This window comes from Pseudomonas sp. DCA-1 (assembly GCF_046523955.1).
GTDB lineage: Bacteria > Pseudomonadota > Gammaproteobacteria > Pseudomonadales > Pseudomonadaceae > Aquipseudomonas > Aquipseudomonas putida_Y.
Genome location: NZ_CP169881.1, coordinates 3,010,666 through 3,463,197, shown reverse-complemented (window position 1 = coordinate 3,463,197; position 452,532 = coordinate 3,010,666). Strand labels below are relative to the sequence as shown.

The window sequence follows — 452,532 nt, the reverse complement described above, 5'->3', positions numbered from 1 at the left end:
CCGTCCACCACAGGCAGGTAAACAGCGTTATCCAGCACCGATGGGTCATGGCTGCGGCCCTCTCGGATAGGACACGACTGCCTGCACACGCTGCCAGTGCTGGCTGAACTGTCGGCGGTAGCGCGCTGCAGGTTTACCGCCGGCAGGGCGGTGATAGCGGCCCGCCGCCACGACCCAGTCACCGCTGTCGGCGTAGTGGGCGCGCAGCAGATCTGCCGTCACGGCCAGGTTGGCGCGTGGATCGAGGGCCTCGCAGGCACTGTGGTAGCGGTCCGGGTGGTAGCCGAGGTTGGTCTGCCCGAGCCCGACATCGATGCGCTTCGGATCGTGACGGACCAGCGCTTGTTTGAGTGCGGCACACGCCTCATCACGGCGGGCGAAGCGCAGCGATGTGCCGGCGACATTCAGGGTCCAAGGCCAGGGCATTAGGTGACCCCGCAGCGGCGTACCGCTCTCTTGCAGGGCGATGGCGAACAGCACGGAGGCGGGGATGCCGGCGCGCGCGGCTGCCAGTTGATACGCAGGCGGCGGCAGCGCTCCCGCTTGAACGGCCGCGGCACCGGTCAAGGCCAGCGCTAGGATCACTCGATACGCTGCCATTTTCCGTCCACCTGCTGGAAGCGCGCCGGCAAGGGGCGGCTGGCACCCAGGGCGAACCAGCGGCCGCGGTCATGGTTGAGGGTGACCTGGCCACTGCTGACCTGGGCGGGGGTAATGCCCGCGCCACGTGCCCACTGGCGCAGACGCCCGTCGTCACCTTGGCTGCCGACCAGGTACACATCGAGGTGCGTACCGCCACGCAGCCATTGCTGGGTGCTGGAGACGCAGGGCGGGCAGCGTTCCTCCACAAACACGGCAAAGCGGCCAGCAGGCGTAGCCGCTGGATCATCGGCCATGCCCTGTACGGGCAGCATCCCAGGTAACAGGCGTGCCCAGGCGGCGGTGTAGGCCTTCTGGTAGGCCAGCTCGCGCTCGGCACGTTTGGCTTCGAGACGGACCTGCAACTCGGCGTAGCGCTGCCTTTCCTGGTCAGAGTCGGCCTCTACGCCGAGGGTGGTGAGCGGATCGAGTTGCGGCGACCAGTAGTGGCGGGGCCCAGCCTGCAGGCGCTCGAACTTGGCCCACTCATCATCGGTTAGCCCCCAGGCCTTGGCCCGAGCCGTATCGGATACCTGCCGATCCAGCAGCGTTTGTTCGCTGAACTGCGGGGCTGAGTCGACCAGTTTTGGCGCGCTCAACGCCAGTTCTGCGAATAGGCAGCCGGGAAGCAGGATGAACGAGAGAATGGAGAGCCGAGTCATACGCACCTCTTCACGGCAGTGGCAGCGTGCGGTCGCCATGCCCAGGAATGTGGAATACCACCTGGTCCGCACGGATCGCACGCAACTGCCAGCTGTTAAAGCTGTCTCCCGGTTGCAGCAGGTGCACGGTTGTCAGCGAATGGGCGCCGACCGGCAGGGCAGCCACGAACCTGACGTCACCTCGGGTCTCGATACCCAGCAAGGTGAAGGGCGGTGTCAGCGCCTTGGCCTTGGCTTTTTCACCGATGGAGGCCTGTGGCTGCGTGCTGGCGGCCGCAGACACAGAAGGGCGGGCCGACAGTCTCTCTAACGTCGCCTCTGCCGCGGCCAGCCGTTGTTCCAGCGCTGTCATATCGGTGCTGCTTGAACCTGGCGGTGCCGCCTGGAGCGTCTTGAGCGAGGCGGCCAGCTCATCCTGCTGCTGGCCGAGGGCGACCTGCGCCGTGGTGTGTCGACTTTGCGCCTCGCCCAGCGCCACGACCTGCGGCTGTAGCGTCGTGAGCTTGTCGGCCAAAGCATCGATATCGCGGCGCAGGGCTGGCGTTGGATCCGCCGGGGCATTGCGGGCCGCAGCTTGAAGCTCGGCCAACTGTTGGTGATGGTTGTACGTTTCGGCGGCGAGCACCGCGGCGCCCAGGCACAGGGCACCGACCACCAGCGCCTGAAAATGGAGGACCTTCATGGCGCAATCTCCAGTGTGGAGAATGGAGGTGCAGGCGACGGCACGCGCAGGGCGTAGCACACGCTCCGCTCGACCGGATCGATCTCGAGTCGCCAGGCCGGGCCGCCGATGATGGTCAGGGCGTCCAGCAGCGAGATCGGTCCGAGCTGATGCTGTACCGCGGGCAGAGGGCGACGGAACAAGCGATCCACCGCTGGGCTGTCGGCACACAGCGCGTAGCCCGAGCGGTGCAGCACGTGACGTAGGGCTTCACCGACGGTGGCATGCAGGGCTGGCGAGATCTGCACGTTGACCAATTGATACAGCGGCTGGCGCTGCTCCACCGTGGGACGCGTGGTGACCAGGGTGTAACGGTCCTGGCGGACCCAGGCCGGAAGCTGGGTTTTCGGCTTGGGCGATGTCGCCGGCAAAGCGGGTGGTGCTGCGGGTGCAGGAGCCGGAGGTGGGGTGCTGCAGCCAGCCAGGGCGATCATCAGACCGAGGGTGGGAAGTAGGGATGTGTGCATGACCGAGTCTCGACAAATGTTGCCGATACCATGGCGAAGGCGCGAGGCGAGTCCCCACTGGAAAACCGAATCTGTCGAGCTAGTTTTTCTGTCAGCCACCACAAAAAAGGCGCCCGGGAGGGCGCCTTGGTCATTCTTCGGTGAATAGCGGTAGCTCCGAGAGCGGTGCCGCGTCAGGGTCAAAGATCAGCAGGCGGATGTCCGCCTGGCCTGCTAGTAGGAGCAGCTTGAGTAACACTGGGGGAACACGGTCAGCGAGCATCCGCCCACTGACCTCGTCGGCGCTGCAGGGGCTGCCCCGGGCTTCAGCTTCTGTTGCCCAAGGCGTCGAATAGAGTTTGCAGCCGACGGCATGGCTGGCGTTGAGTTCGAAGCACTCGAAGAAGCCCGCCGGTGAATTGCACCAAGCGCGCACCTGCAGGTACTCGAAGTCGTCTGCGGGCAGGTGGGCGCTGCTGATTTCCCAACTGCGGCTGTAGTGCCCGGTGGCAAAGGACAGTTGCTCTATCAGGTTACGCGCGGCTTCCACGTTGCCGAGGTCGCCGATATGCATCGAGCGTCCGAGCTGATTGCCCATGATCTGGTAGAGCACTGTGTTCACCAGGCCATCGGCCGGGCAGCGCATGCGCAGAAACTCGGGTACGCACACACCGTCGGTGATCACCGCGACGTCGTCATCGAACAGGCACGGCTGCAGGTTGATGGCTTCATTGGGCAGCTCGTTCTGAGCCGGGTGCAGTGCGCGGTAGCACGGTGGGCAATCGTTGGCATAGCTGATCTGCAGGACACGCTCGTAGCGCAGGTCTTGGAAGCCGCGAAGAAACGGATTGGGCAGGGAAGGGTGCATGGTGGTTCTCCGAAAGCGCCGAGGTCACCCCGAACGGGCGGTGACCTCAAGGGCAAGGTGGGCTGTCAGATCCAGCCGTATTCGGCCAACGAAAGCGGAGTGCCTTCGCCGACGATGATGTGGTCCAGGACGCATACCTCAACCAGGGCCAAAGCCTCAGTCAGGCGGGTGGTGAGCACCCGATCGGCGCCGCTCGGTTCCGAGCAGCCGGAGGGGTGGTTGTGGCTGAAGATCACGGCGGCGGCATTGTGTTCGAGTGCCTTGATCACCACCTGGCGGGGATACACGGAGGCACCGTCTATGCTGCCGGTGAAGAGGATGTCGAAGCTCAGCACACGGTGGCGCGAGTCGAGGCAGAGCAGGGCAAACACTTCGTGGTGGTAAGGGGCGAGTTGCAGTTTCAAGTAGGCTGCGGCATCGGCGGGAGTTATCAGCACCTCGCCGCGCTGGAAGTGACGTTGGTCCAGCAGCTGCAGGGCCTCGGTGATCAGCGCATCCTCACGGGCGCGTTGAGCCAGTACGGGATCGAGCGGCTCGACGAGGTTCAAGGTGGTGTTCATGGGCAATTCCTCGTGGCTGATGGAGCGCCCCCTTGGGGCTTGCCCCAGGCTGGTTTAGGTGTGTGATCAAAGGCGCGTGAAGCGATTCCGAGTGCCGTGCAGGGGGCTTTGGCAGACTTCGCACGGTTGCGTGGAAAAGGCCTCGATACCGGCGCCGGTATGCGGATCGAAATCGGCGCTCAGGGGCAGCAGGGCCTGCAGTTGTAAGCGCAAGTGAGCGATGCGGTGTTCGACTTCAGCCTCGCTGTAGTACAGCGACAGCGCACTGAAGTCGTCGTAGGCGACCGCCTGCAGGCAGTCTTCACAGAGCCAGAAGCTTTCCATGGCGACCTCCGACATGAAGGTACAACAGGCGCTCATAAGAGCGCCTGCTGCGGGCGGCCAACCTGCCTTAGGCAGACTGACGTGCGGCAGTGGATTTACGTGCAACGGGTGGGGTTGGCTGGCCTTGGTCAGCGTCACCCTCGCTGCTCGCTGTTTCCGATTCTGCTGCTTCAGCAGCCTCAGGGGCGGCGGCAGCGTCGGTCCGAGCCGGCGCACGGTAGCTGAACTGACCGTCGACCTTGATCCACTCGATGAAGATCAGTCGGCCTTTGAGGCTGGCGCCGGGTTGCCCCTTGCGTTCGCCTTTCTCGTACATGAACGGATCGACCCAGAGGTCACCGATGCGAAACGCGATAAGGACCTTGCGTTCGGCTTGGACGTCTTCCAGGTGTTCACGGATCAGCCGGTCGGCTTCACCGCTGGCGACCTTGCAGTCGAAGCGTGTGTACTCGACGTCGTCCGAGGCACCGTGCAGGGCAGCGATGTCACAGGCCATGAACGCTTGGCCGCGGCGAACCGGGACTTCGCGGACACGGTTCAGGTAACCGATGCCTTGGGTGTGCAGGTTGAAGTAGGTGGTGGGGGCGTTATTGCTTGCAGTAGTCATGATGAAGCTCCTGTTCAGCAGAAACGCGGACATCCACCGGCCCTGGCGGCTGGTGAGTTCCGCAAGGGGAGGTGCAAACACATGGTCGGTTGAGAAGGCGCTCATCACCGATGGGGCGGTGACCGTGCGAGCTGCCGAGCGCGAGTCGCACTTTTGGGGAGAACCACCCGAAGCGGGCGTAGCCTTGAAGGTCCTGGCTACCTGGGTGCTGTCAACGACAGCGAGGTACAGGTCATCTATAAGACGCTGCAAAAGGCCCGTCAACCGTGGTTTTCAGGCGGTCTGGGCGGGCGGAGTCGGGTGGCTTTCGGTGGATTCTCGGCGACGAAAAAATAGCCCGACGGTCATCAGGCTAGGAGGAGTTGGACCACCCTTGACCCGGCGATGTGGCACCGAAGTCCGTCGCAGAACTCCACTGCCGATCCACCTGGATCAACCGACCCTTGTCGTGGCCTGGGTCGGAATCAACTGGCACGCATCCGCGCACAAAAGGTGCCCAGTGTTTCGCCGGCGGGCACCGGAGCTGAGCATCGTCGCCGAAGCGGATGACCCCTAAGGCTTGGTACAAGCCGCACGGGTCATCCACCTGGGGGACTTGGAACGCTGAGAAGTCATCCGCAGATGTGCTGAAGTGTGGCTCCGAACTCTAGGAGTCTGACCGAGCTGCCCGGAGCGAATCGGTCTAGGTCGCCAAGCGGCGAGGGGCCAGATCACTACACCAGCGCTGTGGTGTGCCGTCAAGTCATGTGTTTTTCGCCCGCTTGGTCTTGGCCAAAGCTTTAGTGCCCTTGCACTCGGGGTAGCGGATGCACGACCAGAAGCTGCCGGTGCGACCTTTGCGCTGGCGCATGGCGCTGCGGCAAACCGGGCAGAACGGCCCCTTGCTGGGGGGCGGGCGCAGGGTGAGCGTGGCGTTACTGCGCACCAGTCGAGTCAGCCATTCTGCCTGCTTGGCGAGAAAGGTCTCGACGCTCAGCTGGCCCGATTCGATGCGGTCCAGCGCCTGCTCCCACAGCGCGGTCATGACCGGGTCGGCTACTTCTGGCGGCACCGCTTCGATCAAGGTATGCGCCGCGGCGGAGGCAGCCAGGCTGCGTTTCTTCTTGGTCAGGTAACCGTGATCGATCAGGCCCTGGATGATGGCCGCGCGGGTGGCCTCGGTACCGAGCCCGCAGCTCTCCTTGAGCTTCTGCTTGAGGCGCGGCTCGGCCACCTGGCTGGCGATAGTTTTCATGGCTTTGATCAGGGTGCCTTCGGTGTAGGCCTTGGGTGGCAGCGTGCGCTGTGCGTTGAGCGTGGCGTCGACCAGCGCCACCGTCGTGGATTCACGCAACGTCGGCAACCGCTGCACCGGTTCGGCCGGCTCGTTGCCGTCGGCCTCGTTGATCATCGCCTTCCAGCCGCGAGCCAGGATCTGCTTGCCGCGCGCCACCAGTTGGTCTGCCTGGCTGTGTAACTGCGCCTGGGTTTTCAGGTACTCGTGCTCGGGCATGAACTGCGCGAGATAGCGGGCGCGAATTAGCGTGTACACCGCCAGCTCGCGCTCGGAGAGCTGCGTTAGGTTGAGGGTGACGGCGGTGGGAATGATGCCATGGTGCGCGGTGACCTTGCTGCTGTTCCAGGCGCGGGAGCGGCGACAAGGGTCGACCTCCTTGAGGACTGCCCCCAGCGAAGGCGCGGCGGCGGCCAAGGCGTGGAGCACGCGCGGCACCTCATCGAGCATGCTCTCCGGCAAGTAGCCGCAGTCGCTACGCGGATAGGTCGTCGCCTTGTGTGTTTCATACAGGGCCTGGGCAGTGGCCAAGGTCTCCTGTGCACCGAGTCCGAGCTTGGCCGAGCAGATTTCCTGCAGTGTGCCCAGGTCAAACGGCAGCGGCGGGCCTTCGCGCACGCGCTCGACTTCGACACTGTCGATCTGCGCGCTGTCGGCTTGAGTGAGGCGCCTGAGCGCCTGCTGCGCAGCGTTTTCGTCGATGCAGCGTCCAACCGCATCGCTGACGGCGGCGGTGGGCTGCCAGCGCGCTTGAAAACGGATGCCGTCCTGCTCCAGGTGTGCATCGACGGTCCAGAACGGTTGCGGCACAAAGCTCGCGATCGCCCGGTCGCGCTCGACCACCAGGCGCAGGGTGGGCGTCTGCACGCGTCCCACCGGCAGCAGACCATCGAAACCGGCGCGGCGGCCGAGCAGGGTGAACAGCCGACTCAGGTTGATGCCGACCAGCCAGTCCGCACGGGAGCGGGCGAGGGCACAGTGGTACAGCGGCAAGGTCTGCTCTCCCGGACGCAATGCGCTCAGGGCTCGGCGGATCGACGACTCATCCAGCGCGGATAGCCATAGGCGCAGAATCGGCCCCTGGTACTGGCAGCGTTCGAGAATCTCCCGGGCGATCATCTCGCCTTCGCGGTCGGCATCGGTCGCGATCACTACTTCGCTGCAGGTGCGCAGCAGCTGGATGATGACTTTGAGCTGGCCAGCAACCTTGGGCTTGGGCACCAGTTGCCAGCGGCTGGGAATAATCGGCAGGTCATCCAGCGACCAGCGCTTGTAGTCGCCGTAGGCTTCAGGCGGCGCGGTTTCCAGCAGATGACCGACGCACCAGGTGACGGTGAGGTTTTGACCCTTCAGGCAACCATCACCGCGGCGGCAGGCCTGCAGCACTCGGGCGATGTCGCGGGCTTGGGATGGTTTCTCGCAGATGAACAGGCGCATACGCGGGCCCTCTCGGTGGGTACCGACAGGGTGAGGGTGTAATCGCGGAGCGCTAGGGTAAATCCGAAGGTGCCGAGCTCATATCGGCGGAGGGGCATTACTTGCGTTGCGCAAGGTGGCTCGCCAGCGCTTTCAGAGACTCCAAGGCGAATTGCTTATCCGCATCATCGAGCTCCTTGATGATCGAGTTGATCTGCACGCCCAGGTCCTGCGGCCGAGGGCTGATCGCGAGCAGCAGCTCATCGGCGGGGCAGCCGTATAAGTCGGCCAACTGCAGCAGCTTGGAAACTGAGAGCTCAACGAAGCCACGCTCCAGGCGCGACACCGCTTCGCCAGAAATCTGCAGATGCTCGCCGACCTGTGTCTGGGTCAAGTGCCGGGCACGACGATACTTCGCCAACTGGCGACCAATGTGATGTGGGCTAGGCTCTTTCACGGGCAATGGGGGCGCTCTCCAATTCGACCCATATGGTCGAACAGCACCCCAAAGATATGAACGGCTCAAAAGGTTGACTAACAACCCTGTGGGGCGTATCACCGAAAAAAGCTGGATGACCCGACCGTCACCACGGAGGCAACAAACTTGCACGGATCCCACCAGAGTGAGGCAGATGCGCTAGCGATCAAGGCCTATGAGCTGTTTATGGCCACCCATCTGGAACCGGACAAGGAGCAGGCTCGCGCCCGGCTGATTGCTTGGCTTCAGGAGAGTCCGCTGCACTGGCGGGCGTTCCTTGCCCTGGACCAGTATTTGGCGGAAGTGAAGCAAATGCTGGAACATGAGCGGCATAGGAGTGCCAGGCGAGAATGAAACATCGGCAGCAGCCGGTGTTGCCCGCTGAGCTGACTGTATGGCTCCAGCGATGTCGCGCTGCGGGCGCCAATTCCACTGAGTGCCACGCACTTATCCGGACTTGCGTGGCGCTTTCTTGCCACCCCCCTTGCGTGAAGTGCTGGCGTTATCGTTGGCTTTCTCGCGCATGGTGACCGAGGCCAGGCGGTGCGGCAGAATACCGATGCGCCGGGCCTCCACCTTGAACGTCACGCGGGCGTTGTCCTCGCTGTCCTCCCATTCCTCCTTGACCGTGCGCCCTTCAACCAAAACGCGCATGCCTTTCTGGTACAGCGTGGCCCAGTGCTCGGCGTCGCGGTTCCAGAGCTCGACGGGCGCCCAGTAGCCGCCGCGATCCTCGTAGCCGCCTTCGCGCGGTACCGGGTTGTCGAAGTAGACATTCAGCCGCAGCAGGCGCCGCGGCTCATCCGGATTGGTGTTGAACTCCTGATACTCCGGCACGCTGCCGATGTTGCCTTCACCAACAAACAAAGTACTCATGCGGGTTACTCCTCGGTGGGGGAACGGGTTAGGGCGAGCTCGGCGGCCTCGAGCTTGCTGGCGCCAGTGATGGCCTGGCGATACAGCGACTGCAGGCTGCTCATCTGCAGGTTCAGCACCACGCGGTTGGTCTCTAGCTGATACAGCGCCTGCCGCAGTTCAGGGTGTAGCCGCGGCTGAACCAGCGTCTCCTGCCACACCTGCACGCCCATGCGCAGAAAATCCGGGCTGCGCCAGCGCAAGAATTCAGTGCCCGTCGCGCTGTGCTGGACGACCAAACGCAGATCCAGAAACGAGAAGGGTGGTTGGGCCATGATCGCCAACATTACCGCCATCAACTCGGCGACTTGGGTGCGCAGGCGCAGGATCGTCTCGGCGAACTGCTGCAGCTCCCCCTTACCCTTAAAAGGCTTTAAAAGGCCTTTTAGGGAGGCACCTTGTGCAAACTCGCGATAGGCATCGGCTGACAAACGCCGGGCAATGGCTTCGGCCAGGGTCATGCCTCACCCCCGTCGTTCGCGGTGTCCGCTGTAGGCTGCTCCTCGGCTTCCGGCGGATTCGGGCCTTCGATTTCGGAATGCGCGTTGTTACGGGCGATCGGTGGGGCGAATTGTGAGCGGCGTGTCCCTTCAAGAATGTCCTGCGGCAGGGTGCCGAACTTGTCGATGGCTTCGCGGGCGCGGGCGTTGTTGGCGGCCATGTCGTCGCGGCTCACCCCGGCCAGGCGGTAGCGCTGCGCCAGGCCGAACAGGCTGCGCAGCAGATGTGCGCCGCCATCGATCCAGGACTCCATGTCGCCCCGGCCGATCAGCGCTGTGTGGTGGGCGAGCAGTACCCGCCGGACCAGGGTGTCGTAGTCGGTGAGCAGGTAGATCGCGAGAAAGCCCAGCTGGCTGCCGATGAACAGCGGCAGGGTGACTGGGTGGATGTTGAGGTTGTCACCGACGTCGACTTGCGTGGGCAGGGCCCGTTCCACGCGGCTCATTTGCTGCGTCAGCGTGGCCATGTCCAACCTGGCCTGCAGCAGCTTTTCCTCCAGCTGCAGCATGAACCAGTCGGCGTATGGATCGCCCTGGCTGCTGGCGTGCTTGAGCAGGTTGGTGACGCTGATGTAACCGGGCATGCCCAGAATCGGGTGTACCCCGTCGCGGCCGCTGCGCCCCTGCCACAGGCGTGCCGCATGGTGGGTGTGCAGGGTGAGGGTGATGCTGCTGCGCAGGGAACCCAGGTTGAGTTGGTAGTGATCGACCATCGCCAGTACCTCGCCGTCGGAATGACGCCGACGATGGACCGATCCTTGGCTGGCGATGCGGATCTACCTGAAGGTGGATTGCTCGCATTTTCCCGAGAGTGGATCCCCCTGGAACCGATGGCATCGACATTAGATCCACCGAGTTCCAGCCCTATGTAGCCGCAGTGATCCCTCGGCAGCGTTGTTTCAGTTCCTCCAGGCAGGAGAGGGCAAGTGGCGACGCGGTGCGCTGACCGCGGCGCTTGGATCGCTCGCGGGGCGGTTGCTCCGACGCAGGCTTGGTTGTGCGTGAGGGAGGGGTCGAGGATTTCTCTTCCTCGGTACGCGCGGCCCACAGGGTGAACTCGCCCTGGCAGGCGCGCTTGATCAAGCCCATCAGGTAGGCGACGGGTTTTCGGATCTCACCGCGGGCGCAGCGCACCGCCGCTTCATTGATCACCGCTTGTTGCTGTTCCGGCTCGAGCTGACGCATCGCCTGGGAGGCCATGCGCCGCTCGTTCGGGTTCAGCGGTAAATCTTCGGGCCATCGCGCACGACCAAACTCCACCTGCCCCAGTACCGTACTTTTTTTGCTTTGGTCTTTCTGTACTGTACGGCCAGCGTCGGTATTCCGAACCACAGGCAAATCCGGTGCATTGCCGCAGGGTTCGGGATCTGTTGCGCCAGCCGGAGAATTCCGAACGAGGTCGAGTGCGCCAGGTTCGGAATCCTTTGCATCTGATTCATCGCTCATCAGCGGCAGTGTTTGCTGGTGGACCGGCGGCAGCGAGCCGAGCCTGTCCTTGTCGAGCTGGGACAGCTGGGGGTCGGCCTGGATCTCGGCGATCACATGCTGCGCCACGTCTCGGACGCCTTTGGTGGCATGGGAGAGGTTCTGTCGTAGCAACGCCGCGTAGCCGCTGTCCAGCTCCAACTGTTCGGCTGCGGTCAACGGATCGCCGTGCAGCACATAGACGCAACCGCGCAGGCAGCCGTTGGCATCGCGTGAGCGTTCCACCAGACTGAGCCAGCGAGTGGTGCGCAAAACGTTGAGTGCGCGGGCGATGGTTTCGCGTGAGGCCTGAGCGCCGCAAGGACTGGTGGCCAGGTAGGGCTGCAGGTCCTGATAGCGTGGCGTCTTGACCTTACGTTCGGTGATCAGCCAGCGCAGGACCTGCCAGGTATTACGTTCCAGTGGCGTCAGCCGGCGGTCCAGCAGCAAGGTCTGCGGCAGCGGGTTGTTGTCGCCGTAGTAGATCGTCCGCACCGCGGGCTCCTCGGTGGGGACAGCCAGTTTGCCGTTCGCCGCGTACCACTCATTTCGGCGCCGAAGGGCGTCGTAGCATTGACGCACCACGTCCTGCCAGTCGACCTCGTAAAAGCTCAGCATGGTGTGCCTCCGTACAGTTCGATCTGTTGCCAGACCAGGGTCAGGCTGATGTGTTGTTCCTCGGCCAGCATCATCATGGTGTCCAGCGGATCGTTGTCCGGATCCTCCGTGCGCAACTGGCTCCAGCGATTCCACACGGCATGCTCCTGCACTTCACTGAGCTGGACTGGCCGACCGCGGTGCGTCTCGATCTTCAGCACACGGCGGCGCAACGCGGTCTCCGAATGGTCCAGTCCGAAGCAGCGGTACATGATGTTTGAGCTCGCGCCCAACTTGAGCGCCCGGTTGATCAACCGCTCGTTCTGTTCGTCGCGTTCGGCCTGGACGATCAGGCGTCGCAACACGGTGATGTCGACCTTCACTTCGACCCAGGCGATTGACGAGTGCGCCAGGTGGGACAAGGTAGTTGGCGGCAGCGACTGCAGCACCTCAATGTCTTCATCGGCCAGACCTAGGGCCTTGCAGCGCTGTAGGCGGCCATGGCGCAGCTCATGCAGCACCTGGTTCAACATGGCATGGTTCAATAGATTGAAAGTCTTGCTCATGAGGTGGCTCCTCACGTTATCGAGTGGACGACAGCGTCAGTTCGATCAACTGTCGGGCGTGGCGGATCAGCGTGAACAGCTGCTCCAGCTGAGCATCAGGAAGTCGTTCAAGGCCCACCGTCAGGGCTGGGCGGTCGGTGAAGGGCAGGTCGTAGACGCCGATCAGCAGCTGACCAAACAGTGCTGCCGGCAACTGCTGACGTTCCTTCCAGGCCACGTCGTCCTGCAGGCGCAGCAGGGCCGAGAGCAGCAGCTGGATACCGGTGTGCCGCGAGCTGAGTCGCTCGCCATGACCCGGTGAAAGGGTGAAGCCCAGGCCGTCCAAGAGGGGGCTGACCATGTCGCCGGCGTCTGCGTAAGCGGCAAGGTCGGCAGCGAGGGCGGCGCATCTCGCGCGCAAGTCGCTGATATCGTCCAGTGGCTCGGGGCGTGAGGGTGCCGTGTCAACCGGGCTCGGAGTATCCTCGAGCTCTTCCAAGGGCTTGTCTTGCAACGGTTCGTCACCCAGCGCCTGGCGTATTTCGGGTAAGCGTGGAGCTTGCCGTGGCAGGAGCGTTCCACCAGCTTGTTTGGGCTCGGGATTGGACACCGCGGTCGACGTATCCGATGGACGTTCTGGTGTCAACGAGGGGACCGGAGGCTCGCCAGCTTGATTTTTTGGAGGGACCTGAGTGCTGTCCGCTGGAGGCAGTGAGGGACGTTGCCCCTGATGTAGTTCTAGTGCCAGCAGACGAGGTGTCTGCTCCAGGCTCACTGCCATCCTGGCAATCAATTCGTCCTGCAGCTCACTCAAATCGAGCTCGGGCTTTTCACCGTCGAATGCTGACAGCGCTTCAAACCACAGCAGCGGGAACTGCTCGGGGCTGCCGAAGTACTGGTTCCAGATCGACTCTGTCCGCCGTCGCAAGCTGATGAGGCGCCCGATGGCAGGTTTGCCCAGGCCCGCATACAGTTTCTGCGGGATGACGGGGAGCAGGTGCTCGAGCGCGTCGAACATGCGACTGATGTGTGACTGCGAGATGGGATAGCCACCCTCACTCAAGCGCGTCGCGAGCTCACGCTGGGTGAGGTGGGTATCGCCGAGCTGAAACATGTCCTGGAGCTTCGCTACCGCGAGAGCCCGCTCGATAAACGTCAACTGGCCGTGCAGGTCACTCTCGGCCAGGTGCCCAAGCAACGTATGCGCTTCCGAATGCCAAGGGCGGAACAGGCAATGGATACGGAAGAAGCGCTCTTGGCGCGTTTCCTGCCAAAGTTCACCGAGAATGCTCAGACGAGTGTTGCCGCCGTTGCGGATGACGAAATGCGACTCATCGGGGCGGCGGGTGATGGCGGGCGGCTGATCCAGGCCGCGCTCGCGAATTGAAGCCTTGATATCGTCATACAGTGGGTTGCGCACCACACGCGGGTTCAGCTCGTAGGGCCGCAGTTGCTCGAGACTGACCACCATCGGTGTATCGCCAACTGGGGCCGCCGCTAGGTCGCGTCCGTGCTTGTGCGGAAAGTGCGCCTGCTGCAGTTGGCGTGTGATGTCTTCGGAGGTCGGCGGCTTCATCACTTATTCTCCGGTCAGCCGCGACGGATCAACTGGTGCTCGGCAGTGGCCGGGCGACCAGATGCAGGCGCGGCAAGAGCACCGAGCTGCTCGGCCCATTGCGGGAACAACTCAATGGCCAAGCCGCGCATGATCTCGGCGGCACAAGGGCTGCGGCTGCCGGGCGGTGGAACTGGCTCTACGCGGTGCACAGGCAGGCCGAGCGAGGCGGCATTGGGATAAGCCACGCGGTCGGGGAGCAGCGAACGGCAGACGCTGACATGGGTATCGTCCTGAAAAGAGGCTTGCAGGCTTTGCATGATCAAGCGCGTATCACGGCGATTGGCGTTGACCTGGTTGAGCAACAGCTTCACCGACGGCAAGGCAACGCCCAAGTAGCGGTAGGGCTCCAGCTCTTCGAATAGGCCCAGCGTTCCGCGACGCAGTTCGCGCGCGGCAAGCATTTCTGGAAGGACCGGGCACAGAGCGCAAGCGGAGGCGAGGATGACCATCTCCACCACTACGCTGCGTGCGCCTTGGGTGTCGATGATCAGCACATCGTAATGATCCTCGAAGGCGGGCAGGAGGTTGCGCAGGCGCAGACGGCCATCGGCCGCGTGCAGCAGCAAGGTGCTGATGTGTCCGGCGCGGTCGTTGGAGACGATCAGGTCTAGGTGCTGAATAACGGTCGTCGAGACTATCTGCTCCGGCGCTGTGAGTTGCTGAGCGATCAGCTCGTAGCTTCCGGCGTCCTTGGCATCGCACAAAGCGTAATAGCTGGACAGCGTCGGTTGGCTGTCCAGATCCAGCAACAGAATGCGAAGGCCAGCATCGGCGAGCACACCGCCCAGGTTGGCGGCGACGGTAGTTTTACCCGCGCCGCCCTTGGTCGAGATCAGCGAGAGGACGTCCATGGTCAGTCTCCCGTGGACAGTCGGTCCTGGACCCATTGTTCGATCTCCATTGAGTCCCAACCGACGGCGCGCATACCGATGCGCCGGCATTGCGGGAACTGGCCGGCCTTCATCAGGTTGTAGATGTGCGAGCGTTTGAAGCCGGTTTTCTGCTCCACTTCATCGCGGCGCATGATGTGGCGGTCGGCTGGCAGAGGGGCAAGGTTGGTCGGTTGCATGATGTCACTCCGTAGCGCCGGGTGGCGCGTGGTGGGAAGTGACAGTCAGTGAAGGTCGGAAGAGGGTAAAAAACATTGTCAGGCAATGCCCGGCATCGCCTGACAATGCGGCGTCAGCCCCGTTTTACCTGGGCTATAAGACGGCGCGCGTCGGCAAATCGCCGATCAATGGTACTTTTGCTAAGGCCATCCACTCCTGGGAATCGCAGCAGAATGGCTTGGACCAACTCTGCCTGGCTGGGGTAGATTGACTGAACCTTGCCGTTTTGGTTTTTCCCGAGCGTGGTCATGAGCATCGCGCCGATCAGCCTGTTCTGCATGGCTTCAGACGTCTCGGACGGGATGCCAAGTGATTCGAGTCGCACTTTTAGCTTGTCGTTGAGCGTGGTGAGCGCCGCCACTTCATCAGCGGTGACAGCATAGGTTTGCTGCAACTGCTGAAGCGTACTCAGGGCAAAGTCGAGCTCGGCTTGTTTCGCCAGATGCGCAGTCAGGCTTACGCATCCTGAGTGATCAACATCTTGGGAAAACAGAAAGGGGGGTTTCTGATCTGGCAGGCTGCGTAGGAACCAGAGCAGGAGATCGGCGCGCCGAACGGAGTAGTACACCCGGTGAATGTGACTATCCGACGTAATCGGCTGCCCCAGGTAGGTTGCGGGCAATTCGCCGCTGAGAATGGCGTCGTAGATGCACTCGAGGTGTTCGAGCAGACCTGGCCACTGTAAAAAATGCTTTCGTAGGCTGCTAGGGTGGGAAAACTCTACCTGCAGGATCTCTTCTTCATACTCTGAAAGGCCACACCACAGAATCGCGGCGTCGATCGGATGGTACGAGCTTCTTATCGAGATCATGGCACACAGCCTCCTGCTGCGTTCGTCCTAGAATCGCTGGCCGGGGCTGCTGTGCTGCGCCTCTGTCGAGCGAGCCAGATTCCGAAGTCGGTTTCGGATCCAATGAAAGTGACATCGCCACTTTCAATTTGTTCTGCACGCATTTTTTCATTGCGACAGGTTTTGACGTTCTGGACGCGAACGTTCCGCCTGCCAAAGCATGAGTGCGCCAGTGTTGAGCGAGGACAGTTGTTAAGTCTTCAAAGGCGCTATCAGGTGTGCACCGTGTCTGCTGAAAAAACGTGTTGCATATTGCATTATCCGCGACATCGGCCACGTACTGCGCGTCAGACAGTACTTGAATTACGGCATGCTCGGAGTCGGCAATCGCCAACGAGATGGCGCCGTTCGGCGATGTCAAGCAAACGGGCCTTGGCCGCGGAGGACCTCGCTACGCCATCGAAGAGTATCTTGAGTTCAAGTACAGGTGCCTCGGTGGCGTTGATCGCTGAGGACTGGCACAGGGGGGCAGGTACTGCCCCCTTTTAGGTCGGTTCGTTTTTTATCGTTTTTGTCCTAGGCGGTGACCACGAGTCGGTGTCTTTGGTGAAGCAGATCACTGATAAGATTCGATTGAACCTGTTTCTCCGTTGATGCTATGGATATAGTTACCGAGTCGCGGTTGGCCATCGCCATCGAGCGTGAAGGCGGTACCATTCACAACAATCTCCCCCTTAGCAGCAGGCGGATAAAGTGGCACTTGTGAAGCGATACGAGGCGGGTGGGGCCTTGCGGTGAAACGCTCATGTATTTCACAAGCAAGGCCCTCGATCGAATCACTGGCCGATGAACTGAGGAGGCCGGCGCTCTGCGAACGCGGTGAGCCCTTCAGTGAAGTCTCTGCCTTCGCAGGCTTGCTTGCGCAGCTCGGCAATGCGCTCCATCACATGAACCGGTACCGGCTGCATGTCCTCAAGCATGCGCAGTTGCTCTTTCACTGATTGCACCGCCAGAGGTGCTTTGGTCGCCACAACTTGGGCAAACTCAACGGCAGTCGACTCCAGGTGTTCTACGTCGACCAACTTGTTCACCACCCCAAATTGGGCCGCCCGAATGGCGTCCAGCTTTGAGGCGGTGAAGAACATTTCTTTGAGCAGGTGGATCGGCAGATTGTTGAAGAAGCGCAGCAAACCGCTGGTGCTGTAGGGGAGGCCGATGTTCGCCGGTGTCATGGAGAAACTGGCGTTCTGATCGGCGATAACCATGTCACAAGTCATCGCGAGATCCACCGCACCTCCCCATGCGGAACCACCGACCATCGCAATGACCACGCCCGGGTAGGTGCGGATGTTCCGGAGCACTCTTTCGAGGGGCTTGTCGTATGCGATCGGGTCGCGGTCGTGGCTGAGCTCCTGGATGTCATGGCCAGCACTCCAAACACTTTGTCCTGGTTCGCTGCCGATGATCACCACGGGGACACGCTCTGCCGCGAGCGCTGCCAGGCTCTCCTCGAAGAGGCTGAGCAGTTTTGCGCTGAGCGCGTTACGTCTGGCGGCGTTGCTAAAGGTGAGTCGAGCAATGCGCTCATCCACCATTTCTACTTTCACGAATTCAGTTGGGGTGTCGGTCGTTGCCATGATCTGACTACTCTCTGGATTTGTTGTAGGGCGGGTCAGCCTTGGAAGGCCGCTTTCGAGGTCAATAGGGAGTCGATGGTTGATGGGTCAATACCGGCCTCACGCAGCACTTCGATCGTGTGCTCACCCAGCAGTGGTGGAGCACGGTGCACCTCGGGTTCTTTGTTGCCAAATACGGGCGTGATCACCTGGCGTACCGGCCCGAGAGAGGGGTGTTCGAGCGTGCGGGTCAGCTTGCAGTGCTGCACCTGTGGGTCTTCGAACACTTCGTCCAGCGTGTTGATTGGGCCTGCCGGCAGACCGGCATTGATAAAGACTTCAGTCCATTCTCGCTTACCCCGGGTTTTCAGGCGCGACTCCAGGATCTGTTTGAGTTCGTCGCGATTGGCGACCCGGTCATCGTTGGACAAGAACCGAGAATCTTTTGGCAGTTCTTGCAAGTCCAGCAGGTCGCACAGGCGCTCCCACATCGCAGTCGTGATAGGAGCCAGGTTCAACGGGCCATCCTGAGTTTGGAAGACGCCATACGGGGCGATGACAGAGTGGGCATTGCCGGTGCGGCGTGGTATGTCACCAACGCTCAGGTACCGCTGGCCGTGGACGCTGAGTAGGCCAACCAGGCTCGACAAGAGTGAGGTGCTGACATGTTGCCCACGACCGGTATGTTCGCGCTCTACCAATGCCGCCAAGACTGCCATGGTGAGCCACATACCGGACGAGAGATCGCCGATCGCTGTCCCAGTCCGAGTCGGGTCACCATCCGGATAGCCGGTGAGGCTCATCAAGCCTGAGTAACCTTGAGCAATCTGATCAAAACCAGGCCAATGGCTCATCGGGCCGTCAGTGCCGAATGCATTGATGCTGCCCATGACAAGGCGTGGATTGCGGGCACTCAGCGTGGCGTAATCGAGGCCCATGGCTTCGGCGGTGCCGGGTTTGAAGTTTTCCAGGAGGACATCGGCGCAGTCGACGAGCTTGTGAATGGCGGCCATGCCTTCTGGGGTGCGGAAGTCCAGGCAGATCCCGCGCTTGTTACGGTTGCAGGAGAGGTAATAGGTGCTGACACCGCGATCGAATGGGCCCCAATCACGGCTCATGTCACCCTTCGGGCCTTGCTCAACTTTGACCACATCAGCCCCGAGATCGGCGAGAGCCATGGCACTGAAGGGCCCAGACAAGGCACGGGTGAGATCTACAACCTTGATCCCTTTTAAAGCTTGCATGTTATTACCCTCATTATTCTTGTGGGATTAGGTGGTTGACCCTGCACAGGCTTCAAATGTGAGCGGAACGAGTAAGGGCTAAGCAGCTTCGAGCGGGTGGCCTGGGTAGCGGCCTAGTAGGGTGGTGACCCTCATGAGGCAACTTGGGGCGCTGCTTGTGGCAGACCTGTGCGGAGGTCGTGATCTCAGTCTATGAGCCGTTTGCCATAGGCTTCAAATATGATATTCCTCTAGAAAGATCATAAAAATGTATGGCAGGGGGTGAGTATGGATCTTCGGCAGCTTCGCTATTTTGTCCGTGTAGTCGAGTGTGGAAACATCACCCGAGCTAGCGAAGGTCTGCATATTGCTCAGCCCGCGATCAGCCAACAGATCAGAAACCTCGAGGAAGAGATGAGCATGAAGCTCCTGGAAAGGAGTGTTCATGGTGTCGAGCCGACTGCAGCAGGACGGACGCTCTACAGGCATGCTATCGAGTTGCTACGGCAGGCTGACGCCACTCGAGAGTTACTCTTGCAGGATGCGGAGTACCCGCAAGGTAGGGTTAGTGTTGGTATGCCCTCCAGCACCGCACGCATGCTCGCTATGCCACTGGCGCGCATGATTCGAAGCAAGTTTCCCGGGATCAAGCTTGAGCTCTTCGACGCTCCCAGTGCTGACATCGAAGGTCTCATCACCACGGGGAGGGTGGCCATGGCAGTCATGGTCGATGCCGTGGAAACCCGGGGCATCGCCACACAACATCTGCTCACTGAGCGTTTGTACTTGATGTCGTGGCCAGAGCTTCAACTTCCTGACACACCCATCTCCATTGAAGCGCTGTCCAGGCTACCTCTGGTGCTCCCGTGCGCGCCCAATGGCATACGGAGCAGAGTCGAATTCGCTCTTCAGGAGGCTGGTCAAGCATGCCAGGTGGAGTTTGAGGTCAACTCAACAGACATGCTGCTGCTGGCGGTGAAAAATGAACTGGGGGTTACTGTTCTGCCATGGGCGGCAGCGCAGGATAACCTGGAACCTGGTCGGATCACGCTAAGGGAAATTGACCATCGGCTCTTCGTGCGTGAGCTGTCCCTTTGCTGGCATGAAGCAGGCGTTCAGAGCAACGCGGTCGACAAAGTGCGGCAAACCATTGTGTCGCTTTTCGCCGGCTTCAAGGAAACGGGTGGGTGGTCGGTGTGATCCAAATGGCCCAATAGCCATACGAAATTCTGATGAATGATCATCGAAAAGCTTTGGGGTTGAGTAATTTTTTTTGCATGCTTAAAGTGCATTTGAGCCTTCTGCGCCCTGGCTTGGGGCGCCATGGCGCTAAGTGAATTAAGGAAGGAAAAGCCCCCTTCAAGGCAGCATTGAGCGTTTAGCTGATTCCATCGTAAAAAGTGATCGCTTCATCATTAAATGCTAGTAGCGCCCCTATAGACCTGGGCTTAGATTGGAGACCGCAAGGTGAAAATAAATCCAATCTAAGCAACCTGGCTGTTCGAGGCTCGACTCAAAATGAAAGCGAATGAAAACTATAAAGTGGCCGCTGCTCATGTCGCTCCTATCTACCACGATACTCAAAAGACCGTAGATAAAGCCTGCTCCATCATTGAGGAGGCTGCGCGAAAAGGCGTGCAGTTGATCGCTTTCCCTGAAACGTTTATCCCTGGTTTTCCTGTGTGGGCTAACGTCGGGGCGCCAATCCACACGCATCGCTACTTTGAAGCACTTACCCAAGGGGCGATCAGGCTGGATGGCCCGGAGATCCAGCAGCTGCGTCGTGCCGCTCGCAAGCACGGCATCATCGTTTCCATGGGCTTCAATGAACTGGCCTCGGCCAGCAGCACCTGCATGTGGAACGCCAATGTCCTGATCAACAATGACGGGGAGATCATCGGACATCGGCGGAAGCTGGTACCTACGTTCTTCGAAAAACTCGTGTGGGCCAATGGCGATGGAGCGGGGCTACGAGTTGCCGATACGGATGTGGGTCGAATCGGCATGCTGATCTGCGGAGAGAACAGTAATCCTCTGGCACGCTACTCCATGATCGCTCAGAACGAGCAACTGCATATCTCTACCTATCCTCCGCTCGCCGTCATGCGGCCTTTGTCTGAGGCCGGTGGTTATGACCTGGAGCAGGCGATTCGCATCCGGGCAGCTGCTCACTCATTCGAAGGCAAAGTTTTCAACATCGTAGCGTCAGGCTACTACGACACGACCATGCGCAAAGAGCTTGAGGGTATGGGGGATGAGGTGCTCGAGCTCTTGGACAAGTCCCCGAAATCCGTATCGATGATCCTGGGGCCGGATGGCAACGTCATCGGCGACACCTTGTGTGATACGGAAGGTCTCTGCATCGCTGAGATCAATTACTCGCCTGTCGCTGAGCTGCGGCGACTGCACGACGTGGCGGGGTACTACAACCGCTTCGATATCTTCCGTTTGGAAGTGAATCGGGTAGCACTTGAGCCGATCCACTTTGTTGAAGGCCAGTCGACTCCGTCAGCAGGGCAAGAGCAGTTTGATTCCCGCCTGAAGTCTATTCAATCGTTCGTCGAGTCGAGTGAGATGGAATCGCTGTAACTCAGCGAAATAGCTTCCTCTCATCTATTCATAATGATATTTTCCTGGCCACGTTGCGTGGCCGAGGAAGAGGAGGAGTCATGTCTGATTCTTTGTACTATCCGTATGGCTTGAATACCCAGGTAGGCCCTAAAAAAAAGGGTGGTATGCATTTGATTATGGCGCTGATCGTAAGTGCCTTTTATTCGGTGTTTGTAATTCTCTGCGTTGCATTTCCAAGAACACTGACGTACGAAGTTTTTCCGGATATTCCATTGAGCCTGGTAATGGGCCCCTCCGTGATCCTCGTTGCGATCTCGGTGGCTGTTTTGAGCCTCAAGACAAAGTCCGATCACACTATGGTCGGCAAGGTGGTACATCATGCAATCTAACCAAGCGGTTTCCATTGCATTCTTCCTGCTCTTTCTCTGTGTGACGGTAGGCATTACCGCCTGGGCCTCCCGACGCAACCGGTCTGCTGGGCAGTACCTTGTGGCATCTGGTGGTATCAAGGCTTGGCAGAATGGCCTGGCCATGTCCGGCGAGTACATGAGTGCGAGTGCTATGCTAGGGATGACCGGGCTTTTGGCGACGATGGGATTCAGCAGCTATGTGTATCCCGTGGCGGCTGTCGTAACCTGGCCGCTCATCCTGCTGTTGCTTGCAGATCCAATACGACGCTTAGGCCAGTTCACGCTCACAGATGTCATCGCGTGGCGTTTGAAGCAAAAACCGATCAGGCTAGCCGCTGTGCTCGTCAGCATACCCATGACCCTGCTCTACCTCGTCGCGCAGCTGGTAGCGGGTGGAATCTTGATCAAGGTTCTGTTCGGAATTCCCTACAGCGCCTCTGTAATCTTTGTTGGTTTGCTGACCATGAGCTACGTCCTGTTCGGGGGCATGCTGGCAACGACCTGGGTGCAAATTATCAAGGCGATACTTCAGCATCTGACGGTGTGCGTGCTGACCATGCTCGTGCTGAGCCATTTCGACTACAGTCCCTTCGAACTCTTTCGGAGGCTTGGGGAAACCGAACAGGCACACATGCTCGTGCCTCGCGATATGGACCCGGTGGGCCGCTGGGAAATGATTTCGCTGGCTATCGCGCTTGTCTGCGGCGCTATCGGGATGCCCCAGATTCTGACGCGCTTCTTCACAGTCCCTGATCCGATGTCGGCCAAGAAGTCTGCTGTCTACGCCACGATGATCGTTGGTTCGTTCCACCTCATGGTGTTGGTCGTAGGGTTCGGCGCTTTGGCTTTGCTTGGGCGCGAGGCCATCTTGGGAGCAGGGGCCAGCGGTAACATGGCAGTGCCAATGCTAGCAAAGTATGTCGGCGGTGACACCTTCTTCGGCATCGTTTGTGGCGTGGCGTTCGCCACTGTTATTGCAGTGGTGGCAGGTTTGACTCTCACGTCTGCGACCACCTTTGCACACGACTTGTGGTCACGCGTAGTGCATGCTGGCAAGCAAGGAGGGGAGGCTTCGTTGTCTGTGGCGCGGATCGGCGCGGTGATTGTTGCCTCTATCGCAACACTGCTTGCATTGATGTTTGAAAGCATCAACGTAGCTTTCCTGATTGGTTTATCCCAAGCGATTATTGCTGCGACAAACTTTCCACTCCTGATGCTCACGTTGTTCTGGAGCCGCCTTACTACGGCTGGAGCTGTTTCTGGGATGGTTGTAGGTTGTGTTTCATCAATGCTGTTGATATTTGTATCACCGGCTGTTCAAGTTGCCCTGATGAAACTTGATCGTTCAGTGCTTGATGGTGTCTGGTGGTTCTATCCTTTGAATAGCCCGGCCATTGTTTGTGTGCCTCTTGCATTCGTGGTAATGATATTGGTTTCACTTCTCAAGCGAGAGCCAAGCTCGGAGAATAAGTTTTCGGAAATGCAGGGTTTGCTAATGGAGCATGAAGGTAAGACCTTTGCGGTCAATCATTAGTGATTGCGTGAAGTGGTGTCTATTGTAATTATTTGGTCGCCCTGTCACTTATCTTGGGTGACCTTTTAGCCCAAGCTCTGCTTGGGTTTTTCTCTTATTTATCTTTCATTGTTGCCTATTTTTTTTGGTGGGCATCTTTGGCCTAGGTCGATGCTCTGCGGGTTACGTCAGTCCTTCTTGAACTGGCAATTTTTTCTAACCGCTTATGCAAAGCCATCACAACCTTCAAAGCAGGAGTTGTCCGTGGCAGCTCGAAAGCCGACAGCTTACTTGAAATGGACAACAAGTTGCTTGGCAAAACTGGTATCAGATCGCCGGGTTACCAGCAGTCGGTCGGCGATACTCCTTTCATCTACCTTAACGCCAGCGACACCTACATTTTCGGTCAGTTGGTGGCAAGCAATTTCGCCCAGCCAGCGAAAAGGTCTGGCACACCCGTTATGACTACGACTTCGCGACATTGGGTATGCCTTGCCTGAGTTTCAGCGTGCACTACAACCTTGGTCATGAGGTTGCCCCACAGATCATCAGCGAGCCCAAGGTGGCGAGTTTGAGGGCCGCTGGCGATGACGGCCATGAATGGGAGCGCGATACTGACCTGATCTACACCGTACAGAGCGGGCCGTTACGTCACCTGTCGCTGCGCTGGCGCAATGCCGTGAGCCGCGCCACATTTACCGATGATGCCGACGAGAATCGGTTGATCGTCAGTTATCAGGTCAAGTTCTGATACGTTTTACTCGGCTATTGCTCTGGTGACATCACGAACGGGTGGAGTTACCGGGCATACCCATTCAAGTCTGCATTTGCATCAGGCATCCCGAGTTCGGCGCACTGGCCAAGGTTTCCAGCTGAAGTGCGTGGCGGGCACTGGTAATGAACAGGGTGGTGCCTTCCTCCCCGCCAAAGCACAGGTCGGTCGGGCTCGGCACCGGCAACCCGATCATACGGTCCAGGTTGCCCTCGGCATCGAAGCGCGCCAGGCTCCAGCCTTCCAGTTGTGTGGTCCACACCCCCCCTTTGCCATCCAGCGCGAGCCCGCCCAGGCTGCCGCCACCACGGGGCAGTGAAGCCAGCCGGCGCACGCTGCTGCTGCCCGGTTGCAGCAACAGGATGTCCCCGGCCTCAGGTGCCAAGGCATAAACCGCGCTGCCCTTGGCATCCCAGCGAAAGGCACTGACCGGCTCCGGCAGTGACCAGCCATGGCGCAGCTCGCCCTCGGCGCTGAGTTCGCCGATCAAGCAACCATTGCCACTTTTGGCGCACGCCCACAAATTGCCGGACGGGTGTGTGGCCAATGCCAGCAGGCGGCTGCCGAGCAGGTCCTGGCGGGGATGCTCGTTGCCTTGCCAGTCGATCAATGACCAGCCCCCGGCCTGGGCCACCAGTAGGCCGTCGGGGTGCAGCTCCATGCCGCGTATCGGCAGGTCGAGGCGAGTCAACAAGCGACTGGACTGGCCGTCCCAGCAATGGATGGCCGGCGCCAGGGTGTCGGCCCAGTACAGCACGCGCTGGCCCGCGTGCCAGCGCGGGAACGCGCCGTGAAACGCCCAAGGGCCGGGCAGCACGCTGAGCTCGCCGGCAGCGCGTGGGGTGGCGTCCGGGCGCAGCTGCTCACCGACCCGGCGCGCCGCGTCAGCCAGTTCCGGGCCGAGCAGGGTCAGCCGCTCCAGTGTCAGGCGGTAGGCGGGTCCGGCCACGCTCAGTGCCCCGCGCACCAGGCCCTGCTTGTCGACGATCGGCGCGGCGACGCAGCGGATGCCCAGGCGAATTTCCTCGTCGTCGAGGGCGTAGCCACGCACTTGGGTAATCTGCAATTCGGCCAGCAGACGGCGGCGGTCGGTGATGGTCAGCGGTGTCAGTGGCGTCAGCACCAGGCCCTTGAGGATTTCGTCGCGGGCCGAAGGGGAGAGGGCGGAGAGGATCGCCTTGCCCTGGCCGGTGCAGTACACCGGCTTGCCTTGGCCAAGGCTGGCGGCCGAGCGCTGTGTGTGGGCGCCTTCGCAACGCTCCAGCGACAGCACTTGATTGCCATCGAGCACTGCCAGGTAGGAGGTTTCGCCGGTGAGGTCGCGCAGGGCACGCAGCTCGGCGCTGGCGGCAGCCACCAGGTCCGGTTCCAGGTAGGCGTTACGGACCATCTCCAGGTAGTTGAAGCCCAGGCGATAGACCTTGCGCGTCGGGTCGCGGCGGATCATGCCGCGCTCCACCAGCGTGGCGATGATGCGGTACAGGGTGGTGCGCGGCAGCGGCACCTGCTCGGCCAGCTCGGCCTGGCTGATGCCGGTGGCGGTTGCGCCAATGGCCTGGAGCACGTCCAGGGCCTTTTCCAGTGCGGCGGTGCCTTCACCTGTTTTCATTGTTTGTTTCCCACCTGTTGGAACTCGACTGCCTGAGTACCGATTCTGCCCCTTTTCCTCCCAGTTTTCCGCCATAGAATCGGCCTCAACAGGGCTTGCAGTGAACGCATGTTTCATATGTTGGGAATTTGCCCTGGCCGCCCATCGGATGAACCCGCGAGGAGAACCTACAACAATGTCCGTCATCCACAACTACGCCGATGCCCATGAGAGCGTTTCCGGTAAACAGGTCGTCGTCAGCGACGAAGTACTGGCCAAGCTCGCCACCTGCAGCAGCGGCTCGCTGACCACCCAGCTGTTCAAGCGCGGCTTCCGTCAGCCAGCCCTGGTCGGCCTGCGCGCCATGTGCCCCGATGCCAAGCCATTCGCCGGGCGTGCCTTCACCATGCGCTTCATTCCCGCCCGTGAAGACATCGACACCTATTCGACCATGACCACCAAGCCCAACGATGACAACCTGCAATGGGTGGGTGTGGAGCAGATCCAGCCGGGCGACGTGCTGGTGATCGACAGCCGCAACGACCCGGCTGCCGCGTCGGCAGGCAACATCCTGGTGACCCGCCTGCTGGCCCGTGGCGCCAAGGCCATCGTCACCGACGGCGCACTGCGCGACGGCAGCGAGATCGCCGCCATGCGCCTGCCGGCCTATGCCCGTGAGATCACCGCGACCACGCGTATTTCCTACCACCATGTGGCTGACCTGCAGGTGCCGATCGGTTGCGCCGGCGTTGCCGTGTACCCGGGCGACATCATCGTCGGCGATGCCGATGGCCTGACCGTGGTCCCGGCGCACCTGGCCGAGGAACTGGCCGAAGTGTGCAGCGTGCAGGACGACATCGAAGGCTACCTGGCCATGCGCATTGCCGCCGGCGAAGCGCTGTGGGGCGTGTACCCGCCAAGCCCGGCGTCGGTGTCCGACTACCACGCCTGGGTCGCCGCCGGCCGCCCGGCCATCCCTTCGATCATCGACCGCGAGGAGGGCTGAGTCATGGCCGAGCACAAGCATGCACAACTGATCCGTCGCTACTTCGACGCCTGCAACGAAGGCGACTACGACAAGCTGGTGTCCTGCTTCACCCCGGACGCGGTGCACTACTTCCCCTCGGGATTGCCGGAAATCCCGTGGCGCACTGCCGACACCATCGCCCGCAAGTGGGTCTGGTGCGTGGAGAACTTGGGGTCGCAGTGGACCATCGAGAAGATCCTGGTCAGCCACGACAGCAACGAAGCGGTGATCGAGTGGACCCACTGGAAGAGCAAGCTGGGCACGGCCTTGCGCGGTGACGAGTGGTACGTGTTCGACGAGCAGAGCGGATTGATCAAGGAGATCCGCGCCTATTACGCCTCGCCGGCCGAGAAGGACGTGGTGATCAACGAGCTGGTCGACTTCGACTATGTCGGCCGGGGGTATCACCTGGAGCCGAAGGCGCGTTAAGGCCACTGGCCTCTTCGCGGGGCAAGCCCGCTCCCACAAGGGCCGCGCTGTACCTGTAGGAGCGGGCTTGCCCCGCGAATGGCCGCACCGCAATTTTTGAAGGAGTGCCCCATGACCACCCCGCAAAACCCGAATTTCGCTGCCATCGACGCAGTCGTCGCCCAAGCGGCCGCCGCCGCCGACTTCTGGGTCGATTCCAGTGCCACCCAGCGCGCCACCCTGCTGCGTGGCCTGGCCGATGCCCTGGAACAGCAGCAAGCCGAACTGGTCGTCATCGCCGACCGCGAAAGCGGCCTCGGCGAAGCCCGCCTGAACGGCGAAGTGGCCCGCACCGCCTTCCAGCTGCGTGGCTTCGCCAGCGAAGTGGAAGCCGGTGTGCCGTACCGTCAGGTCGATGATCACGCCATTGCCGGTGCTCCACCTGCCGGCCGTCCACGCCTGACCCGCGTGCAGCGCCCGCTGGGCCCGGTGGCGATGTTCTCGGCCAGCAACTTCCCATTCGCTTTCTCGGTACTGGGCGGCGATACCGCCTCGGCCTTGGCCGCCGGTTGCCCGGTGGTGATCAAGCCGCACTCCGGTCACCCGGAGCTGTCCCGCGCTGTGTTTGCCTTGGCCGCTGGCGTGGTCCGCGCCCAGGGTCTGCCGACAGGCCTGCTGACCCTGGCCGAAGCGCCCAATCGTGCCGCCGGCACCTACCTGGTCCAGCACCCGTCAATCGCTGCCGTGGCCTTCACTGGCTCCTATCAAGGTGGCAAAGCCTTGTGGCAGGCCGCTAATGACCGCGAACGCCCAGTGCCGTTCTTCGGCGAGCTGGGTTCGATCAACCCGCTGGTGGCTTTGCCGGCTGTGCTGGAAAAAGACAGCGAAGCCTTGGCCAAGACCTTGGCTGGCTCGATCACCCTCGGCTGCGGCCAGTTCTGCACCAGCCCCGGCGTGATCGTGCTGCTCGACTCACCCCACAGTCAGCGTTTCGTCGCCCAGCTGGCCGAGGTCATTGCGCCGATTGCCACGCACCGTATGCTCACCCCGGGCATGCAGCAAGGCTTCGAGGCGGCAGCTGCCACGGTAGCTGCTAACGCCGCAGCAGTGTTCGCCCCGCAGGCCGATGGCGCTGGCCCGGCGCCACGGCTGTTCGCCACCGATGCCGCATCGTTCATTGCCAACGCTCACCTGCGTGAAGAAATGTTCGGCCCGGCGGCGCTGATCGTTACTGCGCATTCCGTGGCCCAGGCGGCCGAGGTGCTGGACGCCATCGGCGGCACCCTGACCACTACCCTGTGGGGCCTGGACGCCGACAGCGCCGACAACCGCCAGTTGCTGCGCGCCGCCCAGCGAGTGTCCGGGCGCGTGCTGTTCAGCGGTGTGCCGACCGGCGTTGCCGTGTGCCACGCCCAGCAGCATGGCGGGCCATGGCCGTCGTCCACCGCGCCACAGTCCACTTCGGTCGGTTTTGCCGCCATCGAGCGCTTCCTGCGCCCGGTGGCATTGCAGGACGCACCGGACTGGGCACTGGGCTGAGGAGGGCAGGGCGATGATGCGACATATCGTGCTGTTCCGCCGCCTGCCGGGCGTCGAAGCGCAGCCTGAACGGGAAGCGGTGCTGGTGGCGCGGATGCGCGACCTGACTGCAGAAATCGACTTCATCCGCGACTGGCGCGTCGCGGCCAACGAACTGGATCGGCCGATCTGCTGGGACTACATCCTCGAGTCCAGCTTCGACGACGCCGACGCGGTACAGCGTTACCTGCCACACCCGGCGCACCAGGCCCTGGTCGCCGACCTCAAGCAGTACTTCGAGTGGGTGGCAGTGGACTACAGCGTCTGATTGACCCCAGAGGCACCTGGCCCTCTGCGGGGCCAGGCGTTATAACAAAAAAGATCCGGCATCACAGGTGCCGGGCGGAGTCGTACATGAACAAGAAAAACAACTACCGCTGGACGATCCTGACCATGTTGTTCCTGGCCATGATCATCAATTATGTCGATCGCGCTGCCCTGTCGATCGCCATGCCGTTCATTACCCAGGAGTACCACCTCACGCCCGCCGAGAAGGGCATGATCTTCAGCAGCTTCTTCTTTGGCTATGCGCTGTTCTGTTTCGTCGGTGGTTACCTGGCCGACCGCTTCGGGCCCAAGCGTGTGCTGACCTGGTCGATGAGCTTCTGGTCGCTGCTGTGCGGCTCCACCGCGCTGGCCTTCAACTTCTGGTCGCTGCTGATCGTGCGCGCGCTGTTCGGCGTCGGCGAAGGCCCGGTGTCGACCACCGCCAACAAGACCGTCAACAGCTGGTTCCCGATCAAGGAGCGCGCCCGCGCCATCGGCATCAACCAGGCTGGCGGCCCGCTGGGCGGCGCCCTGGCCGGCCCGATCGTGGGTTTTCTTGCCCTGTGGCTGGGCTGGCGCGTGGCCTTCGTGGTGATCGCGGTGATCGGCGTGCTGTGGGCCATCGCCTGGTACCGCCTGGCGGCCTCGACGCCCAAGGAGCACCCGCAGGTGTCGGCCGAAGAGCTGGCGCTGATCAACGAGGGCCGTGAAGCCCCGGTCACTGCCGTCGCAGACGCCCCGCGCACCCCGGTGCTGCAGATCATCCTGCAGCGCTCGGTACTGGTCACTGGCGTTTCGCTGTTCTGCTACAACTACATCCTGTACTTCTTCATGACCTGGTTCCCCAGCTACCTGATCGAGGCCAAGGGCATCGACCTCAAGGCCATGAGCATCGTCACCGCACTGCCGTGGCTGGTGGGTACCGTCGGCTTCATCTGTGGCGGGCTGCTGATCGACTGGGTGTACAAGCGCACCGGCAAGCAACTGTTTTCGCGCAAGGTGGTGCTGGTCAGCTGCCTGCTGGTGGCTGCGGTATGCATCGGCCTGACCGGCCAGGTACAGAGCGTGACCAGCACCGTGGTGGTGATGACCGTGGCCATCGGCTTCCTGATGCTGACCGCGCCCGCCTACTGGTCGCTGATCCAGGACGCCGTGCCGGACCATCAGGTAGGTACTGCCGGCGGCTTCATGCATGGCCTGGCCAACCTGTCCGGTATCGTTGCGCCGACCGTGACCGGCTTCATCATCCAGTCCACTGGCACCTACAGCAGCGGCTTTGGCCTGGCTGCCGTGCTGGGCATTGTCGGCGCGCTGATCGTGGCCTTGTTCGTCGGCCAGAAACCGGCCCGGCAAGCCAATGTCATCGCAGCCGCTTGAACTGAATGCAACCCACGTTTTACGGGACTACACCATGCCTACGCTTCTAGTCACCGGCGCCGCCGGAATCGTCGGAACCGCCCTGCGGCCGTACCTGCGCGAGCGCTTCAGCCTGCGCCTGCTGGACCGCCGGCCGGTCAGCGAGCTGGCCGCCAATGAAACCGCCCTGGTCGGCGACCTGACCGACCCGGCCTTCGTCCGCCAGGCCTGCGAGGGTGTCGACGCGGTGCTGCACCTGGCCTGTGCCCACGGCACCGATATCCAGTTCCAGGCCACGGTAGAGCCCAACTACCACGCCACCCTGTACCTGCTCGAAGCCGCCCAGCGCGCCGGGGTGCGGCGTTTCGTGTTCGCCAGCAGCCACCATGTGCTGGGGCAGTACCGCACCCAGGCTGGCGAACAGTTCGACGACCACCCGGTGGCGCCGGACAGCTACTACGCGTTGAGCAAGGTGTTCGGTGAAGCGGCCTGCGCGACCTTCTCCCAGCGCAGCGAGCTGGCCACGTTCATCGTGCGCATCGGCAACGCCGACGCCAAGGTCGCCGATGCCCGTCGTCTGCGCCTGTGGACCAGTGCCCGCGACCTGGCCCAGTTGGTGCTGATCGGCCTGGAGCACCCCGAGGTGCGCCACGAGATCGTCTACGGCGTGTCGGAATGCCCCCAGGCGCTGTTCCACAACAACCGTGCCCGCGCCCTGGGCTACCGGCCACAGGACCATGCGGCCGAGCACCTGGCCGACAACTTCCTCGCCTATGACGCCATGGCTCCGGTCGGTTCCGGCCGTGACCATGTAGGTGGCGCCTATGCCGGGGTGGCCCTGGCCAGTGTTCTGGAGCAAGCATGAAGATCGTCCGCATCGATACCCAGATCGTCGAAATCCCCTTCCACGACGGCGGTCGCGGGGTGGGCGGCACGCCTTCGGCCTGGCGCACACTGGAGAACGTGCTGGTGCGCGTCGAAGACGAACTGGGTAACGTTGGCTGGGGCGAGGCGTTCGGCTACTTCGTCGCCGACGCCACCAAGGCCCTGATCGACCGCCTGGTGGCGCCCCAGGTGCTGGGCCGCGAGGTCACCGACATTGCGGCGTTGAACATGGAGCTGCAGCAACGCCTGCACCTATTCGGCCGCTACGGCGTGACGATGTTCGCCATTTCCGGCCTCGACATCGCCCTGTGGGACCTGGCCGCCCGCCGGCAGCGCTTGCCGTTGCACCGCCTACTCGGCCAGGCCTATCGCGAACAGGTACCGGCTTATGCCAGCCTGGTGCGTTACGGCGATGACCAGGTGGCCCCGGCCACCTGCGAAAGGGCGCTGGAACAGGGGTTCAGCGACATCAAGCTGCACGAGGCCACCCTGCATGACATCGGCGCTTGCCGGCGTGCTGTCGGCGATGATGTGCCGCTGTCCACCGACGTCAATTGTTCCTGGACCGTGCAGGGCACCCGCGACTGGCTGCCGGCGCTGGCAGAGCTGAAGCTGGCCTGGCTGGAAGAGCCGATCTTCCCGCCCGAGGACTTCACTGCCCTGGGCAGCCTGCGCGGGCAGGGCGTGGATATTTCTGCCGGGGAAAACTGGTGCACCGCCGTGCAGTTCGAACAGGCCCTGGTGACCGCTGCGGTGGATTCCATACAGCCCAGTGTGACCAAAGTCGGTGGCATTTCCGAATGCCTGCGCATCGACCGCCTGGCCGAGCAGCATGAGGCGGTGATTCTGCCGCACTGCCCATACTTCGGCCCGGGCCTGATCGCCACCCTGCACCTGGCCGCCGTACAGCGTCGGGTGCCGCAGGTGGAGTACCTGTTCGTCGAGCCGGCTGGCTGGTTGTACCCGGTGGAGCAACTGCGCCAGGGTAACCAGCTGCAGATCCCTCAGGGCCCAGGTTTAGGCCTGGACATCGACCTGCAAGTGGCCGAGCGCTTCCGCCGCTAACCCGCCCCGTTAACGCCTCACCGCCGGGCCTCGGCACGGCGGCAGAGGCTGTGCATGCCTGAAAATGGCATTGGAGGTTCTATGCACACCGTGGTTCTGAGCAATGCCACCTGGTCGCTGGGCGTGCTGCCGGCCTGGGGCGGGCGCATCGCCCACCTCAATGCCGAGGGGCTGGACATCCTGCTGCCGATCAACGCCAACCGGTTCAACCCGCTGGACTGGCCACGGGCTGGCGCCTACCCGCTGATGCCGTACTCCAACCGCATCCGCAACGCGCGGTTGCAGTTCACCGGCACCGAGTACGCGTTGCCCGCACATCCGGCGGCACTGCCCCATACCTTGCATGGCGTGAGCCACACCCAGCCTTGGCAGGTAGTGGACAGCGGCAGCGATCGCTTGAGCATCACCTGCGACTACTTAGGCGAGCACTGGCCCTGGGCGTTTCGCGCCGAACAGCACTTCGCACTCGACGGCGCACGCCTGCGCATCACCTTGGTGCTGATAAACCTGGGGCAAACGCCCATGCCTGGCGGCCTCGGGCTGCACCCGTACTTCCAGCGCCACCCCGGCATGCGCGTGCAGTACCGCACCGGGCGCGAGTGGCAGATCGATGGGGAGTACATGGCGACCGGCGCGTACCAGGAGGGCGCCAGGGACTGGTCGATCAATGCGGATGCCGGCGAACCGCTCGCGCATTACCAATCACGCTGGAATGGCCAGATGCAGATCGATTACGCCAATGGCCATGTGCACCTTCAGGCCTCGCCGGTGCTGAACCACTTCGTCGCATTCGCCCCGGTCGGCAGCGCGTACCTGTGCCTGGAGCCGGTATCGCATCTGGCTGACGCGTTCAACCAGCCCCGCGACAGCTGGGCCGAAACCGGCACCCATGAACTCGCCCCGGGCCAGCGCCTGGAGGCCACCCTCGAATTCACCTGGCAACACCGCTAACGCAACACCTCACATACCTATAAGAAGAGCACAACAACAATGAAACACTCCTCGACTGGAGCGGGCTTTGCTCGCGTTGCAAAACCCTTGTCCCTGCTGCTCGGGCTCGGCCCGCTGTATGCTCAGGGAGCATTCCTCGAAGACAGCAAGGCCAACCTGACCTTTCGCAACTTCTACTACAACCACGACCTGCGCGATTCGACCAAACCTGCCCAGTCGAAGCTGGAGGAGTGGGCCCAGGGCTTCATTCTCAAGGGCGAGTCGGGTTATACCGATACGGCTGTCGGGGTGGGCGTGGATGTATACGCAGGCCTCGGCCTGAAGCTCGACTCGTCGCCCTCGCGCAGCGGCACTGCGCTGCTACCCGGGGCCTACAATCGCGCCGGCGGGCCGCGCAATGCCGACCCGCGCTCGGTGGACGAGTTCTCCGAGGCCACGGCGGCGGTCAAGTTCAAGTACTCGAAGAGCGAGCTCAAGGTGGGCGGGCTGTTCCCGAAGATTCCGCTGGTCAGTTCTGGCGACGCACGCCTGCTGCCGCAGTTCTTCGAAGGGGCGATGCTGGATATTCGCGAACTGGACAACGTCGATATCGGCCTGGGCCAAATGCGCAAGGTCAATCAGCGCGAGTTCGCCGGGGCCCGGGATATCCAGGTGGGCAACTACTACAGCGTGTTCAGCGACCGCTTCGATTACCTCGGTGGCACCTGGCGCGCCACGCCGCAAACCTCGTTGGGGGTATGGACCGGCCGCCTGGCGGATGTCTACCAGCAAACCCTGTACACCGGCACCCACACCCTCAAGGCCGGTGACTGGAACCTCTCCGGCACGCTCAACTACCTCGACACCGGCGAATCCGGCAGCGAAAAGGCCGGCCAGCTCGACAGCCGCATGACTTCGGCAATGCTCAGCGCCAACCTGCGTGCCCAGACGTTCCGCCTTGGCTACCAGTACAACGCTGGCGACAGTGCCTTGCCGTTCATCCACGACACCGACTTGCCCGGGGTGGCCAACGCCGTGCAGGTGCTGCGCTTCGACCGCGCCCAAGAGCGCTCCTGGCAGGCCCGCTACGACCTTGACTTCGCTGCCCTTGGTGTACCGGGGCTGACGGCATTCGCCCGCTACGTGAAGGGCGACAACTTCAAGGTGGCCGGCGAGGACGGCAGCGAATGGGAGCGCAATGTGGACATTACCTACGTGATCCAGAGCGGGCCCCTGAAGAACCTGGCGCTGCGCTGGCGCAACGTCCAACTGCAGGGCGATGCCACCGGCCGGCGTGATGAAAACCGGGTGATCATCGCCTACACCTTGCCTTTGCTCTGACCTGGAGGATTGCCCGTGGTATCCCGTCCGCTCGACCCTGCCATGCAGGCCTACATCGACAACAGCCAACGCTTCGCTCCGCATGACGGCAGCCTGGCGGCCCGGCGCGAAGCCTTTCTCGCTGCCTGCCTTGCCTGCACGCCGCCGCGGCCGGCGGGCTGGCAGGTTGCCGATATCGACCTGGAGGGCTTGCGCCTGCGCTGTTACACCCCCCCGGGCGCAGTGCCGCCCGGGGGGTGGCCGACGCTGCTGTACCTGCACGGCGGCGGCTGGGACCTGGGCAATCTCGACACCCATGACTGGTTTGCCCATGCCCTGGCGCGGCGGGTGCCACTGGCGATCGTCGCCGTGGAGTACCGGCTGGCGCCGGAGCATGCCTATCCGGCGCCGCTGGAGGACTGCCTGAACGCATGGCTCGGTTTACGGGCCGGGGTTGTCGACCCCCGTCTCAGCACGGCGTGCCTGATGGTGGCGGGGGACAGCGCGGGTGGCACGCTGGCTGCGGGCTTGTGCATGGCATTGCGCCGTGACGGGTTGGAGCAGCCGCGGGGGCAGTTGCTGGTGTATCCGGTGCTGACGGCTCGGCAGCACTTGCCATCGATGCGCGAACAGGCCGAGGCGCCGATGATGACGGTGGCGGGGTTGATGAAGTCATTGGCAGGCTTCGTGCCCGCAGCGCCGCAGCGTAATGACCCCTGCGCCATGCCGCTGGAAGCTGAAGACTTTTCCGGGCTGGCACCGGCGTTGGTGCTGGTGGCGCGAGTCGACCCGCTGTGCGATCACGGGCTGGCCTATGTCGATGCGCTGGCGGCGGCGGGCGTGGCGGCCCGTGCTTGTGTGGGCGAGGGCATGGTGCACTCAAGCCTGCGGGCATTCGGGGTGGCCGAAGTCGAACAGGCCTGGGATCACATGGCGGCGCAGCTGCAGCGCTGGGCTGGCGATTGACGCGCGCAGCCCTCAGGTGCTTTCGCGAACCACCAGGTTGAAGCCCACATCTTCCACCTGTTCCCCACGCCCCAGGCTGCCTTCGATCCGCTGCAGCAGCAACTCTGCCGTACGCAAGCCAATGCGCCCGCCGTCAACATTCACCGTGCTCAAGCGCGGATGGGTGTGTGCGGCGAATTCCAGGTTGCCAAAACCCATCACTGCGAGGTCCTGAGGCACCCGCAGGCCGTTGGCCTGGGCCTCGGCCATGACCCCCTGGGCGAGCAGGTCGATACTGCAGATCACTGCATCCATCGGCACCTTGGCCGCCAGCAGCCGGGCCATGGCTTCACGGCCGTGGCCCATATCCACCGGCACGGCTTCGAGCTCGCAGGCGACCACTTTGACGCCTGCCTTGCGCAGGGTATCGGTACACGCCTGGCGCCGTCGGGTGGCGCGGGCGTCGTCGCTCCAGACCAGGCCGACGCGGCAGTGGCCGCGTTCGATGATGTGCTCGGCCATGGCCTGGCCGACGGCCTCGTGGGAAAAACCGACCACAGTGTCGATCGGGTCCTGCGCCAGCTCCCAGGTTTCCACCACCGGAATGCCACGGGCGATCAGCTTTTCCCGCGCTTCAGGGCTTTGCAGCTGGCGGGTCAGCACGATGCCGTCGGGGCGGCGGGCGAGTATCGCATCGATCAGTTCCGCTTCACTGCTGTTTGCCAGGTCTGACTGGCTCAGCAGCAACTGGTAGCGTGCCGTGGCCAGGCGCTGGCCGAGCTGGGTGATGGTGTCGACGAAGGCACGGTTGGCGATGTTCGGCACCACCACAATGACCAGCCGACTGCGCTGCGAAACCAGGGCGCCCGCGAGCATGTTCGGCACATATCCGGTCTTGCGGATGGCATTGCGCACCTTTTTCTGGGTTTTCTCCGACACCAGTTCCGGCCGGTTGATCACTCGGGAAACGGTGATGGGCGAGACCTTGGCCATCTTCGCCACGTCATCGAGGGTGGCAGGGGCAGCCAGCAGTGGTTTCGGATCAGCGACGGTAGCGGGCGTTTCCAGCATGGGGGCCTCTGGACGGGAGCTTTGAGCATATTGCCGATTCTACCGGAACGGCGCGCGTTTTTTTGCATTTCCTGCTAATTCCCAATGCATGGGAATTCACTGCGAACAGCGATTTGCAAAGCCCGCCAGCTCAGGCCTAGGATTAATGACAGCGCTGTCATTTGATAACGCTGTCATTGGTCGGAATCAGCTCTTCAAAAGGGCTGCGAGCTGCCAGAATCCGAAGCAGGTGCCGGTGCAAGGCCCTGCACGACGCCAATAAAAACAATGAGGCTACCGCGATGCACAACCACGACACCTACGCCGCCGGGCCTGCCCCTGGCGCCGTGGCCGCGTCCACCACGGCTACCCGCTATCGTTATTTGATCCTGGCCCTGATCACCATGGTCTTGGCCCTGAGCAGCGGTGATCGCGCCGCCCTGTCGGTGGCCGGTTCCGACATGAGCAAGGAGCTCGGCATCAGCTCGGTGGAAATGGGCTACCTGTTCTCCATCTTCAGCTGGGCCTACGTGATCTTCCTGATCCCTTCCGGCTGGCTGGCTGACCGCTTCGGCTCGAAGAAAACCATGGCCCTGGCCATCTGCGTGTGGTCGGCATTTACCGTGTGCATGGGTCTGGTGCACTTCGTCGGCATGATCGTGCCGCTGCTGCTGGCTCTGCGCTTTCTGCTGGGTGTGGCCGAGGCGCCAGTGGGGCCGGCCTCGACGCGGGTGATCGCGTCCTGGTTCCCGTCGGCAGAGCGGGGCATGGCCGGGGCCATCTTCAACAGTGCGCAGTACATCTCGCTGGCGTTCTTCACCCCGTTCATGGGCTGGCTGTGCTACGCCTTCGGCTGGGAATACGTGTTCATCGTCATGGGCATCGTCGGCTTCGGCATCGCCGCGATCTGGTGGAAAAACTACTACCTGCCGGTCAGCCACCCAAAGATGAATGGCGAGGAACTCGACTACCTGCGCAAGGGTGAAGCGCTGGTCGACCTCGAAGCCCAGGCCTCGCTGCCCAAGGAAAAGCGCCGCAGCTCGCTGGCGGAAGTCGGCCTGCTGTTCAAGAGCCGCATGCTGATCGGCATGTTCATCAGTCAGTACTGCGTCAGTGCGGTCACCTGGTTCTACGTCACCTGGTTCCCGATCTACCTGGTCAAGGAGCGTGGCTTCGACATCCTCCAGGCTGGCCTTGTCGCTTCGATTCCGGCCCTGTGCGGGCTGATCGGCGCGGTGTCGTCGGGCTTCTTCTCTGACTACCTGCTGCGCCGCACGAAGTCTCTGAGCATTGCCCGTAAAACGCCAATCATCACCGGCGTGCTGCTGAGCTCGACCATGATGCTGTGCAACTACGTCGATGCCCAGTGGCTGGTGATTGCGGTGATGAGCCTGGCGTTCTTCGGCAAGGGCTTTGGCAACCTCGGTTTCAGCGTGGTGGCCGACACCGCGCCGCGGGAAATGATCGGCATGACCGGCGGCGTGTTCAACGCCCTGGGCAACACCGCCGGCATCGTCACTCCGGTGGTGATCGGCTACCTGCTGCACTCCAGCGGCTCGTTCAACAGCGCACTCATCTATGTCGGCGCCCACGGCCTACTGGCGGCGTTCTCCTACCTGGTGATCGTCGGCCGCATCCAGCGTTTGCAGCTCTCCGACCTGACCGGCAAACCGGCCAATGCTCAGTGATTCAGAGGACCACGCCATGATCGAAAGCAACGTCTACATCGACCCGAAGATCGCCGCCCTGCAACCTGGGCCAGCGACCACTGACAGCATCGCCTGGATCAAGCTGTCGTACACCGTGCTGCTGCTCGGCGCGCCAATCAGCGATGCCAAGGTACTGACCGGGCGGCAGAAGCCGCTGACCGAAATCGCGTTCATTTTTGCCGAGATCCGCACCCGCGAAGGCCATGAAGGCATCGGCTTCGGTTACTCCAAGCGCGCCGGTGGCCCAGGCATGTACGCCCACGCCCAGGAAATTGCCCCGACCTTGCTGGGCGAGGACCCCAACGACATCGCCAAGCTCTACAACAAGCTGCTCTGGGCCGGTGCCTCGATGGGCCGCAGCGGCCTGACCACCCAGGCCATCGCGCCGTTCGACATCGCCCTGTGGGACTTGAAAGCCAAGCGCGCCGGCTTGCCATTGGCCAAGCTGCTGGGCGCTCACCGCGACTCGGTGCAGTGCTACAACACCTCCGGCGGCTACCTGTCGACGCCGCTGGAAAAGGTTCTGGAAAACGTACAGACCTCCCGTGGCAATGGTATCGGCGGCATCAAGATCAAGGTCGGCCAGCCGGACACCAGCATCGACTTCAATCGCGTGCAGGCGGTGCGCGAGCAACTGGGCGAAGGCTTCCCGCTGATGGTCGACGCCAACCAGCAATGGGACCGCGTCACCGCCCAGCGTTTCTGCCGCAAGCTCGAACAGTTCGACCTGACCTGGATCGAGGAGCCGCTGGACAGTGCTGACGTCGAGGGCCACGCCGCCCTGGCCGCATCGCTGGACACTGCCATCGCCACCGGCGAGATGCTCACCAGCTTCAACGAGCACGCCCAGCTGATCACCGCAAACGCCTGCGATTTCGTCCAGCCCGATGCGCCGCGGGTCGGCGGTATCACGCCGTTCCTGCAGATCATGAGTCTGGCCAGCTTCAAGGGCCTGAAGCTGGCGCCGCACTTCGCCATGGAAATCCACCTGCATCTGGCCGCGGCGTACCCGGAAGAGCCATGGCTGGAGCATTTCGAATGGCTCGAGCCGATGTTCAACGAGCGCCTGGAGCTGCGTGAAGGCCGCATGTGGGTACCCAATCGCCCGGGCCTGGGCTTCTCCCTCAGCGAACAGGCCCTGGCCTGGACCCAGCACAGCATCGAGTTCGGCAAACGCCCTTGAGCAAGCCATGGCGGTGGCGCTTGTGTCGCCACCGCCATGGGTGACAACACCCACAGGAAAACACCATGAGTCACCGTGAAGTCAGTCCAGTCATTCGCCTCGATGCCGCCGACAATGTCGTGGTCGCGCGTATCGAAATCCCTGCCGGCACCGCCATCACCGGTGAAGGTGTCACCACCCAGCAAGCCGTGCCGCTGGGGCACAAGGTCGCTGCCCGGCTGATCGCCAAGGGCGAGCCGGTGCTCAAGTACAACACGGTGATCGGTTATGCCGCCGAGGACCTGCCGCCTGGCACCTGGATGCACAGCCACAACATCGCCTTCGGCGAAACCGACCGCGACTACCGCTACGGCCTGGACTACATCCCCACCGACCTGCTGCCGGCCGAACAGCGCGCGACCTTCCAAGGCATCGTCCGCGAGGACGGCCGCGTGGCCACGCGCAATTACCTGGGCGTGTTCGTTGTTGGCAACTGCGGCGCCACGGTGGCGCGCAAGATCGCCAACCACTTCGACGAGCGCCGCCTGGCCGGCTTCCCCAACATCGATGCCGTGGTGCCCTATGTGCACGAAATCGGCTGCGGCATGGAAATGACCGGCGAGCCGATGGACCTGCTGCGGCGCACCATCGCTGGCTACATCAAACACCCCAACACCGTGGGCGCGGTGGTAATTGCCCTGGGCTGCGAGCGCAACAACATCCATGGCTTCTTCGAGCAGGAAGGGCTCGTGGAAGGCGATATGCTGAAGAAGCTGGTGATCCAGGACGTTGGCGGGGTCAAGAGCGCCACCGACCAGGGCATCGCGCTGATCGAAGGCATGCTGCCCAAGGCCGACCAGGCGCGGCGCGAGCCGGTGTCCGCCGAGCACTTGATGATCGGCATGCAGTGCGGTGGTTCAGATGGTTTCTCCGGCCTTTCGGCCAACCCGGCGCTGGGGGCGGCGGTGGATATCCTGGTGCGCCATGGCGGCACCGCGATCCTTTCGGAGACTTCGGAAATCTTCGGTGTCGAACACACCCTGACTGCCCGCGCCGCCACCCCGGCGGTGGGCCGAAAGCTGATCGAGCGCATCGAGTGGTGGCTGGAGTACAACCGCGGCCGCGATACCCAGATCAATGGCCGGGTCAGCCCCGGCAACAATGCCGGTGGCCTGGCCAACGTGCTGGAAAAGTCCCTGGGCGGCGCGAAGAAGGGCGGCAACGCGCCGCTGATGGACGTGTACGAGTATGCCCACCCGGTGAAGACCCACGGGCTGGTATTCATGGACACTCCCGGCTACGACCCGGTCTCGGCCACCGGCCAGATCGCCGGCGGTGCCAACCTGATCGCCTTCACCACCGGCCGCGGCTCGTGCTTTGGCTCGGTGCCGGCGCCGACCTTCAAGCTGGCAAGCAACTCGCCCATGTACCAGCGCATGAGCGACGACATGGACATCAACTGCGGGCAGATCATCGACGGCGACAAGACCATCGCCCAGATGGGCCAGGAAATCTTCGAGCGCCTGCTCGCCCATGCCTCGGGGGAGGCAACCAAGAGCGAACTCAACGGCCTGGGCGAGGATGAATTCTGCCCGTGGCAGATAGGCGTGCTCGCCTGACCCGGCCTCTTCGCGGCTAAAGCCGCTCCCACAGGATTCACCTTGATCCCAGGGGCTGCACAGTCCCTGTGGGAGCGGCTTTAGCCGCGAAAGGGCCCTCTCGGAAAATCACAACAACAATGGCCGGTGCGAAACCCGGCCAAGGGACCTGTCATGCATAAAAACAACAAGACGCTGCCCGCTGCCATCCTGCTGTCCGCTACGCTCCCGGCCCACGCCCAAGGTTTCCTTGAAGATAGCCAGGCCTCGCTGAAAGCCCAGAACTTCTACCTCAACCGCGACTTCCGCGAAGACGCGGGCATTTCCAAGCGCGAAGAATGGGCCCAAGGCTTCATCCTCGACTTCCGCTCCGGCTACACCCCCGGCACCCTCGGTTTCGGCGTCGATGCCCTCGGCATGCTCGGCCTGAAGCTCGATTCAGGCCCTGGCCGCAGCGGCACTGGCCTGCTGCCGGTCGGCGACGACGGTCGCGCCCCGGACCAGTACAGCAAGTTCGGCATCACCGCCAAGGCGCGGCTGTCGAAGACCGAACTGAAGATCGGCACCCAGCTGCTCAAGTACCCGACCATCGCCTCCAGCACCGGACGCATCCTGCCGCAGACCTTCCAGGGCGGTGTGCTCACCTCCAAAGAGTTGGATAGCCTGACTTTCACCTACGCGCAGATCGACCGCACCACCAAGCGTGACTATTCCCACACAGAGGCCATGAGCCTGGTCAATAAGAACCGGCGTTTCAGCGGCACGCCCGAGGCTGACGACTTTCGCATGGGCGGTGTGGACTTCGTGGTCAACCCCAACTTGAGCCTCAGCTACCAATACGGTGAGCTCGACGAGATCTACGGCCAACATTATTTCGGCCTGCTCGGCAGCACCGCGCTGGGCCCTGGCAAATTGGCCCTGGATGCGCGCTACTTCATAAGCGACGACAAGGGCGAGGCGCTGGCCGGCCCGGTCGACAACCGCACGCTCAATGTGCTGCTCAGTTACAGCCAAGCCGGGCACACCTTCGGCGTCGCCTACCAGGGCCTGTCCGGCTCCACGGCCATGCCTTACCTAGTCGGCACCGACGCCTACTTGACCAACTACATGATGGCCGCCGACTTCATGGAAACCGGCGAGCGCACCTGGCAGCTGCGCTATGCCTACGACTTCGTCGCCCTGGGTATTCCGGGACTTACGTTCTCGACCCGATATAACCATGCCGATCATGCCAACCCGGCCACCTTCGCCGGGGAAGGGCGCGAGTGGGAGCGCGACACCGACCTGGGTTACACCATCCAGTCCGGGCCACTGAAGAACGTCAACGTGCTGTGGCGCAACGCGGCGCTGCGTTCCAACTATCAACGCGATATCGATGAGAACCGGCTGATCGTGAGTTACACCTTGCCGCTGTTCTGATTGCTCAAGTCATGTACGAGGAGTAGCCGCCGGGTATTGGCGGTGTGGCCGGTAAAGTCTTTTACCGGCCTTTTTTTCAATGGCGGACTCAGAAATGATTTTTCATCGTCGGCTGCAGGCCAAGGTGCTCCCGTGTGCGAGCTACCGCCTGAGCCTCGACCTCGGGGGCGGCGTTGCCCCAGCTATTGCGCACATAGGTCAGCACGGCGGCGATGTCGCTGTCACTGAGCTTCCAATCAAATGAAGGCATGCCGGCCCCGGTGACGTTGCCTTCGGTGACCACCGCCTGGCCGCCCTTGAGCACCGTGCTCACCAGGTTCGCACCACTGGGTGTGCGGATTCCGGGGTTGTCGGCAAAGCCCGTGACCATGCCGGGCAGGCCTTCGCCCCTGACATTATGACAGGCCATGCAATTGAGCTCGTACACCTGCGCACCGCGCTGCATGATCGGTTCGCTGGCGGCAATGGCGGGTGGCGGGGTGGTCTTCGAGCCGTCGACTGATTTGAGATATTCGGCGATCGCAGCCAGGTCCTGGTCGTTCAGGTGCTGAGTGGAAAATTCGACCGCTTCACCCATCGGCCCCGAGGCGATCGCCTGGTGGTTGGCCCCGGTCCTGAGGTAGACCGCTATCTGCTCCGCGCTCCAGCTGCCCAACCCGCGATAACGGTCGCCGGTGATCTCCGGCGCGTAGCTGTCGAGCAGCTCGGCACCCTGCAGGTAACGACCGGTGTCGCCACCGAGCAGGTTCTTCGGCGTATGGCAGGCCGCGCAATGGCCGGCGCCGTCAACCAGGTAGCGCCCGCGGTTCCATTGTGCGGACTGTTCGGGCTGTGGCACGAACGGGGTGTTGTCGAAGAACAGCAGATTCCAGCCCAGCAGGGTCTGGCGAATGTTGAACGGGAAAGCCAGGGTGTTGGGCGTGGGCGCCTGCTGCACCGGTTGCACTGTGCGCATGTACGCCCACAGGTCGTGCAGGTCGGCGTCGCTGATCTTGACGTAGGCGTTGTAGGGCATGGCCGGGTACAACCGTTGCCCGTCCTTGCGCTGGCCATGGCGCACCGCACGGAAGAAGTCGCGCTCGGTCCAGCGGCCGATGCCGGTCTGCGGGTCGGGGCTGATATTGGTCGAGTAGATCACGCCAAAGGGCGTCTGCAACCCGTAGCCGCCCGCGAATGGAGCGCCGCCTGGCGTGGTGTGGCAAGCGGCGCAGTCGGCCTGGGCCGAAACGTACGCGCCGCGGGCGACGGCGGCAGGGTCGACCGCAAGGGTGTCGGCGCCAGTCAGTTGGTCATCGGCGACGTTGTCAGCGGCACTGTCGTTGCTGTGCAGCACGGCGGCGGCGAGGCCGGCCAGCGCCAGCGCGATGCAGCTGGCCAGCAAGGTCTTGGTCTTCATGGCAGCTCCTTTCACGCCTGCACCAGCGGGCCGGGGTTCTTGATGTATTGCTCGATGATCGCCTTGGCCGTCCACAAGGCCAGGGCGCCGATGGTCACGGTGGGGTTGTAGCCGGCGTTGTTGGGGAACGACGAGGCGCCGAGCACGAACACGTTGTGCGCTGCCCAGCACTGTTGGAAGCGGTTCAGGGCACTGGTGCGCGGGTCGGTGCCCATCACCACACCGCCATTGGTGTGTGAGGAGTCGTTGGCGCGGAACGGCGTGTAGTGGTCGGCGGCGAAGTTGTAGGACTCGATGTGCTGGCCGCCGACGGCCTGGGCGATCCGATCGCACTGCTTGCGGATGAACTCGCCCGAGCGCTTGTCGTTGAGGTTGTAGTCGAAGGTCATGCGCATCAGTGGCCGACCGTAGTTGTCCTTGTAGGTCGGGTCGAGGTCGAAGTACATGTCCTCGTGGGCATAGCTGGTGCCCTGGCCCTGGATCATCGCCCAGTTCTGGTAGCTGTGCCGGAAGGCCTGCTTCCAGCCTTTGCCCCAGGTCGGCGCGCCTTTGGGCAGCACGCCGGCCATGCCGATCGGCAGGCCGCTGTTGGACAGCGACTGGATGCCCGCGCCGCCAATGAAGCCCAGGCCGCTGTGGTCGAAGTTGTCGGCGTTGAAGTCGTCGATCTGGATGGCCAGGCAGCCGGTGTTGATGAACGGGTTGAGGTGCTCCTGCTCGAACCACAGGTAGGCGTAGGAGAGTGTCTGGAAGCTGTAGTTGCGCCCGATCACGCCACGGCGGGTGCGCGGGTCATAGGGCTCGCCGATGCCCGAAAGCAGCATCAGGCGCACGTTGTCGAGCTGGTAGGCGGCGACGATGACGATGTCGGCGGGCTGTTCACCCTGCATGCCGTGCTTGTCGATGTAGCTGACCCCGGTGGCGGTCTTGCCGTCGGCGGACTTGTTGATGTGCAGTACTTCGGTTTCGGTCAGCAGTTCGAAGCTCGGGTGGCGCATCAGCGCCGGCACCACGCAGGCGTTGGGGCTGCTCTTGGACCAGTTGCCGCAGCCGAACAGCTGGCAGTAGCCGCAATAGGTGCAGGGGCCCATGCGCACGCCCAGCGGGTTGACGTAGGCCTGGGAGATCGTGCCGGCGGGGACCGGGAAGGGGTGGTAGCCCAGCTCGGTGGTCTTGTGGGTGAAGATGTCATTCCAGTGGCTGGGCACCAGTGGCGGTGTCGGGAATTCACGGCTGCGTGAACCTTCGAAAGGGTTGCCGCCGGGCATCACCTGGCCCTCGATTACCCCGGCCTTGCCGCTGGTGCCGGCGATGCGCTCGAAGCGGTCGTAGAAGGGTTCGAGTTCGGCGTAGGTCACACCCCAGTCCTGCACCTGCAGGCCCGGCACCAGTTGCTGCTTGCCGTAGCGCTCCACGGTCTTGCTGTACGGCTCGAAGTCGAACGGGTTGAAACGCCAGGACGCGGCGGCCCAGTGGGTACCGGCGCCGCCAACGTTGTTGCCGAGGGTCAGGTTGCTCCACTCGCGCACCGGCAGGGCTTGCTGGCCGGCGTGGTTGCGCACGGTGTAGGTCTCCAGGCGCGGCGGCTGGAGGATTTCCTTGCGGGTGGCCCAGCGCAGTTCGTCGGTGTCCACCGAGGGCGGAAAGTCCGTGGCGGTGTCGCGCCAGGCACCACGCTCGATGGCCACCACCTTGAGTCCGGCCCGGGCCAGTTCCTCGGCGATGATCGAGCCGGACCAGCCCAGACCGATCACCACCACGTCCGCTTTGGCTCTTGTCGTTTTCATCTGTATTCCTTGGGGCGCGCGCAGGCGGGGGCCGGCAGGGCCACGGGGCTGCCTCGCGCAAAATTGGGGGGAAGGTCCGGGTGGACTCAGCCTGCCCGGTCGAGCAGGCTCACCGGCTCCAGGTCGAGCGGCAGGCCTTTCCTGTGCAGATACGGGCGATAGTCGTAGCGGGCGCCGGGGAAGCCGATCAGCCGCCAGCCCACCATGTCGCGGTTGCCGCCATACATGGGGTCGGCCAGGTAGCCTTCGCGCACGTTCTGCAGCAGCAGTGCGAAGAAGTCGGCATCCAGGGGCGCAGTACCGGCTTCCATCGCTCGCAGCAGTGCATCCTGCTGTTCACCGGTCAGGCCGCTGAACGGCCGGGCATGCTGCTGCTGGCAGTACTGACCGAGCCGCGCCAGGCCATCGCGGTAGCGCTGCGCAGGCGTCAGCCTGAACTGCGGCCCTTGCTCGGGCGTTCCCTGCACGTAGGGGCCGAGGCGGTAGGTGCTGGCGGCCTGGCCGTAGGGCCCGGCCAGTTGCCGGTCGATAAACACCACGCAGCCGGCCTGGCTGGCGCTCATGCCCAGTTCGTCCTCGGGGATCAGGCGGTCGAAGATGGCCGCCACTTCCCGGGCTTCGTCTGAGGTGAGGTAGGCTAGGGCGCCGGATTTCGGCGGTTGGGGCAGGGCGTCGGCGTGGGTGCCGCTGGCCCGCGGGCGGTCGCTGGCGAGCACGCCGGCACTGGCGCTGCCGATGGCGCCAAGGGCGCTGATTTGAACGAGTGAGATCAGGGCTTCACGTCGATTCATGTCCATCATCCTCAGGACGTGCGTCGGCCAAGGGGCACTGGCGACGCGTGCGTTATTGTTATGGGGCCGGCCTTGTGGCTGGCGGGGCGAGTCTAGGGGCGCAGCGACGGCCCGCGCCATGACTGTTTTGACGGGTTTCCTTCAAGATTGTCGCAGGCTACTCTTGCCCGACTTCAGCAACGGTGCATCCACGGGGTAGGGCGGGTATGGCTTCAGACGGCAAAGGGCAGGTGCGTGCGGCAGTCACCTTGAGCGATGTGGCGCGCTTGGCCGGCGTCGCGCCGATGACGGTGTCGCGCTACCTCAACCAGCCGGACACCGTGCGCGAACCGACCCGCCTCAAGGTGCGCCGGGCCATCGAGCAGACCGGTTACGTGCACAACCGCCTGGCCGGCGCGCTGAAGTCCAGCCGCACGCGGCTGGTGGCGGTGGTGGTGCCGATGGTCACCAACCCGATCTTCTCCGACACCTTCCAGGCCATCAACGAGCGCCTGATCAAGGCTGGCTACCAGGTGCTGCTGGGCGTCTCGGGCTACCAGACCGAGCAGGAGCAGGAGCTGCTGGAGGTGATCCTCAGCCGCCGCCCGGACGGCATCATCCTCACCGGCACCCTGCACACCAGCCTCAGCCGCAACCGCCTGCGCGCGGCTGGCGTGCCGGTGGTGGAAACCTGGGACCTGTCTGCCGAGCCGATCGACATGCTGGTCGGGTTTTCCCACGAACAGGCCGGGCGCGAGGTGGCGCGGCAGCTGGTGGGCCAAGGCTACCGACGCTTCGCCCTGCTGGCCGTTGACGACCCGCGTGGCTTGCGCCGTGCCGACAGTTTCGTCCAGGCCCTGGCCGAGCAGGGCATCACCGACGTCCAGCGCCAGACCTGGCAGGGCCTGCCGTCCCTGGCCCAGGGTCGTGAAGGCCTGAGCGTGCTGCTCGAGCAGTCCGCCGTCGATAGCGAAGGCCCTTGCGCCGTGGTGTGCACCTCCGACACCATTGCCCAGGGCGTGCTGACCGAAGCGGCCGCCCGCGGCATCGCGGTGCCCGGGCAACTGGCGGTAATGGGCTTTGGTGACATGGCCTTCGCTGCGCACACCTTCCCGGCCTTGTCGACGGTACGTATCGACGGCACCCTGATGGGCGACACGGCCGCCAGGATGTTGCTGGAGCGCCTGGGCGGCGATGCGCAATCGCCCGCGACCGTTGATATCGGCTTCAGCCTGGTGCAGCGCGAGAGCACTCAGACGCTGGAAAGTTAACGTTAACATTTTCACGCTTCGGCAAACTTTTTTCTAAATCCTCTTGTCCTGTATTTCTGGATGCGCTAGGTTTTTTAGCGGAAATGGTAACGATACCATTTGCTGGAATGGACTCAGGACAAGAACAATGTCGAAGATCACCTGTGTTAGAACCCTGCGCCTGCCCGAACGCCCCAAGCTGCTCTGGCTGGAGATCGAAACCGATGAAGGCCTGATCGGCCTGGGCGAAACCTTTCGTGGTGCTGCCACCGTCGAGGCGGCCATCCACGAACTCATCGCCCCAGGATTGATCGGCCGCGCCTCACGGCAGATCGAAGCAATCTCCCTGGAACTCACCACGCCCTACGTCGGTTACCACAGCGCCAGCGCCGAAATCCGCGCCGCCAGCGCTGTGGACATCGCCCTGTGGGACCTCAAGGGCCAGCGCCACGGTATCCCCATCCATGAAGCGCTCGGCGGTGCCTGCCGCGAGCGCATCCGGGTGTACAACACCTGCGCCGGCTACGAATTCAACACCCAGCAGGGTGCCCGCCGCGAGATCAGCGCAAGCGACTGCGCCCAGGGCCCTTATGACGATCAGTTGGCCTTCAGCCGCGACGCCGGCGCCCTGGCGATCAGCCTGGTGGAGGAGGGCTACACGGCCATGAAGATCTGGCCGTTCGACCAGTTCGCCCGCCAGCCCGGGGCCAACACCATCAGCCTGGACGAGGTGCAGAAGGGCTGCGAAGCGTTCCGCCAGATTCGCGCGGCGGTGGGCAACCGTATCGAGATCATGTGCGAGCTGCACAGCCTGTGGGACACCACGGCAGCCCTGCGCATCTGCCAGGCGCTGGAAGCCTTTGACGTGTACTGGGTGGAAGACCCGCTGTGCAAGATGGACGACGCCCAGGCCCTGGCCGACCTGCGCAAGCGTACCCGGGTGCCGATCTGCGCCAGCGAAACCCTGGGCGGCAGTACGGCCTACCGTGACCTGCTCAAGGCCGACAGCCTCGATTACCTGATGCTCGACCTGGTGTGGTGCGGCGGTTTCACCGAAGCGCGCAAGATCGCCGCGCTGGCGCAGGCCTACAACAAGCCGCTGGCGCCCCACGACTGCACCGGCCCGGTGGCGTTGTTCGCCGGCTTGCACCTTGGACTGCATGCGCCCACGGCCGTGCTTCAGGAAGTGGTGCGGGCATCGCTGTCGAGCTGGTATGGCGAACTGGTTACCCAGCTTCCGCAGATCGATGGCGGCTTCGCCCTGGCACCGCAACGGCCTGGCCTGGGCACGGCACTGCGGCCTGAAGTGCGCCTGCGTACCGATGCGATCGTGCGTGAAACCCACTGCTGACTGATTGCTGCGCGGCAGCCTCCCAGGTTGCTCGCGCTTGCAAACCGGTATCGAGAATACAATGAAAAAAATACATTCTCTGCGCCGCTTCATCGCCGAACACCGGCGCCATGAAGTCATTGCCCTGCTGTTCGTGATGATGATCATCAACCAGGGCGACCGCGCCACGCTGTCCATCGCCGGCGCCAGCCTGGCCGATGAAATGGGCCTGGGGCATGCCCAGATGGGCTGGCTGTTCTCGGCCTTCGCCTGGGCCTACATGCTCCTGCAACTGCCGGGTGGCCTGGCCATCGACCGCTTCGGCAGCATTCGCGTGCTGGGGCTGGCGATCGTCGCCTGGTCGCTGTTCACCGGGTTGATTGGCACTGTCGCGATGATGCCGGTGGGCCTGGCCTTCGTCGCCGTATTCGCCCTGCGATTTCTGGTCGGCGCTGCCGAGGCACCGTGCTTTCCGGCCAACAGCAAGATCGTCTCGATGTGGTTCCCCACGGCCGAACGTGGCACCGCGACGGCGATCTTCAATTCGTCCCAGTACTTCGCTGCGGTGGTGTTCACACCATTGCTGGCGTGGGTCTCGACCCGCTGGGGCTGGCCGTGGGTGTTCTATGTGATGGGCGTGGCGGGCGTCGCCATGGGCGTGGTGTTCATTCGCCGGATCAAGGCGCCAGTCGAGCACCCGACGCTGACGGCGGTGGAACTCGAGGCCATGCGCCTGGGCGGGGCCAGCCTGCGCGAGCACGCTAGCAGCCGGCCGCCAGGGCAGGGCTGGCGCGACACCTGGACGCGCGCCCGTGGCCTGCTGCGCCAGCGCATGTTCCTCGGCATCTACCTGGCGCAGTTCTGCATCAGCACGCTGACGTTCTTCTTCCTCACCTGGTTCCCGGTGTACCTGGTGCAGCAGCGCGGGCTGTCGTTGCTGGATGCCGGCCTGTTGGCGGCGGTGCCAGCCATCTGCGGATTTGTGGGCGGGATTACCGGCGGCATGGCTTCGGACTGGATGTTGCGCAAGGGGATGTCGCTGACGTTGGCGCGCAAACTGCCGATCTTCATCGGCATGGCGCTGTCGATGAGCATGATCCTGTGCAACTACGTGGAAACCAACCTGCTGATCGTGCTGTTCATGGCCCTGGCGTTCTTCGGCAAGGGCGTGGGCGCGCTGGGCTGGGCGATCATCGCCGATGTCTCGCCCAAGGACAGCATCGGCATGAATGGCGCGATCTTCAACACCTTTGGCAGCCTGGCCGGCATCGTCACCCCGGTGGTGATCGGCTACATGGTGCAGTCGATGCACTCGTTCAATGGTGCCCTGGTGTATGTCGCGCTGAATGCCGTGGGTGCGTTCGTCAGCTACCTGCTCATTGTCGGCCCGCTGCAACGCCCCGACGACAACTCGAACCCGCAAGACCGCGACCGGCCCGCGCCATCGCTCAAGCCTGCTACTGCGCGCTGACTTTATTACTGACAAGGACAATAACAATGAATACATCAGGACGTACCTCCCGCGCATTGCGCATTGCCGGTTTTGCCCTCGGCCTTGCCTGCACCCCGCTGGTACAGGCGCAGGACCTGCCGCCCAGCGGCCAGCCGCTGACCGAGGTCGCTCGCCTGGACTGGCTGTGCAACGCCGTGGCACTGACTTCCGGTGGTCGCCTGTTCGTCGGCCTGCCGCGCTGGCCAGGCTTCGAGAAAACCCCGTCGATCGCCGAGGTGCTGCCCGACGGCAGCCTCAAGCCGTTCCCGGGCGGGCAGTGGAATGCCTGGGCACCGGGCAAGCCGAGTGCTGCGGCGCTGGTAAAGATCAACACCATCCATATCTTCGACGACGACACCCTGTGGGCCATCGACCAGGGCGAGGATGCCGGGCCCAAAGGCATCAACCCCGGGCAGAAGATCCTGCAGTTCGACACCCGCGACGGCAAGTTGCTGCGCAGCATCAGCCTGCCCGCCAGCGTGTTGCCGGCCGGCGCCCACCTCAACGACCTGCGCCTGGACAGCGAGCATGCCTATGTGACCGACTCGGGCCTGGGCGCGATCATCGTTGTCAACCTGAAAACCGGTGAAGCCGTGCGCCGCCTGGCCGGGCATCCGTCGACGCAGATGGCGCCCGAACGCCGGCCGATCGGTGAAAACGGCCAGCCGCTATTGCTGGCTGACGGCAGCGATCACCAGGTGCATTCCGACCCTATCGAGATCAGCCCCGACGGCCAATGGCTGTACTACCAGCCGCTGAGCGGGCCGTTGTGGCGGGTGCCGACCGCAGCGTTGCGCGACACGCGGATCAGCGAAGCGGAGCTGGGCAAGCAGGTCGAGTTCGTGCATGACACCAGCCCGCTGACTGGCACGGCGATGGACAGTGCCGGCAACGTCTACCTGGGCGAGTATGACCGGCCGCGCGTGTCGGTGTACGCGCCGGACGGCACGCTGCGCGTGGTCGCCGAAGACCCGCGGCTGTGGAACCCGGATGCGATGATCATTTCCGACCAGCGCGAGCTTTATATCCCGGTGCCGCAGAGTGCGCGCTTGGCCTCCAACCGTGGTCCTGGCGGCCAGGACGCGATCGTGCGGCCATTCATGATCTACAAGGTGCAACTGCCGGCAGCCCTGGGGGGGCGCGAGAAAGTCCCGGCCGTGGTCGGCAAGCCGCTGACCACCGTCGCCCGCTGATCCACTTACCCCATTAACCCACTTGATGCACTTGCGAGCCCCTGCGGCTCGCGAGCAGGGCGCCCCTGCGCCCGCATTCAGCCAGCCCTGCGCAAACACGCACAGGGCACCAACCAGGAGATGTACCGATGAAAACAACAATGACCATCGCCGCCTTGTCCCTTGCCTTTGCCATGGCGACTTCTGCCCAGGCCGCCAGCCCGGCGCCGACGGTGGTGGCCCAGGAAAACCTGTCCACCGCCGCTGCCCTGCAGTTGACGCAGCAAGCCACCGAGCTGGCCGCCAGCCGGGCCATGAAGATCTGCATCGCGGTCACCGATGCCGACGGCCACCTGCTGGCCTTCACCCGTATGCAGGGTGCATATGCCGGCTGCGTCGAGGCCTCGATTGCCAAGGCCACCTCGGCAGCGCGCTTTGCCATCAACACCATCACGTTCTATGACCTGGCGCGCAAAGAGAACCTGGCCATCGGCACCATCCCCGGCATCCTGCCGGCAGTGGGCGGGGTAGTGGTCAAGCACGGTGGCAATGTGGTCGGCAGCGTTGGCGTAAGCGGTGCCACCGACCTGACCGAGCAGAAACTCGCCGAAGACGTGGCGGCGACCTTCCGCTGATGGCCGTGGCCCTCTGTGCGAATGCGCGGAGGGCCAATCTGGATCGATTGAAAAGGAATTGCAGATGAACGTTTATTTCCGGCGCCTGCTCCTGGCTGGCCTCACTCTGTTTGCTGCGCCATGGGCCCAGGCCAGTGAAGGCACTGCCTTGCGTGGCACCACTCAGCTGTCCCTGGGCGGCGCGGCAGCGCTGCTCGACAGCGCCGTGGCCAAGGCTCGCGCCGAAGGCACTCACCCGTGCATCGCGGTGACCGACACCAATGGTTACCTGCTGGCCTTCAAGCGTATGGACGGCGCCGCCCCAGGCTGCATCGAGGCGGCGATCAAGAAGGCTAACTCGGCGGCGATCAACGACGTCGACACCGTGGTGTTCTACGACCTGGCGCGGCAGAAGAACCTGCAGCTGGGCAGCATTCCCGGGATCCTGCCCGCCGTCGCCGGGGTGGTGATCCGCCAGCAGGGCCAGGCAGTCGGTGCCTTGGGCGTGGCCGGCGGTGCCAGCGATGACCAGGAGCAACGCATGGCCACGGAGCTTGCGCGTGCCTTCGAGAAAACCCTGCCTGTCAGCCACCCTTGATCGAGGTTCGTGATGAACAGTCCTGTACGTTCCCTTGATGTGGTCGAGGGCGCTTATGCCAACGACTACGGTCTGCTCAAGCCGTCGCGCATGCCCAACGCACTCAGCGTGGCCGGGCTGGCGGCGACTCTGGTGGCCGCCCTCTATTGTGGTTGGGGCAACCATACGTTGCCAGATTTCGCCGCCTGGTCGAGCACGCTGTGGATGTGCGTCGCCTTGTTCAGTGCGGCGCTGATCACCCCCAGGGCGTTCGCCCCGGGCTTTCTGCTGTCGTTGCTGCCGTTCCTGATTGCCTGGCGCGTGGCGGCGATGAACGATGCACTTGTCATGGTCTGGGTCGCGAGCATCGCCGCCGTGCCGTTGCTGTTGCAGTTCGCCGACTGCGTGCTCGGCGACCTGCGTCGTGATCGCAAGAAGCCAGGGGCCTGGCTGGGGTTGCTGTTGTGGCAGGCGACGATCGTGCGCATGTACTTCGGCCTGAACGAGCTGTGCCACAGTTCCGAGAAGATCTTCGCCGGGCTGGGCTGGTTCCATCGCTTGGAGACGGGCTTCCAGGGCTTTGGCCTGGGTGAGGTCGCGGCGTACTTCGTGGTGCTGGGCGGGCTCATCGAGTTTGCCAGTGCCGTCAGCGTCGGGCTGGGGTTGTTCGCACGGCTGGGGGCATTTGTGAGCCTGGTGTATTTCCTGGTAGCTACGGTCGGTTTCGGCGGTGAGTGGAGCCGGGGCTATGCCTGGGCTTCGCCGGGCGGGGGCGGCTGGGAGTACGTGATGCTGCTGATGGTGGTGTTTGCCGGGGTGATGGTGACCGGGGCCGGCAAGTTCTCGCTGGATGGTTGGTTGTTGCGTCGGGGCTGGATGCCGCGTCGCTTGATGTGGTTGGCATTCAACGTTAAGGGTGCCAGTCCCCGCGAGTAGAGAAGGCAAGCGGAGTAGGCGAAACTTGCACAGCCATGGCAGACTCCGCACCTTTTGTTAGTGGATGTTTCCAGGTGGACAAGATTGACCGTCGCCAAGGCATGGCGGATGTCGCCCAACTGGCTGGCGTCAGCCTGAGTACCGTCGACCGTGTGTTGAACGAGCGCGGCAGCGTTTCCGACAGCAAGCGTCGCAAGGTGCTGCAGGCAGCCCAGGTGTTGGGGCTCAAACGCCTGCTGCCGTCTGCGCTGCATGGCTTGCTGCGCTTTGCTCTGATTAAGTTGATCGTCATTCGGTGAGATGAAAATTTGCTGGCGAGGCACCATGTTAAAACGGCCGTGTCCCAAAGGCGTGTGGCCGGCGACATACATCGAGGTGTGTTTTTCCAGAGGCCTGAAGACTAAAAGGAATCAACAAATCTCATCCAGATGCTAAGGAAATGTACGCTCCCTTGTGGAACACCAAGGGGGCTCTACCGTGATCGGTGAATGCAACGACTTGTCCAAGGATGACATGGTGGTCGCCTGCATCGATTTGGCCAAAAAGCTCACATTCAAGATGAGCAGAACACCCATAGAACACTGGGGCTCCCCCGGCCCCGCAGGTATGTTCGACTGCGGCGAACTTCTCCTCACCACTTCTGGCGAATCTGTTAGATAAGTCGATTTGTTCGGCGGCCAAGATGTTCACCGCGAAATGAGACGCTTGGCTGAATACCTCATAGCTAGAGGAGCGCTTGTCGATGCTCCACAAGATGAGGGCCGGATTTAACGATACGGAGCTGAAGCTGTTCGCCGTAACGCCCACCTTTCTGCCTGCTAGAACTGCGGTCATGATGGTTACCCCAGTTGGAAAATTACCAAGCGCATTTCTAAATGCGCGGGGATCTATTTGGGGGGGATACTTGAGTTTGGTTACTGGCGAGCTTTGCATCGGCGTGTTCCTTCGCGCTGCTGATATTGTTGGCACAATTTATCCATGGCGGGCCTCCAGGTGCATATCGTGGGATGCGCCTGGAGGCTTTTCGTCACGCCCAGCCCAGTTGCTTACCCGCGTGGCTGTCGTTCCACACCTTCGTCACCTCGGCCACTTTGCCGTCCTTCAACCTCATGACGAAAACGTAGTCCGAAATTACTGGTCTGCCGGTGGCTGGTACAGGTTCATTGATACCAGTGTGAGTCCCGCAGAACCGAGCAAACGCGATAACGGTTTGACGCTTTTCATCAGTCGCAACGTTGACCAGTTCGTAATGTGCGTCCGGCAAAATTTCGAGAAGATGCGGCATCGAGTCGCTATATGCTTCAACTGTTTTCATCGCCTCAAGAGACTCAGCTTGAACGTTGAATACAGCGCCGTCGTGGCAGTAATGGCGGCACTCCTTCCATCCTTTGCCAGACTCACAGACTTCAAAGAATGCCATGGCAGTTTCGGCGATAGTGCTCATGAGGTAGTCCTTCCAGTGAGTGATCAGATGAGAGAGTCTGCATATGCAGCCGAGCTCGAGTTCGCTGTACTACTCAAGGCGTTGAAGCCCGAGGAGCGACGCTCGGTACTGCCCTTGAGGTAAGCGAGCGGGTCTTCAAAATCGCGGACATAGCCCATGGCGAAGCATCCACACTGGTAGCCCATCAGCTTCAGCAAATCGTCAGGGAGAGTACGAGCTACTTCTGGTGGGGTGGCCAGATACTGGTTTTCTTCTTGGCGTACCCAGCCTACCGCGTAGGTGATGTTCAAGGCCTGGCGAACCTTGTCGCTCTTGTTCTCACCAGCGCCGTGGTAGATCTTGCCGGTGTAGAGCAAGACGGAGCCCTTCTTCATTTCCGCTGGAATGCCAGCTGTCGGAGAGTACTTCTGGCCAGGCCCGGCGAACTGGCTGTCTGGAACGATACGAGTAGCACCGTTTTCGGCGGTGTAATCCGTCATCGCCCACAGCGTATTGCACTGAACCTCGTAGTCGTTCGGGAACTGGAAAAAGTCCCAGGCCAGCTGATCCTGATGCAGCACCTGGGCGGGCGAACCCGGATGTACAGAGATCACTTGTGTCAGGTGCAACTGGAAGGTTGAAGCCTTACTCAAGTGTCTAGCAGCCACCCCAACCACCAAAGGATTCATGATCAGATCACGCGAGGTTTCCGAGCGGAGGATCATTGCGCCGGTACGCTGGGTAGAGAACCCTACAAATTTATCCTCTCCGAAAGGCGTGGTGTCGATGTACGGGCCCATCTCAGCGGCGACCTTGTCCATGACATCAGCGCTCACGAGTTCATCGATCACGACGTACCCATGCTCTTTCAAGGAATTACTGACTTCTTCGATGGTGGCGGTATTGGGCAAGCGGTTAATGAGCATTTTGATTTCCTCTTTGAATGCAGTGAAGGGACTGGGTTACGCCAACTGGCGCAGTGCCTCGTAGCGAACGGGATGTCGGGTTCGGAAACGCTCCGCTACCCAGAAGCCAAAGGCGAAGGTGGCCAGGAGAAACGAGACGACAAAGATCGAAACCGTTTTTGCACTATCGCCACCTATGAGATCGGGCAAGTTGGAAACGGCGACCCAAAGGCATCCCAGGATGCCCAGCAGACCTGCTGAAGGCGCGATGAGGATCTTCCAGACTTGCCCCCGAACCTGCTCCCGCCGGAAGAACACCACCACCGCCGCGCAGGTCAGAGAGAGGATGGCCATATAGCCAAGTGTTCCGGCCATGGCACCCCATGCATAGATCTGGCTTGCCGGGTCAGCACCTATGGCTATCAGTAGGGCAAAGGCGATGACGCTGAAGAGTGACAGTACGATTGACGAAACGTGTGGGGAGCCATGCTCCGGGTGGACGCTGGAAAAACGGTCATTCAGTACACCGAACCTTCCAAGGGTGTACTTGTAGCGCACTACGATGTTGTGTAGTGACAGAGCACAGGCGAACAGGCTGGTGATCAGCAGCACATGCATCACGTCCATGAAGAGGACGCCGAAGTAGTGCTCGGTGACTGCGAGGTACATATCAGCACCGTGTGCCTCAGAGAACGCTGTGATGTTGTCCTTGCCGATAGAGCTGACCGCACACCACATTGAAATCACATAGAATGCTCCAACCAGAAGCACCGCTGTGTAGGTGGCTCGCGGGATTGTACGGTCGGGGTCTTTAGCTTCCTCTCGGTAGATGACGGTGGACTCAAAACCGATGAAACTGAAAATGGCGAACAGAATTCCCAGTCCTGGGGAGCCCGAGATGATGTTGTCGAGATGGAAGGATGCGCTCTCCAGACCGGTAGGGCCTTTATCGAGGATTACTGCGATATCAACCAGGATGACGACGGCGATCTCCAACACCAAGGCGATACCGAGGAACTTAGAGCTCAGTTCAATATCTCGATAACCTAGGCAAGCGATGACGCCAACCGCCATGAGGGAGTAAACCCACCAAGGTACTGATACTCCCAAGAAGTCGTTCACAACGGCGGCGGACGTGTAGCCGATATAGCCCTGCAGCGCGACAAGGATGAGGGCATAGGAAACCACGGCGAGGGTCGCCGAACCCAAGCCTACTGAGCGTCCCAGACCTTTTTGAATAAAGGCATAAAACGCCCCCGCATTGGAGATGTACTTGGACATCGCAACGAAGCCTACCGTGAAGAGAAACATGATCACGGTTGCGATGAATGCATCCACCGGAGCGGCGATGCCGTTACCCAGCGACACCATCAGCGGTGTGTTGGCGACCATCACGGTCAAGGGGGCTGCGGTGGCCACGACCATCATCACGATGGGGGTGACGCCAAGCGACCCCTTTAATTTTTGCTTCTCAACCTCTCCCATGGGAGCCTCCTCAATCTTTAGCTATCAGGTCATGAGTGCATGGACAGAGGCTGGATGCCTGCCACGACGCTGATGTCAGTATCGAGAAATCCCCTCCAGTAAAACTTGTTTTGATATGACAACTCGTTGTCTTCAGTCCACAAGCCAATGAACCGAAATAGCGCATCGAGCACGGGGATGGTGCGCTTTTGTCCCCTCGATATTCCCGGAGCCTTGTCCGGTTGGGCTTACGTGGGGTGGTATACGAGTTGCATAGTCAGGAATGCTTGGCTCTGTAACGATGGAGGTCTGAATGTACCGATCCACTGCTCAAGATTCCTCAAGACCCGCGACCGTGATGGGGGCTGTGGTTTCTGGATTCGCGTCTTTCCTGCGCCTTCAGGGCGCAGAGGCTGAAGACATATTCGAGCGCTCTGCGATAAATCCGGACGTGCTTGGTGACCCTAATCAACCCATTTCGCTGCCGGCCTTTCTCAAGGCTGTTGATACGGCGGCGACGTTAACGGAGAACGATAATTTCGGTCTCTGGCTGGGTAATCAGTACCGTCCCGAGTACCTGGGGTTATGGGGATATGTTGGGCTTTCGTCTGCAACACTCGGTGATGCCTTATTGAACATGAGCCGATTTTTCCCCGAGTTTCAGAGCCGTAGTTTTTTCAAGGTCAATCATTTCCAGGGCAAAGTTCGCCTGGAGTATGGGTTGTTGGACAGCACTATCATCAGTCGCCGCCACGATGCTGAGATGACGCTTGGGAACGTCTTCAATGTGATGCGTAGGGCTTTAGGTGAGCGCTGGGCACCCTTGGAGGTTCACTTCAGTCATGCTAGGCCGGAGTGCTGGCAGGATCACCAGAAGGCTTTTCGGACAGACGTGCGATTCGAACAGTCGTCGAATGCGATCATCCTCAATGCTTCTGATCTCTCCCGAGCGATGCCTGGGGCTGACCCGCAACTGCTTTTGATCGCACAGCAGAGTTTTGGTGTACTGCGGGTCGCAGGCTCAGTTCGGCTAACGACAGCCGAGCGAGTACGCTCTGAGATCATCGATTCGATTCCAGGAGGAGTGCCGCGTATTGAGCAAGTTGCTGACCGATTGGGGATTCCCGTGTGGACGCTGACTCGTCAACTCAAGGATGAAGGGCAAACTTTTTCGGGCTTGTTCGACTCGGTACGCAAGGAGATGGCCTACTACTACCTCGAAAAGACTGCGATCAACATATCGAAGCTCGCCGAGCTTCTTGGATATACAGAGACGTCTAGTTTCACCCATGCGTTTAATCGTTGGACTGGTGAATCGCCGAAACGCTGGAGGGATCAAGCTCGCTACGCCGAATCCTTAGGGGAATAGCAGGTATCAGCTCACTCTTCTTCAGTCCTACGCCTCGAGTGAATGTGGCCTCTTTCCAACAGGGAAAATCCGAGAGCTGTGAGCTCCTGCCCTTGCGATGACGCCGGCTCATAGGCACTGAGATAAGAAAGCCTTTCCCCTGCTCGTCGATTCAGCCAGGAGCGGGATTTACCCATCGACTGCATCACCCTGAGATCCCTTTCCAATGTTTTCACCACTCGCCGTTGTAGCCAAAGCCCCTTTGGCGGGCCTACTAGCGAGAATCCAACAAAAAGTAGTCCCAGGCCAGCTACGATACCTAAGTCGGTAGTTAGGGACTGATCCACCGCGAACGTCATGTAATTACTCGGCTGTATGGTTACCGCAAAGGTAAGGCAGAAGCCAAGACCATAGGGTGTCAGAGCAGGTGAGGTCATTGCCATAAGGCCTAGGAAAAGTGGCCCGGCCAGAACCACCATCAGCGCTAGGAAATGATTCGGGCCCTGGGCAAGCAGTGGCAGCACTATCAAAACGACAATAGGCACCGCTAATGCCACTCCGACGATAAGTCTCCGCACGATCAACGTCGGCGCTGGAGCTGCAGCGAACATTTGCGAAAAGAGCGTTGGAAGAACCATCATCATGATCAGTGTAGCAGGCCCATCCGACGATACCCAAAGCGTCGCCGCTGCCATGAAAACAAGGCTATTCCGAGTCGCTGATCTTGCAGCCGCGTGCCAATCACGATGACGCTTCAAGCGTTTACCTGGATGAGAGCACGGCTCGCCATTGGGAGAGGATTGAGTAGCTTCGAGTATGCTCAGCAGTGCACCGGTGAATGCTTGAAATGCATCGTTTAGACCGGCGTCAAGCCACTCCTCAGCAACAACCTGCATTTTCTCTAGTAGCGTTCTCAGCCCAATAGTTTGGCTGTTGGAATCAAGCTCAGAAACTCTGGTCAGTTCTTTCGCAAATAACTCGGTGATGTCTGTGAAGGCCTGGCTGGTAGCGCCATCCTGCTCACTGAGCAAACGCTGAACTGTGTGGCCACTGGCCGCTAGCGTGAGCGCGTTTTGGCACATCCGCAGTGCCCTTGGTACGCTGTTCGCCAGTTCATACCTGCCTGCGTTTGAATCATCATTTATCTGCGTAACCAAGCTGATTATTTCAGTGCGCTCCTTATGAAGCGTCGCTTGATCTTCAGGGGTATGAACGAGCGTTTGGGCGTACCCTAAGCATGCCAGATGCAGACGACGGGCGTGGCCGGTAAGCAGTGCTTCAACCTTGAAGGGAAAGAAAAAAACACTGGCTAATGTCGCGCAGCTCGCCCCAACAAGTACCTCTGTCAGGCGTGCCCGAACCACCAGAAAAATCGACTCACTGGTCGTGATGGTGGGGTCGGCCATGGCAAACATCACGATAAGGACGGCGGTTACGGATACTAGAGCCGTGCCAAAGATGAAATTTACGTGGCGCTCCGTTGAGGCAACTGCAGATGTGATCGCAACACAAACGGTCAACGCGCCGATCGCAAGGCTGGGATATGGCAATAGGTTGTTCAGGATGAGCACAGCAACACAAGCTCCGAGGGTTGAGCCGATCACTAGGCACATAGCCTTCTCGATCACTAACCCTGTCTCAGGCCGAGCCTGCAACATCATCGACGCAACCATGGCCCAAAACGGCTTGTCGAGATCCAAGCTCATCGACACAGCGAGTGCCAATGTGACTGCTGACAGCCCTTTGGCTGCAAAGAGGACGCTGCGCAGGCTGGGTTGCAAGTAATGAGTCAGGATCGCTTTCATAAGTTCACGACTCGCGAAAGCGATGGCGAAAGCTTCACCGAAGCGTTCATCCCGGCGCTTAATCGTGTCCCATCGGGAACTGAATCGAGTTTGATATCGACAGGAATACGCTGTGCCAGTCTCACCCAGTTAAAGGCCTGCTGCACTTGGGGTAATAGCATCGGATCAGCTTGCGTATTCGAGTTCGCTACCCCTTTTGCGATGCTTATCACGTGCCCCTTAAGCGGCTTACCTTCGCTCATCAACCTCACATCAGCAGCATCCCCCTCGCTGATGCCGGGCAATTTAGTTTCTTCAAAATAGGCGGTGACGTAAAACGAGCCGTCTTTGATTAGAGAAAATGCTGGGCCGCCCTGAGTAACGTAGTTCCCCTCTTGCAGTTTGACGTTTGTGATAGTTCCGTCAGCAGGGGCTGTCACTCGTGTGCGGGCAAGGTTGATCCGAGCTGTCTCCCATTGTGCTTTGCTAATCTCATAGGCGGATTTCGCTATCAAAACTTGTGATCGTGCATTGTCTAGATCCTCCGCACTGATGGCGTTGATCTTAGCGAGAGGGACACGCCGTCGTTCTTGAACTCGAGCAAGTTCCCAAGCATGCTTGGAGTGTTCCATCTTGGCCTTTGCTTCATCCAGGGTGGCTTGATAACGAGCCTCATCGATTTCAAAAAGCACATCGCCTGTCTTCACCATTTGGTTATCTCTCACATGGAGCTTGGTGACCCAACCCGCGACGTCCGGTGCAACGATCACCACATCAGCTCTCACTCTGCCATCGCGTGTCCAAGGTGACTGGCGATAGTGATTCCATACCCACGCCCCCGAAAAAACGGTTGCCGTTGCAATCAATAGCGTCATGGTGACTCGCAATGCGCCGTTCATTTCAGATCCCCGTCCAGGAATGCCACTGTTGCTGCGACGTAGCAGACGAATAGCGAAAGCCCCAGCCATGAACGCCTGAGCGTCCAGTGTTTGAGCAGTGTGTGAGGAACCAGCAACTGGGTGATCACCGTTAACCCGCCCGCGATGAGGGCGCATAACACCATCGGGCTGACCAGGAGGCCGGCAACTGAAAATTCTCGAAGCATGCATCACTCTCAGGGCGTGTACCACAATACGGTAACTGTATCGTCAATTGCCTCGTACCGCAATGTGGTACAGTGCTCGAAAATTGGAGGTGCCGATGGACGTAGTCAATCAACAAGGCGGAAACGAAGAGAAAGGCGGCGGAATTCAGGTCATCGCTCGAGCTGCCAAGATCATGTATTTACTAGGGAAAAAACCTGATGGTCTGAGCCTTGGGGATATTGCTCAGGAGGTAGGGCTACCTCGCTCGACTGTGCAACGGATCGTCGGTGCGCTTGAAGAGGAGGGAATGATTCGAAGTGAGGGTATTGGCGGGATTCGCCTGGGTGCAGGCCTCTTGAGACTCGTTACCTACGCTCACGCAGATCGAATCACTGTCCTTCGACCATGGTTACATCGGCTAAGCGAAGCAGTTGACGAGACCGTTGTGTTATCGAGGCCCAATGGATTGCAGCTGGTGATTGAGCATCGAGTTGTAGCTGACCGAGAGCTGCTAGTGATGCCCCGGTTAGGCCAACTGGATAAGCCGCTTTATGGTACGTCTGCTGGTCGGGCGATTATGGCCTTGTATAGCGACGAAGAGTTAGGTGTCTTGTTTCAAGGCCAGGGCAGCAGGGAACCTGACTCGGGTTCGGTTGCGAAAATCTTCAAGCAAGTGGGCCTAATTCGAGATACTGGCGTGTCATGTGACCACGGCGAGCTAATGGAAGGGATTACCACGACTGCCGTTGCCCTAGACACAGTGTTGGGTCGGTTCGCTATTTCCATGCCTATCCCGACCTTCCGTTTTGAAAAAAATCGGGAAATTTACATCCGGGAATTGCTTCACTGTAAAGCTGGAGTGAGCAAAGAAATCGCCTGCACGGGGTGACCAGCGCTTGCAGTGGCTGAGTCACCCAGTCACTTTAAGTTTTTTTAGAACTCCCGTAACCAGCGGAGCTTGGGTAAGTGTGCTTCCGTTAGGCGTGGTACAGCTCGTTCTAGCCGAAGGCCATCCGCATGATCGTCGTCTGCCACAACAGCGGCCCCAGCCAGGCCCTTGACGCCGAGTTGGCCTTCTTGATCACCGCCTCGATGTAGCCTGGGGCGGCACCGTCCATGCGCTTGAAGGCCGGCCGGTAACCATTGGCGTCGGTCACCGCGATGCACTGGTATGCCTGGGCGTCGCCGGGCGGGGGCAGTTGGGAATACGTGATGTTGCTGATGGTGGTGTTTGCCGGGGTAATGGTGATTGGGGACGGCAAGTTCTCGCTGGATGGCTGGTTGTTGCGTCGGGGCTGGATGTCGCGTCGGTTGATGTGGCTGGCATTCAACGCTAACGGCGCAAGTCTGCGCGGGTAGGAGTGGAAAGCGGAGTAGGCGAAACTTTAGCAGGCATGGCAGACTCCGCACCTTTGGTTACTGGATGTTTCTAGGTGGACAAGATTGACCGTCGCCAAGGCATGGCTGATGTCGCCCAATTGGCCGGCGTCAGCCTGAGTACCGTCGACCGTGTGTTGAACGAGCGTGGCAGCGTTTCCGACAGCAAACGTCGCAAGGTGCTGCAGGCAGCCCAGGCGCTGGGGCTCAAACGCCTGCTGCCTTCTGCGCTGCATGGCTTGCTGCGCTTCGACTTGCTGCTGGTAGACAGCGCCACCGATCATTACCGGCGCCTGGCGGCTGCCTTTGTCAAACAGGCGCAGATGCACCGCTCGCGGCTGGTGCTGCAGCGCCATGTCTGGCAGGAACGCGATCCTCAGCAACTGCTGGATCTCATCAACCAGCCCAGGGTGCCGCGCCAGGGGTTGATCGTGGTTGCCCAGGACACCCCACAGGTGCGTGAAGCCCTTAGTGCGCAGGTCGCTGCCGGCGTGCCGGTGATACTGGTAACCAGCAGCCTGCCCGGGCTGGAAGGGGTGATCTACGCGGGGATCGACAACCATGTCGCCGGCCGCGCTGCCGGGCGGCTGATGAGCCAATGGGTTGCCCCGACCCATGGCCGTGTGCTGCTGGTCACCAACTCATTGCTCTATCGCGCCCATCAGCAGCGTGTACAGGGCTTTCTCGAGGTCATGGCCGAGCGGGCGCCGCAAGTCGAGGTGCTCGGCCCGGTGGAGTGCTTCGACGACAACCAGCTCAATGCCGCAACGATCAGCGAGTATCTGGCTCAGGATGCTGGGGTGGTCGGGCTGTACACCACCGGCAGCGGCTCGACGGGTGTGCACCAGGCGCTGTCCGGCCATGCCGGGCGGCTGGTCTGGATCAGCCATGAGGCGACTGCGCAGCATGCCGACATGCTCCGCGCAGGGCTGCTGTCGCTGGTGCTCGATCAGGACCCTGAAGGGCAGGCCGAAGCCGCCATCCAGCAACTGCTGTACGCCAACGGTGACTTGGACGCACCGCCACAGGTGTGGCCGCAGCTGCGTATGGTGATCGACGAGACCCTCCCGCCTGCCACGTGTTGAAGCTATTTTGACGTAAACACGTCAACGCTTCGATGGCGCGGCGTTATGTCGCGCCATAGACTGGCCCCGCTGTGATCGGCAGGTTGCCAGGTTCACTCCCCAGTACACCGCGTTTTTCGTTCATCCGCCCAGATCCCCATCGCCCCTGACGAGCCTGTCTGTGCTCGCCGTGTGCCTTTGCGCGCCCGAAATTCCGCGACCTGCCGCACGGATCCCCGTGATTGTCGATAAGGAGAACTCCATGAAACGTAGGGACGCCTTGCGTTCAATGGGTGCGTTGTTCGCCGCCGCTGGCCTGGCCAAGGTCGGCGCAGTGGAACTCAAGTCGGTGCCGCCGGAAACCGGTCTGAACCGCGAAATGCTGCCATCGCCGGTGATGAGCGGCGGCCAGGGCAATGTGTTCAAAGGCCAGGCCCGTGCCACCCTGACTGCCGTGTTCGACCGCCTGATTCCCCATGACGAGCTTGGTGCTTCGGCCAGCGAAGCCGGCTGCGTGGATTACCTCGACGCGCAGATGAGCGGCCCCTATGGCGAGTCGAAGGACCTGTATCTGGAGCGCCCGCTGCAGGCCGACGAGTCTGCGCTGATGGGCCTGACCATCAGCCTGCGCAGCCGCCGCGACTACACCCTGGCCGGCCTTGCGTTCATCGACCAGCACGCCCGCCAGCTGCACGGCCGCGCCTTCGCCGAACTCGACGGCGAGCAGATGGACGCTATTTTGCGCCAGCTGGACGAAGGCCGCCTGGACTGGGAAGGCGCCGGCAGCGGCAGCCGCCTGTTCGAATTCCTGCTGCTGAGCGTGCGCGAAGGTTACTTCGCCGACCCGCTCTACGGCGGCAACCGCGGCATGGTCGGCTGGAAGCTGGTGGGCTTCCCCGGCGCTCGCTACGACTACCGCCAGTACATCGATCGTCGCGGGCAGGACCTGGGCCTGACGCCCATCAGCCTGATCCCGGTGAGCTGAGGCCAGAGGAAACCAACATGGCAATTACACGTAAAAAAGCTGACGTAGTCATCGTCGGCCTGGGTTGGGCTGGCTCGCTGATGGCCGAAGAACTGACCCGCGCCGGGCTGGAAGTGGTGGCGATCGACCGCGGCCCGTGGCTCGACACTTCCACCGACACCCCGCCTGCCGTCGACCCCGACGAGCTGCGCTGGACCATCCGCCGCGAGCTGCTGCTGCAGCCGGGCGATTACACCCTGACGTTCCGCAACCACTCCGGCCAGACCGCGGTGCCGACCCGCGAGCTGAAAGCCTTCCAGATGGGCAAGTCGGTGGGCGGTGCGGGCTTCCACTGGGCCGGCATGGCCTGGCGCTTCTCCGAGTGGGACTTCCGTGTGCGCTCGGCCACCCTAGAGCGTTATGGCGCGAGCAAGCTCAAGGGCCTGGAACAGGTACAGGACTGGGGCATCACCTACGCGGATCTTGAGCCGTTCTACGATCGCTTCGAACGCATCGCCGGCATCTCCGGCATTGCCGGCAACCTGAACGGTGAGATCCGCCCCGGCGGCAACCCGTTCGAAGGGCCGCGCAGCCGCGAATTCCCGACGCCTGCGCTGAAGGATTCGCGGCTGATGCAGATGTACCGTGACAGCACCGCGCAGATGGGCCTGCACCCGTTCTACATCCCGGTAGCTCACGTTGGCGCGGCCTACGTCAACCCGCTGGGCGTGAGCATGGCGCCGTGCACCTACTGCGGCTACTGCATGTTCCATGGCTGCGGCAACTACTCCAAGTCTTCGCCCCAGGCCTGCGTGATCCCGGCACTGATGCGGCGCAAGAACTTCACCCTGATCACCCAGGGTTATGTGACGAAAATCCACAAGGCCGAAGACGGCAAGACCGCCACCGGCGTCAGTTACTTCGACGAGCAGGGCCGCGAGGTCATTCAGCCTGCCGATATCGTCGCACTGTGCTCGTTCACCTACGACAACGCCCGCCTGATGCTGCTCAGCGACATCGGCAAGCAGTACGATCCGGTCAGCCAGACCGGCACCATCGGCCGCGCCTACAACTACCAGACTTGCGCAGGCGCCCACGTGTGGTTCGAGGACGAGACTCTCAACCCGTTCATCGGTGCCGGCGGCCTGGGCATCCAGGTGGACGACTACAACGGCGACAACTTCGACCACAGCCAGCTCGACTTCATCGGCGGTGCCGGCTTGCTCACCGTTTCCCGCGAGGGCATGCCGATCGGCCGGGCAGGGCTGTTGCCTCCGGGCAGCCCGCGTTGGGGCAAGGGCTTCAAGCAGACCTACAAAGACAACTACCAGAACTACGGGATCATCTTCGGCCAGGGCACCTCGATGCCGGCCCGCGATGCCTACCTGTCGCTGGACCCCAACTACAAGGATCGCTGGGGCACGCCGCTGCTGCGCATGACCTTCGACTGGAACCAGAACGACCGCAACATGGCCCGCTTCATCGAGCAGCGCGCCGTCGACATCGGCAAGAAGATGGGTGCCAAGCACGTGCACACCTTCAACTCGGCCGCCAAGGCGTGGAGCCCGTACGACGAGAACTCCAACCACACCCAGGGCGGCATGGTCATGGGCGAAGACCCGCGTACCAGTGCGGTCAACACCTACCTGCAGAGCTGGGACGCGCACAACGTGTTCGTGGTCGGCGCTTCGGCGTTCCCCACTAACGCCGGCTACAACCCCACCAGCACCGTGGGCGCCTTGGCCATCCGTACGGCGCGGGCGATCCATGAGAAGTACCAGCACAACCCCGGTTCCCTGGTGTGAGGCCTGTCATGATCAACAAGAAAACCGCCCTGATCGGCGGCGGCGTGGTGGCCCTGGCCGGCGCCGTGATGCTCGGCCTGGTGATCCAGGCCAACTCCACCGCGCGCTCGCAGGTGGCCGATGACAGTGTGCGCCTGAGCGACTTCAAGTCCACTGACGCGGCACTGATCAAGCAGGGCGAGTATGTGATGCGCGGCGCCGACTGCGCGGCCTGTCACACGGCCAAAAGCGGCGACTTTGCCGGTGGCTACGTGATCGGCACGCCGTTCGGTGACATCCAGTCGTCGAACATCACCCCCGATCGTGAAACCGGCATCGGCAATTACACCCAGCGCGACTTCTTCAATGCCGTGCGTCAAGGGCAGGGCCGCCATGGCCTGTTGTTCCCGGCCATGCCGTACACCGACTACACGCGCATGAGCGACGATGACCTGCGCGCATTGTGGGCGTTCTTCAGCACGCTCGAGCCGAAGGCGCACAAGGTCGACGAACTGGTCGGCATGAACTTCCCGTTCAACCAGCGCCTGTTGATGGCGGGCTGGAACTGGATGTTCTTCGACAACAAGTCGTATGTCCTGGACCCGGCGCAAAGCCCCGAGTGGAACCGTGGCCGCTATCTGGTCGATGGCGCTGGCCACTGCGCCGCCTGCCACAGCCCACGCAACGCCCTGGGCGGGCCAATCGCTGCCCAGGCGCTTCAAGGTGACCTCCTCGGCACCTGGTTCGCGCCGAACATCACCAACGACCCGCACCAGGGCTTGGGCGACAGCAGTGTCGAGCAGATCGTCGACTACCTGAAGACCGGCAGCGACGGCGTTGCCGTGGCCAGCGGGCCGATGGCCGAAGCGATCGAGAACTCCACCCAGCACCTGACCGACCAGGACCTGCGCGCCATTGCGGTGTACCTCAAATCGTTGCCCGGCAACCCGCAGCCAGCACCGGCAGCGCTGGCCGGTAATGATGCCCGTATGCAGCGTGGTGGCCAGGGTTACGAGGTGCATTGTTCGGCCTGCCACGGCACGGCGGGCGAGGGTGTGAGCCACATGATCACCGGATTCGCCGGCAACAAGGCGATCCTCGCGGACAACACCGACACGTTGACCAGCGTGGTGCTGGGCGGAGCGCGGGCGGTGCATACCCATACCTACGTCACCGGTGCGGGGATGCCGGCGTTCGACTGGAAGCTCAGCGACGTCGAAATTGCCGACATTCTCACCTTTGCACGCAACAGCTGGGGCAACAGTGCGCCGGCAGTGACGGCGGAGGAGGTGGCGGAGATGCGCAAGCAGCTCGACTTGCCGCAGCAGATGCGCGCCAGCGTTCAGTAAATACCAGGTCCGGCCCTATCGCCGGCAAGCCGGCTCCTCCAGATCTTGTAGGAGCCGGCTTGCCGGCGATAGGGCCCTGACAGGCACCACACCAATAACAAAGAGAACATGATGTTTACTTTCAAATACCGCGTACTGCTGGTCGCCATGGCTTGCGCTCAAACGGCCCACGCCGCCGATCCCTTCGCCAGCGATTCCCCCTGGGCCCTGGGCGACTGGAACGGCACCCGCACCACCCTGGCCGAAAAAGGCATCGACTTCGAATTCGCCTACGTCGGCGAATTCGGCGCCAACCTCGGCGGCGGCTACAACAAGGACCGCAGCGCCAGCTACAGCGACCAGTACTCGCTCGGCGCCAGCTTCGACCTGCAGAAGCTGCTCGGCTGGCACGACGCCCGCTTTCAGCTGACCGTGGCTGACCGCAACGGCGACAACATCTCCAACGACCGCGTCGGTGACCCGCGTGTCGGCACCCTGAGCTCGTCCCAGGAAGTCTGGGGGCGTGGCTCGCACTGGCGCATGACCCAGCTGTACTACCAGCAGGCGTTCTTCGACCGACGCCTGGACATCAAGGCTGGCCGCTTCGGCGAAGGCGAGGACTTCAACAGCTTTGACTGCAACTTCCAGAACCTGACCTTCTGCGGCTCGCAGGTCGGCAACTGGGGTGGCATCTGGTACAACTGGCCGATCACCCAATGGGCGCTGCGGATCAAGTACCAGCTCACCCCCGAGCTGTTCGCGCAAATCGGTGCGTATGAACAGAACCCGTCCAACACCCAGAACGACAACGGCTTCAAACTCAGTGGTAGCGGCACCGAAGGTGCGGTACTGCCGGTGGAACTGGTGTGGCAGCCGCGTATCGGCGGCCTGCCGGGTGAGTACCGCGCCGGCTATTACTACAGCACCTCCGATGCCAAGGATGTGCTCAAAGATAGCAACGGTCAGCCGGCCGTGATCAGTGGCGCGGCTTATCGCAGTGCCTCGAGCAAGCACGGGTTGTGGCTGGGCGCAATGCAGCAGGTTACTCGTGAGGCAAGCGATGCGTCACGCGGATTGAGCCTGTTCGCCATGGCCACGGTGCATGACAAGAAGACCAGCAAGGTCGACCACTATGTGTCGGTAGGCGCGGTGTACAAGGGGTTGTTCGCGGCACGGCCGCAGGATGACATCGGCCTTGCAGTGTCCGAGGTGCATGTGAACCCGGCGTACCGCAAGAATGCGGCGCTGACCAATTCGGCCAATGGTATCGAGGATTACGATGACCCGGCTTACCTGCCGGTCCAGCAAATCGAGTACAACGCCGAGCTCAACTACGGTATTCACCTGGCCGAGTGGCTGACGGTGAGGCCGAACCTGCAATTCGTCCGGCACCCAGGCGGGGTGAGGCAGGTGGACGATGCCTGGGTCGGTGGGTTGAAGGTACAGGCGACATTCTGATTTCCATCATCACGTGCTGAAGGCGCAGGACAGAGGTAAGCTTTGCCCGTCAGCCTTTCTACAACAACTGCTGGGCGCCGGCCGTGGCCTAGGCGCGTAGGCTTGCCAGATCCAGTCCAATCAACTGGCCTGTGCACTTGACGATGCGGCCGTCCGCGATGACGGTATCGACATCGGCAGGGCTTGCCGACTGGACGATGCATGCCAACGAGTCGTTCACCGGAAACATCCGCAGCCTGCGGCTGTCGACAAGCGGCAGGTCGGCTCGCTTGCCTACAGTGATCGAACCCGTTTGTCTGCCACTGTCCAGCCGCGTCAGCACATCCTTGAGATAGGCATACGGATCATGCCCATTCATACGCGCTGTTTGGATCAGGCTCATGATTGCAGCTGCCCATTTAGCACTGCGCAGCGACCCGGCAAACAGCCGGTTCGAGCGTCCAAGTGCCCATGGCAGCATCTGATTCTCGACCTGATTGTTGTCGATGGGCACAGCCCCATCGCCCAGGTAGCGCGTCAGCGCTACCCAGCGTTTCAGACTGTAATCGAAGGCTTTCGCCGTAGCTGATCCGCTGGGCACCAGGTCGCGCTGGGCCAACATCCAGTCATGCAGTTTGTTGATTATCGGTGCCGCCATTTCCTGCCGTATTCGCCAACGGTCATCATCACTCATGTCTCGCGCTTGGAGTTCGATCTCGTACAAACCGCTGATCGAGTGCAGCGCCTGTTCGGCCAACTGGCTTTTGTTCGCCACGTGCAGATCGAAAAACCTGCGACGGGCGTGGGCCATGCAACCGATTTCAGTGATGCCTTGCTCAAAACCAGCTTTGTAGCCTGCGAAGTCATCGCAGACCAACTTACCGTTCCAGTTGCCTAGGAAGTTACGCGCATGTTCGCCAGCACGGCTTGGGCTGAAGTCGTAAACCACCGCTTTTAGCGCCGAAAATGGCGTAGTGCTGTAGGCCCAGACGTAGGCCCGGTGCGTTTTCTTCTCGCCTGGCGCAAGCATTTGCACCGGTGTTTCATCGGCTTGAATCACGCCCTGGTTCAGCATGGCTTCACTCAGTGCATCGACCAGCGGCTGGAGCCGCACGCCGGTTTGCCCAACCCGCTGCGCCAAGGTCGAACGAGCTATTACCAGCCCGGCACGGCCAAAGATTTTCTCCTGCCGGTACAGCGGCAAGTGATCGGCAAACTTGGCCACCATTACGTGGGCCAGCAAGCCTGCGGTCGGGATACCTTTGTCGATAACCTGCGCCAGCACCGGCGCTTGGAGCAGGGCTTCGCACTGGCGGCAAGCCCACTTACCACGCACGTGTTGCTCGACGGTAATCACGCCCGGCGTGTAATCCAGCTTCTCGCTGACGTCTTCGCCAATGCGCTGAAGTTGGCAGCCACAGGCGCACTGAGTGTTTACGGGTTCGTGACGAATCACGGTGCGCGGAAACTGCGGCGGCAATGGCGCACGTTTCAGGGATTGCCGTGGTTCGGCTTGTGGCGAAGCTGGAAGGAGCCGTTTCAGCTCTGCTTCGATAGCTGCAAGGTCTGTGTCGAGCAGATCATCCAGAAAGCTGCCTTGCGCTGGGCTGATCTACTCGCTGCGCTTGGCAAACTTGTGGCGTTTAAGAAGGGCGATTTCGTAAGTGAGTTGCTCGATGATGGTTTCATCGTTCTGGATCCTCCTGCTCATCGCCTCAACTTGGGACTGCAATTGCAACGCCTGTGCCGCCAAGTCACGAAACTGTTCCGGGGGCATCTGGTCGAGGTTGAGCGGGAAGGCCAACGACAAGCAGACAGGTCAAATGGCCGGCGATTAAAGCATGCTGATCACACCACCTAAGCCGACTCGCTGCCACGGCAACCGCAGTACCAGCGCCTGGGGTTGTTCACTGTCGAGTTCGACCTCGCAACCATGGCGAATGCCGGGCCAGTGAAACTTGCCTTGATTCAGTCGCCGCGCGGCAAGCCAGATACCCACGCCATTGTGTACCAGCACTTTCATCCGGTTGGCCCGGCGATTGGCGAAATAAGCGCAGTGCGGCTTCGCCGCACCGAACACCGCGATCACCCGGGCTAATGCGGTTTCGGTGCCAGCGCGCATATCCATCGGCTCGGTGGCCAGCCAGATCGCATCGATGCGGATCATTGGGCCACAGCCCGGATAAATTGCGCGCAGCCCTCAGGATCTGAGACTGGCCATTTCACCGTGATCAATTGCCCGGCGATGGGCAGTTCGATGACCACTGACACTTCGGCTGGCCGTTTAGGGGCGGTCTTCAGCGGGACGAATGCTGGTAGCGAGGTTGTCGCGGGCTGATCTCGATAGAGCGGCATCCATTTGCGGATGACGTTGGCATTGATGCCGTGGCTGATGGCGACACTGGACTCAGTTGCGCCAGGTTGCAGACATTCCTGAACGACCTGGGCCTTGAATGGTTTGGGATAAGAGCTTCGTTGGCGCATGGAAATCCTGGCGATTACGGGTAATCGCGTCCGCTTAAAAATATGCGGACACCATCGCCCTTAACGCAGGAGTTCGGAAGGTGAGTTCGCCGGATGCTTACCAGCTACGGGCTGCATTCCAGCTCCTTCATGTAAACACCGGTTTACAAAAGCCAGCCTTTCAGTGTGGTTGCTTCGTTGCCCGACCGGCAGCTCCTACGGATGTGTTGACTTTTGATCGCGTGTTTCGTATAAGGAAACACGAGGTATTTTTGGATACGCCGGCGACGCGAGAAGTTACAGGTGCCGCTGGCGGTGAAGCTGGATATTGATGAGTGGTGTACGACCACACAGAAGGTATCGGAATGAAAATCCTTGTGGCTGAAGGGAATGTGCAGTTCGCTCGTGAGTGGTACCGATCGATAACGGGAGAGACGCAAGGCGAGCAGTACGCTTCAGTGATCAAATCACTGAGCTCAAATATTCAGGTAGACATCTTGAATCTACCGGATAGCGATCAAAACTCGCTGCTCGACTTTGATAGGTATGAGGGTATCGTACTAACTGGTTCATCATTGAATGTATATAACCAATCTCCCGAAGTGGAACGCCAAATAAAATTTGCGCGTCGTGCCTTTGATTCGCAGGTTCCGTTTTTCGGATCTTGTTGGGGGCTTCAAGTGGCTAACGTGGCTGCTGGCGGCGAAGTAGAACTGAATCATCGCGGGCCAGAAGTAGGAGTCGCTCGCAGAGTATCTCTCACAGATTTAGGCGCTCAACATCCTATGCATAAAGGGCGTAAAACTTCCTTTGATGCTTTAGCAATTCATTCGGATCATGTCACACGCCAGGCCGAAGGCATGAGTGTTACGGCTACTAACGAGATTAGCGAAGTTCAGGCGGCGGAAATTTTATATAAAAATGGCTGCTTTTGGGGTGCGCAGTTTCACCCAGAGTACAGTTTAAATACTCTGGCAGATGTATTGGGTATGTACGATCAAACGCTGATATCAAATAGAAATTTATTTTTGGGTGGGAAAGAATTCAAGGGCTACATTGAGGCGCTGCGAGTTCTGCACAAAGACTCTAGTCGTCAAGATATTGCGTGGCAGTTAGGTTTAGATGGTGACATTCAAGACGATTTTAGTCGAAGCTGTGAAATCAGAAATTGGCTTGAAACCAAGGTGGGGGCCCCAGTAAGGCAAAAAAGTGATAGATCTGTATTATTCAATTACAGCTATCTAGTAACAGCTACATTGCCGTATTGAGTGCTCGCTCGGTGAGAGTCTACGGCCTCGCTAAGCGCGTTGATGGATGTCTACGATTTTCAATGTACAAACAAAAACAAAATGAGGAAATCCTATGTCTAGTTACAAAATCGTTTCGCCTATCGATGGAATGCCTTTTCTGTCAGGTAACACTGCTAATGACACCGAGGTAGCTGCAGCCTTAAATTCGGCAGAGGAAGCATTCCAGTCTTGGCGATTCTCCTCCAAGCGCGAACGAGCAGACCTGGTAATTGCGCTGGCAGATGAGCTGATTCGGCGGTCGGATGAGCTGGCCAAGGCTGTATGTGTATCGATCGGGCGGCCAGCCGGTCAAGCTAACGAAGCGCCTAGATTTAAGAATGTGACTTTGGCGCAGATCGAGGCTCTTGAAGAACTCTTGGACGAGCGATACCCAAGTGACGAGCAAGTGACCCGATTCGTGAGACGGTATGGACAAGGCGTACATCTTTCGATTGCCCCCTGGAACTATCCTGTAGGATTGTTACCTTGGTTGATCGTAACGCCAATCTTGGGTGGCAATACAGTTATCTTGAAGCATGCTGCTCAAACGACTCAAGTAGGGCGTATAGTCAGAGAGGCCTATAAAGCTATTAATGGACCGGCTGGCGTTCTGCAGGTTCTCGAACTTGAACATCGCCAAGTCGATAGCATCATCAAGTCCGGGCGAGCGAAAGGAGTTAACTTTATTGGCTCTGTTAGCGGTGGGCTTTCAGTTCATGCTGCAGCTGCAGGAACACTGACTCATGTCCATCTGGAATTGGGTGGCAAGGATCCGGCTTATGTTCGTAAGGACGCAGATATTGAGCTTGCTGTGGCTGAGCTAGCGGATGGTTGTTTCTCAAATGCAGGCCAGTCATGCTGTTCGGTTGAGCGGATCTATGTGGATAGCAATATTCAAAACGATTTCATCGAGTGTTTCCGCAACGAAATGCTCAAATATCAGATCGGAAACCCAAATGACGCCAGAGCAACTGTCGGACCTGTTGTAAAAGCTTCGGCGGCTGAGTTTATCAAAAATCAGATTAAACAAGCAGTGCAGATGGGCGCTGCATCTTTTGAGAGCCCCATGCTTGACCTGGATGTAGCAGACCAATCTGCTTACGTGCGGCCGACTCTCCTTACGGGTGTCACTTCTCACATGGAAGTAATGCGAGAGGAAACATTTGGTCCAATCGCTTGCGTTCAAGTCGTTGCCAATGATGACGAAGCTATTCGTCTCATGAACGACAGTCAGTTTGGCTTGACGGCTGGAATCTGGACGCGTGATCAGGAAAGTGGATTGCGCATTGCTGATAAAGTTGACGCAGGAACAGTGTTTGTAAACCGTTGCGATCATGCAGACCTTTATTTGCCTTGGGGCGGGCTGAAAAACTCGGGTATCGGACGAGGAAATGGTAAAGAGGGGCTGTTAGGAGTGATGGATGCTAAGTCTTTCCACGTGAGAAAGCTGTCATGAGTATTGATGCTTTAGAGCCCAACATACTCGCGCGCTATGTTGATGCTGCGGTAGAAATAATTCCAGGAGGCGCAAATGCGGAAATTGTCCTGATCTGCGAACACGGTGGTAGCGCGGTACCGTCTGCTTGGAATAACTTAGGTTTGCCTGAGGCTTTATTTGCCACGCATTATGGACAAGATTTAGGTTCGAAAGAACTGACGCTGAGTGTTGCCAGGCGATTAGGCGCGACTGCAGTTGTTGCAAATTATTCACGCTTGTATTTGGATTACAATAGGAAGTTTGATGATCCCGACTGCATTAGGTTAGATGTGGGCGGCATCCCGATTCCGGCTAACATAAATATAACTGAGCGTGATAGAAAGCTTCGTGAAGATATCGCGCGCAGGCCTTTAGAGCGCGCGATTGCAAGTTGGATGGAGGGCACTTTATCAAAGGCTAAAGTAGCCGTTTCCATTCATTCATTCACGCCGGTCTGGTATAATAAATTTCGCTCGTGCGAAGTTGGCGTGATGTGGCGTGATAGTGAAGCATTCCCTGCTAATCTACTCCAAAAAATCGCAGAGCAGGATGTCTATCGTGTCGATGAAAACCAACCATATAGCTTCAAGGACAGTGATTGGTTTACGCTCGATCGGCATGGTTTATCAATCGGGGTCGCAAACGCGTACATTGAGGTGCGCAACGACCTAATTGATACGAAAGCCAAGTTGGAATCGATGTCTGCAGTACTTGCTAAAGCAATTATACGTTCCGCATCAGAGTTTAAGTAAGCTAACGCAATGTTGTCAGAAGCGGGGTCAATTTATTGATTCCGCTTTTTTTATTGTCAAGCACAAAACTCTCAGACGTCTGGATTAAACCATGCTATTGATCATTAGCACGTCCACGGTCCCTTCCGGGGCTACGTACGCATGGGGCTGCTCTGAGTCAAACAGAACGCTCTCACCCTCGTTCAAAATAATTGGGTCGTAATACTCGCTCAGCAGTTGGAGTTTACCTCTAATTACGAAAATGAACTCTTGACCTGGATGCTGACGCCAACCACCAACTTCTTCAAAAGATTTGGCGGTGATTGTGACCTTCCAGTAAAGATTGTGATTCTCTTTGAAGTCGGCACAGAGGCTTTCAAGTCGCATGCCTTGAGTGGACTGTACTTCGGCGGAGTTGTTTCGAGTAATAGTACGCCTGCCGGTTGCTTTCGGTTTGCTTGATGATAGAAAATTCGATGCAGGGACTTTGAGAATGTCGGCAATCCGAAGTGCGACGCTTACGGTAAGCTTAGTTTTACCTGTCTCAATTTTGGACATTTGCGAAGCTGAAATACCGAGTTCTCGAGCCAATGAACGAAGGCTCATGCCTCGCAGGTTACGCTGTTCACGGATCTGGTTGACAATAGACACCTTAATGTTCCTACTCAATTATGCCTAGCGAAAATCGCTGAAATGTGAGCTTTATAGCACAGGATTTCCTAAATCTACAAATTATTCCATTTAGGAAACTCGATTGTCGCCCCATGCGTCAAGCATCGAATGCAGCGGGCAAATTGCATCGAAACGGTGCAGGCTAGAGGGGAGGTGTGGATTACTGAACAGTGACCGAGCAGTCATACTCAAATGCTAACGTATTGATAAAAAATAAAATTTTTTAAATTAAAATGTTACAAAAAGACGGGGGCTGCTTCAGCCCCCGCCCAGTCAATCCGCGCCTTGACGGCCGAACAAGTACCTTTTAATACTTGAGCATAAGACCGCCATCGACAATCAAGTCTGTGCCAGTGATGTAAGCCGATGCGTCAGATAGCAAGAACATAGCTGCATTCGCCATGTCGGCGGCTTCACCGACCCTACCCATGGGGACATAGTCAGCTGCGTTCTTGAGCTTCTCAGGTGAATCCCAGCGTGCCTGCATAGGGGTATGGGTGATACCTGGATAAATAGTATTGGAGCGAATCCCTTCAGCGGCTAACTGCATTGCAATTGATTTGGAGATCGCTGGGATACCAGCTTTAGAGGCTGCATATGCGTCTTGAGGAGCGGTGTCGCCACGCAAGCATTGGACAGTGGAGAAGTGCACCATTGAGCCGCCGCCTGATTTCCGCATGTAGGGAACAGTCGCTCGGATCGTATGCACCAGGGTTTTCAAATCGATGTCCATGACCTGATCCCAGACATCCAAATCGATATCAAGCAGTGACACATCCTTACCGAACCACAGTACACCTGCGACGTTGGCCAGGTAATCAATGCGGCCGAATCGATGATAAGCATTTTCAACTGCTTCGTTGACGAAGCGTGGGTCGGTCAAGTCGCCTTTTGCAAACAGGACCTTGTCAAAGCTGGCCAGCTCTTCAGGCATGTCTTTGACGTCAATTGCTAGTACCGAGGCGCCTGCCTCGAGCATTTTTTTTGACAGAGCCAAACCCATACCGCCACCTGCTCCAGTCACAACTGCCACTTTGCCAAAGAAATCGTAGTTAACCATGTCCACTCCCGCTTGATTGTTGTTCTGCATTCACAAGCTCAGATGATCCAGGGATGCCGGAGTTGAGCTATTGGTGTTTCCAGTGTGGAAACATGTTTCTTTTTATAGAACCTGGTGTGTTCTGTCAACACGCGCTTTGCGGAGCAATGGGTCAGTAGAAACGGTCGATACCATGCGCAAATGAGAGGTATTCGCATGGGGATTGCTGTGCTAGAGCTGGCAAAAATACGGCGATGTGGGCTAACTGACTGATTATTGGAGGGAAAAAAAATATGCTACAAAGCCGGCAAAAAAGTCTTGTCGTGAAACATGTTTCCAAATAGGATACACAAAACAACGACAAAAAGGGTGGCCGGATTATGAGCAACTCCAAGGAATTCGATCTAGTGATTGTGGGCGCGGGCCCGATTGGGTTGTATGCCGCCTACTACGCGGGTTTCAGGGGCCTTAAAACGGCCTTGTTCGACGGGTTGCCCCAGGTTGGTGGGCAGGTGGCAACCATGTACCCTGAAAAGCTGATCCATGATGTAGCGGGTTTCCCTGCCATCAAAGGCAGTGATTTCATTTCGAATCTGCTTGAGCAGTCGCGGCGGCAAGAATATGAACTGCATCTCGGTGAACTGGTTGTCGATCTGGTAGCGGAAGGTGATGGCTATGTACTCCAGACCGACCTCGGTGAGACTTACCATACAAAGGCAGTTGTACTTGCCGCCGGACTAGGAAAATGCACGCCGCGCTCTCTACCTGCATTGGAGGGTGTTCACTCTTCAAACGTAATGCATTTCATTTCAGAGCTCTCAGCGTTAGACAACAAACACGTAGTCATCGCGGGCGGTGGTGATAGTGCTGTCGACTGGGCAAATGCGGCGGCAGAAAGAGCTAAGTCAGTCACCGTTATACATCGTCGCGCACGCTTCCGAGCTCACGAGGCGAGTGTCAAGGAGATGTACAAAAAAGGTGTGCGAGTCATCGCCCCAGGCGAGGTTGTCGCTTACCACGAGGAGCAAGGACTCGAGTTCTTGGAAATCACGGGTGCTAACAATGAAAGTAAAGAAATTATTTCTTTTGACAAGTTTATTGTTGCGCTTGGGTTTCATTCGGATCTGGGCCCAATTGCTGAGTGGAAAATCAATATCGATGGTTTCAGGATTCCTGTTAAAGAGGATATGGAAACCAATATGCCACGCATATACGCTGTTGGCGATGTAAGTGAGTATCCAGGCAAGGTTCGGTTGATTGCTGTTGGGTTTGGAGAGGCAGCTATCGCTGTGAACCATGCTGCAGCTGCGATTTCTCCTGAAATGTCGGTTTTACCTGGCCATAGTACAAATGAGGTGAGCTAAATGCCTTATGTAATTACAGATGCTTGTATACAAAGTCGTGATCAAGCTTGCGTCGACGTATGTCCAGTAGATTGCATCTATGAAGCGAACAGCCGGCTATGGATTCAGCCGGACGAATGTACTGAATGCGGGGCTTGCGAGTCCGTATGTCCGGTAGAGGCAATTCACTACGTGGATATGTCGAGTGATAGTTCAGATCTGATTGAAGCTCGACAGTTCTTTGAAGAACCTCTACCTGGTAGAGGGGAAGTGATAGGTAGCCCGAAGGGGTCGCAAAAGATTGGAAAAATCCTGAGTGATCACCCAAGGCATCATGGTTGAGGTAGAAAACTAATAGCTGAGTTGTGCTAGTGCTCAGTCGGAATCTGAACAGGACATGCAAAATGAACAAAGACAACAATAAAGATCTCCTGAAAGTCCGTGAGTTTATTGAACGAAATAACATCGATACGATTCGGGTTGGAGCCGTTGATATTGATGGTGTCTGGCGAGGTAAGCAAGTTGGAGCTGAGTATTTTCTGGAACGAGTCGCCGTTACCGGAACTCAGGCTTCAAACGTATTGTTTGGATGGGATGTAACTGACACGTTGGTTGATGGCCTGTCTTATACAGGGTGGGACTCAGGCTATCCTGATATTTGTTTTATTCCAGACCTCAGTACCCTATCTCTTGTGCCTTGGCAGGCTAGAACTGCTTCAGTGATTTGTGATTTTTATACAACTGCCGGCAAGCCGTTATTTCTCTGCCCGCGGGGCATTTTAAAGCGTTCGATTGCTAAAGCAAAAAACATGGGCTACCAGTGCTTTGCGGCTTATGAGTTTGAGTTTTATCTAATTGAAGGCAGCGCTGATGATATTGCAGATAATAATTGGCAAAATATCGCGCCAGCCCGAAAAAGTGGGCACTGCTATAGTATGCTTCATTACTCGAGTTCTTCCGATGTCATGGGTGAAGTTCGCCAGTTTATGCGCGAAGCGGGCATACAGCTGGAGGCAACAAACAGCGAGCATGGACCAGGACAATACGAAGTCAACATCAAATATGGCGATGCACTCCAAGCAGCCGATGATGCGATTTTCGTGAAAAACGGCATCAAAGAGATTGCAGCTAAGCATGGCTTGGTTGCTACCTTCATGGCAAAGCCAAATGCAGAATGGGCAGGGTCTTCAGGCCATGTACATATGAGCCTGGCAGACGGTAACGGCGAGTCGCTGTTTGCAAACCCAGAAGATCCAGGCCAACTTTCGGCTCTTGGGAAGCATTTCTTGGCAGGCATGGTCAGCCATGCAAGAGAAATGTCCGCCATTTTTCTTCCCACCCTCAATTCTTATAAGCGTACTGCGGGTGCATCTTGGGCGGGCGGAAATGCTTCATGGGGGTTCGATAATCGAACCGTCTCACATCGCGCAATCACTTCTGCAGGTAGTGCAGCACGTGTCGAAAACCGCATTCCAGGAGCTGACACAAATCCGCACCTGGTGGTTGCGGCAATTCTTTTATCGGGTCTGGAAGGCATACAGAAACAGCTAAACCCGAATGAACCGATCCTAGGTAATGCTTATCACGTCAGCGCTGAGAAAGCAGATCCACTTGCGACTTCTCTGGAAGAGGCGGCGCGGCTCTTTAGTCAGAGCGAGACGGCACGTGAGATGTTTACCCCGGAATTTGTTGATCACTATGTACAAATGAAGAAATGGGAGCTCAGGCAGAACGCGGCGTTTATTACTGACTGGGAGCTTAAGCGGTATCTGAGCATTATTTAAGTTAGGAAATATCTGCCGTCGTCGATCTGGGCGGCGGCTAAAGAGTAGCGAGGAATGATGGGATGAGCGACGTAAATAAAATTGCTGAAAATTTTGATTTTCATGGCGAAGCACTAGACAATATTTTTGATACGTACGCAGCGTTGCGTAACGGTTGCCCAGTTGGACGCAGCAAGCACTATGGCGGTTTCTGGTTTTTGACCAAAAGTGACGATATCTTTGCCGCAGAGCAAGATCCTCAGGCATTCTCTGTTGCCCCGTCGATGATGGTCCCTTCCGTATCTGAAGGAATTCAGCTGCCTCCAATCGACATTGATCCGCCAGAACATACAGCCTATCGGCGAATCTTGCTGCCTTTGTTTACTCCACAAGAACTCAAAAAACTAGAGCAACCAATTCGAGATACTGCTCGAAGCTTGGCTGAAGAATTTGCTAAGAAAGGTAGCGGTGCTGACGCCTCGTATCAATATTCTCGACCATTGCCGACTATCATCTTTAGTCGTCTAGCTGGCTATCCAGAAAGTGACTGGCCAAAGTTCGATAAATGGGTCGATGACATTATTTATGAGCGGGTAGAAAAACCTGAAGTTGCTCAGCAAGCATGCAGAGATGTCTTTGCATACTTCGGGGACCTTCTCGATAAATGGGAAGATCCAGGTGAAAATCAGACCCTGATGGACTATCTCTGCAAGGCTAAGTTGGATGGGCGTCCACTGACCCGCGACGAACTTCTTCGCTATTGTTATCTGCTTTTCCTGGCAGGACTCGATACTACGGCATGGTCCATTCGAGCCGGTTTGTGGCACCTCGCAAATAACGTTGAGGATCAGCGCAAACTTCGTGAAAATCCCGAGTTGATCCCCATGGCCTGTGAAGAGTTTCTCCGTACATTGTCTCCAGTTCAAGTGATGGGGCGAACCTGCCTGAAGGACACCGTGATCAGAGGTCAAGAGATCAAGGAAGGTGACCGCGTCATGTTGGTCTTTGGCGCGGGCAATCGTGACGAAGAAATCTTCCCGGATCCAGACAAGATTGATATCGGGCGCCAAGAAAATCGTCATTTGGCTTTTGGCGGTGGTATCCATCGTTGCCTGGGTTCAAACCTGGGCCGTCGTGAGCTCGTTGTAGGGATCGAAGAGTTCCTGCGAGCCGTACCTGAGTTTCGCCCTGCAGACCCTAGTGAAAAATGGCATGGGGTCGGTCCGCTGAAACTCGCTTTTTGATGAGGGGTTAACTATGAAAGTTCAAGTTGATGAAGCTCGCTGCCAAGGTCATGCACGTTGTGTTTATTTTGCTCCGGAAGTATTTGAAATCGATGACGAGGGTTATGCAAAAGTAAAGCCTGGTTTTGAAGATGTCCCGTCAGAGCTACAGGATAGCGTAAAGAAAGCCTGCGCTAACTGTCCCGAATTGGCCATCAAAATTTCCTGACAGTGAGGGGCAGGGTTCGTGGTGATTATCCGAGTTTTGATTTGTGACGGTAATACCAGGGAAGATAGGGCGTCGTTCACTGAGTACACCGGGTGTACCCCAAGCGAGCATATAGCTGGGCTGCTCTTGGCTATGGACAATGACATAGTGATCGAAATCGTATTTCCGGCGGACCCTGATCCTGTGCGAACGCTCCCTTTGCATTTGTACGACGGCATACTCTTCACCGGATCAAATTCACACATTTATGATGGGCAGCCGAGTACTGCCAGGCAGTTGGATTTTGCGCGTAAAGCTTTCGCGTCCGGCGTACCGCTTTTCGGTATTTGTTGGGGGTTACAACTCGCCGCTGCAGCTGCTGGAGGCCGGGTGGGTCCTAACCGGGCAGACTATGGGATATGTGAGACGCCATTCGCTGCTGGTATCCAGCTCACGGATGCCGGAACGAAACACCCAATGCATAAGAGCCGTAACCTGCGATTCGATGAGTTTTCCTTTCATTCCGATGAGGTGATTGAGTTGCCTCAAGGTGCAGTTGTTACGGCTCGAAATGGAAAGTTCATACAAGCTGCTGAAATCAAGTTCGATAAGTCGATATTCTGGGGTGTTCAATACCATCCTGAACTTTTGGGAAGGGACCAAGCTGGATACCTTCGTGAAAGCGCAAAGTCGCTAGTTGCAGATGGGACGTTCGATAGTCTTAAAAATGTTGAGGAAATTGCAGCATTAATTGAAGGCTATAATCATGAATTAGATTCTCCTCGCTTGAATCAGCTTTGCTGCGGAGTTGACATGACACTGTTTGAGTACCGGCCGCTTGAATTAATAAACTGGCTGCAGCACCTTGTGATTCCTCGGGCCGCGAGCGACCGCGCTATTGGGTAAGGATGCCTCAACTCACAATTCCGTAAATGTGTTAAGAATGTTACGTATATCGTTAACGGAGAATAAGAAATGACTTCACCAAATGTTGAGCGCTCTGAAGATCCCGGAAATAAACAGCTGAAAGGGAACTTGGGGCCTATCGGAATCGCAATGATGGTGGTTGCCACTGCAGCACCACTAACGGTAATGGCTGGTATAAGTCCTCTCGTTATTAGTTTTGGTAATGGTATTGCGGCTCCGGTTGATGCCTTAACAGTTGGTTTTGTCATGCTGCTGTTTTCGGTTGGATTCGTTGCGATGTCTAAATACATCGACAATGCAGGAGCTTTTTATGCTTACATTCTGAAAGGAATGGGGCGAGTATTTGGCTTGGGTGCAGCTTCTCTGGCTGTATTTTCATATACACTCGTTTTGATAGCGCTTGAAGCCTATCTGGGGATCGTACTTAGCAATACATTTTCATCGTTGACTGATATGCATGTTCCATGGTGGGTCTTCACTGTAATGGTCATCGGTTTTGTTGGGTTTCTTGGCTATAGGAATGTGGAGCTCAGTGCCAAAGTTCTTGGTGTGGCTTTGGTGTTGGAGATTTTAGTTATTATGTTTGTCGATTTGTCCGTAATTATTAATACGGCACACGGTGGTTTTTCGATCGAGCCATTTTCTGTGTCTGAGGTACTGTCCGGATCACCTGGCCTTGGCTTGCTATTTACAATTTTCGGATTCATTGGGTTTGAGTCAACAGTTGTTTATAGAGAGGAGGCGGTTGATCCAGAGCGCTCTATTCCGAAAGCAACCTATATCGCTGTGGGGTTTATCTCATTGCTCTATTGCGTCTCCTTTTACTGTGTTGTAACGGGTATTGGTCTGGATAAAGTAGTTGATGTGGCGACGCATAATCCTGAAGGCATGTATCTTGATTTGGTGTCCACTTACTTAGGTCATGTCGCAAAGGACGCAGCTCAACTCCTCCTGATTACAAGTCTTTTTGCCGTCGTGATATCAATTCATAACATCGTAGCGCGCTACAAGTACGTGTTGGGCTCTTGTGGTGTTCTTATGGCACAGTTAGCTAGGGTCCATGATGTGCATTGCTCTCCATATGTTGCCTCGGCTGTTCAAACTATCGTGTCAATTATTCTGATTGCAGCGGCAGTTTTACTCGGTCTTGACCCAGCAACCGAAGTCTATGCTACTGGCGCCGCAGCTGGCACGCTCGGTTATATGATGATCGTTGTGTTGGCTTGCTTGTCGGTAATTCTGTATTTCGCACGGCACCAGGGCTTGGGAAGCGCTTGGAAAACAAAATTTGCGCCAGGTCTCGCATTTGTGGCGCTTAGCGGCTTTCTTTATATAGCCCTGATGAACTTGTCAGCCCTCACAGGTTCGGAAGGGAGCTTGGTAAACACACTGATTATTGTAGCCCTGGCAGTTGCGTTTCTTATAGGAAGTCTTGGTGGGATAGTTATGAAAATAAAGGCACCGAAACGGTTTGATGCGATTTTGGATGCTATGCGTTGACTTGTGCCTGCGCCACCGTTAGCCACGGCTTCGGTGGCGTATCCAGCTCCTCTCCATTAAGGGAAAACCATGGACGCACTTGCTAGGCATCCGATTTATGCACAGTATTGGCATGATAAGGCGCGACAGCAGCCGTATGAAGGTCGTTGTTTCATAAATGGTAGGTTTGTTGAAGCCCTTGACGGAGGGGTTTTCGATTGTTACTCACCTATTGATGGGCGGTTTTTGGCCCGTATCGCGTCAGGGAAATCTGCGGACGTAGATCTTGCAGTTGCAAGCGCTAGAACTGCATTTGAAGACAGGCGATGGGCCGGAATGCCTCTCATCATGCGTAAACAGATTTTAAACAAACTGGCGAATCTGGTGCTTGCCCGCAAAGACGAGCTAGCCCTTTTAGAAACCATGGATATGGGAAAACCAATTTCTTCTTCATGGAACGTTGATATCCCCGCCGTCGCGCAGTGCTTCCAATGGTACGCAGAAGCCATAGACAAACTCTACGAGGACATCGCACCTACCTCAGATGGACACTTGGGAATGATTACGAGGGAGCCTCTAGGCGTTGTCGGGGCCATTGTGCCCTGGAATTACCCTTTACTTACGGCTGCTTGGAAAGTCGCTCCAGCATTAGCAATGGGAAATTCGGTAATCCTTAAGCCTGCTGAACAGTCACCACTGACAGCCATTCGATTGGCTCAATTAGCGATTGAAGCCGGGGTTCCTAAAGGGGTCTTGAATGTGGTGCCGGGGTTAGGGCGTACTGCGGGAAAAGCTCTAGCCTTGCATAATGATGTTGACGGAATACTCTTTACAGGATCTACGGCAACTGGCCGTTTGTTGATGGAGTATTCCGCCAGAAGTAATCTTAAGAAAGTTAGCTTGGAGTTGGGTGGAAAGAGTCCATCAATTATTCTTTCGTCGTACTCGGATATCGAGAAGGCGGCTTCAATAGTTGCAGAAAGGATGTTCAGCAATCAGGTGCAAACTTGCATCGCACCCTCAAGATTGATCGTGGAGCGTTCTGTACATTCGCGAGTTGTTGATGCAGTGATGAAGGTTGCCGAAATGATGCAGCCAGCGGACCCGCTGTCACCTGCCACTCGTGTAGGAGCAGTGGTTGATGCTCGCCACGCTGATCGAGTGATGGGTTACATAGAACGGGCTGTTACAAGTGGTGCTCAACTTATCACAGGGGGGCAGCGTGCATTTGTGGAAACTGGCGGATCTTATATTGTGCCAACGATTTTTGACAATGTATCGAACGACATGGAGATAGTTAGGGAGGAAGTTTTTGGGCCTGTCTTATCAATAATAACTGTAGACAGTGCCACTGAAGCGGTCGCTGTCGCCAATGATACGTCCTATGGTCTCGGGGCAGGAGTTTGGTGTGATAAGCTTTCTGAAGCTCATCAGATTGCAAAAAAATTGCGGGCTGGAGTTGTATATGTTAACTGCTACAATACATGCGATTTAACGACGCCTTTTGGCGGTATAAAACAGTCAGGGCATGGTCGAGATAAATCTATGCGTGCTTTTGATGAGTGCACTTCAGTTAAGACGACTCTAATGGATATTAAAAATTGAGCAGCTGTCAATGAGTAATTCACCTGCTGCTGTCGACTCCATTGATCGGCTAATCATAAAGGCTCTGTCTGTTGATAGTAATGTTAAGCTCAAAGCGCTTTCCAAAATTGTTGGGTTATCATCACATGCGTGTAAGAATAGAGTAAGTAGGCTTTTGACTAATGGTGTGGTTAGGAGGTTTTCACTGGATGTTTCTATTGCGGCACTGGGGTTCGGTGTTGAAGCCATCTTACGAATCCGTCCAGAAGCAGGTGAGAGGGAAAATGTTTATAATATGCTAGTGCAGATGAAGAATGTTACGCATTTTGATACAGTTGGCGGTGACTATCCGTTCCATTGTCGTGCGTGCGCAGCCAGCTTGGAAGAGTTGGATAATAGACTTGATAGTATTAAAAAATATGCCTACGTAAATGTTGATGTGGTGATTACTTCGCCATTCAGTTCGCGTATCCAAGGGCTTTTATAGTGGTGATTAGTTGCGTAGGCTGGGAATTGTTCTTGGCTCAGTCGCATTCATAGTCGATTTATTTAGACAGCCCTCGTTTGCTACGATGTGGTTCCGATGCTTTTCGATTTTTCTTAATTTGTAAGATCGGTATGGGAATTGATACCGCCAAGAGATATAAATCGAGTCGATTGCGACTGCGGTCGTAATGGCGCTACCAAGAGTTCTCCTCCATCGTAGACAGGTCAGGACTGCTTCATTGAGATCGTGTCGAGTCTTTTCAAACAGGCGATCGAGATCTCGGTCTCCATCTCGTGTTTCAAATAGTTTGCGGAGTTGTTCTGCGTCGTTCAGTTTCCTGGGAGCCCAGCCACCGTACGAACTGTGATTCCGCACATTGAGTTGTCTCAAACTTGGTGCTGCCTTACAGCTATCGACCGATTACTAGGCGATGCCTGACCATGAGCGACAATCTTCCAGAATACATAGTATGCCTATTTTCTGAACTGTCTCCCTTATTTATGCAATCAAAGGTTGGCTGTTTCTGGTGATAATGGCTATTGCTTCACCGGTAAGGGCAATCATGCTTTGTGTAGTTGCAATGGAGGGTATATGGCTTTTAGGGCTGTTGCCCTTCGATATATGGCAAGCCACTGGCCCGCTCTATCCAACGCTTTGGAGAAATCCCAGCCCATCGTTTCAAAGCATTAGTAAAGCTCGAACTCTCTGTATAGCCAAGAATCTCGACGTGTCTTGAGATACTCATTGGGGTTTTCTATGTAGTAACAAGCGAGCTTTTTGCGTACTGAGTCGAATAGGCTGGAGAAGGTATGCCCTTCATCTTTGAGTTGACGGGTCAATGTCCAGATCTTGAGCCCTAAGCGGTTCGTCACCTGCTCGATGCGTGGCACTTCAGTATGGATGAACTCTACGATTTCGAATCGGACTCATACGTCCACGGTAAAGAGCACCGAGTTGGATAGTCGCAACACACTGAAGCTTTGTTCAGCGATGAGAAGGACCTGGGGATCCGAAGCGTTCAAAATCAAGGCGTTGGAGTTCTGTTAAAATCGAACTTCGGTATGAAAAGCTTTCTGATAATCGTGCCCGCACTCTGGTCGGCCATGGTGAAGTGCACATCTAGCGGTGACCAGTGCTCGCCTAAAGCCCTTCGCATGATATTGAACACGTTGCCCAAAGTCATTCGCAGATCGCTGCCACCTTATCGAGAGCGGTACACACATACGCTAACGGCTGGTTTCGGTTGAATGCAACACCTAAGCGACTAAGCCGAGCCTCGGCGATGATCGAGTTGTCCATCGGCGGGGCATCGATCATGGTCAACCTCAGATCCAGCAGCTATGCCCACGTTATCCGGGGTGAGACGCATCGTTGCGTTTTGGCTCGCTACCGCACCGATGGAAGTACGTGCCAGCACCGAGGCAGCATAAGTTCGGCTGATTGCTGCGTTTGTGTGTTCAAATCGCACAGCGTTTCTCCGCTCACTACGTTCTGAGCGAGCCGAATGAAAGTCCTGAGGCGTGAAGGAATGGGTGTTCGGCTTGCGACCCTGCGCGTAAACCAAGGTAAGTTCCATTGACCAGGCATTGGGCATTTGCCGCTACAGAAGCAGAACTGAAGGCGGTTAAACCACCTGTCACGCCAGTTGAGTCTTACCAGCAGCCCGCGTGTGTCTCAATCGCCGCAGCTTCCCCGCACGGTAGCTCGCAACTAACCGAGAATCGCCTAATGCGCTCGCGATAGCCAAGTCCAGCGCATCGGCGAAGACATCTTTGAGAAGCTGAACTAGAAGCTGCATATGGTAACCATCGAGCAACACGAGCGTGGCGATTGGGCCTGCCGTCATTGCGAAACGCTGATCGAGGCACCACTGCGGGCTCGAGTGTTTTAGGTGAGCGCCACGGCAAGTCATGGCCGAACGCTTACGACTCATTAGCCTAAATCATATGCAGCCTTAGAAAAGCAGGTTTGGCCTGGCTTTTTGATGCGGCCCGGCCAAACCTGTAGGGAGGTTAGAAAATCTTGATGGGGATCGTGGTTACTAGGCGGAATTCGTCGTAGCTGCCATCAATCTGTCCCGGGGAGCCACGGTGGTTGTAAACAATCGTCTTGAAATTCCATGCCTGCAATGGCCCTGATTGCACCACGTAAGATAAGAGTAAGCCGTTCTCATCATGGGTGGCGCCGTCAAGGCCTCTGACGTTGTAACCTGTGGCATGTCCATTTCGATCGCCATTGTAATGCGTTCCGTCGATGTCCCAACCCTTAGCATGCCAGAGGGTCAGAGCCAGGCCAGGTACGCCAAACACGGCGAAATCTAAGTCGTATCGAAGCTGCCAAGATTTTTCGTTGGGGCCGTTGTAATCCGAAAACAGGGCGTTAGCGAGGTAGTTGCTGGTCGACTCGAACACGTAATCGAAATATTCGTCGCCCATCACCTGCTGCCAAGCGAGCGTCAGGCTATGGCCAGCATGGCTTCCTGTGACGGCCAAGCTATATGCGTCATTCTTTATGTACCCGAGCCGCATCTCGCCTTGGTCTTGGGTGTGGTAGTAGCTGAAGGCAGTCTTGAGGGAATAACCTTCGTTGGAGACGAGCTTGTGGGTGATGCCGAGATAACCTTGATCCCACATATTCTCAAACCTGGAGCCAAATAAGCTGACGTCAAGGTTCGGGTAAACTCGGGCTGTTGCTCCAAGGTAATTCAGGCGATCACCCTTGATCGCCCTGTTGCCATAATATGAGGCAAGGTCTTCGGATCTGCTGCCCGTACGCAGAATCGCTTTATCGAAGCTGCCTGCCTGTATCTTCAACCAATCCCATTCGTTACTCGAAATAGCAGTGCCTTGAAAGCTGGATGGAAGGGCGCGGTTGTCTTTTGGGCGTAGCATGGGATTGTCGACCATCATCCGGCCCACTTTGATCTCCGTTTTCGAGGCTTTGAATTTTACGTCCGCAACAGCTAGGCGGCTCCACGTCGGAATCGCATCGCCGTCGCTATCCACGAGAACTCGGTCGGCACCGTTAGCAATCGCGCCATGACCCCGCTCGAGGGTTACTGCACTGAACATGCTGGCATCCAAACCAAATCCTATCTTCCCAAGTGTATATCCAGAAGAATAATTCAGCATCGCTGCCTGGACCCAGGTCGTTCGATCACGGGTGGTCTCGGCACCCCACGGTTTCTTTACACTAAGCAGCGTGGTACCCGATGTACGTTGAACTGCGTAAAAATTACGAAGGTTCAACGAGAGTCTTGACCCTTCCAAGAAACCCTCACTGTCAGCACTCGGTGCAGCGAGTGCAACTTGAACAAATGGTGCGCACAGTGAAAATATTGTGAGTAGAGAATATCGAGATGGCATGTTTCAAGCCCTATATCCTGCTTTTTATGATGTTGGGCGAACGTAGGCTAGCTGGTCGTGTAAGATGGTCACCTTACTATTCGCCCAAGGATGGTTTTTGGCAGAGCTGAAGTTGTCGTTACTGGGTATTTAAGAGGGTTGATTAGGCGTTAACGAGATTGTCTAGAACTCTGAACATGAATTGACGAGCGACTATGATTTTCATCAGTTCCTCAGAGTCCTTTTCGGACATTTTATTGTGTTCGCCAGTTGGTAATGCTGTTGACTTATGTTTCCAGAGATATTCCATCGTCTCCGGTAGCATTTCTGGGTGGGCTTGGAATCCCAGAACCTGGTCATTCCACGAGAAAATCTGGTTGCGACATGCCTCTGTTGAACCAAGCAGAATACATGTTTCCGGAAGGATGAAGGTATTCCGGTGAAAAAAATAAAGAGGTGTTTTATTAGCCACGCCTTTCAATAGCCTGCTCTGAGTTCCAGCGTCATTCAGCAAGACGGGCAACCAGCCTGATTCAGAGTGCGTATGAGGAACCAGCTTCCCTCCTAGTGCCTCAGCGAGTAGTTGTGAACCGAGGCAAATACCTAGGACTTTTTTGCCGGCTAGAATGGATTCCTTGATAAATTCGATCTCGTCCTGGAGCCAGGCCTCGCATTCCTCTGGGTTTCCTCCTAATACCACCAATAGGTCAAAGCTAGATAGTTTGGGCCAAATGATTTGTTCGTGCAAGTTTGTGCCAGTTAAAGTGTGGCTTCGCTCACGCGCCCAATACTCGATGTTGCCGATGCCAGCTCTTGGCATATGAGCTAGGAAATGGACTCGCATTTGATGCCTCCCAATCGTTTGTTTTTTTTGAGCGCTAACAGCATGATGGTGCTTGCCACTAGAAAACCACACAAAATGGAAAGCCCAAGTTGGTTGCTGCCGCTTATTTTAGACAAATAACCCATGAGGTATGGGCCGGCGAATCCACCTAGACCACCGCATGAGTTGATAATGGCTATTCCGGCTGCAGAACTTTTTCTCGGTAGTAACTGGCTAGGAATAGACCAGAATGGCCCGTTGAATGCAAAAACTCCAACGATCGCAACGATCAGTGCTCCCAACATGCTTACGGTACTTGTAAGTTGCCCGCTGATCATCGCTGCGTAAGCCAAGATCACTAACAGCAATGGGGCCGCCGCATGTGCGTAGCGCTCACTTTTGCGATCGGAACGTCTCGCCCACGCGTTCATAAATACGCCGCCCACGATGTAGGGTATTGCAGAGATCAAGCCTACCTGAGTTGCCGAAGCTGTACCTGATAGTTGCTTAACTATTTGTGGTAGAAAGTACATCAATCCAAGCGTTCCGCTGATGTAAAAAAAGTACAGGGCCGACAGATACCAGACAGTAGGGTGGGTGAAAGCACTATGATCCTGCTCGTGCATCGTAGCCGATCCACCGGCATTGACTTCCAACAATAATGCCTGCTTTTCGTCTTCAGTCAGCCAGTGCGCCTTCGGCGGGCTATCTGTCAAGTAGAAGTAGGTAATTGGTGCAAGAACGACAGCTGCAGCACCTTCAATGATGAACATCCAGCGCCAGCCTTCCAGGCTAAGGCCCGTAACATTGTCAATCAACCAACCTGAAATTGGGCCGCCGATGATATAAGCCACAGGAATCGCAGACATAAACATAGCCACGTTCTTTGCCATGCTCTTCTTTGGGAACCATGAGGCCATGTAGTAAATCAGACCTGGAAATAATCCTGCTTCAGCGAGTCCCAGCAAAAATCTTAAAATATGAAGCTGAGTTGCATTTTGAACGAAACCAGTCAAAATGACCACAACTCCCCAACTCATTAGAATGCGCGCGATCCATATTTTGGCGCCGAATTTAGCGAGTAAGATGTTGCTGGGTACCTCAAAGATAAAGTATCCGATGAAAAATATGCCCGCTGCGAGTCCGTAAATACTTGCATCAAAACCCAGCGATGCATTCATCTCCAGTGCAGCAAAGCTAATGTTCGCACGATCAATATAGGCAACTACATAAAGTAAAAGTAGATACGGTATCAGTCGTAGCGTAACCTTCTGGAGTGCTGTGTCGACTGTTGACGTCATGGCCTGGATCTCCTTCTAAAACAGGTATTTCGTGAGTGATGAATGGCAGATATTATTATTGAGCCCACAGTTGAATTCTACAAGTTTGTAGTCAGGCTGCAGTGCGCTTGAACGTTTTCTGGAAGTTTTCCTCGTTACGTATGCCGTTTGTCGCTCAGCGACGGTCCGTTAGCCAAGGCCTCATCTGAGCAGATGGCGCTGCCAGTGCCTCTTGACGTCGACGTGGAAGGGAATAGCCTTATTGTTGCTATAATGCCTAATATGATTAGATCCTCTATGAGAGTTCGTACGCTGGTTTCGAGTATCGTGAACTTGAGTTAATCCGAAAAGCAGAATAAACTTCGCTTAGGTATTAAAAAAACTAACACCGGAGGTCCGGGCTTGAATATTGACCGTCTGCCCCCCCTGAACGCAGTCCGTGCATTTGAGGCCGCCGCTCGCTTGGGCAGTTACGTTGCAGCTTCCCAAGCCCTGCACGTTACGCAGCCTGCCATCGGTAGGCATGTGAAAATTTTGGAGGATTGGCTGGGTGTTCGACTTTTTGATCGAACACCAAGAGGCGTGATCTTGACTGCCGCCGGAGCGGACTATTACCAAGCTGCATCGCAGGCGCTTCAGATCTTGGTAGAGGCGGGAGCCCGTCAATCGCAAAGAGCTGAGGAGCGCTGGCTGCGAATCCTTTGCGCTCCGGCGTTCGCCTCACGTTGGTTGACTCCTCGCATTGGTGAACTACGAGAGTTACGACCGGGGCTGAAAGTCGCTATTGAGCCAAATTCCTCCTTTACCTCAGTGGAGCATCGGCAGGCCGATTTGGGAATTGCTTATGGGTTACCGAGCAACCTTTCAGGCATACGAAAAGTTTTGATTCGTCCAGAGGCATTTGCGGTCTGTTCGCCTGGGTATCTCGCTAACCTGCCTAAACGACCCACGCTTGCTGAGCTGCCAAGCTGTCAGCTGATACACGTTGATGACGGAACGTGCTGGAATGCTTGGTTCGCTGCTCAGGGCCTCAAAATCCGCGTCAAAGCTGACGCTTCGCATATCAGCAACGAGCTGGTACTCCACCAGGCTGAGCGTGGTTACGGTGTCGCATTGGCGACAGAGGTGCTTGTCAGTGACGAGTTAAAGGATGGCACCTTGGTGCAGTGTGTAGAGCAGTCTGCTTTCATGGAGGCGTATTATCTTTTAACTCCATCACAACAGCTGAGCATTGATGCGGAGTGGTTTATGGAGTGGTTGACTAGAGCCCTTAGCGAGGCGTTTCCCAGAGCCGTGGTCTAGTGTCTTCGAAAGCTAATTTGCGGTCATGCTGGATTCTTCCTCCCGCCTTCGGCCGGCTTCTCTCTTGAAATTTAAGTCGTGAAGTCACGTCGGCGGCGAGTGTTGAAGGCTGTCCAACATCTTCGCCTTCACGCTGCGCGCATACGTCGAATGTCTAGGGCCTTGTCCAGGCATGGACTCTATATCATGGTCCTGTTTTTCCCAGCGCCAGGCCGTGAACGATTGTGCTGTCATCAGTTGAGGCCGAGCCAGTAATTGAAATCCTTGGAAAGAAGTCCAGAATCAAGGCTATTCCTTTTTAAGGGAACGTAGAAACCCCTTTATTTCAACGGCCCGCATGCCAGATGCGAGTCATATCATATCCTAGAATCCATCTTGGAGATTACCATTCAATGCTCAGGTTGATATGAAGTCTCACAGTGAAGAACCTGCCCGTGTGTCCTTCAATCCCTATGTCTATTCAGCACGCCGCCTAATCGTAACGCTGCTTCAATTTGTACCGGTCTTGGCTAACGCCCTTTCATTTAGCGTTGTCGAGAAAGTCTGCCCACTGCTGCATTAGCCCTATGCGCTTAGTGAACAAATCACCTCGGCGGTAAGCCGCTTCGACGCGATTTTCTACTGCATGAGCAAGCGCCATCTCGGCGACTTCGCGAGGCGCACTAGTGCATTCGGCGCACCAGTCGCGGAAGCTGGAGCGAAAGCCATGCACGGTAAAATGCCCGAAGCCCATCCGGCGCATCTGCATGAGGCCAATCATGTTTGACACCGGCTGCCCACGCTTGTGGTGCTCGAAAACAAAGGATCGTATTGGGTGTTGCATGGATTTAAGCAATGCAACAGCCTGAGGGGGGAGCGGTACTCGGTGAGCAACGCCGGCTTTCATTCGATCCTCAGGTATGGCCCAGACGCCGGCATCCAGATCGAACTCGTCCCAGCGTGCGTTCAATGCTTCGCTAGTACGCACGGCGGTAAGGATGATGAACTCCAGCACGCGCGGGCCGATTCCGGGCAAAGTGCGCACCTGTTGGACAAATGCGGGCACTTCTGCCCAAGGCATCGCCGGGTGATGGTGATGTTTGCTGAGACTCCTTCCGGATGGCAGCAGTTTCTCCAAATGACCGCGCCAGCGGGCTGGATTCTCGCCGCGGCGCAGCTCTTTGGCCTTGGCGTAGTCGAGGACCAGCTCGAGCCGATTGCGCACCCTGCGAGCAGTTTCAGGCACTCTGGTCCAGATAGGCTTCAACACATTCAAAACACCTTCGACGTCAACGCTGTCGACGGGGGTGTCGCCAATGAATGGGAAAGCGTAAGAGGTCAGGGTGTTGGTCCACTGTTGCGCGTGTTTGGCATTTTTCCAGCCAGCCCGATGGGTTGCAATGAAGTCTAGGGCGCAAGTGCGGAAAGTGTTCTCCAGCCCTTTCTCTTGAGCAACCCGGGCAGCTCTTCGACTTCCTGGTGTGTTTCGGCTTTCCGTACCAATGGATCGATGCCATCGCGGATCAATGCCCTGTGGGTGTCGGCGCGCGAGCGGGCCTCCTTTAATCCATAGCGAGGATAGGGGCCCAAGCCGATTTCCTTACGCTTGCCCGCGAGTTGGTAACGCAAAACCCATGCTTTTCCGGATTTACGGATGACCAGGCGAAGGCCGTCACCATCGTCGTACTTGCCGAAGTCGGTAAGGGTTTCAACCTGTTTCGCGGTGAGCTTGGGCATGGCGGAAGCCTCCAAACTTCAAATCTGGTCCCCCATTTGGTCCCCCACTCACAGCCTGGATGTGGAAGGAACACAGCGGAATAGGACAGAACGTACCAAGCTCTAAAATACGCCCAAGTAGCTGCTCTAGAGCGTCCGCACGTCACTCAGTGGATACCGGTGGTCGGGAGTGGAAAACTGCTGATAATGACTACGCTACATTCGAACTGATTTCCATATAATATTGATTTTTAACCAAAAAATCTTGACACATCGAACTATCCTGTTGAGTTCGAATCCCGGACCCTCCGCCAAACTCGGTTAGCGTGTTACGGGAAAGAAAGAAGGCAGAGACGTAACAGTTGGGGCTTCAAGCCAGGGGGCGCCAGATTAATCTGCAAGCGCTCGCTTAGTGTTGTTCCGAAGCTGATCTAAGCAGTTTGCCCACAGTTGCGCGGCTTTCCGGCCACTCAAGAGCTGAGCGCGTGCGTAAGCTGCTCCCAGCGCACCTCGCTTCCGATGCGATAGCGGCAGCTCCAGCACAATAGGATCGATGCCAAAATGCTCATGAGACATCTGCCTTGACGAGCTGGGCTTCAACGTTCAGTTACCCACCCCCGGCTCATTTCTTTCCTAGGCCAGTATTGTTTCTAGTCTGTCTCCAAGGAGGCGCCATGCTTCAGTTTTTTCCTTGGCATAATCATGGTGGAGGTAGTGCCTGCGTACTTTGGAGCCTGCGAGCAGGTGATTTTGGCAACGATCAATAATCTCTAGAGTGACGCCAAGTTCTTGCATCATGGTCGCCCCGGTACGGCGAAGGTCGTGTGGGGTCCATTCACCCTTTGTGCCGTTGTTCAGCACTAGCGAATCGTCATGGTGACGACCTGACAATGGTTTGCTGCGCTTCTTGAACCGGCACTGCCGATCACCAATCAGTTTACTCACGGTCTTGGTATCAACATGGCATTCACCGTGTTTGCTGGGGAAGCAGAAAGGGCTACTTCCAGTTTCTTCCTGCAAGCGTTTGAACTGTGCCAAAGCAAATTGTGATAGAAATACATGGTGATCCTGGCGCTTGCCTTTACGTCCTTTTGTGGCCTGTGCTGGGATGAACCAAGTGCCTTTCTCCAGGTCCACATTTTTCCATTCAGCTTTGAGTAGCTCACCTATCCGGCAGAGGGTGCTTAGGCAGATCCATACTGCGCACTGCACGCGAGAGTTAACAGGACGGATGCCGGAGTATTTCCGGCCGACGGGTAGGGTGTCATAGTCATGCTCCAGGCGAGCAAAGACGCCTTGTAGTTCATGGATTTCGTCGGGAGAGAGCAGGCGGTCACGTTCTTCTTGATAGTCGTGGTCTAGCAGTGTCCGCACATCGATCAAGTCGATTGGGTTGCCGTCAATCATCAACGATCGCCACGGTTTGCGCTTTTCGGCCCAGCGCAGCATCTGTCCAATGTCGTTGTATAGGATAACCACAGTGCGGTTTAGACCACGCGTACGAACTGCGCGTAAAGAAGCTAACAAGTCTTTCTCTGTCAGGGCACGCAATGGTTTTTTGCCAATGACAGGCAGTACGTCTTTCTTGAAACTGCGCTGCAGTGAATCGCCCCTGGTTTCCTAGACACTCTCCAAGCTCAGGAAATAGCGTTTCTCATACTCTATTGGAGACAGCTGCATAGCACTGCTGTGTCGGCGTTTAGGGTTATAGAACATTTCGATGTAATCGAAAATATCACTTCGGGCTTCTTCACGGGTTGTGTAGATCTTTCGTCGGATGCGCTCCCGCTTCAAAAGTTGGAAAAAGCTCTCGGCTACGGCATTGTCGTGGCAGTTTCCCCGCCGACTCATGCTGCTGATTACATTGTTAGCCTTCAAGAAGCTTTGCCAATCTGAGCTACTGAACTGACTACCTTGATCTGAGTGAATCATCACTTGCTGCTGTGGCTTGCGTCGCCACACAGCCATCAACATTGCGTCGATAGCCAGGTCGCTGCACATCCTTGGCTTCATTGACCAACCAATTACTTGGCGTGAGAACAGATCCAGCACTACCGCTAGATAGAGCCATCCTTCATAGGTGCGGATGTAAGTGATATCTGTCACCCAGACCTTGTTCGGCTCACTGACCTTGAACTGCCGCGCGAGGTGGTTGGGCGAGGCCACTGTTGGTTTTCCACCGTAAAACCCTGGACGCCGCCGATAGCCCGTTTGCGAACGCAGCCCCTCCGCCTGCATCAAGCGCCCGACTCGATTTCGTCCGCATTCCTCTCCCAGCTCACGTAGGTCATCGTGAATTTTGCGGTAGCCGTATACACCTCCGCTTTCTAGCCAAGCGTGCTTGATCAAGCCAAGCAGACGTTGATCTTCTTTTGCTCGGGCAGATTGAGGCTCGGCCAGCCAGGCGTAGTAGCCGCTGGGGTGCACCTTGAGGGTTTGGCAAAGGCGCCGCACCGGGTAATCAGTCGAGTGCTTCTTGATGAAGGCGTACTTCAGCCGCACTCCTTGGCAAAGTACGCGGCGGCCTTTTTTAAGATGTCTCGCTCTTCAGTCACGCGCTTGAGTTCAGCGCGTAGCTTGCGCAATTCGGCCTGCTGATCGTCGTCTTGCTGACGCTGCTCTTGGGGCTTGGTGTAGACCTTGATCCAGGCGTAAAGGCTATGTACGGACATGCCCAGGCGCTGGGCGACATCGGCGACGGGTTTGCCTTTCTCGGTCACTTGCTTGACCGCTTCGATCTTGAACTCTTCGGGGTAACGCTGACGACTCATGGCACCTCCTATTTGGGCCTCATTATGAGGCTTGGAGGTGTCTACGAAACCAGGGGCGATTCACAGCTCCGCGTTGTCATCCTGTCGGGAGACACCGTCGCGCAACCATTCGTCGAACAAGTCTGCAAAAGTCTTGTTTTCCGCTGCATGGCGTTCGGCCTCTGCAATGGTGGCGGAGATGCTTGCTTGGGCTTCAATTTTGGCGGCTTTCTTGGCAGATGTCGGGTCAATACCGTCAGATACTTGTTGACTTGCCCTTCTATGCTCAGATCGAATTTCAGATAGTGTTCTACTCTTGCTGCCATTTTTGGCCCAGGTGCCGCAAGCATAGTCTTTGTGTTTTCCATCCCATTTGAAACGGTAATAGAAGCTCACCGAGACGCCTTTCTGACGAGAGATAACTTTGCCTAGTAGGTTGCCATCGTCTCGGATGGTTTTTCCGTGATCCTCAGCAGTGAGCGATTCGAGCTCTCTGACGGTTATCTTGGCCATTGTCTACCCCTTGCAGGCGGAAGGATGCCCCAAAAAACCCCTACTTATACCCCTACCGTGGCAGTGGCTCTCTGTAGAAATCTCTGGACTGGGTTAGACCAAATATTAGTCTGAAAGCCCCATGGTTGCTAGCTTTCGGTAATTCTTTTGAATGCTACTGATTTCCGCTGAATGCTTATAATTAACTGAATGGGGTGCAAGGGGTCGAGTGTTCGAATCACTCCGTCCCGACCATATATTTCAATGACTTAGGCCATTTCCGAAAGGAGTGGCCTTTTTCATTTGCGTGACTTTTGCGTGACTTCTCAGGGTAACACCACCGCGAATTCTCATGCCGTCAACCTCGCCAGGATCGACGTGGGTGTAGAGCGAAATGCTGTAGTCGTTGACCGCCGAGGCAGGCGCTCCACCGAATTTGAGGTTGTGCTGCTTAACCTCGGTCGAGATCGTGGCGTGCGTCTGAGGTGAGCGTGAGTCCATCCATGCCACCGGCTTGGCCCGGTGCTGGGCCGGCAGGTGCTAAACCCGACATCGATCCAAGGCCAACTACAGGCTGGCCCATCGGCGCCGCATCCACCATGGCACTGATACAGAGTGATACGTCCCCTCAGCTGCCAGCGGCCCACTGGCGCCGCTTGTCCATGATGAAGTCGACGAATGCTCGCAGGCGCAACGGCATGTGCCGGCCCTGGGGATATAGCAGGGTGAACGGCCGCGAGCGGCCCGCGAAGGGCCGCAGCACCTCGACCAGCGAGCCCTCGGCCAGCTCGCGCTCGACGATGAAGCGGTAGGTCTGGAACAGTCCCGCGCCGTGCTTGGCCAAGGTCACGCCACCGAGCACGTCGTCCGAGCAGACGCAGCCGCCCTGGGTGAGGACTTCCCGTTCGCAGCCCCCCTTGTCGAACAGCCAGGCGATGCGCCGGCCGCTGCTGGGCAGTTCGAACTGGATGCAGTCATGCCGCGCCAGTTCTTCAAGGCTCTGCGGCTCGCCCGCGTGTGCCAAGTAATCTGGAGTGGCCACCACCACCAGCCGGGCGTCTTCCAGCGGCCGGGCGATCAGGGTCGAATCCGGTTGTGCACGCACGCGGATGGCCAGGTCGTAGCCCTCGCCGACAAAGTCGATATTGCGGTTGCCCAAGTGGATGTCGACCTGCACCTTCGGGTAGCGCCGGCGAAACTCGGGCAGCAACGGCAGGATGCGGTGGTGCCCGTAGGTCGTGGGCAGGCTGATGCGCAGCGTGCCCGAAGGCTCCTGCTGCTGCCCGGTCACTACCCGTTCGGCCTCCACCAGCTGGGTCAGCGCCTGACGACACTGTTCGTAGTAGCCTCGCCCGCCCTCGGTAAGACGGATGCTGCGAGTGGTACGGACGAACAGTCTGGAGCCCAAGCGCTCTTCCAGGCGGCTGATCGAGCGACTGACCGCTGCCGGCGTCACGCCCGCCGCGAGACCGGCTGCGGTGAAGCTGCCTAGCTCCGCCGCCAGACAGAACAGCTCGATGCTGCCGAGTAGGACGTCGTCGAAATGCCGCTGCATTGATTACACCATGTATCAACTGAAGTTCTCGCTGCCATATTTATCCTTATCTGAAGCAAAAATATAGTCCTCCCAACGGCGCTCTTCGGTGCCACCGGATTGGGAGATACGACATGAGCAACAGCAAAACGGTAGTGATCACCGGCGCCTCCAGCGGCATCGGCTTCGGCCTGGCCAAGGCTTTCCTCGCCAGTGGCTTCAATGTGGTCGGCAATGCTCGCTCCGCCGAACGCCTCGCCGAGGCCAAGGCACAACTGGACAGCCCCGCCTTCATCGGCGTGGCCGGCGATATCGCCAAGCCTGAGACCGCCCGCCGCCTGATTCAGGCCAGCATCGATGCCTTCGGCCAGGTCGACGTGTTGGTCAACAATGCTGGCTTCTTCCTGCCCAAACCCTTCATCGAATACAGCCCGGAAGACATCCAAGGCATGCTGGAGACCAACCTCAAGGGCGTGGTCTACGCCTCCCAGGCCGCCGCCGCGCACATGATCGAGCGGCGTCAGGGCCACATCATCAACATCACCGCCGCTGTGGCGCTGCAACCCAACATCGCCGTGCCCGCCGCCCTGCCGGTGCTGATCAAGGGGGGGCTCAACCAGGTCACCCGCGCGCTGGCGCTGGAGCTGTCGTCGCACAACATCCAGGTTAACGCGGTGGCTCCCGGCATCATCGAGACGCCGATGCACGATCCGGCCAGCTTCGACTTCCTCAACGGCCTGCAACCGGCCGGACACATCGGCCGCGTAAGCGACATTGCCGACGCCGTGCTTTACCTGGCCAACGCCGGGTTCACCACGGGCGTGGTGTTGCCGGTCGACGGCGGTATGAGTGTCGGCAAATGGTAATAGGCTGAACGTAACGGGGAGGCATCCCGCCTCCGTGCCCTGATTTCCCCAGCCCATAGGAGTAATACCATGCCCTTCGTCAGCGTCCGCATCACTCGCGACGGCGTCACCCGTGATCAGAAAGCCCAGGTCATCAAGGAAATCACCGAGACCTTGCAGCGAGTGCTCGGAAAGAAACCTGAGCTCACCCATATCGTGATCGAGGAGGTCGACACCGATAACTGGGGCTACGCCGGCATGACCACCACCGAGTACCGCAGCAAAAAAACTCAGGGATGAGCTGCGAACTGCCCCGGCGGCGCGAATCAGCGCCTCCAGGGCGGCCTTGGCTCGACACGCTTGCGAAGGAGAACCCACTTGGAGACCGGGGTGGCCAATACGCTAGCGCATCTCGTATAGGTAGAGTCTCGCCCCATGTTACCGAGTCTTAACTTCCTCAGGATAACGCTGGCACATAGACAACTTGGTCACGCCCCCCATGTTTGGCCGCATAGAGACCGCCGTCAGCGCGCTTTATTGCATCATCAATCTGCTCACCAGGGGTAAGCAGGGTGCATCCAATGCTGATGGTCATTTTCCGAGGGCCGCCGGGTATCAAAAACGGCGCGCTGCCGATTGACTGACGCAAGCGCTCCGCAATCTGCGTTAATTCTTGGCTATCTTTAACCCGTAGCAGGGCCACGAACTCCTCTCCTCCCTGGCGTACCAGCAGGTCATCTGGCCGAAGCGTAGCCCGCAGTCGGCGGGCACACTCGCAGAGCACTTTATCGCCGGCATCGTGGCCATGCTCGTCATTGACGGATTTGAAACGGTCGAGGTCTGCGTATACGGCACCTAGCTGTAAACCTCGCTCTTCAGCCAAACGAAGCTCTCGATTCTGAAATGCTGCCAACGCCCCGCGGTTCCATAGTTGTGTCAAAGGATCAAGCAAAGCCCTGCGCTGCCCGCGATCCATTTCAACACGCAAGGCGCGATTGACCTGAGCTAGGCTCCGCAGTTGCAAATAACCCTCGGTGAGCGTGGCTAAGTCCCGAAAATTAGCCTGTTGCGCTTCGCTGAGCTTCCGCGGCCGAGGATCGAACATGCACAGGGTGCCAATGGCTTTGCCATTTGAGGCACGTAACGGGTGGCCCGCATAGAACCGGATATAGGGTGGGTTCAGCACGAGGGGATTGTCCTCGAAGCGTGAGTCGCACCTGGCGTCGGAAACCATCAAGGTATCTTCGCCGAGAATCGCGTAGCCGCAAAAGGACACATTGCGTTTCGTCTCGCTTACCTCGATGCCGATCCGAGCCTTGAACCACTGCCGATCCTGATCGATTAGGCTGATCAGAACGGTCTCGACCTGGGCTAGTTCTTGGGTGAGTCGTACCAAGGTATCAAGATAATGCTCGGCCGGCGTATCGACCAAGTTCATGTCATCAAGTGTGCGCTGACGAAGTGCTTCATCAGAGGGTAGGGGGCAAGCTGGCATGTCTGTTACTCCACTCCTTGGTTCGTTTTTTCACAAACGCGGATAGAAAAATCTCAAGCATCTTGGCCAATGCCGCACACGCTCGGCGCCTTCAGGCCAGCCGAAGTAGAGAGCATAGCAAACCGGTTGGCTCTATCCCGGATCCTCCAGTGGGTAATACCTGTGGCGTTGATCGGCGCGGCTCGGTCGGTCGCCCAAGACCTCGACAAACTTCTAAGACTTACAGGCGGCTTGAACAAACGGTTGAGGTTGTCGCCCCTGGCTGCCTTATTGGAAAACCGGTATTGACCTCGAGTTAAGTCAAGGTTTTAGAGTGGCGTCCGGACGCTCTCGCTGCTTTCGGAAACGAACTCACAAAGGACCAGGAATGGACACTCCGACTTCACTGCTGATTTTCCAGATCACCTGCTGCGTTGGCTTGAGCCTGTGGCTGAGTATCAGCCTGATCAACAACCTGCAGGCCTTTGCCAGCTCAGCCGGGGCGATCGGGGAGACCATGTCGATGGCGCCGCTGGCCCAACCTCCCGGAATCAGCCTCCCTCTGCTGGTGCGAGCGATGACCTCTCACGCCATCCATCGCTTGGCCTTGTCGACCATAGTGCTGACACAGGCAGCCGCCGTTCTCGCGGCTTGGGTTGGCTGCTATGAATTGCTGCTTGGCGCCGGCCTGGAGGTGGCGCGGCCCTGGTTGAACCTGGCCTTGAGCGCAACGCTCGGGTTCCTGTTCGCGATGCTGTTGGGCGGGATATGGTTCGGCTACTGGATCCGCCAGGAAGGGTTGCAACTGACCCATCTGCTGTTGATGGTCTGGATCCTGCTGCACTTCGTCGTACTGAATGTCCGCTGGACTTGAGCGGCCCAGGGAAGCTTGGAGCATTTCAGTTAAAAGGAGCAACAGATGAAGATGATGATCGTAGGCGCCGGCAGAGGGTTGGGCCGGGCTTTGCTCGAAGGGCTCGGCAAGCCAGGGGACACGCTGATCGGCGTATCACGCAATCAGCCGCCAGACTTGGCCCTTGCCCCGGGCATCGATCTGCAGTGGGTCGATGCCGACCTTGCCAAGCCTACGGCGGCTGTAGCACAGATCGCGGATCGGACTCCTGCCGATCTGGATGTCCTGATCTACAACGTTGGCATCTGGGAAGAACACGCCTTCAGCGAGCACTATGCATTCCTTGACGACAGCGACGAATCGATCACCAGGCTGGTCGAGGTGAATATCACGGCCACGCTGCTTCTGCTCAAGCGCCTGGTGCCCAAGTTGCTTGGCGCGCCCCGGCCGCAGTTGATCCTCACCGGTTCGACCTCAGCTCTTCGCCAGAGTGGGCGCCCGGAGGTAGCGTTCGGCGCCTCAAAGTTCGCCCTCAACGGCATGGCTGATGCGCTGCGCGAAGGTTTTAGGGATGACAACCTGGCGGTGACCGTGCTTCAACTGGGTTATCTGAATACCGACGACTCCCTGAACACTCCATTGGCACAAGCCGCAGCACGTGGCGAGCGGCGCCAGGTACCGGTGCATGATGTGGTCACTATGGTCGACGCGCTGTTGCGCTTGTCCGGGGCTTCGTTCGTACGGGAACTGATCTTGCCGGCTATCGGTGATGAGCGCTTCTGAGGCCAAAGCTGCCATCAGCCCTCAAGTTTAGTGGCTGTGCTGCCGTCGGTGCTCGCCTGGTGTCATGCCTCTTCAGGCTCGAAGCGCGCAAGAAAGAAATGGAATTCATAAACCCAACGAGAAACGCAATTTCCCCTGGGGGCAGGTTTGAGCGAAACGGTCTGTAGCCGTGCCGTTTCGTCTTTTTTTTGAATCGATTACGTCACTGAAACCGCATGGATTGGACGCTTATACCACTATCTTGAAAACCGTTGAGCTACGCAAAACCACCCTTGCAGAGAATTCGCTTGAGCGGTTAGGGCGACTGTGATCACGCAGGAATGTTGTCCTTTTTCCACTGCGCTGTAGGAAAATTCCTCTTTTTTGATAGGCTTCTGCCGTCAGTCGAGAGGAAAATGGAATGCCCGTCGTCATCGTTGAAAACGATACATCACAGTGGGAAGACCAGACAGGCGCTGTCTATCACTTCCCCAAGCGTTACCAAACCTTGCTCGCTCAGGGAACCGAGGTTGTTTACTACAAAGGGCGTATAAAAGATAAAGCCTTTGCCTCGGTCCGTCTGAGTGCCAATCCGCACTATTTTGGCAAGGCACGTATAGGCAAGGTCTACGCAGATAGCAGTAGTAATAAGGGTGATCTTTTTGCTTTGATTGAAAATTTCATTCCATTTGAAAGCGCTGTTCCCGCAAAAATCGACGGCGCGTACATGGAGACTATCCCCGGCAGCCGCGCGAGTAACTACTGGCGTGACGGGGTTCGGCTCATTTCTCAGTCTGATTACGACGCTATCTTAAGCCACGCGAAGCTTTTAGATTCGCGGTTGAATACTGCTCTTCCGCAATCAGAAGACGATCCGATTACATTTGAATCGGCTAATGAAGGCAGCAAGACAAGCTACTTTGGCACCCTATACGAACGCCGGAAAGATCTTAGGATGAAGGCCATCGCTATTCACGGGCTTCACTGCAAAGCATGCGGTTTTGATTTCGAGCAGGCTTACGGCGAACATGCAAAGGGCTTCATTCACGTTCATCACGTAGTACCTATTTCGAAATTTGGTGGAGAACAGGCTGTGAATCCTGAGACAGACCTCGTAACGTTATGTGCCAACTGTCATGCGGTAGTCCACCGCAAGCGCGACATGACCCTCAGTGTCGATGAGCTGAAAGGCATGTTACGCGGACGATGGGTCATCGAACCTCAGTAGGCATACACATCCAAGCGTACCCGGGCTGTAGCCTAAATACAGCGCTCAATCCAATAATACGAATATCTTCTGACGCGCCATTAGCTCTCGCTGAAGCAATGCACAATGGAGGTGGTATGCTCGCTATTCGCCCTGTAGAAGCAACTGATTGGCAATCTTATCGGGATCTACGTCTGCGGGCCCTGCGTGACTCTCAGGAGGCTTTCGCGAGTACTCATGAGCGCGAATCAGGCCGGGACGACGATGATTGGCGTACCCGCGTATCCGCCGTCGCTAGCTCCAGCATTGCTCAAGCTTTCTTCGCTCATTTAAATAATGAGGCGTGTGGCTTGGTGTGGTGCAAGGCATCCGACGTTGAGCCAGGCGTTGTCGAGATTTTCCAGATGTGGGTTGCGCCTGATGCACGTGGGATCGGAGCTGGGAGTGCCTTGCTTGAGAGAGCTATCAAATGGGCTGAGGATCACGGTGCGGCACGTGTTCGTCTGGGTGTGACGATTGCAGATAGCCCGGCGATGAACTTGTACAAAGCGAGCGGATTTCATGAAGTTGGCGCGCCGGAGCCTTTGCGTGAAGATTCGGCTTTGATGTCGCAATCGATGGAACTGAATCTTGGACCGCGTCCAGCAAGAAAAGATGCAAGGGGCTAAGTCGCTGAGTCGCCTTCAAAACCCGGAGTCGTATAGGTCTTGAAGGCACCCAGTCAATGATGAGTCATTCAGCGCATCATGCCCAGTTCCGCATCATCCATCAGTGCCTTGGCCAACGCGCAAAGGTAGTGCGAAGCCCAGATCAACTGAGGTTTGTCTTCCATCAATCCATCCAGGGTCATGTCCCGTGCATAGCCCATCAGCTCGGACGCCTGTTCACGTGCGCTTTGGCAAGGGATACCGGCTTCGATGCGGAAGAGGGGATGGGTCTGGTTTTCACCTTGGTAGAAGGTGGTTTTGCCGACGGTGAATTTGGTTTCTTCTGTGGACATTGTTCAGTTTCCCCAAGATTGCTTCAGCCTGTACGGGCCTATTCGCGGGTGAACCGCTCCTACAGGAGCACGGCAGTCTTCAAGGCTGAGGGAGTGCCTGGGAGGGGGTATCCGCAGAGAGGCCGGCCCAGGCAGTACATCAGCGACACGTCAATGCATAGTCCGAGGCTCACTGGGCATCTGCACTTGGGCTATTGCGGACTCGAGTAAAGCTCTCAAGGTCTCCAGTTCATGCATCGAGGCCATCATCAGAATCGACGCGGGTGACTTGGGCTGCAGCAGCATTGCCTGATGCACGACGGTCGCAGCGCAAAGCGCGTAATCCGTGGCCTGGATCAGGGTGTCTTCAAGGCAGAGGGTTCTGTGGGGTGGATCTGGAACGATCTTGAGCATGGCGTAACTCCAACGTCGGAAAGTGGAGCTACCTCAACCTTGCTGTCAAACAAGATGGTGGCAGCTGTACGCGGGTTGACAGACCGAGACGTTGGCACTCGGCGCACCACAGGGTGCCCACACGTACAGCCGCCATGAAAGCGAGCACATGAGGACAACGTCAGCGGTCTGTCAAAACCGGTCGCTGAATTGGCAGCGACGGATCGAGACTAGGGCTGACTATTTCCATGTGCAACGAAAATCAGGCGCGAGGAGTATCTTTGGGAAATGGCCTACAAGGAAGGGGTAATTTCTGATTTTTCGACCCGCTCCCGTTCCTCAAAACGTCGATAGGAAATATGCGGGCAAAAGAAAGCCCGCCGAGGCGGGCTAAGTACTATCACGTAGGGATAGCTTCATCCTGCCCAAGCCACTGTGAAAATTGGGTGAAAGAAAGGTCCCCATAACGTGATCATCCAGAGGGCCCCGCGCCCTTTAAAGCTCGGCTTTGTGCCGCTGGTGGCGCTGAAAGCGGGTAACCGCGATCTGGACGGCAGCTGCAACGAGGCACAGTAGGCCGACTTTCCAGCTGCCCTCCAGGCCGTAATGCTCGGCGATCTTCCCCGTGATGATGACGCTAACGAAGATGGTGAAAGGCAGAATCAGTTTGTTCATCGGGTGTTCCAGCAGGCTGCAAAGGGCTCGAGTGAATACGCAGTTCATCCAGCGGAAAGGCCGCGATCTTAGCAAATCCGGGTGCGGCGAGTGGAGGGTGCCTGCCATGGGAGGTTTGGTGGCAGTGAGATCGCGCGCCGCCCGCGCGGCGCATCGCGAGCTGCGCTCGCTCCTACGTTTGTTTCGGGCCAGTAATGCCTGTGAGAGGCGCGCGCGACCGCCTTGTTTGTACGACGCGATATCGCGCCATGCGCCAAGGCGTTCGCGCGCAAATCCCCCAGGAATCATTGGCCCGAAACAAACGTAGGAGCGAGCGCAGCTCGCGATGCGCCGCGCGGGCGGCGCTCGATCTCACCGGCAACACAAATCCACCGGCGAACACCCCCAGCCCCCCTATAACCCCCCCCATTGCGAATTTCCTGGTTTCAGCTAACTTATACAAAAACCTGTACAAGCATGAGAGGTTGTACATGTATTGCAAGTGGCCCTTCACCCTGTACTTCGACGGCGCCTGCCCATTGTGCGCTCGGGAGATCGCCTTCCTGCGCAGGCACTCGACCGGTGGAAAGCTCACACTGGTTGACATCAGTGCTAATGATTTCGATGCAGGGGCGTTGGGCTTCACGGTTGAACAACTGAGGTCATGCCTGCATGGAAGGTTCGCGAGCGGGCACTGGGTTACAGGCTTGGACGCCACCTTGTGGAGTTGGCGTGCTGCGGATGTGGGCCTGTGGGTCGCGCCACTGTCCTGGCGTCCGTTACGTCCCGTGCTTTCGGTTCTTTACAGGCTGTTCTGTCGATTGAGGCCACACTTGGCCTGGCTACCACATCCCGATGGCGGGCACCGCTGTAGCGGTGAGGAGTCCAAATGTCACATTCGTTAGCCGAGCACTTTCATGAAATCCTCGTCGGCATTGGTGAGAACCCGCAGCGCGAAGGGCTTCTGGACACACCCCAGCGTGCGGCAAAAGCGATGCAGTACTTGTGCAACGGGTATGCCCAGGATCTTCACGAGGTTGTAAACGGTGCTCTGTTCGAGAGTGAAAACGATGAAATGATTGTGGTGCGTGACATTGAGCTCTACTCATTGTGCGAACACCACATGCTGCCGTTTATTGGCAAGGCTCATGTCGCGTACCTGCCAACAGGACGCGTGTTAGGCCTTTCCAAGGTTGCACGCGTGGTGGACATGTTCGCTCGTCGTTTACAGATACAGGAAAACCTCACGCGGCAAATTGCGTATGCCGTGCAGGAAGTCACGGATGCTGCAGGAGTGGCGGTCGTGATCGAAGCCAAGCATATGTGCATGATGATGCGCGGGGTAGAGAAGCAGAACTCGGTGATGATGACATCCGTGATGTTAGGTGAATTTCGCGACGACCCCTCTACGCGGCACGAATTCCTGAACCTCATTGGACGACACAGTTGACGTCCGGTCCTGAACCGTCGCGAAGGGGCGCCCAGATGAATACCGATGCTACTGCGTTATCTCCAAGCCGCTTCGCTGCCCTGGGGTACGGCGGTCTGCTGCCGTTTATTGGGTTGACGCTGCTCATCCTTTTTTGGGCTGAGTATCGAGCGTTTTTCTCGATGATGCTGGTTGGCTATGGCGCGGTGATATTGAGCTTCGTCGGTGCCCTGCACTGGGGGTTTGCCATGACGTTGCAGGGTTTGTCCGCGAAGCAGCGTCAAGAGCGACTGGTGTGGAGCGTTATACCGGCCCTGATCGGTTGGGTTGGCACGTTGCTGCCTGTGCCGGTGGGGTGTCTGGTGTTGACCTTTGGTTTTATTGGCCATCTTTGGCAGGATCGCAAACTGGCGCAAGCGGTGCCTGGGTGGTATCTGCCGATGCGCGTGCATTTAACGGCTGTCGCGAGCCTCTGTTTGCTGCTCAGTGCATTCGCCGTATTCATTGATTTTTGAAACCCCAATCCACGCTTCGATCCGTTCTACCCTGCCAGGGTGAGCGCTACGGATAACCCAGTCGCGGGGCTGCGCGGCTTGCTTTTCGTTCCATGAATAGACGCTCTCCCACTCAACACTATGCATCCGTCTGTGTCTCTGCTCCCTGATGCGCTTGAGCGGCTGAGCGCTGGGCGGCAAGCACTTGTTGCGCGGTCAGCTCGATATAGTCGAACACCGCCTCGGAAGCTCTGTAACTTGCGCAGTGCGCTCTACGGTCGCGCAGTAAGTCATATCTCCGAGTCCGTTGAATTCCACCCGCCACTTCGAAACCCGCTCACCTGGTCGAGTAATGTACTGTTCTGGGTCGAATAGCTGCACGAAGGCGCCGCTTACAGGTGAAGGCTGACCAATGTCTTCACCGTTGAAGGCTTCCCGGAGATAGCAGGCCTTTATCCCGCTGCCCGCATGTATCTTTCCTTCAGTTTGGGCGTGAGCGCTGTGCTTTTTTTAAGTTGGCTCACAAAATCTTCAGAATTCGCGATTATGCCGTTTTTTTCTTCACTTTCCACAGGCATGTGAGGCTTGTGGATTATCGCTGACCGCCTCGTAAACCTCCCACTACGTGTAGCGTCTGAGCAGGCATCACTCGTCATTCTGGTCCAACAGCATCGACCCATGCCAGCCGCGTGATGGCCGGATCGTTGGGGAAATTCCCACAACATCGGTGCGGCGCGTGGCCGGCCCTCGCAGCTTTTTACAGCTGCCTTCACGGCCGTAACGCGCGGCGATCTTCCTGGCGATGACGACGCTTACGGTGATTTGTTTCTGAATGTGTGATCTCTCCCGCTCGGTCTTCGTCAAGAAGACTGCCCCTCGCCGTCGTCTGGGGATTGATACAGGGCCTTCCATGCAAACGCTGTTGAACGAGATTCTCGAAGAAGTACGTCCCTTGATCGGCAAGGGCAAAGTCGCTGACTACATTCCCGCGCTGGCGGACGTGCCGGCGAACCAGCTGGGCATCGCTGTCTATGGCAACGATGGCAGTTATCACTGCGCAGGCGACGCGCAGGTGCCATTCTCGGTGCAGAGCATTTCCAAGGTGTTCAGCCTGGTTCAGGCCATTGGCCATTCGGGGGAAGCCATTTGGGAGCGGCTGGGGCATGAGCCTTCGGGGCAGCCGTTCAACTCGTTGGTGCAGCTGGAGTTCGAGCGCGGGCGGCCGCGTAACCCGTTCATCAATGCCGGGGCATTGGTGATCTGCGATATCAATCAGTCGCGCTTCGCGGCCCCCACGTTGTCGATGCGCGATTTTGTCCGACGGCTTTCAGGCAACCCTCACATCTCGATCAATACCCGGGTCGCTGATTCGGAATATCAGTTTCGCGCGCGCAACGCTGCCATGGCGTACCTGATGCAGTCATTTGGCAACTTCCACAACGAGGTCGAGACGGTGCTGCGCAGTTACTTCAGTTACTGCGCACTGCAAATGAACTGCCTGGACCTGGCGCGGGCATTCTGCTTCCTGGCCAATGATGGGTTCTGCAAGCACAGCGGTGAGCAGATCCTGACGCGGCGCCAGACCCAACAAGTGAACTCGATCATGGCCACCAGCGGGCTGTATGACGAGGCGGGGAATTTTGCCTTCAGGGTGGGTTTGCCTGGCAAGAGTGGCGTGGGTGGCGGTATCGTGGCGATCGTGCCGGGGCAATTTACCGTATGCGTGTGGTCGCCAGAGCTGAATGCTGCGGGCAACTCCCTGGCCGGGATGGCGGCGCTTGAGCTGCTCAGTTCGCGGATCGGATGGTCGGTGTTCTGATCAGCGAACTCAGGGGGCAATCAGGCGTCGCCTTGGCGGGTCAGAACGCGTACACCAACGTGGCCGTGGCGCTGCGTGGGCTGCCATACCAGCCGCGCGCGCCAATCGCCGTGTAGTAGGTTTTGTCAAACACGTTGTTGAGGTTCAGTGAAACGCTGGTCTGCGGCGTGAAGGCATATTGAGCCATCAGGTCGACCACGCTGTAGGGGTCCTGGGTGAACGTTTCGTTGTTGGGCCCGGCGCTCTTGTAATACTCGGTACCCTGCCAGCGCACACCACCCCCGACCTTCAACTGTGGCAGGGTCGGCAGGCGGTAGCTGGTGAACAGTTTCAAGGTGTCTCGCGGTATTTCAGTGTTCAGGCGGTCGCCATCCGAATCCTTGCTCACCGCATAGGTGTAGCTGGCCGAGACCTGCCAATCAGGCAAAACCTCGCCCGCCATTTCCATCTCGAAACCGCGTGTCTTGGTACCCGACTCGGCACGGTAGGCCTGGTTGCCGTCTGGCGCCAGGTTGCTTCCGTCGGCTACCGCCAGGTTGTCCTGGTGTACCTCGAAAACGCTGAAAGCCGCGGTCAGGCGCTGGTCCCAGAACTCACTCTTCAGACCGAGCTCGTAGTTAACGCCTTCCAACGGGTCCAGGTAGGTCCCGTTGATATCCTTGTTGCTCTGCGGTTTGAAAATGGTGGTGTAACTGGCATACGCCGACCAGTGCTCGTTGAGGTCATACACCAGGCCAAGGTAGGGCGTGACGACTCCGGTTTCGCTACGCGAAGTGCGGCTTGTCGCGCCGGACGACAGGGTGGTAGAGGTTTCGTCGCGTTTCCAGTCGATCAGCCGCGCCCCGGTAATCAGCGACAGGTCATCGGCCAGGCTCCAGCGTACCGAAGCCACCAGGCCGTCCTGGGTTTCATCCAGCGCGTCCTCCGAGGACTTGGCATGGATGGCGTCTGGTATCGCCAGCGAACCGTCCCAGGTGTAAATGTTGTCGATGGTCTGGATCGTCCACAGTGGGTAACCGTCGTTGCGGTAGTAGGCGCGGTAGTGACTGGCCCCGAGGTAGGCCTGGTGCTCGCGTGAAAACAGCTCGAACGGGCCCGACGCCGACAGGTCGAACGAGGTCTGCCGGGGCTCGCCGGCCCAACGCCCCGTCCAGGTGCTGATGCCACTGCCATCGGGCTTGACGGTGCCGCTGGCAGCCGTGGCAAAGGTGTCGTCATAGCTGCGACGGCTGTGTTCGGCATTCACTTTCAACTGCCAGCCGTTGTCCAGTTGATGCTCCAGCGTAGTGAATACCGTCTTGGTGCGACGCTTGTGATAGCTCCAGTCCGAAGCTGAATTGAACGTGCGGGAGGGGCTGAAGTGACTGCCATCTGAATTGAACATCGGGAAGCCGTGGTTGCCTGCCCCGTCGTTGTCCATCTCCTGATATTCCGCACCCGCTGTCAGCATCGTGCTGTCGGTGATGTCCCACTCCAGCACCCCATAGGCCACCTGCCGTTCCAGCGATTGGCGGTCGACGTAGCTCTGGCTGTCGGTATTGGAGGCGACAAAACGCCCGCGGACATTGCCGCTTTGCGTCAACTTGCCAGAAACGTCTAGTTCGGTGCGGTAGTTGTCCCACGAGCCCGCTTTCAAGGTCAGCTTGCGTTGTGTTTCCAGGGTCGGCTTCTTGCGGATCAGGTTGACGGTGGCGCCCGGGTCGCCAGTGCCGGACATCAGGCCCGTGGCACCGCGCACTACCTCTACCCGGTCATACGACACCATGTCGGAGAGGTCGTCCCTGAAGCCAAAGGTATCGGGGCGGTTGATGCCGTCCACCTGGATGCTGCCGACCTCGAAGCCGCGCACGTAGATATGGTTGGCGTCGCTGCCGGCGGGCCCCATGCTGTCAACGACCACGCCCGGTGTCTGTTCAAGCACCTGGGCAACATCGTTCAGGTTCTGGTCTTCAATCTGCTGGCGGGTGACCACGCTGACCGATTGGGGTGTCTCGCGTGCCGACAGCCGCAGCCCGGTTGCGGTATTGACCGAGCCGGTGGTGTAGCTGCCGGTGCCTTCGGTGGTGGCACCCAGGGCCATGCTGGAGACGGTGGTTGCCGCAAGCTCCATGGCGCCATCCTGTTCAGCGCTGGCTAACGAATCTGCCGGGGTGCTGTAATCCACTGGCTCAGCCCTGGCATTTGCAGTGCCCAGCAGCGAGCCCGCGAAGCTGACCGCTAGTGCGGTTTGGCGAATACGGGTGGCGGGGGAGGAAAAGCGAGCGGACATCCATTGACTCCTTGCTGATCGAATACAAGTGCTCCCAGTAACAAACGTGTTGTTGACGGAAATACTTAGTAGCAAGGTGCTGATAGGGCTGAGGAATTACTTTGGCAGTAACATCCTCATTGCAGCACAAGGCTGCTCCTGCCAGTGCTGTACAGGCTTTGAAACCGACATGCAGGCTCTCGGTACTTGCCCAAGGCAGCGTCCGGACGGCACCCGTGAACCCGTGCATTCACCGGAAATGGAACCTACCGAAGATGACCCGCGAAGCGTTTGCCCCTTATCAGTCTCTTGCCACTGACTTGCTGAAGTATCTGCCGTCCGACCAGCGTGATGGCTCCCACGACTTGGCCCATATTCAGCGCGTGTGGGTCAATGCGCACCGGATCCAGCGGGTAGAGGGTGGCGACCTTGAAATCTTGCTTGCGGCGACGGTGCTGCACGACTGTGTGGCAGTGGAAAAGCATTCGCCGTTACGTGGGCAGGCTTCGACGTTGTCGGCGAACAAGGCTGCATCAGCCCTTGCTGAGATGGGCTGGCCGAGTGGGCGCGTTGAGCAAGTAGTGCATGCGATCAGATCGTGTCCCGGGAAGTGGTGTAACTCATCATGGTTCTGGCCGCTGAGTTCGCCGTTTAGTTGATCACGGCCGACAGCTTGGCCTGTGGATTATCGCTGACTGCCTCAAAGGCCTCCAACTGCATGTAACGCCGTTGCAGGCACCACTCGTCGTTCTGCTCCAGCAGCATCGCGCCTACCAGCCGTGTGATTGCAGGATCGTTGGGAAAGATGCCTACGACGTCGGTGCGGCGTTTGATCTCCGCGTTAAGCCGCTCCAGTGGATTGGTGCTGTGTAATTGCTGTCGGTGCGCTTTTGGAAACGCCATGTGAGCCAGCACTTCATCCTCGCAGCCGTCCATGAGTGTCGCGATCTTGGGGTATTTTTCGCGTAGCTGATCAGCGACCAAACGCCATTGCTGATGGCATTCGGCACGGCTGTCCTGGGCGAAGACTGTGCGCAGTAGGGCCGCCACCATGGTGCGCTGACCTTTGCCGACGTGGGCCATGGCATTACGCATGAAATGCACACGGCAGCGCTGCCAGGTCGCGTTGAAGACCTTGGAAACAGCCGCCTTGAGCCCTTCGTGGGCGTCGGAGATGACCAGTTTCACGCCCCGCAAGCCACGTCGCGTGAGGCTGCGCAGGAAGTCTGTCCAGAACGGCTCAGCCTCTGACGGCCCAACCCGCATGCCCAGGACTTCGCGGCCACCGTCGGTGTTCACGGCCACGGCGATTATTACGGCGACCGAGACGATGCGTCCGGCCTCCCGCACTTTGACGTAGGTGGCATCGATCCAGAGATAGGGCCAGTCGCCCTCAAGCGGGCGGTCAAGGAAGGCGTGAACGCGCTCATCGATCTCACCAGCTAGCCGTGAGACCTGGCTTTTGGAGATGCCGGTCATGCCCATGGCTTTGACCAGCTCGTCCACTGAGCGTGTTGAAACGCCTTGGATGTAGGCCTCCTGGATGACTGCCGCCATGGCTTTCTCAGCGGTGCGTCGAGGTTCAAGGAAACCAGGGAAATAGCTGCCTTGGCGCAGCTTGGGAATCTTAAGGTCGACGTCGCCTGCGCGGGTTTGCCAAAGACGATCGCGGTAGCCATTACGGCTATTTGTCCGGTCTGGGCTTTTGACATCGAAGCCCGCGCCGCACAGGCCTTCGACGTCGAACTCCATCATGCGCTGGGCAACGAACTGGATCATTTGCTTGAGCAGATCAGCGTCTGCCCCTTTCTCAACCAACTCGGTCAATGCGATAGTGGGCTTGGTCATCGTGGTTTCTCTGGTGAGTGTTTGGTCTTCGCAAACTCAACGTTAGCCAAGAACCACGATGACCATCCTCTTTCGCCCGCAGGGCGCCTTCGGCTGGTTCAGTTACACCACTTCCCGGGACACGATCTGCGATCAAAACACACAGTTACTCGGCAGGACTCGAACCGCTGACACTTGAGGCCTGCATCCTTCAGGACAGTGACCGGCTTGACGCCATAGGCGCGGTGGGTATTGCCCGGTGTTTTTACGTCTCCGGGCGAATGGGGTCGGCGCTCTATGACTTCGAGAATCCTTTCGCGCAGCAGAGGGCGTACCAGGACGGGGCGTATGCCATCGAGCACTTCCAGACCAAACTGCTCAAGCTCGCCTCGGGCTTTAAAACCCAAGAAGGGGCTCGCCTTGCTGCCGAGCGTCATACCCGGCTTGAAACCTTTCTTACCCAGTTCATGGATGAGATTACCGGGGCCGGTTAGTCATGCCGGGCTCATACCGTCCTTGAATTCAGTCAGCCCAGCGCCACAGCGGCTCATCCAGCAACCCAACCCCCCGCAGCTGGGTTTGCCCTTGTATTTTTTCCAGCTCTAGCACATTGCACCCGTCACAGGCTGCCAGCGCGTTGATTAATGGCGCACTGTGCGATACCACCCAAACCTGGCTACGGCGTGATGCACGAATGATCAGCCGCGCCAAGGCCGGAAGCAGGTCCGCGTGCAGACTGGTTTCCGGTTCGTTCAAGACCATCAGCGATGGCGGCCGTGGTGTAAGCAGGGCGGCCATCAGCAGAAGATAACGCAGGGTGCCGTCCGACAATTCAGCACCCTCGAGCGGGCGCAAAAGACCGTGCTGGTGCAGCCTTACACTGAACAGCCCGCCAGGTGGCGCATTGATCTCCAGACGGCTGCCGGGAAACGCGTCATTCAGCGCTTCCACCAGATCCTCCACATCGCCAATTTCGATAATGGTCTGCAACGCTGAGGCAAGGTTGCGCCCGTCGTGATGCAGTACCGGCGAGCGAGTGCCCAGTTGGGGTTGACGGCAAGGCGCATCACGGTCAATCCGGAAGTGATCGTAAAACCGCCAGCTATTGATGAATGCGCGCAGGTCACCGATTTCCGGTGCCTGGCGGGGCCGGCCGACGATGTTGAAGAAGCTCTCGCCGCTGTCAGCATGCTGATCAAGCACCGCCCAGCTGTTGCCCTCGCGGGCCCGCACCAAGGCGTTCTTGCGCTCGACCAGCAAGGACGAGGGCCGATAGGCGCCAGCGCCCCAGATGGCCTCGCACTTTATTTCGGGGTCGAGCATGAACGCGGTCGGATACGGCAGGGGAATTGGCAGGCCGAGTGTGATGGCAAACCCGAGGTCCTCGGTGGCAAAGCCCAGGCGCAGGCGCCTGGCTTCGCTCGGATGCTGGCCTTGGATGGGCACTTCGCCGCGCCGCATTCGTGCGCTGGTTTCTGGGCCGGCCCACCAGGTCGAATCCAGCCCGCCTTCACGGGCGAGGGCTTCGACCACACCGCCCTGTGCGGTTTCGGCCAGCAGGCGCAGCGCCTTGTACAGGTTGGATTTGCCGCTGCCGTTGGCACCGGTCACCAGGTTGAGTTGGCCCAGCGGCAGGACCAGGTGGTTGATCGAGCGGTAGTTGCCGATGGCGAGGGTAGTGAGCATGCAGTGCTTCCCAGCGTGGACCAGGCGACCGATTGTGGCCGAAGCGTGCCTGCCTTGTCAGCCTCCCTGCTGAGGCTGTTGCAAGTGAAGCAGGCGTGCGCACCGTCTATAGTGTGGGGCAACCTCTCTCGCAAAGGATGCTCACATGGCCAGATCAACAATCATGACAGCCGTTGTCACCTCATTGGCGGTGGCCTTGGCCTCTGGCCCGGTGCTCGCCGACCCGGGTAATGGCAAAGGCCAGGGCCAGGGCCAGGGCCAAGGTCAGGGGCACGGCAAGGGCCAGGCGCCGCACGCCCAGGGCCAGGGCAATTCGGGCGGCCACAAGCAGAGCGCCGGCGGCAATGACTGGCACGGCGGCCCGTCCATCGACCGTGGCGATGTATTGGGTATCCTCGGTGGCCACCGCAACTACTGGAGCCCGGGCCCGGCATTGCCTCCAGGCATTCAGAAGAACCTGGCCCGCGGCAAGCCCCTGCCACCTGGTATCGCCAAGAAACTGGATGGCCGTCTGTTGGGGCAGCTGCCTCACTACGACGGGTATGAGTGGATGCAAGCGGGCGCAGACCTGATTCTGGTCGCCGTGGCGACCGGGATCATCTATGAGGTGTTGAACGGGGCGTTCGACTAAGACCGCAGGTGCGAGCAGTCCGCTCGGTTCCTGCAGGCGCTGGCTGCCTGTGATGGACTGCGAAGCAGCCCCAACGGGCTATCAACGTCGCCGCAACACAGCGGCCAGCCCAATGGTCAGCACCACAGCGCACAGCATGGCCAGCCCGATGGTCACACCAACGCCCCACGTTTCCAGCAGCCCCGCCAAGACCAGATAGAACGCAATCACTCCCACCGCGCCGATCGCATTGCCCCGCACCATCGCCGCCATCCCGGCTCGCCCGCCCTGCACATGGGCGAACACCACCAGTGGCCACGCAATCACCGGAATGGGCGCCAGCATCCCACTGGTCGCCGGGCCCAGCCAACTGGCCAGGCTGGTGGTGATCATCAGCAGGGAAGTGGCAGATACCATGCGCAACGGGATTTCCCAGTGCCGGTGCCGGGGGCGGGCCAAGGTATCAGGTTTGGGCTCGCGGCTGCTGGCGCGGATCAGCACGCCGATCAGCGCCAACGCCACTGCAATCGACAGGTACAGGCTGCCCCAGTGGGTAAAGGCATAGGCCGCCAGGCCATAGAACAGCAACGCCAGCAGTACGGCCACGGCGATGCCGAGTGTGCGCGTGGCCAGCAGGTAGACGGTGTAGGTGGCCTGCACCGCCGCCAGGCCGCCCAGTGCGCCGGGCAACGCGCCCAGGGCGAAGGCCGTGCCCTGTTCCAGGCACAGGAAGGTCATCACCAGCGCCGAGGTGATCGGCAGGCCGGACAGCAAACCGCCTAGCAGGCCGCCCCAGCGCCGGGAGGCGAGGGAGATGGCCCACATCAGCAGGGGGGTGATGGTGAGTTTCAGGTAAAACAGGGTCATTGCGGGTGCATCCAGGCTTGATGAAGGTGCGCCCGCCTTCGACATTGGGTAGGGCGCGGAGGAATCAGCCGCGGCTGGCCTCCAAGGCCTGGGCCAGGTCGGCGATGATGTCGTCACTGTGTTCGATGCCGATCGACAGGCGCACCATGTCCCGTGGCACGCCGGCCTTCTCCAGTTCCTCGTCGTTGAGCTGACGATGAGTAGTGGAAGCGGGATGGCAGGCCAGTGACTTGGCGTCGCCGATGTTCACCAGGCGTACCACCAACTGCAACGCGTCGATGAAGCGCGCGCCAGCCGCTTGGCCACCCTTGATACCGAACGACAGGATCGACGCCGGCTTGCCGCCGGTGTAGCGCTGGGCCAGTTCATGTTCGGGGTGGTCGGGCAGCCCGGCGAACTTCACCCAGGCCACCTGCTCGTGGGCTTGCAGGTAATGGGCGACCTTTAGCGCGTTCTCGGTATGGCGCTCCATGCGCAGGGCCAGGGTTTCCAGGCCTTGCAGGATCAGGAAAGCATTGAACGGCGACAGCGCGGCGCCCGTGTTGCGCAAGGGCACCACACGGCAGCGGCCGATGAAGGCGGCAGGCCCGAAGGCTTCGGTGTAGGTGACGCCGTGGTAGGACGGGTCGGGGGTGTTGAGCAGGGCGAAGCGTTCCTTGTTTTCGGCCCAGGGGAATTTGCCGGAGTCGATGACGATACCGCCGATGCTGGTGCCGTGACCGCCGATGTACTTGGTCAGCGAGTGCACGACGATGTCGGCGCCGTGCTCGAACGGCCGGCACAGCACCGGGGTGGCCACGGTATTGTCGACGATCAGCGGTACCCCGTGGCGGTGGGCAGCTTCGGCCAGCGCGGCGATATCGACGATATTGCCGGCGGGGTTGCCGATGGACTCGCAGAATACCGCTTTGGTACGCGCGTCGATCAGCGCTTCGAGGGCGGCGATGTCGTCATGGGGCGCGAAGCGGGTGTGGATACCCATGCGCGGCAGGGTGTGCGCCAGCAGGTTGTAGGTGCCACCGTACAGCTTGGCCACCGAGACGATATTGTCGCCGGCTTCGGCGACGGTCTGGATGGCGTAGGTGATAGCCGCCATGCCCGAGGCAACGGCCAGCGCGCCAACCCCGCCTTCCAGGGCGGCCATGCGCTGCTCGAGCACGTCGTTGGTGGGGTTCATGATGCGCGAGTAGATGTTGCCGGCAACCTTCAGGTCAAACAGATCGGCGCCGTGCTGGGTGTCATCGAAGGCGAAGGAGGTGGTCTGGTAGATCGGTACGGCCACCGCCTTGGTGGTCGGGTCGGGGCTGAAGCCCGCATGGATGGCAAGCGTTTCCAGCTTCATGCAATCGTTCCTTGAGCGTGGGTGGAAGCGCTCGAGCATGCGGCGGCGAGCGGGCGTGGGTCAAGGGTGTCGCTCTGGCGGTTTATGGCTCGCGTGACAATTCGCAAATTGACAGTTGTTCCTGCTGCGGGTCTGGTGCCTGAGGCGAGCGCACCCTGTTCGCCACCCCGAACGGTACATGCACCATCGGCAGGTTCCCCGCTGGCGATTGCAAGTGCGTGCGCTGGTCGTCGAAAAACACATGTGGCTTCAATATCGACAACACTCTGGGTTTATCCATACCGCCTAGAAAAAAGCACTCATCCGGCGATACGCCCCAATCCTTCAAGGTCGTCACTACTCGCTCATGCGAAGGTGCGTTGCGCGCCGTGACGATGGCAATGCGCAGGATCCGCTGGTACGTCGGGTCTTCGGACAGCTTGCGGTCCTCCAGCATGCGTATCCGCGAGAGCTTGCGGTAAAGGTCTGCCAAAGGCCCCGGCGAATGCGGGGTGCCCTTGTGCACGCGCTCGTGTTCCTGAAAGTCGTCCAGGTTGTCGTTGCGCTTGTACACACTCTCTGCCTCGTCGTCGGCAATCACGCCATCGAAGTCGAAGGCCACCCGCAGCTCGGTGTCGATTTCATCATCGTAGATGCGCGTAGGCAGCACACGCCCGGCAGGGTAGTTGGCGTCGATGGCCTTTTGCACATCTTCCTCGTTGGCACTGAGGAACAGCGAAGCATTGAACGCGGGGATGTACTCGTAGGGCGAGCGACCTGACATGAATGCCGCACGGGTGATGTCCAGCTGATAGTGGCTGATGGAGCGGAACACCCGCAGGCCGGTTTCCGGCGAGTTGCGCGAGAGCAGCACCACTTCCACCGGCAACTGGTCGGGGAATGCCTTGTTGATGCTCAGGAAGCGGCGAATGAACGGCAGCGCCACCCCCCTGGGAAACGGCTCGTCCAGGTTCTGTTCCTGATGTTGGCGGTAGGCCTCGACACCTTGTGTCTGGTAGATGTCATCGGAAACGGAGAGGTCGAACAGCGCACTCGAGGCAACGCCGATGACCAGTTTTTCTTCAATGGGGTAGGGCATGAAGCGGCTCCTGCGAGTGGCTTGAAGGCAAGTGTACGCGCACGTTCTGACGAAAGCCGTCAATTGCACGACTCATCAGTGGATTCGATGATGTCATTTTGATAGCTTCTCGCCCCTTACCGCAGTATCCGGATAGTGATTGATGAACCAGCTACATGAACACGGCACCCTGACTCCACTTGCCGAGGCGAATGGGAACAGGATGCACGAGCCCCACCTTGAGGCGGACGCTTCGACCCTGCGGGCCACCGAACACGAAGCACTGCAGGCCAGTATCGAGGCGCTGAACAAAAAGCTGGTGGCAAGTACCCTGGCCCGCGTGCAGAAAGAAGGGGCGATCCGCAAGAGCCTTGAGCAGTACCAGCAGCAACTGGCCGCCAGCAACCAGGCTCGGGAGGAGCTGTCCATCACGGTGACCACGGCGCTGAAGAAGCTCGTACTGGCAACCAGCGCCCAGGCAGACCGCATGGACAGTGTGGAGACGCGGTTGACCGGCCTGGCCCAGCACCAATGTGGATGCGCGTCGCAGTCAGCGCCCGGTTGGTCAGCGTATCTGGAACGTCATGCCGTGTCATTGCTCGCCTTGGCCGTGGCGGTCTTCACGCTGGGGCTGCACCTGCTTGATTAGGACAACTTCAAGGCTGCGCCGGGTTCAAGCGCTGAAGTGCCAAAGCTTGCGGGTTGGCGACGTTCTTCGGCACCCCTTCGAAAAACGCCAGCACGTTGTCGAAGGCGTCACCGAAGTACAGTTCGTAGCCGTTCTTCTCCACATACCCCAAGTGGGGCGTGCTGAGTACACGTGGGTGGCGCAGCAGTGGATGGGCCGGGTCGAGTAACGGCTCTTCCTCATAAACATCCACCGCCGCATAGCCCGGCCGCCCGGCATCCAATGCCTGCAGTAATGCGCCTGGTGCAATCAGTTCTGCGCGACTGACGTTCACCAGCAAGGCGTCGGGCTTCATGTGGGACAGGTCGTTGAAGGTCACCCCATGGCGTGTCTGATCCGAAAGGCGCAGGTTCAGGCTGACAATATCCGCCTCGGCAAAAAACGCCTCGCGCGAGGCGGCAGCAGAGTGGCCATCGGCTTTGGCTGCGGCGCGGCTGCTGTCGCTGCCCCACACCAGCACGGGCATGTCGAAGGCCTGCGCATAACGCGCCAGGCGCTGGCCGATCTTGCCATAGCCCCAGATGCCCAGCGTCTGCCCGGCCAGCGCCTGGCCCAGGTTGACCTGCCATTGGCCTTGGCGGAAGGCATCAATGGCCGGCACCAGTTGTCGGCGGGCATTGAGGATCAGCGCCCAGGCCAGTTCGGCAGGCGCTACCGGCGATCCCCGCCCCTCGGTCACGGCAATGCCGCGCGCGGTGCAGGCAGCCAGGTCGAGGTGGCTGGACACCTTGCCGGTCTGGCTGATCAGCTTGAGGTTGGGCAGGCGGTCGAGCAAGGCGGCGTCGATGCGTGTGCGTTCGCGGGTGAGTACCAGGGCGTCGGCATCGGCAAAGCGTGCTGCAAGTTGTTCCAGCGTGGCAGGCGGGTGCTCATGAAGGACGCTGACAGCATGCCCGCTCAGCTTGCCGAAGCAATCGAGGGTACGGATTACATCCTGGTAGTCGTCGGGAATGACAATGCGCATGGTGGTCTGGCCCGGGCGGTACAGTGAAGCGTCGAAGATAACCTAACTGGCGGTATCGGTGTCAGATCAGGCTGCAGTCGTTGCACACCATCACCGGCTCATGCGCCCCATCAACCAGCTTCACGAACTGCCCGCCGATGAACCACGCCGGCCACGCACTTCAGCGCACACCCCAACACCACCGCCGTCCCTGCACTGGCAAAGATCATTTCCCGCCCGGCACTCTGTTGCTGCAAGGCCACTAACGCCGGCGCTGCCGCCGCGGCCCCCAGTTGCAGCGCACTGACCCAGGGCGTCAACGTGCCGCGTGGGTCATTGGTGGCAATTGCCCCCATGTAGTAGGTTAGCGCCAGCACCCAGCCGAAGTTCATCAGAAACAGTGCCATGCACAGCTGATCGGCATCATGCGTATAGCGCGCCAGCAGGGTGATTGACACCAGCACTACCAGCGAGCCCAGGCCGATCATAGGGCCACGGCTCACCCGTGCACCCAGCAGGCTGGGCAGGGCACCGCCAGGCAAGCCACCCAGTATTCCCAGCCCGAACGCCCAGCCCACATCCACCGCGTCTATGCCGCGTTCGCGCGCCAACTGTTCGACAAACCCCCACAACGAATAGATGGCCAGCTGCAGGCACAGCATCCCCAGCAGGGCGTAGTGTCCGATAATCGCCGAGCCACCGCCTGGCTGCGCCAGGCGCACGGGTGTTGCATGCTGCAGCCGTACCGGAATGAACATCGCAGCCATAGCGATCAGCACGAACCAGAAACCCAGCGATGCAATCGCCGTGCGGTGGCCGAACTGCTCTGCCAGTTGTGGCAGGCACGTCGCGTACAGGGCAAAGACAGCGGTTTGAATCAGCAGCGACAGGCCGTACGAGCGATCCTGGCCCGGCAGCCGGCCAAGCCCGCTGATCGACCCGGCATACAGCAGACCTGCAGCGATACCACAGGCAAAACGGCACAGAATCAACGTCGACAAAGTGTCCAGCGTAGCGCTGAGGACGTTCAACATCAGCGCTGCAAAGGCTGCCGCCAGGTACAGCCCACGGCCACTCGGGTGACGCCTGGGTATCGACAGCAGCAGGCAACCGAGCAGGGTTCCGCTCATTTCACTGGAAAGTACCCAGCCCTGTTGGCTCAGGTCCAGATGCAACCGCTCGGCCAGCAGGCCGATGAAGATGGGTTGTACGCCAATGATGATCAGCGCCGTGGCGGCGATGTAGATCAACGCGGCACGCAGAAGCAAGGTGTTGTTATTGTTGTGCATGGTCGGGTCCGGGGTCAGGCGCGGGGCAGGGTACCTGCGTCGTGGGTGATGCGGCCGTTCATCACGGTCAGCGCTACTTCGGTATTGCCGATCTGGTAGCGGTCCAGTTCGAACAGGTCCTGCTCCAGCACGATGATGTCGGCACGCTTGCCAACGGTGATCGAACCGATTTCCCGTTCCAGGCCCAGTTGGTAGGCACCGTTGAGGGTATAGGCGGCGATCAGTTGCGGGATGCTCAGGCGCTCGTCGGCATCGGGCATCACAGGGGCATCGGGTTCGCCACTGAGCTGGCGGGTGTGGCCCGATTCGATGTGTTCCACCGGCTTGTGCTGGCATCGGCATTGGCACACCAGGCCGTCCATGCCGATGGACACGGTCACACCTTGGTCGATGAAGCTGCGGAATTTGTACATCGACGCCCAGCGCGGGTAGCCATAGGCCTGCTGGATGGCCTCGGCGTAGGCGTCGACCACGCCCCACTGCAACTGGGTGTTGGCCATGACGCCGATACGGCGAAAGCGCGGGATGTCGTCGGGGTGGGTGAGGAAGGCGTGAGTGATGACGTGGCGACGGTCGCGGGGCGGGTTGCTGGAGAACGTGCGCTCAAACACGTCCAGCGCCATGCGCACGGCGGCATCGCCCACTGCATGCACCATCACGTCGATACCGAGGGCGTCGGCCTTGCGTACATGGCCCTCGAACACTTCCTCGGGCATGGTCGTCGAACCGCAGCTGTGTGGCTTGTCGCAATAGGGCTCGAGCAGGAATGCGGTGTGGTTCAGCTCGGTCCCGTCCAGCATCAGCTTGAGGGTCTGCGCCTTGACCAGCGGCGAGTCGTAGCGTTCGCGCAGGGCCTGCAGCCGAGTGACCGGGTCGTCCTCGGTGCCCATGTTGATGTAGCTGCCGACTACCCGCAGTTTAAGGCGCTCCTCACGCTCCAGTTGCTGCAAGGTTTCATACAGCAGCGACTGGTCGCCGGCGGGGTCGAGGAAACCGGCATCGAATACTGTGGTAATTCCGGCCGCCACCAGTTTCTCCTGCCAGAAGGGGATCGAGCGCAGGTACAGGTCGATGCCTGTCGGCAGGTAGCCGGCTTCGCTCAGGCGTTGCATCAGTAGCGAATAGGCGGCGCAGTCAATGATCAGGCCCGTGGGCTCGCCGGTGATCGGGTCCTTTTCGAACCAGCTGGCGCCTTCTTCTACCGCCGGGGTGTTGCGGTCGATGCCGGCAGCGTTCAGGGCGAAGCTGTTGACCCACATGGTGTGATAGTCGGTGGACAGCAGGCACACGGGCTTGTCCGGACAGATGGCATCCAGTACTTCGCGGCGCAACATGTGCCCAGGCATCAACGGCTGGATCCAGCCCATGCCGGTAATGGCTTTTTCAGAGGGGTTGGCCTCGACGTAGGCCTTGAGCAGGGCCAGCACCTGTTGTGGGTCTGTATGGTTGACCAGCGCCTGAAAGGCAAAGGCGGTAGAGGAAAAGTGCCAGTGAGACTCGACGAAGCCCGGCAGCACCAGTTTGCCGCCGGCATCCAGCAGCCGTGTGGCAGGGCCGGCGTATGCCATGACGCTGCCGCGGTCGCCCACGCAAACGATGCGTTCGCCGCAAATGGCCACCGCCTCGGCCCAGGGCCTGTGCGGGTCGACCGTGTAAATGCGGGCATTGTGGATGATGAGGTCTGCGGCGGTGGACATGGCAACTCCCGGGGTCAGAATAGAACATTAGTTTTGAGTTGATTAAAACCTTTAGTCAATAAAATATTTTTACGACACAGCTTTGCGTTATGCTGGGCGCCGACGTGTACGGATCGAAAAAAGGTGTGAATGTGAGCGGATTGCGCGAGCAGCAGAAGGCGATGCGTCGTGAAACCATCAGCCGAACGGCGCTAGGCCTGTTTGAAACGCAGGGTTACCAGACCACCACCATGGAACAGATCGCGCGCCTGGCCGCAGTGTCGGTGCCCACGGTGTTTGCCTACTTCGGCAGCAAGCAGGAGATTTTGCTGGAGAAGCTCCGCGAGGCCGACCACCGGGCGGTGACCGAAGCCCGGCGGCGCCTGCCGGAATTCGACGATGCGCTGGAGGCCCTGTGTTGCTACGAAGCGCACTTGACCGATTACGCATTCGAGGTGCTGCCTGCACCGCTCTGGCGCGAGATATTGCCGCCGTTGCTGCCGTTGCTGGGGGCTGAGCAGCAGGGCGTGCCGGATGCCTACAGGCGGGTCAATGACGCGCTGGTCAACGAGTTGAAGTGCCTGCTACAGGACTTGTGCGACAGCGGCAGGCTGTCGGCTGGGCTGGACGTGGGGTATGCGGCGTTCCTGATCAACGATTACGGGCACCTTCAGTTGCTGCGCCTTTGCAGCCGCGAGCCGCTGGACATGGCGGCACACCGGGCGGATGTGCGGCGGTTCATGGACTTTATCCTGGCCGGCATGCAAGCGTGATGAGACTGACCAGGGGGCGTGTGGGCGGCCTTGTCGCGACATAAGGCCGGCCCTACAGGCCGCCAGATAGCTGCTCCACAAGAAAGTCCACAAACACCCGTACCCGCGCCGGCATCGCCGGGCCGCCGACGAACACCGCATGAATCGGTTCCCGATCACCAGGGTTGTAAGCCTCCAGCAACGGCACCAGCTGCCCGTTGGCCAGGTCATCGGCCACGGTAAAGGTGCCGATACGCGCCACGCCGGCGCCCAGCCTGGCCAGTTGCGCCAGCGCCTCGCCACTGCTGCATTCGATATTCCCTTTAACCTTCAGTGAGAACGTATGCCCGTCGCGGTGAAACGGCCAGTCGGGCATCGCACGGCGGAAGTTGAAGCGCAGGCAGTTGTGCCTGGCAAGGTCTTCAGGCGCAAGCGGGGTACCGTGGCGTTGCAGGTAATCGGGCGAGGCCACCACTACCTGGCCGGTCTCGCCGATGGCGCGGGCGCTCAACGAGCTGTCCGGCAGGTGACCGAAGCGCAGCGCCACGTCGGCCTGGCCGCTGAGAATGTCGGCCACCTCGTCGCTGAGGGTCAGGTCAACCAGCACTTGCGGGTAGCGTGCGCTGAAGGCCGCCAGCAGAGGCACTACGGTCAACCGGGCATGGCCCAGCGCAGCGCTGACCCGCAAGCGCCCGCGTGGCACGCCTTGGTCAGTGATGGCTTCTTCCACTTCGAGCATGTCCGCCAGCACTCGCCGTGCGCCGCGCAGGTAGGCCTCTCCCTCGGGGGTGAGGGCGAGCGCTCGGGTCGTGCGCAGTAGCAGGCGGGTACCCAGGCGCTGTTCGGTGCGGGCGAGAATGCGGCTGACCGCCGAGGGTGATGCTGGTGCTGTTCGGTGTCGGCCTGACCTTGGGCAACGTGTGGGGCGGCAAGGCGGCGGACCGCTCCATCGATCGCACCCCGATCCTGTCACTGGCTGGGCTGATTGCCGTGCTGCTGGTGTTCCCGCTGGTACTGGACTGGCCATTGCCGACCGCCCTGGCGATCCTGGTTTGGGGGGCGGCCAGTTTTGCCCTGGTGCCGCCGCTGCAAATGCGGGTAATGGAGGCGGCCAAGGATGCGCCCAACCTGGCCTCGGCAGTCAACATCGGCGCGTTCAATCTGGGCAATGCGATCGGTGCGGCACTGGGCGGCGCGGTGATCAACGCGGGGCTGGGCTACCCGGCGATCTCCCTGGCGGGGGCTGCGATGGCGGCGCTGGGGCTGGTGTTGGTGCTGCTGTTTGCCTGGCGAGGGCGAGGGGGGGAGCTGCGCGGCAGGTTGCGCTGTAACAGGCCGGAACCTTGGGGCGCTTTGCGCCCCTCGACACACTTCCTGGCGGTACTACGGAGTACCGTTTCGGCCATGCAAGTGATAGGCAGGGCGCTCGCTGAGTCGCTCGTAATAATCGCGCACAGCAGGCAGGTGCGGGTGCTCGAACGGCGTTTCGAACCAGCGGTTGACCGACAGGCCGATAGGGATGTCGGCCAGGGTGAACTGGCTGCCGGCCACATAGGCGCCGGTGCTCGCCAGTTGGCGGTCGAGGATGCGCATGTAGCGTGACCACTCGGCACAACCGGCAGCCAGTGCTTGCGGGTCCTGGTGAGCGGGTGAGTGCCTGACCAGCGACATGAACGCGTAGCTCCATGAGCGGTTCAGGTCCGAGGCCTGCCAGTCGATCCACTGATCGATCCTGGCCCGCGCCTGGGCCTCGCCGGGATAGAACGCGGTGGCGCCGTAGCGGTTGGCCAGGTAGCGGATGATGCTGTTGGATTCCCACAAAGTGAAGTCGCCGTCCTGGATCACCGGGATCATGGCGTTGGGGTTCAACCCGAGGAACTCGGCGCTGTCAGTGGCCTTGAAGCCAGAGCCCCAGTCTTCGCGTTCGAATGCGATCTCGAATTCGGCACAGGCCCACATGACTTTTCGCACATTGATGGAAGAGGCTCTTCCCAGTATCCGCAGCATGGTGTTCGTCCTTGTGTGGGGGAGGTTGATCGTCCGCCACTGCCGGGGGCGGGTCAAGGGGCTGAGCGGTGGCTCGGCGCTCCCTTTGCAGGGTTCTTGTAGTCCATTTCCTAAAGTGACCGTTTCCAGGCCTTTGTCATTGTAATGGGGTAGACAGCGGCCTAGCCTCTGCACGCGCCTAACCTTGAGGAATGGACATGGACAGCGAAACGCCGAAAAACAGCAGCAAACCCACTGTCGTGCGTGCAGCGAGCCGCTTTGGCAACAGCGATGCCGAACTGGTGCAAATGAAACCGCAGCTGCCAATACGCACCGCACTGATGGAAGCTTCGGGCATCATGGGCTGCATCACCGAAATCACTCGCAAGGCCATCGACAGGCCTGGCGACCGCCAGGTGATGATGAAGGCCACGTACTATCTGGCCGGGATGGCCAAGTCACTGATCGACGGCCAGCTGCTGCAGATACGTCAGGCACGCGAAGGCGAGGGCGAAGCCTAGCCAGGCTTGCCTGGGGGGCGCGAACTTGGCACCCTTGGGCGGTTTTAATCGTCTGTAACACGACAGAAGGAAGCATGCATTGAGCTGGGACAAGGTGGGAAAGCTTCTCGTCGCCGTGCTGATCGGCCTGATGGTCCTGTTGGCCGCCTACGCGTTGCTCAGGGGCAATCCGCGTCTTGAGGCGTCCCTCACCTATGCCTACCTCACTTACCCCGGCCAGTTCAGCGAGCGGATCAGCAAAGCCAGCGAACAGCTGAAGTACGAGCAGTTGCAGGGGCAAATCAACGGTATCGTTCAAGGCCAGCTGGGCCATGATCAGGTCGAGCGGCTCATCGAAATGGCGCAGGCACCTTATGCTCAGCTGTTCGCCAAGCCTTTCGAGGCCGGGCTGGTCGACCACCGTACCGGCCTGCTGGTCGAACTGCACAACAGTGGTGATGCGCAGGTCCGGCAGGTGAAAATCCGCCTGCCAGCCAAGGGCCTGGTGCAGGTGCGAAATGCTGCCGGCAACGACACGCTGCTGGAAACCCCCACCGCCCAGGTTGATATACCGGCCATCGAGCCAGGTGGCACATGCAAGGTGTGGGTGTATTTCGATGCCGACTACTCACAGATCCGCCATGGCGGGGTCAGTATCAGCCATGCCGATGGTGAGGCCAAAGTGCAGGTGTACCGCGAGGTCATCGGTTTTCCGGCCATGGTGGCCCGTTACAGCCGTGAGCTGATGATACTGCTTGGCATACTGGCGGCCAGCGTACTGGGCCTGGCCTATGCTTGCCTGGCACGTCGTGACCCGCGGTAAAGCGACCTGAGCCATTCCGGCGTCGCGTTTTGGCGATGCCGTAGCGTATCCCGGAACCTACTGACGCCGTTGGCGTTATTGCTTACAGCTCTCTCCATCATGCAGCGCCAGGCTCTGGCGCAATTGTTCAATCATGGCCGCGCGCAGCGCCTGCGGGGCCTGGATGCGGATCGAACCCGCCTGGGACAGCAGCCAGCCCATCAGCGCACGGTTGTCGACGACGGTGGCCACCAGCGCGGCACCGCCGCTAGCCTGCGGCGTCAGTTGCATGTCGAGGGATAGTGGTGACTGTTCCAACCGGCGGGCCAGCGCGTCATCGACCCAGGCATACAGTACAACGTGTGTCGGGGGCGCAAGTGTGTCGGGTTGCAGCTGCTGCGCTTCGCCCAGGCTCAAGCCCGGTTGCCAGTACCAGCCATAAGGCATGCCTTTACTGTTGCACTGTAGCGGGAACAGTGCGGCGAGCTCGACCAGGTCGCGCTCGACGGTGCGTTTGCTGGTGGTATGGCCCACGGCTGTCAGGGCAGCCTGCAACTGGGTGGAGCTCATACCCGGGTGGCGGCCGGGCAGTAACTTGAGCAGTTGCCACTGGCGGGCGATGGTATGGCGGGTCGGGTGGCTGGGCAAAGGGTTCGTCCTTGAAGACAGGCACCAAGCCTGTCTGGGTAGTGGCGTTTAGCTATTGCCCAGCATACCTTTTCCAGGAATGGGATCCAAGTTTCCGGACGCGCTCTTGGCTTGAGGCGTGTCACTGTCTTGCCACAACTACCAATCCCACAAAGTCTCGCTCCCACATGGTACGCGGACCGCTTGCGCGCTGAGTTTTCTGCGCGACTGCGCAGTCCAAGTGGTTGGGCGATGTCCCACAAAGGCCTCGTCTATCGCGTCGAAGACGAGCGTATCGTTGTAGTGGGTGGTATCGGTTGGCAAGCGCGAGCGTAGCGAGGTCTATCGATCTGCTTAGAAGCGGTGAGCGCCATCATGGTCATCAACCAAACGCCGCACGCTGCCAATGCGCCTCGCTCACAATCGCAATGTTCGCACCCGCTTCCCTGATTTCCACTGCTTTCTTGATCTTCGTGCCGTAACTGCTGTGCAGCCACTGCTCGTTGCCAATACTGCCAATGACCAGATAGTGGATCTTCTTGCTCACCCCCGCGGCGATTGAACCCCCACGTTCGACTACCAGTGCTTCGCATGCTTTGCGAGGCCCCCGTTCCTTTGTTGTCCGGTTAGTTATGGGGTCATCTGAATCAAGCGTCATGCGCTATTGGTAAAAAAGCCAGGTGTTATTTCACCTTGCCATTGCGCCCCGCGAGCCTCCCCCGGGGGCATGGCTGGAAATGATGAGGTGCAGCGGGGAACCTTCGATATCAAGGGAACAAACTAGGCGGACAGCGGGCCCTCACAGGAAGGTGTGGCCCAAAACTGATGTGGAGCGGCCTTACATCCCGCCCCGCCGCACATGCTTCACCAACACCTTCTCCAACAACTCCCACATCGCCGGGTCCGTACTGAACGCCACATTGAAGCGCATCCACCCGGTCGCCTTGGCGTCGACCATGAACAACTGCCCAGGCCCAAGCATGATGCCTTTCTCCAGCGCATCATCCAGCAACGCGGCGCTATCGGGAATCGCCGGGTGGCGGGTCCAGATGTACATGCCTTCATCCGATTCGGTGAACAGTTCAAAGCCCAATCGGTACAGGTGCCGGCCAACTTCCTGATGCGCCTCGGCCAGGCGCTGGCGCAGGCGTTTGAGGTGCTTGCGCCAGCGCCCGTCGATGATCGCCGCATACACCACGCGCTCCATCACCTGCGAGGTGGTCAGGCCTGAGCGCATCTTCAGGTGCAGCAGTTTTTGCATCAACTCGGGGTTGGCCAGCATGTAGCCGACCCGCACGTTGGGCGAAATGCTCTTGGAATAGCTGCCCACGTACACCACCTGCTGCAGATGGTCGAGGCTGGCCAGGCATGGCTGCGGCTCGGCGACCATGTCGGCGTACAGGTTGTTCTCCACCAGGCGGAAGCCATGCTGGCTGGCAAGCTGCAGCAGGCGGTGCAACTGCGGTAGCGGGGTGCGCGAGCACGTCGGGCTGTGCAGGTGCGGCTGGGTGAAGAACGCCGTCGGGCGGTGGTGGGTGAGCAATTGCTCCAGCTGGTTCAGGTCGTAGCCGGCCGGTGTACGTGGCACGCCTACCAGGGTTGCGCCTTGGGTGCGCAGGATGCTCATGAGGTTCGGGTAGCCGGGGTCGTCCACCAGCACCACATCGCCTGGGCGCACCAGTGTGCGTGCGGCCAGGTCCAGGGCCTGGCTGGCGCCGTGGGTGAGCATCAGCTGTGCCGGGTTGGCGACGATCGACAGCTCTTGCTGCAGGTTCTGGGCGGTCAGCGCACGCAGCTCCATCAGGCCCATGGGGTCGCCGTACCCCGACAACTCCAGCGGGCTGCCGGCCACTTGGCGCAGGCCGCGGCGCAGGCCGTCTTCGTACATCCAGTCGTTGGGCAGCCAACCGCACCCCGGCTTGTAAGGCAACTGGCGGATTTCGAAGATCTGCTGCAGGTACCACTCGGAGTTGAACATTGGTCGACTGGTGTCGGCCTCGGCGTTGTGCTGCTCCAACAGGTCGCCCGCCGCACGGTTGACGAAGAACCCCGCATTGCCACGGCTCACCAGCAGCCCTTGGGCGACAAGGCGGTCGTAGGCTTCGACCACGGTGAAGGTACTCACCGAATAGCTTGCGGCAAAGGCGCGGATCGACGGGACCTTGGCGCCTGGCTTGAGGGTTTGGTTGTCGATCAGATCGCGCAGCCCGTCGATGATCTGGTTGACCAGCGGGGTTGAGGAGTCTGGATGTAATTCGAACATTCGGGGCCTTCAGGGTGCGTATCGCCTGGCGTTTGCAGGGTGTACTGCATGGGCGACCTATACAGTGCAGTGCGAGATTCATGCCACTGTGCATGGCTCTCTGCGTCGTACATTTTTACATTAGGTGTCGGATATCGCCACACAAAGCATGTTCAGTTCGCCTCAGGCAGTCGCCCTGGGGCGCGTCAGCAGGCCGCCATGGAAGGCCTGCGTGTGTTCGTTCACACCATCCTGCCCGCATTAGCACTGATGTACAGGTGAAATCGCCAGCCATCGGGGTTTCACAGTTTTCCTTGGATAAAAAGAAGCACGGGGTACACAACTGATGGACGCAACATCCACAACCACCACCGCGAAAAGCGGGCACGAGAGCAAGCTCAGTGCCTCGCTGAAGTCGCGCCACCTGACGATGATGTCGATCGCCGGGGTTATTGGCGGCGCCTTGTTCGTCGGATCCGGCAGCGTGATCCACAGTGCCGGCCCAGCCGCTGTCCTGGCCTACCTGGCAGGCGGCATCCTGGTGGTGCTGATCATGCGCATGCTGGGTGAAATGGCGACTTCCTCGCCTGACACCGGCTCGTTCTCAACCTACGCCGACCGCGCCATTGGCCGTTGGGCCGGTTTTACCATCGGCTGGCTGTACTGGTGGTATTGGGTCATCCTCATGGCCTGGGAAGCCTATGTGGCGGGCAAGATCCTGCATGGCTTCTTCCCCGACGTTAGCGTCAACGTGTTCGTGCTGGCCACGACCCTGTTGCTGATCACCGTCAACTTCTTCAACGTCAAGCACTACGGTGAGTTCGAGTTCTGGTTCGCCTTGATCAAGGTGATTGCGATCGTCTGCTTCCTGATCGTGTGTACCGCTGCCGTGATGAACATCTGGCAGTTCGGTGAAGTGCGTGGCATCAGCCACCTCACTGCCGAAGGCTTCATGCCCAATGGCATCACCACGGTGATCGGTGCCTTGCTCGGGGTGATGTTCGCCTTCCTCGGCGCCGAAATCGTCACCATCGCCGCTTCCGAAGCCAAAGACCCGGCTGCGCAGATCGTCAAGGCAACCAACTCGGTGGTCTGGCGTGTGTGCCTGTTCTACGTCGGTTCGATCTTCCTGATCGTCTGCCTGGTACCGTGGAACGACCCGCACCTGGGGGTTTCTGGCTATGGCGCTTACCGCCGTACCCTGGAACTGCTGGGCGTGCCGTATGCCGAGCTGCTGATGAACTTCGTGGTGCTGACTTCGGTGAGCAGCTGCCTGATCTCTGGCCACTACACCGCATCGCGCATGCTGTTCTCCCTGGCCCAGCGTGGCGACGCGCCGTCGTTCTTCAAGATCACCCGCGCCGGTACCGGTGTACCGGTGTACGCGATCATGGGTTCGTGCGCCGTGGCCGTGGTATGTGCGTTGATCAACTTCAGCGAGACCCTGCGCCCGAAAGACGTGCTGGACACCCTGATGAACACCACCGGCATGATCGCCCTGCTGGTGTACCTGGTCATCGCCTTCTCGCAACTGCGCATGCGCCGCAAGCTGATTGCCCAAGGTAAGGAAGTACGCCTGAAGATGTGGCTGTTCCCGTGGCTGACCTACCTGGTGATCGCGTTCATCGTGGCTGCCCTGGTCACCATGGCCTTCATGCCTGACTATCAGATCCTGGTCATTTCCACCGGTATCGCTGCGGCGGTCGTGGTGGCAATGGGTGTGGTGCACCAGATCCGCTCTGGTAGCAAGCAGCACTAAGCGTCACTCGCGTCTGGAAACGGCCGGCTCCCTTGGGGACCCGGCCGTTTCGCGTTGTTGGGCCTGGGCTTTTTCTGCGGGCATGTGGAAACGCTGGTTCATCCACGGTGAACCGAGCAGGGCGGCCGCGGCGATCAGGGCCAGGATGGCGAGGGCGATGTAGGTCTTCATGGGCGTGCGCATGGAAGGACTGACTTCAAGCATAGGTGATCAGTTCCGGTGTTATCCCTGCGCAACCGTCCCGCCGGGCGACAGATGGCATATGCTAGGCACATTGCCCGCCCAAAGGAGCCGCACATGGCCTGGTCCGCCACCCAGTATTCCCTGTTCGAAGACGAACGCACGCGCGCCGTACGCGACCTGATTGCCGCCATCCCGCCACGGCCGGTGCGCCACGCCACTGACTTGGGGTGCGGCCCCGGCAACTCGACCGAGGTGCTGCTGCAACGTTACCCCGATGCCCAGGTGACGGCACTGGACAGCGACCCGGACATGATCGACAAGGCCCGTGAGCGCAAGCGGCTGTGCATCCCGCGTGTGCGCACGGTCATTGCCGACATTGCCGGCTGGACTGCCCCCGAGCCGCAGGACCTGATCCTGGCCAATGCCTCGCTGCAATGGGTGCCTGACCACGCCTTGCTGTATCCGCACCTGGTGCGCCAGCTCAGCGAGGGCGCCAGCCTGGCCGTGCAGACCCCGGACAACCTCGACGAACCGGCCCACCGGCAGTTGCGCGAGATCGCAAGCCAAGGCCCCTGGGCGGCGAAGTTCGCCGACTTGCAGTTGCCGCCACGGCACAACGCGGCGTTCTACTACGACTTGCTCAGCCCGCTGTGCGCACGGGTGGATGTGTGGCGCACCACCTATCATCACCCGTTGATGGGCGGCGCCGAAGCGGTAGTGGAATGGTTCAAGGGCTCGGCGTTGCGGCCTTATCTGGCCAGGCTTGATGAGCAGGAGCAGGCTGACTTCCTGCAGATGTACCTGCAGGCCATGCAGCGCGATTACCCGCCGGCCTCTGATGGCAAGGTCCTGTTGCCCTTCCCGCGGTTGTTCGTGATCGCTACCCGCTAGGACGGCGCCAGCGCCAGGCCACGTAGCTGTAGATGCCGAGGTTCAGCGCCAGCACGAGGGTGCCCAGCAGCAGCTGGGTCTGCGGGGTGAGGCCGGCGGGGTAGATCAGTGGCCAGATGTAGTGCTCGACGAAACCGCCCCGGTAACCTGCGTCACCGGCGGCATTGCGCATGCGGTTTTCCCAGGTGGTGAGCGGGCAGCCCAGATGCAGGCACTCCACCGCCAGGCCCCAGGCCAGGGCCGGCAAGTGCAGCAACAGGGCAGGGCGCCAGCGCAGCACCAGCAGGCCGCCGAACAGCACCAGCAGAATGAAGGCCAGGTGCAGCAGCACCAAGGTGTCGGCGGCAAGGCGGTAGAGCATGGGTGGGTGCCCACGGATCGAGGTTATCCCAGCATAGTTGGGTTGCCTGAACTGGCCCCTTCGCGGGCTCGCCCGGTCCCACAGCTTCACCGCGGATTGTGGATGCTGCGCAGGACCTGTGGGAGCGGGCGAGCCCGTGAAAAGGCCAGCACAGGCCTACACCCTTTCCTCGACCATCTGCAGGAAAGTCGCCACCACCCGGCGGGTTCGCTGCTCGCTCAGGCACACCAGGGTCTCGGTCAAATGGCGCTGGCAATCCACTATCGGTAACGCACATACCCGCGCATCGGCACCAAACTCCGCCGCAGACACCACGCCCACACCAATCCCTACCACCACTGCTTCACGCGCCGCTTCCCGCCCCTCCACCTGGATCGCTGCGCGCATCCGCAGGCCGGCACGTTGCATCTCTTCTTCCAGCGTCTGCCGCGTCACCGAGCCGGGCTCGCGCAGCACCAGTGGCGTGTCGTCCAGGTCGGCCAGGCTGATCGAGCCGCGGCTGGCCCATGGGTGGTGGTGGGAAACGAACGCCACCATCGGGTCACGACGCAGCGGCAGGCAATGCAGGCGCTCGTCATCGACATCCCGGCCCAGCAGGGCCAGGTCAGCCTGATAGCTGAACAGCCGCGCCAATGATTCGTCGGTGTTGCCGGTTTCGATCTTCACCTGGATCCCCGGATAGCGCTGGCAGAAGCGGGCGATCTGCGGCAGCACGTGCACCGGCGCATCCACTGCCAGCACCAGGCTGCCGGTCTGCAGTGCACGCGAGTCGTGCAGCAGCTCCTGGGCTTCGGCCTCGCAGGCGAACAGGCGCTGGCTGATGCCCAGCAGCCGCTCGCCAAGGTCGGTGAGCTGCACCGAGCGTTTGTTGCGGTGGAACAGCAATACGCCGAAGCGCTCCTCCAGTTTGCGCACCTGGTCGGACACCGCAGGCTGGGTAAGAAACAACTTTTCTGCGGCGCGGGTAAAGCTACCGTGCACGGCCACCGCGTGGAAAGCCTTGAGTTGAGCGTGGGAAACCGACATGACGACCTCAGTAACAAGCTGGGCTTATGTGTGTAATACGATAAATCGATTTTATTTATCTTACAGCAACTGTTTCCATGGATTTCAGCCCGACGCTGGCACCACGAATGCCGCCAGGGCCATGGCGCTCACACGGCGCCACCTGACCCGATGACAGCCTCGTCATCGCTGTGCGTAACACAAGAACAAGACAGGCGTTTCTTCACATTCTGCCGGCACACTTGAGCAAGAGGTCAGACTTACATGAATCATTCCCTAGCCGCGTTCAAACGCTGGCGCATCCAGATTTTCGCCATCACCTGGCTGGCTTACGCCGCCTTCTACTTCACCCGCAAAGCCTTCTCGGTGGCCAAGCTGGGCATCGCCGAAGACCCAGGTTTCATGCTCGACAAGGCCGCCATGGCCAACCTGGACGCCATCTACCTGGCCGCCTATGCCGTGGGCCAGTTCACCTGGGGCATGCTTGCCGACCGCTTCGGCCCTCGCGTGGTCGTACTGGGCGGGTTGCTGATCTCTGCGGCGGCGGCAGTGGTGATGGGCAGTTACGCAACCTTCCCGATCTTCGCCACCTGCATGCTGGTACAGGGGCTGGCGCAATCCACTGGCTGGGCCGGCTTGTGCAAGAACATCGGCAGCTTCTTCCCGGCTTCGCAGCGTGGGCGGGTGCTGGGCCTGTGGAGTTCCTGCTATGCCTTCGGCGGCCTGGTGGCCTCGCCGTTCGCGGGCTGGTGGGCCTACACCCTGGTGGGCACCTGGCATGCGGCGTTTTTCTCCAGCGCGGTCGTGGTGGCGCTGGTGGCGGTGCTGTTCTTCTTCCTGCAGCGCAACAAACCTGAGGACGTCGGCTTGCCGGCGGTTGAGCCCGAGCCGCAAAGCATGGCCCCGGCCGACAACCTGTGCAGCGTGTGGGCGCCACTGCGGGAAATCCTGCGCAACCGCACGGTGTTGACCCTGGGCCTGGCGTACTTCCTGCTGAAGCCGGCGCGCTACGCCATCTTGCTGTGGGGCCCTGTGATCGTCTTCGAGCAGATGCCCTCGGTGGGCAAGGTGGGCGCGGCAATCATCCCGACCGCTTTCGAACTGGCCGGGCTGCTTGGCCCGATCATGATCGGCCTGGCCTCGGACAAACTGTTTGGCGCCCGCCGCATGCCGGCCTGCGTGATCAGCCTGGTGCTGCTGACCGTGACACTGGCGTTGTTCATGGCGGCCATGCACACCGGCAGCGTGCTGCTGGTGGTGGCCTTGCTGTTCGTCATGGGCCTGACCCTGTACGGGCCGGACTCGATGATCAGCGGCGTTGCGGCCATCGACTTCGGCACCGCCAAGGCCGGCGCTACCGCAGCAGGTTTCGTCAACGGCTGTGGGTCGGTGGGCGCGGTGCTGGGCGGGCTGCTGCCGGGTTATTTCGACGGCGTCACGGTGTTCATCGTGTTCGCGGGCTGCGCGCTGTTCTCGGCGCTGGTGTTGCTGCCGCACTGGAACAGCCGCCCGGCCAGCAGCGCGCAAGGCACCGACGTGGCACCGAACACCAGCATGGCAATCAAGCCACTGCGTACTTAAAGGAAAGCGAGCGAATGAGACCCTTCTGGCTGCAACAGGCCCTGGATTCGGCGCAGGAGGCGGTATGCCCGCCGCTGCAAGGCGATACCCGTTGCGATGTGTGCATTGTGGGCGGTGGCTACACCGGTCTGTGGACAGCGCTGATGCTCAAGGAGGCGGTACCGGCCCTGGATGTGGTGCTGATCGAGGCCGACATCTGCGGTGCTGGTGCCAGCGGCCGCAATGGGGGCTGTGCGTTGTCCTGGTCGGCCAAGTACTTCACCCTCGAACGCCTGTTCGGGGAGGAGGAGGCGGTACGGCTGGTGCGCGAGTCGGAGCGCAGCATCACAGACATCGGTGTGTTCTGCGCGGCCAATGGCATCGACTGCGACTTCCGCTTGGACGGCACGCTGTACACGGCCACCAATGCAGCCCAGGTGGGTGCCACCGACGCGGTGATCGCCGCGCTGGAGCGCAAGGGCATCAACTCGTTCCGCCGCTTGCCGCTGGAGCAGGTGCAGCGCCTGGCCGGTTCGGCACGGCACCTGGAAGGCTGGTTCTCGCCGGCCGCCGCCACCGTGCAGCCGGGCAAACTGGTGCGCGGCCTGCGCCGGGTGGCCTTGCAGCGCGGCGTGCGCCTCTACGAAGGCACCGCCATGACCGGCCTGGAGCACGGTGCCCCGGTGCAGGTCCGCACGGCCCACGGCACGCTGCGCGCCGACCGTGTAGTGCTGGGCCTCAATGCCTGGATGGCGCGCGTCTTCCCGCAGTTCGAGCGCAGTGTGGCGATCGTTTCCAGCGACATGGTCATTACCGAACCGTGCCCCGAGCTGCTGCGCCAGATCGGCCTGGACAGCGGGATCAGCGTGCTCGACTCGCGTATTTTCGTGCATTACTACCACAACACCTCCGATGGCCGGCTGATGCTCGGCAAGGGCGGCAACACGTTTGCCTATGGCGGGCGCATGTTGCCGGTGTTCGACCAGCCGTCGCCGTATCGGCGGTTGCTGGGCGAAAGCCTTGGCGGCTTTTTCCCGGCCTTGGCCGAGGTGCCACTGGCGGCCAGCTGGAACGGGCCGTCGGATCGCTCGGTGACCGGCTTGCCATTCTTTGGCCGGTTGGACGGGCAGGGCAACGTGTTCTACGGCTTCGGTTACTCCGGCAGCGGCGTTGGCCCGTGCCACATGGGCGGGCAGATTCTTTCGTCGCTGGCGCTGGGGCTGGACAACCCGTGGACCCGGTCGCCGCTGGTCAAGGGGCCGCTGGGGCTGTTCCCGCCCGAGCCGATCCGCTACCTGGGTTCGCTGATGGTGCGCAATGCCATCCGCCGCAAGGAGCAGGCCGAAGATCGTGGTGTGCGCCCGCGAAGGCTGGACGTGCGGTTGGCGCGGTTTGCCGCGGCGGCGGGCAAGGCCGATAAAGGCTGATGAGATTTCTTGTCGATCCCATGCTCGAGGGCGTATAAAATGCACCCACTTTTGGCCGGTCGCTTCCTGAACCGGCCGCTGATACAAGAGAGTCGACATGGGCGCACAGTGGAAAGCCAAACATAAAGAAACAGCGGCCAATGCCAAAGGCAAGATCATGGGCAAGCTGTCCAAGGAAATCCAGATCGCGGCCAAGTCGGGTGCCGATCCCGACATGAACCCGCGCCTGCGCCTGGCCATCGTGCAAGCCAAGAAGGCTTCGATGACCCGCGAGACCCTGGATCGGGCAATCCGCAAGGGCGCAGGCCTGGACGGTGATGCCGTGCAATACCATGCGGTGAGCTATGAAGGTTTCGCACCGCACCAGGTACCGCTGATCGTCGAGTGCCTGACCGACAACATCAACCGCACCGTCGCGCAGATCCGCGTGCTGTTCCGCAAGGGCCAGCTGGGTGCCAGCGGTTCGGTAGCGTGGGACTTCAACCATGTAGGCCTGATCGAAGCCACGCCTGCGAGCGCTGACGCTGATCCGGAAATGGCCGCGATCGAAGCCGGTGCCCAGGACTTCGAGGAAGGTGAAGAAGAGGGCTCGACCCTGTTCATCACCGACACCACCGACCTGGACGCGGTGCAGAAGGCCCTGCCAGAGCATGGTTTCACCGTGACCGCGGCGAAAATCGGCTACACCCCTAAAAACCCGGTAAGCGCGGCGAGCCTGAGTGCAGAAGCACTGGCTGAGGTTGAAGCGTTCCTCGAAGCGATCGACGAGCACGATGACGTGCAGAACGTCTATGTTGGCCTGACCGAGTAATCGTCCGGGCCGCGTTGCGGCCTGTTCGCGGGCAAGCCCGCTCCCGCAGGTTTTTCACGATGCTTTACGATGTGAGAACCCTGTGAGAGCGGGCTTGCCCGCGAGAGGGCCCTTGAATTCCACCGCAGGGAGCCTGCATGAACCCCACCTTCGCCTCCCTCAGCCTCGCCCACCTGCGTACCCTCGACCACCTGTTGCAGCTTAAAAACCTCAGCCACGCGGCCGAGCGCCTAGGCGTCAGCCAATCGGCCCTTAGCCGCCAGTTGGCCCACCTGCGCGAAGCCTTCGATGATCCATTGCTGGTGCGCCAAGGGCGTGGTTACGTGCTTAGCGAGCACGCCGAAGCCCTGGTCGAGCCTTTGCGCCAAGTGCTCGAAGAACTGCAGGCGCTGCGCCAACCTGCCGTATTCGACCCGGCCCGCTGCGAGCGGCGCTTCTGCCTGGCTGCCTCGGACTATGTGGCCGAGCACATGCTGCCGTTGCTGGTCGCTGCGCTGGAGCACGAAGCGCCCGGCGTTTCGCTGGAGTATCGCACCTGGCAAGCCGGCCAGTATGCCTTGCTGGCCAGTGGCGAAATCGACCTGGCGACCACATTGTTCGACGAGTCGCCGCCCAACCTGCACGGGCGCCTGCTGGGGGAGGACCGCGCAGTGTGCCTGATGCGCCGCGATCACCCGCTGACTGCACATGGCGCGCTCAGCCAGGCCGACTACCTGGCGCACAAGCACGTACGTATCTCCGGCGGCGGGGACAAGGACAGCTTCATCGACCGCCATCTGCGCGCGCAGGGCCTGCAGCGGCGGGTCAGCCTGGAAGTGCCGTTTTTCTCCGCCACGGTCAACGTGATTGCCAGCAGCCAGGCCGTGGCCACGGTCCCCGAGCACATCGCCCGGCAGTTGAGCCGTTTGCATGATCTGGCCTGGCGGCCACTGGGCTTTATCGACCACAGCCAGCGGTACTGGGTTGTGTGGCACCAGCGCCTGCAAGCCTCGGCCGAGCACCGCTGGTTGCGTAACCGGGTATTCGAGTTGTGGCGCCAGTCGCAGTTTGGTGTGCAGGGCGGGCATGCGGGTTCGCCATAGCAGCTATGCGGGAAGCGGGGTTATTCGGCTGGGGATAGGTGCCTAGACTGGGGGCGATACGTAACCCACAGGAGAGCGAGTGTGACCCCCGAACAATTCCGCCAGTACGGCCACCAGCTGATCGATCTGATCGCCGACTACCGCCAGACCGTGGGCGAACGCCCGGTCATGGCCCAGGTCGAACCTGGCTATCTCAAGGCCGCCTTGCCCGCAACTGCCCCTCAACAAGGCGAACCTTTCGCGGCCATTCTCGACGACGTCAACAACCTGGTCATGCCTGGCCTGTCCCATTGGCAGCACCCGGACTTCTACGGCTACTTCCCCTCCAACGGCACCCTGTCCTCGGTGCTGGGTGACTTCCTCAGTACCGGTCTGGGCGTGCTGGGCCTGTCGTGGCAATCCAGCCCGGCCCTCAGCGAACTGGAAGAAACCACCCTCGACTGGCTGCGCCAGCTGCTCGGCCTGTCTGGCCAATGGAGTGGCGTGATCCAGGACACCGCCTCGACCAGCACCCTGGTGGCGCTGATCAGCGCCCGTGAACGTGCCACCGACTACGCCTTGGTACGCGGCGGCCTGCAGGCCGAAGCCAAGCCTTTGATCGTATATGTCAGCGCTCATGCCCACAGCTCGGTGGACAAGGCTGCACTGCTGGCAGGTTTTGGGCGCGACAATATCCGCCTGATCCCCACCGACGAACGCTACGCCCTGCGCCCAGAGGCACTCCAGGCGGCGATCGAACAGGACCTGGCCGCCGGCAACCAGCCCTGCGCCGTGGTTGCCACCACCGGCACTACGACGACCACTGCCCTCGACCCGCTGCGCCCGGTGGGCGAAATTGCCCGGGCCAATGGGCTGTGGTTGCACGTTGACTCGGCCATGGCCGGTTCGGCGATGATCCTGCCCGAGTGCCGCTGGATGTGGGACGGCATCGAGCTGGCCGATTCGGTGGTGGTCAACGCGCACAAATGGCTGGGTGTGGCCTTCGATTGCTCGATCTATTACGTGCGCGATCCGCAGCACCTGATCCGGGTGATGAGCACCAATCCCAGCTACCTGCAGTCGGCGGTGGATGGCGAGGTGAAGAACCTGCGCGACTGGGGCATTCCGCTGGGTCGTCGGTTCCGCGCCTTGAAGCTGTGGTTCATGTTGCGCAGCGAGGGTGTCGACGCATTGCAGGCACGGCTGCGGCGTGACCTGGACAACGCCCAGTGGCTGGCGGGGCAGGTCGAGGCGGCGGCGGAGTGGGAAGTGTTGGCGCCAGTACAGCTGCAAACCTTGTGCATTCGCCATCGACCGGCGGGGCTTGAAGGGGAGGCGCTGGATGCGCATACCAAGGGCTGGGCCGAGCGGCTGAATGCATCCGGCGATGCTTATGTGACGCCGGCTACACTGGACGGGCGGTGGATGGTGCGGGTGTCGATTGGTGCGCTGCCGACCGAGCGGGGGGATGTGCAGCGGCTGTGGGCACGTCTGCAGGACGTGATCAAAGGCTGAAGCCTGTACGGTACGTGTGTGAGCGGGCTTGACCGCGAAGGGGCTGCAAAGCAGCCCCTGCAATCTATCAGTGACTTACTGCCTGAAAGCTATCTTTACGGCTGGCTTCATAGGCTGCCTTTTCCATCGGCTTGGCCTCTGGGTTGCCCAGGTCTTCCATCGCCAGGCGGTGGGTTTCGGGGGCAATGTAGGCCGCCAGGGCGCACACGCCGGTGATGAAGAAGGCCAGCCCACCGACTACCAGCGGAATGTTGTCCGAGCCAGGTGGGGCAACCATTGCGAACAGCGCGGGCAGCATGGCGGTCAGCATGGTGCCGATGTTCTGCGCGATGGCCATGGCGGTAACGCGGTAGCGGGTGTGGAACAGCTCTGGGTAGAAGCTTGGGAACACCGCGTTGTAACCCTGGTAAACCATGCCCCACATGACGATCGAGGCGGCGAACGCCATTGGCACGTTCTGGATGCTGATCGCATACAGGTAGACGAAGGCCAGCAGGCCTGAGCCCAGGCAGCCAGCGATCATGGTCGGGCGGCGGCCGATCTTGTCCGACAGGTTGCCCACGAACGGGATCACCAGTACCGCGACGATGTTACCGACCACCGGAATCCACAGGTACACGCTCTTGTCGAAGCCGATGCCATACGCCGGCTGTACCGCGTAGGCCGCACCGAAGATGGTGGCCACGACCGGGATCACGTTCATCAGGGCCATGAACATCACCAGCACCATGTGCTTCCAGCTGTGGCGGAAGGCTTCGCTGATGGGCGATTTGACAACCTTGTCCTGTTTCTCTTCTTGAACGAACGCCGGGGTTTCGTGCACTTCCTTACGGATGATGAAGCCGGCAATCAGCACGATGGCGCTCATCAGGAACGGAATGCGCCAGCCCCATTCGGTAAAGGCTTCGCTGGGCATGAAGTAAGCCAGTGGCAGGAATACCGCCGCCGCCAGTACCTGGCCCGCTTGCACACCTTGCAGGGTGAAACTGGCGTAGTAGCCCCTTCGGCCAAACGGCGCATGCTCCATGATCATGGAACTGGCACCCGAAATTTCCCCGGCCACGGCAAAGCCCTGGATCAGGCGCAGCACAACCAGCAAGGCCGGTGCGAGGTAGCCGATGTCGTGGTAGGTGGGTAGCAGGCCGACAGCCATGGTCGACAGGCCCATCAGGAACATGCACAGCAGCAGTACGTTCTTGCGACCGCGAGTGTCACCCCAGTGGCCCAGTACGAAGGCGCCGACCGGACGTGCCAGGTAGCCCACGCCATAGGTGGCCAACGAGGCAATGATGGCCATTTTCGGGTCGGTGTTGGGGAAGAAAATCTGCGGGAAAATCAGCGCAGCGGCCTGGGCGTAGATGAAGAAGTCGTAGTACTCGAGTGCCGAGCCTATCCATCCACTGGCGGTCGCTTTCTTTGCTTGCGAGCTGGAGTGAGCCATCGTTGTCTCCGTTGTTATTGTTGTTTGCGCAGGTTCCGCCAGAGGTTATGCCAAGGCAGGAGGCAACGGTCGGTGTGCCTGCGTCTGTGGTCCATGTTGACCACGGGCCCGCGGTCTAGCAATTCGCTAAAACGGGTTTTGTGCGATAATCGAACGCAAAACTAACCATTCCGTACAAAGAGATTGAAGCGTCGACTTTACCTGCGAATAATCGATCGTGCCATAAACTGTGACAGGGGTTATTTGCCCGAATGGCACCGTATTCCTCCAACAACAAGGAACTCCCGCCATGCAGCGTTCGATCGCTACCGTGTCCTTGAGCGGCACTCTGCCGGAAAAGCTCGAAGCCATCGCCGCCGCCGGTTTTGACGGCGTCGAGATCTTCGAAAACGATCTGCTCTATTACGCTGGCAGCCCGCGCCAGGTGCGCCAGATGTGCGCCGACCTGGGCATTGCCATCACCTTGTTCCAGCCGTTCCGCGACTTTGAAGGCTGCCGCCGCGACCGCCTGCAGAAAAACCTCGACCGCGCCGAACGCAAGTTCGACCTGATGCAGGAGCTGGGTACTGACCTGGTGCTGGTGTGCAGCAACGTCCAGGCCGATGCCCTGGGTGACGAGCAACTGTTGGTCGACGACCTGCGCCTGCTGGGCGAACATGCCGGCAAGCGCGGCCTGCGCATTGGTTACGAAGCGCTGGCCTGGGGCCGCCACGTCAACACATACCAGCAAGTGTGGAACCTGGTGCGCCAGGCCGACCACCCGGCACTCGGGGTGATCCTCGACAGCTTCCACACCTTGTCGCTCAAAGGTGACCCAAGCGCGATCCGCGACATCCCCGGCGACAAGATCTTCTTCGTGCAAATGGCCGATGCGCCGATCCTGGCCATGGATGTGCTGGAGTGGAGCCGCCACTTTCGCTGCTTCCCGGGGCAGGGCGAAATGGACATGGCGGGTTTCCTGGCGCCGATCCTCGCCACGGGCTACCGTGGCCCGCTGTCGCTGGAAATCTTCAATGACGGCTTCCGCGCCGCACCAACCCGGCAGAATGCCGCCGACGGCTTGCGTTCGCTGCTGTACCTCGAAGAGCAGACTCGCTTGCGCCTGGAGCAGGAAAACACGCCGATCGAACCTGGCGTACTGTTCACCCCTCCGCCGGCCAGCGCTTACGACGGCGTGGAGTTCCTGGAGTTCGCGGTCGACGAAGCCGTCGGCGCGCGCCTGGGCAACTGGTTGAAGCGCCTGGGCTTTGCCGAAGCCGGCAAGCACCGCAGCAAAGAAGTGCAACTGCTGCGTCAGGGTGATATCAACATTGTGCTGAACGCTGAACCGTATTCCTTCGGCCACAACTTCTTCGAGGCCCATGGCCCGTCGCTGTGCGCCACTGCGCTGCGGGTCAAGGACCAGCAAGCGGCCCTGAAGCGTGCCACTGCGTTCCGTGGCCAGCCGTTCCGCGGCCTGGTCGGCCCCAACGAATGTGAAGTGCCGGCCGTGCGTGCGCCCGATGGCAGCCTGCTGTACCTGGTAGAGCAGGGCACTGCCGGCCACTCCCTGTACGACACCGACTTCAGCCTGGACAAGAACGCAGCCGCGACCGGCGGCCTGCGCCGCATCGACCACATGGCCCTGGCCCTGCCGGCCGAGTCGCTGGACAGCTGGGTGCTGTTCTACAAGAGTTTGTTCGACTTCGCCGCCGACGACGAAGTGGTGCTCCCCGACCCGTACGGCTTGGTCAAGAGCCGCGCGCTGCGCAGCCAGTGCGGCACCTTGCGCCTGCCGCTGAATATCTCGGAAAACCGCAACACCGCCATCGCCCATGCGCTTTCAAGCTACCGTGGTTCGGGCGTGCATCACATCGCCTTCGATTGTGACGACATCTTCCGCGAAGTGGCGCGGGCCAAGCTGGCAGGGGTGCCACTGCTGGAAATCCCGCTGAATTACTACGACGACCTGGCGGCGCGTTTCGATTTCGACGACGAGTTCCTCAGCGAACTGGCGTACTACAACGTGCTGTACGACCGCGACGCTCAAGGTGGCGAGTTGTTCCACGTCTATACCGAGCCGTTCGAGGAGCGTTTCTTCTTCGAGATCATCCAGCGCAAGGCGGGGTACGCCGGTTACGGCGCTGCCAACGTTGCGGTGCGCCTGGCAGCCATGGCCAAGGCCCGTAGCGGAGCGGCGCGCAAGCCGGTGCTGTAGTCGCCTGCACTGGCCTGTCTTGTGGGAGTGGGGTGAACCCTGCTTCCACAGGATTATTACGGCCCGATTCAGTGACGCTCAGCCACCATCAACAATGACTGCGGCACCGCGCTCTGCGGATGCTGCGGTTCCTGCAGACTGACCAGTCGCAACCCCGCCATGTCCAGCGCAATCAGCCAGCTGGCCAAGGTGCGGAAATACCAAGGCATCGGTTGCCAATCCCCGACGAACCCGGCAAAAGACTCCTCTCGCCAGCCATCCTGATAATCCCCGTCGGCCACGCTCCACGGGTGCAGGGTCTGGATCACCAGCGCACCGCCTGGCACCAGCAAAGCACGCATTGCCGACAACAGTTCAATGATGTCCTGGTGCAACAGTGCGAAGTTGGCGCAGATCAGGTCATAGTTCTTGCCAACATGCACCTTCGCCTCAGCCAACTGCGCATAGCTGGCCAGGTGCACCTCACCCGCGCCCGCGGCTCGCGCTGCATCTACCAGCGTTCTGTCGCCGTCGACGCCCACGGCCTCGATACCCCGGTCGGCCAGCGCGCGCAGCAGCCAGCCCTCACCGCAACCCAGGTCGAGCACCCGTTCGGGCTGGCGGCCAAGGATGGCCAGCAGGATGGCCTGGTCAGTGACCTGGCGACGGCTCTCGATGGCGCCGTTGCGTACGGCGTCGATCCAGGCTTGGGCGTTATGGTGCCAACTGTCGAGCAAGGCGTCTTCAGGGTTGCGCATGATCGGCTCCATCAGCGGAAAAGGTGAAGGGCGAGCCCGGCAACGGCGCAGCCGATCAACACGTGTATCACCCCGCGCTTGTAACGGAACAGTGCCACAGCCGCCGCGAGCGCTATCGCAGCCGAGGACCAGTGGAACGCGCCATCGAACCCGGCCGGCCACAGCACGTGGTAGCCGAAGAACAGCGCAAGGTTGAGGATTACCCCCACTACAGCCGCAGTTATCGCGGTCAACGGGGCGGTGAATTTCAGTTCGTTGTGGGTCGACTCCACCAGCGGCCCTCCGGCGAGGATGAACAGGAACGAGGGCAGGAAGGTGAACCAGGTCACCAGGCCCGCCGCCACAGCGCCCGCGAGGAACGCCTGGTTGGCGCCGAACATCGGCTGCAGGTAGCCACCGACGAAACCGACGAAGGCCACCACCATGATCAGCGGCCCGGGCGTGGTCTCGCCCAGCGCCAGGCCATCGATCATCTGCGTGGGCGACAGCCAGCCATAGTGGCTGACAGCCCCTTGATAGACATAGGGCAGCACTGCATAGGCACCTCCGAAGGTCAGCAGCGCCGCCTTGGTGAAGAACCAGCCCATTTGCGTCAGTGTGCCTTGCCAGCCAAAGGCCGCCGTCAGCAGGCCCATGGGCAGAAGCCAAAGCGCCGCCACTGCCAGCAGCAAGGTCACCAGACGGCCCCAGCTGAAGCGGGCGTGCGAGGGTATCGGGGTCTCGTCGTCGATCAGCGCCGGGCGCTGGCGGGCCCTGGCTGCGCTGTGGCCACCACCTGGCGCGAACTGTGCCGGCAGCACCCGGCCACCGACATACCCCAGCAGTGCGGCCGCCAGCACGATCAGCGGAAAGGGGACGTCGAGCGCGAAAATGGCCACGAACGAGGCCGCGGCAATGGCCCATAACCAGCCATTCTTTAGCGCCCGCGTGCCAATGCGGTGGGCGGCATGCACGACGATGGCGGTCACGGCCGGCTTGATCCCTTCGAAAATCCCGGCTACCACCGGTACTTCGCTCCAGGTCAGGTACACCCACGACAGGCCGATCAGAATGAACAGCGACGGGAGCACGAACAGAGCGCCGGCAATCACCCCGCCCCAGGTACGGTGCATCAGCCAGCCGATGTAGGTGGCCAGTTGCTGGGCCTCCGGCCCGGGCAGCAACATGCAGTAGTTGAGGGCATGCAGAAAACGCCGCTCACTGATCCAGCGGCGCCGCTCCACCAGCTCCTGGTGCATGATCGCAATCTGCCCGGCCGGGCCACCGAAACTGACGAAACCCAGCTTCAGCCAGAACAGCAATGCCTGGCCCAGGCCGACAGAGGCGGGTGTTTGCCCGGCAGTTGCTTGCAGGTGTTCAGCCATGCGGTGTGCCCTTGCCTTCAGCCCGTCGCAGCGCGTTGGCGCTTGATTCGGTACATGTGCCCGTCAGCATGGCGCAGTAGCATGTCGGCATCGTTGCCGTCTTCGGGAAAGCAGGCCACGCCAATACTGCAGGAAGGTGCCTCGATGCCGGAAAATTCGGCGTCGAGCGGTTTGACCATGACCGCGAGAATGTGCTGTACGTGCGTGGCAATGGCCTCCGGCGACGGGCAATCGGGTAACAGCACGGTGAATTCGTCACCGCCCATACGCGCTACCGTGCCAGCCGCCCCCACGCAGCTTTCCAGGCGTCGGGCCAGTGTGCACAGTACCCGGTCACCCACGCTGTGGCCGTGGTTGTCGTTGATCTGCTTGAAGTCATTGATATCGAGGAACAGCAAGGCCAGCCTGCGGTTGTGACGCCGGGCCGCGGCCAGGGCGGTGTCCAGCCGCTCATTGAACATGGCGCGGTTGGCCAGCCGGGTCAGTGGGTCATGATGGGCGAGGAAGCGCAGTTCGTCTTCGGCCTCGCGCAGGGCGGTAACGTCCCGTGCCACGCCGATACGCGCCTGGGCCTCGTCGGACCAGCAGGCCGCCCACAGTATGTGCACCACGCTGCCATCCTTGCGAAGGTAACGGTTGCTAAAGTCGTAGTGCGGCTGGCCGTTCATCACCCGCATGATCGAGGCGCGCGTAGCCGGGAGGTCGTCAGGGTGCATGTAGCGGGTGATCGGTGTGCCGATCAGTTCGCAGGCTTCATAGCCCAGCAGCGTCTTGCAGGCATCACTGACGAACACGATCTGGTTGTCCCTGTCGACCACGAATACCGTGTCCAGCATCAGGTGGATCAGCCTGGGGTACAACGCTTGCAGGTCTACGGGCATGGTTCAGGGGGTCCGCGGCAGGGTGACCGATCATAGCCTGAAGGAATACGTCGCAGCTACGGCAGCCTGCAGGGCCAGGGCGCCGATTGTCGTCACAGTCCAGTGCTTGCAGAAGCTGCCTTGTGCTGCTCGCCAAGGTATTTGCCCAACTTGCGCCGGCATTGTCGGTGGGGGGGAGCAACGATGGGTGATCAAGGCCCGGTGCCACGCGTTATACTCCGCGCCATTTTGCATGATGGCCGGAGTACGCTATGCGCCAGGTTTTGCTCATCGTCGATGTTCAGTCCACCTTCAGCCCGCCCGAGTGGCTGGTCGATGGTTTGCGCCGGTTGTCAGCGAACATTCCCACCATAGCCTCGGTCGAGTTGCACGATGAACAGATCACGCCGTTCGAGCGCCAGCTTGGCTGGCACCCGGCGGCCGAGGACGAGAGCCTGGTCGAGGCCGACCAGGTGTTCGTCAAGCATGGCTATGGGCAAAGTGCCGAAGCTATCGACTACATCCGGCAACTGGGTGTAGAGCGGGTGCTGGTGTGCGGGTTGCAGACCGAAACCTGCGTGCTGGCCGCAGGCTTTGCCCTGTTCGACGCAGGGCTGATGCCCACGCTGGTGACAGACATGACAATAGGGTCATCGCTGGACCGCTCGGGCAAGTTGGGTACCGACCTGTGGAAGCACCACTTCCGGCAGGTCACCACCTCGGCCGAGGTGCTGGCCGAACTGGCCTGACAAGAGTAGCGCATGGGGTGGCGGCTCATCTTCGCTCAGGCAGAGGTGACGCGTTCAGCTGGATCGGCTCCCGGCGCCTGGTGCTGCTTGCGCCTGCGGGTAAACAGCAGACGCAACAGGGTGTTCCAGCAATAGCTCACCAGTACACCACCAGCGAGTGCCAGGGCCACCTCGAACAGCGGGTGCCTGAAAACATGCTCCGCTACCGATTCGAATTGGAAATGCGTCAAGTAAATATACAAGGTTGACGAAGCGATCACCGTACCTGCCCGTGCAACCAGGGCGGGCACTGGCACCGAGCGGAACCAGACAAGCGCCAGTATCGCTGGCAGGGCGATGTCGACATAGTGTGTCAAGGCTTGCCAGCCAACATGGGCAACCGCCATCAGGTCCAGCTCACCCACCACCAGCACGGCCACCACACTGGCCACCCATTTGCGTGAGGCCGTATCGGCATGGTGCACGGCCATGCCCAGCACCATCACCGCCAGGAAGTGCTGAGGAACCCGGTTGAGCAGGGCACTGGCATCGAATACGAACTGGTTGAGGAACACATCCAGCGCCACCAGTGCACAGGCAGCGATGATCAGCCAGCGAAACGGGTCGGCAAGCAGCACCTGGCGCACGCGCCTGATCGACAGCACCAGGCCAATGATCACGATCATCTGCACCAACACTTCGATGTACCAATAGTTGAACAGGCTGACCTCGCTGGCGGGGAACCAGTTGGAAACCAGCAGCAGCGATTGCCAGTGCAGGCGGTCGAATACCAGCTGGATCAATGCGGTGTACAGCAGTGTTGGCACCACGATGGCTGCCAGTGACGTGAGCAGCGTGCGTGCATCACCGCGCGTTTCGATGGCCTTGAGCTGAAAGCGCGCCAGGGCGATGCCAGAGACCAGGAACAGCACCGAGGTTTCGCCGACGATCATCCAGTGGTCGAACTCGCCCAGGTGGCCGACCACAATCAGGATGATGGCGAGCATGCGTATGAACACCGGCATTTCCATTACCCGCCACGTGCCCTTGGGCGGCGTACTCAGCTCGGCCAGCTGGCACACCGGCAGGGTTTCCCAACGTTCAGGCAGGTGGCCGATGAGCGCCTCGAGCACGCGCGAGGCCTGCACAAACGACAGCGAGTCGCCGCCCAGCTCGACAAAGCTCAACCTGGCGTCCAGGCGCGGCACCTGGAGGATGCGTGCCCAGGCTGTACTCAGCTTTTCGGCCAGGGGTGACAAGGGTAGGTTGATACTGTCGTCAAATGCAGCAGGCAGCGCGCGTTTGTCGACCTTGCCGTTGGGGGTGAGCGGCAGGGTATCAAGGAACACGAACAGCGCCGGTACCATGTAGTCAGGCAGCTGGCCGGCGAGCGTCTGGCGCAGTTCGTCAGCTCGGGTGGGCTGCTGTGCGACGCAATAGGCAACCAGCCGGGTCGATGCACTGTCGTGGTTGGCCAGGACCACGCATTGCCCTATGTGCGGGTGACGGCAGATGGCGTTCTCGATTTCCGCCAGCTCGATGCGATGCCCACGGATCTTCACCTGGCTGTCAGCGCGCCCCAGAAAACTGGCGCTGCCATCGGCCAGGTAGGTGCCTAGATCGCCCGTGCGATAACAGCGGTCGGCCGCGTCAGCGGTGAACGGGTTGGCGATGAATTTGGCTTCGGTCAGCCCTGGGTCGCCCCAGTAACCCCGTGACAGATAGGGGCTGCGGATCAGGATTTCGCCTGTCTCGCCCTCGCTGACCAGCTGGTTGTCTGGGTTTATCACCAGCAATTGTGCATCGGCAATGCCTTTGCCCAGGGGCACCCGGGCATTATCCATTTCCGGGTCGAGGGTGTGGAAAGCCATGGCCTGTGGGGTTTCGGTGGTGCCGTAGAAGTTCACATTGATGGCATTCGGTGCGATGGCGCGGACCTGCTGGTACTGCGTCGGGCTGAGTGCATCGCCACCCCAGAACAGGTAGCGCAGGTGGTCGAGAACCTGGCCGTTCAGGTGTGCGCCAGTTTCGATCAGCTTGCCCAGCGGCGGGGTGAGATGGATCACGCTCACACCGTGCTGGTGAAGCCAGCTGGCTAGCCGTGAGGGGTCGGTCAGGGTCGACTGCGCCGGGCAGGCAATGGTCGCGCCAAGCGACAGTGGCGTGAACACGTCCCGGTATACCGGGTCGTGGCCCAGGCCAGAAAGCAGCGAGAAGGTGTCGGCCTGGGTAAAGCCGTGCTGGCGCACATGCCAGTCGATGAAGTGCACCAGCGGTGCGTGGTGGGTAACGATGCCCTTGGGTTCACCGGTGCTGCCCGAGGTGAAGGTGATGTAGGCCGCCTGCTCAGGGCTGACAGCAGGCAGCGCGACAGGTTGGCGAGGGAAGGCCAGCAGCGCTTCAGCGGGGGCTTCAGGCACCGTGACGACCATGGGTTGGCCGACGTCGACGGTTGCCTCGGCACAGCGCAGGACCACCGCAGGCTTCAGGGTGCTGACGATTTGCTCGATACGCGCGGCAGGGTAAGCGGCGTCAGCCACAGTGAAGGCCAGGCCGGCACGCAGGCAGCCGAGCATGGCGTACACCAGGGCGGCGCTGCGGTGGGTGACGATGACTACACGATCGGTACCGCTGGCGGCGTTTTTAACCAGAAACGCGGCAATGCCCGCGCTGATCTGCTCCAGTTGGGAATAGCTGCAGATTGTGTGCTGGCCAATGATGGCAATGGCCGCCGGGCAGCGGTCGGCCTGCTTGATGAAGGCGTGGTGAATGGGTTGTTCGGCACGGTACTCCAGGCACAGCGTTGGATTCGGGCGCAGGTCCGGCATGATGATCGAGTGCTCCGCAGGAACGTTGGGCTGGCTGGTAGCAAAACGCTAGTGCAGGCTGGCTGATGGCGCCAATGTTTGATGGCTACCTTGCGATAGCCGGGGCGGTCCAGGGCCGCAAGCCAGCCCCCACAAAACCCTGCTAAACCGGGTTGGTCTATGGGGGCAGCCTTGCACTGCGATATGGATTATCCCTGGCCGGATGTTCAGGCCACGTCCACGAGCACGATCTCGCTGTCCTCGATGGCGGTCACCCGCAGCACCGCTTCCTGCTCGATCGCCACGCCATCGCGCGCCTTGGCCCGCAGCCCGTTGACTTCCACCAGCCCCTTGGCCGGCACCAGGTAACCCCGGCGTGCGGCATCGAAGCGGTACTCGGCGGTTTCACCTGCCTGCAGGGTGGCAGCCACCAGGCGGGCATCGGTACGGATCTGCAGGCTGTCCTCGTCACCGGTGCGGCCGCTGGCCAGGGTCACGAAGCCTTCGCCGCGCTCGCCTTTGGGAAACGGCCGGCTACCCCACTGCGGTGCTTCACCGGTGCGCTCCGGCACAATCCAGATCTGGAAAATACGTGTGTCGATGTCCTCCAGGTTGTACTCGCTGTGCACGATGCCGGTACCGGCGCTCATTACCTGAACATCACCGGCTTCGGTGCGGCCCTTGTTGCCCAGGCTGTCCTGGTGGCTGATCGCGCCTTCACGCACATAAGTGATGATTTCCATGTCGCGGTGCGGGTGCGGCGGGAAGCCGCTGCCGGCCGCGATCAGGTCGTCGTTCCAAACCCGCAGGTTACCCCAGTGCATGCGTGCCGGGTCGTAGTACTCGGCAAACGAGAAATGGTGGTGGGCGTCGAGCCAGCCATGGTTAGCGTGGCCGAGGCTTTCGAAGGGTCGCAGTTGCAGCATGGTCGTGCTCCTTGAATCAGTGGAATGGCGCCATGATGCGCTAAAGAAACATCGAAAATAAGCGTAAATATCGGCTTAAAATAATCTATTTGGTAGATGTTTTTTCCTGCTGCGCTTTATTCGCTTCATCGCCTAATCCACTGATCTGCAAGCATTCGCTGGCGATTTTTCGTCGATGCGGCGAACATGCCTGCTGTTTTGATTTTCAACGGAGTGACCGTGGCCCACGAGCAACCCCTGGCCCCCGCCGACCTTACCCCTCCTGCCCAGTTGCCCTGGTTTCGCCGGCTGGCCGCCCGTCTGCTGGGCCGTGGCCTGACCCGCCTGCAAGCCCAGCACCGCGACTCGTGGTTCCTCGGCCACGCCACAGGCCAGCGCACTGGCCATGCCGATGGCGTGCGTGAAGGGTTCGAGCGTGGTCGGGTGGAGGGCTATGAGGCTGGGCGTCAGGTGCTGGTGATCCGCGATACGCGCCCCGACAGCGCCGCCGTGCCAGGCCAGGATGACAACTTGTTCGACGACTGGCGCCTGCCGTTGACGGCCGAGTTGAAAAAGCGCTTCAAGGCCGATGTCGCCCAGCGCCTGCCTGCCGAAGCCCAGCCCAGCCCCGCGCAATGGAAGCTGATCTTCAGTGACACCCCGTCTACCTGCGTGGTGGCCGGCGCCGGGGCAGGCAAGTCCACTTCGCTGGTGCTGCGCATCCTGCTGCTGCGTCATTACCTGGGTTACGAGCTGGATGCGATGACCGTGGTCACCTTCACCCGCGAATCGCGCAAAGACTTCATCAAGCGGCTGTTGCAGGTGTTCGCCCTGTGGCAGATCAACCTGCAGCCTGTGCAGGCCCGCGAGCTGGTGCGCACGTTCCATTCGCGCATCCTGCCGCTGGTGCGCAGCCTGCCGGGCTTCGGCCAGGTGCGTGCATTTGAAACACTGGGCCACGAGATGCCTGCCGGGCGTGAGGCCGAGGCCGACAGCAACCCGTTCGACCTGCGCCTGAACGATGCCCAGCGCCAGCAACTGAACCAGTGCTACAGCAGCTTGCTGGGCGAGAGCCCGCGTTTTGCCGAACTGGTCAGCCAGTTGCGCAGCGAAGCCTTGCAACTGAAGCCGCTGGACCCGAACAACCCCGATGTGCAGAAGCGCGCACAGGTGACCCAATTGGCGGCCCAGCGCGACGAAGAACTGTGCGACGTGATCGAGGACCTGTGGTTCGCCGCTGGCGTCTGGCCGATCAAGGGCATCGAGCCCAGCCGCGAAACGGTCGACATCCGTGGCAGCCGCTTTTATGTGCATGGCCGCCTGGAAGGCCAGGGGCCTTTGGTGGTGCTGGGTTTCGATCCCGCACAAAGTGCGCAGTACCAGCGCCCCGGCGCCAAGCTGACGGTGCGTGCCGAGTGGGCGGTCAAGCGCACGCTGCTGCAGGCGTTCTGCGACAGGCCGCTGATCTGGCTCGACAACTACGCCATGGCCAGGCGCCTGGCGGCATCGTTGGCGGGCGATGCTGTGGCCGGCCCTGGCTTTGAGTACAAGGTCAAGGGTGAACTGGCCCCGGCGCCGCTGCTGGATGCGTTCGTCAGTGCGGCCAATTTCATCGAAAACCTTGGGTTGGAGGTGAACAAAGCGGTGGCGGCGATGAGCTTCCCGTCTGGCGATAGCGATGCACTGTTCTTCGAGGCCCTGGCACTTTACTGGAAAGCCCTGGAAGCGCACCTGCTGGACCAGTCGCCACCGGTGATGAGCTACAACCGCATGTTCGCCCTGTTTGGCGAGAACAACCCGGAAAACCTGCACCTGCTGCCCGATCCGTTGCTGCGGCCGCTGGCGCACCTGATGATCGACGAGTTCCAGGACGTGTCGCCGCAGATCGTCAGCTGGTTGCGTGCCAGCCTCGCTGAAATACGGCGCCGCGGCCCGGCCATGCACACCGGGCGCCATGCCCAGCATTCGTCGTTGCTGTGCGTGGGGGACGACTGGCAATCGATCTACGGCTGGCGTGGCAGCTCGCCCAAGTATTTCATGGAGTTCACCAAGGCATTCCCGTCGCCGGCCAACACGCGGGTGATGCTGGTCGACAACTACCGATGCCAGCAGCAGGTGATCGACGCGGCCGAACACCTGGTCAAGGGCACCCCGGCGATTGCCGGCAAGAAAGCGCGCGCCAGTGGCCCGGCGGCCGAGTTGCCCAGCTCGCCGGTCAAGGTGTTCGACCGTGACGAGGCTGCATTGGGCGAAACGCTTGTCGAGCACTACCAGCGGGGAGAGACGGTCATGATGCTCTACCGCAAGGGCAGCGACAGGGCCTTGATGAACGAGCATCTGCAAAGCGTGTTGCACGCCGACGCGGCGCTGCCGGCCGACCAGCGCCGGCTGCGTCAGCTGACCTATCACAGTGCCAAGGGTTTGCAGGCCGATGCGGTGTTCATGCTGGGTGACTGCCAGTACCTGACCAGCTCACCCTACAAGAACCAGGTATACCGCCAGGCCGGGCTGGGCAAGGCAGGTGATACCCAACCGTTCGATTCGGCACAGAAGGACGAAGTGCAGCGCTTGGCCTACGTGGCGGTGACCCGCGCAGTGCGGCACTGCTATTGGCATGTGGAGGCCGCCAGCGGTGACGCCGCAGCGGCTCCAAGGGCGTCCAGCCAGGTGGATGGCAAGCAGGCCTTCTTCGAAGACCTGCGCGGGCAGTGAGTGGGGTTTAGCGGCCGATTGTTTGCGTCTGGCGGGTGAGACTGGTCAGCAGACCCGTTTCAACCTGCTGCTGCTCGGCAGTCAGCGCGTCCACGCCCTGGCGATACTGCTGCTCGTTGATCACGACGCGACGCAGAACGCCTTGAGCATCCACAGGGCTTTCAGGCATGACCGTGGCCAAGGCTCGGAGCACAGAGCTGTCCAGGGACGTGACCGGGTCGGCGGTTTCATCCAGGCAGTAATAGAGATAATCAAGGCCCGGCCGCCAAAAGTCGGTGATCAGGCTGAACTGTGCCGCATGCTCTCGTTTCAAGTACTCGGCCCAGCCCGGCTGCTGGTTCAACCATTGCTCCCGGGCGGTGGCATCCCTGTCCAGGGAAAGGACCGCAGCTTGCACCCTTTCGATGACTGTATCGTTGATTCTGGCCGTATGGCGGTACAGCATGCCTCGGCTCGGCTCAGGATAGTCCAGCGCGCTGGCCAAGGACTGGCGCAAGGCCAGGCGTACCTCGATATCGTCCACCAGCCCCGTCTGAAGTTCGCTGTCTGGAAAGGCTGAGGGATCGTCGAGCTCATCGTAAGCGGGGAGGTTTTCATCGAAGACCCCATCGAGCAGTGCCTGTTTGCGCAAGGACCTTCTCCAGCTGATGCGGTCGGCCAGTTGATTGACCTGACTGCGTCGATACAACTTGCCATACAGGCTCAGTAGATCAGCCGGTCGACTACCGGCGGCGGCTGCTGCTTCGTGGGCCAGCACTTCTATCTCCAGGGCACTGAACGCGTCGGCACCTGCGTCACCACAGGTTGGCGGGAAGTCGCCGGCCACGGTGGCGAGGCGTTCACGCAGGGCCGTGTCGTGGGCCGCGTCATCCAACAGCTTCCAGACGCGTGCCCTCAGGGCCTCGCCATCACGCTGCGCTTCGGCCGATTGGGCAAGGCGTTCGAGTACCCCCAGCAGCGCTGCGTTTTCACCTTGGTCGAACAGGTCGCTCCACAGTTGCTCCTCGGCACTGCTCGCCTCGCCACGGAAAATGCCTTGCCACAGTGGCACGTCTTCTGCGTGCTCGAATACGTTGACGCCGCTGCTGCCCAGGCGTGCACGAGTCTGGGCTTCCAGGGTGTTGTAGTTGAACAGCCAGCGGCGCTCCGGCAAGTGCGCGGCGACATCGCGGGCAAAAGGGGTACGCAGCACGCCAGGCAAGTCTGGCAGGGTACGAATGCGGTTGGACGAAAGGTTCAGATAGCGCAGTTGGTACTGGGGCTGGCTCATCAGGACTGTCAGGCTGTCGGGCCATTGCTGCAGTTCGCAACGCTCAAGTTCCAGGTGGACAAGACGCGCCATGAAGCGCAGGTCGGGCGCCAGTCGCAGTGGGTTGCCTGACAGGTGCAGTACAGTGGGGTGGATCATGTCCTGAAACTGGGCGGCAAGGCTTTCGTCGAGGGTGATTTGATTGTGACCCAGGCCGAGGGCGTCCAGGGGCAAGCGCGTCAGGAAGCCTAAACTGTTGGTGTCGAGTTGCAGCCGGTTGCGGCTGAGCCACAGTAGCCGCAGGCCGGGCATTGCCCCGATGGCCTGTTGGGCGGTGGGTGAAAGGGTGGTCAAGCCATTGTCAGTCAGGCCCAGCTCGCGCAGCCGCGGTGCTGACCTGAGCGCCTCGAACAATGTTTCGGCATCGATGTCCGGGTTGCCGACGATTTCCAGAGTTTCCAGGTTAGGGAAGTTTGCCAGGAAGCTGCCCTCCAGGTGCTGCATCTGCAGCCCCTCGAGCCTGAGATTGCGGATATGCGGCATGCGTGCAGTGAAAGCGGGTAGCGCTTCGAGTTGCATACGGTCCAGTACCAGTGTTTCGGCTTGCACGCCGCCTTCACGGCGCGAAGCACTCATCAGTCGCTCGGTGCATTGCTGGCGATCAAAGCGCTCTTCAAGGGTGCGGGCGGTGCTTACCCAGCGGTTGAGATCCCGGTTGAGGGTGCGCTGCTCGACTTCCAGCTGGTTGATCGCGCTACCCAGGTCGCCTCCTCGAGCCAGTTCGGCTTGCAGCCCACTGATTTGCTCGCTGCTGAGTTCAGGGTAGAGCGCCCGGAGTCGACGTGCAGCAGGCAAGATTCGTCCTTGCAAGCCACGACCGCTCAGGGGATAGCCCAGCTGGCCGTTGGCCAACCGCAAAGGGGAGCGGAACCTGGGGTTGATGGGTTGTTGGCCGATCAGTGAGGCGCAGTGCTGGCGATCGTCAAGGGCAAGTTGCAGCAACCGGGCCGGGTCAGCCTGCGGGTGCGTGGCTTGCAGCGCCTGTTTGATGCGTAGGCTGTCGTCGTTGGCCAGGCTGGGCCTGAACAGGCCGAGGAGGGCGCGGTCAAGCCGCGCTCGAGCTTGCAGAAGGCGTGCTTCCTCGGCAATGCGCAGCGGCACCCGTCCGTTGGTCAGGCGTTCCCGTTCAGCGTTGCTGATGTTGGCAAGCAATTCTTCAAGCGCGCTGTCCGGTAGCCCGGGAAACTGCCGGGCGAGGGTTTGTGCGATTGGCGGGCGTGTGGGACGGCGTCTTTGGTGCAGGCTCTCGAACAGCGCCTTGCGATGCTGTTCCAGGTGTTGCGCGAGCTTGTTGTTCAGTGCGGACGCTCGGTGCTCGGTTGGTGTGTCACCGAGCAACTGCTCAATGGCGTCTTCATCCATCTGATCCAGCACGGTCTGGCTCAACTGGCCATTGTCCAGATCGGTTCGGGTAACCTCGATTTCTACTTGGCCCAGCGTGTCAGGAGGGCCGTAGCGCACCGATTCGCCCCAGGGCTCTGGCCCTTGGTAAACCTTCAGCACCTTCCCTTCGGGCCACCCCGGCAGGCGCAGCAACTCGGGCAAGGCAAAGTTCTTGTACGCAGCTAGCGGCAACCCATGGCGTACACAGTTGATGATTTGTTGTGTCTGATTGTCCAGTTGCAACCGCTGCAGCGCGTCGAGCAACAAGGCGGGTGGACGCAGGCCCGCTGCCTGGGCGCGTCGCAGTACGTCTGGATCGGTACCGGTACTGCGCATGGCATGGTCCAGTTCGCTGTCGTCCAGGCCTGCGCCATGGCTGCCGAGGCGGCGCGCGAGCTGTTCGCGGTCCCATTCCAGAGGCTGTTCATGGGCCAGTTGCCAGCGGGCATCACCATGATGCAGCAAACGTGGGGCATAGGCCTGCGCATCCTCTGGGTGGCGCACGCGCCACTGCTGATCAGCGTCCTGAAACACCTCGTACAGGGTCCCATCCAGCTTCAGGTAGGTCTTCCCGTCGACGTGCACATGGCCGAGCAAATCGGGTTGAGCCCCCTCAGGAATAGCCACCGTGCTCGCATAGGGTTTCATGTCGGGGTGCCAAAGCACTTCCTTGTCTTCATGCCACACACTCTTCAAAGCATCTACAAAGCCAGAGGCCTGGACAACCCTGGCGCCCGCTGCAAAGCCGGCAATCACCCCCGCGTTGATGGCCAACGATTCCAGCTGTGCCAGTGCCTGACGGGTATCTCCTTCTTCCCAGGCCTCGAACCCGGTGAAAACCGAGCTCATCAGGTCGTAAGCAAAAACGCCTAGCATGACCGTGTTCAGCCCCGGCACGAAGAACGCGGCGACATTCAGCACGTTCATACCCAGGTCGAACCAGTACTTCAGACGCTCGTGTCGGGCGTTGGCGTCGACTTCGGCGGTAGGGACTGCAATGGTTTTTGCGTCGGCCTTCATGCGCGCAAGGTGTGCGTTGTACAAGGTCGCCCAAGGGTCGATTCTGATTGGCGAGAGCGTGAAAGGGATCACTGGCATGATTCGGGGTTTGCGTATGCCCGCTTCATTCTCTTCGAACAGCGCGATCTCCAGCTTTCCGGCGAGTTCTTTTTGCCTGTCCTTGTAGGCGAAATGCACCAAGGCTCGACGAAACTCGCTTTGCAATAGCCGACTGCGCAGGTGCTTGCCCGCTTCCTGACGAGAAGCGAACTCCCTTATCGGGTGCTCGCTGTCGCCAGGGATATACACGATGCAGGGGTTCTGGCGGTAAGGGTTGTCTGGCCCAATGAACAGTACTTCGTGGACGGGGACATCGAAGAGGTTGAAGTTCCAGCAATGCAACGCCTCGTTGTCATAGGTGGGGTGAGGGCTGCCGTCGCACAGTTGCGCAAGCGCATCGAGCCCGGCCTTGCTCAGCAGGCCTTTGAGCTTGGCGATCAATGCCTGGACCCTCAACGTCTCACGGTTCGCTGCAATCGACAGGCGCTGGATCTCAGCGCGATTGGCGCCTTCATGGGTTGCAAGCAGATGGTCTTGATAGCGTTTGCCAAGGTCCAGCGCCCGACAATGCCTGACGAAGTCCGCCATCGTCAGGCCTGCCAGGGGGGTGTCGCTGCCTGCGGCGTTGGTGAGCCTGCTGTAGGGGCCGACTTCGTCCAGCCCCTCGAAGTTGTGCAGGGCAGCCTCCAGCAAGCTGCGTGTTTGCGGCTGGCCTGCCGGGCGAGTAGCCAGCACATCCGCATCCACGTCCGGGACCAAAGGTGTTTCCACATCGGGAACGCCGACCCAGATGTTGGCCTCTGACTCAAAGGGCTGGAACACATACTGCGCCCTGTCTACGGGCACATTCACCCCCAACCGCTCGGTCAGCAGAGGGCCGCAGAACGCAATGATGTCCTTGAACTCGCCCAGCGCCTGCTTGACTTGCGCCAGCCGTTTGTTACGGGTTTGCAACGCGTTGTGCAACTGCTCGCGCGTTGGCTCATCGGCAGTGGCATACCACGCGTAAGGGCTGCCATCTTCATCGAGATACTCCTTGTACAGGCTCTGCACCACTTTGCGTGTATGCGTGGGTTGGAGCGCCTTGCTCCATTTCGGTAACGATCGGGTTATCTGGCTTTGATGCAACGGTGTCGGGGTTGTCATGGTAACCATCTCTTTTGTGGAGTGAGATAGTCCACGCTGATCAAGGCGTCGGTGTGCGGTAGATAGTTGTTTGGCAGCGGTCGGTCCTGCGCATGTGCGGGTCGGTGAGGGGCTGGCAGCGAGGGAGGATCTGCGAGAGGGTGGGACAGGTCATGGTGCAGGCCTCAGCCAAGGAGAATTGCAATGCGTTCGCTGTGCAGTCCGAAAGACCACCTGCTAGACCTCGATGGTATTGAAATAGCGGTCCGTACCTGGGGGCAAGAAGACGGTATTCCCATATTGGCCTTGCATGGCTGGCTAGATAACGCTGCCTCGTTCGAGCGCCTGGCACCGATGCTGGACGGCTGCTTCGTGGTGGCCCCCGACCTGATCGGCCATGGCCGTTCTGGCCATCGTCGCCACGACAGTGGCTATTACCTGTGGGAGCATGCCGAAGACATGTTGGCGGTGACCGACAGCCTGGGCCTGGCGCAATTTCATGTGCTGGCCCATGGTATGGGCACCGGTATAGCGTCGCTGCTGGCGGCCATGACCAGTGGCATTGCCAGCATGACCTTCCTCGACGGCATGGGTGCACCGTTCACGGTGGCCGAGGATGACCGGGTGCAGCACCTGGCGCGGGCCTACCGGCTCAAGCGCATGGTACAGCGCAGCCAGTTGCCGGGTTTTGCCGAGCCCGATGTCGGTCGCTTCGACGACCTGGACACCGCTTTGGCACAACGCCGCGAGCGTCTGGACACCGAACTGTCGGAAGATGCCGCTCGGCTGCTGGCGCTGCGCGACCTGCTTCAACTGGGCGATGGCTATTGCTGGCGCCACGACCCGCGCCTGGTATTGCCCGAGCCCATGCCACTGACCGAGCGCGAAGCATGCGACCTGCTCAGCCAGATCCGCTGCCCGTTGTACCTGCTGTTCGGCCGCCAGGGGGCGTTCACCGGCGAGGCCTTTACCCGGCGTCAGGCCGCCTTGCCCAGCCACGCGAAAGTCTCCTGGCACCCAGGCGGGCACCACTTCCACCTGGATGCGCCAGACCGGGCGCTGGTCGACCAACTGCTGCGTATCCTGACGCGCCATGAAGGGGGTGTACTGCAACGCTTGGTGAACGAATAGCTGATTCTGGTCACGCCGCGTGAACCTGCGCTATGGTGGCGCACGCTTTTGCAAACACGCCACAAGGAGCCTGGCATGCGACCGTTCACCATCAAGCAAATCGACCACCTTGTGTTGCGGGTCCGCGACCTGCCGCGCAGTGTTGCCTTTTACACCGAGCTGCTCGGCTGCACGGTCAGCCGCGTGCGCGAAGACCTGGGCATGGTGCATTTGGCCACGGGCGCGGCGATGATCGACCTGGTGACCCTGGACGGGCCGCTGGGGCAGCCAGGTGGGGCTGCACCGGGGGTGGAGGGGCGCAACCTGCACCATTTCTGCCTGCGCATCGAGCCGTTCGACGAGGCCGCATTGACTGCCTATCTGGAAGCCGCCGGGGTAAAAGTGGAACCTGCAGAGAAGCGTTATGGCGCCGAAGGCGAGGGGCTTTCGCTGTACTGCTATGACCCGGATGGTAATCAGGTCGAGTTGAAGGGGCCGGTAACGTCTGGCGGGTGAAACCGCCCTCGCCAAAATCGTCAGCCAACCCGCTATCGCCCGGCACCCCGGTGCTGCGTGTCGTCCAGGCCGCCCTCTCGTGCAGGGCCCGGCGGGTGGATATCCAGCCAATCCCGATTATGCTTCATGAACCTTGCTGCGATCCGAGGCGGCCCGCCTCGTCGTGCTTCGCGCAACCAAAGCAAGCGCCAGGGCCTGGGTGCGACGGTGAAGTGGTTGTGAGGTGCTCCGGCCTGCATGACAACATGACGGAGGCAACCCATGGCGGTTCTCGACAGCACATCCACGGGCAGCGCGCCCCAACGCGGTATCACCAAGGAGGAGCGCAAGGTCATCTTCGCCTCGTCCCTTGGTACGGTATTCGAGTGGTACGACTTCTACCTGTATGGCTCACTCGCCGCGATCATCGCCAGGCATTTCTTTGCAGGCGTCAATGAAACCACCTCATTCATCTTTGCCTTGCTGGCCTTTGCTGCCGGCTTTGCCGTACGGCCGTTCGGAGCCATCGTGTTCGGCCGCCTGGGCGACATGATCGGGCGCAAGCACACCTTCCTAATCACCATAGTCATCATGGGCCTGTCTACGGCACTGGTGGGCCTGCTACCAAGCTACAGTGCGATCGGCGTGGCTGCGCCGATCATCCTGATTACCTTGCGTTTGCTGCAAGGCCTGGCCTTGGGTGGCGAATACGGCGGCGCGGCCACGTATGTGGCTGAACATGCACCCAAGGGCCGACGCGGCTTTTTCACCGCCTGGATCCAGACCACTGCCACGTTGGGGCTGTTTCTGTCTTTGCTGGTGATCATGGCATGCCGCACGGCCATGGGGACGGAAGTGTTCGAAGCCTGGGGCTGGAGGGTGCCGTTCCTGCTGTCGATCCTGTTGCTGGCGATTTCGGTGTACATCCGCATGCAGCTCAACGAGTCGCCGGTGTTCATGAAGATGAAGGCCGAAGGCAAAGCATCCAAGGCCCCGCTGACTGAGTCGTTTGCCCGCTGGGACAACCTCAAGGTGGTGATCATGTCGCTGCTCGGTGGTACCGCCGGCCAGGCCGTGGTGTGGTACACGGGGCAGTTCTACGCGTTGTTCTTCCTGTTGCAGATGCTCAAGATCGATCCGCAGACTGCCAACCTGCTGATTGCCGGCTCGCTGCTGATCGGCACGCCGTTCTTCATCATTTTCGGTAGCCTGTCCGACCGGATTGGCCGCAAGAAGATCATCATGGCCGGCTGCATCATCGCCGCGCTGACCTACTTCCCGATCTTCAAGGCCCTGACCGAGTACGGCAACCCGGATGTGTTCGTTGCCCAGGAGCAGAACCCGGTAGTGGTGGTGGCCGACCCAGATCAGTGCGCATTTCAGTTCGACCCGGTGGGCAAGGCCAAATTCACCACCTCCTGCGACATTGCCAAGAGCCTGCTGGCCAAGCGCGCCATTCCCTATACCAACGAAGCGGCTGAACCCGGCAGCGTGGCGCAGATCCGCATAGGTGAGCGAGTACTGCCGAGTTTTGACGGCAGCAGCCTGGCTGCGGCGGACTTCAAGGTGCAGAGCGAAGCGTTTACCGCAGCCTTGAGTGGTGCGTTGAAAGAGGCGGGCTACCCAGAAAAGGCCGACCCGGCGAAGATCCACTACCCGATGGTGCTGTTACTGCTGACCATTCTGGTGATCTACGTGACCATGGTCTACGGCCCGATTGCCGCCTGGCTGGTGGAGCTGTTCCCGGCGCGTATCCGCTACACCTCGATGTCGCTGCCTTACCACATCGGTAATGGCTGGTTCGGCGGCTTCCTGCCGACCGTGGCGTTTGCCATGGTGGCAGCGACCGGAGATATCTACTACGGCTTGTGGTACCCGGTCGTGATTGCCCTGATGACGGCGGTGCTGGGGATCTTCTTCCTGCCTGAGACCAAGGATCGGGATATCAATCACACCTGAAGGTCGAGTTTGCCTGTGCTGGCTCCTTCGCGGGCAAGCACAGGCGATCAATCAGTCGAAGTAGCCACGTAGCCCGAATGCGTACCCGGTATCCACAGCTGTCGCCTCACCCCGGCTCCAGCGCTTCTTCAACACGAACTCGAACGCCGGCTCGTACAACCCGTCGCGCACCAGTGCCCCCGCCAGCACCTCCACGTCGTACCAGCCATTGTCCAGTTCGATGATCGGCCGCCCTGTCACCTGGTAACGCGCCATCAGGTCACCCAGGGTCTTGGGCGTGAAGTGCTGCAGGATGCGCCAGGTGTACAGCATCAGCGCACCGTGCTCGACCCGCAGTACATAGCCATTGCGCCGGTGCTTCAGACGGCTGCCGGCCTCGCGCAGGGCCGGTGTGTGGTTATCGAGGGTGAACAGGATGCGGTAGGGCAGGTTGTCGACACCGGCCAGCGGCAACACGACACCTTCGCGCACAGCCTGGTCGCCGCTGTCACCGTGGGTGAACGCATGGGCCAGGTCGTCGGGCAGTTGATGGTCTTGCTTGAAGCGCTCGAGCAACTGGATATCGCCGAGCAGAAAGTAGTCGACCAGGTCGTTGAGCACTTCGCTGAATTCGTGGCGCATCTTTTTTCCTTGTGGGTGCGCAGTGGGGTAAGGGCAACCGGCTAGTGCTTCTGGGCAATCTGGATCAGGTTGCCGCACGTATCATCGAACACCGCCACGGTAACCGGCCCCATTGGGGTAGGTGGCCGGATGAACTTCACACCTGCTGCACATAGCCGCATGTATTCGGCCTGGATGTCACGCACGCCGAACGAGGTGGCGGGGATGCCATCCTGCTTGAGCGCGGCCTTGTACACCTTGGCTGCCGGATGCGCGTCGGGTTCCAGCAGCAGTTCGACGCCATTGGGGTCGTTGGGCGAAGTCAGAGTCAGCCAGCGGTGCCGGCCCATGGGAATGTCGTGTCTGGGCTCGAAACCGAGTACGTAGTGGTAGAAAGCCAGGGCCTTGGCCTGGTCGTCGACGAGGATGCTGGTGACCACGATCTTCATTAGCGCACACCGCTTGCCTGGGCCGATGACTATCAGTAAAGACGCTCGGGCGTTTTTGACCAGTGGCTGCAGTGCCTCTGGGACCTGTTTCCAGCTGCGCGACAGCGCACGCACGACCTATCGTTGGCCTGGCCTTAGCAACCCACCAAGGAGTGAAATGCATGCAAGAAGAACCGATGAAAGACCTGCCAGACGTCGATGATGAGGATCAGGCAGATACCACTGAGCCGCCTGCAACGCTGTCCCGGCGTAAGCGCGGCGCGGCTCCAGTTTGCGGAATGCCCTGTGAGTCGGGGTACAAGCAGATTGGTGACGACTGCATTCGGGCGAACCCCGGGTTTGAGTGATGCACCGGGCCGGGGCAACCCGGCCCATACAAAAAAACTGTTCAAGGTATAGGTAAATCCTTCAGCGCTCAGCGCCCGCTCAGCTATAGCCAAGGGTAAAGTGTGAGGCACGATCCCAGTCTGCCCAGACCAGCGTCAGAGAGGTACCCTGTGGCTGCTTATACCTTGCGACAACTGAAGTACTTCGTCACCACCGTGGAAGCGGGCAGTGTGGCCGAAGCGTCACGCCAGCTGTATATCGCCCAGCCGTCCATCTCCACGGCTATCAAGAGTCTGGAGGAAAGTTTCGGTGTACAGCTATTCATCCGCCACCACGCCCAGGGCGTGTCATTGACGCCCAGCGGCAAACGCTTCTACGCCAAGACCAAGTCGCTGCTGCAGATGGCCCATGAGTTCGAACAGAACGCCCTGGCCGACAACGATACCGTCGCCGGGCAAATCGACATCGGCTGTTTCGAAACCGTGGCACCGCTGTACCTGCCTCGCCTGATAGCCGGTTTTCGCCAGCGTTACCCGGGTGTGGACATTCGCCTGCGTGACGGTGAACAGCAGGACCTGATCCAGGGCCTGACCGCCGGTACCTTCGACCTGGCGTTTCTCTATGACCACGACCTGGACGGCACCATTGAGGCCGAACCTCTGATGCCGCCGCAGAAGCCCTATGTGCTGCTACCAGAGAACCACCGCTTTGCCGGCCAGGCCCAGGTCTCGCTGCGCGACCTGTGCCCGGAACCGATGATCCTGCTGGACGTGGCCCCTAGCCGCACATACTTCGTCAGCCTGTTCAACGATATGGGCCTGGCACCGAACATTGTCTTCAGTTCGCCATCAATTGAGATGGTGCGTGGAATGGTGGGTCAGGGTTTCGGTTTTTCGTTGCTGGTAACCCGCCCGCACTCGGAATACACCTATGACGGCCAGCGCCTGGCAATGCTCGACATTGCAGAGCCGGTGGCGCTGTCGGGGCTGGCTGCGGCGCGGTTGAAGCGAGTCCAGCTGACCAAACCGGCGCAGTTGTTCGTGGAATTTTGTCGGGAAGAGCTGGCGAAGTTCCTGAACTGAGCACGCCATGCTTCCCCGGCAGGAGGCGCATGGCGTGGCATTGCTCAGGGGTTGACCTGATAGCCGCGCCCCTGCAGGCAACCGCTGTAGGCACTGGCATGGGCCTGGGTTTTTGCCTCGTCCTGGCCGCGCCTGTCCTGGCGCCGGTCCTGACGCTGGCGCATGCCACCGACCGCGGCCCCGGCGGCGGCTGCTTCGCCGGCACGGTTCTGCCGGTATTGCTGCTTGGCATCGTCACCCACCCGGTCATACAGCGCGTCATGCTGGTTGCCGCGCACCTGCGCGCCTACAGCACCGGCGGCCGCACCCGCAGTTGCACCGCGAACCCGGCCACCGACATGTGGGTCGCTGGACGTCGCCGTGCCGTTTGCGGCATTGGTGGCGACGGTATTGCAATCGTTGATATCCAGTTGCATCTGCTGGCTGCTCTGACCCTTGAGCGGCACCACCGACTGCGCCTGGGCGGCCGATGCTGCGCACAGCAGCAACAGGTAACTCCACGTGAACGTACGCATGGCACACCTCCACCGGGCGAAAAGCCCGCCCCACAGGATAGTTCGCCTTTGACGCGGTGATGGAAGTTTTGCCCAGATAGGCTACACCGGATATCAGACGCCGTTCCGATTAGCCTCTTGGCCTGATGCAAGGCTTCCTGTGGGCAAGACATGAGCCAGACGCAAGATCTGATCATCTGCGAGTATTGCGACACGGTGTACCACCGGGCACCGCTGCTCAAACATCAACGTGCCCTTTGCCAGCGCTGTGGCGGCGTGCTGTACCGGCACAGGTCACTGACCATTGAGCAGCGGCTGGCATTGAGTGTGACGGGCGGCGTCCTGCTGGTATTCGCCAACTATTACCCGGTCATGACCATCGGCATGCAGGGGCTGACCCACTCGGCCACGTTGTGGGACGCCGTGCAGATCCTCAGTCACGGCAGTATCACCTTCATCGCCCTGGTCATGGCGCTATCGATCATTTTTGCGCCGCTGCTGCAAATTGCCTTGTTGTGCTGGGTGTTGAGTTTTGCCCTTGCCGGCCGCGTGCCCCCGGTTTCGCCTTGTGCATGCGTGGCCTGGAAAGCCTGCGGCCCTGGAGCATGCTGGAGGTGTGTCTGCTGGGGGCGATGGTGGCGGTGATCAAGCTGGCGGGGCTGCTCGATGTGATCCCCGGTATCGGCCTGCTGGCCCTGGCTGCGCTTAGCATGTTGATCATCCACATTGCCGGCAAGGACATCCGCGACTTGTGGGAACAGGTATGACTACTCCAGCCAATGCGCACGACCTTGGCTTGTGTCTGTGCCATGGCTGTGGCCAGGCCTGCGACACGCGCAGTGGCGCGCACACCTGCGACCGTTGCGGCGCCGTCATTCACCGGCGCAAGGCCAATGCCATCAGCCGTGGCTGGGCGTTTCTGCTGGCAGCCCTGGTTTTCTACATCCCCGCCAACCTGCTGCCGGTGATGCACACCGAAATGCTCGGCAGTGGTACAGACAGCACCATTGGCGGTGGCGTGCTGGAGTTCTGGGAAGCCGGGGCCTGGGACATCGCGCTGATCATCTTCATCGCCAGCGTGGGTGTGCCTGCCATCAAGTTCTTGTCCCTTGGCCTGCTGCTGTTCACTGCCCAGCGTGGTTCTTCCTGGGCCTGCCGGCAGCGTTCGCAGTTGTATCGCTTCGTCGAGCTGATCGGTTACTGGTCCATGCTCGATGTGATGGTAGTGGCGTTGGTGGCTGCGCTGGTGCAACTGCGCGGGCTGGGCACCATCGAGCCGCGCGTGGGCATCTTGTTTTTTGGCATGGTGGTGGTGCTGACCATGTTCTCTGCGATGAGCTTTGATCCACGCTTGATCTGGGATAGCCATGCCAACGAGGGGAGGCCGCATTGATGGGGCAACAGACTGACAAGCGCGAGGGCCCTGGGCAGGTTGAAGTGCGCACCCGACGTTGGAGTGTGTCGCTGGTATGGATCGTGCCGATCCTGGCGATCCTGATCGGCGCTTCGCTGGTGGTGCGCAACTGGATGCAGCAAGGGCCGGTGATCACCATTTCTTTCCACAGCGGCGAGGGATTGGTGGCGCACAAGACCCAGGTAAAATACCGCAGCGTGGTGATCGGCGAAGTGACCACGGTGGACTTGGCCGACGACAAGAAGAGTGTGGTGGCCAAGGTTCAGCTTTCCAACGATGCCCGTTCGTTTGCTACCCAAGGGGCGCGCTTCTGGGTGGTGCGACCGCGCATCGGTGTCGGCGGGGTTTCCGGGGTGGACACGTTGCTTTCGGGCAGTTTCATCGGGGCCGATTCCGGCGAGTCGAAAGTGCCGGAAAAGTCCTTTGTCGGCCTGGAGCTGCCTCCGCCGATCACCTATGACGAAAAGGGTAAGCGTTTTGTTCTGGTTGCCAGCGACCTGGGCTCGCTGGATATCGGCTCTTCGATCTACTACCGCAAGATCCCGGTTGGCGAAGTGGTGTCCTTTGCGCTCCAGGACGATGGCAAGGGGGTAGAGATTGGCGTATTCGTGCAGGCGCCCTACGACACGTTCGTCACTGCTGACACGCGCTTCTGGAATGCCAGTGGCATCGACATGCAGATCGGAGCCAATGGCCTGAAGGTCGATACCGAATCGCTGTCGTCGATTCTGGTGGGCGGGCTGGCCTTCGGCTCGCCCGATTTCGCCGCACAAGCTGAGCCTGCTGCCGACCAGGCCCGCTTCCAGCTATTCGCCGACCGCGACATGGCGCTGTCGCCTCCGCATGGCCAGGCGCAGTACCTGCAGTTGCGCTTCGACCAGGCCATGCGTGGCCTGTCGGTGGGGGCGCCAGTGGAGTTCAAGGGTGTGGAGTTTGGCCGGGTCACCTCGATCCAGCTTGACTACGATGCTGCGCGGCAGACCTTTCCGGTAGTGGTCGATGCGGTGATCTACCCCCAGCGGCTGGGGCCGGTGCACCGCAAGATGCTGGCAGTGTTCAAGCACACCGAGGGCGATCTGGAAGGTGCGCGGAAACTGATTGGCACTTTTGTCGAACATGGGCTGCGGGCCCAGGCGCGTAGCGGCAACCTGATCACCGGGCAGATGTTTATTTCGCTGGATTTCTACCCGGATGCACCCAAGGTGACCTTCGACATGGCTGCCAACCCCATCACGATCCCGACGCTGCCCGGCAGCCTTGAGCAGTTGCAGGAACAGTTGCAGCGGGTAGTGGAGCGCATTGCCAAGCTGCCGCTGGAAAGCATCGCCGGTAACCTGGACGGCAGCCTGCGTGAGCTGCGCGCCAGCCTCAGGCAGTTCAATGGCCAGACACTGCCGGACGTGAACGTGGCGCTGGACGAGGTGCACAAGACCCTGCGTACGGCCAACTCGGCCATTTCCGAAGACTCGCCACAGCGCCAGCGAATGAGCGAAACACTGGACGAGCTGGAGCGCATGTCGCGTTCGCTACGTGACCTTGCCGATTACCTGGGCCGCCACCCCGAGTCGCTGATTCGTGGCCGGCCGAAAGCGGCCGGGGCCGCAGACCTTGAACCCTGAGGAGACAGCCGATGCAACGACTGCGCAATGTATGTGTGGCCAGCCTGCTGGTGTGGCTCGGGGGCTGCAGCAGTACGCCGAACAACTACCACACGCTGGTACCGAGCGAACCGGTGCGTGGCAGCGGCCAGCGCATACAGGTAGTCAGGGTGGCTGTGCCGCCCCAGGTCGACCGCCCACAGTTGGTGGTGCGGCAAGGGCAGAGCGGCCTGGCCATCCTGGAGACGGAGTGGTGGGGCGCCAACCTGGTGGATGAATTCCGCAGCGCCCTGCAGGACCAGTTGGGCGGCCCGGCGGGCGGTGGCAAGGCGTCGCTGCGGGTGGATGTGCAGCGCTTCGACACGGTACCAGGGCGCTACGCCTCGCTGGAGGCCGTGTGGCGCCTCAAGCAGCAAGGGCAGGCCGAGCTGACCTGCCGTACGTCGGTGCAGACTGCCGCGGACAACAGCATCACCAGCCTGGTGAATGCGCACCAGGCCAACCTGCGCAAGTTGGCCGAGGCGGTGCGGGGGAGTGCCCGGCAGGGAAGCTGCCCTGCATGACCCGTGGCCTCATTACTGCCGGGTGCTGGCTGTTTCCTGTACCCCGTCGGCCTTGTCCCGCGGTAGCTGATCGAACTCGCGCAAGCCATCCTTGCGGTATGGGTCGCCGATCCAGCGTGGCGCTACCAAGAACTGTGGGCTGACCAGGCTCTTGGCCGGTTCATAGAGGTCATAACTCAACCCGGCCAGGTCAGACAGGGTGTGAATCAGGTGTGAGCTGCTGTACGGGCGGTTGGCCATTGCCTGCAAGTCACGCGGGTGGTCGGCCTGCCAGCTAGGCGAGGTCCACAGCAGGAACGGAATGGTATACATCGGCCGGGTTGGTGCGCCTTCGTTGCGCCCCAGGCGGTCGTGGTCACCGGAGCTGTACACGTCTTCACCATGATCGGACAGGTACATCAGGAACCCATTGGGGTTGCCTGCCGAATAACGCTTGATCAGGGTCGACACCACATAGTCGTTGTAGCGCACCGCGTTGTCATAGAAGTTATAGGTTTCTACCTGGTCCGCCGTCAGCGTGCCTGGCACGCCCTGCCTGTCGTTGAAGTGCGCGTAGTCGTCCGGGTAGCGGTAGCGGTAGTCCATGTGCGTGCCCAGCAAGTGCACGATGATGAATTTGTTGGGCGCAGGGTCTTGCAGGGCTTTCTCGAACGGTGCCAGCACCACGTCATCGTACTGGCTGGCATTCTGGTTGCGCTGGTTGTTCAGGTACACCGGCGCGTCCGTCTGCTGCGAGAAGGTGGTAAGCATGGTGTTGCGCTTGGTCATGGTCTGCTGGTTGGTGATCCAGAAGGTCTTGTAGCCTGCCTGTTTCATCAGGTTGATCAGCGATGGGGCGCTGAGGAAGCGGTCCGGGTTCTGCTCGTCGCCGAACGTGAGGATCTGCTGCATCACTTCGATGGTGTAGGGGCGCGGCGATACTACGTCGCGGAACACGGTCAGGCCCTTGTCACTGGCGGCTAGCGCGTCGAGGTTGGGCGTGGTGTCGCGGTTATAGCCATACAGGTGCATGTGCTCGCGGGTAGTCGACTCGCCCAGCACCAGTACCAGGGTGCGTGGCGCCTTGCCACTGCTGTCACGCAGGTTTTGCAGCGGTGGCAATGCGGCATTCTGGGCCAGCAGCTTCTGCATGTTGTCCAGCTGTTGGCGATACTGGCGGTAGCCGACCAGCAACTGCCAAGGTACGGCCGGTTCCATGCGCTGCTGCACTTTTTCGAGCGCATCGGCGAAGTTGCGTTCTTGGGTGACCATCTGCTTGTAGAACGGCCACACCAGGTTGGCCACCAGCAATAGCACGACCACCGGCAGGCGGCTGCGCAGCGGCAGGCTGACCGGGCGTACGCGCCGCCAAAGCAGTACCGCAACCAGCGTGTATAGCACCAGTGCCAGGCCCAGCCACACGCTGAAGTATTGGCTGAAGTACTCACCGGCCTCGGCGGTGTTGGACTCGAACATCACAAAGATGACGCTTTGTGAAAACTCCTGGCGATAAATGCCGAAGTAGCTCAGGCCCACCAGCGATGCAGCCCACAGCACCAGGCCGATGATTGCCGCGGTGGTGCGGGTGAAGCGCGGCAGCAACAGGACGGGTGCCAGCCACAGGCTGCTGAGGAATAGCGCATCGCGAAAACCGGCGAAGCCGGTAGTCCCACTGAACAGCAGTAGCGCCTGGGTTACGCCGGAGAAATACCAGAAGAACAGCAAGAGCCAGCCCAAGCCGGCCCAGTCCACGCGCTTGTGCGCGGCGGGGGATGTAGTGTGTGACACGTATGCCTCGTCGTACCTTGGCGGCCAGCGGTTGTGCTCGTGGCCGGAAAGGGCGTGACGCTAATCTGCGGACTGTGAAAATAACGTCAACGCGGCGAATCATGTGTCTTGCTGCGGCCGTAGCAGGCATGAACTTGGCCTTTGCCCGCGTTTTCCCCAGGCTGCCGAGGTATGATGGCGGCAGCTAAACCGTACTGACAGGCCCCGTGGACCATGAACCGTCGTAAGAAGATCAAGCAACTGTTGCAGGCGCATGCCAAGAAGGCCAGTGCCAAACTGGCGCCGCGCAAGCCCAGGTACATCTGCAAGGCTGACCGCTTGAAGATGGAGGCAGAGGCGGCGGGCGATGCTCACCAGCTGGCCGACTGACACCGCGCCTGCACGCTCGCCTGGGCTTCAACGGCGGTAGTAGCGATGCTCGTCATGATGACGCTGGCGCATGGCGCGCTCATGGCGGCGCTCCCAATCTCGGCGCCGTTCCCAGTCGCGCCGCCGCTCCCAGTCCCGCCGGGCTTGTTCACGGCGCCACTGTTCGCGGCGCCAGTCGCTTCGGTGGCCATGCCAGCGATCGTCATCATGCGCCAGCAGCGTGGCCGGCTGTTCAACGGCTGCACTGGCCACCCTGGACCAAGGGTTGCCGGCTGGTTGCAACGGTGATTGAACGGCCGGTGCAACTGCCTCGGTGGCTTTCATTTGTGTTGCCGATGCCGTGCCCACCGCCGCGAACGAGAACAGGCCGAGCAGCACCAACCTTGCGACATGTATTTTCATGAGCGTAGCCAACCTCTGATAACAATTGAGCCATCTGGCCAGCAGGTGTGGGGCGAACCTTGTCTCGCGTTCCGCTACCTTTCTGCGCCTCACACATAGACAGGGAATCAAGAAAAAGTTCGCTGCAGCAACAACTTGAAGAACTTTGCCGGGGTGGCTGGTGCTGGGCAGTACCCGCTACAGGTGCCATTGCGCTCAGTCAACTGCCTGCAAATACCTCACGCAGATGCCCCCGATAACTGTCGAACGCAGCAATCGCGCCTGCCACCACCTCTGCTTCTTCCTGTTCCTCCAGCACCAGGCTGTCCAGCCTGGCAACAAACTCGCGCCAATGCAGCGCTCGGCCATCCGGGTGGGGGGCCAGGTGGCGGGCGCCCTTGTCGCCATCCAGCCCAAGACGTTGTGTGTGCCTGAACAAAAACGCCGCCCCCAGGTTCGAACCTTCACTGCAATACAGCCATCCCAGGGCCTGGGCCGAGCTGACGCAGACCGGTTGGGGGGACGTTGGCAGTGGCAGGCCCAGGTCGAGCAGGTCGGCCTCTACCGCCGCGAAACGCGACAGCGCCGCCAGCCCAGGCAGTTGCTGGTTGAGTTGTTCATCCTGATACAACGCCAGCAGGCTGCCATGAAAGCGGTGCTGCACCTGCAGGAAGCGTCCATAACGCGCGCGGTTCTCGAAAGGCCGCGCTGCCATCACCAGTTGATCAACGCTGTCATGATCCCTGCTGCTGGCCGCTTTCAGGCGTTTGCAGCGGCTTGGTTCGGTGGTGGGGGAAGTTACAGCGGTCATCGGCGTATCCGTGGCAATAGAGCAAGGCTCCCATGATGCTTGCCGTCCTTGGCAAGCAGCAAGCATCACACGCCCGACCTGGGCGAGTTCGCAATGATGGAGCGCAAGGACGATGCTCATTTATCATGGCGGCTGCCTTTACCATTGCCAAGGATACTTGCCATGAGCGCCCTCCAGTTTCGCACCCCCGTCCCCGCAGATGCCGAGCGTTGCTACGCCATCGAAATTGGCGCCTATGAAGGGGATGAGGCAGCCACGCTGGAGAAAATCCGCACGCGTATCACGCAGTACCCACAAGGCTTCCTGGTGCTGGAAAGTGACGGCGAGATCGTTGGTTTCATCAACAGTGGTTGCGCCCACGAGGTCGTGATGTCCGACGAGGCATTCAAAGAGCTGGTCGGCCATGACCCGGCGGCAGCGAACGTGGTGATCATGTCGGTGGTTGTAGACCCGGCCCACCAGGGCAAAGGCTACGCCAAAGTGTTGATGAACGAATTCATTGGACGCATGCACGCGGCGGGCAAGCAGGCCATTCACCTGATGTGCAAGGAGCAGCATGTGGCCCTGTACCAGAAGCTGGGCTACCAGTACGTGAAACCGTCACCGTCGGAACACGGCGGCATGGCCTGGCATGAGATGGTCATGGACCTTTGAGTGGACATCTCGCTGCGTGACAGCGCAGCCCAAAAGGGCTGCGCACTACCTTCATTCAACCCAGCGATGCCGAGCTGATGCCTGGCATCAAGTGCCACTGACCAACTGATGTGCCAGCTGGTTGTGGCGCTCCAGTACGCGCGGCAGGTCGACAGTGGTCAGCTGGCCGTCTTTCACCACGATGCGGCCGTTGATCACGCTGGTATGCACCTGGGTCGGGGTGCAGAACACCAGTGCTGCCAATGGGTCGTGGTGGCCGCCGGCATACGCCACATGGCCCAGGTCGAAGGCGACGAAATCGGCGACCATGCCAGGGGCCAGGGCGCCGATATCATTGCGGTTGAGCACTTTCGCGCCACCCAGGGTGGCAATCTCCAGTGCTTCGCGTGCAGTCATCGCGTCAGGGCCGAAGCCCACCCGTTGCAGTAGCAGGGCCTGGCGCACTTCGCCGATCATGCTGGCGCCGTCGTTGGAGGCCGAGCCGTCGACCCCAAGGCCCACCGGTACGCCATGGTCGCGCATCTTGCGCACCGGGGCGATGCCCGAGGCCAGTCGCATGTTCGAGCATGGGCAGTGGGCCACGCCGGTGCCGGTGCGGGCGAACAGCTCGATGCCGTGCTGGTCGAGCTGCACGCAGTGGGCATGCCATACATCGTGGCCGACCCAGCCAAGGTCTTCGGCGTACTCGGCAGGGGTCATGCCGAACTTCTCGCGGCTGTAGGCGATGTCGTTGACGTTCTCGGCCAGGTGGGTGTGCAGCGACACCCCATACTGGCGCGCCAGCACGGCAGCTTCGCGCATCAGATCGCGGCTGACCGAGAACGGCGAGCATGGCGCGACCACAATGCGGCGCATCGAGCCGTGGCTGGCATCGTGGTAGTCCTCGATCAGACGTTGCGACTCCTTGAGGATGTCGGCTTCCTTTTCCACCACCGAGTCAGGTGGCAGGCCGCCTTGGCTCTGGCCCACGCTCATGCTGCCGCGCGCGGCGTGGAAGCGCATGCCGATCTCGGCAGCCGCGTGGATGCTGTCGTCGAGCCTGCAACCGTTGGGGTAGATATACAGGTGGTCGCTGGAGGTGGTGCAGCCGGAGAGAATCAGCTCGGCCATGGCGGTCTGGGTCGACACCGCGATCATCTCGGGGGTCAGGCGCGCCCAGATCGGGTACAGGTTGGTCAACCAGTTGAACAGCTCGCCGTCCTGAGCTGCCGGTACCACGCGGGTGAGGCTCTGGTACATGTGGTGGTGGGTGTTGACCAGCCCTGGGATGACCACTTTGCCGGCCATGTCCAGAACCACGTCGGCGTGCTGCGGGAGGGTATCGCTGGGGCCGACTTGCCTGATCAGGTTGTCTTCGATGAACAGGCCGCCGTTCTTGATCTCGCGGCGCTCGCCGTCCATGGTGACCAGCAGCGCGGCGTTTTTGACGAGTAGCGTTTTTACAGGGTTTGTAGATGACATGGTGCAAGCCTGCGCAATACGCATCGGCGATTACCGATGTCATAGGCGCTAGGTATTGTAAGCAAGCTTTTTGCTGATTGTATACAGCCTGGAGCACCAGTGCCGGCCTCTCAGCAGGTAAGACCGCGAAGCGGCCGGCACAGGTTAAACCCATGAATGCGCGCACCGCCTCGGCGCCCGGCCTTGCGTTCCAGCACCGGTTCCCGCGAGGCAAAGGCGCGCAAGTCTTCAGGTGTCACTCGGCCATCTGCAGCTCTGGCAGCTTCACGCGCAACGCCCGGGTCAGCCCCAGTAGCACCAACAGGCCCATGCCCATCCAGCACAGACCGATGGTGAACGACAGGCTGGTCAGGCTGCTCCATAGCCACAGCGTGCTGATAAAGCCCAGCCCGGGAATTACGCCGTACAGCAGGCCGTTGCGGCAACCGCGCAGTTTCTGGTCGACCAGGTAGTGCTTGACCACCGCCAGGTTCACCGCCGAGAAGGCGAACAGTGCACCAAAGCTGATCATGTTGGCCACGGTATCCAGGGTGATCACCAGGGCGATCAGCGACAGCAGGCTGACCACCAGGATGGCAGTGGCCGGCACGCGCTTTTTCGTCACCAGCTGGCCGAATGCCCGCGGCAATGCGCCGTCACGGCCCATGGCGAACAGTACGCGCGACACGCTGGCCTGGGACACCATGGCCGAGGCAAAGCAGCCGGCCACGTAGGTCGCGGTGAAGGCGGTTACCAGCAGCTCGCCGCCCACCCGGCGCATCACGTCCACCGAGGCCGAATCCGGGTCGGCGAAGCTGCCCCAGTCGGGGAACACCATCTGTGCGCAGTAAGACACCACCAGAAACAGCAGCCCGCCGATCAACGACACCGCAAGAATCGCCACGGGAATGCGGTAGGTCGGGTTGCTGGTTTCCTCAGCCATGGTCGATACCGCATCGAAACCGAGGAACGACAGGCACAGTACGGCGGCGCCGGTCATGATCAACGGCACGCTGAAGCCTTCGTGGTGGAAGGGGGCCAGCAGCGACACCGGCTCCGCCTGTCCGCTGAGCTTGAGAATGGACAGGGCGACGAAGACGATGATGAACACCAGTTGCACCACTACCAGTATCCAGTTGACCCGGGTGATCGACTCGATGCCGATCAGGTTGAGGAAGGTGACCAGGGCAATGGAGCCCGCCACCCACACCCAGGCATGGATGGTCGGGAAGTATTCCGACATGTAGATGCCGATCAGCAGGTAGCTGAGCAGCGGCAGGAAGATGTAGTCGAGCAGCAGTGTCCAACCGGTGATGAAGCCGATATGGCTGCCGAAGGCCTTGCGCGTGTAGGTGTAGACCGAGCCGGAGTAGGGATGGGCCTGGACCATGCGGCCGTAACTGTAAGCGGTCAGCAGCATGGCGGCGAGCGTGAGCAGGTAGGCGGTGGGCAGGTGCCCTTTGGTCATCTGGGTGACCAGCCCGTAGGTGGTGAATACGGCCAGGGGCACCATGTAGGCCAAGCCAAATAGCACCAGGGCGGTCATGCTCATGGACTTGCGGAAGCGGCCTGTGCTGGTGCCGGGTTGCGAGGGTGCATGCGGGGCGGGGCTATGGGCTGTACTTGTTGTTGTATGCATTGCTAACTCCTGAAAAGGGATGCAGGACACCGCGGCAGGCGAGCGGGCTCGCAACCGTTGGGTGTTGTGCAAGGAGGTCGAGCGGAAAGCTCGCAGCGCTGGGGCAGGTCGATGCTCCCACACCCTGCAGGTACCCGGAATCACCCTTTGGGGTGAGCGGCCACTGCCCTTGCCCGGCTCACCCCAAAGGGTGATTCCGGTGCCAGCAGCGCCGTGGGAGTATCTGCTCAACGACGCACCGCACTGGCGGCGGTGCCACTGAAAAGAAACGGCAGGCCCACAGTGACTAATCAACTGCTTTCAGAACAATGGTTCGAGCACCAGGCCAAGGTCACCGAGGCGATCGGCCGGCCGGGCTTTGCCGCCAGCCTGTTTGCGGCACTGGGTGTGATCCGGCCGATCCAGGCGACCACGGTGTACCTGTACCCGCACGACGGCATGCCCTGTGCGCTGTTCGAGCAGGATGACAAGGCGCCTTGGCAGCCCGAGGGCAATGTCAGCCGCTACCTGTCGGGCTTCTACCTGCTCGACCCGTTCTACGGTGCTTGCGTGGAACAGGTCGAATCCGGCTGCTACGGCCTGTTCGAAGTGGCACCCGATCACTTCGAGGTCAGCGAGTACTACCAATCGTTCTATCGCCACTCGCACCTGGAGGATGAACTCAACTACATCCTGCAGGTGGCGCCCGGGCAAAGCCTGGCGGTGTCGCTGGCCTTCACCGACAAGCTGGATGGGCAAAGCCGCACGCGGTTCGGGCTCATCACGCCTTGGGTGCTGGCGGTACTCGGCAAGCATTTTGCCGGGCTGGACAGCCGCGCAGGCCGCTTCGAGAACATCCTCGAGCAACGTATCCATGCCGCCCTGAACAACTTCGGCAGCTCGCTGTTGACCGAGCGTGAATGCCGTATCGCCCAGCTGATCCTGCGTGGCCACTCGACCAAGTCGCTGGCCGAGCGGCTGGGCGTGTCGGAGGACACCATCAAGTCGCACCGCAAGAACGTCTACGCCAAGCTCGACATCGGCACCCAGTCCGAACTGTTCTCCCTGTTCATCGATGCACTGGCCAATGCCCAGGGCGTGCTGGGCAAGGACCCGCTGGAAAGCTACATGGGCAAGCTGCGCTGAACGCCAGCCGCCCTGCAACCCCACCGCAAAGGAAAACCAACAATGAACGCGCCTTTCGCCCCGCAACGCCAGACCCGTGACTACCAGGCAGCCGATGCAGCCCACCACATTCATGCCTTCCTCGACCAGAAGGCGCTGAACGCCGAAGGGCCGCGGGTGATCGTCGGTGGCGAACGCCTGCACCTGTGGGACAGTGAGGGCAAGCGCTACCTGGATGGCATGTCCGGCCTGTGGTGCACCCAGCTCGGTTATGGCCGCCGTGACCTGACGGCCGCTGCGGCCACGCAGATGGATCAGTTGGCCTACTACAACATGTTCTTCCACACCACCCACCCGGCGGTGATCGAACTGTCCGAGTTGCTGTTCAGCCTGCTGCCGGGGCACTACAGCCACGCGATCTACACCAACTCTGGCTCCGAGGCCAACGAGGTACTGATCCGCACCGTACGCCGCTACTGGCAGGTGGTTGGCCAGCCAAGCAAGAAAATCATGATCGGCCGCTGGAACGGCTACCACGGCTCGACCCTGGCGGCCACGGCGCTGGGCGGCATGAAGTTCATGCACGACATGGGCGGGCTGATTCCGGATGTGGCACACATCGACGAACCCTACTGGTACGCCGAGGGCGGTGAACTGACCCCGGCCGAGTTCGGCCGCCGCTGCGCCCTGCAACTGGAGGAAAAGATCCTCGAGCTGGGTGCCGAAAACGTTGCCGGCTTCATTGCCGAACCCTTCCAGGGGGCGGGCGGCATGATCTTCCCGCCTGAAAGCTACTGGCCGGAAATCCAGCGTATCTGCCGCCAGTACGACGTGCTGCTGTGCGCCGATGAGGTGATCGGTGGCTTTGGTCGCACCGGCGAATGGTTCGCCCATGAATACTTCGGCTTCGAGCCCGACACCCTGTCGATTGCCAAGGGCCTGACCAGCGGCTATGTGCCCATGGGGGGCCTGGTGCTGAGCAAACGCATAGCCGAGGCATTGGTAGAGCGCGGCGGGGTCTTTGCCCACGGCCTGACCTATTCCGGCCACCCGGTGGCGGCGGCAGTGGCCATCGCCAACCTGAAGGCGTTGCGTGACGAAGGCATCGTGCGCCAGGTGAAGGACGACACGGGGCCGTACCTGCAGCGCATTCTGCGGGAAGTGTTTGTCGATCACCCATTGATCGGCCAGGTGCAAGGGGCCGGGCTGGTGGCGGCGCTGCAGTTCGCCGAGCACAAGCCGACGCGCAAGCGCTTTGCCAACGAGAACGACTTGGCCTGGCAGTGCCGCACCTTTGGTTTCGAGGAAGGGGTGATCATACGCTCGACCTTGGGCCGAATGATCATGGCCCCGGCCTTGATCGCCAACCACAGCGAGCTGGATGAGCTGGTAGAGAAAACCCGCATTGCCGTGGACCGCACCGCTCGCTTGGTCGGCAAGCTCTAAGCCGTTGCCAAGGGCAACCGGTTTCCCCTGTGGGAGCGGGCATGCCTGCGAACACCGGCGAAGCCGGTGCCATCCTCCGTGTCGCCTGATTCGCGGGCACGTCCGCTCCCACAGAGGAGGCGCGGCGCGCTTGCGGACTGTGCGGTACCTGTTACTTCCGCAAAAAATGATCGCCACCGCGGTCGCCTGGAGTACAAATGTTCACCCTCGAATTCTGGCAACAACGCGCCTCGGACCTGTACCTGCCATCCAAAGCGCTGATCAATGGCAAACCCGTCAATGCACAGGATGGCGCCACCTTCGCAGCCATCAACCCCGCCACCAACAACCTGATGGCACAGGTAGCCGCCTGCGGCCAGGCCGAGGTCGACCTGGCCGTCGCCAGCGCCCGTCGGGCCTTCGAACATGGCCCCTGGCCGCGCATGGCGCCGGGCCAGCGCAAGAAAGTACTGCTGCGCCTGGCCGAGCTGATCATGGCCCATCGTGAAGAACTGGCCTTGCTGGACTCGCTGAACATGGGCAAGCCGGTGATGGACGCCTACAACATCGACGTGCCGGGTTCTGCCCATGTGTTCGCCTGGTACGGCGAGGCGCTGGACAAGCTGTATGACCAGGTGGCGCCCACTGCTGCCAATGCGCTGGCCACCATCACCCGCGAAGCCCTCGGCGTGGTCGCTGCCGTGGTGCCATGGAACTTCCCGCTCGACATGGCCGCCTGGAAGCTGGCCCCGGCGCTGGCTGCCGGTAACAGCGTGGTACTCAAGCCCGCCGAGCAATCACCGTTCTCGGCCCTGCGCCTGGCCCAACTGGCGCTGGAAGCGGGGTTGCCGGAAGGCGTACTGAACGTGGTGCCAGGCCTGGGCGAGCAGGCCGGGCAGGCGCTGGGCCTGCACCCGGATGTGGACTGCCTGGTGTTCACAGGCTCCACCCAGGTGGGCAAGTACTTCATGCAGTACTCGGCGCAGTCCAACCTCAAGCAGGTTTGGCTCGAGTGCGGCGGCAAGAGCCCGAACCTGGTGTTCGACAACTGCCAGGACCTGGACCTGGCTGCGGAGAAAGCCGCTTTTGGCATTTTCTTCAACCAGGGCGAAGTGTGTTCGGCCAACTCGCGGCTGTACGTGCAGCGTGCCATTCACGATGAGTTCATCGAGCGCCTGCAGGTCAAGGCTCGCCAGTGGCTGCCCGGTAACCCGCTGGATCCGGCGAGCCGCGCCGGGGCCATTGTCGATGCCGAACAGACCGGCCGCATTGAGGCCGCCATCGTGCGTGCCGGGCAAGAGGGCGCGCAATTGGTGTGTGGCGGCCGACGCCTGAACATCGAAGGTTCGGACAACTACATCGAACCGACCATTTTTGCCGGTGTCGAGGGCCGCATGAGCCTGGCGCGGGAGGAGGTATTCGGCCCAGTGCTGGCGGTCAGCGCCTTCGACACGGAAGAAGAAGCGGTGCGCCTTGCCAACGACAGCATCTATGGCCTGGCAGCTTCGGTTTGGAGCGACGACTTCAACCAGGTGCATCGGTTAGCGCGGGCGTTGAAAGCCGGTACCGTATCGGTGAACACGGTCGATGCGCTGGATGTGACGGTGCCGTTCGGTGGGGGCAAGCAGTCGGGGTTTGGCCGCGATCTGTCACTGCATTCGTTCGACAAGTATTCGCAGCTCAAGACCACCTGGTACCAGTTGCGCGGCTGATGCCCTGATCATGGCCCACGTCGCCTATGTCGCGGTACAAAGCCTTGCACGCTCGTCTGTAAACGTGTTGCCGGCCCGGCAGAAAGCTCACGCGCACTCTACACTGCTGCAGAAATCAGCCAAGGCAATGTGCCGCACATGGAGTACCTGGGATGGGCTGCGTGTCGACGGGGCGTGTTGTTGGCAATACAGGACGTGGTATTTCACTGCAGTGGCTGGTGGCGCTGGCCATCGTGCTGGGCATGCTGCTGCTCGGCGCTGCCCTGGCCTGGCAGGGCTATCGCGGTATTCGCCAGACCCTCGTGGCTGCTGCTGGCGATGCCGCCCAGCAGGTTGCCAAGACCATCGATGAGCGCGCCAGGCGCCTGATCGAGCCGGCGCAAAGCAGCATCCGTCTGCTTGCCCACAACACGACGCTTCACACCCAGGCACAGCGTCTGGATCGGCTGCCACAGCTGGTGGAAATGCTGGACGCCAACCGCATGCTCAGCGCCGCCTATCTGGGTTACCCCAGCGGCGAGTTCCTGTTGGTGCGTCGCCTGCGTGACCCGCAACTGATGCAGCGTTTCGCGGCCCCACCGGGCACGGCATTTCTGGTGCAGAGCGTCAGCCATGGCGAGGGCGCCAAGGTGCAGGGCGAGTGGCGCTTTTATGATCGGGCGCTGAAGCTGTTGCAGGCCCAGGCCAAACCTGACTATCGCTACGATCCACGCCTGCGCCCCTGGTTCACTGAAGCCACGGTACAGCCCGCTACAGTGCTGACCCGCCCTTATGTGTTCTTCACCACCCGTGAGGTCGGCTTGACCATGGCCCAACGTAGCGTCGACGGTGGGGCCGTGATCGGCCTGGACGTTTCGGTCAACGACTTGGCCAGTGAGATTCAGGACCTGCGCATGACCCCGGGTACCGAGATCGTTGTGGTCGATGACCGGGGCGATGTTGTGGCTTATCCGGACCCGCAGCGGGCAATCGTGCATGAAGGGCAAGGCGTGCGCCTGTCGCGTATCGCCGAGCTGGGCGCTCCCAGCCTGGCGCGGCTATACGCTGACATGCCGACGGGCAACCAGCCCCAGCCTTATCAGGTGGACGGCCAGACCTGGTATGGCATTCGCGTGCAGCTGACCACTCTGGCCGGGCACGACTTGCAAGTGCTGATTGCCGTACCTGGCCACGAGCTGCTGGTAGGGGCACGCAAAGTCTTGTTCGAGCAGTTGCTCTGGACCGTGGCGCTGATGGCTGTGTTGCTGGTGCTCGGCGGTGTGCTTGGCCGGCGTATTGGCCGCCCGCTGCGGCTGTTGCGCGAGCAGGTTCAAGGCTTGGCAAGCTTTGATTTCAGCCGTGAGGTGGGCGTGCACTCGCGGGTTTCCGAGGTGCGTGAACTGAGCCGCGTGTTGAGCCGAATGGCCGGTACGATTCGCCACTATCAGGCGATTACCCTTACGCTCAGCCGTGAGCGAAACCTGGAGCGCATGCTCGATGGCGTGCTGAGCCATCTGGTGGAAGCTGCCGCGGGCGACGCCGGCGTGGTGTACCTGTACGACGCCGAACAGGCTTTGCTGCGCCTGGCCGCCTCGTGCCGCGGTGAGCAATACCCAAGCGAACTGGCAGTGGATGAAGGCGCACGGCAGCACTTGGCTACAGCAGTGACCCGGGCCCTCGGCCTGCATGAGCGCAGTCTGGCCGTCGTGCTGAATGACCGTAGCCAGGCACTGTTGGGCATCCTGGTCCTGCAAATGGACGAAGAGCAGGCGCCTGAGCGGATAGGCGAGGCATTCCGGCGCTTTGTCGAGGAGTTGTCCGGTGTGGCTGCAGTGGCTATCGAGACCCGGCAGTTGGTCGAAGCCCAGCAACGGCTGCTGGACGCCATGATCAAGCTGTTGGCAGACGCCATCGACGCCAAGAGCCCCTATACCGGTGGCCACTGCGAGCGGGTGCCTCAACTGGCGCAGATGCTGCTGGACCAGGCAGTGGCAGCCGACAACGGCCCGTTCGCCAGCTTCAGCATGACCGAGGCAGAGCGATACGAGTTCCGTGTGGCAGCCTGGCTGCACGATTGTGGCAAGGTCACCAGCCCCGAGTACGTGGTGGACAAGGCGACCAAGCTGGAGACCCTGTACAACCGCATCCACGAAGTACGCATGCGTTTCGAAGTGCTGTGGCGCGATGCGGAGCTGGCTTATTGGCAAGGCCTGGCCAGCGGCGTCGACCAGCAGGTACTGAAAGCCGCACTGAGCCGAAGCCAGGCCGAGCTGCAGGACGACTTCGCTTTCGTCGCCCAGGCCAACATCGGCGGCGAGTTCATGCAGGACACCGATATCCAGCGCTTGAAGGTGATCGGCAAGCGTCGCTGGTTGCGCCATTTCGATAACCGCCTGGGCATCTCCCGGGATGAAGCGGAACGCCTTGTCGGCGTGCCGCAGCCTGCACTACCGACAGAGGAGCCATTGCTGGCCGACCGCCCCGAACACTGCGTGCCCTGGGGCACCCGCACGCCGCCGGTGGTCAAGGACGACCCGCGGAATATCTGGGGGTTCGACATGCATCTGCCAGGCCACGCCAGCAACTACGGCGAGCTGTACAATCTGTCGATCCGCCGTGGCACGCTGACTGACGAAGAACGCTTCAAGATCAACGAACACATCGTGCAGACCATCATCATGCTCAGTGCGCTGCCGCTCCCGCGCCAGCTCAAGCGGGTACCCGACATCGCCGGCAACCACCACGAAAAGATGAACGGCAGCGGCTATCCGCGCCGCCTGGGCGGGCAGGACCTGGGCGTCGCCGAGCGGGTGATGGCGATTGCCGACATCTTCGAAGCCCTGACGGCAGCAGACCGGCCTTACAAACCCCCGAAGACCCTGTCCGAGTCGGTGAAGATCCTGGTGTCCATGGCCCGCGAGGGACACGTCGATGGCCAATTGCTACAGCTGTTCCTCAGCAGCGGGGTATATCGCCAATATGCCGAGCGCTTCCTGCGCACCGAGCAGATCGACGAGGTGGATGTGGCCTACTGGCTTGAGCAGATTCAGGAGCACAGCGCAGCGTGACCTGTGAGCGGAGGGACGACAACGCTGAAAGATCAGACCGCGTGGCGCTCGATTCAAGCGCCACGGCCTTTCCCTGCGTCCTCCTGAAGCGTGCCGACCACCCGTATATTGTGGATCAGCTCACTCATACCCCTGCACCCCGGCAATGTGCCGCCCGGCGACGTAGCCAAAAGTCAGCGCCGGCCCCAGGTTGATACCGCCCGACGGGTACCAGCCACCAAACACGCTGGCCATGTCGGTACCTGCTGCGTACAGACCTGCGATCGGTTGCCCGGCCTCATCCAGCACACGGGCATTGCCGTCGGTGCGCAACCCGGCAAAGGTGCCAAAGCAGCCGGGCTTTACTTTCACCGCATAAAACGGCCCGTGTTCGATGGGCGCTACGCACGGGTTAGGGCCCTTGTGCCGTGGGTCGCCCTGCTTGCGGTTGAACGGCGTGGAACCGCGGCCAAACGCCGGGTCCTGGCCGCTGCGGGCATGGGTATTGAAGTCAGTGACCGTGGCGCGCAGCCCGGACGGGTCAATGCCGCAGGCCTGGGCGAGCTGCTCGAGCGTGGCACCGCGTTTCAGGTAGCCGTTGCGCACATGCGGGCCTACCGGCAGCGGTGCCGGGCGGGCATGCCCCAGGCCATAGCGGCGCAAGAAGCGATGATCGCAAACCAGCCACGAGCACACCTCCTGACCTTGCGGCACTGCAGCGACCATGGCCGACACATAGTCGTAATAGCCATGCGCTTCGTTGACGAAACGCTTGCCGTTGGCCAGCACGCCGATAACGCCCGGTTTGCCGCGCTCGATAATGTGCGGGAAGTGGCCGACGCTGCCGTCGCGATACGGCACCTGTGAAACCGGTGCCCAGGCCACCGGCGACTTCAGGTCGGTGGCAACCACACCGCCGGCGGATTCGCCCAGGCGCAGGCCATCACCAGAACACCCCTTGGGCGGCAGCGCCAGGTTATCGTGGCCGCTGGCGTCGCGCGGGAACAGTTGCTGGCGCCGGGCGTTGTCATTGGGGAAACCACCTGCCGCCAGCACCACGGCCTTGGCGCGGATCAGCTGCTCGCCCTGTGGCGTAGCGACCCACGCCCCGCGTACCTGGCCATCCTCGATCAGCAGGCGTTTGACCGGCGCCGACGCTTGCAGGTGCACACCCAGGTCCTGTGCGGATTTAGCCAGGCGCGCCACCAGCGCCACACCGTTGACCAGGTGCATGGCCCGACCATGGCGGGCCAGGTGGTACAGGTGGCGGCCAAAGCGCTTGCACACGTGCAGCAGGGCTTTGGGCGAGCGGGTCATGTTAAGGAAGGCGGCAAGGTCGGTACCGGCCATGATCGGCATGCCCATGAACGAGGTTTCGCGCATGGTCTTGCGCAAGCGTGGCAGCAGGGCGCCAACCTCGCGGGCATCGTAGGGCGCGGCGATCACCTGGTGGCCGCCAAGAGCTGCCCCCGGCGTATCGCCATGCATGTCCGGGATGCCGTTGCCGTCGGCAAACTGCAACGCCGTGTACTTCTCGAAAAACGCCACCATGTGCGGGCACGCCTCAAGGAAGGCATCGACGCGCTCGGCATTGTAGTTTGCCCCCAGCTCATGGCGCAGATAAGTCCGCGGTTGCTCGATGTCTTCCTCGATGCCGGCCCTGCGCGCCAGCGGGTTGCGTGGCACCCAGGCCCAGCCGCCGGACCAGGCGGTGGCACCGCCAAACACCCGTTCTTTCTCCGCCACGATCACCTTCTGCCCATGCCAGGCAGCCGTGACGGCCGCCGCCAGCCCGGCGGCGCCAGAACCTATGACCAGTACATCGCATGCGGTTTCGAGAGGAGCGGAAGACATTGCGGGTTTCCTGTGTTTTTATTGGAACAATGTTCCACATTTTTATCGGCGGCGGGTGGTCCTGCAAGGTCAGGTCGGGCATGTCAGGCAAGAACTGGGCGATCATCGGACATTCGAGGTGGCCCGAGCTGCGCTGGCTGGCGACGATGTGGAATCATCTTCTAGAATCCGCAAAAAAATCAGGGACCTGTGACATGGCTGGTAGTCAGATCGAACGCGCCTTCAGTCTTGTAGAAAGCCTTACCGGTGAACCCCAAGGGCTGCCGTTACAAACCCTGGCCGAGCGCCTGGACATTCCCAAAAGCGCTGCCCACCGCATGCTCACTGAGCTGGTGCGGCTGGGCTACGTGCGCCAGAACCGGGAAAGCAGCCGCTATCAGCTGTCGGCCAAGCTGGTAGCGCTGGGCTTTCGTTACCTCGCCAGCAGCGGTGCCGACATCATCCAGCCGATTCTTGACCGCCTGGCCCAGGACAGCGGCGAACTCGTGCGCCTTGGGGTGATCGACGGTGCCCGGCAAACCTGGATCGCCAAGTCCCAGGGGGCCCGCTCCGGGCTGCGCTACGACCCGGATATGGGGCGCGACGCGCCGCTGTTCTATACCGCCTCCGGGCATGCCTGGCTGGCCAGCCTGGACGATGAGCAGGCGCTGCAGATGGTGTTGCGCCAAGGTATTGCCGACCCCGACCAGTTCGGCCCGAACGCGCCACGCTCCACCGATGAATTGCTCGCCTACCTGCACCGCGCCCGCGAGCGTGGCTATGCCTGGGTCGAGGAGACCTCCGCCATCGGCACCTCAGCCCTGGCCGCAGTGATACGCCGCCCGCAAAGTGACGAGGTGATCGGCGTGCTGAGCATCGCCGGGCCCAGCGCGCGGCTGGCACAGAGCCGCCTTACAGCGCTGGCACCGCTATTGCTGGCGGCGGCAGAAGAGCTGTCGGCGGCCAGCCCAGCCAGCGAGCTGTTTGCCTGAGGGGATATTCCGGTCGATTACCGCACAGTCTGTTGCGCCCGTTCTTCTGAAAAGCTGAACTTGGTTCTAAATTGTCGAGTGTGAATTTTGGAACCTGGTTTCAGAATTTCATAACAACAATGACAAGAGGACAGGCTGTTGAACGCACCCCTTCGTATTGCCTTGATTGGCGCCGGCATCATGGGCCGGCAGCACTACCAGCACTTGCGCAATGTGCCGCAAGCCCAACTGTGTGCGGTAGCCGACCCCGGCCCGCAGGCCGAGGCCTTCGCCGCCGACTGCGGCGTGCCTTGCTTTGCCGACCACCGGCAAATGTTGGAGCGAGTTCGCCCCGAGGCAGTGATTGTCGCCAACCCCAACAACCTGCATGTCGCCACCGCCCTGGATTGTGTCGAGGCTGGGGTGCCGGTGCTGGTGGAAAAACCGGTGGGGGTGCACCTGGATGAAGTGCGTGCACTGGTGGAAGCTTCAAACCGCCAGGGTGTGCCGGTGCTTGTCGGTCACCATCGCCGACACAATCCGCTGATCGCCAGGGCGCACCAGGTGATCAGCGAAGGCAAACTGGGCCGTCTGATCAACGTCACCGCGCTATGGCAGCTGCAAAAGCCCGACAGCTATTTCGAAACGCCCTGGCGTCGCGAGCCAGGGGCCGGCTTCTTGCTGACCAACCTGATCCACGACCTTGACCTGTTGCGTTACCTGTGCGGCGAGGTGGTGCAGGTGCAAGCCTTCACCCGCAACGATGTACGCGGTTTTGCCAACGAAGACAGCGCCGCAGTGCTGTTGCAGTTTGCCAACGGTGCCCTGGGCAGCCTGACCGGGTCTGACGCGGTGGCTGCTCCGTGGAGCTGGGAGCTGGACAGTGGCGAAAGCCCTGTGTACCCGCGCCAGGATGGCCAGCCGTGCTATCTGCTGGCCGGTACCCAAGGAGCACTGAGCATTCCCCAGCTCAAGCGCTGGCATTACGCCGAGGCAGGCTCGGGCTGGCATACGCCCCTGTTGCAAAGCTCGGAAAGCATCCCCGCCGGCGAGGCATTGACCCTGCAATTGCAGCATTTTGTGCGGGTTGCCCGGGGTGAACAGGTGCCGCTGATCGACGCTGCTGACGGGGGGCGCACACTGGCGCTGATCGAAGCGATAAGGCAGGCAGCCCAAAGCGGTCGGGCTTGCGCGCCCGAGCACATTGGCTGATACAACCTTACTATTGCTGGTGATGATAAATGACTGATCGAATTTTTTCCCTCGCGGCCCTGACGGTGCTCGAGCTGTCTCCACCGGACATGGTCGAGGCCGCCGCCCGAGCGGGTTACAGCCATGTCGGCCTACGGCTGGTACCCGCCACCGAACAGGAGCGGCATTTCCCGCTGGTAGCCGATGCCGAACTGCGCCGGCAAACCCAGGCGCGCCTGCGCGACACGGGTATCAAGGTGCTCGACCTGGAGATCCTGCGCCTTGAACCGGCAACCTGTGTGGCCGACTTCGAAGCGATCCTGGCGGTGGGCGCCGGGTTGGGTGGCACTGAATTGCTGGTAGCGGGCAACGACCCCGACGAAGCGCGCCTGACCGAACGCTTTGCCGCATTGTGCGAGCTGGCGGTGCAATACGGCATTCACCCTCACCTGGAGTTCATGCCCTGGACCGACGTACGTGACCTGCGCCAGGCCATGCGGGTCGTGGCCAACGCCGACCGTGCCAATGGCTGCGTACTGGTAGATGCCTTCCACTTCAACCGCTCCGGCTCTTCACTGGACGACCTGGCGCAGCTGAAGCCGCAGCGCATGCGCTATGCCCAACTGTGTGACGTTGCTGGTCCGGTACCGGCCGACATGGACGAGATCCTGCGCCAGGCGCGTAACGAGCGACGCTTCCCGGGTGATGGCGATGCCGATCTGGTTGGCCTGTTGCGCGCCTTGCCGCCTAGCGTGCCGCTGAGCCTGGAAATCCCCACGCGGCAATTGCTGGAGCAGGGCATCAGCGGCGAGCAGCGCGCGCGCATGGCGCTGGAGAAAGCCCAGGCGGTGTTGGCCGCGGTCTGATCGAGCGAACGTGGCGCATGGCACCGGCTACGCCACGTTCGCGAGTGAACCCACACCGAACGCTGCATTGTCGTTGTCCGCTTCTCAAGAAACTCCAAGCCAAAAAAAGGGCCCGCAAGGGCCCCGTAGAGGTAAGTGACTAGCGCTCTCAGGCGCTCTCGACCTTGCGCGGTGCCATGACATACATCCACACCAACGCCAGGAAGTACATGGCGGGGATCATGGTAAACAGCACGGCATAGTTGTTGTTGGTAGCGGTCAGCACGCTGCCGACAATCTGCGTCATGAACATCCCGCCAATTGCCGCACACATGCTGCCGAAGCCGAATACGGTGCTCACCAGGTGCTTGGGTGTGTAGTCCATCACCAGGCTCCAGATATTCGCCGTCCACGCCTGGTGCGCGCCTACCGCGATCGAGATGGCCGCCACCGCGACCCACAGCCCACTGGCGTTGGCGGCAAAGATGACGCTGAGCATGGTGCAGGCAAAGATCAGCATGGACACCAGCCGCGCTGTCGTGGCACGCACGCCACGGCCGATCAGCCACGACGACAGGATGCCACCCCCGATGCTGCCGAAGTCTGCCGTCAGCCAGATGATGATCAACGGGATGCCCATCTGGGTCACGTTGATGCCGAGGCTGTATTGCTGGTTCAGGAACGGCGGCAGCCAGTACAGGTAGAACCAGAACACTGGCGCGGTCATCGCATAGGCCACTGCAAAAGCCCAGGTGCCACGCAGGCGCAGGATACGGCTGAACGGCACGCGGGTCGGCTCGGGCTCATCATCCTGCTGGATGTACTGCACCTCGCTCTGACGCACGCGGGGGTGGTCTTCAGGGTTGTAGTACTTCAATACCCACAGCACGACCCACACCAGGCCCAGGCTGCCCATGGCGATGAACGCAGCCTGCCAGCCCCACACAGCCAGGATCAGCGGCAACAGCGCAGGGGTGACCATGGCGCCAACATTGGTACCGGCGTTGAACAGCCCCGTTGCAATGGCCCGCTCACCCGCCGGGAACCACAGGCGCACGGTCTTGACGCAGGCTGGGTAGTTGGCGGCCTCGGTCAGGCCGAGGATGAAGCGGCAAACCATGAAACCTGCCGCCGAGGTGGCCAGGCCGTGGGCACCCGTGGCCAGGCTCCACAGCAGTACAGCGAAGAAGAAGGCCCGTTTGACCCCGACCTTGTCGATCAGTCGGCCTTGCAGCAGAAAGCCGATGGCATAGCCGACCTGGAACCAGAAATTGATGTTGGCGTAGTCCATCGCCGTCCAGCTCATTTCCTTGGCCAGCACGGGCTGCATGATGCCGAGGGCGGCGCGGTCGATGTAGTTCAGGGTGGTGGCGAAGAACACCAGGGCGAGCATGCCCCAACGGGTCTTGCCGACGCCGAAGGCGCCGCGGAGCTTGTCGCCGATCGAGCCCTGGGACATCCGGGGCGCGGCGGGGGGGATCTTGGAGTGGTTCATAGACTGCTCGTTTCTTGAAATTGTATTCAGCTGCGGTGCTACGGGTGCGTGATCGTTTCCCAGGCAGGGGGGCACGCAAGGCCGGTGCATGGTGAGCAGTGAAGACGGCAGCGTCAATTCGAGAGACGGGCTACTGTTCGGTTATCGAACGGTTGCGTTGGCCGGCGGGCGCGGCAGGTATTCACGTCACTGAAGGGTAGAAGGCTTTGGCCTTGGTTGCCTGATGCGCGCAAAACCGACATCAATGATGTGCACAGCCCCCGCTCAACGCTCTACCGGCCAGATACCCGAAGGTCATCCCTGGCCCAAGGGTAATGCCGCCGCTCGGGTAGTACCCACCCATCACGCTGTGCATGTCGTTACCCACTGCAAACAACCCGGGTATCGGCTGCCCTTCGTGGTCCAGTACGCGGGCTGAGGCGTCTGTGTCCAGGCCGGCGAAGGTGCCAAGGCTGCCTGGCAGCAGTTTCACCGCATGGAACGGCCCCTTCAGCAACGGCCGAAGCGACGGGTTAGGTGCCTGCTGCGGGTCGCCTTGGGCCCGGTTGTAGGCCGATGCGCCACGTAGAAAGGTTGGGTCTTCACCTTGTGCCGCATGATGGTTGAAGCCCTCCACCGTGCGCTGCAACTGCTCGGCGTCGATCCCGCAGCGCTGCGCCAGTTGCGCCAGGGTAGCGCCGCTGTGCAAATAGCCACTGCGCTGATAGAAGCGGGTAGGGAAGGGAAAGGGCTTGGCCCAACCCATGCCATAGCGTCGTTGCGCAGCATGGTCGCAGATCAGCCAGGCCTCCGGCTGCTCAGCCTGCGGCGTGGCGGCGAAAAGCGCGTTCATGAAGTCGTGGTAGCAATCGGCTTCGTTGACGAAGCGCCGACCATCGCGGCGCACGGCGATGAAACCGGGCTTCGCGCGGTCGATCAGGTGTGGAAAATGGCCGAAATGGCCATTGCCGCGCGGTACCTGCGATACCGGCGCCCAGGCGCCCCCGTGGGCGCCTGCCGCAGACACCTGGCCACCCGCCTGTTCGCCCAGGCGCAAACCGTCACCGCTATTCTCCCTGGGCGCAGCGGAGTAATGCTGGTCACCGTCCGGCGCGTGCGGCATCAGTTGCGAGATACGCTGGCGATCATGTGGGAAACCACCGCACGCCAGCACCACACCACGCCGTGCGTAGATCGTTTGGCCGTCGGCAAACAGCGCGCCGTTGACCCGTTCTTCGCACAACAACAGTCGGCTGGCCGCTTTCTCGGTCAGCAATGTCACGCCACGATCAAGGGCGCTGCGCAGCAGGCGCGCTACCAGCGCGTTGCCATTGACCAGATGTAGGCCGCGACGGTGCAGCAGCAGGTCTCGGCCATGGCGCAACAGGCGCTTGCCAACATGCAGCGCTGCCTTTGGCGAGCGTGTGGTGTTGAAGAAGGCAGCCATGTCGGCACCTCCGGCAATGCCCATGCCGGCCAGGCTGACGATGTCCAGCGGCGGGCGCAACTTGTGCAGCCAAGGCCCTAGCCGTCGCCCGTCGTAAGGTAATGCACACAGCGAGCGACCGCCGCGTGCACTGCCATCGCCTTCACGCATGTCGGGCATACGGCTACCGCACTGGAACTGCACGGCAGTGTGTTGCTGGAAGAACGCCACCATTTCCGGACCATGGCGCAGGAAGGCGCGTTGACGCGGGTCCAACTCGCGGGTGTGGGTTTGCGCACGCAAATAGCGCTCCGGGGCATCGTCGGCTTCGACGATGCCTTCGGCGATGGCCAGAGGGTTGCGCGGTATCCACAACCAGCCCCCCGACCAGGCGCTGGTGCCGCCCAGCTGGCTGGCTTTTTCCGCGACGACCACTGTCAGGCCATGATGCGCGGCGGTTACGGCGGCAGCCAGGCCTGAGGCGCCGGAGCCGATGACGAGTACGTCACATTCAAGGGGGGGCATGGAAGGGGTCCGCTCGGCTGTTGGAAGAGGTGGTGTGTGGCTTACTGCAGCGGTGAGAAACCGGTCGGGCGCAGCAGCCGCGATTGCAGGCGCAGTACCGCGCCCAGCTCGCGGTTGCGTCGCGAGAATTCCGCCCAGCGCGAGTCTGCCGCCATGGCTGCGCGGCGCGCCATGCGGTCGTCGAGGCTGGCATAGCCCCAGATGTGCACCACTTGGTTGACGTCGCCGAACTCGCTGGTGAAAAAGCCCACCAGGTTGCCCAGGTGTTCGCTCTGCACCTCGAGTGCGTGGCTTTGGTACAGGGCCAGCCAGTCGGCCATTTTCAAGGGGTCGAGGGTGTAGGTTCTCAGTTCGTAGTACATGCCGGGTTCTCCGTATGGGTAGCCGGCGCCTGCAGGCGCGCGGTGATGTGGTTGGCAGCAAGCCAGCCGAAGGTGAGGGCAGGGCCCAGGGTGATGCCGGGGCCGGGGTAGGTGCCCTTCATCAGTGAGTTCATGTCGTTGCCGACCGCATACAGCCCGGGAATGGGCAAACCGCTGCGGTTCAGCACGTTGGCATCGGCGTTGGTCACCAGACCACGGGCTGAACCGAGGTCGCCGGTGTGAATGCGGATGGCATAGAACGGCCCCTTGGTCAGGGGGGCCAAGCATGGGTTGGGCGCATGTTGCGGGTCGCCCATGTAGCGGTTGTAACTGTTGCCGCCTTTGCCAAATGCGCGGTCGATGCCATTGCCGGCATCGCTGTTGAACTGTGCAAGTGTTTGCGCAAACACCTGTGGATCGACGCCGATGGCCAGGGCCAGTGCCTGCGATGTGGTGGCCCGATACAGGTAGCCTGCGTCGATCAACGCCTGGTTGTTGACGGGCTTGGGCCGCGCCAGGCCAAGCCCGTACCGGTTCATTGCCTCGGCATCGCAGACCAGCCAGCAGCTGGCAATGCCGTTGGCGAACATGGTGTGCACGAAGTGGTGGTAGGAGTCGGACTCGTTGACGAAGCGCCGCCCGGCTTGGTCTACCGCAATTACGCCCGGCTTGGCGCGGTCGGTGACCAGGTGCGGGAAGCGCTCACGTTCACCATCGGCATGACGTAGTTCGGAAACCGGTGCCCAGAAGAAGTTGGCCGCCAGGCTCTCGCCCTCGGCTGCTGCCACGGCCTGGGCAAGGCGCAGGGCGGCTCCGTCGTTTGCCGGTGGTGACATGGTCAGGTGCGGCGCCTTTTGAGCAGGGCGGTAGCTGGCGGCCATTGCGCCTGCTGCGAATCCGCCCATGGCGCACACCACGCCACCACGGGCCATTACCCGCTCACGGCGGCCCTCGCGCTGTACGACCACGCCCGTGATCACGCCGTGCTCGGCGATCAGCTCCACGGCCTCGCTGCGTAACCACAACTGCGTGCCGTGGGCGAAGGCGCTGGTGGCCAGGCGGGCGATCAATGCGTTGCCAGTGGTAAGCCGGGTGCCGCGTGGGTGCTGCAGGCGGTCGCGCGCGTAACGCGCCATCAGCTTCAGGCAATGCCACAGCGACCTGGGTGAGCGGCGAATGCTGAGGAAATGCTGGATATCCACCCGGTTGACCATCATGCCGCCGAACAGCAGCATGCCGGGCGGTGGCATCTGCAGGTCCTTGAAGCGTGTGCCCAGGTGTTTGCCGTCGTATTCGACCATTTCCAGCGCCCGACCGAACTGAGTGGCGCCGGGTGCATCCGGGTAATAGTCGGGTGAGAGTGGGCGCAGGGCATAACGCAGTTCGGTGTTCTGCTCCAGCCAGCGCAGCGCTTGGTGACCATGCTCGATGAAGGCATCGCCCAAGGCGGGGTCGTAGCCGTCGCCGATGACCTGCTTGAGGTAGGTGCGCATTGCCTCGGGAGAATCCTTGGCGCCGGCGTCACGGGCTTGGTCGGTGCCATACAGCCACACCGCGCCGCCAGAAATCGCCGAGGTGCCGCCAAAGCGTTCGGCCTTTTCCACCACCAGCACCTTTAGCCCCCGGCGGGATGCTGTGGCGGCAGCGGCGAAACCACCGGCACCGCTGCCCAGCACAACCAGGTCGAAGCTGTTGCGTGTGTGCTCCAGAGTCGTCATAGCCTCAGATCTCCGACGGCGTGACGCCCATGAAGGCGCCAAGATGGCCCAGTTGGGCGAAGGCCATTTCAGGGCCAGTCTGGACCTTGCAACCTACTTGCCGCGCGCGGTTCAGCAGCGGGGTTATCTCGGGTGAGGTGACCACGTCGGCGACCAGGGTGTCTGGCAGCAGGGTGGCCAGCAGGGCGGCGGACAACGGTAGCTCTGCGCGGGTACCCATGCCGACCGGGGACGCGTTGGCCACCAGGTCGAAGTCTTCCAGCCCACTGAACTGTGTGCTGACCGTGAGCCCGGGGAAGCCGTTGCCGAGCAGTTCGCATACAGCACCCATGCGTGCTGTGGTGGGGTCGCTGAGGGTAATGCTGGCGATCCCTGCCTCAGCCAGTGCATAGGCAATGGCACTGCCAACACCGCCGCAACCGATCACCAGTGCCCGTTTGCCCGCCGGTTTGAAGCCATGCTTGTGCGCAGCGCCGAGGAAGCCGGCGCCGTCCACGTTGTCGCCCAGCAGGCGTCCGTCGCGCTCGCGGCGTATCACATTGACCGAACCCAGGGCAGCTGCGCGCTCGCTCAGGCCGTCCACGCGGTTGGCCAGCGCCTGCTTGTAAGGCACGGTGACCACGCAACCGCGTAGGTTCTGCCAGCCTCGCAGGGTATCCGCAAAGCTGTCCAGCGCCGCCTCGTGCAGGTCGATGGGCAGCATGGCGAGGTTGCAGTTGTTATGGTTGAACCAGGTGTTGAAATTTTCCGGGGACTTCACCTGGGCGATGGGCGAACCGACGATGGCGACCAGTTCAGTGGACCCTCGAATCATGCTGACCTCCTTATTGGCGTTGTTATGGAGGTAAGGGTGAGGCAGAGGGGCGCGGGCAACAATGCGTCAATCGGCCACTTAATGCGATAATCGCAGTCATGATCCGGTTATCGCAGTAATCGGCTGTTTTTGTTCCTCTGGTAGCGAGTCGAATGCATGAACACACCTGTCATCCATCCCCGTGACCTGATCGCGGGCTTGCAGAAAGGCCTGGCGCTGATGCAACTGTTCAGCGCCGAGCAGCCGCGCCTGAGTGTGCCGCAGGCGGCCAGGTTATCTGGCCTTACGCCCAGTGCGGTGCGGCGGTTTCTGCTGACCTTGGTGCATGAAGGCTTTGCCGAAACTGACAGCCGTGAGTACTGGCTGACCCCCAAGGCCTTGCGTATCGGCCAGGCTTATGTGGACTCGGCGCAACTGCCGCGCATGCTGCGGCCGATTGTTGAACAGGTGGCGCGCCAGACCCAGGAGCACGTATCGGTGGGTACCCGCGATGGCGATGAGATCATCCATCTGGTGCGTAGCCGGTATAGCCATGTGGCGTCTTTGTCGATCAGGCCGGGCTCCCGGGTACCCATGTATTGCACGGCCAGCGGGCGGGTCTGGCTGGCCTGGCTGGATGAGGGGGAGCGAGACGAATACTTTGCCCGTCACCCGCTGCGGGCGTTGACGCCTTACACATTGACAGACCGGGCGCAGCTGGACGCTGAGCTGTTGCGCGTGAAGGGGCAGGGGTTCTGTATCGTTGATCAGGAGTATGAAATCGGTATGCGGGTGCTGGGGGTGCCATTGCTGGGACGGGCCGGTCAGTTGAAAGCCACGCTGACCATCACGACTCATGCTTCGCGGTTGAGTATTGATGAGATACGGTTGCGGTATTTGCCGACCCTTTACGAGGCACAGGCGTTGCTTCGGCCAGTGCTGGATTGACGCAGATATGGCGCAGTTTGCGGGCATGGCGCCATGCGTGTGAGAACGGGGCACCCGCGAAGCAGCCGCTGGACGACCCCAACCGGATGACTGACAGGCTTCAGTATCCGGCTCAGTGACCGATAGTGGCTTTCAATCAATGAGCCAACCCTGGTCCCCCTCGATCAAAGTCCCTCCATGACTGGTAGTGTCACCCTCCCTTGCTGCGGGGTGGCCCTCGATGATTGTGCAGGCAGCGCCGGTTTCGATAACGGCGCCACAACTGATGCGATCGCCCACACGAGCGACGGCCTTGCCATCCACGAATGTTGCATTTGCGCCGGTTTCCACAGTGCCTTCGCCATGGAGCGGGCAGCTATGACGATGGCCTACCAGTACGATGGGTTTCATTTGCGCTTCTTTTTGCCGGGTTGAATGGGGGCTTCCTCAAATGCTTCGGGTGGCGGTGGCGCTGCTCGGACGTTGAACAGCCGGCAGATGCCATACCAGCAGAGGGCGACGGAGAGGTTGTAGGGAAACAGCACGGCCCAGAACGGCAATTGCCAGTTCTTTTTACCCTGCATTTCACCGGGCTCGCCGGTTCGCCAGGGGGCATAGTGGCGCCAGGCTTCTGCCGGGGTCAGGCAGATGGCGTGCAGTGGCTTGTGCCACCAGTTGGGTTCACCGGGCGGGGGGAGTTTGTTCGGGCCGTGGTCCATGAAGTGGCGCAGGTATTCCCACACTTCGGCCACATGCTTGACGCCGGGCTCGGTGGGTTCGTTGCTGTCGACCCAGAGGCAGTCTTTTTGGTGCAGGCTGCCGTCTACCCGGCGGGGGGCGAAGGCGAGGGCATAGATGGTGCTGAATGATGAGCCGCCGTATTCCGTACGCTTAAAAATACCACCGCCGGTATTGCTCCACTCAAAGACCAGTACCTTGCTTAAACGTTGATAGTAGATTTTTTGGGTCGCCCGATTGAAGCAGAAGCTTGATAAGCGTTTTATGAAATATATTCGATAAATGAGGAAAGGTAGGAAAGTGAAAGGCATAAGCAAGAATCCAGTCGCTAATAATGGAGCGGTTTCGTACATGCGCCATATATCCCTGGATAGTAAATATGGGTAAAAGCCGGCAATTGACAGAACAGTTATCGCGCAATACAGCTTTCCCATGAAGACAGAGTCTGTGACCCATGGATTCCTTAAGCATAAAATGGTGTCGGATAAGCTTAATAGTTGCCCTGTGATAGAGGGCTTGTGTCCAGAGTCTGACATTGAGTTGAATATCCAGATGGTTGCCATGGTCAGCGCTCCAGACGAAAAATTGACAGGGTCTCATTGTCTTCGTCCAAGCCTTGATTGGCGTTGTAGGTTAGATGAAGTGAGACATGATTTTGGTTGGCGAGGGTGTTTTCGAAATTTAGAACTAAGCCAGCATCTACGAGGTGGCCGGTCGGGCTGATTGGGAAAACGTCAATTCCGTGGTTGTCACGGACGGAGCTCAAACTTCCTGACCATTCACTTACGCCTAGCCTGAATGCAGGCAGCAGCACTGTGAACTCTACGGTTGGTTGGGGGGTGGCTACTTCGTTATGTGTGATAGCTGTCCAATTTGGCGGCGACCAGTGGTTATTCTGATGCCATCGGGTGTCGGCTTTAGTTATGCCCAGGGATAGGGCCTGCTCGGCGGATAGTAGCTTGGGCCCGTAATGTTCATTGTGCCAAGCCTTAATTTCTGTTTGCAGTGAGGTGAAAGCAGGAAGTTTCTTGTCAAAGTCCAAGTTGATGTCGGCGTGCGACTCTCCATCATTGATGCGATTGCCGAATATGCTACGTGCTGCCCACAGTTCTATTGGGCTGTGAAGGCGTTCATGTGCCTTGGCGTGTAGGTAGAGGCCTCCTGCGATGATGGCTACGCCTACGAGGACAAGGGCAGCGGCGGCCCATCCGGCAAAGGGCACAACCGATGTCACGCCTGCAATTGCAAGTCCTGCTTCAAGGACGACAGCGGAACCAATAGCCATGGTGAACCCACCCGCCACAGTGTAACCGGCTGCAGTTAGATCACCATTTTCGTACTGTCGTAGCGCCTTAGTACCGTCCGCGAAAAAACCCAGTGCAATCGCCGGGTATCCGGCTAAACGCGCAAACAAATTGCTACTCAAGAACTTGATAATCCCATTGCCAAAGGCCATGCCCGGCGCTGTGGCACTTAATCTCAGCATGACGGCCTTTTGCGTTGCCCGTACGCTGACCAATGTCGCCGCCGCTGCACCAATCACCCCGAAAACAGATGAAGCGAACCCCAGGGTGTATTCCGGTGTGTCGCTCTTCTGCAGGCTGTTGTAGGCCGTCTTGAGCGATAAGATGTTGAACCACAGCATCCCCGCGTTTAAACCACCACCACCGCCCGAGGTGAGCAGCCCGAGAAAGCTAGGTTTAACACGCGCAGTGGTGGTCAGCTCGATGGACACCGTGCGGCTTCCTGATATGCGCAACGCTTTCATCTCTTCAACCTGCGCCATGCCGCTCTTCAAATACCGCTGCACCTCCTGGCTAAAGGGATTTTCCGTAATGGCCTGCTCGGTGATGCGATAGCGCGCCGCCAACAACCCCAGTGCTTTATCGGCATTGGCCTCACGCGCTGCCAACTGCACCTGCCGCCGAAGGCCATGGCTGGCATCCCAGCGGGTCTGCCCGCGCAGGCGCTTGAGCACCACGGTATTGACCGACTGGGCGGTGAGGTCGGTGATGTCTGCCATGGCCGGGAAGCGACCAGCCAGCCCTTCGATCACGTTGTCGCTGGCGCCGAACAAGGTGCCGATCGAATCGGCTTTGTCCTTGAACGGGTTGAACGGTGCCAAGGCGGTGTAAAGCGGGCTGGCGTGCTGGTCCAGCCATTGCTCCAGGCGTTTGAAGCGTCGGTCATGCTCTTCGGTGCCGGGTGTCGGCTGGCCCATCGGGTGAATCAGCAAGGCCAGTGAAATTTCCAGACCGCGGGCGGAGGTGCGTTCGTCGCGGTCGTAACAGGCCAAGGCGGCTGCCAGGCTGTAGGAGTTATCGATGTGTTGGGATTCGGCCGTCGCCAGCCAGGCGTCATGATCGTTGCTGGCTTGCAAGGCCAGGTTGCGCAGGGCGGCAATACGCCGTTCCAGCGCGTCGCGTTCGGCGAGGAAGCGCCGGTATTTGTCGACATCGAGGCGCTGTGCCAGGCGTGCGCCATTGGGTGAATAGTCTTCATGGGTGAGGGCCTGGAAATGTGACTCGGCCGGCGACAGGGCGGGCCCCCGGCGTGATGTGCCCAGCCTGAACGCGGCCAGTTCTGGTGAGGGGGCATCCGCCGGGTACAGGCTTTCCAACGTCTTGTTCAGCAGCATGGCGACCAGGTTGCGATGGTGAAAGTCGCGGCTCTGCCGGCTGAGCTGTTCGGCATCCAGCCGGTAGCATGCCGGCACGCGCTCCTGCTCGGGAGGCTGGGCGGGTTTTGTGTGTTCCAGTTGCTCGGCCGGCATCAGGTCGCGCAGTTGATGCTGGTAGGCCGAGACCGACAGGCTCAGGTCCAGGGCCATGCCTTCCGCGTCGGCGAGCGCCACCACCACCGGCACTTTCGGTTGGGTCCAGGGGTAGTGGCGGGCGATGGCAGTGAGGTTGCCGATGGGCAAAGTTTCGGTGACCGGGTCGCTGCTCCAGGTCAGCGGCATGCGCCGCTCTGTCGGTTTGAAGTCTTCGACCCAGGTTTGCAGGGCACTCACTGGCAACACATGGGGCTGGGTGGACGGCGCCTGGTTGCCGCTCACCAGCTCGGCCATGTCCAGCTGGCGCATGTGCCGTTTGCGCAGGGCTGGCGAACCGGTGATACGGGCGGTGATGGCATTGGTCCACAGGTGCGGGCTGTAGCCGATCCACACTTCCTTGGCGGAGTCCTGACAGGTGTCGGCCCACACCCAGCCCATGCTCTGGCCGGACAGGTAGCGCTCACGCCGGTGGTAGTCCTCCAGCCCTTGGTAGCGCAGCTCCTTGTAGAGGCCCGCGCCGACGTGCTCATGAATGACCAGCTTTTCGCCCTGAGGGCCTTTCATGAACACGTAGACATAACCTGGGCGCAAAGCGCGGAGGGTATAGGCCGAGTGCTGCAGCGTGGGGAAGCCTTGTTCCAGGTTGAAGCCTGCATCGGCATAGCGGCAGGCGGGGGCGTCGGCGGTGCGGGGCACGATGGCGTAGCGCACTGGCAGGATGGGTATGCGTGCGCTGCAGGCAGGGCCGGAGGTGGCGCTGCTGACGGAGGCGTCGCTCATGTACGCTTCCTTTGGGTTGAATGAGCTGGGGCCTCCTCAAATGCTTCGGGTGGCGGTGGCGCTGCTCGGACGTTGAACAGGCGGCAGATGCCGTACCAACAGATGGCTACGGAGAGGTTGTAGGGGAACAGCAGGGCCCAGAACGGCAATTGCCAGTTCTTTTTGCCCTGCATTTCACCGGGCTCGCCGGTTCGCCAGGGGGCATAGTGGCGCCAGGCTTCGGCCGGGGTCAGGCAGATGGCGTGCAGTGGCTTGTGCCACCAGTTGGGTTCACCGGGCGGGGGGAGTTTGTCCGGGCCGTGGTCCATGAAGTGGCGGAGGTATTCCCATACTTCGGCGACATGCTTGACGCCGGGTTCGGTGGGTTCGTTGCTGTCGACCCACAGGCAGTCTTTTTTGTGAAGGCTACCGTCCTTCCTAGGCGGGGCAAAGGCAAGTGCATAACTAGTACTGGAGGATGAACCGCCAAACTCTGTGCGCTTAAATACCCCTCCCTTGATATTGGTCCAATCGAATGAGATAAGTTTTTTGTTGCGTTGGTATATAATTTTTCCAGTTGCGCGATTGAGGTAGATGTTTGACAGATTTTTTATGAAGAATATCCTGTAGGCGATGAATGGTGTAAATATCAGTGGTGCAACAATGTATTGTGCGAGTGAGTGAAGGTCCGCTAGCGCCGACTTTCTAAAATCCGTATCTATGATATCCGGGTAGATATAGGCTGCTAACCCTAATGTCATGGCGGTATATAGTTTTCCCATGAATACGGAGTCGGATACCCATGGGTTTACGAGCGATAAGTGATGTTTGTTTATGGTTAATAGTTGGCTTGAGATATGTGGAGTGAACTGAGAGCGTGCGGAAGGTGTGAAAATCCATGAAATGGCCATTATTGTTCCCCAAGTTTGAAAATCTGGGAGGAGCCTGCTTGTTCGTCTAAGCCTAGATTTGGCAGATATTTGATGTTCAGTTTAATATGGCGGTGGTTTCGAATTTGATTCTTGAAGTGGAGTATCAGTCCGCCCCTAATTTCATAGCAGTCTGGTGTGGCTGGGAATACAGATATGCCATTGTTCTCGAGTTGACTACTAAGGCTGGCTTTCCATTCGCTCTGGCCCAATAGAAATCCCCGTAGGAGGACTGTAAATTCAGCAGTAGGGGGGATGCTAGAAACTTGATTGTGTGTGATGGCAGTCCAGTTTGGAGTAGTCCATGTGTTTAAGTCAGTCCATTTGCTGTCCAGATGCCCTAGGTCAAATAGTTTTGTCTCTTTTTTTGAAAGCAGCGAGGGTGAGTAAAATACCTGATGCCAAGCGTTGATTTCGTCGTTAATGTTGACGAAGGTTGGAAGTTTCTTGTCGGTATCTAAAATTATGTCTGGTCGGCTTTCACCGTCATTGAGACGGTTCCCAAATATACTTCGACTGGCCCATAGCTCTATAGGGTTGTGAAGGTGTTCGTTGGCTTTCGCATGGAGGTAGATGCCTCCAGCTATGATCGCAGCGCCTAATAGGACTACTGCAGCTGCAGTCCACCCTGCAAAAGGGATAAGTGTTGTGGCGCCTGCAATAGCTAATCCACCTTCTAATACCAAGACAGAGCCTATTGCGACCGCGCCCCCGCCATAGAAAGTTAAATCAGAAGCGGCAGTATTACCGTGCATCTTCTGTCTTTGGGATTTTTTATAGTCAGAGGCGAATCCTAGGAAAATAGCCGGGTAACCGGACAACCTTGCGAACAAATTGCTTCCTAGGAGCTTGATTAGACCGTTACCAAAGGCCATGCCCGGCGCTGTGGCACTTAATCTCAGCATGACGGCCTTTTGCGTTGCCCGTACGCTGACCAATGTCGCCGCCGCTGCACCAATCACCCCGAAAACAGATGAAGCGAACCCCAGGGTGTATTCCGGTGCATCGCTCTTCTGCAGGCTGTTGTAGGCCGTCTTGAGCGATAAGATGTTGAACCACAGCATCCCCGCGTTTAAACCACCCCCACCCCCGGAAGTGAGCAACCCAAGGAAGTTGGGTTTCACCCGTGCAGTGGTGGTCAGCTCGATGGACACCGTGCGGCTTCCTGATATGCGCAACGCTTTCATCTCTTCGACCTGCGCCATGCCGCTCTTCAAATACCGCTGTACCTCCTGGCTAAAGGGATTTTCCGTAATGGCCTGCTCGGTGATTCGATAGCGTGCCGCCAACAACCCCAGTGCTTTCTCGGCATTGGCCTCACGCGCAGCCAACAACACTTGCCGCCGCAAGCCATGGCTGGCATCCCAGCGGGTCTGCCCGCGCAGGCGCTTGAGCACCACGGTATTGACCGACTGGGCGGTGAGGTCAGTGATGTCTGCCATGGCCGGGAAGCGACCGGCCAGCCCTTCGATCACGTTGTCGCTGGCGCCGAACAAGGTGCCTATCGAATCGGCTTTGTCCTTGAACGGGTTGAACGGCGCCAAGGCGGTGTAAAGCGGGCTGTCGTTCTGGTCCAGCCATTGCTCCAGGCGTTTGAAGCGTCGGTCATGATCTTCGGTGCCGGGTGTCGGCTGGCCCATTGGGTGAATCAGCAACGCCAGTGAGATTTCCAGACCGCGGGCGGAGGTGCGTTCGTCGCGGTCGTAACAGGCCAGTGCCGCAGCGAGGCTGTAGGGGTTATCGATGTGTTGGGATTCGGCCGTCGCCAGCCAGGCGTCATGATCGTTGCTGGCTTGCAAGGCCAGGTTGCGCAGGGCGGCAATGCGCCGTTCCAGTGCGTCGCGTTCGGCGAGGAAGCGCCGGTATTTGTCGACATCGAGGCGCTGTGCCAGGCGTGCACCATTGGGTGAATAGTCTTCATGGGTGAGGGCCTGGAAATGTGACTCGGCCGGCGACAGGGCGGGCCCCCGGCGTGACGTGCCAAGCCTGAACGCGGCCAGTTCTGGTGAAGGCGCATCCGCCGGGTACAGGCTTTCCAGCGTCTTGTTCAGCAGCATGGCGACCAGGTTGCGATGGTGAAAGTCGCGGCTCTGCGGGCTGAGCTGTTCGGCATCCAGCCGGTAGCATGCCGGCACGCGCTCCTGCTCGGGAGGCTGGGCGGGTTTTGTGTGTTCCAGTTGCTCGGCCGGCATCAGGTCGCGCAGTTGATGCTGGTAGGCCGAGACCGACAGGCTCAGGTCCAGGGCCATGCCTTCCGCGTCGGCGAGCGCCACCACCACCGGCACTTTCGGTTGGGTCCAGGGGTAGTGGCGGGCGATGGCAGTGAGGTTGCCGATGGGCAAAGTTTCGGTGACCGGGTCGCTGCTCCAGGTCAGCGGCATGCGCCGCTCTGTTGGTTTGAAGTCTTCGACCCAGATTTGCAGGGCACTCACTGGCAACACATGGGGCTGTGTGGACGGCGCCTGGTTGCCGCTCACCAGGTCGGCCATGTCCAGCTGGCGCATGTGCCGTTTGCGCAGGGCTGGCGAACCGGTGATACGGGCGGTGATGGCATTGGTCCACAGGTGCGGGCTGTAGCCGATCCACACTTCCTTGGCGGAGTCCTGACAGGTGTCGGCCCACACCCAGCCCATGCTCTGGCCGGACAGGTAGCGCTCACGCCGGTGGTAGTCCTCCAGCCCTTGGTAGCGCAGCTCCTTGTAGAGGCCCGCGCCGACGTGCTCATGAATGACCAGCTTTTCGCCCTGAGGGCCTTTCATGAACACGTAGACATAGCCTGGGCGCAAAGCGCGGAGGGTGTAGGCCGAGTGCTGCAGCGGGGCGAAGCCTTGTTCCAGGTTGAAGCCTGCATCGACATAGCGGCAGGCGTGGGCGTCGCCGGTGCGGGGCACGATGGCGTAGCGCACTGGCAGGATGGGCACGCGTGCGCTGCAGGCTGGGCCGGAGGTGGCGCGGCTGACGGAGGCATTGGTCATGCGAGCTCCTTGCTCAGAGAGACAGTCTTTTCGAACCAGAGACGCACTGCGGCAACTTTCAGTACTGACAAGACTGAAATACCGTTATTCATACTGTGCTGGATTTCAGGCTCGAATCTATGCTGTAAGAAGTTTCCTACTTATTTGCTGAGATGAGCGGGTGATCAAGTATCTGGAATTCAAGTGAAAGACAATGCCTCGATCGCTGCTTTTGGGTCGAGGCTGAAAGTGTAAGATTTTATTTGAGCGTATATGTATCGCGTTCGCGAAATATCGTGTGAAAAGTTGCAGTGTTTTTGTAGGAAGTTTCGTACTTTAAGATTGTTATATGTTCAGTTTTTGCACTTGGCCAGCACTACCTGGCAAGTCCTGGGCGTGCCTCCCGAGCGGCTGGCATAACGTACGCAGTTGTTCAGCGATTTCTGTTGCGCAATGCTCAATGTATTGCCCCAGGCCAGGCCGCCTTCACCGATAGTGGGGACGGCCTTGGCGAAGCAGTTGGAGCCCACTGCAGGCGTGGCGTAGCGTGCCTGGCTGGCTTTACTGGAGCAACCAGTGGTAAATGCCAGGCTGAGGCAGAGCAGGGTAGCCAGTGCCCAGGACGCATGTGGTCTGCTCATGTATTCCCCTTCTGCGCTTGGCAGCAAATGCCTTGCAGGATATTTCATTACAGCGAAGCGGTGAACTATCTCGGCGTCAATAGGCTCCTTTGCTAAGCGCACCCTGCGCTTACCTGATGGCGCAAGACCATCAGCCCTTGGTCACTGAATGAAAAGGAGGCAACGTGACCGCATCTGATCAAACCCTCTACCGCTGTACGCCCAGCCCACTGCATGCCTTGCTGCTGGCAGGTAGTGTGCCGTTGTTCCTTGGCGCACTGTTGAGCGATATCGCCTACTACAACAGCTACCAGATCCAGTGGAGCAACTTCGCCGCCTGGCTGATCGCCGGTGCCTTGGTGTTCTGTGGGCTGACACTGTTGTTCGCGCTGGCCAACCTGATCCGCGCCGAGCGTAAGGGCGGGCGCGCTACGTTGTACTTTGTGCTGCTGCTGGTGACCTGGGTGCTTGGGCTGATCAATGCCTTTGAGCATGCCAAGGACGCCTGGGCGGTGATGCCTTCCGGGCTGGTGTTGTCGGTCATCGTGACAGTGCTCGCAGTGGTGGCCGCCTGGATCGGTTTGAGCAACCTGCGTTCAGGAGGTGTGGCATGAAGCCTTTGCATGCATTTAGCCTGTTGGGTGTGGCGCTATTGCTGAGTGCCTGTGGTGGCGACGGCGAGCCGACCCAGGCCCACGGCCCGGATCCGAAGCTGCCGGAACCTCAGCGCGGCTTGCTGCCGAGCATGAAGATTGCGCAACCGGCTGCCTGGGGCGAACTGAAACCGACCGTGCCGGAGGGCTTCAGTGTCACCGCCATCGCCACCGGCCTGAAAATCCCGCGCCAGAGCCTGGTGCTGCCCAATGGTGACATTCTGGTGGCTGAGGGCAGGGGTGGCAGCGCGGCCAAGCTCAAGCCCAAGGATGTAATCGCCAGCCAGATCAAGGCCAAGGGCAATACCCAGGTCAAGGGTGGCAACCGCCTGACCTTGCTGCGCGATGCTGACGGCGATGGCAACTACGAGGTACAGGCCGTGTTTGCGGATAACCTCAATGCACCGTACGGCTTGGCCTATGCCAACGGCAAGGTGTATGTAGCCAACCAGGATGCGCTGGTGCGCTTTGACTACAAGGAAGGCCAGACCCAGGCCGACGGCCCGCCAACCAAGGTCACCGACCTGCCGGCCGAGATCAACCACCATTGGACCAAGGCGCTGACCATCAGCCCGGATGGCCGCTACTTGTATGTGGGGATCGGCTCGAACAGCAACATCACAGAGCGCGGCCTGGAGGTAGAGATCGATCGGGCCATGGTCTGGCAGGTCGATGCCGAGACCGGCGCACACCGGCCCTATGCCACCGGCTTGCGTAACCCGACGGCATTGACCATTCAGCCGCAGACCGGGCAGTTGTGGACGGTGGTCAACGAGCGGGATGAGCTGGGCCCCGACCTGGTGCCGGACTACCTCACTTCGGTACGTGAAGGGGGCTTCTATGGTTGGCCTTACAGCTACTGGGGGCAGCATGTGGATGAGCGGGTGCGGCCGCAGAACCCGGACAAGGTGGCGGCGGCGATCAAGCCGGATTACAGCCTGGGTTCGCATGTGGCTGCACTGGGTGTCGACTTCTCGACCTCGGCAATGGGCGAGCGCTTTGCCGACGGTGTGTTCGTGGGCGAGCACGGCAGTTGGAACCGCCCCAACCCGGTGGGGTACAAGGTGATTTTCGTGCCGTTCAGCAATGGCAAGCCTGCTGGGGAACCCATCGACTTCGCCACGGGCTTTCGCGGTGAGGATGGCAAGACCCGGGGGCGACCGGTTGGCGTGACGGTGGACCCACGGGGAGCGTTGATCATTGCCGATGACCTGGCGAATACGGTGTGGCGGGTGACGCGTAATCGCTGAAATGCCAGGCGCCCTTAAAAATTTGCATTCACAAGTGCAGTTTTTCTACGACGAATGCGGGGCGCCCTCAGAGGGCCAGCAAAGCGGCAGGTAATGGCTATGCTTGATAGCGCGTGAACCTTTCACGCGCCTATTCGGACTTGATCACAGGGAAGCACGCCTATGAACCCCATTCGTACTCTCGCTCGTGCTGTAGCCCTTGCCACGTTGGCCTCTGCTGCCAGCTTCACGGTGCAGGCTGCCGGAATCCCAATCGGGAGCGAGGCGCTGGAAAGCCATGTCACCACGCAGGTAACGGCTATCGATCTGGCCACCCGCCAGGTCACGGTGAAAGGCCCTGACGATAAGAAGGATGTGACGTTCCAGCTGACCGAAAAGGCCAAGGCGCTGCCCAACCTGAAAGTCGGTGACCAAGTCGACATCTACGTGACACGCGCGGTGGCCTATGTGCTCAATCCGGACGTGGGTGGGGCGCCGAAAGCGACTGAAGAGTCCGGTACCATCCGTGCAACCGAGCAAAACCCCAACCCGGGCGGCGAGGCGTTCCGCCAGGTCAAGGTTACCTCTCAGATCAAGAAGATCGACCTCAACACGCATGAGGTGAGCTTGTTGCCACCGGAGGGCAAGCTTCAGGTGGTCAAGGTCGAGAATCCAGACCTGCAGAAACGCATGAAGAACCTCAAGGTTGGCCAGACTGTCGACGCGATCTACACCGAAGTACTGCGCGTCGAAACCTCGCGCTGACCTCAGCCGTTGCTGACCTCGGTTGCCCCCGGGGTCGCATGCGGGGCGCGGGTGCGTGCGGTCAACAAGCGAATCAGCGGCGATGCGATGAAGGTACTGATGATGGCCATGATTACCAGCAGCGTGAAGTACTCCTTGGGCAGCACGCCCAGGTCATAGCCAACGTTCAGTACCACCAACTCCATCAGCGCCCTGGTGTTCATGCATACACCGATCAATGCCGAATCGCGGCGATTTTCGCCCAGAAGGCGGCTAGCCCCATAAGCACCGAAGAATTTGCTGGCAAAGGCCACCAGGCAGATCAACAGGCAGTTCCACAGAGCGGTGTTGCCCTCAAGGGCGCCAATATCGGTGCGCAGGCCCGTATAGGCAAAGAAGATCGGCAGGAAGAACGCATTGACCACGCCACTGACCTTGGCATTCCACTGTTCGACGAAGGTGCGCTGGGTATGCAGCGCTACGCCAAGTATGAAACCGCCGATGATCGAAAATACCCCGATCAGGTTGGTCACTGTCGCACTGGCCAACAGAATGATCAGCATCAGCGATATCCCTTGGGTCGACAAAGGCCGGCGCTGCAGGTCGCCGATTATCCAGCGCAGGACCAGTGGCCGTACCAGGGCGATCACGACGACGAAGAACAACCCGAGCGCCAGCAACCTCGCCAGAGAGGTCCAGGGATTGAACTGCGAGGCGATCAACGAAGTGACGCCGCCCAGGATCAGCCAGCCGCATACATCGTCGATTGCTGCCGCGCCAATGGTGAGCGTGGCGACCCGAGAGCGGGATAGGCCAAGCTCCATGAATATCCGTCCCAGGATAGGCAGTGCGGTGATCGACAGTGCCGTGGCAAAGAACAACTGGAAGGCTAGCAGTGAGGGTTTGTCCCCGCTGATCTGCTGCCAGAAGTACTCGGCAGTGAGCATGCCGCTGGCAAATGGCACCAGCAGCCCTCCCATGCTGATGACGATGACCGAACGCTTGCGGCCCTTGAGGTGCGTGCCGAACTCGAACTCCAGGCCGACCTGGAACATCAGCAGGATCAGGCCGATCTGCGCGGTGACCACGAAGGCGGTGGCCGTTTGCGGTACGAACAGCGCGGCCAGTTGCTCGGGGAAGAAATAGCCCAGCAGGCTCGGGCCGAGCACCAGCCCGGCAAGGATTTCGCCGGCGACCGGCGTCTGGCCCAGGCTGCGGGTGCTGAACCAGGCGATCAGCCGCGAGACGCTGAAGATCACGATGAGTTGCAGCAGAAACATCAGGGTCAGGTGCTCCGCCTGGGAGCCTACGGCTGACTGTGACTGGGGTGCCGGCGTGAGTTGCACGGTACTGGCATGAATGGCGTTGGACATGATGAAGTCCCGAAAATAAAGAGTCAGATAGGCGGTGCGAGCCAGCCACCGAATGCATGTTCCAGGGCCAGGGCTGCGTTCAGCAGCCGGTGCTCTTGCCCTGGGCCGGCGACCAGTTGCACGGAAACCGGGCAACCTTGGTCAAGGCGTCCCATGGGGACCGTCAGCGCTGGCAGCCCGAGTACGTTGAACAATGCGGTGTAGCCGATATCGCCCGGATAGCGCAGGGCATGGCCATGTTTGGGGGAGATGCCGGGGAGCACCGGTAGTGCCAGCAAGCTGTTGCCCGCCAGGCGTTCGGCCAATGCCTGTTGCAGGGCATCTCGTTTCGACAGCTGACGCGTAAGCCCGGGGCTGCCCAGGTATTCGCCCAGGCTGTCGAGTACGGTAGCCAGCCAAGGCCCGGTGGCATGCAGGGGTTTGCCGGTCAGGGCCAGACAGGCCTGGGTCATGTGCGCCACAGGTTGGCCGTCACCGAGGATATCGGCCAGGCGAACGCCGGCTTCCTTCTTCAGCACGGCCAGCCAGATGGCGAATGCGTCGTCCAGTGCCTGAGGGTGCCAGCGTTCGACCTGGGTGCCTTGTAATTGAAAGTGATGCGCCAGGTCCTCCAGTGCCTGGGTCACTGCCGGGGATACCCGGCTGCCCCAGCTCAGGCGGTCTGGCTGGCACAGGTATAGGTGCTGCAAGGCACCGGGCGCCTGGCAATGCTGGTAGTGGCCGACAATGTTGCGATCGTGCTGGTCGGGGCCAGCGATGATTTCCAGCAGAACGGGCAGGTCTTCGGCATGTCGGCATAACGGGCCCACGGTGAAATGCCGGGCGATACCCAGTGCATGCGGCTGCCCCAGACCGCGCTCGTCAAGGGGCAGATGCCCGGTCAATGGCACTAGCCCCCGTGATGGCTTGAGGCCGAAGATGCCATTGCAGGCCGCCGGGATACGCACCGAGCCGCCACCATCGGTGCCCAGCGCGAAAGGTACGCAAGCACTGGACACCAGCACGGCATCACCACCACTGCTGCCACCGGCGCTGCGCCCCTGCCGGTAAGGGCTGCCGGTGCAACCATAGACCGGGTTATCAGTTTCAGGCCAGAGCGCCATCTCGGCCTGGTTGCCCAGTGCCACCGGAATGGCGCCAGCCTCGATCAGGCGCTGCGCGGCAGTGGCGGTAAAACGCGCAACCTGTTGCTGGCGAAGGCGCGAGCCGCAGGTTTTCGGTGCACCGGCCAGCCCCAGGCCTTCCTTGAAACTGAAGGGCACGCCATGCAGGCGGCCCAACGTAACCCCTTGGTCACGTTGGCGCTCGGCAACCTCGGCGGCCCGCCGTGCCTGGTCGTACAACGCCACTGCCACGGCGTTGTAGCGTTGTTGTATGGCCTGGCAGCGGCCGATGCTGTCCTCGACCAGGGCGACCGGTGACAGTGTGCCATCGCGCACCCCCGCAGCCAGGCGCACACCGCTCTGGGCGAGCAGTTCGTGGTCGGCCGTCATCTTGGGCAAGGCCATCAGTGTTTGGCCAGGTCGAGGAAACCACCGTCGCTGCCGAATGGCGATTTGAGCAGCTCGGGGGCTTCGCCGTACTTGTAGAACAACGAGGGCATCAGCCTTAGGCTGGTTGCCCGGCCGAGGTCCTGCAGGGTGCCCAGGCTGTGCCGCGCCAGCAACTTCAGGTGGCGTGGTGCCAAGCTCCAGCGCACCATGCGCATCAGTCGCAGGCGCAGCATTGCCGAGCGCAGGAAGTAGCTGGCGGCGTAACGCGGGCGAGCCTGGTTGTCGGCCTTGTACAGGGCGAAGTTGATGGTGCGCGAGTACAGGTTGGGGATCATCTGTGGGCTAATGCCCGGGTTGGAGCGGCGCACTTCGCGCAGCAGGCAGGCGAACGGCAGCGGCGATGGCTGTAAGTCAGGTGTGTAGCGTGGCAGCAGGTCGGCGAACTGCTGCGCCTGGTGGCCGTCGAGGAAGTCGCCACTGACGTACATCGGCAGCACCACATGGAAGTACGCCATGTTGGCGAACAACAGCGTCCAGCCCATCAGGAACGGGTCGTCCATCACCTCATACCATTTGCTCCAGGTGTCCTGCAGTGCGAGCTGCGCCTGGATGTGCGACTCCAGGCAACTGACGTAGCCCGGGGTGAGGGTGCCCTGGATATCCTTTTCGATCATCGCAGCCACCTGCGGGATCTGCTGGGCCACGTAGGCCAGCCCTGCGCTGTTGGCCGGGTCGAAGGTGAATGCCGCGTCACCGATCAGGAACCAGCCATCGGTGGAGTAGTACTGGTTGGCTTCGTACATGTAGTTGTACATGGCGTGCTGGTCGACCACTTCGCCTGAGGCCATCAACTCGGTGATCACCGGATGATCGGCCATGACCCGCTCCTTGAACGCCTCCAAAGTGCCGATCCGCTCGTTGACCATGTCGGGCCGGTAGGTGATGCCGATGCTGATCATGTCGGCACCGTCGTCACTGCGCATGGGGATGAGCCAGATCCAGTAGCCTTTGCCATAGAAATGGTGGGTGACGTAGTAGGGGTCGTAGCAGTGATGCCTGTCCTTGTGGGTGTTGATGTTGTGCAGAATGCTGCGGTCGAACTGGCGCAGGCGGAACCAGAAGGTACTGCGCTGGTAGGTTGGCTCCTTGTGCAGCTTGAGCTTCTTTGCCATGAAGCGATTGCGGCCTGTGGCATCCACCACCCAGTCGGCATCCAGCTGCCAGCTCTGCGCCTCGTTGCGCAGGGTCAGGCGATGGCGGGTGTGCTCACCTTCATGCAGGTCCACCGCAGCCACGTCAGCCTCTATCAGTTGCACCTGCTGCCCGGCGACGATGGCGCGCAGGTCTTTGTCGAAACTGAACCGGTTAAGGTTGTAGGCTGGCATGCGGATAACCCCGGGGGCCTCGTGGACCACGTAGTTGCGGCATTCCGGGTTGTTGCGCAGCTTCAGGTAATAGGTCAGGCCGTACTTGTGGTAGTGCTTCTCTTCGAGCAGGCTGCCCAGGCCTATGCCTTTGAAAAAGTGCGTAGTGAGTTCGACCGTCGACTCGCCGACGATCGGCCGCTTGCGGTCCGGACGGCCGATTAGCGTCACTTCGACGCCCGGCAGGCGTTTGCGCAGGTACAGGGCAGCCAGGTGGCCGGCCACGCCGGCACCCATGATAGCGATACGTTTCATGTCATCTGTCCGTGATGAGGTGAGGCACCGGGCAGCCCGGTGCCGGGGAGTGAGTCCTAGTGGCTGGCGGCTTCGATCAAGGCCTGCGGCTCGGCACGTTCGGAGTAGTCGACATTGACGAATGCATGGCGAATGCGGCCATCCTGGCCGATGATGAAAGCGCTGGCCATCGGCAGGCTGAGATCGTCGCAGTCGTTCAGTGCCTTGAGGTCGGCGCCGAGTGCCCGATACACCGCTTCCAGCTCTGGCTCCAGCTCGAAGACGATGCCGTACTGGCGCGCCAGCTGGTTGCCCGGGTCGCTCAGCAGTTGGTAGCGCACGCCCAGGGATTCGCGGGTTTTCAGGGTGGCAGCGCGGCTCTGGGCAGAGACGGCGACCAGCGTGGCACCGCTGGCGGCCAGATCGCTTGCCATCTGCTGGTATTCGCTGAGCGTTACATTGCAGAACGGGCACCACAGGCCGCGGTAAAACACCAGTACCAATGGACCGCGTGCCAGCAGGGCCCGCAGGTCCACGGCCTTGCCATCGGCATCCTCCAGCACGGCCAGCGGGGCGTTGTCGCCGGCTTTGAGCACGTGCTCTTCAGGGTGTCTTGCGATAAGGGCTTGCAACGAGGCGCCAAATTTTTCCAGCACCTCGGTGGGCAGTTGGGCCATCTGCTGTTTGACAGCGTCGAGTTTTTCCTTAAGTGACATGCTTGTTTCCTTGTGGTGGTTCACTGGGGCAGGCTTCGGGTGGCCCGGGTCTGGATGCGCTGCGAGGCCTTGCAGGCCGGGGGATGGCGCTGAAACAGCTGAAGTACCCAGTCGGGGCGGGTCTTGCTGGCATCGTTGAGCCAATTGGCGACCGAGTCCTGGGCGTATTTCTCGGCTTCGGCCAGTAGCGGTACCAGTAACGGCTCGGCCACTTCTGGTTGTTGCTTGAGCGCGGCAATGTGCTCGCACCAAACGCCGCGCGGGCGCAGGATCTCGATGCAGAACCGACGGACCAGTGGGTCTGCATCGCCGGTATGGCGGCCGAGTAGCGCCAGGGCCGCTTCAAGGTGCAGGGCCAGGCGCGGTCGCAGGGCGATCCAGGCCCATTCACGCACACCGAAGTGCTCATCGCGGGCGAAGCGAAACTGCGCCAGCAGGGCATCTTCCGCTGGCAGCGAGCGTGACAGGAACGCCTGGGCAAACGCCGCCCAACTGCGCACGGTATCGGATGGGTGCGTGCAGCATTGCTCGAACACCTGCTGGCGCAAAGACTCGGGGGCCTGCTCCAGCCACTGGCCCAACGCCAGGCCAATGGCCGCCACTTTTTTTGACAGGCCCAGTGCCTGGGCCTGGTCCGCGCTGGCAGCGAGGTGCTCTACCAACGTTGAGGGCAGTTGGCCTGTCAAGGCGTTGACCAGGGCGGCTTGATCCACCGCCAGGCATTCGGCCAGGTTGCGGGTTGGCAGTTGGCCAAGGTCGATCAGGGATTTTCGGTCGTCGCTCATTGCAGGGGTTCCATGGCGGAGGAATGGCATCCGGTGGCCGGGGCTGGTGGGCAGTAACGCCCTGGTGCGAGCAGGTGCTGCGGGTCCAGGGCGTGTTTGAGGCGCTGCCCAAGCTGCCAGGCAGGCGCCTGCGTATCGGTCAGCAGGTGCATGAAGGCCAGAGGCAGGCGATAGGGCAGTACACCTTGCTGTTTGCCGCTGTTGAACAAGTGCCGGTAACAGTCCTCTGCGCGGGCTGTGGCCTTTTCATCGTTGCGATCGAAGAGCAGTGGCAAGGTGCAGTCGATTGCCCGGCCAGACAACGTGGTGAGGGTGACCGGGCAGGGGAGGCGGTGGGTCTGGCACACATGCTCCATGTGCCTGACGAATGTTGCCACCTGCTGACTACGCAAAGGCAGGATCGGTGCGTACCAGATCAGGCCGCAGTTGTCCCGTGCCGGGTCGAGCAGGGCGCCTGCCTGCGGCCGTGCTCCGGCGACATAGGCCAGCGGCAGCGCCACCTGATTGGGCCGGCCTTCCATCAGTTCCATACCCAAGTGCAGTTTGTCCAGCATGACCCGCCAGCGCCTGGACCAGGCACCTGGCAGCAGACGCAGGGCTTGGCTTGCCCATGCCAGCTGGCGCTGGCTGCGGAACAGATAGCGGCTGCTGAAACGACGCAGTTCGGTACGGATAATGCCCTTCAGCGAGGCCAGTTGCGCCTGTTCGCAGTAAATCGAGCCCACCCCCATCCAGGCAGGCAGGGCCAGCGACCTCGCAGCGGTGTCGCGCTCAGCCTGGTTTAGCTGGGTCAGGGGACGCGCGTCATAAGCCATGCTCAGCAGGCGTGTGCTGTTCATCAGGTTGATGCCGCCCACCTGGCTGCCGCAACGGTCAAGAATGCGTTTCACCCCGTCCAGTGCTGCAGGTAACTGTGCCGCGGAGTCGACCCAGAAATAGAACGGTTGCACGACTTGCGGGCGTCGGACCAAGGCAATCGACATTTGCGTCACCACGCCTAGGCCGCTCTGGCCGAACAGGCCATCAAGGTAAGGCCCGACTCCCCACTTGAAACACGGGGTGGTGCCAGGCGCCCACATGGGCGAGCGGTAGCGCTGACCATCGGGCAGGATGGCCTCAAGGCCCATCACGGCCTGCCAGTGGTCTGTTACCGGCGTGATGCCGAACCCTCGCTCCAGCGCATTGGCCAGCACACTGCATGTGGGCCCGGCGCCGGTGACCGGGGTGAGGAAGGGCAGGTCGCGGCTGGCCAGGTAGTCGGCCAGTGCCGCCTGGGTCACGCCAGGCTCGAGGGTGACCACAGCCAGCGCTTCGTCAAAGGCGAGGATCTTGTCCATGCGCGACAGGTCGAGTTGGACGCAGTGGCTATTCGTAGTCGCCATGCCACCGTAGCCCCAGTTGTTGCCGGTGCTGGCAGGTTGCAGCGCAACGTTGTGCTGGCGGGCAATGGCCAGGCAGGCCGCCACCTCTTCGCTGTTGGCGGGCCTGAGACGGGCGCAGGCATGGGCGGGCGAGCGCATTGTGTCCTGGCGCAACCTGGCGAGCGTCGCGGCATCCGTCTGCACGTGGACGTCGCCCAGCAACGTGCGCCACGCCGCCAGGGCGGCTTGCAGGCGCTGCGGCTCAGAACGCACTCGCCATCCCCCCCATGCCGAGGAACAGGCGCAACTGATCGACATCAGCCTGGCGGCTACGCGGCAAGCTGCGGTAGCGGCGGCGGAACTCGTCCTTCATTGCCGCCACGCAGCGCCGCTTGGGAGTGCGGACAACCATCATCAATGGGCTGACGGCGGTGCTGTAGACCTTGGCACATGGGCCCAGATAGCTGGCGGCAAGGGTCTGGAACTCTTCCCGCGAGAACGCCGCCAGCAGCGAGTTGCGGTAGTCGAGCAGGGTAGCCTGATCGGCACCGTCGCTAGCGCGGCTGACGAAGTAGTCCACCGATTCCACCGACTTGAGCCTGCCGAAATCATTCAGGTAGATGGCCCGATCATTGCGCAGCACGCGCGCGATGTTGCGGAACGTCGCTTCCAGCTGAGAGAGGTCTGCCAGGTGATGCAGGGCCATGGACGAAATCACTACATCGACGCTGCGGTCGGCGATACCGGCCAGGCGCGTCATGTCTTCTTCGCGCAGTTCGACGTTGTCGATGCCCTGCTGGCGGATCGATTCACGGCCCACCTCGAGCATGCTGGTGGACAGGTCGGCACCGATGAACTCGGCCCGCGGGTTCAGCCGGGCCAACTGCAGCAATAGGCTGGCAGGGCCACAACCGATATCCAGTACGACATCACCGGGTTTGATCAGGGCGCACATCTGTGCGCAGTGGTACAAGTAGGTGCCGGACAGCGCCTGGCCCTGGCCGGCACTGTCGGCGTAGGCACTGACGCAAGTTTCGTCGACCATCACCAGGTCGGGCTCAGGTGTACGTACAAACGGTTGCCTGAGGGTGATTTCCCTGTAGATCGCGCGCAGCAATCCTGTGTCCATGAACTTGTCCTCCATGAAAGTCGTGTGGGTTTGGAACGCGGGGCGGGCTGCTCAGTCCAGTTGCAGAGCCCGTCGCACCCGCGGCGAAAGGTGGTGCGGCGAGGTGCCACAACGCGCCATGTGGGTGAGGACGTCGTCGGCACTCCAGCGAGCCTGTGCGGCGGGCAGCTGGATATGTGGGTAATGGCGCGAGCAAAAAAAGTCGAACAGGTCGGTACACGTCTGGTCGACCGTAAACTTCAGGCCTGGCGCACTGTAGGCCTTGGCGAACACATCCCGCGCCCGGGCTAGATTCACGGCCAGCGGCAGCGACAGGGCATTGTTGAGTTTGGTATAGGCCTGTACCGGGCCGATGGGCGAGAAGAACAGTACATTGCGGTAGAAGCTGGCGGCGCGCGGGTGCACGGCGATCACCAAGGTGCTCACCTTACGATGGTCAATGGCCCATCGAAACATGGCGTTGTACAGCATCAGTGGCACGCCCTTGCCCTTGTAGCGGCTACATACCGCCAAGGTCCCGACTTCGGCCACGCGCACACCGCCCAGGCGCTGCAGCACAGCCTCGTTGATGTGCACATCCTCCAGTGGAAGGCCCAGTGCCGAGTCTTCGATCAGCGACACGGTGCCAACCACTCGCCCGTCTTTCAGAGCCACGAAGGTGGTAGTGCCCGGTAGCAGGTGAAACGGCGAAAACCGCATGCCCGCACGGCACACGGTGCCGATGCCGCGGCGTGCATAGCTCTCGTTGACCAGACGCAGGGCCTGCTCGAGTTCGAACAGGTTCTGCACCGGGCGAAAGCTGAAACCCTCGATGGCCAATGGCTGTCTGGCAAGGCGGCGGATGAACAGGCGCCGGTAAAGGGCCGCTGGCAGGCAGGCCTCGAGCCAAGGTTGGCGACGACTTAACCGGTCGTGTTCGCTATGTACCCGGGGCTTCCTGCCAAGCCGGGCCAATACGCTCTGATTTTGCAACATTATCCACCTCCATGTGGTCTTGCGGGTGTGTCTTGGGTTCAGTGCTTGTCCGGTGGCAGTGCCAGGGCAGGACTGGCCGAGAGTGCCTGTAGCGTGATGGACAGGGCGTCGCGTTGCGTGTTGTCCAGTGACTGCATGATCGTGCCGATCCAGTCAGTGTGTTCTGCGAATACGGCGTCGAGTACCGCTATGCCTGCCGAGGTAAGGCTGATGCTCAGCTTGCGACGGTCATGGGCGTCCTTGCGGCGCTTGATAAAACCGTCACCCTGCAGGCCGTCGAGCAGGCCGGTTACGGTGCCCGAGGTGATTGCCAGGCGCGTCGCCAGCTCCAGCGGTGCCAGGCGGCCGCCTGCACCTTGCAAGGTCAGGAGGATTGCGAATCGCCCTTCCGACAGGTTATGGCGGGCCAACCGTGCGGCGCATACCCGGTTGATGGCCGCTGCAGCGGACAGCAGTTCGAAACACAGGCGCACGTTCTGCCTGGCGTCAGCGGGGGCCTCGGCCAGTGCATCGAGCATGATGTGATGCTTGTTCTCAAGAATATTCATAAGGCGCAGTTTATCTTGGTGCCTTAGTAAGTCAACAGCACAGATGTTTCAGGGTTAAGACAACATGCGCACGCCGGACGGAAGGGATGTTTCACTATGCATGGTACGAATAGTTCAAGTGCAGGATTTTGATTTCTATCAGTACTGGGTAATGCACCATCATGGTGGCCATCGATACCTTGGATGAGGAATGCCATGTTCAGTAAATCAATGCTTCTGCTGGCGCTTCCTGTGGCCATGGCGTTGCTTGCCGGTGCTGTGTTGCCGTTTCAGGCCGCAGGTAATGCTGCGGCAGGCCGGGCACTTGGGCATTGGCTGTGGGGGGCTTTCACATCGTTGACGGTAAGCATGCTGGTGGTGATTGCTGCCCTGCTGATTATTCGGGTGCCGGTGCCAGACATGGGAAAGGCCCTGCAGGGGCCCTGGTGGTTGTGGGTTGGTGGCGTGCTGGGGGCAATGTATGTAGCCGGCGCCGCAGCACTCACCCCTAAACTTGGCGCAGCAGGGTTCCTGGTACTGGTGGTGGCTGGGCAGATCATCACGGCAGTGCTTGCCGACCACTATGGGGTGATGGGGTTGGGTGGCAAGCCGCTCAGTCTGGCCAGGGTGGCCGGCGTGGTGCTGATCCTGTGCGGAGTAATGCTGGTACAGGGCACTTGGGCGACGGCATCACCGGTCCATTCCACGGCAGCTGTGAAAGGGCAGGAAAACTGATCAGCGCCCTGGTTGGCTGCACGCCCATACGGTTTCGCGCAGCCAGCGGTGCCCGGGGTCAGTGTCCTTGCGGTTGTGCCAGGCTTGCTGATAATCGAACGAGGGGATGGCCAGTGGTGGCGTGAACTGGCGCAGTGTCCTGTGCTGGCGCAACGACCCCACAGCGCGGCTGGCCACCGTCAGGATCAGGTCGGTGCCGGCCAGCACTTCGACTGCCGCACTCCAGTGCGGCAAGGCCAGGGCGATACGGCGTTGCAGGCCCCGGGCGGCCAGTGCGCGCTCGATTTCATCGAAAGCATCCGGGCGCATGGCCATCAATACATGTGGGCGTGCCAGCCAGTCTTCCAGGGCCATGCCGCCGCTGGCAGGCAGCACCTGGCGATCGGCAACGCTGATGAAGCGATCCGCAAACAGGGGCTGGACGGTGATGTCCTGAGGCAGTTCGGGGAACAGGCCCAGGGCCAGATCCAGTTCGCCATCGAGCAACTGCGCCAACATGGTTTCACGGCTGGCCTGGCTGATGGCCAGGTCCACCCCGGGCGCGACTTGGCGCAGGTGGCGTAGCAGATGCGGCAGGATGATGCGCGAAGCGTAATCGGATAGCGACAGCCGGAATCGGCGCTGGGCCCGGGCTGGGTCGAACAGCGGGGTGGCCAGCAGGCTGTCGAGATTGCTCAGTGCATCCTGTAGTGGCTGTGCCAGCGACAGGGCGCGGGCAGTGAGGACCATGCCGCCGCCTTGGCGTACCAGCAAAGGGTCGTCGAAGTGTTTGCGCAACTGCGCCAAGGCGTGGCTCACCGCCGGTTGGCTGCGGTGCAGGCGCAAGGCTGCGCGGGTCACGTGCTTTTCGCTGAGCAGGGCGTGCAACGCGAGCAGCAGGTTGAGGTCGATCTTGCGCAGTTCATCCATAGGGTGAATGGCCTTGGTCAATTCTGGCGACTTGTATCAGCTTAACAAATGCTTGAGTCTTGCACGCGCTTACAAGCTGCTGGCGATAGAGGCCACTTCACAGCACATGAATTCTACTAAATGGGTTTATGTTTGTTCTGTAATTCACTGATAAAAAACCATTATCTTCTTGCAGTCGCATGCTGAACACACTGCTCAAAGTAAGTCCGCTTTATCGCTGCCGGCTTGAGTCGCGAGCGGCTGTTGTAGGTTTGTTCGGTAATGCCGAAGGCTGTCATGCGCATCCACGGCTTGGGAAACTTACGCACCTGAAGCTTCTTGCGTGTGGCGTACAGCGTTACCCCGGAAAGCTTGGCCTGCTGGGCTTCGGCGGCTATCTGTGCACCCCAGCCGCAGGTGTGACGATCGTTCTGGCTCAGTGCCCTGGCCTGGGCGCCGAAAGCGAGGGTGGCCAGCACGCAGCCGGCCATCGTTGCTAGAATTACTCGCATATTGCGGTCCTAAGCGTCTGAAAGAAAACGGAGTTTGCCTTCGCTTTCCGGTGCTGTGGGCCAGCAATTTGCCGTCAGGTTACGCGCAGAGGATTGGCTGCGGGCTTGCGCAGGCTCGTCCAGGCCAGACTGGCAACCCAGACTACCGACACGCCATAGTTGAGACGTTGATACAGGCCGAACAACTGGCCACTCTGCGCCGCCTGGCCCATCAACGCGACGGTGGTAATCGCCAGCACCACGCAAGCCAGCGAGAACAGCGCCAGGGCGGGGGAGCCGGCAATACGGTTGCCCAGCCATGCCCATAGGGCGCTGGCGAAAGTCAGCGAGAGGAACATCAGCAAACCAAACAGGTTATGCAGTTGCTGCGAGGTAGATGGCTGTGCCGGTGCGCAGCCCTGGTCGCAGGGGAACCAGCCGGTGCCCAAACTGCCCATGCCATGCAGCAACACCAGGCCCGCACTCAGCAGCGCCAGCGTCGAGCTACGCCAGCGCCGCACCAGGCCCCAGGCAAACAGGGCAAACAGCAGGGCTAGGGGGAAGTTGTTGACCCGTGGTGACCAGCTGTGGGTTGGCGAACCGGCCGCGCCAAGCTGGCTCATGGCCTGTTGAAGGTGGTCGTAGCCGGGGTAGGCCTGGGCGGTGAGCCAAACGCCCGCCAGCAGCCAGAGGGGGATCAGCAGGCCACTGCCGAGCAAAAGGCGGTCGAGGGTTTTCATACTGCAGATTCCTTCCATGGATCAGTGAGCGTGAAGGCGTACAGTACAGGCTCGCGCAGACCATGGGCCAATCATTCTGCGCGCTTTTTCATGGGGCATGGTCGGCAAAGATGGACAATAAATACCGCACCGGGTGTATGTGATCGTACAACCGCTTGCGCTATGATGAGCGCTGTCTTTCTAGGTGAAATACAGGGCAATGACAGAGCAACAGGTACAGGCAAGGACCCGGCGCAAGCCGCGCAGTCTGGCCCAGGAACTGGTCACGGTGCTGACCGAACGCATTCGCAGCGGCCAGCTCAAGCGCGGCGACAAGCTGCCGACCGAATCGCAGATCATGGCCGAAGAGGGCGTCAGCCGCACGGTGGTGCGTGAGGCGATTTCGCGGTTGCAGGCCGCCGGGCAGGTAGAGACCCGCCACGGCATCGGCACCTTCGTGCTGGATGCGCCGGCTACGGGCGGTTTCCGTATCGACCCGGCCACCGTGGTCACCCTGCGCGAGGTGCTGGCGGTGCTGGAGTTGCGCATTGCCCTGGAGATTGAGTCGGCCGGGTTGGCGGCCCAGCGGCGAAGCGACGAAGCGCTGGCCGGTATGCGGGCGGCGCTGGACGAACTCAACGAGGGGGCGGCCCACGCCACTGATGCGGTGTCGGCGGACTTCCAGTTCCACCTGCGCATTGCCCAGGCCAGCGGCAACCACTACTTCGCCGATATCATCAACCACCTGGGTACCAGCATCATTCCGCGCACCCGGCTGAATTCGGCGCGCCTGGCCCATGATGATCAGGCGCATTACATGAGTCGCCTGATGCATGAGCACGAGGCGATCTATGAGGCGATTGCCCGGCGTGACAGCGAAGGGGCGAAGATGGCCATGCGCATGCACCTTAGCAACAGCCGCGAGCGCTTGCGCCAGGCGCATGAGGCGGCTGAAGCGCAAGGGACCTGAAGCCTTTGCTGCCTGTACTGGCCTCTTCGCGGGCAAGATAGCCCTGTAGGAGCGGGCTTGCCCGCGAAGAGGCCGGTACAGTCAGAAAGAAAAGCCCCGCCGTGCGCAGGGCTTTCCTGTTTCTGGCAGCCAGTCAGATCGCCCCGTCACTCCACTGCCCGTTCACCAACCGCCGCAGCCCCAGCGGGTTGCCGTCGCGCAGTGCCTCAGGCAGCAGCGTCTGCGGATAGTTCTGATAGCACACCGGGCGCAGGAAGCGGTCGATGGCCAACGTGCCGACCGAGGTGCCACGCGCATCGGAGGTAGCCGGGTACGGGCCTCCGTGCACCATCGCATCACAGACTTCGACACCGGTCGGGTAACCATTGACCAGGATTCGACCGACTTTCTCCTCCAGCAGCGGCACCAGCCAGGCGAACGCATCGAAGTCTTCCGCCTCGCCGATAAGCGTCGCGGTCAGCTGGCCACGCAGGCCTAGCAGCGCTTCGCGCAGTTGGTCGTTGTCCTGCACCTCTACGGCCACGGTGGTGGGACCAAACACTTCCTCCTGCAACAGCGGGTCGGACTCGACCAGCAGGCGTGCATCGGCCTTGAACAGCTGAGCGCGCGCCTGGTTGCCTTCCTGCGCCTGGCCGGCCACATGCTCGATACCGGCATGGGCATGCAGGTGTTCAAGGCCGCCGACGTAGCTGCGCAGGCCGCCAGCGTTGAGCATGGTTTGCCCGGCTTGCTGGTCCAGGTACTGGCCAAGGTCGGCGAGTAACTGGCTGTACTGTGGCGACTGCAAGCCAATCACCAGTCCAGGGTTGGTGCAGAACTGCCCGGCACCCATGCACACAGACCCCGACAACTCGCGGGCAATGGCCTCGCCACGCTTGGCCAGGGCACCCGGCAGGATGATGACCGGGTTGATGCTGGACATCTCGGCAAATACCGGGATTGGTTGCGGGCGCTCAGCGGCCATGCGGCAAAGGGCATCGCCGCCTTTCAACGAGCCGGTGAAGCCAACCGCCTGGATCGCTGGGTGCTTGACCAGCCACTCGCCCACGCCGCCACCAAACACCATGTTGAACACGCCCTTGGGCATGCCGGTACGCTCAGCGGCGCGCACGATGGCGCAACCGACCAGGTCGGCCGTGGCCATGTGGCCGCTGTGCGCCTTGAATACCACGGGGCAGCCTGCGGCCAGGGCGGCGGCGGTATCCCCCCCGGCGGTGGAGAAGGCCAGCGGGAAGTTGCTGGCACCGAACACCGCGACCGGGCCCACGCCGATGCGCATCTGGCGCAGGTCTACGCGTGGCAGCGGCTGGCGCTCGGGCAGTGCCAGGTCAATGCGCGCGCCGAGGAAGTCGCCGCGGCGCAGCACCTGGGCGAACAGGCGCATCTGCCCGCTGGTGCGGCCACGCTCGCCCTGGATACGGGCGGCGGGCAGGGCGGTCTCGCGGCAGACGATGGCGACGAAGGCGTCATCCAGTTCGTCGAGTTCAGCGGCAATGGCGTCGAGGAACTCGGCCCGACGTGCCGGGGCCAGTTGGCGGAACTCGGCGAAGGCAGCGGCGGCGGCCTTGGCGGCCTGGTCCACTTCGGCTTCGGTGGCCTGGGCAAAGCTGTAGGGCAGGGCTTCGCCAGTGCTGGCGTCCAGGCTCTGCAGGCGCTGAGGGCCAGCGGCACTGCGCTGACCGGCGATGAAGTTATGGCCGAGGATTTCAGGCATGGGGTGCTCCTGTGGGCTTGAGGGTGGAGTGTGTGAATGCGTGGTCAGGGCTGCGGCATCAGGTAATGGGCGCCGGGTTGAACAGGGTGATGTCGTTGTGCAGCCGGTGTTGTTCGGCCCAGGTCTGCTTGCGGCCGCTGGCCACGTCCAGGTAGTAATGGAACAGTTCCCAACCCAGCTCCTCGATGGTCGAGCGACCACTGGCGATGCGACCGGCGTCGATGTCGATCAGGTCGGGCCAGCGCTGGGCCAGTTCGCTGCGGGTGCACACTTTGACCACCGGTGCCATGGCCAGGCCATACGGGGTGCCGCGGCCGGTAGTGAAGACGTGCAGGTTCATGCCGGCTGCCAGCTGCAAGGTGCCGCAGACAAAGTCGCTGGCCGGGGTGGCGCAGAAAATCAGGCCTTTGCGATTGACCCGTTCGCCTGGGCCGAGCACACCCTGGATAGCGCCGCTGCCAGACTTGACGATCGAACCCAGCGATTTCTCGACGATGTTCGACAGCCCGCCTTTCTTGTTGCCCGGCGTGGTGTTGGCGCTGCGGTCGGCGGCGCCTTGCTGCAGGTAGCGGTCGTACCAGTCCATTTCGCGCACCAACGCGTCGGCAACGGCCTGGTTTTCCGCGCGCGAGGTCAGCATATAGATCGCGTCGCGCACCTCGGTCACTTCAGAGAACAGCACAGTGGCGCCAGCGCGGACCAGCAAGTCCGCGGCATAGCCCAGTGCCGGGTTGGCGGTGATGCCTGAGAAGGCGTCGCTGCCACCGCATTGCATGCCGAGGATCAGTTCGCTGGCCGGGACCGTTTCGCGGCGGCGCTGGTCCAGCTTCTTCAGGCGGGTTTCGGCCAGGTCCATGATCTGCTCGATCATTTCGACAAAGCCAAGGCTGGCATCTTGCAGGCGGTACAGCCATGGGTCGCTGAGGTCCACCGACGGGTCGTTGTCGTGCATCACCTGGCCGGCTTGCAGTTTTTCACAGCCCAGGCTGATCACCAGTGCCTCGCCGCCGAGGTTGGGGTTGCGCGCCAGGTTGCGCACGGTGCGGATCGGGATGTAAGCGTCGCGGGCATTGATTGCCACGCCGCAGCCGTAGCTGTGGGTAATGGCCACCACGTCGTCGACGTTGGGGTATTTGGGCAGCAGCTCGTTGCGAATGCGCTTGACCGCATGTTCCAGCACGCCGGTCACGCATTGCACGGTGGTGGTGATGCCGAGGATATTGCGGGTGCCGACAGTGCCGTCGGCATTGCGATAGCCCTCGAAGGTGAAACCCTCCAGCGGCGGCAGCGGCTGTGGCACGGCGTCGCAGCGCGGCAGGCTGTCCAGTTCCGGCGCAGCCGGCATGGCCAACTGGCTTTCCTGTACCCAGCTGCCTTGGCGCAGGTCTTCCAGCGCGTAGCCGATGATTTGCCCGTAGCGGCGTACCGGCTCGCCCTTGGCGATGGCCACGGTGGCCACCTTGTGACTTTGCGGCACGCCTTCGACCAGAGTCAGGCCGTCGGCAAAGCGGGCGCCTTCGCCCAAGCCGCCGTCGTTGACGACCACCACGACGTTATCGTCGTCGTGCAGGCGGACGTAGCGGGGCGAGTCGGAATGTTCGATCAACTGCATGTTTGGGCCCTACTTGTCAGATTCTCAGGCTTTTGTACATCCGCCCGCGCCGGGTGACCCGGCACGGGCGTGTTCTTTCAGTGACGCGAACTGGCCAGTTCGCCGTCGGTGGCAGGCTCAGCGTGTGGCTTTGGGGCGGCATCACGCAGCTCGATGCGCTTGATGGGGCCGACGATAACCAGGTAGCTGAATACTGCGACCAGCGCGTTGGCACCCACGTACACAAGCGCCCACTTGAACGAGCCGGTGGCGCTGATGATGTAGCCGATCACGATAGGGGTGGTGATCGAAGCGATGTTGCCGAAGGTGTTGAACAGGCCACCGGACAGCCCGGCGATCTGCTTGGGCGAAGTGTCCGCTACCACCGCCCAGCCCAGCGCACCGATGCCCTTGCCGAAGAACGCCAGCGTCATGAAACCAACCACCATCCACTCGGCATCGACGTAGTTGCAGAACACCATGGTGGTGGACAGCAGCAGGCCACAGACGATCGGCAGTTTGCGCGAGAAGGTCAGCGAGTTGCCGCGGCGCAGCAGCCAGTCGGAGATCACACCACCCAGTACGCCACCGATGAAACCACACACCGCCGGCAGCGAGGCGATGAAGCCGGCCTTGAGGATGGTCATGCCACGTTCCTGCACCAGGTACACCGGGAACCAGGTGAGGAAGAAGTAGGTGATGGCGTTGATGCAGTACTGGCCCAGGTAGACGCCCAGCAGCATGCGGCTGGTCAGCAACTGCTTGATGTAACCCCATTTCGGGCCGTCGCTGCCGCGCTTCTGGTCCATGTCGACCAGGCCGCCGTTCTGCTCGATGTGCTCGAGTTCGCTTGGGCTGATGCGCGGGTGTTGGCGCGGGTTGTAGATGGTCTTCAGCCACACCATCGAGAAGATGATGCCCAGCACACCCATGACCACGAACACGTGCTCCCAGCCGAAGCTGAACACGATCCAGCCCATGATCGGGGCGAACAGTGCAGTGGCGAAATACTGCGCCGAATTGAAGATGGCCGACGCCGTGCCGCGTTCCTGGGTCGGGAACCATGCAGCGACGATGCGCGCGTTACCCGGGAATGACGGGGCTTCGGCGAAGCCCACCAGGAAGCGCAGGGTGAAGAGGGTGACCACGGCCCAGGCAACCGGAAGGCCACCGACAAAACCCTGCAGCAGGGTGAACAGCGACCAGGTGAAGATGCTGAAGGCGTAGACGTTCTTGGAACCGAAGCGATCGAGCAGCCAGCCACCAGGAATCTGGCCAGCCACGTAAGCCCATCCGAAGGCGGAAAAGATATAACCGAGGGTTACGGCGTCAATGCCGAGGTCTTTCTGCAGGCTGGAGCCTGCGATTGCAATGGTAGCGCGATCGGCATAGTTGATCGTGGTCACCAGAAACAGCATGAACAGGATCAGGTAGCGCACATGCGTCTTCTTAGTCGCTTGCATGCTGGCAATACTCCCACTAGTTATTTTTGTGCGGGCTCACGAATTGTAACCGGAGTGGGGCAGGCCCACTCCGGGCGCGGCATGTGGCAGGCCGCGGGCGGCGTTTACTGCGGGCCCATCTTGTCCATCAGCGCGGCGAGCATCTCGTACTCTTCGGCGGTGAGGTCGGTCAGCGGAGTACGCACCGGGCCTGCGTCATAACCGGCAATTCTGGCGCCAGCCTTGACGATGCTGACGGCGTAGCCGGCCTTGCGGTTGCGGATGTCCAGGTACGGCAGGAAGAAATCGTCGATCAGCTTGGCCACGGTGGCGTGGTCGTCGCGGGCGATGGCGTTGTAGAAGTCCATGGCGGTTTTCGGCACGAAGTTGAACACCGCGGAGGAGTACACCGGTACGCCCAGGGCCTTGTAGGCGGCCGCATACACTTCGGCGGTCGGCAGGCCACCCAGGTAGCTGAAGCGCTCGCCCAGGCGACGACGGATCGACACCATCAGCTCGATATCACCCAGGCCGTCCTTGTAGCCGATCAGGTTCGGGCAACGCTCGGCCAGTTTTTCCAGCAGGTCGGCGTTCAGGCGGCAGACGTTGCGGTTGTACACCACCACACCGATGTTTACCGATTTGCACACCGCTTCGACGTGGGCGGCGACGCCGTCCTGGCTGGCTTCGGTCAGGTAGTGCGGCAACAACAGCAGGCCCTTGGCACCCAGGCGCTCGGCTTCTTGCGCGTATTCGATGGCCTGACGGGTGGAGCCGCCGACACCGGCGAGGATCGGTACCGAAGTGGCGCAGGTGTCAACCGCGGTCTTGATCACCTGGCTGTATTCGCTTGCGGCCAGGGAGAAGAATTCACCGGTACCGCCGGCGGCGAACAGCGCGCTGGCGCCGTAGGGGGCCAGCCACTCAAGGCGCTTGATGTAGCCAGCCGGGTTGAAGTCGCCCTGGGCGTTGAAGTCGGTGACCGGGAAAGACAGCAGGCCGTGGGAGAGGATGGATTTGAGTTCTTGTGGATTCATTGTTGTTGGCATCCTGGGGCGCTTGGTGAAGGGTGTTGTTTTGCGTTGGAGGTAAGTTATCGTACAACTTCGAGTGTGGCTAGCCCCTTTCGGAATTTTTTGTTTGGGTGTTTAGGTGCTCAGGTGGCCAGTTTGAGAATGGCGGTGGCGCGGAGATCCAGCGCCGCCCGCGCGGCGCATCGCGAGCTGCGCTCGCTCCTACGTTTGTTTCGGGCCAATCATTCCTGTGGGGTTCGCGCGCGAACGCCTTGGCGCATGGCGCGAAATCGCGTCGTACAAACAAGGCGGTCGCGCGCGCCTGTCACAGGCGTAACTGGCCCGAAACAAACGTAGGAGCGAGCGCAGCTCGCGATGCGCCGCGCGGGCGGCGCGCGATCGCACCGGCGCAGAAGGCATAACGACAACCACATAACGGTCATCGTATCTCTTGGAAGAAAAAGGATCGCGGAGACAGGCACAAGCCCGCCGCCCGATTCCACGGGAAGTGTTCTGGGACCAGCAGAGGGTGACCGGGGAAACGGGGGAGGCCTTGCGCCGCCCCGCGATCAAAGCAGAGGAAACTGAAGGTCAGGCCGCGTGCTGGCGCTTGACTTGCGCCTTGCGTACCTGGGCCCGGCAAGCATCGCCGAAAGCCTGGAAGATCTTTATCGAGTCAGGGTTCTTCGCCGCTTGCCACTCAGGGTGCCACTGCACCGCGAACAGGAACGGCGAAATGCTTGGCGCATGAATCGCTTCGACCAGGCCATCTTCGGCACGGGCGATCGCTTCAATACCGGCGCCGAGCTTGTTCAGGCCTTGGCCATGCAGCGAGTTGACGCGAATCTCGTCGGTACCCAGGGTTTCGTGCAGCCAGCTGCCCGGCTGGATCTTCACCCCATGCACCTGGGCGTACTGCACTTCGACCGGGTCTTCCGGGTTTTCCCGGTGGTCATTGAACCCAGGTTCGGCATACACCTTCTGGTAAATGTCACCACCCAGGGCCACGTTGATTTCCTGCATGCCACGGCAGATGCCGAAGATGGGCAGGCCACGCTTGATCGCCGCCTTGACCAGCGGAATGTCGAACAGGTCGCGGTTCTGGTCCTGGCCTTTGCCTGGAGTCTGGTTTTCCTGGCCATACAGGGCTGGGTCGATGTTGCTGCCAGCGCCAGTCAGGTACACGCCGTCGGCCATGTCCAGGTAGGTCTCGAGGTCTTCAGTACCGAAGCAGGTGGGTACCAACACCGGGACGCAATCGGAGAACTCGACCAGCGGGCTAATGTATTTGTGGGTCATGACCTGGTAGTCATGGCCTTTGCGCTCTTGGGTGCCCATGGTCATCAGGACGACAGGTTTGCGCAGGGAAGGTTGCTTGTTGCCAATGTTGCTGTTGGACATATGTCACCTTGGGACAGGTTCGACCTGTCGTTGTTGTGCAGGCGCACGGCGCGGGGCCCTGATTGCTGCCTGTGGCCCCGAGCACTGCCGGCTCGTCAGAGGCGACGATTCCGGTCGGGGCTTGTAGATAGCTTGCCAGAGCCGTTCGATATGTCAAACAACGGAAGAGGGCTTTAACGCAGGCAATACACCGTTTTTTGGGGGGCTGAAACCGATGCGGGCCTGTGGCGGCGTGGGTTTGGCAGGGGCGGCGGTCAATAATATTTAACGATGCAGTTGGGTCATTGCAGCGGTGCAATGAATAGGTAGCTCGAAGTCTCCTCGGTCCTTGTGGGGCAACTGTCTTGCTCAACGTCTAAAAGCTGGCGCGATCCCTGTGGGAGCGGGCTTGCCCGCGAACACGGGCGAAGCCCGTGCCATCCACGGCGGTGTCTTCTTCGCGGGTAAACCCGCCCCACAGGCTTTCAATCAATGCAGTATCTGCGCCAGGAACGCCTTGGCCCGCTCGGTGCGCGGCTGGTTGAAGAACACCTGCGGCGGGCTGTCCTCGATGATCTGACCCCCCTCAAGGAACAGCACCCGCTCGGCTACCTGCCGGGCAAAGCCCATTTCATGGGTGACGCACAGCATGGTCATGCCCGTGCCAGCCAACTGCACCAGCACATCCAGCACCTCGGCGACCATTTCCGGGTCCAGCGCCGAAGTGGGCTCGTCGAACAGCATGATCCGCGGCTTCATGCACAGTGCCCGGGCGATGGCCACGCGCTGCTGCTGGCCGCCGGACAGCTGGCTGGGGTACTTGTGCGCCTGGCTTTCGATGCCGACTTTGCTCAGGTACATGCGTGCCCGCTCCTCGGCGTCCTTGCGTGACAGCCCGCGCACGCTAGTGGGGGCCAGCAGGCAGTTGTCGAGCACGCTCATGTGTGGGAACAGGTTGAAGTGCTGGAACACCATACCGATGTCGCTGCGTACCTGTGACGCCTCGCGCGTGGTGGCTGCCAGGTCGATGCCGTCCACCTGGATGCTGCCCTGCTGGGCGACTTCCAGGCGGTTGATGCAACGGATCAGGGTCGACTTGCCCGAGCCGGACGGCCCGCACAGCACGATGCGTTCGCCTTCGCGCACCTGCAGGTCGATGTCACGCAGCACGTGGAACGCGCCATAGTGCTTGTTCAGGCCTTCGATGCGAATCAGCACCGGACGCGGGTCGGGTTCGGGGGCAAGGGTGGCAAGGCTCAGTGGTGCGGTCATCTTGTTGTTCTCCCGCATGGGTTCAGTCGAAACGGGTCGCGCTGTAAGGCGCGGGGTCGGTGAAGGGGGGCTCGCCAGTGAGCAGCTCGGCCAGCAGCCGGCCGCAGACCGGGCCCAGTGTGAGACCGTGATGGGCATGGCCGAAGTTGAACCACAGCCCTGGGTGGCGCGGCGCCGGCCCGATCACCGGGCGCATGTCGGGCAGGCAGGGGCGGCGGCCCAGCCAAGGCGTGTCGTCCAGGCGCTCGCCGAGGGCCGGGAACAGCTTGCGCGCCAAGGCCTCGCAGCGGCCCAGTTGAATCTGGTTGCCGGGCGCACTGGCTGCGTCGAACTCGATGCCGGTGGTCAGGCGCACACCGCGCGCCATCGGCGCCAGAACATAGCCGCCTTGGGTGTCGCAGATTGAGTGCTCCAGCTGAGCGCCGTCACGGGTGCTGTAGTGCATGTGGTAGCCCCGCTTGATTGCCAGCGGGATCTGGTAGCCCAGGCCGCTGAACAGGTCGGCCGACTGTGGACCGAGGCAGGCCACCACTTCGTCGGCAGTGATCGGGCCGCGACGGCTCTCTACCCGCCATTTGCCATTGGCCTGGCGCAGGCTGCGCGCATCGCCATGCACAAACTGCCCGCCGCGTTGCAGGAACAGCGCCGCATAGCCACGGGTGAGCGCGCCGGGGTTGTTCACGGTTTTCGGGTCGAGCCAGTGAATGCCACCGACCACGGTGGCGTCCAGTTGGTGCTCACGAGCCTGCAGTTGCCCGCATTCGAGGATTTCGAATTGCAAGCCATAGCGGCTCAGGCCCTTGGCATCGGTTTTTGCCTGCTCGAACAGCGCTGGGTCGCGGAACACTTCGATCCAGCCTTTGGCTTGCACCAGACTTTCCAGGCCGGCAGCAGCGATCAGCGCGTCATGCTCTTCGACACAGCGCTGCACCAGCGGCAGCATATCGGCGGCGGCCCCAGCCAGACGCCCGGGTGCCGACTGGCGCCAGTAGCGCCACAGCCACGGTGCGGCCTTGGGCAGGTGCGCCAGGCTGTAGCGCACATCGGGCTGGCGGTTCAGGCCGTAGCGCAGCAGTGCGCTCAATTGCCGTGGAAAGGCATAGGGGATGACACTGGAGCGCTCGATCAGCCCGGCGTTGCCATGGCTGGTGCCGCTGCCCGGTTCGTCGCGGTCGATCAGAATTACCTGGCGCCCGCGTGCCTGCAGGTGCAGCGCGGTGCTGACGCCGACAATGCCGGCGCCAAGGACAAGGGTCTGGCAATGCATGAAACGTATCCTTCGGTCAGTTCAGGTGGCGGCCCAGGCGGGCTTCCAGGTGTTTCAACAGGCGCCGCACCAGTTCGACGATCACCAGGTAGAGCACGGCGGCCCACAGGTAGATCTGGAAGTCGAAACTGCGCGAGAAGGCCAGTTTGGTCACGCCCATCAGGTCGTAGATCGTCACCAGCGAGGCGATCGCGCTGGCCTTGATCATCAGGATCAGTTCGTTGCCCAGCGGGCCAATGGCCACCAGCAGCGACTGTGGCAATATCACCTTGAAGAAGGTGGTCGAGCGTTTCAGGTTCAGCGCCCGAGCCGCTTCATGCTGGCCAGGCGCAACCGCCATCAGGCTGCCGCGGAAAATCTCGGCCTGATAGGCGGCGGTGTTCAGAGTGAACGCCAGCAAGGTGCAGAACCACGCTTCGCGGAAGAACCACCACAGGCCGACGTCCTGCCAGAAGCCCTTGAGCGAACCCAGGCCGTAATACAGCAGGAACAATTGCGCCAGCAGCGGCGAGCCGCGGAAGAAGTACACGTAGCCGGCAGCCATGCGCTGCAGCAACAGGCTGTGAGACATGCGTGCAAGGGCCAGCAGAAGGCCGAGCACAGCGCCCAGGCTGAAGGAAATCGCCACCAGCTTGGCGGTTACCAGCAGGCCGTCGATGAAGCGTGGGCCGTAGCGCTCCAGCAGGTCGGGGTCGAGCACCATTGCCAGCAGTTGATCGAAGCTCATGCGCGTGCTCCTTGCAGGTGGCGGTTGCTGCGCCGTTCGATGTAGGCGAATACGCGCCCGGACAGTGCCGCGAACAGCAGGTAGCCCAGGCAGGCGACGCCGTAGAAGAACATCGGCTCCTTGGTTACGCTGACCGCCAGGTTGGTCTGGCGCATCAGGTCGACCAGCGAGATGGTCGACACCAGCGAGGTGTCCTTGAGCAGCGACAGCCAATTGTTAGACAAACCGGGCAGGGCGATGCGGGTCAGTTGCGGCAGCAGCACCTTGAAGAAACCGGTGCGCTTGCTCAGGCCAAGCGCCGAGCAGGCTTCCAGTTGGCCCTTGGGCAGGGTCTTGAAGGCGGCCAGCCAGATCTCGCTGGAAAACGCGGCGAACACCAGGCTGAAGGCGATCATCGCGGCGAGGAAGGTGTTGATGATGAACTCACCTTGATAACCCATGGCGGCGAGGATCTTCTGTGCGGCGATCTGGCAGCCGTAATAGATGATCAGCAACGTCAGTAGCTCGGGCAGGCCGCGGAACACGGTAGAAAAGGTGGTGGCCCAGGCCCGTGGCAGGCGTTTGCGTGAGCGCGCCGCCAGCGCGACCACCAGGCCCAGTGGCAGGCCGATGGGCAGGCAGGCCAGGGCCAGGGAAACGGTAACCAGCGCGCCGGCCAGCAACGCCTGGCCCCAGCCTCCGCTGGCGAAAGACAGCAAGGACAATTGATCGAGCATGACGAACCCCTAACTTGGAGGGGCGCTCACCCTTGCAGGCGCGGGCAAGCCCGCGCCTGCAAGGGTGAGCGCAAGGCCAGTGGTCAGTTATAGATATCGAAAGCGAAATATTTGCTGGCGATTTTCTGATAGGTACCGTTGGCCACGATCTGTTGCAGCGCGGTATTCAGGCGCTGGCGCAGGGCTTCGTCGTCCTTGCGCACAGCGATGGCGGCATCGGCTTTGGTGTCGGCCACGTCGCCAAGGATTTTGCAGCAATCCCCGCCGTTCTTGTTCATCCACTCGTGCAGCGGGAATTTGTCGGCAATCACACCGTCCAGGCGGCCGGCCGCCAGGTCTGCGTTGGCTTCGTCCATGGTCGGGTACAGTTTTACGTCGGCACCGGCCTTGCCATACACGTCTTCGGCGTAGATGGCCTGGGTGGACGAAGACTGCGCACCGACGGTGTAGCCGACAAAGTCGGTCTGGGCGCTGTCGATCTTGCTGTCCTTGGCAACCGCCACGGTCAGTGGCGTGCGGTAGTAGTGGTCGGTGAAGGCGATCTTCTTGCGTCGCTCTTCGGTGTCGATCATCGACGCCACCACGGCGTCATACTTGCGCGCCATCAGGGCGGGGATGATGCCTTCCCAGTCCTGGGCCACCAGCGTGCATTCGACTTTCATCTGCTCGCACAGGGCGTGGGTGATGTCGATATCGAAGCCATGCAGCTTGTTATCGGCGTCTACATAGTTGAAGGGCGGGTAGGCACCCTCGGTGGCGAACCGCAGGGTTTCAGCGCTGGCGGCACCCGCCAGCAGCAGGGCGCACGCACCCACCAAGGCCATGGACTTGTTCATCTCGCACCTCATTGCACTCTTGCTATTGTTGTTTGCCCGTCGACCACGAGGTGTAGCCGACGAATTCGTTATGTAGAGCGGCAGTTGCTTCCAAGCGTTTTTCAACATCCGGTCCGAGCTTCTTGCAGACCTCGTTGACCATCAGATGCACCCACGACAGCATCGTCGAGGTGGATTCCCAGAACAGGTTGAACTCGGTGGGGATGCGGAACACCTCGTCGGCATTGGCATCCGCCCAGTCACAGAAAGTGTCGGTCACCAAGGTGACCGCAATGCCAGCCTCGCGCGCCTTCTGGCACAGCATCAGGGCATGGCGGGAATAACGGCGCGCCTCGAACACCACCAGGGCGCTGTCTTCGGCACGGCCCAGCAACACCTCACCGAAGTGCCCGGCGCTGATGTCGACCAGTTGCACGCTATCGCGCAGGTATTGCAGCAGGTGGCTCATGCACATGGCGATGCCACGCTCGGTCTGGAAGCCGGCGATGAACACCCGCGGTTTGCTTGCCAGGCGTTGCGCCACGTTGTGCCAGGCCGGGCTCTGGCGGTACTCGTGTACGCGCACCAGGGCGGCGATTTCCAGTTCCAGGCTGCCGGCGTTGTCGCTGGCGTCCTGGTTCTGGCGGTAATCTTGCAGGCGATCACCTACCAACCACGGGCCATCGCCCAGATCGTTCTGCAGGTCTTGCTTAAGCGCCTTGAGGTGGGCATAACCCAGTGAGCGACAGTAGCGCCCGACGCTGGATTCGCTGACGCCCAGCTTGGCGGCAATGCTGGCCGAGGTCTGGAACGGCAGTTCGTGCAGGTTGGCAAGCATGTAGGTGGCGATCTTGCGACCGGAGGCAGCGGCCCCTTCGAGGCTGTTTTCCAGGCGTTGCTTGATCATTTGGCTCATGCTGCGGCTCCAGAGTTGAGGCTTGGGAAGAAAATGAATGTTTTCTGTCATCAAGTCAATATTTGACAGATTGCTGTCACATGAAGGAAAGTTTTTGTCGTTGCAACGCTGTAGCCATTCCAAAATCAACAAGGAGCTTCAGATGTCCGCACCTTCCACCAGCACCGTTGTGCGCATGCCGTTTACCGAGCTGCAAAGCCTGTTGCAGGCCATTTTCCAGCGCCATGGGTGCAGCGAGGCCGTGGCCCGGGTGCTGGCCCACAACTGCGCCAGCGCCCAGCGTGATGGCGCCCATAGCCATGGGGTGTTCCGCATGCCCGGTTATGTCTCGACCTTGGCCAGCGGCTGGGTCGATGGCCAGGCCGCGCCACAGGTCAGCGACGTGGCCGCCGGGTATGTGCGTGTCGATGCTGCGGGCGGTTTTGCCCAGCCGGCACTGGCGGCGGCCCGTGAGCTGTTGGTGGCGAAGGCGCGCAACGCAGGCATTGCCGTGCTGGCGATCCACAACTCGCACCACTTCGCTGCGTTGTGGCCGGATGTAGAGCCGTTCGCCGAAGAGGGCCTGGTAGCCCTCAGCGTGGTCAACAGCATGACCTGCGTGGTGCCGCATGGTGCGCGCAAGCCACTGTTCGGTACCAACCCCATCGCTTTTGCTGCGCCTTGCGCCGAGCATGACCCGATTGTTTTCGACATGGCCACCAGTGCCATGGCCCATGGCGATGTGCAAATTGCCGCGCGTGCCGGCCAGCAATTGCCGGAGGGCATGGGGGTGGACGCCGATGGCCAGCCGACCACCGACCCAAAGGCGATTCTGGAAGGCGGGGCCTTGCTGCCATTTGGCGGGCACAAGGGCTCGGCGTTATCGATGATGGTCGAGTTGCTGGCGGCGGCGCTGACCGGCGGTCATTTCTCCTGGGAGTTCGATTGGTCCGGGCATCCGGGGGCGAAAACGCCATGGACCGGGCAGTTGATCATCGTCATCGACCCGGGCAAGGCCGAGGGCGAGCGCTTTGCCCAGCGCAGCCGCGAACTGGTGGAGCAGATGCAGGCAGTCGGGCTGACCCGCATGCCGGGTGAGCGCCGCTATCGTGAGCGCGAGGTGGCCGAGGAGGAGGGAGTGGCGGTGACCGAGCAGGAGTTGCAAGGCCTGAAAGAGCTGCTTGGCTGAGCCGGCCCTTTCGCGGGTTACCCGCGAAGAATCCAGCACTCATCCCCGGCCATGCAATGTTGCATAGACAACCTTGCACAATAGTGGATGTTCCTGAGCCCGCTCTCCGGGTATGCTCAGGGCTGACTTTCCGTACCGTCCTGATCCAAGGAGCTGCACGCTGTGTTCAAACATGTCGATGCCTATGCCGGCGACCCGATCCTCTCGTTGATGGAAACCTTCAAGGCCGACCCGCGCGCCGACAAGGTCAACCTGAGTATTGGCCTGTACTACGATGAGGCCGGCGTGGTGCCGCAACTGGCGGCGGTGGATGCGGTGGAAAAACGCATTGCCGGTCAGGACCACGAAGCCTCCCTGTACCTGCCGATGGAAGGCCTGGCCAGCTACCGCCAAGCCATTCAGGCGCTGCTGTTCGGTGCCGATCACCCGGCCGTGACCGGCGGCCGTGTGGCCACCGTACAGACCGTGGGTGGCTCCGGCGCCCTGAAGGTCGGTGCCGACTTCCTCAAGCGCTACTTCCCGCAGTCCGAAGTCTGGGTCAGCAACCCGACCTGGGACAACCACCGCGCCATCTTCGAAGGTGCGGGCTTCAAGGTGCACACCTACTCGTACTTCGACCAGGCCACCCGTGGCGTGGACTTCGACGGCATGCTGGCCACCTTGCAAAGCCTGCCGGCCAACAGCGTGGTGCTGCTGCACCCATGCTGCCACAACCCTACAGGTGCCGATCTGGAGCAGCACCAGTGGCAACAAGTGGTCGAAGTGGTCAAGGCGCGCCAGCTGATCCCATTCCTCGACATCGCTTACCAGGGCTTCGCCGAAGGCCTGGTAGAAGACGCCTACGCTATCCGCGAAATGGCCCGTGCCGGCGTGCCGTGCCTGGTCAGCAACTCCTTCTCGAAAATCTTCTCGCTGTATGGTGAGCGGGTGGGCGGCCTGTCGGTGGTGTGCGATGACGAGGCCACTGCCCAGAGCGTGCTTGGCCAGCTGAAGGCCACCGTGCGCCGCAACTACTCCAGCCCGCCCAACTTCGGCGCCCAGCTGGTTGCCGGCGTACTGAGCGATGCTGGCCTGAATGCCCAGTGGGCCGAAGAAGTCGAAGTGATGCGCAAGCGTATCCTTGACATGCGCCAGGCGCTGGTCGATGCCCTGGCCGTGCTGCTGCCGGGCCAGGACTTCCAGTTTTTCCTGCGCCAGCGCGGCATGTTCAGCTACACCGGCTTCAGCGTCGAGCAGGTACGTCGCCTGCGTGACGAGTTCGGCGTTTACCTGATCGACAGCGGCCGTGTGTGCATGTCCGGCCTGCGCCCGGCCAACCTGCAGCGGGTTGCCGAAGCGTTCGCTGCCGTTCAGAAGTAACACCACCAAAGGCCTGCGCGGCCCCTCTGTGGAAGCGGCCTTGCGTCGCGAAAGGGGGGCGTAGCGTAATGCCAGTCAGTTCGCCGGGGTGGGGCTGGTAGGTGTTGGGCGTGGCATTTGCATCGCCTGTGAAATCGAGCGCCGCCCGCGCGGCGCATCGCGAGCTGCGCTCGCTCCTACGTTTGTTTCGGGCCAGTGAGGCTTGTGACAGGCGCGCGCGACCCCCTTGCTTGTACGACGCGATATCGAGCCATGCGCCAAGGCGTACGCGCGCAAATCCCACAGAAATAACTGGCCCGAAACAAACGTAGGAGCGAGCGCAGCTCGCGATGCGCCGCGCGGGCGGCGCTCGATTTCACAGGCGCCGAAAGAACCACGGCCAACACCTGCCAGCCCCACCCCGCAGCCTGTTGGTATAACCCGCTTGTAAAGACAAGTGCAACCGCTCCTCGGAAAAGGGCTTCGCAAGTGCAACCTTTCCGTGCACAATCGCGCCCCTCTTTTCCGGTTGAGTTGGGCGAAAGGTCTATTTCGCCATTCTCAGCCTGTTGCAGTCTTGCGAGTGGAGCTTCACCCGGAATGAATGAGCAGGCCCCAAGCGTTGAACAACGCTTTGCAGAATCGACCCCCGCCGCCCTCGGCACCTGGGCGCGTCACGACACCACCTGGATGCTGGGCTTGTTCGGCACAGCCATCGGCGCCGGGACACTGTTCCTGCCGATCAACGCCGGCCTTGGCGGCTTCTGGCCGCTGCTGATCCTGGCCGTGCTGGCCTTCCCGATGACCTATTTCGCCCATCGCGGGCTGACCCGTTTCGTCCTTTCCGGGCGCGATGGCAGCGACATCACCGAAGTGGTCAAGGAGCATTTCGGCATCACCGCCGGTGCCTCGATCACCGTGCTGTACTTCTTCGCCATCTTCCCGATCCTGCTTATCTACAGCGTGGCGCTGACCAACACCGTGTCCAGCTTCATGGAACACCAGCTGCACATGCAGCCGCCGCCTCGGGCAATCCTGTCATTCGTGCTGATCCTCGGTCTGCTGGCCATCGTGCGCTGCGGGGAGCAGGCCACGGTCAAGGTCATGAGCCTGCTGGTCTACCCGTTCATCGTTGCGCTGGCGTTGCTGGGCCTGTACCTGGTGCCGCACTGGACCGGTGGCATTCTCGACAGCGCCACAGAGGTGCCGCCGGCCTCGGCCTTCCTGCATACCCTGTGGCTGGCCATTCCGGTGATGGTGTTCTCGTTCAACCATTCGCCGATCATTTCGGCCTTTGCCGTCGATCAGAAGCGCCGTTACGGCGCGCACGCCGACGAGCGCAGCGGCCAGATCCTGCGTCGTGCCCACCTGCTGATGGTGGTGATGGTGTTGTTCTTCGTGTTCAGCTGCGTGCTCACCCTGAGCAGCGCCCAGCTGGCCGAAGCCAAGGCGCAGAACCTGTCGATCCTGTCGTACCTGGCCAACCACTTCAGCAACCCGACCATCGCGTTCGCTGCGCCGTTGATCGCCTTCGTGGCCATCGCCAAGTCGTTCCTCGGCCACTACATCGGCGCCAGCGAAGGCCTGAAGGGCATCATCGCCAAGACCGGTGCGCGCCCAGGCGCCAAGGCCCTGGACCGCGTGGTTGCCGCACTGATGCTGGTGGTGTGCTGGATCGTCGCCACCCTTAACCCGAGCATTCTCGGCATGATCGAGTCGCTCGGCGGCCCGATTCTCGCGGTGCTGTTGTTCCTGATGCCGATGTACGCCATTCGCCGTGTGCCATCGATGCGCAAGTACAGCGGTGCGGCCTCCAACGTGTTCGTCGTTGTGGTCGGCCTGGTTGCGCTGACCTCTGTGGTGTACGGCCTTGTAAGCTGATTCACCCGTTTCATTCAAGAATGCCCGGGGCGCTTGTCGTCACCCGGGCATTTTTTTGCCTGATCAAAGTTTCAGCAGCGTTGCATTCCATCGTCCTTGGTGCATGCAAGCAGCCACCACCCGCACAGGCTGGCCACCACGAACAGCACGCCCAAGCCTGCCGGTAGCGCGCTTTCGAAGCCTGTGACCAGACTGCTCGTCAAACCGGCACCGGCGAACAGCAACGTCGTATTGAGCGACGCTGCCGCACCTGCCTGACGTGGATAGCGCGCCAAAGCCTGGGTCGTTGCGGCGGGGCGTACCAGGGTTGTCCCGGTGGTACAGACAATCATCGGCAGTAGAACCCCCAGCACAGATAAATCTGCCACCCATTCCCACATCAAAAGGGTGATGCCCGCAGTACTTATAAGCAGCAAGCCTGCTTTTATTTGAGCTTGCGGGCTTACGCGACTGTTCAAGTAGGTCGCAGCCATGCCGCCGACGATGTATGCCAACCCATAGCCGATAAAGACCAGAGAGAATTGATAGGCCGTCAGCTCCAGCCTGCCCATCAGCAGCAAGGGCGCTATGACGATAAAGGAAAAATGGCAGGCAAAGGCGAGGCTGGACAGCATGGAATGCGCGAGATAGTCCGTGTCTCGCAGCATCACCCGATAACTGGACATGCTTGGCGCCCGGTCATGCGACGCAGGTGTGTCATGGAGCAGCACACACGATAAAAGTGAAACGATTGCAGCGATGATCACGAATACCGTAAAGCTGGCCTCCCAGCCAAAGGACTGTTGAAGAAAGGCACCTGCCAGCGGTGACAGGGAGATGAACAACCCGCTCGCGCTTGTTAACAGGATGCGCATGGCATTGCGTTGTGTACCGCTGTAGAGGTCCTGCACAAGCGCCTGGCCTAGCACGAGGCTGCCGCAACCCAGGGCCTGCACCAAGCGAAAGGCCATGAACGTTTCATATTGGGTTGAAAATACGCAACCGAGCGCCCCCACAATGGATACGCTCAACCCAGCGAGCAACAAACGCTTGCGCCCGATGCCATCTGACAGCGGGCCGATCACGATTTGCGCCATGGCCACACCAACAGCAAAAAAGCTCACTGAGTACGCAATCTGTTTTGTGTTGACCCGAAACTCATCTGAGAGCGCCGGGAATGATGGGAGGATCACGTCCAGAGGAAATACACCCAGCAGACATAACAAAATCAGCAACGTCGAGCACAGGTGGCGCCGAAGCGAACCAGTGGGGCGGTTCATGCTATCAACCCCGCCGATTGGAATTGCAAGAAATAGCCTTCATCATCCAGCAAATCAGTGTGCTGAATTGCTCGAAGTGTCGGCCCGCAAATTTCGATCATTCGGATCGTCCAGTTTGCCTCCACATAAGCAGAAATTTCGTCTTCTAGGTCTGGTCGGTTTCTGAGTAGCATTCGCAAGCATGATAGGTCGGGCTGGCAGAAAGCTATGAGCACCTCAGGTAAAATTTGAGCCACATAGTCCTTCTCCATCTTGGAAATATTTCGCCACAAGCTGACGAAACACTCGGAAAAGAAGACTGCATGGCGGCCTTCATCATGCAAGTGATCCCTTAGCATGTTCGTCACTGGGCCAACGAGCGCCTCGCTAGATAACTTAAGGAGTTCGTGAGTGATCAAGGTTTCTGACACAAATCCGATGCAGAAGCGGGTTAAACATTCGAACGCTGGAGGGCTTTTATCTATAACACGATCTAGCCTATCTAGGCGAGCGGGCCTGATGCGTACTAAGTTGAAATGCTGTGCTACGTGATCTGCAATCTCTTTTGAAAATAATGCGTGATACGCTTCATCCGCGTATATTTTTAAAGCGATGCGGCGCTCTTTGTTCTCAAAGTATTTCTTCAGGCTTCCAGTTACAATGCAACGTACAGCCTCATTGACATGCGTCATCTCTAGTGCTGTGGTATAGTCCATAAAATATACTAGATGAGATGCATGTGCGATCAGCAATTCTTTTTTGGGAAGGGATTTTATTGCATCATGAGCCAGTGCTGGACTGAGTGCGATGGGGAACCATAAGCCGGGGTCTGTCTGAGCGAAATCCGCTTTTGTGAATTGATAAGCGTAGGGTCGCGAACGGACAGCGCTGGAGGAGTGCCAATTCCGAAACAAGGTTATACTGCGGTTGGCTAACTTGTTCATATGTCAGCTCGCCTCGGTTTTTTTCAAGATGGACTTTAGGCAGTCGGGAATGGCGGACCCATCACTGTAGCCACAGCCGACAAAGAAAAGGACCTGCTCATTCGCGTTTATAGGGTTCAGCAGTGGTTCAATCAAGCACTCATTCAATGCGCCAGTTAGCCAGGTATTCATTCCGCAGGCGGTAGCAGCCAGCTGAAAGGTCTGTGCCACATGGCCTATCTCGATCAGTGCCATCCGATAAGCACGCGAATGTTCGTACTTCCACCACAATTTATCGAATCTGGAGGTAAGGAATAATCCCACTGGTATATCGTTGGCGAAATGTTGTCCAGAGAACAAGTCACCCAATCTTGGAGGCAGCGGATTACGCCAGTATAACTGATGCATGTGAGGGTCATACCGGTAAATTCCTGGCGCTATACCTTCGACATTCGCTATGTATACATAGCCTTCGGTGGCATTCAATCCTCCTGCTGATGGGCTGCAACGCCGCTTGTTGAATTGCTCAATCCCTCCTTCTTCATGATCCAGGGCTCGAGTGTCAATAAAGCCTAGCGTGTGGTGTAAAATTTGCCCTAGTTCAGCTATTGGAATTAATGAGCGATGAAAGTTTCTCACGGTTGCCCGCCGCCCGAGAATTTTATCGAACTCACTGGCGTTGCTTGTGGTTGGCAGTTGGATGCCTGCTGTTGGCTCATCGGCGGCGGCAGGAGGTATTTCACTCAATACTTCATTGCAATGTTCCAGGTATTGGTTGGCCCATTGATGCGTACTGGTTGGTTGATCGTCTAGCGGTATGTTTTTGGTTCCAATATGAAAGATTCTAGAGAGAATGTCCCATCCCCAAGCGTTTTCATCCGTTGTGCGGTCAGTGATTATCTCGCAGCGCTTTAGATCTTTGAGTGTGGGATCAGTTGGGTCATTGCAGGGGTGGCCGTAAATGATCGATATCAGTTTTTCTGCGTGCTCGGCTGAAAGTTCATACTGCTTGTGATTGTTGAAGTCCCAGCAGATCAGAGCGTTATCCTTGGCGATAAAAAAACAGTCTCTGCTTACCATTTTTCCTCCTTTGGCTAAAGCGCAGGCCGGCACTGCGCTTCAGCATTCATCGGTTAAGGCTTACTGGCTCTTTTTGACCAGAAGGGCCAGGTTGGCCAGTTTTGTAGACTCCATCTTGATGGTTTTCATATTTGAATCTCCATTTATGCGTCGCGGTATTGCGACTTGTCTGATGTTAGCGTCACTTTGAAGATGTACAAGGCAAACTTTGTAGCGAAACTTCCGATGAAGTTGTAGGATTTGTTACCCTTATAGTCACGAGGTGCCAATCCAACTGCGTCTTAAAGCCTCTGGCACAAACCTCACAGCGATTTTGGGAGCAGCGTTGTACCGCCCATATCAATTAGCTCACTGTGCTCCGCACTCGGAGTGGGAGGTGTGGATGGGCGGTCGTGAACTGTGAGGCAACTGGCCGTAACCGCGGCTATCGGCATTTTTTGTCCACAAAAATCGTCCGGCAATGGAACAATTTCACCTGCCCCCCATAGGCACCCGGCTGCCTTCATGCTTAACTCAGTGTCCTTTTCAAACCCCGCATAAGGATTTCGTCATGGCTCAAGTGACTCTCAAAGGCAACCCGGTCCAGGTAAACGGCAACCTGCCACAGGCCGGCGCCCAGGCTCCGGCTTTCTCCCTGGTAGGTGAAGGCCTGGCTGACAAGTCGCTGAAAGACTACGCCGGCAAGCGCAAGGTGCTGAATATCTTCCCAAGCGTCGATACCCCGACCTGCGCCACCTCGGTGCGCAAGTTCAACGCCCAGGCCAACGACGTTGCCAACACCGTGGTGCTGTGCATCTCGGCTGACCTGCCGTTCGCCCAGGCACGTTTCTGCGGTGCCGAAGGGCTGGACAATGTGAAGAACCTGTCGACCCTGCGTGGCCGCGAGTTCCTCGAAAACTACGGCGTAGCCATTGCCGACGGCCCGCTGGCCGGCCTGGCCGCCCGCGCCGTGGTGGTGCTGGACGAGAACGACAAGGTGCTGCACAGCGAACTGGTTGGCGAAATTGCTGACGAGCCGAACTACGACGCGGCGCTGGCTGTACTGAAGTAAGGATTGCGTGGGGCAGGGCGGGCGTCTGTAGCCTGTGATGGCCTCTTCGCGGGTAAACCCGCTCCTACAACGTGCGGCACAGGTTTCAAAGGCTGTGACATCCCCGTAGGAGCGGGTTCACCCGCGAAAGGGCCAGACCAGGCAACCGAACCTTCAGGCCCGTCACCGCTCCAAGCAACACCCTGTAACGGCCCGGAACACGTTCCGGGCCGTTTTCATTTAAAATTCCGCCTCTTGGCAACGTCAGGCAAAGGTAAACCTCTGGTAAAGGCCCTTTGCTAAAACGATGGCAGTGCTTATCGTTCATCCTCCCCAAGTCGTCATTCCGAACAAGGTTCGTTCAACCCATGCAAGCGTCCAATTCCCGTTCCCTCCGTCGCTGGCTCGTCGGCCTGCTGATCCTGCTGCTGGTGGCTGCACTGGCCTGGTGGCTGTGGCCCGCAGCGACGCCTGCGCATAAAGAGGCCAGTGGCGGGCGCGGTGGCAAGGGCATGGGCATGATCGGCGGCCGCCCAGGTTTTGGCGGTTCCAGCGACCCGGTGCCGGTACGCGTCGTGCCGGTGCGGACAGGCGACTTCCCGCTCTACTACAAAGCCTTGGGCACGGTCACCGCGACCAATACAGTCAATGTGCGCAGCCGCGTGGCTGGCGAGCTTGTGAAAATCCACTTCAAGGAGGGCCAGCGCGTCAAGGCCGGCGACCTGCTGGCCGAAATCGACCCGCGCCCTTATCGCATCGCCCTGCAGCAGGCCGAAGGTACCTTGGCGCAGAACCAGGCGCAGTTGAAGAACGCTCAGGTCGACCTGGCCCGCTATAAAGGCCTGTACGCCGAAGACAGCATCGCCAAGCAAACCCTGGACACTGCCCAAGCCCAGGTTGCGCAGTTCCAAGGGCTGGTCAAGACCAATCAGGCACAGGTCAACGACGCCCGCCTGAACCTCGATTTCACCCAGATCCGTGCGCCGATCAGTGGCCGGGTGGGCCTGCGCCAGCTCGATCTGGGCAACCTGGTGGCCGCCAACGACACCACCGCGCTGGTAGTGATTACCCAGACCGAGCCGATCAACGTCGCCTTCACCCTGCCGGAAACCGAACTGAGCACTGTGCTGGAGCGCTACCGCAGTGGCGCCAGCCTGCCGGTCGAGGCCTGGGACCGCAGTGACAGCAAGCTGCAGTCCACCGGTGTGCTGGGCAGCATCGACAACCAGATCGACACCACCACTGGCACACTCAAGTTCAAAGGCCGTTTCGAGAACAAGGACCTGGCCCTGTTCCCCAATCAGTTCGTCAACGTGCGCTTGCTGGCCGACACCCTCAAGCAGGTGGTCATGGCGCCGGCCGCGGCTATCCAGTTTGGCAACGATGGCACCTTCGCCTATGTGGTCAACGAGCAGAGCACCGTCAATGTCCGCAAGCTGAAGGTGGGCGCCAGTGATGGCGAGAACAGCGTCATTCTCGACGGCCTGAAGGCCGGCGACCGCCTGGTGCTGGAAGGCACCGACCGCCTGCGCGAAGGCACCAAGGTGGAAGTGGTCGAAGACAGCTCGCAAGTGCCGACCAGCCCAGGCCAGCACCTGCAAGGGCAGGAAGCCAAGGGCGCGGCCCAAACAACAGGTGAAGCACAACCCGGCAACGCAGCAGGCAAGGCGGGCGCATGAACCTGTCGCGCCTGTTCATCCTGCGCCCGGTCGCCACCACGCTGAGTATGCTGGCCATCGTGCTGGCCGGCCTGATCGCCTACAAGTTGCTGCCGGTTTCCGCCTTGCCGCAGGTGGATTACCCGACCATTCGTGTCATGACCCTGTACCCCGGCGCCAGCCCGCAGGTGATGACCAGCGCCGTCACCGCGCCACTGGAGCGCCAGTTCGGCCAGATGCCGGGCCTGGAACAGATGGCCTCGACCAGTTCTGGCGGCGCGTCGGTGCTAACCCTGCGTTTCAACCTCGACATGAACATGGACGTTGCCGAGCAACAGGTGCAGGCCGCGATCAACGCCGCCAGCAACCTGCTGCCCAGCGACCTGCCGGCACCGCCGGTATACAACAAGGTCAACCCGGCCGACACTCCGGTGCTGACCCTGGCCATCTCCAGCAAGACCATGCCGCTGCCCAAGCTCAACGACCTGGTCGATACCCGCGTGGCGCAAAAGCTTGCGCAAATCAGCGGCGTGGGCATGGTCAGCATTGCCGGTGGCCAGCGCCAGGCGGTACGCATCAAGGTCAACGTCGACGCCCTGGCGGCCAACGGCTTGAATCTGGATGACGTGCGCACGCTGATCGGTGCTTCCAACGTCAACCAGCCCAAAGGCAACTTCGATGGCCCGACCCGGGTGTCGATGCTCGATGCCAACGACCAGCTGCGCTCTCCTGAGGAATACGCCAACCTGATCCTGGCCTACAACAACGGTGCGCCGCTGCGCCTGAAAGATGTGGCTGAAATCGTCGATGGCGCCGAAAACGAGCGGCTGGCCGCCTGGGCGAACGAAAACCATGCTGTGCTGCTGAACATCCAGCGTCAGCCGGGTGCCAACGTGATCGAAGTGGTCGACCGCATCAAGGGCCTGCTGCCGTCGATCACCGACAACCTGCCGGCCGGCCTCGATGTGTCGGTGCTGACCGACCGCACCCAGACCATTCGCGCCGCGGTCAAGGACGTGCAGCACGAGCTGCTGATCGCCATCGTTCTGGTGGTGATGGTCACCTTCGTCTTCTTGCGCCGCTTCAGCGCCACCCTCATTCCGTCGATTGCCATGCCACTGTCGCTGATCGGGACGTTCGGGGTCATGTACCTGGCAGGGTTCTCGGTCAACAACCTGACACTCATGGCCCTGACCATCGCCACCGGCTTTGTGGTCGATGATGCCATCGTCATGCTGGAGAACATCTCCCGGCATATCGAAGAGGGCGAGACGCCCATGCAGGCGGCGCTCAAGGGCGCCCGGCAGATTGGCTTCACCCTGATTTCGCTGACCTTCTCGCTGATTGCGGTCCTGATCCCGTTGCTGTTCATGGCTGACGTGGTCGGACGCCTGTTCCGCGAGTTCGCCATCACGCTGGCAGTGGCCATTCTGATTTCCCTGGTGGTGTCCCTGACCCTGACGCCGATGATGTGCGCGCGTCTGCTCAAGCGCGAGCCCAAGGAAGAAGAACAAGGCCGCTTCTACCGTGCCAGTGGCGCCTGGATCGACTGGCTCATCAAGCACTACGGCAGTGCCCTGCAGTGGGTGCTCAAGCACCAGCCGCTGACCCTGCTGGTGGCAGTGGCCAGCCTGGTGCTCACGGTGTTCCTGTACATGTTCGTGCCCAAGGGCTTCTTCCCGGTGCAGGACACCGGGGTGATCCAGGGTATTTCCGAGGCGCCGCAGTCCACCTCGTTCGCCGCCATGAGCGAACGTCAGCAGGCCCTGAGCAAGGTCATCCTGCAAGACCCGGCCGTGCAAAGCCTGTCGTCCTACATTGGCGTAGACGGCGACAACGCCACGCTCAACAGCGGTCGCCTGCTGATCAACCTCAAGCCCCACGGCGAGCGCGATGTCAGCGCCAGCGAAGTGATCAGCCGCCTGCAGCCGCAAGTCGACCGGCTGGTGGGCATCCGCCTGTTCATGCAGCCGGTGCAAGACCTGAGCATCGAAGACCGGGTCAGCCGGACCCAGTACCAGTTCAGCCTGTCGTCACCGGACGCCGACCTGCTGGCGCAGTGGAGCGGCAAGCTGGTGCAGGCGCTGCAGCCGCGCCCGGAACTGGCCGATGTGGCCAGCGACCTGCAGGACAAGGGCTTGCAGGTGTACCTGGTCATCGACCGTGACATGGCCAGCCGCCTGGGGATCAGCGTGTCGCAGATCACCAATGCCCTGTACGACGCCTTCGGCCAGCGGCAGATTTCGACCATCTACACCCAGGCCAGCCAGTACCGCGTGGTGTTGCAGGCCAAGGACGCCGCCACGATCGGCCCGCAGGCGCTGGAATCGATTCACGTCAAGGCCACCGATGGCGGCCAGGTGCGCCTTTCGGCGCTGGCGCGGATCGAGCAGCGTCAAGCCCAGCTGGCTATTTCCCACATCGGCCAGTTCCCGGCAGTGACCTTGTCGTTCAACCTGGCCCACGGCGCGTCGCTGGGCGAAGCCGTGCAGGTGATCGAGCAGGTGCAGAAGGACATCGGCATGCCGCTGGGTGTGCAAACCCGCTTCCAGGGTGCGGCCGAGGCCTTCCAGGCGTCGCTGTCGAGCACTTTGCTGCTGATTCTGGCGGCGGTGGTGACCATGTACATCGTGCTGGGGGTGCTGTACGAAAGCTACATCCACCCGGTCACCATCCTCTCGACCCTGCCGTCGGCGGCGGTCGGTGCCTTGCTGGCCTTGCTCATCAGCGGTAACGACCTGGGCATGATCGCCATCATCGGCATCATCCTGCTGATCGGTATCGTCAAGAAGAACGCGATCATGATGATCGACTTTGCCCTGGAGGCCGAGCGCCATCAGGGCATGAGCCCACGCGATGCCATCTACCAGGCGGCGCTGCTGCGCTTTAGGCCGATCCTGATGACCACCCTGGCCGCGCTGTTTGGCGCGGTGCCGCTGATGCTTGCCACCGGCTCCGGCGCCGAGCTGCGTCAGCCACTGGGCCTGGTGATGGTCGGCGGGCTGCTGGTCAGCCAGGTGCTGACGCTGTTCACCACCCCGGTCATCTACCTGTACTTCGATCGCCTGGCCCGCCGCTGGCGCCCGGCCACTGACGTGAAGCAGGCTCAGGCATGAACCTGTCCGGGCCTTTCATCCGTCGCCCGGTGGCGACCATGCTGTTGAGCCTGGCGATCATGCTGCTGGGTGGGGTCAGCTTTGGCTTGCTGCCGGTGGCGCCACTGCCGCAAATGGACTTCCCGGTGATCGTGGTGTCGGCGAACCTGTCTGGTGCCAGCCCCGAGGTCATGGCTTCGACCGTGGCCACACCGCTGGAACGCAAGCTCGGCAGCATCGCCGGTGTCACCACGCTCACCAGCAGCTCCAGCCAGGGGTCGACACGGGTAATCATCGGCTTCGAGATGGGCCGTGACATTGATGGCGCAGCCCGTGAGGTGCAAGCGGCGATCAACGCAACCCGCAACCTGCTGCCCAGCGGCATGCGCAGCATGCCCACCTACAAGAAGATCAACCCGTCGCAGGCGCCGATCATGGTGCTGTCGCTGACCTCGGATGTATTGCAGAAAGGCCAGCTGTATGACCTGGCCGACACCATCCTTTCACAGAGCCTGGCTCAGGTATCGGGGGTAGGGGAGGTGCAGATCGGTGGCAGTTCGCTGCCGGCCGTGCGCATTGCCGTCGAGCCGCAACTGCTCAACCAGTACAACCTGTCGCTGGACGAGGTGCGCACTGCGGTGTCCAACGCCAACCAGCGCCGGCCCATGGGCTTTGTCGAGGACGCCGAGCGCAACTGGCAGGTGCGGGCCAACGACCAGCTGGAAAGCGCCAAGGACTACGAGCCGGTGGTGATTCGCCAGCAGAACGGCACCATTTTGCGCCTGTCTGACGTAGCGACCGTCACCGACGGCGTTGAAAACCGTTACAACAGCGGCTTCTTCAACGACCAGGCAGCGGTGCTGCTGGTGGTCAACCGCCAGACCGGCGCCAACATCATCGAAACGGTCGACCAGATCAAGGCCCAGCTACCGGCACTGCAGTCGCTGCTGCCAGCCAGCGTGCAATTGAACGTGGCCATGGACCGCTCGCCCGTGATCAAGGCCACCCTCAAAGAGGCCGAGCACACCCTGCTGATCGCCGTGGTGCTGGTGATCCTGGTGGTCTACCTGTTCCTCGGCAGCCTGCGCGCCTCGCTGATCCCCAGCCTGGCGGTGCCGGTATCGCTGGTGGGTACATTCGCGGTCATGTACCTGTGCGGTTTCTCGCTCAACAACCTGTCGCTGATGGCGCTGATCCTTGCCACCGGGCTGGTGGTGGACGATGCCATCGTGGTGCTGGAAAACATCTCCAGGCACATCGAGAACGGCCAGCCGCCGATGAAGGCGGCCTTCCTGGGCGCCAAGGAAGTGGGCTTCACCTTGCTGTCGATGAACGTGTCGCTGGTGGCGGTGTTTGTCTCCATCCTGTTCATGGGCGGCATCGTGCGCAACCTGTTCCAGGAGTTTTCCATCACTCTGGCGGCGGCGATCATCGTCTCGCTGGTGGTGTCGCTGACCCTTACGCCGATGCTCTGCGCCCGCTGGCTCAAGCCGCACAAGGCCGAGCAGAGCCGCCTGCAGCGCTGGAGCGACAAGCTGCATCAGCGCATGGTTGCTGCCTATGACCGCAGCCTGGGCTGGGCCCTGCGCCACAAGCGCCTGACCCTGCTCAGCCTGCTGGCCACCATCGGCATCAACATCGCCCTGTACGTGGTAGTACCCAAAACGTTGATGCCCCAGCAGGATACCGGCCAGTTGATGGGCTTCATCCGTGGTGACGACGGCCTGTCGTTCAGCGTGATGCAGCCGAAGATGGAAATCTACCGCCGCGCCTTGCTGGCCGACCCTGCCGTGCAGAGCGTTGCCGGTTTCATCGGCGGCAACAGCGGTACCAACAACGCCTTTGTGCTGGTGCGCCTGAAACCGATCAGCGAGCGCAAGATCGATGCGCAGAAAGTGATCGAACGCCTGCGCAAGGAACTGCCCAAAGTGCCCGGCGGGCGCCTGTTCCTGATGGCTGACCAGGACCTGCAACTGGGTGGCGGTGGGCGTGACCAGACCTCTTCGCAGTACCTGTATACCCTGCAAAGCGGCGACCTTTCGGCATTGCGCGAATGGTTCCCCAAGGTGGTCGCTGCGCTGCGTGCACTGCCTGAGCTGACCGCCATCGACGCCCGTGATGGCGCCGGTACCCAGCAGGTGACGCTGGTGGTCGACCGTGACCAGGCCAAGCGCCTGGGCATCGACATGGACATGGTCACCGCAGTACTGAACAACGCCTACAGCCAGCGGCAGATCTCCACCATCTACGACAGCCTCAACCAGTACCAGGTGGTGCTGGAGATCAACCCGAAATACGCCTGGGACCCGAGCACGCTCGAGCAAGTGCAGGTGATCACCGCCGACGGCGCCCGGGTGCCGCTGTCGACCATCGCTCACTACGAGAACAGCCTGGCCAACGACCGGGTCAGCCACGAAGGCCAGTTCGCTTCGGAAGACATCGCCTTCGACGTCGCCGAGGGCTATAGCCCCGACCAGGCCATGGCGGCGCTGGAACGCGCGGTGGCCAGGCTGGGCTTGCCCGAGGAGGTGATTGCCAAGCTCGGCGGCACTGCCGATGCCTTTGCCAAGACCCAGCAGGGCCAGCCATTCATGATCCTTGGCGCACTGCTGCTGGTGTACCTGGTGCTGGGCATTCTGTATGAAAGCTACATTCACCCGCTGACCATTCTCTCGACACTGCCTTCGGCGGGCGTCGGAGCCTTGCTGGCGCTGTACGTCACCGGTGGCGAGTTCAGCCTGATCTCGTTGCTGGGGCTGTTCCTGTTGATCGGGGTGGTGAAAAAAAATGCCATCCTGATGATCGACCTGGCCCTGCAACTGGAGCGCCATCATGGCTTTTCGCCGGAAGAGTCAATACGCCGGGCCTGCCTGCTGCGCCTGCGGCCGATCCTGATGACCACCCTGGCGGCGATCCTTGGCGCATTGCCATTGCTGTTGAGCCAGGCTGAGGGCGCAGAAATGCGTCAGCCGCTGGGCCTGACCATCATCGGGGGCCTGGTGTTCAGCCAGATCCTCACCCTTTATACGACGCCGGTGGTTTACCTGTACCTGGACCGCCTGCGCCACCGCTTCAACCGTTGGCGCGGCGTGCGCACCGACGCCGCCCTGGAAACCCCGCTATGACTTTTGCCCAGACCCCACTTCACCGTGCCCTGCAAGCACTGACCCGTGGCCGTGGCTCGCGCCTGCTCAGCGCCGGGTTGTGCGCGGCCTTGCTCAGTGCCTGCACCCTGAGCCCCGACTATCACCGCCCCGAGCTGAACAGCACGGCGGCGCAGTTCAAGCATGCCGAAGGCTGGACCCAGGCCTCGCCCTCCGACGCCATCGCCCGCGGCGCCTGGTGGGAGATCTACGGTGATGCCGGGCTCAATGCGCTGGTCGAAGAGCTTAACCGCAGCAACCAGACTGTGGCGCAATCAGAAGCCCAGTACCGCCAGGCCCAGGCACTGGTGCGCAGCAGCCGCGCGGCGCTGTTCCCCAGCCTGGACCTGAGCGCCAGCAAGAACCGCTCGGCGCAGGGCACCGGCAGCTCCAGTTCCAGCCTGTCCAATAACAGCAGTGGCATTCGCAACACCTACAACGCGCAGTTGGGCGTGAGCTGGGAGATCGACCTGTGGGGCAAGCTGCGTGAAACCTTGAATGCCAACGAGGCCAGTGCCGAAGCCAGTTTCGCCGACCTTGCGTCGATCCGACTGAGCCAGCAGTCGGAGCTGGTGCAGAACTACCTGCAATTGCGGGTTATCGATGAGCAGAAGCGCTTGCTGGAAGCCACCGTGGCGGCTTATGAACGCTCACTGCGAATGAACGAAAACCAGTACCGTGCCGGTGTCGCCGGCCCGGATGCCGTGGCCCAGGCCCGCACCCAGCTCAAAAGCACCCAGGCTGACCTGATCGACCTGATCTGGCAGCGTGCGCAGTTCGAAAATGCCATCGCCGTGCTGCTGGGCAAGGTTCCGGCCGACTTCGCCCTGGCCGACAGCAAGGCTATTCCCGCGTTGCCGCAAATACCGGTTTCGCTGCCTTCGCAACTGCTGGAGCGACGCCCGGACATCGCTGCAGCCGAACGCAACGTGATGGCGGCCAACGCCAACATCGGGGTGTCGCGGGCAGCCTACTTCCCGGACCTCAGCCTGAGCATGAGTGGCGGATATTCCAGCAGCAGCTTCAGCAACTGGATCGAGTTGCCCAACCGCTACTGGTCGGTAGGCCCGCAGTTGGCGCTGACCCTGTTCGACGCCGGCAAACGCAGCGCCGAGGTCGACCGCACGGTGGCCGTGTATGACCAGACGGTGGCGCAGTACCGCCAGACCGTGCTGGACGGCTTCAAGGAAGTGGAAAACCTGCTGGTTCAACTGAAAGTGTATGGCGATGAAGCCAGGGTGCGCCAAGAGGCGCTTGATGCCGCCCGTGAGTCGTTGCGTCTGACCGAGAACCAGTACCGCGCCGGGCTGATCGGCTATCTGGATGTGGTCAACGTGCAAACCACGGCGCTGAGCAACGAGCGCAGCGTGCTGAACCTGCTGCAAGGGCGCCTGGTGGCCAGTGTGCAACTGGTGGCTGCGTTGGGCGGCGGCTGGAATGCAGAGCAGGCGTTTGCCGAGCAGAAATGACCATGCGCAGAGGGGGGGCATTTGCAGTTATTGGGTCCATTCCCATCCGCAAAAACCCCGTGCGTTTCGCTTAAGCTTGAGTACAATCGTCAGCTTTTGCCGGGCCCCCTGTTCCGGCGCTGGAACTCTCAATGCTGACCGGTAGCTACTCTTCTTCGCTGGTGTTGATTTCGCTGTGCGTGGCGATCCTGGCATCCTATACCGCTCTTGACCTGACTGGCCGCATCGCCACGGCCAAGGGCCGCGCTGCCTACCTGTGGATGGGCGGCGGTGCGTTGGCCATGGGCATCGGCGTGTGGTCGATGCACTTCATTGGCATGCTTGCCTTCAGCTTGCCCATCGACTTGGGTTACGACCTGGCCCTGACCGCGTTCTCGCTGCTGATCGCTGTGCTTTCCTCGGGCTTTGCCCTGTGGCTGGTCAGCCAGCCGAGCCTGCCCGCGCTGCAGTTGGGGTTCGGCGCGCTGATCATGGGCGCCGGTATCGCCTGCATGCACTACACCGGCATGGCCGCGCTGCGCATGCTGCCGGGTATTGATTACGACCCGACGTTGTTTGGTGCTTCGCTGCTGATTGCCGTAGGCGCCTCGGCGGCAGCATTGTGGATCGCCTTCCGCCTGCGCGCACATACACCCTATGTACGGCAGATCCGTGGCCTGGCGGCAGTGGTGATGGGCTTTGCCATCGTTGGTATGCATTACACCGGCATGGCCGCGGCGAACTTCCCCGAGGGCAGCTTCTGCGGCGCGCTGGGGGGCGGTCTGCAGGGTGACAGTCTGGTTTACCTGGTGCTGATCACCACGCTGGCAGTTCTGGCAGTGGCGTTGCTGACTTCGGTGCTGGACGCGCGCCTGGAGGCACGTACTGCCGAGTTGGCCCGTTCGCTGACCTTGGCCAACCAGGAACTGACACAATTGGCCTTGCACGACACCCTCACCGATCTGCCAAACCGTACCCTGCTGGCCGATCGCATTGAGCAGGCTATCGCCAAAGTGGCGGAGCAGGGCGGCTGTTTTGCCCTGATGTTCATTGATCTGGACGGCTTCAAACCGGTCAACGATGCCTTTGGCCATCATATTGGTGACCTTCTGCTCAAGGCCGTGGCGGCCCGCCTGCGCGGCCACTTGCACAGCCAGGACACGCTGGCACGGATTGGTGGCGACGAGTTTGTTCTGCTGGTGGAACTGCAGGAACCGAACGATGCCATGGACGTGGCGGTCAAGCAGGTCAACCTGGTTTCCCGGCCTTTCCGCGTGGCCGAGCACGACCTGCAACTGTCGGCGAGCCTGGGCATCGTCCTGTACCCGGGCAACGGCCAGGACCAGCACGAGTTGCTGCGTAACGCCGACGCGGCCATGTACCATGCCAAGAGCGCTGGCAAGAACGGTTACAGCTTCTTCGATGTGTCGATGAACAGCAATGCTCGCCAGCAGTTGCAGTTGCTGCAGGACTTGCGTCTGGCGCTGGAGCAGCGCCAGTTCAGCTTGCATTACCAGCCCAAGTTCGACGCCCATACCTGCCAGCCGATTGGTGCCGAAGCGCTGCTGCGCTGGGAGCACCCGCAGCAAGGCCTGCTGCTGCCTGACCGCTTCATCGGCCTGGCGGAAAAGACCGGCCTGATCATCCCCATTGGCGAGTGGGTACTCATCGAGGCCTGCCGTCAGATGCGCCAGTGGCTGGACCAGGGCCACCTTGGCTGGCGCATGGCGGTGAACCTGTCGGCTATCCAGTTCTGCCACGCCGGCCTGGTCGACAGCGTGGCCCGCGCCCTGCAGCAGAACGGCTTGCCGGCCAACTGCCTGACACTGGAAATTACCGAAACCACCGCCATGCACGATGCCGACGCCAGCCTGACCGTGCTGCAGCGCCTGTCCGACATGGGCGTGGACTTGTCCATTGATGACTTTGGTACGGGCTATTCCAGCCTGATGTACCTAAAGCGCCTGCCAGCCAACGAGCTGAAAATCGACCGCGGTTTCGTGCGCGACCTGGAGCAGGACAGTGACGATGCAGCGATTGTTTCGGCAATCGTCGCACTGGGCCAGGCGTTGGGCCTGCGTATCGTTGCCGAGGGGGTTGAAACCGACAAGCAGCAGGACTTCCTGACCCGGCTGGGGTGTGATTCGTTGCAGGGCTACCTGCTGGGCCAGCCTGTGCCGGCCGAGCAGTTCATGAGCAAGTTGCAGGCCATGGGCCCGGAACTCACTGCTGCAGGCTAGGCGCTGTATGAAAAGCCTTGATACTCGGTGAGGCTGCGTTGAAAACAGAGCCTAGACTGCATCGCGCAAGGTAAAGGCGGGTATGAAGGCGTCCATTTCCGCCTCGACGGCCTCGATGATGCGCTCTACATCGGCGGCGGCCATGATCGCTGCACAGGGGATGCCCGCAATCGCCAGCAGGGTCTCACCGCTGGCGCGGTCGAACAGCCGTGCAACCATGCTGCGTGGCGCATCCATGCTGGCCTCGAAACCCAACGGATGGAAATGCCAGCGCATCACCTGGCAGGCGTTGGGGAACGTCATCTTGTTCATGCCAGCCTCCTTGTCCGTACCTGGACGTGATGAGCGGGTGGCCACATCGATGCGGCCGCCGGGAAAGTAAAGATAGCACCTGCTACGTGCGATTTTCGGTTGCAAGTACGACAAATGTGCGAATGCATGACAGGGGTCACACCCTTGTCACGGGCGCAGTGTGTCGGTTGACTGCATGGCAAACGTTTTCCCGACCGCAAGGTGTCAGGTAACCATTGGGTTTGGTGGATTTCGCTGGCGCTAGACGCGCAGGTTTTTCAGACGAGCGGCTTGGTCAACCTAGCAACCCGGCGGCGATGTTGATCGTGAACCCGAGAATCGCCGTATTGAATACGAAGCCCACCAGCGAATGCGCCAGCACCACCCGCCGCAACCCTCGTCCGGCGACGCCAACGTCTGAGGTTTGCACCGCCACGCTGATGGTGAACGAGAAGTAATGGAAGTCCCAGTAATCAGGGTTGCGCTCGCCATCAGCGAAGCGTAGCGGCAGTTCGTGGCTTTGCCCGGTGTAGAACAGGCGGGCGTAATGCAGGGTGAATATGCAGCCGATCAGCAGCCATGAACCGGCGACGGTCAGGCCGGTATAGAGATAGTGCACGGCCAGGTCCGTGCCTTGCAGGCCGCGACTGGAGACCAGTTGCAGGGTGACCGCGGCAAGGCTGGCGATGGCGGCGATGCACACGGTCAGCAGGACCAGGCCCGCGTTCTCGTCTTCGACGCCGGCGACCTTGCGGACCTTTTCCGGGCTGGCTGTCCAGCTCAGGTAGAGCACCAGCAGCAGGTACAGCCACACCCCCAGGTTCCAGCCAGCGAGGATGTGTTGCACGGTATCACCGGCGGGGATCAGCCAGGCGCCAGCGAGGCCGACTATAGTGGCGAGGCTCAGGCGGGGGTGTGTGCGGGTCAGACGATGGAAAGCCATAGAGCCTTATTCACAATGGGTATGGCTTGAACTCTAGACCGTCATAGGGTTGGGCGGGGTGCGCTGTACCCAGCAGGGACCGGGGTTTCTTTGATGCCCCCATCGCACGGCATTGCAACTCTCAGTACACTGCACGTTCCAACACCAACATCCGTTGAACTCGAGGTTTTTGCATGACGCTCAGTCCTTTGGCAGGCAAGCCGGCTCCGGCCAGCGTGCTGGTCGATATTCCCCGGCTGCTCACCGCCTATTACACCGGCCGCCCAGATGCTGCCGTGGCGGCCCAGCGCGTGGCCTTCGGCACCTCGGGGCACCGGGGCAGTTCGCTTGAATTGAGTTTCAACGAGTATCACGTCCTGGCCATTAGCCAGGCTATCTGCCTGTACCGCCAGGAAAAAGGTATCGATGGCCCGCTGTTTATCGGCGCCGATACCCACGCCCTGTCAGCTCCTGCGGCCGCCAGTGCCTTGGAAGTACTGGCCGCTAACGGCGTGCAGGTGATGCTGTCCAAGGATGACGAATACACGCCCACACCGGCTGTGTCCCACGCCATCCTCTGCCACAACCGTGGCCGCACACAGGGTCTGGCTGACGGTATCGTCATTACCCCGTCGCACAACCCGCCACAAAGCGGTGGCTTCAAGTACAACCCGCCCAACGGCGGGCCGGCCGACAGCGACGTGACCAAGTGGATCGAGGGCAAGGCCAACGAACTGCTGGCCGCTAACCTGGCCGGCGTCAAGCGTATGGACCATGCCCAGGCGCTGCTGGCGCCGACCACCCACCGCCACGACTACGTCAGCACCTATGTGGCCGACCTGGAAAACGTCATCGATTTCGATGTCATCCGTCGCGCCGGGTTGCGCTTGGGCGTCGACCCGCTGGGCGGGGCAGGGGTGCGCTACTGGTCGGCGATTGCCAAGCACTACCAGCTGGACCTGGAAGTGGTGAACACCGAGGTCGACCCGACCTTCCGCTTCATGACCGTCGACTGGGACGGCCAGATCCGCATGGACCCTTCCTCGCCGTATGCCATGCAGGGCCTGATAGGCCTGCGTGAGCGCTTTGACGTGGCCTTCGCTTGCGACCCGGACCACGACCGCCACGGCATCGTTACCCCTGATGGCTTGCTGCAACCCAACAACTACCTCGCCGTGGCCATCGACTACCTGTTCCGCCACCGCCCGCAGTGGCGCAGTGACGCTGCCGTGGGCAAGACCGTGGTCTCCAGCGGCCTGATCGACCGCGTCACCCAGCGCCTGGGCCGTAAGCTGTACGAAGTGCCGGTGGGCTTCAAGTTCTTCGCCCAGGGCCTGTTCGACGGTTCGCTCGGTTTTGGTGGCGAAGAAAGTGCAGGGGCTTCGTTCCTGCGCCGCGATGGCTCGGTGTGGGCCACCGACAAGGACGGGTTGATCCCGGCCTTGCTGGCCGCCGAAATGACCGCCCGTACCGGGCGTAACCCGAGCCAGGCTTATGCCGACCTGACCGACGCGCTGGGCAAGCCGTTCGCCACTCGTGTCGAGGCCAAGGCGGACGCGCGGCAGAAGGCGTTGCTGAGCAAGCTGGCGCCGGAGCAGGTGAAGTCGACCGAGCTGGCCGGTGAGCCGATCGTGCAGATCCTCAGCCATGCTCCAGGCAATGGCCAGGCGATTGGCGGGCTCAAGGTGATGACGGCCAATGGCTGGTTCGCCGCGCGCCCGTCGGGTACTGAAGACATCTACAAGATCTACGCCGAAAGCTTCATCGACGAGGCGCATTTGCAGCGTCTGGTGCAGGAAGCACAAGTGCTGGTAGATGAAGCAATTGCCTGACCGGTAACAAAGCGCTTGGTTCTGTGGCGTGATGTAAATTAGAATTAATCTTATTTACTCCGCTGCAGGACTCACCTCATGATCGACGCCGCGCCGCCACCGGAGCCTGGCCTGCCTGCCCTGTACCGGGAGCATCGTGGCTGGCTTGAAACCTGGCTGCGCCGGCGTATGGGCAATGCCTGGGATGCCGCCGACCTCAGTCAGGATACATTTCTGCGCATTCTGGCCAGCGCCCAGCCGCTGGCAGACATACGCGAACCGCGCGCCTATCTGCTGACCGTGGGCAAGCGTTTGCTCAGCAACTTCCACCAGCGACGTAGCCTGGAGCAGGCCTACCTTGATGCCTTGGCGCAGTTGCCCGAGCAACACGTGCCGTCGCCAGAACAGCGCTGGGTACTGCTGGAAACCCTGCAGGCACTGGATGAACTGCTCGACGGCCTCAAGCCGGCGATACGCAAGGCCTTTCTCTGGCACCAGCTGGAAGGTTTGGGCTACGCCGAGATTGGCCAGCGCCTGGGCGTTTGCCAGCGCTCGGTGAAACGCTACATGGCGCAGGCTTACGAGCATTGCCTGTTGGCCGAGTTGCGATGAGCCCCCACACCCCAGAAACCCGCGAGGCGCTGCGTGCTGCGGCCCGTTGGCTGGCACTACTGGATTCTGGCGACGCAAGCGAAGCTGACCTGCTGCGCCTGGCGCAATGGCGCGCCAGCAGCCCCCTGCACGAAGACGCCTGGCAAAAGGCATCGCTGCTGCGAGCGCGGTTTGCCGGGTTGCCCGGCGCATTGGCGATGGCCGCCCTGGATCGCCCGGATGCCGGTCGTCGGGCACTGCTCAAACAAGCCCTGGGTGTGTCGGCGTTGCTGCCGTTGGCCTGGCTGGTGAGCCGTGAGCTGCCGCTGGATGCCTGGACCGCCGACATGCGCACCGCGGTAGGAGAGCGCAGGCAGGCAATGCTGAGCGACGGCACCTTGTTGCAGTTGAACACCGACAGTGCGGTCGATATCGAGCTGGGTGCAGGCCGCGTGGCACTGGTGCGCGGTGAAGTGGCCGTCAGCGTGCCCGCTAACCTGAGCCTCACCTTGCAGGTGCCTTACGGCCGGGTGGTGCTCAGTGAGGGCGAGGTGTGCCTGCGCCTGCTTGATGAGGCCTGCCGGGTGTCGGCGATCAAGGGTGCAGTCAGCCTGCAACCGCTGCGTGGTCCAGCCGTGATGCTACAGGCCGGCCAACAGGCCAGTTTGCAGGCGGCCGGCGTTGGCCCTGTCAAAGCCTTCGACGAATGGCAACTGGGCTGGCGCGAAGGCGCGCTACGGCTGGACGACCGCCCGTTGGGCGAGTTGCTGCGCGAACTGCGCAGGTATCGCCCCGGCGTACTGCGCTGGGCACCAGAACTGGAGCGCTTGCGTGTGACCGGCACGTTCCGCCTTGACGACACCGACCGGGTGCTGGCCCTGCTCGCCGCCAGCCTGCCGTTGCAAGTGCAGACCCGCACGCGTTATTGGGTGAGCCTGACCGCACGAGAAAAACGAGCATGAGGCTGTCCCCTTTTTTTCACTCGCCGGTCATTACCGGTAGGAGAAAATAAAAGGGGAGCCTTGTTCAATGCCTGCAGTAAAATCTTGCCGCCTGCGCCCACTGGCGCGCGCAGCACATCCATTGTTCGCGATGAGCCTGCTGTTGTGTGCACCCACCTGGGCCGATGAGCCGGCCCGGCGTACGTTCCAGGTAGCGCCAGCCAGCCTGGGTGCTGCTTTGACCCATTTCGCCGACCAGGCCGGTGTCAGCCTTTCGCTGGACCCGGCATTGGTAGAGGGCCGGCAAAGTAACGGCTTGTCCGGTCGTTACAGTGTCGATGAAGGCTTCAGCCAGTTGCTGCGCAGTAGTGGCCTGCAGGCGCTGCCGGTGGGTGAGGGGGCCTTCACCCTGATGCCTGCCCCCCAGGGCAGTGGCGCTCTGGAAATCGCCCCCACCAGCATCGTCGGCGGCCTGGCCGCAGGCAACGAAACGCAGCCGTATGCCGGTGGCCAAGTGGCACGCCAGGGGGCACAAGGCTTGCTCGGTTCGCGCGACTTCATGGAAACCCCATTCAGCATCAGCAGCTACACCAGCGACCTGGTCAAGAACCAACAGGCGCGCACCTTGGGCGAACTGATTGCCAGTGACCCTTCAGTGCGTGCTACCAACCCGGCGGGCGGGCGTTTCGAGCAGTTCACCATTCGCGGCTTCAGCCTGTTCAACAGCGATGTGGCCTACAACGGCCTGTATGGCATCTTGCCGACGTATTCGATCGACATGGAAATGGCTGACCGGGTCGACATCATCAAAGGCCCCAGCCAGTTGATCAACGGCATTTCGCCGCGTGGCAGCGTGGGCGGCGGTATCAATGTGCAGCCCAAGCGAGCCGCTGACAAGCCGATCACCGAATTCACCGGCAGCTACGCTTCGGCCGGCCAGGCTGGCGGCGCAGTGGATATCGGCCGTCGCTTTGGTGAAGACCAGCAGTTCGGCGTGCGCTTCAATGGCGTGAAGCAGGCCGGTGACACCGAATGGGATCACCAGCGCGTTGACCGCGAAATGGCGGTGCTGGGCCTGGATTTTCGAGGCGAGCGCCTGCGGCTCTCGGCGGACCTTGGCCACACCGAACGCGACACCGACGCCCCGCAGGAGCGTGTGCTGGTCGGTGCCAATGCCAAGGTGCCCAATGCCAATGATGTACGTCACAACTACGCCCAGGCCTGGAGCAAGGCGCGTACCAACGACACCTTCGGTGCGCTGAACGCCGAGTACGATATCAGCGAGTCGCTGCTGGCCTATGGTGCGGTCGGCGCGCGCAAGAGCAACCACGACTTCCTTCGCCATAACGTGTCGATCACCAACGATGCCGGCGACTTCACCGTGCAGCCGCGTGACTTTACCCGGGACGAGTCAGTGCGCACCGCCATGGCCGGTTTGCGTCACTGGTTCCATACCGGGCCGGTGAGCCACGAGCTGAACCTGGCCGCCAGCTATTACTACATGGACTTCACCAACGGCGGTGCGCGCTATGCCTCGGCGCCGAGCAACCTCTACAACCCGGTGGCCGCACCGTCACCCGCTACGCCAACCCGCCTCGACCCCGAGGTCTACACGGAAAACCGCTTTTCCGGCGTGGCCCTGGCCGATACCCTTGGCTTTTTTGACGACCGCCTGCTGTTGACCCTGGGGGCGCGCTGGCAACGGGTGCAGGTGGATGACTGGAGCGACGGCGTCAAAGGCGATACGGGCTATGACGAAGAAAAGGTCTCGCCTTCTGGGGGCGTATTGCTCAAGGTCACCGACCAGCTCTCGTTGTACGCCAACTACATGGAGGGTCTGAGCCAAGGCAAGATCGCCCCCTCGACCTCGATCAACGAAGACCAGATCTTCCCGCCGTTCACCAGCCGCCAGATCGAAGTGGGGGCCAAGTACGACCTCGGCCAGGTGGCCTTTACCGCCAGCGCCTTCCGCATCCGCCAGCCAGCCTACGAGACCAACCCCGCCTCGCGGGTATTCGGCCCCAATGGCAAGCGTGACAACCGCGGCATCGAGCTGAGTGTGTTCGGTGAACCGGTGCAGGGCGTGCGGGTGCTGGGTGGGGTGATGTATATCGACAGCGAACTCACCGACACTGTCGGCGGTGCCTACGATGGCAACCGTGCGCCGGCCACGCCCGAATACAACGTCAATCTGGGGGCTGAATGGGACGTGCCAGGGGTGAACGGCCTGACCTTCACAGCGCGCGGCATTCACTCAAGTTCCCAGTACCTGGACCAGAACAACAGCAAGCGCATCGACGGCTGGGAGCGTTATGACCTGGGTGCACGTTATGCCTTCAAGGTGGACGCCACCGAGGTTACCTTGCGGGCCAGTGTCGAGAATGTGCTCGATGATCGCTACTGGAGCTCGGCAGGGGCGTCGGATGACAGTGAGCCGGGGTTGACCCTGTCCACCCCGCGGACCTATCTGCTCTCGGCCACGGTCGGCTTTTAAACCGCACCCTTGTATACCCAGCGGAAGCGGACGTGCCCGCGAATCTGGCGACTCGGTGCACGGCACCGGCTTCGGCAGTGTTCGCGGCTGAAGCCCTTCCCACAGGGGAGCAGTTGCGTAGATGATCAGCCCGGCGCAAGCGCCCGCCCCAGCTTCTGCGCCTGCCCCTGCAACACCCGCATCAACTGCAGCGCTGCATGCGAGGGCGGCTCGAAGCGCGAATAGACGAAGCTGATATCGAAGTGAATCTCATCGGCCAACGGCACCACCGCCAGCCCGCTGTCCTGTGCAACGAACTCGTCGATCACGCTGATGCCCATGCCTTGCTTGACCAACGCCACAGCCTCGTTGGCATTGGTGAACGACAACAGTGATTTCAGTTGTAGCCCGCGGCGCCCGATGTGTTCGGCCAACAGCTTGCCAAACGGCATGTCGGGCCGGAACAGCAGCAACGCGTGGCCCTCCAGCTGCTGCAGGGTCAGCGCGGGCTGACCGGCCAAAGGGTGACCCGGCGGCATCACCACTACCATGCGTCCACGCATGAACGCTTGCGAATGCAGGTGGTCGTGCACCACCGGCAGGGCGGCGATCGACAGGTCGACCTTCTTCGACAAGATCTGGTTGGGCATTTCGCCCATCAACGAGGTTTGCCACTCGATATTCAGTGACGGTGATTCACGCTTGAGCTGGGCCAGGGCCATTGGGATCACCACCGTGGACAACGATGCACTGCACGAGATACGCAACTTGCGCTGGCCGCCAGCGCCCAGCGCCAGGGCACATTCGTTGACCTGCAACGCTGCCTGGTACACCCGCTCGACCTCGCGAAACAGCACCTGCGCTTCGGCCGTCGGCACCAGGCGGTTGTTGACGCGCTCGAACAGCGGGTAGGCCAGGCGCGCTTCGATGTACTGGATCAGCTTGCTCACCGCCGGCTGCGACACATACAGCAATTTGGCCGCCGCGCTGATCGAGCCCGTCAGCATCACCGCCCTGAACACTTCCATGTGCCGAAGTTTGAACACCATGGGGCTTGCGTCCGCGCCTTCGTTGCCAAGCAGCATGTGTATTACCTTCGGTTATGGTTTTCGCCATCTGGGTATGAGCGTCAAAGCCGGCCACACAGTATCGTGAACCCCAGCCTAATCGCCCTTGCGGCGCACAATAACAAGATCTGCAGACAAGCGCAGTGGCGCTTGACGGGAGTGCTGCGTGAACATATTTGACGAAGCGAAGATCGATTGCCATAACCATTTGTTTGACCCTGCCCGTTTCCCCTATCACCCCGATGCACCCTATGCGCCCTCCGGCCAGGAGGTCGCCACCCAGGCGCAGTTCACTCGGGTGATGGACGCTTACGGCGTACAACATGCCTTGCTGGTGGGCCCCAACAGCGGCTACCACACCGACAACCGCTGCCTGCTGCATGCCTTGGCCAGCGGGCAGGGGCGGCTCAAGGGGGTGGCGGTGGTCAAGGCGGACATCAACCTCGATGCGCTGGCGGCGTTGCAGGCGCAAGGCGTGGTGGGTATCGCCTTCAACCCCGCGCTGTACGGGGTAGCCAGCCTAAAGGGCGTTGACGGGCTGTTCGGCAAGCTCGCCGAGCTTGGCATGTTCGCCCAGCTGCAGGTGTGTGACGACCAGTTGCTGGACCTGCACGGCCTGCTGCAAGGCTCGCAGGCTCGTCTGTTGATTGACCATTGCGGCCGCCCGGATGTCGCTGCCGGTGTGCAGCAAGCCGGCTTCCAGGCGTTGCTGCGGCTGGCCGACAGTGGCCGCGCCTGCGTGAAGCTGTCAGGTATGCAGAAGTTTGCCGCAGCGGATGCCTTGTTCGAGCAAAGCAGTGCATACGTGCAGGCCCTGCTCGAAGCCTTTGGCGCCCAAGCCTGTGTGTGGGGTTCGGACTGGCCGTTCATTCGCCAACCCGCGCGGGTGGACTACGGCCCGCTGCTGAAGCTGGCCGAGCGCCTGATGCCGGATGCCCGGCTGCGCCGCACGGTGATGTGGGAGACCCCTCGGCGATTGTTCGGGTTTGCCTAGCCGGTGGCCTGTGTGGCATCGGCCTGGCGACAGCCTTTACCACGGGTTTTGTGTTCGGCCTCGGCGGCGGGAGGGCGACCTATTGAATGGGCAGGACTTGGCACACCTGACGGCGTTGGAGCTGGCGGCGGGTAGCCAGCCGCGCGCGAACTGCGGGCGACGTGTCAGCGTGGAAGTGTCGTCCGTTGGCGTGCCCGTACCTCAACGCTTGCAAGCTGCGGCACGGGCAACCCAGGCGTGGCTGGACGGGCAGGTGGCAGTCACCCGCCGTCATTCAGGCCTGTGGTCATTGCTGATCGGGCACCACGGCGATCACGTCGATCTCCATCAGCCATTCGGCCTGGGCCAACCCGGCCACCACCAACCCGGTGGAAATCGGGAACACGCCCTTGAGCCACTTGCCCACCTCTTTGTACACCGGCTCGCGGAAGCGCGGGTCGGTGATGTAGGTGGTGGTCTTGACGATGTGCGACAGGTCCGAGCCGGCTTCTTCAAGCAGTTGCTTGACGTTCTTCATCGCCTGTTCGGTTTGTGCGCGCGGGTCACCCAGGCCGACCAGTTTGCCTTCGAAGTCGGTACCGACCTGACCGCGCACGTAGATGGTATTGCCCGCCCGTACGGCCTGGCACAAGTCGTTGTCCAGGGTCTGGTTGGGGTAGGTTTCCTTGGTGTTGAACATGCGGATGCGAGTATGGGTAGGCATCAGTGGGCTCCGAGGGTGCTGACATTGCTGATCTTGGCAGTTTGCTGCTCATCCTCTGCGCGTTGCTCGCGGTCGCGGTAGGCGGTGTAGGTACGCTGCGTGGCAATGTGGCCGGCTACGTGCTTGGCGTCGTGCCACACCCCCCAGATGAACGATGAACCACGGCGCGACAACCACGGCAGGCCGAGGAAGTACACGCCCGGTTCGCGGGCCACACCACGCTGGTGCTGGGGCTTGCCGTTGGCATCGAAGGTGTCTACCTGCAGCCAGCTGAAGTCCACGCCGTAACCGGTGGCCCAGATGATGCTGCTGACGCCGGCCTTGGCCAGGTCCAGTTGCTGCAGCGGGTTGCGCATGCACTCCGGGTCGGCCAGGCGCTGGCGGGCTTCGGGCTCTTGCGGCAGGTCCAGGCCGTTGCGTTCGATGTAGGCATCGGCCGCATCCAGTAGGGCCAGGTAGTTTTCGTCGCCGCGGTTGATGTTCTCGACCAGGTTGTCCTGGAAGCGCGCTACGCCGTTTTCAAACGACTGGGTCAGGCCGACCAGGGTCATGCCCTGGTGGGCGAGGGCGCGGAAGTCCACGGTGTGGCCACCGCGGGCGCCGCTGACCGCGATGGTCACATGCTCGCGACCGGGCTTGGCAATTTCTGCGTCCCACTCGCCCAGTACGCCCAGCCACCAGCAGAAGTCGCGGTTGCGGTAGGCACGCGGCGGGCGGTCGTGGGCGCCGACCGACAGGTACACCTGGCGTCCGGCACGCATCAATTCCTCGGCAATCTGCACGCCGGAGGAACCGGCACCGACCACCAGTACCGCGCCTTCAGGCAGCTGCTCTGGGTTGAAGTAAGCGGCGGAATGAATCTGGTGCAGGTTGCTGTCTTTCGGCGCGATGGCCGGGATCACCGGCTTCTGGAACGGGCCGGTGGCGGCGACTACGCGGTTGGCGCGAATCACGCCTTCATTGGTTTCGATGGTGAAGCCTGGGCGGTCGCTGTTACGCACCACGCGCTTCACTTCAATGCCGGTGCGCACGGGCAGGTTGTACTTGCGTACGTACTGCTCGAAGTAGTCGGCCACCTGGTCCTTGCCGGCGAACGCATCGGCGTCGAGGTTGAATTCCAGCCCCGGGAAGCGGTCGTGCCAGGCCGGGCCGTTGGCGACCAGCGAGTCCCAGCGGCCGGTACGCCAGGCCTGCGCGATGCGGTTGCGCTCCAGTACCAGGTGCGGCACGCCAAGCTTGCTCAGGTGTTCGCTCATGGCCACGCCGGCCTGGCCGGCGCCGACGACGAGGGTGTCGATTTCGAGGTTGTTCAGTGTCATGTCCGAGCCCTTGTTCAGGCGGTTTTTGTCAGGTCGGTTTGGAGGACCGCCGTTGCCTGGAGCCAGACTAGGGATGCCGTGGAAATGGCGAAAATAGTATTTAGCTGGTGCTTGCCGATAAAACGGCGAAGGCCTTGAGTTCTCTGGCCTGCGGGGTGGGTTGCCCGGGTGGGTGAGGTGGTTTTTCGAGCGGGTGCAGAGAGCGGCGCCTTGAGCATAGTTTTTTCCTGCCTACCCCCTCGGAAAAAGGTCGTTTCGCCCGCCAGAAGGTTCCACTCAGAATGCCGTGTATCGCACAGCACAACAGGAACCATGACATGACGTTCTCCATCATCGGTCGTTGCCAGGAAACCGGCCAGGTCGGTATCGCCATCAGCTCGTCGAGCATCGCCGTGGGTGCCCGTTGCCCCTGGGTGCGTGCCGGTGTGGGCGCGGTCTCTACCCAGAACATCACCCTGCCGGCGCTAGGCCCGCAGATTCTCGATGCCCTTGAGCATGGCCAGTTACCGCCTGCCGCTGCGCTGGACAGGGTGCTCAGTGCCAATGGCTGGAGTGAGTACCGCCAGGTCACGGTGATCGACAGTCACGGCCAGGTGGCATTGTTCACCGGGCGGGAAGCACTGGGCACACACCATGCAGTGGCCGGCGAACAATGCGCGGCGGCTGGCAACCTGCTGTCCTCGACCCAGGTGATCGAAGCCATGGTGCTGGCCTTCGAGCAGGCCGGCGGCCATCTGGCCGATCGCCTGCTGGCAGCCATGCACGCGGCGATGGCAGCGGGTGGCGAAGCCGGGCCCGTGCACTCGGCGGCGCTGAAGATTGCGGGCGAGCTGACCTGGCCGCTGGTGGACCTGCGCGTCGACTGGGCCGATAGTGACCCGATCGGCGTGCTTGATGGCCTGTGGCAAGCCTATCGCCCCCAGATGCAGGATTACGTTACCCGCGCCCTCAACCCGACCGCCGCGCCAAGCTATGGGGTGCCGGGCGATGAGTGAATTTGCCAGCCGCGCGCTGCTGGCCCGGCTGATCGGCTTTGCCACGGTGAGCCGCGACTCCAACCTGGCGCTGATCGGTTTTATCCGTGACTACCTGGCCGAGTTGGGAGTGGAATGCGAGCTGTTCCATAACCCGGAGGGCACCAAGGCCAACCTGTTCGCCACCATCGGCCCCAAGGATGTTGGCGGTGTGGTGCTGTCTGGCCATACCGATGTGGTGCCAGTGGATGGCCAGGCCTGGACGGTCGAGCCGTTTGCCCTGAGTGAGTGTGAAGGCCGCCTGTATGGCCGCGGCACGGCCGACATGAAAGGCTTTATCGCCTCGGTGTTGGCTGCTGTACCCGCTTTTCTCGCCCAGCCGTTGCGCATGCCGGTACACCTGGCATTTTCCTATGACGAAGAAGTCGGTTGCCTGGGCGTGCGCTCGATGCTGGCTGCCCTCGAACAGCGCCCGTGTAAACCACGGCTGTGCCTGATCGGTGAACCTACCGAACTCAAACCGGTGCTGGGGCACAAGGGCAAGCTGGCAATGCGTTGCCAGGTACAGGGGGCGGCGTGCCATTCGGCGTACGCGCCGTATGGGGTGAATGCCATCGAGTATGCGGCGAAACTGATTGGCAAGTTGGGTGACATCGGCGATGCCCTGGCACTGCCGGCTTATCACGACGAGCGCTTCGATCCGCCGTTCTCCACGGTGCAGACCGGCGTGGTCAAAGGGGGCAGGGCGCTGAACATCGTGCCGGCCGAGTGCGAGTTCGATTTCGAAGTACGCGCGCTCCCTGGGTTCGAGGCGCAGGCGGTGGCCGACCAGTTACAAACCTATGCTGAAACCGAGTTGCTGCCACGTATGCGCAAGGTCAACATCGCCAGCGCCATTCGCCTGGAGCCGCTGAGTGCCTATCCGGGGCTGGCGACACCGGAGGACAGCGAGGCTGCGAGGTTGGTGGCGTTGCTCAGTGGCTCGGATACGTTCGGTACGGTAGCGTTTGGTACCGAAGGTGGCCTGTTTGACCAGGCGGGCATCCCCACCGTGGTGTGCGGGCCTGGCAGCATGGACCAGGGCCACAAGCCGGATGAGTTTGTCAGTGTCGAACAGTTGCGGGGCTGCGATGCCATGCTGCTGAGGCTGGTGGACTACCTCAAGCAGGCTTGATGGTCGCGACGGTGGATGGGCCGCAGCGCGGCCCCGGTGACTCAGAAGGTCGCCTTGACCTGCAGGCCAACCACCAGTGCGTTGTCGATGTCTTTGCCCGAAAACGCCCCTGGCTCGATGATGTATTGCACATCCGGGCGCAGGTTCAGCCATGGCGTGGCCTGGTAGCCGTAGCTCAGTTCGATCAACTGCTCGGCGCTGTCGATATCCGGGAACTGCTGGCCCGCGTTGAAAGCGGCATCTTCCAGCACGTCGCGGCTACGCGGGTTGGGCACGGCCCGGCCATAACCCAGTGCCACGGTATCCTTCGGGCGGCCTTCGAACGGTTTGTACAGCACCACGCCGGCGCCATACCACTTGGTGAACGGCGAAGCAGCCTTGCTTGACGCCGAGTACTGGCCGAAGGCGTGCAGGCTTCGGCCTGGGGAGGCCTGGTCGTTCCACACTGCCTGGTCGACCAACAGGTAATGGCCACCTCGGCCGGACACTTCATCGTCGCTGCCGATGCGTTTCACATCGGAGCTGTCGTAGTAGTAGCCCAGCTTGTACTCACCTGGCAGTTCACCTTGCAGCTTGTAGATAAGCTCTACCGGTACCACGGTGCCGGTGGTGTGCTTGGGCCCCAGGTGCCAGGCGCGGCTGGAGTTGCCGTTGCTTTCGGGGTCAACGTTGAACGCCGCCACGCGCAGTTGCCAGGAAGGCGACAGGTCGTACTTCACCCGCACACCGAGGTGGGCGTTGGGGTAGTTGGCCCAGCCACTGCCGCCGGACATGTTCAGCGGGTGGCCGCAAAAGCCGGCGTTCATGAAATTGCACAGGATGCCGCTGTCCAGGCCGCCGAGGTCGTTGCCCATGGCCATGTAGCCGAGCTTGACGTTGAGCGCCGGGGTGAACAGCGTGCGCTCGTAGCTCAGCTCGGTCAGGCGGGTGTAGAGGCCGCCGTAGTTTTCCTGGATCGGCAGGCGGTTGCCTACCAGGTCTTCCGAGGCGCTGTTACCGCGGCGGTCGTTGATGGTCAGCTGGACCTTGCCGCCGTTGTCCAGGCCGTACAGTTTCGACAGGTCGAACTGCACGCCCAGCTTGACGTTCTGCGAATAGCGCGCCGAGCGGTGCAGGCCACCATGGGCGTTGTAGGCGGTTTCACCGCTGTAGTCGCCGGTGATCTTGACGCCGTCTTCTTCGAGTTGATGGCGCAGGCCGCCCCAGTCACCGGTCAGGGTGCTGCGGGTCAGCAGGTCGTCGTTGGCAAGGGCAGTGGTGCTGGCCAGGGCCAGCAGCAGGGTGGGGGTGATGCGAATTGCGGATGGCATTACAGAATCTCGGATTGTCTTTGAGGGGCATTCGCGGGCAAGCCCGCTCCTACAGGGCCGGTGTAAGCCTTGTAGGAGCGGGCTTGCCCGCGAAGCAGGCGACGCGGTCTTACGGCAGAGCGTAAGAAATCACGTAGTCGCCACGATCAGTCGACTGGCGTGCACCGCCAGCAGTGATCACCACGTATTGCTTGCCGGTTTTCGGCGAGACGTAGGTCATCGGGCCGCCCTGGCTGCCAACGGGCAGGCGAGCCTTCCAGATTTCCTTGCCATTGCTGCTGTCGTAGGCGCGCAGGTAGAAGTCCTGGGTGCCGGCGATGAACACCAGGCCGCCTTGGGTCGACAGGGTGCCGCCCAGCGTTGGCAGGCCGATCTTGATCGGCAGGTGCATGCGGATGCCGAGCGGGCCGGTGTCTTCAACGGTGCCGACCGGTACCTGCCAGGCTACCTGGCGGGTCTTCATGTCGATGGCGGTCAGGGTGCCGAACGGCGGTGCCTGGCATGGAATGCCTGCGACCGACAGGAAGCGGTTCTTGTTCACGGCATACGGGGTGCCCTTGAGCGGTACCGCGCCCATGCCAGTGTTCAGTGCTTCGCCACCGGATGCTGCACCACCTTTGTTCTGCGAAGGAATCATCTGGATCCACAGGCCCAGACGCATGTCGTTGACGAAGATGAAGCCATGTACCGGGTCGGTAGAAATGCTGCCCCAGTTCATGCCACCCAGCGAACCCGGGAAGCTCAGCGACAGGTCGGTGCCCGGCGCGGTGTACAGGCCGTCGTAGCGCATCTTCTTGAAGTCGATGCGGCACAGCAGCTGGTCGTAAGGGGTGGCACCCCACATGTCCGATTCGGTCAGGGTCTGCGCGCCAATCTGCGGCATGCCCACCGACTTGGGCTGGGTAGCGGAGTACGGCTCGTTCGGGATGTTGCTTGGCTTGACCGGTACTTCGTCGACCTGGGTCAGCGGTTTGCCGGTGGCGCGGTCGAGCACGTAGATCTGCCCGGCCTTGGTGCCGATCACCACGGCAGGTACCGACTGGCCGTCGTCCTTGGTGAAGTCGATCAGGCTTGGCTGCATGGGCAGGTCGAAGTCCCAGAGGTCGTTGTGCACGGTCTGGAACACCCACTTCTGGTTGCCGGTGGTGGCGTCCAGGGCCAGCACCGAAGCGCCGTAAGTGTGGTCCAGTTTGCTGCGCTCTACGCCGTAGATGTCAGTGGACGACGAACCCATCGGCAGGAACACGGTGTTCATCGCCGGGTCGTAGGACATCGGCGCCCAGCTGTTCGGGGTGCTGCGCACGTAGGTGCTGTCGGCCTGTGGTGCCTGGCGATCTTCCGGGTTGCCCGGGTCGAAGGCCCAGCGCATTTCACCGGTGATCACGTCAAAACCACGGATCACGCCACCTGGCATGTCGGTCTGGACGTTGTCGGCAACACGGCCGCCGACCACTACGGTAGTGCCGGCCATCAGTGGTGCCGAGGACAGCTGGTAGTAGGAGTCCGGTACATCACCCAGGCCGGCCTTGAGGTCAACCTGGCCATTGTTGCCGAAGCCCTGGCAGAACTCGCCGTTGTCGGCGTCGACGGCAATCAGGCGGCCGTCGATGGTGTTGGTCAGCAGGCGACGCTGGCAGTTGGCACCGGCCGCTACGCTAACGCTGGTGATCGGCGAGCTGTTCGGCTGGGTTGGCTGGGCGATGGCGGCAGTGGCGTCGAAGTAGGCCATGCCACGGCAACGCTGCCAGACCTTGGACTGGGCGTTGATTTCGTTCTTCCACAGTTCTTTGCCGGTGTCGGCATCGAGTGCGATCAGGTTGTTGTGCGGGGTGCAGATGAACACCTTGCTGCCGATCTGCAGCGGGGTGAGCTGGTCTTCGGCACCGTTGCCGTCACTGATCGCGACGTCGCCGGTGTGGTAGGTCCACGCTACCTTCAGCTTGTTGACGTTGTCACGGTTGATCTGGTCAAGCGCGGCGAAGCGGCTGCCACCTTCGGTGTTGCCGTAGTGGGCCCAGTCTTTCTGTTCCTTGCCGGTTTCGACTGGGGTCATGCCAGGGCCTTTGCCGTTGGGAGCAACGCTTGGGTGGGCAACGAACATGTTGCCGACAGCGACCACCAGCACCACGGCCATTACCCCGGCGACGCCGTAGGCACCGCGCCCGGCGCTGGCGCCATTGGCACGCGCCAGCAGCGGGTAGACCAGCGCCACGACCATGCCGATTGCGCCGAACATGAACAGGCGCGAGAACAGCGGCCAGAACACCAGGCCCGCATCGATCAGTGCCCAGATGGCAGTGCCGATCAAGAACACGGCATACAGCCAGGCGCCAGCCCTCTTGCGCCGAGCAATGAGGACACCGGCGATGGCCATGGCCAAGCCGCCGATCAGGAAGTACCAGGAACCGCCCAGACCGGCGAGCTTGACGCCGCCAGCAGCCAGGAGGAGGCCGAGCAGGGCGACGATCACGCCCAGGCCGACCAGGATGAAGTGTGTGGCGCCAGAGGCGCGCGGTGTTTCTTTCATGCCAGGGATCTCAGCAGGTGGAATGCGCGCAGTTTAAGCCCTTAGCTTGCTAATTAACAAGTTGGTACATAATTGAGCGAGGCTGATTGTCGCAGGGCTGAACTTACGAAGATGTGGCTAAAAGTATAGATAAGGTGCTGAAAAACGCATTGAACGGGGCGTTTATGAGGCCTCTTCGATTTGTATTCATGCTTTGGTCGTAAGCCCAACCTTGCACGGCGACGGGGCAACTGCGCCTTGTGCACGGGCAGGCATGGCCCCTTCATGCCGGCCATGGGGTGCTGCTGCTATAGAACACCGCGAGCCAGATGGTGGCTGTGCCGGGCGCGGTCCATTCCACGCGGTGGCGGTGGTGCGGGGGGATGTCCAGACAATCGCCCGGCGCCAGCAGGCGGGTGTGGCGCTCGTGCTCGAAACGCAGGGCGGCAGCCCCCCTGAGCAACATGATCCACTCGCCTTCGGCCTGGTCGTACCAGAAGCCGGGTGGGCTTGCCTGCCCGCTGGAGACGATACGCTCCACGCGTACGCCTGGGCGGCTGAGCAATTCGTCGACACGTTCGGCGCTGGCGGGATCGCAGGGCGGCAGGGCGGTCAGCAGGTTGTTCAGCGTCATGGCAAGCCTCCTTGGAATTGGGTTGATTTCACTATGGACGCGATTGCCGTGGGGCGCGCTGCTTGACCCGCTCGGCGGTTTGTAAGAACTTTCCGGTTTTTGGAAGACGGGCTGAACATGGACAAGCTGCTGGCGATGAAAATGTTCGTGGCCACTGTCGATGCTCAAGGCTTTTCTGCTGCCGCGCGCAGGCTAGGGCTGGCGACATCGTCGGTGACACGTCTGGTCGATGCCCTGGAAGCGTCGTTGGGCGCCACCTTGCTCAACCGTTCGACGCGCCAGGTCAGCCTGACCGAAGCCGGCGCCCGTTACTACGAGCGGGCACGGGGCATTTTTGAAGCACTGGACGAGGCTGATGCCAGCATCGCCGATCGCGGCGAGGAGCCTGTTGGTGTACTGCGCCTGAGCCTGCCAGTGGAGTTCGGCCGGCGGGTCATCGCCCCGCACCTGGGGCCGTTTCTGGCGCAGCACCCGGCACTGGAACTGGACATCGACCTCAGCGACCGCCTGGACGACTTGCTTGACGGGCGCTATGACCTGTCGATTCGCCTGGGCGACCCCTCGCCCAATGACGAGCTGGTGTGCCGCCGGCTGGGCGGTTTTCAGCGTTGGCTGGTGGCCAGCCCGGCTTACCTGGCCGGGCGTGAGCCACTGCAGCATCCCCGGGAGTTGCTTGACCATGCCTGCCTGCGCTTTCGCTATGGGCAGAAAGCGCGCCCCTGGCGCCTGACCTGTGGCCAGGACAGCCTGGAGCTGGATGTAAGCGGGCCATTGCGCAGCGCCAATGCCGACATGTTGCGTGAAACGGCACTGGCAGGCAGTGGTATCGCACTGCTGGCCGACTGGCTGGTACGCGAGGATGTGCTGGCGGGGCGCCTGCAGCGGGTTTTCCCCGACTGGCAGGCCAGCCCTGGCACGGCCAATAGCAGCATCAACGCCTTGTATATGCCCAACCACCGGGGCTCACGGCGGGTAAACGCATTCATCGACTTTTGCGAAAATTTGCTCATACGCGGCAACTAGTGTTGCGCTGTGCGCAAAGCCGCATTGCGCCACCGCCGGATTCTCGGCGATGGCGTGCATGGGTAAGGTGGCCAGCATCTCCCCATCCCTTGTCGAGGAACTTCGCATGAACCCCTCCCTTGCGACAGCGCAACCGGCAGCCGCCAGCCTGAGCCGGGCTCTGGTAGTGCTGCTGGCGTTCTGCTGCGGCGCGATCGTCGCCAACATCTACTACGCCCAGCCCATCGTCGGGCTGATCGCACCGGACCTTGGGCTGTCCACCGAGCATGCCAGCCTGATCGTTTCTCTCACTCAGCTGGGATATGCCCTGGGCCTATTGTTGCTGGTACCGCTGGCCGACCTGCTGGAAAACCGCCGCCTGATGGTGGCCACCGCGGTCCTGGCGTGCGTCAGCCTGCTGCTGGCGGGTACCAGCAGCAGCGGCCAGGGCCAGCTGTTCCTGGGTTACGCACTGCTGATCGGCTTCAGTTCGGTGTCGGTGCAGATGCTCATCCCGCTGGCAGCGCATCTGGCGCCGGAGCAGCAGCGTGGTCGTGTGGTTGGTAACATCATGGGCGGCTTGCTGCTGGGCATCCTGCTGGCGCGACCGCTGTCGAGCCTGGTGGCCGACCACTTCGGCTGGCGTGCGGTGTTCATTGGCGCCGCAGGGGTAATGCTGGCGATCATCCTGCTGCTGGTGTTGACCTTGCCGCAGCGGCGTCCCGAGCACAAAGCCAGCTATGCCGGGTTGATGCTGTCGCTGCTCACACTGCTGCGTCGTTATCCGCTGTTGCGCCAGCGTTCGTTTTACCAGGCACTGATGTTTGCAGCGTTCAGCCTTTACTGGACGGCGGTGCCGATGGCGCTTGCCGGTGAGCATGGCCTGTCACAAAGCCAGATCGCTGTGTTCGCCCTTGTCGGCGCGGTGGGTGCCGTTGCTGCGCCCATGGCCGGCCGCCTGGCCGATGCCGGGCATGCCCGGGCCGGCTCGCTGCTGGCGCTGTTGCTGGCGCCAGCGGCCTTGTTGATGGGGCTGACAGTGCCGGGTTACAGCGTGATTGGCCTGGGCCTTACCGGCGTGTTGCTGGACTTTGCGGTGCAGATGAACATGGTCATCGGCCAGCGCGAAGTGTACGCACTGGACCCTGCCAGCCGCGGGCGGCTGAATGCGGTGTACATGACCAGCATTTTCCTTGGCGGGGCGCTGGGGTCGGCGGTGGCCAGTGCGCTGTTCAGCCAGTTTGGCTGGCAGGGTGTGGCACTGGTGGGGGCGGGGTTGCCGGGTGTGGCGCTGGTTGTGTTTCTACTCAAAGCGCGCCGGGGTTGAACCGGTACGCGATGGAGGGCACGGGCTTCGCCCGTGTTCGCGGGCCCGCTATCGGCCAAGCGGCAGCGCCAGGCCAATCAAGGCAAACAGGCTGCCGCAGCAGCGATTGAAACCTTTACCTCCCTTGGCCAGCCAAGGCCGAATGCGAAACGCCAGGCGTGCCAGCAAATACTCGACCAGGAACTCGACGCTGGCAAAGGTCGCGGCCATCACCGCAAACTGCAGCACCAGCCCTCGCTGTGGGTCGATGAACTGCGGCAGGAAGGCACCATAGAACAGCAAAACCTTGGGGTTGGCCATGGCCGAAAGCAGGCCCTGGCGAAACAGCCCCGCATTGCCGCGCCGCGCGCTTTGCTCGGTCAGTTCCAGCTGCAGGCCTGGGCTGCGCCACAGTTGAATGCCTAGCCAGATCAAATAAGCCCCACCCACCCACTTCAGGACGCCCAGCACCGACGCCGAGGTTTGGAGCAGTGCGCTGAGGCCGTACATGGCCAAGGCGATGAGGGCGCTGAAACCCAATACCCCGCCCACGATGGTGAACAGCGTTCGTCGTGCGCCATATAGCGCGCCATGGGTCAACGCCAACAGGCTGTTAGGCCCCGGGGTCAGCGACAGACCGATGCTGGCCAGCAGGTAGATGAGCCAGGTGTCCAGTGCCATGCTGAAAAATACCTTGTTCGAGAGAGGGCGCCAGTCTATGGCGCAACGCTCAAGCTGGAAGAGTATTATCTGGTCATAAAAGGGTCTTTTCTGGACGTGGTTTCATGCCGCCCGACATCCGCTTGCTGATCATGCCGTTACCGGATTTTGCCTTGCTGCCGTTTGGCGCCTTTCTCGACAAATTGCGCTTCAGCGCCGACGACGAGGACTACAGCCAGCAACGCTATTGCAGCTGGACGGTGGCGGGGCTCAGCCTTGAGCCGATACCGTCGAGCAGTGGCGCGGTACTGCAGGTCGAGGCCATTGCTGATCAGCTCGAGCTGAACTGTTTCGACTACCTGGTGGTGTTTGGCGGCCGCAGTGCCATGGCCACCGCAGCGCTGGCGCCACGTTACCAGGCTTTGCTCAGGCAGGCCGCCAAGGCGGGTGTCAAGCTGGTGGGGGTCGACAATGGCGCCTTCCTGCTGGCGGCCTGCGGCCTGCTGCAGGGGCACAAGGTGGTGGTGCACTGGCGTCACGAAGCCGAGTTTCGTGCTGCTTTTCCGCAGTTGCAGCTGCTGAGCGAGCAGTTGTACTGCATCGATGGCAATCGCATCACGTGCGCCGGTGGCACTGCCGCCATAGACCTGGCCGTTGCCCTACTTTCACGCGCTTGCGGGCGAACGCGTGCGCTCAAAGGGCTGGCTGACATGCTGGTGGACGAGACCCGCGACAGCCGTCACGCCTTGCGCTCGCTGGAGCTGGGTGCCGGTCAGGGGCGCCAGGTGCAGCGGGCGCAAGCACTGATGCGTCATCACCTGGGCACGCCGTTGGCCGTGGAGCAACTGGCTGCGGAACTGGGCATCAGCCGGCGTCAACTGGACCGGCAGTTCCAGGCCAGCCACGGCATGAGCACCAAGGCCTGGTGGCTGGAGATGCGCTTGCAGCAGGCGCGCTGGCGTTTACTCAACTCCAGCCACAGCCTGGCGCAGATTGCCGATGAGGTGGGCCTGGGGGATGCCAGCTACCTTGGCAAATGCGTGCGGCGTCGGTTTGGTTGTACGGCCTTGCAGTTGCGTGCAGGCAATTGCCCCTTCACGTGACCTACTGCGGCGTCCCGAACACGCCTGTCCAGTAGATCCCGGCATCACTCTTGGGGTCCACCGCATAGGCAGCGCCCAGTTCACGGAAAGCCGGATTCATCAGCGTGGCGCAGTGCCCCGGGCTGTCCAGCCAGCCGTTGACGACCTTTTGCGCTGTGTCACGCCCGGCAGTGATATTTTCGCCGATCTGCTGGTACAGGTATCCGGCCAGTTCCGCCCGGTCACCGGGTGTGCGGCCATCTTTATCGATGTGGTCGAAGAAGTTCTGGTTGGCCATCGCCCGTGTGTGGTTGGCGGCGACCCCGGCCAGCACTGTGCTCCAGCTGAGTGCCGGGGCGGCGGCAAACGGCTGGCCGCCGCATTGCCGTGGCACCTTGCGCGCGGCGTTGACCTCCTGCAGCACCTTCTGCCCCTCGGCTTGCCAGTCGCCCAGGCGGCCGGTGAGCAGCGGCCGTGCCAGCACGATGCGCCAGTCGCGGCCCTCCTGGCTGACGCCGATATCGACGAATTGCGGATCGAGCACCACCTGGCAGAAGCTTTCCTCAATGGCATGCATGGCGGCGCGTGCATCGCGTGGCCCCGACAGGCTGATGGCCTGGACGCTGACCATTGGGTAGGCGGCGCGGGTCATGGCCTGTTGCAGGTCGCGGGTGCCCTCTGGCGACAGCGCCAGACGTGTGTCGCTGTTGAGCGGCGGCAGTTCCAGCGACGCCCCGCCACCGCAGGGCTGGGCCTTGCTGCGGTAGACATTGATCGAATCGATCAACTGCGCCTCTTCGCCGGTGGCTGCCAGCGCCCCGGTCGAAACGACCAGGCCCAGTGACAAGGCGACAACGGATGTCAGGACGCGCATGTGGATCTCCCTATGACTGGCAGCGTCGTGGTGTGCGCTGCTCATCCTACACAAGCCCGCGGCTTTTGGCCCGAGGTCGTGCAAGACAATGAAAACGCCGGCAATCGTTACTGGCGGCAAAAGAGGGAGTAGACCCCTGGTCGGTGGAAAAGTGCGGTCAGTTGCCAGTCATTCGCATCGGGCCAGCGTTGTCAGCCGTTTACGCGTCAATGGGCCAATGCCTGGTTCGGCTTGTAGAACAGGAAGTGGGTGGTCTGCGCGGTCTTGCGATAAGCCTTGGCCCAGTCGGGGCGCACCGTGCGGTCGTGGAAGTACAATGCGCCACCGGTGGGGTCTTTCAACTGCTGGTTCAGTGCCTTGCGTGCGATCTCTTTGGCAACGTCGTAGCGTTGCGGTTCCTCGACCTGGTCCGGGCGCCCGTCACACCACCATGAGAACTGACAGGCCTTGGCCTCCACACCCTGTTTGACTACCGCGCAGATGGTGTCGGGAAAGCCATCGTGGCCCAGGCGGTTGAGCACCACACTGGCCACTGCGGTCATGTCTTTGGCGTCGGCGCCTTTGGCTTCCCAGTAGATGGTACGTGCCAGGCAGGTGATGCTGTCATCCAGCGGCGCCTTGCCAGCCGGGTCCACTGCCCGCGCTTCGCCGGGGGTCAGTTTCTCCGCTTTTTTGGGGGGAGGTGCATCTTCAACGACCTTTTCTTCAAGCATTTCGGCCTTGTCCTCGGCAACGGCGGCTTTGGCCGGGTCAGCGGCATGGAGGGGGCCTGCGAGCAGGGCCGAGGTCAAGCCGATCAGCATGCAGTAAAGGCGCATGGGCGAACTACCAGGCGGTGGGCAGAATTTCAGTCTAGCCAAGCGTAAGCATTAACACCAAAGGCAGGGTAGCGGCGGCGGCCACGGTCTGCAGAGCGATGATGGTGGCCATCAGTGGCGCATTGCCGCCCATTTGCCGGGCCATGACATAAGATGACGAAGCGGTGGGCAGCGCCTGGAACAACACCGCCACCACCGCAGCCTGGCCACTCAGGCCGAGCAGCCGGCAAAGGCCCCAGGTGGTCAGTGGCATGACCAGGAACTTGAACGCCGATGCTGCCATCAGCGGCCGCACCTGCTGGCCGAGGCTGGCGCCACCCAGTGCTGCGCCGACACACAGCAAACCCAGAGGCAGGGCGGCGTGGCCCAAGGCCTTGACCGTGGCGTCGATACCGGCTGGCAAGCCCAGCCCCGAGACCCGTAGCATCAGCCCGCCAGCGCAGCCGACGATCAACGGGTTGGCGAAGATCGCCCGAAGCACTGTGGCAGGGGAACTGTGACGGGCGCTGAAGCGGGCAAACACCAGCACGCAGAGCAGGTTGACCAAGGGCACGATGGCCGCGTTGGCCACCGCCGCCAGGGCAATACCGGCGCTGCCATAGATGCCCGCAGCCAGGGTGGCACCAATGTAGTTGTTGAAGCGGATACCGCCCTGAAACACCGAGGTGAAATCGGCACCATCATGATTTGCCGTGCCCTGATACAGCACCAGCAATAAGGCACCGACCAAGGTTGAGAGCATCAGGGCACCTGCCATGCCCAGCACCGGTATGCCATCGAGGTTGGCGGTGGCCAGCCCATGAAGGAACAGCGACGGCAGCAGGACGTAGTAGCTCAGGCGCTCGGCGCCAGGCCAGAAGCTCTCGGCAAGAAAACCGCGAATACGCAGGAAGGTACCCAGGGCAATGAGCAGGATGATGGGTAGCAGGGTGGTCAGCAGCAAGTGCAGCATGGTCAGCATTCCGTAGTCGGGTACGGGCATAGACTACGGGTGCGGATCAATCGGTAAAAACGTTGTTTTCTTCAGTGACCATTGAGGAAAAATGCATGTTGGTGGGCGCATACCGCGCTTTCGAGCAGCCTGGCTTCAGGCTTCCAGGGCGGTCTTCAACACCGCACTCAAATGCCGCCGCTGGCTTTTTTCATGCTCCAGCAACACCACCCGCCGGGTCAGCTGCGGCTCGCCAAACGGCAGGCAGGTGGCGGGTGGCAAGCGTTGCAGGTCGTCGTCCGCCATGGGGATAACCGCCACACCCAGGCCCATCACCGCCATGCGCGCCAGGGCTTCCTGGCTGTCCAGTTCCATCAGTTCGCTCACCTGCATATGCTGGCGGCGTAGCTCCTGCTCGATCTGGCGGCCAGCCCAGGCACGCTTGTCGAAGCGCAGGAAAGGCTGGCTGGCCAGCAACTGCGGCACGCTATACCCGGCCAGTTCAGGGCTGGCAATGGCCCAGAAACGGTCCTCGAACAGCGGTGTAAAGTCCAGGTTCTGCGGGTAAGGGCTGACCGGTTCGGTGGTGATCGCTGCATCGAGTTCACCGTCTTCCACGCGCCGCGCCAGCTCCGCCGACATGCCTGAGGCCACGCTGATGTGTAGCTGCGGGTGGTGAGCCTTGATCCACACCAGCGCCTTGGGCAAACGCCGCGCCAGCACCGTGTGGATCGCCCCCAGGCGCAAGCGGCCGCGCAGGCTCGGGCCGCTGGCCAGGGCATCGGCCAGTTCGTCATAGGCAGCCAGAAGGCTTTCGGCGCGGGCCACCGCCAACTGGCCGGCTTCGGTCAGCACCACCTGCCTGCGGCTACGGTCGAACAAGGCCACCTTCAGTTCGTCTTCGAGGGTTTTGATGTGCAGGCTGACCGCCGAAGGGGTGAGGCTGAGCAGGTCGGCGGCGCGGGCAAAGGTGCCGTGGCGGGCGATGGTCACCAAGGTGCGCAGGGCTTTCAGGGACATGCGGTTGAGGTCCGGTTCTCAGCTGACAGAAACGTATTGTCAGGCCCGGCCCTCTCGCAGCACAAGGCTGCTCCCAGGCACTGGCGACACGGCTCAGCGATTGCTACGCCCATAGGCCTGGCTGATCCTGTCGATCACCATCGCCAGGGCGACAATTGCCAGCCCGGCCTCCACCCCTTGGCCAACATTCAAGGTCTGGATCCCCGCCAGCACATCCTCGCCCAACCCACGGGCGCCGATCATCGACGCCACGACTACCATCGACAAGGCCATCATCACCGACTGGTTAAGCCCGGCCATGATACTTGGCAGCGCCAAGGGCAGGGCGATGCGCCGCAACCGCTGCCAACGGCTGGCGCCAAGGCCGTGTGCCGCCTGTAACAGCGAGGGGTCGATCTGGCTCAAGCCCAGTTCGGTCAACCGCACCAGCGGCGGCAGGGCGTAGATCAGCGTGGCGAACACGGCAGGCACCTTGCCCAGGCCAAACAGCATCAGCACCGGGATCAGGTAAACGAACGCAGGTAGCGTCTGCATCACATCGAGTACTGGCAACAGCAGCCGTCTGGCCAGCGGGCGGGTGGCCAGCAGGATGCCCAGCGGTACCCCCACCAGTACGCACAGGCCGGTACTGACCAGCACCAGAGCCAGGGTCTGCAGCAGCTTGTCCCAGAGCCCGAGCATACCGATCAGGGCCAGCAGCGCGACCAGCACGGCGCTGCGCAGCAGGCTGCGGCTGGCGTGCCAGGCCAGCAGCCCCACCAGCAGCAACAGCAGCCACCAAGGCAACAGACGCAGCAGGTTCTCCAGGCCGACCAGCAGTTGCAGCAACTGGTCAGAAAAACCGCGCAGGTGGTCGCCGTAGTTCAATACCAACCAGTCGACCAGGCGGTTGACGCTGTCGGCAAAGGAAAACTGCAGGGTTTGCGGGAAACCGCTGCTCACAGGCTGGCCTCGACCTTGGCGGCGATGTCCGCCGGCAGCCAGGCTTTCCACACCTCGCGGTTATCGCGCAGGAAGGTGAGGGCGGCTTTGCGCGGGGGCGTGCGTTTTTCGCTCATGACGGCCAGGGCCTTGTTCAGGCGATCGATGGGCAGGTTGACCTGTTCGAACACGCTGACCAGGTCTGGGTAGTTTTCGCGGAAGGCTTTGGACACGCCAATCGACAACTTTGCCGGCAGCGAGCGGCTGCCCTTCGGGTTGGGATTGGCGGGGTCGGTGAGGGTGGCCCAGGCCTGGGCATCGAACGGTGGCTCTTCCAGCCGGATGAGCTTGTAGCGCCCCATCAGCGGGGTCGGGTTCCAGTAGTAGAACAGCACGGGTTTGCCACGGCGGATTGCCGAACCGATCTCGGCGTCCATCGCGGCACCGGAGCCACTGCGGAAGTTGCTGTAGAGCCCATCCAGGCCATAGGCCTTGAGCTTCTGGCTGTTGACGGTTTCAGACGTCCAGCCGCTCGGGCTGTTGAGAAAGCGCCCTTTACCGGGCGATTCGGGGTCAGAAAAAACCTGCGGGTAACGCTTGAGGTCCTCGACACTGTGCAGCTCCGGCGCCACGGGTTTCAGATTGCGTGCGGCATCGCCCTCGATCACATAGGCCGGTACCCACCAACCTTCCTCTGCGTTTTTGACCGTATCGCCCAGTGCGAACACCTGGCCGGCCTGTTCGGCCTTGACCCAGGCAGGGCTGCGCCCGGCCCATTCCTCGGCGATCACTTGCAGGTCATTGCGCGCCAGGGCCACCTCCATGCTGACCGTGCTGCCAGGCAGGGTGTCGGTACGGTAGCCGTAGCCGCGCTCAACGATCAGCCGCAGGATCTCGGTAGTGAGGGCGCCGCTTTCCCAGCCGATGGCACCAAAATGGATAGGTGAAGGCTGTTCTGCCGATGCGGCGCTGTCGGTGCTGGCCAGGCCCACCGTCAACAGCAGCCCGGCCAGCAGCGCTGGAATTCTATTCATGTAAACCTCGTCGTTCGCCACCCCTTGGCAGTGGGGGCAAGTGTAGACGACGAGGTTTTGTCGGTTTCAGGGCCACTGGCGTGGCCCCGTTTGCTTCAGACGCGGAACTGGTCCATCAGCGCTTGCTGCTGGTTGGCCAGGCTGTTCAGCGACTGGCTGACCCGCGCCGACTCGTTGGCCTGGCCAGACAGTGATTCAGTGACATCACGAATGGTCGCCACGTTGCTGTTGATTTCCTCGGCTACCGCGCTTTGCTCCTCGGCGGCAGAGGCAATCTGCAGGTTCATGTCGGTGATCACCGTCACCGCCTGGCCAATGCGCTGCAATGCCGTGACGGCTTGGCCGACCTGCTCCACGCCACCTTGGGCCTGGCGGTGGCTGTGGTCCATGGCGCCGACCACTTCGCGGGTGCCGTTCTGCAGTGCTTCGATGACCTGACGAGTTTCTTCCACCGACTCCTGAGTGCGCTGGGCCAGGTTGCGCACCTCATCGGCGACCACGGCAAAGCCACGGCCGGCCTCACCGGCGCGGGCAGCTTCGATGGCAGCGTTGAGCGCCAGCAGGTTGGTCTGTTCGGCGATCGAGCGGATCACTTCCAGTACCGAGCCGATCTTCTCGCTGTTCTGCGCCAGGCCTTCTATTTCGGCCATGGTGTCGCTCATGTTGGCGGCCAGTGCACCAATGCTGCTGGTGGTGCGGTCGATTACCGCCAAGCCCTCGCGGGTGGCCTGGTCGGCATCGCGTGCCGCCTGTGCCGCCTGGGCGGCGCTGCGGGCAACGTCCTGGGCGGTGGCGCTCATTTCATGCGAGGCGGTGGCCACCTGGTCGACTTGGCGGTACTGCTGCTCCATGCCAGCGCTGGTTTCAGTGGCAATCGCCGAGGATTGGTCGGCCGTGCCTCGGGCGGCCTGCACCGAGCTTTTGACCTCGGCGATGGTTGGCTGCAATTTGTCGAGGAAGCGGTTGAACCAGCCGGCCAGTTCGCCCAGTTCGTCTTGTTTCTGGTAGGTCAGGCGACGGGTCAGGTCGCCTTCGCCGCTGGCAATGTCCTTGAGCATGGCGGCCACGCCAAGGATTGGCCGGGTAACGCCGCGGGCCATCAGCCACACCAGCAGCAGGCCGGCAATGGCTGCGGCCAGGCCCAGGCTCAGTTCCAGCAGGGTGCCACTGGTGTTGAGCGCGTCAAGTTCCTGCTTCAGGGTTTCGGCCGGCCCGGTCAGGGCGTTTTCCGGCACATCCAGCAACACGCCCCAGGGCTGGGCGTCCGGGATTGGCCGGAATGCCGCCAGCACTTTCAAGCGCTGGCGGTCGTGGAGGATAGTCAGTTTGCCATCGGCCAGCTTGCGCACCAGCTCGGCGCCTTTGGTCGGGTCTACCTGGTCGAAGCGCTGGGCAAGCTTGCTGGCATCGGCGCTGTAGCCTGCCAGCAGGCCGACCGGGGTAAGAATGCCGACCGTGGTGCGGCCTTCGTAAAGGCTGTGGCTGGCCTCCTGGCTCAGTGCCTGCAGGCTGTTGAGGTTGATGTCGATGGACAGGGTGGCAATGATCTTGCCGTTGACCGCCAGCGGAAACACGATGCTGGTCATCAGCACCTGCTGGCCGTCGATGTCGTAGAAGTAGGGCTCCACCACACACACCTTGCCGGATGTGCGAGGGCACACCCACCAGGTGTTGGCCGGCTGGCCGCTGGGGCCGATCTCGGTGTTGGCCATGTCATGTTCGGGCAGGGCCATCGAGGTCAGCTGGCCAGCGCGTGGCTGCGACCAGTACAGGGCAAAGCGCCCGGTTTCGTTGCTGCCCAGTTCTGCCTTGCCGGCAAACAGGCTGTCCTTGTCGTCCAGGGCATTGGGCTCGAACACCAGTGACAGGCCGAGCAGGTCGGGGTTGGCTTGCAGTGCGGCGCGCACCTGGCGGGTCATGTCCTCGCGCAGGTCGAAGGCATCGAGAAAGCGCTTTTCGGCCTGCTCGCGGAGGAACAGTACCTGGCGGGCGAAGCCGGCGCCGTACTGGTAGGCATCCATGAACTGGCGGCGAATGTTCAGCGCTTGCACTTCACCTTGTGATTCGATACGTGACTGCGCCGCCTCGGTCAGCATCTGCATGCTGCTGGCCTTGACCAGGTCCGAACTGTGATCCATGCGGTACAGCGACAGGCCGACGAGCAAGGTGACGATACCGGCCAGACAGAGACCGGCGAGCAGGGTGATTTTCCACTGGATGGAAAGTTGTCGCAAAGGCATGGGGGCGGATCCCTTTTTGGCAGTAAGGGTTATGGCTTTATTTGCGGTGGGGCGGGGAGGCGCCAAAGCTCTCCAGCCAGGCACCTCGCTGCCTCCCACAGTATCGGCCTATGCCGTTTTTTCTTTATTCAAACATTCAATTTAAATTCGGCCACCCGTTGACGCGCTGCATCAAGGCGCTTTTGACATCTGCCGCCTACTGCTTCAGAGTTCGCGCTTTTTTCTGTCGTAATGAGGTAAGCCAACCATGAATGCAGTGATCGCCGCGGTCGGCATCATGCTGATACTCAGCCTGTCCCGCGTGCACGTGGTCATCGCCCTGATCATCGGCGCCCTGGTCGGTGGGCTGGTGGGCGGCCTGGGTATCGAAGGCACGCTCAAAGCCTTCAACGGTGGCCTAGGTGGTGGTGCCACGGTGGCTTTGTCTTATGCACTGCTGGGTGCCTTTGCCGTGGCAATCGCCAAGTCTGGCCTGGCTCATGCGCTGGCCGACCGCGCCCTGGCCATGATCGACCGGCGAGGGGACGCCAAGGGTGGCAAGGTCAAGTGGCTGATGATCGGCCTGATGCTGGTGGTGGCCGTGTCGTCCCAGAACATCCTGCCTATCCACATTGCCTTCATCCCGCTGCTGGTGCCGCCTCTGTTGTACGTGTTGACGCGCCTGCGCATCGACCGCCGGCTGATCGCCTGTGTAATCACCTTTGGCCTGATCACCCCGTACATGTTCCTGCCGGCGGGCTTCGGCAATATCTTCCTCAACGAGATCCTGCTGGCCAACGTTGCCCGCGCAGGTGTCGATGTGAGCGGCGTCAACGTCACCCACGCCATGGCCATCCCGGCAGCCGGCATGCTCGTCGGCCTTCTGGTGGCGGTGTTCATCAGCTACCGCAAGAAGCGCGACTACGACCTGACGCGCATCCAGCAGGTGGAGCAGGTGAGCGTGCAGTACAACCCGCTGACCTTGCTGGTGGCCGGGCTGGCGATCGCTTCAGCCTTCATCGTTCAGCTGTTGCTGGACTCGATGATCATCGGCGCCATGGTCGGTTTCCTGATCTTCTCGCTGTCGGGCATCGTCAAGTGGAAAGATACCGACGACCTGTTCACCGAAGGCATGAAAATGATGGCCATGATCGGCTTCATCATGATTACCGCGTCCGGCTTTGCCGAGGTGATGAAGGCCACCGGTGAGGTGATGAGCCTGGTGGAAACCTCGGCGCAGTGGATCGACCACAGCAAGGGCATCGGTGCCTTGCTGATGCTGCTGGTAGGCCTTTTGGTGACGATGGGGATCGGCTCGTCGTTCTCCACCGTGCCGATCCTGGCCGCGATCTTCGTGCCACTGTGCGTGCAACTGGGCTTCGACCCGTTGGCCACGGTGTGCATCATCGGTACTGCCGGTGCATTGGGCGATGCGGGTTCGCCGGCCTCTGACTCGACCCTGGGCCCAACCTCGGGCCTGAACGTGGATGGCCAGCATCACCACATCTGGGACACCGTGGTGCCGACCTTCATCCATTACAACTTGCCGTTGATGGCGTTCGGCTGGTTGGCAGCGATGACCTTGTAAGGCGGGGAGGGCGTCAGCCCTTGTCGGGCGGCGGCGAGATGCGATTGAGCACGGTGCTGCCGTCCTTGCTGCGGGTCAGGTAGACCGGTAGGACTTTGGGCAGGTTGTTGACCAGGCGCCCCACGTCACGGGTGTTGTAGATGCCGCTGATGCGGATACGGCCGGTGCTGGCATCGGCCAGCAGCAGCGGGGCGTCGAGGTAGCGGTTGATCACCGGCAGTGCCTGTTCCAGGCTCAGGTTGTCGAGCACCAGCTTGCCGCTGCGCCATGCCAGGCTGTTGCCATAGTCTTCGCTCTGCTCCAGCTGCGGCTCGAAGTCGCCCTTGTGGTAACTGGCCTGCATGCCAGGGCCAAGGCGGTAGCCACCGGCACTGCCCTCACTGGACACCAGCACTGAACCTTCCACCAGGGTGACCTTCACCTGGTCTTGGTACTTCCACACGTTGAACTGGGTGCCGGTGACCCGGGTCTGGCCACTGCCGGCACGCACGATGAACGGGTGGCTGCTGTCGTGTCGCACCTTGAAGAACGCCTCGCCGCGTTTGAGCGTGACCTGGCGCTGGTCCTTGTAGTTGAGGAAGGTGAGCTCGGTGTGGAGGTTGAGCTGTACCGTGCTGCCGTCGCTGAGCTCCACGGTCTGCATGCGGTCACTGGCTTCGAAGTGCTGGTAGTGGTTGGGCAACCAGCCCTGTTCCCACCCCATCCAGCCGGCCAGCGGCAGCACTGCCAGGGCGATGGCTGCAGCAGACGCCAGTGGCCGCCAGTTGCGAGGGCGGGCGGCGTGTTTGACGGGTGGGTTGAAGTCGATGACGGTGGCGCTGCGCGGCAGCAGGTCGGCGGTTTGCCAGATTTCCAGCATCGCCTGGTACTCTTCGGTATGCCGCGGGTCGGCCGCCAACCAGTCAGCGAATTCTTCATGCTCGGCCTGCGTGCAATCTTCGGCGTGAAGGCGCATGCACCAATGCGCTGCGGCGTCGGTGATGGCATCGTCTGGGTTGGGATTGAGGCGGTCGTGGTTCATTGCGGCTCCGGGTTTTGCGCATTCTACCCTTGCGGGAGGGCTCCCGAGAACCAATGTAATGGCGAATGACTATCAGTTGTGCCGGTTTTTCGTCGGATTAGCCATGGTTTTTCAGCGTTTGAGAACCCTTCGCGGGCACAAGACGATGTCTGCAATCGCTTCTGGAACGGGCTGATGCTGCGAAGAGGTCAGTGAGTACAGATTCGTTAGCCTGCACCGGCCTCTTCGCAGCACACGGCTGCGCTTGCAAAAAGCGCGTCAGTGACACATCGCTCAGAACTGTGCAGCCTCTAGCCCATAAAGGCTGCCACTGCCGGCCCGAATACTCGCCTCCAGCCCCAGCCCTCGCGGCAAGACCCGCTGGAAATAGAACGCCGCACACGCAAGCTTCGCGCCATGAAACGCCTCATCCTCCTCACGTTTGGCCAACGCCACCGCAGCCATCCGCGCCCACATATATGCGTACGCAGTCAGCCCGAACAGCTGCAGGTACTCAACCGCCACCGCGCTGACCAGGTTGGCATCTTCGCCTGCCTGCTCCCGCAGCCAGCTGCTGGTGGCCTCCAGCCGCGCCAGGCTCGCCTGCAGGTCCTCGCGGTACAAGGGCGCATCCACACTGAAGGCTCGCACTTCGCTGGCAAAGCTGGCCAACGCCTGACCATCGTCGGCCAGCACCTTGCGCCCCAGCAGATCAAGGGCCTGGATGCCGTTGGTGCCTTCATAGATCTGTGCAATGCGCACGTCTCGCACCCGTTGCTCCTGGCCCCATTCGCGGATGTAGCCATGACCGCCATACACCTGCTGGCCAAGCACGCAGCTTTCCAGACCGTTATCGGTGAAGAATGCCTTGGCCACCGGTGTCAGCAGTGCCACCAGGCGCTGGGCATGCTCGCGCTCGCCGGCGTCCTCGGCATAGCGTGCCACGTCCAGTTGCTGGCCAACGTAGACGGCGAACGCCCGACCTGCTTCGGTGAGGGTGCGCATGGTCAGCAGCATGCGCCGGACATCGCCATGGTGGATGATCGGGTCGGCCGCCTTGTCGTGTGCCCGCGGGCCAGTCGCTGCGCGGCTCTGCAGGCGCTCGTTGGCGTAGCGGGCGGCGCTCTGGTAGGAGGCTTCGGCACAACCGATGCCTTGTATGCCGATGGACAGGCGTTCGTAGTTCATCATGGTGAACATCGCTGCCAGGCCCTTGTTCGGCTCGCCCACCAGGTAACCGATGGCACCATCAAAGTTCATGACACAGGTCGCCGAGGCCTTGATGCCCATCTTGTGTTCGATCGAGCCACAGTGGACAGCGTTGCGCGCGCCCAGACGGCCATCGGCCTCGACCAGGAATTTGGGCACCAGGAACAGCGATATACCTTTGGCACCGGCGGGCGCATCCGGCAGTTTGGCCAACACCAGGTGGACGATGTTCTCGGTCAGGTCCTGCTCGCCGCCGGTAATGAAGATCTTGCTGCCACTGATGCGCACGCTGCCATCGGCCTGGGGCTCGGCGCGGGTGCGGATCAGCCCCAGGTCAGTGCCGGCATGGGGTTCGGTCAGGCACATGGTACCGGCCCAGCGGCCTTCATACAGCGGTGGCAGGTAAGTGGCCTTGAGGGTTTCGCTGGCGTGGGCATCGATCGCCAGGCAACTGCCGGCGCTCAACGCCGAATACAGGCTGAAGCTGCAGTCAGCGGCGTAGAGCATCTCTTCGAACAGCACGCCGAGCATCTTTGGCATGCCCATGCCGCCGTGTTCCGGGTTGCCGCCCAAGCCAACCCAGCCACCTTCGCGGTAGGTGTTCCAGGCCTCGCGGAAGCCATCAGGGGTGGTGACCTGGCCTGCGTCGAAGCACACACCTTGCTCGTCACCGTTGCGGCTGAGCGGGGCAATCAGCTGGCCGGTGACTTTGGCAGCTTCTTCGAGAATGGCGTCGGCAGTGTCGGCATCGATGCGTTCGGCCAGGGCGGGCAGGCGGGCCCACAGGTCCGAAGCGTTGAACACGTCATGCAGGACGAAGCGCATGTCGCGCAGGGGGGCGGAATAGGTGGTCATCGGCAGCTCTTGCAATAGTGGGGGATGGTTGGGCGTGCGCTGAACCTTCAGGCGCAGCCGTGTACTGCGCCTGAAGGGGAGCGGCTACGGCATCAGAGGGCCTTGGCCCGGTCGCGCAACACGTACTTCTGGATCTTGCCGGTCGAGGTCTTGGGCAGCTCGCCGAACACCACGGTCTTCGGCACCTTGAACCCGGCCAGGTGCTCGCGGCACCAACTGGTGATGTCGGCTTCACGGGTGTCCTCCCGGCCTGGCTTCAGGGCAACGAAGGCGCACGGGGTTTCCCCCCATTTTTCATCCGGGCGCGCCACCACGGCGGCTTCCAGCACTGCCGGGTGCTTGTACAGGGCGTCTTCGACCTCGATGGTGGAGATGTTCTCGCCACCGGAAATGATGATGTCCTTTAGCCGGTCCTTGATCTCGATATAGCCGTCGGCATGCCACACGGCCAGGTCGCCGGTGTGGAACCAGCCGCCACGGAAGGCTTCGGCGGTGGCTTCAGGGTTTTTCAGGTAGCCCTTCATCACCGTGTTGCCGCGCATGAAGATTTCGCCCAGGGTATCGCCGTCGCGGGGCACCGGCTGAAGGGTTTGCGGGTCGGCAACCATCAGGCCATCGAGGGTCGGGTAGCGCACGCCTTGGCGAGACTTGATCCGGGCACGCTCTTCCAGCGAAAGCGCGTCCCATTCGTCATGCCAGGCACACACGGTCACCGGGCCGTAGACCTCGGTCAGGCCATAGGTGTGGGTGACCTTGATGCCCATTTGCTCCACGGCGCCGATGACCTTGGCCGGTGGTGCAGCGCCGGCGACCATGGCCTGCACCGGGTGCTCGATGGCTGCCTTGGCCGCCTCGGGCATGTTGACCAGCGCGTTGAGCACGATCGGCGCACCGCACAGGTGGCTGACTTTGTGCTCGCGGATCAGGGTCAGGATTTTCTGCGGGTCGACCCGGCGCAGAAACACGTGGGTGCCGGCCAGCGCGGTGATGGTCCAGGGGTAGCACCAGCCGTTGCAGTGGAACATCGGCAACGTCCACAGGTACACCGGTCGGTGGCCCATGGCCCAGGTCATCTGGTTGCCCAGTGCGTTCAGGTAGGCGCCACGGTGGTGGTAGACCACGCCCTTGGGGTTGCCGGTGGTGCCGGAGGTGTAGTTCAGTGATATGGCCTGCCACTCGTCATCGGGCCATTCCCAGGCAAATTCCGGGTCGCCTTCGTTGAGCAGTGCCTCATAGTCCAGCTCGCTGACCGCGCGGCCTTCACCGTACTCCGGGTCATCTACATCAACCACCAGCGGCGGGTGTTCAAGCAGTGCCAGAGCGCCTTCGATGACCGCATGGAACTCGCGGTCGGTGATCAGCACCTTGGCCTCGCCATGCTGCAGCATGAAGGCGATGGCCTCGGCATCCAGGCGCACGTTCAGGGTATTGAGCACAGCACCGGTCATGGGTACGCCGAAATGCGCCTCGAGCATGGTCGGGGTGTTGGGCAGCATCACTGCCACGGTGTCGCCGCGGCCAATGCCACGGCCGGCCAGGGCGCTGGCCAGGCGCCGACAGCGTTGGTAGGTTTCTTGCCAGTTGCGGCGGATGGCGCCGTGGATGACGGCCGGGTAGTTGCCGTAAACGGCCGCGGTGCGTTCGATGAAGCTCAGCGGGGTGAGGGCGACATGGTTGACGGCAGCGGGCATCAGGCCCTGGGCATAGATCGACATGCGGTAATCCTGTAAGGGAGGCAGACGCAGCCTGTGCACCTGGCCCCCGATGGCTGATTGTTAGCTCTGTTCAGGGTGCAGGGGGCGGACGGTGGGCCGCCCCCTCTGTCGCAGTTTTACGCGAGTCGCTATGGTATTAGGAATATCGACTATAGCAATATAGTAAAACTACTATAAAAACAGGCCGCCTACCGTGGATGACACTGCTTACCCCTTGCTCGCCAAAGACCCACAACCCAGTCTGTTGCTGGCCAGTGATGCAAGCCCGCTGGCACTCAACCCGGCACTGCAGGCCTGGGTCGCCGAAGGGCCTGAGCTGGCTTGCTGGCTGCCGGCCAATTGCGCTGCCCTGGTGCGTGCCTGTCTGCGCCAGCACCGGGCGATCAGCGAGGTCGAAGTGCAGGTCGGCGAACGTATCGTGCTGTGGACGTTCATGCCGGACAACCACGGCCAGCAGGTGCTGGGCCGCTGCCGTGATGCCAGCGAAGAGCGCCTCGGCGCACGCGAAGCCAGCCGCGCCCGGCGCCTGTATCGGTTGATCATCGAAAACACCACCGACCTGATTTCCCGGCACAGCCCCGATGGCCGCTTTCTCGATGCCTCACCGGCAGCCTACCGCCTGCTCGGCCTGTGGCCCGAACAACTGCGTGGCATGCCTGTACATACCCTGCTGCATCCGCGCGAACGGCGTCAGGTACTGCGCCAGGCCGCTGCCGCGCTGGACCAGGATGGCTACCACACCATGACCTGCCGGGTACGCCAGGCGACAGGCGACTACCGCTGGTTCGAAATCGCCAGCCGGGCGATCCGCGAGACCTACACGGGCGCGGTGGTGGAGGTGGTCAGCGTGTCCCGCGACATCACCTTGCGCATCGAAGCGCAGGAAAGCCTGGCACACAGTGCCCGCCTCGCGACCCTGGGCGAGCTGGCCTCGGGCATCGCCCATGAAATCAATCAGCCACTGGCCGCCGTGGTCAACTATGCCAACGCCAGTCAGCGTTACCTGCAGGGCCTGGAACGTGACCCCCAGGCTCGCGATCGGGTAGGCCAGGGCCTGCAGCGTATCAGCGAACAGGCCACCCATGCCGCCGAAGTGATCCGCCGTCTGCGTGCCTTCCTGCGCAAGGGGCCGCGCCGCCTGGAGGCGCTGGATGTGGCCGAGCTGGCTGGCGAAGCCATGCGCCTGTGCGCCTGGGAAGCCGCGCGGGACCAAGTGCAGGTGGAACTTCGCATGAGCGCTCAACTGCCCTTGGTGTATGCCGACCGAGTGCTGCTGGAGCAGGTGCTGCTCAACCTGCTGCGCAATGCCATCGATGCCAATCGCGAGCAGCAGGGGGAGCGGCCGTCACGTATCCTGCTCTGCGCTGCGCGCGATGGCGATGGGGTGCTGGTCGAGGTAGCCGACCAGGGCCCGGGCGTGGCACCGGAGCGGCTGGATGAAATCTTTACGCCGTTCACCACCAGCAAGGCCGACGGCCTGGGCTTGGGCTTGAGCATGAGCCGCAGCCTGATCGAAGGCTTCGGTGGCAGCCTGTGGGCGCGGGCGGGTGACAGCGGCGGTCTGGTACTGTGCTGCCGGCTGGCGGTCAGCAGGGAATAAGGGGAGGCAGTGTTGCAAGCAAAAGTGTATGTGGTCGATGACGACCAGGGGATGCGCGACTCTACGGTCTGGCTGCTGCAGTCGGTGGGCCTGCAAGCCTTGCCGTTCGCCAGCGGGCAGGCGTTTCTCGACGCCTGCGTCGATGATGGGCCCGCCTGTGTGCTGCTGGATGTGCGCATGCCGGGGTTGGGCGGGTTGGCTGTGCAGCAGGCGATGCGTGAGCGTGGCCTGATGGTGCCGGTGATCTTCGTCAGCGGTCATGCCGATGTACCGATCGTGGTGCGGGCATTCAAGGCCGGTGCCTGCGACTTCATCGAAAAACCCTACAACGACCAGTTGCTGCTCGACAGCGTTCAGGCTGCGCTGGAGCACGCCGGGCTGGCGCGACAAGGCGATCAGGCGCTGGCCTTGGTGCAGGCGCGTATCGATGGCCTGACGCCGCGTGAGCGGGACGTGTTCGTACCCTTGGCCCAAGGGTTGAGCAACCGCGAAATTGCCGAGCAGTTGGGCATCAGCGTCAAGACCGTGGACCTGTACCGGGGGCGGGTGATGAAGCGGTTGCAGGCGGGCAGCCTCGCAGAACTGGTGGGAATGGCGATTGCTTGCGGGGCGGTGGAGGCGTTGGGCCTGCGAGCGCGTTAGCCGCCTTTACGCACACCCTTGCAGGCGCGGCCTTGTGTGCAGCAATGGGCCGCAATACGCGCCTGCTGAGAGCGGTTAGACAGGCAGAAGTCATGAAATATTTCATAGCTTGCTAATGAAGGCTTTGACATTCACTGCCTAGGCAGTAATATTTCTACACACTTAACTGAGCAGTCAACGATGGCCCATTTTTCCCCCGAAAACTTCCAGACCTGCGCCATCGGCATGTTGCTTGGCCGTGCTGCGATTCTCAAAGACCGCATTCTTGACTGGCACCTGGAGTCAGAGGGCGTCACCGCCGCGCAGTTCAAAGTGCTGATCATCGTCACCCAGTACCAGGTGGATACCCCGGCCGAACTGTGCCGGTACCTGGGCCTGGACAGCGGTTCGATGACCCGCATGCTCGACCGCCTCGAGCAGAAGGAACTGATCGTGCGCAACCGCTGCGCCGACGACCGGCGCCAAGTGCGCCTGGCACTCACTGCGGACGGCCAGCGCCTGGCCAACCGCCTGCCGGAAATTGGCGCCGCCGCCATGAACGAGTTGTGCGGCGTGCTGGCACCAGAGGAGCTCAAGACCCTGGAAGGCCTGCTGGCCAAGGTGCTGCTCAGTGCTGGCGACCCGTTGACGATCCGCCGCTTCGGCGACCGTTGAACCCTGTAACGAATTATCCAAGGTATTGTCATGGCCACTCCCACAGACACCCCGACTCCCTCCGCCGCGCCCGAGTCGTCACGCAAGCGCAAGGCCTGGCTGCTTGGCCTGCTGTTGCTGCTGATCCTTGCCGGGGTCGGCACCTGGGCCTGGTACAGCATTGTCGGGCGTTGGCACGAAAGCACCGACGATGCCTACGTCAACGGCAACGTGGTGGAGATCACCCCGCTGGTCGCTGGCACCGTTACCAGCATCGGGGCCGATGACGGCGACCTGGTCCACGCCGGCCAGGTGTTGCTGCAATTCGACCCGGCCGACAGCGAAGTGGCCTTGCAGTCCGCCGAAGCCAAGCTGGCACGCACCGTGCGGCAGGTGCGCGGGCTGTACAGCAACGTCGACTCGCTGAAGGCTCAACTGGAAACGCGCCAAGCTGAACTGCGCAAGGCGCAGCAGGACTTCAACCGGCGCAAGGTGCTGGCTGACAGCGGTGCGATTGCCGCAGAAGAACTGTCCCATGCCCGCGACGACCTGACCGTTGCCCAGGCCGCCGTCAACAGTGCGCGCCAACAGCTCAGCACCAGCAGCGCGCTGGTCGACGACACCGTGGTGTCCTCGCACCCCGACGTCATGGCTGCTGCTGCCGACCTGCGCCAGGCCTACCTCGACCACGCCCGCACCACGTTGGTCGCGCCGGTCACCGGCTACGTTGCCAAGCGTACCGTCCAGTTGGGCCAGCGCCTGCAGCCGGGCACCGCGACCATGGCGGTAATCCCGCTGGATCAGGTGTGGATCGATGCCAACTTCAAGGAAACCCAGCTGCGTGAGATGCGCATTGGCCAGCCGGTGGAAGTCACCGCTGATTTGTACGGCAGCGAGGTCAAGTACAGCGGCACGGTCGACAGCCTTGGCGCGGGCACCGGCAGCGCCTTTGCCTTGCTGCCGGCGCAGAACGCAACCGGTAACTGGATCAAGATTGTCCAGCGAGTACCCGTGCGCATCCACCTCAGCCCCGACCAGCTCAAGGACCACCCCCTCCGTATCGGCCTGTCCACCGTGGTTGAAGTCGACCTGCATGACCAGAGCGGCCCGGCTTTGGCCCAGCAGCCTCCGCAGAAGGCCAGCTACACCACCCAGGTGTATGACCACCAGCTGGTCGAAGCCGACAACCTGATCGCCCGGCTGATTCACGAGAACAGCGCAACCGGCAAGACGGCGCAACGATGAGCAACAACGCCGCTGCCCAGTTCACGCCGCCGAGTCTGCTGCTGACCACCATCGGCCTGTCGCTCGCGACGTTCATGCAGGTGCTGGACACCACCATCGCCAACGTGGCCTTGCCGACCATTTCCGGCAACCTGGGGGTGAGTTACGAGCAAGGTACCTGGGTCATCACCTCATTCGCGGTGAGCAACGCTATCGCCTTGCCGCTGACCGGCTGGCTGAGCCGGCGCTTTGGTGAAGTGAAGCTGTTCATTTGGGCCACGCTGCTGTTCGTGCTGGCTTCGTTCCTGTGCGGTATTGCCCAGTCGATGCCCGAGCTGGTCGGCTTTCGCGTCTTGCAGGGCGTGGTCGCCGGGCCGCTTTACCCGATGACCCAAACCCTGCTGATTGCTGTCTACCCCCCGGCAAAACGGGGGATGGCACTGGCGCTGCTGGCGATGGTCACGGTGGTGGCGCCGATTGCCGGGCCGATTCTTGGGGGCTGGATTACCGATAGCTACAGCTGGCCATGGATCTTCTTCATCAATGTGCCCATCGGCCTGTTCGCTGCTGCCGTGGTGCGCCAGCAGATGCGCACGCGCCCGGTGGTCACCAGCCGCCAGCCGATGGATTACATTGGCCTGCTGACCCTTATTATCGGCGTTGGTGCCTTGCAGGTAGTGCTGGACAAGGGCAACGATCTGGACTGGTTCGAATCGTCGTTCATCATTGTCGGCAGCCTGATCTCGGTGGTGTTTCTGGCGGTGTTCGTGATCTGGGAACTGACCGACCGGCACCCGGTGGTCAACTTGCGCCTGTTCGTGCACCGCAACTTCCGCATTGGCACCATTGTGCTGGTCGGGGGTTATGCCGGGTTCTTCGGTATCAATCTGATCCTGCCGCAGTGGTTGCAGACGCAGATGGGCTATACCGCGACCTGGGCAGGCCTGGCGGTTGCGCCGATCGGCTTGCTGCCGGTGATCATGTCGCCGTTCGTGGGTAAATATGCGCACCGGTTCGACTTGCGGGTGCTGGCTGGGTTGGCGTTCCTGGCGATCGGTACCAGTTGCTACATGCGTGCTGGTTTCACCAGCGAGGTGGACTTCCAGCATGTGGCCTTGGTGCAGTTGTTCATGGGGATTGGCGTGGCGTTGTTCTTCATGCCGACGTTGAGCATTCTGCTGTCCGATCTGCCGCCGCACCAGATTGCCGACGGTTCGGGGCTGGCGACTTTCCTGCGAACCTTGGGCGGGAGTTTTGCGGCTTCGTTGACCACCTGGATCTGGATTCGTCGGGCGGACCAGCACCATGCCTATCTGAGCGAGCACATCAGCCAGTTCGACCCGACGACGCGGCATACCCTTGAGCAGTTGGGCGGCGCCAGCCCGCAGAGTTATGCGCAGTTGGAGCAGATACTCAACGGGCAGGCTTACATGATGTCGACGGTGGATTACTTCACGTTGATGAGCTGGGTGTTTGCCGGGTTGATTCTGCTGGTGTGGTTCGCCAAGCCGCCCTTTACCGCCAAGGCGGGCCCGGCATCGGCGGGGCATTGAGCTAAACAAGGCAAGATCCCGATGCTCTCGGTCTCGGTCTCGGTCTCGGTCTCGGTCTCGGTCTCGGTCTTGCTTCGGCTTTTGATCTTGCTTCTAAGCGCGCGATAGTCCAGGCGCCGCGGATTGCGACTTCAGGAGGCCGAGCGCAGGGCTTGCGAAGGGAGGTGACGGGCATGGATGCCCGTCAAGCGCTGGGCCCCAGGATGGGGCCTGCAGCGCGGTCCTCCCGGGAGCAAGGCCGGAGCGAGGGGACCCCGGAGCGTAGCGCAGGGGCCGGATGATGGGAGCACAGCGTTTTTTGGTTACTTTTTGTCGCGTTTGACAAAAAGTGACCCGCCGTAAGGGCGGAAAGGTGACTATGCGCCACCTTCGTGAATGAATACCTACTCGATGTGAATGCCCACATCCAAGAAGCAAGAAGCAAGAAGCAAGAAGCAAATTCGTCTGTTTTGACTCAGCGAACAGTCCATTCGCGATGGCGACGCTGACTCACCTTTTCGCCCTTACGGCGAGTCACTTTTTGTCAAACGCGACAAAAAGTAACCAAAAAACGCTGCGCTCCCATCATCCGGCCCCTGCGCTGCGCTCCGGGGTCCCCTCACTCCGGCCTTGCTCCCGGCAGGACCGCGCCGAAGGCCCCATCCTGGGGCCTCAGCGCTTGACGGGCATCCATGCCCGTCACCTGCCTCCGCAAGGCCTGCGTTCGGCCTCCTGAAGTCGCGAAGATCAAGATCAAGATCAAGATCAAGATCAAGATCAAGATCAAGATCAAGATCAAGATCAAGATCAACAGCAGAGTTGATCTAAACACAAGGCAAGATCTCGATGCTCTCGCTCTCGCTCTCGCTCTCGCTCTCGCTCTCGCTCTCGCTCTCGCTCTCGCTCTCGCTTCGGCTTTTGATTTTGCTTCTAAGCGCGCGATAGCCCAGGCGCCGCGGATTGCGACTTCAGGAGGCCGAGCGCAGGGCTTGCGAAGGGAGGTGACGGGCATGGATGCCCGTCAAGCGCTGGGCCCCAGGATGGGGCCTGCAGCGCGGTCCTCCCGGGAGCAAGGCCGGAGCGAGGGAACCCCGGAGCGTAGCGCAGGGGCCGGATGATAGGAGCGCAGCGTTTTTTGGTTACTTTTTGTCGCGTTTGACAAAAAGTGACCCGCCGTAAGGGCGGAAAGGTGATGATGCGCCACCTGCGCGAATGAATACCTACTCGATGTGGATGCCCACATCCAAGAAGCAAGAAGCAAGAAGCAAGAAGCAAGAAGCAAGAAGCAAGAAGCAAGAAGCAAGAAGCAAGAAGCAAATTCGTCTGTTTCGACTCAGCGAACAGTCCATTCGCGATGGCGACACGGACTCACCTTTTCGCCCTTACGGCGAGTCACTTTTTGTCAAACGCGACAAAAAGTAACCAAAAAACGCTGCGCTCCCATCATCCGGCCCCTGCGCTGCGCGCCGGGGTTCCCTCACTCCGGCCTTGCTCCCGGCAGGACCGCGCCGAAGGCCCCATCCTGGGGCCTCAGCGCTTGACGGGCATCCATGCCCGTCACCTGCCTCCGCAAGGCCTGCGTTCGGCCTCCTGAAGTCGCGAAGATCAAAAGCCAGATCAACAGCCACATCAACAGCAGAGGGTTGGCTGTGCTGATCTTCGTCATTCCAACGCAGCGCCATTTCGCCTATTGTCGATGCTCCCTTCCCCAAACCATTGGCAAACCCATGGAGAACGTCATCGTCATCACCGGCGGCAGCCGCGGCATCGGCGCCGCCACTGCGCTGTTGGCCGCCCACCAGGGCTACCGCATCTGCATCAACTATCACGCCGATGACCAAGCCGCCGAAGCCATCCTCAGCCAGGTCCGCGCCCTGGGCGCCGAGGCCATCGCGGTGCGCGCCGACGTCAGCGTCGAAGATGAAATCATCCAGCTGTTCCTGCGCGTCGACGACGAGCTCGGCCCGGTCACCGCACTGGTCAACAACGCCGGCACCATCGGCCAGCAAAGCAGGGTCGAGGACATGTCCGAGTTCCGGCTGCTGAACGTCATGAAAACCAACGTCGTCGGCCCCATGCTCTGCGCCAAGCACGCCCTGCTGCGCATGGCGCGCCGACATGGCGGGCAAGGCGGGGCCATCGTCAACGTATCATCGGTAGCCGCACGCCTGGGTTCGCCCAACGAATATGTCGACTATGCCGCCTCCAAGGGCGCGCTCGACACCTTCACCATCGGCCTGGCCAAAGAAGTGGCAGGCGAGGGCGTGCGCGTCAATGGCGTCCGGCCGGGCTATATCCATACCGGTTTCCATGCGCTGTCGGGTGACCCAAACCGCGTCAGCAAGCTCGAACCTGGCTTGCCCATGGGCCGAGGGGGGCGTCCCGAGGAAGTGGCCGAGGCCATCCTCTGGCTGCTTTCGGACAAAGCCTCCTATGCCACCGGCAGCTTCATCGACCTGGGCGGCGGGCGCTGAACGCGCCCGTCAAGTTTCCAGCAGCTCACGAACCCGCTCCGCCAGTGCGTCCAGTTCGAACGGCTTGGTCAACACCAGCGTACCTTGCAGCGGTTGGCCGTCGCTGAACGCCGCGCTCTCATCGTACCCAGTCATCAACAGTACCTTGAGGTCCGGGTAACGCTCACGGCAGCGTTCGGCTACCTGGCGGCCATTCAGGCCGCCAGGCAGGCCGACATCGCTCAGCAGCAAGTCCGGCCGTTCGCCACTTTGCAGGTGGGTGAGGGCAGACGGACCGTTCTCGAAGGCGTCCACCCGATAGCCCAGCTCTTCCAGCACTTCACCTATCACCAGGCGCAAGGCGGTCTGGTCTTCAACCAACAGAATGCGTTTTGCAGTCTCGCTGCTTCTTCGCAAAGGCGCGCGCTGCGGTTTGCTGATTGGCGCCTGGGCTTGCGCGTGGTGGCGGGGTAACAGCAGCTCGATGCGGGTACCCTCGCCAGGCACCGACAGCACCCGTAATTGCCCACCCGACTGGCGCACGAAGCCATAGGTCATGGACAGACCCAGGCCGGTGCCCTGGCCCATCGGCTTGGTGGTGAAGAACGGCTCGACTGCGCGCTCAACGACTTCAGCCGACATGCCGCTACCGTTGTCGACGATGCTCAGCCGCACGTACTCGCTGGCCGGCAGTGCCAGTGCCAGGGCCTGCTTGTCGTCAAGCCGCAGGTTGTCGCCAATGATCTCGATCACACCACCGGCCGGCATGGCATCGCGCGCGTTGATGCACAAGTTGAGCAAGGCGCTTTCCAGTTGGGGAGGGTCGATGAAGGTTGGCCACAGCTGGTTGGCGAAGCGGCTGCTCAGGGTAATCGCCGGGCCGATGGTGCGGCGAAGCAGGTCTTCCATGCCAGCCACCAAAGTGGCCACCTGCGTGGAGCAGGGTTGCAGGGTCTGCTGGCGGGAGAACGCCAGCAGCCGGTGCACCAGCGACGAGGCCCGCTGCGCCGCGCTGCTGGACAGCTCCAGCAAGGGTGCCAGGGCGTCGAAGCGTGACTGGTCCAGGCGTTGACGCATCAGCTCCTGAGCACCAAGGATGCCGCCCAGCAAATTGTTGAAGTCATGGGCAATGCCGCCACTGAGCTGGCCTACGGCCTCCATTTTCTGTGCCTGGCGCAGCGCCGCTTCGGCCTTGGCCAAGCGTTCCTGCTCCTGCACCCGTTCACTGATGTCATAGGCGAACAGAAACGCGCCCTGTACCTCGCCTTTGGGGTCGCGCAAGGCGTTGAACCGCAACTCGTAATGGCGCAGCGCGGGGGGCTTGCCGAAGGTACCGATCTCGATGAACTGCTCGCCTGCCAGGGCGCGCTGCCACATCGGCAGAATAGGCGTCTGGCCGGCGGTGCCATCGTCGAACAACCCGGGCAGGTAGTCGCCGATTTCGGGTGTCCTCCCGTACAGCAGGTGGAAGTCATGCCTGGCCTGGCGATTGACAGCCAGCCAGCGCAGGTCCTTGTCGACCACATGCACATTGACCACACTGTGATCGACCAGCTCGGCAAACAAACGGCGCTCTGCCAATGCGGCACTCACCCGTTGTTCGAGCTCTTCGTTCAGACGCTGCAGGGCCTGCTCTGCACGCCGGCGTTCGGTCACATCCTTGAACAATACCGCTACCTGGCGTTTCTCGGCAGGCTCTATGCGAAAAGTGGTCACTGACAGCACACGGCCGGTAGCAACCAGTTCCTGCTCGAAGTGCAGCGGTTCACCGGTGCGAAGCACCGCGCCATAGCGGGCCACCCAGTCATCTGCCTCATCAGGCACCATCTCGCGCAGTTTTTGCCCGACCACGTTGGGGATGCCGGCGTGTTTGGTATAGGCTGCGTTGGCCAGCACATGCACGTAGTCACTCAGCGGGCCATGGGGGCCATCGAAGAATTCGATAATGCAGAAGCCTTCGTCCATGGTGTCGAACAGTGAGCGATAGAAGTCCTGGTCGTGCGCCTGGAGGCTTGCAAGCCGTTGCTCCAGCAGTGTGTTCTGTCGCTGGAGGTCTTCGACTTGTTGGCGCAGTGAGTTCAGATCACGAGAAGGCATGCCTGCGTCCGGCCAATGAAAAGTCCTGACTTTAACGTGTTCACCTGTAGGCGAATAGCCGCTCAGTGCGACTGGGCGGTGCTCCCCAGCAGCCGTTCAAGCGCCTGGGCAAGTGCCTGAAGATCGAATGGCTTGGGCAGCAGTTCGGTGCGCCGGTCGGGCCGCGCATTTGCCGTACTGTGCACAGGGTCATGCCCTGTGATCAGCAGCACCGCTGCATGTGGTGCAATACTTCGACAGGCGTCCGCAAGTTGGTGGCCATCGATACCCCCTGGCAGGCAGGCATCGGTAATCAGCAAGTCCGGCGCAGGGGCTTCCTGCAAGGCCTTGTATGCCTGGCGGCCATCTTCGAATGCCTGAACTTCATAGCCCTGGTCCAGCAATACCTCCAGCATGACCAGGCGCAGGGCCGGCTCGTCTTCCACCAGCATCACCTTGCATACGCGCTGCTGAAGCGAGGCCGCAGGCGCAGGCTCCTCGACGTGGGGGCTGGGTGAAGCGGCGGCGACGCTTTCATCGCGGGGCAGATACAGGTTGATGGCCGTACCCTGGCCAGGGGTGCTATCGATGACCAGCTGGCCCCCGGATTGCCGCACAAAGCCGTAGACCATGGACAGCCCAAGGCCAGTGCCCTGGCCGAGCGGCTTGGTGGTGAAGAAGGGCTCAGGGGCGCGCTGCATCACTGCTTTGGACATGCCCATGCCAGTGTCTTCAACGCGTATACGCAGAAACTGGCCAGCGGCCAGGCCCAGCTGTCTGGCTTCGGCGCCTTGCACTTCGACATTGGCGCAACCGATGCTCAAGGTGCCGCCAAGCGGCATGGCGTCACGGGCGTTGATGCACAGGTTGAGCAGCGCATTTTCCAGTTGCTGTGCGTCTATTCGGATGGGCCATAGTCCGGCATGTGTCTGGTCGTGGTAGTCGACATAGGGGCCGGTGGAGCTGCTGATCAGGTCGTGCATACCAGCCACCAGTTGCTGCACATCGACCCGTTGCGGGACCAGCGTCTGCTGCCGTGAGAATGCCAGCAAGCGCTGCACCAAGGCTGCGGCGCGTTGGGCATTGTGCCGGCTGAGTTCAAGCAGCTGCGCGGTGTCCGCCACGCGTTGCTGCACCAGACGCTGCCCAGCCAGTTCCAGGGCGCCAAGGATGCTGGCCAGCAGGTTGTTGAAATCATGGGCTATCCCGCCGGTCAACTGACCGACTGCCTCCATTTTCTGCGCCTGGCGCAGTGCTTCTTCGGCCTGCTGCAGGCGTTCCTGTTCGGTCACGCGCTGCGTGATGTCATAGGCGAACAGGTAGCCGCCCTGAATTCGCTGTTGAGTATCGAGTAACGGGTGGTAGCGAATTTCGTAATGGCGTGGTGCGTCGTCCGGCCCGAAGGTGACGGTGTCGATGAACGCTTCCCCTGCCAGTATGCGCGGCCATATCGGGGCCAGGCGGCCCATGATGTCGGGTTGACCGGTCAGGAACTGGGGTACGTAGTCACCAATCTGCGGCACGAAGCCTCGGTAACGCTCGAAGGTTTCGCGCGCCGTGCGGTTGATGGCCAACAGGCGCATCCTGCGGTCGGCAGCAAACACGTTGGCCGGGCTGTTGTCGAGCAGTTCTCCAAGCAGCCTGTCATGCGCCTGAGCGCTGTCTTCGCGTTCTGCCAGGCGTGCTTCCAGTTCTGCGACACGCGCTTGCAATCGGGCAAAGGACGTATCTGGCTGCATGACGAGGGCCTGATGGTCGGACCGAGCAACTATAGTCGTCCCTCTGGCCCCTCGCTATCAGAACGAGCGAATGATCCGCCCGAGGGTCTCCATGGCCTGTTCGGCGCCATCATGCCAGGGGCTGCCGTAGTTCAGGCGGATGCAATTGCCAAAGCGTCGGGTGGGCGAAAAGATCGGCCCAGGGGCGATGCTGATGCCTTGGGCCAGAGCCATGTGGAACAGCTTGAGGGCATCCATCTGCTCGGGCAGTTCCAGCCACAGGAAGTAACCGCCGGAGGGCTGGCTGACCCGTGTCTGCGCCGGGAAGTGGCGGGCGATGGCTGCCAGCATGTTGGCCTGCTGGCCCTCCAGCGCGTAGCGCAGCTTGCGCAGGTGGCGGTCGTAGCCGCCGTGTTGCAGGTAGTCGGCGATGGCCGCCTGGGCCGGCATGGAGGCACACAGGGAGGTCATCAGTTTCAACCGCTCGATCTTCTGCGCAAAGCGCCCGGCGGCCACCCAGCCAATGCGATAGCCCGGTGCCAGGCTTTTGGCGAACGAACCGCAGTGCATGACCAGGCCCTGGGTGTCGAAAGCCTTGGCGGGTTTGGGCGCCTGTTGCGAGTAGTACAGCTCGGCGTACACATCGTCTTCGATCAACGGCACCTGATGGTGCGCCAGCAGCTCCACCAGCGCCTGTTTCTTGGCCTCCGGCATGCTTGCACCTACCGGGTTCTGGAAGTTGGTCATGCACCACACAGCCTTTACCGGGTGCTTTTCCAGGGTCTGCGCCAGCACCCCCAGGTCCATGCCCTCGCGCGGGTGCACGGGGATTTCCACCGCCTTGAGCTTGAGCCGCTCCAGCACCTGCAGGCAGGCATAGAAGGCGGGGGCCTCGATGGCGACCAGGTCGCCCGGCTGGGTCACTGCCTGCAGGCACAGGTTCAGGGCCTCCAGTGCGCCGTTGGTGATCAGCAGCTCTTCCATCGGCAGCATCAGCCCACCGACCATGTAGCGCAAGGCTATCTGCCGGCGCAGTTGCGGGTTGCCGGGGGACAGATCGGTCACCACCATGCGCGGGTCCATGCTGCGGCTGGCGCTGGCCAGTGAGCGCGACAGGCGTTGCAGCGGGAACAGCTCAGGGCTGGGGAAGGCTGAGCCGAAGGCAATGGTGTTGGGGTCCTTGATCGAGTCGAGGATCGAAAATACCAAGGCGCTAACGTCGACATCGGTAGACTCGCTTACCGGCTGCAGCGCCTGCGGCTCGCTGAACTGGCGCGGAACGTGGGCGTTGACGAAATACCCGGAGCGCGGCCGGGCCCGGATCAGCCCACGCCGCTCAAGCAGGTAGTAGGCCTGGAACACGGTGGACGGGCTGACCCCGTGGGTCTGGCTGGCGTAGCGCACGGACGGCACGCGCTGGCCGGGGCCCAGCACCCCGGAGCGGATCAGTTCGGCAATGTCGTCGGCGAAGCGTTCGTAGCGTTTCATTCTGGCCTTCTGTCGAAGCCTGGCAGGCAAGGTGGCGTGAGTGTAAGGGATCAGCGGTTCATGGGGGCGACGAAGCGACTGTGCGCTACGCTGCGGATAGTGGGGTCGTCACGCTCGCGGATTTCAAAGCTCAGCGTCTGCGAACTGCTGGCCGGGCGCTCGGCCAGCATCGCCACCGACACCGGCAGTTCGCTCATTTCACCAGCAGGGATGACCAGTGCGCTATTGCCCTGCAGGGTGAAACCGTCAGCGTCCAGCAGGCGCAATTGATAGTGCTGGGTACGTTCGGTCTTGTTGATGACCTTGAGCAGGTAAATGTTCTCGATCTGGCCTTGGGCGTTTTCGCGGAACAGGCCGCGGTCCTTGATCACATCCAGCGATACCATCGGGCGCATCTGCAGGGCTACCACCAGTGCCCCGATCATGACCAGCAGTGCGGCAGCGTAGCCCAGCAGGCGCGGGCGCAGCCAGTGAGTGGTACCGCCTTGCAGGCTGTGCTCGGACTTGTAGCCAATCAGGCCGCGGGCGTAACCCATCTTGTCCATTACCCCGTCACAGGCATCGATGCACGCGGCACAGCCGATGCAAGCCATCTGCAAACCATCACGAATGTCGATGCCGGTGGGGCACACCTGCACGCACAGCGTGCAGTCGATGCAGTCGCCCAGTCCCTGGGCGCCGACATCACTGCCTTTCTTGCGCGGCCCACGGGCCTCGCCACGACGCGGGTCGTAAGCGACCGCCAGGGTGTCCTTGTCGAACATCACGCTCTGGAAGCGCGCATACGGGCACATGTGCAGGCACACCGCTTCACGCAGCAAGCCGGCATTGATGTAGGTAGCGGCCGGGAAGAACAGTACCCAGAACAGTGCCACACCGCCCAGTTGCAAGGTGAGCAATTCTGCGGCCAGTGGCCGGATCGGGGTGAAGTAGCCGACAAAGGTCAGCCCCGTGAGCACGCCAATGGCCAACCACAGGCTGTGCTTGAGCGTGCGACGGGCCAGTTTGTTCATGCTCCAGGGCGCCGCGGCCAGCTTGATGCGCTGGTTGCGGTCGCCCTCGGTAACCTTTTCGCACCACATGAACAGCCAGGTCCAGGTACTTTGCGGGCAACTGTAACCGCACCAGACACGCCCGGCGTAGACGGTGATGGCGAAGAGGCCAAAGGCACAGATGATCAGCAGCGCCGACAGCAGGATGAAGTCCTGTGGCCAGAAGGTGGCGCCGAAGATGTGGAACTTGCTGTTCCCCAGGTCCCACAGTACGGCCTGGCGGCCGTTCCAGTTCAGCCAGGCCGTGCCGAAGAACAGCACGAACAGGGCGCCGGCAAAGCCGATGCGCAGGTTACGGTAAAGACCGGTAAAGCTGCGGGTATGGATGCCGCTGTCGGTGCGTCGCGCTTGGATGCTGGCTGGGGCGGTGGCGATCTCTGTAAAAGGGATTCTATCGTTCATGGTTCGCTGCTCATCAGGCCTCGATCAGGCATGAGCACTATGGCGCTGAAGCTGTTATCAGCACAGGTTCAGATTTTACGATAAAAACCATATCAGATTTGCCGCATAGCCCCGCCAGGCCTCATATCACCGAGCCTGGCGCGCTGGCCTTCAGATGCCTGCGGCTATCCACCGCACCCGCCACGGTCAGTGTATCGGCTTCGGTTTCCGTGATCGGCACGCGTTGGCCGGCCAGAATGGCCACCGACATGCGCAACTGCTCGTCGGTGATGATCTCGATGTCCGGGCCTTCGCCCTCGATGCGCAAGCCTTCGCCAATCAGCGTGCAGCGGCGGGTGGTTTCGTCGATTTCAATGGGCATGGTGGGATCCTCCTGGGGTGGTTACAGGGTGGACCGCGGTCAGGGGCCAGTTGCTGCATCGGTAGGCTGAGCGGCACTTTGCACTGCGTGAAGAGGTCAACCCTGAAACCATATGCTCAGGCAGGGGAGCACCGCGATGGATGTCATCTGGCAAGCAATCCAGGCCGAATTCGCCGATGTCACCGATGAGCGCGAGGTCACGCAAATCCTTGTGCGCTTGCTGATGGCTGCTGTGCTTGGCGCAATACTGGGCTTCGAGCGTGAACACAGGGGCAAGTCTGCCGGGGTGCGTACCCACATGCTGGTCTCGCTGGGCGCTGCCCTGTTCATGCTGTCACCCAGCATGGCGGGGGCCGATGACCAGGCGCTAAGCCGGGTGATCCAAGGCATCGTTGCCGGTATCGGGTTTCTCGGTGCGGGTACCATTCTGAAGGGTAACGGCCAGAACACCAGCCATGTGAAGGGGCTGACGACCGCTGCCGGGCTATGGATGACGGCTGCCATCGGTATGGCGGCTGGCATGGGACGCGAAGCCACGGCGCTGATCAGCACGGTACTGGCCCTGCTGGTACTGGGCACGATGCCGTTGCTGGTGGAGAAGGTCGAAGGAAAGGATGAGGAGAAGCAGAAGGAGGAAGAGGGCAGGAAGCACTGAGGGGAGCCGAAGCTCCCCTCAAAGCGTTGTTGCCTGCTCTTTTTTTATTATTGGGACCGGCCTATTGTTGTTTTTGTCGGCTTGTCCTGGTGCTGCGGGCGACCCCCATGCGGGGTCAAGAGCAAACGTATTTTTTTGAGCGCTGACCTGCTGTCATCATCGCTGATCCGAACCTGGCTGCCGCTACCTTGAGGTAGTTTTATTGTTCTGTGCCAGACCGCGGGGCGAACCCCTGAAAAGCGTGTCGACTCCAAAAAAATCTGCTTGCTACGCCTCTGCCGTGTTGTTCTTGTTATGTCAGAGCCGTTACCTGTTGTTTTTATTGGGTATCGCGTTTTTTTTGTTGTTGTACCAGAGATATAGCAGGGTGCGTGCCAACTTTTGAAAACCCTTTAAAATCAATGAGTTAAGAATTTTTGTCGACACCGCCCAGCCTGAAATTCTGCCGATTTGTTTCCCTGTTACCCGATTTTTTGCTGTGAAATGTGCGGGAGGTAACACTTCACCCACACCAATGTGACACCCGTGTGACCTATTGAGCGCTGCAGGCCCGTGCTACCCGCGACCCGTTTTCGCGGCCCAGCACGCTGCTGATGCGCTGGCCGGCGGCTATCAGCCGGCCCAGGTCGATGCCGGTTTCAATGCCAAGCCCTTGCAGCAGGTACACGACGTCTTCACTGGCGATATTGCCGGTAGCACCCTTGGCGTAAGGGCAGCCGCCCAGCCCGGCTACCGAGCTGTCGAACACGCTGATGCCTTCAAGCAGGCTGGCATAGACGTTGGCCAGGGCCTGGCCGTAAGTGTCATGGAAGTGTCCGGCCAGCTGCTCGCGCGGTACCTGGGCCGACACCACCTCGAACAGGCGCCGGGTGTCGCCTGCGGTTCCGGTGCCGATGGTGTCACCCAGCGAGACCTCATAGCAGCCCATGTCGTGCAGGGCGCGGGCCACCGGGGCCACCTGCTCGGCGCTGACCTTGCCCTCATAAGGGCAGCCCAGCACGCAAGACACATACCCGCGCACGCGCACGCCGTGGCTGCGCGCAGCGTCCATGATGGGTTCGAAACGCTTGAGGCTTTCGCTGATCGAGCAATTGATGTTGCGCTGCGAAAACGCTTCGGAGGCGGCAGCGAAGACCGCCACTTCCTTCACCCCGGCAGCCAGGGCGTCCTCGAAACCACGCAGGTTCGGCGCCAGTGCGGCATACGTCACACCGGGGCGCTGCTGGATGCCGGCGAAAACCTCGGCAGAGCCGGCCATTTGTGGCACCCACTTGGGGGACACGAAACTGCCCACTTCTATATAGGCCAGGCCCGCTTCGGTGAGGTCGTTGACCAGGCGTACCTTGTCGGCGACGCTGATGGGCTGGGCTTCGTTCTGCAGGCCGTCGCGGGGGCCGACTTCGACCAGGCGGACGTGTTTGGGCAAGGACATGGCGGGTTTCCTGTGGCGTTCAGCGGTTGTCTTTGTTGTTCAGGGTGGCGGCCAGGGCTTGTTCGCAGCGCTCCTGGGCGGTGTCCAGTTCCAGTTGCATCTGGTGAATGTCCAGCATCTGCTGCTCCAGCTGGGCACGGCGCTCGGCGATTTTCGCCAGCATGCTGTTGAGCTGCTTGAGGTTGCCGCTGGTGGGGTCGTACAGTTCGATCAGCTCACGGCACTCGGCCAGGGAAAAGCCGATGCGCTTGCCGCGCAGGATGAGCTTCAGGCTGACCTTGTCGCGCGGTGAGTAGATACGTTCCAGGCCACGACGCTCAGGGCTGAGCAGTCCCTGTTCTTCATAGAAGCGTATTGCGCGGGTGGTGATGTCCAGCTCGCGGGACAGGTCGGAGATGCTGTAGGTCTGAGTGCTCATGCTCGGGCTCGACGTAGGGTATGCGGATATCCTGAGGGCAGGTTGACGTATACGTCAAGAAGAGGCCTGCATGGATTATTCAGACAGCCCCGATCTGCGATACCCATTGGGCGTCTGCCCACTCAAGCGCTTGAACCACCGGGCGAAGTAGGTCGGGTCGGTAAACCCCAGGCTGTCCGACAACTGCCCGATGCTCATCCGCGTGTAGATCAGGTTGCGTCGCGCCTCCAGCAACAACCGCTGGTGCACCACCTGCAACGCAGTCTGGCCACTCAGCGTCCGGCACAGCTGGTTCAGCTGCAAGCTCGGAACATTCAGCCGCGCGGCATAATCTTCAACCGATAGATGCTCGCGGTAATGCGCTTCGACCAGGCGCAAGTACTGCCCCAGCAACAGCCGGTCACGTTCATCGCGGTTGCGCGGCGCCAGCCCTTGCTGCTGGCGGCGGCTGATCCACACCATCAGCGCGGTCACCAACGCTTCGAGCATCGCTGCGCGAGCCGGGGCATTGCCCTGGTACTCCTGCTGCAAGGTGTCGACCAGGCTGCGCAGGTGCACGCGGTCATGGCCCAGCGGGTAACACGCAGGTTGTGCCAGCACCGTCAGTGGCGCGCCCAGGCGCTGTTCCAGGTTCGCTACAAGGGCAGTACCAAAGGTCAGGACATAGCCCTGGATATCGGCGCTGAAGCGAAAACCATGCACGGTCATCGGCGGCACTACCTGGATCGCCGCTTCGCCGATGGCACTGCGCACCCCCTCGATCTCCACCTGAGCCTGGCCACGCTGTACATACAGCAGCTGGAACAGCTCGGCATGCTGGTGCGGCTTGATCTCCCAGTGATGCAGGCGGCTGCGCGCCGGGATTGATTCGCAGTGCAGCAGGTCGGTGCCGGGCCAGGCCTGATTTTCGCCGTACAGCTTGAACAACGGGACGCCGGGGAGGGTGGATTTCATCTGGGCTGACCTGTCCGTTAATCGAACGCTTTTCGTAAAAGTGCAGTTTTTTTATGGAATAGCACACTTAAGCGGCATTTTTTGCCATTAAAAATGCAATGGCAAACCCTAACAGCAGATGCCGCCCCGCTGCCAGTTCCGGGCCGGTATCGTCCGAACAGAGACAACAACAATGAAAACTCAGGTTGCAATTATTGGTGCAGGTCCGTCTGGCCTGCTGCTGGGCCAGCTGCTGCACAAGGCCGGTATCGATAACGTCATCGTCGAACGCCAGACCCCAGAATATGTACTGGGCCGCATTCGTGCCGGGGTGCTGGAGCAAGGTACGGTCGACCTGCTGCGTGAGGCCGGCGTGGCCGAGCGGATGGACCGTGAAGGCCTGGTGCACGAGGGTGTCGAACTGCTGGTTGGCGGGCGCCGTCAACGTCTGGATCTCAAGGCCCTGACCGGGGGCAAGACGGTGATGGTGTACGGCCAGACCGAAGTCACCCGTGACCTGATGCAGGCCCGTGAAGCCAGTGGTGCGCCGATCATTTATTCCGCCAGCAATGTCCAGCCGCATGAACTGAAAGGCCAGAAGCCCTACCTGACGTTCGAAAAGGATGGCCGGGTGCAGCGGGTTGACTGCGACTATATCGCCGGCTGCGACGGCTTCCACGGCATCTCGCGGCAGAGCATCCCGGAGGGCGTGCTGAAACAGTATGAGCGGGTTTACCCGTTTGGCTGGTTGGGCCTGCTGTCGGACACGCCACCGGTCAATCACGAGCTGATCTACGCCCACCATGAGCGCGGTTTTGCGTTGTGTAGCCAACGCTCGCAAACGCGCAGCCGCTACTACCTGCAGGTACCTTTGCAGGACCGGGTTGAGGAATGGTCTGACGAGCGTTTCTGGGACGAACTTAAAGCCCGTTTGCCCGCCGACGTGGCGGCTGACCTGGTTACCGGCCCAGCCCTGGAAAAAAGTATTGCGCCGCTGCGCAGCCTGGTGGTCGAACCCATGCAGTATGGTCACCTGTTCCTGGTGGGTGACGCTGCGCACATCGTCCCCCCTACCGGTGCCAAAGGCCTTAACCTGGCGGCCTCGGACGTCAACTACCTGTACCGTATTCTGGTCAAGGTGTACCACGAAGGGCGCGTCGACCTGCTGGCGCAATACTCGCCGCTGGCACTGCGCCGCGTGTGGAAGGGCGAGCGCTTCAGCTGGTTCATGACCCAACTGCTGCATGACTTCGGTAGCCACAAGGACGCCTGGGACCAGAAGATGCAGGAAGCTGACCGCGAGTACTTCCTGAGCTCGCCGGCGGGGCTGGTGAACATTGCCGAGAACTATGTGGGGCTGCCGTTCGAAGAAGTGACCTGATCTGTCATTGCGCAAACCTGGCACTCACGCAGAGAGCAAAGGCTGTATTGGTCAGCGAATGGCTTGCCGGTAATTGCACCAAGGCTTGAAGTCGAGACTGCCTATGACCGACAGTACTTCGCTGAATAGGTGAAGGCAGGACGCTTGACGATGAAATATCCCACCCCGCTGATCTGCGTTCTGTGCCTGCTGGCTGCCAGTGACTGGGCCGGGGCCGACCAGGTATTGCCCGCACCACCGGAACTGGCCTCTGGCTACCGTAGCGGTTTGCAGCCGGTGCACGCCAGCCGGCACATGGTCGCCGCAGCCAACCCGCTGGCCAGTGAAGCGGGGCGGGCGATGCTGCGTGCCGGCGGCAGTGCGATTGACGCCGCCATCGCCATGCAAATGGTGCTGACACTGGTCGAGCCGCAGTCCAGTGGGATCGGTGGCGGGGCGTTCATCCTGTACTGGGATGGCAAGCGCGTGCAGGCATTCGACGGGCGTGAGGCAGCACCTGCGGCGGTGACGGAAAAACTGTTCCTGCAAGCCGATGGCACACCCATGCCGTTCCGGGTGGCGCAGATCGGAGGGCGTTCGGTGGGCGTGCCCGGGGTGCTGCGCGCCCTGAAAAAGGCCCACGATCAGCATGGCAAGTTGCCCTGGCACGCCCTGTTCACCCCGGCCATCGCCCTGGCACGCAACGGCTTCGCGGTTTCCGAGCGCCTGCACACCCTACTGGCCGGGGATCCCTACATTGCACGCTCACCCGCCATGGCCCGTTACTTCCTCGATGAACAGGGCAAGCCGCTGGCAGTGGGAACGATCCTGCGCAACCCTGAGTTGGCTCATACCTTCGAGCAGATCGCCGCCCAGGGGCCCGAGGTGTTCTACAGCGGTGAAATTGCCGAAGCCATCGTCGCCAAGGTGCGTAGCCACGCCAATGCCGGGTATCTGTCGTTGCAGGACTTGCAGCGGTACCAGGCCAAGGAGCGCGAGCCGTTGTGCGGTCCCTACAAGGCCTGGCAGATCTGCGGCATGCCACCGCCCTCATCGGGTGGGGTGACCGTCCTGCAAACCTTGGGCCTGCTCGAAGCCGTGCAGCGCACCGCGCCGCAACGCGACCTGGCAGCGCTGCACCCGCTGGCCACCTCGTCCCCGGCCCGCCTGGAAGCCCCGCCCTTGGCCGTGCACCTGATCGCCGAGGCCGAGCGCCTGGCCTACGCCGACCGCGCTCAGTACCTGGCCGACAGCGACTACGTGCCCGTCCCGGTCAAGGCCCTGACCGATTCTGCTTATCTGGCCAGCCGCGCGGCGCTGATCGGCGAGCACAGCATAAAGCGCGCCCGTCCGGGCCACCCGCAAGGAGCGGACCTGGTACTTGCGCCCGACCGCTCGCCTCTGCGTATCTCCACCTCTCACCTCAGTGCGGTGGATGACAGCGGCCAGGCCCTGGCCATGACCACCTCGGTGGAGGCCGCATTTGGCTCGCACCTGATGGTCAAGGGCTTCCTGCTCAACAATCAGCTGACCGACTTCTCGTTCATCCCCCACGAGCACGGCAAGCCTGTGGCCAATCGGGTGCAGCCGGGCAAACGGCCGCTGTCGGCCATGGCGCCGACATTGGTGTTCTCGCGTGCCACGGGCGAGTTTGTCGCGAGCCTAGGTTCGCCGGGTGGTTCGCAGATCATCGGTTACGTGAACAAGGCACTGGTCGGCCTGCTGGATTGGCAGCTCGACCCGCAACAGGCCGCTGGCCTGCCCAACTTCGGCAGTCGCAATGCCGGCACCGAAGTGGAAGCAGGGCTGAGCAGCCCGGCGCTGATCCGCCAGTTGGCAGCCTGGGGCCATGAGGTGACGCCGATGACCATGACCAGCGGCATGCAGATCATCCAGCGCAGCGGCGAGGGTTGGTCAGGCGGTGCCGATCCTCGGCGGGAAGGAGTGGCCCTCGGTGACTAGCCGTGATAGAACGCAGACTTGCCATTCATTAGTTGAATATCCAGATGTCCATCAGCGTGAAATCGAATAGAGCCTTGTTCGACCTCGATCTGCTGCGCGCTATTGTCGTAGTAGCCGACTGCGGCAGCTTCACTACCGCTGCCGCGCGTTTGCATTCGACCCAGTCGACGATCAGCCAGAAGGTACGCCGCCTGGAAGACATGGTCGGCCACCGCCTGTTGGTGCGGGGCAACCGTGATGTGCTGCCGACCGACGCCGGGCAGACCTTGCTCGGCTATGCCCGACACATGCTTGCCCTGAACGATCAGATGCTTGAAGCCCTGGCCGGGGCGATGGTAGGCACCACGGTACGGCTTGGCGTGCCCGAGGACTTCGTTGGCGGGCGTACCACCAATGCGCTGTCGGCATTCAGCCGGCTGCACCCACAGGTGAAGCTCGAAGTGACCAGCGGCTTGTGCCGCGACCTGAGCCAGGCCTACGACAATGGCGAGCTTGACCTGGTGCTGCTCAAGCAACGACGCAACAGCCGTGAGGGCGTGGCCTGTTGGCCAGAGCGTCTGCAGTGGATCGACAGCGCGCGCACGCCTGCCTTCGAGTTGGACCCGATCCCGTTGGTCACCTTTCCGCCACGTGGCCTGTATCGCGAGGACATGATCAACGCCATCGAAGGCATGGGCCGGCGCTGGCGCATCAGCTTTACCAGTTCCAGCCTCAGTGGCATCCAGGCCGCGGTCGCCGATGGCATGGGTATCAGCCTGCTGCCGCCAAGGGCGGCCACCGGCGAGCACAGGGTGTTGGGGGCCGGGCAAGGGCTGCCGGAGGTCGACAGTTATGAGATCGTCATCGTGCACCGGCCGACCGCGGATGTGATGGTCAAGGCGTTGGCTGAGGTGATGGCGCAGTTGCTGGCGGGCGGTGGGATCTGATGATCTGTGGAAGATGCTCTTGCACAGCACTCAAAGCCAGCACGATCATTGTGAGGTTGTCCGGTGAATACAGGTGAAGCCCTTTGCCTTCCATCGCGCAGCCTGCATCGCGGGCAAGCCCGCTCCCACACCCGTTACGCTCCCTGTTCGCCGGACCTGATTCAAGGTCTCGATCCTTGCGCACATCCCGCGTTTTTTATTGTCTGTAGTACGTACCGTGGTACGGCGTGATCTTCCAGAGCGAAGCCCGGCGGATGGCGGCGACCAGCATACTCAAGGTTGGCGCTCAGCCACCGCTCGCAAGGTACGCAGCGTCACCACCGCTATATCCACCATTAGCCGGTTGGCCAGCCAGCTCGGCACATCCCCGGCAGGGGCGGCCTGCAACTGGTAGGTCACCTCGGTCACCCGCTCACCCAGCGGCTTCATCCGCCACTTGCCACTCAGGTGCCGTACCCGGATCAGTCCGTCAACCTTGGGGATTCTGTCGGGCTCGGCGCTCAGGTGGCGCACCAGGGTACCGTCGGCCAGGCGTTCGCTGGTCACTTTCAGCACCATGTCTCGCGGCCTCGTCGGCCATGGTGGGTTGGTGGTCAGGTATACCCAGGTGCTATCACCTTCCACATCCAGCAGCCGCAGCTGGTCACAGGCGTACAGCCACTTGCAGGCTACGCGCAGGTTATCCTGCAGGTCAGTAAGCGTGCGCACGCTGGCTTTCATGGTGCTGACACCACGAAACTGCGGGTAGGGCGAGGCGCTTGGGTCTTTCAGGTACACGCGAATGCCTTCGCGGTCGTAGGCGAGTTTCCAGCCATCGGTGGCCAGGGCAGAGGTGCACAGCAGCAAGGTCACGATCAGCAGGTAGCGGTTCATGGCCGTACCCTGCAGGGGTGGGTGTTTCAGTATGCGCGGCAAACAGAAAGCCCGCCAGGTTGGCGGGCTTGCGGGCATCAGCCTGGGCTTAGCGTTTAGGGTTCAGCGTCAGGTGTACGTGACGGTTCACGTCCTTGTACAGCAGGTAGCTGAAGTTGCCTGGGCCGCCAGCGTAGCAGGCTTGCGGGCAGAAGGCGCGCAGCCACATGAAGTCGCCGGCTTCCACTTCGACCCAGTCCTGGTTCAGACGGTACACTGCCTTGCCTTCCAGCACGTACAGGCCGTGTTCCATCACGTGGGTTTCTGCGAACGGAATCACACCGCCTGGCTGGAAGGTGACGATGTTCACGTGCATGTCGTGGCGCATGTCGGCCATGTCGACAAAGCGGGTGGTTTTCCAGCGGCCTTCGGTGCCCGGCATTTCGATGACGGTGGCGTTGTCGCGGTGGGTGACGAAGGATTCCGGTACATCCAGGCCTTCAACCTTCTGGTAGTGCTTGCGCAGCCAGTGGAAGGTGACGTTGGACTTGCTGTTGTTACGCAGGCTCCACTCGGCGCCCGGGGCCAGGAAGGCGTAGCCGCCAGGTACCAGGGTGTGGTGCTTGCCTTCGACGGTGATGTCCAGTTCGCCTTCGACGATGAACACCACGGCTTCCGCATCAGCGTCCAGCTCAGGGCGCTCGCTGCCGCCTTCCGGGGCCAGTTCGACGATGTACTGGGAGAAGGTTTCGGCAAAACCGGTCAGCGGGCGGGCGATGACCCACATGCGCATCTTGTCCCAAAAGGGCAGGTGGCTGGTGACGATGTCACGCATCACGCCTTTAGGGATGACGGCATAGGCTTCGGTGAACATGGCACGGTCAGTCAGCAGCTCGGTTTGAGCCGGGTGCCCACCGTGTGGGGCGAAGTACGAATGGTTCGACATGGACGATCTCGACTTGTTGTTCTCTCCCCATGCCTTGAACCGCACCGGCCGGTGCGGCGCAGGGGATGTGGCCACAGAATAGGGTCGAGTGCGTGCCATCCACAAATTAAATGTTGGAATACCCGGTATTTGATCGCTGAATACTGACCTGACGCCCAACGTGCCGTTCGGGCAGCTGGCTACCGCGGCCGAACAGCTTGTGGCGCAGGGGACCCTCGATGTAGCTCAGCGGGTAGCGGCCACGCCGTTGCAGCTCGGGCACCAGCAGGTCGACTACATTGGCCAGGTCGTCCGGTTGCACGGCGTAGGTCAGGTTGAAACCGTCGATGCCGGTATGGTCCAGCCAGGTTTCCAGCTGGTCGGCCACTTCGCTGACAGTGCCGATCAGCACGGGGCCGCGGCCGCCCAGGCCAACGAATTCGGCGGCTTCGCGTACGGTCCAGCGGCGAGTTGGGTCGGCGGCGGTAAAGGCTGCGAGGGCGGCACGGCCAGCATCGTTCTCGACGTACTCGATCGGTGCATCGGGGTCGAGGCCGGCGAAGTCGATACCGGTCCAGCCTGACAGCAGCGCCAGGGCAGCGTCCAGGTCAACATAGCGGCGATAGTCGTTAAAGCGGGCCTCGGCCTCTTCCCGCGTGGGGGCGACGATCAACAGCGCCTGGGCGTAGATCAGCACTTCGTCACGGCCACGCCCGGCCGCTTCGCAGGCCTGGCGGATGCCGTCGGCGTAGCGGCGCAGCACCGGCGGCGTTGGCCCGCTGATGAACACGCATTCGGCATGCCGTGCGGCAAACTGCTGACCGCGTGCCGACGCACCGGCCTGGAACAACACCGGGGTGCGTTGCGGCGACGGCTGGCACAGGTGCATGCCGGGCACCTGGAAGTGCTCGCCCACATGGTTGATCGGGTGTACCCGCGAGGGTTCGATATAGCGCCCGCTTTCACGCTCCAGCAGCACGGCGTCGTCGTCCCAGCTTTTCTCCCACAGTTTGTACAGCACCTGCAGGTATTCCTCGGCCAGGTCGTAGCGTTGGTCGTGGCCCAGTTGATGCGCCAGGCCGAGGTTGCGCGCAGCGCTGTCCAGATACCCGGTGACGATGTTCCAGCCGACCCGGCCATTGCTCAGGTGGTCGAGCGTGGACATGCGCCGGGCGAAGGGGTAGGGGTGTTCGTAGGTCAGCGAAAAGGTGACACCAAAACCCAAGTGCTCGGTCACCCCGGCCATTGCCGGCACCAGCAGCAGCGGGTCATTGACCGGCACCTGCACGCCACCGCGCAGAGCGGCTTGCGGGCTGCCTTGATAGACGTCGTAGATACCCAGCACATCGGCGATGAACAGGGCGTCGAACAGGCCGCGTTCGAGCAGGCGGGCCAGGTCGGTCCAGTAGCTCAGGCGGTTGAACGCCATACTGGTGTTGCGCGGATGGCGCCACAGTCCAGGGGACTGGTGGCTGGCAGCGTTCATGCTGAAGGCGTTGAAGCGGATCGGGCGGGGCATGGTCAGCGCGCTCCGTTCAAGGCAACACGGAAGCCGGGTACACCGCTTCGGCCACCTGTAGCTTGCGTGGAATCAGGCCCAGGCCCTGGAAGGTGTCCGCCAGCTTCTGTTGTTCGGCAACGATCTGCGGGGTGATAGCGACGGCGTTGTAGTTGCGCCGTTCGCTGGCCACTTCCAGCACCTGGGTGCTGATCCCCAGCTGCGGTGCCAGCAGCGCGGCAACTTCGGCAGGCTTGGCGTTGGCCCACTGGCTGACCTTGCCTAGCTCGGCAAAGAAGGTTTTCAGCAGTGCACGGTGCTCGTCGGCATAGCGGGCTGTGGACAGGTAGAAGGTGCGGTTGTTGGACAGGCCGCTGCCGTCGCGCAGGTTTCTCAACCCTGGCTGGCTTTCTGCTGCGGCGAGGAACGGGTCCCAAAGGGTCACGGCCTGCACACTGCCCGATTGCAGGGCGGCCACGGCATCGGCGGCATTGTTGACGTAGGCGGGGGTAATGTCCTTGTAACTGAGGCCAGCCTGCTGCAGGGCTACGGCCAGCAGGTATTGGGCATTCCAGCCGCGGCCGGTGGCCACGCGCTTGCCTTTCAGGTCCTGCACACTGGCCAGGTGGTCTTGCTCGCGCACGACCAGGCCAATGCCGCGTGGGTAGGGTTGTTCGGCGGCCAGGTAGACCACAGGCTTGCCGGCGGCCTGGGCGAACACCGAGGGGGCATCGGCTGCGTGGCCGAGGTCGATGGCGCCGGTGCTCAGTGCCTCCAGTAGCTGGGGGCCGGCGGCGAACTCATGCCAGCTGACCTTCACACCTTGCGGTGCCAGGGCCTTCTCCAGGGCGCCGCTGCCTTTGAGGATGTTGATGCTGTTGAATTTCTGGTAGCCGATGCGCAGTGTCCTGGCGTCGTCGGCAATGGCTTCGGACCAGGGCAGCAGGGCGCTGGCGACGCTGGCCAGTAAACCGCCGATCAGCAGACGGCGTAGTGGGGAGAAGGCATGTTTGGGCATGGGCATTGCTCCTTGAATCGGGTGAGAGGCGATCTGCCCAGGCTAAGGAGGTGGCGTTTGGCTTTCAATTTATATATTCCAGTTTGTTAGATTTTTTAGTTATTTTTATATCCTTTTGTTTTTAGTAGCGGGGTGCCTATCGTTGTTGGAGGCGCCATCGGCTGAGATCGGCGGGTCCTGCAGCACCCGTTTGTGCAGCTTTCGACATTTTTTTCACATTCGCTTGCTAGGATCCGCAACGATTCCGAGGAGCCCCTTCATGCCGCACATCCTGCGCAAGCGCAGCGCCCGCATCGCCATGACTGCCACCTCCGGGCTGCTCGCGGCCACCTTGGGCTTCTTCGCGTGGCAGAGTTTCTACCCGGTCCAGGCCGCTACCGGCTGGGATGTTGAGGTGTTGCATCGCGGCGTAACCAAAGCCGCCTCGCTGTTACCGCAAGCGGATGGCAGCCTGCTGGTCAGCCGTGAACTGGATGACGGCCGGGGCAGCATCCTCAAGATCACGGCTACGGGCGAGCGCGTCGTGCTGATCGATAACCTGTCCAAGCCCGATGGTATGGTCGCGGCACAGGGCGGCTGGGTGTTCAGCCAGGAAGGTGGCCTGGCACCTGTCAGCCTGTCCCTCGATGGCCAGGTCACCCGGCTGTTCGACGGCGAGAGCGTGCAAGGCCTCTGGAACGAAGGCAACTATCTTTATGCCATCGAAGACCGCAAGGGCAATGGTCGCCTGATGCGCTATGACTGGAGCAGCGGTCAGCTGGATGTACTGCGGTCCGGCCTGACCGAAACCGAAGGCCTGACCCGCTGCAGCGACGGCCGCCTGCTGTACACCGAAAAGGCCAATGGCAGGGTCCGCTCCCTGTCCGACGATGGCAGCGACCCGGTGGTGATCGACGGTCTGCGTAACCCTACGTTCTTGTATTGTGATCAACGTGGCCTATGGATCAGCGAGGACAACACACACCGTGCGCGCCTGCTGCGCATCGATGCCGATGGTAGCCAGCAAACGGTGCTGACTTTCCTCAAGGCTCCCCAGGCGATCATCGCCGATGGTATCGGGGGTTATCTGCTCGCTGAAGGTGGGCGTAACCGCGTGCTGCGCCTGACGCCCGCGCCGGCGCCCGCGACTGCCCAGCGTAACTGACTGTGCGCCTGGCTGATGATCAGTGCCCGCAGGCTGACCGCGCTGCTCGAGCCCAAGGCATCATGGCTACCCGACCAACAGCGTGCTTCCCTGCATGGTCGCGCTAACGGATAATCCCGGCATTCCAATAAACAGCCTGTGAGTGGGTATGAGTGATTCCGTAGTCGGCCTCGGCCAGCCTGAAACCGAAGGGGTGCGCAAAACGCGCAAGAACAACCCTGAGAAAACACGCGAGGACATCCTCCAGGCCGCCATCAACGAGTTCGTTCAGCAAGGGCTGGCCGGCGCCCGCGTCGACGCCATTGCCGAACGCACCGCCACTTCCAAGCGCATGATCTACTACTACTTCGGCAGCAAAGAGCAGCTGTATTGCGAGTGCCTGGTGAAGTTGTACGGGGATATCCGCAAGACCGAGCAGAGCCTGGACCTGGAGTCGTTGCCGGCTGAGCAGGCGATTCGTCGGCTGGTGGAGTTCACCTTCGATCACCACGACCGCAACGTCGATTTCGTGCGCATCATCTGCACCGAAAACATCCACTATGGCGAGTACGTCAAGCAGTCACCGGCCATTCGCGAAATGAGCAGCCTGGTGTTGGAGGCCTTGGGCAACACCCTGCGTCGCGGCGTGCAGGAAGGCGTGTTCCGCGCCGGCATCGAGGTCATCGACCTGCACATGCTGATGAGCTCGTTCTGCTTCTACCGGGTGTCGAACCGCCATACCTTTGGCGAGATCTTCCAGATCGACCTGTCTGATGAGCAGGTAAAGCTGCGCCACAAAGCCATGATCTGTGATGCGGTGTTGCGGTATATCCAGCTCGAACCTCGTACCTGAGATTGCTCGAGCGCCTGGGCTGACTCAAAGAGCCTCGGTCACTCGCCCAGCCGTTGCTCGCGCGACGGCGGGTAGCCAAAATACGCCGCATAGCATTTGCTGAAGTGCGACACCGAGACAAACCCGCAGGCCACTGCCACTTCCATCACCGACAGGTCGGAATACTGCAGCAGCCGGCGGCTCTTGGTGATGCGCAGCTCCATGTAATAGCGCCGTGGCGACGTGCCCAGCTGGGCCTGGAACAGGCGGTCGATCTGCCGGCGCGAGCGCCCGCTGTAGGCGGCCAACTGGTCGAGGCTGAGGGTTTCCTCCAGGTTGTTTTCCATCAGCTCGACAATGGTGCGCAGGTGCAGGCTCATGGACTTCTTCGCCCCAGGACCCACCTGGCGGTAGCGCGCACCGGAAAATGACAGGATTTCCTCGACCCCTTCGGCCAGGCCATCACCATACAGCCGGCGCACCAGGCCCAGCATCAGCTCCATGGCGCCATTGGGGCTGGCGGCGCTGAGGCGGTCACGGTCGAGGGTAAAGCTGGCCGGGGTGATGCGGGTTTGCGGGCTGCGCTCGGACAGGCTGGCGCGTTGCTCGGGGTGGATGCTGCAACCGTAGTCGTCCAGTACCCCGGCGCGGCCAAGGAACCAGGCGCCGTTCCACAAGCCGCCCAAGGCCATGCCGTGGGCCGCGCAATCGTCCAGCAGGCGATCGAGTTCCGGGTACTTCAGTGGTGTGCGCAAGCCGCCACAGACCACCAACAGGTCCAGCTCCTTCAGCGCCGCGGCGGACAGCTCGGTGGCTACCAGTTCCAGCCCCAGGTCGCTGAGCACCCGGTCGCCGTCCAGCGACAGCGGAGTGAACTGGAAGCTGTCGGCACGCAGCAGGTTTGCCGTGACCAGCACGTCCATGGCCACGGTGAAACTGGCCATCGAGAAGTGTTCGAGCAGGATAAAGTCGACCCGATAGGGCGCCTGGATATTGGCGCTGCTTGTTTTCAGCCGTAGCATGTTGCTGGTGCTGGTTTTTTTGCTGAACTGGCGTGGCGTGGGCACTCTGGACTCCGCTTCCTGGCTGGCCCGCAGAGTGTGGACGGTGCCCGGGGGAAAGACAATCTCCCTGGTGGCGGTGTCGTATTACAGGTCGTGTTCAGGCAACCTGCCTGTCCTGGTGCTTTGTCGCTATGCTGACATTCCCGTCATTGAGGATGCCCCTGATGAAATATGCCGCTGTAGTGTTGCTCAGCCTGTTGCCGTTGCTGGCCAACGCCCTGGAGCAGGGCGACAAGCTCGCCCCGTTCACACTGCTCGACCAGTACGACCAGGCCTACAGCCTGGATGCCGACACGCAGATTCTGCTGGTGGCACGCGATATGGACGGTGCCAAGCTGGTCAAGGCGGCACTGGCCGAGGAGCCCAAGGGCTACCTGGAAGCACGTAGCGCCGTATTTGTGGCCGACATCCAGCGCATGCCTGCACTGATCAGCAAACTGTTTGCTGTCCCGGCCATGCGCGAATACAGCTACCGGGTGCTGCTCGACCGAGAAGGGCGAGTGGCCAGCCGTTACCCCGGACAGGATGGCCAGGTGCAGTGGTTGCAACTGCAGCAGGGCGTGCTGGTCAGCCAGCGGGCGTTTACCGATGCAGCGGCGTTGAAGGCTGCACTGGAGAACGCACCACGGCAATGAGGCCCTATCGCCGCGCCTGCAAAGAGGTGTGGCGAGTCAAATCAATCTGAACCCTCAGCGCTTGCAGCAACCCAACCCATTACATGCCATTGGGAGAGCGCTCATGGAAATCGGTACAATCTGGATCATCATTGCGGCCCTGGTCATTCTGCTGGAGATCTGGGCCATCTGGCACATCATCGGCAGTGAACGGCGCGCCGAGCGCAAGATGCTGTGGATCGTCTTCGTGGTCTACGCACCATTCCCCGGTTTGCTGTTCTGGGCCTGGCGCGGGCCGCGGGCGGTGAAGGGCAGGGCGGTGCTGCAGGAGAAATGAGGTTTGCGGCCTCAGGCGCGGGGGCGCCTGAGGCCTTCGAAGTTTATTTAGGCAGGATGTCGAAACGTATGGCAGGGCCCAGCCCGTCCACCATCAGGCAGCCGTAGAACTTCACGGTGGACAGTACGCGCAATTCCTTGAGCGCGTCATGGATGTAGTCGCGGACCAGCTTTTCAGCTTCACGCTTGCGGTCAGCGAGGCTGGTGCCATTGAGCGTGATCATGCCAAGCAACGTGGTTTCAATGTGCTCAACGGTGTCCAGGCCGAGCTTTTCCCGCAGGTGCAGACGTGCCTGTGCCGCATCGGTTTCATCGCGTGGAGCGTTGTGCGGCTTGATGGTATAGGCCAGCTGAAAATCAAATTTGCTCATCGGTTTTTCCTTGTTGGTTAAAGGCCTCCATGCCGGGCTTTGCAATCTAGGCTCTGTACGGAAAGCCTTGATACTTGTTGATGCTGCGTTGAAAACAGCCTCGGAATGCTCATGTACTCCAGTACAGTCGGGCGCAACCCCGGCCGTTCCTCGGCTGTTTTCGCCTTGCCTGACCTGCGTCTCAAGGCTTTTCGTACAGAGCCTACGGTCTTACAGCCTCCGCGCAAACACACGCGTGGTTCTGACATGACGGTGTTTTGTACGAAATGTCCTACTTCGTGCTTGACCTCGAGTTAGCTTAAGGTCCGATACTCCGGCGCTCTTCCAACCGAGCGAGGGCTTGTCGTGACCCCATCAAACGCATTCCAGCTAAGCAACCCTGAAGGCCTTTACGACCCCAGTGGCAACGCCTACTCCCATGTCGCCGAAGTGCGCGCTGACAGCCGTCTACTGTTCATCGCCGGCCAGGGTGGGGAGGAGAGCAATGGCCGGTTGTCACCTGTGTTCGCCGAACAGGCTCGCCAGGCACTGGCTAACCTGGAACTGGCCCTGGCGTCGAAAGGTGCCAGCCTGGCCCAGGTGTTCAAGCTGACCCTGCTGATTGTCGAGCACTCCGAAGCGCGCCTGGGCCAATGGGTGGCCGAGGCCGACAGGGCCTGGGGAACGCGCATGAAACCGACCTGCACGTTGATACCGGTGCCACGGCTGGCGCTGGACGGCATGCTGGTGGAAATCGAGGCAGTCGCTGCGGTGTAGTGCAGTCAAATCAGTGGTGGCGCCAGGGAATTACTCTGTTGTATATCGATGCAGGCACCATCGGCACTGCTGCTATAACAACAATCCCACTCAGAGGTGACCACACCATGAGCACTGGCACGAGCACGCTTACTGACCGCAAGACCAGAGCCTGGCTTTGGCCTGCGCTGTTCAGCCTGGTGGCATTTGCTGCCAACTCGGTGTTCTGCCGGCTGGCGCTGAAAGACGGGGCCATCGACCCGGTATCTTTCACTATGGTACGCCTGGCCAGTGGTGCGTTTTTTCTGCTGTTGCTGATTCGCCTGCGCAAGCCGGTCCACACCATGGGCGGCAATTGGTGGGGCGGCCTGGCGCTGTTTCTGTACGCGTTCCTGTTTTCTGCGGCGTACCTGCAACTGGGGGCTGGGGTGGGGGCGTTGTTGCTGTTCGGTGCTGTACAAATCACCATGTTCGGCTTTGCCTGGTACCGGGGCGAACACATCACGGTACGCATGCTTCTGGGCATGCTGATCGCCTTTGCCGGCCTGCTGGTGCTGCTGTTGCCCGGTGCTTCGGCACCTTCGTTGGCCAGTGCCTTGCTGATGGCTCTGTCCGGGGTGGCCTGGGGGGTGTATACGCTACTGGGCAAAGGCTCGCCCAGGCCGCTGGCCGACACTGCCGGCAATTTTGCCCGCAGCCTGCATTGCATGGTGCTGCTGCTACCGATGCTGTTGCTGGGCGCCGGCCCGCACCTCACGCCGCTTGGCTTGGCGTATGCATTGGCTTCGGGTGTGCTGGCCTCAGGCGCCGGCTACGCCGTGTGGTATGGCGTGGTCAGGCAGGTCAGTGCGCAACAGGCGGCGACCCTGCAGCTCAGCGTGCCGGTGATTGCCGCACTGGGCGGGGTTGTCCTGATCGGCGAGCCGGTGTCGTTGCGCTTGTTGATCGCCTGTGTGGTGGTGTTGGGCGGCATTGCCCTGGCGCTGGCGTCGCGCCGTTAAAAAAAGTTGCGCTGGGCCTTGAGGGTGACCACGCTGTCGCAATAGGTGTTGATACCTGAGTACGCATCGCAGCCGTCGCCACTCAGGCTGGAGTTGCTGTAGATCAGGTTCAGGTCGATGCCCAGCCAAGGCCGCGACAATTCCAGTGACCAATCGGAAAAGGCATTCACCTGGCTACCATCACCAATGGTGAACGGTGTGCCCAGGCGGTGGTGGGCGAGCTTGACGGTGAAGTCGACGTCGAACATCGGCAGATGGCCGAAGTCGGCGAACAGCGTGCCGGTGCGGTTGTCGGGGTTGTCGCGCAGCGCCCCGCCGAAGCGGCTGCCCAGCACCGAAACACCCCCATACAGGGCGTAGCTGTCGGGGCCTGCGATATTTGGCTGACTGTAATGGATCAACCCTACCTCGTAGCCCAGGCTGCTGTCGAAATGGTGCTTGTAGCCCAGGTAACTGTCCAGGCGCAGGGTCGAGTTGTGGGTGACGCCCATGCTGGGGGCGTACTGGCCCAGGTACCAGCCATTGGGGTGGCTAAGGTCGAGCCCACCATGGAATGCGCCGACGGCGCTGGGTGAGATAAGCCCTTGCGCCATGCTGCGCGAGGGAGTGGTACCGAGTGTAAAGTCGAAATCGCCCAGTTGGCGTTTCATCTGCTGGGCTAGCGATACGGAGCTGAAAAGCAGCGCAGCACTCAGCAACAGAAGGGGCCTGATCATGGTCTCCGTCCTGGAAGGCTTGCGGTTGAGCGGTAGAGGATACCTGCGCAAGTGGAGGGAGGGAACCGCCGGCTAGCCCGTTCAGCCTTTGGTCGAAGGTTCAGCGTCGGTGGTCTCGGTCACCACAGGCAGCTTGCCGGCACGCAGGATTACCCGCCGTTGCTGCTCGTAATTGTCCAGCGACAGGCCGCGGCGCTGTAAGGCTTCCAGTTGCAACTGGCGAGTTTCTTCAGCGGTGTACGGGCGCAGCTCAGGGTGGCTGGCACAGCCGCTGATCACGGTGATGGCGAAAACGACAAGGACGGCGGCAAGCTGGCGGGCCAGGGCATTCATCGGTTAGCTCCAGGGCAATCTAGTAGGCAGCGAGGGGATGGAGCTAGGTTATGCGGCCACAGCGTTCGGTAGAAATTGCCCTGCTCGATAGTGACTATCGACGGTTCCGAGGAAGCAGATCGGGGTCACCTAGGTACAGGTCTAACTGCTCGACGACGATGCGCCCCAGGCCCTGACGGGCATCGAAGCAATGCGGCGTGCTCGGTACGGGGCGGAAGGAAGGCTTGTCGCTGGGTGTACCGGTTGTTGTGTCTGGGCGCACTTCAAGTTCGGGCGGGCAACACAACTATTGCCCCAACATCTGTCGCACCAGCCATTGCCCGGCCGGCCCCAAGGCACGTCGGCTCGACCAGGCCACATCCATATCCACCCGCCGGGGGTAACCCGCTATCTGCAACTCCACCAGCTCGTGGCCAAACCGTCTTACCAGGCCCTGGGCAGTTCGGCCCAGCCAAACCCGCGCACGGCGAACTCCAGCAGGGTAAGGTAATCCGGTGCCGACCACGCTTGGCCACGGCCATGGTGCAGGCTGGGGGCATAGGTCTTGATATACAGCTGTCGTGCGTTCTCCAGATGCTGTGCCTTTACTTGCGGCAGGCTTGCCAGCGGATGCTCGCTGGCGACATATACGCCGAACTCTGCCTGCTCCGGCAAGCGCGCCACGGCCACGTCGGCGGGGTAGCCGGGCTGTGTGGCAAGGATGCCGACATGGGCCAGGCCCTGCTGGATCATCTCGATCACATCAGCGTCCTCCGCCGGGCCGCAGCGTAGCTCGGTATGGGGGTAGTGCTGGGCGAAACGAGTCATCACCGCCCCTTGGAACGTTACGCTGTAGCTGTCCGACATCACCACAGATACCAGCGCCTCGACATTTTGCGCCAGTCGCACTGCCAGCGCATCGAGCTGGGCGCTGGCATCGAGAATCGCCTCTACATGGCTCCGCACCTGCCTACCCGCTTCATTCAGCGTGGGGTGGCGGCCACTGCGATCAAACAGCGGGCAGCCGATATCGGCCTCGAAATTGGCAATGGCGATGCTGACGGTGGACTGGCTTTTGCGCAGCTTGCGCGCCGCCGCAGAAAACGAACCGAGTGATGCGGCTTCGGTAAAGGCGACCAGAGCTTCGGGAGAGTATCGCATGGTATTGATAAAACCGATGGCAGCTATATCGCGAGTATCAGTTCTATCAAAGAGAATGGGAAGCACGACTCACGCAATGGATGGAATTTGCAATGAAAAACGTGTCTTTCACCGAACGCCTGGTCCACGCGGTTGGCTATGAAGTTTTCGCGGTACTGCTGTGTGCGCCGCTGCTGTCCTGGATCATGGGCAGGTCATTGGCAACGGCGGGCGCGCTGGCGGTGACCCTGTCGGTAATCGCCATGTTGTGGAACATGGCCTACAACGCACTGGTCGATCGCTGGGTGCAAACCGAACGCATCAACTGGAAGGCCAGTATGCGTTTCGTGCACGGTCTTGGCTTCGAAGCCGGCCTGGTGGTGTGGTGCCTGCCGGTGGCGGCTTGGATGCTGGAGATTTCGCTGCTGCAGGCGTTCATGGTGGAGCTGGGCTTCTTCGTGATCATCCTGCCCTACACCGTGGTGTACAACTGGGCGTTCGACAAAGCCCGGCACCTGCTGGTGCAGCGGCACCTGGCATGATTCTGCAACCCTGCGCGGTTCACTGATCGGGGGCACAGGTCGGTGGTTGGGCGCAGCCGGTGCCATGCCCCGCGCCGTCTGCTTTGCGGGTAAAAACCGCTCGAGGTGACCGTATAAACCCAAGAAAAACGGGGCATGCCATTACTGGCATGCCCCGTTTTCATACAGCTGATGCGCCTCAGGCGACCTTGACGATCCAGCCTGCCGGTGCCTCTACATCGCCGCTCTGGATACCGGTCAGCTCGTTGTAGAGCTTCTGGGTAACCGGGCCGACCTTTTCCAGGTCGTGGAACACGTGCAGCTTGCCGTTGTACTCGATGCCGCCGATTGGGGTGATCACGGCTGCGGTACCGCAGGCACCGGCTTCGACGAAGCGGTCCAGCTTGCTGATCTCGACATCGCCTTCGATCACGGTCAGGCCCAGGCGCGATTGCGCCAGTTCCATCAGCGAGAGGCGAGTGATGCCTGGCAGTACCGAGGCCGATTTCGGGGTAACGAACTCGTTGTTGGCGGTGATGCCGAAGAAGTTGGCCGAGCCGACTTCCTCGATCTTGGTGTGGGTCAGCGGGTCAAGGTAGATGGCATCGGCGAAGTTGGCCTTCTTCGCTTCAGCGCCCGGCTGCAGGCTGGCAGCGTAGTTGCCACCGACCTTGGCTGCGCCGGTGCCCTGCGGGGCAGCACGGTCGAAGCTGGAAATCTGGAAGTTGTGCGGCTTCATGCCGCCCTTGAAGTACGAACCAACCGGGATGGCGAACACCGAGAAGATGAACTCGGGGGCGGTGCGCACGCCAATGTTGTCGCCGGTGCCGATCACGAACGGGCGCAGGTACAGGGCGCCTTTGCCGTGCGGTGGCACGAACTTTTCGTTGGCCTTGACCACTTGCTTGCACGCTTCGATGAACACATCGGTCGGTACGTGCGGCATCAGCAGGCGTGCGCAGCTGCGCTGCATGCGGGCGGCGTTCTGGTCCGGGCGGAACAGGTTGATCGAGCCGTCCTTGCAACGGTAGGCCTTCAGGCCTTCGAAGCACTGCTGGCCGTAGTGCAGGGCCGTGGAGCCTTCACTGATGTGCAGTACGTTGTCTTCGGTCAGGGTGCCCTTGTCCCACTCGCCATTGCGCCATACGGACAGGTAGCGTTTGTCGGTCTTGATGTAGTCGAAACCCAGCTTGTCCCAATTAATGCTTTCGTTGCTCATGACACCCTCATTGTCTTGCAAGTGCCCGATCGCTCGGGCTGCTGTTATATGCGCACCATGCCACCTTAAACCATCCTTGGCGGATCGGGAACGGCCAGTCACGAATTGATAGGCTGCGATGCTTTTTTTTCGGTTTCTACAACCGCAAGTACTCATCCAGCGCCAGGTTTTCCAGCAATACCGCATCATGGGACGCCACTATCAGCGCCCCGCGAAACTGCCCAAGCATGTGTTCCAGGGCTGTCAGCGATGGCAGGTCCAGGTGGTTGCCGGGTTCGTCCAACAGCAACAGGTCGAGCGGCCGTTCGCGGTACAGCACGGCGGCCAGCGCCGCCTTCATACGCTCGCCGCCGCTAAGCAGGCCACTGGGCAGTTCGATACGGGGCGCATCCAGGCCCAGTTGCGCCAGGCGGCTGCGCAATTTTCCCTGGGCCAGCGTCGGGTTGGCTTGGCGTAGGTGTTCGAGCACGCTACGGTTGCCTGGCAGGGTGCTGCAGTGCTGGTCGAGCAGGGCGGTCTCACCACTTAGGCGCACGTTGTCGGGCGATGCCGGCAATTCCCCATTCAGCAGCCTGAGCAGGGTGGACTTGCCACTGCCATTGGCGCCGATCAGCCCTACGCGCTGGCCCAGGCACAAGCGCAGGTCAAGCGCTTCACGGGTGCCATGGGGCAAGCAAAGTGCCTGCACGGCCAACACTTCACGGCCCGGATGACGCTGAGGGGTGGGCGTGTGCAAGGTAATAGCGCTGTCTCGCTCCACCTCGCGGGCGGCGTCACGCACTTTGCCCAATAGCGTTTGCCGAGCATCGCGATGGTCGCGGCGCTGCTTGCCGGCAGTGGCCTGGCTGCGCTCCTGCTTGCGGTCGACCAGGATCTTGGCTTGGTTGGCGTGCCTGGCTTGGCGCCCGGCCCGGGCCTGATGGCGCTCCAGGTCTTCGCGTTGGCGCTGCAGTTCACCGGCCTGGCGTTGCTGCTCCTGCTTCAGCCGGGCAAGTTGCTGCTGGGCCTGCGCCGTCTGGTTGGCTTTTTGCGCACTATAGAGGCTGTAGTTGCCACCATAGGCCTGCAAGCCCAGGCTGGATAATTCGACAATGCGTGCCATGTGCGCCAGCAGGCTGCGGTCGTGGCTGATCACCAGCAAGCCACGGTCCCAGGCTTCGATCATGCTCAGCAACTGGGCGCGGGCGTTGCTGTCCAGGTGATTGCTTGGCTCGTCGAGGATCAGGTAATCAGCATCGCTGAGCCACGCGCCAATCAGTGCCACGCGCATGGCTTGGCCACCGCTCAGGGTCCGAGCGGGCTGGCGCCAGTCAAGTTGACCCAGGCCGTGGCCCTGAAGCTGCAGTTGCAATTGCTCGCGCATATCCCAGCGCTCGCCAACGGTGTCGAAATCCTGGGGCTTGATGCTGCCTTGCTCGATGCGTTCCAGCGCCGCAATCACCGGCCCCACTTGAGCCAGGTCGGCCAGCGTGGCGCTGCGCTCGATGACTTGCTGATCCAGCAAGTGGACAGGCCCGAGGCGCCGACAATGGCCGCTGCTCGGTTCACGCTGGCCGGCAAGAATTTGCCCTAGCAGGCTTTTGCCCACGCCATTGCGCCCGACCAGGCCGGTGCGGCGTTGGTCGAAGGTTTCGTTGAGGTTGCTAAACAGCGGCCTGCCATCAGGCAAGACCAAGGAAACGCTGTCCAGCGTCAGAATCGACGTGTTCGTCATGTACATCTCCACAAATGCCGCGACATCTCCGGAACGAACCGGAGGCTGAAGACTGGCCGTCGAACGGACGGCGGCATCAATGGCGCATTGGACGAACACCTCGTAATTTAGGGAATGCGTAGCCTAACGGACCGTTTGGGGCCGGGTAAAGCACCGGCTGCCGGTTGGGGCTCAGCGCTGCGTCTGCAAGCGCTTGGCCCAGTCTCCGCCGTGGCCGTGCGCGCAGGCCTCTTCACTGTCGAATCGCACATGCCAGGCCGGATGGTCCAGCTGAATGCCGGCTTGCTCCAGCGCCAGGCCGGTAAGCGCCAGCATGCGCGCCTTCGCATCACCGACCACGGCCGCTGCCTTGTCGGCCTCTTGCTCGAATACCCAGGTGATACGCAGGCTGCTCGGAAAGTCCTCGGGGTCGAGGCGATGGGTAAGCCAACTGAAGCCGACAATCTCCGCCTTGGCGGCTTCGCAGGCATCGGTCAGGCACGCGACCAACTCCCGCTCCAGGCGACTTATCTCGCGTTTGCCCAATGCCTTCATGGGTTGGCCTCGTCATCGATCTGCTGGCAAAAGCGCAGGCGGTTGCCGAACGGGTCTTGCCCCTGCATCTGCAGAAAATCCAGGTAAAAAGCCTTGGCCTTGTCGGCGGAGAACATGCGCAATACCGGTAGGGCGGGGGCGAGGGGCATGGGGCGTCCTTGTCCGTTGAAAAAGTGCCACTGTAGCGCAGTTGCTGCCCTTATGGTCGACCAGCCGGCAGCAATGGTTGACCACCCGCCAGCCACTGCGTAGCCTTGCCCACTTCGAGGTTCTTCGGCATGGCCGGAGCTAAGACGGGAACGCGGTACAAGCCGCGGCTGCCCCCGCAACTGTAAGCACCGACAACGGATCGACACAGCCACTGCGCCAGCGCGCGGGAAGGCGTCATCCCGCCAGCCCGCTGTTCAACTGAACGGGGGCATGGAACGGTGCAAGCCAGGAGACCTGCCTCGTCACGTTTTCGACTTTCAACCGGGCGGGGTGATCCGGTGGCGAACAAGCCCGGCCGGTCCGGCCCGCGGCTGTCGTCCTGCATGCCCGCGCCACACTGCCAAGGGCAATGCGACATGAAAACACTGGCCAAGCTCCCCGTCACCATCGTCACCGGCTTCCTCGGCTCGGGCAAGACCACCTTGCTGCGCCACATGCTCGACAACGCCCAGGGCCGCCGCATTGCGGTCATCGTCAACGAGTTCGGCGAACTGGGCATCGATGGCGAAATCCTCAAGCAGTGCAGCATCGGTTGCACCGAGGAAGAAGCCAGCGGCCGCGTCTACGAACTGGCCAACGGTTGCCTGTGCTGCACCGTGCAGGAAGAATTCTTCCCGGTGATGCGTGAGCTGGTCGCACGCCGTGGCGACCTCGACCACATTCTCATCGAAACCAGCGGCCTGGCCCTGCCCAAACCATTGGTACAAGCGTTCCAGTGGCCGGAAATCCGCAATGCCTGCACCGTCGATGCGGTCATCACCGTGGTCGACAGCCCGGCCGTGGCCGCTGGCACCTTCGCCGCCTACCCGGACCAGGTCGATGCCCAGCGCAAGCTCGACCCTAACCTGGACCATGAATCGCCCCTGCACGAGCTGTTCGCTGACCAGCTGGCCAGCGCCGACCTGGTGGTGTTGAACAAGGCCGACCTGATCGACGCCGAAGGCCTGGCCAAGGTGCGTGCCGAGGTGGCCGAAGAACTGCCGCCGGCGGTGAAAGTGATCGAGGCCAGCAGCGGCAAGCTGCCACTGGACGTGCTGCTGGGCGTGGGTGCCGAGTCCGAGTCACATATCGATGGCCGTCGAACTCACCACGATTCCCACCACGACGGCGACGATCATGACGATCATGACCACGACGCTTTCGATTCCATCTCCATCGACCTGCCTGAAGCCGACGAAAGCCTGCTGCTCGATGCGCTGACCCAGCTGGTGGTGGAGTTCGGTATCCTGCGCGCCAAAGGCTTCGCCGCCATCCCGGGCAAGCCGATGCGCCTGCTGGTACAAGGTGTGGGTACCCGTTTCGACAAGCACTTCGACCGCGCCTGGCGTGCCGACGAGCCGCGCATTACCCGCCTGGTGCTGATCGGCCAGGACCTCGATGCTGCCCAGCTGGAAGCGCGCCTGCGCCAGGCACTGGGCGCCTGACCCATGCACCTGCTGCGGACCCAGCCCGGTGGTTTCGTACCGGATGACAGCATTGCCGACCTCGGCCAGACACCCGCCGAGCTGGTGATTCTCTGCAGCGGCGATTCGCACCTGGCATTGCTCGCCGACACCGCCGAGCAATTGCCCGAAGACTTTCCCGGCCTGCGCCTGGCCAACCCGATGCAGGTGCAGAACCATGCATCGGTCGACCTGTATGTCGACCAGGTGCTGCGCCATGCCAAGGTCATCCTGGTGTCGCTGCACGGTGGCGTTGGTTACTGGCGCTATGGTGTCGAACAACTGTTCGAGCTGGCCGCCCGTGGCGTGCAGCTGATTCTGGTGCCGGGCGACGACCGCCCAGACCCGGAGCTGACCAGCCTGGGCAACGTCCGCGGTGAGCAGGCCGAGCGGCTTTGGCATTACCTGCGCCAGGGCGGCAAGGCCAACGCCATCAACCTGTTCAACTACCTGGCCAGCCAGTGGCTGGGCCGCGACTATGCCTGGGACGAACCGCAGCCTTTGCCGCGCACGGCGGTCTATCACCCGGCCAACGGCAGCGCGACACTCGAGGACTGGTACCCGCACTGGCACCCCGAACAGCCGGTGGCGCCGTTACTGTTCTACCGCTCGCACCTGCAAGCGGCCAATACCGCCTTCATCGACGTGTTCTGCCAGCGCCTGCAGGCTGCCGGCCTGAACCCGTTGCCGATCGCCGTGGCCAGCCTCAAGGAAAGCGCCTGCCTGGAACAGGTCGAAGCCTGGCTGGACGAGGTCGGCGCCGAAGTGCTGATCAATACCACCGGTTTTGCCCTGTCCAGCCCCGAGCGCCCCAACCTGCGCCCGTTCCGTCGCGACATCCCGGTGCTGCAGGCCATCTGCGCGCAGGACAACCAGCCTGGCTGGGAAGCCAGCGAGCAGGGCCTGGGCGCGCGCGACCTGGCCATGCACATTGCGTTGCCGGAGCTGGACGGGCGCATCATCACGCGCCCGGTCAGTTTCAAGGACATGGCCTGGCGCAGCGAGCGCAGCCAGTCCGACGTTGTCTGCTACCGCGCCCACCCCGAGCGCATGGACTTTGTCGCCGAATTGGCCCGCCGCTGGGTCGAGCTGGCCCGCCTGCCCAATGCCCAGAAGCGTGTAGCCCTGGTGCTGGCCAACTACCCGACCCGGGATGGTCGCATTGGTAATGGTGTCGGTCTGGACACGCCCGCCGCCGCACTCAACATCCTCAAGGCGCTGCAGGCCGAAGGCTATCCGCTGGCCGAACTGCCGGGCAGCGGTACGCAACTGATCCACCAGTTGCTCGGTGGCGTGACCAACGACCTCGACCACCTCGACCAGCGCCCCTGTGCCCAGAGCCTGAGCCTGGCCGATTACCAGGTGGCCTTCGAGCGCCTGCCGCAGGCCAACCGCCAGGCAGTGCTGGAACGCTGGGGGCCGCCCGAACAGGACCCGATGTACCGCAGCGGCCGGTTGATGGTTGCCGGCCTGCGCTTTGGCTTGACCTTCGTTGGTATCCAGCCGGCGCGGGGCTACCAGGTGGACCCTAGCGCGGTGTATCACGACCCTGACCTGGTGCCACCGCACGGCTACCTGGCGTTTCACTTCTGGCTGCGTCACGCATTTGCCGCCGATGCGGTGATCCACGTCGGCAAGCACGGCAACCTCGAATGGTTGCCCGGCAAAGGCGTCGGGCTATCGGCGCAGTGCTGGCCGGACGCGCTGCTTGGCCCGCTGCCGAACATCTACCCGTTCATCGTCAACGACCCGGGCGAGGGCGCCCAGGCCAAGCGCCGTACCCAGGCGGTGATCATCGACCACCTGATGCCGCCGCTGACCCGTGCTGAAACCTATGGCCCGCTGCGCCACCTGGAACAACTGGCCGACGAATTCTACGAAGCGCAGTTGCTCGACCCTCGGCGTGCCCGCGAGTTGCAGCGTGACATCCTCGAGCTGGTCAAGGCCAACCACATTGACCGTGAGTTGCAACTGGAAGGGCAACTGGACGATGCGGCGCTTTGGCTGCCGCGCCTGGATACCTACCTGTGCGACCTGAAGGAGTCGCAAATTCGCGATGGCCTGCACGTGTTTGGTCAGTCACCAGAAGGGCGGCTGCGCCTGGATACGCTGCTGGCGTTGTTGCGGGTCGAGCGTGGCGACGGCCGTGGCGGTAATGCCAGCCTGCTGCGGGCTTTGGCCAAAGCACTGGTGCCGGGCTGGGACCCGCTCGATTGCGACCTTGGGCAGCCGTGGCAGGGCATACGCCCCGAACAGCTGCAGGCCATGAGCAATGAACCTTGGCGCACCTGTGGCGACACCCGCGAGCGCCTTGAGCTGCTGGCACTGCAGGTGATCGGGCAGGCGCTGGAAGGCACGGCACAGTTACCCGACCTGAGTGAGTGGCAACCGGTGCACGCTGTCGTGCAGGCCCTGTGTGAGGCGGTCGCACCCAGCCTGGACGCCTGCGGCACGGCTGAAATGCATGGCCTGCTGGCGGCACTGGCCGGGCGCTTCGTGCCCGCCGGCCCCAGTGGTGCGCCAAGCCGAGGGCGCCTTGATGTGCTGCCCACCGGCCGCAACTTCTATACCGTGGACGTGCGCAACCTGCCCACCACCACGGCCTGGCGCCTGGGCTTCGCCTCGGCCAGCCTGATCCTCGAACGCCATCTGCAGGACCACGGCGACCACTTGCGTCAGCTCGGTCTGTCGGTATGGGGCACGGCGACCATGCGCACCGGTGGCGACGACATCGCGCAAGCCATGGCGCTGATGGGCGTGCGGCCTGTCTGGGCCACCGGCAGCCAGCGCGTGGACGACTTCGAAATCTTGCCGTTGAGCCTGCTCGACCGCCCGCGGGTGGACGTGACCTTGCGCGTTTCTGGCTTCTTCCGTGATGCCTTCGGCAACCTGATCCGCCTGTTCGACGCCGCCGTGCAGGCAGTGGCCGCGCTGGACGAACCTGACGACCTCAACCCCTTGGCTGCCCGCGTGCGCAGCGAACGGGCAGCGCTGCAGGCTCAGGGCGTGGATGCCGAGCAGGCCGCGCGTCAGGCAGGCTGGCGGGTGTTCGGTGCCAAACCTGGCGCTTACGGTGCCGGGGTGCAGAACGCCATCGATGGACGCTTGTGGAACAGTCGCGACGACCTGGCTGAGGTCTACCTCAACCACGGCGGCTATGCCTACGGTGGCAGCGACGACGGAACCCCGGCCCGCGCCCAGTTCGCCCAGCGCCTGGCCAAGGTGCAGGCGGTGCTGCAGAACCAGGATAACCACGAGCACGACCTGCTCGATTCCAACGATTACTACCAGTTCCAGGGCGGCATGCTGGTGGCCTCGGAAACCCTGTCCGGGGCGGTGGTGGCCAGCTACCATGGCGACCACAGCCAGGCCGACCGACCGCGCATCCGTACCCTCAAGGAAGAGCTGAACCGGGTGATCCGTGCCCGTGCGCTCAACCCCAAGTGGATCGACGGGGTCAAACGTCACGGCTACAAGGGTGCCTTCGAGATGGCAGCGACAGTCGACAACCTGTTCGCCTTCGACGCCACCACGCACCTGATCGACGATCATCATTACCAGGGGCTGGCCGATGCCTACGTGCTCGACCCGGCGACCCGCGATTTCATGCGCGAGCACAACCCCGAGGCCTTGCGCGACCTCACCGAGCGCCTGCTGGAGGCCCAGCAGCGCGGCTTGTGGCAGGCGCCGGGCGACTACCGCGAAGCCCTTGAGGAACAATTGCTCGACGGCGAGGAACAGGCTTGAAATGAGTGAACCCGTACAATTTCCGCTGGCGGCCGTGGTCGGTGCAGACGACCTCAAGCTGGCGCTGTGCCTGACCGCCATCGACCCCAGGATCGGTGGTGTGCTGATCGAAGGGCCGCGTGGCATGGCCAAGAGTACCCTGGCCCGTGGCCTGGCCGACCTGCTTGGCGAAGGCCCGTTCGTCACCTTGCCATTGGGCGCCAGTGAGGAGCGGTTGGTCGGCACCCTCGACCTGGATGCCGCGCTAGGGCAGGGCAAGGCGCAGTTTTCTCCGGGCGTGCTGGCCCAGGCTGACGGCGGTGTGCTGTATGTCGATGAGGTCAACCTGCTGCCCGACACCTTGGTCGATCTGTTGCTTGACGTGGCTGCCAGCGGCACAAACCGCGTCGAGCGTGACGGTATCTCGCACCGGCACAGCGCCCGCTTTGTACTGATCGGCACCATGAACCCGGAAGAAGGCGAACTGCGCCCGCAGTTGCTCGACCGTTTCGGATTGAACGTGGCGCTGGAGGGCTTGCCGGAGCCCGAGGCCCGGCAGCAGATCATTCGCCGCCGTCTGGCCTTCGACAGTGACCCTCAGGCGTTCTGCGCACACTGGGCCCAGGCCCAGGCGCAACTGCGCGAGCGCTGCCAGGCGGCGCGCCAGACCTTGGCCGACATTGCCCTGGATGACCAGGCGCTGGCCTGGATTACCGAGCGCTGCTACGCCGCCGGCGTGGACGGCCTGCGCGCCGACCTGGTGTGGCTGCGCGCTGCGCGCGCCCACTGTGCGTGGCGTGGGGCTGCAGCTATCGAAGAAGTGGATGTCGAGGCGGTGGCCGAGTTCGCCTTGCGCCATCGCCGCCGTATGACGCCTCAGGCCAACCCGCCGTCGGCGCCACCGCCGCCTGAGCAGCAGCCCCGTCATCAACGTGGCGACAACCCTGGCGAACAGGGCGGGCAGGGCGACTGGGGGGCATTGCCGGCACAGCCGGTGGCCAGCGGCGCCCGCCGCGAGGTGCCGAACTGGGCAAAAAAGCCCTGAGCATCCCCCAGCCACCAGCCAGGGGGGCGGATGCCAGAGCGGGCAAAGGCAAGCAGAACGGTACCCGCCGTGGCCCCGTGCGTCATGCGGCGGCTGGCCGGGTGGCCTGGCTGCCGACCTTGGTCAAAGGGCGGCCACGTCTGCGAGAGGACCTGTGCTGGCAGCAGCGCAAGGGCAGGCCTGCAGAGTTGTGGCTGGTGATCGTCGACGCCTCGGCTTCAACCCGGCGTCATCAGGCGTTGGCGCAGACCAAAGGGCTGCTGGCGGCATTGTTCGACCAGGCCTATCGCCAGCGCGCCCGCCTGGCCCTGCTGACTGCCAGCGGGCGCACGCCACAGTGGCAGCGCCACGGGCTGAAGGCATCCGCCGCCTTGCAACCCTGGCTGCAGGCCTTGGGGGCAGGTGGGGGCACGCCGCTGTTGGCCGCACTGGAGCAGGCGCGGCACTGGCTACAGGCGCGGCAGCGAGCGCATCCGCAAGAGGCCTTGCGTTGCCTGGTGTTCACCGACGGTCGCCTGCAGCACTGCAATGCCGTGCAACCGATGCCGTGCGCCACGTTGTTGGTCGATATGGAGCTGGCGCCAGTGCGCCTGGGGCGCGCGCAGCGTCTGGCAGAACAATTGCACGCCGATTACCAGCATTTGCAACAATTCAAGGTGGTGGATTGAAAGGGCGGTTTGCGACACTATGTCGCAATCAGAAAAGTTGTCGCAACAGCAACAGAGAAATTGTACAAGTGCGTGACAGTGCACGCACTTGCTGTGCCGGCCGATATTACTTTGGCATCGACCACGGTTGCAGGTCGTAACCCTTTTCACACAGTTCGGCGCGCACTTCTTCGATCAGGCTGGCCCATTGGGCCGGGTCGGAGTAGATGCGCGACGACACCTGCTTGGCGCCGATGCGGGTGCTGGTCCGGTCGATCACTGCCAAGCTCAGTTCACCAGTACCGTTGGGCGCATCCCAGGCTACGCACTGGAAAGGTTCGAAGGCGTGGTCGGCAATCAGCAGTGCTTCGTTGACACGGAGCGGGGCATTCATGGTTCGGTCTCTCTATGGTCCCAAACATCGAAGTGAAGTCCGCGTTGCTTTAAAGTCGCCTCATGTATCGCGAAGTGCAGCGCGGGGTTGTGTGTACTGATGCTCGTTGTTAGTGGGTAAGTCACACATTGGTTGTAAAATTTTTTCAGGGGTGACGCTGTTCTTGCCTGCGCCGCCATGTGATGTCGATAAAGTGCGAAAATTCCCGTGGTGGTTTGTAAGAAAATGATTCGGCAGACAAACGGTACTGGGAACCGTCAACTTCGTTGCTACTGTTAAACGAGCGCCACAACTTGCTGTTTTATTTCAAAAAACCAAAAACTGGCGCCAAGGACCGGTCATGCAGCAGCCTGCCGCTCAACGCCGTTTGCTTGTCGTCGACCCCTGCGACGATTGCCACCGTTTGTTACCTGGCCTGCGCAACGCAGGCTGGGATGTGGACAGCTGCATGCTCGGGACTGCGCTGGACCACACTTGCGATGTCGGGCTATTGCGCTTGCAGGCCTCACACCTGAGGCAGCCGGACGCGGTCAAGGACATGATCAAGCGCAGCAACACCGAATGGATTGCCGTGCTCAGTGCCGACCAGCTGCGCATGCCGGCGTTCGGCGATTTTGTATGTGAATGGTTTTTCGACTTCCATACCCTGCCGTTCGACGTTTCCCGTGTGCAGGTAACCCTGGGCCGGGCCTTCGGCATGGCACGCCTGCGCGGCAAGGGGGCCGTCAAGGTCGATGAGACAACCCATGAGTTGCTCGGCGAAAGCCGGCCTATCCGCGAGTTGCGCAAGTTGCTGGGCAAACTGGCACCCACCGAATCGCCTGTGCTGATCCGCGGTGAGAGCGGCACCGGCAAAGAGCTGGTGGCGCGCACCCTGCACCGCCAGTCGCTACGCAGCGAGCAGCCGTTCATCGCTATCAACTGCGGAGCGATCCCCGAGCACTTGATCCAGTCCGAACTGTTCGGCCATGAGAAGGGCGCCTTTACCGGTGCCCACCAGCGCAAGGCCGGGCGTATCGAAGCGGCCGATGGCGGCACGCTGTTCCTTGATGAAGTCGGCGATTTGCCGTTGGAGTTGCAGGCGAACCTGCTGCGGTTCCTGCAGGAGAAGCACATTGAGCGGGTGGGTGGCAGCCAGCCAATACCGGTGGATGTCCGGGTGCTGGCGGCCACTCATGTGGACCTCGAGCGGGCCATCGAGCAAGGGCGTTTCCGCGAAGACCTGTATTACCGCCTGAACGTCTTGCAAGTGGTTACCGCGCCGTTGCGCGACCGCCATGGTGACCTGTCGATGCTGGCTAGCCATTTCGCCCATTTCTACAGCGTGGAAACCGGGCGTCGGCCGCGGTCGTTCAGCGACCATGCCCTGGCGGCGATGGGCCGGCATGACTGGCCGGGTAATGTGCGCGAGCTGGCCAACCGTGTGCGCCGCGGGCTGGTGTTGGCTGAAGGGCGGCAGATCGAGGCGCAGGACCTGGGGTTGCAGTTGCTTGACCCGGAACAACAGCCGCTCGGCACGCTGGAAGAATACAAGCACCGCGCCGAGCGCCAGGCGTTGTGCGATGTGCTCAACCGGCACAGCGACAACCTGAGCGTGGCGGCCAAGGTGCTGGGCGTCTCGCGGCCGACGTTCTATCGGTTGCTGCACAAGCATCAGATACGCTGAGCGTTGCTGAGGTACGCTTGCGCCGTTCTTTGAAGCCGCTCTTACAGGGAAACCACAACCCCCTGTAGGAGCGGGTTTACCCGCGAAAGGGCCGGGCCTGCTGGCCAATTTCCACCTGCCGTTCACCGTTGTCGCGGCTACCGTATTCGCGGCTAAAGCCGCTCCTACAGGGAACCACAAGCCCCTGTAGGAGCGGGTTCACCCGCGAAAGGGCCGGGCCTGTTGGCCAATTTCCACCTGCCGCTCACCGTTGTCGCGGCTACCGTATTCGCGGCTAAAGCCGCTCCTACAGGGAACCACAAGCCCGTGTAGGAGCGGGTTTACCCGCGAAAGGGCCGGGCCTGCTGGCCAATTTCCACCTGCCGTTCACCGTTGTCGCGGCTACCGTATTCTCGGCTAAAGCCGCTCCTACAGGGAACCACAAGCCCCTGTAGGAGCGGGTTTACCCGCGAAAGGGCCGTGCCTGCTGGCCAATTTCCACCTGCCGTTCAGTTCACCGTTGTCGCGGCTAAAGCCGCTCCTACAGGGAAACCACAAGCCCGTGTAGCGAAAAGGCCCTGCCAGGCGAACTCAGTGCGGCCCGCGCGGGATGGTCTTGAGCAAGTCTTCCGGGCTGATATGCCCCACCACCTGGGCCACCGCGCTGCCCGGGGTCGGCAGGTCGATGATGTGGCTCTTCATCTTGCCGATCACATGCATCTCGCACGGCTTGCAGTCGAACTTCAGGGTCAGCACTTCGTCACCCTGAATCAGCTGCATCGGTGCCACCTTGGTGCGCACGCCGGTCACGCCCTTGGCCTGCTTGGGGCACAGGTTGAAGGAGAAGCGCAGGCAGTGCTTGGTGATCATCACCGGCACTTCGCCATGCTCTTCATGGGCTTCATAGGCCGCATCGATCAGTTGCACGCCGTGGCGGTGGTAGAAGTCGCGGGCCTTCTGGTTGTACACGTTGGCCAGGAACGACAGGTGCGACTCGGGGTATACCGGCGGTGGCGTGGTCTCGGCCTTGCGCCCGCCACGTGGATGCGCCTGCACGCGTGCTGCAGTCAGTGCCTCGATGGCTTCGCGGCGCAGGGCCTTGAGCTGCGAGTTGGGAATGAAGTACGCCTGCGGGGCATCCAGTTCGATGCGGTCGGCGTGGTACAGGGTGGTGCCCAATTGGCCGAGCAGGTCGTGCAGCTGCTCCAGTGCCTGCTGCGGCTTGTTGGCTACGCCGAACGGGCCATCCAGGGCCACTTGCACGCTCACGCCTTCTTCACTGCTCAGGGTAAGCATCAAGCGCTGCTCGCGCAGGACTGCGTGCCACTCCACGCCGACCCGGCGTTCGGAGGAGGTGCGTTGCAGGGCCTGCTGCCAGTTGTGGTCGAGGTTGCGCGACAGCGGGTGGTTGGGCCGCAGCTTGTGCAGGCCTTCGGGCATTTCGTTGGGCTCGACGCGATAGCGGTAGCGCTTGTGGCCGTCTTCTTCGAATTCGCCACGCGGTTCGGCGATGTTGGCGCGGAAGCCCACCACTTCGCGCTTGACCAGCACATTGAGGCCGTCGCCGTTGGTCAGCGGTACGTCGGTGACCACTTGCATGTCACGCTTGCCGACCTTTTCCACTACGCCCACCGGCAGGCCGGTAAAGGTTGGTGAGTCGAAGGCGCCGATATCGACCTTGCGGTCGGTCACGAAGTAGTCGGTGCTGCCGCGGTGGAAGGTTTTGTCCGGGTCGGGCAGGAAGAAGTGTTCGGTACGGCCGCTGGACGCGCGGGCGTACTGAGGGCGGTCTTCAAGGATGGCATCGAGCTCTTTGCGGTAATGGGCGGTGATGTTCTTCACATAGCCCATGTCCTTGTAGCGGCCCTCGATCTTGAACGAGCGCACGCCGGCATCGACCAGGTCAGCCAGGTTGGCGGTCTGGTTGTTGTCCTTCATCGACAGCAAGTGTTTCTCGAACGCAACCACGCGGCCCTGGTCATCTTTCAGCGTATAGGGCAGGCGGCAGGCTTGCGAGCAATCACCACGGTTGGCGCTGCGGCCGGTCTGCGCATGAGAAATGTTGCATTGGCCGGAGAACGCCACGCACAGCGCGCCGTGGATGAAGAACTCGATGGCAGCATCGGTTTCGGCGGCGATGGCACGGATTTGCTGCAGGTTCAGCTCACGCGCCAGTACCAGTTGCGAGAACCCGGCCTGGTCGAGGAACTTGGCCCGTTCCAGGGTGCGGATGTCGGTCTGGGTGCTGGCATGCAGCTCGATCGGCGGGATGTCCAGCTCCATCACCCCGAGGTCCTGCACGATCAGCGCGTCAACGCCGGCATCGTACAGCTGGTGAATCAGCTTGCGCGCCGGTTCCAGCTCGTTGTCGTGCAGGATGGTGTTGATGGTGGTGAACACGCGTGCATGGTAGCGATGGGCGAACTCGACCAGCTCGGCGATATCGCTGACTTCGTTGCAGGCGTTATGGCGCGCGCCAAAGCTCGGGCCGCCGATATAGATGGCGTCAGCGCCGTGCAGGATCGCTTCACGGGCGATGGCCACGTCACGGGCAGGGCTGAGCAGTTCCAGGTGATTCTTTGGAAGGGACATGTCGTTATATTTTCGGGCTGTCACGGTTTAGGCGGGCATTGTAGCGGTGAAACGGGCTGGCGGCATCATTGGGGTGCCGAGAGGTGGGATTGGCTGCGGGCACGCGCAACTGTGGGAGCGGCCTTGTGTCGCGAAAGGGCCGCAGAGCGGCCCCGGCGGTTTTGCGGTCAGTCAACGATGTCGGGGGCGCTGCGCACCCCAACAAGCGCAGCTCAGCGCTTGGCAGCCATTGCCGTCACTTCCACACGCATGCCTTCAAATGCCAGCGAAGCCACACCCACCGCCGCACGCACCGGCCAGGGCTTGCTGAAGAAGCGCTGGTACACTTCGTTGAACGCCGCGCGGTCGGCCATGTCGGTGAGGTAGATGGTCAGGTGCAGCACGCGGTCCATACCGCTGCCGGCCTTTTCCAGGGCCACTTTCAGCGCCTGCAGGGTGCATTCGCTCTGCTCGACGATGCCGCCCAGTTCCAGGCTGCCGTCGGCGTGGGTCGGGATTTGTGTGGTGACCAGCACGCCGTTGTACTCGGCAACGTCGGAGGAAATCGACTCGGCGTCCGGGTCCGGGGTGTAGATGATGTCTGCATTTGCCATGGTGTGTTCGCCTTGCAACGGAAGGAAAACGGCAAGCCTACGCGAGCGCATCCGCCCGGTCGAGGGTGCCTCGGTGTTTGAAATGCGCGGCGTTCGCCGTCAGAATCGCGGCCGATTGCAAAACCAGGGGTTTACGTTGAACGAACAGACTTTGTCCAGGCGCCTGGAGCGCGTGGCCGCCCATGTACCGCAGGGCGCGCGCTTGGCCGACATTGGCTCGGACCACGGCTACCTGCCGGTGGCCTTGATGCTGCGTGGCGTGCTCGAGGCCGCTGTGGCGGGTGAGGTGGCACAGACGCCGTTCGCCTCGGCCCAGCGCAATGTGCACAAGAACGGCCTGCAAGAGCGGGTCACCGTGCGCCTGGCCGATGGGCTGGCAGCGGTCGAGCCGCAAGACCGTATCTCGGTGGTGAGCATATGCGGCATGGGCGGCGACACCATGTGCGAGATACTCGAGGCCGGCAAGCAGCGCCTTGGCGGCGTCACGCGCCTGGTACTGCAGCCCAATGGTGGTGAGCGCGAGCTGCGCCAGTGGCTGGCTGGCAATGGTTACCGGATCGTCAGCGAAGAGCTGCTACGGGAAAACCGCTTCGATTACGAGATCATCGTCGCCGAGCCGGGCAGGGTGATGTATAGCGCTGAACAGCTGTACTTCGGCCCCGTGTTGATGCAGGAAAAAAGCGAGGCGTTTGTGGTCAAGTGGCGGCGCATGCTGCGGCAGAAGCAGCAGACCCTGGCCAATTTCCAGCGGGCCCGCGATGCGGTGCCTCAGGCGAAGATCGACGATTTCAATCAGCAGGTGGGCTGGATCACCCAGGTGCTGGCCTGACTCACTGCTGCGAGCAGTTGCCCATTTCCCGGTAGTCGATTTCGCGCTTCTGGCCCTGATGGTCGACGTACACCATATGTGCGGTGCCCACCTGGCAGTCGGCGGCGTTACTGGCCGGGGTGATGGAGATGACCTTGGCCACGTCCAGCGGCATGCCGTATTCATAGTGGCTGCTGACGGGCTGGTTGTTGCCGGCATCGGCAAAAGCACCGAACGAGGCGAAGGCAGCGGCAATGGCAAGGACAGCGATCGAGCGTTTCATGACAGGCTCCTTTTTTAATGGATGGCTAATGATCTATTCATTGGTCATGCACAATAAATGGGCTAAAACGTGATAGATTCCTGCTTTTAACGCAACAATAAGGAGCGCACCTTCATGGACATGCTGCATGCCATGCGTACCTTCACCCGTGTGGTGGAATGTGGCAGCTTCGCTGCAGCTGCCAATGCTCTGGATATTTCTGCAGCGCAGGTTTCGCGCATCGTTGCCGAGCTGGAGAACCAGCTGCAGACCCGCCTGCTGCACCGCACCACCCGGCGCTTGCGCATGAGCGAGGCGGGTGAGCGGTTTCTGGAGCGTGCGCGGCAGATCATGCTGCTGACCGAAGAAGCTGTGGGCGAAGCGCGAGGGGCGCACCTCACGCCTCGCGGCCATCTGCGTTTGCACTGCCCACACGGCATGGGGCTGTTGCTGATGCCGCTGGTGGCCGGCTACAACACGCTATATCCGGAAGTGGTGATCGAGCTGACGCTGTCGCAGCGCAACCCCGACCCGCTGGCCGAAGGGCATGACGTGGTGATCACTGTGGACGGTGCGCTGCCGGATTCGCAGCTGATCGCTGTGCCGCTGGGCAACATTTTCAGCATCCCCTGCGCGGCCCCCGGTTACCTGGATACTCACGGTGTACCGGAGCGCCCCGAAGACTTGCACGGCCATCGCTGCCTGCGCATGGCTTACCCGATGTACGAAGGTGACTGGGTGTTCCCGCAAGGGGTTGACCAGTGCGTGATCGCCCCGAACGACAGTTTCTCTACCAACGTCGCCGACGCCATGCTGGTGGCCAGCGAGCTGGGCATGGGCATTGGCCTGCTGCCGTTCTACACCGCCAGCGAGGCGATCGGGCAGGGGCGCTTGTGCCGGTTGTTGGCACCGTATCGGCTGCGGGAGAGTGCGCTGTATGCGATGTATCCGTCACGCCACTACCTGGACGCCAAGGTGCGCACCTGGATCGACTACCTCAAGGAACAGTTGCCGGCGTTGTTCGAGGGGCATGCCAGGGTGGTGGATGATGCGCGGTATTGGCGCTGAGGCGAGAAGTTTGCCGCGGTGACATTACTGTGGGAGCGGGCGCGCCCGCGAACACCGGCAAAGCCGGTGCCATCCACCGCGTCGCCCACTCCCCCAAAAACCGCGTTGCCTTTGCGTTACAGCGGATAGTTTTTCAATTCCCGTGCAATCAGCATGCGCTGGATCTCGCTCGACCCTTCATAGATCTGCGTAATCCGCGCATCCCGGTAATAGCGCTCCACCGGGTAGTCTTCCAGATAACCGTACCCACCATGCACCTGGATAGCCATCGAGCACACCCGCTCGGCCATTTCCGAAGCGAACAGCTTGGCCTGTGACGCTTCCGACAGGCACGGCTTGCCGGCGCTGCGCAGGCGGGCGGCATGCAGGATCAGCAAACGTGCGGCGTTCACCTGCACCTGCATGTCGGCCAGCAGATTGGCGATGCTCTGGTGTTCGTTGATCGGCTTGCCAAACTGTATGCGGTCACGCGAGTAGACCAGCGCCGCTTCAAATGCGGCGCGGGCGATGCCCAAGGCCTGGGCGGCAATGCCGATACGGCCGCCTTCGAGGTTGGACAGGGCAATGGCCAGGCCCTTGCCACGCTCACCGAGGATATTGGCGGCAGGAATGCGGCAGTTGTCGAAGGTGACCGCGCAGGTGTCGGAGGCGCGGATGCCCATCTTGTGCTCGCTGCGGTCAACCTTGAACCCAGGGTTGTCGGTGGGCACCAGGAACGCCGACAGGCCTTTCTTGCCCAGCTCCGGGTCGGTCACTGCGAAGACGATCGCCAGGCCGGCACGGCGGGCATTGCTGACGAACTGCTTGGCTCCGTTGATGACCCACTGGCCATCCACCAACTCGGCGCGGGTGCGCAGGTTGTGCGCCTCGGAGCCGGCCTGTGGCTCGGTCAGGCAGAAGCAGCCAATCACCTCGCCGCTGGCCAGGCGTGGCAGCCACTGCTGTTGCTGTTCGGCGGTGCCGTAGGCCAGCAGCGGGCCGCAACCTACCGAGTTGTGGATGCTCATCATCGCCCCGGTGGCGCCGCAGCCGGCGGCGATCTCTTCCACTGCCAGGGCGTAGGCGACATAGTCGGTGTAGCTGCCGCCGAAGTCTTCGGGCACCACCATGCCCAACAGGCCCAGTTCGCCCATCTTGCGCACCACGCCATCATCGATCCAGCCGGCCTTTTCCCAGGCCTGGGCATGGGGTGCGATTTCGCCACGGGCAAAGTCCCGGGCCATGTCGCGGATCATGATCTGTTCTTCGCTCAGTTCGAGGTCTTGCATCTGTGTACTCCCGGGCTCACAGGCCTTCGAAGAATTGTTCGACCCGCTGGCGTTGCAGCGCGGCCAGGGTCGGCGGGTTCCAGCGGGGCTGCTTGTCCTTGTCGATGATCAGGGCACGCACGCCTTCGATGATGTCGCCGTGCTGGAACCACTGGCGGTCCAGGTGCAGTTCCATGGCAAAGCAGTCGTCAATGCCCAGCTCGCGCCCTCGGCGCAGCATCTCCAGCGTAACCGCCATGGCCAGAGGCGAGCGGGTTTCCAGCTGATCGGCGGTGGCCATCGCCCAGGCGTGGCTGTCGCCAAGGCTCACCGCACGCAGTTGCTCGACGATGGCTGGCAGGTCGGGCAGGGCGAAGAAGTGGTCGATGGCCGGGCGCAGCTTTTCCAGTGGCGCATCATCCAGCACCTGGCTACCGAGCCTGGCCAGCAGGTTTTGCAGGTCCTTCAGCGGGTGGTCGCTGAAGTCGAGCTGGTCGAGGCCCTGGTCGAGGGCGGCGAGCTGGTCGCTGGCCAGGTACCAGTCGGCCAGGCCGCAGTACAAGGCGTCGGCCGCCTGGATCTGGGCACCGCTGACACCCAGGTAGATGCCCAGCTCGCCGGGGATGCGTGAGAGGAAGTAGCTGCCGCCCACGTCCGGGAAGTAGCCGATGCCAACTTCGGGCATGCCCAGCCGGCTGCGCTCGGTGACCACGCGCAGGTCGCAGCCCTGGGCCAGGCCCATGCCGCCACCGAGGGTGAAACCGTCCATCACCACCAGTATTGGCTTGCGGTAGCGGTGAATGACCAGGTCGAGGGCGTACTCTTCGACGAAAAAGGTTTCATGCAGCGTGTCGCCGGCCTTGAAGCTGTCGTACAACGAGCGGATGTCGCCACCGGCACAGAACCCCTTGGGGCCTTCGCCGCGCAGGACCACGGCGCGCACGTGCGGGTTGTCGGCCCACTGATCCAGGTGCTGACGCAGGCTGCGCACCATGTCCAGGGTCAGGGCATTGAGACCGGCAGGGCGGTTCAGGGTCAGGTGGCCGACCTGGTTGCGGACCTCGGCCAGTACGTGGTCGGTTGCTGCCGCGGTATGAGCGTGCGCAGTCATTGCGTTCTCCCTGCTTTGTTATTGATTTTCCAAGTGAAGTCTGGAGTTCGCTGGAGGATCGCAGGATCCTGGCATGCGAATTTGCCTTGCACAATCGACAATTGTGCAAGGGTATCGTGCGTTTTTACCTTGTGCGAGCCCAGCGCGCGCCTTGTGGAGTAGCCATTACCCCACGGGACGACGTCCCCCGATTCGGGGGAACCCGCTGGGGGATCCTCCCCAATCCGTTGCGGTTGACCGCACAAGTTACTGACAAATATGGAAGTTTTCTTCTGGCACACACCTTGCTCCAGCTCCTCGCAGAGATCCTGTGTCCCGGAGGTGCAGCATGTCGACGCCGCTCAAAGGCCCCATCCTGTCGTCACTTTTACTGGCCTTGCTTGGCTGGGAAGCAACCAGCGAGGCGGCTGTGCAGTGCCAGCGCACCCTGGTCGCCAACGTGGTGGCACTGGATCAGCCACTGATGTTCAACCGCCTTGGCGCGCAAAACGCCAACGGCATGATGTTTGCCCTTCGTGAGGATGTGGTGGACGACAAGCAGGTCCCCCTCAGCAAGGGCGGGGCCGCAGTACCGGGCAAGGTTACCCTGCGCCCGGACAAGCGCCCGCGGCCTATCGTGCTGCGCGTGGCGGCCGGTGACTGCCTGACGGTCAACCTCACCAACCTGCTGGATTACAAGGCGAACCCCAACAAGCACGGTATCGAGGCCGAAGTGCCCGAGGGTGAGGCAGAGGCGCCGGAGGTTGAAAACGAAGGCGGCGAAGGCTTTGTCGCCGACGAGCAGGTGGCCGAGCGCATGGTCGGCTTCCAGGTCAACGGTATGCAGGCGGTGAACAGCATTGCCGATATTTCCGCCTATACCGGGCGCAACGGCAACTTCTTCGTCAACCCCGGCAGCACCCGCAGCTACACCTTGTATGCCGAGCGCGAAGGCGCCTTCGCCGCCACCAGCAAAGCCGCTACGTTCGGCGGCGAGGGCACGGCGGGCAACGTCTCCAATGGCCTGTTCGGCCAGGTGGTAGTGGTGCCCAAACTGGGCCGTACCTACCGCAATACCCTCACCGAAGAAGAAATGCGCCTGGCCACCACCGGTCGAACTGCCACCGGCCAGCCCGTGATCGACTACGAAGCCCGTTATCCGCAGGTCGAGCCGTGGATCGCCGAAGGCAAGGCTGGCAAACCGATCATTGCCATGGTCAACGGCAACGAGATCATCAGCAGCGAAACCGATGCCATCGTCATGGGGCCCAACCCCGACGGCAGCTTCCCCAGCTCTACTTACCCGCTGGAAAGCACGGGCAAACGCAACCCGGCGCTGCCCAACCGACTGGAGGCGTTCCGTGATTTCGCCTCGCAGTTCGCCGACGAGGTTGCCGGTACCCAGGCCTTCCCTGGCTACTGGGCCGACCCGGTGATGGGCCACGTGCTGGAGCCGGCGCGCGATGCGTTCATGATCAATTACGGCTCTGGTGGCATGGGTGCCGAAGTGGTGGCCAACCGCTTGGGGGTGGGGCCGATGCACGACTGCCTGTCGTGTGCCTATGAAGAGTTCTTCCTCAGCGCCCACACGGTCGGTGATATAGGCACCCTGGTGGATGTACCGGCCAACGTCGGCCTGGAACACATCCGCCCGGGCGAAGTGCCGCCGGCCAGTGCCGTCGGGGTCAAGGCCAGCATGGCCCTTTACCCCTCAGAGCCTGCCAACGTGCACCACAGCTATATCGGTGACTTCACCAAGTTCCGCAACACCCACAACGGGCACGAGCAGCACATCTTCCACTTGCACGGCCATCAGTGGCTGTTCAACCCCAATGACGACAACTCCGACTACATCGATGCCCAAGGCATCGGCGCTGGCGTCGGCTACACCTACGAAATCGCCAACGGCGGTTCGGGCAACCGCAACCGTGTTGCCGGCGATGCCATTTACCACTGTCACTTCTACCCGCACTTCGCCCAAGGCATGTGGGCCATGTGGCGGGTGCATGACGTGTTCGAAGAAGGCACGCGGCTGGAGGTAAGCGGGGAGGGCGAGAATGGCTTCCACAGTACCCCGTTCGCACTGCGGAGCGGTAAGCCGGCCGTTGGCGCCCGAGCCCTGCCCGATGGCGAGATCATTGCCGGTACGCCTATTCCGGCCATCGTGCCGCTGCCCGGCAAGGCCATGCCGCCCATGCCCGGCAAAGTCGTGGTCGTGCCCAAGCTCTCCGAAACGTTGGTTGCCGCCAACGATGATGACCACGAAGACGATGACGAGCCTGCCGGCGAGGCGCCCGTGCGCAAGGCCGTGGGCTCGCTGGCGCTGGTCGACCGCACCGAGGCCAACCGAAATGCCGACGGCACGTTGAAAAACCCAGGCTACCCGTTCTGGATCGGTGGCATGGAAAGCAGCGTCGGCAATCGCCCGCCAACCCCGCCCCTGGACATGCTCGACCCGGCCCTGGCCCGGCAACTGAAAGACAGCGGTAAAGCCCTGTGGGCCAACCTGGACGCGAACCAGGTCGATGGCTGGGACGGCGGCCTTGGGCGCCATGCACTGGACGGTGTGTCGGCCGGTGGCGTAGCGGATACCACCACCACCAAACTGGACTTCACCAAGGTCGTGCACAAGGCCAAGCCCATCTACCTGCCTGAGGAGGGCACCGATGTGGAGCAGGCAGCCATGCAGTTCCACGCCATGGGTGAACACCCCAGCTATGCACTGATTCCCGGTAACCAGCCAGTGGCCAAGGCGTTCCGCACCAACGGCGCCTTGCCGACTGCGGGTGCGCCGTACTACGAGCCCTGCATGGATGACCGTGGAAAACGTCTGACGCAGTCCTCCGGGGTCGGTGAGTTCAACAGTGGAGAGAGCCTGACGGGTGTGAACTTCCGTGGCGCCTCGGCCTTCACTGCCGACCGCCCACGCATCTACAAAGGGGCCAACATCCAGTTCGACGCGGTGTATAACAAAGTGGGCTACCACTTCCCGCAGGCACGCATCATCGCCCTGTGGGAGGACGCCTGGCCGGTCATTACCAAGCAGCGCCCGCCAGAGCCGCTGGTGATGCGCATGAACACCTTCGACTGCGCGATGTACCAGCACACCAACCTAATCCCGAACATCTATGAGATGGACGATTACCAGGTGCGCACCCCGACCGACGTGATCGGCCAGCACATCCACCTGCCCAAATGGGACCTGACCGCCGCCGACGGTTCGGCCAACGGCTGGAACTACGAAGACGGCATTCTTTCGCCCGGTAGCGTGGTCGAGCGCGTGCATGCCATTCGTACTTATAACGGTTGCACCGAAGGGGATAGTCGCGATGGCACTGCTGCCTGCCCGATAGCCAGGCAGCACCCGTACTTCGGCCGCTTTGGCCGCGCCGACTGGCTGGGCGCACGTACAGCCATGCAGCGCTGGTTCGCCGACCCGCTGGTGAACGTGCATAACGTCGACCGTGGCCTGGGCACCATCTTCACCCATGACCACCTTGGCCCATCGACCCACCAGCAAGTGGGCCTGTATGCCACCGTGCTGGCCGAACCGGCCGGCTCTACCTGGTACCACGCCGAAACCGGCGAGCAGCTGTATAACCCGGCCACGCGCCAGGACGGCGGCCCGACCTCGTGGCAGGCGGTGATCCAGACCGGCGATCACGATGGCGACGGCAAGAACGACAGCTACCGCGAGTTCTTCCTGGAGTACAGCGACTTCCAGCATGCCTATGAAGCCGGCGTGTATGTAGGCGCAGGGCCGGACGGCATTCCCAATGCCCAGTCGTACCCGGCCACGGCCGACAGCTTCCGCTACGCCATCAACCCGCCCGTGCGTGGCAAGGCGTCGAGCCTGCTTGAGGCCATCGTCGAGGAACGTGGTGGTATCAACCCTGGCTGCCCAAGCCGGCCATGCCCGCAGGCGATCTCGGTGGATGACCCGGGGATGTTCGTCGTCAACTACCGTAACGAGCCGCTGGCCCTGCGCGTGTACGACCCGAACAAGGTCGGCCCGGACGGCAAGCGTGGCATGCAGGCCGACGGCCTGGCCGGCGACCTCAGCTATGCCCTGCAAACCCGTACCGACCGCGCTATCCCGGCGATGAACCTGTCGCCATCGGCGATCACCTCGGCAGTCGGCCCCACCGGCGGCACCACGCTGTTCCCGCCACATATCAACACGGCCGGCGCCGAGCCGGGCGACCCGTTCACCCCATTGCTGCGAACCTATTCCGGTGACAACGTGCGCCTGCGCATGCACGCCGGTGGCCACGAAGAGGAGCACAACGTCACCCTGCACGGCGTGAAATGGCTGCAGAATGGCTCTGGCTTTGGCAACAGCTCCAACTCGGGCTGGAAGTCGTCGCAAATGATCGGCATCTCCGAGCAGTTGGGCTTCATGGCGCCTGTGTCGATGATCTCCAGTTCGGCAGCCACCAACGGCGACTACCTGTACTCGCTGGACGCCGCCCTGGAAGGCTACTGGAACGGTATCTGGGGCATCATGCGCAACTACACCGCGCAGCGTGCCGACCTGTTCCCGCTGCCCAACAACCCGCAGCCGGTGGCCATGCGCAACACCGTGAACTTCAACGGCATCTGCCCGAAAACCACGGCCAACCCCAACGGCATCGGCACCCGCACCACGGTCAAGCGCAACTACGAGATCGTCGCGGCGCTGGCCAACGACATCCTCGAAAACCGTAACGGCGTCAGCATCAATGACCCGGCGGGCATCGGCCAGCATGTCGGAGGCGCGCTCAAGGCCGACGGTGGCACCCTGGTGTTCAACAGCCGCAAAACCGCCATCCCGCTGGTCAGTGGGGTAGACCCTGAAGATGGGGCGACCTTCACCATCGGTGGCCACAGTGCGCCGCTGCATGACCCGACCGCGATCCTGTACGTGCGCAAGGCTGACCTCGACGCCACCACCGGCAAGCTCAAGCCGGGTGTTCCGGTAGAGCCCCTGGTACTGCGCGCCAATGCCGGCGACTGCATCAGCATCACCCTGGAGAACCGCTTGCCACTGGTGATGCCAGACCTGTCGAGCACTGCAGTGATGCACAACGTGGTCAAGCGTGACCGCTTCGACAGCGAAGGCTCCACCGCGTTTGCCAACAACCTGATGCGGCCGTCCAGCCACGTGGGCCTGCATGCGCAGCTGCTGGCCTACGACATCACCAAGTCCGACGGTGCCAACGTTGGCCTGAACCCGGTGCAGACCGTGCCACCGCGTGCCGGCACCAGCGGCGCTTACCCGACCAAGGAGTACCAGTACTACGCCGGCCACTTGGAGCGTGAAGGCAAACCGGTGTCGCAACTGGGCCGCACAGTGGACAACATCAAGACCACGCCTATCGAGTTCGGTGGCCTCAACCTGACCCCGTCAGACTTCATCAAACAACCGCAGAAAGGTCTGGTGGGTGCCATGAGCATCCTGCCGCAAACCGCCACCTGGACCGAGGATACTGCTACCCGTACCCAGGCCACGGTGAAGGTCAGTGGCCAGCCGGACTACCGCGACTTCGTCACGGTGTGGCAGCGCGCACTGAACATGCGCTGGGCCGACGGTCGTCCGGTAGAAGGTATCAATGTCGAAGGCAACGGCGCTGCCGGTGACCCGCAAGACAACGGCAACATGGCGGTCAACTACAAGACCGAACCGTTGTGGCTGCGCTTCGGCATGGCGCCCGACTCGCCATTCGGCCGCGCCAATGGCCTGGGCTTTGGTGATGTACCCAACGCCCACATGGCCTACGCCAACGCCCTGGTCGGTGGCGACCCGCAAACCCCGGTGCTGTACGCCAAGCCAGGGCAACCGGTGCGCAACCATATCGTGATGCCCAGTGGTGGCAGCCGCGGCATGGTCTACCAACTGGACGGGCACGTATGGCCACTGCACAACTACCAGGCCGAGAAGAGCGATGCGGACGGTTACCCGATGAGCATGCCTGGTATCGGTTCGGTGCGCTTTGGCTACAACCCGATGGCCATGTACATCGGCGCGCAGGAAAGCGTACTGCCAGCGGCGCACTTCAGCTTCATGCTGCCGAGTGCCGGCGGTGCCAACGCGGTGGCGGGTGACTACCTGTTCCGCGACTACGCCGCCTACGGCAACCTTTCGGGGCTGTGGGGGATCTTGCGGGTGACCAACGAAGCGCCGCCGGCAACGGCCCCGGCGCAGTGACGGAAGGGGAACGCGAGCATGAACAAAAAGACTCGCCCTGCTTACCTGGGGGTAGTGTTGGGGGTAGCGCTGATCGGCCTGGGCGTGGCGTACGAAAAGCTATGGTGCGACCCGCGCGAGCTGTTGCAGGAACGGGCCAATCCGCAGGCCCTGCACCGGCTCAGCCGGGACGGCGTGACCGTGGAGTTCGAGGCCCGGCCATTGGCCGGAGGGGAACTGAAGGAGGGCGATTTCGCCAATATCCGCTTCAAGCTCAGCGACCAGACCAGTGGTCAACCGCTGTCGGGCATGGCCCCGGGGGCCTGGATCGACCCTGTGCAGTCGGCCCCGGCGGGGGACCGCGAGCAGAGCTGCAAGGCGCGGGTTGCGCTGTTTCTCAAGAGCAGCATCGGGGCCCGGCCGCTGCTCGACCTGAACAGCTACTTCTTGCTGATGTTGAACAATGACGCCAGCCTCACCGTGATCGACCCGACGGTGTCGGTGGGGGGCGTAACCAGCACCATGGCCCGCATCGAGCTGCCAGGCCGGCCCATGGACTGGGCGGCCATCAGCGATGACAAGCAGGTTTTCGTGTCGATACCAGAGCGGGGCAAGGTCTCGGTGATCGATACCGAGACCTTCACCCGCGTGGCCGACCTGGATGCCGGTGACCAGCCGCTGCGCGTGGCCCTGCAGCCGGACCAGCTTCGGCTGTGGGTCGGCAACAACAGCAGCGACCCGGCCAAAGGCGGGGTAACAGTGATCGACGTGCCGGGGCGCAGCGTCCTGAAGCACTTCAACACCGGTACCGGGCACCACGAAATCGCCTTCAGCGCCGACTCGCGCTATGCCTACGTCAGCAATCGCGACAGCGGCACCCTGAGTGTCATCGACATCCCGGAAATGCGCCTGGCCAAGACCATCAAGGTGGGCCCACACCCGCTGTCGGTCAGCTATTCGGCGCTGTCCCAGGCCGTGTACGTGGTCGATGGCGAGGAAGGCAGCGTAAGGGTGTTCGATGCCCGCAGCCACCAGTTGCGCCACACGGTCCAGGCCGAGCAGGGCCTGGGGCCGATGCGCTTCAGCCAGGATGGCCGCTACGGCATCGTGCTCAATACTCTGGAGAACCAGGCCCTGGTCATAGACGCCAGTACCGACAAGCTGATCCACCACGTTCCAGTGGCGGCCGAACCGTACCAGCTGACGTTCACCAAAGGCTATGCCTACGTGCGGGGCCTGGCCTCACCGAGAGTGAGCATGATCAATCTGGCCAGCCTGGGAGAGGGGCGCTCGCCAATCGTGCAAAGCTTCGAGGCCGGCCCGGCAGCGCCGCGCCAGGCCGGTGACCTGCCACTGGCCCAAGGGCTGTCGGTATCGCGTGATGATAATTCGGTGTTCGTGGTCAACCCGGTGGACAACAACACCTACTTCTACACCGAAGGCATGAATGCGCCGATGTCCGGCTACAACAACCGCGGCCACCAGGCCCGCGCCGCCCTCGTCGTTGACCGCAGCCTGCGGGAAGTGGCCCCCGGCGTGTATGGCTCGACGGTGAAGCTGCCCATCGCCGGCAAGTTCGATGTGGCCTTCCTGCTCAACCAGCCGCAGATCATTCACTGCTTCAGCACCGAGGTGGCCGCAGGGGCCAATGCCAGCAAACCCAAAGGCGCGCGTGCCGAGTTCATCGGCCTCGACCAGCCGCTGCCGCAGCACAGCGACTTCACCGCGCGAGTGCGGATTGTCGGTGACGACGGGCAGCCGCGCCTGGGCCTGAACGACTTGAGCCTGCGCTACTTCCTGGCGCCATCGTCGATGCCGCGCAACCTGCAGTTGCAAGAGGTGGGCGAGGGGGTCTACCAGGCGGCGCTGAACCTGCCTGAGGCCGGTGCCTGGTACCTGCATGTGCAGTCGCCCTCGTTGGGGCGCAAGTTTGCCGAAGAAAACTACACCAGCCTGCGCGTCCTGCCGGCTGCTGCAACCAACGCTTCCCAGACTGACGTGAGGAATGTGCGATGAACGCCAAGCATGCTTGCACACTGTTGGCCCTGAGTCTGGCATTTGCCAGCAACCTGGCGATGGCTCACGCCGGTCACGACCATGACGGTCACACCGGGCAACCGCCGGCGGCGCATCAGGAAAAGACCAGCGTGCGCTTTGCCGATGTTTCGCTGCTGAACCAGGACGGCATGCCGGTACGCCTGGAGAAAGACCTGGTGAGTGACCATCTGGTGGTCATGGGCTTCATTTACACCAGCTGCACCACGGTGTGCCCGGTGGTGTCGTCGATCATGGGCAAGGTCCAGCAACAGCTGGGCGGCCGGGTAGGCGAAGAGATTCGCATGGTGTCGATCAGTGTCGACCCCCAGCGTGACGACGCCAAGCGCCTGCAAAATTATGCCAAGGCATTCCAGAAAGGGCCGGGCTGGAGCTGGCTGACCGGTACCCCCTACGCCATCACTGAAACCCTGAAAGGGCTGGGCAGCTTCAACGCCGACCTCAGCCAGCACCCGCCGCTGATATTGGTGGGTGACGGGCGTAGCGGGCACTGGACGCGTTACTACGGCTTCACCGACCCGGCTGTATTGATCGAGGAAATCAACCGCCTCAGTGCCCGCCGGGTACATGCCAAGAGCACCGCCATTGCCGACCACCACGAGGTGCAACCATGAGCACTGCAAGCACCCACCGCGCTGGCATGCGTGCTTTCGACTGGCTGGTGCTGGGTGGCTGCCTGTGGATCCTCACGTCGGTGGCGTTCGCCCACGAAGGCCATGGTCCGCAACCCCCCGAGCCGCAGCCGGCACCACAGGCGATGGCCAGTGGTGGCGGCACCCGCGACGCCAGGACCTGGTTCACCGACACCCTGCTGAAGGACCAGAATGGCCGCGAGCTGCGCTTTTACAGTGACGTGCTCAAGGACAAGGTGGTGATGCTCAACGTGATCTTCACCCACTGCACCGATGCCTGCCCGCTGATCACCCGTAAGCTGCGCGAGGTGCGCGAGGCCATGGGGCCAGTGCTGGCCGGCCAGGTGACCTTCGTGTCGATCAGCAGTGACCCGCTGAACGACACCCCCGAGGCGCTGAAGGCGTTCGCCGCCAAGCAGGGGGTGGATGGGCCGAACTGGTTGTTCCTGACTGGCGACAAGGCCAATGTCGACCTGGTGCTTGGCCGTATAGGGCAGTTCCTGCCGAGTCCCGAGCAGCATTCGACGCAGCTGATTGCCGGTGATGTTGCAGGTAAACGCTGGAGCAAGATTCGCCCGGATGCACCGCCAGCGGCCATTGCCCAGCGCATGCAGCTGCTGACTCAGCCGCTGGCAGGTCGGTGAGTATCATGGGCCGCCTGGGGAATTGGCGTCTGTGGCATCAGCTTTTGTGGGCGCCGCCTTGCGTCGCGAAAGGGCTTGCGATATGGCTCACATGCGCGCTTGGCATGGCATCTTCGACCTCAGCCTTGGCCCTGGACCTGACCGATCACGAACAAGCTGGCAAACGCCTTTACCGTGAGGGCGTTTCCAGTAGCGATGCTCAGTTGCAAGCCCGGGTAGGCGCCAGCGACATCACAGTCCCCACCAGCGTGCTGCCTTGCGCCAGTTGCCACGGCAACGACGGCCGTGGCCGAGCCGAAGGCGGTGTGCGCCCCCCAGGCCTCGACTGGCAACGCCTGGCACTCGGCCAGGGCATGCGTGAGGCCAACGGCCGTCGTTATCCGGCCTATACCGACAGCAGCCTGGCGCGGGCCATCCAGCAGGGCATCGACCCGGCAGGCAATCGCCTGGACCCGGCCATGCCACGCTTCGAACTGACCTTGGCCGACCAGCGCAACCTCACCGCCTATCTCAAGCGCTTGGCCCAAGAACGCGACCCTGGTGTGGAGGAGGGCGTGCTGCGCCTTGGCACCCTGCTGCCCGCGAGCGGTCCGCTGGGCGAAGCCGGTCAGGTAGTGCGTGCCGTGCTGGAAGACGGCGTGGATCAACTCAATCAGCAAGGCGGCATTCACGGGCGGCGCGTGGAACTGGTAGTGCTTGACCCAGGTGCCGACCCGGTCAGTGCCGAACGCGCCTTGCATCAGTTGCTTGAGCAAAAGCGGGTGTTTGCCCTGATCGCGCCATTGGCGCCCATGCTCGACCAGCGCCTGACGACCTTGCTGGCGCCACAGAACGTGCCGATGGTCGGCAGCACCCCGCGCAGCGGCGGCAGCGAACAGATCTTCGACCCGCTACCCGGCTTGCCCGAGCAGTTGCTGAGCCTGGCAGAGCATGCCCGTGGAGCGCTGGGCCTGGCCCCGGATGAGTTACGTGTAGTGTTTGCCGGTAACGAGCACGCAGCCTTGGCCGAGCAGGTACGCGAGCTTTTACGACAGCAGGGCTGGGCGCCACCCGCTATCCAGGCTTTCGACGGCCAGGCCGTGGACGGGCAGGGCATCGTCTTTCTTGGCCGCGCCCAGGCCTTTGCCGAGTTGGCCACGGCGTTGCAGGTGGCCGGCCGCGAGCCTTACCTGTTTGCCGCCTCCAGTCAGGTGGCCGGCGCTGTGGCGCGTTTGCCGGCGCAGTGGTCGCAACGGCTGTTTCTGGCCTATCCCTACGTGCCAGAGGACTGGACCGAGCAAGGCCTGGCTGCGCTTACCGGGCTGCAGCAGCGTCAGGGCCTGGACCCGCGCCAGGCGTCATTGCAGGTCAATACGCTGTGCGCGTTGCGCCTGTTGAGCGAAGCGCTGAAGCAGATTGGTCGTGATGCCAGCCGCGAGCAACTGATTGCTGCGCTCGAAGGCCTGCACGATGTGCCCACCGGCCTGACCCCGGCACTGGGCTTTGGCCCTGGTCGCCGCCAGGGCATGGCAGGTGCCCACGTGGTGGCCGTGACCCTGCCCGGGCCGCGCTTTACTGCGGTCACCCCCTACCGGCCAGTGCCGGTCAGCCCTTGAGCGGAGGTTGTCATGCGTATCGTATGGTTGTGCCTGTTGCTGGTGCTGACCAGAGCGAGCTGGGCCGATGTGCCGGCGGCGCGAGTCAATGGTGTCGAGATCGGGTTGATGCGCCTGGAGCGCTACTTCAGCGAGTACCTGGACGCCCAGGGTCGGGCGGTGACCAGCATCCGCAATCCAGGCCTGTATAAACGCCTGCGTGACCAAGCGCTGGACGAGCTGATCGACAAGGAGCTGTTGTGGCAGGAAGCGCAACGCCAAGGCATAGCCATCAGCGATGAACAAGTGTCGGCGCAGATTGGCGAGGTGGAAGCGGCATTTGGCAGCCCGGCGTTATTCGAAAGGCGGCTGGCAGAGGCAGGCTTCGATAGGGCACAGTACACTGAGTACACCCGGCATGAGATGGCGGCCCAGCAGGTGTACGCCCAGCTCAGCGCAGTCGACGCGCCGAGCCAGGGCGAAGTGGAGGCATTCTATGATGCCAACCAGGAGAGACTGCAAGGAGCGCAGAACCAAAGTGATAATCCATCGGTCATACGCGAACAGGGTCTGGCGTTGGCCAGGGCAACGCTCATCGGTCAGCGGGAGGCGCAGGCGCGCCAATCCGTGCGCCAACGTTTGCGCGAGTCCGCTAAAGTGGAGATCGCCAACTGAGACCGTTGAGGGCGCTTGCCCCAATCCTGGGGAATTAAGACTTGGCAATATGCCATCATTTCCCCCGCTTGTGGGGAACGGGTGGGGTGCGCCCGCTCAGCGTATGTCGGTTGCTGGCCAGCGCTCTAGTAAAATCAGCGACTTACAGTGGTGCAACATGACTATTCACGCCTGGCACGAAGCCTGCTCCAGTCTCTACAAGGGCGTACTTCGCAGACCGGGGAACCGGGCAGTATTTGGGAGTCGACCTTGGTGAACAGAGTATTGGTAGTCGATGACGAACAGACTCTTGCGCAGAACCTGCAAGCGTACCTGCAGGCGCAAGGCCTGGAAGTTCATGTTGCCCACGACGGTGCCAGTGGTATCGAACAGGCTGAAAGCCTGGCACCGCAAGTAGTTGTGCTGGATTACCGCCTGCCCGACATGGAAGGTTTTCAGGTTCTGGAGGCTGTACGCAAGAACAGGCAATGCCACTTCGTGCTGATCACCGCCCACCCCACCGTCGAGGTGCGTGAGCGGGCCGCCGAACTCGGTGTGAGTCACGTCCTGTTCAAGCCGTTCCCACTGATGGAACTGGCGCGTGCGATCTTCGACCTGCTGGGCATTGAGCGCCGGCGCAGGGCCACGGACAACCCGGCCGAAGGGTTCGTCGAACGACGCCAGAACAGGAACGAATCGTTCCCCCTGCAGTTGTACGATGGAAGCTGGGTGTTGGCCGACCGCCGCCGTAATGGCGCCAAGCCACCAGAGCCCGACGACGATCAACTGCTCACAGGGGAATAGCGGCGCCCGCACCCCTGGTAGAGCCAGCCTGCGACGCGCCCCTGAGCGGAGTCGCAGGCCATGCCAGAAGCATTCGATGCAACCCCGGAATCTGCAAAGCCTGCACCGACGTCTTCGCGGGCATGCCCGCTCCCACAGGATGTATGCAGCCCACAGACCTGTGATGTACCTGTGGGAGCGGGTATGCCCGCGAAGAACCCGGCAAAAATTTCCGCCTACCCCCGCGAACTGCTGGCCCAGGCCCGTCTGCAAGCCACTGACGAGCGCCTGCTCGACTGCCTGGAACGCCTGGCCTGCGACACCCCCGACACCTTCACCCAGCGCCTGGGCCTGACCCTGCATTACCCGGTACTCGACAGCCACAGCCTGCTGGCCAGCACCCCACGCTTCGACAAGGTGGCCTTGGCCCAGTGCATCAAGCGCGAATGTGTGCTGATCGAGCAAGGCGGCCAACTGCTGGGCGTGTTCGCCGACCCCTTCGACCACGCCCGCCTGGCCTGGATCGACGACGTACTGCAAGGCGCGCCGCTTTACCTGGCCCACGCCGCCGACCTGGCCACCTTTCTGGCCCGTCATGAAGAAAGCTTCCACGCTGTCGATGCCCTTGACCACGACGCCGAAGCCAGCAGCGAAAGTGACCCGCTGCAACGCCTGTCGCTGGCCAGTATCAGCGAAGACCAGAGCCGCGTGGTCAAGCTGGTCAACTCCACCCTGTACGACGCCCTCAAGCTGCACGCCAGCGACATCCACCTGGGCATGACCGGTCAGGGCCTGACCATCAAGTACCGTATCGACGGCGTGCTCAACGGTGCTGGCAAGGCCAGTGGCAGCGCCTTCGCCGACCAGGTGATCTCGCGCATCAAGGTCATGGCCGAGCTGGACATCGGCGAAAAACGCGTACCCCAGGACGGCCGCTTCAAGGTGGCCGTGGGCGACCGGCAAATCGACTTCCGGGTGTCGATCATGCCTAGCATCTTCGGTGAAGATGCCGTGCTGCGGGTGCTCGACAAGCAGGACTTGTCTGACCGGGTCAGCGGCGTGCAACTGCAAGCCTTGGGCTTTGCCGACGAAACCTTGCGCGCCCTGCGCCGGTTGGCGGCAGAACCCTACGGCATGATCCTGGTCACCGGCCCTACAGGCAGCGGCAAGACCACCACCCTGTACGCCATGATCAGCGAGATCAACCATGGCGTGGACAAGATCATCACCATCGAGGACCCGGTCGAGTATCAACTGCCCGGCGTGCTGCAGATCCCGGTCAACGAGAAGAAGGGCCTGACCTTCGCCCGCGGCCTGCGCTCGATCCTGCGTCACGACCCGGACAAGATCCTGGTCGGTGAAATCCGTGACCCCGACACGGCCCAGATTGCCGTGCAATCGGCGCTCACCGGCCACCTGGTGTTCACCACCATCCACGCCAACAACGTGTTTGACGTGATTGGCCGCTTCAGCCAGATGCAGGTCGACCCCTACAGCTTCGTTTCCGCGCTCAACGCGGTGCTGGCCCAGCGCCTGATTCGCCTAGCCTGCCCGCACTGCGCCACGCCCTGCGAACACGATGACGACACCCTGTATGGCTCAGGCCTGACCCGCGAGGGTGTGGCCGGCTGGACGTTCGTCCGCGTCAAGGGTTGCGGGCAGTGCCGTGGCAGTGGCTACCGCGGCCGCAGTGCCATTGCCGAACTGCTGCACCTGGATGACGACCTGCGGCAAATGATCGTCGAGCGCCGCCCGCTGGCGCAGATCAAGACGCTTGCCTGCCAGCGCGGCCTGCGCCTGCTGCGGGCCTCGGCCCTGGACCTGGTCCGCGATGGCCGCACCACCCTTGAGGAGATCAACCGTGTCACATTCATCTGACCGTTACTGCGCCGTAGTGGGCGCCGAGGGTGTCGGCCTGGGTCGCTGGCACAAGAACCACCACCAATGGCTGGGCAGCCGTGCGTTCAGTAGCGACGTCGCCCAATCGGCCTGGGAAGCTGCCGTCGATGCACTTGCTGCGCTGTTGGCCGAGCATGCGGTGCGGGGTGCCCAGTTGCGGGTGCTGCTGTCCGCCCGCTACAGCCGCTTCTGCCTGGTGCCCTGGAGTGACGCCATTGGCCACCCTCGCGAGCTGGACGCCTATGCCCGTGCTTGCTTCGAAAACCTCTACGGGCAGCCGTTGGACGACTGGCGCATCGTGCTGTCACCCGAGCCTGCCGGTGCGGCCCGCATCGCCACGGCACTGCCCGAAGCCTTGCTGCAACGGCTGCAGGCACTGGGCCAGGAAAGCCGCCTGAGCCTGCGCTCGGTGCAGCCGTACCTGATGGCTGCCTACAACCGCTGCTGGTCACAGCTGGAGCAGGGTGACTTCCTGTTCGTGCTGGCCGAGCCGCGCCGCAGTGTATTGCTGCTGGCCGCCGGTGGTGCCTGGCAGCAAGTGCTGGCACAAGGCTGCGCTGACAGCGACCAGGCCCTGCAAGCACTGATCGAGCGTACCTGTGAGCTGTACGGCGAGCACCTGCCACGGGTGTACCTGCATGCCCCGGGTCGCTGCGACATGCCGCAACTGGCGGCCGTGCAACTGTGCCAGCCGGCCAGTGAAGCCGACCCGCTGTGCGCCATGTGGCGGGCGGTGGCCTGACATGCGCCGCCTCGACCTGGAATTTCAGCCACGGCGCAGCGGACCGCTGGTTTGGTCGCTGCTCGTCCTTGCCAGCGCCATGGTCGCCGGCCTGGTGCTGCTGCAGCAAAGCTTGCAGACCGAGCAAGTGGCACTGGAAGCCAGCGTCCATAGCCTGGAACTGCAACTGGGCCGCCGCCCGGCCAGCGCCGAACCCAGAAACAGCGCTGCCAGCCGGGAGCAGGCTGAGCGCCTGGCACAGATGCGCAGTGTGTCGCAGCAACTGCAGCGCCCTTGGCAGCAACTGTTCGCCATGCTTGAAGCCATGCCGCAGGACGACGTCGCGCTGCTTGCTCTGACGCCGGATGCGCGCAAGGGCCAGGTGCGCATTGCCGCCGAGGCGCGCAACCTCGAAGCGATGCTGCAGTACCACCAGCGGCTGGAAGCCAGCGACGAGCTCAGCGACGTGTCGTTGCTCAACCACGAGGTGCTCGCTGCGCGGCCCGAGCACCCGGTGCGCTTCACCCTCACTGCCACCTGGGAGACCGGCCATGCGCGCCCTTGAATCGTTCAGCAGCCTGATCCTCCATGAGCGCCTGCGCGTTGTCGGCCCGGTAGGCCTGGCTGCGGTCGCCGTAGGTCTGCTCGCCATTGGTGTGGGGTGTGCCGGTGTGCTGCCGCAATGGCAAAGCGTACGCGAACTGCGCGCCACCGAAGCGCAGGCCAGCGTACAGGTAGGGCGTGTCAAGCGGGGTGAGCTGAAGATTGCGGCCCAGCCCGAGCAGCAGGCCCTCGACAGCCTGCGCCAGCAACTGCCCGGGCAGCCCCAGGCCAGCGAACTGATCGAGCGTCTGTACCGCCTGGCCAGCGCCGAGCGCATCAGCTTGGCCCGTGGTGAATACGCGTTGGGCATCGACCCCAAGACCCAGTTGGCCCGCTATCAGATCGTGCTGCCTGTGCGCGGCAGCTACCCGCAGATTCGCGGCTTTATCAAAGGCCTGCTCAAGCAACTGCCGACCCTGGTACTGGAAGACCTTGAGCTGCAACGCAAACGCATCGGCGACAGCGAGCTCAATGCCCGCCTGCGCATGACCCTTTACCTGTCGAGGTCGTGATGAACACACAACGTGCAGTCATCTGGGTCGGCTTCCTCGGCGTGAGTGCGGCGCTGGCCTGGGCACCGGACCATTGGTTTGGCCAGGACGATGGCGTCGCGGCCTTCGCGGGTAAGCCCGCTCCTGCAACAGAAAGCGCTGCGCCCATTGTGGGAGCGGGCTTGCCCGCGAAAGGGCCGGAGCAGGCTTCCCGCGACCTGTTCCCAACCCAGCAATGGACCCAACCCAAAGCCCTGGCCACGGTCATCGAACAGCCCGTGGTCGTCGCGCCAGTACTGGCACCCGCTCCGACCGCCCCAGCCTTGCCATTTGAATTCATCGGCCGCATGGGTGACCGCGACGACCTGCAGGTCTTCCTGCAGAGCGGCGAAAAACTCTACGTCGTGCGCCAAGGCGACGTGATCGAAGACACCTATCGCCTCGATCGGGTATCGGCCAGCGAGCTGAACCTGGTCTACCTGCCTTTGCACCAGTCGCAGACCTTGTCTGTCGGGAGCGCACCATGATGTCGTCAAAGCTGTGCAAGCCTGCTCCGTTTCTGCTCGTTGCGCTGTGCGTGGCCATTGCCGGTTGCGGCTCCAGCGCGGTACGCAAGGACAGCGATCAATTGATGAAGGAGGGCCAGTACGAAGCCGGCATCGCCCGCCTGGAAGAGGCGTTGCGCGACGACCCGCGTGACACAGAGCTGAACATCGCCCTGGCCCACAGCCGCCAGGCGGCTGTCGAGGCCCTGATTACCCAGGCCGACAGCGACCGCGTCCGCCACGACTTCGCCAACGCCCGCATGGGCTATGGCCGGGTGCTGACCCTTGAGCCGAACAACCGCCGTGCCCAGGAAGGCATTCGCCAGCTGGAGCTGATCCGCACCCTGGACGAACGCGTCGCGCTTGGCCAGGCAGCGCTGCGCCAGGGCGACCTGTTCGGTGCCGAACGCTACATGCGCGAAGTATTGCGTCTGGACCCGCAGAATCAGAAGGGCATGACCCTGCGCAGCGACATCGAAAACGTGCAGGCACGCACCGCGCAGCCGTACCCGCAATTGCGCAGCAAGCTCGAGCGGCCGGTAACCCTGGAGTTTCGCGATGCCAACCTGAAGACCATCTTCGAAGTGCTGTCGCAGGTGGCCGGCATCAACTTCATCTTCGACAAGGACCTGCGCCCGGACATGAAGGCCACCATCTTCGTGCGCGAGGTGCGCATCGAGGACGCGATAGCGCTGCTGCTGGAGCAAAACCAGCTGCGCCAGAAGATCGTCAACGACAACACCGTGATGGTCTACCCCGACTCGCCGCAGAAGACCAAGGACTACCAGGAACTGGTCATGCGCACCTTCTACCTGACCAGCATCGATGCCAACACCGCGCTGAACATGGTCAAGACCATGCTCAAGACCCGTGACGTGTTCGTTGACGAGCGCCTCAATACCCTGACCATGCGCGACACCCCGGACGCCGTGCGCATGGCCGAGAAGCTGCTGCAATCGCAGGACCAGTCCAACCCCGAGGTGGTGCTGGAGGTGGAAGTGATGGAAGTGGCCACCTCGCGGATCCTTGACCTCGGCCTGCAATGGCCCAACACCTTTGGTGTGCTGAGCAACGACGGCAAACCGGTCAGTGTGCTCGACCAACTGAGGGGCATCGACTCCAGCCGCATCAGCATTTCTCCGTCCCCGCAGGCCAAGATCAACGCCCAGGACAAAGACATCAACACCCTGGCCAGCCCGGTGATCCGCGTCAGCAACCGCGAACAGGCGCGCATCCACATCGGCCAGCGGGTACCGATCATCAGCGCCACCTCGGTGCCGTCGACCCAAGGCCCGGTCATTACCGAGAGCGTCACCTACCTGGACGTCGGCCTGAAGCTTGAAGTGCAGCCCACCGTGCACCTGAACAATGAAGTGGCAATCAAGGTTGCGCTTGAGGTGAGTAATGCCACGCCGCTGGAAGCCACGCGCCAGGGCACCATTCCGGTTCAGGTCGACACCCGCAACGCGCAGACCAGCCTGCGCCTGCATGATGGCGAAACCCAGGTGCTGGCTGGCCTGGTGCGCAACGACCACAACGCCAGCGGCAACAAGATCCCTGGCCTTGGCGACATCCCTGGCCTGGGCCGGCTGTTTGGCAGCAACAAGGACGACATGAGCAAGAGTGAGCTGGTGCTGGCGATCACCCCGCGCATCGTGCGCAACCTGCCGTACCAGAGCCCGTCGGACATGGAGTTTCCCACTGGCACCGAGTCGGCCATGCAGGTGCGCCAGATGGCGCCACTGCCGCCGATGGACATGCCCGGTAACGCGCCGGCCACTGATGCACCGGTCGTGGACAGCCAGATGGCGGTCGTCCCGACCAACGGGAGCCCACGGCCATGAAAGCCCGGCGCCCCATGCACGGCTTCAGCCTGATCGAGGTGGTGCTGACCCTGGCACTGCTCGGGCTGCTCGCCAGCATGGCCGCGCCGCTGACCGAAACCGTGGTACGCCGCGGCAAGGAGCAGCAACTGCGCGAGGCGCTGTACCAGATTCGCGACGCCATCGATGCCTACAAGCGGGCCTTCGACGCCGGCTACATCGAGAAGCGCGTGGATAGCAGTGGCTATCCGCCGAACCTGCAGGTGCTGGTAGAGGGCGTGCGCGATGTGCGCAGTGCCAAAGGCGCCAAGTTCTACTTCCTGCGGCGCATCCCGCACGACCCGCTGGTGGCGGCAAAGGATGAAGACGAAGGCGGCTGGGGCCTGCGCGCCTATGACAGCAGCCCAGACAACCCGCGCGAAGGCGAAGACGTGTTCGACGTGTATTCCAGGGCCCGCGGCAAAGGCCTGAACAACATCCCTTACGGGCAATGGTGACAGCCATGAAACGCAGCAAAGGCTTCACCCTGATCGAACTGCTGGTGGTGATGGCGATCATCGCCACGCTGATGACCATTGCCATGCCGCGCTACTTCAACAGCCTGGAAAGCTCGCGCGAGGCCACCCTGCGTCAAAGCCTGGCAGTGCTGCGCGAGGCGCTGGACCACTACTACGGTGACACCGGCCATTACCCCGATTCACTGGAACAGCTGGTGGAACAGCGCTACCTGCGCAACACGCCGGTCGACCCGATCACCGAGCGCAGCGATGCCTGGCAGCTGGTGCCACCGCCCGAGGGCGTGGCCGGCGGCGTGGCCGATATCAAGAGCGGTGCCACAGGGAGGGCGCGTGATGGCAGCCTCTTCGCTGAATGGTAAGGCCAGTGGCGGCTTCACCTACCTGGGTGTGCTGCTGCTGATTGCGGTCAGCAGCGTGGCCCTGGCCGCCACCGGCACGATCTGGGCGAGCGCCGCCCAGCGCGACCGCGAACGCCAGTTGCTGTGGGTTGGCGGCCAGTATGCCCAGGCCTTGCGCAGCTACTACCGCGCCTCGCCAGGGCTGGCCCAGTACCCCCAGGATCTGACCGACCTGCTACAGGACAACCGCTTCCCGCAGGCCAAACGGCACATCCGCAGGCTTTACCCTGACCCGATCAGCAACAGCGACGAGTGGGGCCTGCTGCGCTCGATCGACGGCCGTATCACTGGCGTCTACAGCCGCTCGGACGCCACCCCTTTCAAGCGCAGTGGCTTCAGCGCCGAATGGAGCGGATTCGAGGGGCTGGAACACTACAGCGACTGGCAGTTCGTCGCCGAGCAGGCCTTTACCGAAAGTGCACGCGGTGTGCAGATGAATGCGGGCCCGGGAGATACGCCATGAAGCGCCTGGCTGCGCTGTGCCTAGGCCTGCTGCTGTTGGCAGGGGTGGCCACCTGCGCCAAGGCGGGTGCCGAAGACGAGATGCAGGGCTTTATCGTCGATAACACCATCTCGCACATCGGCCACGACTTTTACTACTACTTCGCCGACCGCCTGCGTGCCACCAGCCGCCTGGACTTCAACCTGGTGGTACGCGAACGCCCGGATGCCCGCTGGGGCAGCCTGGTGACGGTGGAGTTCGAGCGTGAAGTGGTGTACCGCCGGTTCCTGCCACCGAACACCACCGAGCTCAAAGACGAGGCCGTCGCCGCCGCCGACCTGGTCAAGCAGCAGATCATTCAACGCAAGCTGCAACGCCTGTTACAGGACACCACCGACTTGGAGAGGGACGAGCTATGAACCACCGTATTCCACGTTGCATTGCCGCCTGCCTGCTGGCCAGCGCCTGTGCTTCCCAGGCCACCGAGCTGGTGTACACCCCGGTCAACCCGGCGTTTGGCGGTAACCCGTTGAACGGCACTTGGCTGTTGAACAACGCCCAGGCGCAGAACGACTACGACGACCCGGACCTCAAGGACCGTGCCTCGGCCTTTACCGGCACCACAGCCCTTGAGCGGTTCAGCAACCAGCTGGAGTCGCGGATGTTGTCGCAGTTGCTGGACAACATCAGCAACGGCAACACCGGCAGCATGGCGACCGATGCGTTTCTCATCGACGTCATCGACGATTCCGGGGCCTTGAGCATCAAGGTCACCGATCGTGCCACAGGAGAAATTTCGATCATTGAGGTCAGCGGCCTGAACCCCTGAGAGGGAAGGGCTTTTATGTTGGGGAGAGAACACCATGAAACGTCTGCTGAGCACGCTGCTGATCCTCACCGCCCTGGGCCTGCAAAGTGGTTGCAGCCTGCGCGAACCCATGTCGGCTGAACTGGACTCGGAAACCCCGACCCTGACCCCTCGGGCCTCGACTTACTACGACCTGATCAACATGCCACGGCCCAAAGGCCGGCTGATGGCCGTGGTGTACGGCTTCCGCGACCAGACCGGGCAGTACAAGCCGACCCCGGCCAGTTCGTTCTCCACCAGCGTCACCCAGGGCGCGGCCAGCATGTTGATGGACGCACTGAGTGCCAGCGGCTGGTTCGTGGTGCTGGAGCGTGAAGGGCTGCAGAACCTGCTGACCGAGCGCAAGATCATCCGTGCATCGCAGAAAAAGCCTGATGTGGCGGAAAACATCATGGGCGAGCTGCCACCGCTGCAAGCCGCCAACCTGATGCTCGAAGGCGGCATCATTGCCTACGACACCAACGTGCGTAGCGGCGGCGAGGGCGCCCGCTACCTGGGGATCGACATTTCCCGTGAGTACCGGGTGGACCAGGTCACCGTTAACCTGCGCGCCGTGGACGTGCGCACCGGGCAGGTGCTGGCCAACGTGATGACCAGCAAGACCATCTACTCGGTAGGGCGCAGTGCCGGGGTGTTCAAGTTCATCGAGTTCAAGAAACTGCTGGAGGCCGAGGTGGGGTATACCACCAATGAACCGGCGCAGTTGTGCGTGCTGTCGGCGATCGAAGCGGCGGTGGGGCACTTGCTGGCGCAGGGGATCGAGCGGCGGCTGTGGCAGGTGGCGGGGGATGCGGGGGAAGGCACGGCGATGGTGGACAAGTTTTTGAGCCAGAATCAGCAGCCGTGATCAGGCTTGAGGGCCTCTTCGCCGGTAAACCCGCTCAAGTGCAGCGCTGGCCTCAGGCTTGGCGCGGTCCCTTGTAGGAGCGGGTTTACCCGCGAAGAGGCCAGTGCAGGTGGCACGATCATTTGAACAATGCTGATACCCCAGGGCCGCTTTTTTGTGTCCCGCTGCTTCGTTTTATGGCGGCCCCAGTGAATCAAGGCGCGACGCGATGACAAAAGGCTTACCTGATTCTCCTGTACGCGCCACCGTTGTTCGCCGTTCGTTCGGGCATGGTTTGAAGATGCGCTGGTGCACCTGCCCACGCGGCTGAGAGGGGCGTTTGCGACCAACCTCAAGGCGCTGGAACTGGCCAAGGGCACCTGGCGTGATCTGTTGTTGAGCAATGACCATGGGGTGGACTCGGCCAAGGCGGTGCAGCCGGTGTTTGAAGGCTTGGGTCTGTGTTTGGGTTTCGAGGTCTTGGCGATAGGGATTCGTCGCCTGTGAGATCGAGCGCCGCCCGCGCGGCGCATCGCGAGCTACGCTCGCTCCTACGTTTGTTTCGGGCCAGTCATGCCTGTGACAGGTGCGCGCGACAGCTTGGTTTGTACGACGTGATAGAAGGGCCGCGCGGGCTAGGTTCGATTTCCCACCAGCACAACCCGGGCTGGGCGAGGGGTTATAGGCGATAGGCAGTATCTAGAACCCACGAAGCATCTCCCAGAACGATGCCGCCACCCCCATGATGCTCTCACCGGCAATCAACCCCGCCGCCGCGGTAATCGCAAAACGCTCCGTCACCCTCGGCCACCGGCAACTGACCAGCCAGGTCACTACGGCACCAAACCCCATCATCAGGCTGATCGATGCAGGCAGGATGAACGCCAACCCCAGCGCCGCCGTACTCGGCAGCCAGCGGGCTGCCCGTTGCGGCAACAGGCTGTCCAGTGCCCCCAGCAGTACGCCAACAGCACTCCCAGTCGCAATCGCCCAGCGCGACTCCAAGGACAGCGCCCCCAGCCCCTGGGTCAGCGTCTGCGCAACCGCTTTCCAGGTCGCCGCTGCCGGTGCCGGCCACTGCTCAGTGAGCAACAAGGCCTGCGGATCGGGAATCAGCACTCGATACACCAGCACGCCGACCACGCTACCGATGAAAATACCGACGCACTGAGCAATCAGCTGTTTGTGCGGCGTAGCGCCGATCGCCTGGCCAACCTTGAAGTCGTTCATCAGGTCGGTGGATTGCCCGGCCGCGCCACCCGCCGTGTTGGCACTCATCAGGTTGATCGCCACCTGGCCGGGGGCGATCAGGCCGAAGCTGAGCTGCGACAGCTTGCCGATGGCGCCAATCGGTGCGATGCCAGTGGCGCCGACCACGCGCGCCGCGACCACGGCAAGGCACACGGCCAACGGAATGCTCAACAGCGCCATCCACCAGTCGATGCCAAACAACAACACCTGCAGGGTAATGATCAGCGCCGTGGACAGCAGCAGCCCCGACGCAGGCCAGGGGCTAAAACGCATCCTGGCGCGCGGCGTTCGCTGTTCAGCGGGCGATCGCCGGGGCACTTGGAACAGGCGAACCAACAATGAAGTCAGCGTCGCGCAGACCATCAGGCTCACGCCAGGCCACAACAGCCATTCCACCAGCGCGGCAAACTGCGGGCCGCTGGCGTTCGGAGCAAGCGCCACCAAGGCCTGTTCGATCAACCACGGCGCCAGTCCGCCCCAGGCCAGCGCGGCGCCAATCAGTAACGTCACGCCCACGCGAATGCCGATGATGCTGCCGAAGCCGATCAGCATCAGCGAAGGGTCGACCGTGAAGGTCAGGCGCTCGAGCGCCGGCGTGGGCGCCCAGCGCGGTATCGCCCAGACGAACCCGTCTACCCATTTGACCAGTGCTGAAAGCAACGCGGCGCTGCATAGCACCTTGATCCGCGCCATGGCTTCGCGCCCGTGGTTGTAGATCTGCTGCAGCGTTTCCAAGGTCGCCATGCCTTCGGGAAACTTCAGGCCATGGTCGTTGAGCAGGGCGGGGCGCAGGTACCAGGCGATCCAGATGCCCAGGAAGCTCACCGAGAACACCCAGGCCATCATCGGCAGCGGGTCCAGTTGGTGTCCGGTGAGCAGGGTATAGGCGGGGATCGGCGCGACCAGCCCGCCGGAGATGATGGAGGCGGCGGCTGACGCCACGGTCTGGTTGATGTTGCTTTCGTGCAACGTCCACGCGGAGCGGTTGTTGCGATGCCTTGCCAGGCCCTGCCACAGGGCGAAACCGACCAGCAAGGCGATGATCGACATGTTGAATGACCAGCCGATCTTCAGCCCTGCGTACACATTCGAGGGCGTGAGCAAGATGCCCAGCACCGTGCCGGTGAGCACCGCCCGCAGGCTCAGTTCACGTTCGATGCGAACCTGGGGGAGGGCGGTTGAGGAGGCATGTCCCATGGCAATCCTTTGTCGACGTCGCAAACGCGCTCTGGACAACTGAGCCCCGCCAGCCACGAAGGTTCACTGCTGGCGCCAAAGACGAGCCTGAAGGCTGTAGCAGCCCTGCGCGTGTGCGGCTTTATCCGATGTGTTAACCAAACGTCGCTTGTGACTTGGCCTGTTGGAGAATTCGGGCCTTATCTGGGCAATGCTATCTAAGTCGAAACTGGATCATGCCTGGCTTGCTTGCTGAAACAATCCGCGCACGACGTCCCTCAACCATCGATTTCCATTGTCCTGATGATAGCGGGCATGCCAATGCTGCTTGACCGTGAACCCCTCCACTTCGAACGGGCAGTCATGGACCTGTAGCCCATGCATATCGGCCAGTGTCTGCCCGATATGCCGCGGCAAGGTGCCTAGCAGATCGGTAGTCCCGATTATCATCCCTAACCCGAGAAACGCTGGCAGCTCCAGCATGATCCGCCGTTCGATCCCGGCCCGCGCCAACCCTGCTTCCAGCAGCTTTTGCCCGGTGCCGAAACTGATCTGCACATGCCCCTCGGCCCGATACCGCTCCAGGCTCATGCCATTGCTCAGGCGTGGATGCTGCGGGTTGCTCAGGCATACCCAGTCCTGTTCGAACAGCACCTGCTGATACATCCCCCCGCCCAGCCAGGGCACGAAGCCGATGGCCAGGTCCGCTTCGCCCGACTCCAGCGCGCTCTCGGTATTGCCGTCGATCCGCGCCGCCTCCAGGCGAATACCCGGCGCATGGCTGCGCAGATGGTTGAGGATGCTTGGCAGCAAGGTGATGTGGCTGGCATCGCTGACACACAGGCGAAAACGCCGCTGCGCTGTGGCGGCGATGAACTGCGGCTCCCAGGCGGTCAGCCGGCGCAGCGATTCCAGCACCTCGCGGCACGGCCCTATCAGCTGATCGGCGCGGGGGGTAGGGGCCATGCCGCCCGGCGTGCGCACGAACAGCGGGTCGTTCAATTGCTCGCGCAGGCGCGCCAGCCAGATGCTGATGGTCGGCTGGCTCTGCCCTAGCTGTTCGGCGGCGCGGGTCACGCTGCGGCATTGGTAAAGCACGTCGAACAACTGCAGCAGCTTGGGTTCGGGCAGGGCCTCCAGGGTAGCCGTCATTGCGATTCTCAATAGTCGTATTGAGGCCATTGTATAGCGCAAATAACCCCTGCTGCATAAGGTGATCGCAAATCACAGGAGGTCTGCGACGTGAAAATCTGCATTCTGGGCGCCGGAGCACTGGGTTGCGCCATTGGCGCGGCCCTGAGCGAGGCAGGGCATGAAACCTGGCTGCTGAACCGCGGCCGCGCGCACATCGAGGCGATGAACCAGCACGGGCTGCGGGTGCAGGACGAACGGGGCGAGCGCTATGTACCGGTCAACGCGGCCATTGAAGCCGAAGACGTTGGCGTGACCGATTTGGTGGTGGTGCTGGTGAAGTCGTTTCACACCGCCGAGGCCATCGCCGGCGCTGTCGCGCTGATCGGGCCGCAGACGCTGGTGCTGTCGCTGCAGAACGGCCTCGGCCACGAGGACATCCTGGCCGAGGCGGTGGGGCGTGAGCGGGTGCTGGCTGGCAAGACCTATGTCGGCGGCGTGCTGCTCGCGCCGGGCTCGATCCGTGCCGGTGTGGCCGGCAAACAGACCTTCATCGGCGAGCTCGACGGCCAGCTGACGCCGCGCGTGCAGGCCATCGCCGAAGCGTTCAACCACGCCGGGCTGGCCACCACGGTAAGCGACAACATCCTCGGCACCATGTGGGACAAGCTGCTGGTCAACGTCGCCACCGGTGCATTGAGCGGTATCACCATGCTCAGCTACGGCCAGCTATACAGCGAGCCGCTACTGGAAAGTACCGCCAAGGCCGCTGTGGCCGAGGCCATCGCCGTGGCCGAGCGCGCCGGCATCCGCTTGAGCCTGACCAGCCCCGAAGCTGCCTGGACACTGGCCGCCGAAGGCCTGCCGGCGAGCTTCCGCACCTCGATGCTGCAGAGCCTGGAAAAAAACTCGATCACCGAAATCGACTTCATCAACGGCTCCGTCGTGCGCTGGGGCCAGCGCCATGGCGTGGCCACGCCGGTCAACGCGACCCTGGTGGCCTGCATCAAGGGTATCGAGCGCGCCATGGCCGATCACCAGAAGGGAGAAACCCCATGAGCCAGCCAAAAGCCTACCTCGAACACGTGGCGTTCTGGGTGCAGGACATTCAGTGGCATATCCGTTTTTTCAGCGAGGTGTGCGGCATGAGCATGCGTGAAGTGCAGGGTGACGTCGAGCAACCGGCGCAGTACTGGACCCTCGGCGGCCTGCAGTTCATTCACCAGCCGGACTTCACTGGCCCGGAAGGGCGCATGGCGCACCTGGGCATCATGTGTGAGGACCTGGAAGCGGCGCTGGCCGCCGCCCAACGCTTTGGCGTCAGCGAAATGCCTCAGGGCCGCAACTGGTTACGCCTGCCTGATGGCCTGGCGGTGGAGTTCATCCAGGCGCTGCCGGCCAAATGCGTAGCCCAGGCACTGGCCATCGACCCGCGCGCGGAGGTGCAGGCATGAGCGTAATTGAAAAGTACTGGGACGATGCCCGCGAGGGCGACGAGTGCATCAGCCCGACCTACACCGTGACCCGCGAACGCATCCTGGCCTACGCCGACCTTACCGGCGATCACACCCCGGTGCATGTCGACGAGGCTTACGCCAACGCCAGCCACTTTGGCTGCCTGGTTGCCCACGGCCTGTTCGGGCTGTCGATCGCCGACGGCCTGAAGACCCAGTGCGAGTACCGCTTCCTGCCGGGCATGTCGCTGGGCTGGACCTGGGACTTCGTGCTGCCGATCAAGGTCAACGACGTGCTCCACGTACGCATGCGAGTGGGTGCGATGCGCCCGAGCAACAGCCGACCTGGCTGGGGCATCGTGGTGTTGCCTTCGGAACTGATCAACCAGCACGGCGAAGTCGTGCAACGTGGCGAGCACCGGTTGATGGTGCCGCGGAGGGCAGCAGCATGAGCCAGGCATTGCCATTGGCGGGTATCCGCGTCGTTGATTACAGCCACTTCCTCGCTGGCCCCTATGTCGGCCGTTGCCTGGCGGCGCTTGGCGCAGAGGTGATCAAGGTCGAGCGGCCGGGTAGCGGCGACGCTGGCCGCCAGCACGCGTTCACCCTGGACGACCAGCAGAGCGGCTATTTCCTGCAGCTGAACATGGGCAAGCAGGGCGTCAGCGTCAACATGAAGGACCCGCGCGGCAAGGCGTTCATGCAGCGCCTGACCGATTCGGCCGACGTGTTCATCGAGAACTACCGCCCCGGCGCCCTGGACAAGCTGGGCCTGGGCTACGCCGAGCTGTCGGCGCGCAACCCGCGCCTGGTGTACTGCTCGATTTCCGCCTACGGCCATACCGGGCCGGACGCCCACCGCGCCGGCTTCGGCCTGATCGCCGAGGCCAAGAGCGGGATCATGCAGATGGTGGGCGTGCCGGGCGAGGCACCGCCGCTGCTGCGTATTTCCCTGGGCGACATGTACACCGGCATCCACGCGGTGGCGGCGATCAATGCCGCGCTGCTCGGCCGGGTGAGCAGTGGCCGTGGCCAGCATATCGACATGGCGCTGTACGACACCCTGGTGTCGATGCACGAATACGCGGTGCAGTGTTACACGCTGTCCGGTGGCACTGTGTTGCCCCAGCAGACCGGCCACGACATGCCCACCTCGACCCTGTACGGCGTGTTCCGCGCTGCCGACGGCGACCTGGTGATCGCTGCCCAGGTCGACGATGCCTGGCAACGCTTCGCGGCCATGCTCGAAGCCAACGGCGGCCCGCCCGGGTTCGGCAGCGACCGCCGCTACCACAACCTCAACGGCCGCAACGCCCACCGTGAGGCGATCCTGGCGGTGGTCCGCGACTGGGTCGGCGCGCGTCGGGTGGCCGAGATCCTGGCGTTGCTCGATGCCATCGACATCCCCAGTGCCAAGGTCCAACGCATCGACGAAGTGCTGGCCGATCCGCAGATCCAGGCACGCAACATGGTCATCGAGCAGCAGCACCCACGCTACGGCACGCTGCGCCTGCCCAACCTGCCGTTCCGCTTTTCCGACTGCGACACCACCATTCACCAAGTGGCCCCGGACCTTGGCCAGCACAACGCCGAAGTGGCCGCCGGGCTTGGCTTCAGCCCCGAAGAAATCGTTGCCCTGCAGGCAGACGGTGTACTGTTCACCCACGGAGATGCACGATGAGCGACCGCTACGCAGTGATCGGCCGGCCGATCAACCACACCAAATCCCCGCTGATTCATGGCCTGTTCGCCCAGGCCAGCAACCAGCAGCTGGAATACGGGGCCATTGAAGGCTCGCTGGAAGACTTCGAAGCCCAGGTGCTGCAGTTTCGTAGCGAAGGCGGGAAGGGCATGAACATCACCGCCCCGTTCAAGCTGCGTGCCTTCGAACTGGCCGACCGGCGCAGCGAGCGGGCGCAACTGGCACGGGCGGCAAATGCGCTGAAGTTCGAGGATGGTCGCATCGTCGCCGAGAACTTCGATGGCATCGGTTTGCTGCGGGACATCGAGCAGAACCTTGGCGAGCCGCTGCGCAACCGCCGTTTGCTGCTGCTGGGTGCTGGTGGCGCGGTGCGCGGGGCGTTGCTGCCGTTCCTGCAGGCGGGGCCATGTGAGCTGGTGATCGCCAACCGGGACATGGCCAAGGCGCTGGCGCTGCGTAACGAGCTCGACCACCCGCGTCTGCGCATCAGCCGCTACGAAGCGCTGGAAGGGCAATCGTTCGACATCGTGGTCAACGCCACCTCGGCGAGCCTGACCGCTGATCTGCCGCCACTGCCTGCTGATGTGCTGGGCGAGGCGGCCTTGGCCTACGAGCTGGCCTATGGCAAAGGCCTCACGCCTTTCCTGCGTCTGGCCCGCGCGCACGGCCAGGCGCGCCTGGCCGATGGCGTCGGCATGCTGGTGGAGCAGGCCGCCGAGGCGTTTGCCTGGTGGCGCGGGGTGCGGCCCGACACACGTGCGGTGATCGATCAGCTGACGATTCCCCTGGAGTAGGTCGATGGTCGCCAATGTACTGATGCTGCATGGCATCAACCACAACATGTTCGGCAAGCGCGACCCGCGCCAGTACGGCACTGCGACCCTGGCCGACATCGACCAGGCGTTGCAGGCCTTGGGCGAAGAGCTGGGAGCCCAGGTTGAGAGCTTCCAGAGCAACTTCGAAGGCGCCATGTGCGAACGCATCCATCAGGCCTATGAGGACCGGGTAGATGCCGTGCTGATCAATGCCGGTGCCTGGACCCATTACAGCTACGGCATTCGTGATGCATTGGCCATCATCGAAGTGCCGGTGGTAGAAGTGCACATGTCCAACATCCATGCCAGGGAGCCGTTCCGCCATCACTCGGTATTTGCCGAGGTGGTGCGCGGGCAAATCTGCGGGTTTGGTGTCGAAACCTACCTGCTGGCGCTGCGTGCGGCGATGAGCATGGTCTGAGCAGGGCCGCATGGCTTAGCGGGATTACCCGCGAGGTAGGTGACGCGGGGCATGCGGCGACGGCTCCTGAAGTGACCGTAGGTGTGGCGGGTGTCGTGCTGCCTACCCATCCAGCATGGATGGAAAGCCAGTAGCGACTTCCGTGACTGCATAGTACGGTCCGCCTTCAACAAGCCACCCGGTTCGTTGCCTCCACCCCCACGGACCGGGGCTCTCATGACCTGGGAGGTCGAATGGAAGTCGCTACAACGATCAGTCAACAAGAACTGGATAACGCCTTGGTCGCGTTTGCACGCTATAAAATCGGAGAGATCAAGATCTTCGACCTGGAGCAGGCAATGAGCTTCGAAGCAGGCCAAGCCTTGTCCCAAAGCGGGCTGGTCCGTTTCTCAATTACCAAAATGGTGTCAGGACGTTATCGCATCAGCGATGAAGGAGAGAACGCCATCACAGAGGCTGGGCGGGATCGCCTTGAGGTGATCCGCGCCTGACCCTGGCTTCCAGCTTTACGAAGGCCGCAGACACGTGCTGCGGCCCTTTCGTGTCATATCACTTTCACCGCGCGTCCAATGAACTTCACCGGCCCTGTCGGCAGACCGGTAGGCGAGCCACCGGCTTTCTCCAGCGTCAGCTCGAACAATTGATTGGCCTCCAAAGGGGGCAGGCTTTGCAGCGGAACCCGATAGGGTTCGCCTGGTTTGACCAGGCCAAGCGAAACCGGGGCACGCCATTGCTCGCCCTTGGTCCAGAACTGCAGGGCCATGCCGTCGGGGACCGTGTCCTGGCCCAGCGGCAGCAGTTCGATCATGTGGCTGTCACTGGCCTGTACCACCCAGCCGGGGGCCTGGCTGTTTGGCGCCACCAGCACCACCAGGTATTCCGTGGTAGAGGGGGGCGTGGTCAGCAGGATAAACGCCAGCAGCAGGCTTGCAGCCAGCCCTGCGGCGCTGAGCCCTTGCCACAGGCCGAGGCGTTGCCACAAACGCGTCTGTGTGCGCGGTGCGGGTAGCTCGTCGAGGCTGCGCTGGATACGGCGCCACAGGCGGGGGCTCGGCGGCTGTGGGGTAGACAGCGCGGTCAGCTCCAACAGCCGGGCCTCCCAGGCATCCACAGCGGCGCGGAGCGCGGGGTCGGTATGCAGGCGTTCGGCCACCGCGGCATATTGCTCCGGCGACAAGGTCCCCAGCACATATTCCCCGGCGAGGCTGTCCAGTTCTTCGGCAGAATCGGGCTTCATTCCAGACACTCCCGTAGCGCTTTGAGGCTGCGTTTGATCCAGGCCTTGACAGTGCCCAGTGGCGCGCCCAATAAACCGGCTATCTCGGCGTGGCTGCAGCCGTCCACGTAGGCGTGCAGGATGCAGCGTTGCGGTGCGGGCTGCAGCTGTTCAAGGCAACGGTAAATCTTTGCTGAGCCGGACCAGAGGTCAAGGTCATCAACCCTCCCGTGCAATGTTGACGCAGTTTCGGTGTCGGCATCGGTCAGTACCGTTTCACGGCGGGTATCGCGTATCGAATTCAGTGCCAGGTGGCGGGTAATGCTGTAGATCCAGCCCCGAGCCGAGCCGCGCGCCGGGTCGTAGCTGGCGGCGCGGGTCCAGATGCGGATGATCGCATCGTGGACGATGTCTTCTGCAGTGGCGTCGTCACGTGCGATACGCCGGGCAACGCCCAGCAGGCGCGCGCCTTCATGATCGTAGAGCGCCTGCAGGGCTCGCCGGTCACCCTGTGCACAGGCGACCAGGCAGCGATGGAAGTCGAAGGGGGCGGCCGGCGAGTTCAACGTGTGTGGCTTCCTTGTGTAAGGCAAGGTACCCCGGCCATCCAGCCGGGGGCTTGCCATCGAGCGTAGATCATCACTCGCAGGGCGTAGGCTCAGGTGCGTGTTACTTGGCTGTCCAGAACACATAGTCAGCCTGGTACTGGACGACCTGCCTGGCACCTTTGTTCTGCGTCGTGCAGTCGACTGACGGCGCCACACCACCGCGGGTAGCCAGGCGCTGGATATAGCTGACCCCCTGCATGGCGCCTTTGCCTTCGGCCGGGTTGGCCTTGACCAGTTGATACGGTATGGCGCCTTTGTCCGCCGGTGCCACTGCCAGTTGGGTGCCGGTGACTTTCGAGCCATCCTTGGCCTGCCAGGTGGCGGGCGGGCCAAAGTAGTCGCCCACCTGGTTACCGGTACGGTCATTGAGCACTGCCTTGGGACCGACGAAAGTCCATTCGGTTTGACCGGGGGTGTTGGCCTTGTCGCGGCACTCGTAGGTGATCTCGCCGACGCCGACGGTTTCGAGCAGGACGCGATGGCCATCAGGGACTTTGATCGGTTCTGGCAGCGCGCTCTGGGCGTGGGCGGGCGGCAGCGCAAGGGCGAGGCTGCAGGCAAGCAGGCAGGCGGAGTATTTGAAGTTCATTTGCAGTGCTCCTGAAAGTCATTGGGCTGGGCAGTCAAAGGCCGCCCACCAGCAATACCCGCCAACGGGCGGACTGGATGCACTGAATAAAAAAAATGCGTAGCGAGATGAGCCTGCATGTGTTTGCCTACAATCTCGAACGAGCGATGAGCCTCTTCGCCATCGCAGGACTGATTTAACGCGCACACCCCGACAACCCACGAGGACACTACAAATGAAGCGTTTGTTACTGGGCCTGTTGCTTGCCGCATCGGGCGCTGCCCACGCCGGTATTCCGCTGTTGAACGCGACATGCCCCGGAAATATCGAGGTCCATGCCGATAAAGGTGGGCCTATCTACATCAATGGCAAGGAAGCCAAGCTAAAGAAATTCAATGACAACTATTTCGAGGCCAAAGGTGGAGGGGTAACGGTATCGTTGTCGATCAACCCGGACGGCTCGCCGGACGTTTCGTATACCGGTAAGAACAAAGCCAATGGCGTATGCCAGATCAAGGACTGACTGCGCGATTGCGCTGTTTGGCTGGCGCGGTGCCAGTGGGCGGTATCAGGTTGCTGGAACGGGAATTGCTGTGACCTTGAGACATTGATCATGCGGGGTACGCAGATATGACTCAGGATGACCGCTATTACATGATTTTCAGCGTGGTTGCTGTGCTGGTACTGGACCTGGCGGCGACTTATGTGTTTCTCAACGCCATCCCCTGACCCCGGTTATGGGGTAGGACTTACTCGTAATCGGGGCACGGCAGGGCGTGAGGGAAACGCCCTGAAACCTATATAGCAAACAAACCTAATGCCCGGTCGCGATGGCGCAGTAACATGGGCATACCAAAACCTAAAAAAGGGCAGGCTGCTTGGCAACATTTCCCGGTTTTCGATGGGGCTGCAGGAGCGTGTCGCATGAATAACTCAAGATCGCTAGCAGGGGCACTACTTGTATCCGGGGTAGCCATGTTGTTCATGGCAGGCTGCGCACAAAACCCTGATGTACGTGACAGCCACGATTATACGGCTGGCACTACCATGAAAAGCCCACCTGCGTATCTGGGGTGCGTCAAAGGCGAGCTACAAAGCAATGTGAAAACCTATGAAGTCGAGGGTGATAACGCGGTCAGGCTTTTCGTCGAAAGCACTGACCCCGACAAGGCCGATGGTCTTGTAGAGTTGCGGGGCGCGGGAGCCGAACGCCACTTCACGGCCTATCAACGTGATGCCTGGTACGACCATGGCAGGTTGCTGGATGCTGCACTGATGTGTTCAAAAGCGTAATCATCCTACCCCACACCAATAGCCCGCCGTCGAGAGCGGGCTTTTTGTCTGCCGATCGCCTGCCCGGCAACGTTCAAAAAGGGCGGGTGGAGCCGGTATGGCCTGAGCAGCGTTGCTTTGCATTTGCCGGCCCCGCCCGTAATAATCGTTGTATTTGGATGGAGAGTCGCAGGTGGAAGCAAGAAGCGTAGTCGCCGAAATGTTCATTGGGATTCCGACGCATTTCTGGGTTTTGCCTGTTGCCGGCCTGGTTGCCTACTACGGGCTGAAGTGGTCCGCCAGATCCAGTCATCGTGCCACCCTGCTACAAGCCTCGACTTACCTGTTACTGCTGGCACTGGCAGTTCTGCCCAACGGCTTTTATGCACTGTTTCCTCCCGCGCCCGAGCCGGATGTGCTGTTGAATCAAACGCCGTTGCCCAACTATGCAGGGCGCTTCTACCTGGATGCGTTCTATGTCTTCAGTGGCTGGGCGCTGAGCAAAGTAGTCAAGTTAAAGTTCAGCTGATTCGCAGCTCGCATACCTGTCGCGCTGACGGGATCAGTAATTGCATACCCCTTTTGAAACCGGCGCATCTGGGGGATACGGCAATGCTCTCTGAAGATCTGTACGTCATGTTCCTGTTTGTCGGCAGTGTGTTGGCCCTGGATATAGCAGCCATTGTGTTGTACAGGGGAGCCAAGCCCTGACCCCGGGTTTGGCCCGCAATGGCGCCGGAGTATCCTCAGGGCTTCAGCTTTTCTCCTGTACCTGCAGCACCGAACCCTTGTCGTCAGTTGCCAGCAGTCCGCCGGCGTTGGTGTCGTCTGATTGTCGCTCGGCAAGGGGGACGTCCTGCGAGCGAAAGATACTATGGCCCTGTTCACCGGTTTTAAGGGTGACGAGTTTGCCGTTCTGATAGAAGAACTGAGTGTGGTTGGCGTTCGTTTGCATGGTATGAAGCCCTGCCGAGTCGTGGTGTGATGTCCCTCGGGAGTTTCACTGTTGCGGCGTGCCCCGGCTACTGGCAGAAATATCAGGTGCGCTACACAGATCTCGCTGGGCTTCGTCCTGCTGCAAGACTTTGGTTGATTGGTAACGCGGTGTCATCGCCGTTAGAATGCAGCGTATTCATAACGGCCGATTGCAAATGCCTACATTTCGTATTTTTCTCGCAACTGTGTTGGTTGCCAGCCTTGCCGGTTGCGCAACCCCTGGCAAACCCACAGCCAGCAAACTGACCAAAAAGTCGCCGCAGCAGTACGCCGCCTGTGTCCTGCCAAAATGGCAGGCGCTGGCACCCCAGGCCACGCAGAAGTCGATAGCCCACGGCTACCGGCTCACGGCATCAAGTGCCGTGGCAAGCGACGATGTGCTTGACGTAGTCGACGTTCGCGAGGGCAGCCGCGCGACCTTCTACAAGGGCAGCTTTCTGTCTGGCGACAAATTACGCCAGGCTGCCAAGGAATGTCTGGATTGAGTCAGTAACCCGAGCTTGCTGAGCCGCGCAGATCTCTACGGTTACCCCGCGTCATCCCGCTTGTTCAAATGCTCGCACTTCACCTGCGCCTCCTTCCGGTTTGGATAGCTCGGCTTGAGCCGCTCCTTTGCCTGATTGTCATAAATGTCGAACCCTCCACAAACGGTAGCGGCGTAGTAGCGGCTGCCTACGCGGAACGACTCCTTTTCGATCGGCACAGCGGGAACGATAACGAATCTTGGTTGCATTTTTCGTGCCTCCCCAGGCAGATGTTTAAGTATTAGTCTCGCCAGTGGTAAGCATCAAGCAGGCTCATGACGAAAGGCGCTTAGTACCCGTCCGTCACCATCGGTGATGGTCATCGCTATTCCTTATCCACAGTAGGGGAACACTTTTTCACTGCGGTGGTCTGTTAAGGCAGTTGGACCAGCCGGTATTCGCCAGGCTGAAACCCCGCCAAACAAGGGAATGGCGGTTGACTGAAGCTCAGCCAAGTAACGTCAGGTAAAAGCGGCCACGGCATATACACGGATCAGTATTGTGGTTTGTACTGTCCGGTTAAAGATGCCATTGATGAACACACTTCCGTTGCAGCCAAGCGCTGAACGCGGGGCGTTCTCCGATTTCGAGGCGTGTCGCAACACCCAGAAGGGCCCCGTGGTGATCCTTGCCTCCGGCGCTTCTGCCAAACAGTTTCCACTGGGCGAGTTTGCGCATTTGCCCATCATCGCCATGAATGGCTCGGTCGCCATGACCGCCGAACACGGCATAAAACCTTTCTTCTACGTGTGCACCGACAAAAGCTTTTGCCAGCAACAGCCGGCCTTGTTCGCCACTGCCGTGCGCGACAGCGAACGCCTGGCCCTGTGGCCAGAGCAGTATGCGCGTGCCGATGTGCCAGCCCACACCCAGTGTTATGCCTTGCACAAAGCCGACACGCCGAGCCTGCTGGACGGTTTGCGCGGCCAGGGTGACAGTTGCGTGTGCAACCGGGCACTGTGGAGCAAACGCAGCCGCTCGATCGCCTTCAGTAAAGACCTCGCCCATGGCTTTTTCGATGCCCGCACGGTGGTTTATGTGGCCTTGCAGTTGGCCTATCACCTGGGCTTCGAGGAAGTGTTGCTGGTGGGGGTAGACCTCGACCAGAGCGTCGGGCGCTTTTACGAGGACGGCCAGGGCCCGTCTTCGCCGTGCGGGCTCGACCAGCATTGGGACAGCCGCATCCTGCCGTCGTTGACGCTAATGGCCAGGGAGGTGGTGAACGAGCATTTCCGCGTCTACAACCTGTCGGCAACATCACGCATTCCCGCTGAACTGATACCCAAGGTCACGCTCAGCCAGGCGCGGCACATTGCCGGCTGCGCAATGAACTGAGCAAGAAAGCGGGTGCATGAAAGACTGTGGATGCGTACAGTTGGGCGGTCGCAACTTGCAGGAGCCGGCTATGTCCAGCGCATTCACGATCATGCCATCGCCCGTCGGTATGCTCACCCTTGTGGCCCGTGGCAACTGCCTGGCAGCCGTATTGTGGGAAGAAGAGCGGGAAAACCGCGTACGCCTGGGCGCACTGCACCGGGACGACCAGTGCCCGGTACTGCTGGAAGCCGCTCGCCAGCTGGAAGAGTACTTTGACGGCAAGCGCCAGCGTTTCGAGCTGGCGCTGGACTTCGCCGGTACTGAGTTCCAGCGTCAGGTGTGGGCTGCGCTGCTGGCGATACCGTTCGGCGAAACCCGCAGCTACAGCGATATTGCCCGGCAGCTCGGCAACCCCAGGGCGGTACGCGCGGTCGGCGCTGCCAATGGCCGCAACCCGATTTCGATCATCGCCCCGTGTCACCGGGTAATCGGCGCGTCAGGCAACCTGACCGGTTTTGCCGGTGGCCTGGCGGCCAAGCAGTACCTGCTGGCGCTGGAAGGGCGACAAAGCCTGGCACTGGACCTGTAAGGCGTCAATCGAACCCGCTGGCAATCAGGCAGGCCAGCACGGCCAGCACCGTACCAGCGATCAAGGTGTACTGCCGCCGCGCCAGACGTGCGCGGGGCTCGACCTCACGCAGGTACTCGCCGGGCGTAGGCGCATCGGGCCGATGGCGCAAGCCCTCGGCCACATCGGCAAGTTGACCCTGAATCAGCAAGCCGACCAGGTAGTAGGTGCAGGCGTAACTCAGCAACGCCAGAAACAGATAGATCATGCAAGGTACGGACTCAAGGGCAGGGTGATCGCGCTGGCACTGCGGGTGTCGAGTACGATCAGGCCTTCACTGTGGTCATCCAGGTTGGCCAGCAACTGCCCTTGGCTGTCCCACGCGGCAGAGCCGCCGGCACCGATGAAGGTGTCGGCCGGCCCCACGCAGTTGGCCATCAACACTGGCATGCCCAGCTCGCGTGCCACCTCTGGGTAGTGCGCATATCCCTCGCGGATACCCTTGGCGGTTTTCGCAACGCTGACCAGGTACAGGTTGGCACCGCGCTCGCGGGCAATGGCGGCATGCGCCATGAACATCGATTCGTAGCAGATCGCCGGCGCCACCCGATGTTCACCCACCTCCAGCAGCAATGCCTGATCACCTGGGGTGAAGTAAGGCAGCTCATCATCATGCAAGCGCTGCTTGGCATAGGCCTGGCGCGGCGCCCCAGGACAGAAGATGGGCATGCCGATGCGTATGCCGTCGGGCGTCGGTAATGGCAGGCCCACGGCAACCGTAATGCCCAAGCGGTCACACGCTGCCTGCAGCGGGTCCAGGCGCACGGAGGTGACGGGCAGGGCGGCCTGGCGTGCCACACTCGGCTCATAGCCGGTCAGTGACAGCTCGGGGAACACGACCAGTTCGGCACCCAGGGCCGCAGCCTGCTCGATGCAAACCAGATGGCGCTGGAGGTTGGCTGGCAAATCGCCCTTGAGCGACGCCAGTTGTACGGCGCACAGTTTCATCAGAACCATTCCCTGGTGAAGATTGACGTGCCGAGCATACTATCGGCACCAACGCCTGTTCCAGTGAAGGGTTTTTCAGGAAGCCTGAGGTGCGCGGTAAAACGCCCTCCGACCTGCGCAGCCACGGTACCTTGTGCCATGCTGTCCAGTGACAGCGCCATGAGCACGGCCTGCGCGAAAGCGGGCATGGTGCTACCAGCGGAGGAACACTGTAATGGCACGGTTTCGGCGGCTGATCGCCAATATCCGGGGACGGGATCTGGCCGTGGGCGATATCCATGGCCACTTCCAGCGCCTGCAACAGTGCCTGGATGCGGTAGGGTTCGATCCGGCGGTGGACCGCTTGTTCAGCGTGGGTGACCTGGTCGACCGTGGGCCGCACAGCGAGGCAGCGCTGGAATGGCTGGCCCAGCCTTGGTTCCATGCCGTCCAGGGCAATCATGAAGCCTTGGCAATCACCCGCGTGCGTGGTGGGCGGCTCGACCTGGGCATGTACCGAGCCGCCGGGGGTGGTTGGTTCCTCGACTTGCCGCGGCGCGAGCAACTGCGTTTCGTGGAGCGTTTCGAGCAGTTGCCGATTGCCATGGAAGTGGAGAGTGCGGACGGGCTGGTAGGCCTGCTGCATGCAGACAGCCCGTTTGCCGACTGGGCAGTCTTACGCTCCTGGCTGGAACTGGATGACGACCCTGAAGTGCGCCAAGTGTGCCAGTGGTCGCGTCGGCGCCTGAAAGAGGGGGACACCCAACCGGTGCAGGGCCTGCGAGCCCTGCTGGTCGGCCACACCCCGGTGCTGGAGGCCAAGCTGCTGGGCAATGTGTGGCACCTGGACACGGGGGGCTGGGCCAGCGGCCATTTCACCTTGGTCGACATGCGCACCTTGCAACGGGTCAGCCCCGAGCCAGATGCAGCAACAAAGCCCCCGCCAAGATCACCAGCATGACCCCCGAGGCCCGCTCCAGCCACGCCAGGCTGCGGGCGAATCGCCGCAGTACCCGCTGGTTGCCGATGGCCACGGCAACCAGCAGGTCCCAGAGCAGGACGATGCTGAACATCCATACGGCGTAGGCTGCCTTCCAGCCGGGGCTGACGCTGGCGACCATGCTCGCCAGGCTGGCATAGAACAACGCGTTCTTGGGGTTGAGGATGCCGGACAAGAAGCCCATGCCCAAACTGCGCCACCAGCCATGAACCCGCTGGCTGCCGGCGACTGTGCCCAGGCTGGTTTGCCCGGCATGGCGCAGGAACAGCACGCCGATGTACAGCAGGTAGCTGGCGCCTGCCAGTTGCAGGGTGGTGAACAGCGGGCCGCCCTGTTGCAGTACCGAAAGCCCGGTGAAGGCCATGACGATGAACGCGCCATTGGCCAGCGCTATGCCCAGGCAGGCGCCGCTGGCGATGCGCCAGCCGCTGTTGATCGCGTTGCGTGCGACCAGGAAGAAGTCCGGGCCAGGTGAGAGCAGGGCGAGAAAGTGGGCCAGGGCGATGATCATGAATTGCTGCATTGGGGGCTGCTCTACGGAAAAAAACGCAGTCTGCTGCCGGGCCTGCTCTGGCGTATTGAACAATATTGCACCTGCAGCAGCCTTCAGTTCCCTCGGTACTGCCCCGGCGTAACCCCCACATGGGCCTTGAACACCCGCTGGAAATGGCTCTGGTCAGCAAAGCCAAGCTGATAGGCCACTTCCGCCAGGGCCAGCCCTTCACTCAACAGTTGCCGCCCGCGATTGACCCGGGCATTGAGCAGGTAGGCATGCGGCGTGAACCCGGTAGCCGCACGAAACGCGCGGATCAGCTGATAGCGCCCAAGCCCCGCCTCCCGCGCCAACACCTCCAGGCTCAATTGCGCAGGGTCCTGCTGCTCGATGCGTGTAAGCAACCCGCTCAAGGTGGCGGTTTCCAGGGTGGGGGGCGCTGCCAGCGGTGGGTGCGCGGAAAAGTCCAGGTCGCCCAGAAAGGCAATCAGCGCCGCATCTTTCTCGCCGGTGCAGGCACTGGAAAACAGTAACCTGTTCAGCGCGCAGAACTGCCGATATACCTCAGCCTCCCTGCAGATACGCACCGGTTCGCTGGCTCCGATACCGCCAAGACCTGACTCCAGGCGCAACTGCGTCAGCCAGTCGGCATCCACATGCAGCATCTGATAGCTCCAGGCCAGGCCGGGTGCCGGGTTGCAGGCATGCACGCGGTGGGCGGGGACCATTACCAGTGTGCCGGGTACCAGGTGCTGCTGCCCGTCGGCAGCCCCGGTGAAATGGCTGTGGCCAGCATCCACCGCACCAATGGAAAACGTCGGGTGGCTGTGGGACTTGTAGCAGGCCCGGCTATCGCAGGCGCGCCGGCTTTCGACATGTGCCAGGGCCGGGTCGCGCCACAGGGCGGCGTGGGAACGGGGCATTACAGGCTCCTCGGTATTGCCGGAAGGGTAACAGGTACCGTGCACCCGTACAGTTTTTATCACTGGCTGTTACTTGACCCCAGGGCCCGGAACGCGCCGAAATAGAGGGCTGTTGTCAGAGGAAAACGAGAATGGACCTTTCAAGCCTGCTGCTTTTCATCCCCGCCTGCTTCGCCTTGAACATGGCGCCAGGGCCAAACAACCTGTTGTCGTTGCACAACGCCAGCCGTTACGGCCTGCGCACCGCCTGTGTGGCCGGCGCCGGCCGTATCCTTGCCTTCTGCGGCATGATCGCCCTGGCCGCGATGGGCCTGGCAGTGGTGTTGCATACCAGCGAATACCTGTTCCTGGCCATCAAGGTGGTGGGCGCGGCCTACCTGTTCTATATCGCCTGGCAACTGTGGCGCGCACCGGTGAGCGAGACCGTGGTGGCAAGCGATCACCCAGGCGGCACTTGGCGCCTGGCGCGTCAGGAGTTCTGGGTGGCGGCCGGTAACCCTAAGGCCATCCTGATCTTCACCGCCTTCCTGCCGCAGTTCGTCTCGGTCGGTAGCAGCACCCCGGTGAGTGAGCAGTTCCTTTGGCTGGGTGTGTTGTTCCTGCTGTTGGAATGGGCGGCCATTGCCATCTACTCAGGCCTGGGCGCCTACATGCAGCGTTGGTTCAGCCAGCCTGGCCCACGCCGGATGTTCAACCGGGTCAGCGCTTCCTTGCTGGGTTGCGCGGGCCTCGGTCTGCTGGCTGCGCGCCGCTAGAACTGCCAGCGCACGCCCAGGTTCACGCCGCTGGCTTCCTGCTGGCGGCTGTCCAGGTTGGCGGTGTACTGCACGCCGCCATGCAGGCTCAGCGCTTTGTTGACCTGCGCTACCACACCGCTTTCCAGTTGCACCGAGGTATAGCGGTAATCGGTCCTGATCTTGTCTGCGTCATCGAAGGTCAAGGTGTCGCGCCCACCGTCGCCGTGCCACAGGTTGACCTGCGCATAGGGTTGCAACAGGCGGCCGCTGCTTCCTGTGAACGCACCCTCCAGGCGCAGGCCCAAGCGACCTGTCAGCTCGACCTGGGCGTCATGGCTGATGCGCGAGACGCTGTCGCTGGCGCTGTCCAGCGCGACCTTTTGCGCAATCAGCTGAGCTTGCGGTTCCACGCGCCAGCGCTCGTACAGAGTAATGGGGTAGCCCGATTCCAGTGAAGCTGTCCAGGCGTGGCCGTCGACGTTCAGCGTGTCGCCACGATCGGAGCGGGCGCGGCCATCCAGACGGGTGTACTGCAACACCGCGTCCAGGTACGCGCCCTGTGGCCCGACCAGCGTCCAGTAGGTGCCCACGCTATCGCCATCGAGCTTCAGGTCGCCCACGCTGCGGTCTTGAACGGCCAGGGCAAAACCTTTGACGTCGGCGTCCAGGTGGCTGTGGCTTACGTAGATACCGACATGCTGGCGGTAACCGTTCTCGCCAACCTTGGCATACAGGTCCTGGCCTACCTTGAAACCGTACAGGTCGCCGTCCAGGCTCGGGTTGACCGTGCCGCTCCATTGCTGGCGCAGCGCGCCGCCGTAGGCTTGCCCCCAGCTGGCGGGCAGGGCGCTTTCACCTTGCAGTAACAGCTGGTCGCCCTGGCGTTGGTGGAAGGTGCCCAATGCCTGGCGGGCGATGATCGCGGCACCCCGTGGCGCTGCGGCATAAACCGGGACCTCGGGGCGGTACAGCGGCAGGCTTTGGCCCTGCGCCGGAGCAGGCAGCTCGGCCTGGCCGGGCGCGGGTGCAGCAACGGGCGGGATGACGGCCGGGGTGATCACCGGCGGCTCGCCCGGTGCCGGCACAGGGGTTGGAGCGGGTGGCGCAACCAGCGTCGAGCGCAAGTACCAGCTGTTTTCACTGCCAGCAGTGACGCCGCCTTTGAACAGCCGGTAGTCGTAGGCACCGGCCGATAGCCTCTGGGCCTGTACAAAGGCGTTGGCCGTGCTGGTGGCGCCGTCGCGGGCTTCGACCACCTGGATGCCGTTTTGGGCAGTCGCCGCACCTGCGCCGTTGAGGTTGTTGATGAGCACCTGGGTAGAGCCGGCGATGGCACCGCGGCTGATCACCAGGCGATCGGAAGCAGCGCCATCGCCGGCCAGCACGCTGTTCAGGCGCAGGGCGCCGTTGTTGCCGGTGTAATCACCCTCGATGCTCAAGCGGCCCATGGCATCATTGCCGGCTGTGAGGTCAAGTGTACCTGCGTTGCTGATTGCGGCGCGCTGGTCCGGGGCAAATGCAGTGATTACCCCTTGGCGTGAAGTGATGCTGCTGCTGGCGTCGAGGGCGAGGCTGCCCGTGCTGCTGTTGCTGTCGCCCAGTACCAGCGTGTCATCCAGTGCCAGCCGGCTGCCATTGTTCAGCGCCACACGCTCCCAATTCACATAGCGGGCACCGCCTGCCGGCTGGCTGGCATCGAACGTCAGGCTATCGGTACCGTCGCCACCGTCCACAGTGATACTCAGCACCTCGGGCGTGAGGCCTTTGAGCAGTGCCGTGTCATCACCTGGCCCCGCATCCACGCGCCCGCCAATACTGCCACCGTCCCAGGTGAAGCGGTCGTTGCCAGTGCTCAGCAACACATCGCCGCCAACCTGGCCGCCATGCACCAGCACCTGGTCATCGCCACCGCTGACGCTGATATTGCCGCCGATGTTGCCATCGAAGACTTCGATATAGTCCTTGTCGAAGGCCGCGATGACGTTCCGGTCGACGCTGCCGCCACGCATGATGAAGGTGTTCTCGTCCAGCCGCATGTTGACGTTGCCGATACGCCCGTTGTCCATTTCGGCATAGTCGCCGCTGTCGAACGTGCCCTTGATCCAGCCGCCGGTCATGTGAAAGGTGTCCAGGCCATCGCCCTGGTTGACGTTGCCTTCGATGACGCCGCCGCTCATGGCGAAGTCATCGATGCCGGCACCCTGGTGGATGTTGCCGCCAACACTGCCAGAGGCCATGTCGATGCTGTCTCTGCCGGCGCCAAAGGTTACGTCGCCGGTGATGGCGCCGCTACCGGATGCCGGGAATACCAGGCGGTTATCACCGCTGGTGTCCACCAGCGAGGGCGCAGTGCCGCTGTCACAGGTGTAGGTGTCGTTACCCGGGCCGGGTGAGAAGGTGCAAGCCGCGTTTGCGGCGGGCGGGGCCATGGCCAGCAGCGGGAGCGAACCCAGGGTCAGCATCAGGGTTAGACGCATCAGGAAAACCTCCATTCTCCGGGGAGTCCTGCGCACCACACGTCGTGTGCAGGGTTACCGGGGTTGTATAGAGGAGTGCGTCACGACCACAACTGGCAAAAATGTCAGGTGGCAAAAGGCTAGCGCCTTAGTCGCGGTAGAACGTTTGCACCAGGTGGTAGCCGAATTTGCTCTTGATCGGTCCGTGTACCACACGCAAAGGCTTCTTGAAAATCACCTGGTCGATGGCACCGACCATCTGCCCTGGGCGGATTTCGCCCAGGTCACCACCCCGCTTGCCGGATGGGCAAAGAGAGAACTTTTTGGCGAGCACGTCGAAAGCCTCGCCGTTGGCGATGCGCTGCTTGAGCTTTTCGGCTTCGTCAGCGGTCTTGACCAGTATGTGGCGGGCTTGGGCTTTCATGGGCTACCTGTGTATCGGGAAAAAAAGGCGGCATTATGCCTGATTGAATCCAGCAGAAGCGATCGTGCCTGAATGGCCGCGATGAATGTCAGCTCTTCAGCTCGGCGCGATCGCGAAACTGCTCCAGTGCCTCCGGGTTGGCCAGGGCATCGGTGTTCTTCACCGGCCGCCCATGCACCACATCGCGAATCGCCAGTTCCACCAGCTTGCCACTGATGGTGCGCGGTATGTCGCTGACCTGGGCGATCACCGCCGGCACATGGCGGGGTGTGGTGTACTGGCGTATTACCTGGCGGATGTGCTGGCGCAGGGCTTCATCCAGCTGCAGGCCGTCGTGCAGGCGCACGAACAGTACCACCCGCACATCCCCGTTCCAGTCCTGGCCGATGGCCACGCTTTCAACGACCTGTTCGACCTTTTCCACCTGGCGGTAGATCTCCGCGGTGCCAATGCGCACGCCGCCCGGGTTGAGCACGGCGTCGGAGCGCCCGTGAATCACCATGCCCCCGCTGGCACGCTGCTCGGCGTAGTCGCCCTGGGCCCACACCCCCGGAAACTGGCTGAAATAGGCATCCTGGTAACGGCGGCCGTCCGGGTCGTTCCAGAAGCCGAGTGGCATCGAGGGGAAGTTGCGCGTGCACACCAGCTCGCCTTTTTCGTCCACCACGGGCTGACCCTGCTCGTTCCACACCTCCACCGCCATACCCAGGCCCTTGCACTGGATTTCGCCACGACGCACAGGCAGGGTCGGGTTGCCCAGCACGAAGCAGGAGACGATATCCGTACCGCCCGACATGGACACGAGCCACAGGTCGGCCTTGATCTTGTCGTACACATAGTCATAGCTGTGCGGTGACAGCGGCGAACCGGTGGACATCAGCAGCCGCAGGCTGGTCAGGCAGTGGCTGGTGGCGGGTTCCAGGCCTGCCTGCTCCAGTGCCGCCAGGTACTTGGCGCTGGTGCCGAAGGCGTGGATGCCCTCGGCCTCTATCAGGTCCAGAAGGCGCCCGGGGCCCGGGTGGAACGGTGAGCCGTCGTACAGCACCAGCGTGGCACCCACCGCCAGGCCGCTGGCCAGCCAGTTCCACATCATCCAGCCGCAGGTGGTGTAGTAGAACAGCACGTCATCGGCCTTCAGGTCGTTGTGCAGGCCGTGTTCCTTGAGGTGTTGCAACAGCACGCCTCCGGCGCGATGGACAATGCACTTGGGCACGCCGGTGGTGCCACTGGAATAGAGGATGTACAGCGGGTGGTCGAACGGCAGCGGGGTGAAACGGGGCTCGCCGCCGGGCTGGAAGAAGTCATCCCACAGGCTGACGTTGGCTGCCTGGAATTCGTCGGCACGCGTGCCTTTGCGGGTATGGGGCACCACGATCAGTTGCTCCAGGCCAGGCAACTGCGCGCACACCTGGTTGACCTTGGTCACCTGGTCGATGGCCTTGCCCGCATACTGATAACCGGCGCAGACGATCAGCAGCTTGGGTTCGATCTGGCCGAAGCGGTCGATGATGCCATGCACGCCGAATTCGGGCGAGGAGGAAGACCAGACTGCGCCAAGGCTGGTGCAGGCGAGCATGGCCACCAGTGTTTGCCAGGTATTGGGCATGATGGCCGCTACCCGGTCGCCCGGGACGATACCTGCAGCCTTGAATGCCGTTTGCAGCCCGGCCACCTGCGCGGCCAGTTCAGCATGGCTGAACACTTCGCGTTGGCCGTCTTCGCGCACGGCGACCACGGCCGGGCGGTCGTCGCGGCGGCGCAGCAGGTGTTCGGCAAAGTTCAGGGTGGCATTGGCGAACCACTGTGCATCGGGCATCTGCGGCCCTTCGCTAAGCACCTGGCTGGGTGGGGTATGCCAATGTACGTGGAAAAACTCGGCAAGGGTTTGCCAGAAGTCGGCGCGCTGTTCGATGCTCCAGCCGTGCAGGGCCTGGTAGTCGTCGAGTTGCAGGTTGTAGCGCAGGTTGACCCGGCGGCGGAAGGCATCCATCCGGCTGGCCTCGATCTGCGTTGTGGACGGGCGCCAGAGCACATCGTTCATGCCGAATCTCCTTTACCGGAACAAAGCAGGCTCAGTGCAGGATCAGCCTTGTGTTGCGAAGAAGCTGATCCTGCAGAGAAAGCGGTTCTGCTTACTCTACTTTAGCCTTTTGCACATCCTGCGATGCCGACCACACGCGGTAGCGCACTTCGACATCCTTGGGCACATACACCACTACCGGCAGCTTGCTGTTGTAGCGCAGCAGGAAGCCGTCGCCGACCACCGGCACGAAGGCCTCGGTCTTCTTGCCGTCCGGGCAGGCCATCAGTGTGCTGGCCGGGCCGCTGACGTTGTCCAGGCGGTAGTAACTGTAGCCCCAGCCTTCCAGGGTGCGCTCTTCGAGGCTGCCGCCCAGGCGCTGGCGATTGCAGTCGACCTGCAGGGTCTTGCCAGCGAGGATTTCCAGTTTATAGGCCGACTCATCGGCCTGGGCCGGCAGGTGGATAACCTGCCGGGTGAAGCCTTTTTCCGCCTCGGGGTAGGGCGCGATGTCCTTCAGGCTGGCGGCCATCGCAGGTGCGGCGGCGGCCAGGCTCAGGGCTAGAAGCGCGGTCATTGGGGTAGGGCGCATAAGGCCTCCTTGCTGATAAACGAATGCGCGGCCGTTGCCAGGCCCAGGCCGCCCGTCACTGGGCCAACCAGCCACCATCGACGTTCCAGGCGGCGCCGCGAACCTGGCTACCGGCCTCGCTGCACAGGAAGAGTACCAGCTCACCGAGGTGTTCGGGGGTAACGAAGGCCAGCGACGGTTGCTTTTCTGCCAGCAGATCGTGCTGCGCTTGCAACCGATCGCCACCCTTGGCCGCACGATCGTCGATCTGCTTTTGTACCAGCGGTGTCAGCACCCAGCCCGGGCAGATGGCATTGCAGGTGACATGACTGGTGGCGGTTTCCAGGCCGACCACCTTGGTCAGGCCGACCACACCATGCTTGGCTGCCACGTAGGCTGCCTTGCCAATCGAACCGACCAGGCCATGGACCGAAGCGATATTGATGATGCGCCCCCAGTCGCGCGTGCGCATGCCCGGCAGTGCCAGGCGAGTGCCATGGAATACGGCCGACAGGTTCAGGGCGATGATCTTGTCCCAGCTTTCCGGCGGGAACTGCTCAACCGGTGCCACATGCTGGATACCGGCGTTGTTGACCAGGATGTCGACGCCGCCGAACTCACGTTCGGCCAGGTTGAACAAGGCTTCGATCTGGATCACATCCGACAGGTCGGCCGGGTGATGGACGACCTTCACCCCGTGCCGGGCAATTTCCGCCATGGCGGGGCCCGGGTCGCCAAAGCCGTTGAGCACGATGTTGGCGCCGGCCCGGGCCAATACCTGGGCGATGCCCAGGCCAATGCCGCTGGTTGAACCGGTGACGAGTGCAGTTTTGCCTTCAAGGGTCATGCCATGCTCCTTAGACGATGCCAGTGGCGTAGAACGTGGTGATGACCACGAACACTGCCAGGGTCTTGATCAGGGTAATACCAAAAATGTCCTTGTAAGCCTCGCGGTGGGTGAGGCCAGTCACCGCCAGCAAGGTGATCACCGCGCCGTTGTGCGGCAGGGTGTCCATGCCGCCGCTGGCCATGGCGGCTACCCGGTGTAGTACTTCCAGCGGGATGTCGGCCGCGTGGGCGGCGGCGATGAACGTGTCGCCCATGGCTGCCAGGGCGATGCTCATGCCGCCCGAAGCAGAGCCAGTGATGCCGGCCAGCAAGGTCACGGTGATGGCTTCGTTCACCAATGGGTTGGGGATGCCGCGCAGGGCATCGGCCAGCACCAGAAAACCCGGCAACGAGGCGATTACCGCGCCAAAGCCATATTCCGAGGCGGTGTTCATGGCTGCCAGCAAGGCACCGCCCACCGCGCTTTTGGTGCCTTCGGCCAAACGCGTACGAATGGCCCCAAAGGCGCACACCAGGACCATCAGGATGCCCACCAGCAACGCAGCCTGCACAGCCCAGATGGCCGTCAGCTTGGTCACGTCGCTTTGTACCGGTGCACTCATGCCTGGCAATTGCAGGCTGTGGCTGGAGCCGTACCAATGCGGTATCCAGTGGGTGAACACCAGGTTCATGACCCCCACCAGTATCAGCGGCGACAGCGCCAGCCAAGGGTTGGGCAGGCTCAGGTCGGCAGCGGTTTCCGGCTCGTTGCGCAAGTTGGCGCCATAACCTTCACCGGCGCGCAGGGCCTTGTTGCGCTGGCGCTGCAGATAGGCCATGCCGGTAAAGAACACGAACAGCGTGCCGATCAGGCCCAGCCACGGTGCGGCCCAGGCGGTGGTGTTGAAGAAGGTGCTGGGGATGATGTTCTGGATCTGTGGGGTGCCGGGCAAGGCGTCCATGGTGAACGAGAATGCGCCCAGGGCGATGGTGGCCGGGATCAGGCGTTTGGGGATGTTGCTCTGACGGAACATTTCGGCGGCGAACGGGTACACCGCGAACACCACCACGAACAGCGAAACACCGCCGTAAGTGAGCAGGGCACAGACCAGTACGATGACCAGCATCGCCTGGCGGGTGCCGAGCAGGCGGATGGCCGCAGCGACGATCGAGCGGGAGAAGCCGGACAGCTCGATCAGCTTGCCGAACACCGCACCCAGCAGGAATACGGGGAAGTACAGTTTGATGAAACCGACCATTTTCTCCATGAACACCCCCGTGAACGCAGGGGCGACGGCAGAAGGGTCGGTGAGCAGGACAGCGCCGAGGGCGGCGATGGGGGCGAAGAGGATTACGCTGTAACCGCGGTAGGCGGCCAGCATCAGCAAGGCCAGAGCGGCGAGTGCGATGAGCACGGTCATCGGGGTGGGTCTCCTGGGTGAGTCTTGTTTTTATCGTTGAACAGGAGATAGCGGGAATCGTGCCAACTATGTAACTTGCTGATTTGTAAGGGATAAAGAGTTTTGTTAGAAGTTTATGTCTACATTCAGAGACGCCAGGGGCTGCTTTACAGCCTATCGCTGGCTTGCCTCTGATAGAAGGCGGAGCTCTGGCGGTAATCTCAAATAAGAAACAAGAGTCTCCAATCAGAGACCAAGTGCCGCCATCTTCTTGTACAGCGTCGACCGCCCCAGCCCTAAGGCTGCCGCTGCCTCTGGCACTTTTCCTCCCTGTTCGGCCAGCGCCCCGGCAATCAGGCCGCGTTCAAATGCCTCGCACGCCTCGCGGTAGGTCTGGCGTTTGGGCGCCTCAGCCAGCGGGCTCAATGGCCCCAGTGCCGCACGCAAGTCCGCAACCCCCAGCCGAGGCTGATCCGCCAGCAAGGTCGCGCGCTCCAGCACATTGCGCAGCTCGCGAATGTTCCCCGGCCAGGCATGCCTGGCCAGCAGTTGCTGCGCTTCAGCTTCCAGCTCGTACTGGCTGCCCAGCTCAGCCAATATGGCTTCGCACAGCGCCGGCAGGTCCTCCAGCCGTTGCCGCAACGGCGGGACATCGATCGGCAGCACATTCAGCCGGTAATACAGGTCGGCGCGGAAGGCCCCGCGGGCCATGGCAGCCTGCAGGTCGATGGAGGTGGCGGCAATGATGCGCACATCGCTGCGCAGCATCTGGTTCGAACCGACCGGCTCGTATTCCTTTTCCTGCAGCACCCGCAGCAGCTTGCTCTGCAAGGCCAGCGGCATGTCGCCGATCTCGTCGAGGAACAACGTGCCGCCTTCGGCCAGTTGCAGCTTGCCGCTGCGGCCTTTGCGATCGGCACCGGTAAAAGCACCCGGCGCAGTGCCGAAGAATTCGGCTTCCAGCAGCGTCTCCGGGATGGCTGCGCTGTTGATGCTGACAAAGGCTTTGTGCGCCCGTGCTGACGCTGCGTGAATGGCGTGGGCCAGCAGTTCCTTGCCGGTGCCGGTTTCGCCCAGCAGCAACACGGGTGAATCGCTGCCGGCGCCACGCCGGGCGCGTCGCTTGGCTTCCAGGCTAGCCGCGCTGCTGCCTACGAACTGGGCGAAGCTGTACTTGGCCTGGCGGGCGCGTAGTTGCGAGCGGGTCGAGGCCAGTTCCTGCTGCATGCTGGAATAGCGTTTGAGCAGCGGCGAAAGGCTGCGCAGTTCGTCGAACAGGGCAAAGCCGATGGCGCCGATCAGCGCGCCCTGGTCGTCGTGGATGGGCAGGCGCATGACCACCAACGGCTCGTTCTGCGTGTCGAGCATGTCCAGCAGGATGGGCCGGCCATTGCTTACCACGTCGCGCATCAGGCTCCCAGGGATCACCGTTTCGCAGGGTTGGCCGATGGCACTGGCAGCGTCGGCCAGGCCAAAGCGTCGGGCGTAGCGTTCGTTCATCCAGACGATGCGTGCCTGGCGATCGACGATCACCGTGCCTTCGCTGGACTGCTCGATGATCTCGAACAGCGAGCGGATCGCCAGTTGCCGTACCTGGGGGTAGTCCTTGAGGCTGTCGCTGTCGTGCATGGGTGAACATCCTGAATCATGTATTGGCACAAGCCCGCGAAAAGACCGGGCCTGAAAACTTATCGTCGGGGGTCAAACGCCTCACGCAGGGCATCCCCGATAAACACCAGCAGTGACAGGATCACCGCCAGCGCAAAGAACGCGGTAAAGCCCAACCACGGTGCCTCCAGGTGCTGCTTGCCCTGGGTCACCAGCTCGCCCAGCGAGGCGCTGCCCGCTGGCATGCCAAAGCCCAGAAAGTCCAGCGCGGTCAGTGTGGTAATGGCCCCGGTCAGCATGAACGGCACATAGGTCAGCGTGGCATTCATGGCATTGGGCAAGATATGCCGCAGCATGACCTGGCTGTCCGGTAACCCCAGCGCCCGCGCAGCCTTTACATACTCCAGATTGCGCCCGCGCAGGAACTCGGCGCGCACCACGTCGACCAGGGCCAGCCAGGAAAACAGCGCCATGATCCCCAGCAGCCACCAGAAATCCGGTTCGACAAAACCGCTGAGGATGATCAGCAGATACAGCACGGGCAACCCCGACCATACCTCCAGCAGGCGCTGCCCGAGCAGGTCGACCCAGCCCCCGTGGTAGCCTTGCAGGGCGCCTGCCGCCACGCCAATAAGCACACTGACCGCGGTCAGGGCAAAGGCGAACAGCAGCGATACCCGCGTGCCATAAAGCACCCGCGCCAGCACGTCACGGCCTTGGTCGTCGGTGCCTAGCCAGTTGCTGGCACTGGGCGGGCTGGGGGTGGGCACCTGCAGGTCGTAATTTGGTGTGTCGGCACTGAACGGGATAGGTGCGAACAGCATCCAGCCACCTTGTTCCGCGATCAGTTGGCGCACATAGGCGCTGCGGTAGTCGGGTTGAAACGGCAGTTGCCCGCCAAACTGCTGCTCGGTGTAGCGTTTGAGCGCCGGAACGTACAGCTCGCCCTTGTAGCCCAGCAGCAGTGGCTTGTCGTTGGCCACCAGTTCGGCGCAAAGACTCAGCAGCAGAAGGCCGGCAAACAACCACAGCGACACCCAGCCCAGGCGGTGGCGCCGAAAGCGTTGCAGGCGGCGGCGTGATAGGGGCGATAGCATCAATGCGCCCTCGTATCGAAGTCGATGCGCGGGTCGAGCAACGTGTAAGACAGGTCACCGATCAGACGAATCAGCAGGCCCGCCAGGGTGAAGATGAACAGCGTGCCGAACACCACCGGGTAATCCCGCGACACGGCGGCCTCATAACTCATGCGGCCCAGGCCATCGAGCGAAAAGATCACCTCGATCAGCAACGAACCGGCGAAAAATACCGTAATCAGCGCCTGTGGCAGCCCGGCCACCACCAGCAGCATGGCGTTGCGCAAGACATGGCCATACAGCACGCGGCGTTCGCTAAGGCCTTTGGCCCGGGCAGTGACCACGTATTGGCGGGAAACCTCGTCGAGGAAAGCATTCTTGGTCAGCAACGTGAGGGTGGCGAACCCTCCGATCACCAGGGCGGCGACCGGCAGCACCAGGTGCCAGAAGTAGTCGGCGACCTTGCCCAGCAGGCTGAGCTCGTCGAAATTGTCCGAGACCAGGCCGCGTACCGGGAACCAGCTGAGCGAAGTGCCGCCGGCAAACAGTACGATCAGCAAGAGCGCGAACAGGAACGAAGGCAGGGCGTAACCGATCACGATCAATGCGCTGCTCCAGGCATCGAAGCGGCTGCCATGGCGCATTGCCTTGCGGATGCCCAGCGGGATCGACACCAGGTAGGTGATCAGCGTGGCCCAGAAGCCCAGCGACAAGGTGACCGGCAACTTGTCGAGAATCAGGTCGGTGACTTTGGCGCCGCGGAAGAAGCTGTTGCCAAAGTCCAGCCGGGCATATTGGCCCAGCATCAACCACAGGCGTTCGGGGGCGGACTTGTCAAAGCCGTACTGGCGCTTGATCTCTTCGATCAGTTTCGGGTCCAGGCCGCGTGTGGCGCGGGATTCGCCATGAACCACTTCAGCGCGCGCGCCAGGTGCGCCGCCACCGATGCCCTGGAGGCGGGCCACGGCTTGCTCCACCGGGCCACCCGGCGCGGCCTGGACGATGGCGAAATTGACCAGCAGGATTGCCAGCAGCGTCGGAATGATCAGCAACAGGCGGCGCAGGATATAAGCGGTCATGGCGAGGCCTTCCGGCGTTCGGCCATTTGCGCGTTGGTCAGCGGGGTAGGGCTGACCTCCCACCAGGTGTCCAGGCCCTCGTCATAGGTGGCCTGGACCTTGGGCAGGCCGAAGCGGTTCCACCAGGCGGTGGAGCTGCCTGGCGGGTAGTAGTTGGGGATCCAGTAGTAATTCCATTGCAGCACGCGGTCCAGGGCATGGGCGTGACGCAGCATGTCGGCCTGGGTGTCGGCGCGAACCAGGCCGTCGATCAGGTGGTCTACGGCCGGGTCCTGCAGGACCATCAGGTTGTTCGAGCCGGGGTCGTGAGCGGCCGCCGAGCCGAAGTAGTTGTACAACTCGGCGCCCGGCGACAGGGTGACCGGGTAGCCGGTGACGATCATGTCGTAATCGCGCGCCATCAGCCGGTTGACGTACTGGGCCGAGTCGACGTTGCGGATGTTCAGGGTCACGCCGATCTGGGCCAGGTTGCGCTTCCACGGCAGCAGCAGGCGTTCAAGGCCCGCCTGGCCATTGAGGAACGTGAACGCCAGTGGCGTGCCCTGGCTATTGACCAAGCGGTCGCCTTCGGGGTGCCAGCCGGCTTGTTCGAGCAGGGCCAAGGCCTGCAACTGCTGTTTACGGATGATCCCCGAGCCGTCGGTGACCGGGGCAGTGAACACCGTGGTGAACACTTCATCTGGCACTTGGCCGCGCAAGGGGGCGAGCAGCTTCAACTCCTCCGCATCCGGCAACTGGCGAGCGGCCAAAGGGGTATTGGAGAACACGCTTTGCTGGCGGATGTACAGGTTGCGCATCATCTGCCGGTTGCTCCACTCATAGTCCCACAACATACCCAGCGCCTGGCGCACACGGCGGTCCTTGAACTGCGGCTGGTCGAGGTTGAACACGAAACCTTGGGCCACCTGCGGTTTGGCCGGGGCCAGGTGGGCGCGTTGCAGGCGGCCGTCGTCCAGTTGCGCACCGTTGTAGCCCAAGGTGTAGGCCGTGGCGGAGAACTCGCGGTTATAGTCGTAGCCACCGCCTTTGAGTACCTGGCGCGCCACTTCGGTGTCGCCGAAGTACTCGATGCGCAGCTTGTCGAAATTGTAGCGGCCACGGCTGGCCGGCAAGTCACGTGCCCACCATGTCGGGTCGCGTTCGAAGGTGATGCTGCGGCCGTTGTCGATGCGCCCGATGCGGTATGGCCCGCTGCCAACCGGCTTGTCGAAGCCGGCACCGTTGGCAAAATCGCGCTGCTGCCAGTCGTGCTCGGGCATTACCGGCAGACTGGCGAGGTCCAGCGCCAGGGTGCGGCCGTGCTCGGGCTTCAAGTCGAATCGTACGCTGTGCAGGCTTTCCACGGTCACGCCGGTCACGTCGGCAAACTGGGTACGGTATTTGAGGCTGCCCTTGCTCATCAGCAGTTCGAAGGTGAAACGCACGTCTTCGGCGCGCACCGGCTTGTCATCGGCGAAGGTGGCGCGTGGGTCGATGTCGAAACGCAGCCACTCATCATTGGGGCCGCGCTCCATGCGCCGGGCGATCAGGCCGTAAACGGTATAGGGTTCATCGTACGAGCGTACCGCCAGTGGCGCGTACAGCAGACCATCGACTTCGCTGACACCGATGCCTTTGTCGATGTAGGGCAGGATGTGGTCGAACTGGCCGATCTCGATGGCCGAGCGGCGCAAGATGCCGCCCTTGGGGGCGTCGGGGTTTACATAGTCGAAATGCCGGAAGCTGGCGGCGTAGCGGGGGGCTTCACCGTAGACGGTGAGGGCGTGGGTGGTAGCCGCTTGGACCGTAAAGCCCACGCACGAAAATACAAGCCCCCACAATACTTGTGGGAGCGGGTTCACCCGCGAATGCGTCGGAGCAGGCAACGAGGTTGTCTGGTCTGGCCTCTTCGCGGGTAAACCCGCTCCCACAGGGGGGCTGATCACCGGGAGGGGTGAATCAGTCCTGGCGGCTGGTCACTTCCAGCAGGTGGTAGCCGAACTGGGTCTTCACCGGGCCTTGCACAGTGTTGACCGGGGCGCTGAAGACCACGGTGTCGAATTCCTTGACCATCTGGCCTGGGCCGAACGAGCCCAGGTCACCGCCCTGACGGCTGGACGGGCAGGTGGAGTTGGCTTTGGCGATTTCAGCGAAGTCGGCGCCTGCTTCGATCTGGGCTTTCAGTTCGTTGCACTTGTCTTCGCTGCTGACCAGAATGTGGCGGGCGGTTGCACGGGCCATGGGTACTGCTCCTTGGGGGTAAAAAAGGCAAGCCTAGCGCACTTGTCCGGGGTATGTCTCGCCAGGCTTGCAACCATTGGCCTACAGTTTTTGTGCCGCCTCACGCAACAAGGTTTCGGTCGAGGCCCAGCCCAGGCAGCCGTCGGTAATCGACACGCCGTATTTGAGTGCGCCCTTGCCCAGTGCCTGGCAGCCATCGAACAAGTGCCCTTCGATCATCACCCCGACCAGCGAACGGTCGCCGCCCAGGCGCTGCTCCAGCACCTCATTGAAGACCGCTGGCTGGCGCGCCGGGTCCTTGCCGCTGTTGGCGTGGCTGCAATCGACCATGATCCGTGCCTGCAGGCCGGCCTTGGCCAACGCCTGGCGGGCCATGGCGATGCTGTTGGCATCGTAGTTCGGGCCTTTGTGGCCGCCGCGCAGTACCAGGTGCGTGTCCGGGTTGCCCAAGGTCTCGATGATCGCCGGGTGGCCCTGTGCATCCATGCCGAAGTGCCGGTGGGGGTGGGCAGCGCTGCGCATGGCGTCGCTGGCGATGGCGATGCCGCCGTCCGTACCGTTCTTGAAGCCGACCGGCAGTTCCAGCCCACTGACCATTTCGCGGTGGATTTGCGATTCGGTGGTGCGTGCGCCAATCGCGGCCCAGGCCAGCAGGTCATCGAAGTAGCCGGCGGCCATCGGTTGCAGCAACTCGGTAGCGATCGGCAGGCCGCGTTCGATCATGCTCAGCATCAGCCCGCGGGACAAGGCGATGCCTGAGTGCATGTCGTCACTGCCATCGAGGTGCGGGTCGTAGGCCAGGCCTTTCCAGCCCACTGTAGTACGCGGTTTTTCGACGTAGGCGCGCATCACCAGCAGCAGCTTGTCGTTGACTTCGCGGCCAAGGGCGGCCAGGCGGTCGGCGTATTCCAGGGCCGCGCGTGGGTCATGGATGGAGCAGGGGCCGACGATGACCAGCAGGCGTGGGTCGCGGCCTTCGAGGATGTCGCGGATGGCCAGGCGATGGGCCTGGACTTGCTGGGCCAGTTCGCTGGACAGTGGCATCTGTTGCTTGAGCAGGTGCGGGCTGGGCAAGCGTTTGCTGACAGTGGTGTTGGCCGCTTGCGGCTGGGTCAGGGGCAGGGCGAGGCTGGAAGCGTGCATGGCGTTTTTCCCTGGACGGACAGCGGGTTCAGGCCCGCATTGTCGGCCCTATCGAGGTGTTCGACAGATCGTTGAATTGGTATTGGCTGCTGCATTGCCACCTGTAGAGGACCGATCGGAGGCGGCAGGCTGGCCCGAGCGGGATTGGCTAAATCGCCAGGCAGAGGTGTTTGCGTAGTAATAAGTGGCGTAGTTCATGAATCTGTCCTCAAAGTGAAGCGGTGTTGGTCAAAGGCCTGAAAAGCAAAACCCCCGGTCGGGAAGCCGACCGGGGGTTTGAGTATTCTCATGTTCGGCGGCCCCTCGAAGGTGGACGCCGGGTGGGTATCGGCGCCTAATGGCTAAACCAATACCCAAAGTAATAGTTGGCAGGTGCCACGCAGCCGGCAACGGCCAGCACAGGGCGCAGGCTGCGACCGGTGTGGTTGGCGTGGTTGCGGGTGTGTTTCGGCATGTTGCTCTCCAGTGAATGAGCCCGAGCTTACTTCAGTTCGTGCAGGCCATTCAATGGATAAATGCTATGGGGCTGATCATTTGTTTTTGTACTGACTGGTTCAATGGCCGTATCGCCCGACCAGGCTTTGAGCCCCCAGCGCGTGGCCTTGCAGCAGTTGTAGCAGGCCGCTGCGATCCAGCCCCTCAGGCAAGGTACCCAAAGGCAGGTCGGTGGCAATCAGGGTCAGTGCGTAATGATGAGGGTTGTCGCCGGCGGGTGGGCAGGGGCCTCGGTAGCTGAGGGTACCGCGGGAGTTGCGGCCCACTGTCACGGATGGCCCGCTCAGCCCTGCCGTGCCTGCCTTGAGCCCATCCTGTTCGGGGTCGATGTTGTAGGCGATCCAGTGCACCACACCAACGCCCTTGCCACCGTCCGGGTCGAACATGATCAGGGCCAGCGACCGCGTACCTGCGGGCAAGTTGTCCCAGCTCAGTTGCGGGGTCCGCTCTTCGCCGGCGCCGCATGCCGGGTCCTGGCCGACCTGTTGCAGGGCGATGACGCCGCCATCGGTGAATGACGAGGAACTGATCGACATCGCGCCTTGGTTGCCTGCGCCAGCTAAAGCAGTGCACGGCAGCAAAGCAGCGAACAGCCAGTGTTTGAGGTGCATGGTCAATCCTGGTCAGGGCGTCAGGGCTCAGTTTAGTCCAGGTCGGCTTCAGCGGCTGTCCTGGTCCTCGGCAGTGCCGCCGCTGGCACCGGCACCAGAGCCAGTGCCTTCGCCGGTATTGTTGGAGCCGCCAGCGGCACCGTCGGCGGCATCGGTGTTGCTGCCTGTGTCACTGCTGTCGTTACCTTTGCCGCTGCCGGGGCTGTTGACGCTGCTGCCTTCACCGACGGTCTTGCCGCCAGAGTGGTCGGTTTGCGGATGGCTGTCGGTATGGGTGTCGGTGGCGGCGAAGGCAGTGCCGGTGAGGCTGCTCAGGGCGAGCGCCAGGCACAGGGATAGCGGGCGAATGCGGATCATGGGACTTCTCCTTTGCGGATGATCAGTCATTCGTTTGGCTGGCGGCAGCTGGCGGGGTGCCTTCTGGGCGACGAGTGGCAATTTCTGGGGGCTGTATATCCCTGTCACACCCAAGGCCGCCCGCAGAAGGAAATGTAATCTTCTGTGGGAACGGCCTGGTACCGCGATTGGGCCGCAGTGCGGCCCCTGCAATCATCAGGATGCTGAGTGCTGTGCGGGCGCCGGGGTTTCGACTGGCTCCAGCGGCGGATGCTCCTGCGCTGCATGCATCAGGTCTTCGGTCACCCGCAGCTCGGCGCCAGTTGGCGAGAAGGTGGTCGACGCGGTGAACGGGGCAGGGTGCTCTGCTGCCGGGCGTTTGCCACGGCGCCACATGAAGAAGCACACCATGGTCAGGTTGACCACGGCAAACGCCCAGAACAACCCGGCCTCACCAAACTCGGTCATCATCGGTGAAATGGCCACCGGGGCCATGGCCGAACCCAGCGAGTTGATCAGTAGCAGGCCCTGAATCATCGGTACCAGCGCATCGGAAGGCGCGCGGTCGGCCGCATGGCTGACCGCCACCGGGTACAGCGTGAACACGCCGCCACCCAACAGGAACAGCATGGCCGGCAGCAGGAACGAGTCCGATGGCAGGAACACCGTTACAAGCGACAGGACAACGCACAACGCGGCAAGCGCGAGCAGCACATCGAGGCGGTCCTTGCGGTCGGACCAGCGCCCGACCGGGTATTGCAGCAGCATCGCGCCGAGGATGACCCAGGCCATCATGTTGCCAACTTCACCCACCTCCAGGCCGATGCGCTGCAAGTACAGTGGCAGCAGCGCATAGATGCCGGCAATCGCCACGCCCGAGCCGAAGCAGCCGACCAGGCCCGACGGTGCCACGCCCAGTAACTGGCGGGGCTTGAGGGGTTCGACCTGGTCCAGCAGCGGCGACACCCGCGGCAGGATCACGATCGGTAGCACCGACAGGGCGGCCAGCACGCCGGCCAGCATGAACGGGGCGGTATCGCCTAGCTGGGTGATTTCGCCAAGGCCGGCCTGGGCGATCACCCCGGCGCCGTAGAAGGCGATCATGTACAGCGCCAGCAGGCGGCCACGAATCTTTGCGTCACCGGCCAGCAGCAGCCAGCTCTCGATCACCAGAAACACGCCGACTGCCGCCCAGCCATTGATCAGGCGCAGCACCGACCACCAGGTGACCTCGTAGAACAACCCTTGCAGCAGGATGGTGACGGCAATCAGCGAGGCGAAGCTGGTATAGGCGCGGATGTGGCCAATGCGCAGGATCAGCCGGTCGTTGAAGATGGCACCGAGGGTCAGGCCGATGAAGTAGGTCGACGAGACGATACCGATGGTGGTGGCAGACTCACCGGCGGCGCCCAGGCGCAGGGTGGTCAGGGAAGACATGAAGCCGTTGCCCAGGGCGATGATGAACAGCCCGAGCAGGGGCGCCAGCGCCATGGCCAGCAAACGCGGAGACATACGTACCTCTAGTTGGATGAGCGGAATGAGCACCTTCTCGGCGCGCACACCGGCTCGACCCGGCAAGGGGCGAGTGGTGACACGGATGCGACCTGGGCAAGACTCAACCGCTGGGCGTTATGGGAGATGGGCCGGGCGGGGAGGGTTGAGCCTACTTCACATGTGCGTTCATGTGTTCAGGCGCTGACTCTGTCATTGCTGCTGGTTGCCACCGTTCAAGGCGACGGGCGAAAAGGAAGCGGGATTCTACGGGCTTGGACGCTTTTGCCAAGGGGTATGGGTGTGCGACGAGACGCCGCAGTCTCAGCGCGACATGAACATGTCTTCCACAGACATTTTAGATGGCTGCTCCTGCGTGCGGTGAGATCGGCACGGCAATCTTGCAGAGTGCTGCATAATGCTGACCCCCCCACCAAGGAAGGCCTCCATGTTCGCGTCGCTGTTCGCAGTCCTGGCTCCGGTTTTCATCGTCGCCGGAATTGGCTTTGCCTGGGCCCGCAAGGGCCTGGATTACCCCACCGATTTCATCGCCCGGGTGGTGATGACCGTCGGCACACCTTCGCTGGTGCTGTCCACCCTCAGTCGTACCGAGCTGAACCCGAATGCCTTTACCAGCATGGCCGTGGCCTGCTTGCTGTGCACCTTGGGGATGGCCTTGGCCGCTTTGCTGGTGTGTCGCGCGTCGGGCATGCACTGGCGGGTACTGCTACCGGCGTTCATGTTCCCTAATACAGGCAACATGGGCCTGCCGATCAGTCTGTATGCCTTCGGTGAGCATGGCCTGGCCCTGGCTGTGGCGTTTTTCCTGACCCTGTCCATCGTGCAGTTCACCATCGGCATGGCCATTTCCGGCACGGCGGCTTCGCTCAAGGCGCTGCTGCGCAACCCTATCGTCATCAGCCTGGCCGGCGCCATGCCCATCATCTTTCTCGATTTCGAACTGCCGCGTTGGCTGGCCAACACCGTAGACCTGCTGGGCGGCATGACCATCCCGCTCATGCTGCTGACCTTGGGGGTATCACTGGCCAGCATTCGCCTGCGTCACGTGGGCAGCGGCATGTTGCTGGGCGGTTTGCGCATTGGCCTGGGCGCTGCGGTGGGCTGGGCAGTGGGCGCGGTATTGGATATGGACAGCCTGGAGCGTGCGGTGCTGGTGGTGCAGTCGGCGATGCCGGTGGCCGTGTTCAACTACCTGATGGCGGTGCGGGCCAACCGTGAGCCAGAGCAGGTGGCGAACCTGGTGATGTGTTCTACGGTGCTGTCGTTTGCCTGGTTGCCGGTGGTGCTGGCCTGGTGGATGTAGGCCATTGGCAACGACAGCAATTTCCGTTGAGTCAATGCGCGCTAGTCGGCGGCCCAGCAACCTGGCAATGCGCAGGGGTCACAAGGCCTTGGCCAGAAACGCCGCCGTGCGGCTGTTGGTACATGCCGCCACCACCTGCGGCGTGCCACTGACCACCACCTTGCCCCCGGCATCGCCAGCCCCCGGCCCGATATCGATCACCCAGTCGCTCTGCGCCACCACTCGCATGTCATGCTCGACCACCACCACGCTATGCCCGCTTTCTACCAGGCGGTTCAGCTGTACCAGCAGCCGGTCGATGTCCTGCGGGTGCAAGCCGTTGGTGGGTTCATCCAGCACATACAGGGTTGCCCCGCGGGCCATGCGCTGCAGTTCGGTCGCCAGCTTGATGCGCTGCGCTTCGCCACCGGACAGCTCGGTGGCTGGCTGGCCCAGACGCAAGTAGCCCAGGCCGATATCCTGTAGCACTTGCAGGCAACGGCGTGCAGGCGGTTGTTCGGCAAAAACCTGCAGGGCCTGGTCGACGGTCAACTGCAGCACTTGCGCGATGTTCATGCCTTGCCAGCTCACCGCCAGGGTTTCGGGGTTGTAGCGGGCACCCTGGCAGGTCGGGCAGGGCGCATACACGCTGGGCATGAACAGCAGCTCGACGCTGACGAAACCCTCACCCTCGCAGTTGGCGCACCGGCCCTTGGCAACGTTGAACGAAAAGCGCCCGGCGTCGAAGCCCTGTGCCTTGGCCTGCTCGGTAGCCGCGAACAGTTTGCGCACGTGGTCGAACAGGCCAGTGTAGGTGGCCAGGTTGGAGCGCGGCGTGCGGCCGATCGGCTTCTGGTCAACTTGCACCAGCCGCTTGATGCTGCCAAGCCCGGCGCTTACGTGGCCGCTGCTGGTCTGTTCAGGTTCATCTTCCAGGCTTTGCGCTTCGGGCTCGCTACGTTGCTCGGCATGGCCCAGGTGTGCCCCTACCAGTTCCAGCAGGGCCTGGCTGACCAGGCTGGATTTACCCGAGCCGGAAATACCGGTAACGGCGGTAAAGCAGCCCAGCGGGAATGCAGCGCTCAGGTTATCGAGGTTATTGCGGGTGATGCCTTCGAGCTTCAGCCAGTCGCGGGCCTGGCGGGGGGCGCGTGTGGCCTGGGCCGGGGCACTGAACAGGTAGGTGCGGGTGCATGACTGCTGGACCTCGGCCAGGCCGGCAGGCGGCCCGCTGTAGAGGATGGTGCCGCCGTGCTCGCCGGCAGCTGGCCCTACATCCACCAGCCAGTCGGCGCGGTGCATGGTGTCCAGGTCATGCTCCACCACATACACCGAGTTGCCAGCCTGTTTCAGGCGCTGCAAGGCTTCGAACAGCGCTTCACTGTCAGCCGGGTGCAAGCCGGCCGACGGCTCGTCGAGCACGTAGACCACCCCGAACAGCTGCGAATTCAGCTGCGTGGCCAGGCGCAGGCGTTGCAGTTCACCGGAAGACAAGGTTGGGGTGCTGCGCTCCAGGGCCAGGTAACCAAGGCCGAGGTCAAGCAGCGTGTCAATGCGTTCGAGCAGCTCGTTGGCGATGCGTTGGGCCGCCAGGCGTTTTTCCAGTGTCAGTTCGTCCTGCTGCTGGGTCAGGTAGTCAGCTGCCGCCACCTTGCGGAACACCTCGGCCAGCGCCTGCAACGACAGGTGCGACAGTTCGGCGATGTCCAGCCCGGCGAAGGTCACGGCCAGCGCTTCGCGCTTCAGGCGTTTGCCTTGGCACAGCGGGCAAGGGCTGGGGCGCATGTACTGGGCCACACGCTTGCGCATCTGCGCGCTCTGCGAGTGCATGAAGGTATGCAGCACGTAACGTCGGGCACCCATGAACGTGCCTTGATAGCTGGGCTCCAGTTTGCGCTTGAGGGCTTCGCGGGTCTGCGCCGGGGTCAGGCCGGCATACACGGGGGCGGTGGGCGTCTCTTCAGTGAACAGGATCCAGTCGCGCTGTGCCTGGGGCAGGTCGCGCCAAGGGATATCGACGTCATAGCCCAGCGTGACCAGGATGTCGCGCAGGTTTTGCCCTTGCCAGGCCATTGGCCACGCTGCTACCGCACGCTCACGGATGGTCAGCGAAGGGTCGGGGACCATGGTCGCTTCGGTCACCTCGTAGACACGCCCCAGGCCATGGCATTGCGGGCAAGCGCCCTGGGGCGTGTTCGGAGAAAAGTCTTCGGCGTACAGCATCGCTTGCCCGGCCGGGTAATGGCCTGCGCGGGAGTAAAGCATGCGGATCGAACTGGACAAGGTGGTCACGCTACCCACCGAGGAGCGTGCACTCGGCGTGCCGCGTTGCTGCTGCAGGGCCACCGCCGGCGGCAGCCCGTCGATGCCATCGACATCCGGCACGCCAACCTGGTCAATCAGGCGCCGGGCATAGGGCGCCACCGATTCGAAATAGCGACGCTGGGCTTCGGCATACAGCGTGGAGAACGCCAACGAGGACTTGCCCGAGCCGGACACGCCGGTGAACACCACCAAGGCATCGCGGGGGATATCGACATCAATGTTCTTCAGGTTGTGCTCGCGGGCGCCACGGACGCGGATGAAACCGCTTGGGGTGGTTGGGCTTGGTGGCATGAAGCAGTCCTTGTCTGAAGCTGAGCAGGGCGCTCAAGTTAACAGCAATTGCAGCGCCCTTGCGTGGGCAACAGTCAAGGGACCTGCCCGATGGAGCCGGTGGGGGGGCAGGGAGCCGGCTGTCTTCGCCTTACCTGACGTTCGTCTCAAGGCTTTTATTGCAGACCCTAGCGGGTGCCCAGCACATCGCGGATGTTGTCCACCACGTTGTTGTCCTTGATCACGTCACTCAACCAGCCTTCCAACGGCATGTTGCCCCACTTGATCGCACGTTCGATCAGGTAGGGTACCGGGCTTTGCGGTTCGCTCTGTTTGAAGTACTGGGCGATGCCCGCAAGCATGGTGAATGCCTCGTCGCGGGTCAGCGGGGTTGTGCGCAGGGCTGCAGGCGCGGTCGTCGGGGGCGTGGCATTCATCGGTTCACCTGCTTCGTGGAGGTTGGCGCCCGTGGCCTGTGGCTGTGCTTCCTCCGGGATGGCGGGGTGTAGCTCTACGCCGCGGTCCTTGAGCAGTTTTTCCGCCAGCTGGCTGGCACGCGAAAGCATGTCGGCAAGGCTGGCAAAGCTGGGCGCCTCGTGGCCGAACAGGCGGTCGGCGCTGGCCTGCAGGCGTTTGCATGCATTCAGGCTGGTAGCGATCTGCTGGGCCTTGGCGCGCAGGTAATCGGTGTCGGTAAGCGCTACCGAACGCTGGAAGATCTCGGCGTTGATCTTGCCTTCGTTCAGCGCTGTCTGCATCGCCTTGGGGTTTTGCAAGGCGAGGTTTTCTACATGGCGTGATTCGTCATAGCGCAACACGCCAAAATTCTGCCCCTGGATAATGGGCAAGCCACCGGCAATGTCGGTGAGCGTGGTCTTCAACCAGGACAGTCGCGCCGCGCGCTCGTCCAGGCCGTCTTCGAGGGTGGGGTACAGCGTTTCCCAGAACGCAACCAGGAGCTGTTCGGTCAGCTCGAGGCCAAAGGTGATGCCTTCGAAGTGTTCGCGCTGGGCCAGCCCCTCGCAGAGCCAGGCCACCAGCATCAGGTCTTTGCTTTGCTGCGCAAGCCCTTGAGCCGACAGGTTGATCACCTGCTCCCAGTCGGCAGTCTTCAGGTCGGTTTGCCAGTCGCCCTGGGTCAGGTAGTCAGGGTCCGCCCGGCGTGCCTCCTTGATCTGGTCGAACAAGGCAGAGAAGCTCAAGTCTTCACCACTGCCACCCTCGATAGGGGCGACCAGTGTGGCCAGCGAGAGGTCATTGAGAATTTCAGGCATAGAACACTCTGGACATGGCTAATGAACAGCGCGCCAGAAAACCCGGCGCGCTGCGGAACACAGGCCGCCGAAGCGGCCCATGGTCTGGCACGTGCTTAGGCAAACACTTTGTTCGCGGTGCGGTCCCAGCCACCGACGATGTTGCCGCCGGCCTGGCCGTCGGTGCGGTTCTGCTGGGTGTAGGTGGTCTTGATGCGGGCAAAGTTGAAGCTGATTTCTTCAACCGGCAGGTCGCTGACCGCCTTGTCTTCACCATTCTGGTTGCCACCGGCAACAAACTTGACCGAAGAGACCACCACTTCTTCCATGTCGATGGTCAGGTAGGTGACCTTGTCGCCACCGGCGCGGTTCACGTTCAGCTTCAGCTTGGCAATGTGCTTGCCGGTGCAGCAGTGTTCGAACAGTTTGGCCGATGCCTTGTCGACTGCCTTGCGGATCTTGAAGTCGCTCAGGGCAACGCGCTCGGAGGACGCACCGCCCGAGGAGCTGGCGGTTGCCGACGTAGCCTGGGTGGCGCCGTACTCGTAGCCCAGCACTTCGATCCAGTCCTTGTGTTTTTCATCCAGTACTTCGCCTGGGATGCCGTCGATTTGGATATACGCGTCAAATGCCATTGTGAAACTCTCCATTAACAACATGTAAAGGGTTGCTCATGCGCCCCTTGGTTTTGACCTCGCCGGGCGCGCCGGCAGAGGTAGCTTGCCGCCGCCCGGGCCTCATCCTGTGAGGCCCCGGCGACCGGTTATTGCGGCGTGGCTCAGTTAAGCCCACGCACTTCGATTTCCACCCGGCGGTTGGGCTCCAGGCACTTGATCAACTGCGTTCGCGGTTGTTGCATGTCGCAGTTGACCAACGGTTTGCGGCTGCCTTCGCCCTGCGCGACCATCAGTTCGGCAGGTACGCCCTTGCCAACCAGATAGGTGCGGATGGTTTGTGCCCGTTGTTTCGAAACCTGCAGGTTGCCCTGCCTGTCACCCAGTTGGTCGGCGTGCCCCGAGATGATGATCTTGCCGATATTCGGGGTGTTCAGCAGCTTGCTGGCAATTGCGCTCAGCTGACTCTGGCCTTCGTTTTTCAGGCTCTGGAAGTCGGCGCGGCCGAAGGCGAATAAGGTGTCGGATTCCAGCGTGATGGTCTCGATCGCACGCAGTGACTGGGCCCGCAGGCTGTCGATGTAGTTGCGCGAACTGGACATCAGGAAGGCGTTGTCGAGGATGCGCGGTACATCTGGCTCACGGATCTGGTCGCTATAGAACGTGATCTGGCGGCTGGCATACAGGTAGTCCTGGTTACCGCCGGCCTCGCTGCCGGCGGCGGCCATGCTCTTGCCGGTATGACGGGCGATGGCCGGGTACCAGTAGTCCGGCAGGTGCGCCTTGAGAAACGCCGGGTCGGCATGCTCGCGCTGGCCCGGAGAAAGCATCACGTAAGTGTCCAGGGCCGCCTTTCCGAAATTGGCGATCGACTGGGCGCGGTTGTCATGGGGCAGCGCCTCGGCCTCTACGCTGTCAATGCCGCTCACTGGCTGCAGCTCACGGGTGTTGCGCTGGTAGACCTTGAGCGTGGTCAGCAGGTACAGGGTACGGGTCAGATTATCGGCCGTGGGCTTTAGCATCACATTCTGCAACGTGGCGAAGTAGCGGTCGCGCAGCAGCGGCTCGACCTCATGGCCCTGGTACAGGCCCAGGCGCATGCCGAGGGGCACGCCCTTAGCGTGGTGTTGCTCATGGTAGTGAGCAGCCCAGAAGCGCAAGCGGTCGAGGCTTCGCCAGGCGGTGTACTGGCCGCTGGCCGCCTGGTCGTCGGCCTTGGCCTGGGCCAGTTCTTCGGCAATGCTGGCCAGGGTGGCGCGGTTGTTCAGGTACGACCAGCCCCACAGGCTGCACAGCACCAGTGCCGCCAGGCCGGCAGCGCCCACCCACCCGGCCTTGCGCCGGCGTTCACGGTGGTTGCTGGTGTACAGCGCCACCAAATGCTGGTCGGGAATGATCACTTTGCGGAACAGGCTGTTGATGAACAGCGGCGCCGCGTGGCTGCCGGCAGTGCCCGTGCCTTCTGCGTGTTCAAGCGCGAAGCGTTCGGCCACATGCTGGCCGTGGCAGCCCCACTGAGTTTCGTCGGCCTGCAACGCTGCGGTGAAATAGAAGCCGCGCAGCATTTCGGCATTCTGGTAAGGGTTGGCACGCAGCAGGCTGTCGACGAACTGATGCAGGCGCGGCTTGAGCGCGGCCAGCTCCAGCGGAAAGCGGTAGGCTGCGTTGTTCTGCCGAGTGACTTGTATGTCCTGCTGCACCAGCTGCTGGCTCGCCATCTGCCCCCAGTAACGGGTCAGCTCGTCCATCGCATTGCCGAAGCGCTGGCCCCAGTCGGCTTGCTCGAAACCCTTGTGAGAGAAGGTTTTACCCATCACTTCACCACGCGCGGCATCGTCCAGCTGGCGATAGAACGCGGTGAAACCAGGGATCAGGTCGCACTTGGTGAAAACCAGGTAGATTGGCAGGCGCACTTCTAGTAGCGCGCAGCTTTCCTGAATGCGTTCGCGCAGGCGCTTGGCCACGCGTTCCTGCTCTTCGACCGGGCCATGCAGGATATCGGCGATGCTGACGCTGACGATCAAACCGTTGAGCGGGCGGCGCTGGCGGTGCTGGCGCAGCAGTTGCAAAAAGCCGCGCCACTTGCCGGCTTCTTCGGGGCTGTTCATGTAGCGCCCGGCAGTGTCCAGCAGTACCGCCTCAGAGCTGAAGAACCAGTCGCAGTTGCGCGTGCCGCCCAGGCCCGCGACCCGCGCGCCTTCGCGCTCGGCATAGGGGAAGTTCAGGCCCGACTGCAGGATCATTGTGCTCTTGCCGGCGGCCGGCTGGCCAATGACGAGGTACCAGGGCAGGGCATACAGTGCATCCTTGGTCGAGGTACCGCGCGGCTTGTTGCTGTGCAGCCGCTCGATGCCCTGTAGCAGGCGCTCGCGCAACAGGCTGACCTCTTCCCGGTCGGCTGGGGCTGCACTGAGTACGGCCTGGTCGGCGTCGTCGCGCAGCAGGCCTTCCAGGTTGTGGTGCTGACCCACTCCGCGGTACAGCAGCAGTACATAGCCCGCCGACAGCAGCAGAAACACGCCGATGCCGGCCAGCAGGCTGTGCAGCGAGGCGAAGCCGAAGGCTCGGCCGATGGCCCAGACCAGGAAGATCGCCAGGAAGAACGCCACGCCCAGCAGGTAGGGTTGGTAGCGCAGGCAGTAGTACTTGAGCTTGTTCATACAGGCGTCGCATCCAGTGCATCGACGAACTGGTCGATGACATGTTCAAGGGGGCGGTCGTAATCGTGCAGCCGAGGCACCGTCGTCAGTGGGCTGAGCAACTCCAGGTGCTGGCGCGGGTCGGCACAGCCACTGAGCAGGCGGTAGGCACAGTTGGCGTGGCGCGCCGGGAAGCTGTACAGCTGCGGGTGCATGAAGTCGTCGGCCAACAGGCTCACCGCCGGCAACTCTCGGTGCCCGCTCATGCGGCTCAGCCAGGTCAGCCAGAGATCGGCCGTGGGGTTTTTAAGGCCACGTTCGGCCGGCAACGGCAATTCGATGCCGCCTGCAAAGTCGCCCTGCAGCGAAGCACGGCCGAGCTGCAGGTGGGCGAGGGCAGTGGCGCTGTCGAAACCTGGCCAGGACCCGTGCAGTGCGCGGGCCACATCCGCGAAGCTGAAATCATGCAGGAACTTGGCGTGCACCCGGCGGAACAGGTCCAGATCCTGGCCCTGCAGCGGGCGCAAGGCCTTGATCCGTTCGAACAGGCTGGTGCAGTCGGCGCCTTGCACAGCCTGGTGCAGCATCGGTTTGATCTGTGCGCTGAACAGCTCGCCAAGCGTGAACGGGTTGACCAGTACACTGCTGTCTTCGAGCTTGAGCAGCTGGAAGATGAAGAACGGGTAGCGCCGCTGGCTGGCATCGCGCGAGCTGAGCAGGCCACCCAGTAGCCAGTTGCCGTTGCGTGCGCGGTAGGTGAAAAAACACATCGGCAGCGCGTCGAACAACGCTTGCCAGTCATCGCGGTAGCGCATGGCTGCCAGCGATGACTGCAACCAGGCGTCGAACTCGCAGACTTCTTCCGCCGCCCCATGAAGGCTGACGAAATCTGCGCTCGACGGTAGCTTGCCGAAGCAACCGATCATTGCGCCCCCCTGCTGTTGAGGGCGCTCAGGGCCTTGACGTCAGCCAGATCGGTCAGCTTGACCCCACCGAAATTGCGCACGATAAGGCTTACGCGGCCATTGGCGGTGTTCCAGCTGAAACGTTGCTGAATGCCGTCCAGGTCGTCGACGCGAGCGCTCTCGTTCATGCGCAGCAGGCCCCAGCGCCCCGGGAAGTCGAACACGGTGACCCGTGTGCCGCTCAGGGTGACGACGTCAAGGCGCGCGCCCGGCGCGTTGCTGGTGCCCGGCCAGGCGAAGCGGTTCCAACTGCTGCGGCCGTTGCGGTAGTGCTGCTCCTGGCCATCGAGGGTGAAGACGATGTCGGTGAAGTTGGCTGAAGGCTCCAGCATGATTTCGAAGCCGTTGTCACGGTCCGACAGGCTGGCGATCACCTGGCCCACGGAGCTGGCCTTGTCGATGCTGTTGAGCATGCCAGGGTTGACCAGTGCTGGCCCCTTGCTATCGCCCACGCCCAATCCTTCACCGCCGGCCAGATTGCCGATTTCGTTGCGCTTGAAGGCCGGCAGCAGGCCGCTGTCGGGATCCACGAAGCGCTGCAGGTCTTTCACCGAAGCCTCGTTGCGGCTGCTGCCGGCAATCGGGTAACGGTGTGCCATGACCTGCTCCCAAGGCTTGGCGATCTGCTGCGCCCAGGCCTTGGCGATCTGCTGGCCGGCCGGGTCGCGCAGGGTCGCCCAGGCATACTGGATGGGCAGGCTGAACAGCCCCTGCAGCGAGCGCGACAGGCCATCCTGGCTGGTGTCGACGCTGCTCTCCACGTAGTTGCGCACGGTGGTGATCTCGCTCGGCTGGCCTTCCAGGGTCTCGCTGATCAACTGTTTGCTGCTCTTGCCCACATCCTGCGAGCGCTGGATGTTGTTCAGGCGCACCTTGAGTTTGCGCAAGGCGGCCAGGTAGCGGTCCATGATGGTGCTGTCGGCGCCTTCGGCGTTGTTCTCGGCGAACACCCGCGCCACCGGCTCGAAGCGCTTGGCCAGGCTACCGTCGTCCACCGCCGGCAGGGCCGGGGCAACGTTGGCGGGCAGGGTGTCGTTAGCGTCGAACAGACCGGAGACTTTGCTCCAGAAACCATCGTCGCGGGTGGTGCCGGGGGCCGGGATGGCTTGCTTGAGCGGCAGGTCCCACTGGGTATTGTCGTTGACCGCCTGCAGCAGGTTCTTCACTGGCGAGTTCTGCACGTCGCTCAGCAGCCCCAATTGCCGGGTCGCCGAAGCCAGGTCGGCGAAGTGGCGCACGCCAACGCTGCTGACCATCTTGTACCAGGCCTGGGTGTAGTCGCGCTTGTAGCGGGCCATGAACTCGCGCACGAAGTTGGCCTTCTGCACGATGGCATCGCCGCCTTCGCCGTCCAGCACCCAGTCCGACTCGTTGCGCAGGTTGCCCGACACCAGCTTGATCAGCTCGGGCTTGACGAAGGTGTCCCAGCCCTGGCGGGTGTAGATCGCCGGCACGCCAGCGGTTCCATACAGCAGCGCGCGGCCCGGTTGCGGGACCAGGTCGTTGAGGTTCAGCGCCGGGAACTGTCGGCTCGACTCGAGCTGCAGGCGCAGGTACTCGCGGTCGACCAGCGAGCTGGAGATCATGAACGACTTAAGGTTCTGCCGGGTTTCGTTGATCAGCTGTTCGTTGCGCGGCAACGACGGCGCTTGGCCCTGCTCCAGCAACTGCACGTACAGCGGGGCATTTTCCGCGATCACGCCAGCGTCGGCCGGGGTGCCTTCGGCGGCGGCGCTGGCCCAGGCCTGGGGCAGGCTGGCAGCGACGAAGGCCGGGTCTGGATGGGCCTTGGGCTCGGTCAGCAACAGGTACAGCTTGAGGGTGTTGTAGGCCTCGATGATCGAGGCCACCTGCTGCTCGTCCAGGCGCCCGAGCATTTCTTCGGACAGTGACAGCCCACCGGTGGCGGCGGACAGCTCGGCGCCATCGCTGGCAGTGGCCAGGTTGACCTTGGCGGCATAGGCGCCAGCGCGGGTGTTGCCCAGCGCGGCCTGGGCCCTGGCCGCAATGGCAGGGGCAAGCGGCTTGCCATTGCGCTTTTTCGGCTGCGGGGCCGGGGTGAATTCCAGCTCCTGATTGATACCGTTGGTGAAGGTGTTGAACGCCCGCATCTGCACTTGCAGGTTGCGTGCGATCGGTTCCAGCGCCTGGCTGCGCAGCTGCGCCAGATAGGCGCTGCGGGTCACCTGGTGAATCGCCTCGCCCTGGTACAGGCCGCCACCCAGCTGCAGGGGTACACCCTGCAGGCGATGGGCCTCGACGTTGGCCATCTGTTCACGCAGCACTTCCAGGCCCTTGCCTGCGGCCAGCTGCTGCTCGCGGTCTGCTGCCTGCTCGATGTGCGCCAGCTGCCCGCGCAGGTTGTCCAGCCACTGGCGGTTATTGGCGAACGACAGCGCTTGCCAACCGATGAACAGCAACCCGGTGGCGGCGGCCAGGCCCAGTAGCAGCGGGCTGAACGCAGCCTGGCGGCCCAGGCGCGACTGGTAAAGGATCAGGTCGCGGTCGGGGAAGATCACCTGGCGGAAGGTGTCGGTGATGAAGTAGCTGCGGTTGCCCAGGGGCTTGTCGACGTGACCGGCCTGCTCATCGTAGGCGGCCTGCAGGGCGAATTCGTCGGCGACGACATCTTCATAGACCTGCCCCAGCTGCTGCCCGGTCTGCAGTGCACTGGTGAAGTACAGGCCACGTAGCAGCAGCGGGGCACCGCCGCGATGGCCGCGGGTGAAGTGGTCGAGGAATTGCTCGAGCACACCGCTGAGGGCGGCGAAGTACTGCGGGAAATTCAGCAAGGTGCTGTCGGCTTCGGCACCGAGGGCGATCATCTGCGCGTCGACGTGCTGGCGAATATGAGCCTGCAGCTTCTTCAGGCGCGTCTGCAGCACGGCGTGCAGGCCGTTGGTGCGGATTTCCGAAAGCCCAAAGGTCATGCCCAGCGGCTGTTGGCGATCGTGCAGGTCGAGGCCGTCGAACGCCTGGCTAAAGCCCGGCAACTGGTCGGTCTTGCTCAGCATCAGGTAAACCGGGGGGTTGGCATCGAGGCATTCGGCGTATTCTTCCACCCGCGCCACCAGCTGGGCCGCCAGGGCATTGCGCTCATCGCTGTTGGCTGCCAGCAGTTCGGGCAGGCTGACCACCAGGACCAGGCCATTGATCGCCGCTTTGCCACGCTGCTTACGCAGCATGCGCAGAAAGGCCGAGAATTCGCTGGCCGACTGGTCGTCGCGCAGGTAGCGCCCGGCGGTGTCGATCATCACGGCGTCGGGGCTGAAGTACCAGTCGCAGTGCTGGGTGCCGCTTTCACTGTCGTTGGCGGTAGCGATGCTGGCCGACAGGCCGGAATGGGTCAGCAGCGAGGTCTTGCCGGCCGCCGACATGCCGACCACCAGGTACCAGGGCAGGTCAGACAGCGCCGCCTTGCCGCCGCCACCCGCGGAGCGGTCGGTGCGCAGCATGGCGATGGCGTGCTTCAGGCGCTCACGCAGCACCTGCTGGTCACGGAACTCGCCAGTGGCATTCCACGAGCGGTCGACCTCGATCTGCAGCAGGTTCTCCAGGTTGTGTTCGGCGCGAATGCGCTGGTATTGACGCAGCACGATTACCAGCAGGAAGCAGGCACTGATGATCGCCAGCGCTTCAGGCACGTGATGACGCAGCCACGGCACCAGCGGCGCGGCCAGCCAGCAAATCAACAGGCTAGCCAGCCACAGCAATGGCAGCAGCACCCAGAAACTTTTCAACAGACGCAGTAATGTTTTCATGTCTTCCTGACTCGGCTACCTGGTATGTGCTCAGGCACTGAACAGCTGGCGGATTTGTTCGGACAGGGCGGCGACGTCCTTGTCCAGCAACCAGTCGAGCGTCAGGTACACGGCGACGCAGACCAACGCGATCAGCGCCAGATACACCCACAGCGGTACTTCATGGCGCAGCATCTGCGACACCTGGTCGGGCAGTGCCCAGTCCGGTGACAGGGCCTTGGGCGCCTTGCGGTAGCGGGCAATATCCTGGCCCAGGGTATTGGCCAGGTAACGCAACTGGTCTTTCTGGCCGAGGCTGAACTTGCCCTCGAAGCCCAGTGCCAGGCACAGGTGGTAGACCTCGAGCACGTCAATGTTCTGCTTGACGTCGGCGCGCAACGCGTCGACCTTTTCGAAGAAGCCTTCGCCGGCCAGGTGCACGCCGAAATAGCGGAACTGCAGCGGCTGCAGTTCAAAGTGCCGACGCAGCGCGTTGTCGTCCGAGCGCAGTACGCTTTCGTCGAGGAAGGCGCACAACGCGTATTGGGTGTCCTTGACCTGCTCGACGCTATAGTTGGCGGCACGGGCATCACGTTCCAGGTTGGCGAAGAAGCGTTCGACGCTACCTTCGAAGGCCTGCACCGAAGTGACCTGGCGACCGCGACGTACGATCAACGCCATGCTGATGAAGTCCTGGACCAGGTCCTTGAGCGTCGGTTTGTCGCTGGCGGCCGGGACGGCGCCCTGTTGCAGTACGGCTTCGGTCATTTGAGCACCGCCATCAGTTCAAGCTTGAGGTTGGTAAAGGCGCTGGGCGCATAGAAGCAGATGGCCTGGGCGCTGATCATTCGTTCATACACAGTGCCGTGCGGCTCGATGGCGAAGTACTGGTTGTCCAGGCGCACCGGAATCGCGTTCGGCAGCCGCGCGGCGTGATTGAGGGTGACACCCGGCATGGCGCTGTTGACCACCACTTCAATGTCTTCCGGCGAACCGACCTTGAACGCACGGGGCACCAGCTCCAGCAGGCTGGCGCCAGGCATGTCGGCGTGCACGGCGATATAGAAGTCGGCCTCGGCCAGGCGCGGGTCATGCAGTTGGCCTTGCCAGTGCGATGGCTTGGTCTGGGTAAGGTTGATGACGATGCACTGGTTGGGCACGACGTTGTCGAGCATCACCCGGATCATCTCGTCGAGCTTGACCAGCGACGCGGCCGGGTCGTGGTGGTCGTATTCGGGGAGGTCGCTGAGTTGGGTGTCCAGGGTGAAGGTCAGCAGGCCACCGGCCAGGTCGGCCAGGAACAGGTACAGGCGTTCCGGATGCAGGCGCGGGTGGGCCAGTAGATGAGCCAGTTGCGGGTGGGCACGGTTGACCGTGTTCAGCAGCCAGAACAGGGTGACATCGCTGGAGCCGAACTCGGCGATCTGGTCGGCGCGCTCGCGGCGCCGGCCGGAAAGCGCCTTGCTCTTGGCCTGCAGGGCGCCGAGCAGGCGCTTGCCGATGCCGGCAATGGTCTCGTGGCTGCCCAGGTGCAGGGTGGGGTGGACGAAATGCGGGTCAAGGTTGAAACCGCCCATGCTGTTGCGTGTCAGCTTCGCCAGGGGGCAGTGGCTGTAACCGTCGAGGCTGTCACCGTCGACCAGCAGTACGACGTTCAAGCGCAAGCTGGTGATTTCGTTCTCCAGCTCGCCTTCATTAAGGTCGGGCAGGGTGTCGAACTGCTTGCGAAAGCGCCGAGCAGCCTTGTGTTCGTGGCCATCCTCGACGTAGTTGCGGCCGAATGGCTCGGGCAGCTTGAGCGCAGCATACACCTTCAGGTCGTTGGCCTTGAGCAGGTCCTTGAGGTCGCGCGCGGCCGGCAGCGGATCGTGCTGCGGCGCGTCGTAGAGGCTGCCATCGGGGAACACCAGTTTCAGGCGCTTGAGCTGCAGTGAACCAGTGGCCAGGGCGTCCTCGTCCACCTGCAGCGCCTGAACTCCCCAATGGAAAGGGGTGCTGCGCAGGGTCGCCTCAGCCAACTGGTGCTGATGGAATTCGTCCTGATACTGGAAGTGTTGGGGCAGCAGGAACATGCCTTCCGACCACATCACCCGGCTCTGCTTGCTCATTTGACGCTATCCACTAAAGAATTGAAGGTTGAATCCATGGCGTTGCTGGCCGACTGGCTGGCGGCGTCGGTGGCTTTGTCGACGACCGCGTCCTGCATCTTGTCGGTGAGGGTCGTGTCGGCATCCTTGGCCTTCTGCGCAGCTGCAAGCTGGTCGGCGGTCGGAGGTTTGTTGAGTACATCCACGCCCCGCATGGCGCTGATTTCGGTGTTGTCCACCAGCACCCGCAGGCCGTCGGAGGAGAACCAGATACCGTCCTTGCGCAGCGAGTTGGCGTCGAAGGCGACTTTCCAACGCGCGTCATGCTCATCGCGGAAGAACGCCGCCACGCCGACGTAGCGCGCGCTCTTGGCCAGCGGCCACTGGTCGATCTGGCCGATGCCAGGCAGCAGGGTAATCTCGCGGGTTTCCACCAAGGTGTTGCCCAGGGCTTTTTGCGGGGCGTCCCACAGGGTCTCGGCATCGGTAGCCGCGAAGCGCTCGAGGTCGGTCAGCTGGTACACGCGCATCACCACCGACAGCGGCCTGCCCTCGGCGTCAGGGTTGAGCTGGTTGCCGCCGTCGGAGGTCAGGATGACCTTTTCGCTGTCGGCCAGCATGTCGGCCGCCCAGCTGTCTTCCATGCGTTTGCCGATACGGTCGGTGACCCCGCAGCCGGCCAGCGCTACCAGCAAGGCGGCTGTGGTCAGGCGTTTGAGGACGATGTGCTTGTGTTGCATGACGGCAAAACCTCCGGGTACTGGTCAGGCCAGGCGATAGGCGAAATCGCCATCGCTGCCCAGCTCGATCGCAAGGTGCTGGATCGGCGCGTCCTGGGCCATACGTTCGAGCACGCGCTGGGCGAGTTCGGGCATCAGGGTCTGGGACAGGATGTTGTCGATGTTGCGTGCGCCGCTGTCGACCTCGGTGCAGCGCGCGGCGATGGCCTTGACCAGTGCCTGGTCATAGCTGAGCTCGGCCTGGTGGTTGCGGGCGAATCGCTTGGCGATGCGTTCGAGCTTGAGGGCGACGATGCGCTCGAGAATCTGGTCCTGCACCGGGTAGAACGGCACGATGCTCAGGCGACCGAGGAAGGCCGGCTTGAACACGTGGTTGAGCTGGTCGCGCAGGTCCTCGACGATCGCCTCGGGCGTCGGCAGCTCGGTGGCGTTCAGGCAGGTCTGCATGATGCGCTCGGTGCCGGTGTTGGATGTGAGGATGATCACCGTGTTGCGGAAATTGATCTCGCGGCCCTCGCCATCGTCCAGCACGCCCTTGTCGAACACCTGGAAGAACAGTTCGAGCACGTCGGGGTGGGCTTTTTCCACCTCGTCGAGCAACACCACGCTGTACGGCTTGCGGCGCACCGCCTCGGTCAGTACGCCGCCTTCGCCGTAGCCGACATAGCCGGGTGGCGAGCCCTTGAGGCTCGACACGGTGTGGGCTTCCTGGTACTCGGACATGTTGATGGTGATCAGGTTGCGCTCGCCGCCGTACAAGGTGTCGGCCAGGGCCAGGGCGGTTTCGGTCTTGCCGACGCCGCTGGGGCCGAGCAGCAGGAACACGCCAATTGGTTTGTTCGGGTCTTCCATGCGCGCTCGGGAAATCTTGATGCGCTTGCCGATCTCATGCAGGGCGTGGTCCTGGCCCAGCACGCGTTCACCAAGCAGGGCTGGCAGGCGCTGCACGGTATCGATTTCGTCACGCAGCATCTTGCCCAGCGGGATACCGGTCCAGCCGCTGATGACCTGGGCGATGGCGCCGCTGTCGACCAGCGCGTGGACCAGTGGCTGGTCGCCTTGCACGCGAGCCAGCTCGGCACGCAGGGCATTGAGCTGCTGGGCGTCGGCATCGTTGGCGGCGTCCAGCGCCTTGAGCTGTTCGACCAGTTCCAGCTCCTGCTGCCACTGGGCATTGAGCTGCTGTTCTTGCTGCTGCTCGGCCTGCAGGGCAGCCTGCAGCGCTTCCAGGCGGCGGGCATGGTCGTGCCCCTTGTCGGCTTCGTGGCCGAGCACGCCGATTTCCGCCTGCAGGTTGTCGATCTGCCGGCGGCAGTCTTCCAGTGCGCCGGGCAGCGAAGATTGCGCCAGGGCAATGCGCGCGCAGGCCGTGTCGAGCACGCTGACCGCCTTGTCGGGCAGCTGGCGGCCGGTGATGTAGCGGTTGGACAGGCGTACCGCCTGCACCAGCGCTTCGTCCATCACCGCCACCTTGTGGTGCTCGCGCATCTTGCCAAGCAGGCCGCGCAGCATGTGAATGGCTTTGTCTTCGTCGGGCTCTTCCACTTTGACCACCTGGAAGCGGCGGGCGAGGGCGGCGTCCTTCTCGAAGTACTTCTTGTATTCGGCCCAGGTAGTGGCAGCGATGGTGCGCAACTCGCCACGGGCCAGGGCCGGTTTGAGCAGGTTGGCGGCGTCGTTCTGCCCGGCCTGGCCGCCGGAGCCGATCAAGGTGTGGGCTTCGTCGATGAACAGGATGATCGGGTGCAGACTGCGCTTGACCTCTTCGATCACAGCCTTGAGGCGGTTCTCGAACTCGCCCTTGACCCCGGCGCCGGCCTGTAACAGGCCCAGGTCGAGGGTGTGCAGGGCAACGTCCTTGAGCACCGCCGGCACGTCACCCTGGGCAATGCGCAGCGCCAGGCCTTCGACCACAGCGGTTTTGCCGACCCCGGCTTCGCCCGTGAGGATCGGATTGTTCTGCCGGCGGCGGGTGAGGATGTCGACCATCTGCCGTACTTCGAACTCACGGCCCAGTACCGGGTCGATGCGGCCCTCGCGAGCGCTTTGGGTAAGGTTGACCGTGTACTGGTCCAGTGCCGGGGTCTTGCCGCTGGCCTTTCCCGACGTGCTCACTGGCGCCGCTGGGCTGGCCAGTGGGCTGGCCTGTCTGGACTCGGCGCTACCTTCCACCAGCGCGGCAAGGTTCAGGCGCAGGTCATCGGCGTTGATTTTTTCCAGCTCCGGCGCCGAGGCGATCACCACGCGACGCAGTTCAGCATCGTCAAGCAGCGCCTGCAGCAGGTGGGCGCTGCGCACCTGGCCTGCGCCGTACTCGATCGAGGCCAGTAACCAGGCTTGCTCGATCATGCGGGTGATGTGCGGCGACAGCGCCGGGGTGCGGGTATTACCTTTCTTGAAGGTGCCCAGGGCGGTGACCAGCTGCGCCTGCAGGCGTTCGGCGACGACCTCGTAGTGGCGCAGGATCGGCGCCAGGTCGCTGTCGTTGTTGTCGAGCAGTTGCAGCAGCAGGTGCTCCACTTCCACGTCGTAGTGGTGCTCCGACAGGCACAGGGCCGCCGCGCTTTCGGTGGCCATGCGGCTGGTTTCGTTGAGCTTGGCGAACAGAGACTTCAGGTTCACAAGGCGACCCCATCGTAAGGAATGTGGAAGACGGCGCAACGCGAAGGCTCCGCGTCGCGACCAGGGCGTTTGAGCCAACCCAGCCAGCCCAGGGCGACATTGCCGCTACGGCCCAGTTGGGCACGTGGCACCGCCTCGCGCTTGAGGCGCGGGGCGATTTCGAAGTCCAGGCCGGCACCTATATAGAAGCGCACCAGCTCGACCAGCTTGCGATAGCACTCGGTACCAGGCTGAAAACGCTGGTAATCGGCCAGGTTCAGTGGGCCCAGCTCGATGCGGATGCACGATTGGTAGTCCCAGATCCGCTTGCCAGCAACAGCGCTGTGGCCAAGCTGGGCGTTGTGCCGCCCAAGCTGGGTGCGCTGTTCAGGCGGCAGCTGCAACCAGCGCCCGGCGAATTGCCTGACGTGGATCGGCAGCGAGAAATAGAAGCCGAGCATTCGCTCAAGGTTCAACGCGTTGCGCGGCTTCTGGCTGAGCAGGCCGGCAAAGTAGCTGAACAGCTCACGGCGCAATGCTGACGGCTGTTCTTCAAACTTCAGCTGTTGGGCGCGCGGTCCGAGGCCGACCAGGTTGAGCAGGTAGCCATCGAAGCCCGAGGTGCCATTGCGCTCGTGCTCGATGTGGAATTTGTATTTTTGCCAGGCCTCGTAGAACAGCGTGGTCATGCGGTGCGAGAAGATGTCGAGAAACGCATGGGCGGCATCGTCGCGATACTGCACGTGGCGCTCGAGCAGCAGTTCGGTGTATGGGCGCGGCAGCACGCCCGACGGCCCGACCAGGCCCATGAAGGTGACCTGCACTTCCGACAGCGGCAAGCCGGCCGGCGACACCTTGCCTTCGCGCTCGAAGTGCAGGTCGCTGACCTCGCTGGCCGGGAACGCCAGCGACAGCTGGGTACGAAAACGCAGCGGGTCTTCGTGCGGCCGGGTCGCCAGGTCCATGCGCCCGGTGCGGCTGTAATGCAGGCGGAGCAGGCGCACCAATTGGAAGAATTCGAATCGGTGCGGCTCGGCTCGGGCCTGATCGATCAGACCAGGGGCTGATCGCCGGTGCGTGCTGGCCATTGTACGACTCTCTTTTCTCGTTGTTGGGTGCGCAGGGTCAGTTGGGTGAAGCTGTTCATCGAGCAGTACTGGCCGAAGAAGTGGTCCAGCACCTTGCCGAACAGAAACACGCCACTGCCGATGAACTGGCTTTCATCCAGGGTCAGGGTGATGCCGACGCCGCGCACGAAATTAGGCCGCGGGTGGCCGATGCGCGCGACCACCGGTTCGCTGCTGATCGCCTTGATGCCGTTGATCTGTTTGCGAATGGCGGAGACATTGCGGTAGTTGTACAGCGACAACAGCTCCAGCAGCACTTCGCGGCCTTGGCTCACCAGGGACAGATGGTTCAGCGACAAGTGGGCGATCAACCGCCAGATCAGGCCCTTGCCCAAGGGCACACGCACCGTGGCGGTGGGCTTGCGCAGGCAGCGGATATCCTTGATCACCGAGTTGGCGGGAATGGTGAAATCGCCCCGTTCGCCACCGAACGGCAGCATCAGTGGCACGTCGCGGTTGCTGCAGGTAAGGCCGATGCTCAGGGTGTCGCTGCTGGCATCAATCAGCTCCAGATCGCGGTCGACCACGCGGATGCTCATGGCAGTGGCGTCACCCTGGTTTCGCCGGCGCGCGACCCAGAAACTGCTGTGTGGGTCTTGCTCGCCCCGTGGTTCGAAAAACGGCTGGCAGGTGGCGACCTGGTCGATGCCGCCGAGTTTGCGCACCCGCCGTACCCGGTCGATCGATACCACTTCTGCCGCGTTGTGCAGCCGTGTGTCAGGGGTGACCTGGTATTCGTGCTGGGTGTGGGTCAGCTTGATCGGCTCGGCCTGCTGGCGGAACAGGTTGATGATCGGCGTGCAGTTGAGCTTGAAGTTGTTGCGCCCGATGTTCTGGGTCAGCCGCGCCAGGCGCTCGCTGAGGTCGTAGTCGGAGAAATAGAAGTTGAGCTCTACCTGCTCGATGGCCTTGCCCTGCAGGATGCGGGCAAATCCACTGAGGTCGAAGAACATGAACTTGTCGGGGAAGGTGAAATACTCGTGCAGCAGGCGGTAGCCCAGGAATGAGCGTTCGGAGTAATCCACCAGGCCTTCGTCACGGGCGTAGCCCACGGCTTTCAGGGCGTCGGCCGGCAGCGCCACTTCGCGGCTGCGGCCCTGGTCATCGAAGCTTAGCGTGGCCTTGGCCAGGTTGTTGAACAGCAGTTCGTACAGCTGCAGCATCAGGGTCGCTTCGCCGTCGAGGAAGAACCGCAGGCGGTTCATGTCCATCTGCCCGAACAGGGCATCGCCAGTGGCTGCCAGGCGGATGCGCAGACGAGCGACCAGGTCGGCGCTGTGCCCGTTGAATGCCGAGCGTTCCATTTCTGTGAACGAGGCCTGCTGCACGGCAATCGGCCACAGCTCTACCGGGTAGCAGGTGCGGAACTTGCACACCACGCCTTCCACGGGATTGGCATGCATCTCGGTATGGCGCGCCACGCGGTAGGCTTCGGTGACCTTCTCGTGCCTGCCCAGGCTCAGTTCGACAATCGACATCGACGGAGTAGGGCGCAGGTAGTGGGGGTACAGCACCTCAAGGAAGGATTCGACGATTTCCGGAAACTCGTCATCGAGCTTCTTGTGCACCCGCGCAGACAGGAACGAGAACGCCTCGATCAGGCGCTCGGTGTGCGGGTCTTCGCAGTTGTCGCCCTCGATCAGCAACCGCGAAGCGATCTTCGGGTACTGCGCGGCAAACTCCTGGCCGAGAAAGCGCAGGTGCGACAGTTCCTGTTCGTAGTAGGGCAGCAGTTCGTCGAGCATCAGTTGAGGTTCTGCACTTTGTATTCCTGGGTGTTGACCTGCAGCACGGCGTCGAATGACACCTGGCGGCTGATGTCCTGCAGACGCAACACAGCGTCCACGCGGAAGGTCAACATGCGGTGGCCGTTCTGCTGGGCCAACAGCTGAACACGGACCCGGCGAAAGCGCCGGTCTCCGGTGCTGATCGCCCGCTCCAGCTGTTGCTGGATCAGGCGACGATCGTGCGGGTCGAGCACGCTGCGGCTGATGAAGTCCGGCATGCCGTATTCAAGGATGGAACCACCGAGCTGGCTGAAGCCGTCGAGCTCTTCGGCGACCAGGGACTGGCGGGTGTTCACCAGCACTTCGAGGTCGCGGACGATGCTTGCCTTGTACTCGGCCAGCGAGCAGGTGCGCTGCGCTGCGGGCTCGGCCGACTGGTAGGGACGGTCGTCCAGCAGTCGGTCGAGCAGCGAGGGCAGCAGGCGGGCCTGGTTACTCATGTGTCATCCCTGTACACAACGGCCTGTCAGCCGCGCGCGCCCTGTGGCAGCTCGGCAACCAGCCGCAGCGAGGCGGTCAGTTCATCCAGCTGGTAGTGCGGGCGCAGGTAGGTCACGGCCTTGTACACGCCTGGCTTGCCGGGCACTTCGAACACCTCGGCGCGGGCTTCGCGCAGCGGGAACTTGGCCTTGGCCTCCTGGCTGGCGGTGTCGTCGAGCAGCACGTAGCTGGCCAGCCACTGGTTGAGGAAGCGCTCGACATCCATGCGCGAGGCAAAGCTGCCGATCTTGTCGCGCATGATCGCCTTCATGTAGTGGGCGATGCGCGAAGTGGCGAAGATGTATTGCAGCTGGGCCGACAGGCGTGCGTTGGCGTTGGCGATGTCGGTGTTGTACTGCTTCTGTTTCTGCGCCGACTGGGTGCCGAAGAACGCGGCATAGTCGGTGCCCTTGCAGTGCACCAGGGGGATGAAGCCCAGGTCCGACAGCTCTTTTTCGCGGCGGTCGGTGATGGCGATTTCGGTCGGGCACTTGAGGGCGATTTCGCCGTCGTCGGTCTTGAAGGTATGGGTCGGCAGGCCTTCGACCAGGCCGCCACCTTCCACGCCGCGGATGGCCACGCACCAGCCGTAGCGGGCGAAGGCATCGGTGACGCGGGTGCCGAGGGCGTAGGCGGCGTTCATCCACAGGTACTTGTTGTGGTCGCGGCTATCGACGCTTTCGACGAAGTTGAATTCTTCCACCGGGGTGGTATCCGGGCCATACGGCAGGCGACCGAGCACGTGGGGCAGGGTGAGGCCGACGTAGCGCGAGTCTTCCGAGGCGCGGAACGACTTCCACTTGGCATATTCCACAGTGTCGAAGATCTTCGCCAGGTCACGCGGGCCGGACATCTCGGTGAACGAGTCCCAGCCGAACAGCTCGGACGAGGCGGCCGAAATGAACGGGGCGTGCGCCGCCGCGGCGACGTGCGAGATCTCTTCGAGCAGGTACATGTCTTCGGGGTTGCGGTTGAACTCGTAGTCACCGATCAACATGCCGAAAGGTGCACCACCGAAGGTACCGTACTCTTCTTCGTAGACCTTCTTGAACAGCGCGCTCTGGTCGAATTCGCTGGCGGCCTTCAGGTCGCGTACCAGGTCTTTCTTCGAGGCATTGAGCAGATGGATCTTCAGCGTGGTGCTGGTCTCGGTCTGGTCTACCTGGTATTTCAGGCCGCGCCAGGAGGCTTCCAGCTGCTGGAACTCGCGGGCGTGCATGATCTCGTTCATCTGCTCGGAGAGCATCGCGTCGATTTCGGCGATACGCGAATCGAGCACGGCGATCAGGTCCTTGCTCGGGGTCATCTCACCCTCGAGCACCTGGTTCACCAGTTCGCCAATCAGGTCGCGGGTGCGGTTGCGCTCGGTGTCGGAGCGGGCCACGCGGCTTTGCGAAATGATGCTGTCGAGCAGCGAGGGCTGTGGTGCGAAGTTTTCCACTTCGACCAGGTCGCCGGCCTGTTGCGGTGCGGTTTGCTTGTCGGTCATGTTCGGGCTCCTGCTCAGGCGCGATCGTCGCTGGACGGGTCTTTCACTTCGGCTTCGCGGCCGAATTCCTTGCCCAAGGTCTTGAGCTTTTCGGTGTTCTGCAGCACGTCCATCAGCAGCTCTTCGAGCTTGTCGTTGCCGCCCATCTTGTTGCGCAGGTCGGCCAGTTTGTTGCGCACTTCCAGCAGCTTGCGCAGCGGCTCGACCTGCTTGACCACGTTCTGTGGCTCGAAGTCTTCGAGGCTGTTGAAGTTCAGCTCCACGCCCAGCTGGGTACCGTTCTTGGCCAGGGTGTTGTCGACGCGGTAGGTCAGGCGTGGCTTGATGCCCTTGAGCACGCCATTGAAGTTGTCGCGGTCGATGAATACGAACTTGCGGTCCTTGAGCTTGGGCAGCGGCTCCAGCGGGTTGCCGGAAAAGTCGCCCAGTACGCCGACGACGAAGGGCAGCTCTTTTTTCTCGATGGCATCGCCGATGTCCACGTCGTAGGTGATATGGACCCGAGGCGCGCGAACGCGGTCAAGTTTGTGCTGAGTGCTTTCCTTCTTCGCCATCGTGTTCTCCAGTGCGAGCAATTCGCTGCGAATCATTGCGCGGCCCGGTGCCGGGCGCTGCGCGTTACAGTCCTTCGATCGTCAGCAGCAGGCGCTGACGGATTTCGTCGTTCATTTCCAGAATGTTGTCGCGGCCTACCAGTTCTTCGAAGCTGGTGTTGCCGGCAATCTGCGTGCTGCTGCGGATGACCGAGTCGTCGGGAAGTTCCGAGCGCACCGGCGAGCTGATGACGCAGAACGGCAGGTCGCCAAAGCCCTTCAGGCGCTCGAAGCTCAGGCCGTAGCGCAAACCCTCGAACAGCCGGCCAAGGCCAGGCGACTTGCTCAGGCAGTAGAACAGCACCAGGTAGTGCACCACGAAGCGGTACAGCTCGGCGCTGCTGCGGTTGGGGTCTTTGATGACATTGCGAAACCGCGCCAGGTCGAAGGCGTGGAAGCCCACCACCCAGCGGGTCGGGCTGGTGATGCGGATGACCTGGCCGCTGTGTTCCAGGGTCTTGTCGTATTCCAGCGGGAACAGTTCGGGGGTGGTGCTGATCAGGTTCAGCGGTACTTCCAGCTCGGTGACCAGCTGGAACGGCGCGGCCGAGCCGATACGTTCGTAGAGTTCGACCAGGGCCTGGAAGTGGCCCTGGGTTTCGCGCCCGCTGCTGCGTTGGGCGCCTTGCAGGTATTCGCCAAACAGGGTTTGCGGACGGATCAGCGGTGCCACGGTGGCAAGGTAATCCGCCGCCTGCGCCTTCAGCGCATCGGAGATCGCCCGCGTCTGGCTACGCAGCTTGATCAGTGCTTCGACATCGAATGTCTGTGTCATCGGTGCATCGTCCATGAGCCTGCTTGATCGTCCTGAAACGCCAATGGCGTGGACCTGAAAATCGCGCCACTCGGCTGCGGCAATTTGAATGCTGGCACATGAATATCGTGTTGCCAGCAATGCCGAATAGGGCACCTCGCCGGGGAAGAAGTTCCGGTGAGGGGCGCGATTTTTTCCCTGTTTTGTGATGCGGTGCAATGATGGCGTCATGACATTGCGCGCAGGTTTCGAGCACATAAAATGGGGCTTTGACCCGCAAAATCAGGGGGGGAAGGTGTCAAGATCGCGGTAAAAATTGGCGTGAAAAGAATTTTTCAAAAAGTGATCTGGGTCGCATTTTTCAGTGCTACGCCGTTCATGCCTGTCTTTCATCGCAGTGTGTTTTCGTGATGGCAATGCGACGGAATATGCCGCGTCGAAGCGGGTCCGTATGGGTTGCTACAGCGACTTTGCGCCGGCGATGCGACCTTGGATTCCCCACTCCCACAAGCACCCTAGCAATGCATGTAATTCATCGGTGGCCTCGACCAACAGCACGCCGTTTTCATACAGTACGGCATCGCTGAGCGTGCCCATGCCGCGAGGCATCGCGAACAAGCTCAGGCGCACCTGTTCGGTATCGCTGTGCAGCCGTGAACGGTAGCCCAGGAGGGTATTGGCCCAGCTTGCGTAGCCGCCATCGCGCAGCAGCAAGGTTGCTGCTCGTGCCAACACCGCCGAGATCTCCGTCAGGTTGCAAATGCACGGGGCAGCCGTGCCACGCTGGGCGCCGGGTTGCATCATCAGAGCGTGGTCCAGTTCGCGGCGGCGGCATCGAACAACCATGGGCAGCGCTGCCGAAGGTTCCTGTAGCCAGGCCTCGTATCGGGCCTTGTCGATGCGGTAATACTCTTCGTAATCGACCAAGGTATTGCTGACTGGGATGGACAGGTAGCACTGCTGCGAAGCCAGTTCTATCCCGAGGGCAAAGCGGTGCTCGCGGCTTGTGTAGGTGTCATTGAATTTCATGCTGAGAAGCACCTTCGAGGTGGGTTGTTAGCGGCCATCACTTGGGCATGGCTACCTGCCTGGGCATTTCGTTGCCAGTAGCGTGCATGTTCCGCAGAATGCTCGCATGGATGAGCGCGAACCACAGCAAGGAATCAGCATGATCGACCTGAGAAGCCCAGATGCAGTCCTGAGCGAGTACGCCCAGCGTTACGCCGAACTGCAACCCGAATGGTCGCCGCAGTTGCAGCAGCGCATGAGCTACACGCTGGAACCTGGCGCCCCCAGGCTGCCCCGTATCAAGCCCGGCTGGCTGAGCGACAGGCCCTGCACGTTGTCACCGGACCAGGCGCTGGACCGCGCGCAAGGTGCACTGCTGGGGTTGGCGATTGGTGATGCGGTAGGCACGACCCTGGAGTTCCAGCGGCGTGATCAAGGGCATGTCAGCGACATGGTCGGCGGTGGTCCTTTCCGCCTGGCGCCTGGTGAGTGGACCGACGATACCAGCATGGCCCTGTGCCTGGCGGACACCTACGCCAGCCAAGGAAAGTTCGATTTCGCAACCTTCGCCGATGCATTGGTGCGCTGGTACCGGCACGGCGAAAACAGCGTCAATGGCCGCTGCTTCGACATCGGCAATGTCACCCGCCGAGCCCTGGAAGGGTGGGAGGCCCAAGGGCTTGGCTGGATGGGCAATATCGAGGCCTCGACCGCAGGCAATGGTTCGTTGATACGCCTCGCGCCTACGGCTATTTTCAGGCGTCATTCGCTCTCGGCAAGCTGGTGCGAGAGCGTCACCCAAAGCGGCGTGACCCATGGCGCCGTCGAGGTTCAGGATTGCTGCAAGCTGTTCGCTGCCCAGTTGCACCTGGCGCTCAATGGCGCAGACAAGGTCGAGGCGTTGGCACCCAAGGTGCGGCCGCTGCAGCCGAGACCCACGATCATCAATGCGGGGGAGTACAAGCACAAATCCCGCGACCACATTCGCTCGTCGGGGTATGTGGTCGATACCTTGGAAGCCGCGCTTTGGGCTGTCTGGAATACCAACAATTTCAGGGATGCGATCCTGCTGGCTGCCAACCTTGCCGATGATGCCGACAGTGTCGCTGCAACGGCAGGGCAGATTGCAGGGGCGCTCTACGGGGTATCGGGCATGCCGTCGGAGTGGGTGGCCAAGGTGGCCTGGTCGCAGCATATTCGTAGGTTGGCGAGCCGGCTGTTCGAGCTGGCGCCGCCGCGCGATGAGCTCGATATCCCGTAGAGCGGATTGCGTGGGCAGGCCGTGTTTCGCTGCAAGGTAAGATCGATTGCCATCTGCACCACATCCCTTGCACGCCGCCCTCGTGATGAAAACCATAAGGGTGCAATGTCAGGTTCTATTCGTGCGTGTTACTTCTGGCTTTAAATTTTTTAAATGAACTCCATTCTTGTCCCTTGATTAACGCCATATAGAATTTGGCAAAAGCCTCGCTAAGCTCATGATCGTCTCGTAGGTTTGTTTCAGGTAGATAGCGATAACAAGGGATGTCTCGCGCCTCTAAAGGTGTGTGGATGTCACCGTTCTCAGATTTCAGCAGAAGGTCGCGAAGTAGGTTGAGCATGGTCATGGCGTCAGGATTCTGATCCTTGAGAATCTCAAGCTTTTCGCGAAGCGCTCTGGCTGTAATTTTCAGTGTGTCTTTGTCCATTTAATGCCTGAGTATGTGTAGACCGGAGGGGCGCCGCTGTACGCCCCGTCTCCAGGTCGCTGCGGCTTATCAACTGTTACCTTTTCGGTTTTCCGCCGTACTCACTTTGAGCCTGGCCAAGGTAGGCAACTTACCGCCCGTCGACCTGGACGCAAACGTCCTTGCCGTCGATAACCTTGCATGGCCAGTTGTCGTTGATGTAGTGATCCGGCTTGAAGCACACCCGGTCATCATTGACCCAGAACAACTGCCAGGCAGAACCCGATATCAGCAGCTTCGAGCAGGGCGTGTAACCCCTGGCCAGCAAAGCCCCCGTAGTCAGAACCATCACCGCAGGTACTACATAGATCAGTGTTTTAATCGATATCCCGAACATCAACGTCTGGAAGCGGTGCAGCCAGGATGCAGGGGGCGGGTCGAATTTCTTGCCGGTCCAGGCGCAGATCGCACTGCCAACGAGCAGGATGGCGAGTGCCGGTGGGGCCATGAGCAGGCCGAACGCGAGGTACGGTGTCTCCACAACCGGGGCGCCGCGTAGCAACCTGCCGTACAGCGGGAACAGGTAGTTGGTATAGGCATAAAGCGAGACGGCCCCTACCAGCAGCAATACGATAAACATGCCGACGGCCAGCAGCCTCATCTTGAGGGGGGAAAGCCCGGGCGAAATTTGTGAGGAGCGTGTATTCATTCTCAGAATTTAGGCAGGTTGAACGTTGGGAGCGATGGCAATGAGGGCATCGATGGCAGCCTGGGGGCGTCTGGCCATGCAGGCAAGTCTATCCCGTCGGGGCGCAGCTTACGGATGACCCACGACTTGGCCTCATCGTAAAGCTCGTCGGCAATCCTGCCTGCGATGTTGGCGGCGGTTTCCTCAGCGTAGCGACGCAGGTCGTCCGGCTTGATCTCGGTGATTGTCTTGTGAATGGCCTCGATATGATCCACGGCATAGCGTAAACCCGCCTTAACGGCATTCTTGATGCCGAAGTGATTGTCGAGTGCGTTCAATCCAAGGCCTACGGCAAATACCACGAGCGCCCCGGCAATGACTGGTGCGGCGGCTGCAGTGAACAGGGCGCCAGCAGCCAGGGCCGCGGCGTATCCGAGTGCCGAGGCGATACCGGCCTTGATCAGTTCCACGCCAACGCCGCCAAACAGGTCGCTCATGACGTGCTCGTCGGCAAATATCCATTCTGCGACTTCAATGGCCACCGCCACGTAGCACGAAAGCTTGAATCCTTTGATGGACGAACCGCGCACTCCATACTTGCCGATGCCCATGCTGACGAGCTTGGCATTCTGGATGCCATAGCGTGGCGCGTTGAGTGTCTTGCGCAGGCCAGGGTAGCCGGTGAGAACGGCGTACTGCTTACCATTGCGCACGGTGTAGCGTACTTTTGTGCCCAACCCGTTCATGTCGCGAATGAAACTGGCGGTGTTTTTCGCGTCCCAGGCGGCCATGGCCGCGGGCACACCCCAGGTGGTATTGACGAAGGTATGAGGCAGGCCGTTGTAGGTGGATTTCACGCCGTGCCAGGTGCCGGTCAGCATATCGCCCTGTGTGCGCGTACAGACTTGCGGCGATTGCGTGGCGCCATGTGCCTGCTGAGCAAACTGGGCCTGTGCGTGAAAATCCTCAATGGACATGATCACCATTTCCCGGTGATTCTGGTCCATCTCCCGGTCGAGCTGGCTGAGTTGGCTTTCGCTCACGCTCATGGCGATTCTCCCTGATATTCGCGATCTACTGCCTCATGGCTAGGCGTAGGGAGCCTACACTCCAGACCTCCAGCAGATCAAACCGGAGGACATATTCCGATGTAATTAATCAAGAAAGTGTCTACTGATACACAGGCCCATGATCCACCTGTTGCACGCGGCTTTTGTCCTCGTGGTGAGGTAATCTGGCTTATTGCCATCATTTGACAGCTCCCGGCCAAGCGCGTTTTCATTGTGAGATTTCCAGCTTGATGCAGGATGCATTGATATGATTACGGATGCCCTCGAGTCGATGCTCACCCAGCATCAACGCCTGTTCACCTTCGATTCTCCACTGCCTCCCGAGCAAGAACTGCAACTCCTCAGCTTCAGCGGCCGCGAGGCGATTTCGGAGTTGTTCAGTTTCCAGGCACACCTCATTTCGCAAGACGCTCGCATCGAACTGAAGAAACTCATCGGCAAGAAAGTCACGTTGGGGATTGCCTTGGCCAACGGCACCACAAGGTACATCAGCGCGCACGTGTCGGACTTCGTGCACACCGGTGCCGATGGCGGTATTGCCAACTACACCGCTGAACTGGTGCCTTGGATCTGGATTCTCAGCCGTCGCCGCGACTCGCGCATCTTCCAGGACAAGACCACTGAGCAGATCGTCAAGGAAGTTTTCGATTACTACCTGTCCCTGGCCGAGCATGAGTTCCGCCTGAGCCAGCCGCTCAAGCCAATCAGCTACTGCACGCAGTATCAGGAATCGGACCTGAATTTCGTGCTGCGCCTGCTTGAGCAGGAAGGGCTGTTCTTCACCTTCGAGCACTCCCAGGAAGGCCATCGCATGATCATCAGCGATGACAGCAGCATGCTGCCGCAGCTGGAGCGTCAGCCACTGATCCGCTACCACAGTGCTTCGGTCACTGAAACCGCCGACTCGATAACGGCGTGGTCTTCGGCGCGACGGATGCAGCCAACCCGCCTGACCCTCAAGTCCTTCGACTACAAGCAACCCGGTAACCCGCATCTGGTGCAACTGAACTCCGTCAACCAGCAGGGTGAGGTTGGCCAGTACGAGGTCTTCGAATATGAAGGCCTCTACGGCTATGCCGACGCCGATGAAGGCATGCGCAAGGCACGTCGTCGGCTGGAGGCGATGGAGGTCGACGGCAAGACCTTCCATGGCGAGAGTAATTGCCGTGCCATGGAACCTGGCCATTACTTCGAGCTGAGCCAGCATTACGATCACGACAACGACGCCCCGGACGATCGCCAGTTTCTGCTGCTTTCCGTCACCCATTGGGGGCAGAACAACTACGCCAACGATGGCGAAGCGGGCTACCGCAACAGCTTCAGTTGCATCCGCCGTAAAATCCCGTTCCGCCCTGCACTGCGCACCCCAAGGGCGGGCATCAGCGGCCCCCAGACTGCCATTGTGGTCGGTCCACACGGCGAAGAGATCTACACCGATGAACTGGGGCGGGTGAAGTTGCAGTTCCACTGGGATCGTAACGGTGAGTTCAATGATCAGAGCTCCTGCTGGGTACGCGTCACCCAGTCCGGCGCCAGCGGCGGCTTCGGCAGCATCCAGATCCCACGCGTAGGCGACGAGGTGGTGGTGGTGTTCCTTGACGGCAACCCGGACCGGCCGCTGATCATGGGCAGCCTGTACAACAGCACCAACACCCCGCCATGGTCGCTGCCGGCGAACAAGACCCAGAGTGGGTTCCTGACCCGGTCGATGAAGGGCGACGGCGGTACCGCCAACTTCTTCCGCTTCGAGGACAAGGCCGGCGCCGAGCAGATCATCATGCATGCCGAGCGCAACATGGATACCGAGATCGAGCTGGATGAGACCCACGATGTGGGGAACAACCGCTCGATTACTGTTGGTGGTACGCACACCGAAACGGTCAAGAAAGACACCGTGGTGCAGGTGACCGAAGGTTCCTACACCCTGCAGGTCGACAACCAGTTCATCCAGGTGGCCGCCAAGCAGCACATCATCCTGCAGGTGGGCGACAGCAGCATCACGCTGACCCCGGAAGGCATCGAGATCAAAGGCAAGGTCATCGTGACCACCAGTACCGACACCACCCAGATCACTGGCGCCGCAGTGCGGATCAACGACTGAGGCAAGGTTCATGTACAAGCCCTCGATCTACGACCGCATCTCCGCCAGGCGCGAAGCGCAAGAGGAGTCTGTGCGGCTGGCCAGTCTGGCGGAAGCTGCTCATGTGCCCGAGGCTGTGCCCGAGCCGGAACCGGTGCCAGCCGTGTTGCAGGATGTCGCCAGCGCTTTCACCTTCGCAGGGTTCTCCTTGCAGTTTCCGCTCGGCTTTCGTTTTCGCGACATCCAGACCACCCTCGAGCATGAAGGCGAGCCGGTCAGCCTCAGCATCCGCCGTCGTGATGTGCGCGCCAGGCAGCCGCTGGAGCAACTGTTCCAGAGCGCAGTCGAGGCTTTGCGCGAATTGAACCCGCAACTGCGTGTGATTCGCCAACGTGATTGCCTCCTGGCTGGGAACCCGGCCAAGGTCGTGGACTTTCACTTCAATGCCGGCCACGAGCCTCGGCACGGTCGCCTGGTCGGCGCACTGGTGCCCATTGCCGGCAGCGATTCGCTGCAATGGCTGGATATCTCCAGCGTGATCGACCCCAGCAAGCCCGGCCTGAGCCAGTGGCTGGCCGAGTTCGACCGCATGCTCGATGGCTTCGCGCAGGGCTGACCCAGATTTTTTCGCTATCAGGAATTTTCATCGCATGGATTACGAATTACAGGAAGGCGGCATTGCGCTGCCGGCAGGTTTCGAGGACCGCACGGTCAACATGTTCGTCTTGGGTGCCAGTGTTCCAGCACCCTTGAGCATCACCATCTCGCGTGACACCTTGCTGCCGGACGAAGCGCTGCAGGCCTATGTCGATCGCCAGGTCAAGCTGCTCACCTCCAAGCTGCGCGGCTACACCCGCATGGGCAACAAGGCCGTCACGCTCTCGGTTACCGCACCCATTGCCGGTATCCAGATCGACGCCTATTACATGAACCAGGGCCGCCCGCTGTACCAGCGCCAGGCCGCCTTCATCATCAGCCCCGGGCGTGCCCTGATCTTCTCCACCACTGCACAGGCCGACTTCAGTGCCCAGCAGAACCAGGACTGGGACAACCTGTTGGCCAGCTTCACCCCGCGTGCCCCGTCCGAAACCAGCGCCGAGTCCGGCGAACAGGAGTAATCCCTCATGTTCGAAGCGGCCAGGTTCGGCGACGAGATATCGCACACCAGCGCGCTGGGGGGCTTCCTGATCGGGGCCGCCCTGGGGATTGCGCTGGTGGCCACGGTGGCCATCGCCACGTTCACCTGCGGGTTCGGCGTGGCCTTGCTGGCCGGCCTCGCAGCCGGCATCGGGGGCAGCTTGCTGACTGCCGCCGGAGAGGCGATAGGCAGTATGTTCTCGTCCCCCTCAGGGACGATAACCACTGCCTCACCCAACGTGTTCATCAACAGCCGCAAGGCCGCCCGCGTCGAAAAAAGCATCGGTGCCTGCGACAAGCACCCAGGGCCGGTGCAGATTGCCGAAGGCTCGACCAACGTCTTCATCAACAGCGTCGCCGCCGCGCGCAAGGGCGACAAGCTGACCTGCGGCGCCACCATTTCCGGTGGTTCGGACAACGTCATCATCGGCGGCGGCACCTACCGTTACCTGCCCGTGGACGATGAAGTCCCGGAGTGGCTGCGCACCACCGTGGATGTACTGATGGCCATCGCCGGTGCCGCAGGCGGTATCGCCCAGCTGATCAAGGCGGGTACCCAGGCCGGCATGAAAGCCGTCATGCCTTGCGCCCTGAAGTTCACGGCCGGCTTCGTCGCCGGTGAGGTGGCCAGCCGTTACGTGGTCGAACCCGTGGCCCGCAAGGCTATCGGCGGCCTGGTCGGCAACCCCGTCGACCTCACCACGGGCCGCAAGCTGATCCCCGATGAAATCGACTTCAGCCTGCCGGGCCTGATGCCGATCGAGTGGTCGCGCTTCTACGCCAGCGACCTGACGGTCGACAGCGTACTCGGCCGCGGCTGGGTGCTGCCCTGGGAGCAGAGCCTGCGCCGCCAGGGGGCATTCATCTACCTCACCGACAACCAGGGCCGCGAAGTCCCGTTCGTGACCCTGCAACCGGGGCAGCGCATCTACAACCCGTACGAGCAGGTGTACCTGGTGTGCACCGAGGGCGGCCACTACATCCTGCAGACCCTCGATAACCTGTTCTTCTACTTCGGCGAAGTGCCAGACACCAACACCGAAGTGCCGCTGCAGCGTATCGAGAACGTCCTCGGCCACTTCCTGCACTTCACCCGCACGCCCGACGGCACACTGACCGACATCAGCGCCACCGGCGGCACCCGCGTGCACCTGCACTACGACAACCCGCTGGGTCGCCTGACCGACATCAAGCGCGTGGTGAACAACGAAGCGGTGGAAACGCTTACCCAGTACCGCTACGACGAACACGGCCAGCTGAGCGCGGTGATCAACCGCAACGGCGACACCGTGCGCAGCTTCAGCTACGCAGACGGCCTGATGGTGACCCACAGCAACGCGCTGGGGCTGGGCTGCCACTACCGTTGGCAAACCCAGGGCGACAAGCCACGCGTGGTCGAACACTGGACCAGCGACGGCGAGCACTACCACTTCCGCTACGATCTCGATAGCCGCACCAGCTGGGCCACCGACGTGCTCGGCCGCGAGCTGGAAGTGCAGTACAACGCCGATCACCGCGTGGTCGCCAGCCGCGACTACGGTGGCGAACGCTATGCCATCGAACTGGACGAGCAGGGGAACATGGTCGGCCTGACCTTGCCGGACGGTAACCGCCTGCAATTCAAGTACGACGAATTCTCCCGCTTGCTCGAAGAGACCGATCCGCTGGGCCGCAAGACCACCTACGAATATCACCACCTGACCACGCTGGTGACCCAGGTCAGCTACCCGGATGGCAGCACCTGGCGAGCGCGTTACGACGACAAGGGCAACCTGCTCGCCGAATTCGATGCCCTCGGCCAGATGACCGAGTACCTGAACAGCGATGACGGCCTGCCGCACACCATCATCGATGCGACCTACAAGTCCAAGTACCTGTGGTGGAACACCCTGGCCCAGGTCGAGCGCTACCAGGACTGCTCGGGCAAGAGCACGTACTACCGCTATGACGAGCGCCAGCACCTGGTCGCGGTAACAGGCGCGCTGAACCAGACCACCACGCTGGAGCGCAAGCCCGACGGCGAAGTGCTGCGCATCAGCCACCCGGACGGCACCACGGAAACCTTCACCTACAACGTCTACGGTCAGGTGCTCAGCCACACCGACGGCAAGGGCCAGACCACCCGCCTGATGCGCACCGCCCGCGGCCTGCCGAGCAGCCGCCAGGATGCCAAGGGCCAGCGGGTTCGCTACGAGTACGACAAGGCCATTCGCCTGACCGCGCTGGTCAACGAGAACAACGCCACGTACAGCTTTGCCTACGACGCTTCGGACCGGCTGAGCGAAGAAGTGCGGGTGGATAACCTGACCCGGCGTTTCAGTTACAACGTCGGTGGCCATCTCACACGACTGGATGAGATTGGCTATGGCGAAAATGCCGAGCGGCCCGAGCGCCATACGCTGTTCGAGCGTGATGCCATTGGGCGTTTGGTTGCCAAGATCAACCGTGATGCGAGCCAGACATTCGCATACGACGACGGTGACCGGTTGCTGAGCACTGAGCGGCAACCGAGCGGGATCGGCAAGCAGCTTGGGATCACGGAAGAAAAGCTTGAGTACGCCTACGATCTGCTCGGTCGGCTGACCAAAGAAATCACCCCTGACGGCACGCTTGGCTACGAGTACGACCCACTCAGCAACCTGACCACGCTGACCCTCCCGGATGGGCGCAAGGTCAATCACCTGTACTACGGCAGCGGTCACCTGCACCAGCTGAACCTGGATGGTCAGGTGATCAGCGACATGGAGCGCGATGACCTGCACCGCGAGGTGTACCGGACCCAGGGCAAGCTCACCAGTTGCTTCGGTTATGACGCCATGGGGCGCAAGGCCTGGCAGTTTGCCTCGACCTTGCCGGCCGACAAGCTTTCGCAGGTGCATAACACCGGCATCAATACCTCGTTGCTGGTCGAGCACGCCTACAACCCGATCCACCGCCGTTACCAGTACGACCCGGCCGGTGAACTGGTGCGTACCCTCGACAAACTACGCGGTGAGATCAAGTACGAATACGAAGCCAACGGCCAGTTGCGCAGTCGTGATACTGGCTCCTTGATCGGCAGCGAGGAATTCCGCTACGACCCGGCAGCCAACCGCCTGGACTTCAATGCGCGGCAGTTCGACAAGGTCAAGGACAACCGGATCAAACAGTGGCGGGATCAGGAGTATCGCTACGACCCGTGGGGCAACCTGATCGAGAAGCGCTCGGGGCATAGCAAGGTGCAGCACTTCAGCTATGACTGCGAGAACCGGCTGGTGCAGGCGGAGACGTTGGTCAATGGCAAGCTGGAAAGCCAAGGCGAGTATCGTTACGACAGCTTGGGGAGGCGAATAGCCAAGCAGGCTGAAATCAATGGCGAGGTCGAGCAGAAGCGCTTCCTCTGGCAAGGGCTAAGGATGCTGCGGGAGGAAACGCCAGGGCAGAGCATCTTGTACCTGTACGAGCCGGGTAGCTATGCGCCATTGGCGCGGGTTGATCAGGTTGAAGGGGAAGGGCAGAAGGTCTATTACTTCCATACGGACCAGATTGGTACGCCGTTGGAGTTGACGGACAGCGAGGGCAAGATTGTTTGGCAGGCGACGTATCGGTCTTGGGGGGCGATTGAGCAATTGGTTGTCGATAAGGTCGAGCAGAACCTACGCTTCCAAGGCCAGTACTTTGATTATGAATCAGGACTGCACTACAATACCTTTAGATATTATGATCCGGAAGCTGGGCGCTTTGCTACTCAAGACCCGATTGGATTAGCGGGTGGGCTAAATTTATATTTTTATACGCTCAATCCCATCAATTGGATTGATCCGTGGGGGTGGTCTGGTGTAGACGGTAGCGGCCGTCCGCTATCTAGTTCACAATATAGCGTATGGACCAGTGTAGAGATGCCGCAAGAAATTCATAGTTTGAACAGGGGGGCGCATTTCAAATATGCTAATGAAGAGCTATACAATCGTACGCTACAATACCCTGAGCTTAAGGCTGCTTTACCCGCTGAAGTAGTGGAGCATATTCAACCCGGACCCAGAGGAGGCTTCAGTGACAGAAGCCCACCAAACCACTCTTGGCACCATAATGCTCAGTCTCCTAAAGATATAGAGCTTATTCCGAGAGCGCAACACCAAGCGAAGGGACCGGTGCAAGCCAGTTTACACCCTAATCAAAAGGGTGGATTTAAGGCATTACAAAACACATCGTGCTGAGGTGGTTATGAGAGTTTATAGTATACGGGAAGTTCTAGAAAATCTGGATAAAATGCCGGACTCTTGGTTCTATTTACCAAATAGCAATTGGACCCTGGATACAAAGGGTGCGTTCTCATTAGATAGTCGTGACTTTCCCCCAGATTCGACTGATTATCTCCCGCCGCAGGTGGCTAATGAAGGATGGATCGAAACACTAGACACTCCAATGATACAGGATGTAATTAATTATACGGACCAGCAGCTTCCCTCGGCCACTGTTGAGGATTACTTTGAGGCTTTTAAATACTATTTTGAAAATGACGCTTTTTTAGAATTCTAGATCGCAAGGTTTACTAAGGATTGTTTCTAGGGCAAGAAGTGGCAAAGAGCTTATGTTGAGCGCAAGCCCGACGGCGAAGTGCTGCGCATCAGCCACCCGGACGGCACCACGGAAAGCTTCACCTACAACGTCTACGGTCAGGTGCTCAGCCACACCGACGGCAAGGGCCAGACCACCCGCCTGATGCGCACGGCCCGTGGCCTGCCGAGCAGCCGTCAGGATGCCAAGGGCCAGCGGGTTCGCTACGAGTACGACAAGGCCATTCGCCTGACCGCGCTGGTCAACGAGAACAACGCCACGTACAGCTTTGCCTACGACGTGTCGGACAGGCTGAGCGAAGAAGTGCGGGTGGATAACCTGACCCGGCGTTTCAGCTACAACGTCGGTGGTCATCTCACACGACTGGATGAGATTGGCTATGGCGAAAATGCCGAGCGGCCCGAGCGCCATACGCTGTTCGAGCGTGATGCTATTGGGCGTTTGGTTGCCAAGATCAACCGTGATGCGAGCCAGACATTCGCATACGACGACGGCGACCGGCTGCTGAGCATCGCGCGGCACCCGACCGGCATCGGCAAGCAACTCGGGGTGACCGAGGAAAAACTGGAGTACACCTATGATCTGTTGGGCCGGCTGACCAAAGAGATCACACCCGCTGGCACCTTGGGCTATGAGTACGACCCACTCAGCAACCTGACCACGCTGACCCTGCCGGATGGGCGCAAGGTCAATCACCTGTACTACGGCAGCGGCCACCTGCACCAGCTGAACCTGGATAGTCAGGTGATCAGCGACATGGAGCGCGATGACCTGCACCGCGAGGTGTACCGGACCCAGGGCAAGCTCACCAGTTGCTTCGGTTATGACGCCATGGGGCGCAAGGCCTGGCAGTTTGCCTCGACCTTGCCGGCCGACAAGCTTTCGCAGGTGCACAACACCGGCATCAATACCTCGTTGCTGGTCGAGCACGCCTACAACCCGATCCACCGCCGTTACCAGTACGACCCGGCCGGTGAACTGGTGCGTACCCTCGACAAACTACGCGGTGAGATCAAGTACGAATACGAAGCCAACGGCCAGTTGCGCAGTCGTGATACTGGCTCCTTGATCGGCAGCGAGGAATTCCGCTACGACCCGGCAGCCAACCGCCTGGACTTCAATGCGCGGCAGTTCGACAAGGTCAAGGACAACCGGATCAAACAGTGGCGGGATCAAGAGTACCGCTACGACCCGTGGGGCAACCTGATCGAGAAGCGCTCGGGGCACTGCAAGCTGCAGCACTTTATCTATGACTGCGAGAACCGGCTGGTGCGGGCGGAGACGTTGGTCAATGGCAAGCTGGATAGCCAAGGCGAGTACCGGTACGACAGCTTGGGGAGGCGAATAGCCAAACAGGCGGAAATGAATGGCGAGGTAGAGCAGAAGCGCTTCCTCTGGCAAGGCTTGCGGATGCTGCGGGAGGAAACTCCTGGGCACAGCATCTTGTACCTGTACGAGCCGGGTAGCTATGCGCCGTTAGCGCGGGTCGATCAAGTTGAAGGGGAAGAGCAGAAGGTCTATTACTTCCATACGGATCAGATTGGCACGCCGCTGGAGCTTACGAACAGCGATGGCGCAGTCGTTTGGCAAGCTACGTACCGCTCGTGGGGCATGCTAGAGCAGCTAGATATTAGTGAAGTCGAGCAGAACCTTCGATTTCAAGGGCAATACTTCGACGTTGAGAGTGAGCTGCATTATAATACCTTCCGTTATTATGCGTCGGATATTGGGCGCTTTGTAACTCAAGATCCATTGGGTTTAGGTGGCGGTGTAAATATTTACCAATATGCGCCTAATGCCACTGCATGGATTGATCCTTGGGGGCTATCTTTCAAGAGTGTGAATTTTGAGGGTTCGCCTGAGTTGTTCCCCGTAACCGGCAACCAAAAAATATCGTATCTATTCAAATGCAAGGGTCTCGAGGTCGAGACTTTACTGAAGCTTACAAGCAAGCTGGTTTGTCAAAGGCTCAGGTCAAATCGATTGGTAAATATACTTGGCATCATTTGGATGATTTCGATCCTGTAACTGGTAAGGGAACAATGCAGTTAGTAACTCAGGCCGCGCACGAGGCTTCGTTGCCCCATACAGGGTCGGTGGCACAATTCGAGAAGCATTTCGGTTTGCCTTCTGGATCTTACGGGACACCTGAAACTGTAGCTATCTCGCAGGACAAGGGGTGGCTGAAAGGGCGCCCACAAAAAATAACTTCTACAACTTGTTGAGGACTATATGGTGGATGATTTTAAACTCTTCAATTCTGATGTCGCTATTTCAGGGCTTGATATTGATGCACTTGAGTCTGAAATCGGTATGAGATTTCCTGCGGAATTTAGGGCGCTATACCTGACCTTCAATGGGGGTGAGCCTAATCGGGCATTTTGGGCGGAAGAGGAAAATTATGAGCCGATTAGAGTTGAAGATTTTAAGAGTATTGCTAGTGATGGCGCTGTAGACAAGAATGAGACTAAGTACATAGGTGGTTGTTTCAGGTTGATGGTGAGCAGGAATGTCTTGCCAGCACACTTGGTGCCATTTTCCGTAGATGAGGCGGGTAACTTTATTTGCCTTGATAAAAATGAGGGCAAGGTGATTTATTTTGCGGTGGACATTTTTCAGCCCGATATTGATATGCATCTAAATCACATCAGTGCTCAACGGGTTCTTTCGTTTTCATTTCATGAGTTCATTGGGTCCTTGATTCATGAGGATCAAGTTGATCAGTGAGTGTGTGAGGTGTTGCACTGAAGGCTGAAAGCTTTTACTGGCTTTAGCGCTTTAGCGTGAATGTCAGTGAATGCTGGCTTTAATTCAACCTTCGGCGCTATACTTTCTAAGTGGATTTAGTGTGGCTGGGATCTTTAATAACTTAACGTCGGAGGGCTGAGGCGTTAGCCTCAGTCATTCCAGTAAACGAGTCACACTGAATAGAACGTCCTGCAGCAGTCAGGCGAGATTGCTCTTTTAGCCGATAATTCGACAACTAGGCCGTTGAAACGCTCACACAGTACCGCTACGACGAACACGGCCAGCTGAGCGCGGTGATCAACCGCAACGGCGACACCGTGCGCAGCTTCAGCTACGCCGACGGCCTGATGGTGACCCAGAGCAACGCGCTGGGGCTGGGCTGCCACTACCGTTGGCAAACCCAGGGCGACAAGCCACGCGTGGTCGAACACTGGACCAGCGACGGCGAGCACTACCACTTCCGCTACGATCTCGATAGCCGCACCAGCTGGGCCACCGACGTGCTCGGCCGCGAGCTGGAAGTGCAGTACAACGCCGATCACCGCGTGGTCGCCAGCCGCGACTACGGTGGCGAACGCTATGCCATCGAACTGGACGAGCAGGGGAACATGGTCGGCCTGACCTTGCCGGACGGTAACCGCCTGCAATTCAAGTACGACGAATTCTCCCGCTTGCTCGAAGAGACCGATCCGCTGGGCCGCAAGACCACCTACGAATATCACCACCTGACCACGCTGGTGACCCAGGTCAGCTACCCGGATGGCAGCACCTGGCGAGCGCGTTACGACGACAAGGGCAACCTGCTCGCCGAATTCGATGCCCTCGGCCAGATGACCGAGTACCTGAACAGCGATGACGGCCTGCCGCACACCATCATCGATGCGACCTACAAGTCCAAGTACCTGTGGTGGAACACCCTGGCCCAGGTCGAGCGCTACCAGGACTGCTCGGGCAAGAGCACGTACTACCGCTATGACGAGCGCCAGCACCTGGTCGCGGTAACGGACGCGCTGAACCAGACCACCACACTGGAGCGCAAGCCCGACGGCGAAGTGCTGCGCATCAGCCACCCGGACGGCACCACGGAAACCTTTACTTACAACGTCTACGGTCAGGTGCTCAGCCACACCGACGGCAAGGGCCAGACCACCCGCCTGATGCGCACGGCCCGTGGCCTGCCGAGCAGCCGTCAGGATGCCAAGGGCCAGCGGGTTCGCTACGAGTACGACAAGGCCATTCGCCTGACCGCGCTGGTCAACGAAAACAACGCCACGTACAGCTTTGGCTACGACGCTTCGGACCGGTTGAGCGAAGAAGTGCGGGTAGATAACCTGACCCGACGTTTCAGCTACAACGTCGGTGGTCATCTCACACGACTGGATGAGATTGGCTATGGCGAAAATGCCGAGCGGCCCGAGCGCCATACGCTGTTTGAGCGTGATGCCATTGGGCGTTTGGTTGCCAAGATCAACCGTGATGCGAGCCAGACATTCGCATACGACGACGGTGACCGGTTGCTGAGCATCGAGCGGCAACCGACCGGGATCGGCAAAAGCAGCTAAGATGAACGTGGTCCGATGGCTGAGGTTCTAAGCAGTTTCCATTCTAAGCATGAAAGGGTGGTGCACATATATTCTAACCAGTGGGAGAAAAGTTGGGTAGGAAGTGATGGATTAAGACGTCTTTTTAACAGCGCGCCGCCAAGCATGAATCGCGGTCCATTCAATACTTGGAAGAAATTTTATTGGAAAGCCAGAGCCTTGGATTTTTGAGGATATAAAATGAGCTATATAGATATTATAGAATCTGAAATCAACGCCAGCGGGGAAGAGCCTGCATGCGCAGGGGGGGCATCGGATGAAGCGATAGCAGGCTTTGAGAAAGCTCTTGGTGTTAATTTCCCATTATCATATAAATTGTTTTTGAAGAAATATGGTGCGCTGTCGTTTGCGGGTGATACTTACTATGGTATAACCAAGAGCGGTATTGGTGCAACGTCTGTTCCTAATGTGGTTTTTGCCACAAAAAGTGCTAGAGCTGATGGCGATGCAAATGAGTCGATGATTGTAGTGAAAGCTTCTGGCTATGGTCCGATTTATTCCATAGATGTCTCGACTCTCGGAGGTGCTGGAGAGCCGGTCATAGTTGAAACTCAGCTTTCGTTCAAGCGAACCAAGGAAAAAAATGTAATTTATCAAAGTTTTGAGGAGTTTTTTATTGGCTCGATAAGGCAAGCGATTAGGGAGCTTTGAGTTGTAGTGAATTCATTGTGGCTTTTTGTTGGTGTATGTTGGTTGAAAGTTGTTGAATAAGTGGTATGTAATTGTATCGTTGTGCAATTTTTATGAGTTGGGGCAAGGTTTGCTATCTTAGGGCTTAGGGAAACTCCGAACAAGTTGCTCATCAGTCGAAAATGGGCGGCTTAGGGATGCCGAAAAGCCCGATTTTCAGTCGCTGATTATTGGATAACCAAGGCAAAGCCTTGGTTATCTGGACTCACGGCCGCACCTCTCCCGCAACAGGCAATAATTGCCGGCGCACCATCCACAGACTCGACAGGGCAAACAGCGTGGTCAGTTGCGCCGTGTTCTTGGCCAAGCCGCGAAAACGAGTCTTTACATAGCCGAACTGGCGTTTGATCACCCGGAACGGGTGCTCCACCTTCGCACGCACTTGCGCCTTGGCCTTTTCGATCTTTCGTTCGTTGCTGGCCGTTCACCAGCTGAACCGGACGCAGATTTGGCGGCCAGGTACAGCAGCCGTGGCGTAGTTAAAGTACTGACGGGGGCCGGCGGCGCATTGGCGTCCGGCACCCAGGCTTACCTAGATGCGACGGAGGCAAAAAGCATCTCGGAGTTCTTCCAGAAGTCAGCTTACACCCAGCCGACCAATGCATTGGCCTTTGGTGTCGGTGTATTGGTCGGCGGGCTGACAGGGCCGGCTATAGTCGTGATTGCCTTGTCTTTGGGTGCGGGTTTGGCAGTTCAGTTTGTCATGAGTGACGATTTTTCGGGGATGGGCACTACCCTGGGTAATTTCTTGAAGGGGAAGGATTAAATGTTTAACACAGAACGTTTTTTTAAAAAAATCTGGTCGGTGTGGCTGCTGGTCGTGATATTGGCCCTGATGATGACCGGAGTGGCGCCGCCATTCATGGCGGTGCCGGCGATCCTGATCATTATCGTTATGACGCTGTGGTGCATCAATTGTGCTTACCGCAGTGAGCACTTTCTAAGTTTCGCGAATTTGCGCATGTTCTTCAATATGTCAGTTGCACCAATGTTCGCATCGCTGCTGACACTGGGTGTTACCTACAAAAAAATGAAGTTGGGAGCGGCAACTTCTTTGATGTTAGGGCTCGCGCCCGTCGTGCTGGTGTTGTTGACCTATGCAATGGCTTATTACTGGCGCAGTAAAAGTGATATTCTCCATTTTAAAGGGCAGCGCGTGGAATCCATCGAGCCGCCCCGGAAAGTTCAGTGGTGGCAGGCGGGTTTGGCGGCGGGCTTGAGCAGCGTGATCTATCCGCTGATGAAAAGCCATGACGTGCCGGCCACCGGGTTGATCTACTTCTTTGCGCTAATGTCCGTGTTCATGGTGTTTTACAATCGTGAAAAGATCAGTGCACTCAGAGATCTGAAAGTGCGCGAAGCGAAGGAAAACCGTCAATACACGTTCATGGATATTGAAACTATTCAGAGCATGCGTGCTGCCTCGTGGTTGGGCAGGCTTTTCGCCGTACGGGCGCGCTGATGTTCACCGTTACAGGGAGTAAATTATGCTAACTGACGTTCTTTCCATGCTCGCGCCGCAAAACAGGCGATTGTTCAAGCTGAATACCCTGACACAAACAGCCAACGATGAGTTTTTGCTTGAGCACTTTTCCGGCACTGAAGAGCTTTCCAAGCTCTATGAATTCGATCTGGCCTTGCTCAGCCAACAGAGCGATGTAAAGCTCAAGTCACTGATTGGCAGCCAGGCCACGGTAGAAATCGAGTTATCCAACGGCTCTTTCCGCCACATTAACGGTTATGTTCAGCGGTTTAGGGGAACTCCGAACAAGTTGCTCATCAGTCGAAAATGGGCGGCTTAGGGATGCCGAAAAGCCCGATTTTCAGTCGCTGATTATTGGATAACCAAGGCAAAGCCTTGGTTATCTGGACTCACGGGCGCACCTCTCCCGCAGCAGGCAATAATTGCCGGCGCACCATCCACAGACTCGACAGGGCAAACAGCGTGGTCAGTTGCGCCGTGTTCTTGGCCAAGCCGCGAAAACGAGTCTTTACATAGCCGAACTGGCGTTTGATCACCCGGAACGGGTGCTCCACCTTCGCACGCACTTGCGCCTTGGCCTTTTCGATCTCGCGCTTGGCTTGGTAGAGCACGCTGCGTTTGCTCAACTGCTTGTAGGTGCTGCGGCGGGCAGCGACCTGCCATATCACCTGCCGTCCCTCGTGTTCTGGCCGCTTTTCCAAGCCTGTGTAACCCGCATCCGCACACACGACATTCTCTTCGCCATGCAATAGCTGAGCGACCTCCGTCACGTCAGCTACGTTCGCGGCGGTACCATGAACGTGATGCACCAGACCCGATTCAGCATCCGCGCCGATGTGGGCCTTCATGCCGAAATAGTACTGGTTGCCCTTCTTCGTTTGTAAGAGTGCGATCCATGAACCCCACCTTCTAAAAGATAGGGCCTCAGCTTACCGTGGTATCTCTGGCGAGCAGTTCCATGGCAGCAAGGCTTCGTAGTCTGAGACCGACGACGCATACGGCAGGCGCTCAAGTACGTGGCGCAGCCACGTATAGGGCTCCTGGCCGTTGACCTTGGCGGTCTCGACCAAGCTGTATATCTGCGCACTTGCCGTGGCGCCCTTGGGCGTGTCACTGAACAGCCAAGCCTTGCGCCCAATGACAAACGGTTTTATCGCACGCTCTGCCAGGTTGTTGTCGATTGGCAAATGGCCCGCTTCGACATACCGTTCCAGGCGGCTCCAGTTGTTTGCCAGGTAATGCACCGCCTTGCCCAATACGCTTTGCGGCGTCACCTGGGCGTACGTCTTGTCCAGCCAGCTTTTCAGCTGACCGAGGATCGGTAAGCTTCTTTCCTGGCGACCGATGAACCGCTGTTCGTCGCTGACCTCCTTGAGGTCGCGCTCGATGTCATACAGCTTATTGATCATCGTCAGCGCCACATCGGCTCGTCCGGTCTTACCCTTGGGCTGCACCTTTTGTGCTTCGACGAACTTGCGGCGCGCGTGAACCATGCATGCCAGTCGCTCGATACCGGGCTGCAACGCCAAAGCGTTGTAACCCGCATAATCGTCGGTCATCACATAGCCGCGATAGCCTTGCAGCAGACGCAATGGTACTTCCTGCGCACGGCTGGTGGTGTAGTCGAACAGCACAACTTGTCGATCAGGCGGGCCACTGGCTTGCACCCACATCCAGGATTGGCTGGTCGGGTCTCGATCCGGTTCTTTCAACACCTGGACGCGAGTCTCATCGCAATGAATCACCGGACTTTCCAGCAGCCGATCACGCATCAGGTTCAACAGCGGCTGGAAGTATTTACTGCACTGGATCACCCAACGCGCCAGGGTTTGTCGTGGAACCTCGATGCCGTGGCGGGACAGCACACTTTCAAACCTGTGTAGCGGCAAGCCATCGACGTACTTGGTCGTCAGCAGCATGGCCAGCACGCTTGGGCTGGCCATGCTTTTTTCGATTAACTGGGCGGGCTTGTCAGCAGTGACAGGAGCAGTCTCGCAACCACGGCAGCCATAGATCTTGCGCACGTGTTTGAGTACGCGGATCTGCATCGGCACGATATCGAGCTGCTCGCTGGTTTCTTCGCCGATGACATGCTTACGGCAACCGCAGGCGCAGGTCAGTTCGTGTTCGGGCAACTCATGGATAACTTCGATACGTGGCAGATTAGCCGCCAGTGGCTTGCGCTTGCCACGGCGCTTGACCGGGACAACGACTTCTTCATCGGCATCATCGACTACAGCCAGCAGAGGGTCATTTTCCGCTTCATCGAACATGGCCAGTTGCGGCGTTTTGGGATCGACGGTTTGCTCGGACTTGCGGCCAAAGAAATGGTCACGCCATAACTTGATTTGTTCTTTCAGATCGTCAATTTGGACGATGTGGGCCTGATTGACTTCCTGCTCGCGCAAACGGGCAGCATAGCTCTCAAGCAATAATTGCTTGAGCAGGGCAGGATCGTCTGGGAGATTGTCGGGCACGGAAATCATGCCGCGGATTATACCGGGTCAGGCGACGTAGCGCGGAGTCAAAACCTGATGAGGACGGTTGCGCCAAAGGTCGAAACCGTCGAGCAGCCAATTGAGTTCTTGGACGGTCAGGACAATCGCTTCGTCGCTGGGCTCAGGCGACATTTTGAAGCGCTCGGCTTCCAGGCGCTTGAGCCAGAGGCAGAAGCCGTTGCGCTCCCAGTACAACACTTTGATCCGATTACGCGCCTTGTTGAGGAAGACGAAGAGCACGGGGTCGAACACGGCGACTTTGATATCCAGTTCTACCAAGGCAGTAAGGCCGTCGATGGACTTTCGAAAGTCCACAGGCTTGGGGTAGAGGTAGACTTTTTCGACTTTGCTGTCGGGGCGCATCATGCAGGGCTGGCTCCAGAAGGAAATCGGGAGCACAGCATCGGGCATCAGGTAAGCGCTTTGAATGTGGGGTTCATGGAGCACTTACGTTTGTAAGCGCTCCATAAACCCCACCTAACCAAAGATGGGCAGCGCACCTAGCTGTGTATGTGAGGTGTGCAATTCCATGGCAGTAGCGCTTCGTAGTCTTCGACTGAGCACGCCTGCGGCAGGCGTTCCAGTGCGTGGCGCAGCCACGCATAGGGTTCTTGGCTGTTGGCTTTGGCCGTTTCTACCATGCTGTAAAGTTGTGCGCTGGCAGTGGCACCTTTGGGCGTGTCACT

General features: G+C 61.5%; 398 protein-coding genes, 21 pseudogenes and 1 riboswitch (2 of these 420 cut by a window edge). Of the genes and pseudogenes, 194 read left to right on the top strand and 225 right to left on the bottom strand.

Annotated elements, in window-relative coordinates:
- The 11 genes from ACE4QZ_RS16315 to ACE4QZ_RS16265 all read right to left on the bottom strand — a co-directional run.
- On the bottom strand, positions 1–49 hold the start of the coding sequence (locus ACE4QZ_RS16315; protein WP_103469179.1) for an integrating conjugative element protein. The gene continues 371 nt to the left of window position 1, outside the view; only the first 49 of its 420 coding nucleotides appear in the window; its start codon is at positions 47–49; the stop codon falls past the left edge of the window.
- A complete protein-coding gene (locus ACE4QZ_RS16310; protein WP_103469178.1) occupies positions 46–600 on the bottom strand; it encodes a transglycosylase in 555 nt (184 codons plus the stop codon). The genes ACE4QZ_RS16315 and ACE4QZ_RS16310 overlap by 4 nt, the downstream gene beginning before the upstream one ends.
- Positions 582–1,301, bottom strand: coding sequence for a TIGR03759 family integrating conjugative element protein (locus ACE4QZ_RS16305; protein ID WP_103469479.1), 720 nt, complete (start codon positions 1,299–1,301; stop codon positions 582–584). Before ACE4QZ_RS16305 ends, ACE4QZ_RS16310 begins: the two co-directional genes overlap by 19 nt.
- Before the next feature lie 10 nt (positions 1,302–1,311).
- Positions 1,312–1,983, bottom strand: a complete 672-nt coding sequence (locus tag ACE4QZ_RS16300; protein ID WP_103469177.1) for a hypothetical protein — start codon at positions 1,981–1,983, stop codon at positions 1,312–1,314.
- Positions 1,980–2,489, bottom strand: coding sequence for a PilL N-terminal domain-containing protein (locus ACE4QZ_RS16295; RefSeq protein ID WP_177410016.1), 510 nt, complete (start codon positions 2,487–2,489; stop codon positions 1,980–1,982). The genes ACE4QZ_RS16300 and ACE4QZ_RS16295 overlap by 4 nt, the downstream gene beginning before the upstream one ends.
- Positions 2,490–2,619: 130 nt before the next feature.
- Positions 2,620–3,336 carry a hypothetical protein gene (locus ACE4QZ_RS16290; protein WP_103469176.1) on the bottom strand — a complete coding sequence of 239 codons (717 nt, stop codon included), beginning with the start codon at positions 3,334–3,336 and terminating at the stop codon, positions 2,620–2,622.
- Between the two features lie 65 nt (positions 3,337–3,401).
- Positions 3,402–3,896 (bottom strand): JAB domain-containing protein, encoded by a 495-nt coding sequence (locus tag ACE4QZ_RS16285; protein ID WP_103469175.1) that lies wholly within the window; start codon positions 3,894–3,896, stop codon positions 3,402–3,404.
- 66 nt (positions 3,897–3,962) lie between these two features.
- Positions 3,963–4,220, bottom strand: a complete 258-nt coding sequence (locus tag ACE4QZ_RS16280) for a hypothetical protein (protein WP_103469477.1) — start codon at positions 4,218–4,220, stop codon at positions 3,963–3,965.
- Between the two features lie 67 nt (positions 4,221–4,287).
- Entirely contained in the window at positions 4,288–4,827 is a 540-nt protein-coding gene (locus ACE4QZ_RS16275; protein WP_103469174.1) for an STY4534 family ICE replication protein, read from the bottom strand.
- A gap of 742 nt (positions 4,828–5,569) precedes the next feature.
- Positions 5,570–7,537, bottom strand: a complete 1,968-nt coding sequence (locus ACE4QZ_RS16270; RefSeq protein WP_103469173.1) for a DNA topoisomerase III — start codon at positions 7,535–7,537, stop codon at positions 5,570–5,572.
- 97 nt (positions 7,538–7,634) lie between these two features.
- On the bottom strand, positions 7,635–7,979 hold the full coding sequence (locus tag ACE4QZ_RS16265; protein WP_102689183.1) for a helix-turn-helix domain-containing protein: 345 nt from the start codon (positions 7,977–7,979) through the stop codon (positions 7,635–7,637).
- A gap of 141 nt (positions 7,980–8,120) precedes the next feature.
- On the opposite strand from ACE4QZ_RS16265, the gene ACE4QZ_RS16260 reads away from it, so the two are divergent.
- Positions 8,121–8,348: a hypothetical protein gene (locus ACE4QZ_RS16260; RefSeq protein ID WP_103469172.1), complete on the top strand. Its 228-nt coding sequence runs from the start codon at positions 8,121–8,123 to the stop codon at positions 8,346–8,348.
- A 93-nt stretch (positions 8,349–8,441) separates the two neighbouring features.
- Here the strand turns inward: ACE4QZ_RS16260 and ACE4QZ_RS16255 are convergent, their stop codons facing one another.
- The 11 genes from ACE4QZ_RS16255 to ACE4QZ_RS16205 all read right to left on the bottom strand — a co-directional run bounded on the left by ACE4QZ_RS16255 (position 8,442) and on the right by ACE4QZ_RS16205 (position 18,392).
- On the bottom strand, positions 8,442–8,870 hold the full coding sequence (locus ACE4QZ_RS16255; RefSeq protein ID WP_103469171.1) for a single-stranded DNA-binding protein: 429 nt from the start codon (positions 8,868–8,870) through the stop codon (positions 8,442–8,444).
- A gap of 5 nt (positions 8,871–8,875) precedes the next feature.
- Positions 8,876–9,370, bottom strand: coding sequence for a DUF3158 family protein (locus ACE4QZ_RS16250; RefSeq protein ID WP_103469170.1), 495 nt, complete (start codon positions 9,368–9,370; stop codon positions 8,876–8,878).
- Positions 9,367–10,122: a PFL_4669 family integrating conjugative element protein gene (locus ACE4QZ_RS16245; RefSeq protein ID WP_103469169.1), complete on the bottom strand. Its 756-nt coding sequence runs from the start codon at positions 10,120–10,122 to the stop codon at positions 9,367–9,369. Before ACE4QZ_RS16245 ends, ACE4QZ_RS16250 begins: the two co-directional genes overlap by 4 nt.
- 151 nt (positions 10,123–10,273) lie before the next feature.
- Positions 10,274–11,491 carry an STY4528 family pathogenicity island replication protein gene (locus ACE4QZ_RS16240; protein ID WP_103469168.1) on the bottom strand — a complete coding sequence of 406 codons (1,218 nt, stop codon included), beginning with the start codon at positions 11,489–11,491 and terminating at the stop codon, positions 10,274–10,276.
- Complete coding sequence (locus ACE4QZ_RS16235) at positions 11,485–12,036, bottom strand: DUF2857 domain-containing protein (RefSeq protein WP_103469167.1); 552 nt, start codon at positions 12,034–12,036, stop codon at positions 11,485–11,487. Before ACE4QZ_RS16235 ends, ACE4QZ_RS16240 begins: the two co-directional genes overlap by 7 nt.
- Before the next feature lie 16 nt (positions 12,037–12,052).
- Entirely contained in the window at positions 12,053–13,591 is a 1,539-nt protein-coding gene (locus ACE4QZ_RS16230) for a ParB family protein (protein ID WP_103469166.1), read from the bottom strand.
- 14 nt (positions 13,592–13,605) lie between these two features.
- Positions 13,606–14,484: a ParA family protein gene (locus ACE4QZ_RS16225; RefSeq protein ID WP_103469165.1), complete on the bottom strand. Its 879-nt coding sequence runs from the start codon at positions 14,482–14,484 to the stop codon at positions 13,606–13,608.
- A gap of 2 nt (positions 14,485–14,486) precedes the next feature.
- A complete protein-coding gene (locus ACE4QZ_RS16220) occupies positions 14,487–14,702 on the bottom strand; it encodes an AlpA family transcriptional regulator (protein WP_103469164.1) in 216 nt (71 codons plus the stop codon).
- Between the two features lie 113 nt (positions 14,703–14,815).
- A complete protein-coding gene (locus ACE4QZ_RS16215; protein WP_103469163.1) occupies positions 14,816–15,553 on the bottom strand; it encodes a hypothetical protein in 738 nt (245 codons plus the stop codon).
- An 815-nt stretch (positions 15,554–16,368) separates the two neighbouring features.
- A complete protein-coding gene (gene scpB / locus ACE4QZ_RS16210; RefSeq protein WP_103469162.1) occupies positions 16,369–17,169 on the bottom strand; it encodes a methylmalonyl-CoA decarboxylase in 801 nt (266 codons plus the stop codon).
- Between the two features lie 35 nt (positions 17,170–17,204).
- Entirely contained in the window at positions 17,205–18,392 is a 1,188-nt protein-coding gene (locus ACE4QZ_RS16205) for a CaiB/BaiF CoA transferase family protein (protein ID WP_103469161.1), read from the bottom strand.
- A gap of 267 nt (positions 18,393–18,659) precedes the next feature.
- Here ACE4QZ_RS16205 and ACE4QZ_RS16200 point away from each other — a divergent pair, with 267 nt between their 5' ends.
- From ACE4QZ_RS16200 to ACE4QZ_RS16180, 5 genes and pseudogenes are all read left to right on the top strand, one after another.
- Positions 18,660–19,571, top strand: coding sequence for a LysR family transcriptional regulator (locus ACE4QZ_RS16200; RefSeq protein ID WP_103469160.1), 912 nt, complete (start codon positions 18,660–18,662; stop codon positions 19,569–19,571).
- A gap of 318 nt (positions 19,572–19,889) precedes the next feature.
- Positions 19,890–20,960, top strand: a complete 1,071-nt coding sequence (locus ACE4QZ_RS16195) for a carbon-nitrogen hydrolase family protein (protein WP_103469159.1) — start codon at positions 19,890–19,892, stop codon at positions 20,958–20,960.
- Between the two features lie 80 nt (positions 20,961–21,040).
- Positions 21,041–21,331 carry a hypothetical protein gene (locus ACE4QZ_RS16190; RefSeq protein WP_103469158.1) on the top strand — a complete coding sequence of 97 codons (291 nt, stop codon included), beginning with the start codon at positions 21,041–21,043 and terminating at the stop codon, positions 21,329–21,331.
- The gene (locus ACE4QZ_RS16185; RefSeq protein ID WP_103469157.1) at positions 21,321–22,886 is read left to right on the top strand and encodes a cation acetate symporter; all 1,566 of its coding nucleotides are present in this window, start codon (positions 21,321–21,323) and stop codon (positions 22,884–22,886) included. Before ACE4QZ_RS16190 ends, ACE4QZ_RS16185 begins: the two co-directional genes overlap by 11 nt.
- A gap of 445 nt (positions 22,887–23,331) precedes the next feature.
- Positions 23,332–23,616: pseudogene (locus ACE4QZ_RS16180) on the top strand (OprD family outer membrane porin); the annotation flags it as partial.
- Positions 23,617–23,680: 64 nt separating this feature from the next.
- Here the strand turns inward: ACE4QZ_RS16180 and ACE4QZ_RS16175 are convergent.
- Positions 23,681–25,246: an IclR family transcriptional regulator C-terminal domain-containing protein gene (locus ACE4QZ_RS16175; RefSeq protein ID WP_103469155.1), complete on the bottom strand. Its 1,566-nt coding sequence runs from the start codon at positions 25,244–25,246 to the stop codon at positions 23,681–23,683.
- A 175-nt stretch (positions 25,247–25,421) separates the two neighbouring features.
- Between ACE4QZ_RS16175 and ACE4QZ_RS16170 the strand changes: the two genes are divergently transcribed.
- From ACE4QZ_RS16170 to ACE4QZ_RS16125, 10 genes are all read left to right on the top strand, one after another.
- Positions 25,422–26,231, top strand: a complete 810-nt coding sequence (locus ACE4QZ_RS16170) for a ribonuclease activity regulator RraA (protein WP_103469154.1) — start codon at positions 25,422–25,424, stop codon at positions 26,229–26,231.
- 3 nt (positions 26,232–26,234) lie between these two features.
- Positions 26,235–26,681: a nuclear transport factor 2 family protein gene (locus tag ACE4QZ_RS16165; RefSeq protein WP_103469153.1), complete on the top strand. Its 447-nt coding sequence runs from the start codon at positions 26,235–26,237 to the stop codon at positions 26,679–26,681.
- A 111-nt stretch (positions 26,682–26,792) separates the two neighbouring features.
- Complete coding sequence (locus ACE4QZ_RS16160; RefSeq protein WP_103469152.1) at positions 26,793–28,199, top strand: aldehyde dehydrogenase (NADP(+)); 1,407 nt, start codon at positions 26,793–26,795, stop codon at positions 28,197–28,199.
- Between the two features lie 13 nt (positions 28,200–28,212).
- Complete coding sequence (locus ACE4QZ_RS16155) at positions 28,213–28,506, top strand: Dabb family protein (protein WP_103469151.1); 294 nt, start codon at positions 28,213–28,215, stop codon at positions 28,504–28,506.
- Between the two features lie 86 nt (positions 28,507–28,592).
- Complete coding sequence (locus tag ACE4QZ_RS16150; RefSeq protein WP_103469150.1) at positions 28,593–29,882, top strand: MFS transporter; 1,290 nt, start codon at positions 28,593–28,595, stop codon at positions 29,880–29,882.
- A 34-nt stretch (positions 29,883–29,916) separates the two neighbouring features.
- Positions 29,917–30,726 (top strand): NAD-dependent epimerase/dehydratase family protein, encoded by an 810-nt coding sequence (locus tag ACE4QZ_RS16145; protein WP_103469149.1) that lies wholly within the window; start codon positions 29,917–29,919, stop codon positions 30,724–30,726.
- On the top strand, positions 30,723–31,811 hold the full coding sequence (locus ACE4QZ_RS16140) for a mandelate racemase/muconate lactonizing enzyme family protein (protein WP_103469148.1): 1,089 nt from the start codon (positions 30,723–30,725) through the stop codon (positions 31,809–31,811). The genes ACE4QZ_RS16145 and ACE4QZ_RS16140 overlap by 4 nt, the downstream gene beginning before the upstream one ends.
- 81 nt (positions 31,812–31,892) lie before the next feature.
- Positions 31,893–32,762 carry an aldose 1-epimerase gene (locus ACE4QZ_RS16135; RefSeq protein WP_103469147.1) on the top strand — a complete coding sequence of 290 codons (870 nt, stop codon included), beginning with the start codon at positions 31,893–31,895 and terminating at the stop codon, positions 32,760–32,762.
- A 39-nt stretch (positions 32,763–32,801) separates the two neighbouring features.
- Positions 32,802–34,082: an OprD family porin gene (locus ACE4QZ_RS16130; protein ID WP_103469146.1), complete on the top strand. Its 1,281-nt coding sequence runs from the start codon at positions 32,802–32,804 to the stop codon at positions 34,080–34,082.
- Between the two features lie 15 nt (positions 34,083–34,097).
- A complete protein-coding gene (locus ACE4QZ_RS16125) occupies positions 34,098–35,027 on the top strand; it encodes an alpha/beta hydrolase (protein ID WP_247726818.1) in 930 nt (309 codons plus the stop codon).
- Between the two features lie 12 nt (positions 35,028–35,039).
- Here ACE4QZ_RS16125 and ACE4QZ_RS16120 read toward each other — a convergent pair whose 3' ends face one another.
- Positions 35,040–36,077, bottom strand: a complete 1,038-nt coding sequence (locus ACE4QZ_RS16120) for a LacI family DNA-binding transcriptional regulator (RefSeq protein WP_103469145.1) — start codon at positions 36,075–36,077, stop codon at positions 35,040–35,042.
- A gap of 281 nt (positions 36,078–36,358) precedes the next feature.
- Between ACE4QZ_RS16120 and ACE4QZ_RS16115 the strand changes: the two genes are divergently transcribed.
- The 4 genes from ACE4QZ_RS16115 to ACE4QZ_RS16100 all read left to right on the top strand — a co-directional run bounded on the left by ACE4QZ_RS16115 (position 36,359) and on the right by ACE4QZ_RS16100 (position 41,944).
- Positions 36,359–37,744 (top strand): MFS transporter, encoded by a 1,386-nt coding sequence (locus tag ACE4QZ_RS16115; RefSeq protein ID WP_103469144.1) that lies wholly within the window; start codon positions 36,359–36,361, stop codon positions 37,742–37,744.
- Between the two features lie 16 nt (positions 37,745–37,760).
- Positions 37,761–38,948, top strand: coding sequence for an L-talarate/galactarate dehydratase (locus ACE4QZ_RS16110; protein ID WP_103469143.1), 1,188 nt, complete (start codon positions 37,761–37,763; stop codon positions 38,946–38,948).
- A gap of 65 nt (positions 38,949–39,013) precedes the next feature.
- Positions 39,014–40,546 (top strand): UxaA family hydrolase, encoded by a 1,533-nt coding sequence (locus tag ACE4QZ_RS16105; protein ID WP_103469142.1) that lies wholly within the window; start codon positions 39,014–39,016, stop codon positions 40,544–40,546.
- Positions 40,547–40,699: 153 nt separating this feature from the next.
- The gene (locus ACE4QZ_RS16100) at positions 40,700–41,944 is read left to right on the top strand and encodes an OprD family porin (RefSeq protein ID WP_103469141.1); all 1,245 of its coding nucleotides are present in this window, start codon (positions 40,700–40,702) and stop codon (positions 41,942–41,944) included.
- 88 nt (positions 41,945–42,032) lie between these two features.
- Here ACE4QZ_RS16100 and ACE4QZ_RS16095 read toward each other — a convergent pair whose 3' ends face one another.
- From ACE4QZ_RS16095 to ACE4QZ_RS16085, 3 genes are all read right to left on the bottom strand, one after another.
- Positions 42,033–43,340: a c-type cytochrome gene (locus tag ACE4QZ_RS16095; RefSeq protein ID WP_103469140.1), complete on the bottom strand. Its 1,308-nt coding sequence runs from the start codon at positions 43,338–43,340 to the stop codon at positions 42,033–42,035.
- Between the two features lie 11 nt (positions 43,341–43,351).
- The gene (locus ACE4QZ_RS16090) at positions 43,352–45,127 is read right to left on the bottom strand and encodes a GMC family oxidoreductase (protein ID WP_103469139.1); all 1,776 of its coding nucleotides are present in this window, start codon (positions 45,125–45,127) and stop codon (positions 43,352–43,354) included.
- An 86-nt stretch (positions 45,128–45,213) separates the two neighbouring features.
- Positions 45,214–45,918 (bottom strand): gluconate 2-dehydrogenase subunit 3 family protein, encoded by a 705-nt coding sequence (locus tag ACE4QZ_RS16085; RefSeq protein ID WP_103469138.1) that lies wholly within the window; start codon positions 45,916–45,918, stop codon positions 45,214–45,216.
- Positions 45,919–46,124: 206 nt separating this feature from the next.
- Between ACE4QZ_RS16085 and ACE4QZ_RS16080 the strand changes: the two genes are divergently transcribed.
- The 8 genes from ACE4QZ_RS16080 (at position 46,125) to ACE4QZ_RS16045 (ending at position 53,567) form a co-directional block, all read left to right on the top strand.
- Positions 46,125–47,168, top strand: coding sequence for a LacI family DNA-binding transcriptional regulator (locus ACE4QZ_RS16080; protein WP_103469137.1), 1,044 nt, complete (start codon positions 46,125–46,127; stop codon positions 47,166–47,168).
- A gap of 127 nt (positions 47,169–47,295) precedes the next feature.
- Positions 47,296–48,498 carry a mandelate racemase/muconate lactonizing enzyme family protein gene (locus ACE4QZ_RS16075; protein ID WP_103469136.1) on the top strand — a complete coding sequence of 401 codons (1,203 nt, stop codon included), beginning with the start codon at positions 47,296–47,298 and terminating at the stop codon, positions 48,496–48,498.
- Positions 48,499–48,559: 61 nt separating this feature from the next.
- Positions 48,560–49,948 carry an MFS transporter gene (locus tag ACE4QZ_RS16070; RefSeq protein ID WP_103469135.1) on the top strand — a complete coding sequence of 463 codons (1,389 nt, stop codon included), beginning with the start codon at positions 48,560–48,562 and terminating at the stop codon, positions 49,946–49,948.
- Between the two features lie 26 nt (positions 49,949–49,974).
- Positions 49,975–51,162, top strand: a complete 1,188-nt coding sequence (locus ACE4QZ_RS16065) for an L-dopachrome tautomerase-related protein (RefSeq protein WP_103469134.1) — start codon at positions 49,975–49,977, stop codon at positions 51,160–51,162.
- A 128-nt stretch (positions 51,163–51,290) separates the two neighbouring features.
- Positions 51,291–51,776, top strand: a complete 486-nt coding sequence (locus ACE4QZ_RS16060; RefSeq protein ID WP_232099724.1) for a GlcG/HbpS family heme-binding protein — start codon at positions 51,291–51,293, stop codon at positions 51,774–51,776.
- Between the two features lie 64 nt (positions 51,777–51,840).
- A complete protein-coding gene (locus ACE4QZ_RS16055; RefSeq protein WP_103469132.1) occupies positions 51,841–52,353 on the top strand; it encodes a GlcG/HbpS family heme-binding protein in 513 nt (170 codons plus the stop codon).
- Between the two features lie 12 nt (positions 52,354–52,365).
- Positions 52,366–53,268, top strand: coding sequence for a DoxX family protein (locus ACE4QZ_RS16050; RefSeq protein WP_103469131.1), 903 nt, complete (start codon positions 52,366–52,368; stop codon positions 53,266–53,268).
- A gap of 74 nt (positions 53,269–53,342) precedes the next feature.
- Positions 53,343–53,567, top strand: coding sequence for a helix-turn-helix domain-containing protein (locus ACE4QZ_RS16045; protein ID WP_197862837.1), 225 nt, complete (start codon positions 53,343–53,345; stop codon positions 53,565–53,567).
- Positions 53,568–53,709: 142 nt separating this feature from the next.
- On the opposite strand, the pseudogene ACE4QZ_RS16040 reads toward ACE4QZ_RS16045, so the two are convergent.
- The 4 genes and pseudogenes from ACE4QZ_RS16040 to ACE4QZ_RS16025 all read right to left on the bottom strand — a co-directional run.
- Positions 53,710–54,201: pseudogene (locus tag ACE4QZ_RS16040) on the bottom strand (flavin reductase family protein); the annotation flags it as partial.
- 94 nt (positions 54,202–54,295) lie between these two features.
- Positions 54,296–54,712 (bottom strand): ester cyclase, encoded by a 417-nt coding sequence (locus ACE4QZ_RS16035; RefSeq protein ID WP_177410017.1) that lies wholly within the window; start codon positions 54,710–54,712, stop codon positions 54,296–54,298.
- A gap of 23 nt (positions 54,713–54,735) precedes the next feature.
- On the bottom strand, positions 54,736–55,617 hold the full coding sequence (locus ACE4QZ_RS16030) for a phytanoyl-CoA dioxygenase family protein (protein WP_103469129.1): 882 nt from the start codon (positions 55,615–55,617) through the stop codon (positions 54,736–54,738).
- A gap of 36 nt (positions 55,618–55,653) precedes the next feature.
- The gene (locus ACE4QZ_RS16025) at positions 55,654–57,081 is read right to left on the bottom strand and encodes an APC family permease (RefSeq protein WP_410480093.1); all 1,428 of its coding nucleotides are present in this window, start codon (positions 57,079–57,081) and stop codon (positions 55,654–55,656) included.
- A 292-nt stretch (positions 57,082–57,373) separates the two neighbouring features.
- On the opposite strand from ACE4QZ_RS16025, the gene ACE4QZ_RS16020 reads away from it, so the two are divergent.
- Positions 57,374–58,429 (top strand): AraC family transcriptional regulator, encoded by a 1,056-nt coding sequence (locus ACE4QZ_RS16020; RefSeq protein WP_103469127.1) that lies wholly within the window; start codon positions 57,374–57,376, stop codon positions 58,427–58,429.
- Positions 58,430–58,440: 11 nt separating this feature from the next.
- On the opposite strand, the gene ACE4QZ_RS16015 is transcribed toward ACE4QZ_RS16020, so the two are convergent.
- From ACE4QZ_RS16015 to ACE4QZ_RS16005, 3 genes are read right to left on the bottom strand one after another with little or no spacing between them, the layout of a single operon-like run.
- Positions 58,441–60,213: an FUSC family protein gene (locus ACE4QZ_RS16015; RefSeq protein WP_103469126.1), complete on the bottom strand. Its 1,773-nt coding sequence runs from the start codon at positions 60,211–60,213 to the stop codon at positions 58,441–58,443.
- The gene (locus ACE4QZ_RS16010; RefSeq protein ID WP_103469125.1) at positions 60,210–61,091 is read right to left on the bottom strand and encodes an HlyD family secretion protein; all 882 of its coding nucleotides are present in this window, start codon (positions 61,089–61,091) and stop codon (positions 60,210–60,212) included. The genes ACE4QZ_RS16015 and ACE4QZ_RS16010 overlap by 4 nt, the downstream gene beginning before the upstream one ends.
- On the bottom strand, positions 61,088–61,297 hold the full coding sequence (locus tag ACE4QZ_RS16005) for a DUF1656 domain-containing protein (RefSeq protein WP_103469124.1): 210 nt from the start codon (positions 61,295–61,297) through the stop codon (positions 61,088–61,090). Before ACE4QZ_RS16005 ends, ACE4QZ_RS16010 begins: the two co-directional genes overlap by 4 nt.
- A 95-nt stretch (positions 61,298–61,392) precedes the next feature.
- On the opposite strand from ACE4QZ_RS16005, the gene ACE4QZ_RS16000 reads away from it, so the two are divergent.
- Positions 61,393–62,166: an IclR family transcriptional regulator gene (locus tag ACE4QZ_RS16000; protein WP_103469123.1), complete on the top strand. Its 774-nt coding sequence runs from the start codon at positions 61,393–61,395 to the stop codon at positions 62,164–62,166.
- A 109-nt stretch (positions 62,167–62,275) separates the two neighbouring features.
- Here ACE4QZ_RS16000 and ACE4QZ_RS15995 read toward each other — a convergent pair whose 3' ends face one another.
- Positions 62,276–62,608, bottom strand: coding sequence for a heme-binding protein (locus ACE4QZ_RS15995; RefSeq protein WP_103469122.1), 333 nt, complete (start codon positions 62,606–62,608; stop codon positions 62,276–62,278).
- Positions 62,609–62,710: 102 nt separating this feature from the next.
- Here ACE4QZ_RS15995 and ACE4QZ_RS15990 point away from each other — a divergent pair, with 102 nt between their 5' ends.
- The 5 genes from ACE4QZ_RS15990 to ACE4QZ_RS15970 all read left to right on the top strand — a co-directional run bounded on the left by ACE4QZ_RS15990 (position 62,711) and on the right by ACE4QZ_RS15970 (position 69,252).
- Entirely contained in the window at positions 62,711–63,739 is a 1,029-nt protein-coding gene (locus ACE4QZ_RS15990; protein ID WP_103469121.1) for a LacI family DNA-binding transcriptional regulator, read from the top strand.
- A 241-nt stretch (positions 63,740–63,980) separates the two neighbouring features.
- Positions 63,981–64,703: a gluconate 2-dehydrogenase subunit 3 family protein gene (locus tag ACE4QZ_RS15985; RefSeq protein ID WP_103469120.1), complete on the top strand. Its 723-nt coding sequence runs from the start codon at positions 63,981–63,983 to the stop codon at positions 64,701–64,703.
- 17 nt (positions 64,704–64,720) lie between these two features.
- Positions 64,721–66,487, top strand: a complete 1,767-nt coding sequence (locus ACE4QZ_RS15980; RefSeq protein ID WP_103469119.1) for a GMC family oxidoreductase — start codon at positions 64,721–64,723, stop codon at positions 66,485–66,487.
- 8 nt (positions 66,488–66,495) lie between these two features.
- Entirely contained in the window at positions 66,496–67,815 is a 1,320-nt protein-coding gene (locus tag ACE4QZ_RS15975) for a cytochrome c (RefSeq protein ID WP_103469118.1), read from the top strand.
- 111 nt (positions 67,816–67,926) lie between these two features.
- Positions 67,927–69,252: a carbohydrate porin gene (locus tag ACE4QZ_RS15970; RefSeq protein WP_232099759.1), complete on the top strand. Its 1,326-nt coding sequence runs from the start codon at positions 67,927–67,929 to the stop codon at positions 69,250–69,252.
- A gap of 295 nt (positions 69,253–69,547) precedes the next feature.
- Here the strand turns inward: ACE4QZ_RS15970 and tnpC (ACE4QZ_RS15965) are convergent.
- The 3 genes and pseudogenes from tnpC (ACE4QZ_RS15965) to tnpA all read right to left on the bottom strand — a co-directional run.
- Positions 69,548–71,008: pseudogene (gene tnpC, locus ACE4QZ_RS15965) on the bottom strand (IS66 family transposase); the annotation flags it as partial.
- A gap of 57 nt (positions 71,009–71,065) precedes the next feature.
- Positions 71,066–71,398 (bottom strand): IS66 family insertion sequence element accessory protein TnpB, encoded by a 333-nt coding sequence (tnpB, locus tag ACE4QZ_RS15960; protein WP_146050472.1) that lies wholly within the window; start codon positions 71,396–71,398, stop codon positions 71,066–71,068.
- Positions 71,395–71,715, bottom strand: a complete 321-nt coding sequence (tnpA, locus tag ACE4QZ_RS15955) for an IS66-like element accessory protein TnpA (protein ID WP_103469116.1) — start codon at positions 71,713–71,715, stop codon at positions 71,395–71,397. Before tnpA ends, tnpB (ACE4QZ_RS15960) begins: the two co-directional genes overlap by 4 nt.
- A 344-nt stretch (positions 71,716–72,059) precedes the next feature.
- On the opposite strand from tnpA, the gene ACE4QZ_RS15950 reads away from it, so the two are divergent.
- From ACE4QZ_RS15950 to ACE4QZ_RS15940, 3 genes are all read left to right on the top strand, one after another.
- On the top strand, positions 72,060–72,962 hold the full coding sequence (locus tag ACE4QZ_RS15950; RefSeq protein ID WP_103469115.1) for a type 1 glutamine amidotransferase: 903 nt from the start codon (positions 72,060–72,062) through the stop codon (positions 72,960–72,962).
- 94 nt (positions 72,963–73,056) lie between these two features.
- Positions 73,057–74,439: an aldehyde dehydrogenase family protein gene (locus ACE4QZ_RS15945; RefSeq protein WP_103469114.1), complete on the top strand. Its 1,383-nt coding sequence runs from the start codon at positions 73,057–73,059 to the stop codon at positions 74,437–74,439.
- Entirely contained in the window at positions 74,436–75,212 is a 777-nt protein-coding gene (locus ACE4QZ_RS15940) for an N-formylglutamate amidohydrolase (protein WP_103469113.1), read from the top strand. Before ACE4QZ_RS15945 ends, ACE4QZ_RS15940 begins: the two co-directional genes overlap by 4 nt.
- Before the next feature lie 84 nt (positions 75,213–75,296).
- Here the strand turns inward: ACE4QZ_RS15940 and ACE4QZ_RS15935 are convergent, their stop codons facing one another.
- Both ACE4QZ_RS15935 and ACE4QZ_RS15930 read right to left on the bottom strand, forming a co-directional pair.
- Positions 75,297–75,842, bottom strand: a complete 546-nt coding sequence (locus ACE4QZ_RS15935; RefSeq protein ID WP_410480092.1) for a helix-turn-helix domain-containing protein — start codon at positions 75,840–75,842, stop codon at positions 75,297–75,299.
- Between the two features lie 328 nt (positions 75,843–76,170).
- Positions 76,171–76,923: an SDR family NAD(P)-dependent oxidoreductase gene (locus tag ACE4QZ_RS15930; protein WP_103469473.1), complete on the bottom strand. Its 753-nt coding sequence runs from the start codon at positions 76,921–76,923 to the stop codon at positions 76,171–76,173.
- 359 nt (positions 76,924–77,282) lie between these two features.
- Here ACE4QZ_RS15930 and ACE4QZ_RS15925 point away from each other — a divergent pair, with 359 nt between their 5' ends.
- From ACE4QZ_RS15925 to ACE4QZ_RS15885, 9 genes are all read left to right on the top strand, one after another.
- Positions 77,283–78,266 carry an NAD(P)/FAD-dependent oxidoreductase gene (locus ACE4QZ_RS15925; RefSeq protein WP_103469111.1) on the top strand — a complete coding sequence of 328 codons (984 nt, stop codon included), beginning with the start codon at positions 77,283–77,285 and terminating at the stop codon, positions 78,264–78,266.
- Entirely contained in the window at positions 78,267–78,587 is a 321-nt protein-coding gene (locus ACE4QZ_RS15920; RefSeq protein ID WP_103469110.1) for a ferredoxin family protein, read from the top strand.
- Positions 78,588–78,649: 62 nt separating this feature from the next.
- Positions 78,650–80,029 (top strand): glutamine synthetase family protein, encoded by a 1,380-nt coding sequence (locus ACE4QZ_RS15915; RefSeq protein ID WP_103469109.1) that lies wholly within the window; start codon positions 78,650–78,652, stop codon positions 80,027–80,029.
- Positions 80,030–80,091: 62 nt separating this feature from the next.
- Positions 80,092–81,252: a cytochrome P450 gene (locus tag ACE4QZ_RS15910; protein WP_103469108.1), complete on the top strand. Its 1,161-nt coding sequence runs from the start codon at positions 80,092–80,094 to the stop codon at positions 81,250–81,252.
- Between the two features lie 13 nt (positions 81,253–81,265).
- On the top strand, positions 81,266–81,460 hold the full coding sequence (locus ACE4QZ_RS15905; protein ID WP_103469107.1) for a ferredoxin: 195 nt from the start codon (positions 81,266–81,268) through the stop codon (positions 81,458–81,460).
- 147 nt (positions 81,461–81,607) lie between these two features.
- Positions 81,608–82,345: a glutamine amidotransferase-related protein gene (locus ACE4QZ_RS15900; RefSeq protein ID WP_158664648.1), complete on the top strand. Its 738-nt coding sequence runs from the start codon at positions 81,608–81,610 to the stop codon at positions 82,343–82,345.
- Positions 82,346–82,414: 69 nt separating this feature from the next.
- Positions 82,415–83,866 carry an APC family permease gene (locus ACE4QZ_RS15895; protein ID WP_103469105.1) on the top strand — a complete coding sequence of 484 codons (1,452 nt, stop codon included), beginning with the start codon at positions 82,415–82,417 and terminating at the stop codon, positions 83,864–83,866.
- Between the two features lie 69 nt (positions 83,867–83,935).
- A complete protein-coding gene (locus tag ACE4QZ_RS15890; protein WP_103469104.1) occupies positions 83,936–85,450 on the top strand; it encodes an aldehyde dehydrogenase in 1,515 nt (504 codons plus the stop codon).
- Positions 85,451–85,460: 10 nt separating this feature from the next.
- Entirely contained in the window at positions 85,461–85,916 is a 456-nt protein-coding gene (locus tag ACE4QZ_RS15885) for an Lrp/AsnC family transcriptional regulator (protein ID WP_103469103.1), read from the top strand.
- A 2,012-nt stretch (positions 85,917–87,928) separates the two neighbouring features.
- Here ACE4QZ_RS15885 and ACE4QZ_RS15880 read toward each other — a convergent pair.
- The 3 genes from ACE4QZ_RS15880 to ACE4QZ_RS15870 all read right to left on the bottom strand — a co-directional run bounded on the left by ACE4QZ_RS15880 (position 87,929) and on the right by ACE4QZ_RS15870 (position 91,384).
- A complete protein-coding gene (locus ACE4QZ_RS15880) occupies positions 87,929–89,164 on the bottom strand; it encodes an OprD family outer membrane porin (RefSeq protein ID WP_232099755.1) in 1,236 nt (411 codons plus the stop codon).
- A 259-nt stretch (positions 89,165–89,423) separates the two neighbouring features.
- A complete protein-coding gene (locus ACE4QZ_RS15875) occupies positions 89,424–90,104 on the bottom strand; it encodes a type 1 glutamine amidotransferase (protein WP_103469100.1) in 681 nt (226 codons plus the stop codon).
- A complete protein-coding gene (locus ACE4QZ_RS15870) occupies positions 90,086–91,384 on the bottom strand; it encodes an MFS transporter (RefSeq protein ID WP_103469099.1) in 1,299 nt (432 codons plus the stop codon). The genes ACE4QZ_RS15875 and ACE4QZ_RS15870 overlap by 19 nt, the downstream gene beginning before the upstream one ends.
- Before the next feature lie 381 nt (positions 91,385–91,765).
- Here ACE4QZ_RS15870 and ACE4QZ_RS15865 point away from each other — a divergent pair, with 381 nt between their 5' ends.
- Positions 91,766–92,665, top strand: coding sequence for a LysR substrate-binding domain-containing protein (locus ACE4QZ_RS15865; RefSeq protein ID WP_103469098.1), 900 nt, complete (start codon positions 91,766–91,768; stop codon positions 92,663–92,665).
- A 520-nt stretch (positions 92,666–93,185) separates the two neighbouring features.
- Here the strand turns inward: ACE4QZ_RS15865 and ACE4QZ_RS15860 are convergent.
- The 8 genes and pseudogenes from ACE4QZ_RS15860 to ACE4QZ_RS15825 form a co-directional block, all read right to left on the bottom strand.
- On the bottom strand, positions 93,186–94,046 hold the full coding sequence (locus ACE4QZ_RS15860) for a tyrosine-type recombinase/integrase (RefSeq protein ID WP_371919409.1): 861 nt from the start codon (positions 94,044–94,046) through the stop codon (positions 93,186–93,188).
- A 5-nt stretch (positions 94,047–94,051) separates the two neighbouring features.
- Entirely contained in the window at positions 94,052–94,381 is a 330-nt protein-coding gene (locus ACE4QZ_RS15855; RefSeq protein WP_232099756.1) for an Arm DNA-binding domain-containing protein, read from the bottom strand.
- A 369-nt stretch (positions 94,382–94,750) separates the two neighbouring features.
- A pseudogene (locus ACE4QZ_RS15850) lies at positions 94,751–94,942 on the bottom strand (integrase); the annotation flags it as partial.
- A 51-nt stretch (positions 94,943–94,993) separates the two neighbouring features.
- Positions 94,994–95,962: pseudogene (locus tag ACE4QZ_RS15845) on the bottom strand (tyrosine-type recombinase/integrase); the annotation flags it as partial.
- An 18-nt stretch (positions 95,963–95,980) separates the two neighbouring features.
- Positions 95,981–97,131 (bottom strand): IS3 family transposase gene (locus ACE4QZ_RS15840; RefSeq protein WP_087785413.1). Its coding sequence is split into 2 segments (ribosomal slippage): positions 95,981–96,897 and positions 96,897–97,131, totalling 1,152 coding nucleotides; the frame shifts between segments, so codons are not numbered across the junction.
- Positions 97,132–97,191: 60 nt separating this feature from the next.
- Positions 97,192–97,623 carry an Arm DNA-binding domain-containing protein gene (locus ACE4QZ_RS15835; RefSeq protein WP_410480091.1) on the bottom strand — a complete coding sequence of 144 codons (432 nt, stop codon included), beginning with the start codon at positions 97,621–97,623 and terminating at the stop codon, positions 97,192–97,194.
- Between the two features lie 240 nt (positions 97,624–97,863).
- Positions 97,864–98,103, bottom strand: a complete 240-nt coding sequence (locus tag ACE4QZ_RS15830; protein WP_021784877.1) for a hypothetical protein — start codon at positions 98,101–98,103, stop codon at positions 97,864–97,866.
- Positions 98,104–98,230: 127 nt separating this feature from the next.
- The gene (locus tag ACE4QZ_RS15825) at positions 98,231–99,157 is read right to left on the bottom strand and encodes a LysR family transcriptional regulator (protein WP_021784876.1); all 927 of its coding nucleotides are present in this window, start codon (positions 99,155–99,157) and stop codon (positions 98,231–98,233) included.
- Between the two features lie 113 nt (positions 99,158–99,270).
- Between ACE4QZ_RS15825 and ACE4QZ_RS15820 the strand changes: the two genes are divergently transcribed.
- Positions 99,271–100,002, top strand: a complete 732-nt coding sequence (locus ACE4QZ_RS15820; RefSeq protein ID WP_021784875.1) for an SDR family NAD(P)-dependent oxidoreductase — start codon at positions 99,271–99,273, stop codon at positions 100,000–100,002.
- A 69-nt stretch (positions 100,003–100,071) separates the two neighbouring features.
- Positions 100,072–100,281 (top strand): tautomerase family protein, encoded by a 210-nt coding sequence (locus ACE4QZ_RS15815; RefSeq protein WP_014753565.1) that lies wholly within the window; start codon positions 100,072–100,074, stop codon positions 100,279–100,281.
- 157 nt (positions 100,282–100,438) lie between these two features.
- On the opposite strand, the gene ACE4QZ_RS15810 is transcribed toward ACE4QZ_RS15815, so the two are convergent.
- Complete coding sequence (locus tag ACE4QZ_RS15810; RefSeq protein ID WP_021784874.1) at positions 100,439–101,476, bottom strand: sensor domain-containing diguanylate cyclase; 1,038 nt, start codon at positions 101,474–101,476, stop codon at positions 100,439–100,441.
- Between the two features lie 367 nt (positions 101,477–101,843).
- Here ACE4QZ_RS15810 and ACE4QZ_RS15805 point away from each other — a divergent pair, with 367 nt between their 5' ends.
- From ACE4QZ_RS15805 to ACE4QZ_RS15790, 4 genes are all read left to right on the top strand, one after another.
- Positions 101,844–102,329, top strand: a complete 486-nt coding sequence (locus ACE4QZ_RS15805) for a DUF2165 domain-containing protein (RefSeq protein ID WP_021784872.1) — start codon at positions 101,844–101,846, stop codon at positions 102,327–102,329.
- A 45-nt stretch (positions 102,330–102,374) separates the two neighbouring features.
- The gene (locus ACE4QZ_RS15800) at positions 102,375–103,091 is read left to right on the top strand and encodes an SDR family NAD(P)-dependent oxidoreductase (protein WP_021784871.1); all 717 of its coding nucleotides are present in this window, start codon (positions 102,375–102,377) and stop codon (positions 103,089–103,091) included.
- A gap of 400 nt (positions 103,092–103,491) precedes the next feature.
- Entirely contained in the window at positions 103,492–104,298 is an 807-nt protein-coding gene (locus ACE4QZ_RS15795) for an HNH endonuclease (protein ID WP_021784870.1), read from the top strand.
- Positions 104,299–104,414: 116 nt separating this feature from the next.
- On the top strand, positions 104,415–104,945 hold the full coding sequence (locus ACE4QZ_RS15790) for a GNAT family N-acetyltransferase (protein ID WP_021784869.1): 531 nt from the start codon (positions 104,415–104,417) through the stop codon (positions 104,943–104,945).
- Positions 104,946–105,013: 68 nt separating this feature from the next.
- Here the strand turns inward: ACE4QZ_RS15790 and ACE4QZ_RS15785 are convergent, their stop codons facing one another.
- From ACE4QZ_RS15785 to ACE4QZ_RS15775, 3 genes are all read right to left on the bottom strand, one after another.
- Positions 105,014–105,277, bottom strand: coding sequence for a DUF3077 domain-containing protein (locus tag ACE4QZ_RS15785; protein WP_003250694.1), 264 nt, complete (start codon positions 105,275–105,277; stop codon positions 105,014–105,016).
- Positions 105,278–105,427: 150 nt separating this feature from the next.
- Entirely contained in the window at positions 105,428–105,670 is a 243-nt protein-coding gene (locus tag ACE4QZ_RS15780; protein WP_021784868.1) for a hypothetical protein, read from the bottom strand.
- A 474-nt stretch (positions 105,671–106,144) separates the two neighbouring features.
- Positions 106,145–106,324, bottom strand: coding sequence for a hypothetical protein (locus ACE4QZ_RS15775; RefSeq protein ID WP_021784867.1), 180 nt, complete (start codon positions 106,322–106,324; stop codon positions 106,145–106,147).
- Between the two features lie 470 nt (positions 106,325–106,794).
- Here ACE4QZ_RS15775 and ACE4QZ_RS15770 point away from each other — a divergent pair, with 470 nt between their 5' ends.
- Genes ACE4QZ_RS15770 through ACE4QZ_RS15760 form a run of 3 tightly spaced genes read left to right on the top strand, consistent with a single transcriptional unit; the run spans position 106,795 to position 108,247 of the window.
- A complete protein-coding gene (locus tag ACE4QZ_RS15770; RefSeq protein WP_084850632.1) occupies positions 106,795–107,208 on the top strand; it encodes a thiol-disulfide oxidoreductase DCC family protein in 414 nt (137 codons plus the stop codon).
- A complete protein-coding gene (folE, locus tag ACE4QZ_RS15765) occupies positions 107,193–107,753 on the top strand; it encodes a GTP cyclohydrolase I FolE (RefSeq protein ID WP_084850491.1) in 561 nt (186 codons plus the stop codon). The genes ACE4QZ_RS15770 and folE overlap by 16 nt, the downstream gene beginning before the upstream one ends.
- Positions 107,754–107,788: 35 nt before the next feature.
- The gene (locus ACE4QZ_RS15760; protein WP_084850490.1) at positions 107,789–108,247 is read left to right on the top strand and encodes a DUF3429 domain-containing protein; all 459 of its coding nucleotides are present in this window, start codon (positions 107,789–107,791) and stop codon (positions 108,245–108,247) included.
- 624 nt (positions 108,248–108,871) lie between these two features.
- Here ACE4QZ_RS15760 and ACE4QZ_RS15755 read toward each other — a convergent pair.
- The gene (locus tag ACE4QZ_RS15755) at positions 108,872–109,090 is read right to left on the bottom strand and encodes a hypothetical protein (protein WP_143514734.1); all 219 of its coding nucleotides are present in this window, start codon (positions 109,088–109,090) and stop codon (positions 108,872–108,874) included.
- 46 nt (positions 109,091–109,136) lie between these two features.
- Between ACE4QZ_RS15755 and glsB the strand changes: the two genes are divergently transcribed.
- Positions 109,137–110,045, top strand: a complete 909-nt coding sequence (gene glsB / locus ACE4QZ_RS15750) for a glutaminase B (RefSeq protein WP_014591518.1) — start codon at positions 109,137–109,139, stop codon at positions 110,043–110,045.
- Between the two features lie 40 nt (positions 110,046–110,085).
- Here glsB and ACE4QZ_RS15745 read toward each other — a convergent pair whose 3' ends face one another.
- Positions 110,086–112,314 carry a TonB-dependent siderophore receptor gene (locus ACE4QZ_RS15745; protein WP_021785004.1) on the bottom strand — a complete coding sequence of 743 codons (2,229 nt, stop codon included), beginning with the start codon at positions 112,312–112,314 and terminating at the stop codon, positions 110,086–110,088.
- Between the two features lie 254 nt (positions 112,315–112,568).
- Between ACE4QZ_RS15745 and ACE4QZ_RS15740 the strand changes: the two are divergent.
- A pseudogene (locus tag ACE4QZ_RS15740) lies at positions 112,569–112,892 on the top strand (HD domain-containing protein); the annotation flags it as partial.
- Between the two features lie 52 nt (positions 112,893–112,944).
- On the opposite strand, the gene ACE4QZ_RS15735 reads toward ACE4QZ_RS15740, so the two are convergent.
- Positions 112,945–114,141 carry an IS256 family transposase gene (locus ACE4QZ_RS15735; protein WP_004575957.1) on the bottom strand — a complete coding sequence of 399 codons (1,197 nt, stop codon included), beginning with the start codon at positions 114,139–114,141 and terminating at the stop codon, positions 112,945–112,947.
- Positions 114,142–114,269: 128 nt separating this feature from the next.
- On the opposite strand from ACE4QZ_RS15735, the pseudogene ACE4QZ_RS15730 reads away from it, so the two are divergent.
- Positions 114,270–114,614, top strand: a pseudogene (locus ACE4QZ_RS15730) (phosphohydrolase); the annotation flags it as partial.
- A gap of 28 nt (positions 114,615–114,642) precedes the next feature.
- Here ACE4QZ_RS15730 and ACE4QZ_RS15725 read toward each other — a convergent pair.
- Positions 114,643–115,806, bottom strand: coding sequence for an AAA family ATPase (locus ACE4QZ_RS15725; RefSeq protein ID WP_028698080.1), 1,164 nt, complete (start codon positions 115,804–115,806; stop codon positions 114,643–114,645).
- 145 nt (positions 115,807–115,951) lie between these two features.
- On the opposite strand from ACE4QZ_RS15725, the gene ACE4QZ_RS15720 reads away from it, so the two are divergent.
- Positions 115,952–116,437 (top strand): anti-virulence regulator CigR family protein, encoded by a 486-nt coding sequence (locus ACE4QZ_RS15720; RefSeq protein WP_031322262.1) that lies wholly within the window; start codon positions 115,952–115,954, stop codon positions 116,435–116,437.
- A gap of 81 nt (positions 116,438–116,518) precedes the next feature.
- On the opposite strand, the gene ACE4QZ_RS15715 is transcribed toward ACE4QZ_RS15720, so the two are convergent.
- The 3 genes from ACE4QZ_RS15715 to ACE4QZ_RS15705 all read right to left on the bottom strand — a co-directional run bounded on the left by ACE4QZ_RS15715 (position 116,519) and on the right by ACE4QZ_RS15705 (position 119,703).
- Positions 116,519–117,283, bottom strand: coding sequence for a hypothetical protein (locus tag ACE4QZ_RS15715; RefSeq protein ID WP_021783170.1), 765 nt, complete (start codon positions 117,281–117,283; stop codon positions 116,519–116,521).
- A 64-nt stretch (positions 117,284–117,347) separates the two neighbouring features.
- Positions 117,348–118,625: a bifunctional O-acetylhomoserine aminocarboxypropyltransferase/cysteine synthase gene (locus ACE4QZ_RS15710; protein ID WP_021783169.1), complete on the bottom strand. Its 1,278-nt coding sequence runs from the start codon at positions 118,623–118,625 to the stop codon at positions 117,348–117,350.
- Positions 118,626–118,707: 82 nt separating this feature from the next.
- A complete protein-coding gene (locus ACE4QZ_RS15705; protein ID WP_021783168.1) occupies positions 118,708–119,703 on the bottom strand; it encodes a 5'-nucleotidase in 996 nt (331 codons plus the stop codon).
- 142 nt (positions 119,704–119,845) lie between these two features.
- On the opposite strand from ACE4QZ_RS15705, the gene ACE4QZ_RS15700 reads away from it, so the two are divergent.
- Positions 119,846–120,331 (top strand): hypothetical protein, encoded by a 486-nt coding sequence (locus ACE4QZ_RS15700; RefSeq protein WP_021783167.1) that lies wholly within the window; start codon positions 119,846–119,848, stop codon positions 120,329–120,331.
- 7 nt (positions 120,332–120,338) lie between these two features.
- Here ACE4QZ_RS15700 and ACE4QZ_RS15695 read toward each other — a convergent pair whose 3' ends face one another.
- From ACE4QZ_RS15695 to ACE4QZ_RS15685, 3 genes are all read right to left on the bottom strand, one after another.
- Positions 120,339–121,334 carry a D-2-hydroxyacid dehydrogenase family protein gene (locus tag ACE4QZ_RS15695; protein ID WP_410480090.1) on the bottom strand — a complete coding sequence of 332 codons (996 nt, stop codon included), beginning with the start codon at positions 121,332–121,334 and terminating at the stop codon, positions 120,339–120,341.
- Between the two features lie 110 nt (positions 121,335–121,444).
- Positions 121,445–122,602 (bottom strand): hypothetical protein, encoded by a 1,158-nt coding sequence (locus ACE4QZ_RS15690; protein ID WP_021783165.1) that lies wholly within the window; start codon positions 122,600–122,602, stop codon positions 121,445–121,447.
- A 14-nt stretch (positions 122,603–122,616) separates the two neighbouring features.
- Complete coding sequence (locus ACE4QZ_RS15685) at positions 122,617–124,299, bottom strand: amidohydrolase (protein ID WP_021783164.1); 1,683 nt, start codon at positions 124,297–124,299, stop codon at positions 122,617–122,619.
- 131 nt (positions 124,300–124,430) lie between these two features.
- Between ACE4QZ_RS15685 and ACE4QZ_RS15680 the strand changes: the two genes are divergently transcribed.
- Positions 124,431–125,051 carry a TetR/AcrR family transcriptional regulator gene (locus ACE4QZ_RS15680; RefSeq protein WP_028698078.1) on the top strand — a complete coding sequence of 207 codons (621 nt, stop codon included), beginning with the start codon at positions 124,431–124,433 and terminating at the stop codon, positions 125,049–125,051.
- 52 nt (positions 125,052–125,103) lie between these two features.
- On the opposite strand, the pseudogene ACE4QZ_RS15675 reads toward ACE4QZ_RS15680, so the two are convergent.
- Positions 125,104–125,910: pseudogene (locus tag ACE4QZ_RS15675) on the bottom strand (LysR substrate-binding domain-containing protein); the annotation flags it as partial.
- Between ACE4QZ_RS15675 and ACE4QZ_RS15670 the strand changes: the two are divergent.
- A pseudogene (locus ACE4QZ_RS15670) lies at positions 125,910–126,350 on the top strand (MFS transporter); the annotation flags it as partial. The pseudogenes ACE4QZ_RS15675 and ACE4QZ_RS15670 sit on opposite strands and share 1 nt — an antisense overlap.
- A 63-nt stretch (positions 126,351–126,413) precedes the next feature.
- On the opposite strand, the gene ACE4QZ_RS15665 reads toward ACE4QZ_RS15670, so the two are convergent.
- Positions 126,414–127,037 carry a glutathione S-transferase family protein gene (locus ACE4QZ_RS15665; protein WP_028698077.1) on the bottom strand — a complete coding sequence of 208 codons (624 nt, stop codon included), beginning with the start codon at positions 127,035–127,037 and terminating at the stop codon, positions 126,414–126,416.
- A 197-nt stretch (positions 127,038–127,234) separates the two neighbouring features.
- Between ACE4QZ_RS15665 and ACE4QZ_RS15660 the strand changes: the two genes are divergently transcribed.
- Together ACE4QZ_RS15660 and ACE4QZ_RS15655 are read left to right on the top strand one after the other, a co-directional pair.
- A complete protein-coding gene (locus ACE4QZ_RS15660) occupies positions 127,235–127,537 on the top strand; it encodes a DUF3077 domain-containing protein (RefSeq protein WP_021783160.1) in 303 nt (100 codons plus the stop codon).
- A 79-nt stretch (positions 127,538–127,616) separates the two neighbouring features.
- Positions 127,617–128,339: a hypothetical protein gene (locus ACE4QZ_RS15655; RefSeq protein WP_021783159.1), complete on the top strand. Its 723-nt coding sequence runs from the start codon at positions 127,617–127,619 to the stop codon at positions 128,337–128,339.
- Between the two features lie 75 nt (positions 128,340–128,414).
- On the opposite strand, the gene ACE4QZ_RS15650 is transcribed toward ACE4QZ_RS15655, so the two are convergent.
- The 3 genes and pseudogenes from ACE4QZ_RS15650 to ACE4QZ_RS15640 all read right to left on the bottom strand — a co-directional run bounded on the left by ACE4QZ_RS15650 (position 128,415) and on the right by ACE4QZ_RS15640 (position 131,208).
- Positions 128,415–128,966 carry a WYL domain-containing protein gene (locus tag ACE4QZ_RS15650; RefSeq protein WP_021783158.1) on the bottom strand — a complete coding sequence of 184 codons (552 nt, stop codon included), beginning with the start codon at positions 128,964–128,966 and terminating at the stop codon, positions 128,415–128,417.
- Positions 128,967–129,327: 361 nt separating this feature from the next.
- Positions 129,328–129,552: pseudogene (locus ACE4QZ_RS15645) on the bottom strand (NAD-dependent DNA ligase); the annotation flags it as partial.
- A 231-nt stretch (positions 129,553–129,783) separates the two neighbouring features.
- Positions 129,784–131,208: a PLP-dependent aminotransferase family protein gene (locus tag ACE4QZ_RS15640; protein ID WP_021783156.1), complete on the bottom strand. Its 1,425-nt coding sequence runs from the start codon at positions 131,206–131,208 to the stop codon at positions 129,784–129,786.
- 325 nt (positions 131,209–131,533) lie between these two features.
- Between ACE4QZ_RS15640 and ACE4QZ_RS15635 the strand changes: the two genes are divergently transcribed.
- Entirely contained in the window at positions 131,534–132,946 is a 1,413-nt protein-coding gene (locus tag ACE4QZ_RS15635; RefSeq protein ID WP_021783155.1) for an amino acid permease, read from the top strand.
- A 3-nt stretch (positions 132,947–132,949) separates the two neighbouring features.
- On the opposite strand, the gene ACE4QZ_RS15630 is transcribed toward ACE4QZ_RS15635, so the two are convergent.
- A complete protein-coding gene (locus tag ACE4QZ_RS15630) occupies positions 132,950–133,129 on the bottom strand; it encodes a hypothetical protein (RefSeq protein ID WP_028698076.1) in 180 nt (59 codons plus the stop codon).
- 114 nt (positions 133,130–133,243) lie between these two features.
- On the opposite strand from ACE4QZ_RS15630, the gene tam reads away from it, so the two are divergent.
- Entirely contained in the window at positions 133,244–134,020 is a 777-nt protein-coding gene (gene tam, locus ACE4QZ_RS15625) for a trans-aconitate 2-methyltransferase (RefSeq protein ID WP_021783153.1), read from the top strand.
- Here tam and ACE4QZ_RS15620 read toward each other — a convergent pair.
- Complete coding sequence (locus ACE4QZ_RS15620; RefSeq protein WP_021783152.1) at positions 134,010–134,381, bottom strand: DUF2784 domain-containing protein; 372 nt, start codon at positions 134,379–134,381, stop codon at positions 134,010–134,012. The two genes, tam and ACE4QZ_RS15620, sit on opposite strands and share 11 nt — an antisense overlap.
- A gap of 156 nt (positions 134,382–134,537) precedes the next feature.
- A complete protein-coding gene (locus ACE4QZ_RS15615) occupies positions 134,538–135,407 on the bottom strand; it encodes a LysR substrate-binding domain-containing protein (RefSeq protein WP_021783151.1) in 870 nt (289 codons plus the stop codon).
- Between the two features lie 243 nt (positions 135,408–135,650).
- On the opposite strand from ACE4QZ_RS15615, the gene ACE4QZ_RS15610 reads away from it, so the two are divergent.
- The 5 genes from ACE4QZ_RS15610 to ACE4QZ_RS15590 all read left to right on the top strand — a co-directional run bounded on the left by ACE4QZ_RS15610 (position 135,651) and on the right by ACE4QZ_RS15590 (position 141,760).
- Positions 135,651–136,967, top strand: a complete 1,317-nt coding sequence (locus ACE4QZ_RS15610) for an MFS transporter (RefSeq protein WP_021783150.1) — start codon at positions 135,651–135,653, stop codon at positions 136,965–136,967.
- Between the two features lie 14 nt (positions 136,968–136,981).
- On the top strand, positions 136,982–138,373 hold the full coding sequence (locus tag ACE4QZ_RS15605) for an FAD-dependent oxidoreductase (RefSeq protein WP_021783149.1): 1,392 nt from the start codon (positions 136,982–136,984) through the stop codon (positions 138,371–138,373).
- Positions 138,374–138,470: 97 nt separating this feature from the next.
- Positions 138,471–139,184 (top strand): YebC/PmpR family DNA-binding transcriptional regulator, encoded by a 714-nt coding sequence (locus ACE4QZ_RS15600; protein WP_021783148.1) that lies wholly within the window; start codon positions 138,471–138,473, stop codon positions 139,182–139,184.
- Positions 139,185–139,321: 137 nt separating this feature from the next.
- On the top strand, positions 139,322–140,266 hold the full coding sequence (locus ACE4QZ_RS15595) for a LysR family transcriptional regulator (RefSeq protein ID WP_021783147.1): 945 nt from the start codon (positions 139,322–139,324) through the stop codon (positions 140,264–140,266).
- An 81-nt stretch (positions 140,267–140,347) separates the two neighbouring features.
- Positions 140,348–141,760, top strand: coding sequence for a DOPA decarboxylase (locus ACE4QZ_RS15590; protein WP_021783146.1), 1,413 nt, complete (start codon positions 140,348–140,350; stop codon positions 141,758–141,760).
- Positions 141,761–141,827: 67 nt separating this feature from the next.
- Here the strand turns inward: ACE4QZ_RS15590 and ACE4QZ_RS15585 are convergent, their stop codons facing one another.
- Positions 141,828–143,201 (bottom strand): MFS transporter, encoded by a 1,374-nt coding sequence (locus tag ACE4QZ_RS15585; RefSeq protein WP_021783145.1) that lies wholly within the window; start codon positions 143,199–143,201, stop codon positions 141,828–141,830.
- A 289-nt stretch (positions 143,202–143,490) separates the two neighbouring features.
- On the opposite strand from ACE4QZ_RS15585, the gene quiC reads away from it, so the two are divergent.
- Complete coding sequence (quiC, locus tag ACE4QZ_RS15580) at positions 143,491–145,398, top strand: 3-dehydroshikimate dehydratase QuiC (protein WP_021783144.1); 1,908 nt, start codon at positions 143,491–143,493, stop codon at positions 145,396–145,398.
- 68 nt (positions 145,399–145,466) lie between these two features.
- Here quiC and ACE4QZ_RS15575 read toward each other — a convergent pair whose 3' ends face one another.
- From ACE4QZ_RS15575 to ACE4QZ_RS15565, 3 genes are read right to left on the bottom strand one after another with little or no spacing between them, the layout of a single operon-like run.
- Positions 145,467–146,135 carry a class I SAM-dependent methyltransferase gene (locus tag ACE4QZ_RS15575; RefSeq protein WP_021783143.1) on the bottom strand — a complete coding sequence of 223 codons (669 nt, stop codon included), beginning with the start codon at positions 146,133–146,135 and terminating at the stop codon, positions 145,467–145,469.
- An 11-nt stretch (positions 146,136–146,146) separates the two neighbouring features.
- Positions 146,147–147,499: a chromate efflux transporter gene (gene chrA / locus ACE4QZ_RS15570; RefSeq protein WP_021783142.1), complete on the bottom strand. Its 1,353-nt coding sequence runs from the start codon at positions 147,497–147,499 to the stop codon at positions 146,147–146,149.
- 17 nt (positions 147,500–147,516) lie between these two features.
- Positions 147,517–148,380, bottom strand: a complete 864-nt coding sequence (locus ACE4QZ_RS15565; protein ID WP_021783141.1) for a sensor domain-containing diguanylate cyclase — start codon at positions 148,378–148,380, stop codon at positions 147,517–147,519.
- A 251-nt stretch (positions 148,381–148,631) separates the two neighbouring features.
- Between ACE4QZ_RS15565 and ACE4QZ_RS15560 the strand changes: the two genes are divergently transcribed.
- Complete coding sequence (locus ACE4QZ_RS15560) at positions 148,632–149,108, top strand: isochorismatase family protein (protein WP_021783140.1); 477 nt, start codon at positions 148,632–148,634, stop codon at positions 149,106–149,108.
- Positions 149,109–149,143: 35 nt separating this feature from the next.
- Here ACE4QZ_RS15560 and ACE4QZ_RS15555 read toward each other — a convergent pair whose 3' ends face one another.
- Positions 149,144–151,915, bottom strand: a complete 2,772-nt coding sequence (locus tag ACE4QZ_RS15555; protein WP_021783139.1) for an amino acid adenylation domain-containing protein — start codon at positions 151,913–151,915, stop codon at positions 149,144–149,146.
- A 206-nt stretch (positions 151,916–152,121) separates the two neighbouring features.
- On the bottom strand, positions 152,122–152,820 hold the full coding sequence (locus ACE4QZ_RS15550; RefSeq protein ID WP_021783138.1) for a pirin family protein: 699 nt from the start codon (positions 152,818–152,820) through the stop codon (positions 152,122–152,124).
- Positions 152,821–153,006: 186 nt separating this feature from the next.
- Here ACE4QZ_RS15550 and ACE4QZ_RS15545 point away from each other — a divergent pair, with 186 nt between their 5' ends.
- A complete protein-coding gene (locus tag ACE4QZ_RS15545; RefSeq protein WP_021783137.1) occupies positions 153,007–155,511 on the top strand; it encodes a UvrD-helicase domain-containing protein in 2,505 nt (834 codons plus the stop codon).
- A gap of 7 nt (positions 155,512–155,518) precedes the next feature.
- On the opposite strand, the gene ACE4QZ_RS15540 is transcribed toward ACE4QZ_RS15545, so the two are convergent.
- Positions 155,519–160,408: an NEL-type E3 ubiquitin ligase domain-containing protein gene (locus tag ACE4QZ_RS15540; RefSeq protein WP_321159559.1), complete on the bottom strand. Its 4,890-nt coding sequence runs from the start codon at positions 160,406–160,408 to the stop codon at positions 155,519–155,521.
- Positions 160,409–160,591: 183 nt separating this feature from the next.
- On the opposite strand from ACE4QZ_RS15540, the gene ACE4QZ_RS15535 reads away from it, so the two are divergent.
- From ACE4QZ_RS15535 to ACE4QZ_RS15525, 3 genes are all read left to right on the top strand, one after another.
- Positions 160,592–161,518, top strand: a complete 927-nt coding sequence (locus ACE4QZ_RS15535; protein ID WP_021783135.1) for an alpha/beta fold hydrolase — start codon at positions 160,592–160,594, stop codon at positions 161,516–161,518.
- 75 nt (positions 161,519–161,593) lie between these two features.
- Positions 161,594–162,013 carry a VOC family protein gene (locus tag ACE4QZ_RS15530; RefSeq protein WP_021783134.1) on the top strand — a complete coding sequence of 140 codons (420 nt, stop codon included), beginning with the start codon at positions 161,594–161,596 and terminating at the stop codon, positions 162,011–162,013.
- Between the two features lie 261 nt (positions 162,014–162,274).
- A complete protein-coding gene (locus ACE4QZ_RS15525; RefSeq protein ID WP_021783133.1) occupies positions 162,275–163,951 on the top strand; it encodes an MFS transporter in 1,677 nt (558 codons plus the stop codon).
- 51 nt (positions 163,952–164,002) lie between these two features.
- On the opposite strand, the gene ACE4QZ_RS15520 is transcribed toward ACE4QZ_RS15525, so the two are convergent.
- Entirely contained in the window at positions 164,003–164,572 is a 570-nt protein-coding gene (locus ACE4QZ_RS15520; RefSeq protein ID WP_021783132.1) for a hypothetical protein, read from the bottom strand.
- Between the two features lie 41 nt (positions 164,573–164,613).
- The gene (locus ACE4QZ_RS15515) at positions 164,614–165,000 is read right to left on the bottom strand and encodes a VOC family protein (protein WP_021783131.1); all 387 of its coding nucleotides are present in this window, start codon (positions 164,998–165,000) and stop codon (positions 164,614–164,616) included.
- 161 nt (positions 165,001–165,161) lie between these two features.
- Here ACE4QZ_RS15515 and ACE4QZ_RS15510 point away from each other — a divergent pair, with 161 nt between their 5' ends.
- Both ACE4QZ_RS15510 and ACE4QZ_RS15505 read left to right on the top strand, forming a co-directional pair.
- The gene (locus ACE4QZ_RS15510) at positions 165,162–165,347 is read left to right on the top strand and encodes a hypothetical protein (RefSeq protein ID WP_021783130.1); all 186 of its coding nucleotides are present in this window, start codon (positions 165,162–165,164) and stop codon (positions 165,345–165,347) included.
- A gap of 150 nt (positions 165,348–165,497) precedes the next feature.
- The gene (locus ACE4QZ_RS15505; protein WP_021783129.1) at positions 165,498–166,409 is read left to right on the top strand and encodes a LysR family transcriptional regulator; all 912 of its coding nucleotides are present in this window, start codon (positions 165,498–165,500) and stop codon (positions 166,407–166,409) included.
- A 44-nt stretch (positions 166,410–166,453) separates the two neighbouring features.
- Here the strand turns inward: ACE4QZ_RS15505 and ACE4QZ_RS15500 are convergent, their stop codons facing one another.
- Positions 166,454–166,924 carry a YMGG-like glycine zipper-containing protein gene (locus tag ACE4QZ_RS15500; protein WP_021783128.1) on the bottom strand — a complete coding sequence of 157 codons (471 nt, stop codon included), beginning with the start codon at positions 166,922–166,924 and terminating at the stop codon, positions 166,454–166,456.
- A gap of 150 nt (positions 166,925–167,074) precedes the next feature.
- Here ACE4QZ_RS15500 and ACE4QZ_RS15495 point away from each other — a divergent pair.
- From ACE4QZ_RS15495 to ACE4QZ_RS15480, 4 genes and pseudogenes are all read left to right on the top strand, one after another.
- Positions 167,075–167,670, top strand: a pseudogene (locus tag ACE4QZ_RS15495) (paraquat-inducible protein A).
- Positions 167,667–168,296 carry a paraquat-inducible protein A gene (locus tag ACE4QZ_RS15490; RefSeq protein WP_021783127.1) on the top strand — a complete coding sequence of 210 codons (630 nt, stop codon included), beginning with the start codon at positions 167,667–167,669 and terminating at the stop codon, positions 168,294–168,296. The pseudogene ACE4QZ_RS15495 and the gene ACE4QZ_RS15490 overlap by 4 nt, the downstream one beginning before the upstream one ends.
- Positions 168,296–169,936 carry an intermembrane transport protein PqiB gene (locus ACE4QZ_RS15485; RefSeq protein WP_021783126.1) on the top strand — a complete coding sequence of 547 codons (1,641 nt, stop codon included), beginning with the start codon at positions 168,296–168,298 and terminating at the stop codon, positions 169,934–169,936. Before ACE4QZ_RS15490 ends, ACE4QZ_RS15485 begins: the two co-directional genes overlap by 1 nt.
- A gap of 11 nt (positions 169,937–169,947) precedes the next feature.
- On the top strand, positions 169,948–170,478 hold the full coding sequence (locus tag ACE4QZ_RS15480) for a membrane integrity-associated transporter subunit PqiC (protein ID WP_021783125.1): 531 nt from the start codon (positions 169,948–169,950) through the stop codon (positions 170,476–170,478).
- Positions 170,479–170,490: 12 nt separating this feature from the next.
- Here the strand turns inward: ACE4QZ_RS15480 and ACE4QZ_RS15475 are convergent, their stop codons facing one another.
- Positions 170,491–172,245: a phosphoethanolamine transferase CptA gene (locus ACE4QZ_RS15475; protein ID WP_080671104.1), complete on the bottom strand. Its 1,755-nt coding sequence runs from the start codon at positions 172,243–172,245 to the stop codon at positions 170,491–170,493.
- Between the two features lie 213 nt (positions 172,246–172,458).
- Here ACE4QZ_RS15475 and ACE4QZ_RS15470 point away from each other — a divergent pair, with 213 nt between their 5' ends.
- Positions 172,459–172,614, top strand: coding sequence for a DUF2986 domain-containing protein (locus tag ACE4QZ_RS15470; RefSeq protein WP_021783123.1), 156 nt, complete (start codon positions 172,459–172,461; stop codon positions 172,612–172,614).
- 27 nt (positions 172,615–172,641) lie between these two features.
- On the opposite strand, the gene ACE4QZ_RS15465 is transcribed toward ACE4QZ_RS15470, so the two are convergent.
- Both ACE4QZ_RS15465 and ACE4QZ_RS15460 read right to left on the bottom strand, forming a co-directional pair.
- Positions 172,642–173,016 carry a hypothetical protein gene (locus tag ACE4QZ_RS15465; protein ID WP_028698074.1) on the bottom strand — a complete coding sequence of 125 codons (375 nt, stop codon included), beginning with the start codon at positions 173,014–173,016 and terminating at the stop codon, positions 172,642–172,644.
- Between the two features lie 199 nt (positions 173,017–173,215).
- On the bottom strand, positions 173,216–173,806 hold the full coding sequence (locus ACE4QZ_RS15460; protein WP_021783121.1) for a biliverdin-producing heme oxygenase: 591 nt from the start codon (positions 173,804–173,806) through the stop codon (positions 173,216–173,218).
- A 162-nt stretch (positions 173,807–173,968) separates the two neighbouring features.
- Here ACE4QZ_RS15460 and ACE4QZ_RS15455 point away from each other — a divergent pair, with 162 nt between their 5' ends.
- The gene (locus tag ACE4QZ_RS15455) at positions 173,969–174,460 is read left to right on the top strand and encodes a GNAT family N-acetyltransferase (RefSeq protein ID WP_021783120.1); all 492 of its coding nucleotides are present in this window, start codon (positions 173,969–173,971) and stop codon (positions 174,458–174,460) included.
- An 87-nt stretch (positions 174,461–174,547) separates the two neighbouring features.
- Here the strand turns inward: ACE4QZ_RS15455 and ACE4QZ_RS15450 are convergent, their stop codons facing one another.
- Both ACE4QZ_RS15450 and ACE4QZ_RS15445 read right to left on the bottom strand, forming a co-directional pair.
- Positions 174,548–175,921: an 8-oxoguanine deaminase gene (locus ACE4QZ_RS15450; RefSeq protein WP_021783119.1), complete on the bottom strand. Its 1,374-nt coding sequence runs from the start codon at positions 175,919–175,921 to the stop codon at positions 174,548–174,550.
- Positions 175,922–176,156: 235 nt separating this feature from the next.
- Positions 176,157–177,539 carry an APC family permease gene (locus tag ACE4QZ_RS15445; protein ID WP_021783118.1) on the bottom strand — a complete coding sequence of 461 codons (1,383 nt, stop codon included), beginning with the start codon at positions 177,537–177,539 and terminating at the stop codon, positions 176,157–176,159.
- 282 nt (positions 177,540–177,821) lie between these two features.
- On the opposite strand from ACE4QZ_RS15445, the gene ACE4QZ_RS15440 reads away from it, so the two are divergent.
- The 4 genes from ACE4QZ_RS15440 (at position 177,822) to ACE4QZ_RS15425 (ending at position 184,827) form a co-directional block, all read left to right on the top strand.
- Positions 177,822–178,664: a helix-turn-helix transcriptional regulator gene (locus tag ACE4QZ_RS15440; RefSeq protein WP_010953510.1), complete on the top strand. Its 843-nt coding sequence runs from the start codon at positions 177,822–177,824 to the stop codon at positions 178,662–178,664.
- 42 nt (positions 178,665–178,706) lie between these two features.
- Positions 178,707–180,089, top strand: a complete 1,383-nt coding sequence (locus ACE4QZ_RS15435; protein ID WP_021784818.1) for an aspartate aminotransferase family protein — start codon at positions 178,707–178,709, stop codon at positions 180,087–180,089.
- A 197-nt stretch (positions 180,090–180,286) separates the two neighbouring features.
- Positions 180,287–181,780 (top strand): aldehyde dehydrogenase, encoded by a 1,494-nt coding sequence (locus tag ACE4QZ_RS15430; RefSeq protein ID WP_021784817.1) that lies wholly within the window; start codon positions 180,287–180,289, stop codon positions 181,778–181,780.
- A 152-nt stretch (positions 181,781–181,932) separates the two neighbouring features.
- Positions 181,933–184,827: an HD domain-containing phosphohydrolase gene (locus ACE4QZ_RS15425; protein ID WP_021784816.1), complete on the top strand. Its 2,895-nt coding sequence runs from the start codon at positions 181,933–181,935 to the stop codon at positions 184,825–184,827.
- Positions 184,828–184,947: 120 nt separating this feature from the next.
- On the opposite strand, the gene ACE4QZ_RS15420 is transcribed toward ACE4QZ_RS15425, so the two are convergent.
- Positions 184,948–186,660 carry an FAD-dependent oxidoreductase gene (locus ACE4QZ_RS15420; protein WP_021784815.1) on the bottom strand — a complete coding sequence of 571 codons (1,713 nt, stop codon included), beginning with the start codon at positions 186,658–186,660 and terminating at the stop codon, positions 184,948–184,950.
- Between the two features lie 194 nt (positions 186,661–186,854).
- Here ACE4QZ_RS15420 and ACE4QZ_RS15415 point away from each other — a divergent pair, with 194 nt between their 5' ends.
- The 3 genes from ACE4QZ_RS15415 to ACE4QZ_RS15405 all read left to right on the top strand — a co-directional run bounded on the left by ACE4QZ_RS15415 (position 186,855) and on the right by ACE4QZ_RS15405 (position 189,667).
- On the top strand, positions 186,855–187,631 hold the full coding sequence (locus ACE4QZ_RS15415; RefSeq protein ID WP_021784814.1) for an IclR family transcriptional regulator: 777 nt from the start codon (positions 186,855–186,857) through the stop codon (positions 187,629–187,631).
- A gap of 138 nt (positions 187,632–187,769) precedes the next feature.
- Entirely contained in the window at positions 187,770–188,822 is a 1,053-nt protein-coding gene (locus ACE4QZ_RS15410; protein WP_021784813.1) for a Gfo/Idh/MocA family protein, read from the top strand.
- A gap of 29 nt (positions 188,823–188,851) precedes the next feature.
- On the top strand, positions 188,852–189,667 hold the full coding sequence (locus ACE4QZ_RS15405) for a sugar phosphate isomerase/epimerase family protein (RefSeq protein ID WP_021784812.1): 816 nt from the start codon (positions 188,852–188,854) through the stop codon (positions 189,665–189,667).
- 148 nt (positions 189,668–189,815) lie between these two features.
- Here ACE4QZ_RS15405 and ACE4QZ_RS15400 read toward each other — a convergent pair whose 3' ends face one another.
- The 5 genes from ACE4QZ_RS15400 to ACE4QZ_RS15380 all read right to left on the bottom strand — a co-directional run bounded on the left by ACE4QZ_RS15400 (position 189,816) and on the right by ACE4QZ_RS15380 (position 195,965).
- Positions 189,816–191,141 (bottom strand): MFS transporter, encoded by a 1,326-nt coding sequence (locus ACE4QZ_RS15400; protein ID WP_021784811.1) that lies wholly within the window; start codon positions 191,139–191,141, stop codon positions 189,816–189,818.
- Between the two features lie 241 nt (positions 191,142–191,382).
- Positions 191,383–193,071 carry an FAD-dependent oxidoreductase gene (locus tag ACE4QZ_RS15395; RefSeq protein ID WP_021784810.1) on the bottom strand — a complete coding sequence of 563 codons (1,689 nt, stop codon included), beginning with the start codon at positions 193,069–193,071 and terminating at the stop codon, positions 191,383–191,385.
- A gap of 41 nt (positions 193,072–193,112) precedes the next feature.
- Positions 193,113–193,433: an NIPSNAP family protein gene (locus tag ACE4QZ_RS15390; RefSeq protein WP_003250862.1), complete on the bottom strand. Its 321-nt coding sequence runs from the start codon at positions 193,431–193,433 to the stop codon at positions 193,113–193,115.
- Complete coding sequence (locus ACE4QZ_RS15385) at positions 193,418–195,151, bottom strand: FAD-dependent oxidoreductase (RefSeq protein ID WP_021784809.1); 1,734 nt, start codon at positions 195,149–195,151, stop codon at positions 193,418–193,420. The genes ACE4QZ_RS15390 and ACE4QZ_RS15385 overlap by 16 nt, the downstream gene beginning before the upstream one ends.
- Positions 195,152–195,155: 4 nt before the next feature.
- On the bottom strand, positions 195,156–195,965 hold the full coding sequence (locus tag ACE4QZ_RS15380) for a shikimate dehydrogenase family protein (protein WP_021784808.1): 810 nt from the start codon (positions 195,963–195,965) through the stop codon (positions 195,156–195,158).
- Positions 195,966–196,121: 156 nt separating this feature from the next.
- On the opposite strand from ACE4QZ_RS15380, the gene ACE4QZ_RS15375 reads away from it, so the two are divergent.
- A complete protein-coding gene (locus ACE4QZ_RS15375; RefSeq protein ID WP_021784807.1) occupies positions 196,122–196,892 on the top strand; it encodes an IclR family transcriptional regulator in 771 nt (256 codons plus the stop codon).
- A gap of 132 nt (positions 196,893–197,024) precedes the next feature.
- Here the strand turns inward: ACE4QZ_RS15375 and ACE4QZ_RS15370 are convergent, their stop codons facing one another.
- The 6 genes from ACE4QZ_RS15370 to ACE4QZ_RS15345 all read right to left on the bottom strand — a co-directional run bounded on the left by ACE4QZ_RS15370 (position 197,025) and on the right by ACE4QZ_RS15345 (position 205,668).
- Complete coding sequence (locus tag ACE4QZ_RS15370; protein WP_003250871.1) at positions 197,025–197,282, bottom strand: PAAR domain-containing protein; 258 nt, start codon at positions 197,280–197,282, stop codon at positions 197,025–197,027.
- Positions 197,279–198,172 carry a hypothetical protein gene (locus ACE4QZ_RS15365; RefSeq protein WP_028698067.1) on the bottom strand — a complete coding sequence of 298 codons (894 nt, stop codon included), beginning with the start codon at positions 198,170–198,172 and terminating at the stop codon, positions 197,279–197,281. The genes ACE4QZ_RS15370 and ACE4QZ_RS15365 overlap by 4 nt, the downstream gene beginning before the upstream one ends.
- 2 nt (positions 198,173–198,174) lie before the next feature.
- Positions 198,175–201,165: a T6SS effector BTH_I2691 family protein gene (locus ACE4QZ_RS15360; protein WP_410480089.1), complete on the bottom strand. Its 2,991-nt coding sequence runs from the start codon at positions 201,163–201,165 to the stop codon at positions 198,175–198,177.
- Positions 201,162–202,055: a DUF6708 domain-containing protein gene (locus ACE4QZ_RS15355; RefSeq protein WP_084850697.1), complete on the bottom strand. Its 894-nt coding sequence runs from the start codon at positions 202,053–202,055 to the stop codon at positions 201,162–201,164. The genes ACE4QZ_RS15360 and ACE4QZ_RS15355 overlap by 4 nt, the downstream gene beginning before the upstream one ends.
- Positions 202,055–205,048 carry a T6SS effector BTH_I2691 family protein gene (locus ACE4QZ_RS15350; protein WP_338443577.1) on the bottom strand — a complete coding sequence of 998 codons (2,994 nt, stop codon included), beginning with the start codon at positions 205,046–205,048 and terminating at the stop codon, positions 202,055–202,057. The genes ACE4QZ_RS15355 and ACE4QZ_RS15350 overlap by 1 nt, the downstream gene beginning before the upstream one ends.
- A 332-nt stretch (positions 205,049–205,380) precedes the next feature.
- Positions 205,381–205,668: a hypothetical protein gene (locus ACE4QZ_RS15345; protein WP_021781717.1), complete on the bottom strand. Its 288-nt coding sequence runs from the start codon at positions 205,666–205,668 to the stop codon at positions 205,381–205,383.
- Between the two features lie 164 nt (positions 205,669–205,832).
- Between ACE4QZ_RS15345 and ACE4QZ_RS15340 the strand changes: the two genes are divergently transcribed.
- The 3 genes from ACE4QZ_RS15340 to ACE4QZ_RS15330 all read left to right on the top strand — a co-directional run bounded on the left by ACE4QZ_RS15340 (position 205,833) and on the right by ACE4QZ_RS15330 (position 208,294).
- Positions 205,833–206,261, top strand: coding sequence for a DUF2231 domain-containing protein (locus tag ACE4QZ_RS15340; RefSeq protein ID WP_021781716.1), 429 nt, complete (start codon positions 205,833–205,835; stop codon positions 206,259–206,261).
- On the top strand, positions 206,258–207,550 hold the full coding sequence (locus ACE4QZ_RS15335) for a PQQ-dependent sugar dehydrogenase (protein WP_021781715.1): 1,293 nt from the start codon (positions 206,258–206,260) through the stop codon (positions 207,548–207,550). The genes ACE4QZ_RS15340 and ACE4QZ_RS15335 overlap by 4 nt, the downstream gene beginning before the upstream one ends.
- A 162-nt stretch (positions 207,551–207,712) precedes the next feature.
- A complete protein-coding gene (locus ACE4QZ_RS15330; protein ID WP_021781714.1) occupies positions 207,713–208,294 on the top strand; it encodes a hypothetical protein in 582 nt (193 codons plus the stop codon).
- Positions 208,295–208,296: 2 nt separating this feature from the next.
- On the opposite strand, the gene ACE4QZ_RS15325 is transcribed toward ACE4QZ_RS15330, so the two are convergent.
- Genes ACE4QZ_RS15325 through ACE4QZ_RS15285 form a run of 9 tightly spaced genes read right to left on the bottom strand, consistent with a single transcriptional unit; the run spans position 208,297 to position 218,311 of the window.
- Complete coding sequence (locus tag ACE4QZ_RS15325; RefSeq protein WP_021781713.1) at positions 208,297–209,646, bottom strand: cation:proton antiporter; 1,350 nt, start codon at positions 209,644–209,646, stop codon at positions 208,297–208,299.
- Positions 209,647–209,669: 23 nt separating this feature from the next.
- Positions 209,670–211,154 carry an amidase gene (locus ACE4QZ_RS15320; protein ID WP_021781712.1) on the bottom strand — a complete coding sequence of 495 codons (1,485 nt, stop codon included), beginning with the start codon at positions 211,152–211,154 and terminating at the stop codon, positions 209,670–209,672.
- Positions 211,154–212,818: an NAD(P)/FAD-dependent oxidoreductase gene (locus tag ACE4QZ_RS15315; RefSeq protein WP_021781711.1), complete on the bottom strand. Its 1,665-nt coding sequence runs from the start codon at positions 212,816–212,818 to the stop codon at positions 211,154–211,156. The genes ACE4QZ_RS15320 and ACE4QZ_RS15315 overlap by 1 nt, the downstream gene beginning before the upstream one ends.
- A 56-nt stretch (positions 212,819–212,874) precedes the next feature.
- Positions 212,875–213,513, bottom strand: a complete 639-nt coding sequence (locus ACE4QZ_RS15310) for a peroxiredoxin-like family protein (protein WP_021781710.1) — start codon at positions 213,511–213,513, stop codon at positions 212,875–212,877.
- Positions 213,514–213,533: 20 nt separating this feature from the next.
- Entirely contained in the window at positions 213,534–214,298 is a 765-nt protein-coding gene (locus ACE4QZ_RS15305) for a hypothetical protein (RefSeq protein WP_021781709.1), read from the bottom strand.
- The gene (locus ACE4QZ_RS15300; RefSeq protein WP_021781708.1) at positions 214,295–215,932 is read right to left on the bottom strand and encodes an FAD-binding oxidoreductase; all 1,638 of its coding nucleotides are present in this window, start codon (positions 215,930–215,932) and stop codon (positions 214,295–214,297) included. Before ACE4QZ_RS15300 ends, ACE4QZ_RS15305 begins: the two co-directional genes overlap by 4 nt.
- Entirely contained in the window at positions 215,922–216,788 is an 867-nt protein-coding gene (locus tag ACE4QZ_RS15295) for a class I SAM-dependent methyltransferase (protein WP_021781707.1), read from the bottom strand. The genes ACE4QZ_RS15300 and ACE4QZ_RS15295 overlap by 11 nt, the downstream gene beginning before the upstream one ends.
- Before the next feature lie 51 nt (positions 216,789–216,839).
- Entirely contained in the window at positions 216,840–217,763 is a 924-nt protein-coding gene (locus tag ACE4QZ_RS15290; protein WP_021781706.1) for a GNAT family N-acetyltransferase, read from the bottom strand.
- Between the two features lie 38 nt (positions 217,764–217,801).
- On the bottom strand, positions 217,802–218,311 hold the full coding sequence (locus ACE4QZ_RS15285; RefSeq protein ID WP_021781705.1) for a MarR family winged helix-turn-helix transcriptional regulator: 510 nt from the start codon (positions 218,309–218,311) through the stop codon (positions 217,802–217,804).
- A 195-nt stretch (positions 218,312–218,506) separates the two neighbouring features.
- Between ACE4QZ_RS15285 and ACE4QZ_RS15280 the strand changes: the two genes are divergently transcribed.
- Entirely contained in the window at positions 218,507–219,025 is a 519-nt protein-coding gene (locus tag ACE4QZ_RS15280) for a DMT family transporter (RefSeq protein WP_031321937.1), read from the top strand.
- On the opposite strand, the gene ACE4QZ_RS15275 is transcribed toward ACE4QZ_RS15280, so the two are convergent.
- The 3 genes from ACE4QZ_RS15275 to ACE4QZ_RS15265 form a co-directional block, all read right to left on the bottom strand.
- Positions 219,026–219,934 (bottom strand): LysR family transcriptional regulator, encoded by a 909-nt coding sequence (locus tag ACE4QZ_RS15275; protein WP_021781703.1) that lies wholly within the window; start codon positions 219,932–219,934, stop codon positions 219,026–219,028.
- A gap of 161 nt (positions 219,935–220,095) precedes the next feature.
- The gene (locus tag ACE4QZ_RS15270; protein WP_021781702.1) at positions 220,096–220,425 is read right to left on the bottom strand and encodes a hypothetical protein; all 330 of its coding nucleotides are present in this window, start codon (positions 220,423–220,425) and stop codon (positions 220,096–220,098) included.
- A gap of 74 nt (positions 220,426–220,499) precedes the next feature.
- A complete protein-coding gene (locus ACE4QZ_RS15265; RefSeq protein ID WP_021781701.1) occupies positions 220,500–221,144 on the bottom strand; it encodes a DUF998 domain-containing protein in 645 nt (214 codons plus the stop codon).
- A gap of 199 nt (positions 221,145–221,343) precedes the next feature.
- On the opposite strand from ACE4QZ_RS15265, the gene ACE4QZ_RS15260 reads away from it, so the two are divergent.
- Positions 221,344–222,093 carry a FadR/GntR family transcriptional regulator gene (locus tag ACE4QZ_RS15260; RefSeq protein ID WP_003247694.1) on the top strand — a complete coding sequence of 250 codons (750 nt, stop codon included), beginning with the start codon at positions 221,344–221,346 and terminating at the stop codon, positions 222,091–222,093.
- Positions 222,094–222,226: 133 nt separating this feature from the next.
- On the opposite strand, the gene ACE4QZ_RS15255 is transcribed toward ACE4QZ_RS15260, so the two are convergent.
- The 11 genes from ACE4QZ_RS15255 to ACE4QZ_RS15205 all read right to left on the bottom strand — a co-directional run bounded on the left by ACE4QZ_RS15255 (position 222,227) and on the right by ACE4QZ_RS15205 (position 234,946).
- Positions 222,227–223,807 carry an aldehyde dehydrogenase (NADP(+)) gene (locus ACE4QZ_RS15255; RefSeq protein WP_021781700.1) on the bottom strand — a complete coding sequence of 527 codons (1,581 nt, stop codon included), beginning with the start codon at positions 223,805–223,807 and terminating at the stop codon, positions 222,227–222,229.
- Between the two features lie 58 nt (positions 223,808–223,865).
- Complete coding sequence (gene garD, locus ACE4QZ_RS15250) at positions 223,866–225,419, bottom strand: galactarate dehydratase (protein WP_021781699.1); 1,554 nt, start codon at positions 225,417–225,419, stop codon at positions 223,866–223,868.
- A 77-nt stretch (positions 225,420–225,496) separates the two neighbouring features.
- A complete protein-coding gene (locus ACE4QZ_RS15245) occupies positions 225,497–226,861 on the bottom strand; it encodes an MFS transporter (RefSeq protein WP_021781698.1) in 1,365 nt (454 codons plus the stop codon).
- 104 nt (positions 226,862–226,965) lie between these two features.
- Positions 226,966–227,877, bottom strand: a complete 912-nt coding sequence (gene kdgD, locus ACE4QZ_RS15240; protein WP_010954445.1) for a 5-dehydro-4-deoxyglucarate dehydratase — start codon at positions 227,875–227,877, stop codon at positions 226,966–226,968.
- Positions 227,878–228,444: 567 nt separating this feature from the next.
- A complete protein-coding gene (locus ACE4QZ_RS15235) occupies positions 228,445–229,254 on the bottom strand; it encodes a gamma-glutamyl-gamma-aminobutyrate hydrolase family protein (protein ID WP_021781697.1) in 810 nt (269 codons plus the stop codon).
- Between the two features lie 468 nt (positions 229,255–229,722).
- Positions 229,723–230,505 (bottom strand): amino acid ABC transporter ATP-binding protein, encoded by a 783-nt coding sequence (locus ACE4QZ_RS15230; protein WP_021781696.1) that lies wholly within the window; start codon positions 230,503–230,505, stop codon positions 229,723–229,725.
- 22 nt (positions 230,506–230,527) lie between these two features.
- Entirely contained in the window at positions 230,528–231,772 is a 1,245-nt protein-coding gene (locus ACE4QZ_RS15225; RefSeq protein ID WP_021781695.1) for an NAD(P)/FAD-dependent oxidoreductase, read from the bottom strand.
- A 16-nt stretch (positions 231,773–231,788) separates the two neighbouring features.
- Positions 231,789–232,499 carry an ABC transporter permease gene (locus ACE4QZ_RS15220; RefSeq protein ID WP_021781694.1) on the bottom strand — a complete coding sequence of 237 codons (711 nt, stop codon included), beginning with the start codon at positions 232,497–232,499 and terminating at the stop codon, positions 231,789–231,791.
- Positions 232,496–233,215 carry an ABC transporter permease gene (locus ACE4QZ_RS15215; protein WP_021781693.1) on the bottom strand — a complete coding sequence of 240 codons (720 nt, stop codon included), beginning with the start codon at positions 233,213–233,215 and terminating at the stop codon, positions 232,496–232,498. The genes ACE4QZ_RS15220 and ACE4QZ_RS15215 overlap by 4 nt, the downstream gene beginning before the upstream one ends.
- Before the next feature lie 83 nt (positions 233,216–233,298).
- Positions 233,299–234,051: a transporter substrate-binding domain-containing protein gene (locus ACE4QZ_RS15210; RefSeq protein WP_021781692.1), complete on the bottom strand. Its 753-nt coding sequence runs from the start codon at positions 234,049–234,051 to the stop codon at positions 233,299–233,301.
- A 22-nt stretch (positions 234,052–234,073) separates the two neighbouring features.
- Entirely contained in the window at positions 234,074–234,946 is an 873-nt protein-coding gene (locus tag ACE4QZ_RS15205; RefSeq protein WP_021781691.1) for a MurR/RpiR family transcriptional regulator, read from the bottom strand.
- Between the two features lie 142 nt (positions 234,947–235,088).
- Between ACE4QZ_RS15205 and ACE4QZ_RS15200 the strand changes: the two genes are divergently transcribed.
- The 3 genes from ACE4QZ_RS15200 (at position 235,089) to ACE4QZ_RS15190 (ending at position 239,333) form a co-directional block, all read left to right on the top strand.
- A complete protein-coding gene (locus ACE4QZ_RS15200; RefSeq protein WP_021781690.1) occupies positions 235,089–236,114 on the top strand; it encodes an Ldh family oxidoreductase in 1,026 nt (341 codons plus the stop codon).
- 162 nt (positions 236,115–236,276) lie between these two features.
- Positions 236,277–237,473: an aromatic amino acid transaminase gene (locus tag ACE4QZ_RS15195; protein WP_021781689.1), complete on the top strand. Its 1,197-nt coding sequence runs from the start codon at positions 236,277–236,279 to the stop codon at positions 237,471–237,473.
- A gap of 579 nt (positions 237,474–238,052) precedes the next feature.
- Positions 238,053–239,333: a serine/threonine transporter gene (locus ACE4QZ_RS15190; RefSeq protein ID WP_003247731.1), complete on the top strand. Its 1,281-nt coding sequence runs from the start codon at positions 238,053–238,055 to the stop codon at positions 239,331–239,333.
- Positions 239,334–239,404: 71 nt separating this feature from the next.
- Here ACE4QZ_RS15190 and ACE4QZ_RS15185 read toward each other — a convergent pair whose 3' ends face one another.
- From ACE4QZ_RS15185 to ACE4QZ_RS15175, 3 genes are read right to left on the bottom strand one after another with little or no spacing between them, the layout of a single operon-like run.
- Positions 239,405–240,592 (bottom strand): Bcr/CflA family efflux MFS transporter, encoded by a 1,188-nt coding sequence (locus ACE4QZ_RS15185; RefSeq protein WP_021781688.1) that lies wholly within the window; start codon positions 240,590–240,592, stop codon positions 239,405–239,407.
- The gene (locus ACE4QZ_RS15180; protein ID WP_021781687.1) at positions 240,589–241,515 is read right to left on the bottom strand and encodes a diiron oxygenase; all 927 of its coding nucleotides are present in this window, start codon (positions 241,513–241,515) and stop codon (positions 240,589–240,591) included. Before ACE4QZ_RS15180 ends, ACE4QZ_RS15185 begins: the two co-directional genes overlap by 4 nt.
- Positions 241,516–241,518: 3 nt before the next feature.
- A complete protein-coding gene (locus ACE4QZ_RS15175; RefSeq protein WP_021781686.1) occupies positions 241,519–242,574 on the bottom strand; it encodes a SagB family peptide dehydrogenase in 1,056 nt (351 codons plus the stop codon).
- A 550-nt stretch (positions 242,575–243,124) separates the two neighbouring features.
- Between ACE4QZ_RS15175 and tpx the strand changes: the two genes are divergently transcribed.
- The 6 genes from tpx to ACE4QZ_RS15145 all read left to right on the top strand — a co-directional run bounded on the left by tpx (position 243,125) and on the right by ACE4QZ_RS15145 (position 255,188).
- Entirely contained in the window at positions 243,125–243,625 is a 501-nt protein-coding gene (gene tpx, locus ACE4QZ_RS15170; RefSeq protein WP_012052082.1) for a thiol peroxidase, read from the top strand.
- 347 nt (positions 243,626–243,972) lie between these two features.
- Positions 243,973–245,283, top strand: a complete 1,311-nt coding sequence (locus ACE4QZ_RS15165) for an MdtA/MuxA family multidrug efflux RND transporter periplasmic adaptor subunit (protein ID WP_021781685.1) — start codon at positions 243,973–243,975, stop codon at positions 245,281–245,283.
- Entirely contained in the window at positions 245,280–248,378 is a 3,099-nt protein-coding gene (locus ACE4QZ_RS15160; protein WP_410480088.1) for an MdtB/MuxB family multidrug efflux RND transporter permease subunit, read from the top strand. Before ACE4QZ_RS15165 ends, ACE4QZ_RS15160 begins: the two co-directional genes overlap by 4 nt.
- Positions 248,375–251,482 (top strand): efflux RND transporter permease subunit, encoded by a 3,108-nt coding sequence (locus ACE4QZ_RS15155; RefSeq protein WP_021781683.1) that lies wholly within the window; start codon positions 248,375–248,377, stop codon positions 251,480–251,482. Before ACE4QZ_RS15160 ends, ACE4QZ_RS15155 begins: the two co-directional genes overlap by 4 nt.
- The gene (locus ACE4QZ_RS15150; protein WP_021781682.1) at positions 251,479–252,969 is read left to right on the top strand and encodes an efflux transporter outer membrane subunit; all 1,491 of its coding nucleotides are present in this window, start codon (positions 251,479–251,481) and stop codon (positions 252,967–252,969) included. The genes ACE4QZ_RS15155 and ACE4QZ_RS15150 overlap by 4 nt, the downstream gene beginning before the upstream one ends.
- A gap of 131 nt (positions 252,970–253,100) precedes the next feature.
- Positions 253,101–255,188: a putative bifunctional diguanylate cyclase/phosphodiesterase gene (locus ACE4QZ_RS15145; protein ID WP_021781681.1), complete on the top strand. Its 2,088-nt coding sequence runs from the start codon at positions 253,101–253,103 to the stop codon at positions 255,186–255,188.
- A gap of 51 nt (positions 255,189–255,239) precedes the next feature.
- Here the strand turns inward: ACE4QZ_RS15145 and ACE4QZ_RS15140 are convergent, their stop codons facing one another.
- Together ACE4QZ_RS15140 and ACE4QZ_RS15135 are read right to left on the bottom strand one after the other, a co-directional pair.
- A complete protein-coding gene (locus tag ACE4QZ_RS15140) occupies positions 255,240–255,500 on the bottom strand; it encodes a DUF1652 domain-containing protein (protein WP_003247746.1) in 261 nt (86 codons plus the stop codon).
- 274 nt (positions 255,501–255,774) lie between these two features.
- A complete protein-coding gene (locus tag ACE4QZ_RS15135) occupies positions 255,775–256,422 on the bottom strand; it encodes a DUF1345 domain-containing protein (protein ID WP_021781680.1) in 648 nt (215 codons plus the stop codon).
- Positions 256,423–256,595: 173 nt separating this feature from the next.
- On the opposite strand from ACE4QZ_RS15135, the gene pgm reads away from it, so the two are divergent.
- The 4 genes from pgm (at position 256,596) to ACE4QZ_RS15115 (ending at position 262,238) form a co-directional block, all read left to right on the top strand.
- Entirely contained in the window at positions 256,596–258,233 is a 1,638-nt protein-coding gene (gene pgm / locus ACE4QZ_RS15130; RefSeq protein ID WP_021781679.1) for a phosphoglucomutase (alpha-D-glucose-1,6-bisphosphate-dependent), read from the top strand.
- A 78-nt stretch (positions 258,234–258,311) separates the two neighbouring features.
- On the top strand, positions 258,312–258,824 hold the full coding sequence (locus tag ACE4QZ_RS15125; protein WP_021781678.1) for a sigma-70 family RNA polymerase sigma factor: 513 nt from the start codon (positions 258,312–258,314) through the stop codon (positions 258,822–258,824).
- Positions 258,821–259,765, top strand: coding sequence for a FecR domain-containing protein (locus ACE4QZ_RS15120; RefSeq protein WP_028697286.1), 945 nt, complete (start codon positions 258,821–258,823; stop codon positions 259,763–259,765). Before ACE4QZ_RS15125 ends, ACE4QZ_RS15120 begins: the two co-directional genes overlap by 4 nt.
- A 67-nt stretch (positions 259,766–259,832) precedes the next feature.
- Positions 259,833–262,238 carry a TonB-dependent receptor gene (locus tag ACE4QZ_RS15115; RefSeq protein ID WP_031321932.1) on the top strand — a complete coding sequence of 802 codons (2,406 nt, stop codon included), beginning with the start codon at positions 259,833–259,835 and terminating at the stop codon, positions 262,236–262,238.
- A gap of 125 nt (positions 262,239–262,363) precedes the next feature.
- Here ACE4QZ_RS15115 and ACE4QZ_RS15110 read toward each other — a convergent pair whose 3' ends face one another.
- A complete protein-coding gene (locus ACE4QZ_RS15110; RefSeq protein WP_003247757.1) occupies positions 262,364–263,302 on the bottom strand; it encodes a LysR family transcriptional regulator in 939 nt (312 codons plus the stop codon).
- Between the two features lie 148 nt (positions 263,303–263,450).
- Between ACE4QZ_RS15110 and ACE4QZ_RS15105 the strand changes: the two genes are divergently transcribed.
- Positions 263,451–264,278 (top strand): amidohydrolase family protein, encoded by an 828-nt coding sequence (locus ACE4QZ_RS15105; RefSeq protein ID WP_021781674.1) that lies wholly within the window; start codon positions 263,451–263,453, stop codon positions 264,276–264,278.
- 286 nt (positions 264,279–264,564) lie between these two features.
- On the opposite strand, the gene ACE4QZ_RS15100 is transcribed toward ACE4QZ_RS15105, so the two are convergent.
- Together ACE4QZ_RS15100 and ACE4QZ_RS15095 are read right to left on the bottom strand one after the other, a co-directional pair.
- Positions 264,565–264,981 (bottom strand): RidA family protein, encoded by a 417-nt coding sequence (locus ACE4QZ_RS15100; protein ID WP_014590706.1) that lies wholly within the window; start codon positions 264,979–264,981, stop codon positions 264,565–264,567.
- On the bottom strand, positions 264,981–266,300 hold the full coding sequence (locus tag ACE4QZ_RS15095) for a flavin-containing monooxygenase (protein ID WP_279935453.1): 1,320 nt from the start codon (positions 266,298–266,300) through the stop codon (positions 264,981–264,983). The genes ACE4QZ_RS15100 and ACE4QZ_RS15095 overlap by 1 nt, the downstream gene beginning before the upstream one ends.
- A gap of 317 nt (positions 266,301–266,617) precedes the next feature.
- On the opposite strand from ACE4QZ_RS15095, the gene ACE4QZ_RS15090 reads away from it, so the two are divergent.
- Both ACE4QZ_RS15090 and argE read left to right on the top strand, forming a co-directional pair.
- Positions 266,618–267,295, top strand: coding sequence for a DUF1028 domain-containing protein (locus ACE4QZ_RS15090; protein ID WP_014590707.1), 678 nt, complete (start codon positions 266,618–266,620; stop codon positions 267,293–267,295).
- On the top strand, positions 267,288–268,448 hold the full coding sequence (gene argE, locus ACE4QZ_RS15085; RefSeq protein WP_021781671.1) for an acetylornithine deacetylase: 1,161 nt from the start codon (positions 267,288–267,290) through the stop codon (positions 268,446–268,448). Before ACE4QZ_RS15090 ends, argE begins: the two co-directional genes overlap by 8 nt.
- 41 nt (positions 268,449–268,489) lie before the next feature.
- Here argE and ACE4QZ_RS15080 read toward each other — a convergent pair whose 3' ends face one another.
- From ACE4QZ_RS15080 to ACE4QZ_RS15070, 3 genes are all read right to left on the bottom strand, one after another.
- Complete coding sequence (locus ACE4QZ_RS15080; RefSeq protein ID WP_021781670.1) at positions 268,490–269,758, bottom strand: carbohydrate porin; 1,269 nt, start codon at positions 269,756–269,758, stop codon at positions 268,490–268,492.
- A 109-nt stretch (positions 269,759–269,867) separates the two neighbouring features.
- On the bottom strand, positions 269,868–272,285 hold the full coding sequence (locus ACE4QZ_RS15075; protein ID WP_021781669.1) for a glucose/quinate/shikimate family membrane-bound PQQ-dependent dehydrogenase: 2,418 nt from the start codon (positions 272,283–272,285) through the stop codon (positions 269,868–269,870).
- Positions 272,286–272,547: 262 nt separating this feature from the next.
- The gene (locus ACE4QZ_RS15070; RefSeq protein ID WP_021781668.1) at positions 272,548–272,898 is read right to left on the bottom strand and encodes a cupin; all 351 of its coding nucleotides are present in this window, start codon (positions 272,896–272,898) and stop codon (positions 272,548–272,550) included.
- Positions 272,899–273,015: 117 nt separating this feature from the next.
- On the opposite strand from ACE4QZ_RS15070, the gene ACE4QZ_RS15065 reads away from it, so the two are divergent.
- Positions 273,016–273,921, top strand: a complete 906-nt coding sequence (locus ACE4QZ_RS15065) for a LysR family transcriptional regulator (RefSeq protein WP_021781667.1) — start codon at positions 273,016–273,018, stop codon at positions 273,919–273,921.
- 106 nt (positions 273,922–274,027) lie between these two features.
- Positions 274,028–275,227, top strand: coding sequence for an MFS transporter (locus ACE4QZ_RS15060; protein WP_021781666.1), 1,200 nt, complete (start codon positions 274,028–274,030; stop codon positions 275,225–275,227).
- 48 nt (positions 275,228–275,275) lie between these two features.
- On the opposite strand, the gene ACE4QZ_RS15055 is transcribed toward ACE4QZ_RS15060, so the two are convergent.
- On the bottom strand, positions 275,276–275,887 hold the full coding sequence (locus tag ACE4QZ_RS15055; protein ID WP_021781665.1) for a LysE family translocator: 612 nt from the start codon (positions 275,885–275,887) through the stop codon (positions 275,276–275,278).
- A gap of 104 nt (positions 275,888–275,991) precedes the next feature.
- Between ACE4QZ_RS15055 and ACE4QZ_RS15050 the strand changes: the two are divergent.
- A pseudogene (locus tag ACE4QZ_RS15050) lies at positions 275,992–277,004 on the top strand (GlxA family transcriptional regulator).
- On the opposite strand, the gene ACE4QZ_RS15045 reads toward ACE4QZ_RS15050, so the two are convergent.
- The 8 genes and pseudogenes from ACE4QZ_RS15045 to ACE4QZ_RS15010 all read right to left on the bottom strand — a co-directional run.
- Entirely contained in the window at positions 276,971–277,822 is an 852-nt protein-coding gene (locus ACE4QZ_RS15045; RefSeq protein ID WP_021781664.1) for a CAP domain-containing protein, read from the bottom strand. The pseudogene ACE4QZ_RS15050 and the gene ACE4QZ_RS15045 overlap by 34 nt on opposite strands.
- Before the next feature lie 206 nt (positions 277,823–278,028).
- Positions 278,029–278,640 carry a cell wall hydrolase gene (locus tag ACE4QZ_RS15040; protein ID WP_021781663.1) on the bottom strand — a complete coding sequence of 204 codons (612 nt, stop codon included), beginning with the start codon at positions 278,638–278,640 and terminating at the stop codon, positions 278,029–278,031.
- Between the two features lie 34 nt (positions 278,641–278,674).
- Positions 278,675–279,592 (bottom strand): AEC family transporter, encoded by a 918-nt coding sequence (locus tag ACE4QZ_RS15035; protein WP_021781662.1) that lies wholly within the window; start codon positions 279,590–279,592, stop codon positions 278,675–278,677.
- A 135-nt stretch (positions 279,593–279,727) separates the two neighbouring features.
- On the bottom strand, positions 279,728–280,591 hold the full coding sequence (locus ACE4QZ_RS15030; RefSeq protein WP_021781661.1) for a LysR family transcriptional regulator: 864 nt from the start codon (positions 280,589–280,591) through the stop codon (positions 279,728–279,730).
- Positions 280,592–280,684: 93 nt separating this feature from the next.
- Positions 280,685–281,533, bottom strand: coding sequence for an ABC transporter permease (locus tag ACE4QZ_RS15025; protein ID WP_021781660.1), 849 nt, complete (start codon positions 281,531–281,533; stop codon positions 280,685–280,687).
- Complete coding sequence (locus tag ACE4QZ_RS15020; protein ID WP_021781659.1) at positions 281,530–282,546, bottom strand: ABC transporter substrate-binding protein; 1,017 nt, start codon at positions 282,544–282,546, stop codon at positions 281,530–281,532. The genes ACE4QZ_RS15025 and ACE4QZ_RS15020 overlap by 4 nt, the downstream gene beginning before the upstream one ends.
- A gap of 95 nt (positions 282,547–282,641) precedes the next feature.
- A pseudogene (locus tag ACE4QZ_RS15015) lies at positions 282,642–283,154 on the bottom strand (methyl-accepting chemotaxis protein); the annotation flags it as partial.
- A gap of 393 nt (positions 283,155–283,547) precedes the next feature.
- Positions 283,548–284,465, bottom strand: a pseudogene (locus ACE4QZ_RS15010) (chemotaxis protein); the annotation flags it as partial.
- Between the two features lie 568 nt (positions 284,466–285,033).
- On the opposite strand from ACE4QZ_RS15010, the gene ACE4QZ_RS15005 reads away from it, so the two are divergent.
- Entirely contained in the window at positions 285,034–286,353 is a 1,320-nt protein-coding gene (locus ACE4QZ_RS15005) for a Na+/H+ antiporter family protein (RefSeq protein ID WP_021781657.1), read from the top strand.
- Positions 286,354–286,366: 13 nt separating this feature from the next.
- On the opposite strand, the gene ACE4QZ_RS15000 is transcribed toward ACE4QZ_RS15005, so the two are convergent.
- The 3 genes from ACE4QZ_RS15000 to ACE4QZ_RS14990 all read right to left on the bottom strand — a co-directional run bounded on the left by ACE4QZ_RS15000 (position 286,367) and on the right by ACE4QZ_RS14990 (position 291,132).
- Entirely contained in the window at positions 286,367–287,374 is a 1,008-nt protein-coding gene (locus ACE4QZ_RS15000) for a FecR family protein (protein WP_021781656.1), read from the bottom strand.
- Between the two features lie 273 nt (positions 287,375–287,647).
- Positions 287,648–289,417 carry an acyl-CoA dehydrogenase C-terminal domain-containing protein gene (locus tag ACE4QZ_RS14995; RefSeq protein WP_021781655.1) on the bottom strand — a complete coding sequence of 590 codons (1,770 nt, stop codon included), beginning with the start codon at positions 289,415–289,417 and terminating at the stop codon, positions 287,648–287,650.
- A 92-nt stretch (positions 289,418–289,509) separates the two neighbouring features.
- Complete coding sequence (locus ACE4QZ_RS14990) at positions 289,510–291,132, bottom strand: acyl-CoA synthetase (protein WP_019437073.1); 1,623 nt, start codon at positions 291,130–291,132, stop codon at positions 289,510–289,512.
- Between the two features lie 193 nt (positions 291,133–291,325).
- Between ACE4QZ_RS14990 and ACE4QZ_RS14985 the strand changes: the two genes are divergently transcribed.
- The 6 genes from ACE4QZ_RS14985 to ACE4QZ_RS14960 all read left to right on the top strand — a co-directional run bounded on the left by ACE4QZ_RS14985 (position 291,326) and on the right by ACE4QZ_RS14960 (position 299,237).
- Positions 291,326–292,732: a sensor histidine kinase gene (locus ACE4QZ_RS14985; protein WP_021781653.1), complete on the top strand. Its 1,407-nt coding sequence runs from the start codon at positions 291,326–291,328 to the stop codon at positions 292,730–292,732.
- Positions 292,733–292,741: 9 nt separating this feature from the next.
- Positions 292,742–293,374: a response regulator transcription factor gene (locus ACE4QZ_RS14980; protein WP_021781652.1), complete on the top strand. Its 633-nt coding sequence runs from the start codon at positions 292,742–292,744 to the stop codon at positions 293,372–293,374.
- A gap of 180 nt (positions 293,375–293,554) precedes the next feature.
- On the top strand, positions 293,555–294,028 hold the full coding sequence (locus tag ACE4QZ_RS14975; RefSeq protein WP_010954405.1) for a MarR family winged helix-turn-helix transcriptional regulator: 474 nt from the start codon (positions 293,555–293,557) through the stop codon (positions 294,026–294,028).
- A gap of 30 nt (positions 294,029–294,058) precedes the next feature.
- Entirely contained in the window at positions 294,059–295,252 is a 1,194-nt protein-coding gene (locus ACE4QZ_RS14970; protein ID WP_021781651.1) for an HlyD family secretion protein, read from the top strand.
- Positions 295,249–296,784 carry a DHA2 family efflux MFS transporter permease subunit gene (locus ACE4QZ_RS14965; RefSeq protein ID WP_004575310.1) on the top strand — a complete coding sequence of 512 codons (1,536 nt, stop codon included), beginning with the start codon at positions 295,249–295,251 and terminating at the stop codon, positions 296,782–296,784. Before ACE4QZ_RS14970 ends, ACE4QZ_RS14965 begins: the two co-directional genes overlap by 4 nt.
- A 1,706-nt stretch (positions 296,785–298,490) precedes the next feature.
- Positions 298,491–299,237, top strand: coding sequence for an SDR family oxidoreductase (locus ACE4QZ_RS14960; protein WP_028697281.1), 747 nt, complete (start codon positions 298,491–298,493; stop codon positions 299,235–299,237).
- Between the two features lie 9 nt (positions 299,238–299,246).
- Here ACE4QZ_RS14960 and ACE4QZ_RS14955 read toward each other — a convergent pair whose 3' ends face one another.
- The 5 genes from ACE4QZ_RS14955 to ACE4QZ_RS14935 form a co-directional block, all read right to left on the bottom strand.
- Complete coding sequence (locus ACE4QZ_RS14955; protein WP_021785650.1) at positions 299,247–301,313, bottom strand: PAS domain-containing protein; 2,067 nt, start codon at positions 301,311–301,313, stop codon at positions 299,247–299,249.
- A 62-nt stretch (positions 301,314–301,375) separates the two neighbouring features.
- Complete coding sequence (locus tag ACE4QZ_RS14950) at positions 301,376–303,031, bottom strand: PAS domain-containing sensor histidine kinase (RefSeq protein WP_021785649.1); 1,656 nt, start codon at positions 303,029–303,031, stop codon at positions 301,376–301,378.
- A 57-nt stretch (positions 303,032–303,088) separates the two neighbouring features.
- Entirely contained in the window at positions 303,089–304,498 is a 1,410-nt protein-coding gene (gene mapR / locus ACE4QZ_RS14945) for a GntR family transcriptional regulator MpaR (RefSeq protein ID WP_028697280.1), read from the bottom strand.
- 50 nt (positions 304,499–304,548) lie between these two features.
- Positions 304,549–305,952 (bottom strand): cytochrome c oxidase accessory protein CcoG, encoded by a 1,404-nt coding sequence (gene ccoG / locus ACE4QZ_RS14940; protein ID WP_410480087.1) that lies wholly within the window; start codon positions 305,950–305,952, stop codon positions 304,549–304,551.
- A 121-nt stretch (positions 305,953–306,073) separates the two neighbouring features.
- Complete coding sequence (locus ACE4QZ_RS14935; RefSeq protein WP_021785646.1) at positions 306,074–306,313, bottom strand: DUF3203 family protein; 240 nt, start codon at positions 306,311–306,313, stop codon at positions 306,074–306,076.
- A 136-nt stretch (positions 306,314–306,449) separates the two neighbouring features.
- On the opposite strand from ACE4QZ_RS14935, the gene ACE4QZ_RS14930 reads away from it, so the two are divergent.
- Positions 306,450–306,968, top strand: a complete 519-nt coding sequence (locus ACE4QZ_RS14930) for an MgtC/SapB family protein (RefSeq protein ID WP_021785645.1) — start codon at positions 306,450–306,452, stop codon at positions 306,966–306,968.
- A gap of 532 nt (positions 306,969–307,500) precedes the next feature.
- Here ACE4QZ_RS14930 and ACE4QZ_RS14925 read toward each other — a convergent pair.
- From ACE4QZ_RS14925 to ACE4QZ_RS14915, 3 genes are all read right to left on the bottom strand, one after another.
- On the bottom strand, positions 307,501–308,400 hold the full coding sequence (locus ACE4QZ_RS14925; RefSeq protein WP_021785644.1) for a hydroxymethylglutaryl-CoA lyase: 900 nt from the start codon (positions 308,398–308,400) through the stop codon (positions 307,501–307,503).
- A gap of 19 nt (positions 308,401–308,419) precedes the next feature.
- Complete coding sequence (locus tag ACE4QZ_RS14920; protein WP_003247847.1) at positions 308,420–308,818, bottom strand: MerR family transcriptional regulator; 399 nt, start codon at positions 308,816–308,818, stop codon at positions 308,420–308,422.
- A 75-nt stretch (positions 308,819–308,893) separates the two neighbouring features.
- Entirely contained in the window at positions 308,894–309,772 is an 879-nt protein-coding gene (locus tag ACE4QZ_RS14915) for a helix-turn-helix domain-containing protein (protein WP_021785643.1), read from the bottom strand.
- A 172-nt stretch (positions 309,773–309,944) separates the two neighbouring features.
- Between ACE4QZ_RS14915 and pobA the strand changes: the two genes are divergently transcribed.
- The 3 genes from pobA (at position 309,945) to ACE4QZ_RS14900 (ending at position 313,999) form a co-directional block, all read left to right on the top strand.
- Complete coding sequence (gene pobA / locus ACE4QZ_RS14910; RefSeq protein WP_021785642.1) at positions 309,945–311,132, top strand: 4-hydroxybenzoate 3-monooxygenase; 1,188 nt, start codon at positions 309,945–309,947, stop codon at positions 311,130–311,132.
- Between the two features lie 150 nt (positions 311,133–311,282).
- Complete coding sequence (ggt, locus tag ACE4QZ_RS14905) at positions 311,283–313,073, top strand: gamma-glutamyltransferase (protein WP_021785641.1); 1,791 nt, start codon at positions 311,283–311,285, stop codon at positions 313,071–313,073.
- A 44-nt stretch (positions 313,074–313,117) separates the two neighbouring features.
- Positions 313,118–313,999, top strand: a complete 882-nt coding sequence (locus tag ACE4QZ_RS14900; protein ID WP_021785640.1) for a LysR substrate-binding domain-containing protein — start codon at positions 313,118–313,120, stop codon at positions 313,997–313,999.
- A gap of 273 nt (positions 314,000–314,272) precedes the next feature.
- Here ACE4QZ_RS14900 and ACE4QZ_RS14895 read toward each other — a convergent pair whose 3' ends face one another.
- From ACE4QZ_RS14895 to ACE4QZ_RS14880, 4 genes are all read right to left on the bottom strand, one after another.
- Positions 314,273–314,872: an START domain-containing protein gene (locus tag ACE4QZ_RS14895; protein ID WP_021785639.1), complete on the bottom strand. Its 600-nt coding sequence runs from the start codon at positions 314,870–314,872 to the stop codon at positions 314,273–314,275.
- Between the two features lie 88 nt (positions 314,873–314,960).
- A complete protein-coding gene (locus tag ACE4QZ_RS14890) occupies positions 314,961–315,797 on the bottom strand; it encodes a bifunctional allantoicase/(S)-ureidoglycine aminohydrolase (RefSeq protein WP_003247865.1) in 837 nt (278 codons plus the stop codon).
- Positions 315,798–315,903: 106 nt separating this feature from the next.
- Positions 315,904–317,295 carry an LLM class flavin-dependent oxidoreductase gene (locus ACE4QZ_RS14885; RefSeq protein ID WP_021785638.1) on the bottom strand — a complete coding sequence of 464 codons (1,392 nt, stop codon included), beginning with the start codon at positions 317,293–317,295 and terminating at the stop codon, positions 315,904–315,906.
- 16 nt (positions 317,296–317,311) lie between these two features.
- Positions 317,312–318,292, bottom strand: coding sequence for an aliphatic sulfonate ABC transporter substrate-binding protein (locus tag ACE4QZ_RS14880; RefSeq protein ID WP_021785637.1), 981 nt, complete (start codon positions 318,290–318,292; stop codon positions 317,312–317,314).
- 259 nt (positions 318,293–318,551) lie between these two features.
- Between ACE4QZ_RS14880 and ACE4QZ_RS14875 the strand changes: the two genes are divergently transcribed.
- Complete coding sequence (locus tag ACE4QZ_RS14875) at positions 318,552–319,436, top strand: hypothetical protein (RefSeq protein WP_021785636.1); 885 nt, start codon at positions 318,552–318,554, stop codon at positions 319,434–319,436.
- A gap of 148 nt (positions 319,437–319,584) precedes the next feature.
- A complete protein-coding gene (locus ACE4QZ_RS14870; RefSeq protein ID WP_003247872.1) occupies positions 319,585–320,268 on the top strand; it encodes a TetR/AcrR family transcriptional regulator in 684 nt (227 codons plus the stop codon).
- A gap of 38 nt (positions 320,269–320,306) precedes the next feature.
- Here the strand turns inward: ACE4QZ_RS14870 and ACE4QZ_RS14865 are convergent, their stop codons facing one another.
- Positions 320,307–321,314: a GlxA family transcriptional regulator gene (locus ACE4QZ_RS14865; protein ID WP_021785635.1), complete on the bottom strand. Its 1,008-nt coding sequence runs from the start codon at positions 321,312–321,314 to the stop codon at positions 320,307–320,309.
- A gap of 161 nt (positions 321,315–321,475) precedes the next feature.
- On the opposite strand from ACE4QZ_RS14865, the gene ACE4QZ_RS14860 reads away from it, so the two are divergent.
- Positions 321,476–321,946, top strand: coding sequence for a hypothetical protein (locus ACE4QZ_RS14860; RefSeq protein ID WP_021785634.1), 471 nt, complete (start codon positions 321,476–321,478; stop codon positions 321,944–321,946).
- Between the two features lie 103 nt (positions 321,947–322,049).
- Positions 322,050–322,262 (top strand): PLDc N-terminal domain-containing protein, encoded by a 213-nt coding sequence (locus tag ACE4QZ_RS14855; protein ID WP_003247877.1) that lies wholly within the window; start codon positions 322,050–322,052, stop codon positions 322,260–322,262.
- A gap of 43 nt (positions 322,263–322,305) precedes the next feature.
- Here the strand turns inward: ACE4QZ_RS14855 and ACE4QZ_RS14850 are convergent, their stop codons facing one another.
- Positions 322,306–322,632: a hypothetical protein gene (locus ACE4QZ_RS14850; RefSeq protein WP_021785633.1), complete on the bottom strand. Its 327-nt coding sequence runs from the start codon at positions 322,630–322,632 to the stop codon at positions 322,306–322,308.
- A gap of 345 nt (positions 322,633–322,977) precedes the next feature.
- Here ACE4QZ_RS14850 and ACE4QZ_RS14845 point away from each other — a divergent pair, with 345 nt between their 5' ends.
- Together ACE4QZ_RS14845 and ACE4QZ_RS14840 are read left to right on the top strand one after the other, a co-directional pair.
- Complete coding sequence (locus ACE4QZ_RS14845; RefSeq protein WP_021785632.1) at positions 322,978–323,388, top strand: RidA family protein; 411 nt, start codon at positions 322,978–322,980, stop codon at positions 323,386–323,388.
- Positions 323,389–323,495: 107 nt separating this feature from the next.
- The gene (locus ACE4QZ_RS14840; RefSeq protein ID WP_021785631.1) at positions 323,496–324,368 is read left to right on the top strand and encodes a DMT family transporter; all 873 of its coding nucleotides are present in this window, start codon (positions 323,496–323,498) and stop codon (positions 324,366–324,368) included.
- Here ACE4QZ_RS14840 and ACE4QZ_RS14835 read toward each other — a convergent pair.
- The 3 genes and pseudogenes from ACE4QZ_RS14835 to ACE4QZ_RS14825 form a co-directional block, all read right to left on the bottom strand.
- The gene (locus ACE4QZ_RS14835) at positions 324,365–325,084 is read right to left on the bottom strand and encodes a TorF family putative porin (RefSeq protein WP_021785630.1); all 720 of its coding nucleotides are present in this window, start codon (positions 325,082–325,084) and stop codon (positions 324,365–324,367) included. The two genes, ACE4QZ_RS14840 and ACE4QZ_RS14835, sit on opposite strands and share 4 nt — an antisense overlap.
- Before the next feature lie 81 nt (positions 325,085–325,165).
- Positions 325,166–325,417 (bottom strand): hypothetical protein, encoded by a 252-nt coding sequence (locus ACE4QZ_RS14830; protein ID WP_021785629.1) that lies wholly within the window; start codon positions 325,415–325,417, stop codon positions 325,166–325,168.
- Positions 325,418–325,703: 286 nt separating this feature from the next.
- Positions 325,704–326,557, bottom strand: a pseudogene (locus ACE4QZ_RS14825) (LysR family transcriptional regulator).
- Positions 326,558–326,649: 92 nt separating this feature from the next.
- On the opposite strand from ACE4QZ_RS14825, the gene ACE4QZ_RS14820 reads away from it, so the two are divergent.
- Entirely contained in the window at positions 326,650–327,078 is a 429-nt protein-coding gene (locus tag ACE4QZ_RS14820) for a multidrug/biocide efflux PACE transporter (RefSeq protein WP_021785627.1), read from the top strand.
- Positions 327,079–327,256: 178 nt separating this feature from the next.
- Here ACE4QZ_RS14820 and ACE4QZ_RS14815 read toward each other — a convergent pair whose 3' ends face one another.
- The 4 genes from ACE4QZ_RS14815 to ACE4QZ_RS14800 form a co-directional block, all read right to left on the bottom strand.
- Positions 327,257–328,276: a branched-chain amino acid aminotransferase gene (locus ACE4QZ_RS14815; protein WP_003247906.1), complete on the bottom strand. Its 1,020-nt coding sequence runs from the start codon at positions 328,274–328,276 to the stop codon at positions 327,257–327,259.
- Positions 328,277–328,412: 136 nt separating this feature from the next.
- Positions 328,413–329,990 carry an ATP-binding cassette domain-containing protein gene (locus tag ACE4QZ_RS14810; RefSeq protein ID WP_021785626.1) on the bottom strand — a complete coding sequence of 526 codons (1,578 nt, stop codon included), beginning with the start codon at positions 329,988–329,990 and terminating at the stop codon, positions 328,413–328,415.
- Between the two features lie 171 nt (positions 329,991–330,161).
- Positions 330,162–330,524 (bottom strand): hypothetical protein, encoded by a 363-nt coding sequence (locus ACE4QZ_RS14805; RefSeq protein ID WP_021785625.1) that lies wholly within the window; start codon positions 330,522–330,524, stop codon positions 330,162–330,164.
- Positions 330,521–330,673, bottom strand: coding sequence for a hypothetical protein (locus ACE4QZ_RS14800; protein WP_021785624.1), 153 nt, complete (start codon positions 330,671–330,673; stop codon positions 330,521–330,523). Before ACE4QZ_RS14800 ends, ACE4QZ_RS14805 begins: the two co-directional genes overlap by 4 nt.
- Before the next feature lie 100 nt (positions 330,674–330,773).
- Positions 330,774–330,991, top strand: a riboswitch (cobalamin riboswitch).
- Between the two features lie 99 nt (positions 330,992–331,090).
- Here ACE4QZ_RS14800 and cobW point away from each other — a divergent pair.
- The 4 genes from cobW to ACE4QZ_RS14780 all read left to right on the top strand — a co-directional run bounded on the left by cobW (position 331,091) and on the right by ACE4QZ_RS14780 (position 337,615).
- On the top strand, positions 331,091–332,158 hold the full coding sequence (gene cobW / locus ACE4QZ_RS14795) for a cobalamin biosynthesis protein CobW (protein WP_021785623.1): 1,068 nt from the start codon (positions 331,091–331,093) through the stop codon (positions 332,156–332,158).
- Between the two features lie 3 nt (positions 332,159–332,161).
- Positions 332,162–335,923: a cobaltochelatase subunit CobN gene (gene cobN, locus ACE4QZ_RS14790; RefSeq protein WP_021785622.1), complete on the top strand. Its 3,762-nt coding sequence runs from the start codon at positions 332,162–332,164 to the stop codon at positions 335,921–335,923.
- Position 335,924: 1 nt separating this feature from the next.
- On the top strand, positions 335,925–336,947 hold the full coding sequence (locus ACE4QZ_RS14785; RefSeq protein ID WP_021785621.1) for an ATP-binding protein: 1,023 nt from the start codon (positions 335,925–335,927) through the stop codon (positions 336,945–336,947).
- A gap of 77 nt (positions 336,948–337,024) precedes the next feature.
- The gene (locus ACE4QZ_RS14780) at positions 337,025–337,615 is read left to right on the top strand and encodes a vWA domain-containing protein (RefSeq protein ID WP_021785620.1); all 591 of its coding nucleotides are present in this window, start codon (positions 337,025–337,027) and stop codon (positions 337,613–337,615) included.
- A gap of 106 nt (positions 337,616–337,721) precedes the next feature.
- Here ACE4QZ_RS14780 and ACE4QZ_RS14775 read toward each other — a convergent pair whose 3' ends face one another.
- The gene (locus ACE4QZ_RS14775; protein ID WP_003247923.1) at positions 337,722–337,988 is read right to left on the bottom strand and encodes a hypothetical protein; all 267 of its coding nucleotides are present in this window, start codon (positions 337,986–337,988) and stop codon (positions 337,722–337,724) included.
- A 340-nt stretch (positions 337,989–338,328) separates the two neighbouring features.
- On the opposite strand from ACE4QZ_RS14775, the gene ACE4QZ_RS14770 reads away from it, so the two are divergent.
- Positions 338,329–339,654: a sigma-54 dependent transcriptional regulator gene (locus ACE4QZ_RS14770; RefSeq protein ID WP_021785619.1), complete on the top strand. Its 1,326-nt coding sequence runs from the start codon at positions 338,329–338,331 to the stop codon at positions 339,652–339,654.
- Positions 339,655–340,224: 570 nt separating this feature from the next.
- Here the strand turns inward: ACE4QZ_RS14770 and ACE4QZ_RS14765 are convergent.
- Positions 340,225–342,225: a peptidase U32 family protein gene (locus tag ACE4QZ_RS14765; protein ID WP_021785618.1), complete on the bottom strand. Its 2,001-nt coding sequence runs from the start codon at positions 342,223–342,225 to the stop codon at positions 340,225–340,227.
- A 212-nt stretch (positions 342,226–342,437) separates the two neighbouring features.
- Positions 342,438–342,818, bottom strand: coding sequence for a RidA family protein (locus ACE4QZ_RS14760; protein ID WP_003247927.1), 381 nt, complete (start codon positions 342,816–342,818; stop codon positions 342,438–342,440).
- 136 nt (positions 342,819–342,954) lie between these two features.
- Between ACE4QZ_RS14760 and ACE4QZ_RS14755 the strand changes: the two genes are divergently transcribed.
- On the top strand, positions 342,955–343,647 hold the full coding sequence (locus tag ACE4QZ_RS14755) for a tRNA (adenine(22)-N(1))-methyltransferase (protein ID WP_101196037.1): 693 nt from the start codon (positions 342,955–342,957) through the stop codon (positions 343,645–343,647).
- 1 nt (position 343,648) lies between these two features.
- Here the strand turns inward: ACE4QZ_RS14755 and ACE4QZ_RS14750 are convergent, their stop codons facing one another.
- Positions 343,649–343,909, bottom strand: coding sequence for a DUF2790 domain-containing protein (locus tag ACE4QZ_RS14750; RefSeq protein WP_101196038.1), 261 nt, complete (start codon positions 343,907–343,909; stop codon positions 343,649–343,651).
- Between the two features lie 114 nt (positions 343,910–344,023).
- On the opposite strand from ACE4QZ_RS14750, the gene ACE4QZ_RS14745 reads away from it, so the two are divergent.
- The gene (locus ACE4QZ_RS14745) at positions 344,024–344,956 is read left to right on the top strand and encodes a LysR family transcriptional regulator (RefSeq protein ID WP_014590770.1); all 933 of its coding nucleotides are present in this window, start codon (positions 344,024–344,026) and stop codon (positions 344,954–344,956) included.
- 116 nt (positions 344,957–345,072) lie between these two features.
- Here ACE4QZ_RS14745 and ACE4QZ_RS14740 read toward each other — a convergent pair whose 3' ends face one another.
- Both ACE4QZ_RS14740 and ACE4QZ_RS14735 read right to left on the bottom strand, forming a co-directional pair.
- The gene (locus tag ACE4QZ_RS14740) at positions 345,073–346,224 is read right to left on the bottom strand and encodes an acyl-CoA dehydrogenase family protein (RefSeq protein WP_014590771.1); all 1,152 of its coding nucleotides are present in this window, start codon (positions 346,222–346,224) and stop codon (positions 345,073–345,075) included.
- 16 nt (positions 346,225–346,240) lie between these two features.
- A complete protein-coding gene (locus ACE4QZ_RS14735) occupies positions 346,241–347,314 on the bottom strand; it encodes an enoyl-CoA hydratase/isomerase family protein (RefSeq protein WP_021785615.1) in 1,074 nt (357 codons plus the stop codon).
- A 328-nt stretch (positions 347,315–347,642) separates the two neighbouring features.
- On the opposite strand from ACE4QZ_RS14735, the gene mnxG reads away from it, so the two are divergent.
- The 20 genes and pseudogenes from mnxG (at position 347,643) to ACE4QZ_RS14635 (ending at position 369,442) form a co-directional block, all read left to right on the top strand.
- On the top strand, positions 347,643–353,480 hold the full coding sequence (gene mnxG / locus ACE4QZ_RS14730) for a manganese-oxidizing multicopper oxidase MnxG (protein ID WP_021785614.1): 5,838 nt from the start codon (positions 347,643–347,645) through the stop codon (positions 353,478–353,480).
- Between the two features lie 18 nt (positions 353,481–353,498).
- Positions 353,499–355,475, top strand: coding sequence for a cytochrome D1 domain-containing protein (locus tag ACE4QZ_RS14725; RefSeq protein WP_021785613.1), 1,977 nt, complete (start codon positions 353,499–353,501; stop codon positions 355,473–355,475).
- Positions 355,472–356,128 (top strand): SCO family protein, encoded by a 657-nt coding sequence (locus ACE4QZ_RS14720; RefSeq protein WP_021785612.1) that lies wholly within the window; start codon positions 355,472–355,474, stop codon positions 356,126–356,128. Before ACE4QZ_RS14725 ends, ACE4QZ_RS14720 begins: the two co-directional genes overlap by 4 nt.
- On the top strand, positions 356,125–356,790 hold the full coding sequence (locus tag ACE4QZ_RS14715; RefSeq protein ID WP_021785611.1) for an SCO family protein: 666 nt from the start codon (positions 356,125–356,127) through the stop codon (positions 356,788–356,790). The genes ACE4QZ_RS14720 and ACE4QZ_RS14715 overlap by 4 nt, the downstream gene beginning before the upstream one ends.
- A gap of 104 nt (positions 356,791–356,894) precedes the next feature.
- Positions 356,895–358,385, top strand: coding sequence for an ABC transporter substrate-binding protein (locus ACE4QZ_RS14710; RefSeq protein ID WP_031322896.1), 1,491 nt, complete (start codon positions 356,895–356,897; stop codon positions 358,383–358,385).
- Positions 358,386–358,397: 12 nt separating this feature from the next.
- Positions 358,398–359,039 carry a SurA N-terminal domain-containing protein gene (locus tag ACE4QZ_RS14705; RefSeq protein WP_021785609.1) on the top strand — a complete coding sequence of 214 codons (642 nt, stop codon included), beginning with the start codon at positions 358,398–358,400 and terminating at the stop codon, positions 359,037–359,039.
- Positions 359,040–359,288: 249 nt separating this feature from the next.
- Positions 359,289–359,822 (top strand): response regulator, encoded by a 534-nt coding sequence (locus ACE4QZ_RS14700; protein ID WP_021785608.1) that lies wholly within the window; start codon positions 359,289–359,291, stop codon positions 359,820–359,822.
- Between the two features lie 183 nt (positions 359,823–360,005).
- Positions 360,006–361,679 (top strand): GspE/PulE family protein, encoded by a 1,674-nt coding sequence (locus ACE4QZ_RS14695; protein ID WP_021785607.1) that lies wholly within the window; start codon positions 360,006–360,008, stop codon positions 361,677–361,679.
- Positions 361,663–362,442 carry a hypothetical protein gene (locus ACE4QZ_RS14690; protein WP_021785606.1) on the top strand — a complete coding sequence of 260 codons (780 nt, stop codon included), beginning with the start codon at positions 361,663–361,665 and terminating at the stop codon, positions 362,440–362,442. Before ACE4QZ_RS14695 ends, ACE4QZ_RS14690 begins: the two co-directional genes overlap by 17 nt.
- Position 362,443: 1 nt before the next feature.
- Positions 362,444–362,986 (top strand): hypothetical protein, encoded by a 543-nt coding sequence (locus ACE4QZ_RS14685; RefSeq protein WP_021785605.1) that lies wholly within the window; start codon positions 362,444–362,446, stop codon positions 362,984–362,986.
- Complete coding sequence (gene pilO, locus ACE4QZ_RS14680; protein WP_021785604.1) at positions 362,973–363,536, top strand: type 4a pilus biogenesis protein PilO; 564 nt, start codon at positions 362,973–362,975, stop codon at positions 363,534–363,536. Before ACE4QZ_RS14685 ends, pilO begins: the two co-directional genes overlap by 14 nt.
- Positions 363,536–364,042 carry a hypothetical protein gene (locus ACE4QZ_RS14675; protein WP_021785603.1) on the top strand — a complete coding sequence of 169 codons (507 nt, stop codon included), beginning with the start codon at positions 363,536–363,538 and terminating at the stop codon, positions 364,040–364,042. The genes pilO and ACE4QZ_RS14675 overlap by 1 nt, the downstream gene beginning before the upstream one ends.
- Positions 364,039–365,904, top strand: a complete 1,866-nt coding sequence (locus ACE4QZ_RS14670) for a secretin N-terminal domain-containing protein (RefSeq protein WP_021785602.1) — start codon at positions 364,039–364,041, stop codon at positions 365,902–365,904. The genes ACE4QZ_RS14675 and ACE4QZ_RS14670 overlap by 4 nt, the downstream gene beginning before the upstream one ends.
- A complete protein-coding gene (locus ACE4QZ_RS14665) occupies positions 365,901–366,380 on the top strand; it encodes a type II secretion system protein (protein ID WP_021785601.1) in 480 nt (159 codons plus the stop codon). The genes ACE4QZ_RS14670 and ACE4QZ_RS14665 overlap by 4 nt, the downstream gene beginning before the upstream one ends.
- Positions 366,381–366,385: 5 nt before the next feature.
- Positions 366,386–366,760 carry a type II secretion system protein gene (locus ACE4QZ_RS14660; RefSeq protein WP_003247965.1) on the top strand — a complete coding sequence of 125 codons (375 nt, stop codon included), beginning with the start codon at positions 366,386–366,388 and terminating at the stop codon, positions 366,758–366,760.
- Entirely contained in the window at positions 366,735–367,262 is a 528-nt protein-coding gene (locus ACE4QZ_RS14655) for a type II secretion system protein (protein WP_021785600.1), read from the top strand. Before ACE4QZ_RS14660 ends, ACE4QZ_RS14655 begins: the two co-directional genes overlap by 26 nt.
- On the top strand, positions 367,259–367,660 hold the full coding sequence (gene csgE, locus ACE4QZ_RS14650; RefSeq protein ID WP_021785599.1) for a curli production assembly/transport protein CsgE: 402 nt from the start codon (positions 367,259–367,261) through the stop codon (positions 367,658–367,660). Before ACE4QZ_RS14655 ends, csgE begins: the two co-directional genes overlap by 4 nt.
- A complete protein-coding gene (locus ACE4QZ_RS14645) occupies positions 367,657–368,070 on the top strand; it encodes a curli assembly protein CsgF (protein WP_021785598.1) in 414 nt (137 codons plus the stop codon). Before csgE ends, ACE4QZ_RS14645 begins: the two co-directional genes overlap by 4 nt.
- 34 nt (positions 368,071–368,104) lie before the next feature.
- Entirely contained in the window at positions 368,105–368,956 is an 852-nt protein-coding gene (locus ACE4QZ_RS14640; RefSeq protein WP_021785597.1) for a CsgG/HfaB family protein, read from the top strand.
- Positions 368,957–369,204: 248 nt separating this feature from the next.
- Positions 369,205–369,442, top strand: a pseudogene (locus ACE4QZ_RS14635) (hypothetical protein).
- 192 nt (positions 369,443–369,634) lie between these two features.
- On the opposite strand, the gene ACE4QZ_RS14630 reads toward ACE4QZ_RS14635, so the two are convergent.
- Positions 369,635–371,383 (bottom strand): OPT family oligopeptide transporter, encoded by a 1,749-nt coding sequence (locus ACE4QZ_RS14630; RefSeq protein ID WP_021785595.1) that lies wholly within the window; start codon positions 371,381–371,383, stop codon positions 369,635–369,637.
- A gap of 213 nt (positions 371,384–371,596) precedes the next feature.
- The gene (locus ACE4QZ_RS14625) at positions 371,597–372,514 is read right to left on the bottom strand and encodes a LysR family transcriptional regulator (RefSeq protein ID WP_021785594.1); all 918 of its coding nucleotides are present in this window, start codon (positions 372,512–372,514) and stop codon (positions 371,597–371,599) included.
- A gap of 90 nt (positions 372,515–372,604) precedes the next feature.
- Between ACE4QZ_RS14625 and ACE4QZ_RS14620 the strand changes: the two genes are divergently transcribed.
- From ACE4QZ_RS14620 to ACE4QZ_RS14590, 7 genes are all read left to right on the top strand, one after another.
- Positions 372,605–373,552, top strand: coding sequence for a ketopantoate reductase family protein (locus tag ACE4QZ_RS14620; protein WP_021785593.1), 948 nt, complete (start codon positions 372,605–372,607; stop codon positions 373,550–373,552).
- Positions 373,549–373,947: a VOC family protein gene (locus ACE4QZ_RS14615; protein ID WP_021785592.1), complete on the top strand. Its 399-nt coding sequence runs from the start codon at positions 373,549–373,551 to the stop codon at positions 373,945–373,947. Before ACE4QZ_RS14620 ends, ACE4QZ_RS14615 begins: the two co-directional genes overlap by 4 nt.
- Complete coding sequence (locus ACE4QZ_RS14610; protein WP_004576665.1) at positions 373,944–374,399, top strand: MaoC family dehydratase; 456 nt, start codon at positions 373,944–373,946, stop codon at positions 374,397–374,399. The genes ACE4QZ_RS14615 and ACE4QZ_RS14610 overlap by 4 nt, the downstream gene beginning before the upstream one ends.
- Positions 374,396–375,628 (top strand): CaiB/BaiF CoA transferase family protein, encoded by a 1,233-nt coding sequence (locus tag ACE4QZ_RS14605; protein ID WP_021785591.1) that lies wholly within the window; start codon positions 374,396–374,398, stop codon positions 375,626–375,628. Before ACE4QZ_RS14610 ends, ACE4QZ_RS14605 begins: the two co-directional genes overlap by 4 nt.
- Positions 375,625–376,443, top strand: coding sequence for a shikimate dehydrogenase (gene aroE / locus ACE4QZ_RS14600; RefSeq protein ID WP_021785590.1), 819 nt, complete (start codon positions 375,625–375,627; stop codon positions 376,441–376,443). Before ACE4QZ_RS14605 ends, aroE begins: the two co-directional genes overlap by 4 nt.
- Before the next feature lie 4 nt (positions 376,444–376,447).
- The gene (gene aroQ, locus ACE4QZ_RS14595; RefSeq protein WP_010953903.1) at positions 376,448–376,885 is read left to right on the top strand and encodes a type II 3-dehydroquinate dehydratase; all 438 of its coding nucleotides are present in this window, start codon (positions 376,448–376,450) and stop codon (positions 376,883–376,885) included.
- Between the two features lie 233 nt (positions 376,886–377,118).
- Positions 377,119–377,376, top strand: a complete 258-nt coding sequence (locus ACE4QZ_RS14590) for a hypothetical protein (RefSeq protein ID WP_021785589.1) — start codon at positions 377,119–377,121, stop codon at positions 377,374–377,376.
- A gap of 53 nt (positions 377,377–377,429) precedes the next feature.
- Here the strand turns inward: ACE4QZ_RS14590 and ACE4QZ_RS14585 are convergent, their stop codons facing one another.
- From ACE4QZ_RS14585 to ACE4QZ_RS14575, 3 genes are all read right to left on the bottom strand, one after another.
- Entirely contained in the window at positions 377,430–378,122 is a 693-nt protein-coding gene (locus tag ACE4QZ_RS14585) for an anti-sigma factor domain-containing protein (RefSeq protein ID WP_021785588.1), read from the bottom strand.
- Entirely contained in the window at positions 378,119–378,667 is a 549-nt protein-coding gene (locus ACE4QZ_RS14580) for a sigma-70 family RNA polymerase sigma factor (RefSeq protein WP_021785587.1), read from the bottom strand. Before ACE4QZ_RS14580 ends, ACE4QZ_RS14585 begins: the two co-directional genes overlap by 4 nt.
- Before the next feature lie 103 nt (positions 378,668–378,770).
- Positions 378,771–379,298 (bottom strand): DUF3455 domain-containing protein, encoded by a 528-nt coding sequence (locus tag ACE4QZ_RS14575; protein ID WP_021785586.1) that lies wholly within the window; start codon positions 379,296–379,298, stop codon positions 378,771–378,773.
- 214 nt (positions 379,299–379,512) lie between these two features.
- Here ACE4QZ_RS14575 and ACE4QZ_RS14570 point away from each other — a divergent pair, with 214 nt between their 5' ends.
- From ACE4QZ_RS14570 to ACE4QZ_RS14560, 3 genes are all read left to right on the top strand, one after another.
- On the top strand, positions 379,513–379,800 hold the full coding sequence (locus ACE4QZ_RS14570) for a hypothetical protein (RefSeq protein WP_021785585.1): 288 nt from the start codon (positions 379,513–379,515) through the stop codon (positions 379,798–379,800).
- A gap of 401 nt (positions 379,801–380,201) precedes the next feature.
- A complete protein-coding gene (locus ACE4QZ_RS14565) occupies positions 380,202–380,570 on the top strand; it encodes a hypothetical protein (RefSeq protein WP_021785584.1) in 369 nt (122 codons plus the stop codon).
- Positions 380,571–380,769: 199 nt separating this feature from the next.
- Complete coding sequence (locus ACE4QZ_RS14560; protein WP_021785583.1) at positions 380,770–381,078, top strand: hypothetical protein; 309 nt, start codon at positions 380,770–380,772, stop codon at positions 381,076–381,078.
- 225 nt (positions 381,079–381,303) lie between these two features.
- Here ACE4QZ_RS14560 and ACE4QZ_RS14555 read toward each other — a convergent pair whose 3' ends face one another.
- Positions 381,304–381,504 carry a hypothetical protein gene (locus tag ACE4QZ_RS14555; RefSeq protein WP_021785581.1) on the bottom strand — a complete coding sequence of 67 codons (201 nt, stop codon included), beginning with the start codon at positions 381,502–381,504 and terminating at the stop codon, positions 381,304–381,306.
- Between the two features lie 166 nt (positions 381,505–381,670).
- On the opposite strand from ACE4QZ_RS14555, the gene ACE4QZ_RS14550 reads away from it, so the two are divergent.
- A complete protein-coding gene (locus tag ACE4QZ_RS14550) occupies positions 381,671–382,030 on the top strand; it encodes a hypothetical protein (RefSeq protein ID WP_021785580.1) in 360 nt (119 codons plus the stop codon).
- Between the two features lie 41 nt (positions 382,031–382,071).
- On the opposite strand, the gene ACE4QZ_RS14545 is transcribed toward ACE4QZ_RS14550, so the two are convergent.
- The gene (locus tag ACE4QZ_RS14545; protein ID WP_021785579.1) at positions 382,072–382,278 is read right to left on the bottom strand and encodes a hypothetical protein; all 207 of its coding nucleotides are present in this window, start codon (positions 382,276–382,278) and stop codon (positions 382,072–382,074) included.
- 325 nt (positions 382,279–382,603) lie between these two features.
- Between ACE4QZ_RS14545 and ACE4QZ_RS14540 the strand changes: the two genes are divergently transcribed.
- Both ACE4QZ_RS14540 and ACE4QZ_RS14535 read left to right on the top strand, forming a co-directional pair.
- Positions 382,604–383,404, top strand: coding sequence for an LPS biosynthesis protein (locus ACE4QZ_RS14540; protein WP_021785578.1), 801 nt, complete (start codon positions 382,604–382,606; stop codon positions 383,402–383,404).
- Between the two features lie 70 nt (positions 383,405–383,474).
- A complete protein-coding gene (locus ACE4QZ_RS14535) occupies positions 383,475–383,975 on the top strand; it encodes a methylated-DNA--[protein]-cysteine S-methyltransferase (protein WP_021785577.1) in 501 nt (166 codons plus the stop codon).
- A 4-nt stretch (positions 383,976–383,979) separates the two neighbouring features.
- On the opposite strand, the gene ACE4QZ_RS14530 is transcribed toward ACE4QZ_RS14535, so the two are convergent.
- Genes ACE4QZ_RS14530 through ACE4QZ_RS14520 form a run of 3 tightly spaced genes read right to left on the bottom strand, consistent with a single transcriptional unit; the run spans position 383,980 to position 385,150 of the window.
- On the bottom strand, positions 383,980–384,222 hold the full coding sequence (locus tag ACE4QZ_RS14530; protein WP_021785576.1) for a hypothetical protein: 243 nt from the start codon (positions 384,220–384,222) through the stop codon (positions 383,980–383,982).
- Positions 384,219–384,962, bottom strand: a complete 744-nt coding sequence (locus ACE4QZ_RS14525; protein ID WP_021785575.1) for a carbon-nitrogen hydrolase family protein — start codon at positions 384,960–384,962, stop codon at positions 384,219–384,221. The genes ACE4QZ_RS14530 and ACE4QZ_RS14525 overlap by 4 nt, the downstream gene beginning before the upstream one ends.
- Positions 384,962–385,150 carry a hypothetical protein gene (locus tag ACE4QZ_RS14520; RefSeq protein ID WP_021785574.1) on the bottom strand — a complete coding sequence of 63 codons (189 nt, stop codon included), beginning with the start codon at positions 385,148–385,150 and terminating at the stop codon, positions 384,962–384,964. Before ACE4QZ_RS14520 ends, ACE4QZ_RS14525 begins: the two co-directional genes overlap by 1 nt.
- Positions 385,151–385,176: 26 nt before the next feature.
- Here ACE4QZ_RS14520 and ACE4QZ_RS14515 point away from each other — a divergent pair, with 26 nt between their 5' ends.
- Positions 385,177–385,902, top strand: coding sequence for a serine/threonine protein phosphatase (locus ACE4QZ_RS14515; protein WP_021785573.1), 726 nt, complete (start codon positions 385,177–385,179; stop codon positions 385,900–385,902).
- Here the strand turns inward: ACE4QZ_RS14515 and ACE4QZ_RS14510 are convergent.
- Positions 385,850–386,464: a LysE family translocator gene (locus ACE4QZ_RS14510; RefSeq protein ID WP_021785572.1), complete on the bottom strand. Its 615-nt coding sequence runs from the start codon at positions 386,462–386,464 to the stop codon at positions 385,850–385,852. The two genes, ACE4QZ_RS14515 and ACE4QZ_RS14510, sit on opposite strands and share 53 nt — an antisense overlap.
- Before the next feature lie 83 nt (positions 386,465–386,547).
- Positions 386,548–387,357, bottom strand: coding sequence for a helix-turn-helix transcriptional regulator (locus ACE4QZ_RS14505; RefSeq protein WP_021785571.1), 810 nt, complete (start codon positions 387,355–387,357; stop codon positions 386,548–386,550).
- Positions 387,358–387,488: 131 nt separating this feature from the next.
- Here ACE4QZ_RS14505 and ACE4QZ_RS14500 point away from each other — a divergent pair, with 131 nt between their 5' ends.
- Positions 387,489–388,112: a LysE family translocator gene (locus ACE4QZ_RS14500; RefSeq protein WP_012052432.1), complete on the top strand. Its 624-nt coding sequence runs from the start codon at positions 387,489–387,491 to the stop codon at positions 388,110–388,112.
- Here ACE4QZ_RS14500 and ACE4QZ_RS14495 read toward each other — a convergent pair.
- From ACE4QZ_RS14495 to ACE4QZ_RS14425, 15 genes are all read right to left on the bottom strand, one after another.
- Positions 388,109–390,586, bottom strand: coding sequence for an autotransporter outer membrane beta-barrel domain-containing protein (locus ACE4QZ_RS14495; RefSeq protein WP_021785661.1), 2,478 nt, complete (start codon positions 390,584–390,586; stop codon positions 388,109–388,111). The genes ACE4QZ_RS14500 and ACE4QZ_RS14495 overlap by 4 nt on opposite strands.
- Positions 390,587–390,698: 112 nt before the next feature.
- Positions 390,699–390,974, bottom strand: coding sequence for a peptidylprolyl isomerase (locus tag ACE4QZ_RS14490; RefSeq protein WP_010953969.1), 276 nt, complete (start codon positions 390,972–390,974; stop codon positions 390,699–390,701).
- Between the two features lie 88 nt (positions 390,975–391,062).
- Positions 391,063–393,015, bottom strand: a complete 1,953-nt coding sequence (locus ACE4QZ_RS14485) for an acetoacetate--CoA ligase (protein ID WP_021785662.1) — start codon at positions 393,013–393,015, stop codon at positions 391,063–391,065.
- Between the two features lie 91 nt (positions 393,016–393,106).
- Positions 393,107–393,586 carry a serine protease inhibitor ecotin gene (gene eco, locus ACE4QZ_RS14480; protein WP_021785663.1) on the bottom strand — a complete coding sequence of 160 codons (480 nt, stop codon included), beginning with the start codon at positions 393,584–393,586 and terminating at the stop codon, positions 393,107–393,109.
- Between the two features lie 55 nt (positions 393,587–393,641).
- The gene (gene hbdH, locus ACE4QZ_RS14475; RefSeq protein WP_021785664.1) at positions 393,642–394,412 is read right to left on the bottom strand and encodes a 3-hydroxybutyrate dehydrogenase; all 771 of its coding nucleotides are present in this window, start codon (positions 394,410–394,412) and stop codon (positions 393,642–393,644) included.
- Between the two features lie 10 nt (positions 394,413–394,422).
- Positions 394,423–395,814: a GntP family permease gene (locus ACE4QZ_RS14470; RefSeq protein ID WP_021785665.1), complete on the bottom strand. Its 1,392-nt coding sequence runs from the start codon at positions 395,812–395,814 to the stop codon at positions 394,423–394,425.
- A 225-nt stretch (positions 395,815–396,039) separates the two neighbouring features.
- On the bottom strand, positions 396,040–397,422 hold the full coding sequence (locus tag ACE4QZ_RS14465) for a sigma-54 interaction domain-containing protein (RefSeq protein ID WP_021785666.1): 1,383 nt from the start codon (positions 397,420–397,422) through the stop codon (positions 396,040–396,042).
- A gap of 59 nt (positions 397,423–397,481) precedes the next feature.
- A complete protein-coding gene (locus ACE4QZ_RS14460) occupies positions 397,482–398,498 on the bottom strand; it encodes an ABC transporter permease (RefSeq protein ID WP_021785667.1) in 1,017 nt (338 codons plus the stop codon).
- Positions 398,498–399,556, bottom strand: a complete 1,059-nt coding sequence (locus tag ACE4QZ_RS14455; RefSeq protein WP_021785668.1) for a microcin C ABC transporter permease YejB — start codon at positions 399,554–399,556, stop codon at positions 398,498–398,500. Before ACE4QZ_RS14455 ends, ACE4QZ_RS14460 begins: the two co-directional genes overlap by 1 nt.
- A complete protein-coding gene (locus ACE4QZ_RS14450) occupies positions 399,553–401,352 on the bottom strand; it encodes an extracellular solute-binding protein (protein ID WP_028697269.1) in 1,800 nt (599 codons plus the stop codon). The genes ACE4QZ_RS14455 and ACE4QZ_RS14450 overlap by 4 nt, the downstream gene beginning before the upstream one ends.
- 142 nt (positions 401,353–401,494) lie before the next feature.
- Entirely contained in the window at positions 401,495–401,776 is a 282-nt protein-coding gene (locus ACE4QZ_RS14445) for a peptidylprolyl isomerase (protein ID WP_003248318.1), read from the bottom strand.
- 81 nt (positions 401,777–401,857) lie between these two features.
- Complete coding sequence (locus tag ACE4QZ_RS14440) at positions 401,858–402,919, bottom strand: 3-deoxy-7-phosphoheptulonate synthase (protein ID WP_021785670.1); 1,062 nt, start codon at positions 402,917–402,919, stop codon at positions 401,858–401,860.
- Positions 402,920–403,473: 554 nt separating this feature from the next.
- On the bottom strand, positions 403,474–404,025 hold the full coding sequence (locus tag ACE4QZ_RS14435) for a YbhB/YbcL family Raf kinase inhibitor-like protein (protein ID WP_021785672.1): 552 nt from the start codon (positions 404,023–404,025) through the stop codon (positions 403,474–403,476).
- Positions 404,026–404,073: 48 nt separating this feature from the next.
- On the bottom strand, positions 404,074–404,382 hold the full coding sequence (locus tag ACE4QZ_RS14430) for a hypothetical protein (RefSeq protein ID WP_021785673.1): 309 nt from the start codon (positions 404,380–404,382) through the stop codon (positions 404,074–404,076).
- A 195-nt stretch (positions 404,383–404,577) separates the two neighbouring features.
- Positions 404,578–405,873, bottom strand: a complete 1,296-nt coding sequence (locus tag ACE4QZ_RS14425) for an MFS transporter (protein ID WP_021785674.1) — start codon at positions 405,871–405,873, stop codon at positions 404,578–404,580.
- Positions 405,874–406,300: 427 nt separating this feature from the next.
- Here ACE4QZ_RS14425 and ACE4QZ_RS14420 point away from each other — a divergent pair, with 427 nt between their 5' ends.
- On the top strand, positions 406,301–407,176 hold the full coding sequence (locus ACE4QZ_RS14420) for an AEC family transporter (RefSeq protein WP_021785675.1): 876 nt from the start codon (positions 406,301–406,303) through the stop codon (positions 407,174–407,176).
- A gap of 78 nt (positions 407,177–407,254) precedes the next feature.
- Here ACE4QZ_RS14420 and ACE4QZ_RS14415 read toward each other — a convergent pair whose 3' ends face one another.
- From ACE4QZ_RS14415 to ACE4QZ_RS14335, 17 genes are all read right to left on the bottom strand, one after another.
- Complete coding sequence (locus tag ACE4QZ_RS14415; RefSeq protein ID WP_021785676.1) at positions 407,255–409,771, bottom strand: excinuclease ABC subunit UvrA; 2,517 nt, start codon at positions 409,769–409,771, stop codon at positions 407,255–407,257.
- A 167-nt stretch (positions 409,772–409,938) separates the two neighbouring features.
- A complete protein-coding gene (gene tssA / locus ACE4QZ_RS14410) occupies positions 409,939–411,024 on the bottom strand; it encodes a type VI secretion system protein TssA (RefSeq protein WP_021785677.1) in 1,086 nt (361 codons plus the stop codon).
- Between the two features lie 95 nt (positions 411,025–411,119).
- Positions 411,120–411,638 carry an Hcp family type VI secretion system effector gene (locus tag ACE4QZ_RS14405; protein WP_012052417.1) on the bottom strand — a complete coding sequence of 173 codons (519 nt, stop codon included), beginning with the start codon at positions 411,636–411,638 and terminating at the stop codon, positions 411,120–411,122.
- Between the two features lie 143 nt (positions 411,639–411,781).
- Positions 411,782–414,277, bottom strand: a complete 2,496-nt coding sequence (tssM, locus tag ACE4QZ_RS14400) for a type VI secretion system membrane subunit TssM (protein ID WP_021785678.1) — start codon at positions 414,275–414,277, stop codon at positions 411,782–411,784.
- Positions 414,274–415,182 carry a type VI secretion system-associated protein TagF gene (tagF, locus tag ACE4QZ_RS14395; protein WP_021785679.1) on the bottom strand — a complete coding sequence of 303 codons (909 nt, stop codon included), beginning with the start codon at positions 415,180–415,182 and terminating at the stop codon, positions 414,274–414,276. The genes tssM and tagF overlap by 4 nt, the downstream gene beginning before the upstream one ends.
- On the bottom strand, positions 415,179–418,982 hold the full coding sequence (locus tag ACE4QZ_RS14390; RefSeq protein WP_410480086.1) for a type VI secretion protein IcmF/TssM N-terminal domain-containing protein: 3,804 nt from the start codon (positions 418,980–418,982) through the stop codon (positions 415,179–415,181). Before ACE4QZ_RS14390 ends, tagF begins: the two co-directional genes overlap by 4 nt.
- Positions 418,983–419,012: 30 nt before the next feature.
- Positions 419,013–419,729, bottom strand: coding sequence for a type IVB secretion system protein IcmH/DotU (gene icmH / locus ACE4QZ_RS14385; RefSeq protein ID WP_004576640.1), 717 nt, complete (start codon positions 419,727–419,729; stop codon positions 419,013–419,015).
- Positions 419,726–421,069: a type VI secretion system baseplate subunit TssK gene (gene tssK / locus ACE4QZ_RS14380; RefSeq protein ID WP_021785681.1), complete on the bottom strand. Its 1,344-nt coding sequence runs from the start codon at positions 421,067–421,069 to the stop codon at positions 419,726–419,728. The genes icmH and tssK overlap by 4 nt, the downstream gene beginning before the upstream one ends.
- A complete protein-coding gene (tssJ, locus tag ACE4QZ_RS14375) occupies positions 421,066–421,788 on the bottom strand; it encodes a type VI secretion system lipoprotein TssJ (protein ID WP_021785682.1) in 723 nt (240 codons plus the stop codon). The genes tssK and tssJ overlap by 4 nt, the downstream gene beginning before the upstream one ends.
- 24 nt (positions 421,789–421,812) lie before the next feature.
- A complete protein-coding gene (tssH, locus tag ACE4QZ_RS14370) occupies positions 421,813–424,410 on the bottom strand; it encodes a type VI secretion system ATPase TssH (protein ID WP_021785683.1) in 2,598 nt (865 codons plus the stop codon).
- The gene (tssG, locus tag ACE4QZ_RS14365; protein ID WP_021785684.1) at positions 424,407–425,477 is read right to left on the bottom strand and encodes a type VI secretion system baseplate subunit TssG; all 1,071 of its coding nucleotides are present in this window, start codon (positions 425,475–425,477) and stop codon (positions 424,407–424,409) included. Before tssG ends, tssH begins: the two co-directional genes overlap by 4 nt.
- Positions 425,441–427,261 carry a type VI secretion system baseplate subunit TssF gene (gene tssF / locus ACE4QZ_RS14360; protein ID WP_021785685.1) on the bottom strand — a complete coding sequence of 607 codons (1,821 nt, stop codon included), beginning with the start codon at positions 427,259–427,261 and terminating at the stop codon, positions 425,441–425,443. Before tssF ends, tssG begins: the two co-directional genes overlap by 37 nt.
- A complete protein-coding gene (gene tssE / locus ACE4QZ_RS14355) occupies positions 427,261–427,743 on the bottom strand; it encodes a type VI secretion system baseplate subunit TssE (RefSeq protein ID WP_003248355.1) in 483 nt (160 codons plus the stop codon). Before tssE ends, tssF begins: the two co-directional genes overlap by 1 nt.
- Before the next feature lie 26 nt (positions 427,744–427,769).
- Positions 427,770–429,272, bottom strand: a complete 1,503-nt coding sequence (gene tssC / locus ACE4QZ_RS14350; protein WP_410480085.1) for a type VI secretion system contractile sheath large subunit — start codon at positions 429,270–429,272, stop codon at positions 427,770–427,772.
- A 14-nt stretch (positions 429,273–429,286) separates the two neighbouring features.
- Entirely contained in the window at positions 429,287–429,826 is a 540-nt protein-coding gene (gene tssB / locus ACE4QZ_RS14345; protein ID WP_028697264.1) for a type VI secretion system contractile sheath small subunit, read from the bottom strand.
- Positions 429,827–429,890: 64 nt separating this feature from the next.
- The gene (locus ACE4QZ_RS14340) at positions 429,891–430,640 is read right to left on the bottom strand and encodes a hypothetical protein (protein ID WP_028697263.1); all 750 of its coding nucleotides are present in this window, start codon (positions 430,638–430,640) and stop codon (positions 429,891–429,893) included.
- A gap of 438 nt (positions 430,641–431,078) precedes the next feature.
- A complete protein-coding gene (locus tag ACE4QZ_RS14335) occupies positions 431,079–431,648 on the bottom strand; it encodes a hypothetical protein (protein ID WP_021785689.1) in 570 nt (189 codons plus the stop codon).
- Between the two features lie 139 nt (positions 431,649–431,787).
- On the opposite strand from ACE4QZ_RS14335, the gene tri1 reads away from it, so the two are divergent.
- Positions 431,788–432,888 carry an ADP-ribosylarginine hydrolase Tri1 gene (gene tri1, locus ACE4QZ_RS14330; protein WP_028697262.1) on the top strand — a complete coding sequence of 367 codons (1,101 nt, stop codon included), beginning with the start codon at positions 431,788–431,790 and terminating at the stop codon, positions 432,886–432,888.
- Positions 432,889–433,003: 115 nt separating this feature from the next.
- On the opposite strand, the gene ACE4QZ_RS14325 is transcribed toward tri1, so the two are convergent.
- The 3 genes from ACE4QZ_RS14325 to ACE4QZ_RS14315 all read right to left on the bottom strand — a co-directional run bounded on the left by ACE4QZ_RS14325 (position 433,004) and on the right by ACE4QZ_RS14315 (position 435,031).
- Positions 433,004–433,315, bottom strand: coding sequence for a hypothetical protein (locus tag ACE4QZ_RS14325; protein WP_009686747.1), 312 nt, complete (start codon positions 433,313–433,315; stop codon positions 433,004–433,006).
- A gap of 130 nt (positions 433,316–433,445) precedes the next feature.
- A complete protein-coding gene (locus tag ACE4QZ_RS14320; RefSeq protein WP_021785691.1) occupies positions 433,446–433,955 on the bottom strand; it encodes a hypothetical protein in 510 nt (169 codons plus the stop codon).
- Positions 433,956–434,005: 50 nt separating this feature from the next.
- Positions 434,006–435,031 carry a hypothetical protein gene (locus tag ACE4QZ_RS14315; RefSeq protein WP_021785692.1) on the bottom strand — a complete coding sequence of 342 codons (1,026 nt, stop codon included), beginning with the start codon at positions 435,029–435,031 and terminating at the stop codon, positions 434,006–434,008.
- A gap of 268 nt (positions 435,032–435,299) precedes the next feature.
- On the opposite strand from ACE4QZ_RS14315, the gene tssI reads away from it, so the two are divergent.
- The 10 genes and pseudogenes from tssI to ACE4QZ_RS14265 all read left to right on the top strand — a co-directional run bounded on the left by tssI (position 435,300) and on the right by ACE4QZ_RS14265 (position 447,826).
- Complete coding sequence (gene tssI / locus ACE4QZ_RS14310; RefSeq protein WP_021785693.1) at positions 435,300–437,153, top strand: type VI secretion system tip protein TssI/VgrG; 1,854 nt, start codon at positions 435,300–435,302, stop codon at positions 437,151–437,153.
- Between the two features lie 10 nt (positions 437,154–437,163).
- Positions 437,164–437,748, top strand: a complete 585-nt coding sequence (locus ACE4QZ_RS14305; protein ID WP_021785694.1) for a hypothetical protein — start codon at positions 437,164–437,166, stop codon at positions 437,746–437,748.
- A gap of 34 nt (positions 437,749–437,782) precedes the next feature.
- Positions 437,783–438,250: a DcrB-related protein gene (locus ACE4QZ_RS14300; protein WP_003248404.1), complete on the top strand. Its 468-nt coding sequence runs from the start codon at positions 437,783–437,785 to the stop codon at positions 438,248–438,250.
- 6 nt (positions 438,251–438,256) lie between these two features.
- Positions 438,257–442,465, top strand: a complete 4,209-nt coding sequence (locus tag ACE4QZ_RS14295; protein WP_392504222.1) for an RHS repeat-associated core domain-containing protein — start codon at positions 438,257–438,259, stop codon at positions 442,463–442,465.
- 376 nt (positions 442,466–442,841) lie between these two features.
- Positions 442,842–444,656, top strand: a pseudogene (locus tag ACE4QZ_RS14290) (RHS repeat-associated core domain-containing protein); the annotation flags it as partial.
- 77 nt (positions 444,657–444,733) lie between these two features.
- A complete protein-coding gene (locus ACE4QZ_RS14285; protein WP_080671182.1) occupies positions 444,734–445,051 on the top strand; it encodes an HNH endonuclease in 318 nt (105 codons plus the stop codon).
- Between the two features lie 10 nt (positions 445,052–445,061).
- Positions 445,062–445,553 (top strand): SMI1/KNR4 family protein, encoded by a 492-nt coding sequence (locus ACE4QZ_RS14280; RefSeq protein WP_230849560.1) that lies wholly within the window; start codon positions 445,062–445,064, stop codon positions 445,551–445,553.
- Between the two features lie 368 nt (positions 445,554–445,921).
- A pseudogene (locus ACE4QZ_RS14275) lies at positions 445,922–447,127 on the top strand (type IV secretion protein Rhs); the annotation flags it as partial.
- A gap of 24 nt (positions 447,128–447,151) precedes the next feature.
- A complete protein-coding gene (locus tag ACE4QZ_RS14270; RefSeq protein WP_080694568.1) occupies positions 447,152–447,346 on the top strand; it encodes a hypothetical protein in 195 nt (64 codons plus the stop codon).
- 9 nt (positions 447,347–447,355) lie between these two features.
- Complete coding sequence (locus ACE4QZ_RS14265) at positions 447,356–447,826, top strand: SMI1/KNR4 family protein (RefSeq protein WP_021785697.1); 471 nt, start codon at positions 447,356–447,358, stop codon at positions 447,824–447,826.
- A gap of 244 nt (positions 447,827–448,070) precedes the next feature.
- On the opposite strand, the pseudogene ACE4QZ_RS14260 reads toward ACE4QZ_RS14265, so the two are convergent.
- A pseudogene (locus ACE4QZ_RS14260) lies at positions 448,071–448,277 on the bottom strand (transposase); the annotation flags it as partial.
- Here ACE4QZ_RS14260 and ACE4QZ_RS14255 point away from each other — a divergent pair.
- Genes ACE4QZ_RS14255 through ACE4QZ_RS14245 form a run of 3 tightly spaced genes read left to right on the top strand, consistent with a single transcriptional unit; the run spans position 448,248 to position 449,667 of the window.
- On the top strand, positions 448,248–448,631 hold the full coding sequence (locus ACE4QZ_RS14255) for a hypothetical protein (RefSeq protein WP_080694520.1): 384 nt from the start codon (positions 448,248–448,250) through the stop codon (positions 448,629–448,631). The pseudogene ACE4QZ_RS14260 and the gene ACE4QZ_RS14255 sit on opposite strands and share 30 nt — an antisense overlap.
- The gene (locus tag ACE4QZ_RS14250; protein WP_021785700.1) at positions 448,632–449,327 is read left to right on the top strand and encodes a hypothetical protein; all 696 of its coding nucleotides are present in this window, start codon (positions 448,632–448,634) and stop codon (positions 449,325–449,327) included.
- 25 nt (positions 449,328–449,352) lie between these two features.
- A complete protein-coding gene (locus tag ACE4QZ_RS14245) occupies positions 449,353–449,667 on the top strand; it encodes a contractile injection system protein, VgrG/Pvc8 family (RefSeq protein ID WP_021785701.1) in 315 nt (104 codons plus the stop codon).
- Between the two features lie 70 nt (positions 449,668–449,737).
- Here the strand turns inward: ACE4QZ_RS14245 and ACE4QZ_RS14240 are convergent.
- The 4 genes and pseudogenes from ACE4QZ_RS14240 to ACE4QZ_RS14225 all read right to left on the bottom strand — a co-directional run.
- Positions 449,738–450,229: pseudogene (locus tag ACE4QZ_RS14240) on the bottom strand (IS5 family transposase); the annotation flags it as partial.
- A 48-nt stretch (positions 450,230–450,277) separates the two neighbouring features.
- Entirely contained in the window at positions 450,278–451,834 is a 1,557-nt protein-coding gene (gene tnpC, locus ACE4QZ_RS14235) for an IS66 family transposase (RefSeq protein WP_410480084.1), read from the bottom strand.
- 18 nt (positions 451,835–451,852) lie between these two features.
- On the bottom strand, positions 451,853–452,212 hold the full coding sequence (gene tnpB, locus ACE4QZ_RS14230; RefSeq protein ID WP_019437365.1) for an IS66 family insertion sequence element accessory protein TnpB: 360 nt from the start codon (positions 452,210–452,212) through the stop codon (positions 451,853–451,855).
- A gap of 134 nt (positions 452,213–452,346) precedes the next feature.
- Positions 452,347–452,532, bottom strand: a pseudogene (locus ACE4QZ_RS14225) (IS66 family transposase) (its annotated part continues 366 nt past the right edge of the window); the annotation flags it as partial.

Bases quoted from the DNA above. Each gene is read 5' to 3' on its own strand.
- ACE4QZ_RS16310 (WP_103469178.1), bottom strand. From the start codon at position 600: ATGGCAGCGTATCGAGTGATCCTAGCGCTGGCCTTGACCGGTGCCGCG.
- ACE4QZ_RS16305 (WP_103469479.1), bottom strand. From the start codon at position 1,301: ATGACTCGGCTCTCCATTCTCTCGTTCATCCTGCTTCCCGGCTGCCTA.
- ACE4QZ_RS16300 (WP_103469177.1), bottom strand. From the start codon at position 1,983: ATGAAGGTCCTCCATTTTCAGGCGCTGGTGGTCGGTGCCCTGTGCCTG.
- ACE4QZ_RS16295 (WP_177410016.1), bottom strand. From the start codon at position 2,489: ATGCACACATCCCTACTTCCCACCCTCGGTCTGATGATCGCCCTGGCT.
- ACE4QZ_RS16290 (WP_103469176.1), bottom strand. From the start codon at position 3,336: ATGCACCCTTCCCTGCCCAATCCGTTTCTTCGCGGCTTCCAAGACCTG.
- ACE4QZ_RS16285 (WP_103469175.1), bottom strand. From the start codon at position 3,896: ATGAACACCACCTTGAACCTCGTCGAGCCGCTCGATCCCGTACTGGCT.
- ACE4QZ_RS16280 (WP_103469477.1), bottom strand. From the start codon at position 4,220: ATGGAAAGCTTCTGGCTCTGTGAAGACTGCCTGCAGGCGGTCGCCTAC.
- ACE4QZ_RS16275 (WP_103469174.1), bottom strand. From the start codon at position 4,827: ATGACTACTGCAAGCAATAACGCCCCCACCACCTACTTCAACCTGCAC.
- ACE4QZ_RS16270 (WP_103469173.1), bottom strand. From the start codon at position 7,537: ATGCGCCTGTTCATCTGCGAGAAACCATCCCAAGCCCGCGACATCGCC.
- ACE4QZ_RS16255 (WP_103469171.1), bottom strand. From the start codon at position 8,870: ATGAGTACTTTGTTTGTTGGTGAAGGCAACATCGGCAGCGTGCCGGAG.
- ACE4QZ_RS16250 (WP_103469170.1), bottom strand. From the start codon at position 9,370: ATGACCCTGGCCGAAGCCATTGCCCGGCGTTTGTCAGCCGATGCCTAT.
- ACE4QZ_RS16245 (WP_103469169.1), bottom strand. From the start codon at position 10,122: ATGGTCGATCACTACCAACTCAACCTGGGTTCCCTGCGCAGCAGCATC.
- ACE4QZ_RS16240 (WP_103469168.1), bottom strand. From the start codon at position 11,491: ATGCTGAGCTTTTACGAGGTCGACTGGCAGGACGTGGTGCGTCAATGC.
- ACE4QZ_RS16235 (WP_103469167.1), bottom strand. From the start codon at position 12,036: ATGAGCAAGACTTTCAATCTATTGAACCATGCCATGTTGAACCAGGTG.
- ACE4QZ_RS16230 (WP_103469166.1), bottom strand. From the start codon at position 13,591: ATGAAGCCGCCGACCTCCGAAGACATCACACGCCAACTGCAGCAGGCG.
- ACE4QZ_RS16225 (WP_103469165.1), bottom strand. From the start codon at position 14,484: ATGGACGTCCTCTCGCTGATCTCGACCAAGGGCGGCGCGGGTAAAACT.
- ACE4QZ_RS16220 (WP_103469164.1), bottom strand. From the start codon at position 14,702: ATGCAACCGACCAACCTTGCCCCTCTGCCAGCCGACCGCCACATCATG.
- ACE4QZ_RS16215 (WP_103469163.1), bottom strand. From the start codon at position 15,553: ATGATCTCGATAAGAAGCTCGTACCATCCGATCGACGCCGCGATTCTG.
- scpB (WP_103469162.1), bottom strand. From the start codon at position 17,169: ATGGCAACGACCGACACCCCAACTGAATTCGTGAAAGTAGAAATGGTG.
- ACE4QZ_RS16205 (WP_103469161.1), bottom strand. From the start codon at position 18,392: ATGCAAGCTTTAAAAGGGATCAAGGTTGTAGATCTCACCCGTGCCTTG.
- ACE4QZ_RS16200 (WP_103469160.1), top strand. From the start codon at position 18,660: ATGGATCTTCGGCAGCTTCGCTATTTTGTCCGTGTAGTCGAGTGTGGA.
- ACE4QZ_RS16195 (WP_103469159.1), top strand. From the start codon at position 19,890: ATGAAAGCGAATGAAAACTATAAAGTGGCCGCTGCTCATGTCGCTCCT.
- ACE4QZ_RS16190 (WP_103469158.1), top strand. From the start codon at position 21,041: ATGTCTGATTCTTTGTACTATCCGTATGGCTTGAATACCCAGGTAGGC.
- ACE4QZ_RS16185 (WP_103469157.1), top strand. From the start codon at position 21,321: ATGCAATCTAACCAAGCGGTTTCCATTGCATTCTTCCTGCTCTTTCTC.
- ACE4QZ_RS16175 (WP_103469155.1), bottom strand. From the start codon at position 25,246: ATGAAAACAGGTGAAGGCACCGCCGCACTGGAAAAGGCCCTGGACGTG.
- ACE4QZ_RS16170 (WP_103469154.1), top strand. From the start codon at position 25,422: ATGTCCGTCATCCACAACTACGCCGATGCCCATGAGAGCGTTTCCGGT.
- ACE4QZ_RS16165 (WP_103469153.1), top strand. From the start codon at position 26,235: ATGGCCGAGCACAAGCATGCACAACTGATCCGTCGCTACTTCGACGCC.
- ACE4QZ_RS16160 (WP_103469152.1), top strand. From the start codon at position 26,793: ATGACCACCCCGCAAAACCCGAATTTCGCTGCCATCGACGCAGTCGTC.
- ACE4QZ_RS16155 (WP_103469151.1), top strand. From the start codon at position 28,213: ATGATGCGACATATCGTGCTGTTCCGCCGCCTGCCGGGCGTCGAAGCG.
- ACE4QZ_RS16150 (WP_103469150.1), top strand. From the start codon at position 28,593: ATGAACAAGAAAAACAACTACCGCTGGACGATCCTGACCATGTTGTTC.
- ACE4QZ_RS16145 (WP_103469149.1), top strand. From the start codon at position 29,917: ATGCCTACGCTTCTAGTCACCGGCGCCGCCGGAATCGTCGGAACCGCC.
- ACE4QZ_RS16140 (WP_103469148.1), top strand. From the start codon at position 30,723: ATGAAGATCGTCCGCATCGATACCCAGATCGTCGAAATCCCCTTCCAC.
- ACE4QZ_RS16135 (WP_103469147.1), top strand. From the start codon at position 31,893: ATGCACACCGTGGTTCTGAGCAATGCCACCTGGTCGCTGGGCGTGCTG.
- ACE4QZ_RS16130 (WP_103469146.1), top strand. From the start codon at position 32,802: ATGAAACACTCCTCGACTGGAGCGGGCTTTGCTCGCGTTGCAAAACCC.
- ACE4QZ_RS16120 (WP_103469145.1), bottom strand. From the start codon at position 36,077: ATGCTGGAAACGCCCGCTACCGTCGCTGATCCGAAACCACTGCTGGCT.
- ACE4QZ_RS16115 (WP_103469144.1), top strand. From the start codon at position 36,359: ATGCACAACCACGACACCTACGCCGCCGGGCCTGCCCCTGGCGCCGTG.
- ACE4QZ_RS16110 (WP_103469143.1), top strand. From the start codon at position 37,761: ATGATCGAAAGCAACGTCTACATCGACCCGAAGATCGCCGCCCTGCAA.
- ACE4QZ_RS16105 (WP_103469142.1), top strand. From the start codon at position 39,014: ATGAGTCACCGTGAAGTCAGTCCAGTCATTCGCCTCGATGCCGCCGAC.
- ACE4QZ_RS16100 (WP_103469141.1), top strand. From the start codon at position 40,700: ATGCATAAAAACAACAAGACGCTGCCCGCTGCCATCCTGCTGTCCGCT.
- ACE4QZ_RS16095 (WP_103469140.1), bottom strand. From the start codon at position 43,340: ATGAAGACCAAGACCTTGCTGGCCAGCTGCATCGCGCTGGCGCTGGCC.
- ACE4QZ_RS16090 (WP_103469139.1), bottom strand. From the start codon at position 45,127: ATGAAAACGACAAGAGCCAAAGCGGACGTGGTGGTGATCGGTCTGGGC.
- ACE4QZ_RS16085 (WP_103469138.1), bottom strand. From the start codon at position 45,918: ATGAATCGACGTGAAGCCCTGATCTCACTCGTTCAAATCAGCGCCCTT.
- ACE4QZ_RS16080 (WP_103469137.1), top strand. From the start codon at position 46,125: ATGGCTTCAGACGGCAAAGGGCAGGTGCGTGCGGCAGTCACCTTGAGC.
- ACE4QZ_RS16075 (WP_103469136.1), top strand. From the start codon at position 47,296: ATGTCGAAGATCACCTGTGTTAGAACCCTGCGCCTGCCCGAACGCCCC.
- ACE4QZ_RS16070 (WP_103469135.1), top strand. From the start codon at position 48,560: ATGAAAAAAATACATTCTCTGCGCCGCTTCATCGCCGAACACCGGCGC.
- ACE4QZ_RS16065 (WP_103469134.1), top strand. From the start codon at position 49,975: ATGAATACATCAGGACGTACCTCCCGCGCATTGCGCATTGCCGGTTTT.
- ACE4QZ_RS16060 (WP_232099724.1), top strand. From the start codon at position 51,291: ATGAAAACAACAATGACCATCGCCGCCTTGTCCCTTGCCTTTGCCATG.
- ACE4QZ_RS16055 (WP_103469132.1), top strand. From the start codon at position 51,841: ATGAACGTTTATTTCCGGCGCCTGCTCCTGGCTGGCCTCACTCTGTTT.
- ACE4QZ_RS16050 (WP_103469131.1), top strand. From the start codon at position 52,366: ATGAACAGTCCTGTACGTTCCCTTGATGTGGTCGAGGGCGCTTATGCC.
- ACE4QZ_RS16035 (WP_177410017.1), bottom strand. From the start codon at position 54,712: ATGAGCACTATCGCCGAAACTGCCATGGCATTCTTTGAAGTCTGTGAG.
- ACE4QZ_RS16030 (WP_103469129.1), bottom strand. From the start codon at position 55,617: ATGCTCATTAACCGCTTGCCCAATACCGCCACCATCGAAGAAGTCAGT.
- ACE4QZ_RS16025 (WP_410480093.1), bottom strand. From the start codon at position 57,081: ATGGGAGAGGTTGAGAAGCAAAAATTAAAGGGGTCGCTTGGCGTCACC.
- ACE4QZ_RS16020 (WP_103469127.1), top strand. From the start codon at position 57,374: ATGTACCGATCCACTGCTCAAGATTCCTCAAGACCCGCGACCGTGATG.
- ACE4QZ_RS16015 (WP_103469126.1), bottom strand. From the start codon at position 60,213: ATGAAAGCGATCCTGACTCATTACTTGCAACCCAGCCTGCGCAGCGTC.
- ACE4QZ_RS16010 (WP_103469125.1), bottom strand. From the start codon at position 61,091: ATGAACGGCGCATTGCGAGTCACCATGACGCTATTGATTGCAACGGCA.
- ACE4QZ_RS16005 (WP_103469124.1), bottom strand. From the start codon at position 61,297: ATGCTTCGAGAATTTTCAGTTGCCGGCCTCCTGGTCAGCCCGATGGTG.
- ACE4QZ_RS16000 (WP_103469123.1), top strand. From the start codon at position 61,393: ATGGACGTAGTCAATCAACAAGGCGGAAACGAAGAGAAAGGCGGCGGA.
- ACE4QZ_RS15985 (WP_103469120.1), top strand. From the start codon at position 63,981: ATGAAACGTAGGGACGCCTTGCGTTCAATGGGTGCGTTGTTCGCCGCC.
- ACE4QZ_RS15980 (WP_103469119.1), top strand. From the start codon at position 64,721: ATGGCAATTACACGTAAAAAAGCTGACGTAGTCATCGTCGGCCTGGGT.
- ACE4QZ_RS15975 (WP_103469118.1), top strand. From the start codon at position 66,496: ATGATCAACAAGAAAACCGCCCTGATCGGCGGCGGCGTGGTGGCCCTG.
- ACE4QZ_RS15970 (WP_232099759.1), top strand. From the start codon at position 67,927: ATGTTTACTTTCAAATACCGCGTACTGCTGGTCGCCATGGCTTGCGCT.
- tnpB (WP_146050472.1), bottom strand. From the start codon at position 71,398: ATGATCCGCATCGATGCGATCTGGCTGGCCACCGAGCCGATGGATATG.
- tnpA (WP_103469116.1), bottom strand. From the start codon at position 71,715: ATGCGCCAACGAAGCTCTTATCCCAAACCATTCAAGGCCCAGGTCGTT.
- ACE4QZ_RS15950 (WP_103469115.1), top strand. From the start codon at position 72,060: ATGAAAATCCTTGTGGCTGAAGGGAATGTGCAGTTCGCTCGTGAGTGG.
- ACE4QZ_RS15945 (WP_103469114.1), top strand. From the start codon at position 73,057: ATGTCTAGTTACAAAATCGTTTCGCCTATCGATGGAATGCCTTTTCTG.
- ACE4QZ_RS15940 (WP_103469113.1), top strand. From the start codon at position 74,436: ATGAGTATTGATGCTTTAGAGCCCAACATACTCGCGCGCTATGTTGAT.
- ACE4QZ_RS15930 (WP_103469473.1), bottom strand. From the start codon at position 76,923: ATGGTTAACTACGATTTCTTTGGCAAAGTGGCAGTTGTGACTGGAGCA.
- ACE4QZ_RS15925 (WP_103469111.1), top strand. From the start codon at position 77,283: ATGAGCAACTCCAAGGAATTCGATCTAGTGATTGTGGGCGCGGGCCCG.
- ACE4QZ_RS15920 (WP_103469110.1), top strand. From the start codon at position 78,267: ATGCCTTATGTAATTACAGATGCTTGTATACAAAGTCGTGATCAAGCT.
- ACE4QZ_RS15915 (WP_103469109.1), top strand. From the start codon at position 78,650: ATGAACAAAGACAACAATAAAGATCTCCTGAAAGTCCGTGAGTTTATT.
- ACE4QZ_RS15910 (WP_103469108.1), top strand. From the start codon at position 80,092: ATGAGCGACGTAAATAAAATTGCTGAAAATTTTGATTTTCATGGCGAA.
- ACE4QZ_RS15905 (WP_103469107.1), top strand. From the start codon at position 81,266: ATGAAAGTTCAAGTTGATGAAGCTCGCTGCCAAGGTCATGCACGTTGT.
- ACE4QZ_RS15895 (WP_103469105.1), top strand. From the start codon at position 82,415: ATGACTTCACCAAATGTTGAGCGCTCTGAAGATCCCGGAAATAAACAG.
- ACE4QZ_RS15890 (WP_103469104.1), top strand. From the start codon at position 83,936: ATGGACGCACTTGCTAGGCATCCGATTTATGCACAGTATTGGCATGAT.
- ACE4QZ_RS15885 (WP_103469103.1), top strand. From the start codon at position 85,461: ATGAGTAATTCACCTGCTGCTGTCGACTCCATTGATCGGCTAATCATA.
- ACE4QZ_RS15875 (WP_103469100.1), bottom strand. From the start codon at position 90,104: ATGCGAGTCCATTTCCTAGCTCATATGCCAAGAGCTGGCATCGGCAAC.
- ACE4QZ_RS15870 (WP_103469099.1), bottom strand. From the start codon at position 91,384: ATGACGTCAACAGTCGACACAGCACTCCAGAAGGTTACGCTACGACTG.
- ACE4QZ_RS15855 (WP_232099756.1), bottom strand. From the start codon at position 94,381: ATGCCCAAGCTCACCGCGAAACAGGTTGAAACCCTTACCGACTTCGGC.
- ACE4QZ_RS15835 (WP_410480091.1), bottom strand. From the start codon at position 97,623: ATGGCCAAGATAACCGTCAGAGAGCTCGAATCGCTCACTGCTGAGGAT.
- ACE4QZ_RS15830 (WP_021784877.1), bottom strand. From the start codon at position 98,103: ATGGACTCACGCTCACCTCAGACGCACGCCACGATCTCGACCGAGGTT.
- ACE4QZ_RS15825 (WP_021784876.1), bottom strand. From the start codon at position 99,157: ATGCAGCGGCATTTCGACGACGTCCTACTCGGCAGCATCGAGCTGTTC.
- ACE4QZ_RS15820 (WP_021784875.1), top strand. From the start codon at position 99,271: ATGAGCAACAGCAAAACGGTAGTGATCACCGGCGCCTCCAGCGGCATC.
- ACE4QZ_RS15815 (WP_014753565.1), top strand. From the start codon at position 100,072: ATGCCCTTCGTCAGCGTCCGCATCACTCGCGACGGCGTCACCCGTGAT.
- ACE4QZ_RS15810 (WP_021784874.1), bottom strand. From the start codon at position 101,476: ATGCCAGCTTGCCCCCTACCCTCTGATGAAGCACTTCGTCAGCGCACA.
- ACE4QZ_RS15805 (WP_021784872.1), top strand. From the start codon at position 101,844: ATGGACACTCCGACTTCACTGCTGATTTTCCAGATCACCTGCTGCGTT.
- ACE4QZ_RS15800 (WP_021784871.1), top strand. From the start codon at position 102,375: ATGAAGATGATGATCGTAGGCGCCGGCAGAGGGTTGGGCCGGGCTTTG.
- ACE4QZ_RS15795 (WP_021784870.1), top strand. From the start codon at position 103,492: ATGCCCGTCGTCATCGTTGAAAACGATACATCACAGTGGGAAGACCAG.
- ACE4QZ_RS15790 (WP_021784869.1), top strand. From the start codon at position 104,415: ATGCTCGCTATTCGCCCTGTAGAAGCAACTGATTGGCAATCTTATCGG.
- ACE4QZ_RS15785 (WP_003250694.1), bottom strand. From the start codon at position 105,277: ATGTCCACAGAAGAAACCAAATTCACCGTCGGCAAAACCACCTTCTAC.
- ACE4QZ_RS15780 (WP_021784868.1), bottom strand. From the start codon at position 105,670: ATGCTCAAGATCGTTCCAGATCCACCCCACAGAACCCTCTGCCTTGAA.
- ACE4QZ_RS15775 (WP_021784867.1), bottom strand. From the start codon at position 106,324: ATGAACAAACTGATTCTGCCTTTCACCATCTTCGTTAGCGTCATCATC.
- ACE4QZ_RS15770 (WP_084850632.1), top strand. From the start codon at position 106,795: ATGTATTGCAAGTGGCCCTTCACCCTGTACTTCGACGGCGCCTGCCCA.
- folE (WP_084850491.1), top strand. From the start codon at position 107,193: ATGTCACATTCGTTAGCCGAGCACTTTCATGAAATCCTCGTCGGCATT.
- ACE4QZ_RS15760 (WP_084850490.1), top strand. From the start codon at position 107,789: ATGAATACCGATGCTACTGCGTTATCTCCAAGCCGCTTCGCTGCCCTG.
- glsB (WP_014591518.1), top strand. From the start codon at position 109,137: ATGCAAACGCTGTTGAACGAGATTCTCGAAGAAGTACGTCCCTTGATC.
- ACE4QZ_RS15745 (WP_021785004.1), bottom strand. From the start codon at position 112,314: ATGTCCGCTCGCTTTTCCTCCCCCGCCACCCGTATTCGCCAAACCGCA.
- ACE4QZ_RS15735 (WP_004575957.1), bottom strand. From the start codon at position 114,141: ATGACCAAGCCCACTATCGCATTGACCGAGTTGGTTGAGAAAGGGGCA.
- ACE4QZ_RS15725 (WP_028698080.1), bottom strand. From the start codon at position 115,806: ATGCTCACTACCCTCGCCATCGGCAACTACCGCTCGATCAACCACCTG.
- ACE4QZ_RS15720 (WP_031322262.1), top strand. From the start codon at position 115,952: ATGGCCAGATCAACAATCATGACAGCCGTTGTCACCTCATTGGCGGTG.
- ACE4QZ_RS15715 (WP_021783170.1), bottom strand. From the start codon at position 117,283: ATGACCCTGTTTTACCTGAAACTCACCATCACCCCCCTGCTGATGTGG.
- ACE4QZ_RS15710 (WP_021783169.1), bottom strand. From the start codon at position 118,625: ATGAAGCTGGAAACGCTTGCCATCCATGCGGGCTTCAGCCCCGACCCG.
- ACE4QZ_RS15705 (WP_021783168.1), bottom strand. From the start codon at position 119,703: ATGCCCTACCCCATTGAAGAAAAACTGGTCATCGGCGTTGCCTCGAGT.
- ACE4QZ_RS15700 (WP_021783167.1), top strand. From the start codon at position 119,846: ATGAACCAGCTACATGAACACGGCACCCTGACTCCACTTGCCGAGGCG.
- ACE4QZ_RS15695 (WP_410480090.1), bottom strand. From the start codon at position 121,334: ATGCGCATTGTCATTCCCGACGACTACCAGGATGTAATCCGTACCCTC.
- ACE4QZ_RS15690 (WP_021783165.1), bottom strand. From the start codon at position 122,602: ATGCACAACAATAACAACACCTTGCTTCTGCGTGCCGCGTTGATCTAC.
- ACE4QZ_RS15685 (WP_021783164.1), bottom strand. From the start codon at position 124,299: ATGTCCACCGCCGCAGACCTCATCATCCACAATGCCCGCATTTACACG.
- ACE4QZ_RS15665 (WP_028698077.1), bottom strand. From the start codon at position 127,037: ATGCTGCGGATACTGGGAAGAGCCTCTTCCATCAATGTGCGAAAAGTC.
- ACE4QZ_RS15660 (WP_021783160.1), top strand. From the start codon at position 127,235: ATGGACAGCGAAACGCCGAAAAACAGCAGCAAACCCACTGTCGTGCGT.
- ACE4QZ_RS15640 (WP_021783156.1), bottom strand. From the start codon at position 131,208: ATGTTCGAATTACATCCAGACTCCTCAACCCCGCTGGTCAACCAGATC.
- ACE4QZ_RS15635 (WP_021783155.1), top strand. From the start codon at position 131,534: ATGGACGCAACATCCACAACCACCACCGCGAAAAGCGGGCACGAGAGC.
- ACE4QZ_RS15630 (WP_028698076.1), bottom strand. From the start codon at position 133,129: ATGCGCACGCCCATGAAGACCTACATCGCCCTCGCCATCCTGGCCCTG.
- tam (WP_021783153.1), top strand. From the start codon at position 133,244: ATGGCCTGGTCCGCCACCCAGTATTCCCTGTTCGAAGACGAACGCACG.
- ACE4QZ_RS15620 (WP_021783152.1), bottom strand. From the start codon at position 134,381: ATGCTCTACCGCCTTGCCGCCGACACCTTGGTGCTGCTGCACCTGGCC.
- ACE4QZ_RS15615 (WP_021783151.1), bottom strand. From the start codon at position 135,407: ATGTCGGTTTCCCACGCTCAACTCAAGGCTTTCCACGCGGTGGCCGTG.
- ACE4QZ_RS15610 (WP_021783150.1), top strand. From the start codon at position 135,651: ATGAATCATTCCCTAGCCGCGTTCAAACGCTGGCGCATCCAGATTTTC.
- ACE4QZ_RS15605 (WP_021783149.1), top strand. From the start codon at position 136,982: ATGAGACCCTTCTGGCTGCAACAGGCCCTGGATTCGGCGCAGGAGGCG.
- ACE4QZ_RS15600 (WP_021783148.1), top strand. From the start codon at position 138,471: ATGGGCGCACAGTGGAAAGCCAAACATAAAGAAACAGCGGCCAATGCC.
- ACE4QZ_RS15595 (WP_021783147.1), top strand. From the start codon at position 139,322: ATGAACCCCACCTTCGCCTCCCTCAGCCTCGCCCACCTGCGTACCCTC.
- ACE4QZ_RS15585 (WP_021783145.1), bottom strand. From the start codon at position 143,201: ATGGCTCACTCCAGCTCGCAAGCAAAGAAAGCGACCGCCAGTGGATGG.
- quiC (WP_021783144.1), top strand. From the start codon at position 143,491: ATGCAGCGTTCGATCGCTACCGTGTCCTTGAGCGGCACTCTGCCGGAA.
- ACE4QZ_RS15575 (WP_021783143.1), bottom strand. From the start codon at position 146,135: ATGCGCAACCCTGAAGACGCCTTGCTCGACAGTTGGCACCATAACGCC.
- chrA (WP_021783142.1), bottom strand. From the start codon at position 147,499: ATGGCTGAACACCTGCAAGCAACTGCCGGGCAAACACCCGCCTCTGTC.
- ACE4QZ_RS15565 (WP_021783141.1), bottom strand. From the start codon at position 148,380: ATGCCCGTAGACCTGCAAGCGTTGTACCCCAGGCTGATCCACCTGATG.
- ACE4QZ_RS15560 (WP_021783140.1), top strand. From the start codon at position 148,632: ATGCGCCAGGTTTTGCTCATCGTCGATGTTCAGTCCACCTTCAGCCCG.
- ACE4QZ_RS15555 (WP_021783139.1), bottom strand. From the start codon at position 151,915: ATGCCGGACCTGCGCCCGAATCCAACGCTGTGCCTGGAGTACCGTGCC.
- ACE4QZ_RS15550 (WP_021783138.1), bottom strand. From the start codon at position 152,820: ATGCTGCAACTGCGACCCTTCGAAAGCCTCGGCCACGCTAACCATGGC.
- ACE4QZ_RS15545 (WP_021783137.1), top strand. From the start codon at position 153,007: ATGCCTGCTGTTTTGATTTTCAACGGAGTGACCGTGGCCCACGAGCAA.
- ACE4QZ_RS15540 (WP_321159559.1), bottom strand. From the start codon at position 160,408: ATGACAACCCCGACACCGTTGCATCAAAGCCAGATAACCCGATCGTTA.
- ACE4QZ_RS15535 (WP_021783135.1), top strand. From the start codon at position 160,592: ATGCGTTCGCTGTGCAGTCCGAAAGACCACCTGCTAGACCTCGATGGT.
- ACE4QZ_RS15530 (WP_021783134.1), top strand. From the start codon at position 161,594: ATGCGACCGTTCACCATCAAGCAAATCGACCACCTTGTGTTGCGGGTC.
- ACE4QZ_RS15525 (WP_021783133.1), top strand. From the start codon at position 162,275: ATGGCGGTTCTCGACAGCACATCCACGGGCAGCGCGCCCCAACGCGGT.
- ACE4QZ_RS15520 (WP_021783132.1), bottom strand. From the start codon at position 164,572: ATGCGCCACGAATTCAGCGAAGTGCTCAACGACCTGGTCGACTACTTT.
- ACE4QZ_RS15515 (WP_021783131.1), bottom strand. From the start codon at position 165,000: ATGAAGATCGTGGTCACCAGCATCCTCGTCGACGACCAGGCCAAGGCC.
- ACE4QZ_RS15510 (WP_021783130.1), top strand. From the start codon at position 165,162: ATGCAAGAAGAACCGATGAAAGACCTGCCAGACGTCGATGATGAGGAT.
- ACE4QZ_RS15500 (WP_021783128.1), bottom strand. From the start codon at position 166,924: ATGCGTACGTTCACGTGGAGTTACCTGTTGCTGCTGTGCGCAGCATCG.
- ACE4QZ_RS15490 (WP_021783127.1), top strand. From the start codon at position 167,667: ATGACTACTCCAGCCAATGCGCACGACCTTGGCTTGTGTCTGTGCCAT.
- ACE4QZ_RS15485 (WP_021783126.1), top strand. From the start codon at position 168,296: ATGGGGCAACAGACTGACAAGCGCGAGGGCCCTGGGCAGGTTGAAGTG.
- ACE4QZ_RS15480 (WP_021783125.1), top strand. From the start codon at position 169,948: ATGCAACGACTGCGCAATGTATGTGTGGCCAGCCTGCTGGTGTGGCTC.
- ACE4QZ_RS15470 (WP_021783123.1), top strand. From the start codon at position 172,459: ATGAACCGTCGTAAGAAGATCAAGCAACTGTTGCAGGCGCATGCCAAG.
- ACE4QZ_RS15465 (WP_028698074.1), bottom strand. From the start codon at position 173,016: ATGAAAATACATGTCGCAAGGTTGGTGCTGCTCGGCCTGTTCTCGTTC.
- ACE4QZ_RS15460 (WP_021783121.1), bottom strand. From the start codon at position 173,806: ATGACCGCTGTAACTTCCCCCACCACCGAACCAAGCCGCTGCAAACGC.
- ACE4QZ_RS15455 (WP_021783120.1), top strand. From the start codon at position 173,969: ATGAGCGCCCTCCAGTTTCGCACCCCCGTCCCCGCAGATGCCGAGCGT.
- ACE4QZ_RS15450 (WP_021783119.1), bottom strand. From the start codon at position 175,921: ATGTCATCTACAAACCCTGTAAAAACGCTACTCGTCAAAAACGCCGCG.
- ACE4QZ_RS15445 (WP_021783118.1), bottom strand. From the start codon at position 177,539: ATGCATACAACAACAAGTACAGCCCATAGCCCCGCCCCGCATGCACCC.
- ACE4QZ_RS15435 (WP_021784818.1), top strand. From the start codon at position 178,707: ATGAACGCGCCTTTCGCCCCGCAACGCCAGACCCGTGACTACCAGGCA.
- ACE4QZ_RS15430 (WP_021784817.1), top strand. From the start codon at position 180,287: ATGTTCACCCTCGAATTCTGGCAACAACGCGCCTCGGACCTGTACCTG.
- ACE4QZ_RS15425 (WP_021784816.1), top strand. From the start codon at position 181,933: ATGGGCTGCGTGTCGACGGGGCGTGTTGTTGGCAATACAGGACGTGGT.
- ACE4QZ_RS15420 (WP_021784815.1), bottom strand. From the start codon at position 186,660: ATGTCTTCCGCTCCTCTCGAAACCGCATGCGATGTACTGGTCATAGGT.
- ACE4QZ_RS15415 (WP_021784814.1), top strand. From the start codon at position 186,855: ATGGCTGGTAGTCAGATCGAACGCGCCTTCAGTCTTGTAGAAAGCCTT.
- ACE4QZ_RS15405 (WP_021784812.1), top strand. From the start codon at position 188,852: ATGACTGATCGAATTTTTTCCCTCGCGGCCCTGACGGTGCTCGAGCTG.
- ACE4QZ_RS15400 (WP_021784811.1), bottom strand. From the start codon at position 191,141: ATGAACCACTCCAAGATCCCCCCCGCCGCGCCCCGGATGTCCCAGGGC.
- ACE4QZ_RS15395 (WP_021784810.1), bottom strand. From the start codon at position 193,071: ATGCCCCCCCTTGAATGTGACGTACTCGTCATCGGCTCCGGCGCCTCA.
- ACE4QZ_RS15390 (WP_003250862.1), bottom strand. From the start codon at position 193,433: ATGTACTACGAACTGAGAACCTACACCCTCGACCCCTTGAAAATGGCC.
- ACE4QZ_RS15385 (WP_021784809.1), bottom strand. From the start codon at position 195,151: ATGACGACTCTGGAGCACACACGCAACAGCTTCGACCTGGTTGTGCTG.
- ACE4QZ_RS15380 (WP_021784808.1), bottom strand. From the start codon at position 195,965: ATGATTCGAGGGTCCACTGAACTGGTCGCCATCGTCGGTTCGCCCATC.
- ACE4QZ_RS15375 (WP_021784807.1), top strand. From the start codon at position 196,122: ATGAACACACCTGTCATCCATCCCCGTGACCTGATCGCGGGCTTGCAG.
- ACE4QZ_RS15370 (WP_003250871.1), bottom strand. From the start codon at position 197,282: ATGAAACCCATCGTACTGGTAGGCCATCGTCATAGCTGCCCGCTCCAT.
- ACE4QZ_RS15365 (WP_028698067.1), bottom strand. From the start codon at position 198,172: ATGGCAACCATCTGGATATTCAACTCAATGTCAGACTCTGGACACAAG.
- ACE4QZ_RS15360 (WP_410480089.1), bottom strand. From the start codon at position 201,165: ATGAGCGACGCCTCCGTCAGCAGCGCCACCTCCGGCCCTGCCTGCAGC.
- ACE4QZ_RS15355 (WP_084850697.1), bottom strand. From the start codon at position 202,055: ATGGCCATTTCATGGATTTTCACACCTTCCGCACGCTCTCAGTTCACT.
- ACE4QZ_RS15350 (WP_338443577.1), bottom strand. From the start codon at position 205,048: ATGACCAATGCCTCCGTCAGCCGCGCCACCTCCGGCCCAGCCTGCAGC.
- ACE4QZ_RS15345 (WP_021781717.1), bottom strand. From the start codon at position 205,668: ATGAGCAGACCACATGCGTCCTGGGCACTGGCTACCCTGCTCTGCCTC.
- ACE4QZ_RS15335 (WP_021781715.1), top strand. From the start codon at position 206,258: ATGAAGCCTTTGCATGCATTTAGCCTGTTGGGTGTGGCGCTATTGCTG.
- ACE4QZ_RS15330 (WP_021781714.1), top strand. From the start codon at position 207,713: ATGAACCCCATTCGTACTCTCGCTCGTGCTGTAGCCCTTGCCACGTTG.
- ACE4QZ_RS15325 (WP_021781713.1), bottom strand. From the start codon at position 209,646: ATGTCCAACGCCATTCATGCCAGTACCGTGCAACTCACGCCGGCACCC.
- ACE4QZ_RS15320 (WP_021781712.1), bottom strand. From the start codon at position 211,154: ATGGCCTTGCCCAAGATGACGGCCGACCACGAACTGCTCGCCCAGAGC.
- ACE4QZ_RS15315 (WP_021781711.1), bottom strand. From the start codon at position 212,818: ATGAAACGTATCGCTATCATGGGTGCCGGCGTGGCCGGCCACCTGGCT.
- ACE4QZ_RS15310 (WP_021781710.1), bottom strand. From the start codon at position 213,513: ATGTCACTTAAGGAAAAACTCGACGCTGTCAAACAGCAGATGGCCCAA.
- ACE4QZ_RS15305 (WP_021781709.1), bottom strand. From the start codon at position 214,298: ATGAGCGACGACCGAAAATCCCTGATCGACCTTGGCCAACTGCCAACC.
- ACE4QZ_RS15295 (WP_021781707.1), bottom strand. From the start codon at position 216,788: ATGGACACAGGATTGCTGCGCGCGATCTACAGGGAAATCACCCTCAGG.
- ACE4QZ_RS15290 (WP_021781706.1), bottom strand. From the start codon at position 217,763: ATGTTGCAAAATCAGAGCGTATTGGCCCGGCTTGGCAGGAAGCCCCGG.
- ACE4QZ_RS15285 (WP_021781705.1), bottom strand. From the start codon at position 218,311: ATGAATATTCTTGAGAACAAGCATCACATCATGCTCGATGCACTGGCC.
- ACE4QZ_RS15280 (WP_031321937.1), top strand. From the start codon at position 218,507: ATGTTCAGTAAATCAATGCTTCTGCTGGCGCTTCCTGTGGCCATGGCG.
- ACE4QZ_RS15275 (WP_021781703.1), bottom strand. From the start codon at position 219,934: ATGGATGAACTGCGCAAGATCGACCTCAACCTGCTGCTCGCGTTGCAC.
- ACE4QZ_RS15270 (WP_021781702.1), bottom strand. From the start codon at position 220,425: ATGCGAGTAATTCTAGCAACGATGGCCGGCTGCGTGCTGGCCACCCTC.
- ACE4QZ_RS15265 (WP_021781701.1), bottom strand. From the start codon at position 221,144: ATGAAAACCCTCGACCGCCTTTTGCTCGGCAGTGGCCTGCTGATCCCC.
- ACE4QZ_RS15260 (WP_003247694.1), top strand. From the start codon at position 221,344: ATGACAGAGCAACAGGTACAGGCAAGGACCCGGCGCAAGCCGCGCAGT.
- ACE4QZ_RS15255 (WP_021781700.1), bottom strand. From the start codon at position 223,807: ATGCCTGAAATCCTCGGCCATAACTTCATCGCCGGTCAGCGCAGTGCC.
- garD (WP_021781699.1), bottom strand. From the start codon at position 225,419: ATGCAGTTGATCGAACATTCCGACTCGCCCCGCTACGTCCGCCTGCAC.
- ACE4QZ_RS15245 (WP_021781698.1), bottom strand. From the start codon at position 226,861: ATGCAAGCGACTAAGAAGACGCATGTGCGCTACCTGATCCTGTTCATG.
- kdgD (WP_010954445.1), bottom strand. From the start codon at position 227,877: ATGAATCCACAAGAACTCAAATCCATCCTCTCCCACGGCCTGCTGTCT.
- ACE4QZ_RS15235 (WP_021781697.1), bottom strand. From the start codon at position 229,254: ATGTCCAACAGCAACATTGGCAACAAGCAACCTTCCCTGCGCAAACCT.
- ACE4QZ_RS15230 (WP_021781696.1), bottom strand. From the start codon at position 230,505: ATGACCGCACCACTGAGCCTTGCCACCCTTGCCCCCGAACCCGACCCG.
- ACE4QZ_RS15225 (WP_021781695.1), bottom strand. From the start codon at position 231,772: ATGCATTGCCAGACCCTTGTCCTTGGCGCCGGCATTGTCGGCGTCAGC.
- ACE4QZ_RS15220 (WP_021781694.1), bottom strand. From the start codon at position 232,499: ATGAGCTTCGATCAACTGCTGGCAATGGTGCTCGACCCCGACCTGCTG.
- ACE4QZ_RS15215 (WP_021781693.1), bottom strand. From the start codon at position 233,215: ATGCTCGATCAATTGTCCTTGCTGTCTTTCGCCAGCGGAGGCTGGGGC.
- ACE4QZ_RS15210 (WP_021781692.1), bottom strand. From the start codon at position 234,051: ATGAACAAGTCCATGGCCTTGGTGGGTGCGTGCGCCCTGCTGCTGGCG.
- ACE4QZ_RS15205 (WP_021781691.1), bottom strand. From the start codon at position 234,946: ATGAGCCAAATGATCAAGCAACGCCTGGAAAACAGCCTCGAAGGGGCC.
- ACE4QZ_RS15200 (WP_021781690.1), top strand. From the start codon at position 235,089: ATGTCCGCACCTTCCACCAGCACCGTTGTGCGCATGCCGTTTACCGAG.
- ACE4QZ_RS15190 (WP_003247731.1), top strand. From the start codon at position 238,053: ATGAATGAGCAGGCCCCAAGCGTTGAACAACGCTTTGCAGAATCGACC.
- ACE4QZ_RS15185 (WP_021781688.1), bottom strand. From the start codon at position 240,592: ATGAACCGCCCCACTGGTTCGCTTCGGCGCCACCTGTGCTCGACGTTG.
- ACE4QZ_RS15180 (WP_021781687.1), bottom strand. From the start codon at position 241,515: ATGAACAAGTTAGCCAACCGCAGTATAACCTTGTTTCGGAATTGGCAC.
- ACE4QZ_RS15175 (WP_021781686.1), bottom strand. From the start codon at position 242,574: ATGGTAAGCAGAGACTGTTTTTTTATCGCCAAGGATAACGCTCTGATC.
- tpx (WP_012052082.1), top strand. From the start codon at position 243,125: ATGGCTCAAGTGACTCTCAAAGGCAACCCGGTCCAGGTAAACGGCAAC.
- ACE4QZ_RS15165 (WP_021781685.1), top strand. From the start codon at position 243,973: ATGCAAGCGTCCAATTCCCGTTCCCTCCGTCGCTGGCTCGTCGGCCTG.
- ACE4QZ_RS15160 (WP_410480088.1), top strand. From the start codon at position 245,280: ATGAACCTGTCGCGCCTGTTCATCCTGCGCCCGGTCGCCACCACGCTG.
- ACE4QZ_RS15155 (WP_021781683.1), top strand. From the start codon at position 248,375: ATGAACCTGTCCGGGCCTTTCATCCGTCGCCCGGTGGCGACCATGCTG.
- ACE4QZ_RS15150 (WP_021781682.1), top strand. From the start codon at position 251,479: ATGACTTTTGCCCAGACCCCACTTCACCGTGCCCTGCAAGCACTGACC.
- ACE4QZ_RS15145 (WP_021781681.1), top strand. From the start codon at position 253,101: ATGCTGACCGGTAGCTACTCTTCTTCGCTGGTGTTGATTTCGCTGTGC.
- ACE4QZ_RS15140 (WP_003247746.1), bottom strand. From the start codon at position 255,500: ATGAACAAGATGACGTTCCCCAACGCCTGCCAGGTGATGCGCTGGCAT.
- ACE4QZ_RS15135 (WP_021781680.1), bottom strand. From the start codon at position 256,422: ATGGCTTTCCATCGTCTGACCCGCACACACCCCCGCCTGAGCCTCGCC.
- pgm (WP_021781679.1), top strand. From the start codon at position 256,596: ATGACGCTCAGTCCTTTGGCAGGCAAGCCGGCTCCGGCCAGCGTGCTG.
- ACE4QZ_RS15125 (WP_021781678.1), top strand. From the start codon at position 258,312: ATGATCGACGCCGCGCCGCCACCGGAGCCTGGCCTGCCTGCCCTGTAC.
- ACE4QZ_RS15120 (WP_028697286.1), top strand. From the start codon at position 258,821: ATGAGCCCCCACACCCCAGAAACCCGCGAGGCGCTGCGTGCTGCGGCC.
- ACE4QZ_RS15115 (WP_031321932.1), top strand. From the start codon at position 259,833: ATGCCTGCAGTAAAATCTTGCCGCCTGCGCCCACTGGCGCGCGCAGCA.
- ACE4QZ_RS15110 (WP_003247757.1), bottom strand. From the start codon at position 263,302: ATGCTGCTTGGCAACGAAGGCGCGGACGCAAGCCCCATGGTGTTCAAA.
- ACE4QZ_RS15100 (WP_014590706.1), bottom strand. From the start codon at position 264,981: ATGCCTACCCATACTCGCATCCGCATGTTCAACACCAAGGAAACCTAC.
- ACE4QZ_RS15095 (WP_279935453.1), bottom strand. From the start codon at position 266,300: ATGACACTGAACAACCTCGAAATCGACACCCTCGTCGTCGGCGCCGGC.
- ACE4QZ_RS15090 (WP_014590707.1), top strand. From the start codon at position 266,618: ATGACGTTCTCCATCATCGGTCGTTGCCAGGAAACCGGCCAGGTCGGT.
- argE (WP_021781671.1), top strand. From the start codon at position 267,288: ATGAGTGAATTTGCCAGCCGCGCGCTGCTGGCCCGGCTGATCGGCTTT.
- ACE4QZ_RS15080 (WP_021781670.1), bottom strand. From the start codon at position 269,758: ATGCCATCCGCAATTCGCATCACCCCCACCCTGCTGCTGGCCCTGGCC.
- ACE4QZ_RS15075 (WP_021781669.1), bottom strand. From the start codon at position 272,285: ATGAAAGAAACACCGCGCGCCTCTGGCGCCACACACTTCATCCTGGTC.
- ACE4QZ_RS15070 (WP_021781668.1), bottom strand. From the start codon at position 272,898: ATGACGCTGAACAACCTGCTGACCGCCCTGCCGCCCTGCGATCCCGCC.
- ACE4QZ_RS15065 (WP_021781667.1), top strand. From the start codon at position 273,016: ATGGACAAGCTGCTGGCGATGAAAATGTTCGTGGCCACTGTCGATGCT.
- ACE4QZ_RS15060 (WP_021781666.1), top strand. From the start codon at position 274,028: ATGAACCCCTCCCTTGCGACAGCGCAACCGGCAGCCGCCAGCCTGAGC.
- ACE4QZ_RS15055 (WP_021781665.1), bottom strand. From the start codon at position 275,887: ATGGCACTGGACACCTGGCTCATCTACCTGCTGGCCAGCATCGGTCTG.
- ACE4QZ_RS15045 (WP_021781664.1), bottom strand. From the start codon at position 277,822: ATGCGCGTCCTGACATCCGTTGTCGCCTTGTCACTGGGCCTGGTCGTT.
- ACE4QZ_RS15040 (WP_021781663.1), bottom strand. From the start codon at position 278,640: ATGCGCCTTTACTGCATGCTGATCGGCTTGACCTCGGCCCTGCTCGCA.
- ACE4QZ_RS15035 (WP_021781662.1), bottom strand. From the start codon at position 279,592: ATGCTGCACTTGCTGCTGACCACCCTGCTACCCATCATCCTGCTCATT.
- ACE4QZ_RS15030 (WP_021781661.1), bottom strand. From the start codon at position 280,591: ATGTCCCTGAAAGCCCTGCGCACCTTGGTGACCATCGCCCGCCACGGC.
- ACE4QZ_RS15020 (WP_021781659.1), bottom strand. From the start codon at position 282,546: ATGAATAGAATTCCAGCGCTGCTGGCCGGGCTGCTGTTGACGGTGGGC.
- ACE4QZ_RS15005 (WP_021781657.1), top strand. From the start codon at position 285,034: ATGAATGCAGTGATCGCCGCGGTCGGCATCATGCTGATACTCAGCCTG.
- ACE4QZ_RS15000 (WP_021781656.1), bottom strand. From the start codon at position 287,374: ATGAACCACGACCGCCTCAATCCCAACCCAGACGATGCCATCACCGAC.
- ACE4QZ_RS14995 (WP_021781655.1), bottom strand. From the start codon at position 289,417: ATGACCACCTATTCCGCCCCCCTGCGCGACATGCGCTTCGTCCTGCAT.
- ACE4QZ_RS14990 (WP_019437073.1), bottom strand. From the start codon at position 291,132: ATGTCGATCTATGCCCAGGGCCTGATGCCCGCTGCCGTCAACCATGTC.
- ACE4QZ_RS14975 (WP_010954405.1), top strand. From the start codon at position 293,555: ATGGCCCATTTTTCCCCCGAAAACTTCCAGACCTGCGCCATCGGCATG.
- ACE4QZ_RS14970 (WP_021781651.1), top strand. From the start codon at position 294,059: ATGGCCACTCCCACAGACACCCCGACTCCCTCCGCCGCGCCCGAGTCG.
- ACE4QZ_RS14965 (WP_004575310.1), top strand. From the start codon at position 295,249: ATGAGCAACAACGCCGCTGCCCAGTTCACGCCGCCGAGTCTGCTGCTG.
- ACE4QZ_RS14960 (WP_028697281.1), top strand. From the start codon at position 298,491: ATGGAGAACGTCATCGTCATCACCGGCGGCAGCCGCGGCATCGGCGCC.
- ACE4QZ_RS14955 (WP_021785650.1), bottom strand. From the start codon at position 301,313: ATGCCTTCTCGTGATCTGAACTCACTGCGCCAACAAGTCGAAGACCTC.
- ACE4QZ_RS14950 (WP_021785649.1), bottom strand. From the start codon at position 303,031: ATGCAGCCAGATACGTCCTTTGCCCGATTGCAAGCGCGTGTCGCAGAA.
- mapR (WP_028697280.1), bottom strand. From the start codon at position 304,498: ATGAAACGCTACGAACGCTTCGCCGACGACATTGCCGAACTGATCCGC.
- ccoG (WP_410480087.1), bottom strand. From the start codon at position 305,952: ATGAACGATAGAATCCCTTTTACAGAGATCGCCACCGCCCCAGCCAGC.
- ACE4QZ_RS14935 (WP_021785646.1), bottom strand. From the start codon at position 306,313: ATGCCCATTGAAATCGACGAAACCACCCGCCGCTGCACGCTGATTGGC.
- ACE4QZ_RS14930 (WP_021785645.1), top strand. From the start codon at position 306,450: ATGGATGTCATCTGGCAAGCAATCCAGGCCGAATTCGCCGATGTCACC.
- ACE4QZ_RS14925 (WP_021785644.1), bottom strand. From the start codon at position 308,400: ATGTCCTTGCCCAAACACGTCCGCCTGGTCGAAGTCGGCCCCCGCGAC.
- ACE4QZ_RS14920 (WP_003247847.1), bottom strand. From the start codon at position 308,818: ATGAGCACTCAGACCTACAGCATCTCCGACCTGTCCCGCGAGCTGGAC.
- ACE4QZ_RS14915 (WP_021785643.1), bottom strand. From the start codon at position 309,772: ATGAAATCCACCCTCCCCGGCGTCCCGTTGTTCAAGCTGTACGGCGAA.
- pobA (WP_021785642.1), top strand. From the start codon at position 309,945: ATGAAAACTCAGGTTGCAATTATTGGTGCAGGTCCGTCTGGCCTGCTG.
- ggt (WP_021785641.1), top strand. From the start codon at position 311,283: ATGAAATATCCCACCCCGCTGATCTGCGTTCTGTGCCTGCTGGCTGCC.
- ACE4QZ_RS14900 (WP_021785640.1), top strand. From the start codon at position 313,118: ATGTCCATCAGCGTGAAATCGAATAGAGCCTTGTTCGACCTCGATCTG.
- ACE4QZ_RS14895 (WP_021785639.1), bottom strand. From the start codon at position 314,872: ATGAACCGCTACCTGCTGATCGTGACCTTGCTGCTGTGCACCTCTGCC.
- ACE4QZ_RS14890 (WP_003247865.1), bottom strand. From the start codon at position 315,797: ATGTCGAACCATTCGTACTTCGCCCCACACGGTGGGCACCCGGCTCAA.
- ACE4QZ_RS14885 (WP_021785638.1), bottom strand. From the start codon at position 317,295: ATGCCCCGCCCGATCCGCTTCAACGCCTTCAGCATGAACGCTGCCAGC.
- ACE4QZ_RS14880 (WP_021785637.1), bottom strand. From the start codon at position 318,292: ATGCCCAAACATGCCTTCTCCCCACTACGCCGTCTGCTGATCGGCGGT.
- ACE4QZ_RS14875 (WP_021785636.1), top strand. From the start codon at position 318,552: ATGCCGCACATCCTGCGCAAGCGCAGCGCCCGCATCGCCATGACTGCC.
- ACE4QZ_RS14870 (WP_003247872.1), top strand. From the start codon at position 319,585: ATGAGTGATTCCGTAGTCGGCCTCGGCCAGCCTGAAACCGAAGGGGTG.
- ACE4QZ_RS14860 (WP_021785634.1), top strand. From the start codon at position 321,476: ATGAAATATGCCGCTGTAGTGTTGCTCAGCCTGTTGCCGTTGCTGGCC.
- ACE4QZ_RS14855 (WP_003247877.1), top strand. From the start codon at position 322,050: ATGGAAATCGGTACAATCTGGATCATCATTGCGGCCCTGGTCATTCTG.
- ACE4QZ_RS14850 (WP_021785633.1), bottom strand. From the start codon at position 322,632: ATGAGCAAATTTGATTTTCAGCTGGCCTATACCATCAAGCCGCACAAC.
- ACE4QZ_RS14840 (WP_021785631.1), top strand. From the start codon at position 323,496: ATGAGCACTGGCACGAGCACGCTTACTGACCGCAAGACCAGAGCCTGG.
- ACE4QZ_RS14835 (WP_021785630.1), bottom strand. From the start codon at position 325,084: ATGATCAGGCCCCTTCTGTTGCTGAGTGCTGCGCTGCTTTTCAGCTCC.
- ACE4QZ_RS14830 (WP_021785629.1), bottom strand. From the start codon at position 325,417: ATGAATGCCCTGGCCCGCCAGCTTGCCGCCGTCCTTGTCGTTTTCGCC.
- ACE4QZ_RS14820 (WP_021785627.1), top strand. From the start codon at position 326,650: ATGAAAAACGTGTCTTTCACCGAACGCCTGGTCCACGCGGTTGGCTAT.
- ACE4QZ_RS14815 (WP_003247906.1), bottom strand. From the start codon at position 328,276: ATGAGCAACGAAAGCATTAATTGGGACAAGCTGGGTTTCGACTACATC.
- ACE4QZ_RS14810 (WP_021785626.1), bottom strand. From the start codon at position 329,990: ATGACGAACACGTCGATTCTGACGCTGGACAGCGTTTCCTTGGTCTTG.
- ACE4QZ_RS14805 (WP_021785625.1), bottom strand. From the start codon at position 330,524: ATGAAGGCATTGGGCAAACGCGAGATAAGTCGCCTGGAGCGGGAGTTG.
- ACE4QZ_RS14800 (WP_021785624.1), bottom strand. From the start codon at position 330,673: ATGCCCCTCGCCCCCGCCCTACCGGTATTGCGCATGTTCTCCGCCGAC.
- cobW (WP_021785623.1), top strand. From the start codon at position 331,091: ATGAAAACACTGGCCAAGCTCCCCGTCACCATCGTCACCGGCTTCCTC.
- cobN (WP_021785622.1), top strand. From the start codon at position 332,162: ATGCACCTGCTGCGGACCCAGCCCGGTGGTTTCGTACCGGATGACAGC.
- ACE4QZ_RS14785 (WP_021785621.1), top strand. From the start codon at position 335,925: ATGAGTGAACCCGTACAATTTCCGCTGGCGGCCGTGGTCGGTGCAGAC.
- ACE4QZ_RS14775 (WP_003247923.1), bottom strand. From the start codon at position 337,988: ATGAATGCCCCGCTCCGTGTCAACGAAGCACTGCTGATTGCCGACCAC.
- ACE4QZ_RS14770 (WP_021785619.1), top strand. From the start codon at position 338,329: ATGCAGCAGCCTGCCGCTCAACGCCGTTTGCTTGTCGTCGACCCCTGC.
- ACE4QZ_RS14765 (WP_021785618.1), bottom strand. From the start codon at position 342,225: ATGTCCCTTCCAAAGAATCACCTGGAACTGCTCAGCCCTGCCCGTGAC.
- ACE4QZ_RS14760 (WP_003247927.1), bottom strand. From the start codon at position 342,818: ATGGCAAATGCAGACATCATCTACACCCCGGACCCGGACGCCGAGTCG.
- ACE4QZ_RS14750 (WP_101196038.1), bottom strand. From the start codon at position 343,909: ATGAAACGCTCGATCGCTGTCCTTGCCATTGCCGCTGCCTTCGCCTCG.
- ACE4QZ_RS14745 (WP_014590770.1), top strand. From the start codon at position 344,024: ATGGACATGCTGCATGCCATGCGTACCTTCACCCGTGTGGTGGAATGT.
- ACE4QZ_RS14740 (WP_014590771.1), bottom strand. From the start codon at position 346,224: ATGCAAGACCTCGAACTGAGCGAAGAACAGATCATGATCCGCGACATG.
- ACE4QZ_RS14735 (WP_021785615.1), bottom strand. From the start codon at position 347,314: ATGACTGCGCACGCTCATACCGCGGCAGCAACCGACCACGTACTGGCC.
- mnxG (WP_021785614.1), top strand. From the start codon at position 347,643: ATGTCGACGCCGCTCAAAGGCCCCATCCTGTCGTCACTTTTACTGGCC.
- ACE4QZ_RS14725 (WP_021785613.1), top strand. From the start codon at position 353,499: ATGAACAAAAAGACTCGCCCTGCTTACCTGGGGGTAGTGTTGGGGGTA.
- ACE4QZ_RS14720 (WP_021785612.1), top strand. From the start codon at position 355,472: ATGAACGCCAAGCATGCTTGCACACTGTTGGCCCTGAGTCTGGCATTT.
- ACE4QZ_RS14715 (WP_021785611.1), top strand. From the start codon at position 356,125: ATGAGCACTGCAAGCACCCACCGCGCTGGCATGCGTGCTTTCGACTGG.
- ACE4QZ_RS14710 (WP_031322896.1), top strand. From the start codon at position 356,895: ATGGCATCTTCGACCTCAGCCTTGGCCCTGGACCTGACCGATCACGAA.
- ACE4QZ_RS14705 (WP_021785609.1), top strand. From the start codon at position 358,398: ATGCGTATCGTATGGTTGTGCCTGTTGCTGGTGCTGACCAGAGCGAGC.
- ACE4QZ_RS14695 (WP_021785607.1), top strand. From the start codon at position 360,006: ATGCCCGCGAAGAACCCGGCAAAAATTTCCGCCTACCCCCGCGAACTG.
- ACE4QZ_RS14685 (WP_021785605.1), top strand. From the start codon at position 362,444: ATGCGCCGCCTCGACCTGGAATTTCAGCCACGGCGCAGCGGACCGCTG.
- pilO (WP_021785604.1), top strand. From the start codon at position 362,973: ATGCGCGCCCTTGAATCGTTCAGCAGCCTGATCCTCCATGAGCGCCTG.
- ACE4QZ_RS14675 (WP_021785603.1), top strand. From the start codon at position 363,536: ATGAACACACAACGTGCAGTCATCTGGGTCGGCTTCCTCGGCGTGAGT.
- ACE4QZ_RS14670 (WP_021785602.1), top strand. From the start codon at position 364,039: ATGATGTCGTCAAAGCTGTGCAAGCCTGCTCCGTTTCTGCTCGTTGCG.
- ACE4QZ_RS14665 (WP_021785601.1), top strand. From the start codon at position 365,901: ATGAAAGCCCGGCGCCCCATGCACGGCTTCAGCCTGATCGAGGTGGTG.
- ACE4QZ_RS14660 (WP_003247965.1), top strand. From the start codon at position 366,386: ATGAAACGCAGCAAAGGCTTCACCCTGATCGAACTGCTGGTGGTGATG.
- ACE4QZ_RS14655 (WP_021785600.1), top strand. From the start codon at position 366,735: ATGGCAGCCTCTTCGCTGAATGGTAAGGCCAGTGGCGGCTTCACCTAC.
- csgE (WP_021785599.1), top strand. From the start codon at position 367,259: ATGAAGCGCCTGGCTGCGCTGTGCCTAGGCCTGCTGCTGTTGGCAGGG.
- ACE4QZ_RS14645 (WP_021785598.1), top strand. From the start codon at position 367,657: ATGAACCACCGTATTCCACGTTGCATTGCCGCCTGCCTGCTGGCCAGC.
- ACE4QZ_RS14640 (WP_021785597.1), top strand. From the start codon at position 368,105: ATGAAACGTCTGCTGAGCACGCTGCTGATCCTCACCGCCCTGGGCCTG.
- ACE4QZ_RS14630 (WP_021785595.1), bottom strand. From the start codon at position 371,383: ATGGGACATGCCTCCTCAACCGCCCTCCCCCAGGTTCGCATCGAACGT.
- ACE4QZ_RS14625 (WP_021785594.1), bottom strand. From the start codon at position 372,514: ATGACGGCTACCCTGGAGGCCCTGCCCGAACCCAAGCTGCTGCAGTTG.
- ACE4QZ_RS14615 (WP_021785592.1), top strand. From the start codon at position 373,549: ATGAGCCAGCCAAAAGCCTACCTCGAACACGTGGCGTTCTGGGTGCAG.
- ACE4QZ_RS14610 (WP_004576665.1), top strand. From the start codon at position 373,944: ATGAGCGTAATTGAAAAGTACTGGGACGATGCCCGCGAGGGCGACGAG.
- ACE4QZ_RS14605 (WP_021785591.1), top strand. From the start codon at position 374,396: ATGAGCCAGGCATTGCCATTGGCGGGTATCCGCGTCGTTGATTACAGC.
- aroE (WP_021785590.1), top strand. From the start codon at position 375,625: ATGAGCGACCGCTACGCAGTGATCGGCCGGCCGATCAACCACACCAAA.
- aroQ (WP_010953903.1), top strand. From the start codon at position 376,448: ATGGTCGCCAATGTACTGATGCTGCATGGCATCAACCACAACATGTTC.
- ACE4QZ_RS14590 (WP_021785589.1), top strand. From the start codon at position 377,119: ATGGAAGTCGCTACAACGATCAGTCAACAAGAACTGGATAACGCCTTG.
- ACE4QZ_RS14585 (WP_021785588.1), bottom strand. From the start codon at position 378,122: ATGAAGCCCGATTCTGCCGAAGAACTGGACAGCCTCGCCGGGGAATAT.
- ACE4QZ_RS14575 (WP_021785586.1), bottom strand. From the start codon at position 379,298: ATGAACTTCAAATACTCCGCCTGCCTGCTTGCCTGCAGCCTCGCCCTT.
- ACE4QZ_RS14570 (WP_021785585.1), top strand. From the start codon at position 379,513: ATGAAGCGTTTGTTACTGGGCCTGTTGCTTGCCGCATCGGGCGCTGCC.
- ACE4QZ_RS14565 (WP_021785584.1), top strand. From the start codon at position 380,202: ATGAATAACTCAAGATCGCTAGCAGGGGCACTACTTGTATCCGGGGTA.
- ACE4QZ_RS14560 (WP_021785583.1), top strand. From the start codon at position 380,770: ATGTTCATTGGGATTCCGACGCATTTCTGGGTTTTGCCTGTTGCCGGC.
- ACE4QZ_RS14555 (WP_021785581.1), bottom strand. From the start codon at position 381,504: ATGCAAACGAACGCCAACCACACTCAGTTCTTCTATCAGAACGGCAAA.
- ACE4QZ_RS14550 (WP_021785580.1), top strand. From the start codon at position 381,671: ATGCAGCGTATTCATAACGGCCGATTGCAAATGCCTACATTTCGTATT.
- ACE4QZ_RS14545 (WP_021785579.1), bottom strand. From the start codon at position 382,278: ATGCAACCAAGATTCGTTATCGTTCCCGCTGTGCCGATCGAAAAGGAG.
- ACE4QZ_RS14540 (WP_021785578.1), top strand. From the start codon at position 382,604: ATGAACACACTTCCGTTGCAGCCAAGCGCTGAACGCGGGGCGTTCTCC.
- ACE4QZ_RS14535 (WP_021785577.1), top strand. From the start codon at position 383,475: ATGTCCAGCGCATTCACGATCATGCCATCGCCCGTCGGTATGCTCACC.
- ACE4QZ_RS14530 (WP_021785576.1), bottom strand. From the start codon at position 384,222: ATGATCTATCTGTTTCTGGCGTTGCTGAGTTACGCCTGCACCTACTAC.
- ACE4QZ_RS14525 (WP_021785575.1), bottom strand. From the start codon at position 384,962: ATGAAACTGTGCGCCGTACAACTGGCGTCGCTCAAGGGCGATTTGCCA.
- ACE4QZ_RS14520 (WP_021785574.1), bottom strand. From the start codon at position 385,150: ATGCCCGCTTTCGCGCAGGCCGTGCTCATGGCGCTGTCACTGGACAGC.
- ACE4QZ_RS14515 (WP_021785573.1), top strand. From the start codon at position 385,177: ATGGCACGGTTTCGGCGGCTGATCGCCAATATCCGGGGACGGGATCTG.
- ACE4QZ_RS14510 (WP_021785572.1), bottom strand. From the start codon at position 386,464: ATGCAGCAATTCATGATCATCGCCCTGGCCCACTTTCTCGCCCTGCTC.
- ACE4QZ_RS14505 (WP_021785571.1), bottom strand. From the start codon at position 387,357: ATGCCCCGTTCCCACGCCGCCCTGTGGCGCGACCCGGCCCTGGCACAT.
- ACE4QZ_RS14500 (WP_012052432.1), top strand. From the start codon at position 387,489: ATGGACCTTTCAAGCCTGCTGCTTTTCATCCCCGCCTGCTTCGCCTTG.
- ACE4QZ_RS14495 (WP_021785661.1), bottom strand. From the start codon at position 390,586: ATGGAGGTTTTCCTGATGCGTCTAACCCTGATGCTGACCCTGGGTTCG.
- ACE4QZ_RS14490 (WP_010953969.1), bottom strand. From the start codon at position 390,974: ATGAAAGCCCAAGCCCGCCACATACTGGTCAAGACCGCTGACGAAGCC.
- ACE4QZ_RS14485 (WP_021785662.1), bottom strand. From the start codon at position 393,015: ATGAACGATGTGCTCTGGCGCCCGTCCACAACGCAGATCGAGGCCAGC.
- eco (WP_021785663.1), bottom strand. From the start codon at position 393,586: ATGCGCCCTACCCCAATGACCGCGCTTCTAGCCCTGAGCCTGGCCGCC.
- hbdH (WP_021785664.1), bottom strand. From the start codon at position 394,412: ATGACCCTTGAAGGCAAAACTGCACTCGTCACCGGTTCAACCAGCGGC.
- ACE4QZ_RS14470 (WP_021785665.1), bottom strand. From the start codon at position 395,814: ATGACCGTGCTCATCGCACTCGCCGCTCTGGCCTTGCTGATGCTGGCC.
- ACE4QZ_RS14465 (WP_021785666.1), bottom strand. From the start codon at position 397,422: ATGCACGACAGCGACAGCCTCAAGGACTACCCCCAGGTACGGCAACTG.
- ACE4QZ_RS14460 (WP_021785667.1), bottom strand. From the start codon at position 398,498: ATGCTATCGCCCCTATCACGCCGCCGCCTGCAACGCTTTCGGCGCCAC.
- ACE4QZ_RS14455 (WP_021785668.1), bottom strand. From the start codon at position 399,556: ATGACCGCTTATATCCTGCGCCGCCTGTTGCTGATCATTCCGACGCTG.
- ACE4QZ_RS14445 (WP_003248318.1), bottom strand. From the start codon at position 401,776: ATGGCCCGTGCAACCGCCCGCCACATTCTGGTCAGCAGCGAAGACAAG.
- ACE4QZ_RS14440 (WP_021785670.1), bottom strand. From the start codon at position 402,919: ATGCACGCTTCCAGCCTCGCCCTGCCCCTGACCCAGCCGCAAGCGGCC.
- ACE4QZ_RS14435 (WP_021785672.1), bottom strand. From the start codon at position 404,025: ATGCACCTCAAACACTGGCTGTTCGCTGCTTTGCTGCCGTGCACTGCT.
- ACE4QZ_RS14430 (WP_021785673.1), bottom strand. From the start codon at position 404,382: ATGATCCGCATTCGCCCGCTATCCCTGTGCCTGGCGCTCGCCCTGAGC.
- ACE4QZ_RS14425 (WP_021785674.1), bottom strand. From the start codon at position 405,873: ATGTCTCCGCGTTTGCTGGCCATGGCGCTGGCGCCCCTGCTCGGGCTG.
- ACE4QZ_RS14420 (WP_021785675.1), top strand. From the start codon at position 406,301: ATGTTCGCGTCGCTGTTCGCAGTCCTGGCTCCGGTTTTCATCGTCGCC.
- ACE4QZ_RS14415 (WP_021785676.1), bottom strand. From the start codon at position 409,771: ATGCCACCAAGCCCAACCACCCCAAGCGGTTTCATCCGCGTCCGTGGC.
- tssA (WP_021785677.1), bottom strand. From the start codon at position 411,024: ATGCCTGAAATTCTCAATGACCTCTCGCTGGCCACACTGGTCGCCCCT.
- ACE4QZ_RS14405 (WP_012052417.1), bottom strand. From the start codon at position 411,638: ATGGCATTTGACGCGTATATCCAAATCGACGGCATCCCAGGCGAAGTA.
- tssM (WP_021785678.1), bottom strand. From the start codon at position 414,277: ATGAACAAGCTCAAGTACTACTGCCTGCGCTACCAACCCTACCTGCTG.
- tagF (WP_021785679.1), bottom strand. From the start codon at position 415,182: ATGATCGGTTGCTTCGGCAAGCTACCGTCGAGCGCAGATTTCGTCAGC.
- ACE4QZ_RS14390 (WP_410480086.1), bottom strand. From the start codon at position 418,982: ATGAAAACATTACTGCGTCTGTTGAAAAGTTTCTGGGTGCTGCTGCCA.
- icmH (WP_004576640.1), bottom strand. From the start codon at position 419,729: ATGACCGAAGCCGTACTGCAACAGGGCGCCGTCCCGGCCGCCAGCGAC.
- tssK (WP_021785681.1), bottom strand. From the start codon at position 421,069: ATGAGCAAGCAGAGCCGGGTGATGTGGTCGGAAGGCATGTTCCTGCTG.
- tssJ (WP_021785682.1), bottom strand. From the start codon at position 421,788: ATGCAACACAAGCACATCGTCCTCAAACGCCTGACCACAGCCGCCTTG.
- tssG (WP_021785684.1), bottom strand. From the start codon at position 425,477: ATGGCCAGCACGCACCGGCGATCAGCCCCTGGTCTGATCGATCAGGCC.
- tssF (WP_021785685.1), bottom strand. From the start codon at position 427,261: ATGCTCGACGAACTGCTGCCCTACTACGAACAGGAACTGTCGCACCTG.
- tssE (WP_003248355.1), bottom strand. From the start codon at position 427,743: ATGAGTAACCAGGCCCGCCTGCTGCCCTCGCTGCTCGACCGACTGCTG.
- tssC (WP_410480085.1), bottom strand. From the start codon at position 429,272: ATGACCGACAAGCAAACCGCACCGCAACAGGCCGGCGACCTGGTCGAA.
- tssB (WP_028697264.1), bottom strand. From the start codon at position 429,826: ATGGCGAAGAAGGAAAGCACTCAGCACAAACTTGACCGCGTTCGCGCG.
- ACE4QZ_RS14340 (WP_028697263.1), bottom strand. From the start codon at position 430,640: ATGACACAGACATTCGATGTCGAAGCACTGATCAAGCTGCGTAGCCAG.
- ACE4QZ_RS14335 (WP_021785689.1), bottom strand. From the start codon at position 431,648: ATGAAATTCAATGACACCTACACAAGCCGCGAGCACCGCTTTGCCCTC.
- tri1 (WP_028697262.1), top strand. From the start codon at position 431,788: ATGATCGACCTGAGAAGCCCAGATGCAGTCCTGAGCGAGTACGCCCAG.
- ACE4QZ_RS14325 (WP_009686747.1), bottom strand. From the start codon at position 433,315: ATGGACAAAGACACACTGAAAATTACAGCCAGAGCGCTTCGCGAAAAG.
- ACE4QZ_RS14320 (WP_021785691.1), bottom strand. From the start codon at position 433,955: ATGAGGCTGCTGGCCGTCGGCATGTTTATCGTATTGCTGCTGGTAGGG.
- ACE4QZ_RS14315 (WP_021785692.1), bottom strand. From the start codon at position 435,031: ATGAGCGTGAGCGAAAGCCAACTCAGCCAGCTCGACCGGGAGATGGAC.
- tssI (WP_021785693.1), top strand. From the start codon at position 435,300: ATGATTACGGATGCCCTCGAGTCGATGCTCACCCAGCATCAACGCCTG.
- ACE4QZ_RS14305 (WP_021785694.1), top strand. From the start codon at position 437,164: ATGTACAAGCCCTCGATCTACGACCGCATCTCCGCCAGGCGCGAAGCG.
- ACE4QZ_RS14300 (WP_003248404.1), top strand. From the start codon at position 437,783: ATGGATTACGAATTACAGGAAGGCGGCATTGCGCTGCCGGCAGGTTTC.
- ACE4QZ_RS14295 (WP_392504222.1), top strand. From the start codon at position 438,257: ATGTTCGAAGCGGCCAGGTTCGGCGACGAGATATCGCACACCAGCGCG.
- ACE4QZ_RS14285 (WP_080671182.1), top strand. From the start codon at position 444,734: ATGCAAGGGTCTCGAGGTCGAGACTTTACTGAAGCTTACAAGCAAGCT.
- ACE4QZ_RS14270 (WP_080694568.1), top strand. From the start codon at position 447,152: ATGGCTGAGGTTCTAAGCAGTTTCCATTCTAAGCATGAAAGGGTGGTG.
- ACE4QZ_RS14265 (WP_021785697.1), top strand. From the start codon at position 447,356: ATGAGCTATATAGATATTATAGAATCTGAAATCAACGCCAGCGGGGAA.
- ACE4QZ_RS14250 (WP_021785700.1), top strand. From the start codon at position 448,632: ATGTTTAACACAGAACGTTTTTTTAAAAAAATCTGGTCGGTGTGGCTG.
- ACE4QZ_RS14245 (WP_021785701.1), top strand. From the start codon at position 449,353: ATGCTAACTGACGTTCTTTCCATGCTCGCGCCGCAAAACAGGCGATTG.
- tnpC (WP_410480084.1), bottom strand. From the start codon at position 451,834: ATGATTTCCGTGCCCGACAATCTCCCAGACGATCCTGCCCTGCTCAAG.
- tnpB (WP_019437365.1), bottom strand. From the start codon at position 452,212: ATGATGCGCCCCGACAGCAAAGTCGAAAAAGTCTACCTCTACCCCAAG.